The sequence below is a fragment of the Nocardia wallacei genome (assembly GCF_014466955.1).
Classification (GTDB): Bacteria; Actinomycetota; Actinomycetes; order Mycobacteriales; family Mycobacteriaceae; genus Nocardia; species Nocardia wallacei.
The window spans coordinates 7,047,761-7,501,411 of the sequence record NZ_AP023396.1; the positions used below are offsets into that span (position 1 = coordinate 7,047,761).

At 69.0% G+C, this 453,651-nt stretch carries 427 protein-coding genes, 5 tRNA genes, 3 rRNA genes, 3 pseudogenes and 2 riboswitches (2 of these 440 only partly in view); of the genes and pseudogenes, 177 read left to right on the plus strand and 261 right to left on the minus strand.

What is annotated here, in order from left to right:
• From NWFMUON74_RS31540 to NWFMUON74_RS31590, 11 genes are all read right to left on the minus strand, one after another.
• Window positions 1-7,834: the 5' portion of a non-ribosomal peptide synthase/polyketide synthase gene (locus NWFMUON74_RS31540; RefSeq protein ID WP_187685352.1), read on the minus strand. Its footprint begins 44,132 nt before the window's first position; only the first 7,834 of its 51,966 coding nucleotides appear in the window; it begins with the start codon at window positions 7,832-7,834; the stop codon falls past the left edge of the window.
• Between the two features lie 360 nt (window positions 7,835-8,194).
• The gene (gene cobM, locus NWFMUON74_RS31545; RefSeq protein ID WP_187685353.1) at window positions 8,195-8,980 is read right to left on the minus strand and encodes a precorrin-4 C(11)-methyltransferase; all 786 of its coding nucleotides are present in this window, start codon (window positions 8,978-8,980) and stop codon (window positions 8,195-8,197) included.
• A gap of 71 nt (window positions 8,981-9,051) precedes the next feature.
• Window positions 9,052-9,477: a PPOX class F420-dependent oxidoreductase gene (locus NWFMUON74_RS31550; protein ID WP_187685354.1), complete on the minus strand. Its 426-nt coding sequence runs from the start codon at window positions 9,475-9,477 to the stop codon at window positions 9,052-9,054.
• 48 nt (window positions 9,478-9,525) lie between these two features.
• The gene (locus tag NWFMUON74_RS31555; RefSeq protein ID WP_187685355.1) at window positions 9,526-10,143 is read right to left on the minus strand and encodes a response regulator; all 618 of its coding nucleotides are present in this window, start codon (window positions 10,141-10,143) and stop codon (window positions 9,526-9,528) included.
• Entirely contained in the window at window positions 10,140-11,291 is a 1,152-nt protein-coding gene (locus tag NWFMUON74_RS31560; RefSeq protein ID WP_187685356.1) for a sensor histidine kinase, read from the minus strand. Before NWFMUON74_RS31560 ends, NWFMUON74_RS31555 begins: the two co-directional genes overlap by 4 nt.
• A gap of 10 nt (window positions 11,292-11,301) precedes the next feature.
• Entirely contained in the window at window positions 11,302-13,251 is a 1,950-nt protein-coding gene (locus tag NWFMUON74_RS31565) for an acetoacetate--CoA ligase (RefSeq protein WP_187685357.1), read from the minus strand.
• Between the two features lie 12 nt (window positions 13,252-13,263).
• The gene (locus tag NWFMUON74_RS31570; protein ID WP_187685358.1) at window positions 13,264-14,076 is read right to left on the minus strand and encodes an HpcH/HpaI aldolase/citrate lyase family protein; all 813 of its coding nucleotides are present in this window, start codon (window positions 14,074-14,076) and stop codon (window positions 13,264-13,266) included.
• 18 nt (window positions 14,077-14,094) lie between these two features.
• On the minus strand, window positions 14,095-14,577 hold the full coding sequence (locus NWFMUON74_RS31575; RefSeq protein ID WP_187685359.1) for a MaoC family dehydratase: 483 nt from the start codon (window positions 14,575-14,577) through the stop codon (window positions 14,095-14,097).
• Window positions 14,574-15,734, minus strand: a complete 1,161-nt coding sequence (locus NWFMUON74_RS31580) for an acyl-CoA dehydrogenase family protein (RefSeq protein ID WP_187685360.1) — start codon at window positions 15,732-15,734, stop codon at window positions 14,574-14,576. The genes NWFMUON74_RS31575 and NWFMUON74_RS31580 overlap by 4 nt, the downstream gene beginning before the upstream one ends.
• Entirely contained in the window at window positions 15,731-17,761 is a 2,031-nt protein-coding gene (locus NWFMUON74_RS31585) for an acetyl/propionyl/methylcrotonyl-CoA carboxylase subunit alpha (RefSeq protein WP_187685361.1), read from the minus strand. The genes NWFMUON74_RS31580 and NWFMUON74_RS31585 overlap by 4 nt, the downstream gene beginning before the upstream one ends.
• A gap of 5 nt (window positions 17,762-17,766) precedes the next feature.
• A complete protein-coding gene (locus NWFMUON74_RS31590) occupies window positions 17,767-19,356 on the minus strand; it encodes a carboxyl transferase domain-containing protein (RefSeq protein WP_187685362.1) in 1,590 nt (529 codons plus the stop codon).
• A 94-nt stretch (window positions 19,357-19,450) separates the two neighbouring features.
• Here NWFMUON74_RS31590 and NWFMUON74_RS31595 point away from each other — a divergent pair, with 94 nt between their 5' ends.
• Window positions 19,451-20,044, plus strand: coding sequence for an SACE_7040 family transcriptional regulator (locus NWFMUON74_RS31595; protein ID WP_187685363.1), 594 nt, complete (start codon window positions 19,451-19,453; stop codon window positions 20,042-20,044).
• A gap of 19 nt (window positions 20,045-20,063) precedes the next feature.
• Here the strand turns inward: NWFMUON74_RS31595 and NWFMUON74_RS31600 are convergent, their stop codons facing one another.
• Window positions 20,064-20,504, minus strand: a complete 441-nt coding sequence (locus NWFMUON74_RS31600) for an SRPBCC family protein (RefSeq protein WP_187685364.1) — start codon at window positions 20,502-20,504, stop codon at window positions 20,064-20,066.
• 257 nt (window positions 20,505-20,761) lie between these two features.
• The gene (locus tag NWFMUON74_RS31605; RefSeq protein WP_187685365.1) at window positions 20,762-21,655 is read right to left on the minus strand and encodes an oxygenase MpaB family protein; all 894 of its coding nucleotides are present in this window, start codon (window positions 21,653-21,655) and stop codon (window positions 20,762-20,764) included.
• Window positions 21,656-21,937: 282 nt separating this feature from the next.
• On the opposite strand from NWFMUON74_RS31605, the gene NWFMUON74_RS31610 reads away from it, so the two are divergent.
• The 12 genes from NWFMUON74_RS31610 to NWFMUON74_RS31665 all read left to right on the plus strand — a co-directional run bounded on the left by NWFMUON74_RS31610 (window position 21,938) and on the right by NWFMUON74_RS31665 (window position 33,656).
• Window positions 21,938-22,162, plus strand: a complete 225-nt coding sequence (locus tag NWFMUON74_RS31610) for a hypothetical protein (RefSeq protein WP_187685366.1) — start codon at window positions 21,938-21,940, stop codon at window positions 22,160-22,162.
• Window positions 22,162-22,350, plus strand: coding sequence for a hypothetical protein (locus tag NWFMUON74_RS31615; RefSeq protein ID WP_187685367.1), 189 nt, complete (start codon window positions 22,162-22,164; stop codon window positions 22,348-22,350). Before NWFMUON74_RS31610 ends, NWFMUON74_RS31615 begins: the two co-directional genes overlap by 1 nt.
• A gap of 69 nt (window positions 22,351-22,419) precedes the next feature.
• Window positions 22,420-23,271 carry an MlaE family ABC transporter permease gene (locus tag NWFMUON74_RS31620; protein ID WP_187689539.1) on the plus strand — a complete coding sequence of 284 codons (852 nt, stop codon included), beginning with the start codon at window positions 22,420-22,422 and terminating at the stop codon, window positions 23,269-23,271.
• 4 nt (window positions 23,272-23,275) lie between these two features.
• Window positions 23,276-24,139 carry an ABC transporter permease gene (locus NWFMUON74_RS31625; RefSeq protein ID WP_187689540.1) on the plus strand — a complete coding sequence of 288 codons (864 nt, stop codon included), beginning with the start codon at window positions 23,276-23,278 and terminating at the stop codon, window positions 24,137-24,139.
• 9 nt (window positions 24,140-24,148) lie between these two features.
• Entirely contained in the window at window positions 24,149-25,744 is a 1,596-nt protein-coding gene (locus tag NWFMUON74_RS31630) for an MlaD family protein (RefSeq protein WP_187685368.1), read from the plus strand.
• The gene (locus tag NWFMUON74_RS31635) at window positions 25,741-26,763 is read left to right on the plus strand and encodes an MlaD family protein (protein ID WP_187685369.1); all 1,023 of its coding nucleotides are present in this window, start codon (window positions 25,741-25,743) and stop codon (window positions 26,761-26,763) included. Before NWFMUON74_RS31630 ends, NWFMUON74_RS31635 begins: the two co-directional genes overlap by 4 nt.
• Window positions 26,763-27,782 carry an MlaD family protein gene (locus NWFMUON74_RS31640; protein ID WP_187685370.1) on the plus strand — a complete coding sequence of 340 codons (1,020 nt, stop codon included), beginning with the start codon at window positions 26,763-26,765 and terminating at the stop codon, window positions 27,780-27,782. Before NWFMUON74_RS31635 ends, NWFMUON74_RS31640 begins: the two co-directional genes overlap by 1 nt.
• Window positions 27,779-28,885 carry an MCE family protein gene (locus NWFMUON74_RS31645; protein WP_187685371.1) on the plus strand — a complete coding sequence of 369 codons (1,107 nt, stop codon included), beginning with the start codon at window positions 27,779-27,781 and terminating at the stop codon, window positions 28,883-28,885. Before NWFMUON74_RS31640 ends, NWFMUON74_RS31645 begins: the two co-directional genes overlap by 4 nt.
• Complete coding sequence (locus tag NWFMUON74_RS31650; protein WP_342452776.1) at window positions 28,882-30,246, plus strand: MCE family protein; 1,365 nt, start codon at window positions 28,882-28,884, stop codon at window positions 30,244-30,246. Before NWFMUON74_RS31645 ends, NWFMUON74_RS31650 begins: the two co-directional genes overlap by 4 nt.
• Window positions 30,243-31,433, plus strand: coding sequence for an MCE family protein (locus NWFMUON74_RS31655; RefSeq protein ID WP_187685372.1), 1,191 nt, complete (start codon window positions 30,243-30,245; stop codon window positions 31,431-31,433). The genes NWFMUON74_RS31650 and NWFMUON74_RS31655 overlap by 4 nt, the downstream gene beginning before the upstream one ends.
• Window positions 31,434-31,442: 9 nt before the next feature.
• Window positions 31,443-32,321: a hypothetical protein gene (locus tag NWFMUON74_RS31660; RefSeq protein WP_187685373.1), complete on the plus strand. Its 879-nt coding sequence runs from the start codon at window positions 31,443-31,445 to the stop codon at window positions 32,319-32,321.
• A 33-nt stretch (window positions 32,322-32,354) separates the two neighbouring features.
• The gene (locus NWFMUON74_RS31665; RefSeq protein ID WP_187685374.1) at window positions 32,355-33,656 is read left to right on the plus strand and encodes a TetR/AcrR family transcriptional regulator; all 1,302 of its coding nucleotides are present in this window, start codon (window positions 32,355-32,357) and stop codon (window positions 33,654-33,656) included.
• A 6-nt stretch (window positions 33,657-33,662) separates the two neighbouring features.
• On the opposite strand, the gene NWFMUON74_RS31670 is transcribed toward NWFMUON74_RS31665, so the two are convergent.
• From NWFMUON74_RS31670 to mftF, 3 genes are all read right to left on the minus strand, one after another.
• Window positions 33,663-34,370 carry an NUDIX hydrolase gene (locus NWFMUON74_RS31670; protein ID WP_187685375.1) on the minus strand — a complete coding sequence of 236 codons (708 nt, stop codon included), beginning with the start codon at window positions 34,368-34,370 and terminating at the stop codon, window positions 33,663-33,665.
• A 218-nt stretch (window positions 34,371-34,588) separates the two neighbouring features.
• Window positions 34,589-35,956: a GAF domain-containing protein gene (locus NWFMUON74_RS31675; RefSeq protein WP_232110700.1), complete on the minus strand. Its 1,368-nt coding sequence runs from the start codon at window positions 35,954-35,956 to the stop codon at window positions 34,589-34,591.
• Between the two features lie 66 nt (window positions 35,957-36,022).
• The gene (gene mftF / locus NWFMUON74_RS31680; protein WP_187685376.1) at window positions 36,023-37,420 is read right to left on the minus strand and encodes a mycofactocin biosynthesis glycosyltransferase MftF; all 1,398 of its coding nucleotides are present in this window, start codon (window positions 37,418-37,420) and stop codon (window positions 36,023-36,025) included.
• A gap of 398 nt (window positions 37,421-37,818) precedes the next feature.
• On the opposite strand from mftF, the gene mftR2 reads away from it, so the two are divergent.
• Both mftR2 and NWFMUON74_RS31690 read left to right on the plus strand, forming a co-directional pair.
• Window positions 37,819-38,457, plus strand: a complete 639-nt coding sequence (gene mftR2, locus NWFMUON74_RS31685; protein ID WP_187685377.1) for a mycofactocin system transcriptional regulator MftR2 — start codon at window positions 37,819-37,821, stop codon at window positions 38,455-38,457.
• Between the two features lie 55 nt (window positions 38,458-38,512).
• Entirely contained in the window at window positions 38,513-39,568 is a 1,056-nt protein-coding gene (locus tag NWFMUON74_RS31690; RefSeq protein ID WP_187685378.1) for a ferredoxin--NADP reductase, read from the plus strand.
• A gap of 12 nt (window positions 39,569-39,580) precedes the next feature.
• On the opposite strand, the gene NWFMUON74_RS31695 is transcribed toward NWFMUON74_RS31690, so the two are convergent.
• The 3 genes from NWFMUON74_RS31695 to NWFMUON74_RS31705 form a co-directional block, all read right to left on the minus strand.
• On the minus strand, window positions 39,581-40,324 hold the full coding sequence (locus NWFMUON74_RS31695; protein WP_187685379.1) for a DNA alkylation repair protein: 744 nt from the start codon (window positions 40,322-40,324) through the stop codon (window positions 39,581-39,583).
• Window positions 40,321-41,103, minus strand: a complete 783-nt coding sequence (locus NWFMUON74_RS31700) for a glutamate racemase (RefSeq protein ID WP_187685380.1) — start codon at window positions 41,101-41,103, stop codon at window positions 40,321-40,323. The genes NWFMUON74_RS31695 and NWFMUON74_RS31700 overlap by 4 nt, the downstream gene beginning before the upstream one ends.
• Before the next feature lie 670 nt (window positions 41,104-41,773).
• Window positions 41,774-42,955 (minus strand): NAD(P)/FAD-dependent oxidoreductase, encoded by a 1,182-nt coding sequence (locus tag NWFMUON74_RS31705; RefSeq protein WP_187685381.1) that lies wholly within the window; start codon window positions 42,953-42,955, stop codon window positions 41,774-41,776.
• A 207-nt stretch (window positions 42,956-43,162) separates the two neighbouring features.
• Here NWFMUON74_RS31705 and NWFMUON74_RS31710 point away from each other — a divergent pair, with 207 nt between their 5' ends.
• The 3 genes from NWFMUON74_RS31710 (at window position 43,163) to NWFMUON74_RS31720 (ending at window position 44,711) form a co-directional block, all read left to right on the plus strand.
• The gene (locus NWFMUON74_RS31710) at window positions 43,163-43,510 is read left to right on the plus strand and encodes an SPW repeat domain-containing protein (RefSeq protein WP_187685382.1); all 348 of its coding nucleotides are present in this window, start codon (window positions 43,163-43,165) and stop codon (window positions 43,508-43,510) included.
• A gap of 5 nt (window positions 43,511-43,515) precedes the next feature.
• The gene (locus NWFMUON74_RS31715) at window positions 43,516-44,139 is read left to right on the plus strand and encodes a TetR/AcrR family transcriptional regulator (protein ID WP_425300637.1); all 624 of its coding nucleotides are present in this window, start codon (window positions 43,516-43,518) and stop codon (window positions 44,137-44,139) included.
• A gap of 197 nt (window positions 44,140-44,336) precedes the next feature.
• The gene (locus NWFMUON74_RS31720; protein ID WP_187685384.1) at window positions 44,337-44,711 is read left to right on the plus strand and encodes a BlaI/MecI/CopY family transcriptional regulator; all 375 of its coding nucleotides are present in this window, start codon (window positions 44,337-44,339) and stop codon (window positions 44,709-44,711) included.
• A 2-nt stretch (window positions 44,712-44,713) separates the two neighbouring features.
• On the opposite strand, the gene NWFMUON74_RS31725 is transcribed toward NWFMUON74_RS31720, so the two are convergent.
• Window positions 44,714-45,712: a M56 family metallopeptidase gene (locus tag NWFMUON74_RS31725; protein ID WP_232110701.1), complete on the minus strand. Its 999-nt coding sequence runs from the start codon at window positions 45,710-45,712 to the stop codon at window positions 44,714-44,716.
• A 530-nt stretch (window positions 45,713-46,242) separates the two neighbouring features.
• On the opposite strand from NWFMUON74_RS31725, the gene NWFMUON74_RS31730 reads away from it, so the two are divergent.
• The 4 genes from NWFMUON74_RS31730 to NWFMUON74_RS31745 all read left to right on the plus strand — a co-directional run bounded on the left by NWFMUON74_RS31730 (window position 46,243) and on the right by NWFMUON74_RS31745 (window position 51,706).
• Window positions 46,243-48,471 (plus strand): SulP family inorganic anion transporter, encoded by a 2,229-nt coding sequence (locus NWFMUON74_RS31730; RefSeq protein ID WP_187685386.1) that lies wholly within the window; start codon window positions 46,243-46,245, stop codon window positions 48,469-48,471.
• 124 nt (window positions 48,472-48,595) lie between these two features.
• Window positions 48,596-49,837 (plus strand): lipase family protein, encoded by a 1,242-nt coding sequence (locus NWFMUON74_RS31735; RefSeq protein WP_187685387.1) that lies wholly within the window; start codon window positions 48,596-48,598, stop codon window positions 49,835-49,837.
• 58 nt (window positions 49,838-49,895) lie between these two features.
• Window positions 49,896-51,542: a hypothetical protein gene (locus NWFMUON74_RS31740; RefSeq protein ID WP_187685388.1), complete on the plus strand. Its 1,647-nt coding sequence runs from the start codon at window positions 49,896-49,898 to the stop codon at window positions 51,540-51,542.
• A complete protein-coding gene (locus NWFMUON74_RS31745; protein WP_187685389.1) occupies window positions 51,539-51,706 on the plus strand; it encodes a hypothetical protein in 168 nt (55 codons plus the stop codon). The genes NWFMUON74_RS31740 and NWFMUON74_RS31745 overlap by 4 nt, the downstream gene beginning before the upstream one ends.
• Window positions 51,707-51,866: 160 nt before the next feature.
• Here NWFMUON74_RS31745 and NWFMUON74_RS31750 read toward each other — a convergent pair whose 3' ends face one another.
• From NWFMUON74_RS31750 to hppD, 8 genes are all read right to left on the minus strand, one after another.
• Window positions 51,867-51,998, minus strand: a complete 132-nt coding sequence (locus NWFMUON74_RS31750) for a DUF433 domain-containing protein (protein WP_187685390.1) — start codon at window positions 51,996-51,998, stop codon at window positions 51,867-51,869.
• Between the two features lie 114 nt (window positions 51,999-52,112).
• Window positions 52,113-53,303 (minus strand): elongation factor Tu, encoded by a 1,191-nt coding sequence (gene tuf / locus NWFMUON74_RS31755; protein ID WP_187685391.1) that lies wholly within the window; start codon window positions 53,301-53,303, stop codon window positions 52,113-52,115.
• Between the two features lie 96 nt (window positions 53,304-53,399).
• Entirely contained in the window at window positions 53,400-55,502 is a 2,103-nt protein-coding gene (gene fusA, locus NWFMUON74_RS31760; RefSeq protein ID WP_187685392.1) for an elongation factor G, read from the minus strand.
• Window positions 55,503-55,720: 218 nt separating this feature from the next.
• Complete coding sequence (gene rpsG, locus NWFMUON74_RS31765) at window positions 55,721-56,191, minus strand: 30S ribosomal protein S7 (protein ID WP_187685393.1); 471 nt, start codon at window positions 56,189-56,191, stop codon at window positions 55,721-55,723.
• A gap of 1 nt (window position 56,192) precedes the next feature.
• Window positions 56,193-56,567, minus strand: coding sequence for a 30S ribosomal protein S12 (rpsL, locus tag NWFMUON74_RS31770; RefSeq protein ID WP_014353064.1), 375 nt, complete (start codon window positions 56,565-56,567; stop codon window positions 56,193-56,195).
• A gap of 319 nt (window positions 56,568-56,886) precedes the next feature.
• Complete coding sequence (locus NWFMUON74_RS31775; protein WP_187685394.1) at window positions 56,887-57,438, minus strand: DUF3558 domain-containing protein; 552 nt, start codon at window positions 57,436-57,438, stop codon at window positions 56,887-56,889.
• 8 nt (window positions 57,439-57,446) lie between these two features.
• Window positions 57,447-57,974: a DUF3558 domain-containing protein gene (locus NWFMUON74_RS31780; protein WP_187685395.1), complete on the minus strand. Its 528-nt coding sequence runs from the start codon at window positions 57,972-57,974 to the stop codon at window positions 57,447-57,449.
• Between the two features lie 30 nt (window positions 57,975-58,004).
• The gene (gene hppD / locus NWFMUON74_RS31785) at window positions 58,005-59,231 is read right to left on the minus strand and encodes a 4-hydroxyphenylpyruvate dioxygenase (protein WP_187685396.1); all 1,227 of its coding nucleotides are present in this window, start codon (window positions 59,229-59,231) and stop codon (window positions 58,005-58,007) included.
• Between the two features lie 134 nt (window positions 59,232-59,365).
• Here hppD and NWFMUON74_RS31790 point away from each other — a divergent pair, with 134 nt between their 5' ends.
• Window positions 59,366-59,881 (plus strand): Lrp/AsnC family transcriptional regulator, encoded by a 516-nt coding sequence (locus NWFMUON74_RS31790; RefSeq protein WP_187689543.1) that lies wholly within the window; start codon window positions 59,366-59,368, stop codon window positions 59,879-59,881.
• Between the two features lie 15 nt (window positions 59,882-59,896).
• On the opposite strand, the gene NWFMUON74_RS31795 is transcribed toward NWFMUON74_RS31790, so the two are convergent.
• The 3 genes from NWFMUON74_RS31795 to NWFMUON74_RS31805 form a co-directional block, all read right to left on the minus strand.
• Window positions 59,897-61,018 carry a winged helix DNA-binding domain-containing protein gene (locus tag NWFMUON74_RS31795; RefSeq protein ID WP_187685397.1) on the minus strand — a complete coding sequence of 374 codons (1,122 nt, stop codon included), beginning with the start codon at window positions 61,016-61,018 and terminating at the stop codon, window positions 59,897-59,899.
• 9 nt (window positions 61,019-61,027) lie between these two features.
• Window positions 61,028-62,023, minus strand: a complete 996-nt coding sequence (locus NWFMUON74_RS31800; RefSeq protein ID WP_187685398.1) for a phosphotransferase — start codon at window positions 62,021-62,023, stop codon at window positions 61,028-61,030.
• A 313-nt stretch (window positions 62,024-62,336) separates the two neighbouring features.
• Entirely contained in the window at window positions 62,337-63,311 is a 975-nt protein-coding gene (locus tag NWFMUON74_RS31805) for an NADPH:quinone oxidoreductase family protein (protein ID WP_187685399.1), read from the minus strand.
• A 120-nt stretch (window positions 63,312-63,431) separates the two neighbouring features.
• Between NWFMUON74_RS31805 and NWFMUON74_RS31810 the strand changes: the two genes are divergently transcribed.
• The 3 genes from NWFMUON74_RS31810 (at window position 63,432) to NWFMUON74_RS31820 (ending at window position 65,873) form a co-directional block, all read left to right on the plus strand.
• On the plus strand, window positions 63,432-63,752 hold the full coding sequence (locus tag NWFMUON74_RS31810) for a WXG100 family type VII secretion target (RefSeq protein ID WP_187685400.1): 321 nt from the start codon (window positions 63,432-63,434) through the stop codon (window positions 63,750-63,752).
• Window positions 63,749-64,948 carry a lytic transglycosylase domain-containing protein gene (locus NWFMUON74_RS31815; protein ID WP_187685401.1) on the plus strand — a complete coding sequence of 400 codons (1,200 nt, stop codon included), beginning with the start codon at window positions 63,749-63,751 and terminating at the stop codon, window positions 64,946-64,948. The genes NWFMUON74_RS31810 and NWFMUON74_RS31815 overlap by 4 nt, the downstream gene beginning before the upstream one ends.
• 151 nt (window positions 64,949-65,099) lie before the next feature.
• Complete coding sequence (locus NWFMUON74_RS31820) at window positions 65,100-65,873, plus strand: acyl-[acyl-carrier-protein] thioesterase (protein WP_187685402.1); 774 nt, start codon at window positions 65,100-65,102, stop codon at window positions 65,871-65,873.
• Window positions 65,874-65,981: 108 nt separating this feature from the next.
• Here the strand turns inward: NWFMUON74_RS31820 and NWFMUON74_RS31825 are convergent, their stop codons facing one another.
• Window positions 65,982-67,649 carry an FAD-dependent oxidoreductase gene (locus NWFMUON74_RS31825; RefSeq protein ID WP_187685403.1) on the minus strand — a complete coding sequence of 556 codons (1,668 nt, stop codon included), beginning with the start codon at window positions 67,647-67,649 and terminating at the stop codon, window positions 65,982-65,984.
• Window positions 67,650-67,840: 191 nt separating this feature from the next.
• Between NWFMUON74_RS31825 and NWFMUON74_RS31830 the strand changes: the two genes are divergently transcribed.
• Window positions 67,841-68,332, plus strand: a complete 492-nt coding sequence (locus NWFMUON74_RS31830) for a SixA phosphatase family protein (protein ID WP_187685404.1) — start codon at window positions 67,841-67,843, stop codon at window positions 68,330-68,332.
• Window positions 68,333-68,343: 11 nt separating this feature from the next.
• On the opposite strand, the gene NWFMUON74_RS31835 is transcribed toward NWFMUON74_RS31830, so the two are convergent.
• Window positions 68,344-68,544, minus strand: a complete 201-nt coding sequence (locus NWFMUON74_RS31835) for a hypothetical protein (protein ID WP_187685405.1) — start codon at window positions 68,542-68,544, stop codon at window positions 68,344-68,346.
• Between the two features lie 59 nt (window positions 68,545-68,603).
• Here NWFMUON74_RS31835 and NWFMUON74_RS31840 point away from each other — a divergent pair, with 59 nt between their 5' ends.
• Window positions 68,604-68,972 carry a VOC family protein gene (locus NWFMUON74_RS31840; protein ID WP_187685406.1) on the plus strand — a complete coding sequence of 123 codons (369 nt, stop codon included), beginning with the start codon at window positions 68,604-68,606 and terminating at the stop codon, window positions 68,970-68,972.
• A 61-nt stretch (window positions 68,973-69,033) separates the two neighbouring features.
• On the plus strand, window positions 69,034-69,459 hold the full coding sequence (locus NWFMUON74_RS31845) for a MerR family transcriptional regulator (RefSeq protein WP_187685407.1): 426 nt from the start codon (window positions 69,034-69,036) through the stop codon (window positions 69,457-69,459).
• 14 nt (window positions 69,460-69,473) lie between these two features.
• On the opposite strand, the gene NWFMUON74_RS31850 is transcribed toward NWFMUON74_RS31845, so the two are convergent.
• Window positions 69,474-70,091, minus strand: coding sequence for a GTP cyclohydrolase II (locus NWFMUON74_RS31850; protein WP_187685408.1), 618 nt, complete (start codon window positions 70,089-70,091; stop codon window positions 69,474-69,476).
• Window positions 70,092-70,226: 135 nt separating this feature from the next.
• Here NWFMUON74_RS31850 and NWFMUON74_RS31855 point away from each other — a divergent pair, with 135 nt between their 5' ends.
• Both NWFMUON74_RS31855 and NWFMUON74_RS31860 read left to right on the plus strand, forming a co-directional pair.
• On the plus strand, window positions 70,227-70,538 hold the full coding sequence (locus NWFMUON74_RS31855) for a GNAT family N-acetyltransferase (RefSeq protein WP_187685409.1): 312 nt from the start codon (window positions 70,227-70,229) through the stop codon (window positions 70,536-70,538).
• Window positions 70,535-71,554, plus strand: coding sequence for a pirin family protein (locus tag NWFMUON74_RS31860; RefSeq protein WP_187685410.1), 1,020 nt, complete (start codon window positions 70,535-70,537; stop codon window positions 71,552-71,554). The genes NWFMUON74_RS31855 and NWFMUON74_RS31860 overlap by 4 nt, the downstream gene beginning before the upstream one ends.
• 7 nt (window positions 71,555-71,561) lie before the next feature.
• Here NWFMUON74_RS31860 and NWFMUON74_RS31865 read toward each other — a convergent pair whose 3' ends face one another.
• Window positions 71,562-72,455 carry a helix-turn-helix transcriptional regulator gene (locus NWFMUON74_RS31865; RefSeq protein WP_187685411.1) on the minus strand — a complete coding sequence of 298 codons (894 nt, stop codon included), beginning with the start codon at window positions 72,453-72,455 and terminating at the stop codon, window positions 71,562-71,564.
• A 100-nt stretch (window positions 72,456-72,555) separates the two neighbouring features.
• Between NWFMUON74_RS31865 and NWFMUON74_RS31870 the strand changes: the two genes are divergently transcribed.
• Both NWFMUON74_RS31870 and NWFMUON74_RS31875 read left to right on the plus strand, forming a co-directional pair.
• The gene (locus NWFMUON74_RS31870; protein ID WP_187685412.1) at window positions 72,556-73,560 is read left to right on the plus strand and encodes an aldo/keto reductase; all 1,005 of its coding nucleotides are present in this window, start codon (window positions 72,556-72,558) and stop codon (window positions 73,558-73,560) included.
• 107 nt (window positions 73,561-73,667) lie between these two features.
• Window positions 73,668-74,312: a DUF8020 domain-containing protein gene (locus NWFMUON74_RS31875; protein WP_187685413.1), complete on the plus strand. Its 645-nt coding sequence runs from the start codon at window positions 73,668-73,670 to the stop codon at window positions 74,310-74,312.
• Here the strand turns inward: NWFMUON74_RS31875 and NWFMUON74_RS31880 are convergent.
• Both NWFMUON74_RS31880 and NWFMUON74_RS31885 read right to left on the minus strand, forming a co-directional pair.
• A complete protein-coding gene (locus NWFMUON74_RS31880) occupies window positions 74,284-74,736 on the minus strand; it encodes a PaaI family thioesterase (protein ID WP_232110702.1) in 453 nt (150 codons plus the stop codon). The genes NWFMUON74_RS31875 and NWFMUON74_RS31880 overlap by 29 nt on opposite strands.
• A gap of 91 nt (window positions 74,737-74,827) precedes the next feature.
• The gene (locus NWFMUON74_RS31885; RefSeq protein WP_197986936.1) at window positions 74,828-75,535 is read right to left on the minus strand and encodes a TetR/AcrR family transcriptional regulator; all 708 of its coding nucleotides are present in this window, start codon (window positions 75,533-75,535) and stop codon (window positions 74,828-74,830) included.
• Window positions 75,536-75,602: 67 nt separating this feature from the next.
• Here NWFMUON74_RS31885 and NWFMUON74_RS31890 point away from each other — a divergent pair, with 67 nt between their 5' ends.
• A complete protein-coding gene (locus tag NWFMUON74_RS31890) occupies window positions 75,603-77,129 on the plus strand; it encodes an FAD-dependent monooxygenase (RefSeq protein WP_187685415.1) in 1,527 nt (508 codons plus the stop codon).
• A gap of 15 nt (window positions 77,130-77,144) precedes the next feature.
• Here the strand turns inward: NWFMUON74_RS31890 and NWFMUON74_RS31895 are convergent, their stop codons facing one another.
• The 27 genes from NWFMUON74_RS31895 to NWFMUON74_RS32025 form a co-directional block, all read right to left on the minus strand.
• Window positions 77,145-78,239 carry a glycerophosphodiester phosphodiesterase family protein gene (locus tag NWFMUON74_RS31895; protein ID WP_342213306.1) on the minus strand — a complete coding sequence of 365 codons (1,095 nt, stop codon included), beginning with the start codon at window positions 78,237-78,239 and terminating at the stop codon, window positions 77,145-77,147.
• 61 nt (window positions 78,240-78,300) lie between these two features.
• Complete coding sequence (locus NWFMUON74_RS31900; RefSeq protein ID WP_187685416.1) at window positions 78,301-78,903, minus strand: Uma2 family endonuclease; 603 nt, start codon at window positions 78,901-78,903, stop codon at window positions 78,301-78,303.
• Window positions 78,904-79,059: 156 nt separating this feature from the next.
• Window positions 79,060-83,028 (minus strand): DNA-directed RNA polymerase subunit beta', encoded by a 3,969-nt coding sequence (locus tag NWFMUON74_RS31905; protein ID WP_187685417.1) that lies wholly within the window; start codon window positions 83,026-83,028, stop codon window positions 79,060-79,062.
• Window positions 83,029-83,139: 111 nt separating this feature from the next.
• Entirely contained in the window at window positions 83,140-86,625 is a 3,486-nt protein-coding gene (rpoB, locus tag NWFMUON74_RS31910) for a DNA-directed RNA polymerase subunit beta (RefSeq protein ID WP_187685418.1), read from the minus strand.
• A 468-nt stretch (window positions 86,626-87,093) separates the two neighbouring features.
• Entirely contained in the window at window positions 87,094-87,834 is a 741-nt protein-coding gene (locus tag NWFMUON74_RS31915; RefSeq protein WP_187685419.1) for a hypothetical protein, read from the minus strand.
• A 12-nt stretch (window positions 87,835-87,846) separates the two neighbouring features.
• The gene (locus NWFMUON74_RS31920; protein WP_187685420.1) at window positions 87,847-88,575 is read right to left on the minus strand and encodes a hypothetical protein; all 729 of its coding nucleotides are present in this window, start codon (window positions 88,573-88,575) and stop codon (window positions 87,847-87,849) included.
• A 27-nt stretch (window positions 88,576-88,602) separates the two neighbouring features.
• Window positions 88,603-89,844: an MCE family protein gene (locus NWFMUON74_RS31925; protein WP_187685421.1), complete on the minus strand. Its 1,242-nt coding sequence runs from the start codon at window positions 89,842-89,844 to the stop codon at window positions 88,603-88,605.
• Window positions 89,841-91,064, minus strand: coding sequence for an MCE family protein (locus NWFMUON74_RS31930; RefSeq protein WP_187685422.1), 1,224 nt, complete (start codon window positions 91,062-91,064; stop codon window positions 89,841-89,843). Before NWFMUON74_RS31930 ends, NWFMUON74_RS31925 begins: the two co-directional genes overlap by 4 nt.
• Window positions 91,061-92,272: an MCE family protein gene (locus NWFMUON74_RS31935; protein WP_425343094.1), complete on the minus strand. Its 1,212-nt coding sequence runs from the start codon at window positions 92,270-92,272 to the stop codon at window positions 91,061-91,063. The genes NWFMUON74_RS31930 and NWFMUON74_RS31935 overlap by 4 nt, the downstream gene beginning before the upstream one ends.
• A gap of 74 nt (window positions 92,273-92,346) precedes the next feature.
• The gene (locus tag NWFMUON74_RS31940; RefSeq protein ID WP_187685424.1) at window positions 92,347-93,357 is read right to left on the minus strand and encodes an MCE family protein; all 1,011 of its coding nucleotides are present in this window, start codon (window positions 93,355-93,357) and stop codon (window positions 92,347-92,349) included.
• Window positions 93,357-94,445, minus strand: a complete 1,089-nt coding sequence (locus tag NWFMUON74_RS31945; RefSeq protein ID WP_187685425.1) for an MCE family protein — start codon at window positions 94,443-94,445, stop codon at window positions 93,357-93,359. Before NWFMUON74_RS31945 ends, NWFMUON74_RS31940 begins: the two co-directional genes overlap by 1 nt.
• The gene (locus NWFMUON74_RS31950) at window positions 94,442-95,791 is read right to left on the minus strand and encodes an MCE family protein (RefSeq protein WP_187685426.1); all 1,350 of its coding nucleotides are present in this window, start codon (window positions 95,789-95,791) and stop codon (window positions 94,442-94,444) included. Before NWFMUON74_RS31950 ends, NWFMUON74_RS31945 begins: the two co-directional genes overlap by 4 nt.
• A complete protein-coding gene (locus NWFMUON74_RS31955) occupies window positions 95,788-96,597 on the minus strand; it encodes an MlaE family ABC transporter permease (RefSeq protein ID WP_425300381.1) in 810 nt (269 codons plus the stop codon). The genes NWFMUON74_RS31950 and NWFMUON74_RS31955 overlap by 4 nt, the downstream gene beginning before the upstream one ends.
• A gap of 60 nt (window positions 96,598-96,657) precedes the next feature.
• Window positions 96,658-97,452, minus strand: coding sequence for an MlaE family ABC transporter permease (locus NWFMUON74_RS31960; RefSeq protein ID WP_187685428.1), 795 nt, complete (start codon window positions 97,450-97,452; stop codon window positions 96,658-96,660).
• Window positions 97,453-97,463: 11 nt separating this feature from the next.
• Window positions 97,464-98,540 carry an ABC transporter ATP-binding protein gene (locus NWFMUON74_RS31965; RefSeq protein WP_187685429.1) on the minus strand — a complete coding sequence of 359 codons (1,077 nt, stop codon included), beginning with the start codon at window positions 98,538-98,540 and terminating at the stop codon, window positions 97,464-97,466.
• Window positions 98,541-98,788: 248 nt separating this feature from the next.
• Window positions 98,789-99,175 carry a 50S ribosomal protein L7/L12 gene (gene rplL / locus NWFMUON74_RS31970; protein WP_187685430.1) on the minus strand — a complete coding sequence of 129 codons (387 nt, stop codon included), beginning with the start codon at window positions 99,173-99,175 and terminating at the stop codon, window positions 98,789-98,791.
• Between the two features lie 41 nt (window positions 99,176-99,216).
• Window positions 99,217-99,768, minus strand: coding sequence for a 50S ribosomal protein L10 (rplJ, locus tag NWFMUON74_RS31975; RefSeq protein ID WP_187685431.1), 552 nt, complete (start codon window positions 99,766-99,768; stop codon window positions 99,217-99,219).
• Between the two features lie 371 nt (window positions 99,769-100,139).
• On the minus strand, window positions 100,140-100,853 hold the full coding sequence (gene rplA / locus NWFMUON74_RS31980; protein ID WP_187685432.1) for a 50S ribosomal protein L1: 714 nt from the start codon (window positions 100,851-100,853) through the stop codon (window positions 100,140-100,142).
• A gap of 66 nt (window positions 100,854-100,919) precedes the next feature.
• Window positions 100,920-101,354, minus strand: coding sequence for a 50S ribosomal protein L11 (gene rplK / locus NWFMUON74_RS31985; protein ID WP_187685433.1), 435 nt, complete (start codon window positions 101,352-101,354; stop codon window positions 100,920-100,922).
• Between the two features lie 70 nt (window positions 101,355-101,424).
• Window positions 101,425-102,213, minus strand: coding sequence for a transcription termination/antitermination protein NusG (gene nusG / locus NWFMUON74_RS31990; RefSeq protein ID WP_187685434.1), 789 nt, complete (start codon window positions 102,211-102,213; stop codon window positions 101,425-101,427).
• A gap of 127 nt (window positions 102,214-102,340) precedes the next feature.
• Window positions 102,341-102,736, minus strand: a complete 396-nt coding sequence (secE, locus tag NWFMUON74_RS31995) for a preprotein translocase subunit SecE (RefSeq protein ID WP_187685435.1) — start codon at window positions 102,734-102,736, stop codon at window positions 102,341-102,343.
• Between the two features lie 34 nt (window positions 102,737-102,770).
• A tRNA-Trp gene (locus tag NWFMUON74_RS32000) sits at window positions 102,771-102,843 on the minus strand.
• A gap of 214 nt (window positions 102,844-103,057) precedes the next feature.
• Complete coding sequence (locus tag NWFMUON74_RS32005) at window positions 103,058-104,143, minus strand: fused (3R)-hydroxyacyl-ACP dehydratase subunits HadA/HadB (RefSeq protein WP_269475369.1); 1,086 nt, start codon at window positions 104,141-104,143, stop codon at window positions 103,058-103,060.
• A gap of 141 nt (window positions 104,144-104,284) precedes the next feature.
• Window positions 104,285-104,455, minus strand: coding sequence for a 50S ribosomal protein L33 (rpmG, locus tag NWFMUON74_RS32010; protein WP_019049401.1), 171 nt, complete (start codon window positions 104,453-104,455; stop codon window positions 104,285-104,287).
• A gap of 45 nt (window positions 104,456-104,500) precedes the next feature.
• Window positions 104,501-104,573, minus strand: a tRNA-Met gene (locus tag NWFMUON74_RS32015).
• 84 nt (window positions 104,574-104,657) lie between these two features.
• Window positions 104,658-104,730, minus strand: a tRNA-Thr gene (locus tag NWFMUON74_RS32020).
• 164 nt (window positions 104,731-104,894) lie between these two features.
• Window positions 104,895-104,975 (minus strand) — tRNA-Tyr (locus NWFMUON74_RS32025).
• A gap of 163 nt (window positions 104,976-105,138) precedes the next feature.
• Between NWFMUON74_RS32025 and NWFMUON74_RS32030 the strand changes: the two genes are divergently transcribed.
• The gene (locus NWFMUON74_RS32030; RefSeq protein WP_187685436.1) at window positions 105,139-105,630 is read left to right on the plus strand and encodes a YajQ family cyclic di-GMP-binding protein; all 492 of its coding nucleotides are present in this window, start codon (window positions 105,139-105,141) and stop codon (window positions 105,628-105,630) included.
• A 193-nt stretch (window positions 105,631-105,823) separates the two neighbouring features.
• Here the strand turns inward: NWFMUON74_RS32030 and htpX are convergent, their stop codons facing one another.
• Window positions 105,824-106,711, minus strand: coding sequence for a zinc metalloprotease HtpX (htpX, locus tag NWFMUON74_RS32035; RefSeq protein ID WP_187685437.1), 888 nt, complete (start codon window positions 106,709-106,711; stop codon window positions 105,824-105,826).
• Between the two features lie 87 nt (window positions 106,712-106,798).
• Window positions 106,799-107,821 (minus strand): polyprenyl synthetase family protein, encoded by a 1,023-nt coding sequence (locus NWFMUON74_RS32040; RefSeq protein ID WP_187685438.1) that lies wholly within the window; start codon window positions 107,819-107,821, stop codon window positions 106,799-106,801.
• Between the two features lie 162 nt (window positions 107,822-107,983).
• Here NWFMUON74_RS32040 and NWFMUON74_RS32045 point away from each other — a divergent pair, with 162 nt between their 5' ends.
• The 3 genes from NWFMUON74_RS32045 to NWFMUON74_RS32055 all read left to right on the plus strand — a co-directional run bounded on the left by NWFMUON74_RS32045 (window position 107,984) and on the right by NWFMUON74_RS32055 (window position 110,396).
• Window positions 107,984-109,249, plus strand: a complete 1,266-nt coding sequence (locus NWFMUON74_RS32045) for a geranylgeranyl reductase family protein (protein ID WP_187685439.1) — start codon at window positions 107,984-107,986, stop codon at window positions 109,247-109,249.
• Between the two features lie 62 nt (window positions 109,250-109,311).
• Window positions 109,312-109,740 (plus strand): helix-turn-helix transcriptional regulator, encoded by a 429-nt coding sequence (locus tag NWFMUON74_RS32050; protein WP_187685440.1) that lies wholly within the window; start codon window positions 109,312-109,314, stop codon window positions 109,738-109,740.
• A gap of 200 nt (window positions 109,741-109,940) precedes the next feature.
• Window positions 109,941-110,396 carry a VOC family protein gene (locus NWFMUON74_RS32055; RefSeq protein WP_187685441.1) on the plus strand — a complete coding sequence of 152 codons (456 nt, stop codon included), beginning with the start codon at window positions 109,941-109,943 and terminating at the stop codon, window positions 110,394-110,396.
• Window positions 110,397-110,416: 20 nt separating this feature from the next.
• Here the strand turns inward: NWFMUON74_RS32055 and NWFMUON74_RS32060 are convergent, their stop codons facing one another.
• Window positions 110,417-110,923 carry a DUF2505 domain-containing protein gene (locus NWFMUON74_RS32060; RefSeq protein WP_187685442.1) on the minus strand — a complete coding sequence of 169 codons (507 nt, stop codon included), beginning with the start codon at window positions 110,921-110,923 and terminating at the stop codon, window positions 110,417-110,419.
• A gap of 82 nt (window positions 110,924-111,005) precedes the next feature.
• Between NWFMUON74_RS32060 and NWFMUON74_RS32065 the strand changes: the two genes are divergently transcribed.
• From NWFMUON74_RS32065 to NWFMUON74_RS32085, 5 genes are all read left to right on the plus strand, one after another.
• Window positions 111,006-111,443 (plus strand): DUF3592 domain-containing protein, encoded by a 438-nt coding sequence (locus NWFMUON74_RS32065; protein WP_425300761.1) that lies wholly within the window; start codon window positions 111,006-111,008, stop codon window positions 111,441-111,443.
• A gap of 92 nt (window positions 111,444-111,535) precedes the next feature.
• Window positions 111,536-112,678 (plus strand): glycosyltransferase family 4 protein, encoded by a 1,143-nt coding sequence (locus tag NWFMUON74_RS32070; protein ID WP_197986937.1) that lies wholly within the window; start codon window positions 111,536-111,538, stop codon window positions 112,676-112,678.
• Between the two features lie 711 nt (window positions 112,679-113,389).
• Window positions 113,390-114,172: a 23S ribosomal RNA methyltransferase Erm gene (erm, locus tag NWFMUON74_RS32075; RefSeq protein ID WP_187685443.1), complete on the plus strand. Its 783-nt coding sequence runs from the start codon at window positions 113,390-113,392 to the stop codon at window positions 114,170-114,172.
• 20 nt (window positions 114,173-114,192) lie between these two features.
• Window positions 114,193-114,897: a demethylmenaquinone methyltransferase gene (locus NWFMUON74_RS32080; RefSeq protein ID WP_187685444.1), complete on the plus strand. Its 705-nt coding sequence runs from the start codon at window positions 114,193-114,195 to the stop codon at window positions 114,895-114,897.
• Window positions 114,898-115,076: 179 nt separating this feature from the next.
• Complete coding sequence (locus NWFMUON74_RS32085; RefSeq protein WP_187685445.1) at window positions 115,077-119,189, plus strand: bifunctional nitrate reductase/sulfite reductase flavoprotein subunit alpha; 4,113 nt, start codon at window positions 115,077-115,079, stop codon at window positions 119,187-119,189.
• Window positions 119,190-119,449: 260 nt separating this feature from the next.
• Here NWFMUON74_RS32085 and NWFMUON74_RS32090 read toward each other — a convergent pair whose 3' ends face one another.
• Window positions 119,450-120,484, minus strand: a complete 1,035-nt coding sequence (locus tag NWFMUON74_RS32090) for an aldo/keto reductase (RefSeq protein ID WP_187685446.1) — start codon at window positions 120,482-120,484, stop codon at window positions 119,450-119,452.
• Window positions 120,485-120,567: 83 nt separating this feature from the next.
• Between NWFMUON74_RS32090 and NWFMUON74_RS32095 the strand changes: the two genes are divergently transcribed.
• On the plus strand, window positions 120,568-121,185 hold the full coding sequence (locus NWFMUON74_RS32095; protein WP_187685447.1) for a TetR/AcrR family transcriptional regulator: 618 nt from the start codon (window positions 120,568-120,570) through the stop codon (window positions 121,183-121,185).
• 6 nt (window positions 121,186-121,191) lie between these two features.
• On the opposite strand, the gene NWFMUON74_RS32100 is transcribed toward NWFMUON74_RS32095, so the two are convergent.
• Window positions 121,192-121,596, minus strand: a complete 405-nt coding sequence (locus NWFMUON74_RS32100) for a nitroreductase/quinone reductase family protein (protein ID WP_187685448.1) — start codon at window positions 121,594-121,596, stop codon at window positions 121,192-121,194.
• 80 nt (window positions 121,597-121,676) lie between these two features.
• Here NWFMUON74_RS32100 and NWFMUON74_RS32105 point away from each other — a divergent pair, with 80 nt between their 5' ends.
• Entirely contained in the window at window positions 121,677-122,255 is a 579-nt protein-coding gene (locus tag NWFMUON74_RS32105) for a TetR/AcrR family transcriptional regulator (RefSeq protein ID WP_187685449.1), read from the plus strand.
• Window positions 122,256-122,268: 13 nt separating this feature from the next.
• On the opposite strand, the gene NWFMUON74_RS32110 is transcribed toward NWFMUON74_RS32105, so the two are convergent.
• Entirely contained in the window at window positions 122,269-122,853 is a 585-nt protein-coding gene (locus NWFMUON74_RS32110) for a TIGR03086 family metal-binding protein (RefSeq protein WP_187685450.1), read from the minus strand.
• 190 nt (window positions 122,854-123,043) lie between these two features.
• Here NWFMUON74_RS32110 and NWFMUON74_RS32115 point away from each other — a divergent pair, with 190 nt between their 5' ends.
• Window positions 123,044-123,268, plus strand: coding sequence for a hypothetical protein (locus NWFMUON74_RS32115; RefSeq protein WP_187685451.1), 225 nt, complete (start codon window positions 123,044-123,046; stop codon window positions 123,266-123,268).
• Window positions 123,269-123,271: 3 nt separating this feature from the next.
• On the opposite strand, the gene menD is transcribed toward NWFMUON74_RS32115, so the two are convergent.
• Entirely contained in the window at window positions 123,272-124,894 is a 1,623-nt protein-coding gene (gene menD / locus NWFMUON74_RS32120; RefSeq protein WP_187685452.1) for a 2-succinyl-5-enolpyruvyl-6-hydroxy-3-cyclohexene-1-carboxylic-acid synthase, read from the minus strand.
• 89 nt (window positions 124,895-124,983) lie between these two features.
• Between menD and NWFMUON74_RS32125 the strand changes: the two genes are divergently transcribed.
• Window positions 124,984-125,811 carry a siderophore-interacting protein gene (locus NWFMUON74_RS32125; protein ID WP_187685453.1) on the plus strand — a complete coding sequence of 276 codons (828 nt, stop codon included), beginning with the start codon at window positions 124,984-124,986 and terminating at the stop codon, window positions 125,809-125,811.
• Between the two features lie 605 nt (window positions 125,812-126,416).
• On the opposite strand, the gene NWFMUON74_RS32130 is transcribed toward NWFMUON74_RS32125, so the two are convergent.
• On the minus strand, window positions 126,417-126,863 hold the full coding sequence (locus NWFMUON74_RS32130) for a DUF6918 family protein (protein ID WP_187685454.1): 447 nt from the start codon (window positions 126,861-126,863) through the stop codon (window positions 126,417-126,419).
• Window positions 126,864-126,949: 86 nt separating this feature from the next.
• Window positions 126,950-127,606 carry a PaaI family thioesterase gene (locus NWFMUON74_RS32135; RefSeq protein ID WP_187685455.1) on the minus strand — a complete coding sequence of 219 codons (657 nt, stop codon included), beginning with the start codon at window positions 127,604-127,606 and terminating at the stop codon, window positions 126,950-126,952.
• Between the two features lie 110 nt (window positions 127,607-127,716).
• Between NWFMUON74_RS32135 and NWFMUON74_RS32140 the strand changes: the two genes are divergently transcribed.
• The 8 genes from NWFMUON74_RS32140 (at window position 127,717) to NWFMUON74_RS32175 (ending at window position 134,384) form a co-directional block, all read left to right on the plus strand.
• Entirely contained in the window at window positions 127,717-128,610 is an 894-nt protein-coding gene (locus tag NWFMUON74_RS32140) for a 1,4-dihydroxy-2-naphthoyl-CoA synthase (RefSeq protein WP_187685456.1), read from the plus strand.
• Between the two features lie 47 nt (window positions 128,611-128,657).
• Window positions 128,658-129,053 (plus strand): VOC family protein, encoded by a 396-nt coding sequence (locus NWFMUON74_RS32145; RefSeq protein WP_187685457.1) that lies wholly within the window; start codon window positions 128,658-128,660, stop codon window positions 129,051-129,053.
• 99 nt (window positions 129,054-129,152) lie between these two features.
• Window positions 129,153-130,388: an inorganic phosphate transporter gene (locus NWFMUON74_RS32150; RefSeq protein WP_187685458.1), complete on the plus strand. Its 1,236-nt coding sequence runs from the start codon at window positions 129,153-129,155 to the stop codon at window positions 130,386-130,388.
• Window positions 130,388-130,666 (plus strand): hypothetical protein, encoded by a 279-nt coding sequence (locus NWFMUON74_RS32155; RefSeq protein WP_187685459.1) that lies wholly within the window; start codon window positions 130,388-130,390, stop codon window positions 130,664-130,666. The genes NWFMUON74_RS32150 and NWFMUON74_RS32155 overlap by 1 nt, the downstream gene beginning before the upstream one ends.
• A gap of 81 nt (window positions 130,667-130,747) precedes the next feature.
• Complete coding sequence (locus NWFMUON74_RS32160; RefSeq protein ID WP_425300432.1) at window positions 130,748-131,041, plus strand: DUF3349 domain-containing protein; 294 nt, start codon at window positions 130,748-130,750, stop codon at window positions 131,039-131,041.
• A gap of 75 nt (window positions 131,042-131,116) precedes the next feature.
• Window positions 131,117-132,274, plus strand: coding sequence for an o-succinylbenzoate--CoA ligase (menE, locus tag NWFMUON74_RS32165; protein WP_187685461.1), 1,158 nt, complete (start codon window positions 131,117-131,119; stop codon window positions 132,272-132,274).
• A 207-nt stretch (window positions 132,275-132,481) separates the two neighbouring features.
• Complete coding sequence (locus NWFMUON74_RS32170) at window positions 132,482-133,495, plus strand: ATP-binding cassette domain-containing protein (protein WP_187685462.1); 1,014 nt, start codon at window positions 132,482-132,484, stop codon at window positions 133,493-133,495.
• 46 nt (window positions 133,496-133,541) lie between these two features.
• Complete coding sequence (locus NWFMUON74_RS32175; RefSeq protein WP_187685463.1) at window positions 133,542-134,384, plus strand: ABC transporter permease; 843 nt, start codon at window positions 133,542-133,544, stop codon at window positions 134,382-134,384.
• A 53-nt stretch (window positions 134,385-134,437) separates the two neighbouring features.
• Here NWFMUON74_RS32175 and NWFMUON74_RS32180 read toward each other — a convergent pair whose 3' ends face one another.
• A complete protein-coding gene (locus NWFMUON74_RS32180) occupies window positions 134,438-137,923 on the minus strand; it encodes an AfsR/SARP family transcriptional regulator (protein WP_187685464.1) in 3,486 nt (1,161 codons plus the stop codon).
• Window positions 137,924-138,099: 176 nt separating this feature from the next.
• Between NWFMUON74_RS32180 and NWFMUON74_RS32185 the strand changes: the two genes are divergently transcribed.
• Window positions 138,100-138,969, plus strand: coding sequence for a 1,4-dihydroxy-2-naphthoate polyprenyltransferase (locus NWFMUON74_RS32185; protein WP_187685465.1), 870 nt, complete (start codon window positions 138,100-138,102; stop codon window positions 138,967-138,969).
• A gap of 14 nt (window positions 138,970-138,983) precedes the next feature.
• Here the strand turns inward: NWFMUON74_RS32185 and NWFMUON74_RS32190 are convergent, their stop codons facing one another.
• From NWFMUON74_RS32190 to NWFMUON74_RS32205, 4 genes are all read right to left on the minus strand, one after another.
• Window positions 138,984-139,367 (minus strand): phage holin family protein, encoded by a 384-nt coding sequence (locus NWFMUON74_RS32190; RefSeq protein WP_187685466.1) that lies wholly within the window; start codon window positions 139,365-139,367, stop codon window positions 138,984-138,986.
• A gap of 68 nt (window positions 139,368-139,435) precedes the next feature.
• Window positions 139,436-140,047 (minus strand): Clp protease N-terminal domain-containing protein, encoded by a 612-nt coding sequence (locus tag NWFMUON74_RS32195; protein ID WP_187685467.1) that lies wholly within the window; start codon window positions 140,045-140,047, stop codon window positions 139,436-139,438.
• Complete coding sequence (locus tag NWFMUON74_RS32200; RefSeq protein WP_187685468.1) at window positions 140,047-140,268, minus strand: helix-turn-helix domain-containing protein; 222 nt, start codon at window positions 140,266-140,268, stop codon at window positions 140,047-140,049. Before NWFMUON74_RS32200 ends, NWFMUON74_RS32195 begins: the two co-directional genes overlap by 1 nt.
• A 105-nt stretch (window positions 140,269-140,373) precedes the next feature.
• Window positions 140,374-140,709 carry a DUF4229 domain-containing protein gene (locus NWFMUON74_RS32205; protein WP_187685469.1) on the minus strand — a complete coding sequence of 112 codons (336 nt, stop codon included), beginning with the start codon at window positions 140,707-140,709 and terminating at the stop codon, window positions 140,374-140,376.
• Window positions 140,710-140,943: 234 nt separating this feature from the next.
• Between NWFMUON74_RS32205 and NWFMUON74_RS32210 the strand changes: the two genes are divergently transcribed.
• Window positions 140,944-141,177 carry a BldC family transcriptional regulator gene (locus NWFMUON74_RS32210; RefSeq protein ID WP_187685470.1) on the plus strand — a complete coding sequence of 78 codons (234 nt, stop codon included), beginning with the start codon at window positions 140,944-140,946 and terminating at the stop codon, window positions 141,175-141,177.
• Window positions 141,178-141,247: 70 nt separating this feature from the next.
• Window positions 141,248-141,445, plus strand: coding sequence for a hypothetical protein (locus tag NWFMUON74_RS32215; RefSeq protein ID WP_187685471.1), 198 nt, complete (start codon window positions 141,248-141,250; stop codon window positions 141,443-141,445).
• Window positions 141,446-141,466: 21 nt separating this feature from the next.
• Here the strand turns inward: NWFMUON74_RS32215 and dapA are convergent, their stop codons facing one another.
• Complete coding sequence (dapA, locus tag NWFMUON74_RS32220) at window positions 141,467-142,357, minus strand: 4-hydroxy-tetrahydrodipicolinate synthase (RefSeq protein ID WP_187685472.1); 891 nt, start codon at window positions 142,355-142,357, stop codon at window positions 141,467-141,469.
• 70 nt (window positions 142,358-142,427) lie between these two features.
• On the opposite strand from dapA, the gene NWFMUON74_RS32225 reads away from it, so the two are divergent.
• Entirely contained in the window at window positions 142,428-143,318 is an 891-nt protein-coding gene (locus NWFMUON74_RS32225) for a LysR family transcriptional regulator (protein WP_187685473.1), read from the plus strand.
• A gap of 4 nt (window positions 143,319-143,322) precedes the next feature.
• Here NWFMUON74_RS32225 and NWFMUON74_RS32230 read toward each other — a convergent pair whose 3' ends face one another.
• On the minus strand, window positions 143,323-144,204 hold the full coding sequence (locus tag NWFMUON74_RS32230) for a class I SAM-dependent methyltransferase (protein WP_187685474.1): 882 nt from the start codon (window positions 144,202-144,204) through the stop codon (window positions 143,323-143,325).
• A 152-nt stretch (window positions 144,205-144,356) separates the two neighbouring features.
• Between NWFMUON74_RS32230 and NWFMUON74_RS32235 the strand changes: the two genes are divergently transcribed.
• Window positions 144,357-145,283: an NADP-dependent oxidoreductase gene (locus NWFMUON74_RS32235; protein ID WP_187685475.1), complete on the plus strand. Its 927-nt coding sequence runs from the start codon at window positions 144,357-144,359 to the stop codon at window positions 145,281-145,283.
• Here the strand turns inward: NWFMUON74_RS32235 and NWFMUON74_RS32240 are convergent.
• The gene (locus tag NWFMUON74_RS32240) at window positions 145,277-145,921 is read right to left on the minus strand and encodes a histone deacetylase (RefSeq protein WP_187685476.1); all 645 of its coding nucleotides are present in this window, start codon (window positions 145,919-145,921) and stop codon (window positions 145,277-145,279) included. The two genes, NWFMUON74_RS32235 and NWFMUON74_RS32240, sit on opposite strands and share 7 nt — an antisense overlap.
• Window positions 145,922-145,995: 74 nt before the next feature.
• On the opposite strand from NWFMUON74_RS32240, the gene NWFMUON74_RS32245 reads away from it, so the two are divergent.
• Complete coding sequence (locus NWFMUON74_RS32245; RefSeq protein ID WP_232110703.1) at window positions 145,996-146,610, plus strand: PadR family transcriptional regulator; 615 nt, start codon at window positions 145,996-145,998, stop codon at window positions 146,608-146,610.
• Window positions 146,607-147,065: a nitroreductase/quinone reductase family protein gene (locus NWFMUON74_RS32250; RefSeq protein WP_187685477.1), complete on the plus strand. Its 459-nt coding sequence runs from the start codon at window positions 146,607-146,609 to the stop codon at window positions 147,063-147,065. Before NWFMUON74_RS32245 ends, NWFMUON74_RS32250 begins: the two co-directional genes overlap by 4 nt.
• A 4-nt stretch (window positions 147,066-147,069) precedes the next feature.
• Here the strand turns inward: NWFMUON74_RS32250 and NWFMUON74_RS32255 are convergent, their stop codons facing one another.
• From NWFMUON74_RS32255 to hemL, 9 genes are all read right to left on the minus strand, one after another.
• A complete protein-coding gene (locus NWFMUON74_RS32255; protein ID WP_187685478.1) occupies window positions 147,070-147,492 on the minus strand; it encodes an HIT family protein in 423 nt (140 codons plus the stop codon).
• A gap of 138 nt (window positions 147,493-147,630) precedes the next feature.
• Window positions 147,631-147,909, minus strand: a complete 279-nt coding sequence (locus NWFMUON74_RS32260; protein WP_197986939.1) for a PIN domain-containing protein — start codon at window positions 147,907-147,909, stop codon at window positions 147,631-147,633.
• Window positions 147,851-148,030, minus strand: coding sequence for a hypothetical protein (locus NWFMUON74_RS35785; protein WP_197986940.1), 180 nt, complete (start codon window positions 148,028-148,030; stop codon window positions 147,851-147,853). The genes NWFMUON74_RS32260 and NWFMUON74_RS35785 overlap by 59 nt, the downstream gene beginning before the upstream one ends.
• Window positions 148,031-148,064: 34 nt before the next feature.
• Window positions 148,065-149,036: a c-type cytochrome biogenesis protein CcsB gene (gene ccsB, locus NWFMUON74_RS32265; RefSeq protein WP_187685480.1), complete on the minus strand. Its 972-nt coding sequence runs from the start codon at window positions 149,034-149,036 to the stop codon at window positions 148,065-148,067.
• 2 nt (window positions 149,037-149,038) lie between these two features.
• Complete coding sequence (gene resB, locus NWFMUON74_RS32270; protein WP_187685481.1) at window positions 149,039-150,733, minus strand: cytochrome c biogenesis protein ResB; 1,695 nt, start codon at window positions 150,731-150,733, stop codon at window positions 149,039-149,041.
• A gap of 1 nt (window position 150,734) precedes the next feature.
• Window positions 150,735-151,556, minus strand: a complete 822-nt coding sequence (locus tag NWFMUON74_RS32275; protein WP_187685482.1) for a cytochrome c biogenesis CcdA family protein — start codon at window positions 151,554-151,556, stop codon at window positions 150,735-150,737.
• Between the two features lie 34 nt (window positions 151,557-151,590).
• The gene (locus NWFMUON74_RS32280) at window positions 151,591-152,202 is read right to left on the minus strand and encodes a TlpA disulfide reductase family protein (protein WP_187685483.1); all 612 of its coding nucleotides are present in this window, start codon (window positions 152,200-152,202) and stop codon (window positions 151,591-151,593) included.
• Window positions 152,199-152,804, minus strand: coding sequence for a histidine phosphatase family protein (locus NWFMUON74_RS32285; protein ID WP_187689550.1), 606 nt, complete (start codon window positions 152,802-152,804; stop codon window positions 152,199-152,201). The genes NWFMUON74_RS32280 and NWFMUON74_RS32285 overlap by 4 nt, the downstream gene beginning before the upstream one ends.
• A gap of 176 nt (window positions 152,805-152,980) precedes the next feature.
• Complete coding sequence (gene hemL, locus NWFMUON74_RS32290) at window positions 152,981-154,318, minus strand: glutamate-1-semialdehyde 2,1-aminomutase (protein ID WP_187685484.1); 1,338 nt, start codon at window positions 154,316-154,318, stop codon at window positions 152,981-152,983.
• Between the two features lie 250 nt (window positions 154,319-154,568).
• On the opposite strand from hemL, the gene NWFMUON74_RS32295 reads away from it, so the two are divergent.
• The gene (locus tag NWFMUON74_RS32295; RefSeq protein ID WP_187685485.1) at window positions 154,569-154,955 is read left to right on the plus strand and encodes a hypothetical protein; all 387 of its coding nucleotides are present in this window, start codon (window positions 154,569-154,571) and stop codon (window positions 154,953-154,955) included.
• 5 nt (window positions 154,956-154,960) lie between these two features.
• Here NWFMUON74_RS32295 and NWFMUON74_RS32300 read toward each other — a convergent pair whose 3' ends face one another.
• The 5 genes from NWFMUON74_RS32300 to hemB all read right to left on the minus strand — a co-directional run bounded on the left by NWFMUON74_RS32300 (window position 154,961) and on the right by hemB (window position 157,847).
• The gene (locus NWFMUON74_RS32300; protein WP_187685486.1) at window positions 154,961-155,179 is read right to left on the minus strand and encodes a hypothetical protein; all 219 of its coding nucleotides are present in this window, start codon (window positions 155,177-155,179) and stop codon (window positions 154,961-154,963) included.
• 55 nt (window positions 155,180-155,234) lie between these two features.
• On the minus strand, window positions 155,235-155,471 hold the full coding sequence (locus NWFMUON74_RS32305; RefSeq protein WP_187685487.1) for a hypothetical protein: 237 nt from the start codon (window positions 155,469-155,471) through the stop codon (window positions 155,235-155,237).
• A 55-nt stretch (window positions 155,472-155,526) separates the two neighbouring features.
• Window positions 155,527-156,084 (minus strand): hypothetical protein, encoded by a 558-nt coding sequence (locus NWFMUON74_RS32310; protein WP_187685488.1) that lies wholly within the window; start codon window positions 156,082-156,084, stop codon window positions 155,527-155,529.
• Window positions 156,085-156,354: 270 nt separating this feature from the next.
• A complete protein-coding gene (locus NWFMUON74_RS32315) occupies window positions 156,355-156,873 on the minus strand; it encodes a hypothetical protein (RefSeq protein WP_232110705.1) in 519 nt (172 codons plus the stop codon).
• Window positions 156,870-157,847 carry a porphobilinogen synthase gene (hemB, locus tag NWFMUON74_RS32320; RefSeq protein ID WP_187685489.1) on the minus strand — a complete coding sequence of 326 codons (978 nt, stop codon included), beginning with the start codon at window positions 157,845-157,847 and terminating at the stop codon, window positions 156,870-156,872. Before hemB ends, NWFMUON74_RS32315 begins: the two co-directional genes overlap by 4 nt.
• Before the next feature lie 191 nt (window positions 157,848-158,038).
• Here hemB and NWFMUON74_RS32325 point away from each other — a divergent pair, with 191 nt between their 5' ends.
• The gene (locus tag NWFMUON74_RS32325) at window positions 158,039-158,311 is read left to right on the plus strand and encodes a hypothetical protein (protein WP_187685490.1); all 273 of its coding nucleotides are present in this window, start codon (window positions 158,039-158,041) and stop codon (window positions 158,309-158,311) included.
• Window positions 158,312-158,635: 324 nt separating this feature from the next.
• Here the strand turns inward: NWFMUON74_RS32325 and NWFMUON74_RS32330 are convergent, their stop codons facing one another.
• The 5 genes from NWFMUON74_RS32330 to NWFMUON74_RS32350 form a co-directional block, all read right to left on the minus strand.
• Window positions 158,636-160,198 (minus strand): bifunctional uroporphyrinogen-III C-methyltransferase/uroporphyrinogen-III synthase, encoded by a 1,563-nt coding sequence (locus NWFMUON74_RS32330; protein ID WP_187685491.1) that lies wholly within the window; start codon window positions 160,196-160,198, stop codon window positions 158,636-158,638.
• Between the two features lie 73 nt (window positions 160,199-160,271).
• Entirely contained in the window at window positions 160,272-161,342 is a 1,071-nt protein-coding gene (hemC, locus tag NWFMUON74_RS32335) for a hydroxymethylbilane synthase (protein WP_187689552.1), read from the minus strand.
• 59 nt (window positions 161,343-161,401) lie between these two features.
• Window positions 161,402-162,787 (minus strand): glutamyl-tRNA reductase, encoded by a 1,386-nt coding sequence (locus NWFMUON74_RS32340; RefSeq protein ID WP_187685492.1) that lies wholly within the window; start codon window positions 162,785-162,787, stop codon window positions 161,402-161,404.
• Window positions 162,784-163,611, minus strand: coding sequence for a redox-sensing transcriptional repressor Rex (locus NWFMUON74_RS32345; RefSeq protein ID WP_187685493.1), 828 nt, complete (start codon window positions 163,609-163,611; stop codon window positions 162,784-162,786). The genes NWFMUON74_RS32340 and NWFMUON74_RS32345 overlap by 4 nt, the downstream gene beginning before the upstream one ends.
• A gap of 257 nt (window positions 163,612-163,868) precedes the next feature.
• Window positions 163,869-164,129 (minus strand): glutaredoxin family protein, encoded by a 261-nt coding sequence (locus NWFMUON74_RS32350; protein WP_187685494.1) that lies wholly within the window; start codon window positions 164,127-164,129, stop codon window positions 163,869-163,871.
• A 117-nt stretch (window positions 164,130-164,246) separates the two neighbouring features.
• Between NWFMUON74_RS32350 and NWFMUON74_RS32355 the strand changes: the two genes are divergently transcribed.
• Window positions 164,247-165,263, plus strand: coding sequence for an HAD family hydrolase (locus NWFMUON74_RS32355; protein ID WP_425300787.1), 1,017 nt, complete (start codon window positions 164,247-164,249; stop codon window positions 165,261-165,263).
• A gap of 96 nt (window positions 165,264-165,359) precedes the next feature.
• Here NWFMUON74_RS32355 and NWFMUON74_RS32360 read toward each other — a convergent pair whose 3' ends face one another.
• The 9 genes and pseudogenes from NWFMUON74_RS32360 to NWFMUON74_RS32400 form a co-directional block, all read right to left on the minus strand.
• On the minus strand, window positions 165,360-166,376 hold the full coding sequence (locus NWFMUON74_RS32360; RefSeq protein WP_187685495.1) for a lysophospholipid acyltransferase family protein: 1,017 nt from the start codon (window positions 166,374-166,376) through the stop codon (window positions 165,360-165,362).
• Entirely contained in the window at window positions 166,373-167,473 is a 1,101-nt protein-coding gene (locus NWFMUON74_RS32365) for an NAD-dependent epimerase/dehydratase family protein (RefSeq protein ID WP_187685496.1), read from the minus strand. Before NWFMUON74_RS32365 ends, NWFMUON74_RS32360 begins: the two co-directional genes overlap by 4 nt.
• A 169-nt stretch (window positions 167,474-167,642) precedes the next feature.
• Complete coding sequence (locus tag NWFMUON74_RS32370; protein ID WP_003402602.1) at window positions 167,643-167,744, minus strand: 30S ribosomal protein bS22; 102 nt, start codon at window positions 167,742-167,744, stop codon at window positions 167,643-167,645.
• A 230-nt stretch (window positions 167,745-167,974) separates the two neighbouring features.
• The gene (locus NWFMUON74_RS32375; protein ID WP_024801963.1) at window positions 167,975-168,199 is read right to left on the minus strand and encodes a helix-turn-helix domain-containing protein; all 225 of its coding nucleotides are present in this window, start codon (window positions 168,197-168,199) and stop codon (window positions 167,975-167,977) included.
• Between the two features lie 137 nt (window positions 168,200-168,336).
• Window positions 168,337-169,155, minus strand: a complete 819-nt coding sequence (proC, locus tag NWFMUON74_RS32380; protein ID WP_187685497.1) for a pyrroline-5-carboxylate reductase — start codon at window positions 169,153-169,155, stop codon at window positions 168,337-168,339.
• Between the two features lie 22 nt (window positions 169,156-169,177).
• Complete coding sequence (locus NWFMUON74_RS32385) at window positions 169,178-170,077, minus strand: thioesterase family protein (RefSeq protein WP_425343078.1); 900 nt, start codon at window positions 170,075-170,077, stop codon at window positions 169,178-169,180.
• 428 nt (window positions 170,078-170,505) lie between these two features.
• Complete coding sequence (locus NWFMUON74_RS32390) at window positions 170,506-171,408, minus strand: sugar phosphate isomerase/epimerase family protein (RefSeq protein WP_232110708.1); 903 nt, start codon at window positions 171,406-171,408, stop codon at window positions 170,506-170,508.
• A 13-nt stretch (window positions 171,409-171,421) separates the two neighbouring features.
• Window positions 171,422-171,670, minus strand: a pseudogene (locus NWFMUON74_RS37000) (hypothetical protein); the annotation flags it as partial.
• Between the two features lie 1,970 nt (window positions 171,671-173,640).
• Window positions 173,641-174,636: a Ppx/GppA family phosphatase gene (locus tag NWFMUON74_RS32400; protein ID WP_187685500.1), complete on the minus strand. Its 996-nt coding sequence runs from the start codon at window positions 174,634-174,636 to the stop codon at window positions 173,641-173,643.
• Between the two features lie 96 nt (window positions 174,637-174,732).
• Between NWFMUON74_RS32400 and NWFMUON74_RS32405 the strand changes: the two genes are divergently transcribed.
• From NWFMUON74_RS32405 to NWFMUON74_RS32415, 3 genes are all read left to right on the plus strand, one after another.
• Window positions 174,733-175,590: a DUF3109 family protein gene (locus tag NWFMUON74_RS32405; RefSeq protein ID WP_232110709.1), complete on the plus strand. Its 858-nt coding sequence runs from the start codon at window positions 174,733-174,735 to the stop codon at window positions 175,588-175,590.
• Between the two features lie 116 nt (window positions 175,591-175,706).
• On the plus strand, window positions 175,707-176,258 hold the full coding sequence (locus NWFMUON74_RS32410; protein WP_187685501.1) for an NADPH-dependent FMN reductase: 552 nt from the start codon (window positions 175,707-175,709) through the stop codon (window positions 176,256-176,258).
• A gap of 48 nt (window positions 176,259-176,306) precedes the next feature.
• Window positions 176,307-176,630, plus strand: a complete 324-nt coding sequence (locus tag NWFMUON74_RS32415) for a hypothetical protein (RefSeq protein ID WP_232110710.1) — start codon at window positions 176,307-176,309, stop codon at window positions 176,628-176,630.
• A gap of 51 nt (window positions 176,631-176,681) precedes the next feature.
• Here the strand turns inward: NWFMUON74_RS32415 and NWFMUON74_RS32420 are convergent, their stop codons facing one another.
• Window positions 176,682-177,371, minus strand: coding sequence for a response regulator transcription factor (locus NWFMUON74_RS32420; RefSeq protein WP_187685502.1), 690 nt, complete (start codon window positions 177,369-177,371; stop codon window positions 176,682-176,684).
• Window positions 177,368-178,624 carry a sensor histidine kinase gene (locus tag NWFMUON74_RS32425; protein WP_187685503.1) on the minus strand — a complete coding sequence of 419 codons (1,257 nt, stop codon included), beginning with the start codon at window positions 178,622-178,624 and terminating at the stop codon, window positions 177,368-177,370. The genes NWFMUON74_RS32420 and NWFMUON74_RS32425 overlap by 4 nt, the downstream gene beginning before the upstream one ends.
• A gap of 362 nt (window positions 178,625-178,986) precedes the next feature.
• Between NWFMUON74_RS32425 and NWFMUON74_RS32430 the strand changes: the two genes are divergently transcribed.
• Window positions 178,987-179,802: a class I SAM-dependent methyltransferase gene (locus NWFMUON74_RS32430; protein ID WP_187685504.1), complete on the plus strand. Its 816-nt coding sequence runs from the start codon at window positions 178,987-178,989 to the stop codon at window positions 179,800-179,802.
• 9 nt (window positions 179,803-179,811) lie between these two features.
• Here the strand turns inward: NWFMUON74_RS32430 and NWFMUON74_RS32435 are convergent, their stop codons facing one another.
• The 5 genes from NWFMUON74_RS32435 to NWFMUON74_RS32455 all read right to left on the minus strand — a co-directional run bounded on the left by NWFMUON74_RS32435 (window position 179,812) and on the right by NWFMUON74_RS32455 (window position 186,341).
• Window positions 179,812-181,857 (minus strand): CocE/NonD family hydrolase, encoded by a 2,046-nt coding sequence (locus tag NWFMUON74_RS32435; RefSeq protein WP_187685505.1) that lies wholly within the window; start codon window positions 181,855-181,857, stop codon window positions 179,812-179,814.
• A 197-nt stretch (window positions 181,858-182,054) separates the two neighbouring features.
• A complete protein-coding gene (locus tag NWFMUON74_RS32440; protein WP_187685506.1) occupies window positions 182,055-182,510 on the minus strand; it encodes a hypothetical protein in 456 nt (151 codons plus the stop codon).
• Window positions 182,511-182,960: 450 nt separating this feature from the next.
• Window positions 182,961-185,012, minus strand: coding sequence for a CocE/NonD family hydrolase (locus tag NWFMUON74_RS32445; RefSeq protein ID WP_187685507.1), 2,052 nt, complete (start codon window positions 185,010-185,012; stop codon window positions 182,961-182,963).
• Between the two features lie 348 nt (window positions 185,013-185,360).
• Complete coding sequence (locus tag NWFMUON74_RS32450; protein ID WP_187685508.1) at window positions 185,361-186,098, minus strand: phosphoglyceromutase; 738 nt, start codon at window positions 186,096-186,098, stop codon at window positions 185,361-185,363.
• A 51-nt stretch (window positions 186,099-186,149) separates the two neighbouring features.
• Window positions 186,150-186,341: a KOW domain-containing RNA-binding protein gene (locus tag NWFMUON74_RS32455; RefSeq protein ID WP_187685509.1), complete on the minus strand. Its 192-nt coding sequence runs from the start codon at window positions 186,339-186,341 to the stop codon at window positions 186,150-186,152.
• Window positions 186,342-186,460: 119 nt separating this feature from the next.
• Here NWFMUON74_RS32455 and NWFMUON74_RS32460 point away from each other — a divergent pair, with 119 nt between their 5' ends.
• The gene (locus NWFMUON74_RS32460) at window positions 186,461-186,673 is read left to right on the plus strand and encodes a DUF4287 domain-containing protein (protein WP_187685510.1); all 213 of its coding nucleotides are present in this window, start codon (window positions 186,461-186,463) and stop codon (window positions 186,671-186,673) included.
• Between the two features lie 70 nt (window positions 186,674-186,743).
• On the opposite strand, the gene NWFMUON74_RS32465 is transcribed toward NWFMUON74_RS32460, so the two are convergent.
• The 4 genes from NWFMUON74_RS32465 to NWFMUON74_RS32480 form a co-directional block, all read right to left on the minus strand.
• On the minus strand, window positions 186,744-187,643 hold the full coding sequence (locus NWFMUON74_RS32465; protein WP_187685511.1) for an ROK family protein: 900 nt from the start codon (window positions 187,641-187,643) through the stop codon (window positions 186,744-186,746).
• Window positions 187,644-187,686: 43 nt separating this feature from the next.
• The gene (locus tag NWFMUON74_RS32470; RefSeq protein WP_187689557.1) at window positions 187,687-188,178 is read right to left on the minus strand and encodes a type III secretion system chaperone family protein; all 492 of its coding nucleotides are present in this window, start codon (window positions 188,176-188,178) and stop codon (window positions 187,687-187,689) included.
• Between the two features lie 14 nt (window positions 188,179-188,192).
• Entirely contained in the window at window positions 188,193-189,545 is a 1,353-nt protein-coding gene (gene mshA, locus NWFMUON74_RS32475; RefSeq protein WP_187685512.1) for a D-inositol-3-phosphate glycosyltransferase, read from the minus strand.
• 336 nt (window positions 189,546-189,881) lie between these two features.
• Window positions 189,882-190,715, minus strand: a complete 834-nt coding sequence (locus NWFMUON74_RS32480; RefSeq protein ID WP_187685513.1) for an alpha/beta fold hydrolase — start codon at window positions 190,713-190,715, stop codon at window positions 189,882-189,884.
• Window positions 190,716-190,798: 83 nt separating this feature from the next.
• On the opposite strand from NWFMUON74_RS32480, the gene NWFMUON74_RS32485 reads away from it, so the two are divergent.
• Window positions 190,799-191,530 carry an SDR family NAD(P)-dependent oxidoreductase gene (locus tag NWFMUON74_RS32485; protein WP_187685514.1) on the plus strand — a complete coding sequence of 244 codons (732 nt, stop codon included), beginning with the start codon at window positions 190,799-190,801 and terminating at the stop codon, window positions 191,528-191,530.
• A gap of 306 nt (window positions 191,531-191,836) precedes the next feature.
• Here the strand turns inward: NWFMUON74_RS32485 and NWFMUON74_RS32490 are convergent, their stop codons facing one another.
• On the minus strand, window positions 191,837-193,036 hold the full coding sequence (locus NWFMUON74_RS32490) for a L,D-transpeptidase (protein WP_187689558.1): 1,200 nt from the start codon (window positions 193,034-193,036) through the stop codon (window positions 191,837-191,839).
• A 100-nt stretch (window positions 193,037-193,136) separates the two neighbouring features.
• Complete coding sequence (locus tag NWFMUON74_RS32495) at window positions 193,137-194,201, minus strand: UDP-N-acetylmuramate dehydrogenase (RefSeq protein ID WP_425300416.1); 1,065 nt, start codon at window positions 194,199-194,201, stop codon at window positions 193,137-193,139.
• 68 nt (window positions 194,202-194,269) lie between these two features.
• Between NWFMUON74_RS32495 and NWFMUON74_RS32500 the strand changes: the two genes are divergently transcribed.
• The 3 genes from NWFMUON74_RS32500 (at window position 194,270) to NWFMUON74_RS32510 (ending at window position 196,153) form a co-directional block, all read left to right on the plus strand.
• On the plus strand, window positions 194,270-194,761 hold the full coding sequence (locus NWFMUON74_RS32500; protein WP_187685515.1) for a DUF2505 domain-containing protein: 492 nt from the start codon (window positions 194,270-194,272) through the stop codon (window positions 194,759-194,761).
• Between the two features lie 25 nt (window positions 194,762-194,786).
• Window positions 194,787-195,305, plus strand: a complete 519-nt coding sequence (locus NWFMUON74_RS32505; protein ID WP_187685516.1) for a DUF2505 domain-containing protein — start codon at window positions 194,787-194,789, stop codon at window positions 195,303-195,305.
• Window positions 195,306-195,418: 113 nt separating this feature from the next.
• Entirely contained in the window at window positions 195,419-196,153 is a 735-nt protein-coding gene (locus NWFMUON74_RS32510; RefSeq protein ID WP_232111257.1) for a class I SAM-dependent methyltransferase, read from the plus strand.
• Between the two features lie 73 nt (window positions 196,154-196,226).
• Here NWFMUON74_RS32510 and NWFMUON74_RS32515 read toward each other — a convergent pair whose 3' ends face one another.
• Window positions 196,227-196,805 (minus strand): hypothetical protein, encoded by a 579-nt coding sequence (locus NWFMUON74_RS32515; RefSeq protein WP_187685517.1) that lies wholly within the window; start codon window positions 196,803-196,805, stop codon window positions 196,227-196,229.
• Between the two features lie 114 nt (window positions 196,806-196,919).
• Here NWFMUON74_RS32515 and NWFMUON74_RS32520 point away from each other — a divergent pair, with 114 nt between their 5' ends.
• Window positions 196,920-197,690 (plus strand): LmeA family phospholipid-binding protein, encoded by a 771-nt coding sequence (locus tag NWFMUON74_RS32520; RefSeq protein WP_187685518.1) that lies wholly within the window; start codon window positions 196,920-196,922, stop codon window positions 197,688-197,690.
• A 1-nt stretch (window position 197,691) separates the two neighbouring features.
• On the opposite strand, the gene deoC is transcribed toward NWFMUON74_RS32520, so the two are convergent.
• Complete coding sequence (deoC, locus tag NWFMUON74_RS32525; RefSeq protein ID WP_187685519.1) at window positions 197,692-198,378, minus strand: deoxyribose-phosphate aldolase; 687 nt, start codon at window positions 198,376-198,378, stop codon at window positions 197,692-197,694.
• A 96-nt stretch (window positions 198,379-198,474) separates the two neighbouring features.
• Here deoC and NWFMUON74_RS32530 point away from each other — a divergent pair, with 96 nt between their 5' ends.
• Both NWFMUON74_RS32530 and purU read left to right on the plus strand, forming a co-directional pair.
• Window positions 198,475-199,020, plus strand: a complete 546-nt coding sequence (locus NWFMUON74_RS32530; RefSeq protein ID WP_187685520.1) for a GNAT family N-acetyltransferase — start codon at window positions 198,475-198,477, stop codon at window positions 199,018-199,020.
• A gap of 57 nt (window positions 199,021-199,077) precedes the next feature.
• On the plus strand, window positions 199,078-199,959 hold the full coding sequence (purU, locus tag NWFMUON74_RS32535) for a formyltetrahydrofolate deformylase (RefSeq protein WP_187685521.1): 882 nt from the start codon (window positions 199,078-199,080) through the stop codon (window positions 199,957-199,959).
• 11 nt (window positions 199,960-199,970) lie between these two features.
• On the opposite strand, the gene NWFMUON74_RS32540 is transcribed toward purU, so the two are convergent.
• The 6 genes from NWFMUON74_RS32540 to NWFMUON74_RS32565 form a co-directional block, all read right to left on the minus strand.
• Window positions 199,971-200,987, minus strand: coding sequence for an alpha/beta fold hydrolase (locus tag NWFMUON74_RS32540; RefSeq protein WP_187685522.1), 1,017 nt, complete (start codon window positions 200,985-200,987; stop codon window positions 199,971-199,973).
• A gap of 278 nt (window positions 200,988-201,265) precedes the next feature.
• Window positions 201,266-202,285, minus strand: coding sequence for an alpha/beta fold hydrolase (locus NWFMUON74_RS32545; RefSeq protein ID WP_187685523.1), 1,020 nt, complete (start codon window positions 202,283-202,285; stop codon window positions 201,266-201,268).
• Between the two features lie 84 nt (window positions 202,286-202,369).
• Window positions 202,370-202,666 carry a DUF2516 family protein gene (locus tag NWFMUON74_RS32550; protein ID WP_187685524.1) on the minus strand — a complete coding sequence of 99 codons (297 nt, stop codon included), beginning with the start codon at window positions 202,664-202,666 and terminating at the stop codon, window positions 202,370-202,372.
• 307 nt (window positions 202,667-202,973) lie between these two features.
• Window positions 202,974-203,639, minus strand: coding sequence for a heparin-binding hemagglutinin (locus NWFMUON74_RS32555; RefSeq protein WP_187685525.1), 666 nt, complete (start codon window positions 203,637-203,639; stop codon window positions 202,974-202,976).
• On the minus strand, window positions 203,636-204,145 hold the full coding sequence (locus NWFMUON74_RS32560; RefSeq protein ID WP_187685526.1) for a helix-turn-helix domain-containing protein: 510 nt from the start codon (window positions 204,143-204,145) through the stop codon (window positions 203,636-203,638). The genes NWFMUON74_RS32555 and NWFMUON74_RS32560 overlap by 4 nt, the downstream gene beginning before the upstream one ends.
• 84 nt (window positions 204,146-204,229) lie before the next feature.
• Window positions 204,230-205,492 (minus strand): DUF445 domain-containing protein, encoded by a 1,263-nt coding sequence (locus tag NWFMUON74_RS32565; RefSeq protein ID WP_232111258.1) that lies wholly within the window; start codon window positions 205,490-205,492, stop codon window positions 204,230-204,232.
• A gap of 384 nt (window positions 205,493-205,876) precedes the next feature.
• On the opposite strand from NWFMUON74_RS32565, the gene NWFMUON74_RS32570 reads away from it, so the two are divergent.
• The 9 genes from NWFMUON74_RS32570 to NWFMUON74_RS32610 all read left to right on the plus strand — a co-directional run bounded on the left by NWFMUON74_RS32570 (window position 205,877) and on the right by NWFMUON74_RS32610 (window position 213,616).
• On the plus strand, window positions 205,877-206,545 hold the full coding sequence (locus NWFMUON74_RS32570; RefSeq protein ID WP_187689561.1) for a TetR/AcrR family transcriptional regulator: 669 nt from the start codon (window positions 205,877-205,879) through the stop codon (window positions 206,543-206,545).
• Window positions 206,546-206,673: 128 nt separating this feature from the next.
• Entirely contained in the window at window positions 206,674-208,113 is a 1,440-nt protein-coding gene (locus NWFMUON74_RS32575; protein WP_187685528.1) for an ABC1 kinase family protein, read from the plus strand.
• Window positions 208,114-208,129: 16 nt separating this feature from the next.
• Window positions 208,130-209,374 (plus strand): saccharopine dehydrogenase family protein, encoded by a 1,245-nt coding sequence (locus NWFMUON74_RS32580; protein WP_187685529.1) that lies wholly within the window; start codon window positions 208,130-208,132, stop codon window positions 209,372-209,374.
• A gap of 154 nt (window positions 209,375-209,528) precedes the next feature.
• On the plus strand, window positions 209,529-209,966 hold the full coding sequence (locus tag NWFMUON74_RS32585) for a hypothetical protein (protein WP_232110711.1): 438 nt from the start codon (window positions 209,529-209,531) through the stop codon (window positions 209,964-209,966).
• A complete protein-coding gene (locus NWFMUON74_RS32590; RefSeq protein WP_187685530.1) occupies window positions 209,963-210,541 on the plus strand; it encodes a hypothetical protein in 579 nt (192 codons plus the stop codon). The genes NWFMUON74_RS32585 and NWFMUON74_RS32590 overlap by 4 nt, the downstream gene beginning before the upstream one ends.
• On the plus strand, window positions 210,538-211,254 hold the full coding sequence (locus NWFMUON74_RS32595; protein ID WP_187685531.1) for an ESX secretion-associated protein EspG: 717 nt from the start codon (window positions 210,538-210,540) through the stop codon (window positions 211,252-211,254). The genes NWFMUON74_RS32590 and NWFMUON74_RS32595 overlap by 4 nt, the downstream gene beginning before the upstream one ends.
• Window positions 211,255-211,271: 17 nt before the next feature.
• Window positions 211,272-212,120, plus strand: coding sequence for a polyphosphate kinase 2 family protein (locus tag NWFMUON74_RS32600; RefSeq protein ID WP_187685532.1), 849 nt, complete (start codon window positions 211,272-211,274; stop codon window positions 212,118-212,120).
• A 132-nt stretch (window positions 212,121-212,252) separates the two neighbouring features.
• On the plus strand, window positions 212,253-213,026 hold the full coding sequence (locus NWFMUON74_RS32605) for a DsbA family protein (RefSeq protein ID WP_187685533.1): 774 nt from the start codon (window positions 212,253-212,255) through the stop codon (window positions 213,024-213,026).
• A gap of 32 nt (window positions 213,027-213,058) precedes the next feature.
• Entirely contained in the window at window positions 213,059-213,616 is a 558-nt protein-coding gene (locus tag NWFMUON74_RS32610; RefSeq protein WP_187685534.1) for a vitamin K epoxide reductase family protein, read from the plus strand.
• Between the two features lie 2 nt (window positions 213,617-213,618).
• On the opposite strand, the gene NWFMUON74_RS32615 is transcribed toward NWFMUON74_RS32610, so the two are convergent.
• Together NWFMUON74_RS32615 and NWFMUON74_RS32620 are read right to left on the minus strand one after the other, a co-directional pair.
• Window positions 213,619-214,770: a S1C family serine protease gene (locus tag NWFMUON74_RS32615; RefSeq protein ID WP_232110712.1), complete on the minus strand. Its 1,152-nt coding sequence runs from the start codon at window positions 214,768-214,770 to the stop codon at window positions 213,619-213,621.
• A gap of 97 nt (window positions 214,771-214,867) precedes the next feature.
• Window positions 214,868-215,632, minus strand: coding sequence for a ZIP family metal transporter (locus NWFMUON74_RS32620; protein WP_232110713.1), 765 nt, complete (start codon window positions 215,630-215,632; stop codon window positions 214,868-214,870).
• Window positions 215,633-215,713: 81 nt separating this feature from the next.
• Between NWFMUON74_RS32620 and NWFMUON74_RS32625 the strand changes: the two genes are divergently transcribed.
• Window positions 215,714-216,769 carry an NAD(P)-dependent alcohol dehydrogenase gene (locus NWFMUON74_RS32625; RefSeq protein ID WP_187685536.1) on the plus strand — a complete coding sequence of 352 codons (1,056 nt, stop codon included), beginning with the start codon at window positions 215,714-215,716 and terminating at the stop codon, window positions 216,767-216,769.
• Here the strand turns inward: NWFMUON74_RS32625 and NWFMUON74_RS32630 are convergent.
• On the minus strand, window positions 216,736-218,040 hold the full coding sequence (locus NWFMUON74_RS32630; RefSeq protein WP_187685537.1) for a phthiocerol/phthiodiolone dimycocerosyl transferase family protein: 1,305 nt from the start codon (window positions 218,038-218,040) through the stop codon (window positions 216,736-216,738). The genes NWFMUON74_RS32625 and NWFMUON74_RS32630 overlap by 34 nt on opposite strands.
• 115 nt (window positions 218,041-218,155) lie before the next feature.
• On the opposite strand from NWFMUON74_RS32630, the gene NWFMUON74_RS32635 reads away from it, so the two are divergent.
• Together NWFMUON74_RS32635 and NWFMUON74_RS32640 are read left to right on the plus strand one after the other, a co-directional pair.
• Entirely contained in the window at window positions 218,156-218,722 is a 567-nt protein-coding gene (locus NWFMUON74_RS32635; RefSeq protein WP_187685538.1) for a TetR/AcrR family transcriptional regulator, read from the plus strand.
• A 315-nt stretch (window positions 218,723-219,037) separates the two neighbouring features.
• The gene (locus NWFMUON74_RS32640; RefSeq protein ID WP_483243767.1) at window positions 219,038-219,631 is read left to right on the plus strand and encodes a DUF8020 domain-containing protein; all 594 of its coding nucleotides are present in this window, start codon (window positions 219,038-219,040) and stop codon (window positions 219,629-219,631) included.
• Window positions 219,632-219,694: 63 nt separating this feature from the next.
• Here the strand turns inward: NWFMUON74_RS32640 and NWFMUON74_RS32645 are convergent, their stop codons facing one another.
• From NWFMUON74_RS32645 to aceA, 5 genes are all read right to left on the minus strand, one after another.
• The gene (locus NWFMUON74_RS32645) at window positions 219,695-220,609 is read right to left on the minus strand and encodes an esterase/lipase family protein (RefSeq protein ID WP_187685540.1); all 915 of its coding nucleotides are present in this window, start codon (window positions 220,607-220,609) and stop codon (window positions 219,695-219,697) included.
• A gap of 156 nt (window positions 220,610-220,765) precedes the next feature.
• A complete protein-coding gene (locus NWFMUON74_RS32650) occupies window positions 220,766-220,951 on the minus strand; it encodes an antitoxin (RefSeq protein ID WP_187685541.1) in 186 nt (61 codons plus the stop codon).
• A gap of 37 nt (window positions 220,952-220,988) precedes the next feature.
• The gene (gene metE / locus NWFMUON74_RS32655) at window positions 220,989-223,286 is read right to left on the minus strand and encodes a 5-methyltetrahydropteroyltriglutamate--homocysteine S-methyltransferase (protein ID WP_187685542.1); all 2,298 of its coding nucleotides are present in this window, start codon (window positions 223,284-223,286) and stop codon (window positions 220,989-220,991) included.
• Window positions 223,287-223,420: 134 nt separating this feature from the next.
• Window positions 223,421-224,296: a 3-hydroxybutyryl-CoA dehydrogenase gene (locus tag NWFMUON74_RS32660; protein ID WP_187685543.1), complete on the minus strand. Its 876-nt coding sequence runs from the start codon at window positions 224,294-224,296 to the stop codon at window positions 223,421-223,423.
• A 365-nt stretch (window positions 224,297-224,661) separates the two neighbouring features.
• Complete coding sequence (aceA, locus tag NWFMUON74_RS32665) at window positions 224,662-225,948, minus strand: isocitrate lyase (protein ID WP_187685544.1); 1,287 nt, start codon at window positions 225,946-225,948, stop codon at window positions 224,662-224,664.
• A gap of 489 nt (window positions 225,949-226,437) precedes the next feature.
• On the opposite strand from aceA, the gene NWFMUON74_RS32670 reads away from it, so the two are divergent.
• Window positions 226,438-227,574, plus strand: coding sequence for an alpha/beta hydrolase (locus NWFMUON74_RS32670; protein ID WP_187685545.1), 1,137 nt, complete (start codon window positions 226,438-226,440; stop codon window positions 227,572-227,574).
• Here NWFMUON74_RS32670 and NWFMUON74_RS32675 read toward each other — a convergent pair.
• The 4 genes from NWFMUON74_RS32675 to uraD all read right to left on the minus strand — a co-directional run bounded on the left by NWFMUON74_RS32675 (window position 227,530) and on the right by uraD (window position 232,136).
• Window positions 227,530-230,298 (minus strand): molybdopterin-dependent oxidoreductase, encoded by a 2,769-nt coding sequence (locus NWFMUON74_RS32675; RefSeq protein ID WP_187685546.1) that lies wholly within the window; start codon window positions 230,296-230,298, stop codon window positions 227,530-227,532. The two genes, NWFMUON74_RS32670 and NWFMUON74_RS32675, sit on opposite strands and share 45 nt — an antisense overlap.
• A complete protein-coding gene (locus tag NWFMUON74_RS32680; RefSeq protein WP_187685547.1) occupies window positions 230,295-231,116 on the minus strand; it encodes an FAD binding domain-containing protein in 822 nt (273 codons plus the stop codon). The genes NWFMUON74_RS32675 and NWFMUON74_RS32680 overlap by 4 nt, the downstream gene beginning before the upstream one ends.
• A gap of 190 nt (window positions 231,117-231,306) precedes the next feature.
• Window positions 231,307-231,627: a hydroxyisourate hydrolase gene (gene uraH, locus NWFMUON74_RS32685; protein ID WP_187685548.1), complete on the minus strand. Its 321-nt coding sequence runs from the start codon at window positions 231,625-231,627 to the stop codon at window positions 231,307-231,309.
• Window positions 231,624-232,136, minus strand: a complete 513-nt coding sequence (gene uraD, locus NWFMUON74_RS32690; RefSeq protein WP_187685549.1) for a 2-oxo-4-hydroxy-4-carboxy-5-ureidoimidazoline decarboxylase — start codon at window positions 232,134-232,136, stop codon at window positions 231,624-231,626. The genes uraH and uraD overlap by 4 nt, the downstream gene beginning before the upstream one ends.
• A 122-nt stretch (window positions 232,137-232,258) precedes the next feature.
• On the opposite strand from uraD, the gene NWFMUON74_RS32695 reads away from it, so the two are divergent.
• Both NWFMUON74_RS32695 and NWFMUON74_RS32700 read left to right on the plus strand, forming a co-directional pair.
• A complete protein-coding gene (locus NWFMUON74_RS32695; protein WP_187685550.1) occupies window positions 232,259-232,873 on the plus strand; it encodes a nucleotidyltransferase family protein in 615 nt (204 codons plus the stop codon).
• Between the two features lie 13 nt (window positions 232,874-232,886).
• The gene (locus NWFMUON74_RS32700) at window positions 232,887-233,891 is read left to right on the plus strand and encodes an XdhC family protein (protein ID WP_187685551.1); all 1,005 of its coding nucleotides are present in this window, start codon (window positions 232,887-232,889) and stop codon (window positions 233,889-233,891) included.
• Between the two features lies 1 nt (window position 233,892).
• Here the strand turns inward: NWFMUON74_RS32700 and NWFMUON74_RS32705 are convergent.
• The 12 genes and pseudogenes from NWFMUON74_RS32705 to NWFMUON74_RS32760 all read right to left on the minus strand — a co-directional run bounded on the left by NWFMUON74_RS32705 (window position 233,893) and on the right by NWFMUON74_RS32760 (window position 243,966).
• A pseudogene (locus NWFMUON74_RS32705) lies at window positions 233,893-234,979 on the minus strand (ABC transporter substrate-binding protein).
• Window positions 234,980-235,777 (minus strand): ABC transporter permease, encoded by a 798-nt coding sequence (locus NWFMUON74_RS32710; protein WP_187685552.1) that lies wholly within the window; start codon window positions 235,775-235,777, stop codon window positions 234,980-234,982. It lies immediately after the preceding pseudogene.
• A complete protein-coding gene (locus NWFMUON74_RS32715) occupies window positions 235,774-236,517 on the minus strand; it encodes an ABC transporter permease (protein ID WP_187685553.1) in 744 nt (247 codons plus the stop codon). The genes NWFMUON74_RS32710 and NWFMUON74_RS32715 overlap by 4 nt, the downstream gene beginning before the upstream one ends.
• On the minus strand, window positions 236,514-237,344 hold the full coding sequence (locus NWFMUON74_RS32720) for an ABC transporter ATP-binding protein (RefSeq protein ID WP_187685554.1): 831 nt from the start codon (window positions 237,342-237,344) through the stop codon (window positions 236,514-236,516). Before NWFMUON74_RS32720 ends, NWFMUON74_RS32715 begins: the two co-directional genes overlap by 4 nt.
• Window positions 237,345-237,430: 86 nt before the next feature.
• Window positions 237,431-237,826 (minus strand): hypothetical protein, encoded by a 396-nt coding sequence (locus NWFMUON74_RS36675; protein WP_187685555.1) that lies wholly within the window; start codon window positions 237,824-237,826, stop codon window positions 237,431-237,433.
• Between the two features lie 199 nt (window positions 237,827-238,025).
• A complete protein-coding gene (locus NWFMUON74_RS32730; protein WP_187685556.1) occupies window positions 238,026-238,601 on the minus strand; it encodes a dihydrofolate reductase family protein in 576 nt (191 codons plus the stop codon).
• A 128-nt stretch (window positions 238,602-238,729) separates the two neighbouring features.
• Window positions 238,730-239,554: a class II fructose-bisphosphate aldolase gene (locus tag NWFMUON74_RS32735; protein ID WP_187685557.1), complete on the minus strand. Its 825-nt coding sequence runs from the start codon at window positions 239,552-239,554 to the stop codon at window positions 238,730-238,732.
• Window positions 239,551-240,510 (minus strand): hexose kinase, encoded by a 960-nt coding sequence (locus NWFMUON74_RS32740; RefSeq protein ID WP_232110715.1) that lies wholly within the window; start codon window positions 240,508-240,510, stop codon window positions 239,551-239,553. The genes NWFMUON74_RS32735 and NWFMUON74_RS32740 overlap by 4 nt, the downstream gene beginning before the upstream one ends.
• Window positions 240,498-241,640 carry an N-acetylglucosamine-6-phosphate deacetylase gene (locus NWFMUON74_RS32745; protein WP_187685558.1) on the minus strand — a complete coding sequence of 381 codons (1,143 nt, stop codon included), beginning with the start codon at window positions 241,638-241,640 and terminating at the stop codon, window positions 240,498-240,500. Before NWFMUON74_RS32745 ends, NWFMUON74_RS32740 begins: the two co-directional genes overlap by 13 nt.
• Before the next feature lie 18 nt (window positions 241,641-241,658).
• Entirely contained in the window at window positions 241,659-242,003 is a 345-nt protein-coding gene (locus tag NWFMUON74_RS32750) for a hypothetical protein (protein WP_187685559.1), read from the minus strand.
• Window positions 242,004-242,122: 119 nt separating this feature from the next.
• Window positions 242,123-243,049 carry an ROK family protein gene (locus tag NWFMUON74_RS32755; protein ID WP_187685560.1) on the minus strand — a complete coding sequence of 309 codons (927 nt, stop codon included), beginning with the start codon at window positions 243,047-243,049 and terminating at the stop codon, window positions 242,123-242,125.
• Between the two features lie 5 nt (window positions 243,050-243,054).
• Window positions 243,055-243,966: an SIS domain-containing protein gene (locus NWFMUON74_RS32760; protein ID WP_232110716.1), complete on the minus strand. Its 912-nt coding sequence runs from the start codon at window positions 243,964-243,966 to the stop codon at window positions 243,055-243,057.
• A gap of 119 nt (window positions 243,967-244,085) precedes the next feature.
• On the opposite strand from NWFMUON74_RS32760, the gene NWFMUON74_RS32765 reads away from it, so the two are divergent.
• From NWFMUON74_RS32765 to NWFMUON74_RS32780, 4 genes are read left to right on the plus strand one after another with little or no spacing between them, the layout of a single operon-like run.
• Entirely contained in the window at window positions 244,086-245,330 is a 1,245-nt protein-coding gene (locus NWFMUON74_RS32765) for an extracellular solute-binding protein (protein ID WP_187685562.1), read from the plus strand.
• On the plus strand, window positions 245,327-246,238 hold the full coding sequence (locus NWFMUON74_RS32770) for a carbohydrate ABC transporter permease (protein WP_232110717.1): 912 nt from the start codon (window positions 245,327-245,329) through the stop codon (window positions 246,236-246,238). The genes NWFMUON74_RS32765 and NWFMUON74_RS32770 overlap by 4 nt, the downstream gene beginning before the upstream one ends.
• Window positions 246,235-247,125 carry a carbohydrate ABC transporter permease gene (locus NWFMUON74_RS32775; RefSeq protein WP_232110718.1) on the plus strand — a complete coding sequence of 297 codons (891 nt, stop codon included), beginning with the start codon at window positions 246,235-246,237 and terminating at the stop codon, window positions 247,123-247,125. Before NWFMUON74_RS32770 ends, NWFMUON74_RS32775 begins: the two co-directional genes overlap by 4 nt.
• Window positions 247,122-247,910, plus strand: a complete 789-nt coding sequence (locus NWFMUON74_RS32780) for a DeoR/GlpR family DNA-binding transcription regulator (RefSeq protein WP_187685564.1) — start codon at window positions 247,122-247,124, stop codon at window positions 247,908-247,910. The genes NWFMUON74_RS32775 and NWFMUON74_RS32780 overlap by 4 nt, the downstream gene beginning before the upstream one ends.
• A gap of 16 nt (window positions 247,911-247,926) precedes the next feature.
• Here NWFMUON74_RS32780 and NWFMUON74_RS32785 read toward each other — a convergent pair whose 3' ends face one another.
• Together NWFMUON74_RS32785 and NWFMUON74_RS32790 are read right to left on the minus strand one after the other, a co-directional pair.
• The gene (locus tag NWFMUON74_RS32785) at window positions 247,927-248,133 is read right to left on the minus strand and encodes a DUF397 domain-containing protein (protein WP_187685565.1); all 207 of its coding nucleotides are present in this window, start codon (window positions 248,131-248,133) and stop codon (window positions 247,927-247,929) included.
• A complete protein-coding gene (locus NWFMUON74_RS32790; RefSeq protein ID WP_269475305.1) occupies window positions 248,130-249,020 on the minus strand; it encodes a helix-turn-helix domain-containing protein in 891 nt (296 codons plus the stop codon). Before NWFMUON74_RS32790 ends, NWFMUON74_RS32785 begins: the two co-directional genes overlap by 4 nt.
• A gap of 262 nt (window positions 249,021-249,282) precedes the next feature.
• On the opposite strand from NWFMUON74_RS32790, the gene NWFMUON74_RS32795 reads away from it, so the two are divergent.
• The 3 genes from NWFMUON74_RS32795 (at window position 249,283) to NWFMUON74_RS32805 (ending at window position 250,467) form a co-directional block, all read left to right on the plus strand.
• The gene (locus NWFMUON74_RS32795) at window positions 249,283-249,477 is read left to right on the plus strand and encodes a hypothetical protein (protein ID WP_187685567.1); all 195 of its coding nucleotides are present in this window, start codon (window positions 249,283-249,285) and stop codon (window positions 249,475-249,477) included.
• A gap of 1 nt (window position 249,478) precedes the next feature.
• Window positions 249,479-249,943 (plus strand): DUF4254 domain-containing protein, encoded by a 465-nt coding sequence (locus NWFMUON74_RS32800; RefSeq protein WP_187685568.1) that lies wholly within the window; start codon window positions 249,479-249,481, stop codon window positions 249,941-249,943.
• An 80-nt stretch (window positions 249,944-250,023) separates the two neighbouring features.
• Window positions 250,024-250,467, plus strand: coding sequence for a DUF4254 domain-containing protein (locus NWFMUON74_RS32805; RefSeq protein WP_187685569.1), 444 nt, complete (start codon window positions 250,024-250,026; stop codon window positions 250,465-250,467).
• Window positions 250,468-250,627: 160 nt separating this feature from the next.
• Here NWFMUON74_RS32805 and NWFMUON74_RS32810 read toward each other — a convergent pair whose 3' ends face one another.
• Together NWFMUON74_RS32810 and NWFMUON74_RS32815 are read right to left on the minus strand one after the other, a co-directional pair.
• Window positions 250,628-251,887: a lipase family protein gene (locus NWFMUON74_RS32810; RefSeq protein WP_232110720.1), complete on the minus strand. Its 1,260-nt coding sequence runs from the start codon at window positions 251,885-251,887 to the stop codon at window positions 250,628-250,630.
• Between the two features lie 99 nt (window positions 251,888-251,986).
• Window positions 251,987-252,178, minus strand: coding sequence for a hypothetical protein (locus NWFMUON74_RS32815; protein WP_187685570.1), 192 nt, complete (start codon window positions 252,176-252,178; stop codon window positions 251,987-251,989).
• Between NWFMUON74_RS32815 and NWFMUON74_RS32820 the strand changes: the two genes are divergently transcribed.
• The gene (locus NWFMUON74_RS32820) at window positions 252,177-252,359 is read left to right on the plus strand and encodes a hypothetical protein (protein ID WP_187685571.1); all 183 of its coding nucleotides are present in this window, start codon (window positions 252,177-252,179) and stop codon (window positions 252,357-252,359) included. The two genes, NWFMUON74_RS32815 and NWFMUON74_RS32820, sit on opposite strands and share 2 nt — an antisense overlap.
• Here NWFMUON74_RS32820 and NWFMUON74_RS32825 read toward each other — a convergent pair.
• On the minus strand, window positions 252,310-253,905 hold the full coding sequence (locus NWFMUON74_RS32825) for an ATP-dependent DNA ligase (protein WP_187685572.1): 1,596 nt from the start codon (window positions 253,903-253,905) through the stop codon (window positions 252,310-252,312). The two genes, NWFMUON74_RS32820 and NWFMUON74_RS32825, sit on opposite strands and share 50 nt — an antisense overlap.
• A gap of 94 nt (window positions 253,906-253,999) precedes the next feature.
• On the opposite strand from NWFMUON74_RS32825, the gene ramB reads away from it, so the two are divergent.
• The 3 genes from ramB (at window position 254,000) to NWFMUON74_RS32840 (ending at window position 257,242) form a co-directional block, all read left to right on the plus strand.
• Complete coding sequence (gene ramB, locus NWFMUON74_RS32830; RefSeq protein WP_187685573.1) at window positions 254,000-255,409, plus strand: acetate metabolism transcriptional regulator RamB; 1,410 nt, start codon at window positions 254,000-254,002, stop codon at window positions 255,407-255,409.
• Between the two features lie 292 nt (window positions 255,410-255,701).
• Entirely contained in the window at window positions 255,702-256,241 is a 540-nt protein-coding gene (locus NWFMUON74_RS32835; protein ID WP_187685574.1) for a carboxymuconolactone decarboxylase family protein, read from the plus strand.
• Window positions 256,242-256,351: 110 nt separating this feature from the next.
• Window positions 256,352-257,242, plus strand: coding sequence for an LLM class flavin-dependent oxidoreductase (locus NWFMUON74_RS32840; protein WP_187685575.1), 891 nt, complete (start codon window positions 256,352-256,354; stop codon window positions 257,240-257,242).
• 46 nt (window positions 257,243-257,288) lie between these two features.
• Here the strand turns inward: NWFMUON74_RS32840 and NWFMUON74_RS32845 are convergent, their stop codons facing one another.
• Window positions 257,289-258,065: a TetR/AcrR family transcriptional regulator gene (locus NWFMUON74_RS32845; RefSeq protein WP_187685576.1), complete on the minus strand. Its 777-nt coding sequence runs from the start codon at window positions 258,063-258,065 to the stop codon at window positions 257,289-257,291.
• A gap of 155 nt (window positions 258,066-258,220) precedes the next feature.
• On the opposite strand from NWFMUON74_RS32845, the gene NWFMUON74_RS32850 reads away from it, so the two are divergent.
• The gene (locus NWFMUON74_RS32850; RefSeq protein WP_187685577.1) at window positions 258,221-258,619 is read left to right on the plus strand and encodes a VOC family protein; all 399 of its coding nucleotides are present in this window, start codon (window positions 258,221-258,223) and stop codon (window positions 258,617-258,619) included.
• 25 nt (window positions 258,620-258,644) lie between these two features.
• Here NWFMUON74_RS32850 and NWFMUON74_RS32855 read toward each other — a convergent pair whose 3' ends face one another.
• Window positions 258,645-259,499 (minus strand): SDR family oxidoreductase, encoded by an 855-nt coding sequence (locus NWFMUON74_RS32855; protein WP_187685578.1) that lies wholly within the window; start codon window positions 259,497-259,499, stop codon window positions 258,645-258,647.
• A gap of 93 nt (window positions 259,500-259,592) precedes the next feature.
• On the opposite strand from NWFMUON74_RS32855, the gene NWFMUON74_RS32860 reads away from it, so the two are divergent.
• Window positions 259,593-259,991, plus strand: coding sequence for a winged helix-turn-helix transcriptional regulator (locus NWFMUON74_RS32860; protein ID WP_187685579.1), 399 nt, complete (start codon window positions 259,593-259,595; stop codon window positions 259,989-259,991).
• 3 nt (window positions 259,992-259,994) lie between these two features.
• On the opposite strand, the gene NWFMUON74_RS32865 is transcribed toward NWFMUON74_RS32860, so the two are convergent.
• From NWFMUON74_RS32865 to NWFMUON74_RS32875, 3 genes are all read right to left on the minus strand, one after another.
• On the minus strand, window positions 259,995-260,645 hold the full coding sequence (locus tag NWFMUON74_RS32865; RefSeq protein WP_232110721.1) for a Uma2 family endonuclease: 651 nt from the start codon (window positions 260,643-260,645) through the stop codon (window positions 259,995-259,997).
• Between the two features lie 195 nt (window positions 260,646-260,840).
• Entirely contained in the window at window positions 260,841-262,244 is a 1,404-nt protein-coding gene (gene lpdA, locus NWFMUON74_RS32870) for a dihydrolipoyl dehydrogenase (RefSeq protein WP_187685581.1), read from the minus strand.
• 93 nt (window positions 262,245-262,337) lie between these two features.
• Window positions 262,338-263,318 (minus strand): dipeptidase, encoded by a 981-nt coding sequence (locus NWFMUON74_RS32875; RefSeq protein ID WP_187685582.1) that lies wholly within the window; start codon window positions 263,316-263,318, stop codon window positions 262,338-262,340.
• A gap of 117 nt (window positions 263,319-263,435) precedes the next feature.
• Here NWFMUON74_RS32875 and NWFMUON74_RS32880 point away from each other — a divergent pair, with 117 nt between their 5' ends.
• Window positions 263,436-265,496: a prolyl oligopeptidase family serine peptidase gene (locus tag NWFMUON74_RS32880; protein ID WP_187685583.1), complete on the plus strand. Its 2,061-nt coding sequence runs from the start codon at window positions 263,436-263,438 to the stop codon at window positions 265,494-265,496.
• 15 nt (window positions 265,497-265,511) lie between these two features.
• Here NWFMUON74_RS32880 and NWFMUON74_RS32885 read toward each other — a convergent pair whose 3' ends face one another.
• The 3 genes from NWFMUON74_RS32885 to NWFMUON74_RS32895 form a co-directional block, all read right to left on the minus strand.
• Window positions 265,512-266,372, minus strand: coding sequence for an alpha/beta hydrolase family protein (locus NWFMUON74_RS32885; protein WP_187685584.1), 861 nt, complete (start codon window positions 266,370-266,372; stop codon window positions 265,512-265,514).
• 69 nt (window positions 266,373-266,441) lie between these two features.
• On the minus strand, window positions 266,442-268,409 hold the full coding sequence (locus NWFMUON74_RS32890; protein WP_187685585.1) for an NAD-binding protein: 1,968 nt from the start codon (window positions 268,407-268,409) through the stop codon (window positions 266,442-266,444).
• A 66-nt stretch (window positions 268,410-268,475) separates the two neighbouring features.
• Window positions 268,476-269,108, minus strand: coding sequence for a TetR/AcrR family transcriptional regulator (locus tag NWFMUON74_RS32895; RefSeq protein ID WP_232110722.1), 633 nt, complete (start codon window positions 269,106-269,108; stop codon window positions 268,476-268,478).
• Between the two features lie 433 nt (window positions 269,109-269,541).
• Between NWFMUON74_RS32895 and NWFMUON74_RS32900 the strand changes: the two genes are divergently transcribed.
• Genes NWFMUON74_RS32900 through NWFMUON74_RS32910 form a run of 3 tightly spaced genes read left to right on the plus strand, consistent with a single transcriptional unit; the run spans window position 269,542 to window position 270,806 of the window.
• Window positions 269,542-269,880: an ArsR/SmtB family transcription factor gene (locus tag NWFMUON74_RS32900; RefSeq protein WP_187685586.1), complete on the plus strand. Its 339-nt coding sequence runs from the start codon at window positions 269,542-269,544 to the stop codon at window positions 269,878-269,880.
• 3 nt (window positions 269,881-269,883) lie between these two features.
• Window positions 269,884-270,333 carry an SRPBCC family protein gene (locus tag NWFMUON74_RS32905; RefSeq protein WP_187685587.1) on the plus strand — a complete coding sequence of 150 codons (450 nt, stop codon included), beginning with the start codon at window positions 269,884-269,886 and terminating at the stop codon, window positions 270,331-270,333.
• Window positions 270,330-270,806: an SLOG cluster 4 domain-containing protein gene (locus NWFMUON74_RS32910; protein WP_187685588.1), complete on the plus strand. Its 477-nt coding sequence runs from the start codon at window positions 270,330-270,332 to the stop codon at window positions 270,804-270,806. Before NWFMUON74_RS32905 ends, NWFMUON74_RS32910 begins: the two co-directional genes overlap by 4 nt.
• A gap of 219 nt (window positions 270,807-271,025) precedes the next feature.
• On the opposite strand, the gene NWFMUON74_RS32915 is transcribed toward NWFMUON74_RS32910, so the two are convergent.
• From NWFMUON74_RS32915 to NWFMUON74_RS32940, 6 genes are all read right to left on the minus strand, one after another.
• The gene (locus tag NWFMUON74_RS32915) at window positions 271,026-272,000 is read right to left on the minus strand and encodes an NAD(P)H-dependent flavin oxidoreductase (RefSeq protein WP_187685589.1); all 975 of its coding nucleotides are present in this window, start codon (window positions 271,998-272,000) and stop codon (window positions 271,026-271,028) included.
• A gap of 72 nt (window positions 272,001-272,072) precedes the next feature.
• Window positions 272,073-272,189: ribosomal RNA gene (rrf, locus tag NWFMUON74_RS32920) — 5S ribosomal RNA — on the minus strand.
• A 67-nt stretch (window positions 272,190-272,256) separates the two neighbouring features.
• Window positions 272,257-275,365, minus strand: a 23S ribosomal RNA gene (locus NWFMUON74_RS32925).
• 302 nt (window positions 275,366-275,667) lie between these two features.
• Window positions 275,668-277,186, minus strand: a 16S ribosomal RNA gene (locus NWFMUON74_RS32930).
• The 16S, 23S and 5S rRNA genes sit together here, the layout of an rRNA operon.
• A gap of 614 nt (window positions 277,187-277,800) precedes the next feature.
• Complete coding sequence (gene groL, locus NWFMUON74_RS32935; protein WP_187685590.1) at window positions 277,801-279,426, minus strand: chaperonin GroEL; 1,626 nt, start codon at window positions 279,424-279,426, stop codon at window positions 277,801-277,803.
• A 191-nt stretch (window positions 279,427-279,617) separates the two neighbouring features.
• Complete coding sequence (locus tag NWFMUON74_RS32940; RefSeq protein WP_040751275.1) at window positions 279,618-279,911, minus strand: hypothetical protein; 294 nt, start codon at window positions 279,909-279,911, stop codon at window positions 279,618-279,620.
• A 95-nt stretch (window positions 279,912-280,006) separates the two neighbouring features.
• On the opposite strand from NWFMUON74_RS32940, the gene NWFMUON74_RS32945 reads away from it, so the two are divergent.
• A complete protein-coding gene (locus NWFMUON74_RS32945; protein WP_187685591.1) occupies window positions 280,007-280,771 on the plus strand; it encodes a trans-aconitate 2-methyltransferase in 765 nt (254 codons plus the stop codon).
• Window positions 280,772-280,781: 10 nt separating this feature from the next.
• Here NWFMUON74_RS32945 and NWFMUON74_RS32950 read toward each other — a convergent pair whose 3' ends face one another.
• The 8 genes from NWFMUON74_RS32950 to NWFMUON74_RS32985 all read right to left on the minus strand — a co-directional run bounded on the left by NWFMUON74_RS32950 (window position 280,782) and on the right by NWFMUON74_RS32985 (window position 288,272).
• Entirely contained in the window at window positions 280,782-281,519 is a 738-nt protein-coding gene (locus NWFMUON74_RS32950; protein WP_187685592.1) for a Clp protease N-terminal domain-containing protein, read from the minus strand.
• 100 nt (window positions 281,520-281,619) lie between these two features.
• Window positions 281,620-282,705: an NAD(P)/FAD-dependent oxidoreductase gene (locus NWFMUON74_RS32955; protein ID WP_187685593.1), complete on the minus strand. Its 1,086-nt coding sequence runs from the start codon at window positions 282,703-282,705 to the stop codon at window positions 281,620-281,622.
• An 82-nt stretch (window positions 282,706-282,787) separates the two neighbouring features.
• A complete protein-coding gene (locus NWFMUON74_RS32960; protein WP_187685594.1) occupies window positions 282,788-283,672 on the minus strand; it encodes an RNA polymerase sigma-70 factor in 885 nt (294 codons plus the stop codon).
• A 226-nt stretch (window positions 283,673-283,898) separates the two neighbouring features.
• Window positions 283,899-284,132, minus strand: coding sequence for a hypothetical protein (locus tag NWFMUON74_RS32965; protein ID WP_187685595.1), 234 nt, complete (start codon window positions 284,130-284,132; stop codon window positions 283,899-283,901).
• A gap of 99 nt (window positions 284,133-284,231) precedes the next feature.
• The gene (locus tag NWFMUON74_RS32970) at window positions 284,232-284,663 is read right to left on the minus strand and encodes a hypothetical protein (RefSeq protein ID WP_197986943.1); all 432 of its coding nucleotides are present in this window, start codon (window positions 284,661-284,663) and stop codon (window positions 284,232-284,234) included.
• A gap of 97 nt (window positions 284,664-284,760) precedes the next feature.
• The gene (locus NWFMUON74_RS32975; RefSeq protein ID WP_187685596.1) at window positions 284,761-285,114 is read right to left on the minus strand and encodes a UBP-type zinc finger domain-containing protein; all 354 of its coding nucleotides are present in this window, start codon (window positions 285,112-285,114) and stop codon (window positions 284,761-284,763) included.
• The gene (locus NWFMUON74_RS32980; protein WP_187685597.1) at window positions 285,114-286,586 is read right to left on the minus strand and encodes an ATP-binding protein; all 1,473 of its coding nucleotides are present in this window, start codon (window positions 286,584-286,586) and stop codon (window positions 285,114-285,116) included. Before NWFMUON74_RS32980 ends, NWFMUON74_RS32975 begins: the two co-directional genes overlap by 1 nt.
• A 12-nt stretch (window positions 286,587-286,598) precedes the next feature.
• A complete protein-coding gene (locus tag NWFMUON74_RS32985) occupies window positions 286,599-288,272 on the minus strand; it encodes an NAD(P)/FAD-dependent oxidoreductase (protein ID WP_187685598.1) in 1,674 nt (557 codons plus the stop codon).
• Between the two features lie 507 nt (window positions 288,273-288,779).
• Here NWFMUON74_RS32985 and NWFMUON74_RS32990 point away from each other — a divergent pair.
• Window positions 288,780-289,229 (plus strand): SRPBCC family protein, encoded by a 450-nt coding sequence (locus NWFMUON74_RS32990; RefSeq protein WP_187685599.1) that lies wholly within the window; start codon window positions 288,780-288,782, stop codon window positions 289,227-289,229.
• Window positions 289,230-289,235: 6 nt separating this feature from the next.
• Here the strand turns inward: NWFMUON74_RS32990 and NWFMUON74_RS32995 are convergent, their stop codons facing one another.
• Entirely contained in the window at window positions 289,236-290,279 is a 1,044-nt protein-coding gene (locus tag NWFMUON74_RS32995) for a beta-ketoacyl-ACP synthase III (protein ID WP_187685600.1), read from the minus strand.
• 251 nt (window positions 290,280-290,530) lie between these two features.
• On the opposite strand from NWFMUON74_RS32995, the gene NWFMUON74_RS33000 reads away from it, so the two are divergent.
• The 11 genes from NWFMUON74_RS33000 to mnhG all read left to right on the plus strand — a co-directional run bounded on the left by NWFMUON74_RS33000 (window position 290,531) and on the right by mnhG (window position 302,356).
• Window positions 290,531-290,803 (plus strand): GlsB/YeaQ/YmgE family stress response membrane protein, encoded by a 273-nt coding sequence (locus tag NWFMUON74_RS33000; protein WP_187685601.1) that lies wholly within the window; start codon window positions 290,531-290,533, stop codon window positions 290,801-290,803.
• Between the two features lie 124 nt (window positions 290,804-290,927).
• Window positions 290,928-291,644 carry a phosphatidylserine decarboxylase gene (locus tag NWFMUON74_RS33005; protein ID WP_187685602.1) on the plus strand — a complete coding sequence of 239 codons (717 nt, stop codon included), beginning with the start codon at window positions 290,928-290,930 and terminating at the stop codon, window positions 291,642-291,644.
• Window positions 291,641-292,519, plus strand: coding sequence for a CDP-alcohol phosphatidyltransferase family protein (locus NWFMUON74_RS33010; RefSeq protein WP_187685603.1), 879 nt, complete (start codon window positions 291,641-291,643; stop codon window positions 292,517-292,519). The genes NWFMUON74_RS33005 and NWFMUON74_RS33010 overlap by 4 nt, the downstream gene beginning before the upstream one ends.
• Window positions 292,520-292,543: 24 nt before the next feature.
• A complete protein-coding gene (locus tag NWFMUON74_RS33015) occupies window positions 292,544-294,760 on the plus strand; it encodes an AAA family ATPase (protein ID WP_232110723.1) in 2,217 nt (738 codons plus the stop codon).
• 128 nt (window positions 294,761-294,888) lie between these two features.
• The gene (locus NWFMUON74_RS33020) at window positions 294,889-296,232 is read left to right on the plus strand and encodes a hypothetical protein (protein ID WP_187685605.1); all 1,344 of its coding nucleotides are present in this window, start codon (window positions 294,889-294,891) and stop codon (window positions 296,230-296,232) included.
• A 123-nt stretch (window positions 296,233-296,355) separates the two neighbouring features.
• A complete protein-coding gene (locus NWFMUON74_RS33025) occupies window positions 296,356-299,214 on the plus strand; it encodes a Na+/H+ antiporter subunit A (protein WP_187685606.1) in 2,859 nt (952 codons plus the stop codon).
• The gene (locus NWFMUON74_RS33030) at window positions 299,211-299,594 is read left to right on the plus strand and encodes a Na(+)/H(+) antiporter subunit C (RefSeq protein WP_187685607.1); all 384 of its coding nucleotides are present in this window, start codon (window positions 299,211-299,213) and stop codon (window positions 299,592-299,594) included. Before NWFMUON74_RS33025 ends, NWFMUON74_RS33030 begins: the two co-directional genes overlap by 4 nt.
• On the plus strand, window positions 299,591-301,207 hold the full coding sequence (locus tag NWFMUON74_RS33035; RefSeq protein ID WP_187685608.1) for a Na+/H+ antiporter subunit D: 1,617 nt from the start codon (window positions 299,591-299,593) through the stop codon (window positions 301,205-301,207). Before NWFMUON74_RS33030 ends, NWFMUON74_RS33035 begins: the two co-directional genes overlap by 4 nt.
• A complete protein-coding gene (locus tag NWFMUON74_RS33040; protein WP_187685609.1) occupies window positions 301,204-301,752 on the plus strand; it encodes a Na+/H+ antiporter subunit E in 549 nt (182 codons plus the stop codon). The genes NWFMUON74_RS33035 and NWFMUON74_RS33040 overlap by 4 nt, the downstream gene beginning before the upstream one ends.
• Window positions 301,752-302,012 carry a monovalent cation/H+ antiporter complex subunit F gene (locus tag NWFMUON74_RS33045; protein ID WP_187685610.1) on the plus strand — a complete coding sequence of 87 codons (261 nt, stop codon included), beginning with the start codon at window positions 301,752-301,754 and terminating at the stop codon, window positions 302,010-302,012. The genes NWFMUON74_RS33040 and NWFMUON74_RS33045 overlap by 1 nt, the downstream gene beginning before the upstream one ends.
• Window positions 302,009-302,356 carry a monovalent cation/H(+) antiporter subunit G gene (gene mnhG / locus NWFMUON74_RS33050; RefSeq protein ID WP_187685611.1) on the plus strand — a complete coding sequence of 116 codons (348 nt, stop codon included), beginning with the start codon at window positions 302,009-302,011 and terminating at the stop codon, window positions 302,354-302,356. Before NWFMUON74_RS33045 ends, mnhG begins: the two co-directional genes overlap by 4 nt.
• Here mnhG and NWFMUON74_RS33055 read toward each other — a convergent pair.
• The 5 genes from NWFMUON74_RS33055 to napA form a co-directional block, all read right to left on the minus strand.
• Window positions 302,353-303,654 carry a phosphatase PAP2 family protein gene (locus NWFMUON74_RS33055; RefSeq protein ID WP_187689569.1) on the minus strand — a complete coding sequence of 434 codons (1,302 nt, stop codon included), beginning with the start codon at window positions 303,652-303,654 and terminating at the stop codon, window positions 302,353-302,355. The two genes, mnhG and NWFMUON74_RS33055, sit on opposite strands and share 4 nt — an antisense overlap.
• A gap of 128 nt (window positions 303,655-303,782) precedes the next feature.
• Window positions 303,783-304,928 (minus strand): glutamate--cysteine ligase, encoded by a 1,146-nt coding sequence (locus NWFMUON74_RS33060; protein WP_187685612.1) that lies wholly within the window; start codon window positions 304,926-304,928, stop codon window positions 303,783-303,785.
• An 11-nt stretch (window positions 304,929-304,939) separates the two neighbouring features.
• The gene (sodC, locus tag NWFMUON74_RS33065; protein WP_187685613.1) at window positions 304,940-305,656 is read right to left on the minus strand and encodes a superoxide dismutase[Cu-Zn]; all 717 of its coding nucleotides are present in this window, start codon (window positions 305,654-305,656) and stop codon (window positions 304,940-304,942) included.
• A gap of 126 nt (window positions 305,657-305,782) precedes the next feature.
• Window positions 305,783-306,349, minus strand: a complete 567-nt coding sequence (locus NWFMUON74_RS33070; protein WP_232110724.1) for a LytR C-terminal domain-containing protein — start codon at window positions 306,347-306,349, stop codon at window positions 305,783-305,785.
• 39 nt (window positions 306,350-306,388) lie between these two features.
• On the minus strand, window positions 306,389-306,709 hold the full coding sequence (gene napA / locus NWFMUON74_RS33075; RefSeq protein WP_187685614.1) for a nucleoid-associated protein NapA: 321 nt from the start codon (window positions 306,707-306,709) through the stop codon (window positions 306,389-306,391).
• A gap of 147 nt (window positions 306,710-306,856) precedes the next feature.
• On the opposite strand from napA, the gene NWFMUON74_RS33080 reads away from it, so the two are divergent.
• The 3 genes from NWFMUON74_RS33080 to NWFMUON74_RS33090 are packed head-to-tail and all read left to right on the plus strand — an operon-like array spanning window position 306,857 to window position 309,250.
• Window positions 306,857-307,447: a peptide deformylase gene (locus NWFMUON74_RS33080; RefSeq protein WP_187685615.1), complete on the plus strand. Its 591-nt coding sequence runs from the start codon at window positions 306,857-306,859 to the stop codon at window positions 307,445-307,447.
• On the plus strand, window positions 307,437-308,399 hold the full coding sequence (locus tag NWFMUON74_RS33085; protein WP_187685616.1) for an N-acetylglutamate synthase, CG3035 family: 963 nt from the start codon (window positions 307,437-307,439) through the stop codon (window positions 308,397-308,399). The genes NWFMUON74_RS33080 and NWFMUON74_RS33085 overlap by 11 nt, the downstream gene beginning before the upstream one ends.
• Before the next feature lie 32 nt (window positions 308,400-308,431).
• Window positions 308,432-309,250 (plus strand): exodeoxyribonuclease III, encoded by an 819-nt coding sequence (locus NWFMUON74_RS33090; protein ID WP_187685617.1) that lies wholly within the window; start codon window positions 308,432-308,434, stop codon window positions 309,248-309,250.
• 6 nt (window positions 309,251-309,256) lie between these two features.
• On the opposite strand, the gene NWFMUON74_RS33095 is transcribed toward NWFMUON74_RS33090, so the two are convergent.
• Both NWFMUON74_RS33095 and NWFMUON74_RS33100 read right to left on the minus strand, forming a co-directional pair.
• Complete coding sequence (locus tag NWFMUON74_RS33095) at window positions 309,257-309,895, minus strand: hypothetical protein (protein ID WP_187685618.1); 639 nt, start codon at window positions 309,893-309,895, stop codon at window positions 309,257-309,259.
• Window positions 309,896-309,965: 70 nt separating this feature from the next.
• On the minus strand, window positions 309,966-311,792 hold the full coding sequence (locus NWFMUON74_RS33100) for an acyl-CoA dehydrogenase (protein ID WP_187685619.1): 1,827 nt from the start codon (window positions 311,790-311,792) through the stop codon (window positions 309,966-309,968).
• A gap of 218 nt (window positions 311,793-312,010) precedes the next feature.
• On the opposite strand from NWFMUON74_RS33100, the gene NWFMUON74_RS33105 reads away from it, so the two are divergent.
• Window positions 312,011-312,631 (plus strand): TetR/AcrR family transcriptional regulator, encoded by a 621-nt coding sequence (locus tag NWFMUON74_RS33105; RefSeq protein ID WP_187685620.1) that lies wholly within the window; start codon window positions 312,011-312,013, stop codon window positions 312,629-312,631.
• Between the two features lie 67 nt (window positions 312,632-312,698).
• Window positions 312,699-312,826: riboswitch (TPP riboswitch) on the plus strand.
• The gene (thiC, locus tag NWFMUON74_RS33110) at window positions 312,820-314,472 is read left to right on the plus strand and encodes a phosphomethylpyrimidine synthase ThiC (RefSeq protein ID WP_187685621.1); all 1,653 of its coding nucleotides are present in this window, start codon (window positions 312,820-312,822) and stop codon (window positions 314,470-314,472) included. It overlaps the preceding riboswitch by 7 nt.
• A gap of 129 nt (window positions 314,473-314,601) precedes the next feature.
• Here thiC and NWFMUON74_RS33115 read toward each other — a convergent pair whose 3' ends face one another.
• Complete coding sequence (locus NWFMUON74_RS33115; RefSeq protein ID WP_187685622.1) at window positions 314,602-315,000, minus strand: VOC family protein; 399 nt, start codon at window positions 314,998-315,000, stop codon at window positions 314,602-314,604.
• A gap of 80 nt (window positions 315,001-315,080) precedes the next feature.
• On the minus strand, window positions 315,081-315,722 hold the full coding sequence (locus tag NWFMUON74_RS33120; protein ID WP_187685623.1) for a TetR/AcrR family transcriptional regulator: 642 nt from the start codon (window positions 315,720-315,722) through the stop codon (window positions 315,081-315,083).
• A gap of 83 nt (window positions 315,723-315,805) precedes the next feature.
• Here NWFMUON74_RS33120 and thiD point away from each other — a divergent pair, with 83 nt between their 5' ends.
• The 3 genes from thiD (at window position 315,806) to NWFMUON74_RS33135 (ending at window position 318,583) form a co-directional block, all read left to right on the plus strand.
• Window positions 315,806-316,651: a bifunctional hydroxymethylpyrimidine kinase/phosphomethylpyrimidine kinase gene (gene thiD / locus NWFMUON74_RS33125; RefSeq protein ID WP_187685624.1), complete on the plus strand. Its 846-nt coding sequence runs from the start codon at window positions 315,806-315,808 to the stop codon at window positions 316,649-316,651.
• Between the two features lie 65 nt (window positions 316,652-316,716).
• On the plus strand, window positions 316,717-317,214 hold the full coding sequence (locus NWFMUON74_RS33130) for a nitroreductase/quinone reductase family protein (protein ID WP_187685625.1): 498 nt from the start codon (window positions 316,717-316,719) through the stop codon (window positions 317,212-317,214).
• 85 nt (window positions 317,215-317,299) lie between these two features.
• Window positions 317,300-318,583: a bifunctional glycosyltransferase family 2/GtrA family protein gene (locus tag NWFMUON74_RS33135; RefSeq protein ID WP_187685626.1), complete on the plus strand. Its 1,284-nt coding sequence runs from the start codon at window positions 317,300-317,302 to the stop codon at window positions 318,581-318,583.
• Between the two features lie 40 nt (window positions 318,584-318,623).
• Here the strand turns inward: NWFMUON74_RS33135 and NWFMUON74_RS33140 are convergent, their stop codons facing one another.
• The 9 genes from NWFMUON74_RS33140 to NWFMUON74_RS33180 form a co-directional block, all read right to left on the minus strand.
• On the minus strand, window positions 318,624-318,761 hold the full coding sequence (locus NWFMUON74_RS33140) for a hypothetical protein (RefSeq protein WP_187685627.1): 138 nt from the start codon (window positions 318,759-318,761) through the stop codon (window positions 318,624-318,626).
• 126 nt (window positions 318,762-318,887) lie between these two features.
• Window positions 318,888-318,960 (minus strand) — tRNA-Glu (locus NWFMUON74_RS33145).
• Window positions 318,961-319,064: 104 nt separating this feature from the next.
• Window positions 319,065-319,694 carry a TetR/AcrR family transcriptional regulator gene (locus NWFMUON74_RS33150; RefSeq protein ID WP_187685628.1) on the minus strand — a complete coding sequence of 210 codons (630 nt, stop codon included), beginning with the start codon at window positions 319,692-319,694 and terminating at the stop codon, window positions 319,065-319,067.
• A 7-nt stretch (window positions 319,695-319,701) separates the two neighbouring features.
• A complete protein-coding gene (locus tag NWFMUON74_RS33155) occupies window positions 319,702-320,484 on the minus strand; it encodes an enoyl-CoA hydratase family protein (protein ID WP_187685629.1) in 783 nt (260 codons plus the stop codon).
• A gap of 43 nt (window positions 320,485-320,527) precedes the next feature.
• Window positions 320,528-321,688 (minus strand): acyl-CoA dehydrogenase family protein, encoded by a 1,161-nt coding sequence (locus tag NWFMUON74_RS33160; RefSeq protein WP_187685630.1) that lies wholly within the window; start codon window positions 321,686-321,688, stop codon window positions 320,528-320,530.
• 3 nt (window positions 321,689-321,691) lie between these two features.
• The gene (locus tag NWFMUON74_RS33165) at window positions 321,692-323,704 is read right to left on the minus strand and encodes an ATP-binding protein (RefSeq protein WP_187685631.1); all 2,013 of its coding nucleotides are present in this window, start codon (window positions 323,702-323,704) and stop codon (window positions 321,692-321,694) included.
• A gap of 8 nt (window positions 323,705-323,712) precedes the next feature.
• The gene (locus NWFMUON74_RS33170) at window positions 323,713-325,311 is read right to left on the minus strand and encodes an acyl-CoA carboxylase subunit beta (protein WP_187685632.1); all 1,599 of its coding nucleotides are present in this window, start codon (window positions 325,309-325,311) and stop codon (window positions 323,713-323,715) included.
• On the minus strand, window positions 325,308-326,456 hold the full coding sequence (locus tag NWFMUON74_RS33175) for an acyl-CoA dehydrogenase family protein (protein WP_187685633.1): 1,149 nt from the start codon (window positions 326,454-326,456) through the stop codon (window positions 325,308-325,310). Before NWFMUON74_RS33175 ends, NWFMUON74_RS33170 begins: the two co-directional genes overlap by 4 nt.
• Window positions 326,453-328,156: an acyclic terpene utilization AtuA family protein gene (locus tag NWFMUON74_RS33180; protein WP_187685634.1), complete on the minus strand. Its 1,704-nt coding sequence runs from the start codon at window positions 328,154-328,156 to the stop codon at window positions 326,453-326,455. The genes NWFMUON74_RS33175 and NWFMUON74_RS33180 overlap by 4 nt, the downstream gene beginning before the upstream one ends.
• Window positions 328,157-328,395: 239 nt before the next feature.
• On the opposite strand from NWFMUON74_RS33180, the gene NWFMUON74_RS33185 reads away from it, so the two are divergent.
• Entirely contained in the window at window positions 328,396-328,602 is a 207-nt protein-coding gene (locus tag NWFMUON74_RS33185) for a hypothetical protein (RefSeq protein ID WP_187689622.1), read from the plus strand.
• A gap of 135 nt (window positions 328,603-328,737) precedes the next feature.
• Here the strand turns inward: NWFMUON74_RS33185 and NWFMUON74_RS33190 are convergent, their stop codons facing one another.
• The 6 genes from NWFMUON74_RS33190 to thiO all read right to left on the minus strand — a co-directional run bounded on the left by NWFMUON74_RS33190 (window position 328,738) and on the right by thiO (window position 333,867).
• Window positions 328,738-329,625, minus strand: coding sequence for an adenylate/guanylate cyclase domain-containing protein (locus NWFMUON74_RS33190; RefSeq protein ID WP_425300768.1), 888 nt, complete (start codon window positions 329,623-329,625; stop codon window positions 328,738-328,740).
• 308 nt (window positions 329,626-329,933) lie between these two features.
• A complete protein-coding gene (locus NWFMUON74_RS33195; protein ID WP_187685635.1) occupies window positions 329,934-330,692 on the minus strand; it encodes an ABC transporter permease in 759 nt (252 codons plus the stop codon).
• Window positions 330,692-331,627: an ABC transporter ATP-binding protein gene (locus NWFMUON74_RS33200; protein WP_187685636.1), complete on the minus strand. Its 936-nt coding sequence runs from the start codon at window positions 331,625-331,627 to the stop codon at window positions 330,692-330,694. Before NWFMUON74_RS33200 ends, NWFMUON74_RS33195 begins: the two co-directional genes overlap by 1 nt.
• A gap of 190 nt (window positions 331,628-331,817) precedes the next feature.
• The gene (thiG, locus tag NWFMUON74_RS33205; RefSeq protein ID WP_187685637.1) at window positions 331,818-332,591 is read right to left on the minus strand and encodes a thiazole synthase; all 774 of its coding nucleotides are present in this window, start codon (window positions 332,589-332,591) and stop codon (window positions 331,818-331,820) included.
• Complete coding sequence (gene thiS / locus NWFMUON74_RS33210; protein ID WP_187685638.1) at window positions 332,584-332,799, minus strand: sulfur carrier protein ThiS; 216 nt, start codon at window positions 332,797-332,799, stop codon at window positions 332,584-332,586. The genes thiG and thiS overlap by 8 nt, the downstream gene beginning before the upstream one ends.
• Window positions 332,800-332,802: 3 nt before the next feature.
• On the minus strand, window positions 332,803-333,867 hold the full coding sequence (gene thiO, locus NWFMUON74_RS33215; RefSeq protein WP_187685639.1) for a glycine oxidase ThiO: 1,065 nt from the start codon (window positions 333,865-333,867) through the stop codon (window positions 332,803-332,805).
• 147 nt (window positions 333,868-334,014) lie between these two features.
• Between thiO and thiE the strand changes: the two genes are divergently transcribed.
• Window positions 334,015-334,719, plus strand: coding sequence for a thiamine phosphate synthase (gene thiE, locus NWFMUON74_RS33220; protein WP_187685640.1), 705 nt, complete (start codon window positions 334,015-334,017; stop codon window positions 334,717-334,719).
• Between the two features lie 180 nt (window positions 334,720-334,899).
• Here thiE and NWFMUON74_RS33225 read toward each other — a convergent pair whose 3' ends face one another.
• Window positions 334,900-335,553 carry an NUDIX hydrolase gene (locus NWFMUON74_RS33225; RefSeq protein WP_187685641.1) on the minus strand — a complete coding sequence of 218 codons (654 nt, stop codon included), beginning with the start codon at window positions 335,551-335,553 and terminating at the stop codon, window positions 334,900-334,902.
• A gap of 134 nt (window positions 335,554-335,687) precedes the next feature.
• Here NWFMUON74_RS33225 and NWFMUON74_RS33230 point away from each other — a divergent pair, with 134 nt between their 5' ends.
• The 3 genes from NWFMUON74_RS33230 to NWFMUON74_RS33240 all read left to right on the plus strand — a co-directional run bounded on the left by NWFMUON74_RS33230 (window position 335,688) and on the right by NWFMUON74_RS33240 (window position 340,795).
• Window positions 335,688-337,034, plus strand: coding sequence for a hypothetical protein (locus NWFMUON74_RS33230; RefSeq protein WP_187685642.1), 1,347 nt, complete (start codon window positions 335,688-335,690; stop codon window positions 337,032-337,034).
• Window positions 337,031-337,999: a glutamate ABC transporter substrate-binding protein gene (locus tag NWFMUON74_RS33235; RefSeq protein WP_187685643.1), complete on the plus strand. Its 969-nt coding sequence runs from the start codon at window positions 337,031-337,033 to the stop codon at window positions 337,997-337,999. The genes NWFMUON74_RS33230 and NWFMUON74_RS33235 overlap by 4 nt, the downstream gene beginning before the upstream one ends.
• A 333-nt stretch (window positions 338,000-338,332) precedes the next feature.
• Window positions 338,333-340,795 (plus strand): serine/threonine-protein kinase, encoded by a 2,463-nt coding sequence (locus tag NWFMUON74_RS33240; RefSeq protein ID WP_425300582.1) that lies wholly within the window; start codon window positions 338,333-338,335, stop codon window positions 340,793-340,795.
• Window positions 340,796-340,813: 18 nt separating this feature from the next.
• Here the strand turns inward: NWFMUON74_RS33240 and NWFMUON74_RS33245 are convergent, their stop codons facing one another.
• Both NWFMUON74_RS33245 and pta read right to left on the minus strand, forming a co-directional pair.
• Entirely contained in the window at window positions 340,814-342,010 is a 1,197-nt protein-coding gene (locus tag NWFMUON74_RS33245) for an acetate kinase (protein WP_187685645.1), read from the minus strand.
• Window positions 342,011-342,111: 101 nt separating this feature from the next.
• Window positions 342,112-344,196: a phosphate acetyltransferase gene (gene pta, locus NWFMUON74_RS33250; protein WP_187685646.1), complete on the minus strand. Its 2,085-nt coding sequence runs from the start codon at window positions 344,194-344,196 to the stop codon at window positions 342,112-342,114.
• A 137-nt stretch (window positions 344,197-344,333) separates the two neighbouring features.
• Here pta and NWFMUON74_RS33255 point away from each other — a divergent pair, with 137 nt between their 5' ends.
• The 4 genes from NWFMUON74_RS33255 (at window position 344,334) to NWFMUON74_RS33270 (ending at window position 346,801) form a co-directional block, all read left to right on the plus strand.
• Complete coding sequence (locus NWFMUON74_RS33255; protein WP_187685647.1) at window positions 344,334-345,137, plus strand: LLM class flavin-dependent oxidoreductase; 804 nt, start codon at window positions 344,334-344,336, stop codon at window positions 345,135-345,137.
• A 67-nt stretch (window positions 345,138-345,204) separates the two neighbouring features.
• On the plus strand, window positions 345,205-345,714 hold the full coding sequence (locus tag NWFMUON74_RS33260) for a nitroreductase/quinone reductase family protein (protein ID WP_187685648.1): 510 nt from the start codon (window positions 345,205-345,207) through the stop codon (window positions 345,712-345,714).
• An 83-nt stretch (window positions 345,715-345,797) separates the two neighbouring features.
• A complete protein-coding gene (locus NWFMUON74_RS33265; protein WP_187685649.1) occupies window positions 345,798-346,196 on the plus strand; it encodes a hypothetical protein in 399 nt (132 codons plus the stop codon).
• Window positions 346,193-346,801 (plus strand): DUF3558 domain-containing protein, encoded by a 609-nt coding sequence (locus NWFMUON74_RS33270; RefSeq protein WP_187685650.1) that lies wholly within the window; start codon window positions 346,193-346,195, stop codon window positions 346,799-346,801. The genes NWFMUON74_RS33265 and NWFMUON74_RS33270 overlap by 4 nt, the downstream gene beginning before the upstream one ends.
• A 53-nt stretch (window positions 346,802-346,854) precedes the next feature.
• On the opposite strand, the gene NWFMUON74_RS33275 is transcribed toward NWFMUON74_RS33270, so the two are convergent.
• From NWFMUON74_RS33275 to NWFMUON74_RS33285, 3 genes are all read right to left on the minus strand, one after another.
• Entirely contained in the window at window positions 346,855-347,439 is a 585-nt protein-coding gene (locus NWFMUON74_RS33275) for a hypothetical protein (RefSeq protein ID WP_187685651.1), read from the minus strand.
• 161 nt (window positions 347,440-347,600) lie between these two features.
• Window positions 347,601-350,123, minus strand: coding sequence for a TPR repeat domain-containing protein (locus tag NWFMUON74_RS33280; protein WP_187685652.1), 2,523 nt, complete (start codon window positions 350,121-350,123; stop codon window positions 347,601-347,603).
• On the minus strand, window positions 350,123-350,431 hold the full coding sequence (locus NWFMUON74_RS33285) for a hypothetical protein (protein ID WP_187685653.1): 309 nt from the start codon (window positions 350,429-350,431) through the stop codon (window positions 350,123-350,125). The genes NWFMUON74_RS33280 and NWFMUON74_RS33285 overlap by 1 nt, the downstream gene beginning before the upstream one ends.
• A gap of 194 nt (window positions 350,432-350,625) precedes the next feature.
• Here NWFMUON74_RS33285 and NWFMUON74_RS33290 point away from each other — a divergent pair, with 194 nt between their 5' ends.
• Window positions 350,626-352,257: a hypothetical protein gene (locus NWFMUON74_RS33290; protein ID WP_187685654.1), complete on the plus strand. Its 1,632-nt coding sequence runs from the start codon at window positions 350,626-350,628 to the stop codon at window positions 352,255-352,257.
• Entirely contained in the window at window positions 352,254-353,021 is a 768-nt protein-coding gene (locus NWFMUON74_RS33295; RefSeq protein WP_187685655.1) for an ESX secretion-associated protein EspG, read from the plus strand. Before NWFMUON74_RS33290 ends, NWFMUON74_RS33295 begins: the two co-directional genes overlap by 4 nt.
• Window positions 353,022-353,052: 31 nt before the next feature.
• On the opposite strand, the gene fgd is transcribed toward NWFMUON74_RS33295, so the two are convergent.
• Entirely contained in the window at window positions 353,053-354,060 is a 1,008-nt protein-coding gene (fgd, locus tag NWFMUON74_RS33300) for a glucose-6-phosphate dehydrogenase (coenzyme-F420) (RefSeq protein ID WP_187685656.1), read from the minus strand.
• A gap of 272 nt (window positions 354,061-354,332) precedes the next feature.
• Between fgd and NWFMUON74_RS33305 the strand changes: the two genes are divergently transcribed.
• Window positions 354,333-355,100 (plus strand): HAD-IIA family hydrolase, encoded by a 768-nt coding sequence (locus tag NWFMUON74_RS33305; RefSeq protein WP_425300583.1) that lies wholly within the window; start codon window positions 354,333-354,335, stop codon window positions 355,098-355,100.
• Window positions 355,101-355,120: 20 nt separating this feature from the next.
• Here the strand turns inward: NWFMUON74_RS33305 and NWFMUON74_RS33310 are convergent, their stop codons facing one another.
• Both NWFMUON74_RS33310 and NWFMUON74_RS33315 read right to left on the minus strand, forming a co-directional pair.
• Complete coding sequence (locus NWFMUON74_RS33310; RefSeq protein WP_187685658.1) at window positions 355,121-355,579, minus strand: MarR family winged helix-turn-helix transcriptional regulator; 459 nt, start codon at window positions 355,577-355,579, stop codon at window positions 355,121-355,123.
• A gap of 3 nt (window positions 355,580-355,582) precedes the next feature.
• Window positions 355,583-356,230 carry a DJ-1/PfpI family protein gene (locus tag NWFMUON74_RS33315; RefSeq protein ID WP_187685659.1) on the minus strand — a complete coding sequence of 216 codons (648 nt, stop codon included), beginning with the start codon at window positions 356,228-356,230 and terminating at the stop codon, window positions 355,583-355,585.
• Between the two features lie 215 nt (window positions 356,231-356,445).
• Here NWFMUON74_RS33315 and nrdF point away from each other — a divergent pair, with 215 nt between their 5' ends.
• Window positions 356,446-357,411, plus strand: coding sequence for a class 1b ribonucleoside-diphosphate reductase subunit beta (gene nrdF / locus NWFMUON74_RS33320; protein WP_187685660.1), 966 nt, complete (start codon window positions 356,446-356,448; stop codon window positions 357,409-357,411).
• Here the strand turns inward: nrdF and NWFMUON74_RS33325 are convergent, their stop codons facing one another.
• The 3 genes from NWFMUON74_RS33325 to NWFMUON74_RS33335 form a co-directional block, all read right to left on the minus strand.
• Entirely contained in the window at window positions 357,412-358,632 is a 1,221-nt protein-coding gene (locus NWFMUON74_RS33325) for an O-succinylhomoserine sulfhydrylase (protein ID WP_187689572.1), read from the minus strand.
• The gene (locus NWFMUON74_RS33330) at window positions 358,629-359,051 is read right to left on the minus strand and encodes a rhodanese-like domain-containing protein (protein ID WP_187685661.1); all 423 of its coding nucleotides are present in this window, start codon (window positions 359,049-359,051) and stop codon (window positions 358,629-358,631) included. Before NWFMUON74_RS33330 ends, NWFMUON74_RS33325 begins: the two co-directional genes overlap by 4 nt.
• A 17-nt stretch (window positions 359,052-359,068) precedes the next feature.
• A riboswitch (SAM riboswitch) is annotated at window positions 359,069-359,188 on the minus strand.
• A 46-nt stretch (window positions 359,189-359,234) separates the two neighbouring features.
• Entirely contained in the window at window positions 359,235-359,672 is a 438-nt protein-coding gene (locus NWFMUON74_RS33335) for an Rv0361 family membrane protein (protein ID WP_187685662.1), read from the minus strand.
• 287 nt (window positions 359,673-359,959) lie between these two features.
• Between NWFMUON74_RS33335 and NWFMUON74_RS33340 the strand changes: the two genes are divergently transcribed.
• The 6 genes from NWFMUON74_RS33340 (at window position 359,960) to NWFMUON74_RS33365 (ending at window position 367,610) form a co-directional block, all read left to right on the plus strand.
• Window positions 359,960-361,348: an FAD-dependent oxidoreductase gene (locus NWFMUON74_RS33340; protein ID WP_187685663.1), complete on the plus strand. Its 1,389-nt coding sequence runs from the start codon at window positions 359,960-359,962 to the stop codon at window positions 361,346-361,348.
• Window positions 361,349-361,411: 63 nt separating this feature from the next.
• Window positions 361,412-362,284, plus strand: coding sequence for an amidohydrolase family protein (locus NWFMUON74_RS33345; RefSeq protein WP_187685664.1), 873 nt, complete (start codon window positions 361,412-361,414; stop codon window positions 362,282-362,284).
• 127 nt (window positions 362,285-362,411) lie between these two features.
• Window positions 362,412-363,509, plus strand: coding sequence for a CaiB/BaiF CoA transferase family protein (locus NWFMUON74_RS33350; RefSeq protein WP_187685665.1), 1,098 nt, complete (start codon window positions 362,412-362,414; stop codon window positions 363,507-363,509).
• A 268-nt stretch (window positions 363,510-363,777) separates the two neighbouring features.
• The gene (locus NWFMUON74_RS36450; protein ID WP_187685666.1) at window positions 363,778-364,317 is read left to right on the plus strand and encodes a hypothetical protein; all 540 of its coding nucleotides are present in this window, start codon (window positions 363,778-363,780) and stop codon (window positions 364,315-364,317) included.
• Between the two features lie 124 nt (window positions 364,318-364,441).
• On the plus strand, window positions 364,442-367,057 hold the full coding sequence (locus tag NWFMUON74_RS33360; protein ID WP_187685667.1) for a helix-turn-helix transcriptional regulator: 2,616 nt from the start codon (window positions 364,442-364,444) through the stop codon (window positions 367,055-367,057).
• A gap of 142 nt (window positions 367,058-367,199) precedes the next feature.
• Window positions 367,200-367,610 carry a hypothetical protein gene (locus NWFMUON74_RS33365; RefSeq protein WP_187685668.1) on the plus strand — a complete coding sequence of 137 codons (411 nt, stop codon included), beginning with the start codon at window positions 367,200-367,202 and terminating at the stop codon, window positions 367,608-367,610.
• A 128-nt stretch (window positions 367,611-367,738) separates the two neighbouring features.
• On the opposite strand, the gene NWFMUON74_RS33370 is transcribed toward NWFMUON74_RS33365, so the two are convergent.
• Genes NWFMUON74_RS33370 through NWFMUON74_RS33380 form a run of 3 tightly spaced genes read right to left on the minus strand, consistent with a single transcriptional unit; the run spans window position 367,739 to window position 368,835 of the window.
• Window positions 367,739-368,290: a methylated-DNA--[protein]-cysteine S-methyltransferase gene (locus NWFMUON74_RS33370; protein ID WP_187685669.1), complete on the minus strand. Its 552-nt coding sequence runs from the start codon at window positions 368,288-368,290 to the stop codon at window positions 367,739-367,741.
• 43 nt (window positions 368,291-368,333) lie between these two features.
• Window positions 368,334-368,528, minus strand: coding sequence for a hypothetical protein (locus NWFMUON74_RS33375; protein ID WP_187685670.1), 195 nt, complete (start codon window positions 368,526-368,528; stop codon window positions 368,334-368,336).
• Window positions 368,529-368,559: 31 nt separating this feature from the next.
• Window positions 368,560-368,835: a hypothetical protein gene (locus NWFMUON74_RS33380; RefSeq protein WP_187685671.1), complete on the minus strand. Its 276-nt coding sequence runs from the start codon at window positions 368,833-368,835 to the stop codon at window positions 368,560-368,562.
• Between the two features lie 62 nt (window positions 368,836-368,897).
• Here NWFMUON74_RS33380 and yczR point away from each other — a divergent pair, with 62 nt between their 5' ends.
• Window positions 368,898-370,397 (plus strand): MocR-like transcription factor YczR, encoded by a 1,500-nt coding sequence (gene yczR / locus NWFMUON74_RS33385; protein WP_187685672.1) that lies wholly within the window; start codon window positions 368,898-368,900, stop codon window positions 370,395-370,397.
• On the opposite strand, the gene NWFMUON74_RS33390 is transcribed toward yczR, so the two are convergent.
• Window positions 370,391-370,723: a rhodanese-like domain-containing protein gene (locus NWFMUON74_RS33390; protein ID WP_187685673.1), complete on the minus strand. Its 333-nt coding sequence runs from the start codon at window positions 370,721-370,723 to the stop codon at window positions 370,391-370,393. The genes yczR and NWFMUON74_RS33390 overlap by 7 nt on opposite strands.
• 86 nt (window positions 370,724-370,809) lie before the next feature.
• Window positions 370,810-372,099, minus strand: a complete 1,290-nt coding sequence (locus NWFMUON74_RS33395) for an adenylosuccinate synthase (protein WP_187685674.1) — start codon at window positions 372,097-372,099, stop codon at window positions 370,810-370,812.
• A 533-nt stretch (window positions 372,100-372,632) separates the two neighbouring features.
• Between NWFMUON74_RS33395 and NWFMUON74_RS33400 the strand changes: the two genes are divergently transcribed.
• The gene (locus tag NWFMUON74_RS33400; protein ID WP_232110725.1) at window positions 372,633-373,292 is read left to right on the plus strand and encodes a hypothetical protein; all 660 of its coding nucleotides are present in this window, start codon (window positions 372,633-372,635) and stop codon (window positions 373,290-373,292) included.
• Entirely contained in the window at window positions 373,289-374,074 is a 786-nt protein-coding gene (locus tag NWFMUON74_RS33405) for a site-2 protease family protein (RefSeq protein ID WP_187685675.1), read from the plus strand. Before NWFMUON74_RS33400 ends, NWFMUON74_RS33405 begins: the two co-directional genes overlap by 4 nt.
• A 368-nt stretch (window positions 374,075-374,442) precedes the next feature.
• Here the strand turns inward: NWFMUON74_RS33405 and NWFMUON74_RS33410 are convergent, their stop codons facing one another.
• Complete coding sequence (locus NWFMUON74_RS33410; RefSeq protein ID WP_187685676.1) at window positions 374,443-375,576, minus strand: FUSC family protein; 1,134 nt, start codon at window positions 375,574-375,576, stop codon at window positions 374,443-374,445.
• Between the two features lie 40 nt (window positions 375,577-375,616).
• Window positions 375,617-376,078 (minus strand): DUF3151 domain-containing protein, encoded by a 462-nt coding sequence (locus NWFMUON74_RS33415; protein ID WP_187685677.1) that lies wholly within the window; start codon window positions 376,076-376,078, stop codon window positions 375,617-375,619.
• A 2,422-nt stretch (window positions 376,079-378,500) separates the two neighbouring features.
• On the opposite strand from NWFMUON74_RS33415, the gene NWFMUON74_RS33420 reads away from it, so the two are divergent.
• Entirely contained in the window at window positions 378,501-379,316 is an 816-nt protein-coding gene (locus tag NWFMUON74_RS33420) for an Rv0361 family membrane protein (RefSeq protein WP_187685678.1), read from the plus strand.
• A 199-nt stretch (window positions 379,317-379,515) separates the two neighbouring features.
• The gene (locus NWFMUON74_RS33425; protein ID WP_187685679.1) at window positions 379,516-380,556 is read left to right on the plus strand and encodes a fused (3R)-hydroxyacyl-ACP dehydratase subunits HadA/HadB; all 1,041 of its coding nucleotides are present in this window, start codon (window positions 379,516-379,518) and stop codon (window positions 380,554-380,556) included.
• 2 nt (window positions 380,557-380,558) lie between these two features.
• On the opposite strand, the gene NWFMUON74_RS33430 is transcribed toward NWFMUON74_RS33425, so the two are convergent.
• The 3 genes from NWFMUON74_RS33430 to fbaA all read right to left on the minus strand — a co-directional run bounded on the left by NWFMUON74_RS33430 (window position 380,559) and on the right by fbaA (window position 384,489).
• A complete protein-coding gene (locus NWFMUON74_RS33430; RefSeq protein ID WP_187685680.1) occupies window positions 380,559-382,049 on the minus strand; it encodes a glycoside hydrolase family 183 protein in 1,491 nt (496 codons plus the stop codon).
• Between the two features lie 139 nt (window positions 382,050-382,188).
• The gene (locus NWFMUON74_RS33435; protein WP_187685681.1) at window positions 382,189-383,310 is read right to left on the minus strand and encodes a BTAD domain-containing putative transcriptional regulator; all 1,122 of its coding nucleotides are present in this window, start codon (window positions 383,308-383,310) and stop codon (window positions 382,189-382,191) included.
• A 141-nt stretch (window positions 383,311-383,451) separates the two neighbouring features.
• A complete protein-coding gene (gene fbaA, locus NWFMUON74_RS33440) occupies window positions 383,452-384,489 on the minus strand; it encodes a class II fructose-bisphosphate aldolase (protein WP_187685682.1) in 1,038 nt (345 codons plus the stop codon).
• Between the two features lie 223 nt (window positions 384,490-384,712).
• Between fbaA and NWFMUON74_RS33445 the strand changes: the two genes are divergently transcribed.
• Complete coding sequence (locus tag NWFMUON74_RS33445) at window positions 384,713-385,426, plus strand: DedA family protein (RefSeq protein ID WP_425343095.1); 714 nt, start codon at window positions 384,713-384,715, stop codon at window positions 385,424-385,426.
• Between the two features lie 3 nt (window positions 385,427-385,429).
• A complete protein-coding gene (locus NWFMUON74_RS33450) occupies window positions 385,430-386,200 on the plus strand; it encodes a DedA family protein (RefSeq protein ID WP_187685683.1) in 771 nt (256 codons plus the stop codon).
• On the opposite strand, the gene NWFMUON74_RS33455 is transcribed toward NWFMUON74_RS33450, so the two are convergent.
• Entirely contained in the window at window positions 386,197-387,345 is a 1,149-nt protein-coding gene (locus tag NWFMUON74_RS33455) for a glycoside hydrolase family 76 protein (RefSeq protein ID WP_232111263.1), read from the minus strand. The two genes, NWFMUON74_RS33450 and NWFMUON74_RS33455, sit on opposite strands and share 4 nt — an antisense overlap.
• A 150-nt stretch (window positions 387,346-387,495) precedes the next feature.
• On the minus strand, window positions 387,496-388,461 hold the full coding sequence (locus NWFMUON74_RS33460) for a helix-turn-helix transcriptional regulator (RefSeq protein WP_187685685.1): 966 nt from the start codon (window positions 388,459-388,461) through the stop codon (window positions 387,496-387,498).
• Between the two features lie 58 nt (window positions 388,462-388,519).
• Between NWFMUON74_RS33460 and NWFMUON74_RS33465 the strand changes: the two genes are divergently transcribed.
• A complete protein-coding gene (locus NWFMUON74_RS33465; protein WP_187685686.1) occupies window positions 388,520-390,757 on the plus strand; it encodes an ATP-binding cassette domain-containing protein in 2,238 nt (745 codons plus the stop codon).
• Here the strand turns inward: NWFMUON74_RS33465 and NWFMUON74_RS33470 are convergent.
• Complete coding sequence (locus tag NWFMUON74_RS33470; protein ID WP_187685687.1) at window positions 390,754-391,212, minus strand: LIC_13387 family protein; 459 nt, start codon at window positions 391,210-391,212, stop codon at window positions 390,754-390,756. The two genes, NWFMUON74_RS33465 and NWFMUON74_RS33470, sit on opposite strands and share 4 nt — an antisense overlap.
• A 73-nt stretch (window positions 391,213-391,285) precedes the next feature.
• On the opposite strand from NWFMUON74_RS33470, the gene NWFMUON74_RS33475 reads away from it, so the two are divergent.
• Entirely contained in the window at window positions 391,286-391,813 is a 528-nt protein-coding gene (locus tag NWFMUON74_RS33475) for a TetR/AcrR family transcriptional regulator (RefSeq protein ID WP_187685688.1), read from the plus strand.
• Window positions 391,814-391,885: 72 nt separating this feature from the next.
• Here NWFMUON74_RS33475 and NWFMUON74_RS33480 read toward each other — a convergent pair whose 3' ends face one another.
• Together NWFMUON74_RS33480 and NWFMUON74_RS33485 are read right to left on the minus strand one after the other, a co-directional pair.
• Window positions 391,886-392,605, minus strand: a complete 720-nt coding sequence (locus tag NWFMUON74_RS33480) for a TrmH family RNA methyltransferase (RefSeq protein ID WP_187685689.1) — start codon at window positions 392,603-392,605, stop codon at window positions 391,886-391,888.
• Between the two features lie 18 nt (window positions 392,606-392,623).
• On the minus strand, window positions 392,624-392,947 hold the full coding sequence (locus NWFMUON74_RS33485; protein ID WP_232110726.1) for a DUF4190 domain-containing protein: 324 nt from the start codon (window positions 392,945-392,947) through the stop codon (window positions 392,624-392,626).
• A 128-nt stretch (window positions 392,948-393,075) separates the two neighbouring features.
• Between NWFMUON74_RS33485 and NWFMUON74_RS33490 the strand changes: the two genes are divergently transcribed.
• Both NWFMUON74_RS33490 and NWFMUON74_RS33495 read left to right on the plus strand, forming a co-directional pair.
• Window positions 393,076-394,449 carry a sensor histidine kinase gene (locus NWFMUON74_RS33490; RefSeq protein WP_187685690.1) on the plus strand — a complete coding sequence of 458 codons (1,374 nt, stop codon included), beginning with the start codon at window positions 393,076-393,078 and terminating at the stop codon, window positions 394,447-394,449.
• On the plus strand, window positions 394,446-395,108 hold the full coding sequence (locus tag NWFMUON74_RS33495; RefSeq protein ID WP_187685691.1) for a LuxR C-terminal-related transcriptional regulator: 663 nt from the start codon (window positions 394,446-394,448) through the stop codon (window positions 395,106-395,108). Before NWFMUON74_RS33490 ends, NWFMUON74_RS33495 begins: the two co-directional genes overlap by 4 nt.
• A gap of 51 nt (window positions 395,109-395,159) precedes the next feature.
• Here the strand turns inward: NWFMUON74_RS33495 and NWFMUON74_RS33500 are convergent, their stop codons facing one another.
• The 7 genes from NWFMUON74_RS33500 to clpB all read right to left on the minus strand — a co-directional run bounded on the left by NWFMUON74_RS33500 (window position 395,160) and on the right by clpB (window position 403,021).
• Window positions 395,160-395,876, minus strand: coding sequence for a lysoplasmalogenase (locus NWFMUON74_RS33500; RefSeq protein WP_187689576.1), 717 nt, complete (start codon window positions 395,874-395,876; stop codon window positions 395,160-395,162).
• An 11-nt stretch (window positions 395,877-395,887) separates the two neighbouring features.
• On the minus strand, window positions 395,888-396,904 hold the full coding sequence (locus NWFMUON74_RS33505; RefSeq protein ID WP_187689577.1) for a beta-ketoacyl-ACP synthase 3: 1,017 nt from the start codon (window positions 396,902-396,904) through the stop codon (window positions 395,888-395,890).
• 35 nt (window positions 396,905-396,939) lie between these two features.
• Window positions 396,940-397,485 carry an orotate phosphoribosyltransferase gene (gene pyrE, locus NWFMUON74_RS33510; protein WP_187685692.1) on the minus strand — a complete coding sequence of 182 codons (546 nt, stop codon included), beginning with the start codon at window positions 397,483-397,485 and terminating at the stop codon, window positions 396,940-396,942.
• Between the two features lie 5 nt (window positions 397,486-397,490).
• Complete coding sequence (locus tag NWFMUON74_RS33515) at window positions 397,491-398,303, minus strand: SDR family NAD(P)-dependent oxidoreductase (protein WP_187685693.1); 813 nt, start codon at window positions 398,301-398,303, stop codon at window positions 397,491-397,493.
• Between the two features lie 22 nt (window positions 398,304-398,325).
• Entirely contained in the window at window positions 398,326-399,486 is a 1,161-nt protein-coding gene (locus tag NWFMUON74_RS33520) for a type III secretion system chaperone family protein (RefSeq protein ID WP_232110727.1), read from the minus strand.
• Between the two features lie 81 nt (window positions 399,487-399,567).
• Entirely contained in the window at window positions 399,568-400,440 is an 873-nt protein-coding gene (locus tag NWFMUON74_RS33525) for a DUF5666 domain-containing protein (protein ID WP_187685694.1), read from the minus strand.
• Window positions 400,441-400,465: 25 nt separating this feature from the next.
• Window positions 400,466-403,021: an ATP-dependent chaperone ClpB gene (gene clpB / locus NWFMUON74_RS33530; RefSeq protein WP_187685695.1), complete on the minus strand. Its 2,556-nt coding sequence runs from the start codon at window positions 403,019-403,021 to the stop codon at window positions 400,466-400,468.
• Between the two features lie 271 nt (window positions 403,022-403,292).
• Here clpB and NWFMUON74_RS33535 point away from each other — a divergent pair, with 271 nt between their 5' ends.
• The 3 genes from NWFMUON74_RS33535 (at window position 403,293) to NWFMUON74_RS33545 (ending at window position 406,447) form a co-directional block, all read left to right on the plus strand.
• The gene (locus NWFMUON74_RS33535; RefSeq protein ID WP_187685696.1) at window positions 403,293-404,225 is read left to right on the plus strand and encodes an NADP-dependent oxidoreductase; all 933 of its coding nucleotides are present in this window, start codon (window positions 403,293-403,295) and stop codon (window positions 404,223-404,225) included.
• Between the two features lie 224 nt (window positions 404,226-404,449).
• On the plus strand, window positions 404,450-405,607 hold the full coding sequence (locus NWFMUON74_RS33540; protein ID WP_187685697.1) for a globin domain-containing protein: 1,158 nt from the start codon (window positions 404,450-404,452) through the stop codon (window positions 405,605-405,607).
• 57 nt (window positions 405,608-405,664) lie between these two features.
• Window positions 405,665-406,447 (plus strand): FAD-binding oxidoreductase, encoded by a 783-nt coding sequence (locus NWFMUON74_RS33545; protein WP_232110728.1) that lies wholly within the window; start codon window positions 405,665-405,667, stop codon window positions 406,445-406,447.
• A gap of 56 nt (window positions 406,448-406,503) precedes the next feature.
• Here NWFMUON74_RS33545 and NWFMUON74_RS33550 read toward each other — a convergent pair whose 3' ends face one another.
• From NWFMUON74_RS33550 to NWFMUON74_RS33590, 9 genes are all read right to left on the minus strand, one after another.
• The gene (locus tag NWFMUON74_RS33550; RefSeq protein ID WP_232110729.1) at window positions 406,504-406,902 is read right to left on the minus strand and encodes a heat shock protein transcriptional repressor HspR; all 399 of its coding nucleotides are present in this window, start codon (window positions 406,900-406,902) and stop codon (window positions 406,504-406,506) included.
• Window positions 406,902-408,083, minus strand: coding sequence for a molecular chaperone DnaJ (dnaJ, locus tag NWFMUON74_RS33555; protein WP_187685700.1), 1,182 nt, complete (start codon window positions 408,081-408,083; stop codon window positions 406,902-406,904). Before dnaJ ends, NWFMUON74_RS33550 begins: the two co-directional genes overlap by 1 nt.
• 24 nt (window positions 408,084-408,107) lie before the next feature.
• Window positions 408,108-408,776 (minus strand): nucleotide exchange factor GrpE, encoded by a 669-nt coding sequence (gene grpE, locus NWFMUON74_RS33560; protein ID WP_187685701.1) that lies wholly within the window; start codon window positions 408,774-408,776, stop codon window positions 408,108-408,110.
• Window positions 408,773-410,620, minus strand: a complete 1,848-nt coding sequence (gene dnaK / locus NWFMUON74_RS33565) for a molecular chaperone DnaK (RefSeq protein WP_187685702.1) — start codon at window positions 410,618-410,620, stop codon at window positions 408,773-408,775. Before dnaK ends, grpE begins: the two co-directional genes overlap by 4 nt.
• A gap of 237 nt (window positions 410,621-410,857) precedes the next feature.
• The gene (locus NWFMUON74_RS33570) at window positions 410,858-411,634 is read right to left on the minus strand and encodes a DUF1707 SHOCT-like domain-containing protein (protein ID WP_187685703.1); all 777 of its coding nucleotides are present in this window, start codon (window positions 411,632-411,634) and stop codon (window positions 410,858-410,860) included.
• A gap of 62 nt (window positions 411,635-411,696) precedes the next feature.
• The gene (locus NWFMUON74_RS33575; RefSeq protein WP_187685704.1) at window positions 411,697-412,782 is read right to left on the minus strand and encodes a DUF1707 SHOCT-like domain-containing protein; all 1,086 of its coding nucleotides are present in this window, start codon (window positions 412,780-412,782) and stop codon (window positions 411,697-411,699) included.
• Window positions 412,783-412,843: 61 nt separating this feature from the next.
• Entirely contained in the window at window positions 412,844-413,494 is a 651-nt protein-coding gene (locus NWFMUON74_RS33580; RefSeq protein WP_187685705.1) for an HhH-GDP family DNA glycosylase, read from the minus strand.
• 42 nt (window positions 413,495-413,536) lie between these two features.
• Window positions 413,537-414,589, minus strand: a complete 1,053-nt coding sequence (locus tag NWFMUON74_RS33585; RefSeq protein WP_232110730.1) for an RNA polymerase sigma factor — start codon at window positions 414,587-414,589, stop codon at window positions 413,537-413,539.
• Window positions 414,590-414,672: 83 nt separating this feature from the next.
• The gene (locus tag NWFMUON74_RS33590) at window positions 414,673-415,545 is read right to left on the minus strand and encodes a haloalkane dehalogenase (RefSeq protein ID WP_187685706.1); all 873 of its coding nucleotides are present in this window, start codon (window positions 415,543-415,545) and stop codon (window positions 414,673-414,675) included.
• A gap of 209 nt (window positions 415,546-415,754) precedes the next feature.
• On the opposite strand from NWFMUON74_RS33590, the gene NWFMUON74_RS33595 reads away from it, so the two are divergent.
• A complete protein-coding gene (locus NWFMUON74_RS33595; protein WP_187685707.1) occupies window positions 415,755-416,915 on the plus strand; it encodes a zinc-binding dehydrogenase in 1,161 nt (386 codons plus the stop codon).
• Between the two features lie 105 nt (window positions 416,916-417,020).
• On the opposite strand, the gene NWFMUON74_RS33600 is transcribed toward NWFMUON74_RS33595, so the two are convergent.
• From NWFMUON74_RS33600 to NWFMUON74_RS33610, 3 genes are read right to left on the minus strand one after another with little or no spacing between them, the layout of a single operon-like run.
• On the minus strand, window positions 417,021-418,622 hold the full coding sequence (locus NWFMUON74_RS33600) for a dynamin family protein (RefSeq protein WP_425300450.1): 1,602 nt from the start codon (window positions 418,620-418,622) through the stop codon (window positions 417,021-417,023).
• Between the two features lie 30 nt (window positions 418,623-418,652).
• Window positions 418,653-420,479 carry a dynamin family protein gene (locus NWFMUON74_RS33605; RefSeq protein WP_187685708.1) on the minus strand — a complete coding sequence of 609 codons (1,827 nt, stop codon included), beginning with the start codon at window positions 420,477-420,479 and terminating at the stop codon, window positions 418,653-418,655.
• A gap of 26 nt (window positions 420,480-420,505) precedes the next feature.
• Complete coding sequence (locus NWFMUON74_RS33610) at window positions 420,506-422,851, minus strand: IniB N-terminal domain-containing protein (RefSeq protein WP_187685709.1); 2,346 nt, start codon at window positions 422,849-422,851, stop codon at window positions 420,506-420,508.
• Window positions 422,852-423,134: 283 nt separating this feature from the next.
• Here NWFMUON74_RS33610 and NWFMUON74_RS33615 point away from each other — a divergent pair, with 283 nt between their 5' ends.
• The 6 genes from NWFMUON74_RS33615 to NWFMUON74_RS33640 all read left to right on the plus strand — a co-directional run bounded on the left by NWFMUON74_RS33615 (window position 423,135) and on the right by NWFMUON74_RS33640 (window position 433,080).
• On the plus strand, window positions 423,135-424,829 hold the full coding sequence (locus NWFMUON74_RS33615; RefSeq protein WP_187685710.1) for an Hsp70 family protein: 1,695 nt from the start codon (window positions 423,135-423,137) through the stop codon (window positions 424,827-424,829).
• Between the two features lie 5 nt (window positions 424,830-424,834).
• Window positions 424,835-427,822, plus strand: coding sequence for a LuxR C-terminal-related transcriptional regulator (locus NWFMUON74_RS33620; protein ID WP_425303446.1), 2,988 nt, complete (start codon window positions 424,835-424,837; stop codon window positions 427,820-427,822).
• A gap of 44 nt (window positions 427,823-427,866) precedes the next feature.
• Window positions 427,867-429,060 (plus strand): hypothetical protein, encoded by a 1,194-nt coding sequence (locus tag NWFMUON74_RS33625; protein ID WP_187685711.1) that lies wholly within the window; start codon window positions 427,867-427,869, stop codon window positions 429,058-429,060.
• Window positions 429,061-429,231: 171 nt separating this feature from the next.
• Window positions 429,232-430,599, plus strand: coding sequence for a S1 family peptidase (locus NWFMUON74_RS33630; RefSeq protein ID WP_187685712.1), 1,368 nt, complete (start codon window positions 429,232-429,234; stop codon window positions 430,597-430,599).
• 122 nt (window positions 430,600-430,721) lie between these two features.
• On the plus strand, window positions 430,722-432,068 hold the full coding sequence (locus NWFMUON74_RS33635) for a S1 family peptidase (protein WP_187685713.1): 1,347 nt from the start codon (window positions 430,722-430,724) through the stop codon (window positions 432,066-432,068).
• Window positions 432,069-432,225: 157 nt separating this feature from the next.
• Complete coding sequence (locus tag NWFMUON74_RS33640; protein WP_187685714.1) at window positions 432,226-433,080, plus strand: NRDE family protein; 855 nt, start codon at window positions 432,226-432,228, stop codon at window positions 433,078-433,080.
• A 60-nt stretch (window positions 433,081-433,140) separates the two neighbouring features.
• Here NWFMUON74_RS33640 and NWFMUON74_RS33645 read toward each other — a convergent pair whose 3' ends face one another.
• Window positions 433,141-433,842 (minus strand): NAD(P)-dependent oxidoreductase, encoded by a 702-nt coding sequence (locus NWFMUON74_RS33645; protein WP_187685715.1) that lies wholly within the window; start codon window positions 433,840-433,842, stop codon window positions 433,141-433,143.
• Window positions 433,843-433,949: 107 nt separating this feature from the next.
• Here NWFMUON74_RS33645 and NWFMUON74_RS33650 point away from each other — a divergent pair, with 107 nt between their 5' ends.
• Window positions 433,950-434,666, plus strand: a complete 717-nt coding sequence (locus NWFMUON74_RS33650) for a TetR/AcrR family transcriptional regulator (RefSeq protein WP_187685716.1) — start codon at window positions 433,950-433,952, stop codon at window positions 434,664-434,666.
• A gap of 59 nt (window positions 434,667-434,725) precedes the next feature.
• Here NWFMUON74_RS33650 and NWFMUON74_RS33655 read toward each other — a convergent pair whose 3' ends face one another.
• Window positions 434,726-435,562 (minus strand): DUF8020 domain-containing protein, encoded by an 837-nt coding sequence (locus tag NWFMUON74_RS33655; RefSeq protein ID WP_187685717.1) that lies wholly within the window; start codon window positions 435,560-435,562, stop codon window positions 434,726-434,728.
• A gap of 195 nt (window positions 435,563-435,757) precedes the next feature.
• Window positions 435,758-436,546, minus strand: a complete 789-nt coding sequence (locus tag NWFMUON74_RS33660) for a DUF8020 domain-containing protein (protein ID WP_187685718.1) — start codon at window positions 436,544-436,546, stop codon at window positions 435,758-435,760.
• A 473-nt stretch (window positions 436,547-437,019) separates the two neighbouring features.
• Here NWFMUON74_RS33660 and NWFMUON74_RS33665 point away from each other — a divergent pair, with 473 nt between their 5' ends.
• The gene (locus NWFMUON74_RS33665; protein WP_187685719.1) at window positions 437,020-440,292 is read left to right on the plus strand and encodes a heterodisulfide reductase-related iron-sulfur binding cluster; all 3,273 of its coding nucleotides are present in this window, start codon (window positions 437,020-437,022) and stop codon (window positions 440,290-440,292) included.
• A gap of 109 nt (window positions 440,293-440,401) precedes the next feature.
• Here NWFMUON74_RS33665 and NWFMUON74_RS33670 read toward each other — a convergent pair whose 3' ends face one another.
• Window positions 440,402-440,605: a hypothetical protein gene (locus NWFMUON74_RS33670; RefSeq protein WP_187689623.1), complete on the minus strand. Its 204-nt coding sequence runs from the start codon at window positions 440,603-440,605 to the stop codon at window positions 440,402-440,404.
• A gap of 529 nt (window positions 440,606-441,134) precedes the next feature.
• Window positions 441,135-441,584, minus strand: coding sequence for a hypothetical protein (locus tag NWFMUON74_RS33675; protein WP_187685720.1), 450 nt, complete (start codon window positions 441,582-441,584; stop codon window positions 441,135-441,137).
• Between the two features lie 201 nt (window positions 441,585-441,785).
• On the opposite strand from NWFMUON74_RS33675, the gene NWFMUON74_RS33680 reads away from it, so the two are divergent.
• From NWFMUON74_RS33680 to NWFMUON74_RS33690, 3 genes and pseudogenes are all read left to right on the plus strand, one after another.
• Window positions 441,786-443,177: a helix-turn-helix domain-containing protein gene (locus tag NWFMUON74_RS33680; RefSeq protein ID WP_483243763.1), complete on the plus strand. Its 1,392-nt coding sequence runs from the start codon at window positions 441,786-441,788 to the stop codon at window positions 443,175-443,177.
• Between the two features lie 13 nt (window positions 443,178-443,190).
• On the plus strand, window positions 443,191-444,447 hold the full coding sequence (locus NWFMUON74_RS33685) for a pyridoxal phosphate-dependent aminotransferase (protein WP_187685722.1): 1,257 nt from the start codon (window positions 443,191-443,193) through the stop codon (window positions 444,445-444,447).
• A gap of 348 nt (window positions 444,448-444,795) precedes the next feature.
• A pseudogene (locus NWFMUON74_RS33690) lies at window positions 444,796-446,064 on the plus strand (YibE/F family protein); the annotation flags it as partial.
• Between the two features lie 929 nt (window positions 446,065-446,993).
• On the opposite strand, the gene NWFMUON74_RS33695 reads toward NWFMUON74_RS33690, so the two are convergent.
• Together NWFMUON74_RS33695 and NWFMUON74_RS33700 are read right to left on the minus strand one after the other, a co-directional pair.
• Window positions 446,994-448,373 (minus strand): DUF7159 family protein, encoded by a 1,380-nt coding sequence (locus NWFMUON74_RS33695; protein WP_187685723.1) that lies wholly within the window; start codon window positions 448,371-448,373, stop codon window positions 446,994-446,996.
• Window positions 448,374-448,563: 190 nt separating this feature from the next.
• Window positions 448,564-449,886 (minus strand): UDP-glucose dehydrogenase family protein, encoded by a 1,323-nt coding sequence (locus NWFMUON74_RS33700; protein WP_187685724.1) that lies wholly within the window; start codon window positions 449,884-449,886, stop codon window positions 448,564-448,566.
• Window positions 449,887-450,013: 127 nt separating this feature from the next.
• Here NWFMUON74_RS33700 and NWFMUON74_RS33705 point away from each other — a divergent pair, with 127 nt between their 5' ends.
• Both NWFMUON74_RS33705 and NWFMUON74_RS33710 read left to right on the plus strand, forming a co-directional pair.
• Window positions 450,014-450,538, plus strand: coding sequence for a YdcF family protein (locus NWFMUON74_RS33705; protein WP_187685725.1), 525 nt, complete (start codon window positions 450,014-450,016; stop codon window positions 450,536-450,538).
• 129 nt (window positions 450,539-450,667) lie between these two features.
• Window positions 450,668-452,311, plus strand: coding sequence for a purine-cytosine permease family protein (locus NWFMUON74_RS33710; protein WP_187685726.1), 1,644 nt, complete (start codon window positions 450,668-450,670; stop codon window positions 452,309-452,311).
• A 21-nt stretch (window positions 452,312-452,332) separates the two neighbouring features.
• Here NWFMUON74_RS33710 and dcd read toward each other — a convergent pair whose 3' ends face one another.
• Window positions 452,333-452,911 carry a dCTP deaminase gene (gene dcd / locus NWFMUON74_RS33715; protein ID WP_187685727.1) on the minus strand — a complete coding sequence of 193 codons (579 nt, stop codon included), beginning with the start codon at window positions 452,909-452,911 and terminating at the stop codon, window positions 452,333-452,335.
• Window positions 452,912-452,954: 43 nt separating this feature from the next.
• Window positions 452,955-453,651: the 3' portion of a glycoside hydrolase family 183 protein gene (locus NWFMUON74_RS33720; protein WP_187685728.1), read on the minus strand. Its footprint extends 386 nt past the window's final position; 697 of the gene's 1,083 nt are visible here — the last part of the coding sequence; its start codon lies off the right edge, out of view; the stop codon is at window positions 452,955-452,957.

Genomic DNA, 453,651 nt, shown 5'->3' on the forward strand with positions numbered 1-453,651 from the left:
TCTCCAGTTCGCCGACCGGCAGTTCCGGCCGCTCGGTGATCTCGTCCAGCAGCCGCATGAACCGGCCCGCGAACTCCTGCACCGTGTCGTCGTCGAAAAGGTCACGGGCGAAGGAGATCTCGCCCAGCATGCCGCCGTCGGAACCCTGCCCGGCCTCCCGAAGGGTCACGGCCAGATCGAATTTCGCGGTGTCGACCTCGAAATCGACTGTCGAGACTCGCAATCCGGGGAGTTCGAAGGTGTTCTCCGGCAGGTTCTCGAACGACAGCGCCACCTGGAACAGCGGGTGCCGCGCCTGCGACCGCGCCGGGTTGAGTACCTCGACCAGCCGCTCGAACGGTACGTCGGCGTGCGCGAACGCCTGCAGGTCGGTGTTGCGGGCCTGCGCCAGCAGCTGCGCGAAGGTCTTGGCGCCGTCCACGTCGGTGCGCAGCACCAGCGTGTTGACGAACATGCCGATCAGGTCGTCGAGCGCGGCCTCACCGCGACCGGCGACCGGGGTGCCGATGGCGATGTCGGAGCTGCCCGACAGCCGGGCCAGCAGCACCGCCAGCGCGCTGTGCATGACCATGAACAGCGATGCGTTGTGCCGGCGGCCGAGTTCCAGCAGCCGGACCTGCGTCTCCGGCGCGATCACGAACGAGTGCACGCCACCGCGGTAGGACGCCACCGCGGGCCGCGGGCGGTCCGCGGGCAGCACCAATTCGTCGGGCAGATCGGCGAGTTCGCGCTGCCAGTACCGGATCTGGTCGGAGATCAGCGAACTGGGGTCGTCCTCCGAGCCCAGCATCTCGCGCTGCCACAGCGCGTAGTCGGCGTACTGCACCGGCAGTTGCACCCACGCGGGCTGCTCCCACATGGTGCGCGCGGCGTAGGCGATCATCACATCGCGGGCCAGCGGGCCCATCGACCAGCCGTCGGCGGAGATGTGGTGCACGACCATGCCGAGCACGTACTCAGACTCGCTGATCTCGAACAGCCGGGCGTGCAGCGGCACCTCGTTGGTGACGTCGAACGCCATCGAGGCCAGCTCGATCAGGTGCGCGATCAGGTTGCCCTCGTTGACCGGGACCGGCGTCAGGTCCGGAACGATCTGCGCGGCGTCGAGCACCACCTGCACCGGCGCGCTGTCGGTTTCGGGGAACACGGTGCGCAGCGACTCGTGGCGGTCGATCACGTCGATGACCGCGACCTGCAACGCCGCCACGTCCAGCTCGCCGGACAGCCGGATCGCGACCGGGATGTTGTTGACCGCCGAGGAGGTGTCGTAGCGGTTGAGGAACCACATGCGCTGCTGCGCCAGCGACAGCGGCACCTGCTCGGGACGCTCCCGGGCCACCAGCGCCTTGCGCGCGCCGTCCCCGGCGTGCGACTCCACCCGGGCCGCGAGCGCGGCGACGGTGCTGGCCTCGAACAGCATTCGGACCGGCACCCGCGTGTCCAGCGCGATGCCGAGGCGCGAGGCCACCTGGGTCGCGATCAGCGAGTTGCCGCCGAGATCGAAGAAGTCGTCGTCCACGCCGACACGCGCGACGCCCAGCACCTCGCCGAAGATCTGCGCGACGATCTCCTCGATAGGCGTTGTCGGAGCGCGGAATTCGGAGACCGCGAACAGCGGGGCGGGCAGTGCCCGGCGATCCAGCTTGCCGGAGGCGTTGAGCGGGAATTCCTCCAGCGCCACGATCGCCGACGGCACCATGTAGATCGGCAGCCGTTGCACCAGCGCCGCACGCACCGCTTCGGTGTCGACCTCGGCGCCGGGCGTGGGCACCACATAGCCCACCAGCTGATCACCGGTGACGGTATCGATGATGAGCACCACGGCCTGGTTCACGTCCGGGTGATCCAGCAGCGCGGCCTCGATCTCACCGAGCTCGATCCGCTGCCCGCGGAACTTCACCTGGAAGTCGGTGCGCCCGATGTAGTCCAGGACGCCCTGCGAGGTCCACCGCACCAGGTCGCCGGTGCGGTACAACCGGCTGCCGGGCGCGCCGAAGGGATTCGCCACGAAGCGTTCCGCGGTCAGGTCCGGGCGGTCCTGGTAGCCGCGGGCGATTTGAGCGCCCGCCAGGTACAGCTCGCCGGGCACGCCGACCGGCACCGGTCGCAGGCTCTCGTCGAGCACGTAGGCCTGCGCGTTCCACACCGGGCGGCCGATCGGCACCGCGGTGAGGCCGTTCTCGGCGGGCAGCGTCCACGAGGTGGCGTTGACCGTGAATTCGGTGGGGCCGTACAGGTTGTGGATGGTGGCCGTGCTGAATCGCCGGAACGCGCTGACGGTCGACGGCGGCAACGCCTCGCCACCGACGAAGACCACGCGCAGCGACAGGCATTCCTCGGTGGAGGCGCTGGAGGCGAACACCGGCAGCAGCGACGGCACGAACGAGGTGTGCGTGACCCGGTGCCGCCCGATGACCTCCGAGAGGTACATCGGATCGCGGTGGCCGTCGGGCACCGCGACGATCACCTTGGCGCCGACGGCCAGGGTGGCGAACAGCTCCCACAGCGAGGCGTCGAAGGTGAACGGCGTCTTGTGCAGCGCGACGTTGGTCTCGTCGAGGCCGAATTCGGCGATCTTCCAAGCGATCTGGTTCGCCATCGCGGCATGTGACACCGCCACGCCCTTCGGGCGGCCGGTCGATCCGGAGGTGTACAGCACATAGGCGATGTGGTCCGGGCGCAGCGGCCGCAACCGCTCCGCGGCCGTGATCGGCGCGGCGTCGAACTCGTCCGGATCCAGCGTGTCGACGTGGATGATCCGGCAGTCCTCGGCGGTGACGGCGTCGCGGGTGGTGGTGAGCAGCACCACCGGCTTCGAGCTGCCGAGCACGTACTCGGTGCGCTCGGCGGGATGGTCCGGGTCGATCGGCACGTATCCGCCACCGGCGGCCAGGGTGGCGTAGACGGCCACGAACATGTCGACCGAACGCCGCATCCCGACCGCGACCAGCGAATCGGGGCCCACACCCGCGTCGATCAGCTTGCGCGCCAAGCGATTGACGCGCTCGGCGAACTCCGCGTAGGTCAGTTCGCGGACCGGGCCGAACTCGTCGTCGCGGTCGCTGGGATCGAAGATCAGGGCGGTGGCGTGCGGTCGCACCGCCACCTGCCGCGCGAACAGGTCCAGCACGGTGACCGGCGATTCGCCCGCGACAGCGGGCAATTCGTGGGCGGTGCGGTTCCATTCGGTGAGCACGGTGCGCCGCTCGGCGGCGTCGAGGATCTCGATGTCGCGCACCCGCGTCTCGGGCGCGGCGACGGCCGCGGTGAGCACGCGCAGATAGCGGTGCACGAACTCGGCGACGGTGGACTCGTCGAACAGATCGGTGGCGTAGGACACCACCGCCGACACCCCGGCGGGCGTGCCGTCGCCGGCGCGCTGTTCGGTCAGCGTCCAGACCAGGTCGAACTTGGCGATGTCGACGTCGAGTTCCTCGGCCGACACCGTCAGCCCCGCCATCTCCATGGTGGCGTGCGAGAGCTCCTGGAACGACAGCATCACCTGGAACAGCGGATGCCGCGCCTGGGAGCGGGTCGGGTTGAGCACCTCGACCAGGCGCTCGAACGGCACGTTCGCGTTGGCGAAGGCCGCCAGGTCGGTGTCGCGGGTGCGGCCGAGCAGTTCGGTGAAGCGTTCGGCGCCGTCCACCTCGGTGCGCAGCACCAGCGTGTTGACGAACATGCCGATCAGGTCGTCGAGGGCCTGCTCGCCGCGACCGGCGACCGGGCTGCCGATCGCGATGTCGCCGGTGCCCGACAACCGCGCCAGCAGCACGGCCAGCGCCGAGTGCAGCACCATGAACAGCGAAACGCCCTGTGCGCGAGCAAGACTCGTCAGCCGCGCGTGCAGTTCGGGATCGATGTCGAAGGTGACCCGGCTGCCGCGGAAGCTCTGCAGCGGCGGGCGCGGGCGATCGGTGGGCAGATCCAGCTGGTCCGGCAGCCCGGCCAGCGTCCGATGCCAATGCGAGATCTCCCGGGACGCGATCGAATCCGGGTCGGTCTCGGCGCCGAGCAGTTCGCGCTGCCACAGGCTGAAGTCGGCGTACTGCACCGGCAGCGGCGCCCAGGCGGGCTCCTGCCCGTCGGCGCGCGCCAGGTAGGCGGCGGCGACGTCGCGGGCCAGCGGACCGAACGAGAAGCCGTCGGCGGCGATGTGATGCACGACGATGGCGACCGCGTAGTCGTCGCCGTGCTCGGCCCCGAGCACCCGGTGCACCCGGACCCGGATCGGAAGCTCGCGGGAGACATCGAAGCCGGTGGAGGCGAATTCGGCGAGCACACCGGGCAGTTCGGCCGCGGCCGTCTCGCGCACCTCGATACCGAGGTCGACCCGCTCGATCGGCACCACCTGCTGGTAGCCGCCGTCCTCGGACTCGGGGAAGATCGTGCGCAGCGACTCCTGGCGGGCGATCACGTCCAGCAGCGCCGCCTGCAGCGCGTCCAGGTCGACCTCACCGCGCAGCCGGACCACGAACGGCAGGTTGTAGGTCGGCACGGTCGGGTCGAACTGGTTGATGAACCACATCCGTTGCTGCGCCAGCGACAGCGGCACTCGCTCCGGGCGCGGCTGCGCCACCAGCGGCGGGCGGAAAACGCTTGCGGGCGTGGCGGATTCGACGCGCACCGCGAGCGCGGCCACGGTCGGCGTCTCGAACAGCGCGCGCACGCCCAGCTGAATGCCGAACGCCGCGGAGATCCGCGCCACCACCTGCGTGGCGACCAGCGAGTTGCCGCCCAGGTCGAAGAAGTTGTCGTCGATGCCGACGCGGTCGTGCCCCAGCACGTCGCCGAACACGCCCGCGACGATCTCCTCGACCTGATTGCGGGGCGCGCGGTACCCGGCGGCGTCGGCGCTGAACACCGGTTCCGGCAGGGCCTTGCGGTCGAGCTTGCCGGAGGTGTTGAGCGGCAGCGCGTCCAGCACCATGATCGCCGCGGGCACCATGTAGGCGGGCAGCTTCTCCGCCACGAACCGGGTCAGCTCGGCCGGGTCGACCGAAACACCCGGCGCGGCAACGACATACGCGACCAACTGCTGCCCGGTAGCGGTATCGGTGACCAGCACCACGGCCTGGCTGACACCGGGATGAGCCAGCAGATCGGTCTCGATCTCCCCCAGCTCGATGCGCTGCCCCCGGAACTTCACCTGGAAGTCGGTACGCCCGATGTACTCCAGGACGCCCTGCGCGGCCTGCCCGGCCCAGCTCCCGTCTTCCTCCGCCTGAGCGGAGCGAAGGCTCCACCGCACCAGGTCACCCGTGCGGTACATCCGCTCGCCGTCCCCGAAGGGGTTGGCGACGAACCGGTCCGAGGTCAGATCGGGCCGCCCGAGATAACCGCGCGCCAGCTGCCGCCCCGCCAGATACAGCTCACCCGGTGCACCGATCGCGGCGGGCCGCAGCCGCGAATCCAGCACGTACGCTTCGACATTCCACTCGGGAATGCCGATCGGCACCGTCGTGGTGTCGGATTCGGTCGCCTCCCAATAGGTCACCGACACGGCGGCCTCGGTGGGGCCGTACAGGTTGTGCAGCCCGGCCGAGCTGATCGCGCGCAGGCCCGCGGCGGTCTCCGGCGGCAGCGCCTCACCGATGACGAAAATCGCACGCAGCGAGGCGATCTGGTCAGGCGTGGCGTGCGAGACGAACACCGTCAGCATGGACGGCACGAAGTCGGTCACGGTCACGCCGTGGCGGGCGATGGTCTCGGCGACGTAGACCGGGTCGCGGTGCCCGTCCGGGGTCGCGATCACCAGCTTCGCGCCGACCAGCAGCGGCAGGAAGTAGCCCCACAGCGACACGTCGAAGGTGGTCGCGGTCTTCTGCAGGTAGACGTCGTCGCCGGTGAGCCGGTACTGGTCGAGCATCCACAGCTGCTGGTTGACGATCGCGCCGTGGGTGACCGCCACGCCCTTGGGCCGTCCGGTGGAGCCGGAGGTGTAGATGACGTAGGCGGTGTTGCCCGGCAGCAGCGGGGCGACACGGTCGGCGTCGGTGATCGGGGCGTCGGAGCGGCCCGCGGTGTCCAGGGTGTCGATCTGGACCCGCCGCACCGACTCCGGCAGCTCCACCTCGTCACCGGAAACGGTGAGAACGCAGACGGGGCTTGCGGATTCGAGAATGTAGGCGGTGCGCTCGGCCGGATGGTCCGGGTCGATCGGCACGTACGCGCCACCGGCCTGCAGCACCGCGTGCATGCCGATCACCAGCTCCAGCGAGCGCCGCATACCCAGCGCCACCAGCGATTCCGGCCCCACACCCGCGGCGATCAGCGCCCGCGCCAGCCGGTTGACCCGCGCCGCGAATTCGGCGTAGGTGAGCGTGGCGCCCTCGTAGTCGAGGGCCACGGCGTCCGGGCGCAGCGCGACGCCCTCGGTCAGCAGGGCCGGCAGGGTGGTGTCGGGCACCTCGTGGTCGGAGTCGTTCCACGCCGCGAGGGTGCGGTCCAGTTCGGACTCGGTGGTGATCGGTAGTTCCCACAGCACCTGGTCGGCGTCGGCGGCCAGGAACCGGTCGAAGAACTCCAGGAAACGCGAATGATGCCGGTGCGCTTCGGCTTCGGTGTAGAGGTTCGGGTTGGTCTCGAAGTCGATGTGCGAGACCGTCCCGCCCATCGACTGATAGAAATTGACGCCGAGGTCTTCGATGGAACCGGTCGACAGCACGTGCATGTGCCCGACCACGGGGCCCAGCGACACCTCGTCCTGGAACAACATGATGTTGACCCAGGGACCGAAGAACTCCTTGGTGACCGCCTCGCCGCCCGCGCTGTCGCGGCGGATGTCCTCGTGCCGGTAGCGCTGGTGCCGCAGGGCGCCGGACACCTCGACCGTCACCGACTTCAGCAGATCGGCGACGGTCGTGCGGTAACCGACCGGCAGTCGCAGCGGGACGATGTTGGAGGACACGCCGCCCGAGCGCCGCATGATCGCGGTGGTGCGCGCGGTCACCGGCAGGCTCAGTATCACCTCTTCGCTGCTCGTCCACTGCGCCAGGTAGGCCGCGAAGCCCGCGATCAGCAGGGCCGCCGGGGAGGAGTCGTGCCGTCGCACGGCCGCGTCGAGCAGCTCGGTCTGCTCCGGCGACAGCGTCGCGCTGGCCACCCCGTTGACGGGGGCGGGCGCCGCGGACCGGCCGACCAGGCTGGAACCCTCCTCGAGGCCCTCGACCCGCTTGGCCCAGTGCTCGCGGTCGGCCTGGAAGCGGGTGCTCTCGCGGTACTCGAATTCCGACTCGACCAGCTTGCGCAGCTTCGTCGGGCGGTACGGCTTGGGCTCGACGCCCTCGAGGTACGCCGTGTACAGCTCGCACGCGCGGTTGAGGTAGTTCATGGCGCTGAAGCCATCGAGCACGATGTGGTGCGCGCGCAGATACCAGAACCAATGGTCGTCGCCCAGTTGCAGGACGGCGAGCCGGATCAGGCGGTCGGTGAGCAGGTTCAGCGGACGGCTGTACTCGGCGCGCATCCACTCGTGCGCGACCGCCTCGGGGTCGTCCTCGCCGCGCAGGTCGACATAGACGATCTCGTCCCGGTCCGGGATGGTCGGGTCGATGTACTGCATCGGCTCGCCGTCGCGCTCGGCCAGGCACATGAAGCCCGAATCGAGCTCGTTCGAGGAGTCGATGCAGGCCCGCCGCAGGATCTCACGGTCCAGATCGCCCCGCAGATCGACGTACTGGGCGATGTTGATCGGCACCTGCGGATCCAGATGCTGGGCATACCAGATACCGAGCTGCGCCGGCGAGAGCGGGAAGAGTTCGTCCCCCGAAACCGGCGTGGGCGCCACCTCGCTGCCAGCTTCGCCGTTGCCGCCGAAATCCAGCCGGTCCAACCCTAAACCTCACTTCCGGAACACCGTGCAGCGCTCCTCGATGGCACACCGACGCCGACGTTCACCTGTTCCAGCGTGACGTCCGGCGCTCGGGGCTCGATTCGAATCTCAATCAGACAAAAATGTTCATTGGACGTATCCGTCGGCCGGCCCGATCTTGTTACATGGGCCTGACCACACCCACCGGACCCGTATCGTCCGCGCGCTGAACCTCACTGCTGACCACCGAACCAATCTACCGCCCACTCCGGCTGCCTGACCAAAAAGGGTCATAGCCGTTGGACATCATGGGAGTTGGGTAAGGGAAGCAATCTACCGCACCCGTCCCGCCCGCGCCGAATGCCCGGTTGAGGCGGGTTCTCAGGGCTGGGAGACCGGTCCGGCGGCGGTCTCCGGCAGGTGCCGGCGGTCCCGCGCCGGGTCGTAGAGATGGGATTGGGCGCAGCGCTGCGGTTCGGCCAGCGCGCGGCCCACCAGGATGATCGCGGCCTGCCGCAGCCCGGCAGCCTCCACCTGGTCGGCGATATCGGCGAGGGTGCCGCGCAGCACCAGCTGATCGGGTCGGCTGGCGCGATAGACCACCGCGACCGGACAGTCCGTGCCGTAGTCGGCGGTCAACTCGGCGGCGAGCGGACGGATCCGCGTCACGGCCAGATGCAGGGCCAAGGTGGCCCCGGTGCGGGCGAAATTCTCCAGCGCCTCCGCGGCGGGCATGGCCGTCGACCGAGCCCGCGTACGGGTCAGCACCACCGACTGCACCAACTCCGGCACGGTCAACTCGGTCCCGAGCAACGCCGCCGCCGCGGCGTAAGCGGGCACACCCGGCGTGACATCCCACGGAATCCCCAGCGCATCCAGCCGCCGGGTCTGCTCGGCCAGCGCCGAATAGAGCGACGGATCACCCGAACACAACCGCGCCACGTCCTTGTTCTCCGCGTGCGCTCGCACACAATGCCCCACGATCTGGTCGAGATCGAGCCCCTGTGTGTCGATCAACTCAGCCCCCGCCGCACAATGCCCCAACACCTCGGCATCCAGATAAGTCCCCGCATACAGGCACACCGCAGCCTCCCCCAACAACCGCACCGCCCGCACAGTCAGCAAATCCGCCGCCCCCGGCCCCGCCCCGATGAAGTGCACGGTCATGCGCCGAGTCTAGATCGGGCGCCGCACCCGCCCACCTCTACCCTTCCAGCCAGGATTTCCGACGAGACCACCTAGCCGGTCATGTCGAAGCCGCCCAGGATCTTGTTGGGGCGCAGGCGGACGACCAGTTCACCGGGCACGCCGTTGCGCTTGCCGAACTCCTCGGCCCGGTCGGCGCCCATGTACCGGGCGGCGATGGCGGTGGCGGTGCGGACCAGGTCGTCGGGATCTTCGGAGACCTCGGCGACTCCTTGCACCTGCAGGTAGCCGAACGGCGGCTCCTCCAGGTCGACGCACAGCGCCAGGCGCGGGTCACGCCGGATCGCCCGGCCCTTGGCGGTGTCCTTGCCGGTGTTGAACACGAGTTCGTCGCCTTCGAGGATGAACCAGACCGGGTTGATGACCGGCCGGCCGTCGGTGGCCACGAACGCGAGCTTGCCGGTGCGCGTGCCGTGCGACAGGAATTCACGCACTCGAGGATCGGTGAGAGAGGCCATGCCGCCAGCGTACGACCGGCGCGCGGCGGATTCGCGCAACCGGCGCCCTCAGATCGCCCCGCGTTCCCGCGCCCGCGCCACGGCCGAGGTCCGCGACTTCACACCGAGCTTCGAATAGATGTGCACCAGATGGGATTTCACCGTCGTCTCGCTGAGGAACAGCCGCTTGCCGATCTCGCGATTGGAGTGGCCGTCGGCGACCAGCCGCAGTACCTCGATCTCCCGCGGACTCAGCGTGGTGTCCGGCGTGCGGACCCGGGTCATGAGGCGGGAGGCCACCGACGGGGACAGCACGCTCTCCCCCGCGGCGGCCCCGCGCACGGCGGCCAGCAGTTCGGCGGGCGGGGTGTCCTTGAGGATGTAGCCGCAGGCACCGGCCTCGATGGCGCCGAGGATGTCGGCGTCGGTGTCGTAGTTGGTGACCACCAGAACGTTCGGCGGCGCGGGCGCGGCACGCAGCGCGCGGGTGGCGTCCACGCCCGAATTGCCGCGGCCGAAGCGCAGATCCATCAGCACGAGGTCGACTTCGGTTGTGGCACAGAAGGCCACGGCCTCCGCCGCGGTAGCGGCCTCGCCCACCACCGTGATGTCTTCGCCCGAGTCCAGCAGGGCGCGCAACCCGGCGCGGACGATCGCGTGATCGTCGGCGAGCAGCAGGCGGATCACGGGGAATCCGCCAGCGGGAACGAGACTGTGACGGCCGTGTGGCCGGGTTCGGACTCCACGTTCATACTCCCGCCCTGCTGTCGGACCCGGCTGCGCATGGCATCCATGCCGAAGGTGCCGCGCGCGAAAACCGCTGGATCGATACCTTTTCCGTCATCGACCACGTCGAGATGCACGGCATCGTCGGCGTAGGTCAGCGTGATCCGCATCCGGCTCGCCGCCGCGTGCCGGATCACATTGGATACCGCGCCCTGCGCCACCCGTACCAGCGCCGCCTCGATCGGCATCGGCAACCGCTCGGGCACACCCTCCACCAGCAGCTGGGCGGCCAGGCCCGACGTGCCCGCGCGTTGCGCCATGCGCTCGAGCGCTTCGGTCAGCGACTGACCCTCCAGCGCGGCGGGAGTGAGTTCGGCGATGAGCTGCCTGGTCTCGGCGAGACTGTCCGCCGCGGTCTCGCGGGCCATCCGAATCTCTTGCAGGCCGGGATGTTCCGGGGCGGAACGCTCGGCGGCGTGCAGTAGCAGTTGAATACTGGACAGGCCCTGCGCCACGGTGTCGTGGATCTCCTGCGCCAGCCGCTGCCGTTCGGCGAGTTTGCCGGCGGTGCGTTCCTGTTCGGCCAGCGTGGCTCGGGCGGCGAGCAATTCGTCGATGAGCCGCTGCCGGTCGGCCGCCTCCCGGAACAGCGCCCGATAACCCAGCCCGATCGCGACGGCGACCAGCGCGCCGAGCAGGGGCCCCACCACGCCGCCGATCGTCCAGCCCTTGTGCAGCGCGAAGCCGACCACGGCCGCCGCGGTGGCCGCCGCGACCGCCACCGCACCCCAAAACCGCGGCAGCAGATGCAGATACAGGAAGAACATCCCGAACACGAGATACACCGCGTCCGGCGCGATGGCCACCAGCCCCAGCCACAGCACGGTGAGCAACCCCAGCCACGCCCGCGCCGCCACGGGCCTGCCCCGCAATGCCGCGCCGGCGAAATACACCACCAGGAACAGCACCGTCATGGCCACGACGGCCCACCGATGCCCCGCACCCGGCACCAGCGCCCGCCCGACCACCACCGCCGACAACGCCACCATCAGCGCGTGCAGCCCGAGTTGCAGCGCGGCGAAGACGGGAGTCAGCGGCGAGCGGTGCACACCGGCCAGCTTATGCGCGGTTACCGTGCGAGGGCCGCACCGCGGCGTACCAGTCCAGCAGCTCCGGATTGTCGACGGCGGTCCGTTCCACCACCCGCGCGGGATCCGCGCCCTGGAAGAGCCGCTTGACGGGCACCTCGAGCTTCTTGCCGGTGCGGGTGTGCGGGATGCCCGGCGCGACGATGATCTCGTCCGGCACGTGGCGGCGCGAGACCTCGGTGCGGATCACCTCGCCGATGCGCCGTTGCAGCTCGTCGGTCAGTTCGGCGCCGGCGGCGAGCACCACGAACAGCGGCATCCAGTAGCCGCCGTCCGGCTGTTCCGCACCGATCACCAGGGCCTCGGCGATCTCCGGCAGCCGCTCCACGGCCTGGTAGATGTCGGCCGAACCCATCCGGATGCCGTGCCGGTTCAACGTCGAATCCGAGCGCCCGTGCACGACGATGCTGCCGCGTTCGGTGACGGTGATCCAGTCGCCGTGCCGCCACACGCCCGGGAACATCTCGAAATACGCACCGCGGTAACGAGATCCGTCCGGGTCCTGCCAGAATTTCACCGGCATGGAGGGCATCGGCTCGGTGATGACCAGTTCACCGACCTCGCTGCGGATCGGGTGCCCGGCCGCGTCCCAGGCGTCCACGGCGGCCCCGAGGAACGGCGCCGACAGTTCTCCCGGCCACACCGGAACCGTCCGGACGCCGCCGATGAACGCCGACACCACGTCCGTCCCGCCGCTGATAGAGGCGATCTGCACCCGCTCACCGACGTTGTCGCGCAACCACAGTGACGACGACGGCGGCAGCGCGGCTCCCGTGATGCCCACGGTGCGCAGCGCCGACAGGTCGTGGTCCGCCTGCGGCGCCACATCGGCCTTGATGCAGGACAACACGTACCCCGGACTGCTGCCGAGCACGGTGGTGCGGGTGCGAGCGGCGATGTCCCACAGCGCATCCGGAGCAGGATGGCCGGGGCTGCCGTCGTAACACACGATGGTGGCGCCCACGAGCAGCCCGGCGATCTGGAAGTTCCACATCATCCAGCTGGGGCTGGTATACCAGAAGAAGGTGTCGTCTCGGCCGATATCGGATTGCAGCGCAACGGCTTTGAGGTGTTCGAGCAGCACGCCGCCGTGCCCGTGCACGATGCCCTTGGGCAGCCCGGTGGTGCCCGAGGAGTAGAGAATCCACAGCGGATGGTCGAAATCGACCTGACCCGTGTCGATCTCGGTCGCCACCGGCTCGGTGACGAGCGCCCAATCCGACGAGTTCGGCACCTCGCGGCCCAGCCGCGACACCACCACGGTCTCCCGCACGGTCGGCAGTCCGGCGCGCAGCTCGGCGATCTCGTCGGTCTTGTCGAAGACCTTACCGCCGTAGTGGTATCCGTCGGCGGTCACCAGGACAACGGGCTCGAGCTGGCCGAGCCGGTCGAGCGCCGCCTTCGCGGAATAGTCCTGCCCGCAGGCGCTCCAGACGGCGCCGAGCCCGGCAGTGCCCAGGAACGCGATCACGGCCTCGGGAATGTTCGGCAGGTAGCCGACGACCCGATCGCCGGGCTGCACGCCCCGCGCCCGCAGCACACCGGCGAAAGCCGCTGTGCGGCCGAGTAATTCGGCCCAGGAGACCTCGGTCAGCGAGCCGTCCTCACCGGCGTACACGATCGCGGGCCGATCCGCGCGCGCCTGCCGCACCACCTGGTCGACGTAGTTCAGCCGGGCGCCTGGGAACCACCGCGCCCCCGGCATCTCCGCATCGGCGAGCACCTGGTCCGGTGGCTCGCCCAGATCGAAGTACGCCCACAGCGCCGACCAGAATCCGGGCAGATCGTCCACCGACCACTGCCACAACGCGCGGTAGTCGGGGAACTCCCGGCCCGCTCGCGCTCCGGCGAACCGAGCGAAATCGGTCACCCGCGCGTTCGCGACGTCCTGCTCGGTCGGCACCCACTGCGGTTGCACCACGATCCGATCCTCCTACGTGCGTCCGGCGCGAGCTACGATGCGCTCGGCGTGCACGACGACCGGACCGTCCACCATACGTCCCTCGAACGCGAAAACGCCGCGGTTGTTCGGCACCTCGGCGAGCAGCCGCCGGGCCCAGGCCAATTCGTCCGGCGACGGCGCGTACGCGGCGCGGATCACCGGGACCTGACCGGGGTGGATGGCCACCTTGGCGTCGAAACCCACGGCCACCGCATCGTCGGCTTCCGCCCGCAGCCCGTCCGAGTCGCGAATGTCGAGATACACCGCGTCCAGGGCGAACTTGCCGTGCGCCTTCGCGGCGAGCAGCGTGCTGGAGCGCACGTGCCGCGCCACGTCCCGGTAGCTGTTGTCGGCGTGCCGGCTGGCGTTGCCGCCCAGCCCCGCCAGCAGGTCCTCGGCGCCCCACATCACGCCGATCACATTGTCGACGTGCATGACGTCACCGACCCGCAGCGCGCCCATCGGCGACTCCACGAGCGCGATCACCTCGCATTCGGTCAGGCTCGCGACCTGTTCCACCGCTTCGCATTTGGGCAGCATGAGACGGCGGTAGCGGGTACCGGCCAGGGCCTGCAGATCGCGGGAGTGCTCGGCGGTGCCGTACGCGTTCACCCGCACCACCGTGCGCTCGGGATCCAGCGGGTTGTCGACGAGGGCCTGCCGGGCCGCCGCCTTGTCGGCCGGAGCCACCGCGTCTTCCAGGTCCACGATGACCACATCGGCTGCCGCCGCGGCCTTTTCGTAGCGTTCCGGACGATCGGCCGGGCAGAACAGCCACGCCGGTCCGGGCATCTCCCACGTCATCTTGCTGCCTCCGCTCGCTCAGTCCGGTTTCTTGCGGACCAGGGTCTTCCGGATCGCCGTCGCCACCACGTCACCGTGCTGATTGCGGCCGGTGTGCGCGAAGGTCACGATGCCCTCCCCCGGCCGGCTCTTCGATTCCCGTTTCTCGATGACCACGGTCTCCGCGTACAGGGTGTCGCCGTGGAACAGCGGCTTGGGGAAGGCGATGTCGGAGAAACCGAGATTCGCGACGATGGTGCCCTGGGTCAGTTGCGTGATCGACAAACCGACCAGGGTGGACAGCGTGAACATGGAATTCACCAGCCGCTGATGGAAGGGCGGCTGCGCGTCGGCGAAAGCCGCGTCGAGATGCAGCGCCTGGGTATTCATGGTCACCGCCGTGAACAGCACGTTGTCGGCCTCGGTGATGGTGCGGCCGGGCCGGTGTTCGTACAGCACGTCGGTGTCGAATTCCTCGAACCACAGCCCGCGCTGTACCACCCGGCGCAATTGCTCGCTCACAATCCCAGCTCCCGTCCGATCAGCATGAGCTGCACCTCGGTGGTGCCCTCGCCGATTTCCAGAATCTTGCTGTCGCGGTAGTGCCGGGCCACAGCATATTCGTTCATGAAGCCGTAGCCGCCGAATACCTGCGTGGCGTCGCGGGCGTTGTCCATCGCGGCTTCGCTGGCGACGAGTTTCGCGATCGCGGCCTGCTTCTTGAACGGTTTGCCCGCCAGCATCAGCGCGGCCGCGTCGTAGTAGGCGGCGCGGGCGGCGTGGGCCCGCGCCTCCATGCGCGCGATCTTGAAGGCGATGGCCTGGTTGCGCCCGATCGCCTGCCCGAACGCGTCCCGCTCGTGCGCGTAGCGGACGCTCTCGTCCACGCAGCCCTGTGCCGCGCCGACCGCGAGCGCCGCGATGGCGATGCGGCCCTCGTCGAGGATGCGCAGGAAGTTGGCATAGCCGCGGCCGCGCTCGCCGAGCAGATTCTCCTGCGGCACACGGACATCGGTGAAGCTGAGCGGATGGGTGTCCGAGGCGTTCCAGCCGACCTTGTTGTAGGCGGGTTCGGCGAGGAAGCCCGGCGTGCCGGTCGGCACCAGGATGGTGGAGATCTCCTTGCGCCCGCCCGCCTCCCCGGTCACGGCGGTCACGGTCACCAGGCGGGTGATGTCGGTGCCGGAGTTGGTGATGAACTGCTTGCTGCCGTTGATGATCCAGTCGCCACCGTCGAGCACGGCGGTGGTCCGAGTGCCGCCGGCGTCGCTGCCCGCGCCCGGCTCGGTGAGCCCGAAGGCGGCCAGCGCACGGCCGGAGGTCAACTGCGGCAACCATTCCCGCTTCTGCTTGTCGTCGCCGAAGCGGTAGATCGGCATGGCGCCCAGCGAGACACCGGCCTCCAGGGTGATCGCCACGCTCTGGTCGACCTTGCCGAGTTCCTCCAGCGCCAGGCACAGCGCGAAGTAGTCGCCACCCATGCCGCCGTACTCCTCCGGGAACGGCAGGCCGAACAGGCCCATCTCGGCCATCCCGGACACGACCTCGTACGGAAAGCTGTGCTCCGCATCGTGTTTCGCGGCGACCGGGGCGACCACGCGCTGCGCGAACTCCCGGACGGTCAGGGCGAGGTCCCGGTATTCGTCGGGGAGGGTGCCGGTGGACAGGAAGTCGGTCATGCGCGGTGTTCCTCTGGTTCTGCGGTCTGCGATTCGGTGCGCTCGGGGACGATGCGGGCCAGCACCTGGTCCACCTGGACCTGGCGGCCCGAGTCCACCAGCAGCTCAACGGTTCCCGCGATCGGCGCGGTGAGGGTGTGCTCCATCTTCATGGCCTCGACGACCACGACCGGCGCGCCCACCGCCACCACCGCCCCCGCCGCGGCCGGGATCGCGATCACCGTGCCGGGCATCGGGCTGCGGATCTCGGCGTCGCCCACCTGCGCGGTGTCGGCTCGCGGATCGGCCTCGGCCACCTCGCGCAGCATCGCCGTGCCGCCGGAGTCGGCCACCCACAGCTGGCCGTCGTGTTCGGCCACCCGGACGCGGCGGCGCACGCCGTCGAGGGTCAGGGTGAGCACATCGCCGTCGAGAATGGCGGCGAGCGAACGGGTTTCGCCGTCCTCCACCCGAACCTCGGCCGCGTCCGGTGCACCGGTCAGATACACGTGCGCCGTACGGTCGCCGCCGGTCAGCCGGACGGCGGTCGGTGCGGCCGCGCCGATCCGCCAGCCGGTCGGCAGTTCCCACGGGTCGCCGGGCGTGGTAGGCCAGTTCCGCAGCCAGTGCAGTGCGGCCGCGGCGATGAACTGCTCGTCGGAGACCGGCGCGGGCCGGAACTCGGCCGCCCGCCGGTCCAGCAGGCCGGTGTCCAGGCGGCCCGCGCGCACGTCCGCGTCGGCGAGCAGGAAGCGCAGGAAGTCGGTGTTGGTCCGGACGCCCAGCACGAGCGTGTCGGCCAGCGCGCGGTCGAGCCCGGCCAGCGCCTCGGCGCGGTTGGGGGCGTAGGCGATCACCTTCGACAGCATCGGGTCGTAATCGCTGCCGACCGAGGTCCCTACCCGCAGGCCCGAATCCACCCGTACCCCGGCGCCTTCCGGCTCCGCGAGGGCCAGCACCGTACCGCCCGTGGGCAGGAAGTCGCGGCCCGGGTCCTCGGCATAGACGCGGGCTTCTATCGCGTGGCCCGACATCCGGACGTCCTCCTGCGCGACCGCCAGTTTCTGCCCCGCCGCCACCCGCACCTGGCACTCGACCAGATCGACCCCGGTGATCATCTCGGTGACCGGGTGCTCGACCTGGAGCCGGGTGTTCATCTCCATGAAGAAGAATTCGTCGGGCCGATCGGCGGACACGATGAACTCCACCGTGCCCGCGCCCACGTAGTCGACGCTGCGCGCGGTATTGCACGCGGCCGCGCCGATGCGGGCCCTGGTCTCGGCGTCGAGCAGCGGCGAGGGCGCCTCCTCGATCACCTTCTGGTGACGACGCTGCAGGCTGCACTCCCGTTCGCCGAGGTGCAGCACCTGGCCGTACCGGTCGGCGAGAATCTGGACCTCGATGTGGCGGGGCCGGGTGACGAACCGCTCCAGGAACAGGGTGTCGTCGCCGAAGGACGCGGCGGCCTCGCGCCGGGCGCTGCGCAGCGCTTCGGGCAGGTGCCCGGCCTCGTGCACCAGCCGCATACCTTTCCCGCCACCACCGGCCGAGGGCTTCACCAATACCGGGTAGCCGATATCGGTTGCGGCATCGATCAATTCGGCGTCGGTCAGGCCCGGCCGGGCGATGCCGGGCACCACCGGCACGCCGAAGTCGGCGACCGCGTTCTTGGCCGCGATCTTGTCACCCATGATCTCGATCGCGCGGGCGGGTGGGCCCAGGAACACGAGACCCGCCCGTGCCAGCGCCGCCGCGAACGCCGAATTCTCCGACAGGAACCCGTATCCGGGATGCACCGCCTGCGCGCCCGTGCGCACGGCGGCGTCGACCACCCGGTCGATATTCAGGTAGCTCTCGCGCGCGGGCGCGGGGCCCAGCCGCACCGCGGTGTCGGCCTCGTGCACGTGGCGGGCGGCGGCGTCCGCGTCGCTGTAGACCGCGACCGACCGGATTCCCATGGCGCGCAGGGTCCGGATCACCCGCACGGCGATCTCGCCGCGATTGGCGACCAGCACGGTGTCGAAGGGAACCGGCGAATTGTTCAGCATCGTCATCACATCCGGAACACGCCGTAGGAAACGGGCTCGAGCGGCGCCTGTGCGCACACCGAGAGGGCAAGGCCCAGTACGGTTCTGGTGTCCGCCGGGTCTATCACGCCGTCGTCCCACAACCGCGCGGTGGAGTAGTACGTATTGCCCTGCAGCTCGTACTGCTCGCGAATGGGCGCCTTGAACGCCTCCTGGTCCGCGGCGCTCCAGGTCTCGCCGAGCTGGTCGCCGCGGACGGTGGCCAGCACCGAGGCGGCTTGCTCGCCGCCCATCACCGAGATCCGCGCGTTCGGCCACATCCACAGGAAGCGCGGCGAATACGCCCGCCCGCACATCGAGTAGTTGCCCGCGCCGTAGGAGCCGCCGATCACCACCGTCAGCTTCGGCACCCGGGCGCAGGCGACCGCGGTCACCATCTTCGCGCCGTGTTTGGCGATGCCGCCCGCCTCGTAGTCGCGCCCGACCATGAAGCCCGTGATGTTCTGCAGGAACACCAGCGGGATGGACCGCTTGTCGCACAGCTCGATGAAATGCGCCCCCTTGACCGCGGATTCACCGAACAGCACGCCGTTGTTGGCGACGATGCCCACCGGATGACCGTGGATGCGGGCGAACCCGGTGACCAACGTGCGCCCGTACTCGGCCTTGAACTCGCCGAACTCGCCGCCGTCGACCACCCGCAGAATCACCTCGCGCACGTCGTAGGGCGTGCGCAGGTCTACCGGCACCACATCGTAGAGATCGGTTTGGGGCGCAACGGGTTCCACCGGCGGCGCCACCTCCCACGGCCGGGGCGCCCTGGGCCCCAGGGTGCTCACGATCCGGCGCACGATGCGCAGCGCGTCCTGATCGTTGTCGGCGAGGTGGTCGGTGACGCCCGATACGCGTGAATGCAGTTCGCCGCCGCCCAGCTCCTCCGCGGTGACGACCTCGCCGGTCGCGGCCTTCACCAGCGGCGGGCCACCGAGGAAGATCGTGCCCTGGTCGCGCACGATCACCGCCTCGTCGCTCATCGCCGGGACGTAGGCCCCGCCCGCGGTGCAGGAGCCGAGCACGGCCGCGATCTGCGGGATGCCCGCGGCGCTCATGGTCGCCTGGTTGTAGAAGATGCGGCCGAAATGCTCGCGATCCGGGAACACCTCGTCCTGGCGGGGCAGGAACGCGCCGCCGGAATCGACCAGATAGAGGCACGGCAGCCGGTTCTGCAGCGCCACCTCCTGGGCGCGCAGGTGCTTCTTCACCGTCATCGGGTAGTAGGTGCCGCCCTTGACGGTCGCGTCGTTGGCGACGATCACACACTCGCGGCCGGACACCCGGCCGATGCCCGTGATGATGCCCGCGCCCGGGCAGTCGTCGTCGTACATACCCGTAGCGGCCAGCGGCGACAGCTCGAGGAACGGACTGCCCTGATCGAGCAGCCGGTCCACCCGCTCGCGCGGCAGCAGCTTGCCGCGGGCCACGTGCCGCTCGCGAGCCTTGGCCGGGCCGCCGAGCGCGCTCGCCGCCAGGCGCGCGCGCAGATCGCCCACCAGCGCCAGATGCGCGGCGCGGTTACCGGCCTCGGCCGTACGCACCCCGTCCTGCGTAACCGTCATCACGCCATCCTGCCCGATTGGTTAATCGCCAATAACTGGAATTTAAGATAACCTTCATTAACCGAGATGTCCATACGCGGCGGCAGGAGGCACGATGACCAGCAGTGATGCCAGCACGCCTACCCGCCGTGAACAACTGAAGGCGCAGCGGCGGCAACAGTTGCTGGACGCGGGTGCGCGACTGATCGCGGACCGCGGCTTCCCCGGCGTCCGGCTCGACGACCTGGGCGCGGCGGCCGGCATCAGCGGCCCGGCGGTGTACCGTCACTTCCCCAGCAAGGAGGCTCTGCTGGTGGAGTTGCTGGTGGGGGTCAGCCAGCGATTGCTGGAGGGCGGCAGAGCCGTTGTCGCGCAGTTCGATTCACCCGCGGAGGCGTTGTCCCGGCTGATCGACTTCCATCTCGATTTCGCCCTGGGCGAGCCGGAGCTGATCCGCATCCAGGACCGCGATCTGGAGAATCTGCCCGAGGCGGCCCGCCGCCAGGTGCGCCGCACCCAGCGTCAGTACGTCGAACTGTGGGTTTCCGTGCTGTGCCGATTGCATCCGGAGCTGCCCGAGCCCACCGCCCGCGTCCAGGCGCACGCCACGTTCGGGCTGATCAACTCGACGCCGCACAGCGCCTCCGCGGCGCTGGCCACGCGGGCGCGGCCCATCCTGCGCCGGATGGCCACGGCCGCGCTGTCGTGAATCCGGGTCGGGGACGCGCTCAGCGCCGCAGTTCGCGTTCGGCGGTGGACAGCACCGAGCGAATGCCGAGTACCACCAGCGGCGCCAGCCCGACGGTGTACATGTCGCCGAAAAACGGTGCGGCGATTTCGAATTGGGCATCCCACCGCACCCGGGTCCCGCCCTCGACGGGCTCGAACCGCAGCACGCCATCCTGAGATCGCAACGGCGGGAACGAATTCAGTATCCGATACCGCAGCAGCCGGGGCGGATCGTATTCGACGATCTCCTCCGACAGCCGCAGCAGCGGCGTCACCACCAGCCGGACCGCACCGACGCCGTGTTCGGCGACATTTCCGGGTCGCACCAGGGTGACCCGTCGCACCAGGGGGGAGCGCTGGAAGTTGGTCGCATCGGTGAGCCAGTCGAACACGTCGGCAACCGGCGCCTGGATGGTGCGTTCCAGGTGCACCTCGCGCATCCGTACTCCGTTCGGGCCGTGGGGGTGTGGGACTCGCAGAGCCTACGGCTCGGATCCCGGGCAGAACCAGATTCTCGGTCCGAACCGATGCGATTTCGATACTCCCTGTGACCACTACGGGTACCGAATGGTGACCAACGCCCGATCAATACGGACATTATGGACACGCTCGCTCCGGATGCCAACTCCCACAGCATTTCTCGCGTGACGCGACCGTAACTGACCCAGACGGCGATCGCGTCACTGCCGGGACTCGGTCAGATCAGCGCCCGCTGCCTGCGCAGCCGCCGCCGCACGTCTCGCATCATCGTCTTGGTGCCGAAGAAGCGAATGAACTTGGGAATGAAGCGATTGACGAAGCCGACGAACAGGAACAGATGCTCGAACCGGCGCTGATCGGCCGCCGACCACTCGATGCCCATCTGCTCGCGGAAATACGGCGGCAGGTAGCCGGCGGTGAGGAACCGCAGCAGCCCGCCGAAGAGGATGCGCAGGTACCAGTGGATCATCCGCAGATGCAGCAGGTCATCGATGTAGGCGTGGACCTTGTCGTCGATGACGATCTGCGCGCAGGCCGCGTTCCAGTAGTCGTCGAACGCCGCTCGGGTGGGTGGCCACATGTCCTCGCGCACCTGCAGGGTGGTGCCGAGGGTGGCGGAGGTCCGGTAGAAATCCTCGGCCTGCGCCGGGCTCATCTTCCCGTGCAGCAGCTGGTAGGAGTCCTCGAAGCCGACGTAGAGGCACGCCGCCACCCACAGCTGCAGGTCGCGATCGAAGGCGTTGTACTTCACCGCCGCGCCCGGCTCGGAGTGCACCTGGCGGTGCGCGACGTCGACCGCCTCGCGGAACGCCTTCTTCTCCGCGTCGCTGCCCAGGATCGCCACCGCCAGATACGACGCCGTGGTCCGCAGCCGCTTCCACGGATGCACCATCAGCGCACCGGATTCCACCCTGGAATCGGCGACCCCGTGCCCCACTCCCGGCCGCGCCATCTGCATGGCCACGTTCGCCGCGGCGCCGGAGAACTGCCAGAAGTCGAGCGCGTCCTGTAGCCGCGGTGGCCGCTTGGTCTCCGGCCGGTGGACAGCCGGGATGGGGATGCGGGTCCGCTCGGTGGTCAGCGGGACCGAGAGCTGCGCTGCCGCGGTCATACAAGTCCTTCCCTCCCGCCGGGCCATCCGGCACACTCGGTATGTTACTGACGATTCTCGTCCACGTGAACCGTTTGAATAAGAACAGCGGATTACTTCACGCAATACGGGCGCACGCGGAAGGTGCCGCCTGCACCGGCTGCGTACCTGACCAGAAGATGTTTCACGGTTTCCGTGAAAACGTATCAATTTTCCAGAATCATCAGTAACATACTCAGCCGCGGCCACTGCTGTCCCGGCACGGGGGCGGTGGCGCCGGTACGCGAAAGGACCCAAGCCACCATGCTCGAACGCCTGGATCGGCTGCTCAGCTACGAGATGAAGGTCTCGGAGTTTCTCGGCACGCTGATCATCCTCGCCATCCCGTACGGGACCGTCGGAGTCGTCTGGACCCTCACGCACACCTCGCATCTGAAGGAACTGCACGGCATCGATGTCGTGATCTCGTTCCTGGGATCAATCGTGTGCTGGCCGGTACTCACCTTCTCGAATGTGTGCATGACCTGATGATGGCGCTGGTATGGATCATCGACATCCTGGTGCTCGGCATCAAGGTTCTCGGTGGCCGGACGGACGTGAATCCCGTTCTGCGCGTGGGCCTCTGGGTCGCCGTGCTGTCCGTGTTCGCGGCCGGTACCGCGGTCCTGGGCGGACTGCTGGTGCTGCTGCAGCACTGGCTCACCACGTCGGCTTGAGCGGGCGGCGATGCGAAGAAAGGATCGGTGCCGGTGACGACGACTCGGCCCCCCGAACAACGGCGACCGGTGGAACCCTGGCAGGAACACGACGCGGGCGAACTGCGGCGGATCACCGGGATCGCGACCGGCCTGTGGCAACGACATCCGCAACGGTCCCTGGAGACCCTCGGACGGCAGGTCGTGCTCGGGCGCGACGCCTTCGCGCAACTGCTGATCGCGCTGGTGCGGCGCAGGTTTCCGTATCAGGAGTTCATCCGGCAGTGCGCCTTCATGGCGAATGTATCCGCCGCGCCGACGGTGTTCGTCGCGATTCCCATCGCGGTCGTGGTGTCGATTCAGGTCGGCGCCCTCGTCGATCAGGTGGGCGCGACGACGTTCATCGGCGCGGTGGCCGGGCTGGGCATCATCCGCCAGGGCGCACCGCTGGTGTCGGCCTTGATGATCGCGGGCGCGGTCGGCTCGGCGATCACCGCCGACCTCGGGTCGCGCACCATCCGCGAGGAGATCGACGCGATGATGGTGATGGGCGTCGACCCGGTGCGGCGGCTGGTGGCGCCCCGCCTGGCCGCGGCCGTGCTGGTGAGCATGCTGCTGTGCGGATTCGTGGTGTTCGTCGGCTTCGCGACCGCCTACATGTTCAACGTGTACGCGCAGTCGGGGACGCCGGGCTCGTTCATCGGCTCGTTCGCCTCCTTCGCCGTCGCCACCGATCTGCTGATAGCGCTGGCCAAGGCCGCGATCTTCGGCGTGCTGACCGCGGTCATCGCCTGCGACGTGGGCCTGCACACCCGGGGCGGGCCCGCCGGAGTGGCCGATTCGGTCAACTCCGCGGTGGTCACCTCGGCCCTGATGTTGTTCGCCACCAACATCATTCTCACTCAGCTGGCCAATACGTTCTTCCCGGCGAAGGTGGTGTGAGGTGGTGGCCAGTTCCTACACCCCGCCCGCGGCGCGGCCGCTGCGCGCCGTAGGCCAGGCGGCGAAGATTCCGGTGCGGGCCAACCAGCGGCTCGGTCACCAGGCGCTCACGTTCTTCCAGGCGCTCGGCGCGATTCCGTTCGTGCTGAAGCATTATCGCAAAGAGGTGGCTCGGCTGATCGCCGACGTCAGCTGGGGGAACGGGTCGCTGATCGTCGGCGGCGGCACTGTCGGCGTGGTGCTGGTGCTGTGCAGCTTCGGCGGGATCATCGTCGGGATGGAGTCGTTCACGGCGCTGAACCTGCTCACCATGAGCCCGCTCACCGGCGCGATCTCCGGCTTCGCCACCACCCGCGAGCTGGGCCCGATCCTCGCCACGCTGGCGTTCGCCATTCAGGCGGGGTGCCGGTTCACCGCGCAGCTGGGCTCGATGCGCATTTCCGAGGAGATCGACGCGCTGGAATCGTGCGCGATCCGGCCGCTGCCCTACCTGGTCAGCACCCGGATGTTCGCCGCCACGGTGACGATCGTGCCGCTGTACACCGTCGGCCTGGCCGCGGCCTACCTGATGACCAAGGTGACCGTGCTGTTCCTCGGCGGCACCACCGCCGGCACCTACGACCACTACTTCTTCCAGTTCCTGCTGGGGCCGGACGTGTTCTATTCGGTGCTCAAGGTCGTGGTGTTCACGCTGCTGGCCACCTTCATCCAGTGCTACTACGGCTACGTCGCGACCGGCGGCCCGGAGGGCGTGGGTACGGCCGCCGGGCGCGCCATCAAGATGGTGATCGTCGTGATGGTGTTCGCCAATCTCTTCATGACACTGGCTATTTGGGGCATCGACCCCGGTTTCCGGATCTCGGGTTAGGGGGCGTTCGTGATACTCGATCCCAGTGGCCGCGGCGCCACCGCGCGCCAGCTCACCGTGGCGGGGCTGGCCGTGCTGCTCGTCTTCGCGGCGCTGCTGTATCTGCTGGCGCTGCGCTATACCGGCGAGTTCACCGACAAGGTGCCGGTCGGCGCCGTGCTGACCAGCACCGGCGACGGCCTGCCCGCACGGGCCGACGTCAAGTTCCGCGGCATGGTGGTGGGCACCGTCGACGCCGTCGAGATGGTCGCGAAGGGGGAACGGCAGCGTGCCGACATCGCGCTGAAACCCGGTATCGCGGAGACCATTCCGGCCAACGTCACGGCACGGGTGATCCCGAACAACCTGTTCGGCGTCACCGCGATCGAACTGGTCGACAACGGCGCGGCGAGTGCGACGCTGCGCTCGGGTGCGGTCATCCCCGAGGACACCGGCGAGGCGACCGTCCAGCTCCAGACCACGCTCAACGTACTGCGCAACGTGCTGAACAACATTCAGCCCGAGAAGCTCGGCCGCGTGCTCGCCACGCTGTCGGCGGCGCTGGAACCCGGCGCCCGGGTGCCCGGCTCGACCATCGAGCGGCTGGACACCTGGGTCACCCAGGTGCACGAGATTCCGCAGATCGGTGCGCTGCTGGGTGATCTGGGCCGGGCCGCGACGGCGCTGAGCCAGTCCGCCCCCGAACTGGTGGGCGTGCTGTCGGATTCGGTGACCACCGCCCGCACGCTCGCCGAGCGACGCTCCCAGCTCGTCGCGCTGCTGACCAACGCGGGTACCACCGTGGACTCGGTGAACACGCTGTTCGCCCGCAACCCGGATGCCGGCAAATTCCTCGTCGGCGGGCTCGACGACCTGTTCGGCGGGCTGGCCCGCGATCCGGAGGCCATCCCGTTCGCGGCCGCCAACCTGAACACCGCACTGCAGCGGCTGAAGACGGTGTTCCGCTGGGGTCCGAAGCGGCAGATGGTGTGGGCCATGGACGCCACGTTCACCCCGTTCCAGCAGTACACGGCGGAGGACTGCCCGCACTACGGCGACCTGTACGGCCCTCGCTGCGGCGGTCCGAGCGTGCCCGCGGTCGCTCCCCCACCACAATTACCCCCGCTGATGCAGCCCCGGTGGCTCGATGCGGCGGGACCGCAGCCGACACCCGCGACACCACCGCTGCCCGGCATCCCGGGGCTGCCGACCATTCCAGGACTGCCGCCGATGCCCGGCTTGCCATCCCTCCCGGGACTCACCGCCCCGGCGGCGAATCCGGTTGCGCCGCCGAGCATTCGGCCCGACATCCCGGCAGCCGGCAGTCGGCCCGCCACTCCGGTCACGAGCCGGCTCCGCCCGCCGGGCAGTCGGCATGACGCTTCGGCGCCGGATGGCCGGTCATACACTTCGCCCTCGAATCTCCCTTCAGCACAAGATATTCAACCCGATGCGGCGACATCCGCCGGCCGACCGGGCGCGCCGAGGGCGCTGCGGGGGCCCGCCGCTGTGGCGGCCGTGGTCGGGGCGCGGCCCGACATGGCTCAGTTGTTGTTGCTCGGGCCGGTGCTCGCGGGTGGCTCTGTGACCGTCACGACCGTTTCGGAAGGCGGTGCGGCACAGTGAGTTCCAGAAGGGCACTGGCCGGTTTCAGTCTCTTCGCGGTGATCGCGATCGGGCTGACCTACACCATCTACTCCACGCTGCAGCGGTCGGTGGCCGGGGACACGCACCGCTATTCGGCGGTGTTCTCCGACGTACTCGGGCTGCGGGTGGGCGACGACGTGCGGGCCGCGGGCGTGCGGGTAGGCCGGGTCGACAAGATCGACTTCGCCGACGGCTACCGGGCCCGGGTGGATTTCCGCATCGAGGCCCGCCAGCATCTGACCACCACCACTAAGGCGATGGTCCGCTACCAGAACCTGATCGGGCAGCGCTACATCGCGCTCGGTCCGGGCAAGGACCAGGGCGAGCCGCTGCGGCCGGACGGGGAGATCCCGATCGAGCACACCGAACCGTCGTTCGACGTCTCGGCGCTGCTGTCCGGTTTCGAGCCGCTGTTCGACGTGCTCCAGCCCGACCAGGTGAACTCGCTGTCGGAAACGCTGGTCCAGGCGTTGCAGGGCAATCAGGTATCGCTGGCGCAGCTGATCACCCAGGCCGCCCAGCTGGCCACCACCTTCGGCCAGCGCGACCGGATCCTCGGTGACGTGGTGGGCAATCTCAGCAGCGTGATCTCCGGCCTGGCCAATCGCAGCGGCGAGCTGGAAACCCTGATCACCCAGACGCATTCGCTGATGGACGGCCTGTACGCGCAGGGCGAGGCGCTGAAGTCGTCGGTCGATCAGGTCGCGACCTCCACCGACTCGCTGGTCCGGCTGGTCGCGCAGGTGCAGCCCGGGGTCGCGCTGGCACAGGACAGGGCCACCACCGGCATTGCGCTGCTGCTGCTCAACGGGGCGTCGCTGGACAAGTCGGCGGTCGAGCTGCCCGATCTGCTCAACCGGGTCGCGCAGTTCTCCGGTTACGGCACCTACGGCAACGCCTACTTCTGCAACCTGGACGTTTCGCTGTGGGGAATCCTGCTGCCCCCGGGCCTGTTCTCGCAGGTCGGCGGCAATTCGCATACGGAGGTGTGCCGCTGATGGCGCTATCGTCTCGCCGGCTCCCGGGTTTTCTCCGCAACCGCTACCTGCGGCTGGGCCTGCTCGCGTCGGCAACGGTGCTGGTACTGCTCGTCGGCTCCAGCCTGCTCACCCAGGCCCGGCCGGGCGACACCACCATCCGGGCCGAATTCGCCCAGGCCGCCGGGCTGCGGGCCGGGGCGACCGTGGACGTGTCCGGTATCGAGGTCGGCGCGGTCCGCGCGGTCCGGCTCGACGGCGCGAAGGTCGTCGCGGACCTGAAGGTCCGCCGGGATCTGCGGCTGGGCCCGGACGCGCGCGCGGCGATCAAGATCTCCACCATCCTCGGCCGGGTACACGTCGATCTGGTGCCGGGCAACGGAAAAGGTCTGCCGGACAACCGGATTCGGCTCGACCACACCGACGTCCCGTACAACCTGGGCAAGGTCGTCCAGGACCGGGAGTACAAACAGTCGTTCGAGCGCGTGGCGCGCATCGATCCACAGCAACTGCGCCGGGCGCTGGACACGATGAACGCGCAGATGGGCGACTCCCCGCAGCTGGCGGTGCAGGCACTCGACAGCATCGGCGCCCTGGCGAAGGTCGTCAACGAGCGACGCGACGAGGTGGACACGCTCCTGAAGGGCATGGACCAGGTCTCGCAGCTGGTGTCGGACAACCAGAACAGCGTGCTGATGCTGCTGACCCGCGGCGAGGCCATCGGCACGGCGGTGCAGAAGCGCCAGGAGCTGCTGCGGCAACTGCTCGACAATGTGGCCGCGCTGTCGAAGCTGTTGCAGGACATGGGTTTGCAGAACAACGGTCAGCTCGGTCCGATGATCGCCGACCTGAACACCATGTCGGAGGGGCTGACGAAGAACAAGGAAAACCTCGATCGGCTCTACGAGATCATGCCGGTGACGCTGCGGCAGTTCAACAACGTCCTGGGCAACGGTCCCTACGGCGAGGTCTACGTCCCGTGGGGGCTGTTCCCGGACAACTGGATCTGCTTCGCGCAGGTCGTACAGGGGTGCAAATGAGAAAGTTTCGCACGATCGCGCAACTCGCCGCGGTCTGCCTGGTCGCGACGGTCGGGTCCGGGTGTTCGCTGCTACCGGGGTCGCTGGGCTCGATGTCGAATCAGTATCTCGGTGAACATCTGCGCATCAGCGCCGATTTCGAGAACGTCGCCGGGCTCTACACCGGTAACGAGGTGGACGTGCTGGGCGTGCCCGTCGGACAGGTCGAGTCGATCGAAGCCAAGGGCAGCTACGTGCAGGTGACGATGCTGCTCGACAAGGGTGTGCGGGTGCCCGCCGATGCCGTGGCGGCGCTGGTGAATCCGCAGCTGATCACCAACCGGCACATCGAACTGGCGCCCGCCTACGACGGCACCGGGCCCGTCATGACCGACAACACCCATATCCCGTTGCCGCGCACCAGAACCCCGGTGGAACTCGACCGGATCCTGGAGACCTTCGATCAGATCGGCGCGACGCTGAAGGGCGACAGCCAGACCGGCCCGATGGCCAGCCGGGTACTCTTCCCGCTGCTCGACGGCAACGGCGACAAGCTGCGGGAGACCCTCGACGCGCTGTCGGCGGCGTTCGAGACCACCTTCGCCAACAAGGACCAGATTTCCAACACTATCGTCAAACTCAACGACATCACCCAGGTCATCGCGGGCAACGACCAGACCGTCCGCGACTTCAGCGGACGGCTCACCGAACTGGTGACCCTGATGGGTGAGCAGGCGCCCGGCCTGCAGGCGGTATTGACGCAGCTCAACGACTTCGTCACCAACACCGCCACGGTGGTCGGCCAGAACAAGGACCAGCTGGCCGGTGCGCTGACACGGTTCGTGGAGATCAGCAATCAGATGCGCGCCAACGCCCGCAATCTCACCGAGATCGTCGACGTCGGACCGCTGATGTTCCAGAACCTGGCCAACGCCACCAGCTACGAGCACCAGGCGCTGCGCCTGCACGGCCTGCTCGACAAGTCGGTGCTGGACGGCGAGGCCCTGTCGACGTTCTGTGAACGCGTCATGATGCGCCTCGACGGCTGCCGCACCGGGCGGATCGCCGACCTGGGGCCGGATTTCGGTCTCACCGCCGCACTGCTCGGGGTGAGCGGGAAATGATGAACGCCTCTCGCAGAACGGCTTTCACGGCGCTGTGCGCGGTCGTGACGCTCGGGACCGCCGGTTGCGCGGTGACGGTGGAGAACCTGCCGATGCCCAAACCTGGCATCGGCGCACCGGGGTACACCGTGCACGCCGCCTTCCGCGACGCGCTCAACCTGCCCGACCACGCGCACGTCCGCATCGGCGGCACCGACGTCGGCACCGTCACCAAGATCGAGACGACGAATTTCATCGCCGACGTGGAAATACTGATCCGCGCGGATATCTCGCTGCCGCAGGGGACCACCGCCGAGCTGCGCCAGGGCACGCCGCTCGGCGACATGTTCGTGGCGATGACGCTGCCCACCGCGCAGCAGGCCGGCGCGCCGCTGCGCGACGGCGACACCATCGGCACCGACCACACCGGCACCGCCGCCTCGGTGGAACAGCTGATGATGTCGGTCTCGATGCTCATCAACGGCGGTGGCATCAACCAGGCCGCGCAGATCACCTCGCAAATGGATTCCATGTTCGCCGGGCGCGGGCCGCAGCTGTCGCATCTGCTGACCGAGATGACCTCGGTGATCGACGCGCTCAATCAGCGGACCGGTGACATCGACGCGACCCTGCAGGGATTGAATACACTGGCCGGCGAATTGTCCAGGCGCAAGGCGGAATTGGGTGCCGCGGCCGACACTTTCCCGCAGCTGCTCGGGCTGGTGAACGAGAACAATCAGCGCATCGTGGACCTGACCACCAAGGTGTCGACGACCATGGCGGCGCTCGGCGATTTCACCGACACCACCGGTCCGCAGTTCCTCAGCCTGTTCGACAGCATTCAGAAACTGATGTCGGGCTTCACCGATATGGGCGACAACCTGACGCAGGCGCTGAGCAATCTGCACGACATGTATCCCGGGGTGATGGCCAGCCTGCGCGGTCCCGGCCTGGCGATCATGGCCACCGTGTCGTACCTGAGCGTCGGCGCCCTCACCGATCCGAAGGGCAGCCGGTTCCCGGAGGTCGGCGACGTGGGCGCCTTCGTCGGCAGCCTGGCCCAGATATTCGAGAAGGTGTTCGGACGAGTCATCAGTCCGCCACGCCCGGTACCCCCTGACCCAGCGCAACCCGGCGGACCGGAGGCAAGCGGTGAAACACCGGACGGCGCACGACCGGGCGGACCGGAGGCAAGCCTTGGAACACCGGACAGGGCACAACCGGGCGGACCGGAGGCAAGCGGTGGAACACCGGACAGGGCACAACCGGGCGAGCCGCAGGCAAGCGGTGGAACACCGGACAGGGCACAACCGGGCGAGCCGCAGGCAAGCGGTGGAACACCGGACAGCGGAGCGCAAGGCGAGCCGGGTGGTGTGCGGTGAATATTCCCCTGTGGAACTGGATCGTCGGGCGGCGTGTCGCCCTGGCGAATCTCGGGCTGGTGGTCGTGCTGATCGTGGGGTGCGGTTATCTGGCGCGGTATGTGCTGCGCTTCGATCCGGTGCCGCACACCTTCCGGGTGACCGTGGAGCTGCCGACCTCCGGCGGCCTGCTGGTGGGCAACGACGTGACCTTCCGTGGCACCCGGGTCGGCTCGGTGACGGACCTGCGCGTCTCCGGTGACGGCATCGCGGCCGTCGCCGAGATCGAGGACAGCGCACGGATTCCCGTCGGTGGCGTGGTGCACGTCGGGCGGCTGTCCGCCGCGGGCGAGCAGTACCTGGATTTCCGCCCCGACTCCGACACCGGGCCCTTCCTGTCCGAGGGCGCGATCGTGGACCGGTCCCGCACCAGCGTGCCGATCCCGGTGCAGAACGTGCTCGCCGACCTCAGCGGATTCATCGGCGGCATGAACCCCGACCGCCTCACCGTCATCGTCGACGAACTCGACAAGGCGCTGGCGGGCGGACCGGATCGGTTGCGCAACATGATCTCCGGCATCAGCCGGGCCATGGCGGGACTCACCGACCTGCTGCCGCAGACCCGGCAGCTGATCGAGAACCTCGAGGTGATCGCCGAGACCACCTCGCACGCCCAGCCCGACCTGAGCACCGTCACCGCCGCGGGAAGTACGCTGTTCCAGCAGGCCACCGCGGCCGACGCGGAGGTGCGCCGGTTCCTCGACCAGGGTCCGGGCCAGCTGACCACGCTCGGCGAGGTGGTGGCGGCGAACCAGGATCCGATGACCGATCTGGTCACCAACTTCGTCGCCATCACCAAGGCCGCGAAGTTGCGCCAGCCCGCGATCGAGGCGCTGTTCCCCTCACTGCGGCAAGGCATTCAGGCCCTCGGGGTGCCCGCCCACGACGGCGCGTACCACACCCTGGCCGACTTCTACCCGCGCCCGACCTGCGAGTACGACACCATCCCGGTGGCGGCCTCCGAGGCGGTCACCGACACCCGGGTCCGGCTGTACAACTACTGCGTCACCAAGGACCCGGCCCTGCAGGTCCGCGGCTCGGCCAATGCGCCCCGACCCGCCGTGCCCGACAACGGATCCGGGCCGCCGCCGGGTGTCACCGGCAACGAACTGTCCCGCCCGGTACCCGGCATGCCCTCTGGCAATTAGGAGGAACCCATGAGCGACAAGAACCCCGATACCCCGTCCGCCGCGAACACCGCCGACCACGACGGCGACACGGACTCCACCACAACGACTTCCGCCACCACAACGGCTTCCGCCACCTCCGGCTCGAGCACCGACACCGACTCCACCACCGCGAGCCCCCATGCCGACGCGGACTCGACCGCCGTGGACCCGAACACCGACGCCGTGGTCTCCGACACCGACACCGTGGTCTCCGACGCCGACACCACTGCCACCGCCGTGGGATCGGGGGCCGACTCCTCTTCCACTACAACGGAATCCGAGGCAAGGGCGACCGACGCCGTCGACTCACCCGCACCCGCGGGCATGTCTTCCCGTCTCCGCAGGTTGCGGCCGCCTCCCTTGGGCCGTGCCGGGCGGATCGCCCTTCGTGCCGCTGGCGCCGTGGTACTCGGCGCGGCCGTGGCCGGGAGCGGCTACTTTTATGTGCAGAACGAGGACAAGCAGGATCTGCTCACCGCGCAGGAGCAGGCGCGGCAGGCCGCGTGCGGCTACGGGCCGGTGCTGTCGACCTACGACGCGAAGAATCTGGACCACTACGTGCAGGGGGTGCTCGCCGGCGCCACCGGAGATTGGCGCAAGCAGTTCGAGACCACCAGCCGCGACCTCGGCGACGTCCTGGTGAAGGGCGAGGTGGTGGCCAAGACCGACGACGTCCAGTGCGCCATCCGCAGCGCGGACGAGACCTCCGCCGAGGCGCTGGTCGTGATGGGGCAGACGATCACCAGCCTCGGAACCAAGGGACAGCCGGAGAAGGGACAGTTGTCGGTCGTCATGCGCCTGGAGAAGGACGGTGACCGCTGGCTGGTCAACAAGATCGACACTCCGTTGGCGCCGCCGCGGCCGTGAATGATAAATCGCCTGGTAGCTACCATGGCGTCCATGAACGTCGGCCCGACGCGCCGCACCAGAGAGACAGGCCAGAACGTGAGCCGAGGACAGCGCGGCACCGCGCACCACGCAGAACAGGCGACAACAAAACCGGAGGAGCGCGTGATCCGGCGGCGGCCGAAGAACCGCCGGGCGCAGATCGCGGCGACCTCCGCGGCCGCCTTCGGTTCGCTGGGCTACCACGGCGTCAGCATGGAGGACATCGCCACCAAGCTCGGCATCTCCTCCGCCGCGCTGTATCGGCACTATCCGAGTAAGTACGCGCTGTTCCGGGAGGAACTGCTGCGGCTGGGCGCGGCCACCGTCGCGGCGGTCACGCTGCCCGAGGAGAGTGCGGGCCGGCCCGCCGAGCAGCGGCTCGATCAGGTGGTCGACGCGATCATCGCCGACACCATCGCCAATCGGCCGACGGTCGCGCTGGTCCGCTGGGAGCGGCGCTACCTCGAGGACGACGATCGCCGGACCCTCGACGACCAGTTCGCCACCGCCCTCACCACCCTGCGCGACCTGATCGGCGAACTGCGGCCCGAACTGTCCCGGCGCGACCGGCTGGTCCGCGCGGTGGCGGTGTTCAGCGTGATCAGCAGCATCGGCGACCATCACGCCACGCTGCCGGTGAAACCCATGACGGCCGTGCTGAATTCGGCGGCGTGGGCGCTCATCCGCGCCGATCTGCCGACCGCGGAGGCGCCGCCGCGGCCGCCGCGCGCGGTGGAGATTCCGCAGTCGTTCAAGCACGAACTGCTGTTGAAGAAGGCCGTCGAGCTGTTCCACGAGCGCGGTTATCCGAACGTCAGCGTCGAGGACATCGCGATGGCGGCCGATCTGTCGGCGGCCTCGGCGGTCTATCGCTACTACCGCAGCAAGAGCGATCTGCTGGCCGCGGCGTTCCGCCGCGCCGCCGACCGGATGTCGGGCGCGATCGGACCGGCGGTGGCGGCCTCGCCGACGCCCGCCGAGGCGCTGTCCAAGCTGATCGACCTGTACGTCGCCGGCTCGTTCGCCGAGCGCGAGCTGACCTTCGTGTACTACGCGGAGTTCGGTCACGTGGCGGCCGAGGAGCGGACGATGCTGCGCAACATCCAGCGGCTCATCGTCGCCGAATGGGTGAAGCTGCTGGTCGAGGTGCGTCCGGAACTGTCCGAAGCGCAGGCGCGCATCCTGGTGCAGGCGGCCTTCGGGCTCGTGGTCGATCTGGGCCGGGTGTTCGGCAACGACGCGCACATCTGCCCGCCCGATCGGGTCGCCGCCCTCATGGAAGTGATCGTGTTCGGGCGGCCGCAGTCGCAGTAGCCGAGATCAGCTGGGCCGCAACATCGGCGGATGCAGCACCCGGGCGGGCCCGGCCCGGAACAGCTGAGCCGGGCGGCCGCCGCCCACCGTGGTGCGGCCGGTCGGTTCCACGAAACCCGGTGTGCTGGTGACCTTCCGGTGGAAATTGCGGGGATCGATGCTGGTCCCCCACACCACCTCGTAGACTCGGCGCAGCTCGGCGACGGTGAATTCGGGCGCGCAGAACGCGGTGGCCAGTGGCGTGTACTCGAGTTTGGCGCGCGCCCGCTCCACGCCATCGGTCAGGATCCGGCGGTGGTCGAACGCCACCCGGCCCCGCTCGACCAGCAACTCCTCCACCGACCAGATGGCCGCCGCCGACGCGTCCGGACCGGCCTGCGGCGCGGGCAGATTCGGCACCAGCGCGAGGTAGGCCGTGCTGATCACGCGCCCGCGCGGATCCCGCCCGGGTTCGCCGTAGGTGGCCAGCTGCTCCAGATGCAGGCGATCGGCCCGAATTCCCGTCTCCTCGCGCAATACCCGCACCGCCGCCGCCGACAGGCTCTCGTCCTGCTGCACGAATCCGCCGGGCAGTGCCCACCTTCCGCGGTAGGGGGCGTACAGCCGCTGGATCAACAGCGCGCACAGCGTGTCGTTGGTCGACCGCCGGGCGCCGAGGGTCAGCACGACCAGATCCACCCCCACCGCGGCATTGAGGCGAAAAGCATTGCCCATGGCCGCGATTGTATTCGTCAGAATGACGATAAGCAGAGCGATGGCATTCCGGCGACAACCGCGCGAGGGAATGGAGGACCCGGGAACGGTGGCCCGTCGGTGCCGGACCTTCCCCGGGACCGGCACCGACGAAGCCTCGGAGGGCCTTACTTGAAAGTCGAACTGGGCCACTCCGGTGTTCAGGGTACCTGCCCGGGGCGACAAATCCGGCGCAGCGGCTAGCGGCCCGCGTCGCGCGTCAGCATCGGGTCGGTGGCCCGCTGCCGTTCCAGCAGCCGGATTTTGGCCTCCACCTGCGTGTACAGCTCGCAATCACGCTCCACCACAGCGCGATAGGCGCACCACGCCGCGACATCGTCGCGCCCGTCGGCGCGGGCGGTCCAGTGGCCGAGCACGGCCGGATCGCCGGAATCGAGCACCGCGGCGTGCAGCCGCCGCCGCACCTCGTCGCGGAGGTCGACGATGCCCGGTGCGGTGGAGCGCGGCAGCACCGGCCCGGCGTAGAGCCGTACGGCGGCCGGTATGTCGGCGGCATCCAACGCGGTCTGCAGGGCCGCCACATCCGTTGCGACGCAGCCTCGCAGGCGGTAGGGGCGCGAATCGAGGATGTCCGGTCCGGCCACCGTGCGCAAGCGCGACATCGCCGCCCGGACGGTGGTGTTGTCGAGGTCGGTCTCGTCCAGCAGCAGAGCCAGGTGGTCGGCCGACAATCCGTCCGGCCGTTCGGCCAGCAGCAGGAGGATCTCGGCGTGCCGCTGCGACACCACGATTCGCTCACCGGACACGGTCAGCAGCGGCTGCCCGCGACCGAGTACCTCGAGCCGCAACCGGGCCGCCGTCGAATCGGCGTTCGTATCACCCGAATCCGGTTCGGGCCACCGCCGCCGATACGCGGCCAGTTCCAGTTCCAGTTCCACGGCGGTCGCCGCGGCCCGCACCAGTGCCGACAGGTCCGGCCGCACCACCCGGGGGTCACCGGCGAGCATCAGCACGCCGGTGAGCCGCCCGCCGGGAGCGCGCACGGGCGCGGCCGCTCCGGTCACCGCACGCATCCGCCGCAGGTAGTGCTCGGGGCCGTGCACCCACGCCGGGCGACCGGTGCGCACCGCGAGCGCCACGGCATTGGCGCCCGCGCGGCGTTCGCTCAGGTCGTCGCCCTCGCGCAGGCCCGTATCGGCCAGCGCCGCAATCCGATTCGGGGCGCCCAGCGTCCACAGCACCCGGCCGTGCCGATCCGCGATCACGACCACCAGCCCGGCTCCGGCGCCCTCACATAGCAGCAGCTCGTCGATCAGCGGCAGCACCGCGGCGAGGGGATGACCGTCGCGGCAGCGGGACAACTCGGCCCCGCGCAGGCCACGCCGGTCCGGACCGCCGGCCGGGTCGAGTCCGGCGCGCAGCGAGCGCAGCCAGGAGTCCAGCAGCGGCGGCCGCAGCAGTCCGGGCAGCCGATACCACTCGGCGGGCCCCGCCGCCAGGTGGTGGTGCGCCTGAGCCGCATGGCTTTCCAGCTCGTCCAGTCGCGGCCCCGCCTCGTGCGTCACCACACCGCCGCCTCCGAGATCGCCGACCATTCGGCTCATCATTCCGGTATCGGAGCGTATCGGCAGCCCGGACGGATTTCGGGCGAGCACGGCCGGGCGCCGCGATCGTCAGTGCGGCGGGACTGCCGGGCGCAGCGCGGTAAGGTTCCGCACCCGGGCCGCGCCCCACCACAATCCGGTGCCGTAGGCGAGGTCGTCGAGCCGCTTGCAGACCAGGTAGCGCACCGGATCCAGGCCGCCGGCATCTCGATGGGTGAACCAGTCGGCCAGCCCGTCGGCCACCGCCATCGTCACCGCGATGCGCCGGATCCGCCGCGAGACCACCATCGCCAGCACGGTGACGGGCCAGTAGTGCCGGCACAGCGCGGACACGATCCGCCACACGCCGCCGGAGAAGCCGCGCGCCAACTGGATCGCCGCCACCCGGGTCGGGTTGTCCAACTCGGCGAAGACCCGCCGCAGCCGCACCAGCGCCGCCACCAGCGTGGCCAGTCCGCCCAGCACACCCCAGCGCGAGGCGGTCGCCAGCAGGGCCGTCGCCACCACCGACCAGAACGGCACCGACAGCGGCGCCACCACCCCGGCGTGCCGGCGCGCCAGCGGCGCCGCGCTCGCCCCGTGGGATACCTTGCCGCCGAACCACTTTCCGAACGAGGCCGGATGATCGCAGGCCACGTGCGCCGCCGGCTCGTACCGCAGCCGCCAGCCCGCCCGCTCCAGCCGCCAGCACAGGTCGATATCGGCCGCCGAGCGCATCTGCTCGTCGAAGCCGCCCTCGTGCAGCAGCGCGCGCCGGCGCACCAGCAACGCCGCGCCCGGCACGTAGGACACCGCGCCGCGCGAGGTGACCGCGGCCTCGCGCCGGCCGTGGTCCAACGTGGAGCGGGTCTGCTCGTAGCGGCCGAGCACGGTGGTGTCGGGCTCGCGCGCCACGATACGGGGCGCCACCAGCGCGACCTCCGGGTCGCTGAAGTGGCCCAGCATCACCTCGAGCCATCCGGCCTTGGGGACCACGTCGGAGTCCAGGAAGGCCACGAATTCGGTTGTGGCGGCGCGCAGCCCGGCATTGCGCGCCGCGGCGGGGCCGTGCCTGCGGTCGTGGCGCAGCACCGTCACCCGGCAGCGGACGCGCCTCGGCGGTATGCGTACCGGACGGTCGGAGCCATCGTCGACGACCACCACGCTGTGCCCGCGCAACGCGCCCAGCAGCCGTTCCAGCCCGGCGGCGTCGTTGCAGTGCGGGATCACGACGGTGACATCCTCCGGCGAGGGCAGCAGCCGCGGGCGCGGGTTGGCCACACCGGAATCGAGCAGCCGTCTGGCAACCACTGCGGACTTCGGATCGGTCACCTCCAGATACCCGTCACCGATCAGGGCGGCCGCCTCCGGCGCAAGTCGCAGCAACCTCGTCGGCGAGCCACCGACCAGGAACCGCCCACCGGAGTAGGTGCGCACCCGAGGATCGATTCGCACCCCGAACCCGTCGGGCAGTCGATCATGGCGCATTCCAGGAATGCTATGCGCTGAGGGCCATCCGGGCGGCACGTGTCGAAAAAAACGGATCGAATTCGATAGGAATACCACCGCACCGCGCGCCACGTCGGCGCGATACCCGGGTGGCTATTCGATTTGGTTGCTGGCAATCAGCTGGCAATCGCTCCGGCGGCAGTGCGGCAGAACACGTTCGGCCAGTATGTAGTTCACCTTCGGCTAACGCAGTGGTGCGTCCGCAGCGGTGCGCCACACCCGCGGGCCGCGCACACGCGGACCCGGCCGCGCACACGCGCTCTACACTGCGGAGGGAAACAGCAGGTGGAACGAATGGCAGCTGGGAGTCGGACGGATGCAGACGAGCCGGGGCGGCACGGTGATGCGCCGCGAGTGTCAGGCCCGGAGGCGGCGGCTTGCGTAATCAGGGAGGGGCCGGAGGCGGCGCGAACCAGACCCTGTCGGAATCGGAGATCGTCGAGGCGGCGCTGCGGGTGGTGCGCGCGGACGGCGTGGAGAAGTTGTCCATGCGCCGACTCTCGCGCGAACTCGGCGTCTCGCCGATGGCGCCTTATTACTACGTCGCCGACAAACGCGAACTGCTCGACCTCGTCGCCACCGCCGCGCTGACCGGCGTCCGCAAACCACCGCCCGAGGCCGGGCCGTGGCAGCGCCGGCTGCGGGACCTCATCGATCAGATCGATGAGAAATTGCGCAAGCATCCGGGCCTCGGCGATGTACTCATCGAGCAGATGCTCGGCAAACAGCTCGATCTCATCGCCTCGATCATGGAGATCCTGTTCGATGCCGGGTTCGACGATCGCAATGTGCTGGCCGCCTATGCCACCATTCACACCTATCTGTTCGGGCGCGCCCGGGTGAATCCGCGCGACCGCTCCGCCCTGACCGACAACCAGCTGCCCGACGCCGTCTCGCGTGTCCTGCGATACATGGGTGACCTGCGCGGCAAGTACACCTACGACTTCGGCATGGAGGTGTTGATCGCGGGTCTGGAGGCCCAGCTTGTCCGGCAGCGGGATGGGCACGTACGATGAAATTAGAACACGTTCTAGTTTCGGCGGCTCGGACTGCCCGGCTCGAGAGGACATCATGACCACTGTCGACGTACCGCACAGCTCGCGTTCGGCCGTGCTGCGGGTCTCCGCGGTGATCACCGAGACGGGCGACGCCTGTTCGCTGGTGTTCGACGTGCCCGAGGAGCTGCGCGAACGGTTCGCGTACAAGCCCGGCCAGTTCCTCACTCTGCGCATCCCGAGCGAGCGCACCGGCTCGGTGGCGCGCTGCTACTCGCTGGCCAGCTCGCCCTATACCGACGATCGGCCGAAGGTCACGGTGAAGCGCACCGTCGACGGCTACGCCTCGAACTGGGTGTGCGACAACGTGCGCGCGGGTGACGAACTGGAAGTACTGCCGCCCTCGGGCATCTTCACGCCCAAGGACCTCGACGAGGATCTGCTGCTGTTCGCGGCGGGCAGCGGCATCACACCGGTGATGTCCATCCTGAAGTCGGCGCTGGCGCGCGGCAGCGGCCGGATCGTGCTCGTGTACGCCAACCGCGATGCCGAATCGGTGATCTTCGCGGGCGAATTGCGGGAGCTGGCGGACAAGAATCCGCAGCGGCTGGTCGTCGTGCACTGGCTGGAAACGCTGCAGGGTCTGCCGAGTGTGGACGCGCTGGCCGCCGTGGCCGCGCCCTACACCGACCGCCGCGCCTTCATGTGCGGGCCGAAGGCGTTCATGGACCGGGTGCACGACGCGCTGGCTCAGCTGGAGGTGCCGCGCGACCGCACGCACGCCGAGATCTTCAACTCGCTGGCGGGTGATCCGTTCGCGGATACCGCACCGGTCGAGTTGAGCGACGAGGAACAGGCCGACGCCGCTACCGTCGAGGTGGAGCTGGACGGGGAGGTGCACAACCTGTCGTGGCCGCGGAGGCAGACGCTGGTGGACATCATGCTGTCCAAGGGCATCGACGTTCCGTACTCGTGTCAGGAGGGTGAGTGCGGGTCGTGCGCCTGCACCGTGCTCGAGGGGAAGGTCGAGATGGACAACTCCGAGATTCTCGATCCGGAGGATATCGAGGCCGGGTACATTCTCGGCTGCCAGGCGCATCCGGTGACCGACCATTTGAAGATCCAGTTCTGAGTTGTCGATGCCTCAGCGCATCGACCGGTATGCCTGTCGCGCTGCGGGATCGAGATGTTCGGTGGCGTAACTCAGTGCGGTGCGGCCCATTTCGGCGGCGTGGCGATCCAGGAAAGCGGTCAGCAGGGTGCGGTCGATGCGCTTGCCCACCTCGCGCAGCATCCAGCCGACGGCTTTCTGGATCAGGTCGCGGCGATCGCCGAGCAGGATTTCGCAGAGTTCGACAGTGGTTGTGGCGTCCCCGGCCTTGATGAATGCGAAGGTCGTCAAGAGGGCGACTCGTGGCTCCCACAGCGAATTCCGCTGTGCCAGTTCGAAGAGCAGGTCACGGGGGCGGTTCAGCAGCCAGGGGCCGAGGATGTTCTCGGCCGAGACGTCCACCAGGTCCCAGTTGTTCACGCGGCCGCGGCGTACGGCCGACAGGTAGCGGTCGACGATCTCCTGTTGTGCGGCACGATCTTCGGTGCGCGGTTTCATCGCCTTGGCCATGGCGTTGTTGAGCAGGACCAGTCCGGCCAGGCGGTGCTCGTGCACCGGGCTGTCGAGCAGCTCGTCTATCTCCGAGAGCGGTAGCAGTGCGAAGCGTTTGGCTACCGCGCGGGTCTGGGGGACGCGTACCCCGAGAAATACGTCGCCCTCGCCGTACTCACCGGGACCGGTCTTGAAGAAGCGTTGCAGATGGATCGCGTCCGCGGGATCGGCGATGTCCGCCAACGCCTTGCGCACCGCGGCGGCGGTCGGGGCGGGCTCGGTCACGGGACTGCCCGCTGCACCGGCTCGCGGGCGCCGAGAATCCGGCCCGACTCATAGGCCGCCGCGGCCCCGGGCAGCGCGCCCGGGCGGCCGCTGTTCAGCACCGTGACCGCGCCGGTGCCCGCGGTCGGGCGGCCGAGGGCATCCATGCGCCGCAGGGTCTGGGCGGCAACGGCTTCCGCGCTGTCGAACAGCCGCACCCCGGCGGGCAGGGCGGCCACGATCGAATCCAGCACCAGGGGGTAGTGGGTGCAGCCGAGCACCACGCCCTCGGTTTCGGGCGGGGTGCGGTCGGCGGCCTGCGCGATGGCCAGTTCGATCGCCGCCAGGTCGCCGCGGTCGATGGCGTCGGCGAGGCCGTGGCAGGCGACGCCCGTCACCTCGGCGTCGCCACCGAAGCGCGCGATCAGGTCCGCCTGGTACCGGCTGGCGGTGGTCGCGGCCGTCGCCCACACGGCCACCCGGCGGCAGGCCGCGGCGGCGGGCTTGATCGCGGGCACGGTCCCGACCACCGGGACCTGCGGCCCGACCGCCGCCCGCACGTGCTCGAGCGCCGTCACGCTGGCCGTATTGCACGGCAGCACGATCACCTCGGCGCCCAGCTCCAGCGCCCGCCGCGCGGCCCGCAGCACCCGCTCCACCACCCACGGTTCCGGCTTCGGCCCCCACGGAGCGCCATCGGGGTCGGTCTGCAACAACAGATCCAGATCGGGCCGCAACTTCCGCAGCCACGCCCCCGTGGGCAACATCCCCAGTCCGGAATCGATGAGCGCGACGATCACACCCGCAACCTTATTAGCGCCCACCCACCCCACCACACCCACCCATCCGCGCACACCACCGACACCGCACGGCGCACACCACGAACCAGCTCACCGCCCGCGCCACACCACCGACGAAACAGACGCGCACGCTCCACCACCGCCCGCTGCAATGCACAGACACCGCGCCGACCGATAGACGAAACGCACCAGCACTGCGGACGACAGAAGGGAGCGCGACAGCGCCGACGACACCGCACACACCACCGACGCGACAGGCGCGCACGCTCTACGACCGCCCGCGGCAATGCACAGACATCTCGCCGTCCGGTAGACACGAACCGAACCAGCACCGCAGACGACAGGACGGGAGCGCGACAGCGCTGGCGACATCGCACACACCGCCGACGCGACAGGCGCGCACGGTCTACGACCGCCCGCGCCACACCGAGTACACCACCGATGCAACAGGCATGAATTCGCCACTACCACCTGCGGCAGGGCATAGAAACCGCGCCGACCGTCGACATGAACCGCACCAGCACTGCGGACGACAGGACGGGAGCGCCGGCGATATCGCATGCACCGGCGACGCGGACCGGCGCACCTCACCGCAGCGCGTAGTACGGGCACAGACACCGTGCCGACCGGTGGGACAGCGGGTGTCGGGACCGTGGGAGTGCGGTGAGGCTCAGGGGACGGGGGTGGCCGCGGCGGCCAGCTGGGCGCGCATTTTCATTACCGCGCCGGTTTTGCCGGCGCCGATGACCGCGGTGAGGGTGCCGTCGGCGAAGTAGTGGGCGAGGAATTTGCGGCCGTCGTCCTCGATGAGCCGGACCTCGTCGGCGGCCGCGGGGGTGCCCAGGACCTGGATTTTCAGGTCGTACTGGTCGCTCCAGACGTAGGGGACGCGGGCAGCGGCGGGCGGGTCCGTGCCCAGGAGCGCGGCGGTGAGCAGTTGGGCCTGTTCGCCGGCGTTGGTCCAGTGTTCGACGCGCTTGTGCCGGCCGGTCGGGTGCCGCCACGCGGCCACGTCGCCGATCGCCCACACGCCGTCCACCGCCGTGCGGCCCACCTCGTCGGCGAGCACGCCACCACCGGCAGCGGGCTCGGCGAGAGGGATACCGGAACCGGCCAGCCAGTCGGTCACCGGCACCGAGCCGACGCCGATCACCACCAGTTCGGCGGCCACCTCGGTACCATCCGACAGCCGCACCCCGGCGACCGAATCACCCTCGACCACAAGCGAATCCATCCCGGTGCCGCAGCGCAGATCGACGCCCTCGGCCCGGTGCAACCGGGCGACCAGCCCGCCGACCTCCGCCCCCAGCGACGCGGCCAGCGGTTGCGGCTGCGGCTCCACCAGCACCACGTCCACCCCGCGCGTGCGCAGGCTGGCCGTCACCTCGCAGCCGATGAAACCCGCGCCCACCACCACGGCCCGGGACGCGCGGGCCAGCTCGTCGCGCAGCGCGACGGCGTCGTCGTGGCGGCGCAGCACGTGCACGCCGGACACCGCGGGCAGGCCGGGAATCCGCTTGGGCCGCAAGCCGGTCGCGATGATCAGCTGGTCGTAATCGAGCACGTCGCCGTCGGCGAGGCGAACCTGCCGCGCGGCGGTGTCGACCCCCGTCGCGGCGGCGTCCAGGCGCAACTCGATGTCCTTCTCCGCGAAGAACTCGGCGGGACGCAGCGTGGTGTCGTCGGTCTCCCCGCGCACGAACTGCTTGGACAGCGGCGGCCGGTCGTAGGGCAGCCGCGCCTCGTCACCGACCAGGACCAGCCCGCCGGAATAGCCGCCGCGGCGCAGCTCCTCCGCCGCGCGCAGGCCCGCCAGACCCGCTCCGACAACAACAATGGGCCGCTCGCTCATCGCATCTCCCCCGGGTCGGAAGTCATGGTCACTGAAATGGAGAACACGATAACCGACCATATTCTAGAACCTGTTCTATTTTCCATCCGGGTGACGACCGCCACACCGGAAACCGCTGCACAATCTTGCTCCGCCAGGTATTGATCGGGCGGTCAATCAGGTCTATACCGGGAGGTGGACATATCCCCAGTCCTCGAGGAGGCAACAATGTTCACCGAGAGTCGCGCGCAGGATTTCGTAGCCATCGTGCTCGGCGCCTTCACCGCGCTGTCACCCCTCTGGGTCGACACCAGTTCCCGGGCGACGTGGACGCTGATCGTCCTCGGCGTGCTGATCGCCCTGACCGGTCTGGCACAGCTGGCACGCCCGGCGATGTCGGAGTTGGACTACGCGATGGGCGCGCTCGGCGTGCTGCTGTTCATCTCCCCGTGGGTGATGAACTACGACGCATTCAGTGGCGCCTCCTGGACCGCGTGGATCGTCGGAGTGCTGACCGTCGTCGTCGCGGTGGCGGCGCTTCCCCAAGTGACGGCGCGCCTGCATACTGCTCACTGATGCATATGCCCAAACCCCATCGAGCGGGGCGTCGCCGGCGCAGCAAGGTCGACGGCGACGCCCGTCAGCTCATCCTGGACGCCGCCGAGAACCTTTTCGCGGCACAGGGTTTCGACGCCACCGCAACGGCGGCCATCGCCACGTCCGCGGGCGTCCCGAAGGGCTTGGTCTTCTACTACTTCCCCACCAAGGATTCGATCCTGTCGGCGCTGATGGCCGAGCGGGTGCCCGCGCAGCCGCTCACCGACATCGAAACCGTCGTCACCCCGGGCGATCCCGCCACCAGCCTGGTGAACCTGGACGCCGCGCTGAACCTGCGCGACCATCACTCCTCCGTGCTGCGCGTGATCATGTGGCGCGAGGCCGACACCCACCCCGACGTCCGAAAGCAGTTGCGGCGCATTCGCGATCAGCTGCTCGACGTCACCGCCCGCGTGCTGCAGGCCAGCGCGCCCGCCCCGGTACAGCCGGGCACGCTGCGCGCGTGCGCCACGGCCTGGGTCTCGGGAGTACTGGCCATCACCACCACCGACCGCCTGCACGCGCTCGACGGCCTCACCCTGCCGACCACCGACGAGATTCTCAATCTCTCCCAGGTCATCGCGGCGGGCATGACCCAACTCGGCTGAGCCCGGCGGCCGATAGCCACCGGCAACGGATTCGGGTATTGCCCGTGCCGTCGATGAATTACGCTCACCCCTACGTAGACCGTGCCGCGGCGAAGCCGCCGGCACGCTACGGATGCGGACCGTCGTGCCGGCGACACCGCATCCGGCATCGGTGCGCGACAGCTGCGCCCGAGCCGTGACGATGAGGGAGAACGGCCGTGGACGCACGGGGTTTCGGAGACCTGGAGGCCGTGGTGATGGATCGAGTCTGGCGACGCACGTCGCCGACGACGGTGCGCGAGGTGTTCGAGGAACTGTCCGGAGAACGCAGCATCGCCTACACCACGGTCCTGTCCACCATGGACAATCTGCACCGCAAGGGCTGGCTGGAACGCGAGCGCGCGGGGCGGGCCTACCGCTACCGGGCGGTGCTGACGCGCGAGCAGTACAGCGCCCGGCTGATGCGCGAGGCGCTCGGGCGCGGCGGCCGGGCCGACCTGGTGCTGGCGCATTTCGTCGACGGCATCAGCGCCGAGGAGTCCGACAGTCTGCACGCGGCGCTGTGCAGGCGGGGGCACCGCGCCTGCGAGTGACCTCAGCGCAGGAGCGTCGGCACCGCCGGAAGATGCGCCGCCCGGGCCGACATCGGACGCGGCGCGTGCGCCGGCGAGACCTGCTCGGGCGCGCACACCGCGATACTCGCCGCGGCGAGCACGGTCGCGATGGCCGAACCGATCGTCGCGACCGAGAGCGCCGGGTGCCGCAGCGGATCGCGGGCGAAGGGGACCGGGCAGGCCGCGAGCACCAGGCGATCCACCCGGTCCGGTAGCCAGGCCCCGGTCGCCTCGATCGGACCCGCCGCGTCGGCCGCCACACCGGACAGGGCGAGCAGCGCCCGAATCACGGTGCGCGGTCCGTGAATCCGGGCCGCCGCGTCGTCGGCGCACATCTCCGCCAGCCGCGCGACCTCGACCGCGCCGCGGGTGAACAGCCGGATCCGCGGGAACACCGTGGCCAGCCCGCGGGTCGTGCCCAGCAGCAGATGATGCCGCCCGGCGAGATGCGCCCGCTCGTGCGCGAGCACGGCCGCGAGGTGATCCTCGTCGAGGGCCGCGATGGTCCCGCGGGTGACGACGACGGTGCCCTCCTTGCCTGCCACGCAATAGGCGGCGGGCTCGGCGACGTCGAGAACCACCGCGTCGAGGAAAGCGTTGTACCGACCGGCGATTCGAACCATGCGTGCGTGTTCGTGCGTAATGCGACGCGCCCGCACCAGCATTCGGATCAGGCGGCCCGCCGTGACCAGCGCCGTGACCGTCGTGACGACACCGACGAGCAGCAGCCCGCCCTCGACCGCGGCGCCGTAGCCGCCCACGACGGTGTCGTGCAGCCGGGTGACGCAGGTGTCGCCGAGGCTCGGGCAGCCCGGCCGGGTCAGATCGCGCAGCGCGTCGACGATCACCAGGACGAGCGCGGCCGCCCACGCCGCCGTGACCGCGCCGATGACCCCCATCCACGCGATCAGCCCGAGGCGCGGACTGCGTTCGGCACCGACGGCGCGCGCGAGCAGCGCCGGAGCGAGAAGTGCTGTCACGGAACCGCAGAGCACCAAGCACACCGCGAGACTCATGGGGTGGACTTCCTGTCGAGGGTGGCGGAGCCGGAGCGCAATCTCGTGTCAACCCGATCGCAATGCGCCATGTACGTACCTGTATGGTAAGTGCATCCACCGTTGGGGACCCTTGCCTCGGGCGAGCCGTATGCGCTTGATCTGTCACGGATCGGCCGCGGCGCAGCCGCCGTCGTTCGACCTGCCGTTCCGCAGACACCCTTCCCACCCCTGGAAATTGTTGTGGGTCAAAGTGATTGCATGAACCCGGACAAGCATGCTACTACTGTCTACGTACGTAGGCAGTAGGTTTCGCGCCGTGCCGGCACACGGCGTGGAAACGCCGCCGTTCGCGGCGGCGTTGTGGTCGGTCGGGTGGGTCTGTCCCCTCATCGGACTCACCCGAGCGATCCGATTGCCGGAGCCCACACGCCATCCGCGCGAGCGCGCGCTGGCAGTGGTCGCGCCACGTGCTCGAGATCGCGCGGTCGTGGCCGCCCCGGTGAAGGAGAAACATGTCCACCGACACCGACACGTCCCCCAGATCGGAGATCTCGCCGGAGAGATCGTGGTCTGATCGTTTGTCTTCTGTTTCTCGCCATGATCTGCCTGCGTCGATTGTGGTGTTCTTGGTGGCCCTGCCGTTGTCGCTGGGTATCGCTATCGCGTCGGATGCGCCGATCGCGGCGGGGTTGATCGCGGCCGCGGTGGGCGGGATCGTGGTGGGGGTGCTGGGCGGGGCGCCGTTGCAGGTGTCCGGTCCGGCTGCGGGGTTGACGGTGGTGGTCGCGGAGACCATTCACCAGTTCGGGTGGAAGACAACGTGTTTCATCACGGTGGCGGCGGGGTTGCTGCAGGTGGTGTTCGGGTTGTCGCGGATCGCGCGGGCGGCGTTGGCGATCGCGCCGGTGGTGGTGCACGCGATGCTGGCCGGTATCGGGGTGACGATCGCGTTGCAGCAGGTGCATGTGCTGCTGGGTGGGTCCTCGCGTAGTTCGGCGTGGGAGAACGTGACGGAGTTGCCGTGGCAGTTGCTGCATCTGCACGGCGCGGATGTGGTGGCCGGGGTGATCGTGATCGCGATCATCGTGGCGTGGCGGTGGGTGCCGGCGCGGGTGAAGATCGTTCCCGGGCCGTTGGTCGCGGTGCTGGCCGGGACGGTGTTGTCGCTGGTGTTGCCGGGTGAGCCGGTGCGGATCGTGATCGAGGGGTCGTTGTTCGACGCGATCGGGTTGCCGGGGATGCCCGAGGGGGACTGGGGTGCGGTGGTGCTGGCGGTGCTGACCATCGCGTTGATCGCCAGTGTGGAGTCGTTGCTGTCGGCGGTGGCGGTGGACAAGCTGCACACCGGTAAGCGCACCAATTTCGATCGGGAGTTGATGGCGCAGGGGGCGGCGAACATGACCTCGGGGTTGCTGGGCGGGTTGCCGGTGACCGGGGTGATCGTGCGGAGTTCGACCAATGTCGCCGCGGGTGCGCGGTCCAAGGCGTCGGCGTTTCTGCACGGGGTGTGGATCCTGGTGTTCTCCGTCGCGCTGGTCGGGGTGGTGCAGCAGATCCCGAAGTCGGCGCTGGCGGGATTGCTGATCGTGGTCGGTGTCCAGTTGGTGAAACTGGCTCATATCCGGCTCGCGCGCCGCACCGGGGACCTGGCGGTGTATGCGGTCACCATCGCCGCGGTGGTGTTGCTGAACCTGCTCGAGGGCGTGCTGATCGGGTTGGCGCTGGCGTTCGTGCTGCTGCTGTGGCGGGTGGTGAAAGTATCGGTACACGCCGCCCCGGTCACCGGCACCGAGCGGTGGATCGTCAGTATCGACGGCACCTGCACCTTCCTCGCACTGCCGAAACTGACCAAGGAACTCGCCAAGGTCCCCACCGGCACCGACGTCCTGGTCGAACTCACCGTCGACTTCCTCGACCACGCCGCCTACGAAGCCATCCACGACTGGGCCCGCCAACACGAAAACACCGGCGGCAACGTCGAATTCGCCGAGATAGGTACCGCGCGGATGGCACACGTGTTCAACGGCCCGCCGCGGCGCGGACGCGCTCGCGGGCTGCTCGACGGTGCCCTCGGGCCCTGGCGTGAACGCACCGGCAATGTCATCAACACCGGCATCGTCGCCTATCACCGGGGGCATGCCCACGTGGTGCGGCCGCACCTGGACGAGTTACGGGATCGGCAGGACCCGCACTCGCTGTTCCTCACCTGCGCCGACTCCCGGATCGTGCCCAACGTGATCACCAACAGCGGCCCCGGCGACCTGTTCACCGTCCGCAACGTCGGCAACCTCATCCCCGCCGACGGTTCGGACGCCTCGATCGAGGCCGCGCTCGCCTTCGCCGTCGAGAATCTGCACGTCCGCAACATCGTCGTGTGCGGGCACTCCTCGTGCGGCGCCATGCGCGCCGTCCTGGACGGCACTCCCGCCGCCCCCGGGCTCGAGGAATGGCTGGCGCACGCCCGGCCGAGCCTGGCCCGGTTCCGCGCCGCGCCGCCGGTGGCCCTCGCCGCCGCGGCCGCGGGCTACGACGAGGTCGCGCAGCTGAGCATGGTGAACGTCGCGGTGCAGCTGCAAACCCTGCAGGCCCATCCGATCGTCAGCCGGGCCATCGCCGAGCACGGCCTCACGGTGTCGGGGTTGTTCTTCGACATCGGCACCGCGCGGGTCATCGAGATCACCACCGATACCATCGGTGAGATCGTGGATACCGATCACCGATCGGATCAATCGACCAGCTGAAACGCTGTCGCCGCTGCCGGAAATCCCCGGCCCGGCCGTCGGCGTGTCCGCGCCTCCTCCCGGTCGATTCGCACTTGAATACCATCTGCCCGGTCTTCCTGAGCTGCGAATATCCGTGGAGGTCATGGATTTGACTCGTCCGACGATCGTGTCCCTTGCCACACGCCCCGGACCCCGCCGACTACTGACCGCACTACTGGGCGCGGCCCTGGGCGTCGCGCTCGCCGCGCCCGCCGTCGCCCAGCCGATCTACCCGCGACCCGATCCGGACCCGTTCTACGCGGCGCCCGCGGATCTGGCGGACCATCAGCCCGGCGAGGTGCTGGCGGTGCGGGCGATGCCGCCGCTGCTGACCTTCCCGGGCACGTCGGTCACGCTGGTGAAGTTCCGCTCGACCGATTCGCAGGGCCGCCCGATCGCGGCCACCACCACCGTGCTGACCCCGGCCAACCATCGTCCCGGCGACCCGCTGCTGTCGTACCAGCACATCATCAACGGGCTCGGTTCGGAGTGCGCGGTGTCGCGGGTGCTCTACACCGCCGACCCGAACCTACAGGTGCGCGAGGCCGCGGCGTTGAACGTGCTGCTCGCCCGCGGGTGGAGCGTCGCGCTGCCGGACCATCTCGGCCCGCGATTCGCCTACGGTGCGGCGCGGCTGGGCGGGCAGATCACGCTGGACGGGATCCGCGCGGTCAGGCAGGTACCCGAACTGGGCGTCGGCGGCAGCCGGATCGCGATGGCCGGGTACTCCGGCGGCGGCATGGCGACGGCCTGGGCGGCGGCACTGCAGCCGCGCTACGCGCCCGAACTCGATATCGCCGGTGCGGCGGCGGGTGGTGTGCCGATGAATCTGCTGACCATGGTCGAGGCCCTGGGCACCAACTCGCATCCGGCCTTCGGGCTGGCGATGGCCGCCGCGATCGGGCTGGAGCGGGAGTATCCGGACCGGCTGCCCATCAGCGACTACATGAATGCCCGTGGGCTCGCCGCCCGCGACGCGATGGCCGACGGCTGCACCAACGAGATTCTCGCGGCCGGGGCCGGGCGCAATGCCCTCGAATTCGCCCAGAGCACCGAGTTGATCAACAGTCCCGAGGCGCGGGCCGTGGTGGCGGAGAACAGCCTGGAATTGTTCGACGGAATTCCGGAAATGCCTGTGTTCGAATGGCATTCACCGACCGATCCGCTGATTCCGGTGGACGCGATCGTCAATACCAATCGACGGTACTGTGCGGCGGGCGTGCGTTTGCAGGCCGAGGTGAACCCGTCGCCGGAACACCTGTCGGCGGCCGTATTGGGGGTGCCGTCGATGGTCAATTGGCTCGACGGGCGCTTGCGCGGTGAACCGGCGCCGTCGAACTGCTGAACCGGGCCCTCGCGGCCGCGCCCTGAACTCGTCATGACACGGGGATAGCATGGCGGCTATGACGGATGCCGATTTCGCCAGCTTCGGGGAGCCCAATCGCAAACGGCCGGAGGGGTCTCGCCTCACCCACCCGGCCAACGATTCGGTCCCGGCGCCGGTGAACGGCCTCACCGGTATCGACACCGCCGGGCGCAGTCCGTTCGGGCCGGAACTGCAGTGGAATCCGCCGGATTTCGCGACGCAATGGGCCAATGCCGCAACCCGGTCCAGCGCTCCGGCGGCCGAGGCGGGGCCGCCGGAGTCGCTCATGTCGGCACCCGACGCGGTCACCATCCGGCCGGAATCGGCCAGCACGCCCACCGATCCGGGCCTGCGGCGTCCGGAGGCCGACTCCCCGGGCCCGCGCGCCGCCGCCGACCACCGCACCGGCTCGATCACGCCCCGGACGGAGTCGAGCATCCCCCGCACCGAATCCGCGCTGTCCCACCAGAACTCCTTCACCCCCACGAACGGATCCGCCGCACCACACCAGAACTCGTACACCCTCCCCACCGACCCCCAGGCACCCCGGCAGAATTCCTACCCCCTCTCCGGCGAACCGGCTCCCACCCAGCAGAACTCGTACGCGCTCTCCGGCGAACCCCCGGCCCCCCAGCAAAACTCATACGCCCCCTCCGCCGAAAACTCGGCCCCCAAGCAGAACTCGTATACCCGCTCCGCCGAAAACTCGGCAGCCCAGCAGAACTCGTTCATGCTTTCCCAGGAAACCGCTGCATCCCAGTCGAAGTCCTACACGCTTTCCGGTGAGCCTGCCCCGACACAGCAGAACTCGTACGCGCTCTCCGGCGAACCGCCAGTCCCCCAGCAAAACTCGTACGCCCGCTCCGCCGAAAACTCGGCGGCCCAGCAGAACTCACACATGTCTTCCGGTGAACCCTCGGGGTCGCAGCAGAACTCGTACCCACGGTCCGGCGAGCTGTCGGCTCAGCAGAACTCATACACACGTGCTGGTGGAGCTGAAGCGCGGCAGAACTCGTACGGGCTTTCCGGCGAGCCCGCGGCGCCACAGCAGAACTCGTATTCGTCCGCGGGCGAATCGGCGGGCGCGCGGCGGGCGGATGCCCTGTCGCCGCGTAATGAATCCGGCGCTTCCCGCTCGGATTCTCTTTCGTCGCAGACCGAGTCCGCCGGGGCTCGACGGGAAACGCTCTCGGCGCGAACGGATTCCGCGGCGTCCCGGCCGAACGCGCTACCTTCCCGTGCCGAATCCGCCGCCGCCCGGCAGGACACCCTCGCCCCGAAAACAGGCCCCATCCCCACGCGGAATTCCGACGCGAGCGGGCGTCGAACTCCCACGCGCACCGAAGCCGCCCATCGCGACGACTCCGAACCGGCCCGCCGCGCTCCGGAGCCGCCCCTCGCCCGGCGCAGCGCCCACCGCCACACCTCACCCGCGGAGGACTCCCCCACCGCCATCGACATCCACCTCGTCATGCGCCTCCTGCTCACCAGCAGCAACCTGGAAACGATCGCGAAGAAGGCCGAATCCGGTGACTTCTCCCTCACCGAATTCATCCAGGCCGCCCACCGCACCCGCACCGTGGCCGTAGACCTCGTCTCCGCCTGGTTCGGCGGCACCGACCAAATGCGCCAGTTCGCCGAAGCCCTATTAGCCGCAACCGAACCCGTCACCGAATCTCGATGATCGACTCCCCGGCACCCAACAGCTCGACCACCGTCGGCAGAATCGGCAAGAAAGCTTCCAGCAGTACCTTTTTCGAGCAGTTCCCGCTCCTGAGCCGCCTCATCCCACACTTCGAGATCGAAGGCAGTCGTCATCCCGATATCGCACACATGGCCGCGTCGTGACCTTCTGCGACGAGCACACGGGCCAACGCCGGTGGAAGTTGTGCGTCTATGAGGAAGTTCAAGAGGCGGTCCGGAGAATCGGATGATCCGCCTCGGCTGCGGCGAATGCCAGGCAGGCGAATGCCAGGCACGCGCGGATGTCTTCCCGCTCCAGATACGGCTAGTCCTCGAGGATCGAGTCCTCTGTCTCACCGGCGGCCAGAAGTTCGAGAATGTCCTTCACGCGGATTCGCATACCGCGGATGCAGGGACGTCCACCGAGCTGGTTCGGATCGAACGTAATTCTGGACACAGCGCAATCATACTCACTGGCAGCTGCCAACTTCGACGAACAGGATCCGAAACACCACCGCACGCGAAAAGGGCCGTCCCCCTTGGGGAACGGCCCTTTCAGTAAGAACTGGTCTTACTTGACGATCTTGGTGACGCGGCCGGCGCCGACGGTGCGGCCGCCCTCACGGATCGCGAAACGCAGGCCCTCTTCCATGGCGACGGGCTGGATCAGCTTGACGCTCATCTCGGTGTTGTCGCCCGGCATGACCATTTCGGTGCCCTCGGGGAGGGTCACGACGCCGGTCACGTCGGTGGTGCGGAAGTAGAACTGCGGGCGGTAGTTGTTGAAGAACGGGGTGTGGCGGCCGCCCTCGTCCTTCGACAGGATGTACGCCTGGCCCTCGAACTCGGTGTGCGGAGTCGTGGTGCCCGGCTTGATGACGACCTGGCCGCGCTCCACGTCCTCACGCTTGAGGCCGCGCAGCAGCAGACCGACGTTGTCGCCGGCCTGGCCCTGGTCGAGCAGCTTGCGGAACATCTCGACGCCGGTGACCGTGGTCTTCTGCGTCTTCTCGCGGATGCCGGTGATCTCGACTTCCTCGTTGACGTTGATGATGCCGCGCTCGACACGACCGGTGACGACGGTGCCACGACCGGTGATCGTGAAGACGTCCTCGATCGGCATCAGGAACGGCTTGTCGGTCTCACGAACCGGGTCCGGGATCGACTCGTCGACGGCGTTCATCAGCTCGACGATCGACTCGGCCCACTTCGCGTCGCCCTCCAGCGCCTTCAGGCCGGAAACGCGGACGACCGGAGCGTCCTCGTCGAACTCCTGCGAGGCCAGCAGCTCGCGGACCTCCATCTCGACGAGCTCGAGGATCTCCTCGTCGTCGACCATGTCCGACTTGTTCAGCGCGACCAGGATGTAGGGCACGCCGACCTGACGGGCGAGCAGCACGTGCTCACGGGTCTGCGGCATCGGGCCGTCGGTGGCGGCGACCACGAGGATGGCGCCGTCCATCTGGGCCGCACCGGTGATCATGTTCTTGATGTAGTCGGCGTGGCCCGGCGCGTCGACGTGGGCGTAGTGCCGCTTCTCCGTCTGGTACTCGACGTGAGAGATGTTGATCGTGATACCGCGAGCCTTCTCCTCCGGAGCCTTGTCGATCTGGTCGAACGCAAAGCTCTGGTTCAGGTCCGGGTACTTGTCGTGCAGAACCTTGGTGATAGCCGCCGTCAGCGTGGTCTTGCCGTGGTCGACGTGACCGATGGTGCCGATGTTGACGTGGGGCTTCGTCCGCTCGAACTTCGCCTTCGCCACTTGATGTCCTCCTGGACTTGTTGGTGCTTGCTATGCAGCAGTGCGGTTTTTAAGGGTCACCCCCGCTTACACGGGGATTGGGTCGTACGTGACCGACTATTCGCCGGTCGCCTTGGCGATGATCTCCTTCGACACGTTGGCCGGAACCTCCGCGTACGAATCGAACACCATGGAGAAGTTCGCCCGGCCCTGGGTCTTCGACCGCAGATCACCGATGTAGCCGAACATCTCCGAGAGCGGAACCAGCGCCTTGACGACACGGGCACCACTGCGTTCCTCCATGGCCTGGATCTGGCCACGCCGGGAGTTCAGGTCGCCGATCACGTCGCCCATGTATTCCTCGGGCGTGGTGACCTCGACGGCCATCAACGGCTCGAGGATCACCGGACCGGCCTTGCGGGCCGCTTCCTTCAGCGCCTGCGCACCCGCGATCTTGAACGCCATTTCCGAGGAGTCGACCTCGTGGTAGGCGCCGTCGAGCAGCTTCGCCTTCAGGTTGACCAGCGGGTAACCAGCGAGGACACCGTACTGCATGGCGTCCTGGATGCCCGCATCCACCGAGGGGATGTACTCGCGGGGCACGCGACCACCGGTGACCTTGTTCTCGAACTCGTAGGTCGCGCCGTCCTCGCCCTTGAACGGCTCGAGGGCGATGATCACGCGCGCGAACTGGCCGGAGCCACCCGTCTGCTTCTTGTGGGTGTACTCGTGCTTGTCCACCACCTTGGTGATGGTCTCGCGGTAGGCCACCTGCGGCTTGCCGATGTTGGCCTCGACCTTGAACTCGCGCTTCATCCGGTCGACGTAGATGTCGAGCTGCAGCTCGCCCATGCCGCCGATGACGGTCTGGCCGGTCTCCTGATCCAGCTTCACGTTGAAGGTGGGGTCCTCCTCGGCGAACTTCTGGATGGCGGTGCCCAGCTTCTCCTGGTCGGCCTTCGTCTTCGGCTCGATGGCCACCTCGATGACCGGGTCCGGGAAGGTCATCGACTCCAGCACGATCTGGTTCTGCGGATCGCACAGGGTGTCACCGGTGGTGGTGTCCTTCAGGCCGATGACCGCGTAGATGTGCCCGGCCTGGGCCTCGTCGACCGGCTGCTCCTTGTTGGAGTGCATCTGGAACAGCTTGCCCAGCCGCTCCTTCTTGCCCTTGGTCGAGTTGACGACCTGAGCGCCGGAGGCGACCTTGCCGGAGTACACGCGCACGTAGGTCAGCTTGCCGAAGAACGGGTGGCTCGCGACCTTGAACGCCAGCGCCGCGAACGGCTCGGTGGTGTCGGCGTCGCGGTGCAGGATCTCGTCCTCGTTGCCCGGGACGTGGCCGTCGGTGCCGCCGTCGTCCAGCGGGTTGGGCAGGTAGTCGATCACGGCGTCGAGCATGGGCTGCACGCCCTTGTTCTTGAACGCCGAGCCACACAGCACGGGGTAGAGCTCCGAGTTCACGGTCAGCTTGCGGATGGCGCCCTTGATCTCCTCGACCGTGAGCTCCTCGCCGCCGAGGAACTTCTCGAGCAGCTCCTCGTCCGACTCGGCGACGGCCTCGAGCAGCTCCTGGCGGTACTGCTCGGCGCGCTCGGCCAGGTCGGCCGGGATCTCGGTGGTCTCGTAGGACTCGCCGAGCTTGGTCTCGCCCTTCCAGACCTTGGCGTTCATCTCGACCAGGTCGACGATGCCCTCGAAGTCGTTCTCCGCGCCGATCGGCAGCTGGATGACCAGCGGCTTGGCACCGAGGCGGTCCTTGATGGTCTGAACCGTGAAGTAGAAGTCGGCGCCCAGCTTGTCCATCTTGTTGACGAAGCAGATGCGCGGGACGTCGTACTTGTCGGCCTGCCGCCAGACCTGCTCGGACTGCGGCTCAACGCCCTCTTTGCCGTCGAAGACCGCAACCGCGCCATCGAGAACGCGCAGCGATCGCTCCACCTCGACGGTGAAGTCGACGTGGCCCGGCGTGTCGATGATGTTGATCTGGTTGTCTTTCCAGAAGCAGGTCGTCGCGGCCGACGTGATCGTGATGCCGCGCTCCTGCTCCTGAGCCATCCAGTCCATCGTGGCCGCGCCGTCGTGGACCTCACCGATCTTGTAGGTGATGCCGGTGTAGAAGAGAATGCGTTCGGTTGTCGTGGTCTTGCCGGCATCGATGTGGGCCATGATGCCGATGTTGCGGACCTTGTTGAGGTCGGTGAGCACGTCCTGTGCCACGGAAATCTTCCCCGCTCTGTCTTGTGAGACTCTCAGCTCAGTTGGGATTTTCGGGAACGACCCTGGCTCCGTTTCGGAGGCCCAGAGGCCATCACTTTTTCAACGTCGGGCGTGGCCTCGAAGTGCCGCGGCGCCACGCCCGACTGTGACTCGCCTCCCGGCGCCGTTCCTTGACAGTGCCCAATGCGGAGCACCGCTCCGGAGACCCGGGAGCCGACTCACCAGCGGTAGTGCGCGAAGGCCCGGTTCGACTCGGCCATCTTGTGGGTGTCCTCGCGACGCTTCACCGAGGCGCCGAGACCGTTGCTGGCATCGAGCAGCTCGTTGGCCAGGCGCTCGACCATGGTCTTCTCGCGACGCTGCCGGGAGAAGTTGACCAGCCAGCGCAGCGCCAGGGTGTTGGCGCGGCCCGGACGCACCTCGACCGGCACCTGGTAGGTCGCGCCACCGACGCGGCGGGGCTTCACCTCGAGCGAGGGCTTCACGTTGTCGAGCGCGCGCTTGAGGGTGACGACCGGGTCGGTGCCGGTCTTCTCGCGTGCCTGCTCCAGCGCGGCGTACACGATCCGCTCGGCGGTCGACTTCTTGCCGTCCAGCAGGATCTTGTTGACCAGCTGGCTCACCAGCGGCGACCCGTAGACCGGATCGTTGATCAGCGGACGCTTGGGTGCGGGGCCCTTGCGCGGCATATCAGCTCTTCTCCTTCTTGGCGCCGTAGCGGCTGCGGGCCTGCTTGCGGTTCTTCACACCCTGGGTGTCGAGCGAACCGCGGATGATCTTGTAGCGCACACCCGGGAGGTCCTTCACACGACCACCGCGCACGAGCACCATCGAGTGCTCCTGCAGGTTGTGGCCCTCACCGGGGATGTAGGCCGTGACCTCGACCGCGCTGGTCAGGCGAACACGCGCGACCTTGCGCAGCGCGGAGTTCGGCTTCTTCGGGGTCGTGGTGTACACGCGGGTGCACACGCCACGACGCTGCGGGCTCCCCTTCAGGGCCGCGGTCTTCGTCTTCGCGACCTTGTCGCGGCGACCCTTGCGGACCAGCTGGTTGATGGTTGGCATATACCGGCTTTCTTTATTCAGTAACCAGGTGTCTGGAGTTCTTCACGTGTGCGTCATCGAGCTTTCACCCGCCCGCCCGGATCCGCGTTCCTCGCGTCCCGAGGTCGGGCGTGTCGCGCGCATCGCATGCCTACATTTCCGGGCACGCTGAAACGGTCGGCCGCTCTCGCTGGCTTACGTCCTGCACACGAACCTGCCCGCTAGCTTCCGGGCACAGCGATCCACGATACCCGTCGGCGCGGCGGGGGGCAAAAGCGGGTACCCCGTGGTAGGCGAGGCACGGCGCCGGGTCGCGATATCGGGTTGTCGAGCTTGTGATTCAGCGGGCCAGGTTCAACGTCAACTCTGCCAGTTTCCTGGCTCCTTCGCACGGATCCGGATGACCCGATCCCGTCCGATAGTTCACCCACCACCCGATGACACCGGTGTCGGCCGCCGGGGCCATCACACCGCAGGAGTCCGCGTCACCCGGCCGATGCACCTGCAGGGCGCGGCGTCCCTGCACGGTGATGTCGGTGGTGGTGTAACCGAGCCGGTCGTTGTTCTGTTTCTCGTTCGGCAGCGAGCCGATCTCGTACCAGTTCAGCGTGGCCATGCCGTCGCCGCCGGGCGTGCCGAGCAGATCCCACATGCACACCGCGCCGTTGAACGAGCTCAACGCGTCCTGCGCGCCGGTCGACTTCGCGATGTCCTCGGGTTTGACGACATCGCATTCGCGCAGCAGTTTGTCGAAGTTCATGTTGACCGAGCTGCCGCTGCCCGCGGGCTCGGCGGCGCCCGGCACGGTGCGGCCGCATCCGCCCAGCGTCAGCGCCGCGGCCGCCGCCACCGCGCAGACCGCCGCCGCCCGCGCTCCCGTTCGCACGCTCATGCCGCCCCTCACTTCAATCGCTGCACGGTCAGCTCGGCCATCTTCCGGTTCTTCACGCACGGGTCGACGCCGATCTGACCGAACAGGCCCGCGGAGGTCGACCATTCGAAGAAGTCGTCGCCGAGCTGCACCGCCAGATCGCAGATGCTGCCGTCGGGCGTGGCGTCCTGGAAGCCCTTGTGCCCGGCGACCTCGATGCTCTCCGGATTGCGATTCTGCGCGGTCACCCACGCGCGCTCCCGCTCGATCGGGCTGCCCCGATAGGAGGCGAAGGTGACACTCGCCGAGCTCGCGCCGGCCGACTGCCAGTTGCAGCCGACGGAATTCTTGAACGACCGCGATATCTGCGGCAGTTGACCCAGAGTGCGCACCTCGTCGTCGGTGAGGTTGCCGCACTCCCCCGTGAACGGGCCCAGCGTCGCCACTCGGGTCGGCGGCCGCACGGCCGGAGTCTCGTCGTCCGAACCGTCCGACCCGCACGCCGTGAGCAACGCTGCGATGGCCATCCCCGTGACGATCGCCGACGTGATCCGCATGAAGGCGACTGTACTGGGCGGAGCGGCACTTCACAGATTGCCCCGGGCCTCCTGCTCGCGTTCGATCGCTTGGAACAGGGCCTTGAAGTTGCCCTTGCCGAAGCCGAGCGAGCCGTGGCGCTCGATGAGTTCGAAGAAGACCGTGGGGCGGTCGGTGAGGGGTTTGCAGAAGATCTGCAGCAGGTAGCCGTCCTCGTCGCGGTCGACCAGGATGCCGCGAGACCGCAACTGCTCCACCGGGACTCGCACGTGTCCGATCCGGGCACGCAGTTCGGGGTCCTCGTAGTAGGTGGCGGGGGTGTCCAGGAATTCGACGCCCTCGCGACGCAGCGCGTCGACGGCGGCCAGGATGTCGCCGGTGGCAAGGGCGACGTGCTGCACGCCCGGACCGCGGTAGAACTCCAGGTACTCGTCGATCTGGGACTTGCGGCGGCTCACCGCCGGTTCGTTGAGCGGGAACTTCACCCGGTGGTTGCCGTTGGCGACCACCTTGCTCATCAGCGCCGAGTAGTCGGTGGCGATGTCGTCGCCGACGAACTCGGCCATGTTCTCGAAACCCATGACGCGGCGGTAGTACTCGACCCATCGATCCATCTGGCCGAGTTCGACATTGCCGACGACGTGATCTATCGCCTGGAACAGCCGCCGCGGGGCGCCGTCGCGGGGTTCGAAGCCCGACCGCCTGGCGACGTAGCCGGGCAGATAGGGCCCGTCGTAGCGGGAACGGTCGACGAGGGTGTGGCGGGTCTCGCCGTAGGTCGCCAGGGCGGCGGACCGGACGGTGCCGAATTCGTCGGTGTCGTCGTGCGGTTCGGTGAGCACGGTCGCGCCGCGGGCGCGCGCCCAGGCCACGCACCGGTCGACGTCGGGCACCTCCAGCGCGATGTCCACCACGCCGTCGCCGTGCCGATCATGGTGCGCGACAAGGGGACTCGCCGGATCGACGGCCCCCTGCAGCACGAATCTGGCGCTGCCGCTGCGCAGCACGAACGACTTGTGATCACGAGTACCGGTCTCGGGCCCGGCGTACGCCTCCAGCCGCATCCCGAACGCCGACTCCAGATAGTGCGCGCATTGGGTGGCATTGCCGACCACCCACACCAGCGCGTCCCACCCGAGGACAGGGAAAGGGTCGCTGCGGGTGTCGTGGTCGACCAGGCCGATCAACCGGCGGAGGTCCGCCTCGGCGGGCTGGGCCGCCCCGTTCCGTTCCACTCCTCCGCGCCGGGTCGCGACATCGGTGTGCTCGGCTGTCATTCATCCAGGAAATCCGTCCGGAGCCGTGCTGAGCAATATCGCCGAAATTCGGTAGACATCGTGGCGAATCGCGTCACCGGAACGGGGTCCATGCTGGACAATTTGAATAGATGACGACACGGACGGAGACGACGATGGCACGCACCGCCGCGCGGCTGGACGAGCTGGATCTGGCGATCCTGGCCGCCATGCACGAGTACCAGAAGGCGGGCATCCTCGAGCTGTCGCGGCGCACCCGCGTCGCCCGCGCGACGGTTCAGTCGCGCATCGCCCGGATGGAGGAGTCCGGCGTGATCGCGTCCTACGATCCCCAGATCGACGTCACCGCAGCCGGTTTCGACGTGCAGGCGTTCGTCACCCTGGAGATCGCGCAGGGCGCGCTGGACGCGGTGGCCGCCGATCTGGAGGCCATCCCCGGCGTGCTGGAGGCCTACGCCACCACGGGCTCGGGGGATGTGCTGTGCCGCATCGGCGCGGATTCGCACACCGGATTGCAGTCGGTGCTGCTGAGTATCGACCGCAGCGCCGCGGTGGTCCGGTCGCACAGCGTGATCGTGCTGTCGACGGTGGTGCCGCACCGCACCCTGCCGCTGCTGCGCACGCTCACGCCCGCCGGGACCAGCAAGGCCCCGGCCTACCGCCATCCGTGAACGCCGCCGGTCACCTCAGGGTTTGAGATTCGCCCCGGGTGCGAGGATCTCCACGCTCGCGGCCCGTTCCGGCTCCAGGAAGTCCAGCAGTGCGGCGCCCTCGGCCTCGACGGCCGACCGCTCGGCGGGCGACCAGGCGCGTTCCGGCGCGATGCGCAGCCGGGCCCGCTCGCGATCGGTGCAGACCTTGTAGATACCGGCCAGGTAGCCGTCGACCAGTATCGGCGCGACCTGGGTCGCCGAGCGTTGCAGCGGGGGCGCGGCGCCGTCGGTCACCACGCGGCTGCGGTCCTGGTGGGAGAGGTAGAGGTTGTCGTACCAGCCGAGGAAGCGGACCGGCGCGGGCAGATCCGGGTCGGCGAGTTCGGCGTCGGCGGCGTCGTAGAGGGTGCGGCCGCGCTCGTCGCGATAGGTGCGCACGCGCTCGCCGAGCCGGTCGACGGCCTCCTTGATGCCCAGCAGCCGCGACCAGGTCTGCACGTCCATGGTGGACGCCGGGCCGAAGGCCCGCAGGTAGCGCAGGACCAGCTCTTCCAGCGGGTAGCCGGGATCCAGTTCGGTGCCCAGCCAGGGCTGGATGCGCGACCAGACCGGACGGCTGTTGTTCTTCCACAGGCCCCGCGGCGGCGTCTGCAGCACCGGCAGCTGATACAGCCAGGTCTGCACCACGGCGCCGGGGTCGCGGTCGGGAAACAGCTCGGCCGCACGCGCTCTCAGCTCGGCCGCCGACATCGGCTCGTCCCCGAGCACCCGCTCGCCGCTGGCGCGCACCGTCTCGGGGTCCAGGCCGACCATCGCGCCGTAGTTGAAACCCTTTCGGAACGGCACCTTTTCGAGTTCGGGCTGGATGTGCGGGGCGATGCGGACCGCATCGGCGGCGGTCACCAGATGAATCGTGCCGCGCATCAAGGTGATTCGCACCAATGACCGATCCAGCAGCCCCGCGGACACCGCGTCGGGAACGAAATCGCGTACCCGGCTCCACAACCCGATGAACGGCGGCGGCACGTCCTGGGCCTGCAGGCCGACCAGGTGTTCGCACAGCCGCGGCACCGTCAGCGTCGTGCGTTCCAGCAGGTGCTGCCGGGCCAGCAGGGTCCGGTTCAGTACCCGGTTCGAGACGACATCAGTGGTCACGGCGGCCTCTCACGATGTGGTGGCGCGCGCGGGTGCGGCGCCGGTCAGGCGAGAGATGTTCTCGCACAGACCTTTCCAGGATTCGGCGGCGTCCGCCGAGTCGGTGTGCGGGTGACGGAAGCGGTGGACGTATTCGGCCGCGTCGGTGAGGTCCCAGCGCAGGCGGTACAGGTCGAGCAGATCGGGGCGCGGAGTCACTCCGGTGGCGGCGGCATAGTCCCGCAGCAGCGAGCCGTCACCGGGATCGAGGTCCCAGAGGTCGCGTTCGGGCGGGGCGAGAAGCGCTGTGTCCCAATCGATCAGGCGCCAGCCTTCCGGAGTGAGCATCGTGTTGCCCGCATGCGGCTCGCCGTGTGTCAGTACCGGATCGGCTGTCCGTGCCGTGACGGCGAGGTCGTCGTAGCGCCGCCATGCCGCCCGGATCTCGTCGGCGGCGGACGCGATCAGTTCCGCCATCGGCTCGGCGTACGGGCCGCGGTCCACGCGCTCCCCCGCCAGCGCCCAATCGAACTCGTCGCGATGCGCGACGGTGAAGTCGTCGGCCCGCGCCACGGCCGCGACGGGTGCGGAATGCACCGCGACGATCATGTCGAACGCGGCACGGCGATGCGCGTCGTCACGGAACTCACCCCACGCGAACTGCCGCCCCGCCAGCAGCGGGTAGCAGGCGACAGCGTAATGCTCACCGATCCGCGCGACCACCTCGTCGTCGCGATCCGGAATCGGCGCGACCACGAAATCCAGGCCGCCGGCGGACAATTGCCGCGCGGTCGCCAACGCCGCACGCAACCGCTCGAATGCCGCTGCCGAGGGCTCCCCGAGCGTTCGCGGCCGCAGCTCGTCCACCGTCACGAACCAGCGCCGACCGCCCACCCCGCTCACCCGCCAGTGATGGCTGCCGAACCCGAGGGGCGCGTACTCCAGCGACGCCACCTCGAACCCCCACCGCCCGCCCAGCACGGCGACGAGCATCTCGTCCGGCAGCCCGATCAGCGGTGTCAGCATGCCCGGCAGCATAAATCTCCCCTCCGACACACCACGACCCATTTCCGCCCCGACCGGACACCTTCCGCTCGACGGAGGGCGACCACGACGCCCACGGGACGCCTCCCACTCGACCCGAAGCGACCAACGACCCCCACCGGACGCCTCCCACTCGACGCAAAGTGACCACGACGCCCACCGGACACCTTCCACTCGACCCAGGGTGACCACAACGCCCACCGGACGCCTCCCGCTCGACCCAGGGTGACCACGACGCCCACCGGACACCTTCCGCTCGACACAGAGTGACCAGGACGCCGACCGGATGTTCCGCTCAGCGCAGGGTGACCACGACTTTGCCGGTCGCGCTGCGGTTGTCGAGGGCGGCCACGGCTTCGGCGGCGCGGTCGAGGGGGTAGAGGGTGGGTTGGGGCGGGGGGATCTTGCCCTGGGCCAGGAGGGGTTCCACCTCGGCCCACTGTTGCTGGAGGTAGCCGGGGTGGGTGCGGACCCATTCGCCCCAGCCCGCGCCGATCACCTCGGCGTTCTTCAGCAGCAGGCGGTTCACCTTGACCGTCGGGATGTCGCCTCCGGTGAAGCCGACGACCAGCACGCGACCGGCGGGGGCCAGGGAGCGGATGCTGTCGGTGAAGCGGTCGCCGCCCACGGGGTCGAGGACGATGTCGATGCCCCGGCCGCCGGTCAGTTCCTTGACCGCGGCGAGCCAGCCCTCGGCGAGCACCACATCGGTGGCGCCGTTGGCCCGCGCCACGTCCGCCTTCGCCTCGGTGCTCACCACCGCGATCACCCGGCCCGCGCCCAGCGCCGCGGCCAGCCGCAGCGTCGAGGTGCCGATGCCGCCGGCCGCGCCGTGCACCAGCACCGTCTCGCCCGCGGCCAGCCGCCCGCGGGTGCGCAGGCAGAAGTGCACGGTCAGATCGTTGAACAGGATGCCCGCCCCCGCCTCCAGCGAGATGTTGTCGGGGAGCTTGAACACCATCTCCGCAGGCGACACCGCCACCTCGGCCATCGCGTTGCCGAGCATCGTCAGCGCGAGCACGCGATCGCCCGCCCGCACGTGCGCGCCCTCGGGCGCGGATCGCACCACCCCGGCGATCTCGCCGCCGACCACGAACGGCAGTTCGGGTTTCATCTGGTACAGGCCGCGAGTCATCAGCACGTCCGGAAACGCCACCCCGGCAGCGTGCACGTCGATCACGACCCCGCCCGGATACGCCGCCGGTTCCGGAATGTCGACGATCTCGATGGATTGCGGCCCGTCGAGTCTGCTCACCTGCGCTGCACGCATGTATCGACCTCTCTGTCGCGGCTGCTCGCCACTAAGTTAACCGGTCTTCGCATGTGGCTGTCCACGGGACCGGCTTTTGTTAAGCTCGAGGCCGCTGAGCTGAGCTGATGAGGGGGACTCATGGCAGGGCCGAACGATCCGCCGGTCGCCGCGGTGCGCGTGGATGTCGGTGCGCTGCAAACGTTCGCGAGCGACCTGCGCGGGGAGGCCGAGACCATCGGCAATCTGCAATCCGGCCTGGCCGACGCCGCCGGCGCGCTCCCGGGCACGCTGTGGAGCACGGCGTGCGGGCAGGCCGGGGACACGGTCGACAAGGCGCTGCACCGGATCGCTGATCGCCTCGTCAAGGTCGCCGACGGCGTGCAGAACGCGGGCAAGGCGCTGGAACTCACCGACCAGGAGTTCCGCGACAAGCTCAGCACGATCGGACTGCACCCATGACGCTGTCGATCCCGGATGTCGAGAACTGGCAGCCCGACCAGCTGACCACCGCGTCCACCGCGGTCGGCAAGCTGAGCACCGACCTGGACCAGGCGCTGCTCGGCGGCATCACCAAGACCCAGCGGCTGGGCACCGACAAGAAGTGGGACGGCGCGGCCGCCCAGGCCGCCGACACGCGGATGGACACCGAGAAGCTGCGCGCGTCCGCGGTCAGTCAGGCGCTGCTGGGCCTGCAGACGGCCCTGAGCCAGCAGGTCGAGAACCTCAACAATGCCAAGAAGGCCGTCCTGGACGCCCGCGACCGCGCCCTGCACCCGACCGACGAGACCCCGCCGCCGGACGGTTTCGAGGTAGCGGACAACGGCGTGGTCACCGCGAACGCGCGAAAGACCTACTGGGACAACCAAACCGGTCTGAAACCCGACGAGGTCCAGCGCAATAAACTGGAGGAGGACCACAAGGCCGCGACCTATCAGACCGAGATCACCAACGCGCTGAAGCAGGCCGAGCTGGTGGCGGAGGCCGCGGTCACGGCGCTCAACGGCGCGAAGGCGGCGGTCGACCAGGCCCACAACGGACTGGGCGATCCCGTAACGGGCGCCGGTGGCGTGACCCCGGCCCCCGCCCCGACCGCCCCCGCCCCGACCGCCCCGGCCGCAACCGCGCCGGTCGCCGCCGCCCCGGTCTCGCACTCGGGCAACCCGTCCTCGCAGTTGCTGGGCAACAACTCGCACGGCGGCGGCGCCGCCTACCACGGCGGCGGCTCGCACAGCGGCACGTCGTACACCGGTGGGCTCGCCTCCGGGTCGTCGGGTGGCCCGGTCGGCCCGATGCCCACCGGCACGCAGGCGGAGTGGATCAGGGAAGCCATCCGCGTGCTGCGCGAGCAGGGCTACGACATCAAGGATTCCGACGCGGCGATCATCGCCGCCATCATCGAGCACGAGTCCGGTGGCAACCCGCACGCGATCAACAACTGGGACAGCAACGCCGCCGCGGGTCACCCGTCGAAGGGCCTGATGCAGACCATCGACAGCACCTTCAACAGTTACAAGGTGGCTGGCCACGAGGACATCTGGAATCCGGTCGACAACATCATCGCCGCGTCCAGATACTCGATAGATCGCTACGGCTCCTTGGACAACGTGCCCGGTATCGCGGCCATGCGCGGGGGCGGCGGCTATGTCGGCTACTGATCAGCATCCACAGCGGACGCCCGCCGGAGCGGTCGTTCGCTACGTGTGAGTAGAACCATCTCGACGTAACGGTGTGACGTGCGACCCGTAAAGTCATGCACAGACAGCACCGCACGAAAACGCCGCACACCGTGCGGCGCGAGGAGCACCAGTGTCATTCGATCAGCCACTCGCCCCGCTTCCCCAGGAGGGCTTGGGCTTCGCCTCGGCGTGGCCCGTCCGGGCTGGCGATGTAGATCCGTACAGCCGGCTGCGGCTGGATGCCGTGGCCCGCTATCTGCAGGACATCGCCTGGGAGGACTTGCAGTCCAGCTTCTTCCATCGCACCGATCCGAGCTGGATCGTGCGCCGCACCGTCATCGATGTGGTGCGCCCGATTCTGTGGCCGGACCGGGTGCGGTTGCTGCGCTGGTGCTCGGCGCTGTCGACTCGCTGGACGAATATGCGGGTGCGGATCACCAGCGACGCCGGCGGCCTGATCGAGACCGAGGGCTTCTGGATCAATATCAACGAGTCGACCAACATGCCCACCCGAATCAGCGACGAGGGCCTGGCCCATCTGGGCCGCACCACCGACGAGCACCGGCTGCGCTGGCGCCCGTGGCTGACCGACGCCACCCCGCCGGAGTCGGATACGGATCTGCCGTTCCCGGTGCGCACCACCGATATCGACCAGTTCAACCACGTCAACAACGCGGTGTATTGGCAAGCGGTGGAACACTTCCTGGTCGACTTCCCGAAGCTGGTGGCCGGGCCGCACCGCGCGGTGATCGAGTACATGGCACCGGTGCTCTCGCGCGAGCACATCAACGTGCGCAGCCGCTACGAGCCCGGCGACCGTACCGGCAACCCGGTGCTGCGGTTGTGGTTCGTGGTCGGCGGCACCACGACGACAGCCGTGCGCATCGGCCCGCTCGCCGGCTGACGCGACCGACAACGATCCGGCGACGGCGGGCAGCGGGGCGCATTCGCCCGATACCACCGCACGGCCTCGGCCGGCCCGGGTTGCGGGCGGCCGAGGGCCGTTCACGTGCTAGCCGCGCGCGGCCTTCAGCAGATCCTCGCGGGTGGTGAACTTGACCCGCGGGCGCCCGCCGGACTTGCCCGCGGACTTCTCGGCGGTGTCGATGGCCTTCCAGCCCTCGCGGTCCACCAGATCGGGCTGCCGCTGGGCCAGCAGCGCCTTCAGCGCGCCCCGGTCGGCCTGCGGGGCGGTCAGCTTGCCCGAGGTGAAGTCGTCGAGCAACTGCTCGACGGTCTCCTGGGCGTCGACCCGGTTGGAGCCGATGACACCTCGCGGGCCGCGCTTGATCCAGCCCGAGACGTACACGCCGGGCAGGTGCGCGCTGTCGACGACGACGCGGCCGTGTTCGTTCGGGACGATCCCGGTGGCCTCGTCGAACGGCAGATCCGCCACCGGTTCGCCGCGATAGCCGATGGACCGCAGCACCAGCGACGCCGGTAGCGACTCGGTGCGATCGGTGGCACGGGCGGTGACCCGGCCGTCCGCGGAGACCAGTTCGTTGTGCACGAACTCCACACCCTCGACCCGGTCGGTACCGGTGACGGCGGACGGTGAGGTCAGGTAGCGGAACACGATGCGCTTATGTGCCGGGTTGGGCGTCTTGGCCGCGTACTCCTGGGCCAGTGCGTATTTCAGCTGCAACGACGGCTCGACGTCCGGATCGTCCAGCAGCGCCCGGCTGCCCGGGTCCAGCTCCAGCTCGGCCGGATCGATGATCACATCGATCCCCTTCAGGTAGCCCAGCGCCAGGAACTCCGGCGAGGTGTAGGCCGCCTGCAGCGGCCCGCGCCGGCCCAGTACCACGACCTCGCGAATGTTGCTGTTACGCAACGCGTCCAGGGCGTGGTCGGCGATGTCGGTCTTGGCCAGCTCGTCCGGGTCCAGGGTCAGCACCCGCGCCACGTCCAGGGCGACGTTGCCGTTGCCGACGATGACCGCGCGCTCCCCCGACAGGTCGAAGGTGCGGTCCGCGTAGTCGGGATGCCCGTTGTACCAGGACACGAACTCGGTGGCGGAGTGACTGCCGGGCAGATCCTCGCCGGGCACACCCAGCCGCCGATCGGTGGACGCGCCGACGGCGTAGATCACCGCGTGGTGGTGTGCCAGCAGCTCCTCGTGCGAAATGTGGGTTCCCACCTCGACATTCAGGTGGTATTGCAGGGTGTCGCGGCGGAAGGCGCTCTCGAACATGCCCGACACCGTCTTGGTGCCCGGATGGTCCGGCGCCACACCGGCGCGCACCAGCCCCCAGGGGGTGGGCAGCCGGTCGAACATCTCGACCTCGACATCGGCGCGCCGCAGCAGTTCCTCGGCCGCGTAGCAGGCCGCCGGGCCCGCGCCGACGATCGCGACGCGCAGCGTGCCCAGTTCCTTCGGCGGCCGCGCCGGTGTCACCAGCGGATCGAAATTCGACTCCAGCGGATGCCGCTGGAAGTAGGTCGCGTTGATATCGCGGAAACGCGCCAGGGAAGCCGAGAGATCGTCCTCGGAGAAGATGGCCTCCACCGGGCAGGCATCCACGCACGCGCCGCAATCGATGCAGGTGTCGGGGTCGATGTAGAGCTGCTCGGTCGTCGCGAACTCGGGTTGCTCCGGAGTGGGACGAATGCAATCGACCGGGCACTCGGGTACGCAGCTGGCGTCGTTGCAACAACGCTGCGTGATCACATAGGCCATATCTCGCAGATCCTCGAAACATCCATGGTCAGTACTCCGCCCGGGGGTTGGACGGGGCATGCGTCACACCCATTGGCCACGAGCCAACGGTGTGACACCACCATCAGTGTGCCTCGAGCGTGAGCTGTATCTCCGCTCAGGAGGGTGTCGTGCAACACACCGGTATACGGGTTGCGGCTTACGGTAGGCCTATGGCGTGGACTCTGATCCTCATGCGGCACGGCAAATCGAGCTATCCGCCGGGCGTCGCCGACCACGAACGGCCGCTGGCGCCGCGGGGGCGCCGCGAGGCGGGACTGGCCGGTGACTGGCTGCGCGACACCCAGCCCGCGATCGACGCGGTGCGCTGCTCGGATTCGGTGCGCACCCGCGAAACCCTGGCGGCCACCGGCCTCACCGCCCCGGTGCACTACGAGCCGTCGATCTACGAGGCCTCGGCGCGCGCACTGATCGAGCTGATCCAGCTCTGCGACGACAAGGTGCGGACGCTGCTGCTGATCGGACACTCCCCCGGAATCCCGTGGACCGCTTGGGAATTGGCCGCCAACCGCGACTCCGCCGCGGCCACCGACCTCAGCCGCAAGTTCCCCACCTCGGCCCTGGCCGTGCTGGAGTTCGAACGGCCGTGGGCGCAAGCCGATCCGGGCACCGGCGAGCTGACGCGCTTCCACGTGCCCCGCTGAACGGCGACGGGTCAGCCCAGCAGCTTGCCGCGGACCACCACGACGGCACCGAGCAGCACGAGCACCACGAGCGCGACGAACCAGTTGGTGAGTGCCCAGACGACACCCAGAACGATGAGCACCGGCACCGCCGCGATAGCGGCGATCACCGGATTCTCCTTGACCGTCTCGAGGGCCGAACGCGCCCTGATCCGATCGATCTCTTTGGCCATGCGTCCAGAGTAGGCCGGTTCGCCGGTTTCTGTCGGTGCTCGGTGAGACCCTCTGAACCATGGATTGGAAAATCGAACTCGTCGCCATTCCCGTCACGGACGTCGATCGGGCCAAGGAGTTCTACACCAGCATCGGTTTCAATGCCGACCACGACCACAGCCCCTCCGACGACATCCGTTTCGTGCAGCTCACGCCGCCGGGTTCCGGATGTTCGATCTGTATCGGCCGCGGCATCACCCAGGCCGCACCGGGCAGTGTCGAGGGCATGCAGATGGTCGTCGCCAGCGCCCAGCAGGCCTACGAGCAGCTGATCGCGGCCGGGGTGCAGGCCACGCCGGTGAAGGACGAGGGCTGGGGCCTGTTCACCTACTTCACCGACCCCGACGGCAACAAGTGGGCGGTACAGGAGCTGCCCAACTACAACTAGCCCTTGCTTGGAGTGCACTCCAGGTCGGTACCGTCTCAGTAGGACAACAGGAGGCGAACCGATGGGTGCTCCCGTACAGCAGGACATCGACCAGACCGAGTTCGAGCGGCCGCGCTATTCGATCGGCGAGGCCGCCGCACGCTCGGGGCTGAGCCGGGACACGCTGCGCTGGTACGAGCGGATCGGCCTGATGGATTACGTCGGCCGCGATTCCGGCGGTAAGCGCCGGTTCAGCGATCGCGATCTGCACTGGCTGCATCTGATCAGCTGCCTGCGGCTGACCGGCATGTCGGTGGCCGACATGCTGCACTATGCCGAGCTGGTCCGGGCGGGCGACGTGACGACGCCGCAGCGGCTGCAGATGTTCCGCGACACCCGCGACGGCGTGCTGGCGCGCATCGACGAACTGAATCAGACCCTGGCCGTGCTGGACCGCAAGATCACCATGTACGAGGGCCGGGTGGCCGCGATGAGCCCCGCGGTCTAGTCCGCGCCCGAGTCTCAGCCGATCAGCCGGATGGTGTGGCCGGTGTGGTCCGCCTTCGCGCGCAGGTAGCGGACGTTGTCGGGGGTGGCGTGCACGCCGGTCGGTACCGTCTCGCGGACCCGGATGCCCAGGGCCCGAAGCTGTCTCGGCTTCTCGGGGTTGTTGGTGAGCAGATCGATCTCGCCGATGCCGAGGGCGGTCAGCATCTGCGCGGCGGCGGTGTAGTCGCGACCGTCCTCGGGCAGGCCCAGCGCGGTGTTGGCCTGGTAGGTGTCGAGCCCCGCGTCCTGCAGCGCGTAGGCGTCGAGCTTGTTGTAGAGACCGATGTCGCGCCCCTCCTGACGCAGGTACAGCAGCACGCCGCCGACCGCGTCGATGCGTTCCACCGACTCGCGCAGTTGCGGTCCGCAATCGCAACGCGCCGAACCGAACACGTCCCCGGTCAGGCATTCGGAGTGCAGCCGGACCAGCGGCACCTGTGCCGGTGCGCCGAGCACGAGGGCGAGGTGCTCGCGCCCGTCGTCGAGTCCGTCGAAGGTGATCGCCTCGGCCCGGGTGGCGTATCCGTCACCGAATCTCAGCGGTATGCGGACGCGGGTGCGGACACTGCCGCCGATGTCTGTGCCGTGCATGGCTGCTCCGAGATCCGGGGAACGTTTCGTTCGAATTCGAACCGACTGGGCGCGAGGGTTATTCCGCCGCGAACCACGGCCGTGCGGGGCCCGGTTACGATGCCAGCGATATGCAGCGGAAGGAGAGATGAGGCAATGACCGAGCAGGCTGTGACCACGACCGTCGTCCGCAACGAGGCACAGCATCGCTACGAGGTGTGGTACGGGGACAAGCTGGCCGGGTTCACCGAATACCGCGAGCGCGACGAGGACACCATCTTCATCCACACCGAGATCGACAGCGAGTTCGGCGGCAAGGGACTGGGCAGCACGCTGGCCCGCAAGGCGATCGAGGACGTGGTCGCCCGCGGCGGCGCCATCGTGCCGCGCTGCCCGTTCATCAAGAGCTGGCTGGACAAGCACCCGGAGTTCGACGAGCACGTCGTCGGCAAGGGCATCCAGCGGTGAGCGACCTGGAGGCCCGCCCCGACGAGGCGCTGTGCGAGGCTGCCCCGGCGCCCGGACCGCGTGCCGATTTCCATCCGGCGCGGGTGGTGCCGCTGGGCGGGGTGCGGGGCGTCACCGTGGAACGCGTGCTGCCCCAGCGCGATCTGCCGACCGTCGGGGCCTGGTGCTTCCTGGACCATTTCGGTTCGCCCGCCGCGAGCGCGGAGCTGCCGCCGGACATCGATCCGCATCCGCACATCGGGTTGCAGACGGTCACCTGGCCGTTCGAGGGCCGCATCCGCCATCGCGACAGCGTGGGCTCCGACGTGCGGATCGAACCCGGCCAGCTGAATCTGATGACCTCGGGCCGCGGGATCGCGCACTCCGAGTACACGGTGCCGGGCGCGCCCGCCGGACACGGGCTGCAGTTCTGGATCGCGTTGCCCGGCAACCGAACCGGGATCGACCCGCATTTCGAGCAGCACCGCGACCTGCCGGTGCTGGAGCTGCCGGGCCTGCGCGCCACGGTGCTGATCGGTTCACTGGGCGCGACGGCCGGATCCGGCCCGGCCCGGCGGGTGAGCTCGCCCGCCGTCGCCTACACCCCGATCGTCGGCGCGGACCTGCGCGTCGAGCCGGGCGCCGCGGTCGACCTCACGCTGGAACCGGAGTTCGAGCACGCCCTGCTCGTCATCGACGGCGAACTCGCCGCGGGCGATATCCCCGCCACGCCGGGCCCGCTGCTGTATCTGGGCAGCGACCGCGCCACGTTGCGGCTCACCAGTGCGCGCGGGGCGCACGCCGTGCTGATCGGCGGGGAGCCGTTCGGTGAGGACATCGTGATGTGGTGGAACTTCGTGGGCCGCAGCCACGAGGAGATCGAGGCGGCCCGAAATGATTGGGAGAACCGCGATCTCGGCCGGTTCCCCGGTATCGCAGGCCACCCGCCGGAGCAGCGCATCCCCGCTCCGCCGCTGCCGAACCTGCGGTTGAAGCCGCGCACGCGTCGGTTCACCCGAAACCCCACCGACACCTGACCGATCGTCAGTGCCGGTCGAAACCCCCACTCCCCGAATCGATGTCCGCGCCCGACGGCTCGCCTTCCGCCTCCATCGACTGGGTGCCGATGACCCGTAGCAGCGCCAGCTTCTCCTGCGCGTCGGTGCCCGGGCACGGATAGAAGACGTGCAGCGACAGCGACGCGTTCACCGTGAGAAGGGTTTCGCATACCAGATCCAGCATCCCCACCCGGGGATGATCGATGCGCTTGTCGTCGCCGACCCGCACGGCGACCTCGTGCCGGGTCCACAATCGCTCGAACTCGGGGCTGGCGGCGCGCAATCGCGTCACCAGTTCGACCACATCGGCGTCGCCGGAGCGGCGGGCAGCGGTGGCCCGCAGGTCCGCGACGTGATTGCGGACCAGGCGATCCCAGTCCTCGGCGGGGAATTTGGCGCGCTCCGCGGGATGGGCGAACCACCGCCACAACAGGTAGCGGTCCATTCCGGTGAATCTCGTGCAATCCCCCGCCAGGATGACGTGCATCCGGTTCTGTACCAGGACTTCACCGAGGTCGGTGACCACGCAGGCCGGGGTGTCCTCGAGCTTGTCCAGCACATAGAGCAGCCCCGGACGGACGTGCCCGTCGCCGCCACGCGTCGGCGACGGATGGTCGCACAGGTGGAACAGATGGTCGCGCTCGTCGTCGGTCAGGCGCAGGGCGCGGGCGAGCGCGCTCAGCACCTGCGCCGACGGACGCGGGCCGCGGGATTGCTCGAGCCGGGTGTAATAGTCGGTCGACATGCCCGCCAGCAGAGCCACCTCGTCGCGCCGCAGGCCGGGCGTGCGCCGGCGCAGACCGGGCAGCAGTCCCACGTCCGCCGGCTGCAGCCGCTCGCGGCGGCGGCGCAGGAAATCGGCGAGATCATCGCGGTCCATGTCTCCACTGTCCTCCACCGCCGCGTCCGCAACCAGGGATCGCCGATCCCCCGATAGGTGGTCTCTGCCGACGATCGGCGCCGGGCCGCAGGATGGCGGTATGACCACCATCGATACAGTGCGACTCGGAGCCACCGGCCCCGTCACCGGCCGCATCGGCCTCGGCGCGATGGGCATGTCCGGCGCGTACGGCGCCTCGGACGAGGCCGACTCGATCGCGACCATCCACGCCGCCCTGGACTCCGGCGCCGGCCTGATCGACACCGGCGACTTCTACGGCGCGGGCCACAACGAGGCGCTGATCCGGCGCGCGCTCGCCGACCGCCCGCGCGAGGACTACCTGCTCAGTGTGAAGTTCGGCGCCATGCGCGGACCGGACGGCGCTTTCGTCGGGGTCGACACCCGGCCCGCGGCGATCCGCAACTTCCTCACCTACTCCCTGCAGCGGCTCGGCGTCGAATACATCGATATCTACCGGCCCGCCCGGCTGGACCCGAACGTTCCGATCGAGGACACCGTCGGTGCGATCGCTGAGCTGATCGACGAGGGCTACGTGCGGCACATCGGGCTGTCCGAGGTCGGCGCCGACACGCTGCGCCGCGCCGCCGCCGTGCATCCGATCTCGGACCTGCAGATCGAATACGCGTTGATCTCCCGCGGTATCGAACGGGAGATCCTGCCCACCGCCCGCGAACTCGGCATCGGCATCACCGCGTACGGCGTGCTGTCGCGCGGCCTGCTCAGCGATTCGATGCGCGGGGCGAAGACCTTCGCGCCGGACGACTTCCGCGCCCACAGCCCGCGCTTCCAGGGCGAGAACCTCACGGCCAATCTGGAGTTGGTGGAGGCGCTGGCGAAGATCGCCGAACAGCGCGGCGTCAAGGTGGCACAGCTGGCCATCGCCTGGGTGCTGTCCCGCGGCGACGACATCGTCCCGGTCATCGGGGCGCGGCGTGCCGACCGGTGGACGGAAGCCGTTGCGGCACTGGACATCCGGCTCTCGGCGGCGGAACTTGCCGAGATCGAGGCGGCCGCGCCCGCGGACCGGGTGGCCGGGGACCGGTACGCGCCCGCGCAGATGGCGATGCTGGACAGCGAACGCTGAGCCGGATAACCCAATTGCGCCGCCCGGCAACTCTTCAGATCGCGCGCGCGGACCGGTAGTTTCATCCGGGACCCGGGCTACCGGCCCGCTGCGCGAGAAAGTTGCCGATGAGGATCACGAAATTCGTTGCGACAGCCCTGCTCTGCCTGACCACGGTGGCGGCGACTGCGGGATACGCCGCCGCCGAACCGGAACAGGCACCGTTCGAGGCCCTCGGCACCGACCACGGCGTCGGCTACCGGGTCGGGCTGACCGAGGACAAGCGCGCGGCCGTGAGCACCCTGCGGGCCGGGCGCTTCCTGGCCACCTGGGACGCGGAATCCATTGCGATCACCGATGATTCGGGCCGATTCGTGACCAGTGTGCCGCTGCGCTACGACATCGCCGGGCACCCGCTGGAACTCGCGCCGATGATCGACGAGGGCGGGCGGCGGCTCACCCTGACCCCGTCGGGCCAGGCCCCGAACCCGGTGCGCGACATCGACGCGCAGCAGCGGCTGTTCGACGTCGTGCAGGCGCATCTGCCGGCCGTGGCCTCCGGCGCCGCGATCGGCGCGGTCATCGGTTTCTTCGTCGGCTTCCCCGCCGGGCTGTTCATCTTCGACATCGTCACCGTGCCGATCTTCACCGTGCTGGGTGCACTGGTCGGCGGCGCGGTGGGGTTGCACGCGGCCGGTGGTGAACCGGCGATCGCCGAGGCCCGCCAGGCCGTCGATCACATGCTCACCGGCGTGGCCGGATCACCGCGGTAAAGGTCGCCGCGGCAACGGATTTGCCGGTGTTGTCGGTGATGTCGACCGGCACCGCGAGTTCGATCGGTGTGCTCGCCTCGATGTCGGCGCGCGTGCGGGCGACGGTCTCGGCCGGCAGTTGCGACGTCGCGCGGATGGGTCCGGCCGTCCCCTTCGCGCGGGCCAGGTATTCGATCCGCCCGTCACGGGCGACGATGAACGCCGCGCTCATCAGGTCCACGATCCCGGAGATGGCGGCGCCCATCGCCGCCGTCTCGGCCAGGCCGAACAGGATCGCCGCATGCACGTCACCGTTGTGGTTCAGGTGCTCGGGCTGCGGCGCCATCTCCACGACGTTGCGGCCGACCTGGTAATCGACGCCGTCGATGCCGGCGAATTGCAGGAACCCCAGCTTCTTGAACCCGGCCATCACCAGTTCGCCCATTGCCGCGCTGTCCATCGCCACTCCATCCGAGTTGAAACACGTTCTAGTTTCATACCCGGGCGACCCCCGCGCTGTCCATCCGGCGATGCGCCTACCGGTCGTCGAGTGTCGTGGCGAGGCCGGTGAGCAGACCGTTGAGACCGAACTCGAAACGGGCCTCGGCGTCGGCCTCCTCGGCCTCGAGGACGCGGCGGTTGAAATGCGGGTAGCGGCCCGAATCGACCACCTGCCGGACGTACGCGCCCATCGCGTGCTGCCACTGCGCCACGGTCATGCCGGTGCTGCGCTGCGCCTCGAGTTCGGCCAGCTCGGTGCCGACCGCGCCGAGCACGTAGGTGTTGACGGCATGCACCACCAGGTTCACCAGGGTGGCGTCGGGCGTCGCGGCGGCCACCACCCCGAGCACGTGATCGGCATGGCGAATCACATTGGGGCCCAGCGCCGGACGGCGGGACGCCTGCTGCGCCAGCCACGGGTGCCGCAGCAGCAGGGCGCGGAAGCCGCGGGCGTGGGCGGCCATCGCGGCGCGCCAGTCCGCGGCGGGCTCCGGTAGTGGCAGTTCGGCGTAGACGGCATCGACCATCAGCTGGATCAGCTCGTCCTTGTTGGCCACATGGCGATAGAGCGAGGTCGTCCCCGACCCCATCGCCGCCGCGATGCGCCGCATCGACAGCGCGTCGAGCCCCTCGGCGTCGGCCAGGCCGATGGCCGCGGCGACGATCTTCTCCTCGGTGATGACCGGGCGGCCGCCGCGCGGGCGATCACGCATCCACACCAGGGTCGGGGGCTCTGCGGACATGGGCACAGTGTATTCGTCGGGTACAGTGTTCCCATATCGGGAACACTGTTACCACAAGGGAGTTGTCATGTCTCACATTCCGGTCGTCATCGCCGGTGGCGGCACGGTCGGCCTGGCCACCGCCGTCTTTCTCAGGCACCACGGGGTGCCGTCGCTGGTGCTCGAGCGCCGCGACGCGCCGTCGATCCATCCGCGGGCGCTCGGGGTGAGCCCGCGGACGCTGGAGTACTTTCGCGAAGTAGGGCTGCGGGAGGAGCTCGACCGGGTAGCGGTGCGGACGGCGCAACCCTGGCGCGCGGAGGCACGCACCGTCGCGGAGATCGTTCGCGACCCGGGGGCGGTCACCAGACCCGCTGCGTGGCAACAGTTCTCGCCGGAATCGCCATCCGGCCACTATCCACAAGACCGGATCGACGCGGCGCTGCTGCCCGCCGCGCGGCAGCGGGGCGCGACCGTCGAATTCGGCGTCGGGGTGACCGGCGTGACGCAGGACCGCGACTCGGTCGCCGTCACGCTGTCCGACGGGCGGGTCATTCACGCCGAGTATCTGATCGGCGCGGACGGCGTGAAGACCACGGTGCGCCGGGAGCTGGGGATCAGCACCACCGGGCCGGGCGAGATCGGCAGGCGGAACATGAATATTCTGCTCGAGGCAGACCTGGTCGGCCGGTTCGGCCCGATGCCGGTCATGACTCAGCTCAGCCATCCCGACGCCATGGGTGTGCTGCTCGCCGTGGGGGAACGCCGTTGGGCGCTGCACGTCGGACTCCCGGCGGCGGGCGCCATGTCGGAGCAGGAGTGTATCGCGGTGGCGCACACGGCGATCGGCGCCGACGTGCCCGTCCGGATTCTCAGCGCCATCCCGTGGCAGGCGACGGCCCGGATGGCCGACGAGTTCCGCCGCGGGCGCGCGTTCCTGGTCGGTGACGCGGCGCGGGCCGTGACCGCCCTCGGCGCCTTCGGTCTGAACACCGGCATCGCCGATGCGCACAATCTGGCATGGAAGCTGGCCGCGGTACTCGGCGGCACGGCGGGCGAGGGCCTGCTGGACACCTATCACACCGAGCGCCACGCGATCTCCGAGATGGTGACCCATCAGGCGCTGTTGCGCTGGGAAAACCCACGCCTGCACTGGGATCCGGCGGCGGTGGCCGAGCGCGCGGCGGCGGGAGCGTGGAACGCGCCCCTGGTCACCATGGCCTACCGCTACGATTCGGCGGCGATCATCGATGCGGTCGCGGAGATGCCGTCGACCGAGGATGTCGGCGCCGCCCTCGACGGGGCGCCGGGGTCACGGGTTCCGCATCGCTGGGTCGCGCCGGGGGTGTCGATGATCGATCTCAACGAATCCCGGTTCGCGGTATTGGCCGGGCCCGACGGTGACGCCTGGCGGTCCGCGGCCCGGAAGGTCTCCGCCGCAGGCGATCTCGACCTTCGCGCGGTGGTGCTGGACGAGGATGCGACGGGAGCGATCGGCATCGGCCGGTGCGGGGCCGTCCTCGTGCGGCCCGACGGTTTCATCGCCTGGCGCACTACCGGCGACGCCGATCCGGCAGTGCTGGAGAAGGTCGTCTCGACGGTACTGAGCCGCTGAGGGTTTGCGCGCCCTTCACGGCCTCGGATAGGCGGGCGGCAGAGGGTATCCGCGTTCGGACAGCACCGTGCGCAGCAGATCCGGGCGGTTGGTGATGATGCCGTCCACGCCGAGATCGAGCAGGGCGCCCATGGTCGCCGGATCGTCGACGGTCCACGGGACCACGCGCATGCTGTGCCGGTGCGCCGCCCGCACCAGCGCGGCGTTGGTGAACGGCTGATAGCCGGGATCGGCGACGGTGCCGTTCTGCGGATCACCGTGCACGGGCGACACCGCGGACGCGCCGAAGGACGCTGCCGCGGCGACGACCTGCTCCTGCGGGCTGCCGGGATAGTCGTCGATATCGATCCCGCCCAGCCACGGTGACGCGCCCGGCTCGCCCGCCCGCAGTTCCTTGCCACTGGTGAGCGCGACGAGCGGCAGTTCGGGCGCCACCTCGCGCATCCGCATCAGCGTGCCCCAGTCGAAACTCTGTATGATGACCTGCTTTTCGATCCCCGCGCGCCGGATCTCCGCGGCAACCACCTGCACGAACTGCTCGCGCGGCGCGGTCTGCTCCGGCGCGGCGGCCTCCACCTTGGTCTCGATGTTCAGCATCACCCCATCCGCCCGATACCGGCGCACCAGCTCGAAAACCTCGGAGAGCAACGGCATTCGAGCGCCCGGAACGGTGCGCTGCTCGGGATGATCCGGCAACTGCCTCGACCCGCAGTCGATCGTGCGCACCTGAGCCAACGTCAGATCCCGGATATACCTGACGCCCGGCACATACGGATACGCCGGATCCCCCCAGAACGCGGGCCCGGTATCCACACACTTCGCCGGATCCGGATCCCGATCGTGCGACACCACCGCAACCCCATCAGCGGTGATCTGCACATCCAACTCCAACGTACGCACCCCGAGCTCCAGCGCATTCCCGAACGCCGCCACCGTATTCTCCGAAACCAACCCCAACCCACCCCGATGAGCCTGCACATCGAACCCCACCACTCCTTCGGCCCCAGCGAGCCCCCCGGCCCCCACGATCCCGGCCGACACCACCGCCAGCACCCTCACACCCCAGTTTCGTCGCATGCCCCCATCGTGCTCGACGTTGGTCGAAGTCACGGTGAAACGCTGCTGAACACCCTGCGAACTACGGCCCGCTCGGATCAGTGCCGATCACCGATCACCAAGTGACTTCAGGTAGTTCGATGTCGATCGGGAATGGTCGATCGAGCCGCACACGCTTACGGAGGACTCCACTGGGCACGTAACAGCCACCTTCCGGAAGAAGTTCGAAGGTGTAGACGACCATCTCGTCATCCTCGTTCTCGACACGCCAGAGGTGCTTGATCCCCGCCTCGGCATACTGCATCGGCCGCAATTTGCGGTCCTTGGTTCTGGTGCGAGGCGAAACGACCTCGACGACCAGATGGATATCTCGAGCGTCGAAAAGCAGGCTGTCAGCCTGCACAGCGTCGCGAGACACCGCGAGGACGTCGGGTTCCGGCACACTGCTGCCCAGATTGACACCCTTCTCCGACGCGATGACGAAGGCACGGGGGGCCACCGCGCGCAGCGCGAATTTGAGTATGTCGATGACCTCATCGTGCCAATGCGTGGCCGGAGCCATCATCACGACTTCACCGTCCAACAGCTCGAAGGAACCATCGACGACTTCTATCAGCCGAGGTAGGTCCTCGGCCGTGAAACCGTCGGGCGGCGGAGTCGGTAGTGCCACCATCCGCACGTGGATCGGCTCCTCGACACGGTGATGAGCAGCAGTCATAACAGCAGAATACTCGGAGAACGCACACACCAACGTGCATTGACCGGCCGTCACGGCCCCGGACAACTGCGTGCGGCGGCCGATCCGGCGGTGCCACTACGCGATTCGCCCCGCCTCCTGGGTGGAGGCGAGGCGAATCGGTTTGGGGTCAGGCGGTCAGCGGTAGTCGCTGAAGCCGTAGTCGTCCAGCGGGACTGCTGCGCCCGTGGACTGGCCGAAGCCGTCCGGGGTGTAGTAGGTGTCGTCGTAGGACGGGACGGCGTAGGCGGCCGCGCGGGCCTCCTCGGTCGGCTGAACCTGGATGTTGCGGTAGCGGTTGATGCCGGTACCGGCCGGGATCAGCTTGCCGATGATCACGTTCTCCTTCAGGCCGATCAGCTTGTCGGAGCGGCAGTTGATCGCCGCGTCCGTCAAGACACGCGTCGTCTCCTGGAAGGAGGCCGCCGACAGCCACGAATCGGTGGCCAGCGACGCCTTGGTGATACCCATCAGCACCGGGCGACCGGAGGCGGGCTCGCCGCCCTCGGCCACCACGCGACGGTTCGACGCCTCGAAGTCGGCGCGCTCGACCAGCGAGCCGGGCAGGAACTCCGTCGCGCCCGAGTCGATGATCGTGACGCGGCGCAGCATCTGCCGCACGATGACCTCGATGTGCTTGTCGTGGATGGACACACCCTGCGACCGGTACACCTCCTGGACCTCCTGGACCAGGTGGATCTGCACCTGCCGCGGACCCATCACGCGCAGCACCTCGTGCGGATCGGCCGAACCCTCCAGCAGCTGCTGACCGACCTCGACGTGGTCGTTGTCGGCGAGCAGGCGCTCGGAGCCGTCGTCGTGCTTGAACACCCGCAGCCGCTGGCGCTTCGACAGCTTGTCGTAGAGCACCTCGTCCGAACCGTCGTCCGGAATGATGGTGATCTTGTAGAAGCGGTCGTCGTCCTCGAGCCGCACGCGACCCGACACCTCGGCGATGGGCGCCTTGCCCTTCGGCACCCGAGCCTCGAAAAGCTCCTGCACGCGAGGCAGACCGCCCGTGATGTCGTCACCCGCGACGCCACCCTGGTGGAAGGTACGCATGGTCAGCTGGGTACCGGGCTCACCGATGGACTGGGCGGCAACGATACCCACCGCTTCACCGACGTCCACGAGTTTGCCGGTCGCCATCGAACGGCCGTAGCACATCGCGCAGACACCGGTGCCCGAGGTGCAGGTCAGCACGGACCGCACCTTGACCTCGGTGACGCCCGCCTCGAGCAGCGCGTCGATCGCCGGATCGCCGATGTCGTGGCCCTTCTCGACCACCACGTTGCCCTTGGCGTCGACGATGTCGACGGCCGCGGTACGGGCGTAGGTGCTGGTCTCCACGTGCGGGTCACGGATCAGCGTGGCTGGGGCGCCACCCACCCCGCCCATCTTCTCCGCGATACGCACGGTGATACCCCGCTCGGTGCCGCAGTCCTCCTCGCGGACGATGACGTCCTGCGACACGTCCACCAGACGACGGGTCAGGTAACCCGAGTCGGCGGTGCGAAGCGCGGTGTCGGCCAGGCCCTTTCGCGCACCGTGGGTGTTGATGAAGTACTCCAGCACCGTCAGGCCCTCACGGAAGGAGGACTTGATCGGCCGCGGGATGAACTCACCCTTCGGGTTGGTCACCAGACCCTTCATGCCCGCGAGGGTACGAGTCTGGGTGAAGTTACCCGTGGCGCCCGAATCGACGATCGTGATGATCGGGTTGTCGGCCGGGTAGTGCGCGCGCAGCGCCTTACCGACCTCTTCGGTGGCCTCCTGCCAGATCTTCACCAGCGCGTTGTTGCGCTCCTGGTGGTCGAGGGCACCGCGCTGATACTTCTTCTCGATCTGGTCGGACTGCTGCTCGTAGCGCTCCATGATGTCGGCCTTCTCCGGCGGAACGAGCACGTCCGACATGGAGACGGTGACACCCGAACGGGTGGCCCAGTAGAACCCGGCGTCCTTGAGCTTGTCGACGGTCTGCGCGACCACGATCATCGGGTAGCGCTCGGCGAGGTCGTTGATGATCGCCGCCTGCCGCTTCTTCGGCATGATCTCGTCGATGAACGCGTAGTCCGCCGGCAGCAGATCGTTGAACAGCACCCGGCCCAGCGTGGTCTTGGTGGTCCACGCGTCGCCGCGCTGCCAGCCCTCCGGGAACAGCTCCGCCTCGACGTCCTTGGGCGGACGCTGGTCGGTCAGCCGCACCTTGATCAGCGACTGCACGGTCAGCTCGCCGCGGTCCACCGCCATCTGCGCCTCGGCCGGCGAGGAGTACACGCCGAACTCCGGCTCGTCCTTGGTGGCGGCGCGGTACTCGCCCACGGCACCCTCGACCTGACGGGTCAGGTAGTACAGGCCGGTCACCATGTCCAGACGCGGCATGGCCAGGGGGCGGCCGGACGCCGGGGACAGGATGTTGTTCGACGACAGCATCAGGATGCGCGCCTCGGCCTGCGCCTCCGCCGACAGCGGGAGGTGCACGGCCATCTGGTCACCGTCGAAGTCGGCGTTGAACGCCTCACACACCAGCGGGTGCAGCTGGATTGCCTTGCCTTCCACCAGAAGTGGCTCGAAGGCCTGGATACCCAGCCGGTGCAGGGTGGGCGCGCGGTTCAGCAGCACGGGGTGCTCGGCGATGACCTCTTCGAGGACGTCCCACACCTGGGCGCGCTGCCGCTCGACCATCCGCTTGGCGGACTTGATGTTCTGCGCGTGGTTCAGGTCGACCAGGCGCTTCATCACGAACGGCTTGAACAGCTCGAGGGCCATCAGCTTCGGCAGACCGCACTGGTGCAGCTTCAGCTGGGGGCCGACCACGATGACCGAACGGCCGGAGTAGTCGACGCGCTTACCGAGCAGGTTCTGGCGGAACCGGCCCTGCTTGCCCTTGAGCAGATCCGACAGCGACTTCAGCGGACGGTTGCCCGGTCCCGTAACAGGTCTGCCCCGACGTCCATTGTCGAACAGGGCGTCGACCGATTCCTGCAGCATCCGCTTCTCGTTGTTGACGATGATCTCGGGCGCGCCCAGATCGATCAGTCGCTTGAGGCGGTTGTTGCGGTTGATGACGCGGCGGTACAGGTCGTTCAGGTCGGAGGTCGCGAAGCGGCCACCGTCGAGCTGCACCATCGGCCGCAGCTCCGGCGGGATCACCGGAACCGCGTCGAGCACCATGCCCATCGGCGAGTTGCCGTTGGTCTGGAACGCGGCGACGACCTTCAGGCGCTTGAGGGCGCGAAGCTTCTTCTGCCCCTTGCCCGTCCGGATGGTCTCGCGCAGGTTCTCGGCCTCGGCCTCGATGTCGAAGTTCTCCATCAGCTTCTGGATGGCCTCGGCACCCATCGCGCCGGTGAAGTACTCGCCGTAGCGGTCCTGCAGCTCGCGGTAGAGCACCTCGTCCACGATCAGCTGCTTGGGAGCCAGCTTGGTGAAGGTGCTCCAGATCTCGTCGAGCCGGTCCAGCTCGCGCTGGGCCCGGTCGCGAAGCTGACGCATCTCGCGCTCGCCGCCGTCCTTGACCTTGCGGCGGACGTCGGACTTGGCGCCCTCGGCCTCCAGCTCGGCGATGTCGGCCTCGAGCTTCTGGGCGCGGGCCTCCAGGTCGGCGTCGCGCTGGTCGGCGACGGCCTTCTTCTCGACCTCCATCTCCGCCTCGAGCGTGGACAGCTCGTTGTGGCGCAGATCCTCGTCGACGGTGGTGATCACGTAGGCGGCGAAGTAGATGATCTTCTCGAGATCCTTCGGCGCCAGGTCCAGCAGGTAGCCCAGACGCGAGGGCACACCCTTGAAGTACCAGATGTGGGTGACGGGAGCGGCCAGCTCGATGTGGCCCATCCGCTCGCGGCGCACCTTGGCGCGAGTCACCTCGACGCCGCAGCGCTCACAGATGATGCCCTTGAAGCGCACGCGCTTGTACTTGCCGCAGTAGCACTCCCAGTCCCGGGTGGGACCGAAGATCTTCTCGCAGAACAAGCCGTCCTTCTCCGGCTTGAGCGTGCGATAGTTGATGGTCTCCGGCTTCTTCACCTCGCCATAGGACCACTGGCGGATGTCTTCGGCGGTGGCCAAGCCGATCCGGAGTTCATCGAAGAAGTTGACGTCTAGCACGTAACTTCCTTTCCCCTGTTCGGGTTGAGTATCGAGCAAAATTCGCTAGGTTTTCCGCGTTCCGGGGAACACTGCCCCCGGCCACAATTCGTGGCCGGGGACCGAATCGGCTCACTGCGCCAGGTCGTCGACCGTTGCAGCCTCGTTGCGGGACAGGTTGATTCCCAGGTTCGCCGCGGCGCGCTCCAGGTCCTCGTCCTCGCCTTCACGCAGTTCGATCGCCGCGCCGTCGGAGGACAGCACCTCGACATTGAGGCACAGCGACTGCAGTTCCTTGAGAAGCACCTTGAAGGATTCGGGGATGCCCGGCTCCGGGATGTTCTCGCCCTTGACGATCGCCTCGTAGACCTTGACGCGGCCCACCACGTCGTCGGACTTGATGGTGAGCAGTTCTTGCAGGGTGTAGGCGGCGCCGTAGGCCTGCATGGCCCAGCACTCCATCTCACCGAAGCGCTGACCACCGAACTGCGCCTTACCACCCAACGGCTGCTGGGTGATCATCGAGTACGGACCCGTCGACCGCGCGTGAATCTTGTCGTCCACCAAGTGATGCAGCTTCAAGATGTACATGTAGCCCACCGCCACCGGATACGGGAACGGCTCACCCGAACGACCGTCGAACAGCGTGGCCTTGCCGTCGGCGTTCACCATCGCCTCACCGTCGCGGTTGGGCAGGGTGGACCCGAGCAGACCGGTCAGCTCGTCCTCCTGGGCGCCGTCGAACACCGGGGTGGCGATGTTGGTATCGGGCTCCTGGCCCCACATCTCCTCCGGCAGGTTCTTCGCCCAGTCGGGGTCGCCCTCGACCTTCCAGCCCGCCTTGGCGACCCAGCCGAGGTGGGTCTCCAGGATCTGGCCGATGTTCATACGACGCGGGACACCGTGGGTGTTCAGGATGATGTCGACCGGGGTGCCGTCGGGCATGAACGGCATATCCTCCTTGGGGAGGATCTTGCCGATGACGCCCTTGTTGCCGTGGCGTCCGGCGAGCTTGTCACCGTCCTGGATCTTGCGCTTCTGCGCCACGTACACGCGGACCAGCTCGTTGACACCCGGGGGCAGGTCGTCGTCGTCCTCGCGGGAGAACACCCGGATACCGATCACCTTGCCGGACTCGCCGTGCGGCACCTTCAGCGAGGTGTCACGCACTTCGCGCGCCTTCTCACCGAAGATCGCCCGCAGCAGGCGCTCCTCGGGGGTCAGCTCCGTCTCGCCCTTCGGCGTGACCTTGCCGACGAGGATGTCACCGTCGCGGACCTCCGCGCCGATACGCACGATGCCCCGCTCGTCGAGGTCGGCGAGGACCTCATCGGAGACGTTCGGGATGTCGCGGGTGATCTCCTCGGCACCCAGCTTGGTGTCACGGGCGTCGATCTCGTGCTCCTCGATGTGAATCGAGGTGAGGACGTCCTCTTCCACCAGACGCTGCGACAGGATGATCGCGTCCTCGTAGTTGTGACCCTCCCACGGCATGATCGCCACGAGCAGGTTCTTGCCGAGCGCCATCTCACCGTTCTCGGTGGACGGACCATCGGCCAGCACCTGGCCCTGCTCGACCCGCTGGCCCTCGTCCACGATCGGACGCTGGTTGGCGCACGTGCCCTGATTCGACCGCGAGAACTTCCGCATGCGGTAGCTACGGCGCGTGCCGTCGTCGTGCATGACGGTGATGTAATCGGCCGAAACCTCTTCGACCACACCGGCTTTCTCGTTCACGACCATGTCGCCCGCGTCGACCGCGGCGCGCAATTCCATACCGGTGCCGACCAGCGGCGACTCGGCGCGAATCAGCGGCACGGCCTGCTTCTGCATGTTCGCGCCCATCAGGGCACGGTTGGCATCGTCGTGCTCGAGGAACGGAATCATGGCCGTCGCGGCCGACACCATCTGGCGCGGCGAGACGTCCATGTAGTCGACCTCGTTCGGGACGACGTACTCCATCTCCTCGTTGCCGCGGCGCGCGAGGACGCGCTCGTCGAGGAAGTTGCCGTCGGCGTCGACGGCGGAGTTCGCCTGGGCGCGGACGTGGCGGTCTTCCTCGTCGGCGGTCAGGTAGACGACCTCGTCGGTCACCTTGCCGTCGACCACCTTGCGGTACGGCGTCTCGATGAAGCCGAACGGGTTGACCCGCGCGTACACCGACAGGGTGCCGATCAGGCCGATGTTCGGGCCTTCCGGCGTCTCGATCGGGCACATGCGGCCGTAGTGCGACGGGTGCACGTCGCGCACCTCGAGGCCGGCGCGCTCACGGGACAGACCGCCCGGACCCAGCGCCGACAGGCGGCGCTTGTGGGTCAGGCCCGACAGCGGGTTGTTCTGATCCAGGAACTGCGACAGCTGCGAGGTGCCGAAGAACTCCTTGATCGCGGCCACGACGGGACGGATGTTGATCAGGGTCTGCGGTGTGATGGCCTCGACGTCCTGCGTGGTCATGCGCTCGCGCACGACGCGCTCCATGCGCGACAGGCCGACCCGGATCTGGTTCTGGATCAACTCGCCGACGGTGCGCAGGCGACGGTTGCCGAAGTGGTCGATGTCGTCCACCTCGACCGCGACCTCGACGCCGCCCGGGGCGGTCATCTCGCGGTCGCCCTGGTGCAGGCGCACCAGGTACTCGATGGTCGCGACGATGTCCTCGCGGGTGAGCACCGAGCCGGTGATCGGCTCGCCGGCGTTGAGGCCCAGCTTCTTGTTGACCTTGTAACGGCCGACGCGAGCCAGGTCGTAGCGCTTCTCCTTGAAGAACAGGTTCTCCAGCAGGGTCTGCGCGGACTCCTTGGTCGGCGGCTCGCCCGGACGCAGCTTGCGGTAGATGTCGAGCAGCGCCTCGTCCTGGCCGGCGGTGTTGTCCTTCTCCAGGGTGGACATCATGATCTCCGAGAAGCCGAAGCGCTCGGCGATCTCCTCGGTCGTCATGCCCAGCGCCTTCAGCAGGACGGTGACCGGCTGGCGCCGCTTGCGGTCGATGCGCACGCCGACGGTGTCGCGCTTGTCGACGTCGAACTCCAGCCACGCGCCCCGGCTCGGGATCACGCGGACGCTGTGCAGCAGCTTCTCCGTGGCCTTGTCGATGGACTCGTCGAAGTACACACCGGGCGAGCGAACCAGCTGCGAGACCACGACACGCTCGGTGCCGTTGATGATGAACGTGCCCTTGTCGGTCATCATCGGGAAGTCGCCCATGAAGACCGTCTGCGACTTGATCTCACCGGTGTTGTTGTTGATGAACTCCGCGGTGACGAACAACGGCGCCGCGTAGGTCATGTCCTTGTCCTTGCACTCTTCGATGGAGGCCTTGACCTCTTCGAAGCGTGGATCGGAGAAGGACAGGGACATCGAGCCCGAGAAGTCCTCGATCGGCGAGAGTTCCTCGAGCACCTCCTCGAGCCCGCCGAACGGGTTGACGTCGCCACGGGCGATCGCCTTCTCCCGCCAATCCGGCGAACCGATCAGCCAGGCGAACGAATCGGTCTGTAGATCGAGAAGACCCGGAACCTCGAGAGGCTCGCGGATCTTCGCGAAAGACACCCGCTTCGGGGCTCCGGGGATACCGGCCTTGGTCTGGGTGGAGACTGCCAAGATGCGTCCTTCCAGCACCTCACGCGCGTCCGGGTGGTGTCAGTACGTACGTGACACCACTCGACCGTCGCTTGTCTGCTACGAATTCCGCTGGTTACGACCCGAACGAAACCCGAACAGCAAAGAACGGAAGTAACACCTCGACGGTGGAACTTTCGTGATGCGATCAAGGTAAGGACAGGAGGCAGCCAGCGCAAACTCCAAACCTACACCCATACAGAGAGGGTGTCAAAGTACCATCCGAACCGTGTTTCGGACGGCTGGCGCGCCGAGGACCCCATCACGCTGGCTGCGTTCGAGCCTTCGGCGGCGAATCCACCCGGGCCCGGAGGCCCTGTGGCAGCTGCCGCTGTTGTGAATAGCGTGACTGGTCGGACGAAACTCGTCAAGTGTAGGAGGGGGCAAATCCCCTGTTGATTCCGTTGTGCATGCAACCGTAATTGCAGCGAATCGCAGGTTGAGCAGGGAAGATTGCTGATCGATTGCTCAGCGGTCGGCGATTTCACTCGCCAGCCAGTGGCCGTCGAGCTTCTCCATGCGCAGCACGATCGGACCCGACGCGCTCTCCTGCGGAACGTTGTTCTTCGTAGCGCTCACCGTCAGGTTGACCAGCAACTCCGCGCGGTCGTCGGTGAGCAAAGTCACACCAATGGGGTCGGCTGTGGCTTGCGCGGTCGACTGCGCCTGCTGGATGGCCGAGACCGTGGTGTCGGCGAACTTGTCGAAATCGGCGAGCATCTTGCCGGTGACGACGCCGTGCACGGCATCCTTGTAGCCGCCGATGGTCTTCACGTCGTAGGAGTAGAGCGTCTTCAGCGCGTGGTCGGCCGCGGCGGTGACCTCCTGCGTCGCGCGCGTGTCGACGTAGGCGTCGTTGCCGTCGGCCACGCCGGGACGGAAGGCCGCTACCGCGGCGAAGCCGCTGAGCAGCACGGCCGCGACCAGCAGCGCGGCCGCGAGGCTCCAGGAGGAGCGCAGCGCGCGGGCATCGGGCCACCGGAACGACGGACGGCGGTCACCGGCCGAGGAACCGGCACCCGACGAACGGTCGGCCGTCGACCGGCGGGTGCCGGAGACGGACCGGTCCGCTGCGGACTTACGATCCGAGCGACCCTCCCGCGGAGAACGATCGACGGGCCGGCGGACCGTCCGTTGCGTGGTCACCGAGGTCCGATCGGATGGGCGCAGGCGGTTCGAGACCTTGTTGACGGGTCGGCGCGAAGTCATGACGGCTACCTCCTACGATCCCGGCTGACCCGGTTGGGCGGGCGGCGCGGGCGCCTCGCTCGGCGCGGGAGCGGGCGCCGGGGCGCCGCCGGGCTGCCCGGGGGCGCCGGTCAGGTCGGGGGCGTTCAGCGGGACCATCTGCCCCAGCGAGTTCGCCTGTTCGGTCTTCCACACGTCGCCGGCCTTGGCCATGTCCAGCGTCCAGGTCGCGCGGAACGACTGCACCGGCACGTTGGGCGCGGTCTGGGTCAGCTGCAGCACCACGATGGCGGAGGCCTTGTCGCGCTCGCTGTCCAGGGAGTTCAGCGACGCGCCCAGCACCTTGGCGTCGATCTTGGTCTTGGAGTTCTGCGCGGCCTGCTTGATGCGGTCGCGGTTCTGATCGAGCTGGGCGAGCATGTCACCGGTCATCGAAGACTTCATCAGATCGATCGAACCGTCGATGTTGTCGGGGTTCATCGAGGACAGGTTGATGGCCGCCTGCCGCGCCGCGTCCAGCGCGCTGTCGCGGGCATCGGCGCGGGGACCGTCGGTGAACCAGGCGGCGCGCGCCCAGCCGACGCCGAACCAGGCCGCGGCGACCACCGCCACGACCAGCCACACCGCAGCTATCGCGGTGATCACCGTGCGCAGCGTCGTGGCGGACGCGGCATCGGCCGTGCGCTCCGTGGACGGAGGCGCGACCGGCGCGGCAGCTTCCGCCGCGGTCGGCGACGGCTGGTCGGTCGAATCAGAACTCACAGCGACACCCTAGCGTCGTATTCGCGATCACCGCTTCGGGGTCACCCCGATGAGGGGGGCCAGCTGGGCGGCGACCGGATTCAGGTTCAGCTTGTCCGGGTCGGTCTTCGGCGTGGCATCCCACGGCTGCGGGATGCTCGGATCGGCCAGATCCGCCCGCTCACCGCCGCGCACCGCGGTCGGATTGCCGAATGGCACAGTGCATTTCGCGTCGGTGTTGAACGGGAAATCGTCGCGGGTGTCGTCGAAGTTCGGGTTCTGCGCCTTCATCTGTTCGAGAATCCGCTTCGTGCCCTCGTAGCCGACGGTACAAGCCGGTGGGTTGTTGGTCTCGAGTACCAGCCCGAAGTGGCTGGTGTTGTCGCCGGGCGCGGTCGCCGAGCCGCCGATCGACAGCAGCGGCAGCATCTGCACCAGCGGTTTCAGCGCGTAGTACTTCGGCGAGATGGCCAGCAGCAGCGCACGCAGATTGGTCAGATCGGTGGTCAGCGCCGCGCCGCTCTCGTCCAGCAGGCCGCCGACGGCGTTGCCCGCGTCGGCGCCGGTGCCGATCAGGCGGCGAATGTCGGGATCGTTGGCGCGCAGCTGCACGGCCAGCTTGTCCAGGCCGTCGCTGAAGCGGCGGATCGCCGGCGACTGCTCGGCCTGGGTGCCGAGCACGGTCTGCGCGTCCCGGATCAGATCGACCGTCTGCGGCAGCGCCTCGACGCCGGTCTGGCTGAACTTGTTCAGCGAGTCGACCAGCACACGCAGGTTGTCGCCCTGCCCGTCGAACGCCTTGCCCAGCTCGGTGATGGTGGTGGACACCGCCTGCAGATCCGTCGTGCTCGCGAAACCGTTGACGCTGGCGAGCAATTCCTCGACCCGGATCGGCACCTCGGCGCCGTCGATCACCGAGCCGTCCTTCAGATACGGGCCGCCCGAGGAGCTCGGCACCAGATCCACGTACTGCTCACCGATCGCCGAGCGGTTGGCCACCACGGCCTTCGCCGTCTGCGGCACCTTCGGCTTGCCCGAATCCAGCTCCAGGTAGATGACGACTCCGTCGGGCGTGATGTCGAGGGAGTCGACCCGGCCGACCGGGACGCCGCGGTAGGTGACCTCGGCCCCCTTGGACAGGTTGCCGGTCTCCTTCGCGGTCACCTTCACCTGGTATTGGCCGAAGCCCAGCATGTGATCGAACTTGATGTACTTGCCGCCGACGAACACGACGCCGAGCACCGCGATCACGACGAAGGCGATCAGCTGGTAGCGCACCAACTTGCTCATCGCGGCTTCACTCCCAACTGCTCCAGGATCGAGCCGATCGGATCACCCGGCCCGGTGGCCGGTGCGACGACGGTCGGCGGCAGCGGCAGCAGCGACACCGTCGGCCAGCCCGGACGCGGGCCGTTGCCGTTGTAGTACGGATTGGTCGGGTTCACCGGCACCGGCGGCCCGTACCGCGGCGGGACGTACACCGGATCCGGTTTGCCCACACCGAGATTCGACAGCGTGGTGCCGATCTGCAGATCCACCGACAGCCAGGTGTTGACCGAGCCGCCGATCGCGGACTTGATCGCCTCGTCCGGGAAGGGGTAGGTCGGGATGAGCGGGAACGCGGTCACCAGGTCCGGCGCCGAACGGCCCAGCTCCTGCAGCGTCGGGCGCAGCGCCTGCAGGTCGCGGATCAAATTCTCCTTGGACCGGTCGAGCACGTCGAAACCGGCTTGGCCCACGCGATCGAGTTGCTGCAGCAGCCCGATCAACTGCGGGCGCTGCTCGTCGAGCACCTTGATGCCGGCGGGCAGCTCGTCGAGGATCTTGCCGATCTGCTCGGTCTGCTGGCCGACCCGCGACGACAGCGTGCCGAGGCCGTCCAACGCGTGCTGGATCTCGCCGACCTGGTCGTTCAGGCCGTCGATCAGGAGGTTGGCCTGGTCCAGCAGCGAGCGCACCTTGTCCTCGCGACCGGCGAAGGTCTTGTTCAGCTCCGACACGATCGGCTGCAGCTGTGCCACCCCGCCGCCGTTGAGCAGCAGTGACAGCGCGCCCAGCACCTGCTCCACCTCGGTGGCGTGCCGGGTGCGCTCGGTCGGGATGACGGCGCCGTCGGCCAGCGTGCCGGTGGCCGGTTCCTGTTTCGGCACAGACAGTTCCACGAACTTCTCGCCCAGCAGGTTCGACTGCTTCACCTCGGCGTGCGCGTTGGCGGGCAGCTTCACCGACGAGTTGACCAGCGTGCGGACGTTGGCGGTCCAGCCGTCGGGCGCCACGTCGATCTTCTCGACCCGGCCCACGGCCACACCGTCCACCTTCACCGCCGACTGCGGCACCAGATCGAGCACGTCGTCGAATCGGACGTCGATGTGCATCGGGTGCTCACCGACGTCGGCGCCGCCGGGTAGCGGCACGCTGTAGATGCCGTCGGAGGCGCAGGAGGTGACCAGCGCCGCCGAGATTCCGAGCACGGTGGCGGCCGCGCACCCGCGGACGAATCGGATCGTCATCGCGTCCCACCTTCCTGCTGAGACGGCGGCAGCTGATCCGACGGCGTGCCCGGCACCGTGCCGGGGACGGGGGCCCGCTGCTGGTTCTCCCCGCTGAGGATGCCGAACGGCAGGATCAGCGACGGGGTGGACACCCCGGCCTTGACCTGGTCGGTGATCGTCTTGCACTGATCCAGGATCGGGCGCAGCTGCCGGCTGATCGCGTCGAATTTCGGGTCCCCGGGCCGCAATTGGCCGAGATCGAGCATCTTGCAGACCGCGCCGAACGGGTTCTCCAGATCGGTGAAGTTGGCGCGCATGTCCAGCGTGCCGGACTCGCCGTTGTGCACGTTGATCAGGTTGCTCAGCGCCAGCGGCAGCACCGGCAGCAGGGCGGCGACATCCTGGCGCTGGTCGGACAGGGTCTGGGTCAGCTTCGTCAACGCCTCGGCGTTCTCCGCGATCAGGCCCCGGTTGTCGTCGATGAACCGGGCCACGTCGCCGAGCCCGATCGACAGCAGGTGCAGGGCCTGGCCGAGGTTCTGGCGCTCGTCGGCGAGGAAACCGGCCAGATCCGCCAGCTGCGTATTGAATTGACGCACCTGCTGGTCGCTCTCGGCGAGTGTGCGCACGAAGATCTGCAAATTCTTGACGGTGTCGAAGATGTCGCCGCGCGCGTCGGACAGATATCGCGCCGCGTACGAGAGCTGGGTCAGGCTGTTGCCCAGCGCCGCACCGTTACCGGCGAGGTTCGCCGCCGAGGTGCGCGCCAGCTCGTTCAGCGCGCCGTCCTTGTTGGCGCCGTCGGGGCCCAGCGCTTCGGACAGCTGCGCGATCGACTTGTAGAGCCGGTCGACCTCCACCGGAGTCGCGGTGCGCTCCTTCGGAATCGTCGCGGTGCGCGGCATCTTCGGTCCGCCCTTGTAGACGGGCGTGAGCTGGATGTAGCGGTCCGACACCACCGACGGCGTGATCTGGGCGGCCTTGGCGTCGGCCGGGATGTCGTAGTTCCGGTCGACCCGCATGGTGACCTTCACCTGCTCACCCGCGGGCTCGACCGAATCCACCTTGCCCACCGGCACGCCGAGGATGCGGACGTCCGAGCCCTCGTAGATGCCGATCGACTTGTCGAAGTACGCGGTGATCTTGGTGGTGTTGTAGTTGTCGAACAGCCACCACAGCACACCGGCGAGCACGACCACCACGACCAGAGCCCCGGCGACCAGCATCTTGGTGCCGCGGCCGGCCTGCCGGAACGCGGTCAGCGGATCCCGGCGGGTGCCCACCGAACGAGACGCCGTCATCAGTAGCCTCCCAGATTCCGGATCGGCGGACGATCGCCCGGGATCTCCGGCAGCGCCGGCGGGGTCAGGTTGACGATCACGGCGTCGAACCAGCGACCGGTGCCGAGCACGTTGGCGTACAAGCCGTAGAACGGCGCGGCCAGCGTCAGCGTCTTGGAGATGTTCTGCTGGTTGTCGTTGAGCATGTCGATGGCCGACTTCAGGTTGGTCAGCGCCGGGCCGATCTGCTCCTCGTTGTCGTGCACCAGGGCCGTCAGCTCCGCGGCCACCGTCCTGGCGCCGGTCAGCAGCTGCGAGATGGCCTGCTGGCGCACATTCAACTCGGCCAGCAGTTCACCGCCGTTGGCGAGCAGACGCTCGAATTCGGCGTTGCGGTCGGCGAGCACCTTGGTGGTCTTGTTGGTCGCCGCGAACAACTGCTTCAGCTGCTCGTCGCGCTTGGCCAAGGTCTCCGACAACCGGCCGATGCCGTCGATGGCGCCGCGGATCTCCGGCGGGGTGCCCGAGAACGCGTCCGACAGCACCCGCATGCTGGCGGCCAGCCGGCCGGTGTCGGTCTGCTCGAGATCCTTCGCGACCTCCTGGAACGCCTCGGTGACGTCGTAGGGAGACACGGTGCGCGACAACGGAATCGGCTTGCCCGGATCGGCGACGTGCGACCCCTTCGGGTCCAGCGCCAGGTACTTCTGGCCGAGCACCGTCTTGATCTGGATCGAGGCCGTGGTGTCGTCGCCGACCCAGGCGTCCTTGGTGCGGAAGTCCACCAGCACCTTGTCGCCGTCCAGGCGCACGTCGGCGACCGAGCCGACCTTCACACCGGCGATGCGGACCTCGTTGCCCTTCTTGAGCCCGGCCGCCTCGGAGAACTCCGCGGTGTACTTGGTGCCCGCGCCGATGAGCGGCAGCCGGTCCAGGAAGAACACCGACACCGTGATCAGCAGTACGAGGAACAGGCCCAGCCCGCCCATGAAGGCGGGGCTGCGCTTACCGGTCAGTTGCCGGTCGTCCATCAGCGGCCACCCTTCCCATGACAACGCGGGGCCGGGTTGGTGTAGAGCGGCTGGTTCACCGTCGGCAGATCGGTGATCGCGGCCGGCATGTTCAGCTGCGGCGCGTCCCTGGTTCCCGGCCCGGCGACGATATCGATGCCGCACAGATAGAACTGGAACCAGGAGCCGTAACTCGCGGCGCGGCCCAGCTTCTCCATCTTGATCGGCAGGTTCCCCAAGCCCTCGTTCACCTCGTCCGACCGATCGTTCAGGGTGCCGGTGAGCTGGTTCAGCCCGGCGATCGAACCCTGCAGGGTCGGGCGGGTGGGCACCAGCAGATCGGCCGTGGCCGAGGCCAGGTTGCCCAGCGACTGCACGGCCGAGCCGATCGTGCCCCGCTCGGCGTTCAGTCCGCTGACCAGCGCCTCGGTATTGACGATGAGATCGTCGAGTTGGCCGTCGCGCGAATTGATCGAGTCCAGCACGGCATTGAGGTTCTTCACGATCTCGCCGATCACCGCGTCCTTGTCGGCGATCTTGTTGGTCAGGCTCGCCGTATTCGACACCAATTCGGTGATGGTGCCGGACTCACCCTGGAAGACCTGGATGATCTCGTAGGACAGCTTGTTCACGTCGTCGGCCGACAGCGTTTGGAACAGCGGGCGGAAACCGTTGAACAGCGTGGTCAGATTCAGCGCCGGGCGGGTGCGGTCCAGCGGGATCGTGCCGCCCTCGTTGAGTTTGCGGCCCTGCTGCCCGGTGCCCTGCTCGAGCGCGATGTAGCGCTGGCCGACCAGGTTCCGGTAACGGATGGTGGCCGTGGTCGAGGCGGGCAGCCAATCCCGGTCGGTCAGTTGGAATTTCACTTCGGCCTGGTTGTGGCCGACCACCGACACCTTGGTCACCTTGCCGACCCGCACACCCGCGATGCGCACCTCGTCGCCCTTGTTGAGCGAGGTGACATCGGTGAACCGCGCCTTGAATTCCGGACCGCCGCCCGAATAGTTGGCGATGGTGACACCGAGCAGCGCGGTCGCGAACAGCGTCACCACGATGAAGATGGCGAGTTTGGTCAGCGGTCCGCCGAGCCCACGTAGATTGCCGCTCACTTCACACTCACCTCGCTTCCGCGCAGGGCCGGCGCGCCGATCCGGGTCACCCAGCTCGGCACCTGATCCGGCGAAACCCCGTTGGCCGCACCATAGATCGCGCCCAGGGTGTGCTGTTCGGCCGGGGAGCCCGCCAGGGTGGGGGCGGCCTGCCCGCCGTACACCGAGAACTGGGCCGGGGGGACCTGGCCGATGTCCGGGTCACCCGGGTTGCGGCTGGGTGGCTGATAGGAGCCGTCGTTGGCCGAGCCGGTCGGGTACTGGCCGGAGTCCACGCCACCGGGGAACTCCGGGAAGCACACCGGCGGGCGCTCGTCGAGCCAGCGCGGCTCGTCCTGGTTGGGCAGGTAGCGGCCGCGGGTGTTGGTCAGCATGATCGACACCCGCGAGCCCGGCAGGTCCGTGCCCTTGCCGAAGATGTTGTCGATACGCGGCTTCAGCTGCGCGAAGTTCTTGAACGTGCACGCGAAGGTAGGCGAATAGGTGCCCAGCAGTTCCAGCGCGGTGCGCGAGTCGGCCGCGATATCGATGATGTTGTCGTGGTTGGCCAGCAGGAAATCGGCCGTCTGCGCCGAGGTCGGCGTCAGTACCGCGTACAGCGTGTCGAGCTGGGTGCGCTTCTGCACGATGGTCGCGTTGAGCGCACGCAGGTTGTCGAAGGCGTCGACCAGTTGCGGCAGCGCGTCGGAGTAGGTGTCGGCCACGGTGGCGAACTGGCGGATGTCGTCCTGCAGGGCCGGCATCACGCCGTTCAGGTCGCGGAAGATGGTGTCCAGCCGGTCGATCGTGTGGCCCAGCTCCTCGCCCTGCCCGCCGAGCGCCTGCGACAGCGCGCCCAGCGTGGAGGCCAGATATTGCGGCGGAATGGATTGCAGCAGCGGTAGCACCGAGTCGAGCAGCTGGCTGACCTCGACGGCGTTGCCGCTGGCATCCTGCTGCAGGGTCATGCCCGCTCGCAGCGGCTCGCCACTGGGCTGCTCGGGCCAGACCAGTTCCACGTAGCGCTCGCCGAACAGCGTCTTGGGCAGCAGGCGCGCGGTCACGTTGGACGGGATCTTCTTCGCCTTGTCCGGGCTCAGCGACAGGTGCAAGGTGACCTTGCCGCCCGCGGACTCGCTGGAGCGGACCTCGCCCACATTGACGCCGCGCACCTTCACATCGGCGTTGCGCGTCAACGCGTTTCCCACGGTGTCGGTGACCAGGTCGACCTTCACCGTCTTGACCCACACCTTGTTGTAGGCCGCGATCGTGGTCGCCAGGAACAGCGCCATCACCACGAAGAACAGCAGACCGAGAGTGCGCACCCGGATCTTCTCCGTGGAGCGCCAGAACTGCACCCCGTTCATCCGGCCACCCGCACGGTAGTAGTCGTTCCCCAAATAGCAAGACTGAGGAAGAAATCCAGAATGTTGATCAGCACGATCGAGGCCCGCACCGCACGTCCGACCGCCACGCCGACACCGGCCGGACCGCCGGTCGCGGTGAAGCCGTAGTAGCAGTGGATCAGGATGATGACGAACGCGAAGACCAGCACCTTGAGGAACGAATACAACACGTCCTCGGGTGGCAGGAACAGACTGAAGTAGTGGTCATATGACCCGGTCGATTGCCCGTTGAACCACACACTGATCTGCCGCGAGGCCAGGAACGTGCCCAGCAGGCCGACGATGTACAGCGGGATCACGGCGGTGAAACCGGCGATCACGCGGGTGGTCACCAGGAACGGCACCCCCGGCACCGCCATCACCTCGAGCGCGTCGATCTCCTCGGAGATCCGCATGGCCCCGAGTTGCGCGGTGAAACCACAGCCGACCGTCGCCGACAGCGCCAGCGCCGCGACGAGCGGGGCCAGCTCGCGGGTGTTGATGTAGCCGGTGAGGAATCCGGTCAGCACGCCGCTGCCCAGCGCGTCGAGCGCCTTGAAACCCTGCAGGCCCACGACCACGCCGACCGATGCCGACATCATCACGACCACGCCGATGGTGCCGCCGATCACCGCCAGGGCGCCGGAGCCGAAGGTCACCTCGGCCAGCAGCCGCATGACCTCCTTGCGGTAGTGCACCACCGTGCGCGGAATCCACGCGATGGCCTTGGAGTAGAACGACATCTGATCGCCGGCGCGATCGATCACGTCGACCGGTCCGCGCAGCATCCTGCCGACCCGGCGCAGCTGCTTGGCGAACACCGGGGAACGCTGTGACACCACCATGGGTCAGGAGCCCTTGGCCGGGACGACCTGCAGGTACACCAACGTCAGAATCAGATTGACGAAGAAGAGCACCAGGAAGGTGATCACCACGGATTGGTTCACCGCGTCACCCACTCCTTTCGGTCCCCCCTTCGGATGCAAACCCTTGTAAGCGGCGATAACTCCCGCGATCAGTCCGAAGATGATTGCCTTGATCTCGCCGATCCACAGGTCGGGCAGTTGGGCCAGCGCGGAGAACGAGGCCAGGTAGGCGCCCGGCGTGCCGCCCTGCAGCAGTACGTTGAAGCCGTAGCCGCCGCAGATGCCGACGACCGACACCAGACCGTTGAGCAGCACGGCGACCAGCATCATGCCGAGCACGCGCGGCACCACCAGCCGCTGCACCGGGTCGATGCCCAGCACCTCCATCGCGTCGATCTCCTCGCGGATGGTCCGCGAACCCAGATCGGCCGCGACGGCCGAGCCGGCGGCGCCGGCGATGATCAGCGCGGTGACGACGGGAGCGGCCTGCTGGACGGTTGCCAGCACACTGGTGGCGCCGGTGAACGCCTCGGCGCCGAGTTGCTTGATCAGTGAACCGGTCTGCAAAGCCACAACGGCGCCGAACGGGATTGCCACCAAGGCGGCAGGGAGAATCGAGACGCTCGCGATGAACCACGACTGCTCGACGAACTCACGCCATTGGAAGGGCCGGACAAACGTTTTGCGCGCGACATTGATGAGCAGCGCGAAGATGTTGCCAGCCTGGGCAAAACCCGACTCGACCGGAGTGCGCAGCCGCGTCAGGGTTTGATTCACGGCTGCGTATGTTACCCGTTGGTTGGGTTGTGACGCACGGTGGTGTCGTACGCGCCGCCCTGATATTCCGGAGTATTGCCGGTGTAGGCCGGTAGGACTTGTGTATCGCCGTTCTCGTTCATCGATTCCTGGATGGCGACCTGCGCCGCGTGCGGCAGGGTGTGCATGATCTCCAGGACCCGGTGGCGACGGCGCTCCACGGCCTGCCGGAACGGCATTCCGGGCGTGGCCTTCATCTGCGGGATGATGCCCTCGACCTCGTCGGTGCCGTTGTCGTAGTGGCCGGCGTCGGCGAGCGCCTGCTCGCGCGCCATCTGCGCCTCGTCCTTCTCCTCCGACATGCCGATCGGACCGACCATGCGGCCGTTGAGGAACTGCTTGACCACCGGCTCGTCCGAGGTGAGCAGCACCTCGCGCGGGCCGAACATGACCAGCTGCCGACGGAACAGCATGCCGATGTTGTCGGGCACGGTGCGGGCCAGGTTGATGTTGTGCGTCACGATCAGGATCGTCGCGTCGATCTGCGCGTTGATGTCGATCAGCAACTGCGAAAGATAGGTCGTGCGAACGGGATCCAGGCCCGAGTCCGGCTCGTCGACGAGGATGATCTGCGGGTCCAGCACCAGCGCGCGAGCCAGGCCGGCGCGCTTGCGCATACCACCGGAGATCTCACCGGGCAGCTTGCCCTCGGCACCGAGCAGACCGGTCAGCTCGAGCTTCTCCATGACGATCTTCTTGATCTCGGATTCGCTCTTCTTGGTGTGCTCGCGCAGCGGGAAGGCCACGTTGTCGAACAGATTCATCGAGCCGAACAGCGCGCCGTCCTGGAACAGGACGCCGAACAGTTTGCGGATCTCGTAGAGTTCCTTGTTGGAGCAGGTGGTGATGTCGGTGCCGTCGATGAAGATCGAACCGCGCTCCGGGCGCAACAGCCCGATCAGCGACTTCAGGAACACCGACTTACCGGTACCGGAGGGGCCGAGCAGCGCACTGACTTCCCCCGGAGGCAGCGTCAGCGTGACATCCTGCCAAATCCGCTGCGAACCGAAAGACTTGGTAACAGCTTCGGTCCTGACCTCGACGCCCACGCCAACCTCCACGAATTCTTCAGACGAGCGCCCGAGCGGCTACGTCACGGCACGGCATTACCAGCGGTATGTGACGCGGCACACTGGGGTGCGGTCACTGTATCGCATGCCGCCAGTCTGGGACAGACTACCTGACTCGTCGGTAGAAACTTTGTCACCGACCACTGCGGCGAGCACGGCCGGGAAAAGACCGAAAGCGGGCGGTTCCACCGGGAACCGCCCGCTTTCGAAAAACGGTGCGACCGTTATTACTTGACGGACACCTTGGCGCCGGCCTCTTCCAGCTTGGTCTTGGCGGCGTCGGCGGCCTCCTTGGCGACCTTCTCCAGGATCGGCTTCGGAGCGCCCTCGACCAGGTCCTTGGCCTCCTTCAGGCCCAGGCCGGACACGATCTCGCGGACGACCTTGATGACCTGGATCTTCTTGTCGCCGGCACCCTCGAGGATGACGTCGAACTCGTCCTGCTCCTCGGCGGCCTCGGCCGGGGCGCCGGCGGCGGCGCCACCGACAGCGGCGACGGCGACCGGAGCCGCCGCGGTGACCTCGAACTTCTCCTCGAACTTCTTGACGAAGTCCGACAGCTCGAGCAGGGTCATGCCGCCGATGGTCTCCAGCAGCTCGTCAACGTTGGCCATGATGGCTTCCTTTCAGTGATGTCTCGGGTTGGGGGAACGACTTATTCGGCATCGGCGGCCGGGGCGGACGCGTCGCCCTCGGCGCGCTTCTTGTCCTCGAGCGCGGCGAACAGGCGAGCCACCTGGCCAGCGGGCGCGGCGAACAGGCCGGCCGCCTTGGTCAGGTTGCCCTTCATGGCGCCGGCCAGCTTGGACAGCAGCACCTCGCGCGACTCCAGGTCGGCGATCCGCTCGACCTCGGACACGGACAGCGGCGCGCCGTCCATGTAGCCGCCCTTGATGACCAGCGCCTTGTTCTCCTTGGCGAAGGTCTTCAGCGCCTTGGCTGCCTCGACCGGCTCACCGCTGATGAAGGTGATGGCGGTCGGACCGACGAACAAGTCATCCAGGCCTTCCACGCCCGCCTCGGCGGCGGCACGCTTGACCAGGGTGTTCTTGGCGACGGAGTACGTGGCGTTCGCGCCCAGGGCCCGGCGCAGCTCGGTGAGCTTGCCGACCGACAGACCACGGTATTCCGTGATCACGGTGGCGGTGGAGCCCTTGAACTGCTCGGTGATCTCCTCGACCGCGTCGACCTTCCAGGTCTTTGCCATACTTCGCCTCCTCTCTGGATGGTCGGTTCGTTGCGAACTACCGACTCCGCTGGAGGAGAAGCGCCCCGGCGACAAAGCTGACGCCCCGGACGCAGAGGTTCCGGGGCGTACAAGAAAAGGGCGCGAGTGAACTCGCACTATTTCCCTACCTCGGTTCTCCCTGCGTGGGCCGCCGGCAATATCGCCGGACCTTCGACTGCCCGAGGGCAGCGACCAACGGTCTTCGGTAGAACTATGGGGGTTGATCGCCGAACCAGCCGACGACCGTTGTCCAGAATAACCGAACCTCCGCCCATCTGCCAAAACGGGTCCGGGAAAGCCGAAGGGCCGGCACCGCTGGCGGTACCGGCCCTTCGAAACCTGTTGCGCTGCTACGCGTCCTCTTCGGTGAGGTTTCGGGTGCGGTTCGGGTCCACCGGGATGCCCGGGCCGGTGTTGGTCGAAATCGTCACCTTCTTGACGTAGCGGCCCTTCGCGGTGGAGGGCTTGAGGCGCAGGATCTCCTCGAGGGCGGCGCCGTAGTTCTCCACCAGGTTCTTCTCTTCGAAGGAGGCCTTGCCGATCACGAAGTGCAGGTTGGCCTGCTTGTCGACGCGGAAGTTGATCTTGCCGCCCTTGATGTCGTTGACGGCCTTGGTCACATCGGTGGTGACGGTGCCCGTCTTCGGGTTCGGCATCAGACCGCGGGGGCCCAGCACGCGCGCGATGCGGCCGACCTTGGCCATCTGGTCGGGGGTGGCGATCGCGGCGTCGAAGTCCAGCCAACCGCCCTGGATACGCTCGATCAGATCCTCGGCGCCCACGGCGTCGGCGCCGGCGGCCTCGGCCTCGGCGGCCTTCTCACCGGCGGCGAACACGATGACGCGCGCGGTCTTACCGGTGCCGTGCGGCAGGTTGACGGTGCCGCGCACCATCTGGTCGGCCTTGCGGGGGTCGACACCGAGACGGACGGCGACCTCGACGGTGGCGTCGGTCTTCTTGGTGGCGGTCTCCTTCGCCAGCCGGGTAGCGGCCAGCGGCGAGTAGAGCTGAGCGCGGTCGACCTTGGCGGCCGCCTCGAGATAAGCCTTGCTTCGTTTTGCCATGATTCTCTGTCCTGTTCGTGGTTCAGACGTGGTTGTCGGGACTGGCCGTCCCTCCCACCTGGAGCCTCACTCGGAGATGGTGATGCCCATCGAGCGAGCGGTGCCCGCGATGATCTTCGCCGCCTGATCGATGTCGTTGGCGTTCAGGTCTTCCTGCTTGGTCTTGGCGATCTCGCGGATCTGGTCCATGGTGACCGTGGCGACCTTGTTGCGGTGCGGCTCGGGCGAACCCTTCTGCACACCGGCGGCCTTCAGCAGCAGCTTGGCGGCGGGCGGAGTCTTCAGCTTGAAGTCGAACGAGCGGTCTTCGTAGACCGTGATCTCGACCGGGATGACGTTGCCACGCTGCGACTCGGTCGCGGCGTTGTACGCCTTGCAGAACTCCATGATGTTGACGCCGTGCTGACCGAGCGCGGGACCCACCGGCGGAGCGGGGTTCGCCTGACCGGCCTGGATCTGGAGCTTGATGAGCCCAGAGACCTTCTTCTTCTTGGGGGGCATCTTTCTTTCCTTGGTATAGGTTCCTTACGGATTTCCGCAAGCCTGCTCCGGGGACGCGCCCCGGAAGTCCTTAGATCTTCGCGACCTGGGTGAACGCGAGTTCGACCGGGGTCTCGCGACCGAAGATCGACACCAGCACCTTGAGCTTCTGCTGCTCGGCGTTGACCTCGGAGATGCTGGCCGGCAGCGTCGCGAACGGGCCGTCCATGACGGTCACCGACTCGCCGACCTCGAAATCGACCTCGATGGCGGGCTTCGGCGCGGCCTCGGTGGCGGACTCGGCGCCGGTGGCGGCGCTCGCCGCGGCGGCCGGCTTCTTCTGCTGCTGGTCGGCCGGGATCAGGAACTTCACCACGTCGTCGATGGACAGCGGCGAGGGACGCGAGGTGGCGCCGACGAACCCGGTGACGCCGGGGGTGTTGCGCACCGCGCCCCAGGACTCGTCGTTGAGGTCCATCCGCACCAGGATGTAGCCGGGCAGCACCTTGCGCTGCACGTTCTTGCGCTGGCCGTTCTTGATCTCGGTGACCTGCTCGGTCGGCACCTCGACCTGGAAGATGTAGTCCTCGAGGCCCAGGTTCTGCACGCGGGTCTCGAGGTTGGCCTTCACCTTGTTCTCGTAGCCGGCGTAGGAGTGAACGACGTACCAGTCGCCGGGGGCGCGCCGCAGCGCGGCCTTCATCTCCGCGACCGGGTCGGCGGGCTCTTCGGGCTCTGCCGGGCTCTCGCCGTCGGTGCTAGCGTCCCCGCCGTCGGCCGGCGCGGAGTCCGCAGAGTCCGTGACGGCCTCGGCGGTGGTCTCGTCCACCACGTCCTCGACCGGGAACTCTTCGGTTGTGCCGTTCTCCGGGGTGCTCACTGGGGCACTCGCTTCCTGTGTCGTCACTAACTTCCTCTGCGTGCCGGAGGTGAATCCGGCGGATGGTGCCGTCCCGGCCCGACCGAAATCGGGCTCGACCGGAACGGGTACCGGCGCCGCGGGTCAGCTAGCCGAACAGCCAGTCGACACCCTTGATGAACGCCACGTCCAACCCGTAGATGAACGCGACCATGAAGACCACGAACACCAAGACCACGCTCGTATAGGTGACCATCTGCTTGCGGTTGGGCCAGATCACCTTTCGGAGTTCCGCGACCACCTCACGCAGGAACTTCACCAGACGCTTGAGCGGATTCGACGAACCCCGCGCCTTGTTGTCCGCCGACTTGGACGTCTTGCGGGCCGAATCGGCACGCTCGATCGTGGCGACCGCGCCCGTATCCGTCCGCGAGGACGAGGTGCGAGCCCGACGAGCCGACCGCTTACCGCTCGGTCGACTCACCGCGGTGTCATCGTCATCGGACGCATGCGCGCCGTGGCGAATGTCCCGCTCGTCGCTCACGCCCACTCCTCGCTGTCGTCGCTGGCATCCAGTGCAGGGGCGACAGGACTTGAACCTGCAACCTGCGGTTTTGGAGACCGCTGCTCTGCCAATTGAGCTACGCCCCTTCGGCTGGACGTTCTCGCTATCCAGCACCGTTTCTCTTCAGTTGTGCCCGGGTATCACACAACACGCGCGCCACTCCGGCGATGCCGGCCCCGACGGTTTCCCGTCCGGAACCAGCCCCTTCAGAGCAGCGCGCAGCGGCTGGTGACCCCAGAAACCCGAGTGTACGTTACCGATCCTCGGGACCGCCAATCGGGTCCGGCCGGGGCCGCCGGATCACACCAGCTGCACCGTCGCGGTCGCACGCCCGAAGATCTTACGCCCCTCCGATTTCGCGACGATCGCCACGACGGCCGTGCGCGATTCGGGGTCCACCGACTTCACCTTGCCGGTGTACTCGATCTCGGCCGGGCGGTCGGCGGGCACGTAGACCGGGCTGGTGAACCGGACGTTGTACTCCTTGACCGCACCCGGGTCGCCCAGCCAGGACGTGACGAAGCCGCCACCCAGGCCCATGGTCAGCATGCCGTGCGCCACCACGCCGTCCAGCCCGACGAGCCGCACGACGTCGTCGCTCCAGTGGATGGGGTTGGCGTCGCCGGAGACACCGGCGTAGTTGACCAGATCGCCGCGGGTGAGCCGGACGATGCGCGGCGGCAGCTCGGTGCCGACGGCCACGTCCTCGAACTTCAGTCCGCGCTTACCCGGCGCGGGGGCGGAGTCCGGAACGCGAGGCTCCGGCGGCGGGGTGGACGCCGCGCCGGTGCGCGGCCGGTGCGCGGGCGCCTCGCCGATGCCGTGCATGAGCACGTTGCGGACGGCTTCGCCCATGCTCGGGTCGATCTCGGCGCCGCTGCGGCCGACGAGCGTGGTGTAGGTGGTCAGCACCAGCTCGTCGTTCTGCGCGGTCACGATGTTCTTGGTGACGATCATGTCGGCACCGCCGGGGGCCTGCCGGAACGAGTGCAGGTACACATCGCAGACGAGCTGGTCGCCGACCCGGATCGGGCGGTGGAACTCCAGGATCTGGTCGGTCTGCATGATCTGGCTCAGGTCGTAGCCGGTGACGACCTGCTCGAACAGCTTGCGCTGGGCCAGAATTCCGACCAGGGAGATGAAGGTCAGCGGCGCGACCAGACCGTCGTGGCCGTACTCCTGGGCGATGTCCTCGTCCCAGTGCACCGGGTGGTAGTCCTGCACGGCGCGGGCGTACTCGCGCACCTTCTCGCGGCCGACCTCGTAGTAGTCGTCGACGCGGTAATGGTGGCCGACCATGGCCGCGGCGTGGGCCGCGGGGTCCAGCGGCTCGCCGTTCGCCGCGGCGGTGGACTGAACCGTTTCGACATCGGTACCGGTGTTGATTGTCACGGAAGGCTGTCCCTATCTGACCCCACTACCGGGAGTCGGCTGAGCGCTCACCACCGCACTTACACCAAGTGCCGGAGCGGCGAAACCTGCTCCGGCACTTTAGACCAACGCGGCAGCGTGCACGCGTGGAGATATTTAGCGAGACTCGCGGTGGGCCCGGTGGGTGCCGCAGTTCGGGCAGAACTTCTTCAGCTCGAGGCGGTCCGGGTCGTTACGCCGGTTCTTCTTGGTGATGTAGTTGCGATGCTTGCACTCTTCGCAGGCCAAGGTGATCTTTGGCCGGACATCGGTGGACTTCGCGGCCACGATATGCCTTCTTTCCGGTCAACCTAGAGGGTCAATCAGTATGGGTAGCGATGGCCGGACTCGAACCGGCGACACAACGATTATGAGTCGTTTGCTCTACCGCCTGAGCTACACCGCCATATGCGCGGTACTGCGGAGGTGCGGCCCGGCTCTCGATTCTGGTGCTCAGAGTGCCGAGTCGGTCACCACCGGCAATCCGGCGAGCCCCCTAACGGAATCGAACCGTTGACCTTTTCCTTACCATGGAAACGCTCTGCCGACTGAGCTAAGGGGGCGCGGCTGCTCGCGCTCCGTGTGACGATCTCTCGCACCCGGGGCGCTGAAGCCTTGAACGAGGTTACACACCCGACCGCGTGGTTACCAAATTGGCTGGTCAACCCCTACGAACCGCCCGGAAACGACGCAGGCCCGCCCCGGATGCGGGGCGGGCCTGGAAGGGTGGCGGATGAAGGATTCGAACCTCCGAAGCTTTCGCGGCTGATTTACAGTCAGCTCCCTTTGGCCACTCGGGCAATCCGCCTGGTCGCGCTCGAATCAGCGCGCTGAGCAGAATACAACGACCCGGGCCCCCGGACGCAAACCGGCTGGCCAAGCCGATGCCCGCGCGACTAACTTCGGGGGTTCGGGGTAGAAGTTCTCTGCTACCGGAACGTCCGGAGCGCAATCTCAGACAGGAGCGCAGGGTGGCCGATTCGTCATTCGATGTGGTGAGCAAGGTCGATCGGCAGGAGGTCGACAACGCGCTCAATCAGGCGGCGAAAGAGCTGAATACCCGCTACGACTTCCGCGGTACCGGCGCGAGCATCGAGTGGTCCGGCGAGGAGAAGATCGTGGTGTCGGCCGAGTCCGAGGACCGGGTGAAGGCCGCGCTGGAGGTCTTCAAGGAGAAGCTGATTCGCCGCGACATCTCACTGAAGGCCTTCGACGCCGGAGAGCCGCAGGCCTCCGGAAAGGTGTACAAGATCACGGGCACGCTCGTGCAGGGCATCTCCACGGAGAACGCGAAGAAGATCGCGAAGAAGATTCGCGACGAGGGCCCCAAGGGTGTCAAGGCCCAGATCCAGGGCGAGGAACTCCGCGTGAGCAGCAAGAAGCGCGACGACTTGCAAGCCGTCATCTCCCTGCTCAAGGGCGCCGACTTCGATGTGGCCCTGCAGTTCGTGAACTATCGGTAAGCCCCCGGCGAAAAGCACGCCGGGGATGAAGTAGGACGGCGCCGGGGATGAAGTAGGAGGGCACGCCGGGGACGAAAGTAGGACGGCACGCCGGGGACGAAAGTAGGACGGCACGCCGGGGATGAAGTAGGACGGCACGCCGGGAGGGCGTAGGCGGCATGCCGGGGAGGAGAGGTGGGAAGGCGCACTGCCGCTAGCGGGCGCGCGGCCCTCCCGCCATCTGTTCCAGGCGGGCGATGCGTTCGCCCATGGGCGGGTGGGTGGAGAACCAGCGGGCCATGCGGTCGCCGGCGCGGAACGGGTTGGCGATCATCAGATGCGACTGGGAGGTCAGCTGGGGTTCCGGCGGCAGCGGGGCCGCCTGCGTCCCGCGTTCCAGCTTGCGCAACGCCGACGCCAGGGCCAGCGGGTCGCCGGTCAGGGCGGCGCCGTCCTGGTCGGCCTGGTATTCGCGAGAGCGGGAGACAGCCAGCTTGACCAGGGTGGCGGCGATCGGGCCCAGCAGCGAGACCAGCAGCACGCCGAGCAGGTTCGGCCCCTCGCCCTCGCGGTTGCCACCGCCGAACATACTCGCGAAGAAGGCCAGGTTGGCCAGGCCGGAAATGACGGCCGCCATCGCGCCGGCCACCGAGGAGATCAGGATGTCGCGGTTGTAGACATGCGACAGTTCGTGCCCGAGCACCGCCCGCAGCTCGCGTTCATCGAGGATCTGCAGGATGCCGCTGGTACAGCAGACCGCGGCGTGCCGCGGATTGCGGCCGGTGGCGAAGGCGTTGGGCGCGTTGGTCGGGCTGATGTACAGCCGCGGCATCGGCTGCCGCGCCGCCGTCGCCAGCTCGCGCACGATCTTGTAGATGACCGGGGCCTCCAGTTCGGAGACGGGCTGCGCGTGCATCGCCTTCAGCGCCAGCTTGTCGCTGTTGAAGTACGCGTACGCGTTCATCCCGACGGCCAGCAGGATCGCGATCACCAGGATGGTCGGATTGCGGAACATCGCCCCGGCGAACACGATCAGCGCCGACAGCCCGACCATCAACCCGAACGTCTTCAGTCCGTTACCGAACCCACCGTGCCCGTGCATCGCACTCCTTCACGCCCCCGTTCTCGATTGCGTTACAGCTGGTCAACGACGGAGGGCGGGACGAAGGTTCCGGGCCCCGGCTGTGAACTACCCGACCCGCTCGATGGTGTAGCGGACCAGGCGTTCCAGCGCCTCGTTGGCGGGGCCGCCCGGCAGCGCGGACAACTCCGCGTGCGCGATGTCGGCATAGCCCTGCAGTTTCTCCTTGGCCAGCACCATGCCGCGGGAGCGTGACAGCAGCTCCAGCGCCTCGGTGACCTCCGCGTCGGTTTCCAGCGGGCGGGCCAGCAGCTTGCGCAGCCGGTCGCCCTCGGCGCCCTCGTCACGCAGCGCGTACAGCACCGGCAGCGTGTGCACGCCCTCGCGCAGATCGGTGCCGGGGGTCTTGCCGGACTGCTCGGACACCGAGGCGATGTCGATGATGTCGTCGGAGATCTGGAAGGCCGTGCCGACCGCGTCGCCGAGGCGGGCGAGCCGCTCGACGTGTTCGGGCCCCGCGCCGGAGAAGGTGCCGCCGAACCGGCCCGCGGCGGCGATCAGCGAGCCGGTCTTCTCCCACACCACCCGCAGGTAGTGTTCCACCGGGTCCTGAGATTGCTTGGCCCCCATGGTTTCTCGCATCTGCCCGGTGACAAGTTCGGCGAACGTCTCGGCGATGACGCGGACGGCGTCGGGGCCCAGCGTGGACACCAGCCGCGAGGCGTGGGCGAACAGGTAGTCACCGGCGAGGATCGCAATGCTGTTGCCCCAGCGCGAATTCACGCTCGGGGCGCCGCGGCGCATCGACGCCTCGTCCATCACGTCGTCGTGGTACAGGGTGGCCAGGTGCACCAGTTCGACAACGGTGCCGGCGGTGATCAGATCCGGGTCGGTGGGGCGCGGACCCAGCTGTCCGGTGAGGATGGTGAACAGCGGGCGGAAACGCTTGCCACCGGCCTTGGCCAGGTGCAGCGCGGCCTCCTGTAGGAACTCCTCCCCGTCCGACAGCTCACTGATCAGTAGCTTCTCGACCTCCTCCAGACCGTTGCGCACGGTCGAAGCGAGTTCGGCATCGCCGAGATCGACCCCGGCGACCACGGTGGTCTCATCGGTCACAGACGATGCACTCATGCCATCTCCCACTGCCGGTTCCGTCCCCACACCCAAGAACCTAGCGTGTCGGGGATGACGTGCCCATGAACGGAGTCACTCTGGGACGAATCAGACAGCCGGCGCGGCCCGGAACGTGCGGCGCCTTCGACACCCCGGAGCCGTACTGCAAGTATTGAGCCCATGGGTGCAGGGGATGCCAGTACCGCGAGCGGCGACGTCACGCCCGCCCACGCCGATGTGGTGGTGGTCGGCGCGGGCCCGGCGGGCTCGGCCGCGGCCGCCTGGGCCGCCCGCGACGGACGCGATGTGTTGCTGACCGATGCCGCGGTGTTTCCGCGCGACAAGACCTGCGGCGACGGACTGACTCCGCGCGCGACGGCCGAACTCGAGCATCTCGGGCTGGGCGAGTGGCTGCGCGAGCACACCGTCAACCGCGGCCTGCGCATGACCGGATTCGGGCGCGAGGCGCTGCTGACCTGGCCGGGTGGTTCCTTCCCCGGCTACGGAAGTGCCGTCGCCCGTACCGAACTCGACGACAAGCTGCGTGCGACGGCGGTGGCGTGGGGCGCCCGCATGGCCGAGGGCGTACGGGTTGTGGACGTCCTCCGCACGGGCGATCGGGTCACCGGGGTCACCGTGCGCACCGAATCCGGCACGCGGGACATCACCTGCCGCACCCTGATCGTCGCGGACGGGGTGCGCTCGCCGGTCGGGAAGCTGCTCGGGCGGACCTGGCATCGTCGCTTCGCCTACGGGGTGGCCGCGCGCGCCTACATCAAGTCGGCCCGCAGCGACGACCCGTGGATCACCTCGCATCTGGAGTTGCGCGACGCCGACGACACCCTGGTGCCCGGTTACGGCTGGGTGTTCCCGCTGGGCAACGGCGAGGTGAACATCGGCGTCGGTTCGCTGGCGACCGAGCGGCGGCCGTCCCACATCGCATTGAAACCCCTACTGCAGCACTATGTTTCGCTGCGACGTCCGGAGTGGGAGTTCGAGGGCGAGACGCGCGCGGTCGCCTCGGCGCTGCTGCCGATGGGCGGCGCGGTGTCCGGGGTGGCCGGGCGGAACTGGGCGCTGGTCGGCGACGCCGCCGGCTGCGTGAATCCGCTCAACGGCGAGGGTATCGACTACGGCTTGGAGGGCGGCCATCTGCTGGCCGGTCTGCTCGACGAGCCGGACCTGACCACCCTCTGGCCGGACCTGCTGCGCGCCCGCTACGGCCGCACCTTCTCGGTGGCCCGCCGGATCGCCGCGCTGGCCACCCATCCGCGCATGGTGCCCACGGGCGGGCCGCCGGTGATGCGGTCGAAGTATCTGCAGCGCACCGCCGTTCGGGTGATGGGCAACCTGGTCACCGAGGAGGACGCCGACCTGACCGCCCGGGCGTGGCGCCTGGCGGGCCGCGGCTCGATGCGATTCGACGATCTACCCCCCTTCACCTGAGTTCTCCCGCTGTCCTTGTCAGTCCTTCGAGTCTTGTCAGTCCCTCGAGCGAAGATCAGAGGGTGAGCGACCGCCGCCCCGACCCGCCGCTGGAACTGCTACCGCATCTCCGTCGGGCACGCGACCATGCCGACCGCCACTACGCCGCGCCTCTGGATCTGGACGGCCTGGCCGCCGCCGCGGGCGTGTCCAAGTACTACTTCCTGCGCTGCTTCGCCGCCACGTACGGCAAGACACCCGCCGTCTACCTGGCCGAACGCCGCATCGAACGTGCCCAGGACCTCCTGCGGGCCACGAACATCACCGTCACCGAGGCGTGCCTGCTGGTCGGATACACCAGCCTCGGCTCGTTCAGCCGCAAATTCACCGACCTGGTAGGCATGACCCCCTCCGCCTACCAGGCCAAATTCGCCGCCCAGGGCGCCCCCATGATCCCCGGCTGCTACGTCTTCATGCACGGCCTCTCCGACCGCAGACAACAGGACCACTAACCAACCACACGAACACCCCCCGCTAGGTTTTCGGCGCGGCTCGGTTTTCGGGTGCCGCTGCGCAAGCGACGAAGGAGCCAGCAGCGGCACCCGAAAACCGAGCCACAAGGGCGCCGAAAACCCGCCGAAGCGAAGCGGAGGCCGAAAACACAGCAATTTCGGAGAAGTCTGGGCCGAGGCTCGGTCCATAGGCTTGCCGCATGGCAACCATCACGAACGTCTCGCTGGTAACCGTGTACGTCACCGACCAGACCGAAGCCAAGCAGTGGTACATCGACAAGCTGGGGTTCGTCGAATCCGCGGATGTGACCATGGGCGACAACGGCTTCCGCTGGGTCACCGTGGCCCAGCCCGACCACCCCGAGCTGGAGGTGACCCTCATGGTCCCCGGTCCCCCGCTCGACGACACCCTCGCCGAGGCGATCCGCCGCTCCCTGGCCAACGGAACCCACGGCGCGCTGGGCCTGAACACCGACAACTGCCAGAAGACCTACGAGGAACTCACCGCCAAAGGCGTCGAATTCGTCCAGCCGCCCGCGCAGCGTCCCTACGGCGTGGAAGCCGTCATGCGGGACAACTCCGGTAACTGGCTGGTGCTGGTCGAGAAGCGCGAATTCGACCCGGCCACCGCGGAGTGGGGCGAGGGCTCGAACTGAGCACACGCCCCACCGGCGAGTCAGGCGTCGGCCGTGGTCGCCAGCCAGTTCTCGATGAACTTGCGCTCGCTGTCGACCACCCGCTGCTGCAGGTTCTCCGCGAGCGGCTCGATGGCGCCGCCCACCAGCGGCACCTTCACCGAGACGGTCCCGGCGACCTCGATCTGCGACCCCTCCGCGGTGGGCCGCAGCAGGTAGGTCCCCGACATCTCGGTGGTGATCCCCGTGGAGGCGCCGACGAAGGTCCCCTTCGCGGTATCGCCGTCGAGCGCCGCCCAGGTGTCGGTGCGCTCGAGCAGCAGCTCACTCTTGAGCACCTTGCGCACGATGGCCGGGATCTTCTCCTCCCGCGCGCGTTCGGTCATGTGCACGCGGATGGTGCCCGGCCCGTCGGGGTGGGACAGGTCGAGCGTGGCGGTCCGGGCGCCTTCGAATCTGGCCTGCCACATCTCGTCGCTGGTGATCGCCCGGTGAAGCTCCTCGACCGGGACGGTGTATGACACGGTGAAGCTGAATTTTCGGGACATGGGCGCACACGGTATCCGAGCGATGCAATAGCCTGGTGCGGTGTCGGAAACCACCCAGTCTGATCAGCTGCGGGGACGCCGGATCGGGCTGCCCGACGAGCCTCCGGCGCGGCATCGGCGGGCCCGGATCGGTGTGGTGGTGGCGGCGACGGCCGTGAGCGTGCTGGCGGCGCTGCTGGTGCTGGCGGCCTGGCGCGACGACATGTTGATCAACTCGAACAAGGGCGTGACGAGCGCCGAGGTGTTGTCGGCCGGGCGGCTGCGCTCGGCGGTCACCTATGTCACACCCGACGGCGTGACGCGCAATCCCAAAGTGGGCGTGCTGTATCCGACGAAGCTGACCGCCGGTGAGCGGATCAATGTCGAATACAGCAAGCAGGACCCGGAACTGGTGCGGGTGGCCGGGCGCGACGCGCGGGTGGCCATCATTCCGGCGTTGTCGGTGATCGTGGTGGCGTGGCTGCTGGCGCTGCCGGTGCTGTGGCTGCTGCGCAGGTCGGAGCGGCGCGCCCCGGCCTGAGCGCCGCGGCGTCGTGCAGTGTTCGCCCGAACTTCGTGCGCGTGTCACATCGGCGTGGCGGGTTCGCGTCGTGCGGGATTCACACTCGGACCGTGCGTGTAGCGATTGTCGCGGAGTCGTTTCTGCCGAACATGAACGGCGTGGTCAATTCCGTGCTGCAGGTGCTCGATCATCTGGACCGCAATGGTCATCAGGCGCTGGTGATCGCCCCGGACACGCCGCGGGGGCTGCCGTCCGCGCCGCGGGCGCACGGCCGCTTCCCGGTGCTGCGGGTGCCCGCGGTGATGGTGCCGAAGATCAGCTCGCTCCCGGTGGGGTTGCCGCAGCCGGGAATCACGGCGGCGATCGACGAATTCGGCGCGGACGTCGTGCATCTGGCGTCGCCGTTCCTGCTGGGCGCGGGTGGCGTGGCCGCCGCCGTGCGGTTGGATCTGCCCGCCGTCGCGGTGTATCAGACCGATGTGGCCGGATTCGCCGCCAGCTACGGGCTGGGTCCGGCGCGGCGGGCGGCCTGGGCCTGGACGCGGCGCATCCACGAGCGGGCGGCCCGCACCCTGGCGCCGTCCACGGCGGCCGCCGAAGACCTTGCGCGGCACGGTATTCCGCGGGTGCACCGCTGGGCCCGCGGCGTCGACATCGCTCGCTTCACGCCGTCCGCGCGAGCGGCCGAGTTGCGGGAGCGGTGGTCGCCGGACGGGCGGTTGATCGTGGGGTTCGTCGGGCGGCTGGCGCCGGAGAAGCACGTGGAGCGGCTGGCGGCGCTCGCCGACGACCCGGATGTCCGGCTGGTGATCGTCGGTGACGGTCCGGAACGGGCGCGGCTGGCGCGGCTGCTGCCCACGGCGGTGTTCACGGGGGAACTGGGCGGAGCCGAACTCGCCCGCGCCTACGCGAGTCTGGACGTGATGGTGCACCCCGGCGAGCACGAGACGTTCTGCCAGGGCGTGCAGGAGGCGCTGGCCTCGGGCCTGCCGGTGGTCGGCCCGGACGCCGGCGGTCCCCGCGATCTGATCTCGCACTGCCGCAACGGATATCTGCTCCCGGTGGACCGCTTCGCCGAGCTGCTGCCCAGCGCCGTCGCGGCCCTGCGCGACCCTGACCTGCGCGCCCGCTTCGCCGCCTCCGCCCGCAAATCCGTCGTCCACCGCACCTGGCCCGCCATCTGCGCCGAGCTGATGGGGCATTATGCGGACGTGCTGGGCATCGATCGAGAGGGCTTGTCCCGCACGGCATAACCGCCTGCGGACGGGGCAGAGCGGAAACCGGGCGACTGGGCCGGTCCGGGATAGCAGGCCGGGTACCGAGCCGAGATAGCAGCGCGGGTACCGAGCCGAGATAGCAGGCCAGGCACCGAGCCGAGATAGCAGGCCAGGCACCGAGCCGAGATAGCAGCGCGGGTGCCGAGCCGAGATAGCAGCGCGGGTGCCGAGCCGAGATAGCAGCGCGGGTGCCGAGCCGAGATAGCAGCGCGGGTGCCGAGCCGAGATAGCAGCGCGGGAACGGGTCCGGGTGCCGGACCGAGATGGCGAGCCGAGATAGCAGCGCGGGAACGGGTCCGGGTGCCGGACCGAGATGGCGAGCCGAGATAGCAGCGCGGGAACGGGTGCGGGTGCCGGGCCGGGATGGTGGGCGGGGATGCCGGGCCGGGATGGTGGGCGGGGACGCCGGGCCGGGATGGTGGGCGGGGCGGAAAATCGGTGGCGGGCGGGTGGGGCGGCCGTTTAGTGTGGCGCGCATGGGAGGTCCAGGTGTGAACGGGGCGTGCGCGGTCGGCGCGTACTTCGTGCGGCTGCGCGCAGCGGCCTGGACCCTGCCCGCGCGGCGCACCGTGCTCCACTGATCCGGAGTTCTTCCTGACGGCCGATCGGCCGCGTGCTCGCGTGTCCCGGCATGGGTCCGGGCGAATCACACCCTTCTGATTCGACCGCTCCGTTCGGAGGACACCCATGTCCCGTTCACTGTCGCGCGCGCGTCGGGCGCGCGCCACGCTGTCCCAGAATTTTCTCGTCGACGCCCGGGCGGCGGCGATGATCGTGCGCACCGCCGACATCGCGCCGGGCGGCCTGGTCATCGAGGCCGGGCCCGGCGACGGCATGCTGACCAGGCATATTCTCGCCACCGGCAGCCGGGTGCTGGCCTACGAGAAGGACCCGCACTACGTGGGCCGCCTGCGCCGCCGCTACGGCGGCAACGACCGAATCCGCGTGTACCACGCCGATTTCCGCGATGTCCGGCCGCCGCGCGTACCGTTCGCGGTGGTCTCGAACGTGCCGTTCGGCATCACGACCGACATCGTTCGCTGGTGCCTCGCGGCCCGCCACCTGACCACCGCCACGCTGCTGACCCAGCGCGAGTTCGCCCGCAAGCATTCCGGCGACTACGGGCGCTGGTCGAAGCTCACCGTCACCCATTGGCCGTGGGTCTCGATGACCCTGGGTGAGGTGGTCACGCGCAGCAGTTTTCATCCGGTCCCGCGGGTCGATGCCGCGGTGCTGCGGTTGTGCCGCCGCGCGCGTCCGTTGCTGCCCGATGCCGCGGAAGCGGACTACCTCCGCCTGGTCGAACTCGGTTTCTCGGGGCTGGGCGGGTCGGTCGCCGCCTCGCTGCGCCGCGAGTTCGCCGCCGGTGCGGTCCGGCGCGCCTGCGCCGCAGCGGGAATCGCCGACGGCGTACCGGTCGGCCACGTACCGCCCGATGCGTGGACGAGCCTGTATCGCATGCTGCTGTGACGGCACGTTAGTGTCTGATCGTGGCGAAGACAGAGTCGTTCCGGGCCTCGCTGGACAAGCAGCCGCACGAGGTCGCGTCGATGTTCGACGGGGTCGCGAAGCGGTACGACCTCACCAACACGGTGATCTCCGGTGGCCAGGACCGGTATTGGCGATGGGCGACGCGCCGGGCGCTGCACCTGCGGCCCGGCGAGCGGGTGCTGGACCTGGCCGCCGGAACCGGCGTGTCCACGCTGGAGTTCTCGAAGTCCGGAGCCTGGTGCGTCGCCACCGACTTCTCGCAGGGCATGCTCGCGGCGGGCCGTTTCCGGAAGGTGCCCATGGTCGCCGGGGACGCGACCGCGCTGCCGTTCGCCGACGCGGTGTTCGACGCGGTCACGATCTCCTACGGGCTGCGCAATGTCTCCGATCCGGACGCGGCCCTGCGGGAGATGCTGCGCGTCACCAAACCGGGCGGGCGGCTGGTGGTCGCGGAGTTCTCCACGCCGGTCTTCGCGCCCTTCCGCACGCTGTACATGGAGTACGTGATGAAGGCGCTGCCGCGAGTGGCGCGTGCGGTCAGCAGCAACCCGGACGCCTACGTCTACCTCGCCGAGTCCATCCGGGCGTGGCCGAATCAGCCGCAACTGGCGCTGCGCATCGCCGATGCCGGGTGGTCGGCGGTGAAGTGGCGCAACCTCACCGGCGGGATCGTCGCGCTGCATCGGGCGTACAACCTCGGGTAGGGCCTCGGTCGTGATACTGCTCACGTCACTTCGGGCACGGCTCGGATCATCCCGGAAACCACGCTCGACCAGGGGCTGAGCCGATCTCACAGCGACTGCCGGGACGAGTGAGAACTTTCGCAACGTCCCGATAACGTCCGGTAAATCCGGCGCAATCCCGGCTGCGCATCATCGGACTCATGTCGGATGCAGCCGCGGGCAACCCGAGCACGACGAGAACGGCGTGCTCGTATTGCGGCGTGGGCTGCGGCATCGTCGTCGAGACCCGCGCCGACGAGCACGGTGTACCGGTCATCGCGAAGGTGCAGGGCGACAAACTGCATCCGGTCAACGCCGGGCGCCTGTGCACGAAGGGCGCCACCCACGCCGAGCTGATGCGGGCGCCGGGCCGCATGACCACCGCCCATCGCCGGCCCGAGCGCGGGCAGTCGCCGACGCCGGTCCCGGTCGACGACGCCGTCCGCGAAGCCGCCGCCCGCCTGCGGGCGATCCTGGACGAGCACGGGCCGGACGCCATCGCGCTCTACGTCTCGGGGCAGATGTCGATGGAGGCGCAGTACCTGGCGAACAAGCTGGCCAAGGGCCATCTCCGTACCCTGCACATCGAGGCCAACTCGCGGCTGTGCATGGCCGGTGCGGGTACCGGCTACAAACAGTCGCTCGGCGCGGACGGGCCGCCCGGGTCCTACGACGACATCGACCACGCCGACCTGTTCTTCGTGATCGGCGCCAATATGGCCGACTGCCATCCGATCCTGTACCTGCGCATGGCCGATCGCCGCAAGGCGGGCGCGAAGCTGATCGTGGTCGATCCCCGGCGCACCGAAACCGCCGCGCACGCCGACCTTTTCCTGCAGATCGCGCCCGGCACCGACCTGGCGCTGCTGAACGGGCTGCTGCACCTGCTGGTCGACAACGGCGACATCGACACGGATTTCATCGCCGAGCACACCGAGGGCTGGGAGTCGATGCCGGAGTTCCTGGCCGACTATCCCCCGGCCCGGGTCGCGGAGATCACGGGCCTGGCCGAGGACGACATCCGCACGGCCGCACGGTGGATCGGCGCGGCGGGCGAATGGATGTCGCTGTGGACGATGGGCCTCAACCAGTCCACGCACGGCACCTGGAACACCAACGCGCTGTGCAACCTGCACCTGGCCACCGGCGCCATCTGCCGCCCGGGCAGCGGCCCGTTCTCGCTGACCGGCCAGCCGAATGCCATGGGCGGCAGGGAAATGGGGTACATGGGCCCGGGGCTGCCCGGCCAGCGCAGCGTGCTGTCGGCGGCCGACCGGAGCTTCGTCGAGACGGCGTGGGGGCTCGCGCCGGGCACGCTGCGCGCCGAGTCCGGGCCGGGAACCATCGAGATGTTCCGCGGTCTCGCCGAGGGGCGGATCAAGGCGTGCTGGATCGTGTGCAGCAATCCCGTCGCGTCGGTGGCGAATCGCAAGACCGTCATCGCCGGGCTGGAAGCGGCGGAACTGGTGATCGCGCAGGACGTCTACACCGAGACCGCCACCAACGCCTACGCCGACATCCTGCTGCCCGCGACGCTGTGGGCGGAATCCGAAGCGACGATGGTGAATTCGGAGCGCACCGTCACGCTGCTGCGGCGCTCGATCGACCCGCCCGGCGACGCCCGCCCGGACTGGCTGCTGATCGCCCAGGTGGCGACGGCGATGGGTTTCCCGGGCTTCGAGTACGGCTCGAGCGCCGAGGTCTTCGACGAGATTCGCCGATTCGCCAATCCCGCAACGGGTTACGACCTGTCCGGGATCGACTACGACCTGTTGCGCGACGGACCGGCGCAGTGGCCGTGCCCCGACCCGGCCCGCCGCCGCAACCCGATCCGCTACCTCAACGACGGTGTCACCCAGGACTTGTACACCGACGAGTCGGGGCATCGGCCGCGGCTGGCCTTCGCCACACCGAGCCGCCGGGCGGTGTTCTGGGCGCGCCCGCACCTGCCGCCGGACGAGCTGCCCGACGACGACTTCCCGTTCGTGCTCAACACCGGCCGTCTGCCGCATCAGTGGCACACCATGACCAAGACGGGCCGGGTCGAGAAGTTGAACCGGCTCAACGGCGAACCGTTCGTCGAGATGCATCCCGGCGACGCCGAGCGGCTCGGCATCGTGGCCGGTGACCAGGTCGAGATCGCCTCGCGGCGGGGGCGGGCCGTGCTGCCGGCACGGATCAGCGACCGGGTGCGGCCGGGCGACTGCTTCGCGCCGTTCCACTGGAACGACGAGCAGGGCGAATACCTGACCATCAACGCGGTCACCAACGACGCGGTCGACGCCGAGTCGCTCCAGCCGGAGTTCAAGGCCTGCGCGGTCGCGCTGCGCAAGGTGGCCGCCATGCCGGAGCCCGCCACGGGGCAGCCCGCGCTGCCCGCCGCCAACGGCACCCATCCGCTGGCCGCGATGCTCGGCCTGGACACCGCGACGCCGCCCACGCTCACCGAGACCGAGCGCATCTATCTCGGCGGCTATCTGGCCGCGCTGCAATCGCTTCCGGTGCAGGGGCAGCCGGTGCTGCCGGAGGCGGCGCCGCTGTCGCCGCGCAGCCGCCTGTGGATCGACGGGCTGCTCGCCGGAATGTACTCGCGCGCCTCGGAGGTTCCCGACCGGGCGCCCGCGGGCCGCGCGGTGACGGTGCTCTGGGCCTCGCAGACCGGGACGGCCGAGGAACTGGCCGCGGCCGCCGCCGCCCGGCTGGCCGACTCGGGGTACCTCCCCCGACTGCTCGACATGGATTCCTGCGAGCTGACCGACCTGACCGGCGACGCGCTCGTGATCACCAGCACCTTCGGCGACGGCGGGCCACCGGACAACGGCGCGGACTTCTGGGAACGGTTGCGCGACAGCGCGATCCGGTGCCCGGGGCTGCGCTTCGCGGTCTTCGCCCTCGGCGACTCCTCCTACGACGACTTCTGCGGGCACGGCCGCAGGCTGGACCGGATACTGGGTGAGCGCGGCGGCACGCGGCTACTGCCGCGAGTGGACAGCGAACCCGATCACGAGGAGTTGTCGGCGCGCTGGCTCGACGACGTGCTGGCAGCGCTCGACGGCTCCGGACCCGGTGCGCCGGAAGCGGATTCGCAGCCCGGCCCGGCACCGCGGCGCGGGTCGACCATGGTGCTGTCGCGCCCGGCGGCCCCGCCCGCCACCCGCCGGTCCGCGCCGCTGTTCACCCGCAACGCCCCGCTGCACGCGCCACTGGTGCGCAACACCCTGCTGTCGCGACCGGGCGCCGGAAAAGAGGTGCGGCAGTTCGGTTTCGACCTGCGCGGGTTCGAGGCGACCTACGAGGTCGGCGATTCGCTCGGGGTGTGGCCCACCAACGGCGAGGAGCTGGTGGCCGAATGGCTCGCGGCGACCGGACTGGACGGACAGCGCGGCGTCGAACTCGACGCCCGGGACGTGCCGCTGGCACAGGCGCTGCGCACGCACTACGACATCACGAAGGTCAGCCGCGATCTGCTGACCTTCCTCGCCGAGCACAACCCGGATCCGCGGCTGGCCAAGCTGCTGCGCCGCGACAACCGCAACGAGCTGGAGCGTTACCTGTGGGATCGGCAGGCGGTCGACGTGCTGCGCGATTTTCCGGTCCGAGCCGATCTGATCGAATGGCTCGGGGCGCTGAAAAAGCTGCAACCGCGCCAGTATTCGATCTCCTCCAGCCCGCTGGTGAACCCGCACGAGGTGCAGCTGACCGTCGGCGTGGTGCGTTACGGCGAGCGCGGCGGGGTGTGCTCGACCTTCCTCGCCGACCGCTGCGAGGATGCCACCGTACCGGTGTTCCTGCAGCGCGCACCGCATTTCCGGCCGCCGCTGGACCCGAACGCGCCGATGATCATGGTCGGGCCCGGGACCGGGATCGCGCCGTTCCGGGGGTTCCTGCACGAACGCCGCGCGCTCGGCTGCCGGGGCCGCAACTGGCTGTTCTTCGGCGATCAGCACGCCGCGGACAACTTCTACTATCGCGACGAACTGGAGGACATGTTCCGCACCGGTTTCCTCACCCGCCTGGACCTGGCCTTCTCCCGCGATCAGCGGGAGCGGATCTACGTGCAGCACAGGATGATCGAGCACGGTGCGGAACTGTGGGCCTGGCTGCTGGACAACGGGCATCTCTACGTGTGCGGCGACGCCGGGCGGATGGCCCGCGACGTCGACGACGCACTGCTGACCATCGCGCAGGTGCACGGCAAGCTCGACGCCGACGGGGCGCTGGCCTTCAAGAAGCAGCTCGTCGCCGAGAAGCGCTACGTGCGCGACGTGTATTGAGCGCCGCGCCGGGACACCGGCCGGGGTATCGGGCCGGCCGGTGTGACCCGCGATACCGTGGCGGGGGAGGAATCGCCTGCCGGGGCGGGTGAGCACGCCGTCGCACGGCAGGAGGGTCGAGGCGGCAGGCGAGCACGCCCGTCACACGACAGCGGGTCAAGGCGACGAGTGAGCACGCCCGTCACACGACAACGGATCCAGACGGCGGGCGAGCACCCCCATCACACGACAGCGGATTCAGGTGATGGGTGAGCACGCCGTCATAGGGCGGGCGGGTTGAGGCGGGCGAAATCGGGCAGGCGGTAGTACGGGTAGTAGGGGTAGGGCGGGGTTACGGCGCTCGCCTTGTCCAAGCGGGCGATCTGGTCCGCGGTCAGCTGCCAGCCGACCGCGCCGAGGTTCTGACGCAGTTGCTCCTCGTTGCGGGCGCCGACGATGACCGTGGCGACGGTGGGGCGCGTCAGCAGCCAGTTCAGGGCGATCTGCGGGATGGTGCGGCCGGTCTCCGCGGCGATCTCGTCGAGGGCGTCGACCACGTCGTAGAGCAGATCGTCGGGCACGGGCGGGCCCGCCTCGGCGGTCTTGTGCAGCCGGCTGCCCTCCGGAAGCGGTTGCCCGCGACGGATTTTCCCGGTGAGCCGCCCCCAGCCCAGCGGACTCCACACCACCGCGCCCACGCCCTGGTCGCGGCCCAGCGGCAGCAGCTCCCACTCGTAGTCGCGGCCCACCAGCGAGTAGTACACCTGGTGGGCGACATAGCGCGGCAGACCGTAGCGGTCCGCCGCCGCCAGGGATTTCATCAACTGCCAGCCCGCGAAGTTCGACGCCCCGACATAGCGGATCTTGCCCGCCCGGACCAGGTCGTCCAGCGCGGCGAGCACCTCCTCGACCGGCGTACCGGCATCGAAGGCATGCAGCTGGAACAGATCGATGTAGTCGGTGCCCAGCCGTCGCAGCGCGGCCTCGACCGCGCCGATCAGCCGGGAGCGGCCCGAACCGGCCTCGGCCGGGCCGGGACCGGTGGGCAGGGATGCCTTGGTGGACAACAGGACTCGGTCGCGGCGGCCCGCGATCGCCGCGCCGAGCACCTCCTCCGACGCCCCGTCGGAGTAGACGTCCGCCGTGTCGAACATGGTCACACCGGCCTCGACGGCGATGTCGACGAGCCTGCGGGCCTGTCGCGCGTCGGTGTCACCCCAGGCCGCGAACAGTTCGCCGCGCCCGCCGAACGTGCCCGCGCCGAAGCTCAGCGCGGGTACCAGCAGACCCGAATTTCCCAGCCGCCGATACTCCATGACCACTCCTTAAAGGAACTTCAGTTTCATTAACGTCGTCGACAGTACACTGCTTTCAGACCTAATGGAACTGGAGAACCGTTATGACTCAGGACACCGCGAATCCGGGGTACGTCCGCCCGGGCGGTCGTACCGCCCGCGTCCGCGCGGCCGTCCTGCGCGCGGCCGGCGACCTGCTGACCGAGCGCGGCTTCGCGGGGCTGGACCTCACCGAGGTGGCCGCCCGCGCCGACGTCGGCAAGACCACCGTCTACCGGCGCTGGCGCACCCCCGTCGGCGTGGTCGCCGACCTGCTGTCGGAGATGGCGGAAACCTCACTCCCCCATGCCGATACCGGGTCGCTGCGCGGCGATCTCCTCGCCAACGCCCGCCTGGTGGCGCGGACCCTCACCGACCCGCGCCAGGGGCCGCTGTTCAAAGCCCTTGCCGCCGCGGCGACTTGCGATGTCGCCACCGCCGCCGCCCTGCACGCGTTCTACGACGCCCGCCTCACCGAATGGTCCCCGTGCGTCGAGGCAGCCGTGGCCCGCGGCGAACTGCCCGCCGGAACCGACTCTCGCGCAGTCCTTTCCGCCGTCTCCGCCCCGCTCTACTACCGCCTGCTGGCCAGCGGCGACCCCATCGACGACCATGTCGTCACGACCGCCGCCGACGCCGCGGCCCTCGCCGCCCGCGCCGGATTGTTCACCGGCACAGCCTGATCGCGCTCATCGGTCCAGGTCGATGCGTACCGTGAGGAGGTCGGTGCCGAGCATGCGGACGTTCCAGCTGTTGAATCTCGGGAGCCGACGCAGCCGCGCTCGGGCGTCGTCCGCGGGGAGCAGGTACGCCGTGCCGTGGTGCCAGCGGGACCGGTGCCGCAGGCGCACACGGGGATTCGCCTCGATATTGCGAACGTAGTCTGAGGCCAGGCCATGATTGCTGACCAGCCAGAACGAGCCGTCGACCAATCGGCCGCCGACGGGCGTGCGACGTGGCACACCGCTGCGGCGGCCGGTAGTCTCCAGCAGCGCCTGGCCGGGCAGGTGGCCGACCAGGCGGCGCATCAGCGGATTGGCGATGTGGCGGTGGTACCAGCCGACCCGGCGCCGCTTCGTCACTGTCGAATTCATGGTCACACCTCTTATGGGTACCAGCAGTCTCGACAATTCTTATGGGTACCGCTGGTTCCGTCAAGCGCTAGTCTGGGCCGATGCCGAGTTCTCCAGTCCGCGCGCACACCGGACGCCGCCGCAACAGCGCCGCGCGGCAGGCCATCCTGACCGCGGCGACCGACCTGCTGGCCCGCCCCGGCGGCACGGCGGTGACGACCGCCGAGATCGCGGCCGCGGCCGGAGTCAGCAAGCAGACGATCTATCGGTGGTGGCCGTCCAAGGGCGCGGTGCTGCTGGAGGCGATGACGGAGTGGGCGCGCAGCAGCGCTCCGGACCGCGACACGGGCACGCTGCGCACGGATCTGACGGCCTTCCTGACCGCCACCTTCACCGCGGCGGCCGTCCAGCCCGCCGCGGCCTTGCTGCGAGCCGTGCTCGCCGAGGCCCAAACCGATCCGGCGACAACGACTCTGCTCGCGGAGTTCGCGCGCGACCGCCGCGCTGTCCTGCACCGCATCCTCGACCGCGCCCGAGTTCGCGGCGAACTCGATGCCGAAGCCGACCTGGAACTACTCGTCGATCAGGCCTACGGCGTGCTGTGGTACCGCTTGGCCGTGGCGCGGACGCCACTCACCGCGGAAGTCGCCGCGCGGCTGGCGGATTCGCTCGCCGGGTAGCCGACACGTGGGCTCAGGCGGCCGACCACGCCGGGTCGCGGCCGGTGCGGCCCAGCACGCGATCCCACAGGGGCGCTTCGTCGGGGACCGGGACCGTCGGGCCGAACAGGCCGGGGACGCCCTCGGGCGGGGTGTGCTCCAGCATTTCCATCAGGACTGTCAGGTCCTTCTCGGCGGGCTGGTACGGCTGACCGGTGGCGCAGGCGAGATCCCAGCCGTGGATGACCAGTTCGTCGAGCGCGACCACGGCCATCTCGGCGGCGGGCGCGACGACCCCGCCCGCCTCGGTCTCGCCGTCCCAGGCCGCCGGTTCGCGCCAGGCCGCCACCAGCGCGTGCAGCTGGTCCGGGATGCGCGTGCGCCAATCGTCCGCCAGTGGCGCGCCGGGGCCGCCCGCCGGCGGGACCGAACGGCCGACCGCCTCCTTGGTCGCCGCCTGCCGGAACGCCTCGGTGAGACCCACCACATGCACCAGCAGTTCGCGCACGCTGGTATCGGTGCACGGCGTGTGCAGGTGCAGGTGATCGTCGGTGATACCGGCGACCACCGCCGCCAACCTCGTCGCCGCCGATTCCATATCGAACGCCGGTTCGGTCATGGTCGCTCCTTCCAGGGCATGACGCGCCGCATCTCGGGCATACGTGGATTGAGACGGGACGGGCCTTGCGAACTCATCGCGGGCGAAACGGAGTGGCGGAGAGGTTGCCAGCCGGACTCGGGCGGCGCATTCTCGATGGTGCCCGGTCACCCGGCCGGCGAATCGGCCCACTCGCGGAAAGGAGCAACCGATGACCGATCGAACCCTCGATACCGGCGCCATCGACGCAGTTCCGGAAGCCGATTTCATGGAGCAGACCGTCCCGGCGTACCCGGAGGACGACGACACCGACACCGAGGTCCCCGTCGGCGCCACCGAGCGTGAGGCCACCGAGGCCGACCTGCTCGAACAGTCCATCCCGGTACCCCTCGACGACGATTACGAGGACGAGGGCGACGCCGAGAGCGAGTACTGAGCCCTATCCGATGCCGGCGCGCACGGTGGCGTGCAGCTCGCGCAGGCTGGAACGCTCCGTCGCGACCTCCAGCACCCGGATGCCGTGCGCGTTCCCGGCGAGTTCGACAGCCAGTTCGCCCGGATCGACCTGCCGATGCGGGACGCGGTAGGCCGCACACAGCGCGGCCAGATCCATGCCGTGCGGGGTGCCGAAGACGCGTTCGAACACGCCCGCGTACTGCGGGTCGCCCTGTTCCAGGGTTTCGAAGATGCCGCCGCCGTCGTCGTTGGCGACCACGATGGTCAGGTCGGCCGGGCGCGGCTCGCCGGGACCGAGCAGCAGGCCGGACGCGTCGTGCAGGAAGGTGAGGTCGCCGATCAGCGCGACCGTCCGGCCCGGATGACTCAGCGCGGCGCCGACGGCGGTCGAGACCGTGCCGTCGATACCGGCCACGCCGCGATTGGACAGCACCTTGATGCCCGGCCGCGGATACGACACCAGCGCGGCGTCGCGCACGGGGTTGGAGGCGCCGAGCAGCAGCTGGTCGCCCTCGTGCAGCGCGTCCATCACCACGGCCGCCACGTGTAGCCCGGTCGGCTTGGGATGCCGGGCGAGTTCGTCCCGAACCACCCGGCAGGCCTTCGCGTTCAGCTCGGCGCAGTGTTCGAGCCACTCGCGCCGCGGCGCGCCGGCGGTGATCGCGCGGGTGCCGGTGCCGACCACGTTGCCGGACACATCGGGCCAGCGCGGCCCGGTGGTGAGCGCGTAGACGGTGACGTCGGGGTCGGCGAGCACCTTCGACACCTGGCGGTGCAGGGTGGGGCGGCCGGTGATGATCGCCTGCCGCGGGCGCAGCAGCGACAGCGCCAGCGGATGCAGCGCCGGGCCGTGCATCGGAGCGGTCGGTTCGGCCACCGTGGGCAGTTCGGCCAGCTCCGGGCGGTGTCCCGCGCCGTGGCCCGAGATGACCACCGTGTCGGGGGTCAAATCGATGTCCAGGGGCACGTCCAGGGTCGCGTACTGCGTTGCGGTCCAAGGCTTTCCGCCCGCCCGACCGGGCGGGAACGATTCACCCCGCAACGCGTCGGGGACCAGCGGCTCCCGCAGCGGGATGTCGAACTGCACCGGCCCGGCATTGCCGGAGCGGGTGCCCCGCGCCGCCGCCAGCACCCGGCACACCGCCGCGCGCCACACGCTGTTCTGCCGCCGGTAGCCCTCCTCGGCCTCGGCCAGTCCGAGGCTCATGGCCGCGCGCACCTGGCTGCCGAACAGCCCGAACTGTTCGACAGTCTGATTGGCCCCGCTGCCCAGCATCTCGTAGGGCCGGTTGGCGCTCAGCACGATCAGGGGCTGGCGCGCGTAATTGGCTTCCAGCACGGCCGGGCCCAGGTTGGCCACGGCGGTTCCGGAGGTCATCACGACCGGAACGGGGCGGCCACTGGACACGGCCAGGCCGATCGCGAGGAATCCGGCGGTGCGCTCGTCGATGCGCATGTGCAGCCGTAGTCGCCCCTCGGCGTCGGCGGCCTGCAAGGCGAAGGCCAGCGGCGCATTTCGCGAGCCGGGACACAACACGACATCCTGCACGCCCCCGCGTGCCAGCTCGTCGACGACGACCTGGGCCTGTGCTGTCGAAGGGTTCACAGGCCCAGCCTCCCAGACAGTGGCGGCCGGTGGGGAGTCGGCCCGCTCACACCTGTCGCTAGAAGTTAGGGTTTGCTAACCTAACCGACATGGCGAAGCGCACCAAGTACCTCAAGCCCGAGGAGCGGCGGATCCTCACCACCGAGGTTCTCGCGAGCAAGCGGATCAGCCCGAGTTTCGTGCGGGTCACGCTGGGCGGCGGCGGGCTGGACGAGTTCGTCCCGATGGGCTTCGACCAGTGGTTCCGGTTGTTCCTGCCGGGCCGCAACGGATTGCGGCTACCGACCGCGGCCAGCAACCTCTGGTACGCGCAGTACTTGATGATGAGCAAGGACCAGCGTCCGGTGGTGCGCAATTACACGGTGCGCGAATATTTTCCGACCGGGCAGGGCCGCTTCGGCGACACCGCCGAACTGGACATCGATTTCGCCATGCACGGCGAGCACACCCCCGCGTGCGCCTGGGCGAGCGGCGCGGCCGTCGGCAGCGAGGTGGGCCTGCTGGACGAGGGCATCATGTACCAAGCGCCACAGCACACTTCGTGGGCGCTGCTGGTCGGCGACGAGAGCGCCCTGCCCGCCGTCGCGGGCGTGCTCCGGTCCGCTCCCCGCGACCTGCGCGGCGCGGCCTTCCTCGAGATCCCCCACCCCGACGACGCCCAGGATCTCGGCGAACCCGAAGGCGTCCAGGTGCATTGGCTCCCCCGCCCCGACCCCACCACCCAGATCGGCGGCCCCGCCCTGGCGGCGGTACGCGCCGCGGAACTCCCCGACCAGGGCGTCTACGCCTTCATAGCAGGCGAGCAGAAACTAGCCTCCGGCCTACGCCGACACCTGGCCTCCGAACGCGGAATCCCCAAGCCCGACATCACCTTCACCGGATACTGGCGGATAGGCAAGTCAGCCGGGGAAATGTAGAACAGGCCGCACACCCCCGCTTTACGGCCACCCGCCACGGTTTTCTGGCCGCCCCGCGCGATTTCCGGCCCCCACAAGGCTTGTGGCGGCCCGCACGTTTTGCGGCCACCCCGCATGTTTGCGGCCTCCTGGCACGGATTGCGGCCGCCCGCACGGGTTTACGGCCACTCGGCACGGTTTGCGGCCGCCCCCACACAGATTGCGGCCACCCGGCACGGTTAGCGGCCGCCGCACACAGTTTGCGGCCACCCGGCACGGTTAGCGGCCGCCGCACACAGTTTGCGGCCACCCGGCACGGATTGCGGCCGCCCCACACGGTTACGTCCACCCGGCACGGTTTGTGGCCGCCCCGCACAGTTTGCGGCCGCCCCACACAGTTTGCGGCCGCCCCGCACGGTTTGCGGCCGCCCCGCACGGTTTGTGGCCGCCCCGCACGGTTTGCGGCCGCCCCGCACGGTTTGTGGCCGCCCCGCCGTTCGGTGCCCGGTGCGCATGCGACGAAGTTGCGAGCACCGGGTGCCGAACGGCGGGGTCACGAGGCCACGAACCCGCCACGCCGAAGGCGGGGCCGATCACACAGCCCCGCCACGCCGAAGGCGGGCCGATTACCCAGCGTGGCGCTGGATCAGGTCGCCCACTCGCGGGAGGGCCTCGGTCACATGCTTTTTCGCCGAGGAGCGCACCGCGGAGTACGCCTTCTTCAGGGCCGGGCGCGAGGAGCTCTCGGCCCGCGCGTCGGTCACCGCGAGCAGCGCCTCGGCAACCTCGTCCTGCTTGGCCACCAGCAGGTCGGCGAACGAGCCGTTACCCGAGGCCTGGTACTCCGCCCAGTACGGCTCGAGCCGCTCCACGAACTTCGGCACGAACGACTCCAGCCCGTCCGTGACGATGGTCGGACTGACCTTCTTCGCCGCCGCGTACGCACCCTTCACAGCCAGGCCGGACGCGCCCCCCTTGTCCGACACCTCCGCTTCCAGCACCTGCTGGGCATCGGCGATGAAGGCCGGTCGCTTGGCGTCGTCGAGCAGGGATTCAGACAGTGCTGCAACCACTTTCAGGTTCCTCCGGATAGTTTTTCGATGAGCGAGCGCACGCAACTATACGCACCGGACGAACGTGACACACGCGGTCGGACCCGTCACGGCTGCCAGGGCAGCAACTGCACCATGAGCCCTTCACAATCGGCCAGCAATGTTTCAGATTCGTCGGTCAGCCGCGCGGTGACGAAGGTCTTACGGCCTTCGATGCGATCGACGGTGCCTTCCACCAGCAACGGCGTCTCCAGAGGAGTGACTTTCCGGTAGTTCACATGCAGGTAGGCGGTGCGGCTGATCGGCCGCCCCGCGTAGTGCACGAGCGAGCCGAACAGGTCGTCGAAAAGCAGCGGCAACACGCCGCCGTGTACCGCGCTGTTGCCGCCGAGGTGGTATCGCCGGAACCGCCCGCGCATCCGCACACCGCCGGGCCCCGCCTCGACCACCTGCCACGGCGGCATGAGCAGACTGCCGCGCCCCGGCAGCGCGGTGACCCGCCCCGCCGGACTCTGCAATTCGGGCGCGCGGTACGGCTCGAGCAGATCGATCAGCTGCCGTGCCTGCGCCAGCGCCTGCCCGTACACCTCCTCGGTGCAGTCCGCCGAGACGGCCAGATCCTGCAACGTGCGCATGGCCTCGACGAACTCCCCGAAGTTGGGCCCCGGGTCGGCCTCGACCACCTTGGGAAATCCGCCGTGATGCTCGTAGCGATCGGCCTCGATCGCGCTCCGGTCGATGACCGGCTCCACTCGCTCGCTCATCACTGCACCGTAACCGGCATTCTTACGCCGTCCAACCCAACCCGTGGGTAATTTCGCCCCACGCAACGACAACGGTTTTCGGCGGAGCGAAGCGGAGGCAAGATGACACCGTGACTTTCAACCCGAAGCTGTGGGAACCCGTATCCGGGTTCGAGGACCTGACCGACATCACCTATCACCGGCACATCGAGCAGGGGACGGTGCGGGTGGCATTCGATCGGCCGGAGGTGCGCAACGCCTTTCGCCCGCACACCGTGGACGAGCTGTACCGCGCGCTCGATCACGCCCGAATGACCTCCGATGTCGGCGCGGTCCTGCTGACCGGCAACGGCCCGAGCCCCAAGGACGGCGGGTGGGCGTTCTGCTCCGGCGGCGATCAGCGCATCCGCGGCCGCAGCGGCTACCAGTACGCCTCCGGGGAAACGGCCGACACGGTGGACAAGGCCCGGGCGGGACGGCTGCACATTCTCGAGGTGCAACGGCTGATCCGGTTCATGCCGAAGGTGGTCATCGCCCTGGTGAACGGCTGGGCCGCCGGTGGCGGACACAGCCTGCACGTGGTGTGCGACCTCACCCTGGCCAGCCGCGAGCACGCCCGCTTCAAGCAGACCGACGCCGACGTGGGCAGTTTCGACGCCGGTTACGGCAGCGCGTATCTGGCGAAGATGGTGGGCCAGAAGTTCGCCCGCGAGATCTTCTTCCTGGGCCGTCCCTACACCGCCGAGCAGATGCACCACATGGGCGCGGTGAACGCCGTGGTCGACCACGATCGCCTCGAGGACGAGGCCCTGGAATGGACCGCCGACATCCTCGGCAAGTCCCCCCAGGCCCAGCGCATGCTCAAGTACGCGTTCAACCTCACCGACGACGGCCTCGTCGGCCAGCAACTCTTCGCGGGCGAGGCGACCCGCCTGGGCTACATGACCGACGAAGCCGTCGAGGGCCGCGACGCCTTCCTCGAGAAGCGCAAGCCGGACTGGTCGCCCTATCCCTGGTACTTCTGAGGCGAAGTGCCCGGTTCGGGAAGATCACAAGACCTACGCTCGGTGCTGTGGACATTCTCGGCAGCCGGGTGATTCTGCGACCGGCGGACTACGAGCGAACACTGGCGTTCTATCGGGACGAGCTGGGACTGGCGATCGCGCGGGAGTATCCGGGCGGCACCGTGTTCTACGCGGGGCAGTCGCTGATCGAGGTGGCCGCGCACGGCCGCCGCGATGACGCTCCCAGCGGCTTCGCGGGCGCCCTGTGGTTGCAGGTGCGCGATGCGGCCGCGGCGGCGGCGACGCTCGCCGAGCACGGAGTCGCCATCGATCGCGATCCCGTGCGGGAGCCGTGGGGACTGATCGAGATGTGGATCCGCGATCCGGACGACGTGCCGATCGTGGTGGTGGAGGTGCCGCCGGAACATCCGCTGCGCCGCGACTCCCGGCCGCCGCGGCAATGACCGCCGCCGACCGGCGCGTACCCGCCGTAGCATCCGGCGCGGTCCGGTTTGCCGCGACCTGGCCATCGCGTTAACGGATCGATAACGCACACTGGAGCGGTGACCGCCGAACTATTGGTTCTGCTCATCGTCGTCGTCACTGCACTGGTCTTCGACTTCACCAACGGATTTCACGACACCGCCAACGCGATGGCCACCTCCATCGCCACCGGTGCGCTGGGCCCGCGGACCGCGGTTCTGCTGTCGGGCGCGCTGAATCTGATCGGTGCGTTCCTCAGTGTGGAGGTGGCGGCCACGGTCGCCGAGGGCATCGTCCGGCTCAACGAGGTCGGTGGTCCCGATCTGCTGGAGATCGTGTTCGCGGGCCTGGTCGGCGGGATCCTGTGGAACCTGCTGACCTGGCTGTTCGGTTTGCCGTCGAGTTCCTCGCACGCGCTGTTCGGCGGCCTGATCGGCGCGACCATCGCGGCGCTCGGCTGGAACGGCGTCATCTGGACGGCGGGAGAACAGGGCGTGCTCGGCAAGATCGTGCTGCCCGCGGTGCTGGCGCCGGTGGTGGCGGCGCTGGTCGCCGCGATCGGCACCGTGCTGGTCTACCGGATCACCCGCGGCAGCGACGAGCGGTCGGTGACGCGCGGATTCCGCTGGGGCCAGATCGGTTCGGCCTCACTGGTCTCGCTCGCGCACGGCACCAACGACGCGCAGAAGACGATGGGCATCATCTTCCTGGCGCTGATCGCCTACGGTTCGCGCTCGCCGTCGGACTCGCTGCCGCTGTGGGTCATCGTGGCCTGCGCGGTCGCGATCGCCGCGGGGACCTCGCTGGGCGGCTGGCGCATCATCCGCACCCTGGGCAAGGGCCTGGTCGACATCACCTCGCCGCAGGGCCTGGCCGCCGAATCCACCAGCGCGGCGATCATTCTCACCTCGGCGCACTTCGGCCTGCCGCTGTCGACGACACAGACCGTCACCGGCGCGATTCTCGGTACCGGTCTGGGGCGGCCGGGCGCGGAGGTGCGCTGGCCGGTGCTCGGCCGCATGGTCGTGGCCTGGGTACTGACGCTGCCGCTGGCCGGGGTGGCGGGCGCGATCTGCTGGGCGCTGGCGCACGGTGTCGGCGGACTCGCCGGGGTGCTGGTGGTGTTCGCGGTGCTGATCACGCTGGCAGCGTTCATGTGGCTGCGGGCGCGCCGCGCGCCGGTACACGCGGCCAATGTCAACGACGAGTGGCAGGCCCCGCCCGCGCAACCCGCCGGGCCGTCCGCTCCGGACGGTCGTGACCCGGAATCGAACGACGACTCACCGGCACACCACCGATCGGCGGGACGGGCCTGATGGACACGGTCGTACTGATCTCGAAGGAACTCTGGCGGGTCACGCTAGCGGCCCTCGTCTTCGGCGCCGGGCTGCCCGCGTTCTTCGCCCTGGGCGTCCGATTCCAGTCGCGCGCCGACGGCACGGTGACGCTCTCCCCTGCCCGCCGCCGGGCCGCGCTGGCGGCGGCCGCGGTGTGCTTCGCGGTGGTGCTGGCGGCGGTGGTGACGGGAGTCCTCTACGTCGCCAAGGCTTTTCTCGCCGCACGTCTCGGCATCCACCTGTTCGGGCAGGGATGACCGCGGAAAGGACCCGTCGTGACCAGTGATCCACAATCCACCCCGCCGCGCGGCCCCGAGGACTCGGAGGCCGAGAAGTCGCTGCTGCGCAAGGTGCTCGGCTGGCTGAAAGCCGGGTATCCGCAAGGTATTCCACAGTCGGACTACGTGGCGCTGCTCGCGGTGCTGCACCGCCGCCTCACCGACTACGAGGTGCACATGATCGTCGAGCAGTTGGTCGGCGAGCGCGCCGGCGACGACGAGATCGCCCGGCACGAAATCGAGGCGGCGATCGCCCGAGTTGCCAAGGAGCAGCCGGGCGAGGACGATATCGCTAGAGTGGCCTCCCGGCTGGCAGCCGGTGGATGGCCACTGGCGACACCGACGTCGGACTGATCTCCTCCCTACCCGAGTGAAGGAAGCGCGGACCCGTTGCCGGGTCGTCGGCCCTGACATGACACGATCGCGAACGTGAGCACCCTGCGGACCCTCCCCATGCCCACCGGAGCCGCGGTGGGTGACGTTCTGCCGCATCTGCGGGAAGCCCTGGCGGGTAACGGTGCGGCTTGGTTGCCGGTGCCGACCGGGGACCGGCGGGAATCGCACCGGCTGTCGAACGCGCTGCGCCCCGGCGAGCCGATCGACGACGATGTGGCGCTGGTGGTGACCACCTCCGGGACCACGGGCGTGCCGAAGGGCGCGATGCTCACCGCCGCGGCCCTGCGCGCCAGCGGCGACGCCACCCACGAACGGCTCGGCGGCCCCGGCCAATGGCTGCTGGCCTTGCCGACCCATCACATCGCGGGCCTGCAGGTGTTGCTGCGCAGTATCCAGGCCGGTACCGAGCCGGTGGCCCTGGACGTCTCGGACGGTTTCCTGCCGGGCGGGCTGGCCAGCGCGGTCGCGGGCATGACGGGCCCGCGCAAATACACCTCGCTGGTGCCGACGCAGTTGATCAAGGCCCTCGACGATCCGGCCGGGCTGGAGGCGCTCGTCTCGCTGGACGCGGTGCTGATCGGCGGTGCGCCCACCCCGCGGCCGGTGCTGGAGCGGGCCCGCGCGGCGGGCGTCAACGTGGTCCGCACCTACGGCATGAGTGAGACCTGCGGCGGCTGTGTGTACGAGGGCGTCCCGCTGACGGGCACGAAGGTTCGCATCGAGGACGGCCGGGTGCTGCTCGGCGGCGCCATGCTCGCCAAGGGCTACCGCGGCCTGCCCGATCATCCGGCCTTCGCCGAACCCGGCTGGTTCCGCACCGAGGACGCCGGGGTCTACGACAACGGCGTGCTGACTATTCAGGGCCGCCTGGACGAGGCCATCATGACCGGCGGGCTGCTGGTCATCCCGCAGGTCGTGGAGGCCGTGCTGGCCACCCATCCCGCGGTGAGCGAGGCCGTGGTGCTGGGCCTGCCCGACGAACGGCTGGGCCAGCGCGTCGCGGCCGCGGTGGTGCCGGTCGCCGGATCCGTCCCCACCCTCGACGAACTGCGCGAGCACGTCCTCGCGGAACTGGACACGATCGCCGCGCCCCGCGAACTGGCGCTGCTGGAAGACATTCCGATGCGCGGCCCCGGCAAACCGGACCGCAACAAGCTCCGCGAATACCTGCTCGCCGACTCCCCACACTGAGCAGGCGGGGCGCACGACGGCACACACCGCGGGTGGTGGCGTCGATCCGCCGCACCACGGACGAGTACGCGCCCACGCCGAGACCTCTCGCCGATACGGCGGATACAGCCGTCGTGAGCTGCGAAAACAGCTGTTCGAACGAGTCTTGCGCGGGCACGCAACAGCGGTGCAAGGGGCATGCAAGTCCCGGGCCCCAGAGTGTGTGTCATGACTTCATACGCACCTGCTGATGCTCTCGCTATCGAGGCGGAGGGGCTGGTCAAGGTCTTCGGGGAGCAGCGAGCCGTCGACGGCGTGAGCCTGGCGGTACCGCAGGGCGCCGTGTACGGCGTGCTGGGCCCCAACGGAGCCGGCAAGACCACCACCATCCGCATGCTCGCCACGCTGCTGCGCCCGGACGGGGGCAGTGCGCGGATCTTCGGCCACGACGTGGTGGCCGAGCCGACCGCAGTCCGCTCGCTGATCGGCGTCACCGGGCAGTACGCCTCGGTGGACGAAAAGCTCAGCGCCACCGAGAATCTGATGATCTTCTCCCGCCTGCTCGGCCTGAGCCGCGCGCAGGCCCGGCGCAAGTCGGCCGAACTACTCGAGGAATTCGGGCTTACCGAGGCCGCGAACAAGGCCCTGGAGAACTTCTCCGGCGGCATGCGGCGCCGGCTCGATCTGGCCGCCAGCCTGATCTCGACTCCGCCGCTGCTGTTCCTGGACGAGCCGACCACCGGCCTGGATCCGCGCACCCGCGCGCAGATGTGGGAGACCATCCGGCGGCTGGTCCGCGAGGGCGCGACCGTGCTGCTGACCACGCAGTATCTCGACGAGGCCGATCAGCTGGCCGACCGCATCGCGGTGATCGACCGCGGCAAGGTCATCGCCGACGGCACCTCCGACGAGCTGAAGGCGTCGGTGGGCACGTCCGCCCTGCAGATCACCCTGGCCGAGCCGGAGCTGATCGAACCGGCCCGCACGCTCATCGGCGAATTTCTCTCGCACGCGGCCGGACGGCTGGTCGAGGCCAGCGTCACCCCAGAGGCGCGGCGCATCACCGCCCCGCTGACCGACCCCGGCATCACCGCCGACCTGCTGATCCGCTTGCGCGACAACGGAATCCGGGTCGACGAGATCACCGTCAGCAAGCCGAGCCTGGACGAGGTGTTCTTCGCGATCACCGGGCACGGCGCCGACGACACCGACACCGACAACACCGAAAGGAGCGCGGCATGACCACATTCACCACGCAGGGCCCCGATCATGCCGTGAAGGAGACAGCATGACCACCACATTGACCGCACCCACCACGGGCGGGCGCCACGCGGCTCGTGCCGCGATTCCCGAAGTAAGCAACCACATTCCGTTCCGGCAGGCCCTGTCGCACTCGCTCACCATGGCCTACCGCGGCATCCTGAAGATCAAGCACAATCCCGAGCAGCTGTTCGATGTCACGATCCAGCCGATCCTGTTCACGGCACTGTTCGCCTACATCTTCGGCGGCGCGATCGGCGGCAGCGTGAGTGCCTATCTGCCCGTGCTGATTCCGGGCATTCTGGTGCAGACCGTCGTGCTGACCTCGGTCGTCACCGGTACGCAGCTGCGCGAGGATATGGACAAGGGCGTGTTCGACCGGTTCAAATCCCTTCCCATCGCCCGGGTTTCGGCACTGGCGGGCGCGCTGATCGCCGATATGGTGCGCTACGGCATCGCCACGGTGCTCACCATCGTGGTGGGCCTGATCCTGGGCTACCGGCCCGCGGGTGGCGTCGCCGGTGTGGTGGTCGCGGGCCTGATCGTCGTGGTCTGCTCGTTCGCCGTCAGCTGGATCTGGGCGCTGGTCGGCGTCACCGGTAAGAGCGCGGCGTCGGTGCAGGGCATCTCGATGATGATCATGTTCCCGCTGACGTTCATGTCCGGCGCTTTCGCCCTGGTCAGCACCATGCCGGGCTGGATGCAGGGACTGAACAAGGCGAACCCGATCTACTACATGGTCAACGCCTGCCGGGAACTGATGAACGGCAACGTCTACTCGAGCAACATCGTCTGGTGCCTGGTCGGTTCGGCGATCGTGATCGCGATCTTCGCCCCGCTCGCCATCCGCGCCTACATGCGCCGGGCGTGAGCCGACTACCCCACCCACCGTCCGCCGGTCGCGAAAGCGACCGGCGGGCATACTTATCCGCCCAGCTTGCCCGAAACCTCGTGCAGCAGTTCCATGATCCGGTCCGCGGCCTTGCGGCGGTTCAAACTCGCCACCGCTTGCCGCGCCGAATCCAGCGCGCCCGCACCGACATTCGGTTCGTGCAGGCCGTAGTGCCGGTTCCAGCGCATGGACGGCAGATCCTGCCGCCCGCCGACCTTGGGCCCCAGCGCCAGCAGCCGCAGGCCGTTCTCCCGATCGGTGTCCGTGGCGAGCAGATACGAACCGATCGCGCAGGCCACCGCGCCGAGCTGCGGCAGGTCGTAGAACTGCGCCAGCCGGACCGCGGTGGTCTGGAAAATCTGCCGGGGCAGCACGGGAACCTCGGCCAACCGGTCGTGCAGTACGTGCGCGTCGAGCACCGCCGCGGCCACCATGATGTCGCCCGGCCCCGGCGACGCCTCCATGATCGGCCAGGAGAACAGCTCCAGCGACCGCCGGAACATGCGCAACCCGCGGTCGGTATCGCCTTCTGCCAGTTCGAGTTCCGCGAGGCCCGCGACCACCGTCCCCCGGCGGTGATTGGGATGCTCCACCGGCGCCTCGGGATCCAGCCCGTCCCCGACGACACCCAGCGCGAACATCAGCTCCGACCGGGCCTGTGCCGACTGCCCGGCGCCGATCAGCGAGACCGCCAGATAGCTGCGGATCTCCACGGCCTCCTCGTAGCAGCGCAGCAGCTGGAGCAGTTCCGCGGCGCGCCGGTAGTAGTCCGCCGCGCGCCGGTAGTGCGCCGCCTGGGCCGCCATCTGCCCCAGGTGCTGGCAGGCCATCGCGGTTCCCCAGACGTCCTGGGACTCGGTGAGTTCCAGGACCCGCCGGGCGTCCTGGATCGAGCCGTGCATGTCGCTGCCGTTCTCCCGCAGGTTCGCGCGCAGCATCAGGGCCAGCGTCCGCACGCCCGGGTCGGCATCGCGGCCGCCCTCGGCCAGCTTGCGGGCCAGCACGCGCGCGTCGGGCGCCAGGCAGATCAGTTCGCCGAAGTACCGCAGCATGGGGCTCGGTCCGTTACCGGAGCGCAGCAGCCGCCGGACCCGCACCCGCACGGTGGCCAATTCGCGCAGGCTCGCCTCGGCGAACAGCAGATGAGTCCCGGCCAAGGCGTAGGTCATCATTTCGAGGTCGATCTCGGCCGGGCTGCGCGGTCCGGCGGGTGGTGGCACCGGCAGGGTGCGCGGCGCCCAGGTCATCAGTTCGAGGTGCGCGCCGCGCATCACCCACAGCGTGCCCGCCAGCGGGAAGACGGTGTAGGCGGTGGCCGCGTCCCGCCGATCCACCGCGAATCGCAGAATGGCGACCAGATTGTCCAGCTCCGCGGCGACCGACAGCACCACGCGGACCTGCTCGCCGGTCGGGTAGCGGCGGGCGGCGTCGAGCGCGAATTCTCTTGCCCACCCGCACATCCGATCCATCACGAGGTCGGCCTCGCCGGTTTCGGCCAGTTGCTCCTCGCCGAACTCCCGGACCGTCTCCAGCATGCGGTAGCGGGTCGGGATCTCGTCGTCGTCGGCCAGCACGGTGAGCAGCGATTGGCTCACCAGACCCTCGACCGCGCCCACGGGATCGGCGACACGGCCCGCCCGGTTCGGGGCCGGGCAGCCGTCCGGGGTGACATCGGGCCCGGCGACGACGGATTCGGCGGCCGTGAGGGTGAATCCGGCCGGGAACCGGCACAGCCGCCGCAACGCCACCTGCTGTTCGGGTTCGAGCAGATTCCAGCTCCACTCGATCACGGCGTGCAGGGTGCGGTGCCGCTCCGGCGAGGTGCGATCGCCGCTGCGCAGCAAGGCGAACCGATGCTCGAGCTTGGCCTCGATCTCCTCGACGCTCATGGTGCGCACCCGCGCCGCCGCCAATTCGATGGCCAGCGGCAGACCGTCGAGGGTGCGGCACAGCCGCGCGACCGTCTCGGGATCCAGCCGCACCGACGGCCGCACCGCGCGGGCGCGGGCGATGAACAGGTCGGTGGCGGGTGAGCCGTGAGCGTCGATAGCCAAGGGCGGCAGGGGATATACCGTCTCGGCGGTGATCTCCAGCGGTGCGCGGCTGGTGGTCAGCACGGTCAGCTGGTCGCACGCGCCGACCAGGTCCGCGACGACCGCCGCGACCGCGTCGATCAGGTGCTCGCAGTTGTCGAGGATGAGCAGAGTCGGCCGCAGCGACAGCGCCTCCCGGAGCCTGCGATGGCCGTCGATCGTCGGATTCGGGCGCAACACCTTTGTCTCGCGGGAGTATTCGCTCATGCCGAGGGTCGCGCCGATGGCGGCCTCGATCTCGGCGCACGTCGCGGCCGACCCATCGGGGTCCGCGCGCAGCGAGGCCAGCTCGACCAGCGCGACCGCCTGCTCCTCGGCCACCCGGCCGCCCAATTCGTTTGCGACCCGGGTCTTTCCGGTGCCGCCCGGGCCGAGCACGGTGACCACCCGGGACTCGGCCAGCAGTCCCTCCAGGGCGTCCAGATCGGCGGCGCGGCCGAGCAGCGGATTCGGGGCGGCCCGCAGGCCGATCGCCGACCGCGCCGACCGGGACGCGGCGTCCTCGCCGGGCAGCGGGATCAGCGCGTGCTGTGCGGAGGAAACCCGTTGCACGCCGGTGAGTTCCGCGCCGGGCCGGGCCGCCCGCGGCGCCGGAGCGCCCGGTAACGGCTCGCCGCGCAGGATCGCCATGTTCAGCGCGATCAGGGCGGGCCCGGGGTCGGCGCCGAGTTCCTCACCGAGCCGCTTGCGCAGTGCGGCAAAGACTTCCAGCGCCTCGTTGGCTCGCCCGTCGGTGGCGAGCAACCGCATGAGGGTGGCGTGCGCGGGCTCGTCGAGCGGGTCCGTGGCGGCGTTGTGACGCGCGAGGGCGAGGGCGCCGGGCACATCGCCGAGTTCCTCCCGCGCGCTGAGCTCCAGCGAGTCCAGCGCGGCCCAGCGCGCCGCCGCGACCTCGCGCACCTCGTCGGCCACCAACCCCGGCGGCAGATCCGAGCCCGGTTCACCGCGCCACAGCGCGCGGGCCTGCGCCACGGCCGACAGGCAACCGGGTGCGTCGCCGGCGTCGAGCAGGTCCCGTGCGTGGTGTTCCAACCGTCCGGCGCGGCCGAGGTCCACCTCGTCCGCCGCCAGGCTCAGCCGGTATCCGGCCGGGCCGATCTCCAGTGACCCGTCCGGCAGCGCCGAACGCAGCCGGGAGACCTGGGTGTGCAGCGCGTTCATCGGCGCGCGCGGTGGCTGTTCGCCCCAGACGTCGTCGATCAGGGCCTGCGCGCTGCGGCTGCGGCCGGGGTGCACGGCCAGCGCCGCGATGAGCAGCCGCGCTCGCGCTCCGGGCACCGCGGTGAGTTCGGCGGTCCGGCGCACGGCCGTCTCACCGAGCAGCGCCACCCGGACCGGCGGCGCGGGCACACCGGAGGCCCGATCCGGACCGGACCGGGTGTGCGTCGTCCCGGCGCCCGCGGAGCCGTTGTGATCAGGAAGCATGCCGTCGCAATCGTATGTGAGCGGTCGAACGAATTTCGGGTACGCGGCGCTGCGGTCGATGCTCACCATTGTCCGTCACGCCCCGATCCAGTATCCGATATATCGGCATAATGCTACCGATATACGCGGCGAGTATCCACCGTCCGCCGGTCCGTACCGCGCATTAGGCTTCGCTCATGGCAAGTGCTGCACAATGGCTCGAAGGCGCCCGTCCGCGCACCCTCCCCAACGCCATCGCCCCGGTCCTGGTCGGCACCGGCGCGGCCGCCTCGCTGGACGGCGCGGTGTGGTGGAAGGCGCTGCTGAGCCTGCTGGTGTCGCTGGCCCTGATCGTCGGCGTGAATTACGCCAACGACTACTCCGACGGCATCCGCGGTACCGACGACGACCGGGTCGGGCCGCTGCGCCTGGTCGGTTCGGGCGTGGCGAGCCCCGCCGCGGTGCGCGGCGCGGCGATCGCGAGCCTGTCGGTCGCCGCCGTCGTCGGCCTGGTGCTGGTGGCCACCACGGCCTGGTGGCTGCTGCTGGTGGGCGCCGCCTGCCTGGCCGGGGCGTGGTTCTACACCGGCGGCGCGAAACCCTACGGCTACAGCGGTTTCGGCGAGATCGCGGTGTTCGTGTTCTTCGGCCTCATCGCGGTGCTGGGCACCGAGTTCGTACAGGCCGAGCGGGTCGACTGGGCGGGACTGGTCGGCGCGGCGGCGGTCGGCGCCTTCTCCAGCGCGGTGCTGGTCACCAACAACCTGCGCGATATCCCGACCGATTCGGTCACCGGCAAGACCACGCTGGCCGTGCGCCTCGGCGACCCCCGGACGCGCACCCTGCACCTGGTGCTGCTGGTGCTGCCGTTCGTGGCGACGCTGCTGCTGGTGGCCCGCACCCCGTGGGCACTGGCCGGGCTGCTCGCGGCGCCGCTCGCCGTGCGCTCCAACACACCGGTGCGCGGCGGCGCGAACGGCCCGGGACTGATCCCGTCGCTGCGCGACACCGGGCTGGCGATGCTGGCCTGGTCGGTCCTCACCGCGCTCGCGCTCGGGATCGGCTGAACCCGGCCGGGCCGCTAGTCCTTGTCCGGCACCAGGATTCCGAGAATCCAGTTGACCAGGGTGATGATGATCGCGCCGAGCACCGCCGCCCAGAAGCCGTGCACGCGCAGGCCGTAGTCGGTGGTCTCGGTGATCTTCGCGGTCAGCCACAACATCAGGGCGTTGATCACCAGCAGGAACAGGCCCAGGGAGACGATCACCAGCGGTAGCGACAGCAACTTCACGATCGGCTTGACCAGGGCGTTCACCAGACCGAAGACGATCGCGACGGCGAGCACCACCACGATCTTCGCACCGGTGCCCTGGTCGGCCGGGCTGACCAGGTCGATATTGCCGACCCAGGCGGCGGCGAGCCAGATCGCGACCGCGTTGATGATCAGGCGTAGCAAGAGGGCCATGGCGCCATGCTAATGGTCGCCACGCCCGGACACCGGGCGTAGCGACCACGCCGCGGCCGCGCATGTCGTCAGGCCGCCCGCTCCAGCAATTCGTGGACCGCCTGCCGCAGCGCCCGGATGCCGTCCTCGCCGCCGAGCAGCGCGCGGGTCCGGTCGTTGGGTGTGCGCAGCAGGCCGAGCAGCACGTGGCCCGCCTCGATGCGGTCGGCGCCGCCCGAGATCGTCTCGCGCAGCGAGAGTTCCAGCACCTTCTTGGCATTCGACGTGAACGGGATGTGGCCGAAGGTCATGCTGCCGCCCAGCGGGAACCACCGGCGCCGGGGCTGCTCCTCGGCGGGTATCGCCCGCTCCAGGGCATCCTCGCCGAAGGTGGCCTCCAGGCTCTCCCGGACGGCCCCGAGATCGATGCCGATGGAGCGCAGCGCGGCGGCGTCCTCCTCGCCCAGCGGCTCACCCGCGGAGTCGGACCCGCCCTCCCCGTGGTCGCCCCGCAGCTCGTCGCGCAAGCCGTCAGCGGTGATGCCGTTGTCGGACAGCACCTTTCGCAGCCCCGAATCGGGCGCTGCGGCGAGGCCCAGTAGCAGGTGCTCCACATCGATACTCGGAGAGCGCAATTCGCGCGCCTCCTCCTGTGCCACGACGACCGCGTGCCGCGCCGGCTTGGCGAACTTCTCGAACATCAGCGGATACCGCCTCTCCGGTTGTACTTCTGGTGGACCGCCTGGCGGCTGACCTCGAGCGCGTCGGCGATCGCCTGCCAGGACCAGCCCTGTTCCCGGGCATTGGCCACCTGGATCGCCTCCAGCCGTTCGAGCAGCCGACGCAGCGCGAGCACCGCGCGCAGCCCGACCTTGGGGTCCGGACTGCCGGCGGCGGCCGCCAGCGTTGTTGCTTCACTCATGAACGTCAATTTACGTTGACACTCGGGCCACGTCAACGCAAGTTGACATCTTGGGGAAGTCGTTCGCCGACAGCGGAACCGGAGTGCCGCGGCGCGGGTTCGGGTCTAGTGCTCCTCGCCGCGCATGCGCGCGCGCAGCTGGGCCTTGTCGGTGCGCCGCTTCTCGTCGACGGCCGCGATGTCCTCGTTCACCCGAGCCCGCAGCCGCTTGAACAGCACCAGCGACAGCGGCATGGCGACGATCAGCGCGAACAGCAGGGCCACGATCAGCGGGATGTCCACGCTCAGGAGCCGGGCCAGCACCACGATGACGGCGGCGATGGCCGCGACCAGCACCAGCCGGGCCAGGGTGTAGAGCGCCAGGTTGCGCGCCAGCCGCCGGCCCGCGGGGGCCGGAGCGGGATCGGCCGGGGCGCCGTCCGGTCGAGATGCGTCACTCACGGTGACCAGCCTAGGCGACGAGTGCGCGCGGCCGAGCCGGCCGGTGTCCGGTTCACCCGTAGTCGCCGCGAATTCGCTGGACCGCACCGAACGAGCCGCTACCAAGCCGTACGTATATCCGATTTGTCTATTACTTCCCCTTTACCAAAGTTAGATCATTCGAGTACGTGGGGGGTTTGGTGCAACGATGTCGCTATCTGATGAGGGATCTGTCGATTACGGAAAGGTTTGCGAATGACTGCGATCACCGCGGCGAGCCGCACGTTGGGTTCCGTCAACGGCCAGGAGACCCTCCTGACCCCTGGCCAGGTAGCGGCACTGTTCCACGTCGACCCGAAGACCGTCACCCGGTGGGCGCACGCCGGGCGGCTCGGCTCGCTGCGCACTCCCGGCGGACACCGTCGTTTCCGCGAGACCGAGGTGATGCAGCTGCTCCGGTCGCTCACCACGGAGGCGACCCGGGCCTGACCCACTTTCCGGTGTCTGCGGTGCCGCAGGTACGGACACGGATTACCCTCGATGGCAGGAGGTGAGTGACGTGACGTACCTGTTGGCACTCATCGCGGTCGTAGCTGTCGCGGTGCTGTGCTGGAAGGCGTTCGGGCCGGAGCGTTCGCGGCGACTCGGTGCCGGTCCGGCGCAACGGAATCGAATCATCGGACCCGACGACGACCCCGATTTTCTCTGGCGTATCTCTCGCCCACATCACGACGGCGATCCCGGAAACGATCGCTGATTCTCATTCGCCGCGCGTAATTCACACCCTCGGCGCGTAGCAGTGCTCCAGCGCGCCGAGGGCCGCGGCGACGGCCGCGTCGGTCGCGGGCAGCAGCGGCAGCCGGACGGCCGGGCTCGGAATGCGGCCCTGCGCGGCCAGCACACCCTTCATCACCACCGGATTCGGTTCCGCGAAAAGGGCTTCCGCGAGCGGCGCCAGCAGGTTGCCGAGGTGCCGGGCGCGCTCGATCGGGCCGTCGCGCCACGCGGTGGTCATATCCACATACGCCCGCGGCGCGACGTTGGCGCTGGCGAGGATGGCCCCGCCGGCGCCCAGCGCGAGCATCGGGGCGGCGTAGAGATCGTCGCCGATCAGCACGGCCACGTCGGCGGGGCAACGGCTCAGGAACGCGATGGTGGTGGCGTCGATCGCGCCGACCGCGTGCTTGAAGCCGGCGACACCGGGCAGTTCGGCCAGGCGGCACAGGGTTTCGACGCCGAGCTGACAGCCGGTGCGGTAGGGAATGTTGTAGATCAGCACCGGCACCGGGCTCGCGGCCGCCAGGCGCCGGAAATGGTGCACCACACCGGCTTCCGAGGGCCGGGTGTAATACGGGACGACGGCCAGCACGGCGGAGACGCCCGGTGCCAGGTCGGCCAGCGCGTGTGCCGAGTCTGCGGTCGAATTCGATCCGGTGCCCACGACCAGCGGCGCCTGGCGTTGCGCGCACACGGCGGCGCAGATATCGATGACGCGTCGGCGCTCGTCGGCGGTCAGGGTCGCGGGCTCACCCGTGGTGCCCAGCGCGACGATTCCGGACGCGCCCGCGTCCAGCGCGTCGTGGGCCAGGCCCTCCAGCGCCTCGGCCGCCAGTTCGCCGGTGGCGGTGAACGGCGTGATCAACGGGACGAACAGGCCGGTGAATGTCATGCCCCCAGCCTCGTCGTCACCACGCTTCACGTCTATTACACGTTTCTGCAAGCAAGGTTAAGCTGAAGTTATGCTCGATGTCCGACGCCTGCGACTGCTGCGTGAGCTGGCGCAACGCGGCACGATCGCCGCCGTCGCGCAGGCGCTGGCCTACACGCCGTCGGCGGTGTCGCAACAGTTGGCGGCGCTCGAGAAGGAGGCCGGGGTGCCGCTGCTCGAGCGGACCGGGCGCAGCGTGCGGCTCACCCCCGCCGCGGTCCGGCTGGCCGATCACGCCGAGACCATCCTCGCGGTGCTGGAGCAGGCGTCGGCCGAACTGGCCACCGGCCGTACCGAACTCACGGGCACGCTGCGTATCGGGGCGTTCGCGACCGCGGTGCGGACCATCCTGTCCCCGGCGCTGGTCGCGCTGAGCCGCGACCATCCGGGCCTGGAACTGCTCGTCTCCGAACTGGATCCGGTGAACGCACCCGCGGCGCTGCGGGCGGAGTCGCTCGACATCGCGCTGGTCCAGGAGTACGACTACGTGCCCGCCGCGCCCGAAACCGGTTTGGACACCGAGCCTTTCCTGGAGGAGACGATCTACCTGGCCGCCCCGACCCCCGAGCCCCTGGCCGAACACCGCGATTCGCTGTGGATCGCCGGAATGCCCGGCACGCTGTGCCACCTGATGACCGTACGCGCCTGCGAGGCGGTGGGTTTCACGCCGCGCATCCGCCACCACGCCGACGATTTCGGCACCGTCCTCGCCCTGGTCGCCGCGGGACAGGGGGTCGCGCTGGTCCCGGAGCTGGGCGCCCTGAACATCCCCGGCGGCGTCGCACTGGTCCCCCTGTCCACCCGCCGCCGCACCCGCCTCGCCTACCGCCGCGGCACGGGCTCCCACCCCGTCGTCGCGGCCGCCCGCGCCGCCCTGCACGCCTCCTGCGCGACCCTGCCGTCCAGGCAGGCGGCCGAATGACGGGTCAGGGCCGGTTCCTGCGAAGCTGCCAGATGAGCACTGCGGGGACTCCGGCCGCGGCGGCGCGTGCCGCTTCGGGGACCAGGGCGGCGAGGGACCAGGGCCAGACTTCCCAGGGACCGGGGTCGGTGCTGGGGTCGGGAGTGGTTGGGGGCGGGGGCATTACGGGCTCGTCGCAGCGTTGGACCGTGAACCCCGCGGACAGGGCGGCGCGCAGTTGATCGCCGACGCGGTGCGGGTAGGAGCGCAGGCGCGCCGCGGTGCCGTCGGAGCGGCGCACCGTCGGCAGGTGGGTGCGGGCCACCTGTTCGGGGTGCACGTCGGTGATCAGCGCATACCCGCCCGGCCGCAGCACCCGGGCGAATTCGCGCAGGACCGGGTGCGGGTCCGGCACGTGCGAGAGCGCGAGGGAGCAGGTCAGCACGTCGACGGAGGCGTCGGTAACCGGTAGTCGGGCCAGGTCTCCGAGCCGGAAGTCCGCCTCGGGCAGTCGCTTTCGGGCATGGTCGAGCATCTCCGGTGAGCTGTCCACGCCGAGCACCCGATGCCCGCATTCGGCCAGCACGGCCGCGACCCGGCCGGTGCCGCACGCCGCGTCGAGGGCGATGCCCGGCGGGAGGCTTCCGGCGAGGTCGCGGACCATCGGCTCGTCGAACCCGAACGCGGGGTTCGGGCCGTCGTAGGTCTCAGCCCAAATGCCGTAGCCTTCAACGGTATTCACGTACTCGACCGCGATACCGTCACCCAGCCCGTCCGCCGCGAGCAACCGGCGGACCTCCGCGATCCTGGCCTCGGTGAATTCCCGGCCGTACTCTCCCGCGAACGCGCGCAGCAGCGCGAGCCCTTCCAATCCCAGCGCGTAGGCCAGCGGATTCTCATACGCCATGCCGGAACGCTAACGAGCGCCCCACCGCGCCATCCAGCGAATTTCAGGCACCCCTCGATCCACCGCCCGTCACAGCACCGTTATCCGAGCCGGCTGCCGGATCGAACCGTCGCCCGCGGAGTCCGGGCCACCTCGCGGCGTAGGCTCCGGATATGGAAGCGATCTTTGCGAACAGCTACGGTGATCCCGATGTTCTGACGCTCGGCGAACTTCCAGCTCCCAAGGTGGGGCCGGATCAGGTGTTGATCCGGGTGCGGGCCGCGGGGGTCAACCCGGTCGACTGGAAGGTCCTCGCCGGATATCTCGATCCGATGATGTACGCCCATTTTCCGCTGATCCCCGGCTGGGACGTCGCCGGTGTGGTCGAACAGCTCGGCGCGGACGTGCCGGAGTATCAGGTCGGCGACGAGGTGATGGGGTACGTCCGCCGCGACGAGGTGCAGCACGGCACCTATGCCGAGCTGGTGGCCGCGCCGGTCCGGACGCTGGCGCGCAAACCGGCCGCACTGACCTGGCAGCAGGCCGCCGGGCTGCCGCTCGCGGGGCTCACGGCGTATCGGTCGCTGGAACGCGTGGGGCTCTCGCCGGGCGAGACCGTCCTGGTGCACGCGGCATCCGGTGGTGTCGGGTCGCTGGCCGTGCAGATCGCCGTCGCGCGCGGGGCCCGGGTGATCGGCACCGCCAGCGAGCGCAACCACGATTTCCTGCGGTCCCTCGGCGCGGAACCGGTCACCTACGGCGACGGCCTGGCCGAACGGGTGCGCGCGCTGTCCGCCGACGGCATCGACGCCGCGGTCGACTTCGCCGGGAGCGGTGTGATCGACGTGTCCCAGGACCTGTTGCACGACCGTTCCCGCATCGCCTCGATCGCCGACGGCACCGTGGGCGAGAAGGGCGGGCACGTGGTGTGGGTGCGCCCCTCCGCCACCGAGCTGACCACCCTGGCCGATCTCGCCGACGCCGGAAAACTCACCGTTCCCGTCGACACCGTCCTGCCGCTGTCCGAGGCGGCCCGAGCCCTCGAGCACAGCAAGAAGGGCCGCGCCCGCGGCAAGATCGTGCTCGAGGTCAGTCAGTAGTTGCGGATGGCTGTGCACAGGTCCTCGCGCGGCCAGAAGCCGTGGACACCGGGCAGTTCGGCGAGGTAGGCGAGGATCTCGGCCGTGCACCAGGCGTGCGATTCCCGCAGGCCCGCGGCCAGCATGGCGAGGTAACGCGGGGACGGTTTGCTCAACCGGACCGTCTCCGGCTGCCAGGGCGAGGTGATGGTCAGCACCGGATATCCCGCCGCATCCGCTACGCGCAGCAGGGTTTCGTAGCGGCCGTCGCCGAGCCGGGTGCTGCCGTGGCGGGTCAGCTCGGCGAGGTCCAGGCGCGGCCCGGTGCCCGGCACTCGGTACATCTCTTGTGCCAGTAGGTCTTCGAACTGCTGGACGGTCAGCAGGTAGCCGCGCGCGGCCGTGCCCGCGGGCCACTCCGCTTCGGGGCGGTCGGCGTAGAAGGCGACGCCGCCGGTCCAGACCGGGCTCTCCCAGGCGAAATAGATCGTGCCGGGCAGCGTGAGCGGACGGCTGGCCCGCGGTGGCGTCGGATCGCGGAATCCGGGGTAGGTGCGTGGGGTCCCGGGCGGATTTCCGCCGCGGCGGTAGTAGTCCAGCCGCCGCGCGAACAGGTTCGACCCGTACGCGGCGTACCACACGTATCCCGCCGACGCCATGGCTCCGGATTCTACGGAAAGGCTGGGGTGTATAGTCGAACTCGACTAAACGAACTCGACTATCGGAGGACGTCTTGGAGCGACCGCTGCGCGCCGTGAGTTCCCCGCTGACCGTGGCGGTGCTGACGCTGCTCGCGGAGCGGCCCCGCCACCCGTACGACATGAAGGTGACGCTGCGGGAGCGGCACATCGCGGCGACGGTGAAGATGCGCGGCGGATCGCTCTACGACACCATCGCCCGGCTGGAGCGCGCCGGGCTGCTCACGGCGACGGAGACGTCGCGGGCCGGGGCACGGCCGGAGCGGACGGTCTACGCCATCACCGAAGCCGGGCGGAAAACGCTGCGGGAGTTGATCTCCGAGTTCATCGGCGAGCCGATCAACGAGTATCCGCGTTTTGTGGCGGGACTGGCGCATCTGGCGGTGCTCACCCCGGCCGAGGCGGCGACATTGCTGCGCCGCCGGGCCGATCACCTGGCCGCCGAGGCGGAACGCGTCACCCAGGAAATCGCTGTTGCCGTAGAGGTTCTGCCTCGAGTCGTGCTGCTGGAAATCGAATACGCCCAGCGCATGCGCGAATGCGAAATCGACTGGCTGCGGCATACCGCCACCGACATCGAAAACGGCCACATCGCCTGGCCGGAGCCCGAGACCCCTTCCAGCCCAGTGCAAAAGGAGAACAACCCATGAGCAACACCGATATCGACCGGATGCGCCGCCGCCTCAAGCCGTTCAACAAGGTGATCGTCGCACTGCAGCGGGCGGGATTGGCGCTGGGCACCATGCGCGTGCTCTCGGTTCCGGGCCGCAAATCCGGCGAACTGCGCACCACCCCGGTCTCACCCTTGACCGTGGACGGAATCACCTACGTCGTCGGTGGTTTCGAGCAGGCGGACTGGGTGAAGAACGCCCGTGCCGCAGGCTGGGGCGAACTGGCCAGAGGCCGCCGCCGCCACCGAGTAATCCTTACCGAACTCCCCGTCGAAGAACGCGCCCCCATCCTGCGAGCCTTCCCCCGCGAGGTCCCCCACGGCGTCCAATTCTTCGTCAAAACCGGCGTGATAACCTCCCCCGACCCCGATTCCTTCGCCGCAGCCGCCCCCCGCTGCCCTGTCTTCCGAATCGACCGGGCCCCCGAGGAATAACGCGCTAGAAGCCGAGAACTCGACGAAGCGCTTCCGCGTCGGCGCGCAGCGCTTCTTCGGGAATCTTCGAAAACCCGCCCGCTTGCGGCACCAACGGAAACGGCAACCCCGGCCTGGGGTCATTGTCTCGATACCGCGGCAGCAGATGGGTATGAAGATGCGGGACGGTATTACCCAACGTCTCGTAGTTCATCTTCAACGGCCGATAGTGCCCCGCCAGCGCACGAGCGACAACCATGACCCCTCGCCAGTACTCGTCCGATTCCGTCTCGGACAACTCGTACGGCTCGTTCACATGCCGCCCACGCCAGATGACCACGGTATACCCGCGCTGAACGTCGGCCCGCTGCAAGGCCGCATCGACATTCCGACTGCGATAAACAGTGATGCCGTACTCATCGGATTCCCCCCGCTCCGAATCGCACATCCCACACCCGATCCCCCGAGCCAGCCCATCCCAATCAGCGGGCCACACGCCACTCATCCGTTCCCCCGGGTAGACGCCTCTAGTTCAACCCAGCGTAGCTGTGCAAGCCGCTGACCACGATGTCGATGATGTTATCGGCTACGGCACCAACAGCAGCTGACCGGCCTTGGATCGCACAATCGAGAAGTGCTTGCGGTCCAGCGTCGCCACGGCGGTCACCGGGAACCGTTCAGCCACGGCAACCACGGACGCATCCACCGTGCCGAGCGGCAGATCGGAGTACTTGCCGACCAACTCCCGAATGCGCTCGAGGTCTTCGGTGGTCGTGTCGACCACGGTGTACGCGCCCTCCGCCACATCATGCAGAAAAGCCAGCTCGGCTGCCGGGCTCCGGTTCGGCCGACACGACGCCCTCACTACGGAACGTGCGCCGCCCCGACTTTCGCACCAGCTGACGCAACAGCGCGGCCGCGGCCGGCACCTGATCATCAGGCACGGCCTCCGCCAGCCGAACCAGCTCCTCATGAGTAGTACTCATGACCCAAGTCTATGCCGCCGGGCCGGACGCCTCGTCAGTTCAACCCAGCGTAGCTGTGCAAGCCGCTGACCACGATATTGATGATGAAGAGGTTGAAGAGCATGGCTGTGAAGCCGGCGACGTTGATCCAGGCGGCCTTGGTGTCTCGCCAGCCGGAGGTGGCTCGGGCGTGTAGGTAGGCGGCGTAGACGACCCAGGCTATGAAGGAGACCGTTTCCTTGGGGTCCCAGCCCCAGAAGCGGCCCCAGGCGGATTCGGCCCAGATGGCGCCGAGGATTACGCCGGCGCCGAACAGGGGGAAGCCGACGATGGTGGTTTTGTAGGCGAGGCGGTCGAGGGCGCGGGCGTCGGGGAGGCGGCGGGCCAGGGCGCCGACGATGTTGTTCGATTCCTGGCCCTCGGGCTGGCGCAGGCGCAGCAGGAACAGCAGGCTCGCCACGCCCGACAGCATGAAGATGCCGCTGCCGATGCTGACGATCGTCACGTGGATGGGCAGCCAGAACGACTTCAACGCCGGAACCACCGGCGCCGCTTCGGCATACAGCACCTGCCCGGCCAGGAACATCAGGATCAACACCGGCACCAGCAGGAAGACCCACATCGAGCGGTAGCGCCGCTCGTGCATGAACACCACGCCCGTCACCGCGGCCGCGGCGGTGGCCATCGTGATGAACTCGTACATGTTCCCCAGTGGGAACCGGTGAGTCGCGAAGCCGCGCAACACGATCGAGGCCAGGTGCAGGCCGATCGCCACGAAGAGCACCGCGAACGCCATATTGCCGAGCCGCTCCGGCAGGGGTCGCGCGGGCGATGCCTCGACCCGGCCGGGCACCGGGCCGTCCCCGGTACCCGCGCCACCCACGCTCACGAGCTCCCGATCGGTCGTCACCCGACTGCGGGCCGAGGCGTACTGCACGATCAGCATCGCCAGCACCAGGACGTAGATGACCCACGCCGTCTTGAAGGCGAGATTGCTGTATCCGGCGAGAGTTTCGTCGATCGTCATGGTCACTCTCTCGTGCTCTCGGTCCGCGCGGTGGGGGTGCTGTCCAGCAGCCGTGCTCGCAGACGGTCGAATTCGCCGCCCCAACCCGCCTGGTCGGTGCGGGCCAGACCGCCCATCTCTACTACGGTACGTCGTTCACCATCGGGCCGGTCGTCGGGGTAGGCGCGCAACCAGATCCGGCGGCGCTTCACCAGTAGCGACACCAGCAGTCCGGCCATCATGGTCAGCGCGCAGGCCAGCACCCAACCCTGGGCGGGGTCGTGCGACACCTGGAGATTCGCGTACTGCTTCGCCCCGTCGAAGGTCACCTTGGTGCCGTCGGAGAGGGTGGCCGATTCGCCGGGCCGCAGATTGACCCGCTGCTCCTTGGTCAGGCGGCCCTGCTTGATCATCTCCGAATCCAGCGCGAACAGCGACTGGGCACGGCCGGTGTCCAACCCGGTCTCGCCGCGGTAGATGTCGATGGCGACCGCCGGATCGGTCAGCGCGGGATACGAAGAGGTCAGCAGGTTGCCGTGGAGCAGGGCGGTCGGCGCGAACAGGCCCTCGATCGCGATCTGGTGCTTGCGGCGCTCCTGCTCGGTGCCGAACATGCCGCCGGGCGGGTCGAAGCGCATGACGCCGCTGGAGAGGAAGGTCGTGCCGTCGTCGGGGCGCCACTGCGTGGTCTCGGTGCGCGTCTGCCCGTCGGGGTAGGTGACGGTGAAGGTGGGAGCGTAGCCGTGACCCTGCAGGTAGACGCGGTCGCCGGAGACCCGCAGCGGGTGGTTCACCTGGATCGTGGTGTCCCGCCAGGTGTCGCTCGCGAGATCGGCACCGGCCTGGTAGGAGATGTCGGCGGTGAACATCTCGGCCTGGCCGTTGGGGAGGTAGTCGGCCCGGAAGTCCTTGACCCGCACGCACATCGGCGCGAGCCCGGTGCCGTCGTTGACCCGCCCGGCGCGGAAGGAGTCGAACGCCGCGGTCGAGGTGGTGCAGAAACCCGGGCCGTTGTCGGCGACGACGATCACGCTGCCCTCGTACCCGAACAACCGCCCGGCCGCGATCGCCACCAGCAACCCGACCAGAGCCAGATGGAAGACGATATTGCCCAGTTCGCGGAAGTAGCCCTTCTCCGCGGACAGGGTGACCTCCTCGGCGGAAGGCCGGGCAAGGTGAGGCGAGCGGGTCACTCCCTCGGCATGCTCCGCCCCCCGCCGCACCCGACGCTCGACGACCCGCCAGCCGCGAAGTTCCGCGCGGGCCTTGGCGATCACGTCCTGCGCCGAGTCCGTCGTGGTGGTCGAATAGTGGTGCGGCAGGCGGATGAGGTTGCGCGGGGCGCGTACCGGCGGGGTGCGCCAGGCCTTGTAGTGGTCGAAGACCCGGGGCACGATGCAGCCGACGAGCGAGACGAACAGCAGCACGTAGACCGCGGTGAACCAGAAGCTGGAGAACACGTCGAACAGCTGCAACCGGTCCATCCACGGTCCGAGGGTGGACCGGTCGGCGATGTACTTGTCGACCTTCTGCGTGTTCAGGTTGCGTTGCGGCAGCAGGGCGCCGGGGATGGCCGCCAGCGCCAGCAGGAACAGCAGCATCAGCGCGGTGCGCATACTGGTGAGCCCGCGCCAGGTATTGCGCAGCAGCGCGACGGCGCGGCGCGGGAGCGATTGGCGGGGCGGACGGGCGGGGGCGGGGGAAATCGTTGCGGTCATGTCAGATCGGCAGAGTCACCTGGGAGACGAATACATTGCGAACCCACCCGACGAACTGATCCCACAGCCCGGTCACCAGCGCGATACCGACGGCGACGAGCAGCAGCCCCCCGATCACCTGAATCGTCCGCGAATTGCGGCGCAACCACCCGACCCCGCGCAGCGCGCTGGCCGACCCGAACGCCAGGATCACGAACGGCAGCCCGAGACCCAGGCAGTAGGCGACGATCAGCGCCACCCCCCGGGCGGCGGTGGCGCCCTCGGTGCCCGCGGACACGGCCATCACACCGGACAGCGTCGGGCCCAGGCACGGCGTCCAGCCGAGCGCGAACACCGCACCGAGCAGCGGCGCACCGACGACACCGGTCAGCCGTCGCGGATGCATCCGGGTGTCGCGCTGCAACGCCGGGATCAACCCCAGGAACACCAGGCCCATCACGATCGTCACGACGCCGCCGAGCCGTTGCAGCAGTTCACGATTCACGTTGAGGGTCTGGATGAGCCCGAACACGGTCGCCGACGCCAGCACGAACACGACCGTGAACCCGGCCACGAAAAGCCCCGCCGCCCCCGCGACCCGCATCCGCCCGGACCGCGTGACCAGCCCGGCCCGGTCACCGTTCGCCTCGGCCACCGTCACCGGCGGCGCTTCGGCGCCCACCAGCCCGGCGAGATACGACAGGTATCCGGGCACCAGCGGCACCACGCACGGCGACGCGAACGACACCAGCCCGGCCAGCACGCAGGCCCCGAGCGCCAGCAGCAGCGGCCCGGACGCCGCGGTCTGCTGGAACGAATCCCCCACCGCCGCATACACCCTCACCACGCCCACCCCCGCGGGCACAACCGATCGGATCTCACTGCGCGCCCTCCGCGGCGATGCCGTCGACCACCGGTTGCAGGTCCTCGGCCAGTAGCGAGCGCAGGAAGACCGCGGCTACCCGGTGCTGCCGGTCGAGCACCAGCGTGGTGGGGATGACGCTGGTGGGGAACTTGCCGCCGAGCGCGAGCAGGGTGCGCATCTCGGGGTCGTAGATCGAGGGATAGCCGACGTGGAAATCGGTGACGAAGTCCTGCGCCTTGTCGCGCTGCGGATCCCGGACGTTGATGCCGACGAACGCGACGCCCTTCGCCTTCGACTGCTCGTAGACCTGCTCCAACGCGGGCGCCTCGGCACGGCACGGACCGCACCACTGACCCCAGAGGTTCAGCACCACAACCTGATTCGGGAAGTCGGCCACCGAAAGGGTCTTACCGGGGTGCAGCAGATCCGGTCCGGACAGCTTGCCGATGGTGCCGCGGGACTCGGGCGGGTTGTACAGGATGTCGGTCTTGCCCCCGGGCGAGACGAAGTCGAAGGTGCCGCCACTGGCGACCGCGTCGGTGCCGGTCGAGCAGCCGGACAGCGCCGCCGCCAGCGCCACACACGCGACCAGCACGGCTCCCGCCGACCGCCACCGACCGCTCACGCCCCGGTCACCCGCGGATCCGACTCCCCGGCGGGCTCGGAGTAGACGATGTCGATGAGCGTATCGCCCTGGTACACAAGCGAAGTCACCGAGGCCAGCGAGCACTGTCGCTGCCGCGGATCGTGCCACAGCCGCTTGCCCTCGAGGAACCGCCGCAGCGTCCACACCGGCAGCTGATGCGACACCAGCACGGCCTCGTGGCCCGCCGCCTCGACCCGCGCCTTGTTCACCGCGGCCAGCATGCGGTGTGCGATCTGCAGATACGGCTCGCCCCAGGACGGGGTGAACGGGTCGCGCAGCTTCCACCAGTGCCGCGGCTTGCGCAGCGCGCCGTCACCGACCGAGACCCGCAGGCCCTCGAAGGTGTTGCCCGCCTCGATCAGATTGTCGTCGGTACGCACGACGACGCCGTGCTGCACCGCGATGGGCTCGGCGGTCTCCTGCGCGCGTTGCAGCGGCGAGGCCACCACCAGCGAGATGTCGTGGTCGGCCAGCGACCGGGCCACGGCCGTGGCCTGCGAACGGCCCGCCACCGACAGGCTGAATCCGGGCAGCCGCCCGTAGAGGATGCCCTTCGGGTTGTGCACCTCGCCGTGCCGCATGACGTGCACGATGGTCTCGGTGTCGGACGCCAGGTGGGCCGGTAGCACCGGTGTCGCACCGGTATCGGCGGCGGCTTTCGAGTCCTCGTCGCCGGTGGTCACGGCCGTGCCGTTGGTGGCGGTCGGCTCGTCGGAGGAGGTGGGGGCCGAGCCGGTTTCGAGCTGTTCGGATTCGCTCACGCGTTGGATCCTTCGGGTGTGGCGGCTGCCGCGGCCGCCGCGGCGGCGGGCAGGGCGGCGGCGATACGGGCGAATGCGTCCTCGTCGAGCGCGGCGGAGACGAACCACGTCTCGAACGCGCTGGGTGGCGCGTACACGCCGCGATCGAGCAGGGCGTGGAAGAAGGCCGGGAAGCGCCAGGTCGCGGTGGACTTGGCGGCGGCGTAGTCGGTCACCGGTTCGTCGGCGAAGAACACGCTCACCATATTGCCCGCGAATTGCACCACGTGGGGGACGCCCGCGGCGGTCAGGGCCTCGGTGAGCAGCCCGCCGAGCCGCTGCGCGTTGCGGTCCAGCGCGGCGTACATCGCGTCGTCGGCGGCGCGCAGCGTGGCCAGCCCGGCCGCCACCGCGACCGGATTCCCCGACAGGGTGCCCGCCTGATACACCGGCCCGGTCGGGGCCAGCCGGTCCATGATTTCGGCGCTGCCGCCGAACGCCGCGGCCGGCAGCCCACCGCTCATCACCTTGCCGAAGGTGTAGAGATCACCCGCGACGCCCTCCACGCCGTACCAACCGGCCGGGCTCACCCGGAACCCGGTCATCACCTCGTCCATGATCAGCAGCGCGCCGTGCTCGGAGGTGAGCCGGCGCAGGCCCGCGTTGAAACCGGGCAGCGGCGCGACCGTACCCATGTTCCCGGCCGCGGCCTCGGTGATGACACCCGCGATCCGGTCCGGGAATTCGGCGAAGGCGGCGGCCACCGCGTCGAGGTCGTTGTACGGCAGCACGATGGTGTCGGCGGCCTGCGCACCGGTGACGCCCGGCGAGGTCGGCAGGCCCAGCGTCGCCACTCCGGAACCGGCGTCGGCCAGCAGCGCGTCCACGTGGCCGTGGTAGCAGCCGGAGAATTTGATGATCTTGCTGCGGCCGGTGTAACCGCGCGCCAGCCGGACCGCGCTCATGGTGGCCTCGGTGCCGGAGTTGACCAGCCGCACCCGCTGCACCGGATCGACCCGGGCGGCGATGGCCTCGGCCAGTTCGATCTCCGCCTCGGTCGGCGCGCCGAACGACAGGCCGTCGGTCGCCACCCGCCGCACCGCGTCGACCACGGCCGGGTGCGCGTGACCGAGAATCATCGGGCCCCAGGAACACACCAGGTCGACGTAGTCGTTGCCGTCGGCGTCGGTGAGGGTGCTGCCGCGCGCGGAGGCGATGAATCGCGGTGTGCCGCCGACGGATTTGAAGGCCCGCACGGGCGAGTTCACGCCGCCGGGAATGATCGCGGCGGCGCGTTCGAAGAGGCTGGCGGAGACCGGCACGGGCGTCTGGGTCGCGCGCGGAGATGAACTCACGGCCTCCAGTGTCGCAGCCCCGCTCCGGACCGTCGACGACAGGGTGTAGTGGGGTGAGTCACGGCACACCACGGGCCGCCCGATACGACGACCGAGCACCCTCCTCGGGGTTTGCCCGAGACCTGATTTTCGTCGTTATGCACCAACAAATACGCAACACGCCGGAAGAACTTTCAGGCCATATTGATCGCTGAGCGATTGCTGGTCCGTACGCTCGGGGCACGACTCAGCCACGGCCGGGAGGGATTTCATGCGTACCGTCCTGTTCAGCACAGCCCTGTTGGTCGCCGGTCTCGCCGCCGCGCTCGGCGGTGCGGGCCAGGCCGCGGCGGGCGTTCCGGTGGCCCAGCCGGACCAGGGCCGGGTCGGGTGGACCCTGTCCCACGAGGAGACCGCCGCGCTCGCCGACGGCCCGGTCCCGGCGCTGGTCACCAAGGTCGTACCGCAGAGCCGGATGGGTGCGGGGCTGCATCCGGAGACCGGGCTCTACCGCGACGACAACGGCAACATCCACGCCTCACTGCGGCAGGTGATCATGGAGGCCGCCGCGCATCCCGACGGCACCGTGACCTTCTTCGTCAACGCGCCCGGTACCCGTGGATTCCGCGTGCTGGACATCTATCAGCGCTGGAACTGACGGCACTACGACAGCGGCACGCCGAGGCAGAAGACGGCGAAGCCGGTGGTCAGCAGGCAGTTCAGCGGATCCGGCAGGACGTCGAGCAGGGACGCCGGGGCCGGTGGCGCGACCGCGGCGGATTCGAGGGGCGCGGCCGTGGCGGGGACGACGGTGGCAGCGCCGACGGCTCCCGTGGCCGCCACTGTGAGGGCAATGCGTTTCACGAGATCTGTGCGCTTCATGCCGACCATTGTCCGCCCGCGACGGAGTTCCGCGCGGCAACTCGGCCCCGCTGATTCACCGCGAGCGCGCGCACCGGGCGACGAGGTCGATGACCGCCAACCCCGCGATCGCCACCAGCAGCGCGGAAAGCCCCAGCCAGGGACCCGAATAGCGAGTGGCCTCGAAGGCGGGCTGCTCCCCTGCCGCCGCGAACACGGTCCGGTCGATCCCGTTGCGCCAGCTCGGCACCGCGGCCCCGGCACACACCACGAGCAACACCAAATCGACGACGATCCACACCCGCCGCATCACAGTGCCCTCCTCGCATTCGCTGTCGAACTCGATTACGGCCGTAACACCGGGAGTTTCACCCGGGCTGCTCGGTGTCCCCGGATTCTGCGCCCTGGTCCGGTTCCGGAGTGGCATGGGCTTTCGCCACCGCGGCGGTGAGTTCCGCGCGCAGGCGGCGATGGTCGCGGGCCCATGCCTGCACCAGGCCGCCGTCGTCCAGTTTCAGGCCGATGCCTTTGCGGCGGCGCGGCACGCCGGTCAGTTCGCCGAGCGCGCGGGCCGACTGCCAGTCCCCGTCGTCCCCGGACTCGTCACCCCAGTCCTTGTCGTCCCAGGACTCGTCGTCGGGTTCGGGCAGCACCTCGGCGATGCGGCGCAGCGGGAGGGTTTCGGTGCCCTCGCGCAGGGCGGCGTCGGTGAGTTCGACGCTGACGTGCCGACGGCCCGCCACCACCTGCAACCACGCGAACCCGGCCAGCAGCGCGGCGCAGAAGGCCAGCCCGAACCAGTGCGCGCGCGACCCCAGCCCGATCTCCAGCAACAGGATGATCAGGCACAGTATCGGTCCGTAGGCGATCGTGCGCCAGCGAGCGCCGGGCTCCGCGAACAGCACCGTGGGCGCGGTCTCGTTCATGCGGGGAGAATCAGCCGACTGCTCCCGGGAGCAGCAGCACGGCGAGGGTGAGCAGACCGAACAGGATCAACAGGCTCAGCACCAGTACATCTCGCCGAAGGCTCTGCGGCTGCTGAATCACCACTCGCATCAATGCCTCCGCTCCACCGGAGCGCATCGCGTAACGCGATCCCGAGAACAACGCCCGAGCAACGACATCCGGTTCCCAAATCCTCTGTGACAGCCCTCACGATACATCCTGGCCCGTCGGTGACAAATTCCGCGTATCTTCTATCGGCCGCCGAGCCGGAAGATGGCATCGGATTCGCTTCTGCGGCAAAGGAACAGCGCACCGCCCGCGAGCACCGCCTGCAGAATGGCCGCGGCCCCCGCGAGCAGCGGGACCACCCCGCCGACCGCGCCGAGCCCGATCATCGCCCCGACCGCGCCGAACACCAGCACCACGGTCGCGATATCCAGCAGCGTGCGCGCCCACAGCTTCCCGCGGCCCAGCTGGTGCACGATCGCCAGCGCGCCGATCGCGAACGCCAGGCCGAACACCACGATCAGCACCTGCATCACCGACACGATCAACTCGACCTGCGCCAACGTGGCCTGCGGCTGCTGTTCGCGCACCTGGTCGAACAGCTCCCGGGCCAGGTCGTCTCGGCCGGTGAACCGGTCCAGCGCGCTCGCGACCAATCGCGCGACACCGAGCGCGATCACGGCCCACCACAGCTGACAGGCGGTACGGACATCCGTCGGCGCCGGTACGGGCCCCGGGTGTCCCGGCGGACTCCACTGATTCACGACAGCCAGTGTGCGGCCTCGGTCGCCCAATAGGTGAGCACGAAATCCGCGCCCGCCCGGCGGATACCCAGCAACGACTCCAGCACGGCGGCGCGGCGGTCGATCCAGCCGCGCTCGGCGGCGGCGGTGATCATCGCGTACTCGCCGGAGATCTGGTAGGCGGCCACCGGCACGGTCGAGCGATCGGCGACCTCGCGCAGGATGTCCAGGTAGGACATGGCGGGCTTGACCATCACGATGTCGGCGCCCTCGGCCAGGTCCAGCTCCAGCTCGCGGATCGATTCGCGGCGGTTGGCCGGGTCCTGCTGGTAGGTGCGGCGATCGCCCTGCAGCGAGGAAGCCACGGCCTCGCGGAACGGGCCGTAGAACGCCGAGGAGTACTTGGCGGCGTAGGCCAGGATGCCGGTGTCGGTGCGGCCCGCGGCGTCGAGCCCGGCGCGGATGGCGCCCACCTGGCCGTCCATCATGCCGCTGGTGCCGAGCAGGTCGGCGCCCGCCTCGGCCTGCGCGAGCGCCATGTCGACATAGCGGGTGAGGGTGGCATCGTTGTCGACGGCGCCGTCGGCGGACAGCACGCCGCAGTGGCCGTGGTCGGTGAACTCGTCCAGGCAGGTGTCGGCCATGACGACCGTCGCGTCGCCGACCTCCTCGGCCAGAGCGCGCAGGCCGCGGTTGAGGATGCCCTCGGGCGCGCTCGCCTGGCTGCCGGACGGGTCCTTGTCCTCCGGGCGGGGCACGCCGAACAGCATCAGCCCGCCGACACCCGCCGCGACGGCCTCGACGGCCGCCTTCCGCAGGGAATCCATCGAATGCTGGTACACGCCGGGCATCGAGCCGATCTCGCGCGGCTCCGAGAGGCCGTCGGCGACGAACATCGGCAGCACCAGATGCCTTGGCGCCAAGGTGGTTTCGGCTACGAGACGGCGCAGGGCAGGGGTCCGCCGCAACCGCCGCGGGCGGTCCATTCCGGTCATGAATCGCACGATACGCCCCGCTCCGGCGCCGGTCGCGAGCGCCTCCGGCACCGGCGTGCGGGCGATTTCGCCGTCGAGAGGCGGGCGTGAAAACCCTTGCGGTGCGCCGTTTTTGTCGGTGGGTCGGGGTAGAATCGAAGATGTGTTCGAAGAGACTCGATCAGGGTCTCCGATGGCGAGGGGAGGATCTCGTGCCCGCTACCGCACCGACGATCATCGACAGGCCCTATGTCCCGCTGGTGAAGCGGCGTCTGCCGCCGGGCCGCCCGCGGTCCTGGTATGTCACCCACAATCGCCGGCTGAAGGCACTGCGCCTGTCCATCGCCCTGCTCGACTCCGGCATCTACCGCGCCAGCCTGGCCGACAACGAAACCATCCGCCGCACAGCCCAACTCATCGGCCTCCACCCACCCTCGGACAAAACCTGCCGCCTCGTCCGAGACCTCATGCGCGCCCGCCGCTGACCCGGCGAAAAGCACGCCGGGATGGAAGGGTGCGCCACACGCTGGTGTACCCGGATGAGGCGGCGGTGCGCCACATCCCGGTACGTATCCGCGTGACGGTGACGCACCACGGGGGCGTGGTGGTCCCGTGGTCAGCGCACGTCTTTCCGGCATGCGTTGGCCGGTATCGCGCGAGGTCCCGGTCAAAGCGCGCCGGGCGGGGTTGGTACACGGCCACCCGTGGTGCGTCGCTCGATGTGGTTTGCCGTAGGCCATTGGTGTACGTAGGCCGTTGGTGTACGTAGGCCGTTGGTGTGCCGGTGCCGGGGTGGCACCGGCGCGCGGTCAGCGGCTGCGGCGGCTCTTTTTGCGGGGTGGGGGGAGGAGGCCCTCGGCGCGGAGGTGGGCGGCGTGTTCGGCGAGGGCGTCCACCAGGGGGCCGACTTGGGCTACCTCTGGCTGGACGTCTACGCGGAGGCCGAATTCGATGGCTGTTTCGGCGGTCTTGGGGCCGATGCAGGCGACGATGGTACGGGCGTGGGGCTTGCCGGCGATGCCGACCAGGTTCCGCACCGTCGAGGAGGAGGTGAACAGCACGGCGTCGAAACCACCGGTCTTGATCATCTCGCGGGTCTCGGCCGGAGGCGGCGAGGCACGCACCGTCCGGTACGCGGTCACGTCGTCGATCTCCCAGCCGCGGTCGCGCAGACCCTCGGCCAGAGTTTCGGTGGCGATGTCCGCACGCGGCAACAACACTCGGTTGACCGGATCGAAAACGTCGTCGTAGGGCGGGAAGTCGGCGAGCAGGCCCTCGGAGGACTGCTCACCGCTGGGCACCAGCTCCGGGTTGATGCCGAAGGAGCGCACCTTGTCCGCGGTGGCCTCGCCGACGCAGGCGATCTTCACACCCGAGAAGGCGCGGGCGTCCAGGCCGAATTCGCCGAACTTCTCCCACACCGCGCGCACCGCGTTGGTGGAGGTGAAGACCACCCACTGGTAGCGGCCGTCGACCAGACCCTTGACCGCGCGCTCCATCTGCGCCGGGCTGCGCGGCGGCTCGACGGCGATGGTCGGCACCTCCATGGGGATGGCGCCGTGCATGACGAGCTTCTCGCTCATCTCACCGGCCTGTTCCTTGGTGCGCGGCACGAGCACCGTCCAGCCGTACAGCGCCCGCGACTCCCACCACGACATCTTGGCGCGCTTCTCGACCTCCTTGCCGACCGTGACCACCAGCGGCCCGACCAGCTCGGAGGCCGCGGAGTTCAGCGTGGCCAGCGTCGCCTCGATGGTGCGCTGCTGGCGCGTGGTGCCGCGCACGGTGACCGCGACCGGAGTCTGCGGGGCCATGCCGTGCTCGACGAGCGCGCTCGCCGTCTCGGCCAGGTGGCCGGAGGTGGCGTGCAGCACCAGCGGCCCGGGCGCGCCCGCGACGGCCGCCCAGTCCACCTCGCCGCGCACGTCCACCTCGGTGTGGGTGGAGCCCAGCGCGATACCGGCGTAGGAGGGAACGGTGGTGCCCGACGGCAGTCCGGGCAGCACCTCGAACATCACATGCGAGCGGGTAACGGCATTGACCTCGGCGATCACCGAATCGGTGGTCAGCGGATCGCCGGAGACCAGCCGCACCACGTCGTGGCCGTTGCGCGCCTCGGCGATCAGCGTCTTGGCGACCTCGGCCGGCTCGCCGAGCGCCGGGCGCACGTCGACCGCGGGCTCGCCGTCGGGGCCGGGCTCCACCACGGTCCCGACCAGGGCCGACACGCCCTTGTCGACGTCGGGGTCGGTGAAGGCCAGCGTCGCGCGCCCGAGCACCTCGCGGGCCCGCACGGTGAGCAGCGCCGGGTCGCCGGGGCCCGAACCCACGAACAGGATCCGGCCCGGGTGCTTCTTCGTGGCTCGACTCATGCCCGCACCTCGCTGGCGCTCGGTGCCGGCATGCCCGAAGGCGTCGCGCTGATCATTCGCTCGCTGCGCTCGCTCATTGGTTGTTCTCCATTGGGCTGGGATTACTGAGGTCTGAAGAGGCGCTGTCGGCGCTCTGTTCGATGCGGCGTCCGCCGGGCCCTGCGTGGTTACGCAGGCTGCCTCCTTCGGGCCCGTCGCTACCGCCGAGCAAGTCGCGTGCCCCCAGCTCCAAGAGTTCACGCGCCAACGAACGGCCCAGCTGCTCGGCCTGTGCGAGCGAGCCGACCGCGGAGGCCCGGATGACGTCCGAGCCATCAATGGCCGCCGCGCATCCGCGCAGCGACAGTTCCTCGAACACCCGGCCGTCGTCGTCGATCGACTCCACCACCTCGGCCAGCGCGCCGACCGGCGCGGTACAGCCGGCCTCGAGCTCGGCGAGCAGCGACCGCTCGGCGAGCACCGCGGCCCGGGCGGCGGCATCGTCCAGATCCGACAGGATGGTCACGAGTTCGGAGTCTTCGACGCGGCATTCCACCGCCAGCGCGCCCTGGGCGGGAGCGGGCAGCATCTGCACCGGCTCCAGCGCCTCGGTCACCTCGTCGAGGCGGCCGACGCGGGCGAGTCCGGCGCGGGCCAGGATCACGGCGTCGAGTTCGCCGTCGGCGACCTTGCGCATTCTGGTGTCGATATTGCCGCGCAGCGGCAGCACCTCCAGCCCGAGGCCGAGCGCGCGCAACTGCGCGACCCGGCGCGGTGCGGAGGTGCCGACCTTCGCGCCCGGCGGCAGCGCGCCGAGCACCAGGCCGTCGCGGGCGACCACCGCGTCACGCGGGTCCTCCCGGGCCGGGATCGCGGCGATGACGAACCGGGGGTCGGGCGCGGTGGGCAGATCCTTGTACGAGTGCACCGCGATGTCGACGCTGCCGGCGGCCAGTTCGTCGCGCAGCGCGGTGGTGAACACCCCGACGCCGATCTTCTCCACCGGATCGGACGATTTGTCGCCGGCCGTCTTCACGACGACGAGTTCGGCGTACTGCCCGGCGGCGATCAGCGCATCGCGGACGGTACCGGCCTGGGTGAGAGCCAGGTGGCTGCCGCGAGTCCCGATGCGCCACGGCGCCACGGCCGTGCCTCGTGTGGTCATATCGTGCTCCTGCAGCGCTGCGTCGGTCACGATTTCCCCGGTCATGGTCGTAGTTTCGGTCACGCCGCCGGCCCCTGTCCGTCACCGGCCTGGCCGGTGGTGAAGTCGTCGGCCAACTCGCCCAGCGCCGCGATCTCCATCGGCGCCGCGACGGCCTGCGCCGCACCGGGCTTGAGTTCGAACAGTTCGCGCAGGGCCTCGGCGTAGGAGTCGCCGCCCGGTGTGGAGGCCAGCTGTTTGACCCGCACCGTCGGCGCGTGCAGCAGCTTGTCGACCACCCGGCGCACGGTGCGGGCCACTTCTTCGCGGTCCGGGTCGGCCAGGCCGGGCAGCTTCGACTCGAGCCGTAGCAGTTCGGCCTCGACCACGTCGGCGGCCCGTTGCCGCAGCGCCGCCACGGTGGGCGTCACCTCGGCCATCCGCTGACCGGACAGATACTTGGAAAGTTCCTCGGCGACGATGGCGCGCGCGGCGCTGGTGTCGTCGGCGGCCGCGCCCGCGGCCGGGTCGCGCTGCAGGGTCTCCATGTCGATCACGGTCACGTCGGGCAGGCCCGCGACGGCCGGGTCCACGTCGCGCGGCAGGCCCAGGTCGCAGATCACCATCTGGTGGTCGACCCGGGCGGAGTTCAGCGCCCGGTGCGCGTCGGCCAGCGTCACCACCGATCCGACCGCGCCCGTGCTCGTGATCACGATGTCGGCATCGGCCAGCGCGGGCACGAGCCCGGCCAGATCCGACGCCGACGCGGAGGCGTCGTGCATGGTCGCGGCGGTATGCGCCAGCCGCTGCGCGCGTTCCAGCGTCCGATTGACCACGGTGATGTGCCCGACCCCGGCGCGCGCCAGATGCGCCACCGCGAGTCCGCCCATCGCGCCCGCGCCGATCACCACGGCGGCACGACCGTCGAGCGGGCCGAGGACCGCGCGGGCCCGGTCGAGCGCGACCGACACCACCGAGGCGCCCGCCCGGTCGATGCCGGTCTCGGAGTGCACCCGCTTGCCGACCCGCAGTGCGTGCTGGGCCAGTTCGTGCAGGGTGCGACCGGCCGCCTGCTGCGCGTCGGCGGCGGCGTAGGCGGCGCGGATCTGGCTGAGCACCTGCTGCTCGCCGACCACCATCGAGTCCAGGCCGCTGGCGACCGCGAACAAGTGCTCGGCGGCGGCCTCGCTGTAGCGCACGTAGGCGTGCCTGGTCAGCTCTGGCAGCGGTAGACCGGAATGCTTGGCCAGCAGTTCGCCGACCTCGGCCAGACCGCCGTGGAAGGCGTCGACCACGGCGTAGACCTCGACGCGGTTGCAGGTGGAGACGATCATCGCCTCGGACACGTGCTGCGAGGCGAGCATGCGATCGGTCAGCTTGGGCCGGTCGTCCTCGGTGACAGCAACCTTCTCCAGCACCGCGACGGGCGCGCTGCGATGCGAAATACCGACCAGAAGCACGCTCATGGTGCCACCACCGATCCCTTGCTGTTTGGCTCCGTTGCCGAATGCTTGATGCCCACGTGCGACCGGTCCGCCACCCGGCGGCCGATCGGAGTGGACACCGCGGTCACGGTTTCGCCCGCGGCCACGCTGTGCGCCTCGTCCTGTGCGTCCGCCGCCGCGCTGCGTGCCCGATCGAACGACAGCATCTGCATCTCGACGGCGAGATCGACCCGGCGGACCTCCACCGACGCCGGTGCCTCCAGTGCCGTCGGCGAGAAGCTGAGGATGCACTGCACGCCCGCGGCGACCAGGTCGTCGCAGACCGCCTGGGCGGCCGCGTCGGGCACCGTGATGACCGCGATGGTCGGCGCGAGTTCGGCGACGGCACCGTGCAGTTCCGCGACATCGCGCACGGTCAGCCCGCTGACCTCCTCACCGACGATCGCCGGATCGGAATCGAAGATGCCGACCATGCTGAACCCGCGCCGCCGGAACCCGCCGTAGCCGACCAGCGCCCGGCCCAGATTTCCGGCGCCGACCAGGATCACGCGGTGCCCTTCGGACAGCCCGAGCACGTCCTCGACGCGGGCGCGCAGCTTGGCCACGTCGTAGCCGACGCCGCGCACGCCGTTGGGGCCGAGGAACGACAGATCCTTGCGCAACTTCGCGGAACCGACACCCGCCGCGACAGCCAGTTCTTCACTCGATACGATGAGCACACCCTCGTCGGCGAGCAGGGCGAGCACCCTGAGATAGGTTGCCAGCCGAGCTACGGTCGCCTGCGGGATGTCCTTCTGCAGAGCCCTGCCGGAGACGCCGCCTGGCGTCTCATGCTGCTCTGTCACGTCGTTCGGCTCCTCGTCCGGCCGGGGATAGGTGTCCGGTTCGCTGTGCACCGCCGACGCCGGAGGGGTGCCGGTATCGGTATGTCGGGGTTCGGGTGCTGCCGCTGCCTGCCGCAGTCGGTTCGCGTGTCACCACCGTAACTGCTTGTGAAGCCCTGCACAAAGTCGGTGAATTCGGTCACTCGAGGTTGGGCCGTGCCGTCCCATTCAACCCGCAGTCGGCGGTGAGTTTCCACACAACGCGCCGGGCGGGCCGCTCAGCGGCGCAGATCCGCTCGCAGCCGCGTCTCGTCGACGTCGAAATAACTGTGTTCGCGCCCGTCGAGCAACACCACCGGCAGCCGGTCGCCGTATTCGGCCCGCAGTCCCGGATCGCTCGCCGCGGCCTCGTCCACATCGACCGTTCCCGGCTCGATCCCGAAATCGGCGCAGATCGTGCGCAACTGTTCCAGCGCGACGGTGCACATCCCACACCCCGCCCGCGTCAACAAAGTCACCGAATGCGTGGAGTCGCTCATGGCTTCATTCAATACGTCCCGGGCGGATTCGCCGGACACGGGCCGGAACTGTCCAACCGACAAGGTCATACCGCTCGGTTAGTGTTGTGGTGTTCGCATTGACGGGCGGAGGTACTGGTGCCGGAACGATCTAAGGATGCGAGGACGGGCTTCATCGCGGGTAGATTCGGCGAGTTCCCGGCGCGCTGGAGCCAGGGCCTGTCCGATCAGCTGACTCGCATCGCGCGCAGCCCGTTCGGGCCCAGCGAGGAGGAGGTGCGCGCCAACCTGGCCGGTGAGGCCAGCGCCGACGCGGCCCTCGCACTGCACGACGCCGAGCTGGAAGCCGGTGTCGCCGAGCCGGATTCGGAGGTACCGCGCGACCTGACCGCGGCGGCGTTCTTCGACGTCGACAACACCATGGTGCAGGGCGCGTCGATCGTGCACTTCGCCCGCGGCCTGGCCGCCCGCAAGTACTTCAAGAGCTCGGACCTGGTCGACATCGCCTGGAAGCAGGTGAAGTTCCGGGTCACCGGCAAGGAGAACGCCGGCGACATGGTGAGCGGCAAGGAGAAGGCGCTGTCGTTCATCGCCGGCCGCTCGACCGCCGAACTGGCCGCGCTCGGCGAGGAGATCTACGACGAGATCATCGCCGACAAGATCTGGCCGGGCACCCGCGCGCTGGCCCAGATGCATCTGGATGCCGGGCAGCAGGTGTGGCTGGTGACGGCCACCCCCGTGGAGCTGGCCCAGGTGATCGCGAAGCGGCTCGGCCTCACCGGCGCGCTGGGCACCGTCGCCGAGAGCGTGGACGGCGTATTCACCGGCCGCCTGGTCGGCGACATCCTGCACGGTCTGGGCAAGGCCCACGCGGTGCGCACCCTGGCCATCCGCGAGGGCCTGAACCTCAAACGCTGCACCGCCTACTCCGACAGCCACAACGACGTCCCCATGCTCTCCCTGGTCGGCACCTCGGTAGCCATCAACCCCGATTCGGACCTCCGCGAGGTGGCCAAGAACCGCGGCTGGGAGATCCGCGACTTCCGCACCGGCCGCAAGGCCGCCAAGATCGGCGTTCCCACCGCCCTCGCCCTGGGCGCGGCAGGCGGCGCGGCCGCGGCGGTCCTCACCCGCAAGCGCGAGGCGGCAGGCTGAAGCAGCCACGACGCTTCCCACCCGCAAGCGCGACGCGGCAAACTGAACCCAGAGGCCGTCACCTGCGGGTCGTGGCCGTGGCGAAGGCCGAAAACCCTAGCCGGTGAAGGAATTTCGGCGCTTCATCAGCAGCTTGTAGAGGGTCTGCTGAATGGTTTCGCGGACTTGGTCCGTCACCTCGAACATGGTCATCGGGTCGTCGGCGGCCTCGGGTTCGTAGGCGGTGGTGCTGATCGGGGCGCCGAACTCGATGTACCACTTCGACGGCAGCGGCAGGGCGCCGAGCACGCCGAGGTGCGGGAACAGCGGGGTCACCGGGAAGTACGGCAGGCCGAGCAGCCGGGCCAGCGGCTTCAGATCGGCGATCTTCGGGTAGATCTCCTCCGAGCCGACGATCGAGCACGGAATGATCGGCACGCCCGTCTTCACCGCCGCCGACACGAATCCCCCGCGCCCGAACCGCTGCAGCTTGTAGCGCTCGGAGTACGGCTTGCCGATACCCTTGAAACCCTCGGGGAACACACCGGCCAGCTCGCCCGCGCGCAGCAGCCGTTCCGCGTCGGCGGGGCAGGCCAGGGTGTGCCCGGCCTTGCGGGCCAGCCCGCCCAGCACCGGCAGTTCGAAGATCAGGTCGGCGGCCAGCAGCCGCAGCGCGCGCTGTTTCGGGTGCCGGTCGTGCACCGCCAGCTGCAGCATCAGGCCGTCGATCGGCACCACGCCCGCGTGATTGGACACGATGAGCGCACCACCGGACTCGGGCAGGTTTTCGATGCCGGAGACCTGCACCCGGAACCACAGCTCCGACAGCGGCCGCAGCGCGGGCAGCACCACCGACTCCAGCAGGTGCTCGTCGAGCCCGAACTCGTCCACCTGGTAGTCGCCGGTGAGGCGGCGGCGGGCGAAATCGGCCGTGCCGCGAATGCCGTCGGTGACGACGCCGCGCACCAGGTCGCCCAGGGTGCGCGGGGGCCGCGGGCCCGTCTCGGCCAGCCGTTCGGTCAGCGAGGTGACCGGACTCGGCGCCGATTCGTCCGGCCAGCGGCGCGCGGGCGTGCGATTACGCGCCTCGAAGTCCACATCGTGCAGCTGAATTACCTTCGCCACGTCGTTCATCGGTGTGCTCCCGCTCCGGCCCCGACCAGGCCGAGAAGTTTCGTTTCTGCAGCGTCGATCCAGCGTGGATCCATGACGGGCCGCAACGCTGCGCCCCCGACGAAATCGTCGAATGCCTGCACTGTCGTCCAGCGCGGCTGATATCCGAGTTCGGCTCGCATCCGGGTGGTGTCCAGCCCGCAGCCGAAATGGAAGTAGTCGATCTGTTCAGTCGTGAATTCCCGCATCACCGGGCCCATGAACGAGCGGCCCACGCTGCGGAACAACGCGAACGGCACCGGCAGGGCGATGCGACCGGCCCGGCGCACGGCCTGCGACAGCACCAGCGCGCCGTCGCCGGCCACGTTGAAGGTGCCGCCCGGCGCGGCGAGCGCCGCATGGGTCAGCGCGGCTATGGCGTCCTCCTCGTGCAGTAGTTGGATGCGCGGGTCCCGGCCGAGGATCGTCGGCGTGACCGGGGAACGGAAATACTGCACGCCCCGATGCGCCAGCCGCGGACCGACGATCGGCGGAAAACGCAGAATGGCCGCGGCGATATCCGGGCGGCGGCGCGCCAGGCCGCGCACAAAACCTTCCACTTCGATCATGTCGCGGGCGAACCAGCCGCGCGGCGGCGTGCGGGCGCTCATTTCCTCGGTGAATTTCGCCGGGTCTTTCGGGCCGCAGCCGTACACCGCCGACGACGAGCGCACCACCACCCGCCGCACGCTCGGCGACTTCTGGCAGACCGCGAACAGCTGCATGGTGCCGAGCACGTTGAAATCCTTCATGACCGCGCGCCCGCCCCCGGACGGCGGCCGCGAGAGCACCGCCGGATGCACCACGGTGTCGACCTCGTTGCGATCGAACACCTTGCGTATCAAGGGATTTCGAATATCGGCCCGCACGAATTCGGCCCGGCCCATCCGGCGCAGCAACTCCCGGCCGGGCGTGCGGGCGTCGACGGCGATGATGCGCTCGACCGTGGGGTCGGCAGCCAGGCGCGCGACGACGTTGCCGCCGAAGAACCGGCTCGCGCCGGTCACCAGCACCACCTTGGGCGTATGCCCGTCTCGCACGTTCGTAGCCACGCCGGATCCCGCCTGTGCAGCCCCCATACCGCCGATTCCGCGTTCCAGGATAACCGCTGTCGCGACAGCTCAGCGGTGTTTAACTTCCTTCTTACGATGAGTTCTGTCACCGGAAACCATAAGGTTTTAAATCCGGGATTTTCAAAATACGAAGAGCCCGCCACCGGACGGTGACGGGCTTTCGGCTACCGCAGCGTTACTTGCCGAGTTTGCGACGCTGCACTCGTGTGCGGCGGAGCAGCTTGCGGTGCTTCTTCTTCGACATGCGCTTGCGGCGCTTCTTGATCACAGAACCCATAGGGCTGTTCCTCGCGTTCTTTCTCTCCTCGGCGCGCACGCCGGTTCACGTACGCCCGTGTCCGCCCGGCCGGGACCAGCACTGCGGCCAGCGAACACGACGATGGTCCATGTTACCGGGCCAACCCTCGGCGAACGAAACGGGGATCGCCGCGCGGCCGGCCCGCCTGCAGGGTCGCCGAGCCCACCGATCCGGCTGCCGCCGGAACGGTCGGGGCCCGAGCGGCCGACCTACCCCGCGTCGAAGTAGGACGTCTGCAGATAATCGTGCACGGCTTTGGCGTGCACCCGGAACGATCGACCCACCCGCACCGCGGGCAGCTCACCGGAATGCACCAACCGGTACACCGTCATCTTGGAGACCCGCATCAGATTCGCCACTTCGGCGACGGTGAGGAACTGAGTCCCTCCACCGATAGCGGGACCGGTACTCGCAGAGCTGTTTCCAGACATCATTGCGCCACTGACACCTCCGGCACGTCCGCGCCGCCGGCTTCCCCACCGGCGGAACAGACACGCACGTGCTCCTTGAAGCTTAGCGGGACCAGTGGGATTACTGCGACGGGTGGGAGATAAACGGTGTCGATTGCGCGCTACTCCGCGGTCGTTCCCTGTTCGACGGAGCGTCGCTTGGCGGCATGCAGCGCCTCCCAGAACGCCGAGCGCACGCCGCCGCGCTCGAGTTCGCGGATCGCGGCCGCGGTGGTTCCGGCCGGGGAGGTGACCGCCGCGCGCAACTCCGCGGCGTCCTGTCCGGACTCGTCCAGCAGCGCGGCGGAGCCCAGCATGGTCTGGCCGACGAGCTGGGTCGCCACGTCACGGCTCAGGCCGAGGCCGACGCCCGCCTCCACCATGGCCTCGACGACGAGGAAGAAGTACGCCGGGCCCGAGCCGGACACCGCGGTGACCGCGTCCATCTGCGACTCCGGCACGGTCACCACCTTGCCGACCGCCTCCAGCACCTCGCTGACCTGCTGCAACTGCTCGGCCTTGGCGTAGCGGCCCGGGGCGAGCACGCTCATCCCCTGGCCGACCAGCATCGGCGTGTTGGACATGACCCGCACGACCGGGAACCCGGCGGGCATCTTGGACTCGAGCCGGACGGTCGGCACTCCGGCGGCCAGCGACACCAGGACCTGATCGCGGTCGTTGTCGAGTTCGGCCTTGCCCAGCTCCGTCAGCACCGCGTCGACGTCGTGCGGTTTCACCGCGATCACCAGCAGGTCCGCGGCCGTCGCGGCGTCGGGGATGCTCCCGGTGACCCGGATGCCGAACCGTTCGACGAGAAATTCCGCCCGCGCCGGGGCCGTTTCGACGACGACCAGATCCTTGCTCGCCCGCCCCGACTCGAGCAGACCGGCGATCAACGCCTCACCGATCCGCCCGCCACCGATCACCGCAATTCTCGTCATGACGGTCAAGGCTAGTTGCGCGCTAGCGCGGCTGTGGGATCAGGGCGAGCTGCCGGGTCTGGGCGACCACCGCGCCGGTGGCGTCGAGCACCAGCTGATCCTCGTCGAACATGCCCGCACCGATCTCCTGCGCGGTGGCGATGACCCGCAGCCACCCCGGCGCGGGGCGACGACGCAGGTACGTGGTCAGCTGCACCGTCGGCGCCCAGCCGAAGCGGCCCAGGTTCGCGGGCACCGGCGGGCTCATATCTCCGGCCATCATGGCGAAGTAGGCGGCCACGTCCGGGTCCTGCTCGTCACCCGGGCGGGGGCGGATCCACAGCCGCAGGCGGGGCTCGCCCCGCTCACCCTTCAGGAAGACGGCCCATTCGGGATCGATGGCGACCGACGCGGCCTGCGCGACATTGACGATGCGGCCCATCGGCGAGCCGGGCTCGTAGCCGACGGCGTCGGCCGGGGGCTCCGCGGGCATGTCGAGGTCGATGTCGCGGGTGTAGGCCGGGGCGGCGTCGTCGAGGTGCGCGAAGGTGAAGGCCGTGCGCACCAGAGTGCGGCCGTCCTGCACGAGATCGGTGTCCACCAAGCTGATTCGTTTACCGGTCTTGCGGACGCGGACGTGATACTCGACCTCGCCGGGATCCGGGGCCCCGAGGAAATCGCTCGAACCGGCGATCGGGAACATCTCGGCCAGGGCGGGCGCGACGGTCCGCAACCGGCGGGTCGCCGCCGCGGCACTCCCCGCGACCATGGTGCCGCCGTGCAGCTTCTTGCCGATGGTCCAGGTCGGGTGGATCGCACCGCCGTAGCGGCCGACATCGGCCAGCTCCGACGGCAGTTCGGTCACCGCGCACACCCGGCTGAACGGGGCATCACCGAGCCCCGCCCCCGGCCGTGCCGCATCGATGGTCAGCTCAGTCACCACCACTCCTTCCGCCGAGCACATCCCACCCACTCTGCTCGTACAGCGTATAAGGCCCGCGCCCCCACCGCGATTCCCCTCCACTGTGACAAGCGCGGCACACCCCCACCTCTACCGGTGCCCCTGGTCGCCCTTCGCCCAGCAATGCCAAGACGACCACCATCAGACGCGTGCACCTCACCGAGCAATACGTGGACGACTACCGCCAGACACGCGCGCACGTCACCCAGCAACGCGCGGACGACCACCGCCAGACACCCGCGCACCTCGCCGAGCAATGCCCAGACGACCACCGCCAGACACGCGCGTGCGCTCGCCCAGCAACGCGCGGACGACCACCACCAGACACGCGCGCACCTCGCCGAGCAATGCCCAGACGACCACCGCCAAACACGCGTGCGCTTCGCCCAGCGATGCCCGGACGATTGCCCTCAGACGCGCCGGGCGCCCGTGGGCTCCGGGGTGGGGGCGGTCTGGAGGTCGTTGAGGTGGGCGCGGGCGAAGGTGAGGGCGCGGTGGAGGGCGGCGGCGCGGGCGGCCTTGGTGCGGGCGTTCTGGGTGTTGACCTCGATCACCGCGTGGCCGTGGAAACCGTTGTGCACCAACGCTTCACATACTTCCGCGCAGGGCTGGTTGCCCTCGCCGGGAACCAGGTGCTCGTCGTGGGCGGCGCCGGTGCCGTCGGCGAGGTGCAGGTGGGCGAGGTTGTCGCCCATCCGGGCGGCGAGCGCGAGCGGGTCCACGCCGGCGGTCGCGGTGTGGGAAAGGTCGAGGGTGTAGTTGTCGAAGCCGGTGTCGGTCGGGTCGTAGGAGGGGCTGAACGCGGTCAGCGAAAGGCCCGGGCCGCCACGGCGTTCCAGCCGCCGCGCCGACCCCGTCCGCCGTCCGAACAGGGTGTCGGCCCGCATCGGGAACATGTTCTCCACGGCCACCGCCACCGCACTGTGCTCCTCGAGCCGGCGGACCTGCGCGGCGAACCCGTCGGCGTAGCGCCGCTGCCAGCGGAACGGCGGATGGACCACGACCGTGCTCGCCCCGAGTACCTCCGCCGTGCGCACACTGCGTTCCAGTTTCGCGATCGGATCGGCGCCCCAGACCCGCTGTGAGATGAGCAGACACGGCGCGTGCACCGCCAGCACCGGCATCGAATACCGGCGCGCGTAGTCCTCCACGGTGGTGATGCTCTGGCTGGCCGGTTCGGCCCAGACCATCAATTCCACGCCGTCGTAACCGAGTTCGGCCGCGTAGCGAAATGCCGCCTCGGTGTTCTCCGGATAGACCGAAGCCGTGGACAATCCCACCCGGATGTCGTTGCCCGCCTGCTGGTTCCCCACTACCGCTCCCTGCTCAGTTGGTGCTGAGTAGAAAGGCTAGCGGGCCGAGCGTCACGAAGATGCCCACGATCACGGCGATGACGGTGCTCATGATGTCGTCGGTGCGGCGCAGCACGCGGACCAGGGCGACCAGGCCGAGGATCACGACCATGGCGAGCGTCAGGGCGACGAAGGGCAGTACGTCCCACATCTTCTCGAAGCCCTTGAACAGCAGCATGCCCGCGACCGCGGCCCCGGCGACCTGACCGCCCAGCACCATCCACTGTTGCCGCGCCACCTCGTCCGGGCTCTTGCGCGCGGCCCGGGCGCCGCCCGATCGGGTGCCGGTGGTGCGGGCGGCGACCAGCGCGCGCGAGCGTGCGGCGAGGCGGTTGGCGCGTTCGGCCCACGGACGGGCGGGCTTGTCGAGATCTTCGTCTTCGTCGATGTCGGGGTCGTAATCCGAATCGAACTCGTCGTCCGGGTCGAACTCGTCGGGTTCGACCGGCATGTAGACGTCGGTGCGATCGTCGGGTACCTCGAGCAGACCGGCGGCGCCCGCTCGCCCGGCACGCCGGTTGCCGCGAGCCGGGCGTTCGCCGCGCTCGGCGCGATCGCGCAGCAGATCTCCGGCGACGGTGGATCCCGAGACCAGCTGTTGATCGGGGTCGGCCGCGGACCAGACCGCCGTCGGGTCGCCATCCGGGGGCGGGGGTGCGCCGTTGCGGGCGGGTTGGTCCGGGGGCGCGTCGGCCGGTGTTCGTCTTCGCGCGGACCACGCGGGCAGGGCGGCGGGGGCGTTGCCGTCCCGGTTGCGCCGCGGCAGCTGCGGGCGTGGCGGCGCTTCGGCGCGGTCGGCCGGGTCGGGAGCGCGGAACGGCGGTGCGAACGGCTCCGGTTCGGGGGTTCGCTGCGGGGCCCATGCCGTGGGAGCGGCGTTTTCGACGGGCCGGAACGGGCCGCCGCCGAACGGGCGGACCTCGGTCGCCTCGATATCCGGTTCGCGACGGCGGCGGCGGCCGCCTTCCGCCGCGGGCAGGCCGTGGTCGGGCAGTTCCGGCGCGGCCTGCTGTTCCGAGAGCGCCTCGAGCGCCTCCATCCGCTCGCGGCGCGCGCGCCGTCCGCCCCGGGTGCTGGGCGGGAACGGGTCGGCTTCGGGTGTGGCAGTCGAAGCGTCCGAACCGGAGCCGGGCCAGCCGAAGCCGGTCGGGTCGCGCAGCGCGGCGTCCGACATGGCGGGCGACCGGTAGGAGTGCGCTTCGAAAGCGGGCGGCTCGTATGCCGCGGGCTCGAATCCGGGCGGGGTGACCGCGCTCGGCCCGGCGCCGTTCGCACCGAAACCGTTGCGGTCATAGCCACTGCTCCCGGCGCCGCCGTAGCCGTTCGGTTCGCCGAAACCGTTGGCGCCGAGGCCATTCACACCGTAGCCGCTGCCACCCGCGCCAGTGGGACCGGAACCGCTCGGACCGTAACCGTTGCTCCCCGCGCCGTCGGCTCCGGAACCGTTCAGGCCGTAACCGTTGCTCCCCGCGCCACCCGAACCGTTCAGGTCGTAGCCGGTCCCAGTGGGTCCCGAACCGTTCAGGCCGTAAGCGTTGTTGCCGGTGCCGTATCCGTTGGCGCCGTTCGCGCTCGGGTCGTATCCGTTGCTGCCGTTCGGCTGGTAGCCGTTGCCGTTCGCGCCGTGCTCGTATCCGCTGCCGTTGGCGCCGAAGCCCCCGGGCGCGTAACCGCCTCCGGAACCGTTCGCACCGTACCCGTAGTCGTTGCCTCCGGAACCGTTCGCACCGTACCCGGGCGGCGCGTAACCGTTGCTCCCGGAACCAGTGGCCCCATAACCGTTGCTCCCGGAACCGGTTGCCCCGTACCCATTGCTCCCGGAACCGTTCGGCTCGTACCCGCTGCTCCCGGAACCGCTCGTGCCGAGACCGTTCAGGTCGTAGCCGCTCCCGGCGCCGTAACCGTTCGACTCCGAGCCGAGCGGGTCGTAGTACGAAATCGGCCCGGACAGCGGCGAATCGGACGGCCCGGTGTCGGGTAAGGCGGCGGAGTAGCCGGGCGCCGGCTCGGGGGTCTCCGGCTCGGGGGCGGCGTGCGCGGACGTGCCCTCGCGGACGGCGGGCATGTCGCCGGTCAGGTCGGTGACCGAGATGCCGCGGCCACTGCGGCGACGCCGGCCGCCGCCCGACGCGGGAACGCCCTGGCCGTTGCGGGCCAGCAGCTCGGCGACCGACAGCTGGGTGGATTCGTCACTCATCTCGACACCGTTTCGGTCGGTCCCGGTATTCCGCTCGGACGGCCGTTGCCGGCACCGGGTTCGCTGTCCAGGTCGGTATCCAGTTTGCGCAGGATCAGTCCCTCCCGCAGCGCCCAAGGGCAAATCTCGAGAGTATCCAGCGATAACGCTCGCATACTCGCCTCCGCGACCAATGCTCCAGCCACCAGTTGCTGTGACCGATCGGAACTCACGCCCTCCAATTCTGCCCGGTCCGCCGCGGTCATCCGGGAAATGAACGCGATCAGCTGGCGCAGACCGGAACTGGAGAGGATACGCCGTTCCCGGGGGCCCGCGCCGGATGGGGCGGCGCCGGTGAGCCGGGCCAGCGTGCGGAACGTCTTGGAGGTGCCGACGGCCAGATCCGGGCGGCCGGAGTCCAGCAGCTGTTTGGCCGGGATGACCATCTCGGCGTCGAGCCAGTCGCGCAGGACCGCCACCCGGTGCTTGCCCGGCGGGTCTTCGCGCAGCCAGTCGCGGGTCAGCCGTCCCGCGCCCAGCGGCAATGACAGCGCCACGTCGGGCGCCTCGTCGCAGCCGCTGCTCAGCTCGAGCGAGCCGCCGCCGATGTCGAGATTGAGGATGCGCCCCGCGCTCCAGCCGTACCAGCGCCGGACCGCCAGGAACGTCAGCCGGGCCTCGTCGACCCCGGCCAGCACCCGCAGGTCCACGCCGGTCTCGTGCCGGACCCGGGCCAGCACCTCGTCGGAGTTGGTGGCCTCGCGCACCGCCGAGGTGGCGAACGACATCAACTGCACACAGCCGGAAGACTTTGCGATACTGGCGAATTCGGCGACCGTCTTGGTGAGCCGGGCGGCGCCCTCGGGGATGATGCGGCCCTCGTCGTCGATGTTCTCCGACAGCCGCAGCGTCGCCTTCCGGGAGCTCATCGGCATCGGGTGGCCACCACGATGCGCGTCCACCACGAGTAGGTGGACGGTATTGCTTCCCACATCGAGGACACCGAGCCGCACAAGAACACGGTACTGGGTTGTGGTGCCGCGCAGGGGCAACGTCCCGTAAAGCCCGGAAATGCACGGTTCGGGCCGAAGCTGTTAGCGTCTGGCGATGTGACGGCAGGAGCTTCCGCGAGCGCCCCGACCGGGTTGCGACCAGCGGCGAAGATCGAACCCAGCCCCGAGGTCGATCTCGACTTCCCGCGGGAATGGATCGAATTCGTCGATCCAGCAAACGATGAGCACACGATTGCGGCCGACCTGACCTGGTTGCTGTCGAGATGGACGTGCGTCTTCGGCACCCCCGCGTGCCAGGGCATCATCGAGGGCCGCCCCGACGACGGCTGCTGCTCGCACGGCGCTTTCCTCTGCGACGACGACGATCGCAAGAAGCTGCACCGGGCTGTGAAGATGCTCACACCCGAGGACTGGCAGCTGATGGACCAGGCGCTCGACACGAACGGCAAGGTCCGCAAGAAGCTGTATCTGGAAGAGGACGACCTCGACGACGAGCCCGCCCTGCGCACCCGCCGCCACGACGGCGCGTGCATCTTCCTCAATCGCCCCGGTTTCGCGGGCGGCATCGGGTGCGCACTGCACAGCATGGCGCTGCGCAAGGGTTTGGAGCCGCTCACGGTGAAGCCCGAGGTGTGCTGGCAGCTGCCGATCCGCCGCACCCAGGACTGGGTGGACCGCCCCGACGGCGTGCAGATCCTGCGCACCACACTCACCGAGTACGACCGCCGCGGCTGGGGCCCCGGCGGCCTCGACCTGCACTGGTACTGCTCGGGTTCCCCCGACGCCCACGTCGGCGCCCGCCCGGTGTGGCAGTCCTACGCCCCGGAGCTGATCGAACTCATCGGGCAGCCCGCCTACGACGAACTGGCCCGGCACTGCAAGCGCCGCGAGGGGCTGGGGATCGTGGCGGTGCACCCGGCGACCGTCGAGGCGGAGCGCAGCGTCGCGCCGTAGGGACGCAGACCGGACGTGGGCGGGAATATCGAACGGCGGCGCGGGTGCGGCACCGGATCCCCTCGTCGCGGAACAAAGCGGAATAAGACGGCGCCGCGCGGCTCTTGACCGTGGTCGTGAGCGCACGAATCCTGCTGGTCTCCGGCAGCACCCGGCCCGGTTCCACCAACACCGCCGCGCTGCGGACCTTCGAAGTCGTTGCGCCACAGGATATCTCGACAGAGTTGTATACCGGACTCGCCGACCTCCCGGCCTTCGTACCCGGCGACGGCCCCTCCCCCGCCGCGGTCGCCGAGTTGCGCGAGCGCCTCGCGGCGGCGGACGCCGTGCTGTTCTGCACACCGGAGTACGCGGGCTTGCTACCCGGCAGCCTGAAGAACCTCCTGGAATGGACCGTCGGCACCGCCGACCTCCACGAGAAGCCGGTGGCCTGGATCAACGTCGCCGCCGAGGGCCGCGGCGACGGCGCGGTCGCCTCACTGCGCACCGTCCTCGGCTACGTGGGCGCGCAGATCATCGAGCCTGCCTGTCGGCGGGTGACGGTGCTCGGCGCGATGGTCGAGCCGGACGGCACGGTCGCCGACACAAGGGTGCGGGCAACGCTCGGCGAGGTCGCGGCAGCCCTCGAAACCCACCTCGGGCAGGTACTGGACACCGGTTCGACATGACTGATTCACCCGATCCTGGTAGGCATCAATTCCATGATGAGGAAAATCATGGCAACCGCATTCCTGACCGTCGGCGCCGCGCTCGCGCTGGCCCCGGTCGCGCACGGCGAGGACGCCCCCTTCGACCCGTACGACTACAACGTGCAGACCGACAAGTTCGTGACCTTCACCGACCCGGCCGCCCTGACCGCCCAGCAGAACGGCAAGCAGGTCGTCGTCACCCCGTACGGCACCTCGCGCACCATCGCCTGCCGCGGCAACGGCGCCGACATCCCGCTCTACGACTGCCTCCAGCACGACGACTTCGGCTGGCAGCCCCTGTCGAGGATGGACCTCCCCCAGATCGGCACCGCCTGGGTGCACATCGTCTAGTTCCCGCGGCGCGGCTGCGGCCGGGGTCTCCCTACCCCGGCCGAACCGCTCTCAGGCCTCGAGTTTGTAGCCCAGGCCGCGCACGGTGACGAGGTGTTCGGGTTTGGCCGGGTCCGCCTCGATCTTCGAGCGCAGGCGTTTGACGTGCACGTCGAGGGTCTTGGTGTCGCCGACGTAGTCCGCGCCCCAGACCCGGTCGATGAGCTGGCCGCGGGTCAGCACCCGGCCGGAGTTGCGGAGCAGGTACTCCAGCAGGTCGAACTCCTTGAGCGGCAACGTCACCGGCTTGCCGTTGACCTGCACGGTGTGGCGGTCGACGTCCATCCGCACCGGCCCCGCCTCCAGGACGCCGGTCTCGCTGCCGCCGTCCATCTCCTCGCCCGCGCCGCGGCGCAGCACCGCGCGGATGCGGGCGATCAGCTCGCGCGAGGAATAGGGCTTGGTCACATAGTCGTCGGCGCCCAGTTCCAGCCCGACCACCTTGTCGATCTCGCTGTCGCGCGCCGTCACCATGATCACGGGCACGCTGCTGCGGGTGCGCAGCTGCTTGCAGACGTCGGTGCCACTCATGCCGGGCAGCATGAGATCGAGCAGCACGATGTCCGCGCCGGAGCGGTCGAACTCGGCCAGGGCGGACGGACCGTCGCCGACCAGGGTGACCTCGAACCCCTCCTTGCGCAGCAGGAACGCGAGCGGATCGGCCAGCGACTCCTCGTCCTCGACGATCAGCACACTCGTCATCGGGTTGCCTCCACACCGTTTGGTCTGGCCCGCCCGTTGGGGCGCGGACCGATTTCCTTCTTACCCACCGTGATTCCGGTGGGAGTCCTTCGCTCGCCGGTGCCGCCCTCGCTCCCGTCGTCGGCGCCGGTGGCGGGAATGCGCAGCGTGAATGTCGAGCCGGTGCCCAGCTTGCTCCACAACGTGATCTCGCCGTTGTGATTGGCGGCCACGTGTTTGACGATAGCCAGCCCGAGCCCGGTCCCGCCGGTGGCGCGCGAGCGGGCCTTGTCGGCGCGGAAGAAGCGCTCGAACACCCGCTCCTGGTCCTCCTTGGCGATGCCGATGCCGCGATCGGTGACGGCGATGTTCACGTAACCGCCGCGCAGCGAGCGGCTCACCGACACGTGCGAGCCCTTCGGGGAGTAGTTGATGGCGTTCTCGACCAGGTTCGACAGCGCGGTGACCAGCAGCGTCTCGTCGCCGAGCACCTCGAGCCCGCTGTTGGCGTCGGTGCTGACGGTGATACCGGCGGCCTCGGCGGCGGTGCGGGAGCGCTCGATGGCGGCGTTGACGACGGTGTCCACATCGACGGCCTCGAGCTGCGGCAGCTTCTCCGCGCCCTGCAGCCGCGAGAGCGCGATCAGCTCGGTCACCATCTTGCCCATGCGGCCGGATTCGGCGTGCAGCCGCTCGCCGAAGTGCCGCACCGAATCCGGATCGTCGGCCGATTCCAGCAACGCCTCCGCCAGCAGGCTCATCGCGCCGACCGGAGTCTTGAGTTCGTGACTGACATTGGCGACGAAGTCCCGGCGGGTCGCCTCCATCCGGGCCTGCTCGGAATCGTCGTCGGCGAACAGCACGACGAAGTTGGAGTTGTCCCGCGACAGCGGCCGCGCCACCCCGCGCACCGCGATGCTGGCGCGACCGGGCGTCGGATTCTTCAGGGTGAGATCGAAATCCACACTCTCCGCACTGGCAAGCACTTTCTCCACGGCGGCCCAGGCACGCTCGTCGAGCAGGCGGTTGCGGACCAGGCCCAGCTCCTCCGCGCGCGGATTCACCAGCACCACGTCACGGTATTCGTCGACGACCGCGATGCCGCTCTCGGAGGCGAGCACGATCAGGTCGAGCACCTGCGACATGGTCAGGCCCGACTCGGCCTCGCGGCGCTGCGCCTGGCGGGCGTTCACATAGGGAATGAGCAGCCCACCGACAGCCAGGCCGACTACGGCCGCCAGAACTGCCAGCAGCACGGCCTGGGGAACGCTCACACTTGAATCGTACGGTCGCGGACACGCCGACAAAGCCCGGGTCGGCGAAGTTTCGCGCAGGTCACAGGCGATTCCGCCGGTGTTAGCCCGGTGTTTACGCGGAGTTCCACCGGCGCGTCGCCGACTCGCCTCCGCAACTCTGCGGCATCCGCAACGATGGCGGGTGCACATTGCGTTGGGGCACCGCGTATCTGGAGATCGCGCGACACCGACGTGAACTGTCCACCATTGTGCCCGTCGCGGCGCGGCGCGCCCACCCACGGATCGGTTGTGATGTTCGGCTCAGCGGAACCGGCATCATCGGTCCGTTGACCGAGCGGGACAACAAGGTTAGCGTTACCTAACTTCACTGGGAGGTTCGGATGGGTAAGGAAGCCGTTCGACTGGGTGCCGTGCAGGAAACATTGCTCATCCCGCTGTACGGGCGCGCGCTCGATGCCCGCGCACGACGGCCCGTACTGGGTGATCACAAGGCGGTCGAACTCTGCGACCGCATCGAGTACGACTTCGCCGAATTCCGTGGCCCCGCGCTCTCCGGATCGGTGCTGCGCACATCGATCTTCGACGCGTGGGTCCGGCGATTCCTCGCCGAGCACCCGGACGGCACGGTGGTCGAGCTGGGCGCCGGATTGAACACCCGATCGAACCGGCTGGACAACGGCCGGGCCCGCTGGTTCGACCTGGACCTGCCGGACACCATGGCGCTACGGCGGGCCTTCTTCGACGACACCGACCGGGTCACCATGATCGCCGGGTCGATCCTCGACACCGACTGGTTCGATCGGGTCGCGGCGACCGGCGGGCCGTGGTTGTTCGTCAGCGAGGCGGTGCTGCTGTATTTCGACGAGGAGCAGGTACGTGCGGTCGTCCGGCAGCTCGCCGAACGGTTCTCCGGCAGCTTGCTCGCGATCGATACCGGCGGGCGCGCGATGATGGACAACCAGGAACGCAATCCCGTGTTCCGGGTCGTCTCGGCGCGGATGCGGTGGACCTGTGAGGATCCGGCCGCATTGGCGAGTTGGGGTTTGCGGCTACTGGAGAGCCGCACCTTCGCGACCCCGCAGCCCGAGTTGGCCCGCACGTGGCCCTGGCGCTACCGGTTCGGCATGCCGCTGCTGGCGCGGCTGCTGCCTCCGGTGGTCAACTCGTACAAGGTCAACCTGTTCTCGCTGCGTTGACCCGCGCGCTCACCAGCCGGGGTTGCCGTCGACCGGAAGGTTCACGTAGCTCGGGTCGGCGGGGTCCAGCACGAGATGCTGTGGGCGCAGGCCGGATTCGAGGAGCAAGGGGGTCGGCGGCAGGCCCTTCGGGAAGTTGCCCGCGTAGACGTTGACGCGCAGCCGGTGGCCCGGTTGCAGGACGGCATCGATCGCCGGGACCGGGATATCGAGTGCGGTGGGCTGACCGGGGACGGTGGGCTGGCGGGTGTCGAGGGACAGGTCGGGTACCGGCTGGGTGTAATCGCCGTCGGCGTCTCGCCTGCTGCGTGATTCGTCGATGGCGCGCAGCGACGCCATCAGCTGCCCGGTCGACAGGACGGTCGACATGCCGTCGGGGGCGACGTCGTTCACCTCCACCACCCAGAATCCGTCGGTCGCGTCCTGAATCGTGTTGAGGTGCACCGAAATCGGGCCCGACACGGTGGTCGGCTCGGCGACCGGCGCGCTGGTGAAGGTCAGGCCGTTCAGCTCGTGGACGCGGTTGTCCTTACCGCAGGCGATGACGATGGCCGTGACACCGATCGTCTGCTGCGCGGCATCGCGGGAACACAGGCCGGTCAAACCCGGTGCGACGGTGAGGGTGTCGGCATTCGGGCTCGGTCCGGTGAACAGCGACCCGTCGTGCACGCTGCCCGCGGCGGTTCCGCTGGGCGCGGCGGCGAGATACATCCGCCGATGGTCCGCCTCCGATTCGGGCTTGTGCAATGCCGCGAGCGTCTTCCAGGCGCCGCCCTGCTCGCGCACGGTGACCGGGCCGTACCCGTCGATGCCGTTGTCGATTCCCTTGAGCCACTTGTCGAACCACGCCCGCTGCAGGACGTCCATGCGGGGCGGCAGGCCCGGCTTACCGGATTCGGCTCCGTTGGTGATGTGGTAGGTGTCGCCCATCAGCAGTTGTTTCCGGCCGGGCGGCAACGGGATTCGGTCGTAGAAGTCGGCTTGCGAGGTGACGAACAGGTCGTGCCACCCGCCGGAAATGAAGACGGGGGTGGTGATTGCGCCGGGGTCGGTCTCCCAGGCCTGTCGGGTCGGGCTGTCGGCCTGTAGTAGCTCCTGGACCTTGGGGCTCAGCTGGTCGATGTTCGGCGTGACGAAGGCGTCGATCAGCGCGTCCACGAAGGTGAACGGGTCGGCGAGGCGGTCGGCCAGCCACTTGCCGTCGAATCGGCCCTGCGCCAGGGAGAGCAGGTCGGGCATCAGCTTGGCCATATTGACGCCGAGCAGCCAGGCGGGCATGAACGTCGTGCCGATCGCGCCGCCGGGCGCGACCACATCGCGAAACGGGTTGCCGCTGGGCACAACCGGGAACAGCGCCTTCAACGCGGGCGGGTTCTTCGCCGCCACCTGCAGCTGATTGATCCCGGAGTAGGAGACTCCGCTCATGCCGATGTCGCCGGTCGACCACGGCTGCCGGGAGGCCCAGTCGACCACCTCGACGGTGTCCTGCTGTTCCCGCGCCCGCAGCAGATCCCAATCCCCTTGCGAGAAACCGGTTCCCCGCACGTCGACGATCACCTGGGTATAGCCGCTCTTGACCAGTTGCCGGTCCACCGAGAAGTTGCGGACCAGGCCACCGCCCAGCGATTTGGTCAGGTCGGTGATTCCGGCGAAAGGCGTTCCGGACAGGTCGAACTCGTGCGTCAGGCGCATCAGTTCATCCGAGAACCCGGGAATCGACCTGGCGGAATCGATGACCATCGACCCCAATTTGGTATAGGGCGTGAGATTGAGAACGGTCGGCGTGGGCTCCGCGATCGGCCGCCCCGACGCATCCGCCGGGTGGTACACATTGCTCTTCAACACCGTGCCGTCACTCATGGTGATCGGCACATCCCACTCGATGAAGACATTCGGATACCGCTGCGGCCCATCCTCGGTCGCCGCCCACGCCACCCCCGCGGCCCCACCATCCGGCCCACTCGCCTCCGGCGCCGCCCCCGCCGGCAGCGCCACGAACGGCACCAGCGCCACAGCCGCAACCACCACCAGCCCAGCCCGCACCAGACACCTCATCGACCACCGCCCACTCCGTCGGAAACAGTTCGCCCTCAAGGTAGGACGGTTCCACCCCCACGAGAGCCGAATTCACCCACTTTCGGTCGATTGCACAAACCACCCCAGCCCACCCCGACCGACTGCCACACCCCAACTCCACACCACCGGCCAGGACCTGTCATTCCGATCCGGGGGCACCCACGCCCGAGCCGGTCTCAGCGGCCCTCGGAACCGCGTAGTTCCTCCAGCAGAGGCCCCGAATCGGGGATGCGGCGCCACCACCACGGAGCAGCGGTCAAATCCACCTCCACATATCGCCGAAGGACCTGCTTCTCATCGTCGATGGTGATGGAGCGCAGCCGCGTATCGTATCGTTCCGCCAGACCGATCACCTTGTCCTTCAACGGATTTCCCAGCTGTTCGATACATCCGGCCAAGAAGTCGCGCACCGAAAACGCGGCAACCAGATCGTATCCGCCCCAAACCCCGCGGTCAGCAGGGGATTTGAACCGATCGGAATCGATCTTCTCAACATGCAGTGCCCAGCTGACGAGCAGGTCCAGAACACCGAAGGACCGCCATTCGTTCACTTGATGCCGACAGGACTCCAGCTCCGCCACTTCGCCGTCATCGAACTCCGCCCTGATTTCATCGGCCGATTCCTCAGTCACGTATCACCGACTCGGGTAGTAGGTTGTCGATCGCCACGGCAGGTCACGGTTGACAATCACTCTTACGCCTTTGTAGTCGTATCTCACAGAATTACCCGCGCCGGGGGATGTCTTACCGTTCTTCAACGTTTCCTCGATTTCTTGCAAGGACGGCCTACCCATCGCCGGGTTGTCATCGCCCGCATGCCCCCGAGCGAACTTCCCCGCTCGAGACGACTGCCGACCGGATCACGCATCCCCCACCTCTCTCTTCGGGCCCGAAAAGGCGGCTATCGCCTTGTCCGCGAACCACTCCCGCCGTACCTGTGGACGCTGCGCGATGCCGACGACGGCGAGCGCATCCACAGCGCACGAACTCTCGACGAGATAGAACAGTGGCTGGACACGTGAAAAGCCCCGGGGCGCACGCCGTTGTGCGCACCCGGGACAACCGGGGATGGCCGGGCAGATTTACCAGCCGGGGTTACCGCGGACCGGAATGTTCACGAAGCTGGGGGAATTCGGGTCGAGTTGGATGTGCTGCGGCTTCAGGCCGGTGTCGATCAGCATGGGCAGGATGGGCAGGCCCTTGGGGAAGTTGCCCGCGAAGACGTCCACGCGCAGGCGGTGACCGGGTTGCAGCACCGCGTCGGTGGCGGTGAGCGCGAGGTCGAGCGTCGTCATCTCACCCGGCACCGTGGGCTCGCGCTTGTCCAGCGAGGTGTATGCCCGCGGGTCGGTGTAGTCGCCGTTGGCGGAGCGCGTGCTGCGGGCTTCGTCGACCTGCCGCAGCGAGGCCATCAGCTGGCCGGACGACAGCACCGTCGATTGCCCGTCGGGCGCCACATCGTTGACGGTCGCCACCCAGTAGCCGTCGGCCGCGTCCTGAACGGTGTTGAGCCGCACCGCGATCGGGCCGGAGATGGTGGTCGCCTCCGCCACCGGGTCGCTGGTGAAGGTCAGGGCGTTGAGTTCGGCGACTCGCGAATCCTTGGCGCAGCCGTCGATGATCGAGAGGACACCGGCGGTCGCCTGCGCGGCGTCGTTCGAGCAGAGCGTGGTCATGCCGGGCGACACCGTCAACCGCGCGGTATCGCCGTTGGCGAATCCGGTCAGCGAGCCGTCGTAGACGCTGTTCGCCGTACCACTCCGGTTGGCGGACAAGTACATCCGGCGATACTCCGACGCCTCTTCCGCCGGTGCGGACGGGCCGAAACCGTTCTGGGTGATCCAGCCACCACCCTGCTGACGCAGCGTGACCGGGCCATAGGTGTCGATGCCGTTGTCGATGCCCTTGAGCCACTTGTCGAACCACGCTCGCTGCAGCACGTCCAGGCGCGGCGGCAGGCCCGGCCTACCGGACTCGTTGCCGGAGTTGAGGTGGTAGGTGTTGCCCATGAACAGCTGCTTCTGGCCGGGCGGCAGCGCGATCTGGTTGTAGATCTTGGATTCGGAGTAGGTGAACAGGTCGTGCCAGCCGCCGGTGACGAAGGTCGGGATGTCGATCGCGCTCGGATCACCCAACCACGCTTGGCGTTCGGAGGTGTAGTCGGAGAGCATCTGTTTCACCCGCGGGTCCAGATCTTCCATCCGGGTGCTGGTGTAGGCGGAGAGCAGGACGTCCATGTAGGTGTACGGGTCGGCGACGCGATCGTTGAGCCACGTGGTGTCGAACTTGCCGTTGACGATCGACTGCACGTCCGGCACCCACTTCAGGGTGTTGATCGCGGTGAGCCACAACGGAATGAAGTTGAAACCGAAGCCGCCGCCGGGCGCCAGCACGTCGTCGACCAGGTCGCTGCCGGGGACGACTGGGAAGATCGCCTTCAGCGCCGCCGGGTGCTTCTCGGCGGCCTGCACCTGGTTGATGCCGGAGTAGGAGATGCCGTTCATGCCCACCTTGCCGGTGGACCAGGGTTGCCTTGCGGCCCAGTCGATCACCTCGACGGTGTCCTGCTGTTCGCGCTGGCGCAGCATGTCCCATTCACCCTGGGAGAAGCCGGTGCCGCGGACGTCGACCACGACCTGGCTGTAGCCGCTGCGGATCAGCTGCCGGTCGACGGTGAAGTTGCGCAGTTCGCCGCCGCCGAAAGCCTTTGTCAGATCGGTGATTCCGGACAGCGGGGTGCCCGACATGTCGATCTGGCGGAACAGGTTCAGAACCGCGTCGGACAGGCCCGGAATCGACTGCGCGTGGTCGGCGAGGTTGGAGACCAGCTTGGTGTACGGAGTGAGGTTGACGATGGTGGGCGTCTGCACGTCGGCGGGGCGTCCGGCGGCGTCGGCGGGCCGGTACACATTGCCCTTCAGAACCGTGCCGTCGCTCATCGTGATGGGGACGTCCCAGTCGATGTGGATGTTCGGGTACTGCTGCGGGCCATCCTGCGTGGCCGTCCAGGCGGCGCCCGCCGCACCGCCGTCCGGACCGGTCGCGGTGGGTCCGGCGGAGGCCGTGGCGGTGAAGAATGGGAACACCACTGTCGCGGCGACCGCCGCTACCGTGGCACGCAGCGCGTACTTCATCGGATGTGATCCACCTCTCGAATGGTCGAACGACCAGAAGTGTATCTACCGAAGAGTAAGTTACAAACCATCGAGTTCGTATGTCGCGACGCGACCTCTCGCGGACCCACCCGCGCGGGCGAGGCGACGACCAGCGCGGACAGCCACATCCGCCGCCTACCGATCGACACCCGCACCCGGCACGACCGGCCCCGATCCGACTACCGCCGGGCACTGCGCCGGACGGCGATCGGTCGATGCCGCGTGATACCTACACTGCCGACGCGGAGACGGAGTTCACAGACCGAGCCGTCCGGAACCCGGTCCGCGAACCACTGTTCCCGGCAGACACGCGGGTGGAATCGCCGGTTACTTCCCGCCCTGGTTGGCAACCGCGGCGGCCCCCGCGGCGGCCGCCTCCGGGTCGAGGTATTCGCTGGGCCCGACCGGGCGGAGGTTCTCGTCGAGTTCGTAGCGCAGCGGGATGCCGGTGGGGATGTTCAGGCCCGCGATATCGTCGTCGGAGATGCCGTCCAGGTGCTTGACCAGGGCGCGCAGTGAATTGCCGTGTGCGGCAACGAGAACGGTCCTGCCCGCGACCAGTTCCTTGGAGATGGTGGACTCCCAGTACGGGACCATGCGGGCGACGACGTCCTGCAGGCACTCCGTCTCCGGGACGGCGGTTCCGGCGTAGCGGGGGTCGCCGTCCTGGCTGTACTCGCTGCCCGGCTCGATCGGCGGCGGCGGGGTGTCGTAGCTGCGACGCCACAGCATGAACTGTTCGTCGCCGTACTGGTCGCGGATCTGCGCCTTGTTCTTGCCCTGCAGCGCGCCGTAGTGGCGCTCGTTGAGGCGCCAGTCGCGGACCACCGGGATCCAGTGGCGGTCGGCGGCGTCGAGGGCGAGGTTGGCGGTGCTGATCGCGCGGCGGAGCAGGGAGGTGAAGACGATGTCGGGCAGGATCCCGTGCTCGGCCAGCAGTTCGCCGGCGCGCTTGCCCTCGGCCATGCCCTTGTCGGTGAGGCGAACGTCCACCCAGCCGGTGAACAGGTTCAGGGCGTTCCATTCGCTTTCGCCGTGGCGCAGCAGCACGAGGGTGTACGTCATGCGGGCTATGCTAACCCGCGCCGCGGGGCGTCCGGCGGGGTGCGGGCCTGGTCACGGGTCCGGTGCTAGATCCAATTCGACCTCGTCGAAACGGACCAGGGCATTGTGCCGGCCGCCGCGCACGGGAATGTCGAGGTGCAACTCCTCGCGTCCGTGGTCGACTTCCCGGACCACACCGCAGATGCCCTGGAACGGGCCGCTGGGCACGAAAACCACATCGCCAGGCGTGAATTCGGCTGCCACTCGTCGACGATAGCGCTTCTACCAGGCGAAATCGGGTAGGCGCGCGGTGGCGGCACGGAACCGGCAGGTGTGCGCGGGACCACAGATGAGTTTTTCGCGGCGCGATCGTCCTATCTGGCATGAGCGCAACACCGCAGTCCGCCGTCAAGGGTCCGGCCTCGTACTTCCCGTCCATCGAGAAGAAGTACGGGCGTCCCGTCGAGGAGTGGCTGGAGCTGATTCTCGGGTCGGAGCTGACCGGGCACATGGAGTTGGTGGCCTGGCTGAAGAGCGCGTACGGGCTCGGGCACGGACATGCGAACGCGCTGGTGGCGCATGTTCGTTCGGCCTGAGCCCGCGCAGTCCGCGCAACGGAGGGGATCGCGCGGGGTGTGGAACGGCCTCGGCGCCAGGGCGCAATGCTCAGTCGTATTCGTCGGCGTGGCCCGCGGCCAATACGCCCGCTCCGGCCAGGGTGGCTCCGTTCGTGATGCGCGAGGGCACGACTCGTAGGTCGCGGGTGAAATCCAGGCGGGCGTGGGTGGTGATCGCGGCGCGCATCGGTTCCCAGAGGGGCTCGCCCGCCGCGGCGAAACCGCCGCCGATGACGGCGCGGTCGATGTCGAGCAGGGCGGCGGCCGATGAGATCGCTTGTCCCAGAGCCGTTCCCGCGCGTTCGAGGGCGGCCAGCGCGATCGGGTGCCCGGCGTGAGCGTCGCGTGCCAGTTCGGCTCCGGTGGCGCCGTTCCAGCCCTGCTCGCGAGCCCACCGCGCCGACGACATGCCGCTCGCCACCGCCTCCACGCATCCGACCCCACCGCACCCGCACGGCGCGGTCGACCCCGGTACCACGATGTGACCGACGTGCCCGGCATTGCCGGTGCGCCCTACCGCGACTCGGCCGTCCATCACGATCCCGCCGCCGATTCCGGAGGACACCGTCATCGCCAAGCCGTTGCGCACACCGCGCAGACCGCCGAGGTGGTGTTCGGCCAAGGCCAGGCAGGCACCGTCGATGGCGAGCCGGATGACGGCCGCGGGGAACAACTCCCGCACCTCGGCGACCAGCGGGAAGCCAGTTCGCCATTCCGGAATGTTCAGCGGCGCGACGATTCCCGCTCGAACGTTCACCGGGCCCGCCGAGCCGATGCCGATCGCGGTCACCCGCGTACCCCCGCCGACCTGCCGCAACAGCTCTCGGCACGCCTCCCACACGGATTCCGGCGGCACCTCGATGCGGCGCACGTCGCTCACCTGCCGCCCGGCGTGCACCACCCCGGCCGCGAATTTCGTCGCCCCGATGTCCAGAGCCAGCACTGTCACGCCGAGCCACCTCCTGCCGCACCACCCGGGCGGCGAACCGGGATCAGGAGTCTTCGGTATCCACGAGGTGTTCGAAGGCGCGGAGGTTCTTGAGCGATTCGCCGCGCGAGACTCGCCACTTCCATTCGCGCCGAATGGATTCCGCGAAACCGAGCTCCAGCAGGACGTTGAAGTCGGCGTCGACCGCCTCGAGGATCTGGCCGAAGATGCGGTCCAGTTCGTCGGCCGTGACGGTGTGGGTGGCGAAGCGCCCGACCAGGTAGATGTCACCGACGCGGTCGAGGGTGTAGGCGACGCCGTAGAGGCGGCGGTTGCGGCGCAGCAGGAATTTGTAGACGCCCTCGAAGTTCTCGTCCGGCTTGCGGCAGACGAAGCACTCCACCCGCACGCCGTGCTTGCCGACGGTCAGCATCACGGTGGTCTTCAGCTTGCGCTCGCCGGGCAGCACGACGATGAACACGTCCTCGCCCTCGCGGGTGTAGTCGACCTCGCGTTCGCGCAGGGTGTCGTCGATGAGCTGGGCGGTGTCTCGAATCGAGTCGTGCTCGGTCACCGGCGAACCACTCCCATCCGGCGCCGCCACAGCGCCCGCGACCTGGCCTGACTGCTCTCTGCCTGCAACGTACCCGCCAATCGCGAACGCATTCCCCGATATCCGGTGAGGGTTTGCGTGTAGCTGTCGAGCAGGCCCTCGGCCGTGTGCTCCCAGGAGAAATTGGCGGAGTGCCCGACTGCGGCGGCGCCCATCCGGCGCAGGCCGGCGGGGTCGTCGAGCAGCGAGCGCAACGCGGCCGCCCAGTCGTCGGTGCGGTGGCTCGGGACGAGCAGGCCCGAAACACCGTCGCGCACCGCGGTACCCAGGCCGCCCACGTGCGCGGCCACCACCGGGGTGCCACTGGCCTGGGCCTCGATGGCGACCAGGCCGAACGACTCGTTGTAGCTGGGCACGGCCACCAGATCCGCGGCGCGGTACACCTGCACCAGGCGGTCCGGCGGCTGCGGGGGCAGGAAGGTGACGCGATCGGCGATGCCGAGCGCGGCGGCCAGTTCGATCAGCGCGTCGGGGCGGTCCAGGCCGGTGCCGGACGGGCCGCCGACGATCAGGACCCGCAGGGCGCGGCCCGGCTGGCTGCGCAGGACCTGCGCGGCGGCGTGCACGAGGACGTCGGGGGCCTTCAACGGCTGGATGCGGCCGACGAAGGCCACGATCTGCTCGCGGGGATCCAGGCCGAGTTCGGCGCGTGCGGCTGCTCGGTCGCCGGGGTGATAGCGGGTCAGGTCGGCGCCCGGCAGCACCACATCGATCCGCTCCGGCTCGGCGCCGTACAGCTCGACCAGCTGGCGGGCCTCCTCGCCGGTGTTGGCGACCAGTCGGTCGGCCTCGGCGACGATCTGCTTCTCGCCGATCTCGCGCGCGGCCGGTTCGGGGGTGTCACCGGCGGCGAGGTGGGCGTTCTTGACGGCGGCCAGCGTGTGCGCGGTGTGGACCTGCGGCACGCGCCAGCGGTCCCGGGCCAGCCAGCCGACCTGGCCCGACAACCAGTAGTGCGAGTGGATCAGGTCGTAGTGGCCGGGCAGGTGGCGGGCCTCCTGCCGCAGCACCTCGGCGGCGAAGGGGCACAGCTGGGTGGGCAGGTCGTGCTTGTCCAAGCCTTCGAAGGGGCCCGCCACCACATTGCGGACGAGCACACCGGGGGCGGCCTCGACGACCGGTTCGTCGTTGGAGGAGGTGGCGCGCGTGAAGATCTCCACCTCGACGCCGCGGCGGGCCAGCTGGATCGCGGTTTGCAGCACGTAGACGTTCATGCCGCCCGCGTCCCCGGTGCCCGGCTGCGCCAGCGGCGAGGTGTGCACCGACAGCACGGCGATGCGATGCGGCCGTAGGTCCGTGCGTTGACTCACGACTCCAGTGTGCACGCCGAGTACCGGCCGCCGTCGCGACCTCCGCCACCAAGTGATTGCCGTCACAAGGCAATTCGCCGCCCGGGCGAGGCGTTGCCCGGCCACTGCCCGGCGATTTCCGGGCAAAGCGGACACGGCCCGCCCGCGTATGCGTTCGCTCACACCGACGGCACGTGCTGGTACGCGTGGCGGTTCGATGCCGCCGGTTCCGGCCCGGCCTGCCGAGCGGAACAACAGGCGACGCACGCGATGGGCAGGGCAGGTCGGGCCACCCGACATGTCACGAATTACGTTGTGCCCGAAGTACTTCGGATATGGACCGACAGCGGGAATGGTTCAGGACGCTCGGCTCAGGCCGTCGATGAACTCGGTGACCTCGGCGGTGAAGCGGTCGGGGTCCTCGATGAACAGGCCGTGCTGGGCGTCTTCCCAATACGAAGCGCGGGAGTCGGGGGCGGTGGTGGCGATGTAGCGGCCGTTGTCGATGGGGACCACGGGGTCGGCGGTGCCGTGCAGGACCAGGACGGGGATGTCGAGGGTGCGGAGGGTTTCGGTGTTGTCGGTGGTGCGGTAGAACAGCGCCTTGCGGACGCGGGGCGGGGTGGCCAGGCTGCCGCCGTAGAGGAGTTGGGCCTGTTCACCCTTGTCGCGGCTCGGCCCGGTGTTGGCGTTGCCGAATGCCGCGAAACCGCGCATGGATTTGCCGGGGCTCTCCTCGAACACGTCGGGGATGGCCTGCTGCATCGCCGGGCCGGGGGCGGCGCCGGGCACGTCTCGTCCGATTCCGGCCTGCGAGCCGCTGTAGATCGCACCCGCGACCGCGCTCGTGCCGTGGGCGGCCAGGTAGTCGGTGAGCACGATGCCGCCGTAGGACCAGCCGAGCAGCACCGCGCCGGACTCGACCGACTCCGCCGCCAGCACGGCGGCGATATCGGCCGCCCAGTTCTTCGGGTTGTCGTAGCCCGCCGCCGGGGCGTCGGAGTAGCCGTGGCCGCGCAGGTCGACGGCGATCACGCGGAACCGCTCGGCCAGCAACTCGGCGGCACGCCCCCAGCACCGCAGGTTCCCGGCCCAGCCGTGCAACAACACCAGTGGCCTGCCGTCGGCCGGACCGGTCACCCGATACACGATGCTGGTGCCGTCCGCGCTGACTACGTCCCGAATCGCCATGCCGCCAGGCTAGCGTCGCCGCGATATGGACCGGCGTCCACCACGAATCGTCGAGTGAATCGGCAGCACATATGCTCTGCACCATGAGCACCCGCACCGCTGTCGTCACCGGAGCCAGTTCCGGAATCGGGGAGGCCACCGCGCGTGAGCTGGCCGGACAGGGCTACCACGTGTATGTCGGGGCCCGCCGGGTGGAGCGGCTGCGGCGGCTGGCCGAGGAGATCGGTGGCACCGCGCTGCCGCTGGACGTCACCGACGAGGCGTCGGTGCGGGCGTTCACCGACGCGGTCGAGCGGGTGGACGTGCTGGTCAACAATGCCGGTGGCGCCAAGGGCCTGGCACCCGTGGCCGAGGCCGACCTGGACGACTGGCGCTGGATGTGGGAGACCAACGTGCTCGGCACGCTGCGGATCACCAAGGCGCTGCTGCCCAAGCTGATCGACTCCGGCGACGGGCTGATCGTCACCGTCACCTCGGTGGCCGCGTTCACCGCCTACGACAACGGTTCCGGCTACACCTCCGCCAAGCACGCGCAGGCCGTGCTGCACCGGACACTGCGCGGCGAGTTGCTGGGCAAGCCGGTGCGGTTGACCGAAATCGCCCCGGGCGCAGTCGAAACCGAGTTCTCACTGGTCCGATTCGGCGGCGACAGCGAGCGGGCCGCCAAGGTCTACGAGGGCATCGACCCGCTGGTCGCCCAGGACATCGCCGAGATCATCGGCTTCGTCGCCAACCGCCCGCCACACGTCAACCTGGACACCATCGTCGTCAAGCCCCGCGACCAGGCCGACGCGGGGCGGTTCGCCCGGGGCTGAAAAGCGCCCCGGGCAGGAGATGCTCTCGCCGGAGCGAGCCCCCGAACAGGAGATGCTCCCGCGGGAGCGAGCCCCCGGACAGGAGATGCTCTCGCCGGAGCGAGCCCCGGGCAGCAGACACACTCGCCGGAGCAGGCCCCGGGCAGCAAACGCACCCGCCAGCGCAAGTCCCTCGGCAGCAGACGCACCCGCCAGAGCGAGCCCCAGGCAGCAGACACACTCGCCGGAGCAAGCCCCTCGGCAGCAGAGACACTCGCGGCAGCGAGCCCCTCGGCAGGAGACGCACTCGCCGGAGCAAGGGAGGTGCTAGTTGCCGCTTCGGACCGGGCCCGGTGGGACCGGGGTTGCGGAGACCACTGCGGACGGCTCGCCGTGCAACGCGGACATGGTTTTCCAGGTGTCCCAGTCGATGGTCCAGTCGTAGAGGTCGCCGTCGGCGGCCGACAGCGCGATGGAGGTGCCGGTGACCTCGACGGGGTCGCCGTACATCGCGGTCGGGAAGTATGCCTGGGCGTCGGCGGTGCTCAGGTTGATGCAGCCGTTGGTGACGTTCGTATTGCCCTGCGCCCCGGCCGATTCCGGGTTGGCGTGGATGAATTCGCCGTTGTTGGAGATGCGTACGGCCCAGCGCTCGCGAACGTTGGTGTAGTACGGCGGGTTCGACATCATGAAGTCCTCGTACTTCTCGGTCACCACGTGGATACCCGAGCGGGTCACGTTGCGCGCCTCGTTGCCCTCGCCGTAACTGCACGGGAAGTCGAAGACCGTCTGCCCGTCGCGGATCACCTGCACGCGGTGGCTGGGCGCGTAGCCCTTCACGATCTGACTGCGGCCGATCTTGAAATCCGAGCTGAGATCGCCGTAACCGTAAGCGCCCTCACCCAATTCGAGTCCGTAGAGCTTGCCGGTGAACTTCACGTCGGTACCGGGCGTCCAGTACTCGCGCGGCCGCCAGTGCGCGCGGGAGCCGCCGTTGTCGTCCGGCAGCCAGGCCCAGCCGCCCTCGGTCTCCGGGGTGGTGGTGACGGTGAGCGCCTTCTCCACCGCGGCCTTGTTCGAGACGTGGCTCTTGAACTGGAGGATGATCGGCGCCGCGATGCCGACCTCCTGGCCGTCGCCGATGTTGATGGTGGCGGGCACGGTCTGGTTGGGGGCGAGGGTGGTGAATTTCCCCTCGATCGGGACGGGCTTGCCGTCGGTGCCGACGGCGGTGCCGGACCAGGTGTAGGTCGCGTCGTAGCCGAGCGGCTCGGTGACCTTGAAGCTGCTGCCGTCGGGGGCCAGGGTGCCCGCGACCTGTTTGCCCGCGGCGTTGCTCAGCGCGATCCGATCGATGCGGCCCGACGACACCGAGACCGAGACCGGCGCCACCGGATTGACGTCGGTGCTGTCGGCGCCGGGCTCCAAGGTGACCTTGGCGACCGGGGCCTTCTCCTTCGGCGCCGCGTTGTCGCCGCCGCCGTTCGAACACCCGGCGACCAGCGCGGCGCCCGCCAGCTGAGCCATTCCGATCAGCACGGCGCGACGGCTGGATACTCCTCGACTGCTCACTTCCTCGAATCTACCGCGAAGACCGGACAGTGCCGCGCGTGTCGCCCGGCAACCCCTAGAGGGTGATCCCCACGGTCACCGGTTCTGGCTCGAGCCGGATGCCGAACCGGTCCTCGACGCCGTCGCGGACCGTGCGGGCCAACGCGATCAGGTCGGCGGCCGTCGCGGCACCTCGGTTCGTCAGTGCCAGTGTGTGTTTGGTGGACAGCCGCGCCGGTGCGCCGGGGCCCGGGAAGCCCTTCGCGAAACCGGCCCGCTCGATCAGCCAGCCCGCGGAGAACTTGACGCCGTCGACGGCCGGATAGGTGGGGATTGTCACATCACCCAGAAGCCTTGTGATCGCTGCCCGTACCCGTTCCACCCGATCGTGCGGCACCACCGGATTGGTGAAGAACGAACCCGCACTCCAGGTGTCGTGATCGGCGGCGTCGAGCACCATGCCCTTGCCGCCGCGCAGCCGCAGCACCGCCGCGCGCACCTGCGCCGCCGGGCGGGTCTCGCCCTCGTCGGCACCCAGGGCCTGCGCCAGCTCCCGATAGCGCAGCGGCGCGCTGGCTCCGGTGGGATCGAGCGCGTACTCCACCTCGAGCACCACGGCCCGGTCGCTGTGCTTGAGATTCGAGGTGCGGTAGCCGAAGCCCAGTTCGTCCGGCGTGACCCAGCGGATCGCGCCGGTCGCGCGATCCAGCAGCCGCACCCGGCGCAGTAGCTGCTCGACCTCGACGCCGTAGGCGCCCACGTTCTGCACCGGCGTCGCGCCCGCCGCCCCGGGAATACCCGACAGGCACTCCAGACCGCCGAACCCGGCCGCGACCGTCGCCGCCACCACGGCATCCCAGTTCGCACCCGCCGCGGCGAGGACGCGGTCCGCGCCGATCTCGACGCTGTCGGTCGCGACCCGCACGACGATGCCGGGGAAGCCTTCGTCGGAGATCAGCAGATTGGAGCCGCCGGCGAGCAGCAGCAGCGGAACTCCGGCGTCGTCGAGGGTACGAACGGTCGCGACGAGCGCCTCGGTATCGGAGCAGTCGGCCACCGTCGCCGCGCCGCCGACACGCAGGGTGGTCAGCTCCGCCAGCGAAACCGATTCGCGCACCCGCGCACCGGTCGCGGACAGCAGATCCCGCGCTTTGTGGATCGGCACCACTCTCGATGTACGCACAGCGAAAGACGGTAGCGTGTTCGACCATGGCGACACCCCTGGCGTATACGGCTCAGTACGCACACCCGGCCGACGCGATCCGTGCCGCGTTCGCAGACGAACAGTATTGGAAGGACCGGATCGAGGAGGTCGGCGGGCCCAACGCGCGGCTGGATTCGTTCCAGGCCTCGGTCGATCAGGAACAGCTGCACGTCGAGATGGTGCAGTCCATTCCGGCGTCGGAGTTGCCCAGCGCCATCACCTCGGTCCGCCCCGGTGACCTGATCATTCCGCGCACCGAGAGCTATTCCGGTTACGCCGGTACCTTCACCGCGCAGGTACAGGACGCGCCCGCGCAGGTGCGCGGCACCGTGACCCTCAGTGCGGTCGGCGAGGTGTCGCAGGCGGTCATCCAGGGGTCGGTCGAGGTCGGTATCCCGTTGTTCGGCAAGAAGATCGAGGCCGTGGTCGCCGAGAAGTTGCTGGAGCTGCTCGCCGCGGAGACCGACTTCACCAATACCTGGATCGCGAATCGCTGAATCGCGCACAGTACCCTGGCATCCCATGGCCCGCCGACTGGACTATTCCGCCCGCTACCCGCTGCACACCACCAAAGAGGTGTACGCGGCGCTGTCCGACCGCGCCTACTGGGACGCCCGGATGGAGGAGATGCGCAAGTACTCCCCCAACGACGTGACCGAACTGTCCGCCGGGGACAGCGGCATCGAGGTCGAGATTCAGCACATCCTGCCGCGCGACATGCTGCCCGAGATCGCGCAGACGGTGATGCGCAAGGACATGACGATCACCCGCCGCGAGACCTACGGGCCGTTCGGGCCCGAGGTCACCGGTGAATACGTGGCCTCGATTCCGGCCGGGCCGGGCAGCCTGAACGGCACCATGCACCTGTTCCCCACCGAGACCGGATGCACGCTGCGCACCTCCTCCACGGCCAAGGTGTTCATCCCGATGCTCGGCCCCAAGCTCGAGCAGATGATGCTGATCAACCTCGTGGACCTGTTGCGCGCCGAGGCCGAGTTCACGGCGCAGTGGCTGGACGAGCAGCACCCCACCGCGGGGTGAGTTCCGGCCCGGCGGCCCGCGCGCATTCGGAGAACTCGCGGACGCCGCCGGATCGGCACGGTGCGAAAGCAGCCCGGCAACCGATCGGCGCGATCACCCGCGGCACGACCGGGATCAACCGATTGCGGCGCAGCGATCGCTGGCTGATGCACGACGAGTTGGTTGCGGGCCGATTGCGGGATGCCGAAGACCCGCTGGTCGTGGATCTGGGGTACGGAGCGAGCCCGGTGACCACGATCGAGCTGGCGGCGCGGCTGCGACGAGTGCGCGCCGATGTGCGGGTGGTCGGGCTGGAGATCGATCCGGCGCGGGTGGTGCCCGGCCGGGACGGTGTGGTGTTCGCGCGGGGCGGCTTCGAGCTGGCGGGCCTGCGGCCGGTGCTGGTGCGCGCGTTCAACGTGCTGCGGCAGTACCCGGAGGAGGCGGTCGCCGAGGCGTGGCGGACGGTGCTGAGCGGTCTCGCGCCGGAGGGGCTGCTGATGGACGGCACCTGTGACGAGCTGGGGCGACGCTGCGCCTGGGTGCTGCTGGATCGCACCGGTCCGATCTCGCTGACTCTGGCCTGGGACCCGTTCACCGTCGAGCGTCCCTCCGATGTGGCCGAACGACTGCCGAAGGCGTTGATACATCGCAACATTCCCGGCGAACGAGTACACACCCTGCTCACCGCCGCCGACCACGCCTGGGCCCGCGCCGCGCCGCTCGCCCCCTACGGCCCGCGCCTACGCTGGCGCGAGGCTGCGAAAACCCTACGCGCGGAAGGCTTCCCTATCCGCCGCTACCGCCGCCGCATGCGCGACTGCGTACTCTCGGTCCCCTGGGAGACCGTGGCGCCCGAGGACAGTTGATCGGCGCGCCGAAGCAGCGATACCCCGGAAGCGTGCCGGACCGACGAGAGGGCTGCCGCCGCAACCTGTTCGGTCAAGCCCGTGACAACGCGTGCTGGATGCGGATGGCGGTGTGGGATGGTAATCGCTCTGCGGCGGAAGAGATTTCGGCGCTCGCGCAGCGGTGGATGGCGACCGCGTCGGCTACCACCTCATCCAGCGCGGCTTGGCCGATGCCCGTTTCGGCGAGGTCCAGGACCGTACGAACCGGAGTGGTGACCAGAAAGGTGCCCGCCGACTCGACGTCGCGGCCACACAGGGCCCGGCGCAGCACCACCAGGCGCGGTGCGCTCGGGGCTCGCCCGGCGCCGGCCGACAGGTGCAGGAAGCGCGGGCGTAATCGGCCGAGGCCGTGTAGTTCGGCCGCGCTGTGGTGGGAGACCGCGGCCGTGCCCTCGAACCACGCCGACCACATCGCGTACTCGTCGAGCGGGCCGTCGGGCCACTCCGCCAGTCGCAGCAGGCCGACACCGGCCCGGACCACCGAGCCGTCGCCGAGACCCGAACGCACCCGCTCCTGGCACCGCGTACGCGCGACGAGACGGGTGGTGAAGTAACCGGCGTGCCGGGCGGCCGACTCCCGCAACACCTGCCACTCAGCTGAACCGGACATGTGACCCAGATTACGCGCGGATGCTGTGCGTCATGTCACAATCGCGGACGGCCCTTGTGCAAAGCCTTCAACCGCCCACAGAGCAGGCTCAGAAAGCTCGGGAAGAATCATGGCATGAGTTCGAACCCTCCAGAGACCGCGACCGTCCCCGGTGCGCCGTCCGGCGGCCGGACCGGCGCCCGGAACCTGCGGCGGATCATCCTGATCGTCGGACTCGTCGTCGTGCTCGCCGTGGTCGGGACCGCGGCCGCGGCCGAGACGTACTACCGCCACCGGACCGAGAAGTGCATCGCCACCCAGGTCGAGCGCGATCTCGGCTCCAAGGTGGCGGTGAGCTTCGGCCCGAAACCGTTGCTGCTCACCGCCTTCGACCATCGCATCCAGTACGTCGACATCAACAGCGACGACGCGAAGTTCGGCCCGGCCTCGGATATGAAGGTGCACGCCCGGCTCAACGACATCACGCTGATCGACAAGGGCCGCGGCGGCGCCGACATCGGCAGCAGCAGCGCCGAGGCCACTTGGAGCAACGCGGGTATCGCGCAGACGCTGCAGGGCCTGGTCTCGGGTGTGCAGTCGGATCCGGCGAGCGGGACGCTGGACGTGAAGGTGCTCGGCGGGATCGCCGACATGCGGTTGAAGCCGCAGATCGTCGGTGACCGCATCGAGGTGACCACGGAGTCCGCCCAGCTGTTCGGGTTCGGGCTGCCCACCGATCTGGTCGACGGCATCGTCGATCTGATGACCGAGAGCCTGCAGGCCTATCCGCTGGACATGCAGCCGACCGCCGTGCGGGTCACCGACGACGGCATCTCGGTCTCGCTGACCGGCGGCACCACCAAGCTGCAGCCCGCGCCGGACAGCGACCGGAACGTCAGCTGCTGACCTACTCCGGGAAGCCCGCGAGCACCTCGCGCGAGCGCGACAAACCCAGCCGGGTGGCGCCGGCCTCGATCAACTCGGCGGCCGCCGTCGCGGTGCGGATGCCGCCGCTGGCCTTGATGCCCAACCGGCCGCCGACGGTGTCGGCCATCAGCCGGACGGCGTGCACGCTCGCGCCGCCCTGCGGGTGGAAGCCGGTGGAGGTCTTCACGAAATCGGCCCCCGCGCGCTCGGCCACCCGGCACACCTCGACGATCGCCTCGTCGGGCAGCGCGGCCGACTCGATGATCACCTTGAGCACCGCCCGGTCGCCCAGTCCTTCACGCACGGTGACGATGTCGGCCAGCACCGCGTTGTAGTCGCCGGACACCGCGGCGCCGACATCGATGACCATGTCGACCTCGGCCGCGCCCTGGTCCGCCGCCAGCCGCGCCTCGGTGCCCTTGATGAGCGAATGGTGCTTGCCGGACGGAAATCCCGCGACGGTCGCGACCACCAGGCCGGGCGCGCGGACCGGCAGCGTGGCCGGGGACAGGCACACCGCGTACACCCCCAGCTCGCGGGCCTCGGCCACCGTGGCGGCGACATCGGCCGCGGTGGCCTCCGGCGCCAGCAGGGTGTGGTCGATCATCGCGGCCACCTCGGCGCGAGTGAGCTTGCGGGTACCTGATTCCGGAGCGGTATCGGCCATGGGGACTGAGTCTGGCACACGCCCGTGGCACACTCGTAAGGGTCGGGCCGTCGAGCCCGGAACCATCTCGCAGGTGCTCGGGAGGGAGAAGCCACCGTGCTGATCCGTCGTGAACGGGCCGGCGACATCCTCGCGATCGACGCGGTGCACCGCCGCGCCTTCGCCCGCGACTACCCCGACGACCTCCCCGGCGAGACGCCGCGCGCGGCCGCCGACCCGGCCGAGGTGGCGCTCGTGCACCGGCTGCGCAGCGACTCCGGCTGGATTCCGACGCTGTCGATGGTGGCGGAGGTTCGCGACCGAGTGGTCGGGCACGTCTGCCTCACCCGCGCCGGGGTGGGTCCGTATCCCGTCCTGGCGCTCGGGCCGATCGGCGTGCTGCCCGACCACCAGGGCGAGGGCGTCGGCGCCGCGCTCATGCACGCCGCGCTCGGCGCCGCCGACGCCCTCGACGAGCCGCTGATCGGCCTGCTCGGCAGCCTCGACTACTACCCCCGCTTCGGTTTCCTCCCCGGCGCCCGCGTCGGTATCGTCCCCGACGAGCCCACCTGGACCGCCCACTTCCAGATCCGCCCCCTGACCGCCTACGAATCGGCCATGACCGGCGAATTCCGCTACGCCGAGCCGTTCTACAGGCTGTAGCGCGCTCGTTCGGCGGTCGGTTGCGGGTCGCGGCGGGTTGGCTGGGAGTATCGGGGTATGAGTTCCGCTGCCGACGACCGCCGTTACGTGCTGATGCTGGGCTGTCCGGACCGGCCGGGCATCATCGCCCGGATCACCTCGTTCATCGCCGAGTTCGGGGGGTCGATCATGGAGGCCGGTTATCACTCGGATACCGCGTCGGGGTGGTTCTTCACGCGGCAGGCCGTCAAGGCGGCGACGGTGCCGTTCGAGCTGGCGGAGTTGCGCGACCGTTTCGCGGCGGTGGCGGCGGAGCTGGGTCCAGAAACCGATTGGCAGCTATTGGATTCCGGGGCGCGGCGGCGCGCGGTGCTGCTGGTCAGCCGGGACGGGCACTGCCTGCACGACCTGCTGGGCCGCGCCACCGGCGGCGAACTGCCCGCCACCATCGAGGCGGTGATCGGCAACCACCCGGACCTGGCTGAGATGACCCGGGCGCACGGCGTGCCGTTCCATCACGTGCCCTTCCCGAAGGACCCGGCCGAGCGTGGCCCGGCCTTCGAACAGGTTCGCGAACTGGTGGACGCGCACGATCCGGATGCCGTGGTGCTGGCGCGGTTCATGCAGGTGCTCCCGGCGGAGCTGTGCGAGCACTGGGCGGGCCGGGCAATCAACATCCACCACAGTTTCCTGCCCTCGTTCGTCGGCGCCCGCCCCTACCACCAGGCCTACGCGCGCGGCGTGAAACTCATCGGCGCGACCTGCCACTACGTGACCGCCGAACTGGACGCGGGGCCGATCATCGAGCAGGACGTGATCCGCATCGACCACGCCGACACCGCCCACGACATGGTCCGCCAGGGCCGCGATATCGAACGGGTGGTTCTCGCCCGGGGCCTGCGCTGGCACCTGGAGGGCCGAGTCCTCGTGCACGGCCGTCGCACCGTCGTGTTCGACTGACGCGCGGCCGATCAGCTGGCGACCGCGCCCCGCCCGCGTTGCCCGAGCCGCACCACCCGGTGCAGTTCGGCGTTGAACTCCTGCGGCGCTTCGATATTCGGCAGGTGTCCCGTCGGCAGCACGGTGTAGCGGTCCAGGTGGCCGGTCTCGGCGAGCACGTCGGCGATCCGCTGGGACATGCGCTTGGGCAGCAGCCGGTCGTACTCACCGGCGATCACGCTGGTGGGCACGGTGATGTTGGCGGCGGCCTCGGGCAGATCGAGATCCGCCAGCGCGAGCGCGAATCGGCCGCGGACCTGTGGTCGGCAGGAGCGCACGATCGAGAGCCCGAACTCGGCCTGCTCGGCCGTCGCGGCACGATTCAGGATGCGCGCCTTGAAGATCGACCGCACGGCGAAACCGCTCGGCAACGGCACGGGGGTGCCGAACAGTGCCCGGCCCAGCCAGATCGGCGCGGGGACAAGATCATTGAAGAACGGCAGCACCTGGGTCTCCGAGGCGATGGAGCCGAAGGTGGTGGTGGCCAGCAGCACCGCGGACGCGCGCTCGATGACCTGCTCCGGATAGTGCTGCGCCCACGCCTGAATCGTGATGCCGCCCATGCTGTGACCGACCAGCACCGCTCGCTGACCCGGCCGCAGTACCGCGTCGAGGACGTCGGACAGGTCGTCGGCCAGCTGTTCGGCGCCGAATTCGCGCTTGCCGACCTCGCTGGCGCCGTGGCCGCGCAGGTCGAACGCCACCACGCGATACCGGTCGGCGAAAGCGTTGATCTGTGGGTTCCAGTATTCGATGCAGCACGACCAGCCGTGGATCAGCACGATCACATCGCCGTCGGCGGGGCCGTAGGCCTGCACCCGCAGACTGATGCCGTCGCGGGTGGTGACGGGGATGACCTCGGGTGAGGGGGCGGCGTTGAGAGCCGCGGTGGCGTAGGTGCGGCCACGCAACCGGGCGCGGTAGGCGGCGGTCAGCGCGTCGGTCCCGCTCAGCAGGCCGGTCACCGTTTCGGGCAGCTTCACCAGCATGAGCACTCCTTTGTGTCCTCGCGCACACTACCGCGCTAGCAGCAGTGCTTGCTAGTGCAAGCAGTCAGGTCGTAGCCGTTCCGCATGCATCCCGTCCTCATCGAATACCCATCGACCGCAACGCCATTCGTGAAACGGCCGCGTGGATGAAGCGTTGTTACCTACAACACATATCGGCCCGGGTACATGCCCCGATAGCACAGCACCGCGTAACGAATTGCGCACGATCGGCTCACCGCGGACGGCAGTCGCCTGTGCGCGGCAACGGAACCGGTGGGTCAGGCGCTGGCCTCTCGCGCGGCGTAGGTCGAGGTGAGCACCCGCTCGAGCTCCTCGTTGAACTCGCGATAGGCCTCGACATTGCCCAGATGCCCTGTCGGCAGCACGGCCAGACGCTCGAAGCTGCCTGCGCCACGGAGCATTTCGACGATGCGCTGGGAGTGCACCAGCGGTGTCATATCGTCGAACTTGCCCGCCACGACGGTGGTCGGCACGGTGAGATTCGCCGCGCAGGCGCCGAGCGCCAGGTCGGCCAGCAGCCGCCCGAACCGCGCCCGCACGCTCGCCGGGCACGACCGCACGATGGACAACCCGAACTCGGCGATGTCGCCGGTGGACCCCAGGCTCATGATCTGCCGCCGGAAGATCCACTTCACCGGCGCGATGGGCGGGAACACGATCGGACTGCCCAGCCCGTGGCGGCCGAGGGCGACGGGCAGGGCCATCAACCCGCGGTTGTAGAGCGGCACCACGGTGGTCTCGGCGATCAGGTCGCCGGAGGCGGTGTTGGTCAGCACCACCGCCGCCGCGTGCCGCGCGACCTGCTCCGGATAGCGTCCGGCCCAGGCCTGGATGGTCATGCCGCCGAGACTGTGGCCGACCAGTACCGCGCGGCGGCCGGGCCGCAGCGTCGCGGCGAGCACGGTGGCCAGGTCCTCGGCCAGCAGATCGGTGGTCAGCGGGCTGTCGCCCAGTTCGCTCTCGCCGTGCCCGCGCTGGTCGTAGGCGATCACGCGGTAGTCGCCGGCGAAGGCGTTGATCTGCGGGTTCCAGTATTCGATGCAGCACGTCCAGCCGTGCACCAGCACGATGACGTCGCCGTCGGCGGGACCGTAGGCGTGCACCCGCAGCCGGGTGCCGTCCGCGGTGGTCACCGGCACGACCTCGACCGGCGCGGCCGGCGGGTTCAGCGCGGCGGTCCCGTAGACCCGGGTGCGCAGGTTGGCGCGATGCGCCCGCAGCAGAGCCCGGACCCGGTCCGCGATCTCCGCCATCGGCGTAGGCAGCGTTGCCCGCATTGGAACACTCCTTTGTGTGTTACTGATAGCCACAGTAACCCGAAGGAGTGGGTGCTTGCTAGTGCAAGCGGGGAAAGGCGGCCGCTACCAGCGCGGACCGCGCTGCACCTCGTCGACCTTCGGCCGCACGTCGGCCAGGTAGACGCCGGTGGCGACCACGGCGATGATGCCGAGCAGGCCGACCGGGGTCCGAGCCAACAGCAGGAACGCCAGCGCGGCGACCAGGATGCCGACCCAGATCGGCTTGGTCAGCTTGTCGACGGCGGTGAACGCGTCCGGGCGCTGCCGGACCGCGTGGACCAGCGCAAAGATGGTCGCGCCCAGCGCAGCGAGCCACAACACCAACAGGATTGCACCAGTCACGGAGTACACAGCTCCCATGATAGGGCCAACGCCCCCACAGACCAGGGGTCTGCGGGGGCGTCTCAGCGACCAGGGTCCGCGGGAGCGTCTCGAGCGACCGGAGGGCCCGCCGGACGTCTCGGGCGACCAGAAGCCCGCGGGACGTCTCGGGCGACCAGAAGCCCGCGGGACGTCTCGAGCGACCAGAAGCCCGCGGGACGTCTCGAGCGACCAGAGGCCGCAGGACGTCCAGAAGCCCGCGGGACGTCTCGAGCGACCGGAGGCCGCGGGACGTCTCGAGCGACCAGAAGCCCGCGGGACGTCTCGAGCGTCCGGAGGCCGCGCCCTACTTCTTGGCGGTGGTGGTCTTCTTGGCGGGCGCCTTCTTGGCCGGAGCCTTCTTGGCGGGCGCCTTCTTCGCCGCCTCGGTGGTCGGCGTGGGCTCGGTGGTCACCTGCACGACCTCGGCGTCGACCACGGGCTCGGCGGCCACGGGCTCGGCGGCGACCTTCTGCCCCAGCAGGCCGCGGGCCTGCTCGCTCACCTTGCCGAAGACGTCCTCGGCGCGGGTGGCGAGGTCGGTGTAGAGGCCCTCGACGCGGCCGAACTGCTCGTCGAAGCCGGTGTTCTCCGAACGCAGGCGGCCGACCGTCTCCTCACCGCGCTCGGCGAGATCGGCGTACAGGTCCAGCAGCTGGTGGTAGTACTGGTCGGCCAGGCGGCGCAGCTCCTCGGGAGTGAAGCGCTCGCGCAGCTCGGCGATGTCGTCGGGCAGCTCCGAGGGCAGTGCGGCGACCCGCTGGCGCAGCGCGTCGAGCTGCTCCTGGGCATCGGCCGGCAGGTTCGACAGGCGCTCGCGCGCCTCCTCGACCCGGCCGCTGACATCGGCGGTGGCGGCGCGCTCACGGACCTTCTCGACCAGGTCGTTCACGGCGGCGTACAACGCGTCGCCGGCACCGACCGTCGCGTAGAGCGGTCGCACGGTGGCTGTGGTGGCGTGGGATTCGGTCATGATGTCTCGTTCTCCTGGCGTGGCGGAACTTCGATAGTGCTGCCATCGGTGGCGTGATGCGGAACCTCGTTGTCCCCTCCGACGTCGTTCCCCGCGTTTTCCCGGCGGAACGATTCGTAGATGTCCAGCAGCACCTGCTTCTGCCGTTCGGTGATCACCGTGTCGGCCAGCAGGGCGTCCCGGACCGGGCTCGACGGCCTCTGTTCGAGGTAGCCGGCCCGCACGTACAAGACCTCCGAGGAGACCCGCAGACCCTTCGCGATCTGCGCGAGCACCTCGGCGGACGGGTTGCGCAATCCGCGCTCGATCTGACTGAGATACGGATTGCTCACCCCCGCCAGTTGTGCGAGCTGACGCAGCGAGACCTGCGCGGCCTCTCGCTGCGACCGGATGAAGCCTCCGATGTCGTGTGCCGCGTTGACGACGCGGCCCACCCGTTCTCCGGCCGCAGACGTCTCTGCGGATTCCCCGGTGTTCTGGTCGGAAACCTCGGGCTCCTGTGCCATCACTCACCTTCCGGCGGTTGTACGGTCGATTCTAAAACAGGGTGCTAACTCTTGCAAGCACTCTTGCTAGCACCGGCACGCCGGCTATGCCGACCAGCCCGGGAACAACGCGTGGGAAATGGCGTAGATCGCCAGGCCCGCCAGCGATCCGACGACCGTTCCGTTGATCCGGATGAATTGCAGATCGCGCCCGGCCTGCAATTCGATCTTGCGACTCGCCTCGTCGGCGTCCCACCGGGCAACCGTATCGCTGATCAGCGTCGCGATCTCGGCGCCGTAGTTGGAAACCAGGTATCGCACACCACGTTCCACCCAGGAGTCCACCCTTTCCCGCAGCGGCGGCTCGTCCACCAGCCGCTGCCCCAATTGCTGCACGTTCTCGGTGATCTTGCGGCGCAGCGTGCTGTGCGGGTCGTCGGCGGATTCCAAGATCATCCGTTTGGCCGCCCGCCAGGTGGCGCGGGCCATTCCGGTGATCTCCTCGCGGCCCATGATCTCCGCCTTCACCCGCTCGGCCTTGGCGATCATGGCCTCGTCGTACTGCAGATCGTTCGCGAACTCCTCGAGGAACCGATTCGCCGCCGATCGCACCTCGTGCTCCGGGTCCGAGCGAATCTTCCAGGTGAATTCCACCAATTCGCGATAAATTCTCTCCGACAACAGCACATTGACGAATTTCGGCGCCCACGACGGCGCGTCGCGCATCACGATCCGGTCCAGGGTCTCCTGGCTGCCCAACGCCCACTGGTGCGCGCGCTCGGCGAGCAGATCCAGTAGCGGCGCCTGCCGGTTGTCGGCCAGCAATTCCGAGAGCACGCGCCCGATCGGTGGACCCCACTGCGGTTCGGCGATGCGTTTGACGATGGTGTTGTCGATGATCTGCTCGACGTCCTCGTCCCGCAGCGCGCCGATGATCGCGCGCAGAATCGTCGACGACTCCTCCGACACGCGGGCGGCGTGATCGGCGTCGGCCATCCAGCGTCCCAGTCGCAGCGAGAACTGAGCCGAATTCACCTTCTCCGCCACCGTGTCCGGCGACAGGAAATTGGTCCGCACGAAATCGCCCAGGCTGGTGCCGAGCTGATCCTTCTTCTTGCGGATGATCGCGGTGTGCGGAATCGGCAGGCCGAGCGGATGCCGGAACAGCGCCGTCACCGCGAACCAGTCGGCCAGCGCGCCGACCATGCCCGCCTCCGACGCCGCGCGCACATAGCCGACCCACGACCCGCCACCGCCGCGCGAGCCGAGCCAGCAACAGAACAGATAGACCAGCGTGGCGGCGACCAGGAAGCCGGTCGCCACGATCTTCATCCGGCGCAGATCGCGCTTCTTGCCGGACTCGTCCATCAGATCCGCGAACGACGACGGCCCGCGGGCACCGGCTGTGTTGTTTCCCACGTTGTTCCCCACTCCGGCAGCGGGTTCGACGGCCGTGTCCGACTCCGCGCCGACGATGGACGCACTGCTGGCAGATCGCTCCATATTTCCCATTCTGGTCGCAGCGCCGCACCTGCCCGGTGAGACCCGCCCACCCCTACCCGCCGCGCCACCGCGACCGGGGGTCCGCACCGAAGACCGGACGTGTGCGTTGGCGAGGATTTAAGCTGGAGTCGCCCAGTACCGCCCACCAAGGAGTACATCCTGTCCACCGAAGAACTCGTCGAGGTCGGCAAGCGCGCCACCGGAACGACCGCGGCACGTAAAGGGGCGGCTCCCGCACGCGCGGGCCGGGTGGACGGGCGCAAGAAGCGCTGGCATCAACACAAGATCGACCGTCGCGAGGAACTGGTCGACGGCACGCTGGCCGCGATCCGCAAACGCGGCGGCGAGGTCGGCATGGACGAGATCGCCGCCGAGATCGGCGTCTCGAAAACCGTCCTCTACCGGTACTTCTCGGATAAGAGCGACCTGACCCGCGCGACCATGGAGCGATTCATCGAGACCACCCTGATGCCGCGTATCTACGAGGCCATCAGCGACGATCTCGACGAGTACGAGCTGGTGCGCAACACCCTCGCCGCCTACGTGCACACCGTCGACGCCGATACCGACGTGTACCGGTTCATCATGGGCAACGGCTCCACCACCGACAAGTCCACGCTCGCCGACTTCGAGAAGCTGTTCGCCGACGTGGTGGCCGCGGTGCTGCTGGACAAGGCGTTCGACCGCGGCATCGAGACCGAGGGCGTCCAGCTCTACGCGTACGTGCTGGTCGGCGGCGTCCAGCTGGCGACCGACTGGTGGATCACCAACCGCACCATGAGCGCCGACATGATGCTCGACCACATGACGATGATGGCCTGGAGCGCCATCGAGGGCATGGTGCGCGCGAGCGGTTCCCCGGCGAAGTTCAACGCCGCCCCGCACCACCTCCCGGAGCCCGGCGAAGCCGCGGAATAGCCGGGCCGCCCACGTCCCCGGCCCCGGTCGCCGACGGCTGGGCCGGACCGTGCCGCGTTGGCTAGTCTGATGATCGGCAGGGGACGGGACGGTCGCGTCCGCCGTGCGTCGGCACCAACGGAGGTTCAATGGCGAAAGAGCTGCCGACGTCCAGATTCGCCCGGGGGACGAAACTGGGCGTGGCCGTGGCCGGCAACGTCATTCGCGCGCAGCGCACCCGCCGATCCATGCGCGGCCGCTCGGAGGCGGTGCGGGCGCGGATGGCCGAGGAGTCGATGCTGCGCGCGACCGAGCAGATGGTGATGGTGCTGGGCACCATGAAGGGCGTCGCCATGAAGCTCGGTCAGATGCTGTCCGTGCTGGATCTGGACCTGGTGCCGCCCGAGCATCGCGAACGCTTCCAGAAGCGGCTGGCCGTGCTGCGCGACAGCGCGCCCAACGTGTCCTTCGACACCATGCGCGCGGTGATCGAGGAGGACTACGGCCGCCCGCTGGCGGAGACCTTCGCCGAGTTCGAGCCGGAGCCGATCGCGGCCGCCTCGATCGGCCAGGTGTACCGGGCCCGGCTGCACGACGGCCGCCGGGTCGCGGTGAAGGTGCAGTACCCCGGCATCGACGTGGCGGTGCGCGCGGATCTGAAGAATCTGGCGATGTTCCGGCGCGTGCTGCAGTCGGCGATGCCGTGGGTGACGCCCGCGGTGCTCGACGAGCTGCGGCTGAATCTGGAGAGCGAACTCGACTACGTCGCCGAGGCGAATACCCAACGCCAGATCGCCGACCTGTACGCCGACCATCCGTTCATCGTGGTCCCGGCCACCATGCCGGAGCTGTCGAGCACCCGCGTGCTGGTGAGCGAGTACTTCCCCGGGCGCGGCTTCGAGGAGATCCGCGGGCTGCCCGCGGCCGAGCGAAACCGGGTGGGCGAGATCATCTATCGGTTCTACGTGGGCTCACTGTTCACCTTCAACGAGTTCTGCGGCGACCCGCACCCGGGCAATCTGCTGCTGGGCGAGGACGGCCGGGTGGCGTTCCTGGACTTCGGCCTGTTCAACCGGATGGACCCCAAGCACGTGCAGGCCGAGATCGCCGGGATCCGCGCCGCGGCCGAGGACCGCGCGGAAGACCTGTGGCAGATCATGATCGACCGCGGCGTCATCGACGCGCCCGAGGAGGTCACGCCGGAGGAATGCCTGGAATACGTGCTCGCCGCGTGCGAGTGGGCGGTGCTGGACGAGGAGCTGACCATCACCCCCGAACTGGCCAGCGGCGCGTTCGTGCTGGCCGTGGACCCGCGAGCGGGTGAGTACGCCGGGATGAAGCAGCAGAACCTGCCGCCGGAGCACCTGTTCTCCCGCCGCGCGGACTTCCTCACCTTCGGCGTGCTGGGCCAGTTGGAGGCGACCGCCAACTGGCACCGCATCGCCCGCGAATGGCTCTACGGCGATCCGCCGGTCACCGAACTGGGCAAGCTGCACCACGCCTGGCTCGCGCAGCGACCCGATCTCGTCACCCGGACCACCGCACCAGAGCGCAAGCAGACCACCGGGAAACGACGCAAAAAAGCGTGAACAGATGGGAAACTCCATGGCAGACAGGGAATTCGATCTCGTGCTGTTCGGCGCGACCGGTTTCGTCGGCAGGCTCACCGCCGAATACCTGGCGGGCGCCGCACCGGCCGGGGCCCGGATCGCCCTGGCGGGCCGCTCACCGGAGAAGCTGACCAAGATCCGCGACGGGCTGGGCCCGGCGGCGGCGGAATGGCCGCTGCTGGTGGCGGATTCGACCGATCAGTGCGCACTGGAGGGACTCGTCGCGCGCACCCGGGTCGTGGTCACCACCGTCGGCCCGTACCTGCGCTACGGCCTGCCGCTGGCGCAGGCGTGCGCGCAGGCCGGTACCCACTACGCCGACCTCACCGGCGAGCCGCTGTTCATCCGCGAATGCATCGACCGGTTCCACGAGCAGGCGGTGGCGAGCGGTGCGAAGATCGTGAATTCCTGTGGCTACGATTCGATTCCGTCGGATCTGAGCGTGTACCGGCTGTACCGGCGCTCGGTCGAGGACAACACCGGCGAACTCACCGAGACCACCCTGGTCGCCTGGCTGAAGGGCGGCGCCAGCGGCGGCACCATCGACTCCGGGCGCGCCATGATGGAGGCGATCGCCGCCGACCCGGCCAAGGGGTCGGTGCTGGCGCATCCGTATTCGCTGAGCCCGGACAAGTCGATGGAGCCCGACGTCGGGCGGCAGTCCGATCAGGCACTGACCCGCGCGGCCAACATCGACCCGAGTCTCGACGGCTGGGTCACCACATTCGTGATGGCCGCGCACAACACCAAGATCGTGCGGCGCAGCAACGGCCTGCTGGGCTGGGTGTACGGCAAGAATTTCCACTATCGCGAGGTGATGAGCGCCGGCAAGTCGGCCGCCGCGCCGCTGGTCGCGGCCGGTATCGCCGGTGGCATCGCGGCGGGCATGGCGACCGGGGCGCTGTTGTCGAAGGTGTCGGCGGGCCGCCGGCTGCTCGACCGGGTGCTGCCGAAGCCGGGCACCGGTCCCAGCGAGGAGGCCCGCCGCAACGGCTGGTTCACCATGAAGACCTTCGCGCACACCACCTCCGGCGCGAAGTACGTCTGTACCTTTGCCGGACAGGGCGATCCGGGTTACCAGGCCACCGCGGTCCTGCTCGGCGAGTCCGGCCTCTGCCTGGCCTACGACGAATTGCCCGAGCTGGCAGGCGTTCTCACCCCGGCGGCGGCGATGGCCGATCCACTCACCGACCGCTTGCGTAAGGCCGGAATGACCATCGAGGTCGAGCGGGCCGCATAACCGCCGGGGCTGACGGCGTCCCAGGTGCGCCACGCCCGAGCCGGAGCGCCGACCCGGAAGCCCGTACCGGGCAACGTCTTTCACAGGACAACGAGGTGGCGTGGTGTGCCGTGTCACAACCGCGATCGGCGTCGGCGCAGGTTACGCTCCGGTAATGTCCCGATGGGGACAGGTGGGTGGTGAGCGGAAGGGGGAACGAGGGATGGGCGTACCGGATACCGGACAGCAGGCCGCTCGCGAACTCTACGCCGCGGCAACGGGTTCCGGTGCCACGGCCTTCGAGATCGCCGAGGATGTCGCGCGCAATCTGGCCGCGGCGTGCGATCGGCTGGTCGAGGACCTGCAGAAGGCCCGGGCCAACGAACATCAGCTGACCGCCGTCACCGGCTTCGCCGATCTGCCCTCCGGCCACCAGCTCACCCGCGGCTTCGCGGGCAAGGGCCGCGAATACCTCGACACCGTGCTCTCCTTCCAGGAGACGGCGCTGCTGTTCAAGGCCGCGTACCTCGCCGCGGGCAAGCACTTCGCCGAGGCCGAGGCCGCCAACCGGGCCGCCGTGGAGCTCGCCGCCACCCGCCTGGAGGACCGGTGACACCGGACGAGGCCGACCCGCCCTACGTCCCGGACCGCGAACTGTTCGGCGCGCACACGCATCAGGAGCTGTGGGACCACGTGCACGAGGCGCTGGACCCGGGCGCGCTGGGGCAGGCGGCCGACGCCTGGCACCGCAATGCCGAACTGGTCGGCGAGGCGTTCCGCGCGTTCTCCGACAGCACCGACGCCGAGTTCGCCCGCTGGAGCGGGCAGGCGCGGGACGCGGCGCTGCGGGCCACCCGGGCGCTGGTCGCGCGCGGCACCGCGATGTCGGAGGTCTGTGCCGCGGTGCATCGGCTCCTGGAATCGGATGCCGAAGCGGCCCAAGCCATTCGGGACGCCATCCCGCCGCCGCCACCGCCGTATCAGCCGCTGGAGGATCCGGTCGCCGAGGCCGTGCACGGCGGCCGTCGCCGGATGGAATACGACCTGCGCGCGGCGTCGGCCCTCGCCGACGCCCGCGATGTGATGGCCTACGTCTACAACCCGACCATGCCCGCGTCCGGGGACCGCGTCCCCCGGTTCGCGCCGGCGCCACCCGGGCCCGGCTCGAGCGGGGGTCACCAGCAGTGAAATGGGTTCTCACCCCGGACGAGTTCACGCACGTCTGGGCCACCGAGACCGGCCTGGACCGCCGTCCTTACCCCGTAAATTTGCTACCCGCGGCCACAGCCCGCACCGAATCCGAGTACGCCGCACTGGGTTTGCGGCACCGCTACGCCCGCAACACCGATCCGGACCTGACCGCGGCGCTGATGCTGTGCGCCCGGACCGACGCCACCACCATCACGATCACCGGCCAGCGCGCGGGCGCCGACCCTGCCACACCGGAACGCATCCTCGCCTTCGCCGCCGTCGTGCACCATCACGCCGGACTCCTCGTCGCGGGCGCCGACACCGTGACCGTCACGGTCTGCCACGCCCGCGCGCTGGGCGCCAAGCTGGTGGAGGTGGTCGGCTCGGCGCCGCCCGGCCGCCAGGCGGCAATGCGTGAACCGCAGGACGAGGTGCTGAAACCGGACCCGCCGCCCCCGCTCGCCACCAATGGCCGCGGCGGCGCCGCCCGCTTCCGCCGCAAACTGCGCGAACCGGTCGACGCCCGCGGTTTCATCACGGTGAGCGTGGCCCCCGACAATCCGATGTCGCCGCCCACCCGGCACCGCACCTGGCTGGACTTCAGCGGCGACGGCCGCTACCTGCTGACCACGGCCGCCGACCTGGTACTGACCCCGGTCTCCGACACCGACTTCGCGAGCCAGCTGATGAAGCTCGCGGGCATCCACTGAGCGCATACTGCACAGTTATGGCGACATCCCCGTGGTCCGAACCGGTCACCCAGGCCCTGCGCGCCGACGGCATCGAGCTGGCCGCGCTGCACCCGTCCGCCACCCCGGGCTTCTCGGGCGGCAAGACGGAGGGCACGCGGCTGTTGGCCGAGCGCAGCCGGGTGTTGTCGAACCTGCAGGAGAAGCTGTTCGCCAACGGCCGCTCGGGCGATGCCCGCAGCGTGCTGCTGGTGCTGCAGGGCATGGACACCGCGGGTAAGGGCGGGATCGTCCGGCACGTCATCGGCTCGGTGGATCCGCAGGGCGTCGACCATGCCGCCTTCGGCGTGCCCACCGCCGAGGAGCAGCGTCACCACTATCTGTGGCGGATCCGCAAGCGGCTGCCGCGCGGCGGGCAGATCGGGGTGTTCGATCGCTCGCACTACGAGGACGTGCTGGTGGTCCGGGTGCACAACCTGGTGCCGCCGGAAGTGTGGAGCGCCCGCTACGACGAGATCAACGAGTTCGAGCGCGAATTGGTCGACGCCGGCACCACACTGGTGAAGGTGGCCATGTTCGTGTCACTGGACGAGCAGAAGCGACGGCTGGCCGAGCGGCTGAACCGGCGCGACAAGTATTGGAAGTTCAACCCGGCCGATATCGACGAACGCGCCTTCTGGCCCGCGTACCGGGACGCCTACCAGGCGATGCTGGACCGCACCTCGACCGATTACGCCCCGTGGTACGTGCTGCCCGCCGACCGGAAATGGTTCTCCCGGCTGGCGGTCACCGAATTGCTGATCGATGCGCTGAGCGGTCTGGACCTGGACTGGCCGCCCGCCCGATTCGACGTCGAGGAACAGAAACGCCGACTCGCGGCCTCCTGACGCGGCGGCCGTTCCGCCCGAATCTCGAGGCTTTCTCAGGATCACCGGTGCGCTCGCGTCGGGCTCGACCCGTACCATCGCAGACGGCACCGGACGGCTGTCCGCACGAAGACACAGGAAGGCGACTCGAAGGTGAGCAAGAATCCGCGTGGTAAGAACCCGCTGGCCTCGGTGCAGGGTGCCGATCGCACTCGCACCATCCTGATCCAGGTGGGTGTCGGGGCCGTGCTGGTCGCGCTCATCGCCGCCATCGGCATCAGCGTCGCGGTGAAGCAGTCGAAGAAGAACGATCCCGGGCCCACGCCGTCGGTCGCCGCCCAGCCGGCCGCTCCGGACGCCGTTTCCGGTTCGATCACCGACAACGGCGCCATCCGCATCGGCAAGCCCGGCGCCAAGGTCACCGTGCGCGTCGTCGCCGACCTGCAGTGCCCGGCGTGCCAGGCGTTCGAGCAGGCCAACGGCAAGGTGCTCGAGGACGCGGTGCAGGCCGGTACGGCCGCGGTCGAGTACAACGTGATCGCCTTCCTGGACAAGATGTCCTCGGGCACCCGCTACTCCTCGCGCGGCGCGAATGCCGCCTACTGCGTGGCCGAGGCCGACCCCACCAAGTTCCTGCCGTGGCTGAGCACCATGTACCAGCAGCAGCCGCCGGAGAACGGCACCGGCCTGACCGACGAGCAGATCGTGCAGATCGCGCAGGCCGCCGGCTACACCGATCCGGCCACCGCCGAGTGCATCACCGGCGACAAGTACGACAAGTACGTACAGAGGACCACCAAGGACGTGCTGGACGAGGGCATCCAGTCCACACCGTCGGTGTTCGTGAACGGCACCGCGGTCAAGAGTTCGCAGGAACTCATGCAGCCCGACGGCCTGCGCCAGACCATCGAGGCCGCCGCGAAGTGACGCCCTCGGGGCAGCGGAAGGAGTAGAGCGGGATGACGACACGTTCCGCGTGGATCCTGCTGGTCGGCGGGCTCGCGGGCTGGATCGCCTCGGTCACGTTGACCGTGGAGCGGTTCAAGCTGTTCATGGATCCCGGCTACAAACCCTCGTGCAGCATCAATCCGATCCTGTCGTGCGGGTCGGTGATGGATACCGATCAGGCCGCGGTGTTCGGATTCCCGAACCCGCTGATCGGCGTGGTCGGCTTCTCGGTACTGGTCACCCTCGCCGTGCTGGCCATCGCCGGGGTCGGGTTCCCGCGCTGGATCTGGGGCGGGTTGTGGCTCGGACTGCTGCTCGGGATCGGCTTCATCGGCTGGCTGATCTTCCAGAGCCTGTACCGCATCAACGCGTTGTGCCCGTACTGCATGGTGGTGTGGGCCGCCACGCCGATCCTGCTGGCGGTGGTCACCGACCAGCTCTGGCGCGACGCGCGCGGGCCGCTGCGCGTCGTCGCGGAGTGGCGCTGGACCGTCGTGGTGGTGTTCTACGCCGTGGTGCTGGTGCTGGTGTTCCTGCGGTTCCAGGACTACTGGATGTCGCTGGTCTGAGGCTAGTTCGGCGGGCCCGCGACGAGCACCACGACGGCCGTGCGCTGGGACCCGTCGGCCGCGGTGAGATCGAGGTGCACCGCGTCGTTCGGTTTGCGTTGGTTCAGAACGGCTTTCAGCGTCTGCACGGTGGCGACCGGGCGGCCGTCGATGGCCGTGATCACCTCCCCGGCGGAGAGCCCGGCGGCGTAGGCGGGCAGCCCGTAGACCGCCGATTCGATGCGCGCCCCGGCGGGTTCGGCGTTCGAGGTGATCACCCCCAGCGTGGCGGTCGGGCCCACGTGCACGGTGTCGGTCGGCATACCCGAACGGATCTGGCGGACCACGCGCATGGCCGTATCGATCGGCACGGCGTAACCGTTCGCCCGGCCCGTCGCCTTGGCCAGATCACCGGTCGCGGCGGTGACCACGCCGACCACCGCGCCGTAGCGGTCGGCGAGCGCGCCGCCGGACTGCCCGGACACCACCGGCGCGGCCACCTCGATCATTCCGGTCAACACCTTGCTGGTCAGGTCCGCGGAATCGCGCGCGGTGATGGAGGACCCGAGTGCCGTCACCGTGCCGGGTGTCGCGGTCGGGCTGCCGGTGCCGCCCGCATTGCCGATGGCCAGCACCTCGTCACCGATGCGCAGCGCGGCCGAGCTACCGATACGGGCCACCGGCAGGTTCGCGGCGTTCGTCAGCGACAGCAGCGCGATGTCGGCCTCGGAGTCGTAGCCGAGCACCGTCGCGGCGTACCGGCCGCCGGTTCCGATATCCCCGACGCTGATGGATTGCGCGCCCTTGACGACGTGGTGGCTGGTCAGCACCTGCCCGTCTGCGGTGAGCACGATGCCCGAGCCGGCCGCGCTCGTCCCGGCCGGCTTGATGGAGACGTTGATATTGGCCAGCTCGGGCTCCACCGCCGCGGCGACGGCGGCCGGGTCCATCGGCGGCAGCGGCGGACCGAGCAGCGTGGCGGTGGGGCGCCCGACGTCGTAGGCCCAGCGCGGCAGGTCGCCCTCGTAGCCGAGAAAGGCGACCACGGCCAGCACCATCACGCACAGCGCGGCGACGGCGCGGCCCGCCCGTACCGGTCGTCCGGCCCTACCCGCGACCCGGTCGTCGGTCCGCCGATCGTCGTACATGGCCACTCCCGCCTCGTGCACACCCATCGGGCCCCGGCGATTGTGTTTCTATATGTAGCAGCACCGCGAGCCGGGCGCGCCCGTTACCGTGATACCTGTTTACCGCCCGTCTGTTTCGGCTCTGTCAATGATTCAGGGCGGCCACCACGAACATGAATGCCGCTCCCGCGATCGTGCACAGCAGCACCAGCCGCGACGGCCGCCCGGCATGTGCCTCGGGCAGGATGTCGCCGGTCGCCAGGTAGAGCAGGAAGCCCGCGAAGTAGCCGAGGTACAGCCCGGCCAGGTCGGCCGGGATGTGCACGAGGGTGCCGATCACCGCGCCCACCACCGGAGCCAGCGCATCGAGCCACAACAGCAGCAGCGCCCGGCGATGGGCATTGCCGTACAGGGTCGGGATCGTGAAGGCGTTGAAACCGTCGGCGAAATCGTGGCAGATCACCGCGATCGCCACGGAGACGCCGAGCGCCGTCCCGGCCTGGAAACCGACGCCGATGCTGAGGCCGTCGAGCATGCTGTGGAAGATCAGGCCGCAGGCCGCGACGATGCCGACCGACCGGAAATCGTGGGTGTGCCTGCCGAATTCACTCTCGTGCCCGACATGGATGGCCGTCGCCTGTTCGAGGATGTGCACGGTGAAGAAGCCCACGACCGCCGCGACGACGGCACCGGGCACCCCCGCCACGGTGTAGGACGACTCGGCCAGCGCGTCCGGGATCAGGTCGAAGGCGACCACGCCGAGCATGACACCCGCCGCCAAGCCGAGCACGACGCGCTTGCGCTCGCCGATGCGGACCGCGATCAGTCCGCCCGCCAGCGTCGAGATCAGGGAGATCAGCGAGAGCAGTATCGCCACGACGATCAGCATGTGCCACGGGCGAGCGCACATCGGGCAAATCCGGCCCGCGAGTTTCCACCGCCCGGCCGGGCTGTTTGCCAAAGTAAACAATGCGGGAGTAGGCATGAAAGCATGACCACGACCGCCGCCGCCTACGCCGTCTCGAGCCCCGAGGGGCCCTTCGCCAAGACCACGATCGAGCGTCGCGACCTCGGGCCACACGACGTGCTGATCGACATCAAGTACGCGGGCATCTGCCACTCCGACATCCACACCGCCCGCGACGAGTGGCACGGCACCACCTATCCGTGCGTCCCCGGGCACGAGATCGCGGGCATCGTCGCCGCCGTCGGCTCGGCGGTGACCAAGCACCGGGTCGGCGATCGCGTCGGCGTCGGCTGCATGGTCGACTCATGCGGCGAATGCGGGCCCTGTGTCGCCGGTGAGGAGCAGTACTGCACCCGCGACGCGGTGATGACCTACAACACCGCGGTGCCCGAGGAGGTCCAGCCGGGCGGCCACACCTTCGGCGGCTACTCGACGCAGGTGGTCGTGACCGAGCACTTCGTCGTGTCGATCCCGGAAGGTATCGGACTCGACGTGGCCGCGCCGCTGCTGTGCGCCGGGGTCACGCTGTTCTCGCCGCTGCGGCATTGGAACGCCGGACCCGGCAAGAAGGTGGCGATCATCGGCATGGGCGGCCTCGGCCACGTCGGTGTCAAGATCGCCGCGGCGATGGGCGCGGAGGTGACGGTGCTCAGCCACTCGCTGAGCAAGCAGGACGACGGCCGCCGCTTCGGCGCCCACCACTACTACGCGACCAGCGACAAGGAGACCTTCCGGACGCTGCGCGGCGAATTCGACCTGATCCTCAATACCGTCTCCGCCGATCTGCCCATGGACCGGTACATGAAGCTGCTGAACCTGGACGGCACCCTGGTCATCCTGGGCCTGCCCGACAACCCGCTGCAGGTGAAGCCGTTCACCCTGGCCGGGTTCCGCCGCTCGCTCGCCGGATCGATGATCGGCGGCATCCCGCAGACCCAGGAGATGCTGAACTTCTGCGCCGAGCACGGGATCGGCGCGGAGATCGAAGTGATCTCCGCAGACCGCATCGACGAGGCCTACGACCGGGTGGTCGCCAGCGATGTCCGCTACCGCTTCGTCATCGACGCCGCCACCATGTGAGGCCGGGCGGCGGCGCCGTGCAGCAGGTCGGTCAGAGCACGGCGCAACTCGCCCATCTGTTCCCGGCCGTGTTCGGCGGTGTCGTACTCGACCTGGACGGTGAGCCGGTCGGCGAGGGTGAAGGCGGTGAGCTTGGGCGGCATGCCCGGGTTCATCGCGAAGACGTTGTCCCGCAACACCGTAACGCCGTCCGGCACCTCGTGCGCGGGTATCCGGCCGATGTTGGACAGCGCGATGCTGGGCTGTCCGGCCAGCACGGCGGCGGTCTGCTCGTCCCGAATGTGGCGACCCGCCACTATCATTCGCGCCGGATCCCGGCGGTCCAGCGCGGCCCGCACGTCGGCGTCGACGAGGCGGCCGAGCGCCACCGGATCGGCGTCCGCCGCCACCGACAGTGCCGTGCCCCAGCCCGAGGCGCAGTTGAGCACGGTGCTGTCGGGCAGGCGCGGGTCCAGCGCGGAGCGTAGGTCCGCGGCGTAGCCGCACACCATCGGCAGGTCGCCGGGGCCGTCCAGCAGGCCGCGCACGGCGTGCACCGCGCACCCGCTCAGCAGGCTGTTGACCGAGATCCCGGCGGCCCGCGCCGCCGCCACGAAGGCCGCGGTCTCCCGCTCCCCCAACTCGATTCGCTCGGCCACGAGGAAGCCTCGGGCCGCGCCGGAGCCCGTTGTCTTCGGCAGCATGGCGGGCGGTGCGGTGAGCATCGACCGCATCCGGTCGAGCAGGTCCTCGATGTCCGCGACGGAGATCGTCTCGACCAGACGGTCGTCCACGGCCCGCGGCATTTCCGCGGGTGCGGACACCGGGACCGGAGTGCCGCGCAGCCGTGCGGTGTAGCGCTGCCACATCTCGTCCAGAACAGCGAAAGCCGAACGGCCGTCGGCGATTCCGTGGTGTATCACCAAGACGATCCGGCTCTGCTCGCCATCGCGCAGCAGCACGGCGCGGAACAATCCCGCGCCCCAGTCCTGCGGCTCGTTGACGAGGCGGACGTACTCGATCTCGTCCCCGGCGGCGACCGTCAGCGGCGGCTGTGGCTCGGCCGATCGCCGCAGCACGGGCACACCGCCGTCCTCGGCCTGCACGCTGCCGAGCAGCGGGTGCTGCGCCGCCAGCTCCGCCAGCACCGCGCGCAGCACCTCCGCATCGATCTCACCCACGACGGTCGAACCGATGAACAGCGGCATGCCGCCGACGGGCACGGAACCGAAGCGGGCGTCGGCGCGGAAGTAGCCGGATTCGAACAGGGACAGCGGACGCTGCGTGGTCATGGGACACCTCTCGGGTCGGTTCGGGAGCACCACTCGAACCATACAATCGTTTCAAACAGTTGTCACAAACGAGCGTATGAAACACCTGTCACTGCGACCTTGCTACCCTGCCGACGTGGGAACACGCGACGATCTCCTGGCCGCGGCCAAGCAGTGCCTGGCCGACCGCGGCTACGCCCGGACCACCGTGCGCGACATCGTGTCCGCTTCGGGCAGCAATCTCGCCGCCATCAACTACCACTTCGGCACCCGCGACGCATTGCTGAATCAGGCGATGATCGAATCGACGACCGAGGCCGTCCAGCAGATTCTCGACGCGATCACCGCCAGCGACGCCGCCCGGCCGGACGCGCGCCTGGCGGCCTTCCTCCGGAAGCTGACCACCACCTTCACCGCGGACCGCGCCCTGTGGGCCGCCAATATCGAAAGTCTCGCCCAGGCGCTGCATTCCGGCGATGTGCGAAACGAATTGTCGGCCAAACAACAGGACGCCCGCCGTTCACTCGCGGGCATGCTGCTGCCCGACGAATCCGATCCCGACGACGACATCGGCGTGGTCCTGCTCACACTGCTGGACGGCATGCTGATCCAATGGTTGTTGGCACCCTCGGTCGCTCCGACACCGGACCGCGTCATCACCGGTCTGCGCGCCATAGTGCACGCCTTGGATTCCGGCCGATAGTCCCCGGCGCGCCTCGCCGAATTCCGTGGCGACGCGCCGGTATCGGCAAACAATTTCGCGCAACCGCCTTGTGCCGCAGCAAAGTCGAGGCAGGACTGACGTTTCACGTATCGCACATGTTCAACTGTGGCGAATCCACACTGCCGCGGAAGTTCAGATAATACTCAGCAATCGCCGATAGTCCCCCTCCTGGGAACTTCCTGCGCGACAAAGCAAACCGAGTGCCCTATGGTCTTACCCGGTCGCCCATCCGGGGCAGACAAGCGGGAGGAATTCACCAGAATGAAGTTCGGAAAGATCACTGCTACCGTTTTCATGGCGATTGCCGCGACGGGGATCACGGCGGCAACCGCGCATGGCGAGTCGGCCACGGTAAACGAGCAGCCGGCGGCAGTGACGGCGGGGGATGCGACTTCCGGCGTCGATCACGGAGTCAACTACCACACCACCGTTTCGCCGGTGGATCGCGCGGTCACCACCACTGTCGAGAACGGCCGGTTCGAGGTCGCGCAGAACGGCGCCGTCGTGCTCCGGGCCGCGGACGGCTCCACACTCGCCGAATTGCCGCAGACCTACGAGCTCGGCGGCCGTTCGATTCCCATCGCGCAGCTGGTCGCCGCTGATGGTCACGAGGTCACCCTGACCCCGCAGCCGTCCGCCGAGGACATCGCCGAGCTGAAGAACATCGGCGCCATCGACAATCTCCGCGATCAGGTCATCAAGAACGGCGTCGGCGTGGTCATCGGCGTCATCGTCGGCGGTTTCATCGGTGCCCTGCTGGGCTTCGGAATTCTGTCGCTGATCACCGCGCCCATCGGCTGGGTCGTGGGCGGTATCGCCGGCGGATACATCCAGGGCGGGCAGGAATTCCTGGACGCCGTGCAGGCGGTCGCCACCGGCCAGCCGTGATCGCACGCAGCTGAGCACAATGGCTCCCCGGGCGGGTTCGATCCGCCCGGGGAGCTTTCTGGTTCAGGCGGTGCAGCGGGAGCCGGTGAACGACGGATCCAGCGCCCGCTGCACGATCTGGATAACCGCCGGTGAACGCAGCAATCGCCCGTGGTCGAAAGTATCACCGGCACATACGCTCTGGACCCACACATTCTCTACGAACGCGCCCGGCCCGGCCGTCAGGAAAGTGGCCTCCGGCGGTGTGGACATCTCGTCGAAACGACTGGCGACGACCGTATAGCGCACACCGGGTTCGGTATCGCCGTCGGCATTGAGCGCGCGCAGGAATTCACTGCCGACCACCTGCTGCGCGGCGGCCCGGCCGAGTACCGCGGCCACGATCTCCTTACCCGGATCCGAAGCGCTTCCGGACGGAAGGAGATATCCGAGATTACTGGCGGTCGTGCCGTGATTGGTGGCGCCCACCGTGATCAATTGGTCCACCGAATTACGCTGCGGATCGGCACGATTCACGCCGCCGCCGAAGCGCATGTACTGACGCGCCACCAGCCCGCCCTGCGAATGCGCGACGATGTCCACGTGCGCGGCCCCGGTCGCGGCGCGCACCCGGTCGACGAACTGCGCCAACTCCCCCGCCGAATCCCGAATATCGGCGGTCCCGTAAATACCCGGCTGCGCACCGTAGGCGCTCGAGGTGTCGCGACCGTAGTTGAGGGTGAAGACGCAATAGCCCGCGGCGGACAGCTTGGGCGCCAGCACATCCCAGCTGTTCTGATTCCCCCAGGTGCCGTGGACCAGGACCACCGGGGCGGGATGCGCCGGCGGCGGCTTGCATTGCCAGTCATTCGCTCCGGCTGGCGCAGAACTCCCGTCTCGAACCTGCTCGACGTTCGGTGGTGGCTCCGCGAATGCCGCGCTCACCCCCAACACCGTGCACAAACCCATCGTGGAAAGCAGCACGGCCAGCGAACGCATCACCCATCCCTTCCACTGCGAAGAGGAGTAGCAGATCGTTAGCCGATGCTAAGCCCGGGTGCTCGGAAATCCGCGCAGGCGGGGCCGGAAGGGCGGTCGGAACACGACGAACGGCGGCCCGGATATGTCATCCGGACCGCCGTGTCGGGTCTGCTGTTACTTGTGGCCCTGGTCGCGCAGCGTCTTCTTGGCCGTCTCCTGCGCCTTGTCGACATGCTGGGCGTATTTGCCGCCGGTCTGCTTGTCGATGGCGTCACCGACCTTGTCGATCACCGGATCGAGTTTGTCGGCGTGCTTGCCGGCCAGGTCGGCCGCCTTCTTCAGCTGGTCGAACATTCCCATGACCACATCTCCCGTCGCGAAACTGGTGTCCTCCAGGCTAACCCGCCGCACGTCTGCGCACCCGTCGCGCGGCCGCGACCAGGTTGCGCAGCGACGGCTCGAGCTGCCAGTAATGCCGAGTTTTCAAGCCACCGTCCGGATTCGCCCATAGTCGCTCCGGGGTAACCGCCTCGGCCGCGGCGGTCAGCAGTTCGTCGATCTCGTCGATGTCCGGGATGCGCGCCGAACGGCTCTCGTACACACCGGGTCCTACGCCGTGGGACAGGCCGTGGCCCTCCTCGGCATCCTCCCGCAGCGCCTTCACCACCCATTCGATGGAGCGGGTGGCGACGATCGCGGTGACGTCGGCATCCAGCTCCTCGATCGCGCGGACGATCTCGGCCCGGCCGGAATAGGCGATGTGGGTGTGGATCTGGGTCTCCGGCCGCACGCCCGAGGTGGCCAGGCGGAACGCGTTCACCGCCCAGCGCAGGTATTCGACCCGGCCGTCGGGGCGCAGCGGCAGCAGTTCACGCACGGCCGGTTCATCGACCTGGATGATCGACACCCCGGCCTTCTCGAGGTCCGCCAGCTCGTCCCGGATCGCCAGCGCCACCTGGTCCGCGGTCTCGTACAGCGGCTGGTCCTGCCGCACGAAAGAGCGCGCCACCATCGTGACCGGGCCGGTCACAATGCCCTTCACCGGTTTGTCGGTGAGCGACTGGGCGTAGGTGATCCAGTCCACCGACATCGGCTTCGGCCGCGCGACATCGCCGTAGAGGATCGGCGGCCGCACACAGCGCGACCCGTAGACCTGCACCCAGCCGAAGTGCGTCGTGGCGAAGCCGTCAAGCAGTTCGGCGAAGTACTGGATCATGTCGTTGCGCTCGTGCTCGCCGTGCACCAGCACGTCCAGGCCGATGTCCTCCTGCAACCGGATGGTGGACTCGATCTCGGCCTCGATGCGCTTGCGGTACTCGTCGTAGGACAGCCGCCCCTCGCCGAGTTCGTAGCGGGCCTGGCGGACGGCGGCGGTCTGCGGGAAGGAGCCCAGCGTCGTCGCGGGCACCAGGGGCAGATTCAGCTTGTCGCGCTGGGCTTCTCGGCGCACGGCGTAGGGCTCACGCTCGCGCATTTCCGGTGTCACGGCATAAACACGTTGGCGCACAGCGTGTTTCTGCTTGAAATGCACCTCGCTCGGGCGGCGGCGCCATTTCTCCGACGGCCCTTCCGTTAGCGCCTTCGCCAGCGAAACCACCTCGAGCACTTTCTGTTTCGCGAAGGCGAGGCGGTCGGCGACATTGCCGTCGATGTCGTATTCGACGAGAACGTCGTAGGGCACGTGCAGCAGCGTGGTACCGGTGGAGACCACCAGATCGGGGCACACCTGCGCCAGCTCGTTGAGGTACTGCAGGGTGACGTAGCGGTCCGCGCGCCACACGTTGGTACCGCTGATCACGCCCGCGTACAGGCGCTTGCGGCGGATGCCGGGGATCTTCGCCAGCTCCTCGGGCCGCATCCGGAAGCTGGCGAGGTCGAGGCCGATCGCCTCCACGGCAGTGCCCGCCAGGATCCGCACGGCCTCGCCGAGATCGCCGTACTGTCCGGTGACGAGGATGCGCGGGCGCAGCGGCGCGGTCGAAAGTCGTTGGTACGCCTGCTCGAACGCGGCCAGCTCCGCGGGGGTGCGGTCGCTGGTGAAGCACGGCTCGTCCAGCTGCACGCAGGTCGCCCCGCGCTTGGCGAGGATCTCGAACAGTTCCTCGTACACCGGGAGCAGCCGGTCCAGCAGGGTCAGCTGATCGAATTCGGCTTCGCCCGGGACGTGCCCGGCCTTCGACAGCAGCAGCAGCGACAGCGGGCCGAGCACGACCGGGCGCTGCTCGATACCGGCCGCCTTGGCCCGATCCCACTCGTCGAGCAGAGCCTCGGGGTGCAGCGAGAACTCGGTGTCGGCGTCCAGCTCCGGCTGGCGGTAGTGGTAGTTGGTGCCGAACAGGCGCACCAGTTCCAGCGGCGGCAGGTCCGGGCGGCCGCGGGCCATCAGGAAGTAGAAGTCCAGCGGGTGCAGGTCCTCGCGGTAGGGCTGGAACCGCTTGGGCACCGCGCCGAACAGCAGCGCGTTGTCGAGGATGTGGTCGTAGAAGGAGAAGGTGTTGCCGGGCACCTGGGTCAGCCCCGCCGCATGCAACTCCGCGAACTGCGTGTCCTGGATCTCGCGCCCGACCGCGAGCAGTTCCTCCCGCTCGAGCGACCCCCGCCAGTACGCCTCCAGCGCACGCTTGAGTTCCCGGTGCGGTCCGATCCTCGGATAGCCGAGAATGCTCGATCCGAAGCCGTCGGTGACGTTGACCATGAGCGGGACACTCCTTCCGAGCCACGGGTACAGCCCGACCCTCTCCGCAGCTTATGCCCGGTGCCGCAAGCAACCATCGCCCACGGCGCGCAGTTTTCCTTTGTCCCCTGTCGTTTCGGCCCCCGTACGGGGCGTCAGCGCTTGGGGTCGTACTGGTAGAAGCCCGCGCCTACCTTCTTGCCCAGGAGGCCCGCCTCGACCATACGCATGAGAAGCGGAGGCGCCGAGTAGAGCGGCTCCTTGAATTCGGCGTACATGGAGTCGGCGATGGACTTCACCGTGTCGAGGCCGACCAGGTCGGTCAGGGCGAGCGGGCCCATGGGGTGGGCGCAGCCGAGCACCATCGCCTTGTCGACGTCTTCCTTGGTGGCGAAACCGGATTCGACCATTCGGATCGCCGAGAGCAGGTAGGGCACGAGCAGCGCGTTCACCACGAAGCCGGAGCGGTCGGCCGAGCGCACGACCTGCTTGCCGAGGACCTCGCCCGCGAAGTTCTCCGCGCGCTTGGACACCGCCTCGCTGGTCTTGAGCGTGGTCACCAGCTCGACCAGGGGCAGCACCGGCACCGGGTTGAAGAAGTGCATGCCGACCACACGATCGGGATTGGTGGTGGCCATCGCGATCTTCATGATCGGGATCGAGGAGGTGTTGGAGGCGAGCACCGCGTTCGGATCGGTGACCACCTTGTCGAGCTCGGCGAAGATCGAGGTCTTCACCTCCTCGTTCTCCACGACCGCCTCGACCACCAACTGGCGGTCGGCGAAGTCGCCGAGATCGGAGGTGAACCGCAGCCGCCAGGCGGCCTGCTCCCGCTCCCGCTCGGTGATCTTGCCACTGGAGACGCCCCGATCCAGCGAGCGCAGGATGCGGGCGCGGCCGGCGGCGGCCAGTTCCCGGGTCTGTTCGAACACGAGCACGTCGACGTGCGCCCGGGCGCACACCTCCGCGATTCCGGCACCCATCTGTCCGGCGCCGATGATCCCGACGCGCTGAATCTTCTCGCTGCTCACGTCCCGCTCCTGCTGGTTGTGGTGGCTTGGGGAAACGTTATAAGGATGCCCTCCCCGCTGGGGCTGTTCAGCGGGAAGGGCGAACAAGCGCCCTTTGAACAGAGCACCTGTGGCGGAGGCCGGGACCCGGGTGATGCGAACCGGATCCCGGCTTCCCCGCCGCGCCCGGGCGACGCCGGGACTGCGGGCGGATGGGGACAAGCCTGCCGGTGGCAACGAACGCCGCAGCTTTCGCAACCACCACGGTTTGCGGCCGCCCCGCCGTTCGGCGCCCGGCGCGCATGCGACGAAGTCGCGAGCGCCGGGTGCCGAACGGCGGGGTCACGAGGCCACAAACCCGCGACGCCGTAGGCGGCGCCGACATCTCAGTGGAACTGGCCCTCTTCGGTCGAACCCTTCAGCGCGGTGGTCGAGCTGTCGGGGTCGACGGTGGTGGCGATCGCATCGAAGTAGCCGGCGCCGACCTCACGCTGGTGCTTGGTGGCGGTGTAACCGCGCTCCTCGGCCGCGAACTCGCGCTCCTGCAGGTCGACGTAGGCGGTCATGCCCTCGCGGGCGTAGCCGTAGGCCAGGTCGAACATCGAGTAGTTGAGCGCGTGGAAGCCCGCCAGGGTGATGAACTGGAACTTGAAGCCCATCGCGCCCAGCTCCTTCTGGAACTTGGCGATGGTGGCGTCGTCCAGGTGCTTCTTCCAGTTGAACGACGGCGAGCAGTTGTAGGCCAGCAGCTGGTCGGGGAACTCGCTCTTGACCGACTCGGCGAACTTGCGGGCCAGCTCCAGGTCGGGGGTGCCGGTCTCCATCCAGATCAGGTCGGAGTACGGCGCGTAGGCCTTGGCGCGGGCGATGCAGGGCTCGATGCCGTTCTTGACGTGGTAGAAGCCCTCGGCGGTGCGCTCACCGGTGATGAACGGCTGGTCGCGCTCGTCCACATCGGAGGTGATGAGGGTGGCGGCCTCGGCGTCGGTGCGGGCGATGACCACGGTCGGGGTGCCGGCCACGTCGGCGGCCAGGCGGGCGGAGGTCAGGGTGCGGATGTGCTGCGAGGTCGGGATGAGGACCTTGCCGCCCAGGTGACCACACTTCTTCTCCGAAGCCAGCTGGTCTTCCCAGTGGGTGCCGGCGGCGCCCGCGGCGATCATGGCCTTCTGCAGCTCGTAGACGTTCAGCGCGCCACCGAAGCCGGCCTCACCGTCGGCGACGATCGGCACCAGCCAGTTGTCGACGGAGGTGTCACCCTCGGCGCGGGAGATCTCGTCGGCGCGCAGCAGCGCGTTGTTGATGCGGCGCACCACGGCCGGGACCGAGTTGGCCGGGTAAAGGCTCTGGTCGGGGTAGGTGTGGCCGGAAAGGTTCGCGTCACCGGCGACCTGCCAGCCCGACAGGTAGATGGCCTTCAGGCCCGCGCGGACCTGCTGCACGGCCATGTTGCCGGTCAGCGCGCCCAGGGCGTTGATGTACTCACCGCTGTTGACCTGCTCCCACAGGATCTCGGCACCGCGGCGGGCGAGGGTGTGCTCCTCGACGACGGTGCCCTGCAGCTTGGCGACCTGCTCAGCGGTGTAGTTACGGGTGATGCCCTTCCAGCGCGGGTTGGTGTCCCAATCCTGCTGGATTTCCGCAGCGGTCTTCGGGGTGCCGGCAGTCGACATCTCTGACTCCACTTCTTCGTTCGTTGCGTGCTCCCGGGTCCGGAAATCCGTCGCGATGTCCGAACTCTGCTGGAGCAGCGATTTGCAGGCTTGCTATGCCCATCGGGTGTACCTCCACACGATGGCACACGGAAAAATCGCCGTCTACCTGTTGCTACTGTGAATCTCTGCTAGCCGGACCAGGGGTTTTGCTAATTTTGCAAAATTTGCCCAGCAATTGCATGCCTTGAGTCTACTCCCGAGTAGGTCTGACATGGGCTTTTACCGTAACGCCCGTACTGTTTCGGTGACGTCGGCCACGGCACGAGATCGCAAGCCGACATTCCCAGCTGTGAGGACCTTCACAGCGGCAGGATGTGCGCCCGGCCACTCCCCGCGGGCCCGTCCCGCGCACCGGCGCGCCGAGCTGATGGTCGATTGACCGACTGTAAGACTGTTCCTCGCACCGCCAGGGGAGGGACCGGTGCCAGATCCGGCGAAAGGAACACCATGCGAAAACTGTGCGCAGCCGCGGTCACGGCCCTCCTGTCCGCGGCGGGTCTCTCGGTGGCCGTCGCGGGTGCGGACCCGGTGGACCCGGGCACCGTCGAATCCGTGCAGCCGCTGCCGGCTCCGGCCACGCTGCCGGGCTCGGTGAACTCCGAGCGGATGCTCTATACGACGACCACCGTCGGGGACGCCCCGACCGTGGCCAGTGCCGCGGTGTACTTCCCGCCCGGCGAACCACCGGCGGGCGGCTGGCCGGTGGTGGCGTGGGCGCACGGCACGGTCGGTCTGGGCGACTCCTGCGCGTACAGCGTCAGCGGTCCCGGCGACGTCGAACGCGACTGGGCCTATCTGGGGACCTGGCTGCGGGAGGGCTATGCGATCGTCGCCGCCGACTACGCGGGGCTGGGCACGCCGGGCGAGCACCCGTACCTCAACGGCGTGGTCGAGGCGCACAACGTGGTCGACGCGGTGCGGGCGGCGACCCGGCACTACTCGTCGATGTCGGGCAAGTGGGTCGTGGTCGGCCAGTCCCAGGGCGGCGGTGCGGCGGTGAACACCGCGCGCTACGCCACCGAGTTCGGCGGACCGGAGCTGGATTACCGCGGCGCGGTCGGCACCGGCGTCCCGGCCTACATCGAAGACATCTTCACCCCGATCGGACCGGGCGTGCCGCCGGTGCAGCTGAGCCCGCACAGCACGGGCTATGCGCTGTACGTCCTCAACGGCCTGCGCACAACCTACCCCGAACTGAACATCGAGTCGTTCCTCACCGACGCGGGCCGGACGTGGCTGGAACGCGCCCGCACCGAATGTCTGCTGCCGCTGGGCGACGCGCTGGCGGCGGACAGGGTGGTACTCGGCAACCTGTTCACCCGTCCGCTGTCCGACATCCCCGACGTGCACGGCCTGCTCGCCCGCTACCTGGGCCTGCCCGAATCCGGTTACGACAAGCCACTTTTCCTCGGCCAGGGCCTACGCGACACCGACGTCGTCACGCCCGAGACACTGCGCTTCGCCGCGGTACTGACGGCGAACGGCCAGCCGGTGACGCTGAAGACCTACCCCACCGACCACAGCGGCACGGTGAATGCCTCACTCGCCGATTCGGTCCCCTTCGTCCGCAACCTGTTCGGCTGAATCGCTGATCAGTTTCCAGATGCGGTCGGCGGTCATCGGGAGGTTGTGGGGGCGCAGGCCGATGGCGTCGCGGATGGCGTTGGCGAGGGCCGGGGCGACCGGGTTGTAAGGGGATTCGCTCATCGACTTGGCGCCGAGGGGGCCGAGGTCGTCGGTGGTGTCGGCGAAGTGGACCTCGGTGTGGGGGACGTCGACGAGTTGCGGGATGTGGTAGTGGCGAAGGGTTTTGGTGGTGACGATGCCCTGGTCCACGCGCATGTCCTCGTAGAGGGCGGTGCCGATGGCCTGCGCCACACCGCCTTCCACCTGCCCGCGGCACTGGACGGGGTTCAGTACGGTGCCCGCGTCGGCGGTGTGGATCGAGCGGAGGATGCGGACACGGCCGGTCTCGGTGTCGACGGCCACCCGGAAGGCCTGCACGTTGAAGGCGACCGAGCGAGGGGTGCCGTCGTGGGTGGCAATGGCACGTAACGGTCCGTCAGCCAAGAGTTCTCGCGGGGTGAGCGGGCGCTCGCCGACAGCATCCGGAGCTGCTCGCAGCCCGGCCTCCCGGGCCTGTAGTGCATCCCGTAGCCGCAGGCAGGCCGCGTGTACGGCCTTGCCTGCCACCACGATTCCGGTCGACCCGAACGCGCCCGTGTCATAGGCGGTGACATCGGTGTCCGCCTGCCTGATACGAACGAACTCCGGTTCCGTGCCCAGCGCCGCGGCCGCGAGCTGGGCGTGCACGGTAGTGGTGCCGTTGCCGAATTCCGCTGTGCCCACGCATATCTCGTAGCTGCCGTCCGCCAGCAATTCGGCGGATGCGGTGGCGTGATGGCCGCGCGGCGGAATGGTGGCGATCATCGCGACGGCAATTCCCTCCCCGATCCGCCAGGAAGAACCGTTCGTGGAGTCCGCCGCGGCCGTGTCGCGGAGGGCGTGTTCGGCGCGGTCGAGACACTGGTCCAGGCCGTAACTCGCGATGGTCAGGTCGTCGTCCTCGGCGCAACGGCCACCGATCAGCGCGTCGCCGGGGGCGACCACGTTGCGGCGGCGGAATTCGAAGGGATTCAGGCCGAGTCGGCGGGCCAACTCGTCGAGCGCCGATTCGATGGCGAAGCTCACCTGGCCGAGACCGTAGCCGCGGAACGCTCCGGACGGCACGTTGTCGGTGTAGACGGCCCGGCCGTCGATGCTCTTGTTCGGGCAGCGGTACAGGGCGACGGACTCGCTCACGCTGTGGAAAAGCACTCCTCCGCTGTGATTTCCGTAGGCGCCGGTGTCCGCCACCACGTCGACGGCCAGCGCGGTGAGCCGCCCGTCGGCGCCCGCGCCCGCGGTGACCTCGACCCGCATGGGATGCCTGCAGGTGGCGGAGGTGAACTCGTCGGACCGGGTGAACTCGTAGCTCACGGGCCGACCGGTGCGCAGTACCGCCAGCGCCACCAGATCCTCCGACAACATCTCCTGCTTGGCGCCGAAACCGCCGCCCACCCGCTTCGCGAACACCCGCACCCGCTCCGGGGGCAGCGCGAAGATCCGGCACAGCTCGTCGCGCACCAGGAACGGCACCTGGGTGCTGGTGCGGACCACCAGGCGGCCGTATTCGTCGAGCCAGCCGATACTGCCGTGCGTCTCCAGGTGCGCGTGCTGCACGCGGTGGGTGTGCCACACGCCGTGCACCACCTCGTGCGCCGCCGCCAGCCCCGCCTCGACATCGCCGCTGCGGCCGTGCACCTGCGCCGCGATATTGCGCTGCCGGTCCGCGATCCGGGCCGAATCCGGTTTGTCCCCATGCAGTTTCGGCGCTTCGGGCCGCATCGCGCGCAGCGGGTCGAAGACCGCGGGCATCGGCTCGTAGGTCACCCGCAGCGCCCGGCAACCGGCGCGCGCCGCCGCGAGCGTCTCGGCGACGACCGCGGCCACCCGCTGTCCGGCGAACCGCACGACGCGATCCAGCACGACGGTGTCGTCCGGGTCGTCCTCGCGGATCTCGTGCCGGGCGCTGGAGAAGGGCGTCGCAGGCGCGTCGGCGTAGGTCAGCACCGCACGCACGCCCGCGACCTCCGCCGCCGCCGTGGCGTCGATCGACACGATCCGGGCGTGCGGATGCGGACTCGTCAGCACAGCCAGGTGCAGTGGCGGTGACGGGGGCGCGTCCACGAAAGCCGTCGTCGCCGTGCGGCTTCGGGACTCGACGGGCCGCAGGTCCGGCGGGTCGACATCCATCGTGAACGGTTCGGTGCCGGTGACGACGCGCGGGCCCGCAGGGGCACGCGGTGAACGCACGAGAGCGGGGCTCGCCTCCGTACCGAGCACCGCTTCGGCGATCGCACGGTATCCGGTACAGCGACAGAGGTTTCCCTTCAGTAGTTCCGGAAGGTCGTCGGGCGCTGGGTTATCGGGGGCGGATTCCAGGTCGCAGGTGGTGACGACCATTCCAGCGGTGCAGAACCCGCACTGGAAGGCGGCGGCGTCGAGGAAGCGGCGCTGTACCGGGTGGGGCGCGTCCGTGGTGCCGAGGCCCGCGGCTGTGGTGATGACGCGGTCGGCGGCGCGGTGGGCGGGGTAGACGCAGGAGTGCACCGCGACACCGTCGACCAACACCGTGCAGGCGCCGCAGTCCCCGGCGTCGCAACCCTTCTTCACCGCGAGTCGGCCCGCGTCCCGCAGCAGCGTGCGCAGGCATTGGCCGGGCCGATACGGCAGTTCGACGGCGACCCCGTCCACCTCGAACTTCATGGTCGCCCCTCGGTCAACTCCGCCACGACCTCGCGGGCGAGCACCACCGCCATCTGCCGACGCCAAGCCGGGTCCCCGTGCGGATCGTCGTACCAGAGATCGCGGTCCATGCCGAGAATGGTTGCGGTGAGTTCGCGGACAACCGGAAAACCCGCGAATTCGAGCACGATCGGACGCACGGTCGCGGCACTGAGCGTGATCGCGCAGCGGCCGTCGAGATCCGCCCGGCCCATCACGACGGCGCCCGAGCGACCCAGCGGCGCCAGCGCGATCTTCCGAAAAGCGATGCGCGAGCGCAGCTTCGAGGATTCGAGGAACACCGACCGCAATACCTCCCCCGGCCGCAACGCGGTCGCACCGGGGCCGAACACGAACCGGGACATCGGAATACGCCGCTCGGCGCCGTCCGCGCACCACACCGACGCGAGGCCGTCCAGCGCGACGAGGGCGGCCAGCACCGCCCCCGCCGGGAGTGCGAGACACGCGTTGCCGCCCACCGTGGCCATCCGCCTGATCTTGTACGAGGCCACCAGGGCCCGGCAGGCCTGCGGAAACAGCGCGGCCGCCGACCACCGCGCGGGCCACGCCGCGTGCTCCAGCTCCGCCAGGGTGCAGGTGGCGGCGATCTCCACCCCGGCCGGTGTCACCGTCAGCGCGGGCCAGCCCAGCGCGGTGATGTCCACCAGCCGTTCCAGGTGGTCCTGCGGTTCCGAGAACAACCAGGTCCCACCGGCCAGGACCGCCGAATCACCCGTCAGCGCGGCCAGATCCGCGCGATCCCGCGCGACCACCAGCGCACGGATCGTGTCCACATCCACGACGACCACCTCTTCCGAGACCGCTCCCGGGCACCCCGGCACTCCCACCCTAGAAGCCGCTGGTTGCGGAGAGGTTGCGTCCCTACCACCCAGATTGCGCCCTCGTAACTCCTCCGCACCGGAGCGTTCATCGCCGCCCGCGAACTCTACGAGCGCATCGACATCCGAGAGAAGGCGCAGTGACCGCCGTTCAGCTGCCCCGATAGGTCGAGTAGGAGTACGGCGACAGCAGCAACGGCACGTGGTAGTGGCGTTCATCGCCGACGACGAAGGCGATCGTGACCTCCGGGTAGAACGCCGGTACGCCGAGCGAGGCGAAATAGTCACCGGTGCCGAACCGCAAGCGGTACGTGCCGGGCGCCAGTTCGCCGCCGAGCCCGGCGATACGGCCGTCGCCGTCGGTACTCGCGGCGGCCAATTCCGTTCCGTCGCCATCGAACAGAGCCACCGGCACGGCGGCGGCCGGTGCGCCGCGGACGGCGTCGAGGACATGTGTGCTCAGTGTGCTCACGGCCGCGCCCCGTCCTCGCCCACCAGGCGACGCAGGCGGATGCGATTGATCTTCCCCAGCTCCTTGCGCACGATTCCCCTCTCGGTGGATACGTCGTTGTGCAACCTGGACCGCAGGATGGCGAGCAGCTCGTCCGCCGAGCGCCCGGTCGCGCACACCAGGTAGATGTGCCCGAACCGGTCCTCGTACGCGCGGTTGCCCGCCGCCAGCTCGGCCCGCACCGCGTCACCTGCCGTGATCACCGCCGCCTGTTCGCGGCCGGAGTCGGCGTTGTCCGGGCGATCACCGATGCGCGGATGGCCGGACAGGGCCCGATCCAACTCCGATTCGGGCAGTGCGGAGAGGGCGTCGTCCGCCGCGGCCAGCAGCGCGGCCACGGTCCCGAACGGCCGCCGGGCAGCGATTGATCGAGCCCACTGCGGCGACGCACAGCAGGTCAGCAACAACCGCTCGGCCTCGGATTCGGCCAGCGTATCGAGGGTGTGCAGATCGATTCCGGCAGCATTCATCGACTCCAGCATCGGCCATGGCAACCGTGAGTGCCACTCGGGGCGGGCGAAGACCACAGCCCGCGGTTACGCTCGGCCAGAGCGGTCCGAGTCGGGGCGGGACCGCCCGGAAAGGACACGGCATGGACGACGCGGTGTGCGCCGGAATCGTGCTGGCGGCCGGGGCGGGCACCCGGTACGGGCGGCCGAAGGCGCTGGCCGAGGGCGGCGCCTGGCTGCGCGGCGCGGTGACGGCCCTGCGCGCGGGCGGCTGTGCGCCGGTGTTCGTGGTACTCGGCGCCACCGGCCCGGCGCGCCGTTCGCCCCGCGGGCACTGGCTGGTGTGCGAGGCCCCCGAGATCGCAGTACCCGATGGGGCACAGCCGATCTGGGCCGCGGACTGGGCCGTCGGGTTGGCGGCATCGCTGCGCACCGGCCTGGCGGCGGCCGCGGCCACCCCGGCCGAGTTCGCCGCCGTCATGCCGGTCGACACCCCGGATGTCGGCGCCGACGTGGTCCGGCGGGTGCTCACGGCGGCCCGCGCGGCGCCCAGCGGACTGGCCCGCGCGGTGTTCCACACCCGGCCCGGGCACCCCGTTGTGCTCGGTCACAAGCACTGGCGGGCGGTCGCCCACACCGCGCAAGGAAATTCCGGAGCTCGCGCATTTCTGGACGCTAGACCGGATATTGTGGCCGTCACGTGCGACGATCTGGCTACGGGGCGTGACCACGACTATCCGGCCACTCGCGCACCCTGATCGGGAGTTTGTGATGCGCGACATCGTCGATGACCTCATGCGGGTGTGGCACAGCGGCCGGACGGGTGGGCTGGCGACGTTGGTCCGGACGTTCGGGCACTCGGCGCTGCCGGTGGGGTCGACGATGCTGCTGGACCCCGACGGCGGCGTGTACGGATCGGTGTCCGACGGGTGCTACGAGTCGGTGGTGTACGAGGCCGCCGCGCACGCCGCCCGGACCGGCCGCCGGGAACTGCAGCGGTTCGACGGCAAGACCGGAGTGGAGGTCAGTGCCGACTGCGGCACCATCGATGTGTTCGTAGAACCGTTCTCGCGCATACATTTTCCCGAGTTCGCGGCGGTGGCCAAGGAGATCGCCGCCAACCGGCCGGTCACGGTGTTCACCGTGGTGTGGCATTCGGATCCGGAGGTGATCGGGCAGCATCTGGTCACCGATCGGCGGCACAACACCGAACTGGTGTCGCTACCGGAGTCGGATGTGTTCGTGTCGTCGTACGCGGCGCTGCCGCGGCTGATCATCTTCGGCGCCAACCCTTTCGCCGCCGCGCTGACCGTGCAGGGCAAGCTGCTCGGCTACCGCGTCACCGTCTGCGATGCCCGCGAGACCTTCGCCTCGCCCAATTCCTTTCCCGGCGCCGACGTGGTCGCGGACTGGCCGCACCGCTACCTCAACGCCCAGGCCGCGGCGGGCGAAATCGACTCCACCACAGCGATTGTCGCGGCCTCGCAGGATCCGAAATTCGAGATCCCGCTGCTGACCGTGGCATTGCGCCTGCCCGAGCTGGGCTATCTGGGCGCGCTGGGTTCCCCGGCTGTGCACCGCCGCCGGGTGGAGGATCTGGAGGCGGGCGGCTTCGACGCCGAGACCCTGTCCCGGCTGCACGCCCCCGCCGGTTTCGACATCGGTGCCCGGACCCCGATGGAGACCGCCGTCGCCATCGCCGCCGAACTGGTCGCCGCCCGCTCCGCCGCCACGCTGCGCACCCAGGACTTCCACTCCGCGGTCTCGGTCTCCTGAGCTACTTCAGCTCGGGATGCTCGGCGTAGAGCTCCCGCAGCACCGACAGGTCGAACAACCGGTCGGCCGCGATGTCGATCTTCGCCTTGCTCAGCGCCTCGATATTGCGGTCGATCAGCTCGTCGGTCATGGTGAGCAGGCCCGTGGGAGCGGGTGTCGGCGGAGACGACCAGGTCGTTCTGCGCCGTCGCCTCCTTGGTCTGCTCGGCGAGATCCAGGCGCTGATCCTTGCCGTAGACCTCGACCGCGAGGCGCGCGCCCTCGGCCGGATCGGCGACGGCGTCCTTCCAGCCCTTGATCTCCGCGGCCAGGAATGCCTTGAGCTTGTCGCGTTCGGAGTCGACGGTCTGCTGCCGCACCGTCAGCGTCTCCGCGGTCAGCGGCAGGCCGAAGTCGGCGAACAGGAAGTGCGCGGTCGGGAAACCCTTGGCGGCCAAGGTGATCGGCTCGTTGGTCACGTAGCTCACCCAGCCGTCGACCTCGCCGTTGGCCAGCGGGGTCGGGTCGTACTGGGCGGGCACGAGCCGCACGTCACCGGGCGTCATGCCGTTGGCGGTCAGCAATGCGGCGAAGATGAGCTGATTGGTGTCCTGCACACCGATCTTGCGGCCCCGCATCTCCTGCGGCGACCTGATCGGCTCGGCCGCCGAGCTCACGATGCAGAACGGGTTCTTCTGATAGGTGGTGCCGACGATCTTGGCGGGCAGCCCCTCCAGGATCGCGGGCGCGGTGGTCTGCGGCGCCGACAGGCCGAGCCAGATCTTGCCGGTGTCGAGCCCGGCCTCCACCGAGGTGCTGGCGGCCCCGCCCGCCACCAGGTCGACGCCGCCGAACCCGGCGTCGCGGAAGTAGCCGCGGCTGTCGGCGAAGTACTCGCCCGCGAATTCGATGTTCTTCAGCCACGACAGCTGGACGGCTACCCGCCCGAAGGTCGAGCCGTCGGCGGTGGTGCCGTTGCTGTTGCCCGCCCCGGCGTCCTCACCGCAGGCCGCGAGCATGCCGGCGCTGCCGAGCGCGAGCCCGGACAGTGCCGAGGCACGCAGGAAGGACCGGCGGTCGATCCGGTTGCGATACGCGAAGTTGCCCATTCAGCTCTTCCCTGCCTCCGGCCCGAACCGGGCCAGCACGATGTTCTCGATCACTCCGACGATCGCGTAGAGCAGCACCGAGACCAGTGTCACCAGCACGATCGAGGCCCACAGTTTGCTGTACTGAAAGGTGGGGATCGCGCGGATCAGCGCGGCTCCCAAACCCGTTCCGCTGCCCAGCCATTCGCCCAGTAGCGCGCCGATCAGCGCGCCCGGCACCGACACTCGCGCGGCCGCGAACACCGACGGCAGCGCGGCCGGCACGGCCACCAGGCGCAGCTTCGTCCAGCGGGAACCGCCATATGCGGCAACGAGTTCCATGGCTTGCCGGGACGCCGAGCGCAACCCGGCCATGATCATCACCAGGGCCGGGAAGAACACCACGATCGCGGCCAGCACCGTCACACCCAGCACGCCGCGCCCGAACACCAGCACGATGATCGGCGCCAACGCGACCAGCGGCACCGACCGCAGCAGCATCGCCACCGGCATGAAGGACTGTTCCACGACGGGCAGCGTGACGAACAGCGCGGCCACCACCAGCGCACCGGCCATGCCGACGCCGAAGCCGACGGCGGCGTCGCGCACGGTGATCTCCAGATCGGCCAGGATCGCGTGGCGGGCGGTGGCGGCGGAGTCGCCGGTCACCAGGTAGGTCCACACGTCCGCCGGTGTCTTTCCCACGCGCGGCCCGACCTGTGGGAACGCGGCGAGGAAGGCGTACCAGATCACGAGCATGAGGAGCAGCGAGATCAGCAGGGGGAAAAGGAATTTCCCGATTCTGCGCAGTGCGATCACGAACTCACCTCCGTCGCCGCCCCGGTCCACGGCGTCACCAGTGCCACCACCGCGTACCCGAGCCCGGCGAGCGCGGCGGCGGCCAGCGCCATCCCCCAGGTCCGAGGCACGTTGTAGGAGGTCTGCGCGGCCGTGAGCGCGACGCCGATGCCGCTGTCGACGCCGCCGAGGTACTCGCCGATGATGGCGCCGAGCACCGCCGAGGGCGCGGCGATCTTCAACGCCGCCAGCGTATTCGGCAGCGCGGCGATCACCCGCACCCGCCGCAACTGTTGCCAGCGGCCGCCGCCGTAGGCGCGGATCAGGTCGAGGCTGGTGCGATCGGCGGACCGCAGACCCGCCACGGTGCCGACCATGGTGGTGAAGAAGCAGTACATGGCGGCCAGGAACACCGTCGGGGTGCGCCCGCCGAACACCACCAGGATGATCGGGCCGAGCGCCAGCAGCGGTGTGCAGTAACTGAGGATGGCCAGCTGGGTGGCCAGCGACTCGATCGGCGGCACCAGCAGGACCAGCACCGCCAGCGCGACGGCCAGGCCGTTACCCCACAGAAAGCCTTGCAGCGCACCGGTTGCGGTGACCCGGAAGTTCGGCCCGTACAACGCCCACCCGTCGGTGTACATGGTGTGCACGACGGTCCACGGGCTCGGGACCGTGCCGCCCGCTACGCCCGCGGCTGCCAGCACCCACCACAGCGCGACGAGCGCCACGACGCCCAGCGCGCCGCCCGCGCGGTTCACTCGCCACCGCCCGGGACCACCAGCGCCGCTTCGGCTTCCGCCTCGATACCGCCACGTCCGAACAGCAGCTCCGACAGGTGGTCGTGCAGGCGGTGGAACTCCGGTGAGCGCATCATCTCGGGCGTGCGGGGCCGGGGCAGGTCGATCGGCACCATCTCCACCACCCGCCCCGGCCGCGGGCTCAGCACCGCGACCACGTCGGAGAGGAACACCGCCTCCGCGATGCCGTGCGTGACCATCAGTGTGGTGGCGGGCTTCTCGGTCCAGATGCGCAGCAGTTCGAGATTGAGCCGCTGCCGGGTCATGTCGTCGAGCGCGCCGAACGGCTCGTCCAGCAGCAGCACCGACGGCTGCACCACCAGCGCCCGCGCGATCGAAACCCGTTGCCGCATACCGCCGGACAGCTGCGCGGGCTTCGCCTTCTCGAAGCCCTCCAGGCCGACCAGCGCGATCAGGTCGGCGATCGACTCGCGGTCCACCGGCAGCCCGGCGACCTGCAACGGCAGTTTGATATTGGATTCCACACTGCGCCAAGGCAACAGCGCCGAGTCCTGGAAGGCGATGCCGAACCCGTGGCGGCGGCGCAGCTCGGCGGGGGTCGCGCCGTCGATCCGGGCGGTGCCGGTGGAGGGCGTCTCCAAACCGGCCAGGATGCGCAGCACCGTGGATTTCCCGCAACCGGACGGGCCCAGCAGCGACAGGAACGTGCCCTGATCGGTGTGCAGATCCACCGCATCCAGCGCCTGCACCGACCGGCGTCCGACCCGGAACGTCTTGCCGAGGCCGCTGACGTGGATGCCCGTGCCCACGGCCGGTGTACTACTCATGTCGTCACACTAGGAGCAACCGGTTGCGCGGATATTGCGAATCGGCTCTTCAGGTTAGGGATTGGTAACAGCGGCGTTCCGGTCGATCACCAGCCCCGGGGTTCGAACCAGTCGCGCGCCGCGCGGCGGAACAGCAGGACGATCACCACCACCGAACTGGCCGGGCCGAGCCAGCCCGGCGGGTGACCGCCGGTGATCGACGGAACCGTCCACAGCATGTTCAGTCCGGCCAGCAGGATCGCGCCGATCCGGAGCCCGCCGCCCACCGCCGCGCCGAAGGCCAGCGCCGTCAGGCCGAGCAACCAGGTCGGTACGAACGACAGCGACGTGATCAACGCCGAGCGCCCGCCGAACAGCCAGCCCGCCGCCCCCGTGCACACCAGCCCGACCGCGGCCATACCCAACGCCACCACCTGCGCCACCCGCACCGACACCGGCATCCGATAGACCTCGCTCGCCGCATCACCCCCGGCCTCCGCCATCGGTCCTCCCTGTCCTCCAACGACACCACCCCACCCCGAGTTCGCCAGCCGATCGCTCTAGCGCCGGTCGAACGGCAGAACTGTACCGCGCTACCCCACCCCGCCTGGCGCAACTCGCTGAGCGACTACCCCAGCGCCCTCACATGGCAACCGTTCCGCAACAACAACCGGCCGCGCCTCGACCGTGAAAAGCCCTTGGTCAGGCTGGTTGTCGCCGATAGCGGTGCAGCACTACTCCCGATTTCGCGAACGGAACTGTCTGGATCAACCGCAGGTGGCGGCGCCGATCATCCTCGGCGAACAGCGGCTGCCCGCCTCCCAGGAGCACGGGGAATACGAGAAGCCGAAACTCGTCGACGAGGTCGAGCCGCATGAACTCGCGCGCGGTGGTGGCGCCCGCGAACAGGATCAGCGGTCGGCCTGGTTGCTTCTTGAGCGCGTCGACCTCCTCGGCGAGGTTGTCGCCGATACGGGTGGCCGGCGTCCACGCGAGGTCGCCTTCTCGTCGAGAGACAACGATCTTCGGCAATCCGTTGACCTTGGGGGCCAGCATCTTGTCGCCCGGGGTGGCGGGATCGCGCTCCGCGTCCGGCCAATACTGCGCCAGCAGCTCGTAACTCGTCCTGCCGAAGATCTGGGCGTCGACATTGTCCAGCAGTTCGGCGAGGTAGTTGTCGAGGTCGGGGTCGACGACGTCGACCCAGTCCAAGTTCCGGCCGGGGCCTTCGGCCATACCGTCCACCGACACCATCATCTGCAAGATGACCTCACGCATCCGGCAGTCCTTTCACCATCGATAAGCCAGTCGATACTTGCTTCATCGGGTAGGACGACGTCATCCGGTGCAAATCATCGGTGGCAGCCGCCATCGCGATAGGGCCGACCGACCGCTCGGCATACGCCCTACGCGAGTACGCGGAGCAGCCGTTCCACTTCCTGCCGCATCGCGTCTCGGCCCGCGCCCAGATACCGGCGCGGGTCCGACAGGGTGGGGTCGGCGGCCAGTGCGTCACGGACGGCTCGGGTCAGGAGGATGTTCACGCGGGTGGCGATGTTGATCTTGGCCATGCCGTGGCGGACGGCCGAGCGCAGGCCCGCGTCCGGGACTCCGGAGGAGCCGTGCAGGACCAGGGGGACGGGTACCTTCGCCGCCAGCCGCGCGATCAACTCGTCGTCGAGGCGGGCATCGCGAGTGTGCATGGCGTGCGAGGAGCCCACGGCGACGGCGAGGGCGTCCACGCCGGTGGCGGCGACGAAGGCCACCGCCTCGTCGGGATCGGTGCGTACTCCCGGCGGGTGCGCGCCGTCCTTGCCGCCGATCGCGCCGAGTTCGGCTTCGAGGAAGACGCCGTGGTCGCGGCACCAGCGCGCGATGGCCGCGGTGCTGTCCACATTGTCGGCGTAAGGCATGGCCGAGCCGTCGTACATGACCGACCGGATGCCGAGATCGGCCGCCTGCCTGATCAATTCGTGTGAGGTCGCGTGGTCGAGATGGACGGTCAGCGCGGCGGGGCTGTCGGCGGCCACCGCCAGACAGGCGCGCGCCAACGGTCCCAGTCCGCCGTGGTAGCGCACCGTGTTCTCCGAGATCTGCAGGACCGCGGGACGTTTCGCGGCGACGGCCGCGGCGGCGATGGCCTCGGCGTGCTCCAGGGCGACGACGTTGAAGGCCGCCAGCGCACCGGGCCGGGCGGCGGCGAGCAGATCGGGCACGGGCAGCACGGTCACGGCGTGGATTCCGGTGCGCCACTGGGTAAGCCGGTGACCACGACCTCCGGGGCCAGCCGGTCGCGCTGCGTGCGATCGATCTCACCCGCCACCGGAATGACCACGGCCGCAGCCGAAGTCGCCACCGCGTCGGCGAGCAGCGCGGGCCAGTCGGGTTCGGGGGTGGCGGCGAGGGCGGCGATCACCGCGGCGGTCGCGGCGTCGCCCGCGCCCGTCGGGTTTCCGGCGACCGGCTCGGGCAGCGCCGCGGTCCACGCGCCCGCGGCCGTGACCGCGACCATGCCGTCGGCGCCGCGAGTCGCGATGACCGCGCGCACACCCCGATCCACCAGCGGGCGCACCGCCGCGACCACTTCCGCGGCGGTGTCGGCACGGATCCCGGTGAGCCGATGCAGTTCGTCGCGGTTGGGCATCAGCACCACGCCGGGCACCTCGGCCGCCATCTGCAGCGCCCGCCCGTCGACGTCACAGATGGTGGGAACGCCGACCTCGAGCGCGGCGCGGGCGAGGCGGGCCGGAACGGAGTCGCCGACCCCGCCCGGCTGCGAACCGGCGATCACCATGCCGCCGGTGTTGGGCAGCAGGCCGGTGACGCGGACCAGCAGCTGCTCCACCGCGTACGGATCCCCCACGCGCGCACCGGGTTCCCAGAGCGCGGTCGCGGTGCCGTCGCCGGACTCGCTGATCACCACCGTGCGCCGCACCCACGGCAGCGCGTGCACGAAATCCACCGGCAGCTCCAGTTCGGCGGCGGCGGCGAAGACGTGGTCGGAGAAGCCCGTCGCGCGGGAGTACTTCCCGAGCTGATTGAGCACGCGGGTCACATTGATGCCCTTGCCCCCGATGCGCTGCTCGACCGACAGCACCCGATGCGCCCGGCCACGCTCGAACCGCTCCACGCGGTAGGTCATGTCGTAGGCGGGGTTCATCGTCACGGTGAGGATCACGTCAACCACTGTCCATGGCGTAGGACGCGGCGCAACCCCTGATCCTCGTCGAGCACGACCGCGTCGGCGGCCAGACCCGGCCGTAGATCGCCGACGTCGGCCAGCCCGGCCGCCGCGGCGGGTGTCGACGTGGCGGCGCGGACCGCGTCGAGCAGCGGCACACCGCATTCGCGCACCGCCCAGCGCAGGCATTGCAGCAGCGTGGCGGTACCCCCGGCGATAGCGCCGGAGGCCACGCGGGCGACACCGCCGGTCACCCGGACCGGTTGCGGGCCGAGCCGGTACTCGCCGTCCGGCAGTCCGGCGGCCTGCATGGCGTCGGTGACCAAGGCCACACGGCCGGGAGCGGCGGCGAAAGTCAGTGCGGCGAAGCCGGATTCGATGTGGACGCCGTCGCCGATGAGTTCCACGATCGCGTACCGCTCGGCGGCGGCGACCAGTGCGGCGGCGGCCGGTCCCGGCGCGCGGTGATGCAACGGCGGCATCCCGTTGGCGAGGTGGGTGACCAGCGTGCCGGGGCCGCCGGGCGCCAGCGCGCCGCGGAACTCGGCATAGTTCGCGTCGCTGTGACCGAGCGCCACCACTACACCGTGGGCGGCGAGCAGGCGGGCCGCGCCGTCGAAGCCGCGGCGCTCCGGCGCGAGCGTCATGACGCGCAGTTGCCCTCCGGCGGCGGCCAGCAGCCGCTCGATCAACGCCGGATCGGGATCGGTCAGGAACCGCGGATCCTGTGCGCCGCAACGCGCTTCGGACAAGAACGGCCCCTCGACATGGATGCCCGCGAGCACGCCGTCGTCGGCCAGCGCACGCAGGGTGGCCGTCTGCGCCACCATGTCGTCGGGCGCGCCGGTGACCACACTCGCCACCACGCTCGTGGACCCCTGCCGCTGATGGAACTCCGCCGCGGCCCTGGCCTCCCCCGCGTCCACGGTGTCGAACCGATGCCCGAACCCCCCATGATTGTGAATGTCCACCAGCCCCGGCACGATCGTCCCCGCAAACTCCAGCGGAGCGCAATCCGGTTCCGCGCCCGCCCATTCCGAATACGGCCGCACAGCCTCGATCCGCCCACCCCGCACCGACACCACCCCGTCATCCAACACCCCCGCCCCCGACACCACCCGCCCCCGCACATGCATCCCCGCCACCGCCAACCATCACGCCCCCTCCCCCACCTCTGCCCCCACCCCGGCAACCACCACCCTGCCAACACCCGCCTCACCCACATCACCCCGACAGCAGCCGCCCTCACCCACATCACCCGACCACCCCGCCGCGCACATCCTCCCGGCCACCACCACCCGATCCCACGCCATCCCGACCACCCGGCCCCGCGCCATCCCGGCCACCACCACCCGATCCCACGCCATCCCGACCACCCGGCCCCGCGCCATCCCGGCCACCACCACCCGATCCCACGCCATCCCGACCACCCGGCCCCGCGCCATCCCGGCCACCACCACCCGATCCCACGCCATCCCGACCACCAGGTCCCACGTCATCCCGGCCACCGTCACCCGGTCCCACGTCGTCCCGGCGCGCTTTTGGCCGGGAGCTTTGCCTGTGGACTGTGAGTTCCCGCCGGGAGCGGGCCGGGATGGCGTGGGGGAGATACGCTGCGTCATTCCAGGACCCCCGTGCGGGCGTAGTGGGCCGCGCCGACCAATCCCGCGCGGGCGCCGAACTTGCCGAGCACCACGGGAGGAGCGGGGGCGACGCGCAGTAGGCGGGTGAGGCGGTCGTGTAGTGCGGTGGTCAGGAGGGTGCCCGCACCGGCGAGGCCGCCGCCCAGCACGATCAGCTCCGGGCAGGTGGCGTGGATAACGCCGAACAGGCCCTCGGCTAGGGCGGCCACGGCGTCGTCCACCACGGCGCGGGCGTCCGGGTCACGATCCAGAACGTCGAAAACCGCCGCCGCACCGGACATTTCGCGTCCGGTGCGATCGCGATACGCCCGCGCGATGGCGGTGCCGGAGGCCACGGTTTCCACACAGCCGATACTGCCGCACGGGCAGCGCAGACCGTCGCGGTGACGCACCGGAATATGGCCGTATTCGCCCGCCTGCCCGGCCGCACCGCGGACCAGGCGACCGCCGACCGAGAGCGTGCCGCTGATCCCGGTCCCGAGAATCAGCACGCACACATCGGCACGGCCGCGGCCCGCCCCATAACGCCACTCGGCCCAGCCCGCGACCGCGACGTCGTGCTCGATCAGCACCGGCATGCCCCAGCGCGCGCTGAAACGGTCCCCGACCCGTACATCCCGCCAGCCGATATTGCTGCTGAACACCGCCAGCGAGCGGGCCGGGTCGACGATGCCCGGCAGCACCACCGCCGCCCGTGCCACCGACTCACGCTGCGCCGCGGGCAATTCCGCGAGCACACCGGCGCCGAGTTCGCCCATCGCGTCGAATGCGGCCGCTCCGCGCGGCGTCGGCACGACCCCCGCGCTCAGCACCACCCCGGCGGCATCGGTGATCTCCGCCTTGGTCGTGGTCCCGCCGACATCCACGGCGAGCACCAGATCCGACGGCTCGACGCTGGTCACGACGGTCAGTCGAGCACGACCGAGCGGTTCAACCCGCGCGGGTGATCGGGATCCAGGTCCAGATCGGCGGCGCGGAGCGAGCACAACCGATGCACGCGCACCAGGTCGGCCATCGCGTCGATATCGCGGTGCTCGAAATGCGCTCCGGCGGCCCGGATTTCGTCCGCCAGACCGGGAATCACCGGTCCCAGCGCCCACACCGCCCGCCCGGGCGCGGCGATGCTGATCGGCCCGTGCCGGTATTCGGTAGCCAGGTAACCCTCGGCCCATGCCTGGCAGGATTCCCGCAGCTTCAGCGCCGCCTCCTCCGCCAGCGCACCCGCGAAACCCATTCCGACGAAGGTGATCTGCTCGGCACCGCGAACCGCGGCGGGCAGACTCGCCGGGTCCTCGGCCAGCACCGCGCGCGCTTGCGCGATCGCCGGGTCCAGGTCCTCGCCCAGGTGTCGGCGCAGGATCGCCAGTGCCGTGGTCGCGAATCGCGTCTGCACCACGGAGCGCTCGTCCACCTCCGGAATCAGGATCGGGTCGCCCAACTCGAGCACCGGCGTCCCCGGACTGGAACAGATGACGGTCCGCGGCACACCGGCGGGGATGGCACGCATCGCCTCGACCACCTCGGTGGTCGTACCGGAACGGCAGATCACCAGGTAACGGTCGTAGTCGCGGCCGGTACGCACCTGTGACGCGGGCCAGGCGTCGGTCAACCCCTGCCCCGCCTCCTCGCGCAGCGCCGCGAACGCCCGGGACATGAACAGCGAAGTACCGCAACCGATGACGGCCACCCGCTCGCCCGGCACCGGCAGCAGCGCCGCGTACTCGGCGGCGATGGCCGCGGCGCGCGCCCAGTCGTCCGGCTGGGTGGCCACCTCGGCGGCGAGATGGGTCGTGGCGATTCGATCGGCGGAATTCGGCACCCCACCAGAATCAACCCGATGATCGTTCATGTCAAATTTACACCGAAAGCGGTCATATTCGATCAGTGTTATCGCTAACCTCGGTCCATTCGAATCGTTCGCCTCGAAAGGTTCTACTCGTGAAACGTCCACTCCGCGGCGTGTTCTCGTCGATAGCGCTGGTCACCGGCCTCACCGTGGCGACCTCCGCCTGCGGTTTCGGTGGCGGCGACGCCGACGACTCGGACCCGAACACCCTGTCCTTTCTGGCACCGAGCTACAGCGACGGTACCAAGTCGGAGTGGGACCGGATCATCGACGATTTCCAGCAGCACAATCCCGGTATCCGGGTGAAGCTGCAGATCGAGTCGTGGGATTCGATCAACGACGTGGTGCGAACCAAGTTGCAGTCCCAGTCGACCACCCCCGACCTGCTCAATATCGACGCCTACTCCACCTTCGCCACCGACGGCCGGCTCTATCCGGCCGCCGAGGTGGCCTCGCCCGCCGTCCTCGGTGATATCCAGCCCGATTTCGCCCGCAACGCCTCGATCAACGGAACACAGTGGGCGCTACCGCTTTTCGCGTCCACCCGCGCGCTGTTCTACAACACCGACCTGTTCGCGCGGGCCGGTATCGCCGCGCCGCCGAAGACCTGGGCCGAGTTGACCGACGCGGCCCGGCGCATCCAAGCGCTCGGCGGCGGCGTTTCCGGCTACGGGCTGCCCCTGGGCAGCGAGGAGGCCCAGGGCGAAACCTCGATCTGGACCTTCGGCGCGGGCGGGAGCTGGTCGGACGGCGACGCGATCACCGTCGACACGCCCGCCAACGCCACGGGCGTACGGGCGATGCAGTCGCTCGCCGACGCCGGTGTGACACAACCGAATCCGGGCGCCACCGACCGCAAGGACGTCGTCAACGCCTTCATCCAGGGCAAGATCGGCATGATCGAGGGCCTGCCCCCGGTGATCGAGATGATCGCGCAGAAGAATCCCGGGCTGAAATACGCCACCGCGCCCAGCCCGACCGAGTCCGGCGCCCCGGTGACGCTCGGCGTCGCCGACCACCTGATGGCCTTCGATAAGAACGGAACCAAGACCGAGGCGATCCGGAAGTTCCTCGACTACTTCTATTCCGCCGGTGTGTACTCGACGTTCGTGCGGAGCGAGCATTTCATCCCGATCACCACCAGCGGCACGCGGGCGATGTCCGAAGACCCTGTCGTGCGGGCGTTCTCGACCACCCTGCCCGTGGCGAAGTTCTACCCCAGCAACAACCCGAAATGGGGTGCCGCGCAAGGCGCTATCCGGCAGCAGATGGGCACCGTCGCGCAGGGCGCCGACCCGGGCGCGGTGCTGCGCAAGATCCAGCAGGCGGCGAGTTGAGCGGCGGCGCGGGGCAACCCGGCCGTCGATCCACCGCGACCCTGCGCGCACTGCCCTGGATCGGCCCGGTGCTGGTGCTCGTCGCGGCCGTGGTGGCCTTTCCCGCCGGCTACATGCTGTGGACATCCACGCGCCGCCTGAACGCCTACGGCCAGGACCGCGGACCGGCCGGGTTGGACAACTTCCGCGCGCTGTTCGCCATCGACGAGTTGGGCAGCGTGCTGCTGCACACCGTGGCGTGGGTGATCGCGGTCGTCGTGCTCACGCTGATGCTGTCGGCGGGGCTGGCGCAGTTCCTGAACAAGGACTTCCCGGGCCGCACCGCCGTGCGCATGGCGATCCTGGTGCCGTGGGCGGCGTCGGTCGTGATGACGACGACGGTCTTCGCCTACCTGCTGGATCCGGACGTGGGCATAGTCAACCGTTTCCTGGTCGACATCGGCGTGCTGGACCGGGGTTTCGGTTTCACCAAGGCGGCGGGACCGGCGTTCCTGGCGGCGATCGGGGTGGCGGTATTCGTCTCCGTCCCGTTCACCACCTACGCGATACTCGCCGGGCTGCAAGCGATTCCGGCCGAACTCGAGGAGGCCGGGCGGGTGGACGGGGCCGGGGCGTGGCAGCGCTACCGCTACCTCACACTGCCGCAGCTGCGCCCGGCCATCGCGGTCGCCACGATCGTCAACATCATCAACGTGTTCAACTCGCTGCCCATCCTGCAGGTCCTCACCGGCAGCATCGCGGGCTTCTCTGCCGACACCACGACGACCTTGACATTCAAGCTGATCCGGCAGAACCAGCAGGTCGCCACGGCCGCGGCGCTGAGCGTGCTGAACTTCGCGCTGATCGCGGTGATCATCGCCGTGTACGTGAAACTGATTCGTCCGGCCGGGGAGGAGAGCGCGCGGTGACGACCGTGAAGGCTTCGGCTGTAGCCATTGTCCCCCAGTCGGACTCGGCGCTTTCGGCACCGAAGCGGCGCCGACGCTGGGACCTGACCGTGGTCGGCATCGGGATCGCGGCGATCGTTCTCATCCCGTACGTGGTGATGGTGCTGGGCTCGCTGAAACCCCGCGCGGAGATCCTGCGCATCCCGCCCACCTACCTGCCGCATCAGTGGCGCCCCGGCAACTACGCCACCATGTGGGACACCCCGGAGGCGCCCCTGCCGTTCAATCTGGTGAGCACCGTGGTGATCGCGGTGTGCGCCACCCTGCTGGTGCTGGCCGTGGCCGTACCGGCCGCGTATTACACTGCGCGGCGGCGCTTTCCGGGTAAGGCGGCGTTCCTGGGGCTGGTGCTCGTGACCCAGATGTTGCAGCCGACCGTGCTGGTGACCGGCCTGCTGCGCGAGTTCCTCACCCTCGGCATCGACGACACCTGGCTGGCGATGATCCTGGTGAACGCGGCGTTCAACCTGTCGTTCGCGGTGTGGATCCTGCACAGCTTCTTCGCCTCGGTGCCGGTGGAGATCGAGGAGGCCGCCCAGCTGGACGGGCTGAGCCGGTGGCAGACCCTGCTCCGGGTGAGCCTGCCGCTGGTGTGGCCGGGCCTGGTCACCGCGACCATCTTCGCGTTCGTGTCGTGCTGGAACGAGTTCGCGGCCAGTCTGGTGATCTTGACCACGCCGGAGAACCAGCCGCTGTCGGTGGCGTTGACGAAGTTCATCGGGCAGTACGACACGGCTTGGCAATATGTCTTCGCGATCTCTACGGTCGGCATCGTGCCCGTTGTCATCCTGTTCGCGCTCATCGAGAAGCGCCTGGTGGCCGGCCTGACCGCCGGGAGCGTGAAATGACCGCCGCGACCGATCGCTCCCAGCGCTGGAACCGGTTGCTGGAGCTGCTGGCCGACACCGGACGGCTGTCGGTGGAGGAGGCCGCCGAGCGGCTCGGGGTCTCTCCCGCCACCGTCCGCCGCGACTTCACCGCCCTCGCCGACCAGCAGCTGGCCACCCGCACGCACGGCGGCATCGTCGCCACTCAGGTCGCCTACGAACTGCCGGCCCGGTATCGCAGCGGCGACGCGGCCAAGCAGCGGGTCGCGGAATACGCTGCGGGACTGCTGGATCCGGCCGAGGTGGTCGGCCTCAACGGCGGCACCACGACCACGGCGGTGGCCCGCGCGCTGGCCCGGCGCCCGGATCTGCCGAATACCGCCGACCATCAGATGACCATCGTCACCAACGCCCTCAACATCGCCGGCGAGATGGTGTTGCGCCCCCAGCTGCGCACCATCTGTCTCGGCGGCATGGCCCGCCGCGAATCCTACGAACTGCACGGCCCGCTGGCCGAACGCGCCCTGGCCGAACTGCGGTTGGACACGGTGGTTCTCGGCGTCGACGCGCTCTCCGCCGAGGGCGGCGCCCAGTGCCGCCACCTCGACGAGGCGGGCATCAATGCCGAAATGGCAAGGCGCGCCCGCCGAGTCGTCGTCGTAGCCACCGCCGAGAAACTGCAGCGCACCGCCCTGGCCCGCATCTGCCCCATCGAGGACATCGAGATCCTCGTCCTCGACACCGCCGCCGACCCGGCCCAGGTCGCGCGCATCCGAGAGACGGGCGTCCGCGTGGAACTAGTGTGACCGCAACAACTTCCGCCTACCCCCGGTCGAACTCCCCAGCCTGCACGCCAGCCGTGAAGGCATCCCACTCGGCGGGGTGAAAGACGAGCGCCGGACCACCCCGATCCTTGGAGTCCCGCATCCCGACCATCCCCCCATCCAGGTGCGCCACCTCCACGCAATCCTTCTGCGAGCCGCTGCGACTGGACTTGAACCACTTGGCCCGGGAGAGATCGATGCTCACTCGCCATACTCCTTCGCTACAGCCAGGATGAAAGCCCTGGATTTCTCTTGTTCCAACGCTACCCGGTCGATCTCCCGCAACGCACGCCTATATCGATTCACATCCTCGTCCTGTTCGAGGTAGAGATCGCCCGCGTACTCCTCAACGTAGACCACCGGAGGCTCTACTGTCTTGGACTGCTGCAGCGGAGGGAACTCCAACAAGCTGAACGATCCAACGTATGAGCCCAGTATGCTCCGCGCCGCGAAGGGAACCACCCGTACCGAAACATTGGGCAGCTCAGAAAGTTCCACGAGCCGAACCAACTGCTCGCTCATCACCGCTGGGCCGCCCGCGTGGTCTCGCAACACCGCCTCCGAGAGAAGGGCATGGACCTCGAAACAGGGGTCATCGAGACATGCTTGTCTGCGTGTGGACCACTCGATGCGCTTCTCGATTTCTTCAGTAGGCACATCCGGCGATTCAGCCCAAGCGATTGCACGACGGTAGTTCGGGGTCTGTAGCAGGCCGGGGAGGATCGATACCCGCCATATCGTGAGGCGACTGGCCGCTTCCTCCAAGGCCAGATAGTGATCGAAGTCCCCGATGAACTGATCCGCGTAGCCACGCCACCACCCACCACCGTGCTTGTGGGCCGTCCGCACCTCGTGGGCCAGGGCCAGCACCGTTCGTCGTTCCTTGTCCGAAGCACCGTAGGAGTCGCAGAGGATGTTCAGGAAGATGTCGTTGGGCCGGGTGTTCTGGCCGTCCTCCAACCGGCCGATGCTCTGCGCGGAGACGCCGATGATTCTCGCGGCCTCTGCCTGCTTGACCGCCGCACGCTCGCGAAGCATATGCATCTGACGCCCCAATGCCCGGCGTGCGAGGGTAGATCCAGATGTTGCCATTTTCGTTAGCCTCACTACTGGTCGTGTACGGGTTTACGGAAGGCCCCTTTTCGGAGCGTGCTGTTACGGATCCCCCCGAAAAAGAAGTGTGGTAGCTACGGTGCGTCCGAGCCGGGTTGCACCTTCCGCGTTTCGAGCGGTTGGCGTACAACTGATTTCACCCCCGGCAGCCGGGATGATTCGGCCACCGCTATCCAAATCCCCTGTGGCCCAGCCATTCCCTACGACAGGTATACCACGCCACCGCGACCATGGAGAAGAAATGCGCGACATTCCGATAACCGACCACAGCGAATTCCCGGTGATGACGGTCGATTACGCGCACGTCATTATGCAGAACCACATCGACTGTCCCATTATGGCCTGCCCGGTCAAGCGCCAGGCCAAGTCGTGCCTCGTGCAGGCGGGTCGCCTCACCCCGGACTCGCGCCGCAGTAGCTCGGCAATGGGCTATTGATATGCCCCGCTGTCGGATTGCCGACGCCGGGACCGGTGAGTCGAAATTGCCCGGCAAGGATCTGCTGTTGGCCGCGATGCGCGGCATGCCGCACCGCTCGCATCCGGTATTGGAGGCCGCGGCCGAGCTCGCGATTCTGCACCGGTGCCGCGCGCATTCTCCTGGCAGTCCCGGAGACGACGAAATCGACCGGCAGCGTGCCGAATTGGTGCTGGCGATCGACAGATTCGTGTTGTTCGTAACTCCGGTACCTCCGGGTGGCGCTCCTTTGCATACCGAGACGATCGGCACCATTGTGGATCGGCTGGCTTGGCACTGCACCGACGCGCATATCACCCACGCCGACGACGAGCACGCGCACGGCATGGCGGTGCTGCTGTTGCACAAACTCGCCGATGCCTATGACGAACTCAGCGAAGAGGTGGCCCGTGGCCGCCGTCGCCTCCCCTCCACCTTCCGGCCCTGACCACGGTTCCCGGGCGAGATCACGGTATGGCATCGAATCCCGTTGCCGATCGGAAACATTCGGCGTGCAGGATGACCGCCGTGGAATCGCTCCCACTCAAACACAGCCTCCTGGAGGCATGCCGCGGGACGGCGCAGGACGATAATTTCGTGCTGCGCTGTGCCTGCCGGCTGGCCGAGCTGCACGAGCAGCGGCTCGGCGGGACAACGAGTGCCGTGCGCGGCATCGATCGCGATCGTGCCCGGCTGGTGCACGACATAGACCAGTGGGTCGCAACGCAATTGCCGCGTGCGCACGGCGGTGCGCGATTACATACCGAGACGGTGGGGACGGTGGTGGATCGGCTGGCGCAGTTCTCCGCACTGGCCTACCTGACGCTGACCGACGCCCCCGAATCGACGGTCCGCGAGGCGTGGCGGCGGTTGTCGGAACTGGCGACCGCCTACGACGATCTCGCCGCCGACGTCAGCGCCGGACTGTGTCGGCTACCCGACCTCAGCGGCGACCACTCCTACGAACACTGAAAGCTACGCACCGTCCGAACGGCGGCGCCGTCGAGGGGAGCGGCGCCGCCGTCTGCGGGGAAGGCCGGATCAGGGCAGCTGATCCGTGCCGGTCGGACCGGCGAATTCATCGTGTCGCCACAGCCTCGAGGTCCGCCGCGATCCGGCTGTGAATCCGCTGTCAACCGGCCACCGAGCAGCCCGGCGGCACCGCGCGACCGGCGAACATGTCCGCCACCCACGCGCCGGTCGCGGGGATGGCGAGCGCACCCACGACGAAATGTTCGCCCGGCAGCGGGGCCAGCCGGACCTGGGCGCCACGAGCGCACCAGTCGCCGTACAGGTTCCGTGCCTGCTCGAACGGCAGCCAGTACTCGTGGACGCCGTGGTAGATCAGCGCGGGCGAGCGTGGGGCGAGTGCGCCGAGCCGGTTGTCCGCCAGTATCTTTCGCACCATCGGGAGCGCCGTCGGGTCGGGCACGTCGGTGAAGTCTTCGACCTTCAGCGGGACGAGCGACCCGAGCACGGTCTCGCCGCCGACGCAGATGTCCTTGAGCAGGTGCGCCAGCCGCCAGCCGTTGTCGTTGAGCAACGTCAGCAGTTCGGGGTATTCGCGGGCCAGTCCGAGCGCCGCGGCGAGGAAGATCCCGGCGGCGCCGATGCTCCCGTTCATGGTGCGCCGCAACTGGTCGTAATCGGCTGGGACGCCGCCGATCAGGGAACCGACCACCGGCAGTTCCGGCGCGTACTCCCCGGCCAGTTGCGCCGCCCACCCCGTCGCGATGGCCCCGCCGGAGTAGCCGCTCATCACGATCGGCGAATCCGGCCGCACCTCGGCCACGCCGAGATGCCCGGCCGCCCGCAGTGCGTCCAGCACGGCATGGCCGCCCATCCGCCCGGCCGCGTAGGCCTGGCGCGGGCCTTGATGGTCGGGCACGATCACGGCGTACTCGCGGGCCAGCAGCAGTCCGATCGACAGCTGATCGGCCTGCACTCCCTCCTGCAACTGCCGCGACGGGGCACAGGTGTTGCCGAGCGAGGAGATCGGGATGTTGTAGGACACCAGCGGCCGCGAACCCGTTCCGCGCCAAGGTTTCTGCGGCGTCAGCAGGGTGGCGACCACCGGCACCGGCTCGTCCTTGGCGTTCGTGGACCGGATCAGCAGCTCGATCGACCGCACCGGAATCGGGAACCAGTTACGCACGGCACGGGACGCGAGAACGTCTCCCGGAGCACGCGTTTCGAATCCGGGCGGCGGGGTGTAGAACGGGTCGCCCAGCGGGGTCGGCAGCACCGATTCGAGTACGCGCGGTGGATTCACGAACTCACCGAGGGGGTTCGCGCGAACCACCGACCGCTCCGCGCCGACCACGGTCGCGGCCACCGCGACCGCCACGGCCACAGTCCACATCCGGGCCACCCACCGCCGTGCACTCGCCACGTCCACTCCCGCTGTGCTCGCCCGCCACAGGCGGGCCTCCGCCGATTCCGCACAAGTCACCAAGCAGCCGCCGCCGAGGACGACGGGGGAATCTCGACCCTACCTACCCCCATGATCAGTTTCATGTACGCCGATCGGCGCGCCGCACCCGTTCGGGGCGAGGATGAGTTGGAAATATCCGCGGAACACCAGCTCCTCGGGTATGGCCTCGTAGAGCAGTACGAGCGTGGTGAGACCGGGCAGTGCGCCGACGACCTCGGTCGCCGTGCCGGTACGGTCAACTGCGTCCATGACCGCCCAATTCTTCGGTGGAGCCTGGACCCAGATGGAGTTGCACGATCCGGACGCGGCCGTTGCCGCAGTGGCTTTCGTCGCCGTGCCGTTCGCGTCGACCGCGGTGCCGCTGTGGTGGCGGCGCCGCGTCACCCTGCGGCGGGCGGAGCGCCCGAAAGTAGTGCGCGTACCGCGGTGATGGTGTCGGCGTCTGCGGGGTCCTTGTCGGGGCGGTAGCGCAGGACTCGGGCGAAGCGTAGGGCCACGCCGCCCGGGTAGCGGGGACTGACCTGTACGCCGTCGAGGGCGATCTCGACCACCAGGTCGGGGTGCAGGTACACCGTGTGGTCGTCGCGGGTGCGTTCGTGGCGCGGGAATTCCTCGGTCTGCCAGCGCAGTAGCGCGTCGGTAAGTCCCTTGAACGTCTTGCCGACCATGATCGGGGCGCCGCCGTCCGGGTCGCGCGCGCCCAGGTGGAGGTTCGACAGGTAGCCGGTGCGGCGGCCGTAGCCCCATTCCGCGCCCAGCACGATCAGGTCGAGGGTGTGCGAGGGCTTGATCTTCTGCCAGGCACGGCCGCGGCGACCGGCGGCGTAGGGCGAGACCAGTGATTTGACCACGACGCCCTCGTGCCCCGCCGCGAGCGCGCCCTCGGCGAACTCCGCCGCCGCGGCGGCGTCGGGTGCGACGAGCGCCGGAATGCTGTGCGCACCGGCCACCGCCGTGAGCGCCGAACGCCGCTCGGACAGCGGAGCATCGAGTAGGTCGGCGCCGTCGAGGTGCAGGCAGTCGAAGAAGTACGGATGCAGCAGCAGCTCGCGCGTCGAGGTCGCCGCGGGGACCGACTGGCCCAGTGCCGCGGCCGCGCTGTCGGCCGCTTCGGCCTCGGCCGGTGTCAGCGCGAAGCGGCTCATCGTCTCCTGGAACGGGCGGGGCCGCCCGGCATCGGTGAGTGCGAGCGTCTCGCCGTCCAGTACCACGCTCGTACAGTCCAGCCCCAGGACCAGATCCACCAGTTCGGGCACGTTGCCGGTGATCTCCCGCAGCGTGCGGGTGAAGATCCACACCTGAGTTCCCTTGCGGTGCACCTGAATTCGCGCGCCGTCGAGTTTGTGCTCCACGCTCACCCGCCCGTCGAATTCGGCGAAGGCCTCCGCGAGCGAGCCGCCGGGCGAGGCGAGCATCGGCTGGATCGGACGGCCGACCTCCAGGCGGAATTCCGCCAGGGCACCCGCGCCGCCGGTCATCGCCGCCGCCGCCGTGACGGGCAGGCGCCCCGACAGCATGTGCGCGCGGCGGACCAGGTCGACGGGCACCTCGGCGGCGACGGCGACCGCCTCGGCGACGATCGCGGTCAGCGCGCCCTGCCGCAGCTCACCGGTGAGCAGCCGCACGAGGAAATCCCGCTCGGCCGCCGTCGCCGCCGACAACAGGGCCACCAGCGACTCCCGGCGGCGCTCCGCCGAGCCGGAACCGGCGATTCCGGCCAGTTCGTCGAAGGTCGCGTGCACGGCCGACACGGTCAGGCTCGGTTCCGCCGCGGGCGCCACGGACAAGCCGGTGAGCGTGCGCCAGCCGGTGCCGATGCGGCCCTGCGGCAGTTCCCCCGACACCCACGCCACCACGGGCGCGAGTTCGGCGGGCTCGGCCTGTTTCAGCAGTCCGGCCAGTGTGGCAATCTTGCTCTTGCGCGACGATGTCGCGCGCACGGCGCCCGACGCCTCGACTACTTGCGACAACAGCACGATTCCGACCGTAGTCCGCGGGTCCGACACGACCGCGGACGGGCTTGTTAATCGAATGTTTGCAGAGCTGCGAAACCACCCATAAACTGGACGAATGGCCAAGACTTTCGTCGGTGCGCGGCTGCGACAACTGCGCACCGAGCGCGGGCTGAGCCAGATCTCGCTCGCCAAGAAGCTGGAGATCTCGGCGAGCTACCTCAATCAGATCGAACACGACGTGCGCCCGCTCACCGTGCCGGTGCTGCTGCGCATCAGCGAGGTGTTCGGCGTCGACGCCGGCTTCTTCTCCTCCCAGGACGACACCCGCCTCATCGCCGAACTGCAGGAAGTCGTGATGGACCAGGAGCTGGCCATCGAGGCCGACGCCCAGGAGATCGCGGAGATGGTCTCGGCGCATCCGAGTCTGGCCCGGGCGATGGTGAACATGCACCGCCGCTACCGCAACACCACCGCCCAGCTCGCCGCCGCCACAGAGGACCGCTTCTCCGACGGCAGCGGCTCGGGCGCCATCTCCCGCCCGCACGAGGAGGTGCGCGACTTCTTCTATCAGCGGCAGAACTACATTCACGAATTGGACACCGCCGCGGAGGAACTCGCCACCCGGATGCGTTTCCACGGCGGTGATCTCAAGCGTGAGATCGCGCGGCGGCTCACCACCGCCCACGGCGTGCAGATCGTCGAGCGCATCGATCTCGGCGAGGGCGTGCTGCACCGCTTCGATCCCGTGGCACGGCGGCTGGAGATCGCGCCGCATCTGTCCGGCGGGCAGCGGGTGTTCAAACTCGCCGCCGAGCTGGCCTATCTCGAATGCGGCGAACTGGTCGAAAAACTCGTGGAGGAGGGCAATTTCGCCTCCGAGGACTCCCGCACGCTCGCGCAATTGGGGCTGGCGAACTACTTCGCGGCGGCCCTGGTGCTGCCCTACTCGTATTTCCACGAGGTCGCGGAGGATTTCCGGTACGACATCGAGCGATTATCGGCATTCTTCACCCAGAGCTACGAGACCATCTGTCACCGGCTCTCGACGCTGCAACGACCGAAGCTGCGTGGCGTGCCGTTCTCGTTCGTGCGCGTGGACCGGGCCGGGAACATGTCGAAACGCCAGTCCGCCACCGGTTTTCACTTCTCCTCGTCGGGCGGCACCTGCCCGCTGTGGAACGTCTACGAGACCTTCGCCTATCCGGGCCGGATCATGACGCAGATCGCCCAGATGCCCGACGGCCGCAAATACCTGTGGATCGCGCGCACCGTGGAGCGGCGCGCCACCCGTTACGGCGAACCGAGCAAGACCTTCGCCATCGGCCTCGGCTGCGAACTGCGGCACGCGGGCCGCGTCGTCTACGCCGACGGACTGGACCTCAACGACCCCAAGGCCACCCCCATCGGCGCGGGCTGCCGGGTGTGCGAGCGCACCAACTGCCCCCAGCGCGCCTTTCCCCCGCTGGGCAAATCCCTCGACATCAGCGAGCACCGGAGCTCGATTTCCCCGTACGTGCTGCGCTGAAGATCATCGATCCGCAGATTTCACGTCGCCGAAACATCCGCAACAAGGGCGTCATCGACAAATATTCGGGCGCAACACTTCCCGCATACTCTTCGCAACGGATACGCACGCTGTATACAACGGCGAATTCCATGGGTATCCACGCGGGCCGAGGGACTCGAATATCAGGCCATCGATGAGGGGCGGTGCGGTTCCGTTCGATACCCGGTCACGGAACCGCACCGGTCGATCTCATGAACACTGCCGTACACCATGTGTGGCACCCCGCCGAATCCGGCTGTTAGCGTGAGGCATGGTGTCGACGAAGCCACGCATCGAACCGGGCCGTCTCCGCGAGCTGGGACCCGTCAACTGGACTGTCTGGCAGGTGATCTCGCGCGCCGCCGGGACGGCCGACGCACACCTGTTCAGCACCCTCGGCCGCACCGGCGGGCTGTTCCGCGGCTGGCTGCACTACTCCGGCCGCCTGATGCCCGGCGGCCGCCTCCCCCGCTACGAGACCGAACTGGCGATCCTGCGCGTCGCCCACCTGCGCGACTGCGACTACGAAACCGATCACCACATCCGGCTGGGCAGGCGCGCCGGCATCACCCCGGAAATCCTGGACCGCCTCCGCACCGGCCCGCAGGCCCCCGGCTGGTCGCCGAGGGAGCGCGCCCTCCTCACCGCCGTCGACCAACTCGTCCGAACCCGGGATCTCGACGACACCACCTGGTCGGCCCTGGCCGCCCATTACGACGAGCGCCGCCTCATCGAAATCGTCCTCCTCGTCAACCAGTACGAGGGCCTGGCCAGCACGATCACCACCCTGCGCATCCAGACCGACCACTAGGACTCGGGTCGCGGTTCGATGCCGCGGATCCGCCGGCCACGGCGGCGGTGGCGGGTTCGCGCTCCCCGATCCCGAGCGGTGTTGTCGGTGGGGACTGCCACCATCGGGGGATGACAACTCTGGGCGCTGTCTTCCTGCCGCAGAACCCGCCGGAGCGTGTGCGCGAGGTGGCGCGGATCGCGGAGGAGGTGGGGCTCGAGGAGCTGTGGTTCTGGGAGGACTGCTTTTTCGAGGGTGGGGTGTCGGCGGCCGCGGTCGCGCTCGCGGCGACCGAGCGGCTGCGGGTGGGTGTGGGCGTGCTGCCGGTGCCGCTGCGCAATGTGGCGATCATGGCCATGGAGATCGCCACGCTGGAGCGGATCTTTCCCGGGCGTGGCGTCTGGTGCGTCGGCCACGGCGTGCAGGAGTGGATGGGACAGGTCGGTGCGCGGGTCGAATCTCCGGTCACGCTCCTGCGCGAATATGTGGAGGCGCTGCGTCGGCTGCTCGCGGGTGAGCGGCTGACGGTCGAGGGCCGCTACGTCCGGCTAGAGAACGTCGCGCTCGACTGGGCGCCGGCGCGGCCGCCGGTCGTCGTCGCCGCGGCGACGGGCCCGCGCACACTGCGCCTGGTCGGTGAGGTCGCCGACGCCGCCATCCTCACGGCGAGCACCTCCACGGCCGCACTGCGCCGAGCGGTCGCACTCCTGCGGGAGGGCCGCGCGGTCTCCGGCCGCGCCGACGCCCCGCGCGTCCTGGCCAACCTGCTGACCGTCCCCGGTCCCGACGCCGCGTCCCGGTTGCGCACGGAACTGCTCCGAATGGGCGAGCACCCATCGAACGACAACGCCTCCGCCGAGGACCGCATCGGCGTGGCGGGCGATGCGCAAGCTGTCGCCACCGCCGTCGTCGACCTGGCCGCGGCCGGTGCCGACACGGTCATCCTGCAGCCCAGCGCCGATCAGGACCCGGTGGAATTCGTCCGCTTCGTCGCCGGACAGATCCGCCCACTGGTCCCGTGATACGGCGATGTCGGCGGGCCGTCCGCTGCCTCCCGAGACGACATCCTCAGCGGGGAGGCTGTTCGATGAGGGCGGCCAAGCCGTCCAGCACGCGGGCCAGGCCGAATTCCCAAGCGTGAGTGGCCGAATAGGCGCTGTCGTGGGCCGCGCCGGTGGCGGCGCCGATGCGGGCGGCGAGGGGATAGCGCTGCGCGTCGAAGACGCGGGCGAGGATGGGGGCCGTGCGGTCCCACCACTCCCGGTCGGACATGCCGGTGTCGGCGGCGGCCCGCCGGGTGTCGATGTCGATGCGAGCCACCGCGGTGACGACGCCGAGTAGGTGGGTGAGCGCGGCGTCCATCGTCACGTCGTCCAGGCCGAGACCGTCGAAGGCCCGCAATTCGTGGTCGTACTTCGCGGCCACGCCCGGACCCAGCGGCGGACGAGTGGTGGGCACGTAGGCCACCCACGGATGTCGCGCGAGCATGTCGCGGTTCTCCGCCGCGATGACCGAAACCCTTTCCCGCCAAGGCAATCCGGTGAGATCGGTGCGCGGCATCTGCCCGTAGACCGAGTCGAGCATCAGATCGAGCAGCTCCGCCTTGCCCGGCACGTAGGTGTAGGTGGCCATCGGCGTGAGCCCCAGCCGCGCCGCCACCGCGCGCATGGTCAATGCCTCCAGTCCGTCCGCATCCGCGATCTCGACGGCCGCGGCCACCACCGCGTCGACGCTGCTGCGCTGCTTCGGACCACGGCCCGACGTCCGCGCCGGTTCCCGCCACAGCAGTTCCAGCGTGCGCGCCGGATCACCGGCGCCGCTGCGTGCCCCGCCCTTTTCTCGCACCTCTTCGCCACCTCCGACACGATCGTAGCCAGTGTGTTCCACATCACAGTGCACTCGGTCGGAAATTTCTCTACAAAGTATAGCGTACTAAGTACGGTAATCATCGGTTCGACCGTCCCGACCGGAACCACGCACCCGGCCGGCGAGGAGGCACTGTGAATATCACCGCGTCCGCCATCTCCCTGAACGTGCCCGACCCGGAGGCGTCGGCGAAGTTCCTGGTCGAGCACTTCGGTTTCGAGATACAGATGTCCGCTGACGGATTCGTGTCACTGGGGCGCGCCGACGCCGGATTCAACCTCATCTACCTGCGCACGGGGTTGCCGACCTTCAAACCCGCCCGCATCGCCGGCGCCGCCGGGCAGGGCCTGCTGGTGGCGTTCGTCGTCGACGACATCGACGCCGAGTACGAACGGGTCCGGCGCGCGGGCGTCCCGATCGTGACCCCGATCGAGACAGAGCCCTGGGGCGAGCGCTATTTCCAGAGCATCGACCCGAACGGGATCGTCATCCAGCTGGTGCAGTGGGTGGGCGAACCCGGCGCCGAACGGTAAGGAACGGGGCGACGCACCGACCCGCCTACTCGGCGAGCGCCGCCCGAAACACCTCGGCCACCGGAGTCGACGGGCGACCGATCAGCTTCTGCAGCTCACCGCTGGTGACATCGAGCAGGCCCGCCCGGATTCCGGTGTCCGCGTCGGCCAGCACCCGCGCGTATCCGGCGGGCAGGCCCGAGTTCTCCAGTGCGGCGGCGTATTCGGCTTCCGGCAGATCCTGGTAGCGCACCGGCTTGCCGGACACCTCGGAGATCACCCGCGCGAGGTCGGCATAGGTGAGGTGCTCGTCGCCGCCGAGTTCGTAGACGCGTCCGGCGTGCTCGCCGTCGCTCAGTACCGCCGCGGCGGCCTCGGCATAGTCGGCGCGCGCGGCGGCGGCCACCCGGCCCTCGCCCGCGGCGCCGTACAGCACGCCGCTCGCCACCGCACTCCCCAGTGCGCCGAGATAGTTCTCCCAGTACCAGCCGTTGCGCAGAATCGTATGTGGCACAGACGATTCGGCGAGCACGGCCTCGGTGGCGCGATGTTCCTGCGCCAAGGTCATCGAGTTCTCGGTGGCGCGCGGAATGCTGGTGTAGGCCAGCAGGCCCACTCCGGCCCGCTGCGCGGCACGCACGACAGTGGTGTGCTGGTCCACGCGCGCGCCGAACTCGTTGCCCGACACCAGCAGCACGCGGCCGACACCGGCGAGAGCGCGATCGAGGGCCGCGGCATCGTCATACGACGCCTCCCGCACCTCGACCCCGCGCTCGGCCAGGTCAGCCACCTTGGCCCGATCCCGCGCGATCGCGACAATCGGCCCCGTGCCCCGGCGCAGCAGCGCCTCCACGACGAGACGACCCAGTTGCCCACTGGCCCCGGTAACGGCGACGGTCATGACTACCTCCTGTTGTATACGGAATATCCAGCACTAACTAATAGTTAGTACAATATATTCCGTCACTATAGAACGAATGAGTAGCATCGAGCCATGACCACCCGGCAGACCACCGCGGCGGACGCGTCCGACCCGACGCTGGAGGCCGACGTCTTCGCCCGCAACTGCGCCTCCCGCCCGGTGCTGCAGAATGTGGCGAGCCGCTGGGGTGTGCTCGCGCTGGTGGCGCTGCGTGAGGGCCCCTACCGGTTCAGCGCGCTGCGCCGCCGCGTCGAAGGTGTCAGCGAGCGCATGCTTTCGCAGACCCTGCAGACCCTCGAGCGCGACGGCATGATCCATCGCGAGGTCCAGCAGTCCATCCCCCCGCGCGTCGAATACACCCTCACCGATCTCGGCGCTCAGGTCGCCAAGCACCTCGAGGCGCTGATCGTCACGCTGGAAACGAATATCGGCACGATCCAGGAAGCCCAGGCCACCTACCGCCGAGACTGACGGTTATCCCCAGGGATCCCACTCGTCGGTCGGGATCGAGACGCCGAACGGCTCGGGCAGCACGATGGCCTCGCCGAACTTCCACGACACCGACTGCCGGTAGCTGCCCGTCTCGCGATCCGGTGCGCTGAACAGCGTCGCGACGGCCGCCTGCGGATCTCGGTCGACCAGCAGATAGCTGCCGATGCCGACCCGCGCGTAGCCGTTCCATTTGCTCGGACGGGCCCGCCGGGCCCCGGGTTTCCGGTCCTCCGCGGCGTTGGACGGCGAGGTGACTTCCACGGTCAACGCCAACTGGGCGGGCAGTACCTTTTTCAGTGCCGCGGCACGCGCCTGCCGCAGTATCTCCTGGTCCATCACGCACATGTCGGGGATATAGCCGTCATGGATGTCGCTGAGGTTCAGGTCCTGCGTCTGAATACACCGCCAGGGGAATGCCGAGTCGGCACCCTTGGCCAGCGCGAACGCATCTTGGATATCACTCACGATCGCGTTGTGCCCGATGTCCGGTCCTGGTGCCACAACGATCTCCCCCCCGATGATTTCGACCCGAGTCCCGTCGTGGGGAAGGTCCAGCACATCGGCCAGCTCGTCGCGCACCCACAGCTCGTACGGATCCCCCGGCAACTCACGATGACGATGTTCGACAGCCATGACATTCATGTCTATGTCCCTCCCTCGCGTCGGCACGATCATCGTAAGCGGCGAGAATCGCGAAACACCAGCTAGACGCTGTTCCCGCACCCTTTACCCGTTCCCGCACCCCCTACCCGGTTCCCGCACCCCGTGCGGGACGAAACAGCAAGGCGCCCCCCGGTTTCCGAACCGGAGGGCGCCCTGAACCGCGACTCAGAAGTTGATCATGTGCCCGGCCAGGCCGTGGATGGCCTCCTGCAGCGCCTCACTCAACGTGGGATGGGTGTGCACGTTGCGGGCGAGTTCGTTGACGGTCAGGTCCCACTTCTGCGCGAGGGTCAGCTCGGGCAGCAGCTCGGACACGTCGGGGCCGATCAAGTGGCCGCCGATCAGTTCGCCGTACTTGTTGTCGGAGATCAGCTTCACGAAACCGGTCGCGTCGCCCAGGCCGTGCGCCTTGCCGTTGGCGGTGAACGGGAAGGTGGCGACCTTCACGTCGTAACCCTCGGCGCGGGCCTGCTCCTCGGTCAGCCCGAAGCTCGCGACCTGCGGCTGGCAGAAGGTGGCGCGCGGCATCATCCGGTAGTCGCCCAGTGTCATGGTCTCGGCGCCCGCGATGGTCTCGGCGGCCACCACGCCCTGCGCCTCCGCGACATGCGCGAGCTGCAGCTTGGCGGTGACGTCACCGATGGCGTAGATGTGCGGCACATTGGTGCGCATGTAGTCATCGATGGCGATGGCGCCACGCTCGGTCAGCTGCACGCCGGTGGCCTCCAGGCCGTAGCCCTCCACTCGCGGCGCGAAACCGACGGCCTGCAGCACCTTGTCCACGGTGACGGTCTCGACCGAACCGGACTTGTTGTCCTTGATGGAGACGGTGACCTTGGCGCCGTTGTCCTCGATCGACTGCACCGACGCACCGGTGGTGATGGTGATGCCGAGCTTCTTGTACGCCTTGGTGATCTCCTTGGAGACATCGGCGTCCTCGTTCGGCAGGGCGCGGTCCAGGAACTCGACGATGCGCACGTCCACGCCGTAGTTCTTCAGGACGTAGGCGAACTCCATGCCGATCGCGCCCGCGCCCACGACCAGGATCGAGCCCGGCAGCTCCCGGGTCAGGATCTGCTCCTCGTAGGTGACGACGTTCTGCGACAGCGACGTGCCCGGCAGCAGCTTGGTGACGGTCCCGGTGGCGATGATGACGTTGTCGAAGGTGATCGACTCCTCGCCGCCCTTGCTGAGCGCGACCGACAGCGAGTTCGGACCGGTGAACGTCCCCTTGCCGTCGAACTCGTCGATCTTGTTCTTCTTCATCAGGAAGTGGACGCCCTTGACGCGGCCGTCGGCGACCTTGCGGCTGCGATCGAACGCCGCGCCGAAATCGAAGCTCGCCTCGCCGGAGATACCGAACGTCTTCGCTTCCTTGGTGAACAGGTGGGCCAGCTCCGCATTGCGCAGCAGCGCCTTGGACGGGATACAGCCCACGTTCAGGCACACACCGCCCCAATATTTCTGCTCGACGATCGCTGTTCGCAGGCCGAGTTGAGCGGCGCGGATCGCGGCGACGTAACCGCCGGGACCAGCGCCGAGAACGACGACATCGTAGTGGGAAGTCACATCCCCGAGCCTAACGTAGTGTTTTCGGCGCCGCCTTCGGCGTCGCGGGTTCGCGGCCCCGATGGCTCGCGTTTCGGTTCGGTGTGATGTTTTCTACTGTTCCCACACTTGGTGGGCGATCCTTCGGAAGTTTCCGGCGAATATCGCCGCGCGGTCCGATTCGGTGAAGCCGCGGCGGGTCAGTACTTCGTTCAGCCCTGGGACTTCGCTCGTGCCCGTCAGGTCTTCGGGAGGCGTCCATCGCAGTGGGCCCCAGCGGGTGTAGTCCTCGGAGAAGTTCTCGGGTGCCGCGGCTATCTCGGCGTTGAATTGGTCGCCGTCGAAGGAGAAGTCCGAACCCAGGCCGATGTGCTCGATGCCGACCAGGTCCGCGCCGTAGGCCAGGTGGTCCGCCATGGCCTCGATTCGGGCGGCGCGGTCCTGGGGAGCGTTGTGCCCGAGGAAGATCCCTACCCCGTTGATGCCGATGACGCCGCCGGTCGCGGCGCAGGCGCGGGCCTGGTCGTCGGTGATGTTGCGCGGGTGCGCCCAGAGCGCGGCGAAGTTGGAGTGGCTGTAGATCATCGGCTCGGTGGTGGTGTCGGCGATGTCCAGGCCGGTGCGGCGCGAGCAGTGCGAGCCATCGGCGAACATGCCGACCTCGGCGAGGGTGCGGATCAGGTCGCGGCCGTAGCGGGTGAGGCCGGTGTCGACGGCGTCGAGGCAGCCGCAGCCCGCGGCGTTGGCGTGGTTGTAGGTGGGCAGCAGCGAGCGGACGCCCAGGTCGTAGAAGACGCGCACGTTGTCGAGGTCACCGCCGAGCGGGCCGGAATCCTCCAGGTCGAACGCCAGGGCGATGGTGCGGTCGTCACCGTAGGTGTCCGCAACCGTGCGCACCAGCCGAAACCGGCCGTCGGCCAGGGCATCCCGGCGGAACTGCCGCACCAGCGCCAGGGCCTGCGCGGTCGACTGCGGCGCGTAGCCGACGTTCACCGACAGGTACGAGCCGAGCGGGTAGCGGGCCAGCTCGGTGATGTCGGCCGACGGCAGCAGCGGCAGGCAGCAGTGCTGTTCCCACAGGGCGGGGGGCGCCAACGGGACCTCCTCGGCATCGGCAATCGTGTCGCAATCGTAGGCGTGCGGCGTTCGCTCGCGACGAACGCGACCGGTTCGGCGCAGCGCCGCACCTCGGCGTCGGCGACAATGGCGAGCATGAGCGGCGTCGAAGAACAGCGGACCGACCCCTACCTGTGGCTGGAGGAGGTGACCTCCGACCGCGCGCTGGACTGGGCGCGGGCCCGCAACGAGGTGGTCGTCGACCGTTTCGCCACCGCGGACCGGTTCTCCGAGCTGGAGCACCGCATCCTCGACATGCTCGACACCGACACCCGCATCGCCTACCCGACCCGGCGCGGCGCCTGGCTGTACAACTTCTGGCGCGACGCCGAGCACCCGAAGGGCCTGTGGCGGCGTACCACGTTCGCCGAGTACCGCACCGAGAGCCCGCAGTGGGAGGTGCTGATCGATCTCGACGCCCTCGCCGCCGCCGAGCAGGAGAACTGGGTATGGGGCGGCGCGGGCGTGCTGCGCCCCGAACAGTCGCTGGCGCTGATCAGTCTCTCGCGCGGTGGCGCCGACGCCAAGGTGGTGCGCGAATTCGACTTGCGGACAAAGCGTTTCCGGGCGCCCGAGGACGGCGGTTTTTACGTGCCCGAGGCGAAGTCGCAGGTGCGCTGGATCGATGCCGACACCGTCTATGTCGGAACGGATTTCGGTCCGGGCTCGCTCACCGAGTCCGGCTATCCGCGCGTCGCCAAGCGCTGGCGGCGCGGAACGCCGCTGGCGGAAGCGGAAACCGTCTTCGAGGGCGAGCCGAGCGACGTGCTCGTCTCGGCCGGATACGACCGCACACCGGGTTACGAACGGCACTACGTCGCCCGCGCCACCGACTTCTTCAACGAATCGGTCTACCTGCTCGAGGACGACGGCACCCTGCGCCATTTCGACGTGCCCACCGACGCCTCGGAATCCTGGTACAAGGACTGGCTGCTGGTGCGCTTGAAGTCCCGGTGGGAGGTGGGCGGCAACTCCTACCCGGCCGGTGCGCTGCTGGCCATCGACCTGAACGAATTCCTCGACGGCGCACGCGATTTCGACGTCGTCTTCACACCCGACGCGCACACCTCACTGCACGGCTACGGCTGGACCGAGCACCACCTGCTGCTGATCACACTGGAAGACGTGCAGACCAAGCTCTACGTGCTCACCCCCGGCCCGGACGGCTGGACCCGGGAGCCGCTGGCCGACACCCCGCCGATGGCGACCACCAACGTCATGAACCTCGACCCGCTCGAGGGCGGCGACGAATTCATGCTCACCACAAGCGGTTTCACCACGCCCGCGACCCTGCTGGCGGGCGCCGTGGGCCGCACGACCGAACCCCTGAAGCAGGAACCGGCGTTCTTCGACGCCGACGGCCTCGAGACGGAGCAGTTCTTCGCCCGCTCCGCCGACGGAACCATGGTGCCCTACTTCGTGATTCGACATCGCGACCGCGTCGGCGAGCCGGGTCCGACGGTGATGTCGGGTTACGGCGGCTTCGAGGTCTCCCGCACCCCGGCCTACAGCGGCGCGTCCGGTATGGGCTGGCTCGAGCGCGGCGGCACCTGGGTGATGACGAATATCCGCGGCGGCGGCGAATACGGTCCCGAGTGGCACACCCAGGTGCAGAAGGAGAACCGGCACAAGGTCTACGAGGACTTCGCCGCCATCGCCGAAGATGTGGTGGCCCGGGGCATTTCGACCCCGCAGCAGTTGGGCGCGGTCGGCGGCAGCAACGGCGGCCTGCTGATGGGTGTGATGCTCACGCGCTACCCGGAGTTGTTCGGCGCCATCGTCTGCCAGGTCCCACTGCTGGATATGAAGCGCTACCACCTGCTGCTCGCCGGCGCCTCGTGGGTCGCCGAATACGGGGATCCGGACAAGCCCGAGGAATGGGAGTACATCAGCAGGTACTCCCCTTATCAGAACGCGCGCGCCGACCGGACCTACCCGCCCATCCTGCTGACCACCTCCACCCGCGACGACCGCGTACACCCCGGCCATGCCCGCAAGATGGCCGCCCGCCTGGAGGAACAGGGCCACACGGTCTGGTACCACGAGAACATCGAAGGCGGCCACGGCGGCGCAGCCGACAACAAGCAGCTGGCGTTCCAGGCGGCGCTGATCTACGAGTTCTTCACCCAGATGCTGATCGAGAATCGGAAGAGCTGACCCGTCCGGCGGCGATCAGCGGTCCCGGACCCACTTCTCGATGCGGTCGACGGTCGCGCGGGGCTCGGTGATCCAGCCGTTGTGCCCGCGCGGCTCCGGCTGATGCCAGGTGGTGACGCGCGCGTTGGGCAACTTCTCCAGCAGGTGGTCGGCCGAGCCGCGCGGGGTGAGATCGTCGCCCGCCAGCGTGATCGACAGCACCGGTAGCTTCAGGCGGGCGATGCGCTCCTCGTAATCGATGTCGGCGTCGGCGGGCAGGAAACGGCCGGTGCGCGCCAGCCGGGCCCAGTCCGAGATCAGCACCCTGGACTGGCGGCCGAAACCGCCCGCGGTGATGCGGTCGCCGGGCCAGAAACCGGCCAGATTGGCGGTCAGCGACACGGCCGCCGGACCCAGCAGCATGGCCGACCGAGCGATGCCGCCGTACCCGCGATAGAAGGGCGTGCCGGACGCGATCAGGATCAGCCCGCCCAGACGGCCCCGAACCCGGGCGGCGTACATCGTGCCCAGCTGCCCACCCATGCTGTGCCCCAACAGGATCGGCGTGCTGTCGGGGAACCGTTCGCGCACCACCTCGAACATCGCCGGAAAGTCGACCGACACCAGCTCCTGATAGCCGTACGCGCTGGCCGCGCTCGGCTTCGGGCGACTGTCGCCGTTGCCGCGCAACTCCCCGATCGCCACGTCGAATCCGCGCCCGGCCAGCTCGTACGCGAAATCCCCGTAGTAGGCGCCGGGCACACCGAGCCCCGGAATCACGACGATCACCGCCCGCGGCGCGTCCGCCGTGATCGGCTGCCGATGCGCCCCCCGAGCCGGCACCAGCCGCACCGGAACGACGCTGCCGTCGGGTACCTGGATCGGAATCGTCTCCATGCGCGCACGCTACCGCGCGGGGTTCTCACCGCGCCCGATCGCCATACGTCGCCCTCCGCAGACGCCGCTTCAGGCGACGACAGGATCGGGCTCGGTGGGATCGCCGTCCGGCTCGGTAGGATCACCGCCCGGCTCTGTAGGATCACCGTCCGGCTCCGCGCCGACTCCCGGGTCGGCTGCCCGCGCACCCGCTCCGGCGGCGCGGCGCGCCGTCCCCGGAAGCCCACGGTCGACGGTCCTCACGGTGTCTACCGGCCCGGCCGCGTCATGACCCCGCTCGACCACGGCCCGAATCGCTTCGCCCGTACCGGGGTTCGGTTCGGCGGAGCTGTCGGCCGGCAGCGCGTCATCCGCGGGCGGGGTCGATTCGGCGGGGTCGGGCTCGGCCGTCGACGCACTCTGTGCCAGGAGATGATCCAGGCCGGTGCGGTTGGATACCACGACCAGCTGGTTGCCCGGGGCGAGCACGGTTTCCTGGTCGGGCTGCCATTCCAGCTCCGCGCCGACGGCCGACTGCAGGGCCAGGACCCGGGTGTGCACCGGCAGGCCCGCGGCGCGGACCGGCTTGCCGACGAGCGCGGAACCGGCCTCCACCGGAACCTCGGCGACCATGAGGGTGCCGCCGTTGATCGAGAGCGTCGCGATCACGCGGCGCTCGGCCATCGCCGCCGCGAAACCCTCGGCGGCCAACTGAAAGACGCTGCGCACCACCACGGTGTCGCCCAGGCTGCGCTGCACCCGCTCGGCCAGATCGTCGTCCGAAAGCCGCAGCACCACTTGCAGATTGCGATGGGACTGCTCGTGATAGGACTGGCCGAGCAGCGCGGCCTCCAGATTCACGGCGTCACTGCTGGTGAGCAGCACCAGCGCCCGCGCCCGCGACACTCCGGCCGCCTCCAGCGTGTCCTCCCAGGTGGCCTGACCGATCACCACCGGCACCCCCAGCGTGCGCGCCAGCGCGATACCGCGGGCGTTCTCGTCGTAGTCCAGCCCGACCACCTGCACCCCGAGATCGAACAGCTGCTCGAGCACGCGCATGCCGACGTTGCCCAGCCCGGCCACCACCACGTGCCCGCTCAAACCCGAAGGCTCCGGCCCGATCTGCTCGGACAACTGGGCGCGCAGCACGCCACCCACCACCATGGCCGTCACGACCGGCGTCAGGGCCAGGCCGATGAACACCACCGCGACCTGCAGTGCCTTGAAGATCGGTTCGCGCTGATGCTCCGGCTGCGCGGCGCCGGCGGCATCGAGCAGCGTCTCGTACACCGCGTCGCCCCAGGCATTCCCGACGGCGACCATCAGCACACAACCCAGAATGATCAACGCCAGCAGCGCGAGCATCAGGCGAACCAGGTTGTGCCGCACCAGGTAACGGAACCGCAGCAGCCACCGCCGGCGCCGGTTCAACACGTGCGGCGCTCGCGCGGCCAGCGCCAGCGCCCGCGAATCGCTGCGCGTCGAGGCCAGCATGCGCACGTCCCCCGCGGCCGACTCCGCGAGCCCGCACACCACCGTGCTGTCCGGAATGCCGGAGGGCCCGGTGACATACAGTGTCCGTTCACCCAGCCGCAGATAATCCAGGGTCTTCTCACCCAGCGCCGCCGCGATGAACGAGGGCGCCGCCATCTCCGAGATCGACAGCACCACGCAGTCCGCGAACATGGTCCGGACGCGAAAGCCCAAGCCCGTATTGAACATCCGGATCACCAGCCGGATATCCGGATTGAGTTCGTGTGCGCGCAGCGCGGCATGGAAATTCTCCACGTCCGCCTGGTCGACCAGGGCCAGCGACCGCGCCTCGGCGACGCCCGCGGCGCGCAGCGTCTCCTCGTCCAGCCGTTCCGAGTACAGGATCCGCACCCCGGCCAGTCGCTCCAGCAGCGGCACATAGCCGCCCCGCCGGTTGGGCAGTACCACGGTGACGACCGCGTCCGCGAACCGCCGCACCAGCTGCGCCGCCAGCTGGTATACGAGCGGATTGTCCCCGCAGACAACGAAACTCGGGGATCGTTCCCCCACCTGATCCACACTCACAATTCGATGCTAGAGCGAATCAGCAGCATACGACCAGGGGCTCGCCGTCGCGGCGAAGGCCGGACCTCACGCGCTCACGGCTCCGATGATCACCCGCCGCAGCACGCGGATCACGTCGTCGAGCGATCGGCGCGGCTCCGAGCCGCTCCACGCGTCCACCACATAGTTCACCGCGCCGATGATCGCCACGACGCGCATCTCGTAATCACCCGGCGGGATTTCTCCCTGCAGCGCGGCATCCTCTGCCGCACCGGCCAATAACGCGCCCCAGGCGCGGCGAAATTCCAGCCGGAATTTTTCCACGTTGGGTCCGGCACCGACCACTTCCACCAAAGCGACACGGGCCTTGCGCGGGTCCCGGCCGATCGATTCGACGTAGGCGCGAACGGCCGCATCGATGATCTCCACGGCGCTGCGGTCGGTTTGCGCGGCCAGTGCGTCGGCGACCGCTTCGCGTGATTGCCGGTCGATCTGTTCATACAGTTCCAGCAGGAGCGATTCCCGTCCGGTGAACTCCTCGTAGAACTGCCGCGACGACAGTCCGGCGTCTTTACAGATGGCACCGACCGAACTGTTCGCATAACCGTCACGCGCGAACACGGTTAGCCCGGACTCCAGAAAACGGGCACGTCGCTGCCGCTGCCGGTCTTCTACGGGCTGCCCGGCGTACATCCTGCCCGCGGTCGCTTCCTGTGACATCGGGCCAGACAATACCCAAGAGTTCGATCCCTCCGGCGGGGATCGAGCTGTTCGTTGACCGCAAGAATTCTCCGCGCGTTAGCTGAAAGTTGCCTACTCGGCTTCGACTCATTCCGCCGCACGCCCGGGGGCAGATATCCAATTATCCTTCGGGTAAAGAACCGGTCGATGAGGGCGCGAATCCCGCATTCCGATCGAGCCCTCGGCGACTCCGCCGCCGCAGCACGGCCCAGCCGAGAGTTACCAGCGGTTTGCCTGTCTCCCAGCACGATACACATTGGTCCGGGATTTCGGAGGTATTTTGAAGGAAGGTCGTAGAAATATTTCTGACGGTTTTTCCCCGTTGGCACCAAAGTTCGTGATCACCTCCGTAGCCATGCGATCAGTAAAGTATCTACTTGACTATCGACGTCGTCGGCCTACACTCAAGTAGGTGCTTAACAAAACGGACCGACTCGACCGGATCTTCCGCGCACTCGCCGACCCCACGCGCCGGTGGCTGCTGGAGCGCCTGACCGGTGGGCCGGCCGCGGTCAGCACACTGGCCGAGCCGCTGGACATGTCGCTCGCGGCCGTCGTGCAGCACCTGCAGGTCCTGCAGGACGCGGGACTGGTCCGATCCGAGAAGGTCGGCCGGGTCCGCACCTGCCAACTGGCACCCGACGCGCTGCGCCCGGCGGAACAATGGCTGCACGCTCGGCGCACCCGTTGGGAGCGCCGACTCGACACTCTCGGCACGACGCTCGCCGATACCACCGATAACGAGGAGTAGATCATGACGGAGAATCCCGTAGTCCACGCCACTTTCACCATCGAACGCGAGTATCCGGCCGCGCCGGACCGGGTATTCGCGGCATGGTCGGATCCGGCGACCAAGGCGCGCTGGTTCGCCGGACCCGATTCTCGGCACGAACTCGACTTCCGAGTCGGCGGACGCGAACTCGCCGGCGGCACGCACGACGGCACCGAACTCACCTTCGAGACCACCTACCAGGAGATCGTGCCCGGTGAGCGCATCGTGTACACCTCGGCGCTGCGCGCCGACGACACCGTCACCACGATCTCGCTCACCTCGGTGGAATTCGTTGCGGCAGAGGAGGGCACGCGTCTCGTCCTGACCGAGCACGGCGCCTACCTGGACGGCCACGAGCAGCCGGATTGGCGCGAACAGGGCACCCGCGACCAACTCGACGCTCTCGGAAAGGAATTGGCGGCCGCGCCGTGAGCGCATATCAGGTCGCGGTCTGCGGGCCGCGGGACTGCACCGACCTCGATGCGGCGCACGCCCGCGAGGTCGGACGACTGCTCGCCCGGGCAGGTGCGACCGTGCTCTGTGGTGGCGGCACCGGGGTAATGGCGGCCGTCGCCGAAGGAGCCTCGCGCGCAGGCGGACTCGTGATCGGCGTTCGGCCCGACACCGATCGCAGCACTGCCTGCACCGGGCTGTCGGCGGTCCTGTATACCGGCATGGGCGAGGCACGCAACGCGATCCTGGTGTCCTCCGCCGACGCCGTCATCGTCATCGGCGGCTCCTGGGGAACACTCTCGGAACTCGCCCTGGCGCAGCGCCGCGGCGGAATTCCCGTTGTCTCCCTGGGTGGTTGGCGCATCCTCGATGTCGAGGGCCGACCGATCGACGCGGCCGTCGCCGTCACCGACCCGGCCGCGGCGGTCGAGGTAGCGCTACGGGACGTTTGACGGGGTGGCACGCCACGGCAGACGCGGTCGAGGTAGCGCTACGGGACGTTTGACGGGGTGGCACGCCTCGGCAGACGCGGTCGAGGTACCGATACGGGGCGTCTGACGGGGTGGCACGCCTCGGCAGACGCGGGCGATCCCGCCCGGCGCGGCGTCTGACAGGACTGCGCGCTCGCCGGTCGGCGCATCGTTCCGCCAGGCTGTGTAGCTCTATCCGCGCTAGCTCGGGGTAGGCGAGTGGAGGAGGTTTCGCAGGGTGTGTTCGGCTTCGGCGGCGATTGCGCGGACGAGGTCTGCAGCGGGTTCGACGGTTGTGAGCAGGCCGACGCCCTGGCCTGCCCAGACCGGTGTGGCGGACAGGTCGTCGCGGTCGGCTCGTTCGCGGTACTCGCGGCGAGCCTCGGGGTTGTCGCGCAATTCGTCGTCGCGGCCGCGCCATTCGTCGAGGAAGTCGTTGCGCAACGTGCGCGCGGGGTAGCGGTCCGGCCACGAGGACCCGCGCGCGATGTCGAGGGTGCGATTGGCTTCGGTGTCCTGGCCGCGGGCGTCGAGCAGGGCCTTGCTCTCCTCGGCCGACAACAACGCTTCCAGCGTCCCCTCGAATCTGGTCCCGATCAGTGCGCCTGCCGCGCCCAAGGCCAGGGCGGCGGCCAGACCCCGGCCGTCCGCGATGCCACCCGCCGCGAGAACCGGTGTGGCATCGGCCAGGTCGACCACCACCGGAACGAACGACATGGTGCCGATGGCATCCGCCCCGGCGTGCCCGCCCGCGTCGCCGCCCTGCGCCACGATGAGGTCCGCGCCGACGTCCAGCGCGCGGCGTGCCTCGTCGAGGTCGGTCACCTGCACGATGAGCTTCACCCCCGCGGCGTGGACCCGCTGGGCGAAGGGTGCCGGATCGCCGAATGACAGCATGACCGCGGCAGGCTCGTAGTCCAGTGCCCAGGCGACCGTGTCGGTGTCCACACCCCAGGTCAGGAATCCGATGCCCCAAGGCTTTTCGGTCCGCTCCCGGACCAGGGCAAGCTCCGGCGCCAGCTGGTCACGGTCGCCGCTGCCGCCGCCGATCATGCCGAGACCGCCGCCCTCGGAAACCGCCGCCGCCAAGGCGCCGCCGGCCACACCACCCATCGGGGCGAGCGCGATCGGATACGGAATCGACATGTATTCGGTGAAAGCCGTAGTCAATGCCATGGCTCCAGCTTGGCATGTGCCGGAGAAACGACGAAGGCCCCCAACATTGTTGGGGGCCTTCGTGAAGGTATGTTCCGGCGGTGTCCTACTCTCCCACACCCTGTCGAGTGCAGTACCATCGGCGCAGGTGAGCTTAGCTTCCGGGTTCGGAATGGGACCGGGCGTTTCCCCACCGCTATAACCGCCGTAACTCTATGAAACTATCCACACATCGTGTGTTGTTTCAGATACCGCACAGTGGACGCGTAACACCTTCGTTGGTAAGCCCTCGGCCTATTAGTACCGGTCACCTCCACACATTACTGCGCTTCCAGTTCCGGCCTATCAACCCAATAATCTGTTGGGGGCCTTACCCACTCGAAGTGGTGAGAAACCTCATCTAGGAACAGGCTTCCCGCTTAGATGCTTTCAGCGGTTATCCCTTCCGAACGTAGCCAACCAGCCATGCCCCTGGCGGAACAACTGGCACACCAGAGGTTCGTCCGTCCCGGTCCTCTCGTACTAGGGACAGCCTTCCTCAAGTTTCTAACGCGCGCGGCGGATAGAGACCGAACTGTCTCACGACGTTCTAAACCCAGCTCGCGTGCCGCTTTAATGGGCGAACAGCCCAACCCTTGGGACCTACTCCAGCCCCAGGATGCGACGAGCCGACATCGAGGTGCCAAACCATCCCGTCGATATGGACTCTTGGGGAAGATCAGCCTGTTATCCCCGGGGTACCTTTTATCCGTTGAGCGACACCGCTTCCACACGCCGGTGCCGGATCACTAGTCCCGACTTTCGTCCCTGCTCGACATGTCTGTCTCACAGTCAAGCTCCCTTGTGCACTTACACTCAACACCTGATTACCAACCAGGCTGAGGGAACCTTTGGGCGCCTCCGTTACCATTTAGGAGGCAACCGCCCCAGTTAAACTACCCACCAGGCACTGTCCCTGAACCGGATCACGGTCCGAGGTTAGAAGTCCAATACGACCAGAGTGGTATTTCAACGACGACTCCCACGACACTAGCGTGCCGCTTTCACAGTCTCCCACCTATCCTACACAAACCGTACCGAACACCAATACCAAGCTATAGTGAAGGTCCCGGGGTCTTTTCGTCCTGCCGCGCGTAACGAGCATCTTTACTCGTACTGCAATTTCGCCGAGTCTGTGGTGGAGACAGCAGAGAAGTCGTTACGCCATTCGTGCAGGTCGGAACTTACCCGACAAGGAATTTCGCTACCTTAGGATGGTTATAGTTACCACCGCCGTTTACCGGGGCTTAAATTCTCAGCTTCGCCCCCGAAAGGGCTAACCGGTCCTCTTAACCTTCCGGCACCGGGCAGGCGTCAGTCCGTATACCTCGTCTTACGACTTCGCACGGACCTGTGTTTTTAGTAAACAGTCGCTTCTCTCTGGTCTCTGCGACCCAACCCAGCTCGAGGAGTAAATCCTGTCACCAGACCGGGCCCTCCTTCTCCCGAAGTTACGGAGGTATTTTGCCGAGTTCCTTCACCACAGTTCTCTCGATCGCCTCGGTATTCTCTACCTGACCACCTGTGTCGGTTTGGGGTACGGGCCGTGTACCAACTCACTAGAGGCTTTTCTCGGCAGCATAGGATCACTGAATTCACCTCAAACGGCTACGCATCACCTCTCAGGCTGTATGAGACACGGATTTGCCTATGCCTCGCCCTACAGGCTTACACCCGGTAATCCACCACCGGGCCCAGCTACCTTCCTGCGTCACCCCATCGCTTGACTACTACAGCCAGGGTCACGCGCATCCCCATCTCCTCACCCGAAGGTGATAGATCCGGTTCAGGGCGCTTAGCACAACTGATTCGCCATTGGGCGCGGATACACGGGTACGGGAATATCAACCCGTTGTCCATCGACTACGCCTGTCGGCCTCGCCTTAGGTCCCGACTCACCCTGGGCGGATTAACCTGGCCCAGGAACCCTTGGTCATCCGGCGGACGAGTTTCTCACTCGTCTTTCGCTACTCATGCCTGCATTCTCACTCCCACAGCCTCCACACCTGGATCACTCCGGCGCTTCCCTGGCTGCAGGACGCTCCCCTACCCACCCCAACCACTGCCCCGAAGGGAATGTACATGCTGGAGTGCCGCGGCTTCGGCGGTGTACTTGAGCCCCGCTACATTGTCGGCGCAAGACCACTTGACCAGTGAGCTATTACGCACTCTTTCAAGGGTGGCTGCTTCTAAGCCAACCTCCTGGTTGTCTCAGCGATCTCACATCCTTTTCCACTTAGTACACGCTTAGGGGCCTTAGCCGGCGATCTGGGCTGTTTCCCTCTCGACTACGAAGCTTATCCCCCGCAGTCTCACTGCCACGCTCTCACACACCGGCATTCGGAGTTTGGCTGACTTCGGTAAGCTTGTAGGCCCCCTAGGCCATCCAGTAGCTCTACCTCCAGTGTGAAACACGTGACGCTGCACCTAAATGCATTTCGGGGAGAACCAGCTATCACGGAGTTTGATTGGCCTTTCACCCCTACCCACAGCTCATCCCCTCAGTTTTCAACCTAAGTGGGTTCGGGCCTCCACGTCGTCTTACCGACGCTTCACCCTGGCCATGGGTAGATCACTCCGCTTCGGGTCCATGACATGCGACTCAGACGCCCTATTCGGACTCGCTTTCGCTACGGCTCCCCCACACGGGTTAACCTCGCCACACACCGATGACTCGCAGGCTCATTCTTCAAAAGGCACGCCATCACCCCACAAAGAAGGCTCTGACGGATTGTAAGCGTCCGGTTTCAGGTACTATTTCACTCCCCTCCCGGGGTACTTTTCACCTTTCCCTCACGGTACTAGTCCGCTATCGGTCACCAGGTAGTATTCAGGCTTACCGGGTGGTCCCGGCAGATTCACAGCAGATTTCACGGGCCCGCTGCTACTCGGGTATTTGTGACAACAGCCGTCATGTTTTCGCTTACCGGACTCTCACCGTCTACGGTTGGCCGTCCCAGACCAATTCAGCTAACACAACGGTTTCTGACTGTTGCTCCCCACGGCAGTAGGAAGAACACAAACCCCACAACCCCACACACGCAACCCCTGCCGGGTATCACACGTGCATGGTTTAGCCTCATCCGCTTTCGCTCGCCACTACTCACGGAATCACAATTGTTTTCTCTTCCTGTGGGTACTGAGATGTTTCACTTCCCCACGTTCCCTCCACACACCCTATATATTCAGATGCGGGTAACACGACATCACTCGTGCTGGGTTTCCCCATTCGGAAATCCTCGGATCTCAGCTCGGTTGACAGCTCCCCGAGGCATATCGCAGCCTCCCACGTCCTTCATCGGCTCCTGGTGCCAAGGCATCCACCGAACGCCCTTAAACACTTACAAACAAAGATGCTCGCGTCCACTGTGCAGTTCTCAAACAACACACCCGCATCGAACAAACCCACCACCACGACCACTCCGAAGAGCGCGGTCTGCGTGGCATCCGAACGGATCGTCATCTTGCCTGGAAAGAAACACTCGCGTGTTCTTTCAGGACCCAACAGTGTGTCGACTACATCCAGGCATCACCCGGCACATGTCAGCGTTCCACCCATGAGCGTCCACCGGACTACATTCGAGTCCGAAATGGTCTCTGCCACAAGCACTCTCGACTGTTCGAGATGCTGTGGAGAAGTGCTCCTTAGAAAGGAGGTGATCCAGCCGCACCTTCCGGTACGGCTACCTTGTTACGACTTCGTCCCAATCGCCAATCCCACCTTCGACAGCTCCCTCCCACAAGGGGTTAGGCCACCGGCTTCGGGTGTTACCGACTTTCATGACGTGACGGGCGGTGTGTACAAGGCCCGGGAACGTATTCACCGCAGCGTTGCTGATCTGCGATTACTAGCGACTCCAACTTCACGGGGTCGAGTTGCAGACCCCGATCCGAACTGAGACCGGCTTTAAGGGATTCGCTCCACCTCACGATATCGCAGCCCTCTGTACCGGCCATTGTAGCATGTGTGAAGCCCTGGACATAAGGGGCATGATGACTTGACGTCGTCCCCACCTTCCTCCGAGTTGACCCCGGCAGTCTCCTGCGAGTCCCCGGCATAATCCGCTGGCAACACAGGACAAGGGTTGCGCTCGTTGCGGGACTTAACCCAACATCTCACGACACGAGCTGACGACAGCCATGCACCACCTGTACACCAGCCACAAGGGAACCGACATCTCTGCCGGCGTCTGGTGTATGTCAAACCCAGGTAAGGTTCTTCGCGTTGCATCGAATTAATCCACATGCTCCGCCGCTTGTGCGGGCCCCCGTCAATTCCTTTGAGTTTTAGCCTTGCGGCCGTACTCCCCAGGCGGGGTACTTAATGCGTTAGCTACGGCACGGATCCCGTGGAAGGAAACCCACACCTAGTACCCACCGTTTACGGCGTGGACTACCAGGGTATCTAATCCTGTTCGCTACCCACGCTTTCGCTTCTCAGCGTCAGTTACTGCCCAGAGACCCGCCTTCGCCACCGGTGTTCCTCCTGATATCTGCGCATTTCACCGCTACACCAGGAATTCCAGTCTCCCCTGCAGTACTCTAGTCTGCCCGTATCGCCCGCAAGCTTGGGGTTGAGCCCCAAGTTTTCACGAACGACGCGACAAACCGCCTACAAGCTCTTTACGCCCAGTAATTCCGGACAACGCTCGCACCCTACGTATTACCGCGGCTGCTGGCACGTAGTTGGCCGGTGCTTCTTCTACAGGTACCGTCACTCACGCTTCGTCCCTGTCGAAAGCGGTTTACAACCCGAAGGCCGTCATCCCGCACGCGGCGTCGCTGCATCAGGCTTCCGCCCATTGTGCAATATTCCCCACTGCTGCCTCCCGTAGGAGTCTGGGCCGTGTCTCAGTCCCAGTGTGGCCGGTCGCCCTCTCAGGCCGGCTACCCGTCGTCGCCTTGGTAGGCCATTACCCCACCAACAAGCTGATAGGCCGCGGGCCCATCTCGCACCGATAAATCTTTCCACCACAAACCATGCGACTCGTGGTCATATCCGGTATTAGACCCAGTTTCCCAGGCTTATCCCAGAGTACGAGGCAGATCACCCACGTGTTACTCACCCGTTCGCCGCTCGTGTACCCCGAAGGGCCTTACCGCTCGACTTGCATGTGTTAAGCACGCCGCCAGCGTTCGTCCTGAGCCAGGATCAAACTCTCCGTTGAAGACTCACAACCACGCTCGAAAGCGCAATCGGAAGTAATCTCGAACCAGAGTCCGAAAACCTAACTTAAAAACGCCAGCCGGAAATTAGCTGACAAAAATATCCTGCCCTCACACGGGGGTATGAGAAACAGGAACCAAAATAATTGGCACTGACATTCATCGACACACTATTGAGTTCTCAAAGAACACACGCACACACCATCTCCCGGACTTCCGTCCGATCGATCGGTGAGGCAACTTTTCCAGCTTAGCTCAGCCAGCCACCCCGATCCAAATCGGGGTCTCGGTCGAGCCGTGTGATCTGTCAGGCGCTCATCGTCCAACCTCGTGTCCCTGACCTTTCGGCCCGGGTCGGTGTCCGTGTCGCTCTGACCTGGAATAAATTACGTGCCGACCGCTTTCGATGTCAAATCGCCTGGTCATAGGGCCGAACAGGCGTCACCGCGTGCGGTGACGGCGACGGTTTCAACCGCCTCGCAAACGACCCTATTCCCCGAACCGACCTATTGGTACCGAAATGCCGGAAGCCGGCCCACCGAAAAGGTGGACCGGCTTCCGAGCAAGGACAGCTCGGACTGAGAAGTCCATGCCGCCTATGCCGCTCGGCTCGGACTCAGAAGTCCATGCCGCCCATGCCGCCGGTCGGGTCGCCCGCCGGGGCGGCCTGTTTCTCCGGCTTGTCGGCGACGACCGCCTCGGTGGTGAGGAACAGCGCCGCGATCGAGCCCGCGTTCTGCAGGGCCGAACGGGTCACCTTCACCGGGTCGGCAACGCCGGCCGCCAGCAGGTCCTCGTACTCGCCCGAGTCGGCGTTGAGGCCCTGGCCGGCGGGCAGGCCCGCGACCTTCTCGGCCACCACGCCGGGCTCCAGGCCCGCGTTGAAGGCGATCTGCTTCAGCGGAGCGGCCAGCGCGACCTTGACGATGTTCGCGCCGGTGGCCTCGTCGCCGGTCAGCTTCAGCTCTTCCAGAGCCGGGCCGGACTGCAGCAGGGCCACGCCACCACCGGGGACGATGCCCTCCTCGACGGCGGCCTTGGCGTTGCGCACCGCGTCCTCGATGCGGTGCTTGCGCTCCTTGAGCTCCACCTCGGTGGCAGCGCCGGCCTTGATCACCGCAACACCGCCGGCCAGCTTGGCCAGGCGCTCCTGCAGCTTCTCGCGGTCGTAGTCGGAGTCGCTGTTCTCGATCTCGGTGCGGATCTGCGCCACGCGGCCCTTGATGGCCTCGGCGTCGCCCGCGCCGTCGACGATGGTGGTCTCGTCCTTGGTGACGACCACCTTGCGCGCCTGGCCCAGCAGGTCGATGGTGGCGTTCTCCAGGTTGAGGCCGACCTCTTCGCTGATGACCTCGCCACCGGTCAGGATGGCGATGTCGGCCAGCTGCGCCTTGCGGCGGTCACCGAAGCCCGGGGCCTTGACGGCGACGGACTTGAAGGTGCCGCGGATCTTGTTGACCACCAGGGTCGACAGCGCCTCGCCCTCGACGTCCTCGGCGATGATCAGCAGCGGCTTGCCGGCCTGGATGACCTTCTCCAGCAGCGGCAGCAGGTCCTTGACGGTCGACACCTTCGAACCGACCAGCAGGATGTACGGGTCCTCGAGGACCGCTTCCTGACGCTCGGGGTCGGTCACGAAGTAACCGGAGATGTAGCCCTTGTCGAAGCGCATGCCCTCGGTCAGCTCCAGCTGGAGGCCGAAGGTGTTGCTCTCCTCGACGGTGATGACGCCTTCCTTGCCGACCTTGTCCATGGCCTCGGCGATCAGCTCGCCGATGGACTGGTCGCCCGCCGAGATGGCGGCGGTGGCGGCGATCTGCTCCTTGGTCTCGACCTCCTTGGCCGACTCGAGCAGACGCTTGGTGACGGCCTCGACGGCCTTCTCGATGCCGCGCTTCAGGCCCAGCGGGTTGGCGCCGGCCGCGACGTTGCGCAGGCCCTCGCGCACCAGCGCCTGGGCGAGCACGGTGGCGGTGGTGGTGCCGTCACCCGCGACGTCGTCGGTCTTCTTGGCGACCTCCTTGACCAGCTCGGCGCCGATCTTCTCGTAGGGGTCCTCCAGCTCGATCTCCTTGGCGATGGACACACCATCGTTGGTGATCGTGGGGGCGCCCCACTTCTTCTCCAGGACGACGTTGCGGCCCTTGGGGCCCAGCGTCACCTTGACAGCGTCGGCGAGGCTGTTCAGACCCCGCTCGAGGCCGCGGCGGGCCTCTTCGTCGTACGCAATCGTCTTGGCCATTGCGAAGTGATCCTCCAGGATTGGGGGTGACACGATGCTGGCCAGGCTCGGTGCCCGCGACGGACGAACGGGGGTGTCGTGGCTCCCGATTCTCACCGTCCCGACCTGGCACTCACAGGTCGAGAGTGCCAGATCCCTTTCTAGCACTCAGTGATGGTGAGTGCAAGGTCATCGGCGGTGGCAGACGAGAACTACATGGTGTCGGTGACGCGCAGCGCGAGCGCGAGGAAGGCGTCGGTGCGTCGCTCCTCCGGCGAACGGGGCTCACCGCGCTCGACGGTGACCTGCTCGGCGTCGTGCAGCAGCAACTCCGCCTCGATCCGCATGATGGCACGAATGAACGGCGGGGCCACCTCCGGCGGGAGATCCCCATTGACGATGTAGCTACCGTCCGGTCCGTCCTCGGTTTGCACATAGGAAAGCGCGCGCAGCAGGTCAGCGCGCAGTTCCCCCGCGATCAGGTCGGAATCCACGTCATCCGCCATAGCGACATCGTATCTTGACAACCCTTGTGCAACCCGCAGCCGGGTCATACAGTACGTACGTACGGTTTGGGTAGGCGCGAGATCGGGAGCGGCCGATGTGGGATCCCCAGCAGTATCTGGCCTTCGACAACCACCGCTCGCGGCCATTTTTCGAGCTGCTCGGGCGCATCGGCGCGCAGCGTCCGCGCCGGGTCGTGGATCTGGGCTGCGGGCCCGGACATCTGACCACCACGCTGGCCGAGCGGTGGCCCGGCGCGGTGGTCGAGGCGTCGGACTCCTCGCCGCAGATGGTCGCCGCCGCCCGCGCCCGGGGCGTCCACGCCACCCTGCTGGATGTGCGCGAGTGGGAGCCCGAGCCGGATACCGACGTGGTGGTGTGCAACGCGGTGCTGCAGTGGGTCCCCGGGCATCCCGCGCTACTCACCGAGTGGGCGGCGAAACTGCCCTCGGGCGCCTGGCTGGCAATCCAGGTGCCGGGCAATTTCGACGCGCCCTCGCATCGGTCGATCCGGGAACTGGCGGCGCGGGACGACTGGCGGGAGCGGCTCGAGCCGACCGGGGTCCACTCGGCTCGCAACGTGCTCGATCCCACCGGGTACGCCACGGTGCTGACCGAGGCGGGCTGTGCCGTCGACGCCTGGGAGACCACCTACCTGCAGCGCCTGACCGGTGACGATCCGGTGCTGAAGTGGGTGTCGGGGACGGCCCTGCGGCCGGTTCGCGATGCCCTGGACGACGCGAGCTGGGACCGGTTCGTCGCCGAGCTGACACCGCTGCTGCGGGCCGCCTACCCGCAGCAGGCCGACGGGACCACGTGGCTCCCGTTCCGGCGGGTGTTCGCCGTCGCCCAGAAGCCCTGAGTCCAGCGGGTCAGTTCGGGGGTTGCGGGTTCGGGGAGCCGGTGACGAATTGGGCGAGCTGGGCGACGATGTCGCTTTCCAGCTCGTCCTTGCGCAGGCCCAGACCCGAGAGGACGCCGTTGCCGTCCTCGTGTTCGAGCAGGGCGAGCAGGATGTGCTCGGTGCCGATGTAGTTGTGGCCCAAGCGGAGTGCTTCGCGGAAGGTCAGCTCCAGGGTCTTGCGGGCGGCGGCGTTGTAGGGAATGAGGGCGGGGACGTCGTCGGCGGCCGGGGGCAGCGCGGCGGTGGCGACCCGGCGCACGGCGTCGAGGGTGACACCCTTGGAGGTGATCGCATGGGCCGCAAGGCTTTTGGGCTCACTGAGCAGGGCAAGCACGAGATGTTCGGGCTGGATCTCGGCATTGCCCGCGCTGCGGGCCTCCTCCTGCGAGACCGCCACGACCGAGCGCGCGCGTTCGGTGAAACGCGCGAAGCCGGCGTTCGGGTCCATGGCCGGGTCGGTGGTCGCCTTGGGGACGAACCGCTTCTGCGCGGCCTGCTTGCTGACGCCCATGCTGCCGCCGATGTCGGTCCAGGAGGCGCCGGCGCGGCGGGCCTGGTCGACGAAGTGGCCGATCAGGTGATCGGCCACCTCGCCCAGGTGGCCGCCGACGACGACCGCGTCGGACAGTTGCTCCAGGACGTTGCCGGGGCGCGCCTTCTTGATGCCGTCGATCAGGTCGTCGAGGCGTATGTTGATGTCTGCCATGCGTCAACTATAGGTTGACTACTCACATATCGTCAACGAAATGTTGACGAAAAGGTCGACTCGGTGGCGAGACCCGAAACCCTTTGCGTGGCAAGGATGCTCAGTGGGCGGCGGAGTGGGCGGCGCCGCGCACGATGAGTTCCTTGACCCAGGCCGCGGGGCGGCCGGTGAGCACACGGTCCGTCACGGTGTCGTCGGGACGGACGAACTGGATCACGCCGTCGCGGCGGCCCAGGCTGATGCACTGGATGTAGTACCGGAACCGCAGCGGGGTGGGTTCCGCTCCGCGCAGGAGGGCGAGCACGGAGGCGGCCGCGTGCGCGCCGGTGGGCAGCGCGGTCGCGCACGCCATGCGGAGTTCGCGGCCGCCGGGGCCCGCGATCGCCGCGGCGTCACCGGCGGCGTAGACGGCCGGATCGGAGGTGCGCAGGGTCTCGTCGACGAGTAGGCGGCCGCGGCCGTCGACCGCCAGTCCGGCCTCGGCGGCGAGGGCCGGGACTTCGAAACCCGTTGTCCAGAGCACGGTTTCGGCGTCGAATCGGGTGCCGTCGGCGAGGCGCAGGCCGTCGGGCAGCACCTCGACCACCTTGGCACCGGAGCGCACCTCGACGCCGAGCCGGTCCAGTGTGGCGCGGATGTGGCGGCGGGCGCGGTCCGACAGCCAGGCGCCCGGTTCCTCCGAACTCACCAGTGCCACCGCGAGATCCGGTCGTGATTCGGCGAGTTCCGTAGCCGTCTCGATGCCCGTCGATCCGGCTCCGACGACCGCCACCCGACCCGGCGCCGGGTCCCACCGCGCGACATCCTCGGGGGTGGCGACGGTGTGGGCGTGGTGCCGCACGCCCGCGACGCTGTCCACGTCGGCGGCGCTGCCGAGGGCATAGACGAGCACGTCGTAGTCGATGACGGCGCCGTCGGCCAGGGTGATGCGCTTCGGCCCGGGATCGAGTGCGACGGCCCGGCCCCGAACGAAGCGAACCTTCCTGCGCTCCAGCAGCTCTCGCAGGTCGCGGCGTGGAATCGACTGCCCGGCGGCCAGCTGATGCAGCCGCACCCGCTCGACGAACTGCGGGCGCGCGTCCACCACGGTGATCTGCGCGCCGCGCGCCCGGCGGGCCAGCCTGCCCGCCGCCGACAAGCCCGCGTATCCGGCGCCCAGCACGACGATCCGATGCTCTCCGGTCATGAGTGACTCCTTTTCGAGAAGGCCGACACTGTCCAGACCACGCAGGGCCATCGAGCCTGACAGGGTCGGCGAGTGGGGTGAGTCACAGTCGAGCGGTGCGGGCGTAGTAGGCCAGTTTGGCGGGGTTCACGACGAGGCGGACCGCGGAGATGCCGTCGGGGTTCAGGTCGGCGGAGCCGATGACGAGCACGGTGTCGGCGACGCGGGCCACCGCGGCGGGCGCGCCGTTGATTTCCTCGACGGTGAGTTCCAGGCCGGGGACGGTGCGGGTGAACAGGCCGGACAGGTAGCGGGCGACCCGCGCGGAACCGGTGATCGGGTGACGGGCCGCGGTCACCTCGCCGCCGCCGTCGGCCAGCGCCACGATGTCGGCGGTGAACATCTGCTCGAGTGCCGTGAGGTCGCCCGCGCGGGCGGCCGCGACGAAACGTTCGAAGAGCGCGCGGGCCTGGTCGGGAGTCGCGCTGAAGCGGGTGTTCTCGGTGCGGACGCGGCGGCGTGCCCGGCTGTAGAGCTGCTGGGAGTTGGCCTCGGACAGCTGCAGCATCTCGGCGATCTCACCGTGGGCGTAGCCGAATGCCTCGCGGAGTACGAACACCGCACGCTCCACCGGGGACAGTCGCTCCAGCAGGGTCAGCATCGCCATCGATACCAGTTCGCGCTGCTCGGCCGATTCCAGTGGACCGAGCTCGCCGCGACCGGTCGGCACCGGCTCCGGCAGCCACGGTCCGACGTAGGTCTCCCGGCGCGCACGGGCCGAATCCAGCCAGCTGCGGCACAGATTCACCACCACCGTGGTCAACCAGGCTTCGGCGGAACGAATTTCGGCCCGGTCGGTGGCATCCCAGCGCAGGTAGGTCTCCTGCACGGCGTCCTCGGCCTCGCTCGCCGCGCCGAGCATGCGGTACGCCAGGGCGAACAAGCGCGGCCGCTGCCGCTCGAATTCGGCCAGTCCCGTCTCGTCCACCGCGCACCCGCCTTCGTCGGCAATCGTCGGGCGACGATACCCGCCCGGGCGCGCCTGCCGTGGCGGCGACCGAGTGCGGCGGCCACCCGTCCGAATCGGATGACCGCACGGATCACGGAAGGTCTCGCGCGGGAACTCCGGGACGGTCCGTCGTCGGCGCCGCAGGTACGTTCAGCCTCGCGCCGGACGGAACCGCGGCCGGTAGCAGAGGACATCGCCGTGGCGGTCAGTTCGGCGTGCCGGTGGGCGGCTCGGCCGAAGTGGGATCGCGCTCCGGGCGGGGGAAGCGGATGTCGGGGAGGCGAAGTTTCGGACGCTCGCTGGTGGTCGGTGCGACGGTGGTGGTGCCCGGGGTGTTTCGGCGCAGTTCACTGGTGCCCGAGCCGCTGTCCGGGTCACAGGCGGTGAGTGTGACCGCGACGGCACCGGCGGCCAGCACCGCAATCGCCAACTTCTGCACGGGATTTCCCCTTGATCGGGCGCCACACCTGCCGCGGCGCATGCGGAAACGGTGCGCCCCGGCGCTTATCGGCCGCCTAACGATCGGTTAACGCGGGCACTACTTCTCGACGACGCCGATGGCCACGGCGACCGGGGTGTCGGCCTGACTGGCGGCCAGGCACACCAGCTTGGCGGTGCCCAGGGCGACGTTGGGGCTGCCGTCGAACTTGGAGCCCGGGTTCTCGGCGAGTATCTGCTCCAGCAGGGCCTTTTCGGCGTCGGTGTCCAGATTCTTGAATTCGCCGCAGGTCGTCTGCGAGGCGGGGCCGAGGGCGGCGTTGCCCGAACCGGTCGCGGTGGGCGGCGGTTGCGGGGACTCGGACGGGGCGGGGGACGCCGGCGGTGCGGGGCTCGCGGGAGCGGCGGAGGTGGACGGCGCGTTTCTGCGCAGCCCGGCGGCGTCGGTGCCGGAGTCGTCGTTGCCGCCGCAGGCGGTCAGGCCCAGTGCCAGCGCGCTCAGCACGACGGCAGTCGCCGAAAGTCGTTTCATAAACGTCCGAAATTCCGTTTGTCGCATGCGCCGGGGGCAGTCCGGCGCGCGTCGCACAGTACCGGGCGCGGCCGCGATTGAAAACCCGGTGCGCGGCTCAGTGGATCAGCTGCTGCCAGTCGCGGGGCACCCGGTCGCGCGGGCCGGGTGCGGTCTGGTCCTCCGGATGGTGCTGCGGCGGCGCGAGTTCGGGGCCCTCGCCGTACATCTCCTCGGTGCGGAAGTTCCAGAACCACTCCTCCCCGGGTTCGTAGCTCTGCACGAAGGGGTGCCCGGTGGCGGCGAAATGCTTGCTGGCGTGCTGTTGCGGCGAGGAGTCGCAGCAACCGACGTGCCCGCACTGCGCGCAGCGCCGCAGGTGTACCCACCAGCCTTGGGCCGCTTCGCATTCCACGCAGCCCGGCCCGCTGGGCGCCACCGCCGGGTCGATGCCCTCGATCGTTTCGGCCATCACTCACCTCCGGTATCGGTTCGTACGACTGAACTTTCGTCGGCGGCGGCCGGTCGCAGCGGCAGCCGCACGATGAAGCGGGTGTCGCCGGGGACCGACTCGACGCGGATGTCGCCGCCGTGTTTCTTCACCACGATCCGGAACGAGATGTCCAGCCCCAGACCGGTTCCCTCCCCGACCGGCTTGGTGGTGAAGAACGGTTCGAAGATCCGGTTGCGGATATCGTCCGGCACGCCGGGGCCGGTGTCGCCGATCTCCACCGCGGCGCACTCGTTCTCGCGGTAGGTGCGCACGGTGAGGGTGCCCGCACCGGCCATCGCGCCGACCGCGTTGTCGATCAGATTGGTCCACACCTGGTTCAATTCCGCTGCGTAACACGGGACTTCGGGCAAGGTGCGGTCGTAGTCCTTGACGATCGCGATGCCGTCTCCGATCTTGCGGGCCAGCATCACCAGCGTGCTGTCGAGCAGTTCGTGGATGTCGACCACCTGGAACGGCGCCCGGTCCATCTGCGAGTACTGCTTGGCGGCGTTGACCAGCGACGAGATCCGCACGGTGGAGTCGGTGATCTCGTTCATCAGCAGCTCGGTCTCGACCGTGTAGTTGAGCCAGCGGATCGCGCCCTCGAAGACCCCGCTGTCGGCGCCCTCCAGCGTGCCGGCGACCTTCTCCAGCCAGTCGGTGTCGAAGCCCGCCTGCACGAAGGTCGGTGCGATGTCCCAGCCGTTGGCGATGCCGTGGTCGGTGAGCCAGTCGCCGAGTTCGTCCTCGCGGTCGGCGGCCTCGAGCGTGGTCAGCGTCGGGGCCTTTGCGACCTGGGTGGCCGCCTCCTCCTGCAACTGCACCAGCGCTTCCAGCGCGGACGAGTCGAACTTGCCGTGCGCCATCATCTTCAGCTTGTGCCGCATCCCGGCGACCCGGTCGCGCAGCGAGGAGGTGGCGCGCACCGCGGCGGCCGCGGGGTTGTTCAGCTCGTGGGTCAGGCCCGCCGAGAGCGAACCGAGGGCCAGCAGTCGCTCGCGCTGGCCGATGATCTCGTTGGCGTTGCGGTTGCCGAAGAACACCCCTTCGAGCAGGTGCAGCGCCATCGGGAACCACTCCTGCATCATGCGGGCGAAGGTGCCGGCGTCGAGCACGAAGAATTTCGACGGCCTGGTCACCGTGAGCGTGCCGGTGTAGTTCTGCTCGGCCTTGTCACCCATGTAGGCGGTCCAGGCTCCCGCGTAGGAGCCGCGGTGGTCGGTGCGCACCAGCTCGATCTCCTCGCCGGCGGACAGCTTGGTCAGCACGACTTCGCCGTCCATCAGCACGTAGAAGCAGGTCGCCGCGTCGCCCTCGCGGAACACCAGCCCGGGTTCGAACAGCTCCACGCGCCCGTCGCGGCACAGCCATGCCAGCTGGTCGTCGTCGAGCTTCTCGAACAGGAACAGCGTCCGGAGCTCGTCCGGGTCGCAGATCACCTGGGTGCCCATCCGGCACACCTCCTACTGTTTCGCGATGTATCGGTGGACGAGCATGACCGCCATCGCGCCCTCGCCCACGGCGGACGCGACTCGCTTCGCCGACTCCGAACGCACATCGCCGGCCACGAAAACCCCGGGGACGCTGGTCTCGAGGTGGTGCGGCGGCCGCGGCAGTTCCCATCCGGCCGGACGATCGCCGTCGACCAGCAGGTCCGGTCCGGCCAGCACATAGCCCGCCTCGTCCCGCTCGACCAGGCCGTCGAGCCAGTCGGTCTCGGGTGCGGCGCCGATGAACAGGAACAACCGCTCGGCCTCCACCTTTTCTTCCGTGCCGGTGGCGTTGTTGCGCAGCACGATCCGCTCCAGGTGATCGTCACCGTCGGCGGCGACCACCTCCGTGCAGGTGTGCACCTTGATGTTGGGTATCTGCTGGATCTGCTGAATCAGGTAGTGCGACATCGAGTTGTCGAGCGAGTCACCCCGCACCAGGATGTGCACGGTCCGCGCGTTGCGCGACAGGAACACCGCGGCCTGGCCCGCGGAATTCGCGCCGCCGACGATGTAGATTTCGCGGTCGGCGCAATCGGCGGCCTCCGTCATCGCCGAGCCGTAGTACACGCCGCGCCCGGTGAAGTCGTCCACGCCCGGGGCCGGATGATGGCGATAGTTGACGCCCGTGGCGATCAGCACCGAGTGCGCCGCGACCGACTCGCCGTCGTCGAACCGGACCACCCGGGCCGAACCGCACACCTCGAGGCCGACCACCCGGCGCGCGGTGATCAGCTCGGCCCCGAACTTGACCGCCTGCCTTCGAGCCCGGTCGGCCAGCTGTGCGCCGGACAACCCGTCGGGGAAGCCCAGGTAGTTCTCGATGCGGGAACTCTGACCGGCCTGCCCGCCGGTGGCGGTGCGCTCTACCAGCACCGTCCGCAGCCCCTCGGACGCTCCGTATACCGCGGCGCCGAGACCGGCCGGGCCGCCACCGACCACGATGAGGTCGTAGAAGTCGCCGGTGGGGTCGGTATTGAGGCCCACGCTGCCGGCCAGTTCGCTGTCGCTGGGGGCGATCAGCGCCTGCCCGGCGGCGTCGATCACGACGGGGCACTGGTCCTGGGTGGCGCCCGCGGCCTCGAGCAGCCGCGCGCCCTCCGGCTCGTCGGCCAGATACCAGCGGTAGGGCAGCTGGTTGCGGGCGAGGAATTCGCGCACTTCCGAACAGCGGGCGGACCAGCGGTGACCGACCACCTTGGTCTCGTGCACCGGGCGATGGTCGTCGCCGCGCCAGGCCTCGAGCAGCGCGTCGATCACCGGGTACAGCTTCTCCTCCGGCGGATCCCACGGCTTGAGCAGATAGTGGTCGAGATCGATGACATTGATCGCCTCGATCGCGGCATTGGTGTCGGCGTACGCGGTCAGCAGCACCCGGCGCGCGTACGGGTGCAGATCCATCGCCTGTTCCAGGAATTCGATACCGTCCATCCCCGGCATCCGGTAATCGGCGATCAACACCGCGACGGGCTGACCCCGGAGTTTCATCTCGCGCAGTGCCTCGAGCGCCGCCGCACCCGATTCGGCGCGCAGAATCCGATAATCCGCCCCGTAGCGGCGTCGCAAGTCGCGGACCACGGCCCGGGAGACGCCCGGATCGTCGTCGACGCTCAGGATCGCCGGTTTGGCGACAGCTGGTGAAGTCACATCGAAAGTATGGGCGTCGATGCGAGCCCGCGCGCCCCCCGGTGGGAGATCCGGCCCCCTAGTTCGCTCACAGCCGATGTTGCTGGACCAGGTCCAGCTCCGTCGGAGTCAGCAATCGCTCCAGTCTTTCCTCGCGCTCGGCGGCGCGACGCCTGGAACTCTTACCACCAGTCCCCGCCCTCGCGGTGATCTCTTCCGAATCGGAAAGCGGCAGTAGCGGAACGGAATCCGCCTGACCACGGTGGAGGGGAAAGCGCAGTTTCACGGCCGATCACCTCACGTTGGACGAAAACTCGGGCTCAGTCGGTTGCTTCATTGCCTTCCGCTTCATCTATCCGCCATTGTGCGTCGGTTATTACAGAAGGGGGTACCCATCACATCGAAATGTGATCCGGTTGATTTTCGATCGAATGTGGTCCGGATCACTGGAGTGCCGCGCGGTGGGTACACGAACCCGCTGGCCCAGTAGGATTCCCGGTACCGATCGTCACACTCCCGGAGGCAGCGTTGCCGAACACTCTCGAAGCCACCGTCGACATCTCCGCCCCGCCGGAGCGGGTCTGGGCGGTCGTCTCGGATCTGAAGCGGATGCCCGAATTCAGCCCGAACACGGTCCGGATGGTCGCGCTGGGCGCACCGCGCACCGGGGCCTGGACGGTCAATCTGAATCGCGACGGCCGCAAGTACTACCCGACCACCTCGCGCATCGTCCGGTTCGAACCCAACCGGGCCTTCGCGTTCCGGATGAACGAGAACGGCACGGTGTGGAGCTACACACTGGAGCCGACCGAATCGGGCACTCGGCTGATCGAACGCCGCGACGTGCCCAACGGGGTCCGCAAGCCGGTGCGCGTGCTGATCGACGCGTTCCTCGGCGGCGAGGAACAGTTCGAGTCGAACCTGTTGCGCGGCATGAACGAAACGCTCGGCAAGATCAAGGCCGCGGCCGAGCGGTAACTCCGCTCAGGCGTGGCCCTCGGTGTGCCAGTTGGGCAGTTTGACGACCTGCGCGGCGTAGGACAGGCCCGCGCCGAAGGCCACCAGCAGGGCGTCGGCACCGGGCTTGGTCTCGCCGCTGCGTAGTAAAGCCTCCATGGCCAGCGGGATCGAGGCGGCGGAGGTATTGCCCGCCTCCTCGATGTCGTTGGCCAGGGCGCAGTCCTCGGGCAGTTTCAGCTCGCGGGCCATGATCTCGATGATGCGGCCGTTGGCCTGGTGCGGGACCATCGCGTCCAGGTCCGCGGGGGTGAGCCCGGCACGATCGATCGCGTCGAGGCAGACCTTCTTCAACGAGTGCGCGGCCCAGCGGAACACCGCGGTGCCCTCCATCGCGAGGTACGGGCGCACGGCGTCGAGGCCCTTCTCCTCGATCTCGCCGAAGAACTCCATCCAGTCCTTGTCCTGGCGGATGGCGTGGTGCTGAGTGCCGTCGGAACCCCAGACGGTGGGGCCGATGCCCGGCTCGTCGGACGGGCCGATGACGACCGCGCCCGCGCCGTCGGCGAACAGGAACGCGGTGCCGCGATCGGCCGGGTCGATCGCGTCGGTGAGCCGTTCGACGCCGATGACCAGCGCGTGGTCGGCGCTGCCGCCCTTGACCAGGTCCGACGCCAGGCCCACGGCGTGGCAGAACCCGGCACAGCCGGCCGAGATGTCGAATGCCGCGGGGTTGCTCAAACCCAGTTCGGTGGCGATCTGCGGCGCCGCGGCCGGAGTGAGCAGCAGCCACGTGGACGTGGCGACGATGACGCAGCCGATCTGCTCGGGGCGCACCCCGGCCGCCGCCATGGCGTCACGCGCCGCCGCGGCGCTCATGCCGATGATGGTTTCCGAATCCGATGCGAACCGGCGGGTCTTGATGCCCGAGCGGGTGCGGATCCATTCGTCACTGGACGCGATAGGCCCGGCGACCTCGTCGTTGGTGACCACCCGGACCGGGCGGTACACGCCGAGCCCGAGCATCGCGGTGTGCTCCGCCCCCGTGACCTGGGCGAGTCGAGCAGCCATCGTGCTTCTCCTAGGTACCTGCCGGCAGGGGTGGCACGGGCCTGTGGCCCCACCCGCGCATCGAACGTTCCTTCATCGGGCCCTCATCGGGCGGACTCGCTGGCGAGACCGCAGACATGAGGCCCCCTCATATTAGCCGGAAGATTATCGGGCGTCGTGGGTATTGTCACAATCGATCGGGTATTGCCAGTCCACGAGCCGGTTATACGACCGGCAGTGACCTGTTCCGACGAGTGATTCGAGGACACAACATGCTCGGTCTGGGAATTATCGGCTGGATCATCATCGGCGGCTTGGCCGGTTGGATCGCCAGCAAGTTCATGGGGACGGACGCCCAACAGGGCATCTTCCTGAACATCGTGGTGGGCGTCGTGGGCGGCCTGATCGGCGGCTTCCTGCTCAAGCTGCTGGGTGTCGACGTCGAGGGCGGCGGCATCATCTTCAGCTTCCTCACCTGCCTGGGTGGCGCGGCCATCCTGCTGTTCCTGGTGGGACTGGTCACCGGGCGCCGAAAAGTGGGCTGACCCCGCGAACCCACACTGCCGCAGCGGCCCCGGTCGCTGCGGCAGTGTGCTGTCGCAGCACACCCCCGGACGCGACATGTCCCGTATGGTGTGTGCGACTTGTCCGCGCACGAAAGAGGAGCCAGTGGCCCGCCGCCCCACCCCGCCCGGCACGCCCGACCGTACCGGTCTCGGTCACGTCGCCGACCTGGTCCGCGATGCGATCCCCCCGCTGCATCCCGCCGGCCTGCCGTTCGTGGCGACGCCGCTGGCCGTCGCACTGCTGGCCCGGCGCCGGAAGTGGTTGCGGCGCGGCGGTTTCGCGGCCGCGGCGGCGACGGCGGCGTTCTTCCGGCACCCGCACCGGGTGCCGCCGAACCGGGCGAATGTCGTGATCGCACCCGCCGACGGGCAGATCGCGCTGGTGGACACCGCGGTGCCGCCGGCCGAACTGAACCTCGGCGACGCCGAACTGCCCCGGGTGAGCATCTTCCTGTCGGTGCTGGACGTGCACGTCCAGCGCACGCCGGTATCGGGCACCGTGCGGCAGATCGCCTACCAGCGCGGCCAGTTCCGCTCCGCCGATCTGCCCGAGGCCAGCTCCGTCAACGAGCGCAACAGCATGGTGCTGGAGACCGACTCCGGGCAGCTGGTGACGGTGGTGCAGATCGCGGGCCTGCTGGCCCGCCGGATCGTGTGTGACGCCGAGGTCGGCGACAAGCTGGCCATCGGCGACACCTACGGGCTGATCCGGTTCGGCTCCCGCGTCGACACCTACTTTCCGGCCGGGACCCAGCTGCTCGTGAACCCCGGGCAGCGCACCATCGGCGGGGAGACGGTGCTCGCCGAACTGCTGTCATGATCGAAGAGACCGTGACCGAGCACGGACGACGACGCCGGACGGTCCGGCTGCTGCCCAGCATCGTGACGATCATGGCGCTGTGCGCGGGGTTGTCGGCGGTGAAATTCGCGCTCGAGGGCTCGCTGAGTACAGCGGTGGCCATGATCGGCGCGGCGGCGGTGCTCGACATGCTCGACGGTCGGCTGGCCCGGATGCTGTCGGCGACGACCAAGATCGGCGCCGAACTCGATTCGCTCGCGGACGCGATCTCTTTCGGCGTCTCGCCCGCGCTGGTGCTGTACGTGACCTTCCTGAACCAGGACAGCCTGGGCTGGATCATCGCGCTGATCTACGCGGTCAGCATCGTGCTCCGGCTGGCCCGGTTCAACACGCTGATGGACGACGACACCCGGCCGGACTGGCAGCGCGAGTACTTCGTGGGCGTGCCCGCACCGGCCGCCGCGCTCATCGGAATGCTGCCGCTCGTGGCACACCAGCAGTTCGGCGACGGCTGGTGGAACGAATTCCCCCTGGTGGCGGCGTGGACGATCGTCGCGGCCCTGCTGGCGGTCAGCTCCATCCCCACCCTGGCGATGAAGTCGGTCTCGGTGGCGCCCCAGGCCGCGGCCCTGCTGCTGGTCCTGGTCGCCCTGGCCGCCGCCGCGCTGGTCACTTATCCGCGCATCCTGCTGATGGTGCTGGTGGTGCTGTACCTGGCCCACATTCCGTTCGCCTGGCGCTCCCAGCGCTGGGTCGCGGCCCGGCCCGAGATCTGGCACCACAAACCCGCGGAACGCCGCGCCCAGCGCCGCGCCGCCCGCCGCCGCCCCGCCCTGCGGGTGCCGGTATCGACGTCGCGGTTACGGCTGCGACGTCCCGGCGCCCGTGAGCGCTGACCGGACACCCCCATAATGGGTCGGGTGCCCGAACTGTCGCTCACCGCCCGCCTGAACCGCTCGGCCGCCGATGCCCGCCGGGGGGTGGTGCGGCTGCATCCGGAAGCGCTGGCCGCATTGGGTTTGCGGGAGTGGGACGGGATCGCGCTGATCGGGTCGCGGCGCACGGCCGCGGTGGCGGGGGTCGCGCCCGCGGGGACACCGGCCGGAGTGATCCTGCTGGACGACGTGACGCTGTCCAACGCCGGGGTGCGCGAGGACGCGACGGTGGTGGTGGCACCGGCCACGGTGTTCGGGGCGCGGCAGATCTCGGTGACCGGATCGACCCAGGCCACCCACAGCATCCCCGAGGCCACACTGCGCCAGGCGCTGCTCGGTAAGGTCGTCACGGTCGGTGACGCGGTGTCGCTGCTGCCGCGCGATCTCGGCCCGGGAACCAGCACCGCCGCAGCGACACAGGCGCTTTCGCGCACTTTCGGGATCGCGTGGACCTCGGAACTGCTCACCGTCACCGCGACCGATCCGGTGCGCGGGCCGGTGAGTGTGCAGCCCAACAGCGCGGTGGTGTGGGGCGCCGGTGTGCCCGCGGCCGACGCCTCGCACGATCCGGGCGCGGGATCCGACAGCCAGTCCGGTGCGCCCGGTACCCGAATGCGGGTGCGGGAGCGGCCTTCCGCGGTGGACGTGGCGGATCTGGCCGGGGTGCGACCACAGGCCGCGAAGCTCTCGGAGTGGCTCAGCCTCGCCCTCGACGAACCCGAACTGCTCAAAACTCTCGGCGCCCCACCACATCTCGGTGTGCTGATCACCGGCCCGGCGGGAGCGGGGAAGGCGACGCTGGCGCGGGCGGTGGCCACGCCGCGGCGCATCGTGGAATTGGACGGTCCGACGGTCGGGGCCACCGAGAGCGGCACCCGATTGCGAGAGGTCGGGCTGGCGGTTTCCGAGATCTGTTCCGGCGCGGGCGGAGTGCTGCTGATCACCGATATCGACGCGCTGCTACCGGCCGATCCGGAACCCGTCGCGACGCTGATCCTCGACCAGCTGCGCGCAGCGGTCGCCACCCCCGGTGTGGCTTTCCTGGCCACCACCTCGCATCCGGCCGGGGCCGACAGCCGTTTGCGCGCACCGGATCTGTGCGATCGCGAGATCGCGCTGACCCTGCCGACCGCGGCCGTGCGCAAGGATCTACTGGAACAGCTGCTGCGCAAGGTGCCCACCGAGGACCTGAAACTCGATGAGATCGCCTCGCGCACACCGGGTTTCGTGGTCTCCGACCTGGCGGCGCTGTGCCGGGAGGCGGCGCTGCGGGCGGCGTCACGGGCCAGCCGCGACCACACCGAGCCGGTGCTGACCCAGCCCGATCTGGTCGGCGCGCTGCAGGTGATCCGCCCGCTGTCGCGTTCAGGCACCGAGGAATTGGCGATCGGCAGCCTCAGCCTCGACGATGTCGGCGACATGGTCGAGACGAAGCAGGCGCTGACCGAAGCGGTGCTGTGGCCACTGCGCCACCCGGATTCGTTCGCCCGGCTCGGTATCGACCCGCCGCGCGGCGTGCTGCTCTACGGGCCGCCGGGCTGCGGCAAGACCTTTCTGGTGCGGGCCCTGGCGGGTACCGGCCAGCTGAGCGTGCACGCCGTCAAGGGCGCGGAGCTGATGGACAAGTGGGTCGGCTCGTCCGAGCGCGCGGTGCGCGAATTGTTCCAGCGCGCACGCGATTCCGCGCCGTCGCTGATCTTCCTGGACGAGGTCGACGCGCTGGCGCCGCGCCGCGGCCAGAGCAGTGACTCCGGCGTCGGCGACCGCGTGGTGGCGGCCCTGCTCACCGAGTTGGACGGCGTGGAGCCGTTGCGCGATGTGGTCGTGGTCGGCGCGACCAACCGGCCCGAGCTGATCGATCCGGCCCTGACCCGTCCGGGCCGGCTGGAACGTCTGGTGTTCGTGCCCCCGCCGGACGCCGCCGCGCGCGCCGAGATCCTGCGCACCGCGAGCCGCTCGGTCCCGCTGGCCGCTGACGTGGACCTCACCGCCCTGGCCGCCGACCTGAACGACTACTCGGCCGCCGACTGCGCCGCCCTGCTGCGCGAGGCCGCCCTCGCCGCGATGCGCCGCGACGTCGACACCGCCGACATCACCGCCGCCGACATCACCGCCGCCCGCACCGCGGTCCGCCCATCCCTGGACCCCACCCAGGTCGACGCACTCCGCCGCTACGCCGACCACCGCAACGGAACCTCCTAACACCAGGCAGCCATACACTCCGTGACCCTTCACCGAACCGCCTGACACCCGGCAGGTGGCGTGATGGAACGTCATGATGTCCGGCAGGTCTGCGGCTATGTGACCTTGATCGTGGGTATTTTCAGCTGGTGCGAACCAGGGCCGCGGTGTTCGAGACGGTGACGGCGGGTCTCGCAACCCTGGTTGCGGGGATGTCGCTGATGCTCCCGATCGACTTCACGTGGACGTCGGGCGCCTCGCCGCTGCAACTGGATCTGCTCGCGCACAGCCTGCCGCACGCCATCGCCGCCGGCGCCGTCATCGGGCTGATCGTCGCCGTGTTCGCCACGACCGTCAATCACGGCCTGGCGGCGTGGGGTTCGGCGCTGTGCGGTGCCGTGCTGCTGCTGGTGACGCATCTGGTCGGGGCGCACAGCGGTCCGGACGCCTCGCTGGCCACGGTGAACTTCGTCGACGCGATCGCGGGCGGGATCCTGCTCGGCGGGATCGCGACGGCCGTCCTGCACGGGCGGCTGCAGGTTTTCGGCTGGACGCTGGGCGCGCTGGGCAGCATCGTGGTGGGCGCGGCGCTGCCGGTGCAGCACGGCGACGGTTTCGGCGATCCGAACCGCTACGGGCGCTGGCCCGCGGTCGATTGGCCGCCGCCGTGGCTGATCGCGGTGACGGTGCTGCTGGTCGGGGTGGGCACGCTGGTCAATCGGCACAAGACCGAGGTGGAGCGGCGTTCCGTGGAGTTGCCGATGGCCCCGATCGTGGCCGGCCTGGTGTACGTGGTGGCGACGCTGGCGGGCACCGAATGGCTGACCAGCCACCCGGGCAGCATCTTCGACATCTCGCTGAGCGTCGGCGCCACCGTCGTCGCGGGGTTCGTCGCCGCGATCCTGCTGCCCCGCCGCGACGGCACCCTGGTGCTGCTGGCGATCGCGCTGGCGGCGGTGGGCAGCGCGATCATGCCGTCCTGGTTGCCGGGCTGGTCGGCCGCGCCGCTGATGGTGCTGCTGGCGCTGGGAATCGTGCTGGGTTTCCGGCGGCCGGGGCCGGTGCTCGCACTGCTGCTGACGACCGCGCTGGCGTCGAGCTGCATGGTCACCCTCGGCCACGACCACAACCGGGTCCGCAACGCGATCATCGCGGTGGCACTGACCCTCGTCACCGGCTACAGCTTCGGCAGCGCCGCGCCCCGCTACAACCCCACGCGGGTGCTGGGCGTGTCGATCGTGTTCGTGCCGTCGGTGGTGCTGGCGCTGCGGTACCACGCCGACCGGGGCGACCTCGACACCGCCACGGCCGACGCGGGTCGCTGGTACGTCTGCCAGGTGCCCGCCACCGATTCGCCGGTCCCGCACTGGACGGCCCTCGCGATCACGGTGGGTTGTCTGGTCGGGCTGATCGCGCTGCGGCGACTCCGCGCACCCACGGTCACCCGGGTGGCCGACGCCGCCGAGCGCCCGGACGACCGCGACCCACTGTGATTGCAGATATATAGCCGGGGGCCTCGAACATGTTCGACGCCATAACCTCGGCAGCCGTGAATCCCATAAGGGCCGAAGTAGTATCGACTGCGCACACCCCGCCGCCGACCGACGGAGTGAAGTTTGCTCGCAGTCCTGCTCGCCCATGCCGCCGCGGCCCTGTTCGCGCCGCCGTGTGTGCGGGTGCTGGGCCGACGGGCCTTCTATCTGCTGGCGCTGGTGCCGCTGGCGAGCCTGGGCTGGGTCGTCGCGAACTGGAACAGCGGGCGCGAACTGCGGATCGGCTGGGCGCCGGGCATCCACATGGACCTGGAGCTGCGCTTCGATTCGCTCGCCGCCATCATGTCGGCGCTGGTGCTGGGCATCGGTGCGCTGATCCTCGCCTACTGCGCGAGCTATTTCGACGATGACGACCGGCAGCGGCTGGGCATCTTCGCGGGCTATCTGATCGCCTTCGCGGGGACCATGTTCGGGCTGGTGATCAGCGACAACATGTTGGTGCTGTTCACCTTCTGGGAAGCGACGACGGTACTGTCGTTCCTGCTCGTCGGCCATCACGCCGAGCAGATCGCCGGGCGGCGCGCGGCGCTGCAGGCCCTGCTGGTGACGGCCGCGGGCGGGCTGACGATGCTGGTCGGCATCATCGCGATCGGGCAGCGCTACGACACCTATCTGCTCTCGGAGATGCTGGCCCGCGCGGATCCGCGGGACTGGACGACCTGCGTCGCCGTGGTGCTGATCCTGGTCGGCGCGCTGAGCAAGTCGGCGATCGTCCCGCTGCACTTCTGGCTGCCCGGCGCGATGATCGCGCCCACCCCCGTCAGCGCCTACCTGCACGCGGCGGCGATGGTGAAGGCCGGTATCTACCTGGTGGCCCGGCTGGCGCCGGTGTTCGCGGCCAGTGCGCCCTGGCATCCGATAATCCTCACGCTGGGCCTGGTGTCGATGCTGCTCGCCGGGTTGCGTTCGCTGCAGGTGACCGATCTGAAGCTGGTACTGGCCTTCGGCACGGTCAGTCAGCTGGGGTTCCTGGTCACGCTGGTCGGGATCGGCACGCCGGACGCGGCGCTGGCCGGGGTGACGATGCTCGTCGCGCACGCACTGTTCAAGGCGTGCCTGTTCATGGTGGTCGGCATCATCGACCACAGCGCCGGAACCCGGGACCTGCGACGGCTTTCCGGGCTGGGTCGCCGCGCGCCGGTGCTGTGCGGTACCGCGATCCTGGCCGGGGCGAGCATGGCCGGAATCCCGCCGCTGCTGGGCTTCGTGGGCAAGGAGAGCGCCCTGGGCGCGATTCTCACCGCCGACAACCTGAGCGCCCCGGCCAAGCTGGCGGTGGGCACCGGCGTGGTGGTCGGCTCCATGCTGACGGTCGGATACAGCCTGCGATTCCTCTGGGGCGCTTTCGGTTCCAAGTCGGTGGCGGTGGGAGCGCCGGAGCCGCAACCGGATTGGCATCCGCCCGGGGCGGTGTTCGTGGCCCCCGCGGCCCTGCTGGCGGTGGCGAGCCTGGCCGCGGGCCCGGCCGCGCCGTGGCTGGACCGGCTGCTGCGGCCCTACGCCGAGACGCTGCCCGGCGGCGAGCCCACCCATCTGGCGCTGTGGCACGGCTTCGGGCACCCGCTGACCCTCACCATGATCGTGATCGCCTGCGGCCTGGTGCTTTTCGAGATCCGCGACCGCATCGGCGAAACGGCCCGTCCTCGCCTGGGCAACGCCGACCGCGTCTACGACAGGACGCTGCGCGCGATGGACCAGCTGTCGCTGCGCATGACCGGTGCGACGCAACGCGGTTCGCTGCCACTGAACCAGGCGCTCATCCTGATCACGCTGACCGTGCTGCCCACCGCCATGCTGGCGTTCGGTGCCCGCACCCGGGTTGGCCTGCGGCTGTGGGATTCTCCGCTGCAGCTGATCATCGGGCTCATCATGGTGGCGATGGCGATCGGCGCCACCGTGATGCGCAACCGCCTCGCGAGCGTGCTGCTGGTCGGCGTCACCGGTTACGGCTGCGGCGTGATCTTCGCACTGCACGGCGCGCCCGATCTGGCGCTCACCCAGTTCCTGGTGGAAACCCTGACCCTGGTGATCTTCGTGCTGGTGCTGCGCAAGTTCCCGGCCGAGATCGAACCCGACCGCGCCACCGCCTTCAAGGCGCGCCGCGCGCTGCTGGCCGCGCTGGTGGGCGCCGCGGTCGCGGTGCTCGCGGCCTTCGCCACCGCCTCGCGCGGCACCGAACCGATCTGGCACCGAATCCCGCAGGCGGCCTACGGTTTCGGCGGCGGCAAGAACGCGGTCAACGTGCTGCTGGTCGACATCCGCGCGTGGGACACCCTCGGGGAGATCTCGGTGCTGGTGGTCGCCGCGACCGGGGTCGCGTCGCTGATGTTCCGCAGCCGCCGTTTCGGCACGCTGCCCCGGGTGGCCGACGCGCCCGGCTACACCCCCGACCCGGACCGCGCCTACTGGCTGCCCGCGTCCCCGCTCCTCGCGCCGCGGCACCGCTCGATGGTGCTGGCGATGACGACGCGGCTGGTGTTCCCGACACTCATGGTGCTGTCCGCGTACTTCTTCTTCGCCGGGCACAACGCACCCGGCGGCGGGTTCGCCGGGGGGCTCACCGCCGGATTGGCGCTGGTCCTGCGCTATCTGGCTGGCGGCCGCTACGAGCTGGCCGAGGCCCTGCCCGTCGACGCGGGCCACGTGCTCGGCGCGGGGCTGGCGCTGTCGGCGGGCACCGCGACCGGTTCGCTGCTGCTCGGCGCGCCGCCGCTGTCGTCGGCGATCGTGGAGGTGACGCTGCCACTGCTCGGGCACGTCAAGTTCGTCACCGCCCTGCTGTTCGACCTGGGCGTGTATCTGATCGTGGTGGGCCTGGTGCTCGACGCGTTGCGCAGCCTCGGCGCGCGGCTGGACACGGAGGGGCCCGCGATCGCGACGATCTCCACGCGGACCGGGGAATCGACGAGGGAGACCCGATGACCGCGAACCTCACCCTGCTCGTCCTGGTCGGCGTCCTCACCGCGTGCGGCGTCTATCTGCTGCTGGAGCGCGCGGTGTCGAAGATGCTGCTGGGGATGATCCTGTTCAGCAACGCGGTGAACCTGCTCATCCTCACCCTCGGCGGACCGGACGGCCGCCCGCCCATCCTCGGCCAGACCGATCGGATCCAACGGGATTCGGCCGACCCGCTGGCGCAGGCGATGGTGCTGACCTCCATCGTGATCACGATGGGCCTCGCGGCCTTCGTGCTCGCGCTGGCCTACCGCGCCTACGCCCTGACCACCAGCGAGCGCGTGGAGAACGACCCGGAGGACGTGAAGGTGGCCGCGCGCCGCGAGGGCGAGGACCCCGAGCAATGACCCTCGCCCCCGGCCTGATGCCCGCCCTCACCGCCCTGCCGGTGCTGATTCCGCTGCTGACCGCCGCGGCCACGCTGATCGTCGGGCGCAAACCGCGTGTGCAGCAGATCATTTCTATCGCCGCGCTGGCGGCGGTGGTCGTCATCGCCGGGTTGCTGCTCTACCTGGCCGACCGGGACGGGATGGCGGCGCTGCAGGTCGGCCACTGGAGCGCCCCGATCGGTATCACGCTGGTGGTGGACCGTTTGTCGGCGGCCATGCTGCTGGTGTCGTCGATCGTGCTGCTGGCGGTGCTGGTGTTCGCCGTCGGGCAGGGCATCAGCGACGGCACCGAGCGCCAGCCCACCTCGATCTTCCAGCCGACGTATCTCATTCTGAGCGCGGGAGTTTCGATCGCCTTCCTGGCCGGTGACCTGTTCAACATGTTCGTCGGTTTCGAGGTGCTGCTGGCCGCGTCGTTCGTGCTGCTCACCCTCGGCGCGAGCGCGGACCGGGTGCGGGCCGGGGTGTCGTACGTGATGGTGTCGATGGTGTCGTCGCTGATCTTCCTCACCGGCATCGCGCTGGCGTACGCGGCCACCGGCACCCTGAACCTGGCGCACATGTCGGTGCGAATGGGCGAGGTGCCCACCGGGATTCGCAGTGCGGTGTACGCCGTGCTCCTGGTGGCGTTCGGCATCAAGGCGGCGGTGTTCCCGCTGTCGAACTGGCTGCCCGACTCCTACCCCACCGCGCCGGCCCCGGTCACCGCGGTCTTCGCGGGCTTGCTGACGAAAGTCGGCGTGTACGCGATCATCCGGATGCACACGCTGCTGTTCCCCTCCGACAGCTTCGACAACGTGCTGCTGGTGTGCGGGCTGTTCACCATGCTGATCGGCATCCTCGGCGCCATCGCGCAGAGCGACATCAAACGACTGCTGTCGTTCACCCTCGTCAGCCACATCGGCTATCTGATGTTCGGGGTCGGGCTGAACACCGCGGCCGGGCTCACCGGCACGGTGTTCTACGTGGCCCACCACATCCTGGTGCAGACGACGCTGTTCCTGGTGGTCGGCCTGATCGAGCGGCAGGCCGGGTCGGCGTCGCTGAGCCGGCTCGGCGGCCTGCTCGCCGCCAGCCCCGCGCTGGCGTTGCTGTTCGGGATTCCGGCGCTCAATCTCGGTGGCATTCCGCCACTGTCGGGCTTCATCGGCAAGACGGCGCTGCTGCAGGCGGGCGTGGCCGACGGCAGCGTGCTGGCCTGGGTGCTGGTGGCCGGATCGATCGTGACCAGCCTGCTGACGCTGTACGCGATGGCGCGGGTGTGGAGCAAGGCGTTCTGGCGGCCGCGGGTGCAAGCGCCCGAGGGCAACCTGGCCGACGCGGCGCCCTCGGGGCTGATCGAGGAATCGACCGACGTGCTGTTCGACGACCGTGTCGATCCCGGCCGCATGCCGCGCCTGATGCTGGCGCCCACCGTCGCGCTGCTCGCCGTGGGTCTGTCGCTCACCGCGTTCGCGGGCCCGGTGCTCGGCATCGCCGCGCGCTCCGCCGACGAGCTGAGCGACCGGGGCCGGTACCTGGAAACCGTATTGGGAACGCCGGATTCGTGGCGGGCGGGAGGCGACCGGTGAGCCGCGAAACCGTCGTCCGGATCGGGGTGCTGCTGTGGCTGGCGCTCGTCTACACGGCGCTGTGGGGCGATCTGAGCGTGGCCAACACGCTGGCCGGGCTGGCGATCGGTGCGGTGATCATGCTGGCGATGCCGCTGCCCCGGGTGCCGGTCTCGGGGCGGCTGCATCCGCTGTCGCTGCTCGAATTGATCGTCGTCGCTTCGTATTACGCGCTCGAATCCAGCCTGCAGATCGCCTGGTTCGCGGTCCGGCCGGCCGGTGCGCCGGTGTCGGGTGTGCTGCGGGTGCGGATGTCCATCCGCTCGGACCTGGTCTTCGTGCTGTGCACCGACGTGCTCAACATGATTCCCGGCACCATGGTGCTGGAGCTGGACCGGTCCACGCACACCGTCTGGGTGCACGTGCTGGACGTGGGCAGCGAGGCGGCGGTGGAGAAGTTCTATCGCGTCACCCGCCGGGTGGAGCGGCTGCTGATCCAGTCCTTCGAACGGCCGGGCGAATGGCACGAGTCGTCGAGCGCCGCAATCGCTTCCGAGGAGGATTGATGACGGTCGTCGCACTGATCGCCGGAGTACTGCTGGTCGCCGCGGCCCTGCTGACCGGCTACCGGGTCCTGGCCGGGCCGGGCACCCTGGACCGCGTGGTGGCCATCGACTCGATCATCGGCATCGCCGCCGCGGGCCTGGCGGTGTGGGCGGCCTACAGCGACGACACCGCCGTGCTCCCCGGCATCGTCGCCTTGGCGCTGGTCGGATTCCTCGGCTCGGCCGCGGTCTCCCGGTTCCGGGTGCGGGACGACCGATGACGGGCTGGCTCGATACCGCGCTGCGCTGGCTGTCGTTCGGTCTGATGGTGCTCGGCGCCGCCTTCGCGCTGACCGCCGCGATCGCGCTGGTGCGTTTCCCCGACACCCTCTCGCGCATGCACGCCGCCACCAAACCCCAGGTGGTCGGCCTGGTGCTGGTTCTGATCGGCGCCACCATCCAGCTGCGCGGCCACGGCAACGTGTGGATGCTGCTGCTGGTCGGGCTGTTCACCCTGCTGACCATTCCGGCCGTGGCCCATCTGCTGGGCCGCACCGCCTATCGCGAGCAGCGCGACCGTGACGGTCTGCTGCTGATCAACGAACTCGGTGACGACGTGGACTAAGCCTGTCGCGCCGCGGGTTCGGGCACGTCGGCACGTTCCGGGATGCGCGCGAACCACGTCGCGTAGAACAACCAGCAGAAGGCGGCGACGGCACCGAGCACCACGACACCGGCCGGAACCGGATACTCGGCCATCCACCCGGCCAGGTAGCGGTAGCACAGCAGCAGCGCCGCCAGCAGCGCGAGACCACCGCCGACCATCCGGACGCGAGCGCGATCCCAGCCGCGTTCGGGCGCGCGCAGGGCGGATTCGACGGTCAGGCACAGCACCGCGCCCGCGAGCAGGTCCGCGCCGTAGTGGTAGCCGAAGCCGAGGGTCGCGGTCAGGGTCGCCGCCAGCCAGAACGCACCGCCCCAGCGCAGCCAGCGCGGCGCGGGGGAACCGTCGGCGGCGCGGCGCGAATGCAGGAAGACCGACGTGGCCCAGGCGGTGTGCATGGAGGGCATGCAGTTGCGGGGCGTCACGGTGTCGAAGGCCAGCGGCACAGGGTGGTGATCGACGGGCGGCACGATCCGGGGCCAGTAGTCGCCCACCTGCAGGCCGTGTCCGTCGGGGCCGAACGCGAACATCGGCCCGACCACGGGAAACAGCACGTACACCACCGGCCCGACCAACCCGAGCACCAGGAAGGTGCGCACCAGATAGTGATTCGGCCAGACACCGGCCGAGGCCACCCGCCGCAACTGCCACGCCGCCACCACCATCGCCGCGACCGGCAGTTCGATGTAGACCCAGTGCAGCACCGCGTACACCACCGGGCCGAGCGCGCCGACGACCTGACCGAGCACCCAGGAGGGCTGGCCGAAGGCGTGATCGGCCAGCAGCACATACCGGTCCAGCACGTCCGGCCCGGCCAGCACGGTGACGTGCAGCCACACGTCGCCCACCTTGGTGGCGAGGATCAGCAGCGCGCCGAGCGCAGCGGCGTGCAGCGCGTTGCGCCGGACCGTGCCCTCCCAGCGCAACCAGGCGACCAGCGCCACGCCGGTCAGCGTGATCACCGCGCCGTTGCCGACGGTCAGCGATCCGCCCAGCAGCACCCGCACGAGCGCGAAGACCACATCGATCGCCACCGCGATCCCGACCGTCCACAACCGCCGCCGCCACGACAATCCGACCAGCGCCAGCGCCAGACCCGCCCACGGCACCGACACCGACTTCGGCGTCCCCGCGTAATCCGACCACAGGCTGTGCAGCGGGCCCTCGAAACCGTTGCGGGAGGCCACTATCTGCAACGCGATCAGGAGCACGGGCACGGCCGCGACGGCGAAAGCGATCCGGGCCCGGGTCGACGGCATCCGGATCCGGCCGCGGCGAGCGTCACCACCGAAGTCGGAACGCGGGTCGTCGAGTAACACCCGACCATAGTAAACGGGCGATGAACGCCACCCCGCCGAGTAGCTGAACGACCGACCACCGGCCGGTGCTAGTTGTCGAGCTCCTTGACCAGGGCGTCGACCACGGCCACCAGATCACCCTGAGCCGCGGCGGCCACCCGCCGCTGCCGCTGGTAGGAGGCGCCGCGCTGCGGAATCTCCGCGACCAGGGCCAGCTCCTTCTCGCAGCCGAGCTGTTTGGCGACCGGCTCGAGCCGGTTCAACAGCTCCGACAGGTCGTCGGTGACGAGGCGTTCGTTGCTCTCGGCATCGGTGATGATGATCGCATCCAGGCCGTAACGTGCTGCGCGCCACTTGTTCTCCTGCACATGCCAGGGCGGGATGGTCGGCAGCGTCTCCCCCGCCTCGACCCGGCGGTCCAGGTCCACCACCAGGCAGTGGATGAGCGCGACGATCGCGGAAAGCTCCAGGCGCGTGGGGATTCCGTCGCACACCCGGACCTCGATGGTCCCCCACTTCGGCGCGGGACGGATGTCCCAGTGCATGCCGCCGAGTTGCTCGATCACCCCGGTCTTCATCTGGTCGTGCACGAAACCCTCGAACTGCGACCAGTTCTCGAACTGGAACGGCAGACCGGCGGTGGGTAACTGCTGGAACATCAGCGCCCGGTTGCTGGCGTATCCGGTATCGATGCCGGCCCACATGGGCGAGGACGCGGACAGCGCCAGCAGATGCGGATACGACAGCAGCAGCGAGTTCAGGATCGGAAAGACCTTCTCCGGGTGCGAGACTCCGACGTGCACGTGCACGCCCCAGATCAGCATCTGCCGCCCCCACCACTGGGTGCGTTCGATGAGTTCGTCGTAATGCGCTGTGCGCGTGAGCTGTTGGGTCGACCACTGGGCGAACGGGTGGGTGCCCGCGCAGAACAGGTCCACCCCGACCGCGTCGGCGGCGCTGCGCACGGCGTCCATCGTGCCGCTGAGGTCGTCGACCACCTCGCCGACGGTGTCGTGCACGCCGCTGACCAGTTCGACGGTGTTCCGCAGCAGCTCCTTGGTGACCTGCGGGGTGCCGTCGTGGGCGCGCAGGTCACCGACGGTGTCGAAGACCGCAGCGGCGGTGTTGGAGAGGTTGCGGGTGTTCTTGTCTACGAGCGCGATCTCCCACTCGACCCCCAGCGTGGGGCGGGGCGAGCTGTTCCAGTGGACTTTTCCTACGCCTGCCCCGCCCATGGCAACCGCGCCTACCCGATGACGCCGCAGGCCACCCGGCCGCCCGCGTCACCGGTCGCCAGTGTTTCGGCGTCCGGGCCGGCGGTGCCGTTGGCCTGGGTGTATCGGCTGGGGACGTTGCCGAAGTTGTCCGCTCCGGCGTGGATCATCAGGGCCTTGCCCTTCAACTCGTCCAGTGTCACGGCGTCGGTGGTGGTGACGAGTTTGGCGGTGCCGTCCTGGCGCACCTCGAGCGAGGTCAGATCGCCGCTGGCCGGGTGCGCGTTCTGGTCGCCCACCTGCAGGTGCCCGCCCGCGGACAGGAAGTCGCCGGACGGGCCGCCGGACGGCGCGGTGGAGTTCGCCTCGCACTTGCCGACCGAGTGCACGTGCAGGCCGTGGAAGCCGGGCTTGAGGCCGTGCGCCTCGACGGTGATCTCGAGGTGGCTGCCCGACTTGACCACCGACGCGGTGCCGACCTGGGCCCCGGCGGGATCCTTGAGCTGCGCCGAGACCGACTCGCCCGGGGTGGCGCTGTGCTCGGTGCGCCCGTGCCCGCTGCCGCCGTGCTCGCCGGTGCCGGTGGCCTCGCCGCCCGGCGCCGCCGAACCCGTCCACACCGGCGGTGTGGTCCCCTTGACGTCACTCGATTCCTGGCTGTTGGTGCAGGCCGCGAGGCCGAACACCGCGACCGCCAGCACCGGGGTCACAGTCCGCCAGGACGGGCGACGAGTTGTGGAGGGGGCCATCGGGGAACTCCTTTACGAGTACCGAGTTTACGAGTAGTGCCGCGGGTACGAATTCGTTACCGGTCAAGATGATGCCAGAGCCGTTACGCCGTGGAGCCGTGGGGCCGGGTTGGTAGAGACGACCGTTCAGTTCCCTGTGACGATGACGATCACACCGGGCGGATTGCTCGCGATCCCGGCGAATCGCGGCTCCGCCGAGACGCCGAGTTCGTCGGCGATCTGCTCGGCCGCGTCCCGCTCGCCCGGCGAATTACCATAGTAGACAGTCGTTTTCGGGATGACGCCGCCGGGATAGTTGCCGGTCTCCGCGATACTCCAGCCCTCGGCGGAAAGCTGACCCGCGGTGCGCGCGGCCAGGCCCGCGACCGTGCTGTTGTTCAGTACGTGCACGGGCACCGACTTCGCCGCGGCCGGTGTCGTGGTGGGAGCGGTGGTCGTCGTCGTGGTGGACGACGTGGTGCCGGTGGTCGTTTCGGCGGCGGTCGAGGTGGTGGTGACGGCAGGCTTGGACGTCGTGGTGCTGGTGGCCTGCCCCTGGGTCGCCTGTCCCTGAGTCTCGGTGTCCGAGGCGGAGGAGTCGGAACTCGACAGCGACATCGCGCCGAGGCCGGCGAACACGATGGCCAATGCGATCAAGACCATCGCGAGCGCTCGCAGCGGCGGTCCACCGGAGGGCGGATTGGGGTTGCTCACCTGGTCGACCCTAGTCCTAGGCGGGCGCGCACGCCCGCATCACACCTGGAAGCCCAGCCGCCGGGCGGCGCGGGCCTTCTGCCGGCTGGCCCGCAGCCGTCGCAGCCGCTTCACCAGCATCGGATCGGCGGCCAGCGCCTCGGGCTTGTCGACGACGGCGTTGAGGACCTGGTAGTAGCGGGTGGCCGACATATCGAACAGCTCGCGGATGGCTTCCTCCTTGGCACCCGCGTACTTCCACCACTTGCGCTCGAAATCGAGAATGTCGAGTTCGCGGCGGGAGAGTTCGCCGGCGACCGCCGCACCCGTGGAAGAGCTGTCCTCGCTTGCGGAAAGATTTCGTGCCGCTGCGCTGTCCATATCGCTCCCTCGCCGAGTTACAACTGACGACTCGACGCTCATTCAACCATGAACGACGGCGATGCCCGCTGCGTCGCACGGCGTGTCGGCACTGCCGACGTGTCCGTCACCGCGTCCGATTCGAGGCCCCGCGTAAAGTGACCGACCATGGCGATTCTTCCGATCCGCATCGTCGGCGATCCGGTTCTGCACCATCCGACCCAGCAGGTCACCAGGTCACCGGAGGAACTCGCCGAACTCATCGCGAACATGTACGAGACCTTGGACGCGGCGCACGGCGTGGGGCTGGCGGCCAATCAGGTCGGCGAGCCGCTGCGGCTGTTCGTCTACGACTGCCCCGACATCGGCGCGGACGGCAGCATGAACCGGCGGCGCGGCGCGGTGATCAATCCGGTGCTGGAGACCTCGGAGATCCCCGAGACCATGCCCGATCCCGACGACGACGAGGAGGGCTGCCTGTCCGTGCCGGGCGAGCAGTACCCCACCGGCCGCGCCGAGTGGGCGCGCGTCACCGGGACCGACGAGCACGGCGATCCGGTCGACATCGAGGGCAAGGGATTCTTCGCCCGCATGCTGCAGCACGAGGTGGGCCATCTCGACGGCTTCCTCTACGTGGACGTGCTGGTCGGGCGCAACGCGCGGGCGGCGAAGAAGGCGATCAAGCGAAACGGCTGGGGCGTACCGGGTTTGAGCTGGATCCCGGGCACCGTGCCGGATCCGTTCGGGCATGACGACTGACCCGCCCGGCATTCCGCCCGGCCGGCGAGTGGTGGTGCGGTACCGGCTGCCGGAGGGTTATCCCGAGCGGTTCACCGATCTGATCGGCGAACTGGTGGCGCTGGATCCGCCGACCGTGCGCACCGCCGACGGCCAGACGGTGGCCATCGCCGCCGATCGCGTGGTGGCGCTGAAACCATTGGGGCCCAGGCCGATTCGCACCCGCGAGATTCGCGCCCTGGAGGCGGCGGCCTGCGACGGCTGGCCCGGTATCGACCGCGCCCTGATCGACGGCTGGGTGCTCGCCGCCGGGCACGGGTACACCAATCGCGCCAATTCCGCGGTGCCGGTGGGTAGTTCGGAGTCCCCGGCGCAGCTCCATCCGGAGACGCTGCGCCGCATCGGCGAGTGGTACACCGGCCAGGGGCTGCCGCTGCAGTTGCGGCTGCCCGACCGGCTGGCTCCCGTGCCGCCCGGCTGGCGGACCTGGGGCGAGACGCGCGTACTGGCCATCGATATCGACAATTTCGTCCTGCCGCAGGGCCCGTCGATGGTGCGGGTCGACGCGAGGCCGCACGCGGGCTGGCTGGAGCTGTACCGGTTCCAGGGCGAGGACACCGTCCCGGTGGCGCCGCCGCGGCCGGACGAGGCGGTGCTGACCGCGGTGCGCGACGGCGAGATCGGTTTCGCCGCACTGGGTCTGCCCACGGCGCTGGCGGTGGGGCGCGGCGCGGTCACCACCGCTCCGGACGGCCGCCGCTGGGTCGGGCTGACCTGCGTCGCGGTGGCCGCCCCGCACCGCCGCCACGGCTTGGGCACGCTGATCTGCGCCGAACTCGTCCGCTGGGGTCACCGGCACGGGGCAACCCACGCTTACGTGCAAGTGGCGGTGGACAATACGGGGGCACAGGCGATGTACCGGGAGATGGGCTTCGTCGACCACCACGACTATCGCTACGCGGCCCCGGCCTGAACCGGGTCGCGCACAGGCAAGGAGAACATCCGGTGCGGTTGGCTACCTGGAACGTGAATTCGATTCGTTCCCGGCTCGATCGGGTGGTCGGCTGGCTCGATCAGGCCGATATCGACGTGCTGGCCCTCCAGGAGACCAAGTGCCGCGACGACCAGTTCCCGGCGGAACGGTTCGAGGCGGCCGGCTACGAGGTCGCGCACGTCGGATTCAGCCAGTGGAACGGGGTGGCGATCGCCTCCCGAATCGGCCTCGACGAGGTCGAGATCGCCTTCCCCGGACAGCCCGGTTTCGACAAGGACGCCGAGACGTCGCTGCTCGCCGCTCCGGTGGTGGAGGCCCGCGCCATCGGCGCCACCTGCGGCGGCGTGCGGGTGTGGAGCCTGTACGTGCCGAACGGCCGCACGCTGACCGACCCGCACTACGCCTACAAGCTGGAATGGCTTGCCGCACTGCGCGATACCGGCGCCCGCTGGCTGGCCGAGGACCCCGCCGCGCAGATCGCGCTGGTCGGCGACTGGAACATCGCGCCCACCGACGCCGACGTCTGGTCGCCGGAGTTCTTCCGCGGCAGAACCCATGTCTCCCAACCGGAACGGGACGCCTTCAACGCCATCGCCGCGGCCGGTTTCACCGATGTGATGCGGCCCTTCGCGCCCGGCCCCGGCGTGTACACCTACTGGGACTACACGCAGTTGCGCTTTCCCCGCAAGGAGGGCATGCGCATCGACTTCATCCTCGCCTCCCCCGCGCTGGCGGCACGCACCACGGACGCCACGGTCGACCGCGAACAGCGCAAAGGCAAGGCGCCCAGCGACCATGCCCCGGTGGTCGCCGAATTCGCCGACCGATAACCGGGGTCAGGCCGGGCGGGTCTTGATGGCGTCCTGCGAGATGAACACGTCGTAGGTGCCCGCGGCGGCCACCACCGCGTTGCCGTACACCGAGCGCACGAACGGCTTGGTGTACCAGGTGTTCTGCTGCATCTGCCGGTAGAAATCCCGGTCGTTGCCGTTGAGGAAGATGTGGTTCTGCTTGGTCGCCTCGCCGTCGAAGCGCTCGCCGAACAGGCGGCTCACCTGATAGCCGGAGTGGAAACCGAGTGTGTTCACCCAGTGCTCGAGTTCGACGATATTGGCCTGCAACACCCACAGGTCGCCCTCGACCCGGTGCTTCTCGTGCCGGTCGTCGTGATTGCCGTCGCCGTACAGCGTCAGTTCGATATCGAGGGTGTGCGGTTGGCCGTCGACCGGCGTCGCGACCACGTGCGCGGCCTTCACCTCACCGGTCAGCCCGAGGTAGGTCTGCAGCAGGGTGGTCACCCAGAGGATGACCACCGCCACCAGCACCAGCACCAGCGCCCCGGCGCCGCGCCCGGCCAGCGCCCGCCAGCCGACCCTGCGTGCCCTCACCACCGCGCTGATCAGGAGCACCACGGCGACGACGAAGAGCACCACCAGCAGGGCCTGGATCCAGCCGAAGCTCACCGGAAAGACCATGCGGTAGTTGTACCCGCAACCCCGGGCGCGCCGTAACCGTCGAACGTGTCACGAATCGGGAACGGTGGCTTCAGAACGCGGCTTCGTCCAACCGCATGATGTCGTTGTCGAGGTTCTCCACCACCGCGCGCACGCCGCTCAGCAGCGGCAGCTTGTTCTTGGCGAACCACGAAGCGACGCCGATCTTTCCGGCGTAGAAGTGGCGGTCGCGCTCCGAGGGCCCGGCGTCCAGCGCGGCCTGCGCCACCGCCGCCTGCTCGAGCAGCCGCCAGGCGATCACCAGATCGCCAGTGGCGTACAGGAATCGCACCGAGCCGAGGCCGACCTTGTAGATCTCCGCCGGATCCTGTTGCGACGCCATCAGATACCCGGTGAGCGCGGCGGCCATCGCCTGCACGTCCGCCAGCGCCGCACCGAGCAGCTCGCGCTCGCGCTCGAGCCGGGCGTCGCCGGAGTCGGCGAACTTCTGGATGAGCCCGGCCACGTGCGCGAGCGCCGTACCCTTGTCGCGAATGATCTTGCGGAAGAAGAAGTCCTGCGCCTGGATCGCCGTGGTGCCCTCGTACAGCGAGTCGATCTTGACGTCGCGGATGTACTGCTCGATCGGGTAGTCCTGCAGATACCCGGACCCGCCGAGGGTCTGCAGCGATTCGGTGAGCGTCTCGTAGGCGCGCTCGGATCCACAGCCCTTGACGATCGGCAGCAGCAGATCGTTGACCCGTGCCGCCAGTTCCGGGTCCGCGCCGAAGTTCGCCTGTGCCACATCATCGTTCTGGTAGGCGGCGGTGTAGAGGTAGAGCGCGCGCAGGCCCTCGGCGTAGGCCTTCTGCGTCGCCAGGCTGCGGCGCACGTCGGGGTGGTGGGTGATGGTGACGCGCGGCGCGGTCTTGTCGGTCATCTCGGTGAGGTCCGCGCCCTGCACACGGGTCTTGGCGTACTCCAGCGCGTTCAGGTATCCGGTTGACAGCGTTCCCGCCGAGAGCACACCCACCATCATCCGCGCGTTCTCGATCACCTTGAACATCTGGGCGATGCCGTTGTGCACCTCGCCGACCAGGTAGCCGACGGCCGGTTTCGCGCCGCCGTAGGTCAGCTCGCAGGTGGGCGAGGACTTGATGCCCATCTTGTGCTCGAGGTTGGTGACGTACACGCCGTTGCGCTCGCCGAGCGCCATCGTCTCCCGGTCGAACAGGAACTTCGGCACCGCGAACAGCGACAGGCCCTTGGTGCCGGGGCCCGCGCCTTCCGGGCGCGCCAGGGTGAGATGGATGATGTTGTCGGCGGTGTCGCCGAGGTCGCCGCCGGAGATGAAGCGCTTCACGCCCTCGATGTGCCAGGTGCCGTCGGGCTGCCGGGTCGCCTTGGTGCGGCCCATGCCGACATCGGACCCGGCGTCGGGCTCGGTGAGCACCATCGTTCCGCCCCAGCGGTTCTCCCATGCGTGCCGGGCCCAGCGCTGCTGCTCCGCGGTGCCCTCGTGGAACAGCACGGTGTGCATGAGCGGACCCATGTTGAAGAAGCTCGCCGAATTGTGCGCGGCGACAAGCATTTCCTGCGTCGCCCAGACCAGGGCCGAGGGCGCGGTGACCCCGCCCATCTCCTCGGGCATGCCCAGGGCCGACCAGCCGGCCTCGTTCACCGCGGCGACGGTCTTGCGCAGCGAGTCCGGGACGATCACCGCGTGCTCGGCGGCGTCGAACTGCAGCGGGTTGCGGTCGGCATCGACGAAGGACTCGGCGACCGGGCCCTCCGCCAGCCGCAGCACCTCGGTGAGCATCCCCCGCGCGGTCTCCGTGTCCAGATCGCCGTAGGCGCCGGCGTCCAGCAGGGCCCCGATTCCCAGCACCTCGAACAAGTTGAACTCGATATCCCGAAGGTTCGCCTTGTAGTGCGACACGGACCGGCCTCCTCGACTGGGTCGATTAGCAGCGTGTGCCGGCTCCGCGCACACGCCGTTGATGTTGTCCCTGGAGGTTGCCGTACGGCTGTCCGGTTACGCAACCGTAGGCTGCTGCCGACGTCGCCACAGCCAACTGCCTATTTGCCAGAGATGTGCCGGATTGCGCTCGCAGCGATGCGGCAGTCGGCGGCATTCCCGCTGATATCTTGGTCCGCATGGGTTCCGATTCGGCGGTGCGGCCGCGTGCGCAACATCTCGGGCCCGAACGGCGGCGGCCGCAGGTGCTCGACGCCGCCCTGCGGATCGCCGTCGAGGACGGCATCGCGGCCATCACCATCGCCGCCGTCGCCGAGCGCATGAGCGTCACCCGCCCGGTGGTCTACGCCTGCTACGCCGACCGGGTCGAACTCATCGACGCGCTGCTCCAGCGCGAGGAGTCGTATCTGATCAGCGGCATCATCGCGGCGCTGCCGCGGCGGCGGGTGGAGGCCGACGAAGAGGTGTTCGTGGAGGGCTTCCGGGCCCTGCTGGAGACGGTGGCCGCGCGGCCCGAGACCTGGAAGTTGTTGTACGGCAACCCCGATCCGGCCGTCGCGAGCTCGTTCGGGCGCGGCCGCCGCCTGGCCGTGGAGCGCTGCACCCGCCGCCTGCGCCCCACCCTGCACGCCTGGGGCACCGCCGAGGCCGAACGCAAACTCCCCGCCCTGGTCGAACTGTGGGTCTCGGCGGGCGAGGGGGCGGTTCGCACCCTGCTGACCGGCGACGGCGCCTGGACGCCGCAGGATCTGGGCGCGTTCGTCGGCGCCGCGGTGTACCGGGCCCTGCGCGACGCCTGAGGGCGAACGATCCGCACGGTCCGGCCGCGCGAATCGGCGGTGGCATGTACCCTCGGCCGAGACAACTGCACATGCCTACGGGGGCTCGCACCAGCGGGCTGAGAGGACGGCTAGCCCGATGCGGGCGAATCAGGGCCGTCGACCGTTCGAACCTGACCGGGTAATGCCGGCGTAGGGAGGATTCTTCAATGCCATCGAAGCATGCCGTGACGACCGTCGACACCGTCACGACCGGCCCGATCCAGGGCAGCGTCAAGCACTACCAGGAGGTCGACGCGGACGGCACCGCGCTGCGCATTCCGGTCCGCCGGATCAACCTGACCAACGGCGAGCACTTCGACGTCTACGACACCTCGGGCCCGTACACCGACGACACCGCCACCATCGATGTCGAGGCGGGGCTGCCGAAGCTGCGCGACGGCTGGACCAAGCCGGACGTGGCCGGGCCGCGCACCCAGCTGGCCTGGGCACAGCAGGGCATCGTCACCACCGAGATGCGGTATATCGCTGCCCGCGAGGGTGTTTCGCCGGAACTGGTGCGCGAGGAGGTGGCCGCGGGCCGCGCGGTGATCCCGGCCAACCACAACCATCCCGAGTCCGAGCCGATGATCATCGGCAAGAAGTTCGCGGTGAAGATCAACGCCAACATCGGCAACTCGGCGGTCTCCTCGTCCATCGCCGAGGAGGTGGAGAAGATGGTGTGGGCCACCCGCTGGGGCGCCGACACCATCATGGACCTGTCCACCGGCAAGAACATCCACGAGACCCGCGAGTGGATCCTGCGCAATTCGCCGGTGCCGGTCGGCACCGTGCCGATCTACCAGGCGCTGGAAAAGGTGAACGGCGATCCGACCCAGCTGACCTGGGAGATCTACCGCGACACCGTGATCGAGCAGGCCGAGCAGGGCGTGGACTACATGACCGTGCACGCCGGGGTGCTGCTGCGCTACGTGCCGCTGACCGCCAAGCGCGTCACCGGCATCGTCTCCCGCGGCGGGTCGATCATGGCCGCGTGGTGCCTGGCGCATCACCGGGAGTCGTTCCTGTACACGAATTTCGCGGAGCTGTGCGAGATCCTGGCCCGCTACGACATCACCTTCTCCCTCGGCGACGGCCTGCGACCGGGCTCGATCGCCGACGCCAACGACGAGGCGCAGTTCGCGGAGCTGCGCACCCTCGGGGAGCTGACCAAGATCGCGAAATCCCATGGCGTGCAGGTGATGATCGAGGGGCCCGGCCACGTGCCGATGCACAAGATCGTGGAGAACGTGCGGCTGGAGGAGGAGCTGTGCGAGGAGGCGCCGTTCTACACCCTCGGACCGCTCGCCACCGACATCGCCCCCGCCTACGACCACATCACCTCGGCGATCGGCGCGGCCATCATCGCGCAGGCCGGCACGGCCATGCTGTGCTACGTCACGCCGAAGGAGCATCTGGGCCTGCCCGACCGTGACGACGTGAAGACGGGCGTGATCACCTACAAGATCGCCGCGCATTCCGCCGATCTCGCCAAGGGCCACCCGCGCGCCCAGGAGCGCGACGACGCACTGTCCAAGGCGCGCTTCGAGTTTCGCTGGCACGACCAGTTCAACCTGTCGCTGGACCCCGACACCGCCCGCGAGTACCACGACGAGACGCTGCCCGCCGAACCGGCGAAGACGGCGCACTTCTGCTCGATGTGCGGGCCGAAGTTCTGCTCGATGCGCATCTCGGCGGATGTGCGCGAATACGCGGAGCGGCACGGGCTGACCGATGTCGAGGCGATCGAGGCGGGCATGTCGGAGAAGTCCGAGGAGTTCGCGCAGGCGGGCAAGTCGGTCTATCTGCCGATCGTGTCGTAGCACCTCCCCCGCAAGCTTCCGTCGGCCCTGTGGAGGCCGGGGTCCCGCCTGGCCCCGACTTCCCCCGGGCCGATGGAAAGCCATGCTCGGCAGGAGAATTCGAGCGCGGGCCATGCGCGGCAGGAGAATTCAAGCGCGGGCGGAGATGTGCTGGATGCCCCAGCTGTTGCCGTCCGGGTCGTCGAAGAACAGGAAGCCGACGTTGTCGAGGGATCCGTCGGGGCTCGGCGCTACCCTCTGGATGTCGCCGGGATCGAATCCGCGCTCGAGGAGTTCCTCCCGCGCCCTCGGCAGGTCGGGGACCACCAGTTGCAGGCCCTTCACCGAGCCGGGTTCCATCTTCGCGAAGCCGCGTTCCCCGATGACGATCGAGCAGCCCGAGCCCGGCGGGGTGAGCTGGACGATGCGCGACCCGTCACCGATCGCGGTGTCGTGATCGACGGCGAAGCCGAGTTTGTCGCGGTAGAACTCCTTGGCGCGGTCGATGTCCGCGACCGGGACGATGACTACCTCGAGTGTCCAGTTCACTGGTGTTCCCTTTCGTCTGCGTACTCCTGGCATCACTGTCGACGGTGTATCGGGGCCGAATTCATCGCCGCGACACCGGGTCAACCGCGCGGTCGCCAGCGGTCGGCGAATTCGCCGGGTTCCGGTGGGGGGCCGGGCAATTCGCCCGTAGCGGCCAGGCCGTCGATCAGCAGCGCCAGCACGCGGCGGCGCAGTTGCGCGGTGCGTTCGGAGTCGGGCAGGGCGATCGCCGCGCACGACTCCAGGATCAGGCCGAAATCCGAGGTGGTCACACTCGCGCGCAGGCGGCCGGACGCGCGGGCGCGGCGCAGGATCTCGTCGTTCAGGGTTCCGGCGCGCCGCACCTCGGGCAGGATCGACTCGTCCGGGGTGAAGGTGCCGGCCAGCCGGACGGTCAGCGAGTGCACGTCCGCGTCCACCACCCGGCGCAGGAAATCGACCAGCACCGCCCAGTCGTCGCTCAGCTCCAGGGCCGCGGCCGCTTCCTCGTTGTAGCGGCGCAGCCCGTCGTAGCAGAGCGTGCGCAGGAGTACCTCCTTGCTCGGATAGCGGCGGTAGAGCGCGCTGATCCCCACACCCGCGCGCTCGGCGACCGCGGCGATCGGGGCGCTCGCATCGGCCAGGAACACCGCGCGAGCGGCGTCGAGAATGATCCCGTCGTTGCGGGCGGCCTGCGCCTTGCGTCCGGGCAGAGCTTTGCGGGAGTCGGCTGTCTTCGCCATGGGCACAGCGTAGCACCGAAACGGAATGATCCGTTCTGAAAGTTGGCGAACCGCCCGAAACGGCCGGATCGTAGGGTGATGTCGTGAGATTGCTGCCATTGACTCCCGAGGGCCGGACGCCCGTCCGCGCGCTCACCATCGCCGGAACCGATTCCGGCGGCGGCGCCGGTATCCAGGCCGACTCCCGCACCATGGCCCTGCTGGGCGTGCACGCGTGCGTCGCGGTGGCGGCGGTGACCGTGCAGAACTCGTTGGGTGTCAGCGCTTTTCACGAGATCCCGCCGCAGACCGTCGCCGATCAGGTGCGCGTCGTGGTCGGCGATATCGGCGTCGGCGCGGCCAAGACCGGGATGCTGGCCTCCACGGCGATCATCGAGGCGGTCGCCGGGGTCTGCCGCGAGGTGGGCATCGGCCGCGACGGATCGATCCCGCTGGTGGTCGATCCGGTGGCGGCGTCCATGCACGGTGACCCGCTGCTGCACGCCTCGGCCCTGGACGCCCTGCGGCACACCCTGATTCCGCTCGCCACGGTGGTCACCCCCAACCTGGACGAGGTGCGGCTGCTCACCGGCATCGAGGTCACCGGCGACCGCACCGCGCGCAATGCCGCCGAGGCGCTGCACGACCTCGGACCGAAGTGGGCGGTGGTGAAGGGCGGGCATCTGCGTTCCTCCGACTTCAGCACCGACCTGCTGTTCGACGGCGACCAGTTCCACGAACTGTCCGCCCCGCGCATCGAGACCGGCGACGACCACGGCGGCGGCGACACCCTCGCGGCGGCCACCGCGTGCGCGCTGGCCCACGGCTACGAGGTGCCCGAAGCGATCGCCTTCGCCAAGGAGTGGACCACCCGCTGCCTGAAGGCGGCCTATCCGCTCGGCGCTGGCCACGGCCCGGTGTCTCCACTGTGGCGACTGTCCGGAATGTGACCCTTCCCGAAGTTCCGGATGGAGAAGTGACAGTAGTTGTCCTAATCCCCGTCGATACTTCTCTTATGAGCAACAACGAACAGCCGGCCCAGCAGGAAATCACCTCCTACGACGACCCGGACGCGCCGTGGAACCAACTGCACACCGATGCGGACATCGCGAACTGGAACGCCCCCGTCATCGACGAGTTCCGCGCCAACGACGGCAAGGTCGGCGGCGCGTACGAAGGCGCGACCCTGCTGCTGCTCACTACCACCGGCGCGAAAAGCGGTAAGCCGCATACGGTTCCGCTGGGCGTGATGTATCGCGGCGACACCATGTACGTGAGCTCGTTCGTCGAGGACCGTTATCCGGCGTGGTGGCACAACATCAAGGCCGAGCCCCGGGTCACCATCGAGCTGGGTGGCAAGACCTACAGCGGCCGCGGGCGGGTACTGGAAGGCCCCGCCTACGACGAGTTCGCGGCCTGGGTACTGGCCGAGAACCCGTTGCTCGCCGACTTCCAGTCCAAGACCGATCGGCCGATGCCGCTGGTCGTTCTGGAACTCGGCGATGTGATCTGAGGGCGCGCGGCGCGCCCCGGCGCTCCCAGGAACCTCCCAGGGCGGGCGCAGCCGTGCCGCAGGCTGGTGGCCGATCTTCGATGTCATGACCGACACAGCGACGGCCGCTCCGGCGGCGGAACCGGCCGGTGCTCTGGTGACACCGGTACTGGACGTGGTGATTCCCGTCTACAACGAAGAACGCGACCTCGGGGTGTGCGTGCGGCGGCTGCACGCCTTCCTGGGGGCCGGATTCCCGTTCTCGGCGCGAATCACCATCGCCGACAACGCATCCACCGACAGCACGCTGCAGGTCGCGCACCTGCTGGCGGACGAACTCGAGGAGGTGCGGGTGGTCCATCTGGACCGCAGGGGCCGGGGCCGCGCGCTGCGCGCGGTGTGGGAGGCCTCCGACGCGCAGGTCGTCGCCTACATGGATGTGGACCTGTCGACGGATCTCAACGCCCTGCTCCCGCTGGTGGCGCCCCTGGTGTCCGGGCATTCGGATCTGGCCATCGGCACCCGGCTGGCGAAGTCGTCGCGGGTGGTGCGCGGGCCCAAGCGCGAGTTCATCTCCCGCTGCTACAACCTGATCCTGCGGGCGTCGCTGCAGGCTCGATTCTCCGACGCCCAGTGCGGATTCAAGGCCATGCGCACCGATGTCGCGCGCCGGGTGCTGCCGCTGGTGCAGGACGGCGAATGGTTCTTCGACACCGAGCTGCTGGTGATCGCCGAGCGGGCCGGGCTGCGCATCCACGAGGTGCCGGTCGACTGGATCGACGACCCGGACAGCCGCGTCGACATCGTCGACACCGCCCGCAAGGATCTGCTGGGCGTGTGGCGGGTGGGCCGGGGCCTGGCCACCGGCGCCCTGCCGATCAACGAGCTGCGGGCGGCGATCGGCCGCGAGCCGCTGGTGGACGGCGTCCCGCTGGGGATGGTGGGCCAGCTGGTGCGATTCGCCATCATCGGGGTGGCCTCCACGCTGGCCTACATGCTGCTGTATGTGATCCTGCAGCCGTTCGCGGGCCCGCAGGCGGCGAATTTCCTGGCGCTGCTGCTCACGGCGATCGCCAACACCGCCGCGAACCGAGCCTTCACCTTCGGCGTGCGCGGTTCGAATTCGGTTGTGTCACATCACATTCAGGGCCTGCTGATCTTCGCCTTCGCCTGGCTGCTGACCGGCGGCTCCCTGTTCGCGCTGCACCGCTGGGCGCCCGACGCGCCGGTGCATCTGGAACTGGTCGTCCTCGTGGTGGCCAATGCCGTGGCCACGCTGTCGCGTTTCGTCGCACTGCGCTGGGTCTTCCGCAACGCGGTGACCGGAAGCGGCACCACACCTACAGCGGAACTACTTGCGCCGCAGGTGAATTCGAACACGAACCGATGACGGCTGTGCCCGCCGCGACGGCGGGCACGGTCACCGGCGGCTACCTCCGCTTGCCGTTCTCGGTCGCGGCGTCGATACCCGACCGATCGGCCGCCTTGATCTTCTTCTCCGCTCGTTTCTCCTTGAGGGACTTCCCGGACTTCTTGGACATGGTCTGGCGCGGAGATTTGTCGGACATGAGGGTCCTTTGTTCGGCAAGACCTGAGCGATCCTGTTACCTCGACCGTACGGCACGCGGACGAGTTCCAAGGGCACACCGAATTTTTCGACAATGGACCGTGCGATACACGCACGGCCCATGATGTAGCCCCGACGGGATTCGAACCCGCGCTACCGCCTTGAGAGGGCGGCGTCCTAGGCCGCTAGACGACGGGGCCAGGACTCGATCGCCACGGTGGGCGATCGGTGCCTCCACTCGGGGAGGCCCGGCAAGCTTAACGGCCGCGCGCCCACCGACCAAATCGCCGGCCGGCCCGAGCGCTCACCGGGGCGTGGTGAGCGCCGTGTGCAGGGTGGCCGACCACTGCTGGACGATCTCCTTGCGCCGGGCCGAGTCGTCGGTGAGCACATCGGCCAGACCGAGCCCGCGCGCCAGATCCAGTGTGGCCTGCACCAGGTGATGGGCCACGGGGTCGGAGTCGTCGACGCCCAGCGCCTCGACCGCCATGCGATGGGAAACCCGGCCGAACCGCGCCTCCAGCGGCACGATCCGCTCGCGCAGCGCGGGATCGGCGGCGGCATGCGTCCAGACCTGCAGGGCGGCCTTGAACAGCGGACTGGTGTAGGACTCCACCAGACCGCTCACCACCGCCTCCGTGCGCCCGGCGCCCTCGGCGATCTCGGCCACGGCCAGGGCCTCGGCCTTGGCCTGCGCCATGCGGGTGTCGAACATGTACTCGAGGGCGGCGGTGATCAGCTCCTCCCGGGTCGGGAAGTGGTGCTGCGCCGCGCCGCGCGACACCCCCGCCCGCTCGGCCACCACGGCCACGGTGGCCGCCGCCCAGCCCGTCTCGGCCAGGCAGTCGATGGTCGCCTCGAGCAGCCGCTGCCGGGTGGCGCGGCTGCGGTCCTGCTTGGGTTCGTGCGGCTTCGATTCGTGGTGCGCAGTCATGATCCGCTCATTCTGCCCAGGTGGGCGGGCGGCGCTGGAAGAAGGCCGTCATGCCCTCCACCACCTCGGGCGTACCGAAGCAGCTCGCGGACCGTTTCGCCAGTTCCTCGGCGCTGCGGTCGAATTCGGCCAGCAGCGCGGCGTTGACCAGTCGCTTGCTCTCGGCCAGGCCCTGTGGCGAGCCCTGGCGGAGTTCGCTTCGCAGGCGAGCCACCGCGGCGGCCGGATCGTCGGCGGCGAGGGTGATCAACCCGGTCCGTTCCGCCTCGGCCGCGTCGAACCTCTCCCCGGTCTGGAAGTAGCGCGCGGCCGCGCGCGGGCTCATCCGCGGCAGCAGGGTGAGCGAGATCATGAAGGGCGCCAGGCCGATGCGCGCCTCGGTGAGCGCGAAGCTGCTGTCCGGCCCGGCCACCGCGATATCACAGGCCGCCAGCAGGCCCATGCCGCCCGCGCGCACATTGCCGTTCACCTGTGCCAGTACGGGTTTGGGCAATACCAGGATCGTGCGCAGCACATCGATCATCCACCGGGTGCGGATGTCCGCGGCGGCCGCGGGATCGGCGTCGAGGGCCTCCTTCAGATCCGCACCGGCGCAGAAGGTGTTGCCGGTGTGGGTGAGCACGACACCGCGCACCTGCTCGTCGTCCCCGGCCCGCCGCAGCGCGGCCAGCAGTTCCCGCACCAGCCGCGAGGACAGCGCGTTGCGATTGTGCGGCGAATCGAGGGTGACGACGGCGAACCCGCCGGCCACCTCGTAGCGCACGAACGGCGTCTCGGCGGTGTCGCTCATCGTCTTCCCCTTCCACGATCGTCCGGTTGCGCGCTGCCGTACATCAGTAGGACTTCGGCAGTCCGAGGGAATGCTGGGCGACGAAGTTCAGCACCATTTCCCGGCTCACCGGCGCCACCCGGCCGATCCGGGCGGCGGCCAGCATGCCCGCCAGGCCGACCTCGCGGGTCAGGCCCGAACCGCCGTGCGTCTGGATCGACTGGTCGAGGGCCTTGATGCTGGCCTCGGCCGCAGAGTACTTCGCCATGTTCGCGGCCTCCGCGGCGCCGAAGTCGTCGCCCGAGTCGTAGAGCACGGCCGCCTTCTGCATCATCAGCTTCGCCAGCTCGAGTTCGATCTTCACCTGGGCCAGCGGATGCGAAATGCCTTGGTGCGCACCGATCGGCGTCTTCCACACCTGCCGTTCGCGGGCGTATTCCACGGCGCGGTCGATGGCGTAGCGGCCCATGCCGACAGCCATCGCGGCGCCCATGATGCGCTCCGGGTTCAGACCCGCGAACAGCTGCGCCAGCGCCGCGTCCTCCTGGCCGACCAGCGCCTCGGCCGGCAGTCGCACATCGTCGAGGAACAGCGTGAACTGGCTGTCGGGTTCGATGATGTCCATCGCCTGCCGGGTCTTCTCGAAACCCGGGGCGTCGGTGGGCACGATGAACAGCGCCGGCTTCAGCTTGCCGGTCTTGGCGTCCTCGGTGCGCGACACGATCAGCACCGCCTCGGCCTGGTCCACGCCGGAGATGAAGATCTTGCGGCCGTTGAGGATCCAGTCGCCGCCGTCGCGGCGGGCGGTGGTGGTGATGTGGTGGGAGTTGGAGCCCGCGTCGGGTTCGGTGATGCCGAACACCATCTTCGCCGACCCGTCGGCCAGCCGCGGCAGCCAGTGCCGCTTCTGTTCGTCGGTGCCGTACTTGGTAACGATGGTGCCGCAGATGGCCGGGGAGACCACCATCAGCAGCAGCCCGGCGCCCTGTGCGGCGAGTTCCTCCATCACCAGCGCCAGTTCGTAGATGCCGGCGCCACCACCGCCGTACTCCTCCGGAAGGTTCACCCCGAGGAAGCCGAGACGCCCTGCCTCGTCCCACAATTCGCTCAGCGGCTGGTTGGCGCGGGCCTTGTCCGAGACGTAGTCGCGGAAGTTGTATTTGGCGGCGAGCTGCGCCACCGCGGCCCGCAGCTGCTTCTGCTCGTCGGTTTCGATGAAACTCATGCCCTACTCCTGGGATTCGGTGGTCTCTTCGGGTTGCACGACGGCCAGCACCGTGCCGACGTCGACCTGTCGGCCCGCGGTCACATTCAGTTCGGCCAGCACGCCGGTGGCGGGGGCGGTGATGGTGTGCTCCATCTTCATCGCCTCCAGCCACAGGATCGGCTGACCCGCCTCCACCCGGCTGCCGACCTCGGCGGCGACCCGGATCACCGCGCCCGGCATCGGGGCCAGCAACGAGCCCTCGGCGACGTGCTCGGAGGGATCCTCGAAGCGCGGCAGCCGCCGCACGGTCACCGGCCCCAGCGGCGAATCCACCGCGACCAGAACGGGTCCCGCGCCGGTCGACGGGTACCGGGCCACGTCGAAGCGGCGGCGTACCGGGCCGCGCGGGCCGGGCACCGCCAGTGTCACGACATCCGCTGTCGCGTCGAGCAATTCGATGCCGTCGTGGCCCTCGACCGTCACACCGGTGCGGGCGAACCGATAGCGCACTTCGTGTGTGCCGGTGGTGCGGCTCTCGTAGGACTTGGACTGCGGCTGCGCGGGCAGGTTGCGCCAGCCGCTGGGCAGGCCGCCGCCCACGCGGGCGCTCGATCGGTTGGCCGCCGCGTCGGCGAGCGCGGCCGCGACGATGGACAACTCCTCGTCCGCCGCCGAAACCAGCGGCGCGGCGAGGTTTTCCAGGCCGTGGGTGGCGAAGAAGGCGGTGTCGGTGTCACCGGCGCGGAACGCCGGATGCTCGAGCACCCGCACCAGCAGATCGCGGTTGGTGACCAGGCCGTGGATCCGCGCCCGCCGCAGCGCCGCCGCCAGCAGGTGCGCCGCCTCGTCGCGGGTCTCGGCGTAGGAGATCACCTTGGCCAGCATCGGGTCGTAATGCACACCGACCACGGACCCGTCCACCACGCCGGAGTCCAGCCGCACCCCGGGTTCACTCAGGACGGTGAACTCGGCCACGCTACCGAGGTCGAGCCGGTGCACGGTGCCGCTCTGCGGCTGCCATTCCTGCGCCGGGTCCTCGGCGTACAGGCGCACCTCGATGGAGTGGCCGTGCATCGGCGGCGGATTCGCGGGCAGCCGATACCCCTGCGCGACCTGCAGTTGCAGCCGGACCAGATCCAGGCCCGTCGTGTTCTCGGTGACCGGATGTTCCACCTGCAGACGGGTGTTCATCTCCAGGAAGAAGAACTCACCCTGCTCGTCGGCCAGGAACTCGACGGTGCCCGCGCCCTCGTAACCGATGGCCGCGGCGGCCAGCCGCGCGGCGTGAAACAGCCTGTCGCGCATGCCGTCCACCCGCTCGACCAGCGGCGACGGCGCCTCTTCCACCACCTTCTGATGCCGGCGCTGAATGGAGCACTCGCGCTCGCCGACGGCCCACACGGTGCCGTGGGCGTCGGCCATCACCTGCACCTCGATGTGCCGGCCGGTCTCGAGGTAGCGCTCGCAGAACACGGTGGGGTCGCCGAAGGCCGATTCCGCCTCGCGCCGTGCGGCTTCCAGCTGGCCGGGCAGCTCCGCCAGCGTCCGCACCACCCGCATGCCGCGACCGCCGCCCCCGGCGGACGCCTTGATCAGCACCGGCAGCAGCGCGTCGGTGACCTCGGCGGGGTCCAGCTCGGCCAGGACCGGCACACCCGCGGCGTCCATCATCTTCTTGGACTCCACCTTCGAGCCCATCTGCTCGATCGCGGCGACCGGCGGACCGATCCAGGTGAGCCCGGCCGCGATCACGGCGCGCGCGAAATCGGCGTTCTCGGACAGGAATCCGTAGCCCGGGTGGATCGCGTCGGCGCCCGCAGCCAGCGCCGCCTCGACGATCAGGTCGCCGCGCAGATATGTCTCGCCGGGAGTGCTGCCGGGCAGGCGAACCGCCGCGTCGGCCGCCCCGACGTGCGGCGCGTGCGCGTCGGCGTCCGAATACACCGCGACGGTGCCGAGACCCATCCGGCGGCAGGTGGCGAACACCCGCCGCGCGATCTCACCGCGGTTGGCGACCAGGACTGTGCTGAGCATGCCGGCCCTCACATTCGGAAGACGCCGAAGCCCTCGGCGCCCTTGATCGGGGCATTGTGGATGGCGGACAACGCCATTCCCAATACCGTGCGGGTGTCGCGGGGATCGATGACGCCGTCGTCGTAGAGGCGGCCGGACATGAACATCGGCAGCGATTCCGCCTCGATCTGCGCCTCGATCATCGCGCGCATCCCGGCGTCGGCCTGCTCGTCGAACGGCTGCCCCTTGGCCTCGGCGGAGGCGCGGCTGACGATGGAGATCACGCCCGCGAGCTGCGCGCCACCCATCACCGCGGATTTCGCACTGGGCCAGGCGAATACGAAGCGAGGGTCGTAGGCGCGCCCGCACATGCCGTAGTGCCCCGCGCCGTAGGAGGCGCCCATCAGCACGGAGATGTGCGGCACCTTGGAGTTGGAGACGGCGTTGATCATCATCGCGCCGTGCTTGATGATGCCCTTCTGCTCGTACTCCTTGCCGACCATGTACCCGGTCGTGTTGTGCAGGAACAACAGTGGAGTGTTCGACTGGTTGGCCAGCTGGATGAACTGCGTGGCCTTCTGCGACTCCTCCGAGAACAGCACGCCGCGCGCGTTGGCGAGAATGCCGACCGGATAGCCGTGCAGCTCCGCCCATCCCGTGACCAGGCTGGAACCGTAGAGCGGTTTGAACTCGTCGAAATCCGAGCCGTCGACCACCCGGGCGATCACCTCGCGGGGGTCGAAGGGGACCTTGAGATCGGCGGGCACGATGCCGAGCAGTTCCTCCTGGTCGTACAGCGGCTCGATGACCTCCGCCCGCGGCGCCGGACCCTGCTTGCGCCAGTTCAGCCGCCGCACGATGGACCGGCCGAGCCGGATGGCGTCCTGCTCGTCCACGGCCAGATAGTCGGCCAGACCGGAGACCCGCGCGTGCATCTCGGCGCCGCCCAGTGACTCGTCGTCGGACTCCTCGCCGGTCGCCATCTTGACCAGCGGCGGGCCGCCGAGGAAGACCTTGGATCGTTCCTTGATCATCACCGTGTAGTCCGACATGCCCGGGATGTAGGCGCCACCGGCGGTCGAATTGCCGAAAACCAATGCGATGGTGGGTATTCCGGCCGCGGAGGCCTGGGTCAGATCGCGGAACATGCGCCCGCCGGGGACGAAGACCTCCTTCTGCGTGGGCAGGTCCGCGCCGCCGGACTCGACCAGGCCGATCACCGGCAGCCGGTTCTGCATGACGATGTCGTTCATGCGCAGGTTCTTGCGCAGCGTCCACGGGTTCGAGGTGCCGCCGCGCACCGTGGGATCCGGCGCGACGATCATGCACTCGACCCCCTCCACGATGCCGATGCCCGCGATCACGCTCGCGCCGACGTGGAAGTCGCTGCCCCACGCGGCAAGTGGGCACAGCTCGAGGAACGGCGAGTCCTCGTCCACGAGTAGTTCGATGCGCTCGCGGGCGGTCAGCTTGCCGCGCTTGCGGTGCCGCGCCAGCTTGTCCGGCCCGCCGCCCGCGATGGCCTTCGCGAACTCGCCCTCGATCTCGGTGAGCTTGTCCCGCATCGCCTCGGCCGCGGCCTGATAGTCCGCCGACCCGGCATCGACGGTGGAACGCAGAATCGTCATGACTGGAACCCCAATCGTTTCGCCGCCAGCGCGGTCAGGATCTCGGTGGTGCCGCCGCCGATGCCGAGGATGCGGATGTCCCGGTACTGCCGCTCCACCTCGGACTCGCGCATGTAGCCGAGGCCGCCGAACAGCTGCACCGACTGGTTGGCCACCCATTCCGCGGCCTCCACGGCGGTGTTCTTGGCGAAGCACACCTCGGCGATCAGATCGGTCTCGCCCTCCGCCGCGCGCTCGGCCACCCGGCGGGTGTACACCCGCGCGACGTCGATGCGCCGCGCCATCTCGGCCAGCGTGTTCTGCACGGCCTGGCGGGCGATCAGCGGGCGGCCGAAGGTCTCGCGGTCGCGGCACCACCGCAGCGTCAGATCGAGGCAGCGTTGCGCCTGCGCGTACGCCTGCACGGCCAGCCCCACCCGCTCGCTCACGAAAGCCGCTGCGATCTGGGCGAATCCGCTGTTCTCCGGGCCGACCAGATTCTCCACCGGCACCCGCGCGTCGACATACGACAGCTCCGCGGTGTCCGAGGCCAGCCAGCCCATCTTCGCCAGCTTGCGGCTCACCGTGAAGCCCGGCGTGCCCTTCTCGACCACCAGCAGCGACACCCCCGCCGCGCCGGGACCGCCGGTGCGGACCGCGGTCACCACGAAGTCGGCGCGGGTGCCGGAGGTGATGTAGGTCTTGGCGCCGTTGACGACGAAGTGGTCGCCGTCGCGCACGGCGCTGGTCGTCAGATGCCCCACATCCGATCCGCCGCCCGGCTCCGTGATGGCCAGCGAGCCGATCTTCTCGCCCGCCAGCGTCGGCCGCGCCCAGCGCTCGATGTGCTCGGCATTGCCCGAGGCGATGATGTGCGGCACCGAGATACCGCAGGTGAACAGCGAGGCGAACAAGCCGCCGGACGCGCCCGCCTGGTGCATCTCCTCGCACACGATGGCCGCGTCGATGCCGTCGCCGCCCGCGCCGCCGACCGCCTCGGGGAACTGGATACCCAGCAGGCCCAGCGCACCGGCCCGCTTGTGCAGCTCGCGCGGGATCTCGCCGGCCCGCTCCCACTCGTCGAGCTGCGGCAGGACCTCGCGTTCCACGAAACCTCGGACGGTGGAACGCAATTCGCGGCGTTCCGGGGTCTCCCACACGTTCATGACAGCAGCTCCACGGGGATATCGATGTGCCGGGACCGCAGCCATTCGCCGAGTCCCTTGGCCTGTGGGTCGAAGCGGGCCTGGTAGGCCACGCCCGCGCCGAGGATGCCCTCGACGACGAAGTTCAGCGCCCGCAGATTGGGCAGCACGTGCCGGGTGACCGGCAGATCCGCGGTCTCCGGCAGCAGCGTCCGCAGCGCGTCCACGGTCAGTGTGTGGGCCAGCCAGCGCCACTGCGCGTCGGTGCGTACCCACACGCCGATATTGGCGTTGCCGCCCTTGTCGCCGCTGCGGGCCAGCGCCACCGCGCCCAGCGGGACGCGCCGGGTCGCCCCGCCCGGCAACGGCTCCGGCAGCGCGGGTTCGGGCACCTCGGCCAATTCGAGAGTCGTCGCGGGCGGGGCTATCTCGATCCGCTCGCCGTCCGGCAGCACCGCGATGTGCGGCACCTCGGCCGCGTCGACGTAGCCCGGCGTGAAAACCCCGTAGGGGCCACCGTTGCCGGGCGGCGAGGTCATCGTGCACCCCGGGTAGCTGGCCAACGCCAATTCCACTGCCACGCTGGAGAACTTGCGGCCGACCACGTCCGGGTTCGGGTCGCGGACCACGCAGCGCAGCAGTGCGCTGGCCTGCTCCTCGGTATCGGCGTCGGGGCGATCCGTGCGCGACAGCGTCCACTCCAGCTCGGCCGGGCGCACCGGCAGCCACTTCTCCAGCTGTCGTTGCGCCAGTGCGGCTTTCGCCTCGATGTCCAGGCCGGTGAGCACGAAGGTCATCTCGTTGCGAAAGCCGCCCAGGGTGTTCAGCGACACCTTCAGGCGCGGCGGCGGCGCCTCCCCTCGCACACCTTCGATCAGCACCCGGTCCGGGCCGGCCGGGCTGAGCGCGAGGGTGTCCAGCCGCGTCGTCACGTCCGGGCCCGCGTAGCGCGCACCCTGGATCTCGTACATCAACTGCGCCTCGACGGTGTCGACAGTGACCGCGCCGCCGGTGTTCTCATGTTTGGTGATGACGCTGCTGCCGTCGCGGCGCACCTCCGCGATCGGGAAACCGGGGCGGTCCAGATCGGCGATCTCGGTGAAGAACGCGAAATTGCCGCCCGTCGCCTGGGTGCCGCACTCGATCACATGCCCCGCCACCACCGCACCCGCCAGCGCGTCGAAATCGTCCCGGGCCCAACCGAAGTGGGCCGCCGCCGGGCCGACCACCAGGGCCGCGTCGGTGACCCGGCCGGTCACCACCACATCCGCCCCGGCCCGCAGGCACTCCGCGATCCCCCAGGCACCCAGATAGGCGTTGGCGGCCAGCGGCGCGCCCAGGCCCAGCTCCGCCGCCCGCGCCAGCAGATCGTCGCCCTCGACATGCGCCACCCGCGCCGCCACACCCAGCTTCTCCGCCACCTCGCCCAGCCGCTGCGCCAGGCCCGCCGGGTTCAGGCCACCGGCATTGGCGACGAGGCGCACGCCGCGCTCCAGCGCCAGGGCGAGGCAGTCCTCCGCTTGGCGCACAAAGGTTTTGGCGTAGCCGAGGTTCGCATCCTGCATCCGGTCGCGACCCAGGATCAGCATGGTCAGCTCGGCGAGATAGTCCCCGGTGAGGACGTCGAGGTGCCCGCCCTCGAGCATTTCCCGCATCGCGCTCAGCCGGTCGCCGTAGAACCCGGAACAGTTCCCGATCCGGATGACGTCCGGACTGCTCATCGCGCCTCCGTAATTTTGGCGGCGCCTTCGGCGCCGCGGGTTTGTGGCCCCTGTGTGGCTCGCGTTTCGAGGTCCGCCGCTCGCGACTTCGTCGCATGCGCGGCAGACCTCGAAACGCGAGCCGGGCCACAAACCGGGGGTGGTTGCGTTATTGAGAGGGTTGCATCGCGGTGGGAAAAAATCAAGCTTGCGTGCTTGTTAATTTGGGCGTTGGTACGTCGGCGCAGGTGGGGGTTGTCGTGAGGGTGGCGGTGGGTGATGGCTTCGCGCACGGCAAGATGGCTTGGGTGTCCAACTCCGTGATCGTGGTTCTGCTGTTCGCCCTCGCGGGCTTTCTGCTGGGCGGGGCCTACAGCAGTTGGAAGAACACCCGGTGGCTGGCGATCGCGCTCGGCGTGTGCGGGGTGCTGGCGGCGGCGGGGGCCGTCGCCTGGATGATGAGCTGAGCTCCGGCGGCTCGGTGCCGGATGCGCACGGATCCGCATGCCTGCAGACCGAGGTTCGTGCCGTGCGACGGTGGTTCAGCGCGCGCTTTTCGACCGATAGCTCTCGGCGGGATCGGGGCGCGGCGCGACGGTGGATCAGTCCTCGTAGAGGCGGTAGATGCGCAGGTCTTCGGGGACGCCGCTGAGGGGCGCGGCGAAGAAGCTGCGGCGGTAGGGCTTGGGGGCGTAGCCGAGGGCGGGCAGGGTTTCGGGCTCGAGCGCCTGGAGGGTGGCCGCCGACAGCATGGTGTTTCCGTTACCGCCCGCCTCCATGACGCGGGCCGCTATCGTCACGTCCACACCGAGCCAGTCGCCGCCGATCTCGCGCGGGCTGCCGGTGTGCAGGCCGATGCGCATCTGGGGGCGGTAGCCCGACACCTCCACGCGGGCCAGGTTCTCCTTCGCGGCGACCGCCGCCTGCACGGCCCGGTCCGGCGAGCCGAACACCGCCATCACACCGTCACCCATCCGCTTGACCACCCGGCCGCCCCGATCCACGATCGGCGGCTCGATGGCCTTGGCCACGCGGCGCAGCAGCTCCAATGTGGCCTCGTCGCCGGCCGACAGCGACCAGCGGGAGAACGCCACCAGGTCGGTGAACATCACCGTCACCTGCTCGCTGCCCTTGCCGCGGCCGACCCGCTCCAGCATCGCCTGCCAGACCTGCAGGGCGCCCAGGCCGATCTCCTTGGCGGCGCTGGGGCTGTCGCCGACAAGTTTGTCCGCGACGCGGGCCACCGCACGCGGACCGCCCGGACCCGAAACCGACAGGGGGTCACCGAAAGCCGGGTCGCCGGGCAGGTTCTCGCGGGCACGCCGAATCGCTCCGATGACATCCCGCCGCTGATTGGCCGCGGCCACCAGCGAGGAGAACTGGCCGGTGCGCAACCGGCCGCTCGGGCGCGAGCGGGAGTCGCGAGAACTCCTGGAAGCCTCGGCGTCGTCGGCATCCGTTGGCGTGAGCGGGATCACGACATCCGGCAGCGGTTCGGCACGCCTGCCGCCCGCCCTCTCGCCGCCGCGCGACCCGCCCCTGTCCGATCGACGTCGCGAACCGTCGGCACCGGCCGCGCGAGACCCGTTCTCGCCGCTGCCGGAGGGTGTTTCGGTCACGTCCCGAGCCTAGCTCAGACACCGAAAGACACCGGCCCGATGCGAGTGTTCGCATCGGGCCGGTGTGGTGTCACGCGGGCCGGGCAGTGGCCCGGCGTGACTCGGGCGTAGCGGTCCCCCGACAGGACCGCCCTCCCGTCCCCGGGTGGCGAGGGATTGCTCCCGGGGGCTGGGCAGGTCTAGGCGTCGCGGCGATCCACCACGTACAGCGCGGCGGCGAGCACGACGGCGACGAAGACGGTGAAGTAGATCAGGCCGCCCCACGGGCCCCAGTGCCAGTTGCCGGTCCCCGTCGAGCCGAGAAAGCGCTGCATATTGGCGAAGGGCAGGAACGGCTGCACATTGCGGCCGAAGCTCCCGAACGCCCCGGCCAGGGGCTCCACCAGCATCGGCCACAGCACGATCAGCGCGATCGCGGCGGCGGACTGGCGCACCAGCACCCCGATCGCCACGGCCAGGATCGCACCCAGGAAGGCGTAGACCGGTACGCCGATCAGACCGCGCCAATCCTCCGCCGACGACAGCGTCAGGTGCGCACCGGCGTCCGAACCACTGATGACCTTGGCGATCCCGAACGCCAGCAGCGCCAGCACCGCGGTGAGCACCGCACCGAACACGGCGACCAGACCGGCCTTGGTGGCGATCACCCGCATGCGGTTCGGGGTGGCCTGGAAGGTGGTCCGGATGATGCCGAACCGGTATTCACTGGTCACGGTCAGGGCCGACATGATCATCAGGATCATCACGCCCAGCCCGGTGAGGCCCGAAACCGCCTCCGACACAGTGAGTTCGAGGCTGCCCTCCTTGTTGTAGGAGGCCTTGGCCACCAGGCCGAACACGGCGGCCAGACCCAGCCCGATCACCACGACCGAGGCCGAGCACCACCACGGCGACCGGGTGGAGGTCAGTTTGATGCGTTCCGCTGCCAACACGCCCATCAGAGCGCACCTCCCATCACCTGTTCGATGCCTTCACCGTGGTACTGCACCGCGCCGCCGGTCAGCCGCATGAACGCGTCCTCGAGCGAGGCCCGCTGCGGTGCCAGCTCGTAGAGCGTGATGCCGTTCGCGCCGGCCAGCTTGCCGACCGCGTCGCTGGTCTCCCCGACCACCAGCAGCGCCGCGGACTCGTCGTCCTCGCGCACCGTCAGGCCGTTGGAGGTGAGCAGGCTGCGCAGCTGGTCCAACTGCGGACTACGCACGCGCACAGTGGCTTCCGAGGCGTGCTCGATGAAATCCTTGGTGCTGGTGTCGGCGATCAGCTTGCCGCGGCCGATCACGACGAGATGGTCGGCCGTCTGCGCCATCTCCGAGAGCAGGTGGCTCGAGACCAATACCGTGCGGCCCTCGGCGGCCAGCCGCTGCATGAACCGGCGGATCCACAGGATGCCCTCCGGGTCCAGGCCGTTGACCGGCTCGTCGAACAGCAGCACCGGCGGATCGCCGAGCAGTGCGCCCGCCAGCCCCAGCCGCTGCGACATGCCCAGGGAGAAGCCGCCGGCGTTCTTGTTGGCCACCTCGGTGAGGCCGACCAACCGCAGCACCTCCTCGACCCGGGACTCGGGAATGCCGCTCGAGGCCGCCATCCAGCGCAGATGCGACCGCGCCGAGCGATTGGGGTGCACCCACTTGGCGTCCAGCAGGGCGCCGACGGTGCGCAGCGGATCGTCGAGTTCACGGTACGGCTTGCCCTGCACCAGCGCGGTGCCCGCGGTGGGCCGGTCCAGGCCCAGGATCATTCGCATCGTCGTCGACTTGCCGGCGCCGTTGGGTCCGAGAAACCCGGTGACCTGCCCGGGTTTCACCGAGAACGACAGATCGTCGACAGCGACGGTGTTGCCGAACCGTTTGGTCAGGCCGGTCACTTCGATCATGTCCACAGTCTTGCCGAGAATCCGCCCGCTAACCATCGCTCACAGGTCGCGAGTCGGGTAGTCCTTCCGGATGACCGCGTCCCCTACCTTCGCCCGAGGAATCCCCGACCCGCGTCAGCGATTCCCGGCTCCCTGCCACCGAGTCCGGTCTCCCGCCGTGCGATTCGGCCGCGGTTCCGGGACGAGCCTTTCACAGGTCGGGAGACGATGCCTGGGCCCAGAAGCGTTTGGGGATGCGGCCTGCCTGCCGGGCCAGGTACCCGGCGCGCACGGCGTCGGCCATCGCGCTCGCCATCAGGGCCGGGCGGCGGGCCCGGGTCACCGCGGTCGCCAGGAGCACCGCGGAGCAGCCCAGTTCCATGGCCAGGGCGGCGTCGCTGGCGGTGCCGATCCCGGCGTCGAGGATGACCGGTACGTCGGCCTCGGCGACGATCATCTCGATATTGTGCGGGTTGCCGATGCCCAGGCCGGTGCCGATCGGGGCGCCCAGCGGCATGACGGCGGCGCAACCGGCGTCGGCGAGGCGGCGCGCGAGGATCGGATCGTCGTTGGTGTAGGGCAGGACGGTGAAGCCGTCGTCGACCAATTGCTCTGCGGCGTCGACCAATTCGATGGCGTCGGGCAGCAGGGTGCGTTCGTCGGCGACGACCTCGAGCTTCACCCAGTCGGTGTCCAGGGCTTCGCGGGCCAGCCGCGCGGTCAGCACCGCCTCGGCGGCGGTGCGGCAGCCCGCGGTGTTCGGCAGCGGCGCGATGTCCAGGCGCTTCAACAGGTCCAGCACGCCCGTACCGCCGGCCGCGTCGACGCGACGCATGGCCACCGTGGTCAGTTCGGTACCCGACGCCAGCAGCGCCTCCTCCAGCACGGACAGGTTCTCCGCGCCGCCGGTGCCCATGATCAGACGGGAGCCGAAGATCCGGTCCGCGATGCGCAGCGGGGGTAGCTCGTGCGGGTCGTCAGCCACCCTGCACCGCCGTGAGAACCTCGATCTCCCAGCCGCGGCCCACCGGTTCGTCCCAGCGGGACTTGGGGAACACCGCGCCGTCGACCGCGAGCGCGATGCCCTGGCAGGGCAGCTCGAGCCGCTCCAGCAGCTCGCGGACGGTGAGCTGCTCGGCGAACTCGTGATCGTGCCCGTTCACGGTCACGCCGATCGGAATGGTCGTGGTCATCGATTACCTCCTCGAAACGGAAAAGCGGTGCGGATCGGCGGCTTTCGCCTCCGGCAGCACCTCGCCGTCGAGCAGCGCCGCGACCGCGTCGGCGGTCAGGGGCGCGCCCAGGATGCCGTTGCGGCCGTGTCCGGCGGCGACGATCACACGGTCGGAGAGGCGGCCGATCAGCGGCAGGTTGTCGGGGGTCCCCGGGCGCGAACCGGCGGTGGTCTCCCGCAGTTCGTATTCGCCGAGCGCGGGTAGTACCGCCTCGGCGTCGGCGATCAGGTCGCGCACGCCCGCGACGGTCACCGCCGTGTCGAAGCCCGCCTCGTATTGTGTTGCGCCGACGACGATTCCGTCCGCCCGCGGCACCAGATACAGCGGACGGCCGTGCACCCGGGCGCGGATCACCCGCTGCGGCGGCGGTGGTGCGCCCGGGCGGTGCCGCAGCCGCAGGATTTCCCCCTTCACCGGATGCACCGGCAGGCCGGGCCACAGCCGTGCGGTAGCGGCTCCGGCGGCGAGCACGACCTGGTCCTGTGCGCAGTCGTCCAGGTCGGCGACGGACTCGGCGCGGATGTGCACACCGGCCTGTTCACAACAGCGGCGCAGGGCGTCCAGCAGCAGCCGGTTGTCCACAGCCGGTTCGGTGGGTGCGAGCAGGCCCGCGCGGACGGTCCGGGCCAGATCCGGTTCCGCGGCCCGCACGGCCCGCCGGTCGAGCAGCCGCATCTCGTGCCCGCGCGCGGTCACGAAATCGGCGATGGTGCGCAGGTCCGCGGCGTCGGCGGCATCCAGGGCCACGGTCAGGGTCGCGTCGGCGACGAAGACGGGGGTACCGGCCGACGCCTCGAGCCGGGCGGCGAAACCAGGCCAGCGGGCCAGTGTGGCCGCGCCGAATTCCAGCGGCTCGTCCTCCCCCGGCCAGCCCTCCGACAGCGGGGCCAGCATGCCGCCCGCCACCCAGGAGGCGCCCGTTCCGGCGGCCGGATCGAAGACCGTGACCGACCACCCCGACTCGGCGGCGCGCCACGCCACCGACAGCCCGATCACACCCCCACCCACGACGGCCAGAGTTCGCATACCTTCCACCTCACTAGGTCCCGGGATGACCGGGATCCGCCGGCTGCGGAGCGCCCCGCGCGGAACGGCCTCCCCGCGCGGCCGCCTTCGCTGCGGGGATGTCCAGATGTTTCGACTACCCAAGGTACCGCGACTACGGTCGGTGACGTGCAACCGTCCCACCCGAACCGACCCGCCTCCCCGCGCGAACGCCTGGCCTCGGCACGGCTCTACCTGTGCACCGACGCCCGCCGCGACAAGGGCGACCTGGCCGCGTTCGCCGAGGCCGCCCTCGCCGGTGGCGTCGACATCATCCAGCTACGCGACAAGGGCTCGGCCGGAGAGGCCGCGTTCGGCCCGCTGGAGGCGCGCGCGGAACTGGGCGCGCTGGCCGAACTGCGAGCCGCCACCCGCCGTCACGGCGCGCTGCTCGCGGTGAACGACCGCGCCGACATCGCGCACGCCGCGGGCGCCGACGTACTGCACCTGGGCCAGGACGACCTGCCGCCTTGGTACGCCCGCAAGATCGTCGGCCCGGATGTGGTCATCGGCCGTTCCACACACGATCGCGAACAGGCGGGCCTGGCCGCCATCGAAGAGCACATCGACTACTTCTGCACCGGCCCGGTCTGGACCACCCCCACCAAACCCGGCCGCCCCGCCGCGGGCCTGGACCTGGTCCGCTCGACCGCCGCAGCCCGCCCCACCCGCCCCTGGTTCGCCATCGGCGGCATCGACAACGCCCGCCTCCCCGAGGTACTCGCCGCCGGAGCCACCCGCATAGTCGTGGTCCGAGCCATCACCGCCGCCGCCGACCCCGAATCCGCCGCCCGCACCCTCAAACACCGCCTGCTGGACAACGCCGAGGCATAACCTCGCCACCACCGAGTCGAATCCCCGACCTCGCCCACTCGATCCGACCACCGGACACCTCCACCGACGCCCCCTGACGCCTCCAGCGAGGAAGTGCCGGGGTCGGGAGGCGGGGTTGTTCGGTTTGCGGCGTGGTTGGGGATTCGGGCGGCGTGGGAACGGGAGGCGTGCTGTCATATCTCAGGACAGCACCTGATCCAACGTGAGGAACAACACATTTCCCGCCACATTCGCGGCGGATCCGATCCGGGCCGCTCGTCCGCCCCCGCCGTTCGAGTGCAGCCAGACGAATCCGTGCTCGGCCAGATCGACGGTGCGCGGCAACACCGCCGCCACCGCCGCGGGATCGGCCACATCGTCCAGGCTGACGCGGGCGGGCTGGGCGCGCAGCGAGGGCCACGCCGCCGCGAAGCCGGGATGCAGCGGCCGCGCGTCCACCTCTTCCTCTGGGACCCAAGCCAATTCGGCGCTCTCCCGATTCGCGGTGGTGGCCAGTGGCTCGGGCACATCGGCGACGACGGTGGTGTAGGTCCAGCCGCTCGGCGCGGTCGCGGTCACCCGCTCGCCGCGCACCCGCACCGCCGCCGGCACGATCCCGGCCTCCTCGTGCGCTTCCCGCACCGCGGCGTGCACATTGCTCTCGTGACTGTCGCGGGCACCGCCGGGCAGCGCCCAGGTGCCACCCTGATGACTCCACGGCGCCCGATGCTGCAACAGCACCATCGCGCCCCCGCCTGCCTGCGGCGCCCGCAGCAACAATCCCGCAGCCCCGAACAGGCCCCACTGCCGCGTCCCGTCGGGGGAATGCACAAAGCCGTCTCCGTCACCACGCATATTCGCCTCGTCCCACTCTCGCCGGCACGGCCGTTCGGCTGCCACGGCGGGGCGACACACCCCCGACGGCGCCGGTACGACCACAATAAGCTCAGTCCAACGCCGCATGGGCCGGACCGCGATCGGAGGTGGGTATGACGCGCAGCACGCAACCGCGGCTGGACGAGCTGTCCCCCCGCGCCGCGGCCGCCGCCGTCCGCCGCCGCCTCGACGCCTCCGATCTGCGGGCTTTCCTGCACTCCTCGCCGGCGAAATTGATCGCCGTCGGGTTACTGCTGTTGATCATGTGCCTGCTCGCCGGAGTGGTGACGGCGGCCGCGGTCAGCAGCCGGCAGCACGCCCTGGACCATCTGCTGGACGAATCCGAACCGGACGCGTATTCCGCTCAGCGCCTGTACGCCTCGCTGTCGGTGGCCGACGCGGCCGCGGGCACCGCGTTCATCTCCGGCGGCCTGGAACCCGAGCCGGTCCGCGACCGCTACAGCCAGGCCGTGGGCCAGGCCTCGGCGGAACTGGTGGCCCAATCCGACGCCGGCACCGGCGTTTCCGGCGACAGCGACCCCGACAGCCGCCTGCGCACCGGCATCGCCACCGAACTACCGGTCTATACCGGACTGATCGAAACCGCGCGCGCGAACAATCGCGAGGGGCATCCGGTGGGCGCGGCCTACCTCAGCGAGGCATCGAACCTGATGCAGACCACCATGCTGCCGATGGCACGCGAGCTCCAGGAACACCGGTCCGACGCCATCACCGAGACCCAGCACCGCCACGTGCAACCGCCCTGGGCCGCGATCGTGCTGCCGATCCTGAGCCTGGCCGCACTGATCGCCGCGCAGGTGTACCTCGCTCGCCGCTGGCAACGGCTGTTGAATCCGGGTCTGCTGCTGACCTCGGGCACTCTGCTGATCCTGTTGGCATGGACCGTGATCGCCGGATCGGTGTCGGCCGTGGCCACCCTGCACGGCCGCGACGACGGCGCGGTGCCGACCTCGGAGCTGACCGAGAGCCGCATCCTCACCCAGCAGGCCCGCGCCGCCGAGACCCTGAAGCTGGTACGCCGCGACGCCAGCGGCGACTACGACCACATCTACGACGACGCCATCACCAAACTGACCGCGCTGCTCACCCGTTATCCGCAGGACGCACCGGGTTCCGGTGATGTCGGTACCGCGCGCGGGGCGCTGGACCGCTGGCGCGAGGCGCACCAGCGCATGAACGACGCGCTGGGCCGCGGCGATTTCCCCGGCGCGAGCGTCGTCGCGATCGGGCCCGGGGCCGACGGCGCCGCCGCCGATGTGGAGGCGTTGGACAACGCGCTCGGCGAGGGCATCTCGGATGCCCGCAACAGGTTGCGCGGTGAGGTTTCCGACGCCGCCCGTGCGCTGGATCTGCTTTCGCCGGGTGCGCTGCTGTTGTCGGTGCTCGCCGCGTGCTTCGTGGTGGCGGGGCTGTGGCCGCGGCTGCGGGAGTACCGATGAGGGCGCGCGCGCTCGCTCTGCTGCTGGCCGTGGTGGCGCTGGCCGCGGGCGGTTGCGACGGTGACCCGGCCGCGCCGCCGCCCGATCACACCGTCAGCTATACCGAGCCGCCGCTGCCCGCGAAAGCCGCTCCGGCGCAGACACACTCGCCATTGCCGCCGGAGACCGACCAGAATTGCGACGCGACGGCCAGTCTGCGGCCCGACGGGGCGGCAGGCGGCCCCACGGTGGATGCCATCCGGGCGCGGGGGCGATTGCTGGTCGGACTCGATCCGGGCACCAACCTGTTCAGCTTCCGTGATCCGATCACGGGCACGCTGGCCGGTTTCGACGTCGACATCGCCAAGGAGATCGCCCGCGACCTGTTCGGCGACCCGGAGCGGGTCGAGTACCGCATCCTCGGCTCCGCCGATCGCGAACGGGCCCTGCAGGAACACACCGTCGACGTGGTGGTCAAGACGATGACGATCACCTGTGCGCGGCGGGAGCGGGTGGCCTTCTCCAGCACGTATCTGATGTCGCATCAGCGGGTGCTGGCGGTGAAGAACTCCGGCATCAACGGCCTCGCCGACCTGGCCGGGAAGCGTGTGTGCGTGGTGAGCGGCACGACGTCGCTGGACCTGATCCGCCGCAGACAACCCGCCGCCTCGATCATGACCGTGCCCGCCTGGGCCGACTGCCTGGTGGTGCTGCAGCAGCGCCAGGTCGACGCGATCAGTACCGACGACGCGGTGCTGGCCGGTCTGGTGGCGCAGGACCGCTCCTACACGGAGGTAGTCGGCGAGAATCTCAGCGACGAGCCGTACGGCGTCGGCGTGCCGAAGGGCAACGACGACATGGTGCGCTTCGTCAACCGCACCCTGGACCGCCTGCGCACCGACGGCACCTGGAACCGCTTCTACCAGAAGTGGTTGACGGTACTGGGCCCCTCCCCGGGCCCCCCGCAACCGAAATACCAGGACTGACCCATGCCCGACCCCAGCGAAACCCCACCCGCCCATCCCCCCTCCGAACATCCGGACCCCGAGCACGCCAACCACCCCCCAACCCGATCAACCCCCACCGAAACCACCGCCTCCGACGACACGGCAGCAGACCGCCCGGACACCCAGCCCTCCGACCAACGCCGAGCAACCCCGAGCCCCACCAAAACCTCCCACACCCCCGCTGCTCCCGACAACACAGCCGAACAGCCAGGCACCCAGCGCACCGACCCACCACAGACGACAGCTGCCTCCACCGAGGCCACCCGCGCCACACCCCATAACGACACGACGGCCGAGCAGGCAGGTACACGACTGGCCGACGCGCCGCCGAGCCGGGCGGTTGGCGCCGAAACCTCCCGCGCCCCGGCTGCTTCCGACAACACAGCCGTACAACCAGGCACCGACCCGCCACAGGCGACAGCTGCCTCCGCCGAGGCCACCCGCGCCACACCCCATAACGACACGACGGCCGAGCAAGCGGGTACGCGGCGGGCCGACGCGCCGCACACTCGGGCGGTTGGTGCCGAAACCGGTCGGGCGGCGCGGGTTTCCGGCGGGTCGGGGGAGGAGTCGGGGACTGCGGCGATGGCGGCGACCGGGGCGATGGACGAGACCTCGCGGGGTGGGGTGGGTCGGACGTCGGGGCGCAGTGGGCGGACGGCTCGCACTCGGCCGTCGGTGCGGCGGCTCGGGGCAGGGCTGGTGCAGATCTCGCCGGTGCCGCCGGTGGATCCACGGGACGTGGTGTTGACCGATCCGGTGGTGTCGGAGGGGCGGCGGTTCTGCTGGCGTTGCGGGAAACCGGTCGGGCGGGCCAGTGCGACGCGACCTTCGACCACGGTCGGCACGTGTGAAACATGCGGTGCGCCTTACGATTTCCGGCCGTATCTGCGGCCGGGAGAGATGGTCGCCGGTCAGTACGAGATCCAGGGCTGCCTCGCGCACGGCGGGCTGGGCTGGATCTTCCTCGCCGTGGACCGCAATGTCAGCGACCGCTGGGTGGTGCTGAAGGGCCTGCTGCACGGCGGCGACGCGGAGGCGCAGGCGGTGGCCGTCGCCGAACGCCGATACCTGGCCGAACTGGCCCATCCCAGCATCGTCAAGATCTACAACTTCGTCGAGCACCCCAGCCCCGAGGGCGTCCCCGTCGGCTACATCGTGATGGAGTACGTCGGCGGCCGTTCGCTGCGGGATCTGCTGGACGGTTATCGGCGCCCGCGGCGCATGCCGGTCACCGAGGCCATCGCCTACGTGCTCGAGATCCTGCCGGCGCTGGAGTACCTGCACTCGCTGGAACTGGCCTACAACGATCTCAAGCCCGACAACATCATGGTCACCGACGACCAGGTCAAACTGATCGACCTGGGCGCGGTCTCGGTCTTCGAGGGGTACGGAAACCTCTACGGCACCAGGGGTTTCCAGGCGCCGGAGATCGCGAGGACGGGCCCGACCCCCGCCTCGGACATCTACACGGTGGGCCGCACCTTGGCCGCGCTCACCTTGAACCTGCCGACCGAGCAGGGCCGCTACCTCGACGGCCTCCCGGATCCGGCCGACGAACCGCTGCTGACGCGACACGAGTTCTATCACCGGCTGCTGCTGCGGGCCACCGACCCCACGCCGACCCACCGCTTCCCTTCGGCCCGGGTGATGACCACGCAGCTGGCGGGCGTGCTGCGGGAAATCCTGGCCGCGGAGACCGGCGTCGAACACCCGCAACTGTCGACGACGTTCAGTCCCCCGCGCACGAGTTTCGGCACCTCCGAGCTGGTCGCCCAGACCGATTCCTACGCCGACGGCATCGAACGCAGCAAGAAGCTGGCCGCCCGCGACGTCGCCGCCGCGCTGCCGGTCCCGCTGATCGATCCGGCCGATCCCGCGGCCGCCCTGCTGGCCGGGACCGTGCACCCGCAACCGCGGCACGCGCTCGACGCGGTGCGCACCGCCCGCGAGCGCGCGGCCGCCGAACCGGGCGGAGCGCCGGAGAACTTCGAGATCGAGGCCACCTTCACCGAGGCCCGCATCCAACTGGACCTGGGCCGTCCGGCGGCCGCGCGGAAATTGCTGCGGCGCACCGACGCCGACGATTGGCGCACCGACTGGTACCTGGGCCTGGCCGGACTGCTCGACCTCGACTACGAGAACGCGTTCGGCCACTTCGACACGGTGCTGTGCGCCCTGCCCGGCGAGATCGCCCCCAAACTGGCACTGGCCGCCACGGCGGAACTTGTTCTGCAGCACTGGGATTCGCCCGATCCGGCGCAGTGGCGCAACTATGCCGAGAAGTTCTACGCCACCGTCTGGCGCACCGACCGCGGCGTGGTGAGCGCCGCCTTCGGACTGGCCCGGCAGCTGGCGGCGAGCGGCCGCGTCACTGAGGCGGTCCGGGCGCTGGACGAGGTACCGGCGGCCTCGCGGCACTACACGGAGGCCCGGATGACCGCGGTGCTGATGCTGCTTACCGAGGTGCCGGTGGACGAACTCGACGAAGCGACCGTGCACCTCGCCGCCGCGCGGGTGCAGGCGCTGCCGCCGGGCGAACACCGCGCCGGTCAGATGCGGTTGCTGGTGCTCGGCTCGGCGCTGGCGTGGCTGCACGCCGGGCATACCGCCGAACCCGGCACGACGCTGTTCGGCGAGCCGTTCACCGAGCGCGGGCTGCGGCACGGGGCCGAGACGGGACTGCGCGGGCTGGCCCGGACCGCGCCCGGCCGCACCCACCGCTACGCGCTGGTCGACCTGGCCAACGCCATTCGTGCCAAGACCTGGTTCTGAGACGGCGGCGGGTGGCCGCTATGTCACCAGCCGGGCCGCGGCACGGGCAATCGCCAGTTCCTCGTTGGTAGGGACCACCAGCACCGCGACCTCTGCGCCGTCCGGTGAGATGTACCGCGCCGCACGGTCTTTCGCGGCATTACGGTTCGGATCGACGGAGATGCCGAATCGTTCCAGCCCGGCCAGCGCGTCAGCCCGCACCCGGACATTGTTCTCCCCGACCCCGGCGGTGAACGTGATCGCGTCCACCCGGCCCAATTCCACCAGATAAGCGCCCAGGTAGCGGCGCAGCCGGTGCACGTAGACCTGGTAGGCGAGCCGCGCCGCCCGGTCCCCGGAGTCGATGAGCCGGAACAACTCCCGGAAGTCGTTCACCCCGGACAGGCCCTTGATCCCCGAGTCGCGATTGAGCAGGTCATCGATGCCGTCGATGTCGAGTCCGGCCGTCCGCGCGAGGTGCGGGATGATCCCCGGATCGATATCGCCGGAGCGGGTGCCCATCACCAGCCCCTCCAGCGGCGTGAGCCCCATGCTGGTGTCCACCGCCCGGCCGCCCCGGATCGCCGACGCCGAGGCGCCGTTGCCGAGATGGAACACGATCTGGTTCAGATCCTCCGGGTCGCGGCCCAGCAGCCGTGCCGCCTGCTCCGAGACGTACTCGTGGGAGGTTCCGTGAAACCCGTATCGGCGAATTCCGTGCGCGGCAGCAACTTTCGCGTCTATCGCATAGGTCTTGGCGGCGTCCGGCAGGCCGTGGAAGAACGCCGTATCGAACACGGCGACCTGCGGGACATCGGGCAACAGCGCACGCGCCGACTCGATCCCGGTCACATTCGCCGGATTGTGCAGCGGCGCCAGCGAAGACAGCTCATCGATCGAACGCACCACCGCGTCGTCGATCAGCGTGGGCCGGTAGAAGACCTCACCGCCGTGCACGACGCGATGCCCGACCGCCGTCAGTCCCGCGGCGGCCAGATCCTGGCCGGAGCGGGCGAACAGGTCGAACACGATCCGCAGCCCGGCCGCGTGGTCGGGCACGGCGCCGTGGTGCTCGAGGGTGCGCCCGGCACTGTGATGTTCGACCGTGGGCGCGTCCGAGGCGACCTGCTCGCCGATCCGGGACACCAGCCCCGACGCCGCCACCGCTGCCGAATCCGGGTCCAGCAGTTGATATTTGATCGACGAGGAACCCGAGTTGAGCACCAGGACCTGCATCGCACGCCTCCTGTCCGCCACGGAACTCCGTTCCGGGCAACGCCGGGAATCTGCCGCTCATTCCTGCCGGGTCGTTCCGGGCAACGCCGCTAATCCGCCGCTCATTCCTGCCGGGTCCGGGCTTGCGCCTGGATGGCGGTGATCGCCACGGTATTGACGATGTCGGCGACCAGGGCGCCGCGCGACAGGTCGTTGACCGGCTTGCGCAGGCCCTGCAGCACCGGCCCGATCGCCACCGCGCCCGCGCTGCGCTGCACCGCCTTGTAGGTGTTGTTGCCGGTATTGAGATCGGGGAAGATGAAAACCGTTGCCCGCCCAGCCACTTCGGAGTTCGGCAGCTTGGCGTCGGCCACCGTGGGCTCGATCGCGGCGTCGTACTGGATCGGCCCCTCCACCAGCAGCTGCGGCGCTCGCTCGTGCACCAGCTTGGTGGCGGTGCGCACCTTGTCGACATCGGCCCCGGTGCCGGACTCGCCCGTCGAATAGGACAGCATCGCGATCCGCGGTTCGATGCCGAACTGGGCCGCGGTGCGCGCGGAGGAGATCGCGATGTCGGCCAGTTGCTCGGCCGTCGGGTCCGGCACCACGGCACAGTCGCCGTAGGCCAGCACCCGGTCGGCCAGGCACATCAGGAACACGCTGGACACGGTGGACACACCCGGCTCGGTCTTGATGATTTCGAACGACGGCCGGATGGTGTGGGCGGTGGTGTGCGCGGCGCCGGACACCATGCCGTCGGCGATGCCCTTGTACACCATCATGGTGCCGAAATACGAGATGTCGGTGATCAATTCGCGGGCGCGCTCCACAGTCATGCCCTTGTGCGCGCGCAGCGCGGCGTACTCCTCGGCGAACTCGCCGCACAGGTCGCTGGTGCGCGGGTCGAGGACCTGCGCGGCGTCGATGTCGACATTGAGTTCGGCCGCGCGCCCGCGCACCACGGCCTCGTCACCGAGGATGGTCAGGTCGGCGATCTTGCGCTGCAGCACCCGGCCGGCGGCGCGCAGGATGCGGTCGTCGTCGCCCTCGGGCAGCACGATCCGGCGGCGGTCCGCGCGGGCCCGCTCCACCAGCTGGTACTCGAACATCTGCGGGGTCACCACGACCGACGCCCGCGGCACCGCGACCAATTCCAGCAGCCGGGGACCGTCCACCCGCTGCTCCATCAGCGCCAGCGCCGTGTCGACCTTGCGGATGCTCGACAGCGACACCCGGCCGCGGGTGCGGGCGGCGGCGTTGGCGGTGTCGAAGGTGCCCAGTGTGGTGGTGAGGATCGGCAACTTCGGCTTCAAGCCCTGGATCAGCCGCGCGATCGCCGGGTCGGGCAGCATGTCGCCGTTCATGATGATGCCCGACAGCGACGGAAAGCCTTCCGCCTCATGGGCGTTCACCAAAGCCAGCAGCGCGTCCGAGCGGTCGCCGGGCACGATGACGGCCACGCCGTCGGTCAGCCGCTCCAGGATGTGCTCGGCCGTCATGCCGCCGACCATGACCGACAGCGCCTCGCGCTGCATCAGTTCCGGGTCGCCGGAGTACAGCTTGCCGTCGATGGCCGTGCGCAGCTCGGTCATGGTGGGCGCGGTCAGCAGCGGCACCTCCGGCAGCGTCCACACCGGCGGGCCGACGGCCGCCACCGCGGCGGCGATCTCGTCGAGCCGGTCCGGGTCGCAGCGGTTGACCACGATGGCCGTCAACTGGGCGTGCTCCTGCGCCAGTTCGTCCTCGCACAGCTCGGCGACCTGAACGATCTGCTCGGGAGTGCGGCCGGAGCCGCGCAGCACCAGCAGCACCGGCGCGCCCAGGTTGACCGCGATCCGCCCGTTGTAGCGCAGCTCGCTGGGGCTGGCCACGTCGGTGTAGTCGCTGCCGACCACCACCACCGCGTCGCAGACCCTGGCGACCTCGTGGAACCGCATCACGATCTCGCTGATCGCCGCGTCCGGATCGGCGTGCACCTGCTCGTAGGTGACGCCGCAGGCCTGCTCGTAATCGATGTCGGCGGTGCAGTGCTCGAGCAGCAGCTCCAGGATGTAGTCGGGTTCCGTCGCCGAGCGCATGATCGGCCGGAACACCCCCACCCGCGGTGTGGTCGCGGACAGCAGCTGCAGCGCCCCCAGCGCCACCGTCGACTTGCCGGTGTCGCCCTCGAGCGAGGCGATGTACACGGTGGACGGAGTATCGGCCATGATCGAGAGCCTAGTAACCGAGCCGCCGCCTGGGTGACCGTGAAGTAGCAAATTTCCGGAAATCACAATCCGGCGGCCGGTGCGTCGTGTCGTCGCGGCGCCGGAATCGAATGCGGCGCCGCATGGTTGCACGCCGCATGACACTCGAGATCGGCACCATCCTCCCCACGTCGACCCCCGACCCGGGCCGTCCGATCCTCGGCGACGTGCGGGCCGCGGCCAGGTTCGCCGAGGAGGTGGGGCTGGATTCGGTGTGGTCCACCGACCACCTGATCGCGAGCGCGCCGATGCTGGAGAGCACCGCGGTGGTGGCCACCGCGGCCGCGGTCACCGAACGGATACAGGTCGGATTCGGGGTGCTGCTGCTGGCGCTGCGCCCACCGGCCTGGGTGGCCAAGCAGGTGGCCACGCTGCAGTACCTGTCCGGCGACCGGATCGTACTCGGCGTCGGCACCGGCAACCCCGCGCACGGCGACATCGGCTGGCGGGCGGCGGGCCAATCCTTCGCCGGCCGCGGCCGCCGCACCGACGAGGCACTCGCGATACTGCCGGACCTGATCGCCGGACGGACCGCCACCCTGCCCGACGGCACCGAGGCAGCGCTGTCGCCCGGCGCCACCGTGCCGCCGATCCTGGTGGCGGGCAACGGCACCGCCGCGCTGCGCCGCGCCGCGACCTACGCCGACGGCTGGATCGGGCTCAACCCCGATATCGACGAATTGGCCGGTCTCACAGCCGAATTGGCCGAGCTGGCGGCCGAGCGGAGCCGCCCCGTGCCGGCGGTCACCATCGTCGCGGCTCCGCCGGACGACCTGGCGCAGGCCGTCGACAAGCTGTCCGCGTACGCCGCGGCAGGCGTCACGCGCGTGATCGTGCCGCCGCGCGACGCCGACTGGAAGGCCGGATACGAATTCGCGGCGAAGGTGAAGTCGGCCTTGTGAATCGGGTTGGGGACCCGTCCCGGCATCCGAACCCGACACTCGGGCGCTTCGCCGTAGGATGCCACGCATGGCGGCACAGTTCCCGGACAGGCAGTGGGGGTCGCGAACGAGCCCACTCGGCCGCATGGCCGGTCCCTTCGCGGCGTCGAAACTCGGTTCCCTGATCGTCCGCAAACTCACGCCCCTAGACCGCAAGGTGCTCGAACGCACCCGGGGCCGGTACACCGTACTCGGCCCCATCGGCGCCCCGGTCATCCTGCTGACCACCACCGGCCGCAAAACCGGCCGCCCCCGCACCTCCCCGCTCCTCTACGTACACGACGGCGACACCCTGTACGTCATCGGCAGCAATTTCGGCCGACCCCACCACCCGGCATGGACGGCCAACCTACTCGCCACCCCCACCGCCACCGTCACCATCGCAGGCGAACGAATCCCCGTCCACGCCGCCCCGATCGAAGACCCCGCCCAAAAAGAAGAAATCTTCACCCGCTTCGTACAAACCACCCGCGCCTACGCCACCTACCGCACCCGAACCACCCGCAACCTCCGAATCTTCGCCCTCACCCACGCTTGACCGGTGACCCAACCCCTGACAGGTCTCGCTCGCTAAATCTTCGGCTGGTAATCTGAGTCAGCAGGGACTCCGTGGAGGGGACGATGAATAATCCCGGCATAGACTTCGGCCAAGCCGAGATAGAAGCGTTCAACAACGCCGCAGCTACAGGCAGCGTTCACTACGATGAAAATGCCGTTCGGCAGGCAGCACAGTTGTACCAGAATGCAATCGACACCTTGGTGGAAACCCGAACCAAGCTGTCCTCCATTCAAGACAACAGCGGATTCGGCGGATTTCGAACCGGTCAGGAACTACAGCAGGGTTTCTCAAACAAAGCCCGTAACGGTGTAGCGGTTATCAATCAGCTTATCGACGGCGCCATGCGCTTACAGGAAGCGTACCTGCGAGCAGGTGGGCTGATCGATGAGGCAGACAGGGTAAATTCGGACAGGTTGAAGATTGCATCGAAGTCTGCAGGAATGGGGAGTGGGCTCGCGTGAAGAAACTGAAAGCAGTAGCCCTTTCGATTCCCGTCATCGTCATTTTGTGTGGTTGTCACCATGACACGCACGACGCGGAGTCGCCGAGTTCTCCCAGCAGTCAGCAGCCGAGCATCAGCGTTTCGGTCGAATCCGCACCCGAACAGGATCCCGCCGGCAGACCACCGGTAGGCTTCGACCCGTGCTTCAGGATCGGTGACGCGCCAGTCAGCAGAGCCGGGTTCGACCCCAGCACACGAGAGCGCAGCGACCAGCTGCATACTGGCTACGCCTTCATCGGGTGCACTTTCGAACGCAAAGAGCAAGTTCGTGGCACAATGCACAGAGTAGGCTCCTTAACGATATCCTCGACTGACATAACTTTAGACCAATTCCGAGAACGCGAGCGTCGCGAAGGAACCGTAGCCACCGAAATAAATGTAAACGGTCGCGAGGCGATCTTATACAAACGGCCGGAAGGAGAGGCCTGCTTCGTGGTGATGAAAGGCCCAGATGCTGCTATCGACCTGCAGATCGATAGCAGCGCTGCCCTCACCCAATGGAGTGCGTGCGATCATGCGCAAGAAATCGCAGCGATTATCGAACCTGAGCTCCTCGGCCATTAATACTCTGCACGACGGTACACCAGTATCGTTGCAATGGCGCCGAAAGCCTGAGCTCAGTCTGTCCAGCCCGGTGTGAACGGCTCAATTCTCGGCGGCTCGGTTTCAGGGCGTTCGAGCGTAGCCGATGGCTGATCACCGCCCCAGCGTGATCTCGCCCAAGGCATGCAGGAGTCGCGATAGTTGTTCAAATCATACTGATAGTTGACATAAATCGAGCGGTTGAATACGTCGCGCTTCGGCCGGGAGCTTCTGCCAGTTGGTCCAGGAAGTTGCGGGCCACTCGGCACCTTGACCACTCGCGGTGCGTCAGCCTTCTCCAACGGAGTATCGGACAACTGGATCGCTATCGCCTCCAGCGTTTCTTTACGGTTCTGAGGATTGGGCACCGGATACTTTCCATCAACCTTCGTAGCGGTCATGCTCATATCCTTGCAAACGATCATCCCGTCCTCTATCGGCGTTCGGTACGGCACAATATGTAGATACGCCGTGCCGACACCTTCCGACTCGGGATGCGGTCTCAACACGTCGGGCTCTACCGCAGTTCCAGGATTATCGAACCACCCCGGATATCCATACTCGAAATTCAGAAACTCCGCGATAGTGTTGCTCTCGACGGCCGCCCGCACCATCTGCACTGTGCTGGACTCCAGATCGATATCTCCTTCAGCTGACCATCGGAAAGATATCGACCATGGAGTTGATCCGGGATCCTCGACACCAAAACCACATGAGGGCATGACAAAGACTGAGCATGTCGCTAGGACGAGGCGGAAAATAGTGTTGCGTCGATACAATTTCAATGCCCCCTCAGTACCGCACTCTTGTATTCGTCCAAAGAACTTGTATAATCCCCAATATTATGGCGATTTTCCAGAGTTGACTCCCGGAATGCAGACAGATTGATATCAAGTCCATCCATCCACGCGTCCGCGGTCGATTGAAAGGCCTTCGTGGCGTGAAAGTTCTGTTCAGTGCCGGCCGTACCGACAATATCGGTATAACTTTTCAATCGTCCGTTCTCGAGCCAGTCCGAAGGAAATGCTCCCGCGCGAGCGGGTATTTTCTCGAAGAAATTTGGATCTTGTGTCGACAATGCTTGGAGCATTGAATAGTGACGTTGAGCCAGGAGGTCGGTCTGCGACAGCTTCTGCTGAGCTTCCGGAATTCCCGCATACTCCGGCTTGACTTGTTCCGAAATTATCTTCCCTGCCGAATCCACAGCTATATCGGCTATCGGGTTGAACTTATCTCCTGCTGCTGTCGACAGGGCACCGGCAGCGAGATCAATATACAGTTTCTTGCGACCCGCCGCGTCCTCTGCCACCTCCTTGGCATCCAATCCGCGGTCGAATGCTTCGGCCCGTAGTCCTTGTTCTTGGTAGGCCATCAATCGTCCAGCAGCTTCCGCGTACTGGTTACGATCGTTCGAAGGTTGACCGGATAGTAACGCGTATTGTGCCGCGTATTCGTTCGTCTTGGCGATCATGGCGGTATTCCAGGCGCCAGACGAAACCTGGTCAGTATTGAAGAGGGTCGACAGACGAACGGCTTGCAGATCGCGGGCTTCGATATTGCCATCGCGCAGATGAAAATCAGGAGTATGGTTCGCGGGGGCACCGGCAATGTTGTCGAGATACGGAACCATGGCACCAGTCAACTGCTGGGTGAGGCCGGGATTGACCTGCCCGAGAGACTGGTTGTCGTGGCCCGGCATGTTCATCAAGGCCGCAAAAGACCCGAGCTGCCCCTGTTTCCCCCCTGCATCCGAAGTCAGGATAGCCGCGAGCCCCGAGGCCGCATGTCCGGCGAGCCGCGATTGCTCCTGCGTGACCGCCGGGTGTCCGTCGGTGGCCGGATGGGGCACGGCGTCTTCGCCGATCCAGTCGAACAGTTGTGGGGGCTGCTTGCCGTTCGAGTCTTCCCAGTCGAACTGGAGCAAAGGCTGGATGACCTTTTTCGGATCGTAGCCGTCCTCGACGGGCGGGCATCCTGGGACATCCTCGCCGGTGAGCAGCTGGGTCATGGCTGCATGGTTTCGACCGGATACCTCCAAGTAGTCCCGCATGATGCTCTCGGTGTCGGACTTGTCGGGCATACCCGGAACACCCGGACCACCCAGTCCGCTCGCCCAGCCGAGGTGGGCGGCTTGCCGGGTGAGCTCACGGGAAAATTCGGTACCGGGCTCATAGCCGGGGTCGGCCTCACCGAGCAAGTCGCTCAGACGGCGGCTGTCATCGAAGAACCGATGCTGCGCTGCCAGCTCATTTTCCGGAGGCGACGACGGATAGAACTGTGAATTGCCGTCGGGTCCACCGACGCGGGTCGATATGACTTTGCGGAGGTCTTCGGGAAGCTGCTGATAGCTGCCCGGAGACTGCAGGGTGCCGTCCGGATTACGCCCGGTGCCGACGCGTTCGTTGGATACGAGCATGAGTCCGTTGGCGAGAGCGTCTCTGCGCCCAGCCGCCAACGGGTTCCCGGCTTGCTCCTGGCCCTCGAGATGCTCACTGAGCGTGAGAAGCCCTTCCTTCCCGGCGCCTTGATAGAACGCTCGGTAGTACTGCTGAGTGGAAGCCGGCACAGTCGAGACTTCTTTGCCGTCCGCGAGATCCCGGAGATCCTGCTCACTGAGCATTCCCTGCGGCAGGTGGCCGGCAATCTCGTCCAGCTTGGCTGTGTCGATAGTTCCGTCCGGGTGCACCGCATCACGAACGGCTTTGCCGTCCTCATAGCCGAGCTTGCCGGTGTCGGCAGGCACGACAGCAGCGTCGATACCGTTGCCGATCAGATCACCGCGCGTCCGGACCTGTTCCGCCGCCGCGGTGACAGCTGTCGACACATCGCTGATGGCACCGGCGAAACTGTAGTAGGCGGCGTTGATCAGTCCTTGGTGATGATCGACTCGATCCTTGACTTTCTGCAAGTCCGCGCGGGTGATGTTGCCGCGCAGGACCGCCTGCCTCGTCTGAACTTCCCACCGGTCGGTTACCTGAAGGGGAAGGGGCGATTCCGTGTCGTTCTCGGCATCGGTGACCTTGCCGAGCACGATCCGCCGCTCGTCGGCGAGGCGGGACGCCGCTCCGCGTAGCGCCGCGGCAACGGCACGGACCTCCTCCGACAACTTGCGGCCCTCGGTGTACTCCGCGCTGAGCCGGTTGTAGGCGGCGTCACGAGCTGTGCCCGACCACGGCGTTCCCTGGAATTGGCCGACCATGCGTCCGAGCTGGGTCTCATACGCGCCGATGGCAACCTCGATCTCGGTGGCCCAGGCGGAAAGCCTTCCGGTATCCCACTTTTCGGCTTCACCACGTGTCGGCATCAGTGCTGGCCTCGTCCGTGGAAGTTCATCGAATCGAGGATCTGCCCGAACTGTTCATCAGTGGTCGAGAAGACGTGGGTCGACATGTTCACCAGGCCGGACAGCGTGCGGATGCGCTCGGCGACCCGGAGCCATGCACCTTCGGTGAACTCGCCGACCTGGGCGCACACCGCGCCCAGCGCGCAGCCGGGCAGAGCGGCACCCAACTGGTCGCCAGTCGCCCGGACGTTGATGTTGTCGATCTGAGCGGCTATGTCGTCGAGTGTGGTGACTAGCTTGTTCAGTTGGTCGACGTCTGCCCTGAGCATGGTGTGTCGTCCCCCTTCTGGTAGCGCAGGCTGCCCGACCGGGCGAGCCGCGCTCGTACCGATCGCCGAACTCGGCAAGATTCTGCCAGCTCGGGTGGCGGCATCGACATCGAATCCGTATGTGGCACTGTGTTAATCTCGTCTGGACGCTGTGATCAGCGAGTAGCGCACGGGATCGCTCAGGGGGGCGGCGAATGGGTTCGACGGGCGGTCCACAACCTTCGCCGGATGCAGCAGCCCCGGCACCGGCCCCCTCGAAGGATTTCCTCACCGAAATCCACGATGCGGCAATCCAAGCCAGGATCCAGCCTTTCGCGCAGAAACTGGGTGCCTCCGAGCAGCGTGTCGGCCAGATCGACAGCAAGCTGGGCGATCTGGGCGCAGGCACCGATCCCGCCTACACCAGTAGCGACGACCACTTCCAGGGTATGTCGCACGAAGCTCTGTACGAGGCGGTGAACGGTTTCGGCGGACTGGACCCGAAGGGTCTGCAAACAATGCGGCAGGCCTGGTTCGACTGCTCGAACGAACTGGAGAACCTGTCGACGTTCACGCTCATGCTCGGTATGAACAACATCTTCGGGCACGGCCTGTGGAAGGGCACCGCGGCCGACACCGCCCAGGTAGCCTCGGAGCGATATGCGCGCGTAGCCAACCAGATCGGCCAGGTCTTCGAGTCGGTCGCGATGCGCTTGGACGGTCTGGCCTGGGCCGCGGAAGCGGTGCGCACAGCGGTGCAGCCACCGCCCGACGCGGTACCGCTCACCCCCACGTCGGACAACCCCGGCCAAGCGGTACTCCCATTGTTGCCCAATCCGCAGGCCATCGATCAGGCCGAAACACAGCGGGAGAAGGCTCGCCAAGACGCCATCCGCGCACTCGAGAGCATCTATACCCCGACGTTTCCGCCGGCAGGCACGAATGTCCCTGCCTACCTTGATGTTCCGAAAGCCACCGGCGGTGACGACGGCACCTCGACGAACGCGGGCTGGAACAACGGTGGCACAGGCCCCGGCGAGGGTCGGTCGAACCCGACCTCGGCGAGTCCTGAATCACCCGAAGCGCAAGACTCGCAGCCGCCTTCGCCGTCGGCGACGAATCCCACTGGTCTGGGACTGCCCGGGGGATTGCTGCCCAATGGAGCCGGACCCGACCCCGCACCGACAACCGCGGCGGGTGTGCACGCCGCCGCAGGCGCCCCGGGCAACATCGCTCCAGCCGGTGATTTCGGCGGCCGGACGGCCGGCCCGTCGGTGTCCCAGCTCGGCAGCCCTGGAGACCAGCGGCCGGGTATGCCCGGAGTCGGAGTTCCCGGGGTACCCGGCGGCGATACCGGCGCAGGCTTGGCGCGCAGCACGGCTGGGGCCAGACCCGGCACCGTTCCTGGCTCCGTGCCGCACGGGGCGCAGGGCCGCAGAAACGACAGGGACGAGGAGGATCAGGAGCACCGCACTCCCGACTACCTCAAGCGCGTTCAACCGGACTGGACAGCAGGGCTTCCGGCACCGGCCGGGGTTATCGGCGCAGATGCCGTATCCGAAGGCGTCCCGGCCGACGACTCGTTCGCCACGCAGCCGGATCATGCAGCCGTACAGTTCTCGGATCGCGATGTTGCCCGGGCATCGGCTCCGGAACCTCCGGTTCCGCCCGTCGAAGGCGTGGAGGCCACGTCATACTCGCCGGAACCCGTTGCGCGCGACGGCGGTTCCCCAGCCGCCGAGGATGCCGACGAGCCCGTCGCCACTGACGAGACACCGCGATATATCACCATCTCGGGTACGGGCCCGATGATGGAGGATGTTTCCAGCGAGAGACCCGTCAAATGAAGACCCAGACCGCCTGGATCTTCACCCCGGACGAATTCGCGTATGTATGGTCGACGGAAACCGGCCTGGACGGTGATTATCCACATCCCATCAGCATCATCGAAACTCCTACCACTGCAACAGAATACGAGCAACTGCGCGCCGAGATCAGTACGCGCTACCCGCGCCGCGGCGATCCCGACCTCGCGGGACCGCTGCGATTGTTGACCAATCCCGACCTGCGCATCATCTGTAACGGGTGGTTTCACAACGATGACCGCCGCGTGCGCTCACAAGCCGCTGCGGTCGGTGATCTCGGGGTGATCCTCTACCAGAAGCCGGGCCGCACAGCTGATTTCGGTGGTGACATCAAACTTGTTGTCACCAGCCGACACCTGCTCGGCAGGCATATCGCTGCCACAATGCCCGCGGTACCCGCCGGCGCGCTCGGAGGGCTGGCCGGTTACACCCCACGCGTGCGCGGCGAGGAACCACCGAGTTCGTGGCTGCGCAACGATGCCGACCAGCGCCCTGTCGAGGAACGCATACGTCTCTTGCTCCGGGTGCCGCGTACGGCCCAAGGCTACCTACGCATCGACCGGTGTCTACACGACCGGCGACCGCACCCCTCCACCTACGTCAGCTGGATCGACGTCAGCGAGAACACCAGAGCAGGCGGCCGATACCTCATCGAAGTCACGGACAACGACACCATCGTGACCGCCGCGTCTGCCGAGGACATAGCCCGCGAGATACAACGCCGAACAGAGCCTGACCCGATGTGACGAATGCCCTCTGGTCGCCGGGGACGGTGGTTTACAGTGCCCGCAGGCGGGGGGCCAGGTCGCGTTGGAAGAGGTCGAGGAAGCGGCGTTGGTCGTGGCCGGGGGCGTGGAAGACCAGGTGGTTGAGGCCGGCGTCCACGTAGGGCTTGATGAGGGAGACGGCCTCGTCGGGGTCGCTGGCGACGATCCAGCGCTTGGCGATCTGTTCGATGGGGAGGGCGTCGGCGGCGGCCTCCATTTCGATCGGGTCGGTGATGGAGTGCTTCTGTTCGGCGGTCAGGGAGAGGGGGGCCCAGAAGCGGGTGTTCTCCAGTGCGAGTTCGGGATCGGTGTCGTAGGAGATCTTGATTTCGATCATGCGGTCGATGTCGTCGACCGTGCGGCCCGCCTTGGCCGCTCCTTCGGTGACCGCGGGCATCAGCTTCTCGGTGTAGAGGTCCATGCCCTTGCCCGAGGTACAGATGAAACCGTCTCCGGCGCGGCCCGCGTACTTGGCCACGAGGGGGCCGCCCGCGGCGACGTAGATCGGGATACCGCCCTTGGGCACGTCGTAGATGGAGGCGCCGACGGTGTTGTAGTACTGGCCTTCGAAGCTCACTCGGTCGCCGGTCCACAGGGCGCGCATCAGGTCGACGGACTCGCGCAGCCGCCCGAACCGCTCCTTGAACTCCGGCCACTCGCCCTTGTATCCGGTGGCGATCTCGTTGAGCGCCTCGCCGGTCCCGACGCCCAGCATGATGCGGTCGGGATACAGACAGCCCATGGTCGCGAAGGCCTGCGCGATCACGGCCGGGTTGTAGCGGAAGGTGGGAGTCAGCACCGAGGTGCCGAGCTGGATCCGCGTGGTGCGCTCGCCGACCGCGGTCATCCACGCCAGCGAGAACGGCGCGTGCCCGCCCTCGTGCCGCCACGGCTGGAAATGGTCGCTCACCGTGGCGCTGTCGAGCCCGTGCTCCTCGACCAGCACCCCGAGCTCCACCAGCTCCCGGGGGCCGAACTGTTCCGCCGACGCCTTGTACCCGAGCTTGAGTCCACTCACTGCGCCACTCCTGTTCGTCGCTTGCCTGCTGTGGGGCGGGGCCCCGTCGACCGAGTGCAGCGCGGGGCTGCCACCGACCATTCCCCGGCGCGTCTCGCGCGGCCTTCCTCGACACTAGTCAGCGGTTCCGGCACATGTGCGGACGACCGAGACGACGAGGGTTGCGAACGAGTTGCCCCACCGAGAGCCCGCAGGAAGCGCGGGTGGCGGGCCGCTGTCAGAATTGAGTGGTGACTGCCGACGATGAGCCTATTCTGTCCTACCTGACCGATATGGACGGCGTGCTGGTGCACGAGGACCATCTGGTGCCGGGCGCCGACAAGTTCCTGACGGAGCTGCAGGCGGCCGAGGTCCCGTTTCTCGTGCTGACCAACAACTCCATCCGCACCCCCCGCGATCTGCAGGCACGGCTGCGGCACACCGGCCTGGACATTCCCGCCGAGGCGATCTGGACCTCGGCCCTGGCCACCGCGACCTTCCTGGACGAGCAGCGCCCCGGCGGCACCGCCTACGTGGTCGGGGAGTCGGGCCTCACCACGGCGCTGCACGAGATCGGCTACGTCCTGACCGACAGCGACCCCGACTACGTGGTTCTCGGCGAGACCCGCACCTACTCCTTCGAGGCGATCACCACCGCCATCCGGCTGGTCGAGCGTGGCGCTCGCTTCATCGCGACGAATCCGGACGCGACCGGCCCGTCCCGCGAGGGCGTGCTGCCCGCCACGGGTTCGGTCGCCGCCCTGATCACCCGTGCCACCGGCCGCGACCCGTACTACATCGGCAAGCCCAACCCGCTGATGATGCGTTCCGCCCTGCGCCGCATCGGCGCTCACTCCCAGTCCTCGGTCATGATCGGCGACCGGATGGACACCGATGTCATCGCGGGTTTGGAGGCCGGTATGCGCACCATCCTCGTCACCTCCGGCATCTCCACCCGGGCATCTGTCGAGCACTATCCCTACCGCCCGACCGCGGTCGTGGACTCCGTCGCCGACCTGGTGGGCCGCACCTCCGACCCGTTTTCCGTAGCGGACGCCTGAACCACTCCTGTCCGCGTGCCTCACCCCGCCTCGAGGCGGTCCAGGGCCGCGGACAGGTCCGTCAGGGCGTCGGCGATCTCGGCCAGGCGAGCCGGGCCCAGTTCGGCGGCAAGGCGTTTCGCCATGTCGGCGTGCTGGGGGTTGATGCGGCGGACGGCGTTGTGGCCGGTCTCGGTGACGGCGACGAGTTTGGCGCGGCGGTGGGCGGGGTTGGGGCGGTATTCGGCGAAACCCTTGGCTACCAACAGGTCCGCGATGCGCTGCACGCTCTGGCGGGCCAGACCCATCTCGCGAGCGATTCCGGCGACCGGCAGGGGCTCGCGCAGGATGGCGCCCAGCACCTGCCACCACGCCACGGTGATACCCGCCGGGCGAGCCAATTCCTCCGCGACGGCGAGGAATTGGCCGTTCAGTTTGAACGTGGTGACCGCCGCGGTAGCGAACAGGTCCTGTTCGGTGCGGATCGTCTGCTCGGCCATCGCTCAGTGCGCCGCGGGCTCGGGCGCCGAGCGCCGCTGCTCGTACTCGGCCAGCGCGTAGAAGCCCTGCGGATCGTTGTTGCCGTAGAGGGCGTACCAGGCATCGAGCACGTGCGGCTCGTAGACACCCAGCCGCGCCAGCACGGCCCGCGCGAACTCGACGGGCCGGGTGCCGGTGGCCGTGATGAGATCGCCGGCCGTCACCGCCGGTTCGGCGACGTAGTGCGCTCCGCCCGAATATTCGCTCATGGCAAGGAAACTCGCGTCGTTGCTGGTGTGCGGGCGGTCGTCGAGCAGTCCCGCCAGCGCCAGGCCGAAGGTGGCCCCGCAGATGCCCGCCACGGGCACGCCCGCCGCCAGGAACTCCCCCGCCTTGCAGCCGAAGGCGGCCAGCTCGCCGGTGACCCACGTGTCGGCGCCCGGCAGGAGCAGCATCGCGCTGTCGGCCGGTGACAGCGCCGCCAGCGTGATGTCCGGAACCACTCGCATCCCGCCCGCCGACACGACCGGATCCGCCGTCGCGCCGACCGTCCGGACCTGCCACGTGCCAGGTTCGCGCTGCCACAGCGGCCGGTTGAGGTGGGCGGTGGCGTGTCCCACCTCCCAATCGGCGAACGTGTCGTAAACGGCCATGTGCACTGTTTTCATCATGACAGCATGCTGTCATATTTGACAGCATGCTGTCAACAGATCGCCTGGCGAACACGACACGCCCCGCCGCGCGTGTGCATGGACCGCGGATCGCGCGCAGGCTGGAAGCAAAGGGATGCGACACGGCCATTCACCGCTATTAGCCTAACCGAAATTAAATGTTAGCCTTCCCGAACTATGGTAAGCCCGCCCCACCCCGCCGATCGGAGAGCCGCATGACCACACTCGTCGACCGCGTGCACGCGATCAACTGGAACCGCCTGCCCGACCCGCAGGACGCCGCGGTCTGGGACCGGCTGACCGGGAACTTCTGGCTGCCGGAGCGGGTACCGCTGTCCAACGACCTGCACACCTGGGAACAGCTCACCGCGACCGAACAACAGCTCACCACCAGGGTTTTCACCGGCCTCACACTGCTGGACACGGCGCAGGCCACCGTGGGCGCGGTCGCCATGCTGGCCGACGCGATCACCCCGCACGAGGAGGCCGTGCTGACCAACATCGCGTTCATGGAGTCGGTGCACGCCAAGAGCTACAGCTCGATCTTCTCCACGCTGTGCTCCACCCGCCAGATCGACGCCGCCTTCGACTGGTCCGAGGCCAATCCGCACCTGCAGCGCAAGGCGCAGATCATCGTCGACTACTACCGCGGCGACGATGCGCACAAGCGCAAGGCCGCCTCGGTGATGCTGGAATCGTTCCTGTTCTACTCCGGCTTCTTCCTGCCGATGCGCTGGTCGGCACGCGGAAAGCTCACCAACACAGCCGATCTCGTCCGGCTCATCATCAGAGACGAAGCGGTGCACGGCTTCTACATCGGCTACAAGTGCCGCCGCGGCCTGGCCGAGTTGTCCGAGGCCGAACGCCGGGACCACCGCGACTACACCTACGAACTGCTACACACGCTGTACGCCAACGAGATCGAGTACGCGCACGACCTCTACGACGAGGTCGGCTGGACCGCGGACGTCCTGCCGTTCATGCGGTTCAACGCCAATCGCGCACTGGGCAATCTCGGCTACGAGCCCGCCTTCGCCCCCGAGGACTGCCGGGTCGACCCGTCGATCCTCGCCGCGCTCGATCCGGGCGCGGGCGAGAACCACGACTTCTTCTCCGGCTCCGGCAGTTCCTACGTCATCGGCAAACAGCAGCAGACCGAGGACGCCGACTGGGACTTCTGATCAGCTCAGCGCCTGTTCCAGATCGCCGAGCAGATCCTCGACGTCCTCCAGGCCGATCGAGATCCGCACCACGCCGTCGGTAATGCCCACGGCCGCACGCCCTTCCGGTCCCATCGCCCGGTGGGTGGTGGTGGCCGGATGCGTGATCAGGGTCTTGGCGTCGCCGAGGTTGTTGGAGATGTCGACGATGCGCAACCGGTTGAGCACCTCGAACGCGCGTTTCTTCGCCGCACCGTCGCCGCTGCCGGACGCGAGCTCGAAGGTGACGACGGTACCGCCCGCCGACATCTGCTCCCGCGCCAGCGCGTACTGCGGATGTGATGGCAGGAAGGGGTATTTCGTCCAGGAGACGGCGGGGTGGCGCTCCAGGAATTCCGCCACCCGCAGCGCCGACTCCGCGGACTGGCGCACCCGCAGCGGCATGGTCTCCAATCCTTTGAGCAGGGTCCAGGCGTTGAACGCGCTCAGCGCCGGGCCGGTGTGGCGCATGAGGTGCTTCACCGGACCGTCGATGTAGTCGTTCGGGCCCAGGATGGCGCCGCCGAGCACCCGGCCCTGACCGTCGATGTGCTTGGTGCCCGAATACACCACGATGTCGGCGCCCAGATCCAGGCTGCGCTGCAGCAGCGGAGTGGCGAAGACGTTGTCCAGCACCACTTTCGCGCCCGCGGCATGCGCCAGCTCGGACACCCGGCGGACATCGACGAGGGTCTGCATCGGGTTCGAGGGCGTCTCGAAGAACACCGCCTGGGTGGGCTGTGACAGCGCCGCCGCCCACTGATCGAGATCCTCCCCGTCGACGAAGACGGTCTCCACGCCCCAGCGCGGCAGGATCTCGTTGCAGACCACGAAACACGATCCGAACAGGCTGCGCGCGGCCACCAGCCGATCACCCTCGCCCAGCAGCGCCGCGAGCGCGGTGAATACGGCCGACATGCCACTGGCGGTGGCGAAGCACGCCTCGGCGCCCTCGATCAGGCGCATCCGCTCCTCGAACATGGCGACCGTCGGGTTGCCGTAGCGCGAGTACACGAAATGTTCGACGTCGCCGGTGAACGCGGCCTCGGCCGCCTCGGCGCTCTCGTACACGAAACCGGAGGACAGATACAGCGCCTCGGCGGTCTCCTCGAACCCGGATCGCCGCAGCCCGCCGCGCACGCCCAGGGTCGCCGGACCCACGCCCTCGGGCAGCGGCTTGTCGAACGCGCCGCCGGTGATCACGACTGCCGCCACGGGAGTCCGTGGGCGCGCCAGCCGGCGCCGCCGCGATGCCCCTGCGGATCCAGCGGGCCCTCGAAGCCCTCGAGCACGTTGTAGGACGGCGCGAAACCGGCCGCCGTCGCCGCGGTCGCGGCACCGATGGAGCGCTGCCCGGACCGGCAGAGGAAGATCACCGGGGCGTCGCCGTCCGGATTCCGCTCGGCCAGTACCTGCTTCAGCTGATCGACGAACTGCGCGTTGGGCGCGCCCGTCCCGTCGACCCATTCGATCAGTGCCGTCGGCCGATCGATCGAGCTGGTGTCCGGCACCCCGACGAACCGCCACTCGGCCTCGGTCCGCACGTCGACCAGAACCGCATCGGGATTGTCGCGCAACAGGTCCCACGCCTGCTTCGGGGTGATGTCGCCCGCATAACTCACTTCTCGCACCTCCTGAGAATCCGCACTTGCCGCACCGCGAGGACACCGATGCGTGGCCAGGTCGTCACCCGGAGCACCCCACCGCGGAGGAGGGTTGCCGACCAGCGAGCCGGGGCTTGGCGCTGGCGCTCATGACCTGGAATTGAGAGTGCCCGGTCACGAGGTCGCCTGTCAAACCTCCGCTCATGGGCGGTCGCAGACCAGCCAGGCGCCGTCGGCACGGGTCAAAGTCCAGGTCGAGGTCGTTTCGCGGCCGTCGATGCGGCTGGTCACCGCGGCCCGCGCGTGGTCGCCGTCGACGACGGTGTCGGTGACCTTCACGATCTCGACGTCCTTGCCGACCGCCTCCGGCCCCAGCGGCGAGCGAGCGGCGTCGAAGTCGCGGCAGGCGGTGGTGGCGCGGCGGTCGGCGTTCGAATCCGCCTGCGCGGTGGCGAAATTCCGCGCGGCGATCGCGACCCGGTCCGCGTCTGTGAGATTCTTCTCAGCCGGCCGGGCCAGCGCGAGCGCGACGATGCCCGCCAGCACCAGCACCGCCACCACCGCGGCCGCGATGAACGGAACCGGTGACTTGATGCTGTCGCGCTGGTCGATGGGGGTCGGCTCGTCGGCGTCGGTCATGCGTCGATCATCCATGGTGAGCCGGAGTGCCAGGGATCACATCGGCATTTCCCGGCGGATCCCGGGAATAACGATCACGGCGAGCACCGATAGACTCAACAGAATGCCCGGCCCAGGCCGGGTCCGAACCACATCTCGGACAGCAACGAAGCAGCATCGAGCGGATGTCGGATCGGCGGGGTGCAGCCCGGCCCGCACGTCAACTTAGCCTAAGCTAAGAAAAGACGGCTGAACAACACGGCTGAGTACATGACGACAGAGTTCTCTACCAGAGGGTGCGCGTAAGAATGACGGAATACAGTGCGACCAACCCACTGCGCATTGCGATCGTGGGCGCCGGACCGGCCGGAATCTACGCCGCCGACGCCCTGATGAAGTCCGATGCCGAGGTGAGCATCGACCTCTACGAGCGGATGCCCGCACCGTTCGGGCTCATTCGCTACGGAGTCGCTCCCGACCATCCCCGCATCAAGGGCATCGTCACCGCACTGCACAAGGTCCTCGACAAGCCGCAGGTGCGTCTGCTCGGCAACATCGACTACGGCACCGACATCACGCTGTCGGACATGCGGCGGTTCTACGACGCGGTGATCTTCTCCACCGGCGCCAACGCCGACCGCGCGCTGCCCGTGCCCGGCATCGACCTGGACGGCTCCTACGGCGCCGCCGACTTCGTCTCCTGGTACGACGGCCACCCCGACGTGCCGCGTTCCTGGCCGCTGGACGCCGAGAAGGTGGCCGTGCTCGGCGTCGGCAACGTCGCGCTCGACGTGGCCCGCGTGCTCGCCAAGACCGGCGACGAACTGCTGCCGACCGAGATCCCGCCGAACGTCTACGAGGGCCTCAAGCACAACAAGGCGATCGAGGTGCACGTGTTCGGCCGCCGCGGTCCCGCGCAGGCCAAGTTCACCCCGCTGGAACTGCGCGAGCTGGACCACTCGCCGACCATCGAGGTCATCGTCGACCCCGAGGACATCGACTACGACGAGGGCTCCGAGGCCGCGCGCCGTCACTCCAAGCAGGTCGACATGGTCTGCAACACCTTGGAGCAGTGGGCGATCCGCGATGTGGGCAACCGTCCGCACAAGCTGTTCCTGCACTTCTTCGAGTCTCCGCACGAGATCCTCGGCGAGGACGGCAAGGTCGTCGGGTTGCGCACCGAGCGCACCCAGCTCGACGGCACCGGCAACGTCAAGGGCACCGGCGACTACAACGAGTGGGACGTGCAAGCGGTGTATCGGGCCGTCGGCTACCTGTCGCAGAACATCCCGCAGCTCCCCTTCGACGAGCAGGCCGGCACCGTCCCGAACGAGGCGGGCCGCGTGCTCGCCGACGACAGCGCCGACGACCCGGCGCGGCGATTCGTGCCCGCCACCTACGTCACCGGCTGGATCAAGCGCGGCCCGGTCGGCCTGATCGGCCACACCAAGGGCGACGCGAACGAGACCATCGCCTGCCTGCTCGACGACGCCGCGAAGTTCACCCCCGCCGCCGAGCGCGACCCGGAAGCGGTGACGACGTGGCTGGAAGACAAGGGCATCCCGTTCACCACCTGGGCGGGCTGGTACCGGCTGGATGCGCACGAACGGTCCCTCGGCGAGCCGCAGGGCCGCGAGCGCGTCAAGGTGGTCGAGCGGCACGAGATGCTCGCCGCCAGCGAACCGCACAAAGCCTGAGGCAAACGCACGGCCGTTACCACGGCTTACGCATTCGTCACCGTTGTGAGGCATGCTGATCACGTGTTCGATGCCCATGTCCACCTCATCGATCCGCGGTTCCCGCTGAGCGAGAACGAGGGCTACCTGCCGCGGCCCTACACCATCGGTGACTATCGAAAGCGCATGTCGCGCTTCGACATCGACGGTGGCGCCGTGGTCAGCGCGTCGTTCCAGGGCACCGACACCGGCTTCATGCGGGCCGCGCTGGCCGAACTCGGGCCGAACTGGGTGGGGGTGCTGAACCCGGATCCCGACGCCTCCGACGCGGAGATCGCCGAACTGGACCGGGCGGGCGTGCGCGCGCTGCGGTTCAACCTCAAGCGGGCGGCCGGTGACATCGTGACGCTGACGATGGCGGCGTTGCGGGCGCACGACATCGCCGGGTGGCACGTCGAGCTGTACATCGACGGGTCGATGCTGGGATCGCTGGAGCCGGTGATCTCCAAGCTGCCGGCGCTGTCGATCGACCACATGGGCATGTCCGACGACTGCCTGCCCTACCTGCTCAACCTGGTGGATCGCGGCGCTCGGGTGAAGGCGTCCGGATTCGGCCGGGTGTCGATGAACGTGGTGTCGGCGATGCGGCGGATCCACACGGTCAATCCCGATGCGCTGATGTTCGGCTCGGATCTGCCCGGCACCCGCGCGGGGCGGCCGTTCCGGGATTCGGATATCGAGCTGATCGCCGATGCCGTCGGCACCGACATGTACAAGGTGCTCGAGGACAACGCCCGCGCGTTCTACCGCCTGCCGGTGAAGGTGCGCGCCGCGCACGAAGACCCCGTGCCCACCTTGCCGATTCGGAGCGGGGAGCCGCCGACGCTGCGGCTGGACCGGCGTGACCTGCCGAAACCCGCGCCCGCCGATACGGTGCCGCTGCCGGTGATCGAGTAGCTGGTCTCCGGGCCGCGCGGAAATCCGTCAGGGGAGCCCTGCCGCCGCGGTCGTCGCCGTTATTGTCATACTGACAATACCGGGCTGTGCTCCGGTAGAACGGGATCGACGAGGAACCGAGGTAGGCGTGACCACTCCATCCGCAGCCACGAAGCAGGGCCCGCTGGCGGGCATCCGAGTTGTCGAACTGGCCGGTATCGGCCCCGGTCCGCACGCGGCGCTGCTGCTCGCGGACCTGGGCGCCGATGTGGTGCGGGTGCAGCGGCCGGGCATGCTGCCGGGGTTCATGGAGCGCCCGCAGTGGCGTGGTCGCACCATCGTCGAGGCCAATCTGAAAGACGCCGCGGACATCGAGAAGGTGCTCGGCCTGATCGACAAGGCCGACGTGCTCATCGAGGGCTTCCGGCCCGGCGTCACCGAGCGCATGGGCCTGGGTCCAGACGCTGCCCTGGAACGCAATCCGCGCCTGGTCTACGGCCGCATGACCGGCTGGGGCCAGCACGGCCCGCTCGCCGACCGCGCCGGCCACGACATCAACTACATCTCGCTGACCGGCGTGCTCAACGCCATCGGCCGCAAGGGTGAGCGGCCGGTGCCACCGCTGAACATGGTCGGCGACTTCGGCGGCGGGTCGATGTTCCTGGTGTTCGGCATCCTCGCGGCACTGGTGGAGCGGCAGAGCTCGGGCAAGGGGCAGGTCATCGATGCCGCGATGGTCGACGGCGCGCTCGCGCTGTCGCACATGATCTGGGGCATGCGCGGAGTGGGCCTGTGGTCCGACGAGCGCGGCACCAACCTGCTCGACACCGGCATGGCCTTCTACGACACCTATGAGACCTCCGATGGCAAGTACATGGCGGTGGGCTGCATCGAGCCGCAGTTCTACGCCGAGTTCCTGAAGGGCCTCGAGATCGACCCCGAGGGGCTGCCCGCGCAGATCGACCCGAACGGCCAGGATCAGCTGCGCAAGCTGTTCACCGAGAAGTTCAAGACGAAGACCCGCGACGAATGGGCGGCGGTCTTCCACGGCACCGACGCCTGCGTCACCCCGGTCCTCACGCTCACCGAGGCGACGGCGAACGAGCACATCGCCGCCCGCGAATCGCTGGTGGAGATCGACGGCGTCGTGCAGCACTCCCCCGCCCCGCGCTTCTCCCGCACGCCGGGCGGCATTCCCACGCCGCCGCCGTCGGAGGCCACGCCGATCGAGCGCGTCTGGACATAGCCGACCGATCTTCCAGTTCCTCTGCGGCCGAGGGACTTCGGGCCGCTCGCCTGCGGGAACGTTCCCGGCCCCGCTACGCTGGGAGAGTCGCCGATCCAGAGGGGAGCCGCGAATGGTCGATCCGTATCCGGCCGGACGGCCGGGACCGCCCTCACATCCCTTCCACCCGGTGCCGCCGCAGATGCCTTGGGCGCCGCCCCCGCCGACTCGTCCGGCAGCCCCCCGGACGAGTCGGCGATCCGTTGCCGCCGGGCTGGCACTTGTCGCGTTGGCCCTGACAGTCGTCGCGGACATCGCAGAGCCGTTCGTGGTGTCGGATCGTCACTGGCCCTACGATTCCGCGCTTTACCTGATAGCCCCCTGCGCACTGGCTGTCGCGGCCCTGATGGCCGTGACGGGTACGGTCATGCTGCTGGCGAACAACCGGCCGTCACTGACAGCGCGAATACTCGCGGGGCTCGGCACCGGCGGATTGCTCCTGCATGCCGTCATCCTGTTGGTCAGCGGATCGCGTGGGTGGTCACCCGACGGGGGGCTCGAGGAAATTATCGAGGGCGGCCGATGGCTCATCGCCCTGGCGTTCCTGACGACTGTGGCTGCCGTTGTCGCACTACTGCTACCAGTCACCTCGGCGTCGCTGCGGCCGACGAACCCACCGCCCGGTGCGCCGCCGTGGCCGCAGGGCGGACCGGGAACACAACCCTTCCCCGGAACCGCGCAATTCCCGCCGCCGAACACCCTGCCGCCCGACGCCGCAGGCTCACCACCGATCCCGTCGAGCTGGTCAGCAGACGGCATGGTCGACTGACCAATTGCGAATCTGTCGTCGACCGGCCCGTTGATAGCAGGTGAACATTCGCCCTGGATCTGGCGTGGTCTGTTCGGTCTCGGTTCGCTCCGCCGATGATCACTGAGGCACTAAAGTAATTCGCATGGCTCGGAATTGGCCGATGATCGAACGCGGGAACGAACTCGAGTCGATCCGCGCGGCACTCACCGGCAGCGAATTCGTCGGTGCCGTGCTGACCGGTGACGCCGGCGTCGGGAAGACGACGCTGGCGCGCCAGGCGACGGCCGCGGTGGGCGGGAACATCAGATGGGTGGCGGGGACCGAGTCCGCCCGCAGCATTCCGCTCGGCGTGTTCGCCCACATGGTCGGCGTCTACACCGCGCACGACCCGGTGACATTCATGGCGGCGGCGCGCGAGGCGCTGCTGGCCGACGGGCACACCATCATCGGCGTGGACGACGCCCACCTGCTGGACCAGTTGTCGGCGACGCTGCTGCTGCAGCTGGCCATCGACAAGGCGGCCCGCATCGTGTGCACCGTGCGCAGCGGAGTCCAGGTGCCCGACGCGGTGACCTCGCTGTGGAAAGACGGTCATCTGCTGCGAATCGACCTGTCCCCCTTCACCGAACGGCAGAGCGTCGAACTGGTCGAGTCGATGCTGGGCGGGCAGCTGGAGGGCTTCACCGCCAACCTGATGTGGGAGTCGTCGGGCGGAAATGCCCTGTTCCTCAGGCATTTGGTGGAAGGCGCGCTCGAGGTCGGCACGCTGAAGCAGGTCAACGGCGTGTGGCAGCTGCGCGGGCGGGCGGCGGTCACCTCGGAATTGGCCGCGCTGCTGGAGGATCGGGTCGAGCAGCTGCCCGAGGACGTGCTGCGGGTGCTGGAGCTGCTCACCTTCTGCGAGCCGATCGACTTGGACGTGCTCGCCGAGCTGGCCGGTGAGGAAGCCGTCGAGGCGGCCGAAACCCGTGGGCTGGTAAGGATTGTCGAGAACTCGCATCAGCTGCTGGTGCGGTACAACCATCCGCTGTTCGGTGAGGTGATCCGGCGGCGGCTGGGCATCGCGTCGGCGCGGCGGCTGCGCGGCCGGTTGTACTCGTCGCTGCGCGAGCGGCCGATCAAGTCCGCCTCCGACCGTATCCGGCTCGCCGAATTGGCTTTGGACAGCGACAAATCCGCGGATCTGGAGCTGTTCGAGGCGGCGGCCGCGGACGCCATCGGACTGGCCAACATCCCCCTCGGCGAGCGGTTCGCCCGCGCGGCCGTGGAGCGGCGCGGCGGGGTCGAGTCCGCCGACCTGCTCGCCCGCGCGCTGCTCTACCAGGGGCACCGCATCGAGGCCGAACGCACCCTGGCCAGCTTCGACCCGGACCAGCTGAACGAACTGCAACTGGTGCGGTGGGGCAGCACCCGGGTGTCCAACCTGCTGTGGTCGATGGGCGACGCCGACCGCGCCGACGAGGTGCTGGCGCTGGTGCGCGGCAAGGTCGCCCACCCGAAGCTGGCGCTGACGTTGCGCGGGCTGTCGTCGGCGTGCGCGGTCAACGAGAACCGTTTGGAGGACGCGTTCGTCGACGCCGACACGGTGATGTCGGATGCCGAGTCGCCACCGTGGGCGGTGTGGTGGGCGTCGTTCGGCGGGGGCCTGGCGCTGGCACTGATGGGTCGCGGCGAGGCCGCCCGCAAGTACGCGGCCCGCGGGCACGAGGTCGAATCGCATATCGACGGCCTCAACCGGTTCATGTCCACGCACGCCGAGGTGCTGGCGCTGACCTTCACCGGCGATCTGGATGCCGCCCAGCGGTGCGCCTCGTCGCACATCGGGTACTCGGCGCCCGGTCAGTACCTGGCCTGGGGATTGTCGAAGATCTTGCAGGGCACCGTCGATGTCGCCCGGGGACGGTTCCCCGACGGGGTCGAGAATCTGGAGCAGGCGCTGGCGGCGCTGACCGCCGAGGGCGCCGCGGCGTGGATGTTCCCCGCGAGAGTTCGTCTGGCGGAAGCGTATTCGGCGCTCGGGCGGGCCGCCGAGGCCAAGGAGGTCATCACCGAGGCCGATCGCCGCGGCGGGCGGCACTCGGCGGTGTACGGGCCGCAACTCGACATCGCCCGCGCCTGGCAGGCCGCCGCCGAGGGCACGGTAACCCCTGCCGTCCGGCTGGCCATCGCGGCCGCCGACGCCGCCGCCCGCTCCAACCAGCACGCCATCGAGGCCATGGCGCTGCACACCGCGGCCCGGTTCGGCGACCACAGTGTGGCCGGGCGGCTGGCCGATATCGCGGCTCGCATCGACGGGCGGCTGGTCCAGGCGCAGTCGCGGCACGCGGTCGCGGTGGCATCCAACGACGGCCCCGGATTGGACGCCGCCGCAGCGGAATTCGAGGCGATCGGGTCGCTGCTGTCCGCGGCGGACGCGGCGGCGCAGGCGGCCTCGGCGCACGAACGATCCGGCGACCGCCGTCGCCTGCTGGAGTCGGCGGCGACCGCGAACCGGTTGGCGGCGGCGTGCGGTGGGGCCGGCACCCCGGCGCTGCGCCAGTCCGCCCAGCCGTTGCCGCTCACCGCCCGCGAACGCGAGATCGCCAACCTGGTCGCGGCCGGTCTGTCCAACCGCCAGATCGCCGACCGCCTCACCGTCTCCGTCCGCACCGTCGAGGGCCACCTCTACCGCGCCTGCATCAAACTCGACGTCACCGACCGCGAGGCTCTGGCCGACCTCATGCGCGGCGAACCGCCCACCGGCAGACAACGCGGCTGAGACCGCGCATGCCCGCGACCGCTCGACACTCGAGGTTTGGCACGGCGGATCGGTGGGCATGAGCCGTTGCGCCCGCTACGATCTGGGCGGGCGGCAGAGGTCGCCGCTCGCAGCAGCGGATCGGTAAGGGTGGTGCATCGACGTGGTACGTCGTAACCGCAAGGTGAAGGCGGCAATTCGGGTCGGACTGGCGGCGGTGCCGGTGGCCGTCGCGCTGGCCTGCGCGGGCGTGCCCACCGCCGTGGCGGGACCGGTGCAGCCGGGCGTGACGACGCCGAAGGAGCCCGCCGAGCAGAGCACCGACGAGCCGGCCGACTTCCGTTCGGCCGCACCGCAGAACACCGCCCCCGCACCCCGAACCAAGCCACGCCCGGAGAAGAAGCCGGACCAGTCCCCGGCCCCCGAGCCTCCCGCCCCCCGCAGCGTCCGAATCGGCGAATTCAGCGCCCCGGTCCCCGACGCCGTCCCCAGCGAACTCGTCGACGGCGTCAACCGCACCACCGAGGGCATCCAAAACGCCCTCATCCCAGGCACTCCCCAACCCGCGAAGTAGTCCGCAGCGCGCGGCGCGAAGTAGTCCGCAGCGCGCGGCACATCTCCCAAGCACTCAACCCGCGAAGTAGTCGGCAGGGCGCGGCACACCCAGCTACTCGCGCTGTCCATCTCCCCGGGGCGGGCGGGTCAGAAGAGCATGGGTTCGCCGAAGCCGGGGGTGCGTTCTATTTCGAGTAGGCGTTGTTTGGTGGTGAGGCCGCCGGGGGCGGAGAAACCGTGCAGGGCGTGGTCGGCGGCCAGGACTCGGTGGCAGGGGACGATGAGGGGGATGGGGTTGCGGCCCAGGGCTTGTCCGACGGCCTGGGCGGCGCCGGGGGCGCCGATTCGTTCGGCGACCTGGCCGTAGCTCAGGGTGCGGCCGGGGTCGATGGCGCGGGTGATGTCGTAGACCGAGCGATGGAATTCCGGGCTTCCGGTCTGGTCCAACGGGATCCAGCGCAGATCGTCGAGCGTGCCGCGCAGGTGGGCGCGGACACCGGCGACCGCCTCGGCCATCGGGCCCGTGGGCTCCTCCTCTCGCACGCCGGAACCGCGGCCCAGCAGCCGGGATCGTGTCGCGGCGGCGGTGGCCTCGGGGAGCAGGAACCGCACCACACCGATATCGGTCCAAGCGATCGCGCAGGTGCCGATCACGGTATCGAAGAGCGCCCCGGCAACGGCCCGGTCCGAACGCAGCATGTGCCCAGTGTGCACCGCGGCACCGACAGCCCGAACCAGTGGCTCAGAACTGGACCTCTCGGCGCTCGGCGAACTGTCGCCGTTCGTCGCCGTACTCCATGGACCAGTCGGCCATCGGCGCGTGCGGCCGATACCGCTCGAACAGTTCGGCAACGCGCTCGGCGCGCCTGGGCGCGTACCGATACACCGCCACCGCGAAGATCACGACGATAGCCAGTGAAGCGAGGAAGGACAGCATACGACCCAGCGTGCGCCGGACTGGTCCGGGATCAAATATCCACTCGCTGGATACTGGCTCCATTTCCGCGGCGATCAGAGAGCCGCCGGGAGACCGGCACCGGACGGCACCGCCCACGCAGTCCAGTGCGATCCACTGGACCTCCAGCACAGGGCTCGGCGTGCGCCGCGCCCCAATCGGTGAGCGAATGCCGAGCCCGCAGCGCCGCCTGCCGGAAGCCTTCGCGCTCACCCGGCCGCGGCGCGTAATCGCGCAACGCCGCGACCAGCACCACGACAACGATTCCGATCAGCAGAAGTGCGGTCATGGCCTCCACCGTGCACCGTGCTGGACTTGAAATACATAGCCAATATCGCAATACTGGCCTGCATGGCACTCCGTGTGATCAGCGCGGCCACCCTGACCCGCGATCTGGGCCGTTGGCGGCACGAGAATTCCGAGCCCGGTTCCACCGCCCGGCGCACCTCTCGCCCCGCGTATCTCGCACTGGCGGAGAGCATTCGGCTGCTGATCCACGACGGCCGCGCACCCTTGGGCGTCGCCCTGCCCAGCGAGCGCGACCTGGCCACCGCCCTCGGCGTCAGCCGCACCACCGTCACCTCGGCGTACGCGCTGCTGCGGGAGAACGGCTACCTGATCAGCCGCCAGGGTTCGCGGAGCACGGTCGCGCTGCCCGCCGGTGTCACCCACGACGGCACCAAGCCGGCACGCAGCATTCTCGCGATGATGTCCCCGGACGAGCTGCCCGCCATCGACCTGACCTATGCGGCGATGTCCGCGCCGCCGGAGATGAGCGAGGCGTATTCCGCGGCGCTGCAAGGGCTTCCGATCTACCTCGGCACGCACGGCATGGATCCGGTCGGCGTGCTGCCGCTGCGCGAGGCGATCGCGCGCCGCTACACCGAGCGCGGCCTGCCCACCGACCCGGACCAGATCCTGGTCACCCTCGGTGCGCAGCACGGCCTGCGGCTGCTGCTGAACGTGCTCACCGCGCCGGCCGAGCGGGTGCTCATCGACCATCCCACCTATCCCAATGCGATCGAGGCGATCCGGGACGTCGGCGCCCGGCCGGTGCCGGTGCCACTGCGCCCGGAGCGTCCGGGCGCGGCCTGGGATCTCGACGGAATCCGCAGTGCCGCACGGCAAACCGCGGCCAGCACCGCCTATCTGGTGCCCGATTTCAACAACCCGACCGGGCTGCTGATGAACGCCGAGAGCCGGGCCGAACTGGCTGCCATCGCCCGCGAGACCCGCATGACGGTGATCGTCGACGAGTCCATGGTGGACCAGCAGCTGGAGGGTGAGAACCCGCCGCCCGCAGCGGCTTTCGCGCGCGGGCCGGAGATGGTCACGATCGGTTCGGCGTCGAAGTCGTTCTGGGGCGGCCTGCGCGTGGGCTGGGTGCGCGCCAATCAGACGCTGATCACGAAGCTGCTCGGCACCCGTTCGACGGTCGACCTCGGTACGCCGGTGATGGACCAGCTGGCCACCGTGTACCTGCTCGAGCACGCCGAGACCATCCTGGCCCGCCGCCGCGACCAGCTGCGCAGCCGCCGCGAGACGCTGCTGTCCACACTGGGCGAGGAGTTGCCCGAGTGGCGTGCGGTGCCCGGTGTCGGTGGCATGTCGCTGTGGGTCCAGTTGCCCGCCCCAGTCTCGACGGCACTCGCCGCCACCGCGCCCAATCACGGCGTATTGCTCGCGGCCGGACCACGTTTCGGCGTCCAGGGCGCCTTCGAGCGCTTCCTGCGCCTGCCCTTCACCCGAGAGGAGTCGGATCTACGCCTGGGCGTGAAGGCCGTCGCCGCCGCCTACGCCGCCCTCACCCCGCACGCCGCCGACCCGCTGGCCCCGCTGACCTGCTACTGACTCGTCAGCTCGCCTCCGGCGGCGCGCCAGTCGACCAGCCCGCCGGACATGTTCTTGGCCTCGAAGCCGTACTCGATGAGCAGGTTCGCCGCGCCGTAGGACCGCAGGCCGCCGGTACAGAACGTGATCAGCAGCCGATCCTCCGGCAGGTCCGCGCATCCCGCGGCCAGCTGTTCCAGGGGTAGGTGGAGCGCGCCGGGAATGTGGGTGCGGTTCCATTCGAATTGCCTGCGCACGTCCACGATCAACGCTCCACCTCGGACGGCATCGATCGCCTCCGCGGCCGAGACGGACGGTGCGCGATACAGGTAGTGCCGGATGCCCACGGATCTGTCCTCACTTCGTCGGTCGACCTTCAGCCTAGCTGAAGGCTGACTGCGAAGGCGTTGTGAGCCTTGTCCCTTCCGCTGAATCAGCCCAGAACGTCGTGCCGGACGATGGTCTCGTCGCGGCCGGGGCCGACGCCGATGCAGGAGATGCGGCTGCCGGACAGCTCCTCCAGGCGCAGCACGTAGGCCTGGGCGTTGGCCGGCAGGTCGGCGAAGGTGCGAGCGCCGGAGATGTCCTCCCACCAGCCGGGCATCTCCTCGTAGATCGGCCGGGCGTGGTGGAACTCGGTCTGTGTGGTGGGCATCTGCTCGACCCGCTCGCCGTCGATCTCGTAGGCGACGCAGATCGGCACCCGCTCCAGGCTGGACAGTACGTCCAGTTTGGTGAGGAAGTAGTCGGTGATGCCGTTGACGCGGGTGGCGTAGCGGGCGATCACCGCGTCGAACCAGCCGGTGCGCCGCGCGCGGCCCGTGGTCACGCCGACCTCGCCGCCGGTCTTGGCCAGGTATTCGCCGGACTGGTCGAACAGCTCGGTCGGGAACGGGCCGGAGCCGACGCGGGTGGTGTAGGCCTTGAGAATGCCGAGCACCGTCCCGATCCGGTTGGGGCCGATACCGGAACCCACCGCCGCACCGCCGGCCGTCGGGTTGGAGGAGGTGACATATGGATAAGTGCCGTGGTCGACATCGAGCAGGGTGCCCTGCGAGCCCTCGAGCAGCACGGTCTCGCCACCCTCGAGCGCCTGGTTGAGCAGCAGCCGGGTATCGCTGATGCGGTGCTTGAACCCCTCCGCCTGGGTGAGCACCTCGTCGACCACCTGCTGCGGGTCGAGCGCGCGGCGGTTGTAGATCTTGACCAGCACCTGGTTCTTGAACTCCAGCGCCGCCTCGACCTTCTGCGTGAGGATCTTCTCGTCCAGCAGATCGGCGACGCGCACGCCCACCCGCGCCACCTTGTCCTGGTAGCAGGGTCCGATGCCGCGCCCCGTGGTGCCGATCTTCTTGTTGCCGAGGAAGCGCTCGGTCACCTTATCGATGGCCACGTGATACGGCATGATCAGATGCGCGTCGGCCGACAACAGCAGCCGCGAGGTGTCGACACCGCGGTCCTCCAGCCCCGCGAGTTCCTCCAGCAGCACGCCCGGATCGACGACCACCCCGTTGCCGATCACATTGGTCACCCCCGGGCTGAGAATCCCCGACGGGATGAGATGCAGCGCGAAGTTGTCCCCGTTGGGCAGCACCACGGTATGACCGGCATTGTTGCCACCCTGATAGCGCACCACCCATTGGACTCGACCGCCGAGCAAGTCGGTAGCTTTGCCCTTACCCTCGTCGCCCCATTGGGCGCCGATCAGGACGATTGCCGGCATGTGGAGTCTCCTACGGTTAGACGCGCAGCGTCCACGACGCTGCAGCTACCTGCCGTTTCCGAGGCGGTGGCCGGGAGCACAGTCTAATGGATGCCGTCTCCCGCCCTCCCGAGCCGACGCGCCCACTGTGGCCCGCACCACACACCGCCACCGGATATGAACCGCCCCAACATTTTTCACCCGCCCCAACCCGCTCCCATGACCCGGATCACACCAAGGACCAGCGCCGATACGAAATTCTCGACCCATCCCGACAAACGAGAAGACCCGAAGAGAACCGCCCCAACAAGGCCCACCCCTACGCAACCCCGTCCGGTTTGCGGCGCGGCTCGGTTTTCGAGCACCGCTGCGCAAGCGACGAAGGAGCAAGCAGCGGTGCTCGAAAACCGAGCCTGAGGGCGCCGCAAACCCGCCGCGGCGAAGCCGCGGCCGATGAACACAGCTATGGTGGCTCGGGAGGTGAGCCGGAAGGGGGCTCGCCCGAGTGCAGCGAGGACGATGCAGTTGCCAGGTCCGAGGAGGGTGTACCGCAGTTGAGTACCCATGTTCTCCGCTGCAACGGCGCCCCGATGCCGATCGCGCTCGCGTCGCTGCCGACCACGCAGACGGCGGCCATTCCGGAGGGTTCGGAGCTGGACGAGCTGCTGCCGGTGCTGGCGGCCGACAGCCTGCCGCGGCTGATCGTGCTGGGTGAGGACGCCGGGCTGGCGGCGGTGCTCACCCATCTGCTGCGGACGGAGCGGCTGGGCGTGGAGATCGGTTATGTACCGGTGGACCGCACCTACGGTTCGCGCGCCTATCAGACCGGCACCGGCTCCGCGGCCGCCAAGCGCGCCCTGGAGGGTAAGCCGGTCGAGACCCCGCTGATCCGCGACGACACCGGCAAGGTGCTGGTGGGCCGGGCCACGATCTGCGGCCCGAACGGGGGAAAGCTGGAGGGCGAAGCGTACGTCGACGACGTCCGCCTGTTCACCGGAAAGGTTGGGGCGCTGCACATCTCGCCGACACTGGAGCGGCCGGGGGTGCGTGCCACGGTGGTGCGCGGCCTGCGCAAGCGCCGCTGGGTGGCGGGCCGCGCGGTGCAGCTGGGTGCGCCGGGCGCGCTGGTGACGCGCGACGGGATCAGCAGCGATCGGACGGTGCCGCGGTCGAGTTTCTACCGGCACAGCGAGCCCTGGCTGCTGGTCCGATGAGCCGTCCGTTCGGCGCCCGCCGCATGTCGGGGGCGGTGCGCCCGAGTCCGGTGTTCCTGTTGATCATCGTGGTCGCGGTGCTGGGTGGCGCGCTGGCCTGGGACGCCGACGTGTCCTCGACGCGGGCGAAGCTCGGTGTGTTCGTGATGGTGGTGTTCGGCTGGATCGTCAGCCTGTGCCTGCACGAGTTCGGACATGCGTTCACGGCGTGGCGGGCGGGCGACCGCGAGGTCGAGTTGCGCGGTTATCTGACGTTGAATCCGCTGAAGTACAGCCATCCGGTGCTGTCGATCGTGCTGCCGATCATCTTCATCGCGCTGGGCGGGATCGCCCTGCCCGGCGGGGCGGTCTACCTGCGATCGGGCGGTTTCTCGACGCGCACGCAGCGGATGATCAGCGGCGCGGGCCCGGCGGTGAATGCCGCGTGCGCGGTGGTGCTGCTGGTCGTGGTGCGGCTGTTCGGCTCGGCCACGTCGCATCCGGCGTTCTGGTTCGGCCTGAGTTTCCTCGCCTATCTGCAGATCATCGCCACCGTGCTGAATCTGATCCCGGTACCGGGTACCGACGGGTACGGGATCGTGGAGCCGTCGCTGAGTTATCAGACGCGGCGGTCGCTGGAGCAGGTGAAGCCGTGGGGCTTTCTGCTGCTGTTCGCGCTGCTGTGGGGCGTGCCGCCGCTGCGGGACGCCTTCTATCAGCTCGTCGACACGCTCTTCGACCTGTCCGGAGTTCCGTGGCGATGGTGGCGGTACGGCAGCAGCCTGACCTGGTTCTGGATGTGAGCCAGGGCGGCCATCGCACCGCACACCATCGCCCGGATCTCCCCCTACTTTCCCCTCCCGGTAGGGCCGCCCGATCCGACCTCGGAGGATCGAGCGGCCCGCTTCGCTCGAGGATGGGCCGGGCCACCACACCAATGGCCGCTGTGCCCACCGCTGTCGCGAAGTTCCGACCGCGCCGACCCCTCGCCGACGCGGTCGAGAACGACGTTACGAGCGAGCCGGGGCGAGTACACGAGTAGTCCACTACCCGAAGATCAAAGTCGGTGTCGCACAAGCCGAATCGGACGCTCGCAGGTCGGCCCGGATGCACGTGCACGCCTGCGTAGTCGAGATCGCCTGTGGGCGCGGGCGATTCGACGGCTAACCGCTCAGTCCTCCGGGGTGACGTAGGGGTTGTCGACCGTCGGCGGCAGCAGCGCGATCGCCGACAGCCGCTTCACCCCGCAGACCTGCATCAGATCCACCACGATGGAGCGCAGCTGCGCGAACACCACGTGCGCCGACAGCCCGGCGCCGCCGACCAGATCCTTGGTGGCGGCCTTGGCGACGCGGCGCAGCACCCGCGTGGCCTCGGCGGCGTCGGGCTGCTCGCCCGGGTCGGCGAGCATATAGCGGCGCACCACGTCGATCGCCTTGCCGAGGTCTTCCACCTCGTCGATCAGGCGCGGGTCGAGGATCTCGTCGTCGCGCACCAGTGTCAGCGCGCGGCGCAGCAGCACGCGGGTGTTGCGGACGGCGTTGTCGAGCGGGTCGGCGGCGGTGCGGATGGTTTCCAGGCGCCGTCGCGAATTCCAGTACAGGGGTGAGATGCGGCTGACCTCGCGGCCGCCTTCCAGCGCGTTGCGCAACCCGTCGATCTGCGGCTGGGTGCCGCGGACGGAGTCCAGGGCCAGACGCACCTTGTCGGCGTTCTGTTCGTGCAGGCCGTCGGCGCATTCGGTGAGCGACTTGCCGACGACGGCGAGGATGTCGGCGGCCTGCTGGCGGGCGCGCCGCACCGGGTGCAGCGGGATGACGGCCACCACCAGGACGCCCACCAGCCCGCCGACGAGGGCGTCGATCATCCGGTTGGCGCCGCCACCGGTGTGCGGCGGCATCAGCGTCGCCACCAGCACCGCGGAGCTGGCGGCCTGCATCGGGATGATCGCGCCGCCGTCGAGGAACACGGCCGTCGCCATCGCGAACGCCACCACGAGGGCGATCTGCCACGGCCCGGTGCCGACCCGGGCGATGAAGAAGTCGCCGATGCCGATACCGACCGCGACCCCCGCCACCAGTTCCACCGAGCGCCGCAGCCGCGCCCCGAAGGAGACGCCGATCGAGATGACGGCGGCCATCGGAGCGAAGAACGGCTGCGGGTGGCCGATCACACGGTGCGCGAGGAACCAGGCCAGCGCGGCGGCGACGGCGCACTGCACGATGGGCAGCGCGGATTTGCGCAACCGCTGGGAGCCGTTGCGCAGACGCTGCTTACCGCTGTCGCGGACGGCCCCGATCCGCATCGATGACGACAGGTTGGTCAATGCGATGGACGGGTCTCGCTCAGTCCAGGCCGAGTTCGCTCGCGGCCCGCGGATCGCAGTCCTCGAGCAGGTCCAGGCAGCGGGCGTACTCGTCGGTCTCGCCGATGGCGCGGGCGGCCCGCGCCAGCGCGCCGACGCTGCGCAGGAAGCCGCGGTTGGGCTCGTGGCTCCACGGCACCGGACCGAAGCCCTTCCAGCCGTTGCGGCGCAGCAGGTCCAGGCCGCGGTGGTAGCCCGTGCGAGCGAAGGCGTAGGCGGCGATGACGTCGGGCTGGACCGGGCTCGCGCCGTCGATGTCGGCCCCCGCGGCCTCGGCGCGGGTCAGCGCGTCCTCGGCGAGGCAGGCCCAGGCGATCGACGCCGTCGGGTGCGCGGCGGCCACCTGCACCGGGTCCTGACCGTCGAGTATTGCCTCCTCCGCGTCGGAGAGTTCGGGGAGCAATACCGGTTGCGGTCCGAGCAGATCGCCGAAGGAGGTCATGGGGACATTATTCACACGCCGCGCGCCCGGGCGCCGACTGTCGTGCCGCAATGTGCACCGGCGCTCCAAATGCTGGTTAGGCTGACCGTCGAGTTCACTGTTGACGTTGAGCGAGGGGTAGCGCGTGTCCGACCCGAACGACCAGAAGCCCGAACGGCAGGCACACCCGGGTGCTCCGGGCGCCGAACGTTCTTCGCCTGCCGTGCCGCCCCCCGGCCCGGCCGGGTCCGCCGGACAGACCCAGCGCATCCCCCGCGACCGAGTAGCGGGCCGCTCCCCCTCCGACACGCCCGACCCCTCCGCCGCGGAAACCGAAGCCATCCGAAAGGACCCCGGCGCCCCGTCCCCCGGCCGCCCAGGCGTATCCCCCTCCCCCACGCCACCGCGCCCGGGTGGACAGTCGAGCCGAGTCGGGCACGACGACCGCGGACCGGCGGGACGGGAGCAGCCGCCCGCTTCGGACGGGAGCGCAGCACCGACCCGGCCCGTACCCGCCCAGCAGCGGCCGGGCGGCAGAGCCATAACAGGCTTGCCACAGCGGATCGCAGCCGCCCGTGCCGGACAAGGCGTTTCGCGCGCCCCCTCCTCCAGCCCCGGCACCGGGCAGGCCCACCCACCCGCCACCAACCGCGATACCGATGCGGCCCAGCCCGTCCCGCCGAGCTCCGGTACCCCACAGGCCGCTACACCGGGCCCGGCACCGAGCGCTGCCGGACAGAGCGGTCCGACCACCTCCGGAAGGCTCGCCGACACCACGCAAGGCAGCACGCCGGGCCCCCGATCGAATAGCGCTGGCGGCCAAGGCGATTCGCCCGGCGCAGGATCCCGTTCCGGCGCCGGACAGGGCGGTACATCCGGCCCGGGATCGAGTACTGGTGCACCGGGTGGTCTGCCCGGCCCGGAAGAGAACCCCGATGCCGAGCGTGGCGGTGCGTCCGGTTCAGAGTCGAGCAGCACGGCAGGACAGGGTGGTTTGCCCGGTACGGGCGAGAGTCCCGACCCCAGGCGTGGCGGTGCGGCCAGCTCGGGGGAGAGTGCCGATGCCGGGCCGGGCGGTACGCCGGGCCGAGGAGCGAGTAGCCGAGCCGGACAGAGTGGTTTGCCTGGTTCGAGGTCGAGTGGTAGTGCAGGGCAAGGTGTTTCACGGGCGGTGTCGAACCTCGGTGGTGGGCAAGGAGGGTCGCTAGGAGCGAAGTCCGGTGCGCCTTCGCCGAGGCTCGGTGGGGCGGCTGAACGGCCCGCGCCGAGTGCTGCTGGGGCAGGGCGGGGCGAGTCGGTGCCCGCGCAGGAGAAGGCGGCGCAGCCGAACCAGGGGGCGGGCCGACCCGGTGCCGCTGCCGCGCAGGGTGGTTCGCCGTCCGGCACCTCCGATGCCGGTGCGCTCGGCTCGGTAGGGGCGAAGTCCGGTGTGCCTTCGTTCGGATCGGGCGGGTTGGCTGACCGGCCCGCATCGGGTGCGGCGGGGCGGGGGGAGTCGGTGCCCGCGCAGGAGAAGGCGGCGCTGCCGAACCAGGGGGCGGGCGGTCGCGGTACTACCGCCGCGCAAGGTGGTTCGCCGTCCGGCACCTCCGATTCCGATGCGTCGAGTTCGGGTGATTCGGGCCCCGGTGCCCGCGCATCCGTACCGGCGGCCCCGGGATCCAGCACGTCCAGGTCCGGCGCATCGGGTTCGAGCAGCTCTGGTCCGAGCGGGTCAGGCGCGAGGGAATCCGGCATCTCGGACCGCCGTGCAACGGAATCCGGCACATCCGGGCGGGGCGTGGCGGGGCCCGACACATCCGGGCGGGGCACGGGCGGAACCGGCACATCCGGGCGGGGGACGGCAGGGGACGGAACCGGCAGCGCTGGCGATCCGCGCGGGTCGGCTCGTGGGGTTGGGTTCAGCGCGTCCGGGTCGGGTTCGGGCGGGGCGGGGGACGAGGGCAGTGCATCCGGTTCGGGTGGGCGTGGAAGCTCTTCTCCCACAGCGGAATCGATCAAGCGGTCGGCGGCTGCGGCCGGGGTGGGGGCGGAGGCCGAGACCGAGGCTATTGCCAAGAGTGGGGGCAAGGCGGAGGCTTCGGGCGAGGAGCCGAGCGGGGACGAGGCGGAGACTACTGCCATTCCGGCGATTTCGAATCCTTCGGATGCCAAGACGATGGTGTTGCCGGTGCAGCAGCCGGGTGACCAGGCGACCGAGAAGATTCGTACCGAGCGTGCCGGGCAGTCGGGGGATCGGGTGGTGTCGTCCGGGGCCGGCCCGGCTCCGGTTACCCGGCCACCCGCTACTCCCCGGCCGGGGGCGGGGCCGAAGAACCCGGTGCCCCAAGGGCCTTCGGGGCCGGGGCAGCCGCCTGCCGCCGAGCCTGGCCGCCCTGGTGGCGCTCGCCCCCCGAAGCCGAGGCAGGCCAGTGCTCCGTCGCCCGCCGACATCCAGCCGACCATGCCCGCCCAGCCGCTGCCACCGCGCACACCACAGCAGGGCCAGCAGCAACGCCCAGCCGTCCCACTGCAGGGCCAGCAGCACACGGCCAACTCGCCACAGCAAGGCCAGCAGCACACGGCCGCCTCGCCACAGCAGGGCCAGCAACACGCGCCCGCCCCGCCGCAGCAAGGCCAGCAACACGCAGCCAACTCGCCACAGCAGGGCCAGCAACACGCGCCCGCCTCGCCACAGCAAGGCCAGCAACACGCAGCCAACTCGCCACAGCAAGTCCGGCAACGCGGGGCCGCCTCGCCACAGCAAGGTCAGCAACCGCGCGCGATCGCGCCGCCGCAGCATGTGCCGCCCGCTGCTGCCCCCGGCGCCCCGGGTGGCAATCGCAAGCGCTGGCTGGTCTTCGCCGGTGCGGCGGCGGTCGTTCTCGTGGTCGCGCTGGTCGCCGCCATCGTGGGACTGTCCGGCGGCGGCGCCGACAACTCACCGGAGGGCCGGGTGAAGGCCGCCGTGTCGGACTACGCCGACGCGCTCGACAGCGGCGATCTGACCGAGTTGCGCGCGGCCACCTGCGGCCCGCTGCACGACTTCTATCAGAACATCGCCCCGGACCAGTTCGCCGGCGTGCACAAGCTGTCGGTGGACCAGAAGAAGGTCCCCCGGGTGGACAGCGTCGACTCCGTGGAGATCACCGGCGACAAGGCGGTCGCGCAGGCCAGCGTCTACACCGACGCCGACCCGAACAGCCGCACCGCCCGCACCTTCGATCTCCAGCAGACCCCCGACGGCTGGAAGGTGTGCGATCCTCCGAACGCCGGCTGACCCGTGCACCGACGAGCTGCTGTGACGTTCACCGCCGCCTGTGACATTTCGGCACGGCCGCGCGATGAACGTCACAGAGACCTGGTCGCCGGTCCGAAACCCGGTAGCATGGCCCGGTTGCCCGGCCGCCCCGCACAGCCCAATTCCGGGGTTTCGGCCGGTCCGAGTATTTACGCAGTAAGAGCAGGGAGCAAGGGATATGCCGCAGCTGGCACCCGACGCGCCGGCACCCACGGCCTTGGCCGGTCGGCATTTCCGGATTCGGGACCACTACGACGTCGGGCGGGAGAAGATCCGCGAATTCGCCCGCGCGGTGCAGAACGCCCATCCGGCGCACTGGTACGACGCCGACGCCGGGAAGCTCGGCTGGGACGGCATCGTCGCGCCACCGACCTTCGGTTCGGTGATCGGCATGACCATCACCCAGGCTCTGCTCGACACGGTGCTGTCCGACTACGACCTGTCCCAGGTGCTGCAGACCGATCAGGTCTTCGAGGCGCACCGCCCCATCGTGGCGGGCGACCGGCTGCGCAGCGAGGCGATCATCGAGTCGGTCCGCCGGGTGCGCGGCAACGACTTCATCGTCGTCAAGGCCATCCTCACCGACGCGTCCGGCGCCGTCGTGCTGGTGGCGACCACCAGCATCGTGGCGCGGCTGGGCGAGGGCGACCCCGACATCGTGCGACTGGTCGAGGGTCTGGTCATGCGGCGTCGCGAGGAGGACCGCATCGACCCGGACGTGCTCGCGCCGATCACGGCCGAGGAGGCCACCCCGGTGCCGACGCTCGCCGAATCATGGCGCGGCGCACCGGTTCACAGCGAGCCGAGCTTCGACGACCTGAGCGTCGGATACCAGCTGCCCGCCCGCACCATGCAGCTCAGCCGCGGCGACCTGGTGAACTACGCCGGGGTCTCCGGCGACCCCAACCCGATCCATTTCAGCGACCGCGCCGCCGAGCTGGCGGGCCTGCCGACCGTCGTCGCCCACGGTCTGCTGACGATGGGCCTGGGCGGGGAGTTCCTGAGTTCCTGGCTGGGCGATCCGACCGCGATCGAGAGCTACAGCGTGCGCCTTTCGGGTTTCGTCCCGGTGGAACCGCTGTCGCCCGCCCGGATCGAATTCACCGGCAAGGTCAAATCCTTGGACCCGGAACGCCGCACCGCCACGATCCTGCTGAGCGGCACCTCCGCGGGCAAGAAGCTGTTCGGCCGGGCCATCGCCCAGGTTCGATTGAGCTAGGCTCATCCGCCGAGTTCGGCGCGCATCAGGTAGACGTTGTAGTCGCTCCAGGTGCTGATGGTGAAATACAGGTCCGAGCCGGTGGACCAGGGATGGATGAATCCGCCGTAGAGCTCGGGGTAGGCGCTCACCGAGACCGTCGGTGTGCTCTCCGACCACCCACCCTGGGGTGAATTCGCTTCGCGCACAACGATGGCGGTCTTCGCGGTGTCCAGGTAGCTCATCTGCCACACACCGCGGCCGGGGTCGTAGCGGACCGACAGCTCACCGGCGGGACCGTCGACGATCGACGTCGCCGAGGCGGCGCCGCCGGCCGGGGTCCAGTGTCCGTCCCGCCAGTACTGGTAGGCGGTCGTGTTGAGCACCTGGTCGACCGGTACCCGGGCGAGCCCCACCGAGCCGAGCCGGGTATTGGGGGTGCCGAACATGTACACGTAACCGTCGTGCGGAACCATCGCGGACACTTGGAAATTCGACAGTCCGAAGATGTTGTCCCACCGCGCGTGCGGATCCTTGGTCCAGGTCTGACCGTGGTCGTCGGAGTAGGCGATGCCGCCGTAGTTGGTGTAGAAGGTGCCGGGTACCCCGTTCCAGGTGCGAATCGACATGTAGCTCAGGTACTGCCGATATCCGGTCGGCGAATCCGGTTGCGGCAGCGCGAATCCGGAGGTCGGGATGGTGGTGATCTCGATATTGTCCTTCTTGCGGCTCGGCAGCACCTCCGCCGCGTGACAGCGGCCGTCGGTGACCATGCGGTCCAGCACCACGCCCTGGCTCAGATCCCGGTTGCTGCTGAAACCGAGCAGATTGCTGCGCCAGTCCCCGCCCATCCCGCCGGGCGGATGGAAGCCGACGCCGACCGTGTCGCCGAAGGCCATCGCGATCTCGTCCGGTCCGCTCTCCCACATGATGCCGAGATCGGTGCCGTACACCTGCCACCGCTTGTCGGTGCGGTTCACCGACCGCGCGCCGGTCAGCTTGGCGACCTCACGTACGCCCCGCACTCCCGGCGCGGGCGGCGGCGCGGTCCGCGGCGCCGGCTCCACCGGCGGATCGGCGCGCGGCGGGGGCGGCGGTACCGGGTCCGGCGAGGGGCCGGGCGGGAGCGCGAAATAGAACGGCTGCGGATTCACCAGCAACTCGGGGATGCCGAGACGGCCGAGCGGCCCCGGCGGCGGCTCCGGCGCGTCGGTGAGATCGGGGCACGGGTTGACGCACGGATCCGGCGGCAGCTCCTGCCGCGTCCGGGTGGGCGGCACCGCGGGCCCCGGCCCGGGATCCACCGTGACCACCGGGTACGGCACCGGCACCTCGAGGGTCTTCGGCACCAGCCCGGCATGGGTGGGCGCGGGATCGCTCGCGCACGGCCCGGCGCCGGGAACCGGTGCGGCCGAACCACTCTCGGCATCGGCCAGCGCCGGGGGCGGCGTACCCAGCAGCGCCCCGGCACCCACGACGATCGTTCCAACGGCAGCCAGCAGCCGCACGGCCATGGTCCAACCCCTCGACACCGTGTCTTGCGCGAATTCGGACGCCGCGAACGCGAGCCGCGCCGCGGCCTTCTCACCGGGCCAGACCCTACCGGGCCGACCGCCCCGATTCGTGGCATTTCACAGCCGCGCCGCCGGCCGGCTACTCGGCGTCGGCGCGGAAGACCAGCACCGTGGCGCCGATCCGCACCACGTCGCCGTCGGTGAGCATGGCGCCGCTGTCGACCGCCTGCTCGTTGATGAAAATGCCGTTGGCCGAATGCAGATCCTTGATCAACAGTCCGGCCCGGCTCGGCTGGATGTGTGCGTGGTACCGGCTCACCTTGGGGTCGTCGAGCACCAGATCGTTGTCGGTCATCCGGCCGATCTTCAAGCCCGACTTGCCGATCGGGACCGTGCGCCCGTCGGGCAGCCGCAGCTTTCCGCCGCGGGCGCTGCGCGGCACCTCGGTCACGGTCTCGGTCATGGCCTTGGCCATTCGCTCGGCCTGGGCGATGGCGAGGGTGTTGAGCGGCTCCTGGCGCAGCACCCGCTGCTCCAGTTCCACCAGCGCCGGGCCGGGGTCGATGCCGAGTTCGTCGGCGAGCACGGTGCGCACGCGGCGGCAGGCGTCCAGCGCGTCGGCCTGGCGGCCGGACAGGTACAGCGCGGTGATCAGCTGCGCCCACAGCGGTTCCCGCAGCGGGTGCGCGTTCGTCATCGACACCAGCTCGCCGACCACCGAAGACGCTCGGCCGCAGGCGATCTCGGCGTCGATACGCGCCGAGGCGACCAGCAGGCGCTCCTCGTCCATGGCGGTGGCGAAGCTCTCGGCGAACGACAACCCGGACAGGTCGTCGAGCGCCTTGCCGCTCCACTCGGCCAGCGCCGTCGCGAACCGCCGCGCCGCGGCCTCGTGGTTGCCCGCGTCGGCCATCTCGGCGCCCGCCCGCCGGGCCAGTTCGAAACGGCCCAGATCGCAACCGCTGTCGGGAACCTCGAGGCGGTAGCCCGAGGATTCGGTGCGCAGCACCGACGCGGGCTCCACTCCCGAATTGCGCAGCGCCTTGCGGATATTCGAAACGAACACCTGCAGGCTGGCCTGATACGAATCCGGCGGCTGCTCGTTCCACACCATGTCGGCCAGCGCCTGCGACGACACCGCCCGGCGGCGATTCACCGTGAGCGCCGCCAGCAAGGCGCGCGGCTTCGGCCCGCCCACGGGCACCGGCACACCGTCGACCAGCAACTGCACCGGCCCCAGGACGCGCACATCCAAGCTCATGGACCCCTACCTAACACGCAGCGTGCCCACCCGTCGACCCTGGGTATGGCACAGACCCGAAACCCTTGCCGCCCCGGCGCACCGGAACCTTCCATCCTCTCAGCACCGGGGCAACGGGAACGAGCGGGGCCCGGAGTCCGCCTACTCGGCGCTGACGGACTTGCCCGCGGACTTCAGGTCGTTGCAGGCCTCCACGACGCGCTCGGCCATCGAGGTCTCGGCCTTCTTCAGGTAGCTGCGCGGGTCGTAGGTCTTCTTGTTGCCGACCTCGCCGTCGATCTTGAGCACACCGTCGTAGTTGGCGAACATGTGCCCGGCGATCGGGCGGGTGAAGGCGTACTGGGTGTCGGTGTCGACGTTCATCTTCACCACGCCGTATTCGAGGGCGTCGGCGATCTCGGACTTCAGCGAGCCCGAGCCGCCGTGGAAGACGAAGTCGAACGGCTTGGCGCCCTCGCCCAGACCCAGCTTGGCCGCGGCGACCTTCTGGCCTTCGGCCAGCACCTCCGGGCGCAGCTTCACGTTGCCCGGCTTGTACACGCCGTGCACGTTGCCGAAGGTCGCGGCCAGCAGGTACTTGCCGTTCTCGCCCGCGCCCAGCGCCGCGATGGTCTTCTCGAAATCCTCGGGCGAGGTGTAGAGCTTCTCGTTGATGGCGTTCTCGACGCCGTCCTCTTCACCGCCGACGACGCCGATCTCCACCTCGAGGATGATGTTCGCGGCCGCGGTCTGCTTCAGCAGTTCCTTGGCGATCTCGAGGTTCTCGTCGATCGGGATGGCCGAGCCGTCCCACATGTGCGACTGGAACAGCGGGTGCTGCCCGGCCTTGACCCGCTCCTGCGAGATGGCGAGCAGCGGGCGCACGAAGGTGTCGAGCTTGTCCTTCGGGCAGTGGTCGGTGTGCAGCGCGATGGTCACGTCGTAGCGCGCGGCCACCACGTGCGCGAACTCGGCGAGTGCGGTGGCACCCACCACCATGTCCTTCACACCCTGGCCGGAGCCGAATTCGGCGCCGCCGGTGGAGAACTGGATGATGCCGTCACTGCCGGCCTCGGCGAAGCCGCGGATCGCCGCGTTGATCGTCTCCGACGATGTGCAGTTGATCGCGGGGAATGCGAAGGAGTTCTCTTTGGCCCGACCGAGCATCTCGGCGTAGACCTCCGGAGTCGCGATGGGCACTGCAGGACCTCCGTGTGTGGTGCGAACGACAACTCTGTTCCCACTACCCTAAGTTCCGCCGCCGCCCGGGTGTAAGCCGGGCTGCGATCCGGCGGCCCCGGCCGAAATCCGCCGATGCCGCCGCGGCCGCGAGGCGACGACCAGCAACCTTCTGTGAGGTTCCCGTGAGGTTCGGTGCGATAGCGATAGTGCCGGTACTGTGGGGGCCGTGACCTTGCTGGCCATATCTGACGCTGTCGCGAGCAACTTCTCCATCAAAGAGTTGCTGGACCCGATGTACCTGCTCACGGAGTCGGCGCTGCGGCATGCTGTGCTACCGGCCATCCTGGTCATCGTCTTCATCGAGACCGGCCTGCTGTTCCCCATCCTCCCGGGCGACTCGCTGCTGTTCACCGGCGGACTGCTCGCCGCGCAGCCGCATCCCCCGGTGAACATCTGGGTGCTGGTCCCGGCCACCGCCCTGGTCGCGATCGCCGGAGATCAGAGCGCGTACTGGATCGGCCGCGCCATCGGCCCGGCGCTGTTCCAGAAGCAGGACGGGCGCTTCTTCAAGCAGCGCTACGTCACCGAGACCCACGAGTTCTTCGAGAAGCACGGCCCGAAGACCATCATCCTGGGCCGGTTCGTGCCGATCGTGCGCACCTTCATGCCGGTGCTGGCGGGCGTGTCGAAGATGACCTACAGCAAGTTCCTGACCTTCGACATCATCGGCGGCATCGCCTGGGGTGGCGGGGTCACCGTGCTGGGCTACTTCCTCGGCAACGTCGCCTTCATCCGCGACCATGTCGAGGCCATTTTCCTGCTGATCGTCCTGGTATCGATCCTGCCGGCCATCATCTCCATCGGCCGCAAGCTGCTCAACCGCGAACCCGTCCTCGCCGAGTGCGTCGACAGCACCACCGAGATCCCTGTTCCGACGAACGAACCCACGCGCTGACCCTTGCCGACCACGCCGCTACCCCTCGCACTGGGCGGATTCGATCCGCTGCAGTCCGCCGGACCGGCACTCGTCTGGACCGTTGTCCTCGTCTTCGTGTTCCTCGAGTGCGCACTCATCATCGGCCTGTTCCTGCCGGGCGACTCGATGCTGCTCACCGCCGGGATCGTGCTGGCCTCTCATGCCGGTGGGCACGCCCAGGTCTGGGGCCTGGCGGTGGGCACCATGGTCGCCGCGATCGCCGGTAATCAGGTCGGTTACGTCATCGGTAATCGCACGGGGCATCATCTGGTCGCGCGCAAGAACGGGCGCTATATCAATGCCCGGAATCTGGCCCGGGTGACCGATCTGCTGCACAAGCACGGTTTCACCGCGGTACTGGTGGCCCGCTGGATTCCGTGGGTGCGCACGCTGTGCCCGCTGGTCGCCGGGGCCGCGGGCATGGACCATCGCCGCTACACGCTGGCCAGTTCGATCGGCGCGGTGATCTGGGCGCCGATATTGCTGTTGGTCGGCTTCTACGCCGGTGGTTTCCTCGACCACGTGTCGTGGCTGATGCCGACGGTGATCGGGACGCTGGTCGCCGGACTGATCGTGGGCACGGCCCTCGGCATCCGGCAGTACCGGATCGAAATGGCGCGCCCCGCCGAGGATTTCGATCTCGACGCGGTGGCGGAGTGCGACTCCGCCGTCGTCAGGCACGGCTCGCGTGACCCCGAGACCACGCTGCTGTGGTCGGGGCGGTACGCGAACGGCGAGGACGACCGGGCCTAGAACCCCGCGGCCGTCACCAGGTGGGCGGATTCCATCAACAGCCAGCCCGACAGTTGCACGGACAGGTCGCGCTCCGGCGTCGCGGACGAGGTGACCGAACCGCCCACGGTGAAGTAGGAGGCGCCCGAGGTGCCGGTGGGCAGGGTGGCGGGCACGGTCCAGTCGTGACCGAACAGCGGATCGCCCTCGACGTCGAGCCGATGCTCCCAGGCCGCACGGGCCGAAGCGGTGACGATCGCGGCGGCCTGACGCCGCGCCGACCGCGGCGCGGTGTCCTCGCCCGGCAGCATCAGCGCGACGTGCGTCAGATAGCGAATCAGTATGCCGTTGAACAGGCCACCGTCGCCCCCGCCGCCGCCGGTGACGACGCCGCCGCTGGTCAGGTGTTCCTCGACCGCGTTCAGCAGCCGCCGCACGCGGTCGAGGTGCACGGCTTCGTCGGAATGCACGGCGAGTTCGGTTTCCAGGCCCAGCACCACGCCCTGGCAGTAGCTGTACACCACGCGTTCGAGGTCGTCGGACGGTAGATGGACGCCGTCGAAGACGAGCCCGGTGTCGGGGTCGCGCAGCCGCTCATCGATGAAGTCGGCGATGCGGATGGCCAGGTCGTAATCGCCGAGGCGGGCCAGGGCGATGCCGGCCGGGCCGTTGGCGGGCGCGTTGTAGAAGTCGGAATCCTTGCGCCACGGCACGGCGCCGATCTCCCGCCGGAAGCCGTCCCGCAGTTGTTTGTGCAGCGCGGCCAGCCCGCCGCGTACCTCGGTGATGCCCTGGGTGCGCTCGGCCCGCTCCAATGCGATTGCCAGCCAAGCCATGTCGTCGTAGTAGTTGTTGGTCCAGCCGGTGAGGTTGCGGATCCGGTGGGCGCGGGCGATGGCGGCGATGCGGTCGGTGCGGGCCGGTGTCTGCTCGCGATTGGCGGCGTCGACCGCGACGTCGATGAGGTGCGCCTGCCACCAGTAGTGCCAGGTGAGGAAGGCCCGCTCCGCGGCGGTGGCCGGCCAGCCGACAACGCCCAGTTCCGTGCCCGGCACCACCCACAGCATGCGCAGATGCCGGGCCAGAATGGCGGACTCGGCCTTGTCGGCGCGCTCGGACCACACCGCGGCATCGGGTTCGGCGCCGGGTGGCCGGGGTCGCGGCATGGGCGCGTCGTCACTGCGCGGAGTCATGGCTCAATGGTGCCAGTCCACCACCGAATTTCGCGCCCGATTTGTTACGTAATCGACTCTCGAGCGCGATGTGCCGGTCCATTGCTGTGCCGCGGTCACGACGGGTGCTGGGGAAATGCCGGGCTACGGTCGGCTCGCGCGGGACAGGCGCTCGGCGAGAGCGCTGCAGCGGTCGCGGAATTCGGTGGGACGCTCGATGACGAAGTCGGCGTCGAGGAACGCGAGGTTCAGAATCAGCCACTCGAACGAGTCGACCCAGGTGGTGACGCGACAGCGGTCAGCGGTCAGCGTCTCGATGTCGCAGTCCTGGAAGCGCAGGATGTCGGCCAGGCGGGCCGCCGGGGCGGCGACGGTGACCACGGCGCGGTGGCGTCCGGCGGTGAGGGTGCCACGCAGGTAGTCGGCGGCGGATTCGGAAGGCAGCGGACGCGGAGTGAAACGTTTTCCGCCCGAGGTGATCTCGTCGATGCGATCGATCCGGAAGGTGCGCCAGTCGGCGCGGTCGAGATCCCAGGCCAGCAGGTACCAGCGCAGGAGCCGATGCACCTGGCGATACGGCTCGACACGGCGGCGGGCGGTCGTTCCGGCGCGAGTGGTGTAGGTGAAGGTGATCTGTTCATGGCGGGCGGCCGCGGTGGCGAGGGTGGCCAGCGCCTCAGCGTCGATCGCCGGAGCGAACTGGGTGGCGGCCTCGACCGTGCCGCGCAGCGCGGTAGCCGGTGCCCGCAGGCGCTTCGGGAGGAGCTGGTCGATCTTGCCGAAGGCGCGGTCGGCGGCCGCGGCCATGCCGGTGGCGCCGTCCTCGTCGGCCGTGGTCGCGGCGAGCAGGCCCAGGCCGACGACGGTCGCCACCGCCTCCTCGTCGTCGAAGACCATGGGCGGCAGCGCGTTTCCGGCGGACAGGCGGTAGAAGCCGCCCGGGCCGGGCTGGGTGACGACCGGGTAGCCGTAGGAGCGCAGCCGTTCCATGTCGCGGCGGACGGTGCGTAGGCTGGTCTCGAGGCGGTCGGCGAGTTCGGTACCGCTGAAGCGGCGGCCGGTCTGTAGGTAGGCCAGCAGGTCGAGGAGTCGGCGGGTGTTGTCAGCCATGATGTATGGTCGCAATTGCGGTCGGGAACTGTCCACATCTGCGCATACGGTCGGCGTCATGGCCGATATTCGTATTCGCGGGGCACGAACCAACAATCTGCGGCGGGTCGATCTCGACGTGCCGCGCGGGCGCCTGGTGGTATTCGCGGGCGTATCCGGGTCGGGGAAGTCGTCGCTGGTCTTCGACACCATCGCGGCGGAGGCCGGGTATCAGGTGAACGAGACCTACCCGCCGTTCGTCCGCAATCGGCTGCCGCGCTGGAGTCGACCGGAGGTGGATCTGATCGAGGGGCTGTCGCCGGTGGTGGTGATCGATCAGAAGCGGTTGGGCGGCAACGCGCGCTCCACCGTGGGGACCATCACCGACGCGTACACCTATCTGCGGCTGTTGTTCTCGCGGGTGAGCGAGCCGTATGTCGGTGAGTCCAATCACTTCTCGTTCAACGACCCCGCCGGGATGTGCCCGACGTGCGCCGGGCTGGGCGAGACGCTGACGACCGCGGTGGATCGGCTGCTGGATACGGACAAGTCGCTGGCCGACGGCGCGATTCTGCTGCCGGGTTTCGGCAATGGGCAGTACTGGTACCGGCAGTACGCCGACATCGGGTCGTTCGATCCGGCCACGCCGCTGCGCGATTGGTCCGAACAGGAGCGGCAGGCGCTGCTGTTCGGGGGCGCGGCCGCGGCGGCGCTCGGCACCCGGCCGCCGCAGGACTACGAGGGTGTGGTCGAGCGGTTCGAGCGCATCTATCTGCACACGTCCGACACGCTGTCGGAGCAGAAAAAGGCCGTGGTGGAACGGTTTACGCACTCGGCGCCGTGCCCGGACTGCCACGGCGAGCGCCTGAACGCCGCCGCGCGGGCGGCTCGGGTGCTGGGCCACACGATCGTGGAGATGAGCCGGATGGAGATCGAGGAACTGGCCGACCTCGTCACGAAGGTGTCCGAACCCGCGGTCGCGCCGGTGGTTTCGGCGCTGCACGAGAAGCTCGGGGCGCTGACCTCGATCGGCCTCGGCTACCTGGCGCTGGCCCGGCCCACCGCCACGCTGTCGGGCGGGGAGTCGCAGCGCATCAAGACGGTCCGGCATCTGGGCAACAGCCTGATCGAGATGCTGTACGTCTTCGACGAACCGACCGTCGGGCTGCACCCGCACGACGTGCGATCCATGACCGGGCTGCTGAAAAGGCTTCGGGACAAAGGGAATTCGGTGCTGGTGGTGGAGCACGATCCGGACGTGCTGCGGGTGGCGGACCACATCGTCGAGATCGGGCCGGGCGCGGGCGACGGCGGCGGGCGGGTCGTGTTCGAGGGCGATTTCCAGGCGCTGCGAGCCGCCGACACCCCGACCGGTCACGGCCTGCGGACCCGGCTCGCCGGGCGGACGCCGCGCGTCCCCACGGGCAAGCTCCGCATCGACGACGCCACCCGTAACAATCTGCGCGATGTGTCGGTGGACCTGCCGACCGGCGTGCTGACCGTGCTCACCGGCGTGGCCGGGTCGGGGAAGTCGAGTCTGGTCACCGAGTTGGTGGCGCGGCATCCGGCCACCGTGGTGGACCAGCGGCCGGTCACCACGAACCGGCGTTCGACTCCGCTCACCTACGCCGGTCTCGCGCCCGCCGTGCGCAAACTGTTCGCGCAGCGCAACGGGGTGTCCGCGGCGCTGTTCAGCGCGAATTCGGCGGGCGCCTGCCCGGCGTGCCAGGGCGCGGGCGTGATCTACACCGACCTGGCGTTCCTGGACGGGCAGGAGGTGGTCTGCGAGACCTGCGGCGGCCGCCGCTTCACCGACGAGGTCCTCCGCTACACCGTCGACGGCCTGACCATCGCCGACGTCGACGACCTCACCGTCACCGAGACGCTCGACCGCCTCCCCGCCCCCGCCATCGCCCGCGCGCTCCACCACCTCCACGAGGTCGGCCTCGGCTACCTGCGCCTGGGCCAATCCCTCACCACCCTCTCCGGCGGCGAATGCCAACGCCTGAAAATCGCCAAGGAACTGTCCCGCCCCGCCGCCCACACCCTCTACATCCTCGACGAACCCACCACCGGCCTGCACCTCACCGATATCGAGACCTTGTTGTCGGTCCTGAATCGCTTGGTAGACAAGGGCAACACCCTCGTCGTCATCGAACACAACCTCGACATCATCCGCTCAGCGGATTGGATCATCGACCTCGGCCCGGGTGCGGGCAAGTACGGGGGCCGAGTGTTGTGCGAGGGGACACCGAAGCAGATCATGCACTGTCCGAACTCGAAAACCGCCGCGGCGCTGCGGGACGCCTCGAGCTAGCTCGTTCGAGTCCCGCCGATCAGCACGGCCGCGAAGCACGCCGTACCCACGGCCGAGAACGCGATCACCGGTTCGGGGAAGTAGAGCACCGCGATCCAGCACACCAGCGCCGCCGTCGCGGTGCAGGCCCAATTGAACGGTGACCAGCGGGTTATCAGGTGCGGGGCCGCGCGCACGGCGAGCAGGACGAGAATCGCGAACATGGCGCCCATCGCGCCCATTCCGACGCTGTAGCCGGTGTTGAGATCGAATACCGTGGTCTGCCTTCCGCTTTCGAACATGGGTGCCGGAGTCCGCGCCGCCAATTCGTCGACGAGTTTCTCGCCCGCACCGTCTTCGCCGAGGACGTGGATGAACAGCAGATGAGACAGGCCGATCGCGCCGATCAGCGCGGCGCCGGTGGCGTGCGCGACCGTGGGCCAGCGCGAAGTGGTGAGCGATGTCGCGGTGGTCATCGCGGCCTCCGGGATGTGAGAGGAGTTTCGAGGCTCCACAACAGAACAAAATTTATGTTATAGGCTGGCCGGCGTGACGGGCAAGACCTCTTGGCTGGATTCGGGCCTGGTGATCCTCGGGACAGCCGGGCCGACGGCGCTGACCATCGACCGCCTGGTGGCGGCCACCGGACTGAGCACCGGCTCCTTCTATCACCATTTCCGGGGTATGCAGGCATACAGGGTGGCACTGCTCGAGCACTTCGAGGCGGTGCACACCACGCACTACATCCGGCAGGTAGCCGACGCCGCCGGGCTCGATGCCCGCGCCCGGCTCGAACTGTTGCTGGATCTGGTGCTCGGCAGCGACGAACCCGCCAATATCGAACTCGCGATCAGCGCCTGGGCCTTGAACGAACCGCTCGCCGCGGCCGCCAAGGAGCGAGTGGACAAGGCACGCTTGGATTTCCTGCGCACATTGCTGCTGGAGGACGGCCACCGCGAACACGACGCGCAGGCGATGGCGCGGATGCTGTACCTGTTCGTGCTCGGCGCGGCGAGCATGCGACCCACCGTACCGCCGGAGGAGCTACGGGACCTGTGCCGCCGGGTACTGAGCTGACCCACTCGGATCGGCGATGTCGACCGGATTGCCGTGTCTGCGAGGCGTTCTCGTGTATCGCCGGGTGTGTTTCTACCAGGCCCGGGTGAGGTCGGCGTGCTGGCTGATCCAGGAGTGCATGGCTATGCCTGCGGCTACGCCGGCGTTGATGCTGCGAGTGGAGCCGAATTGGGCTATGGAGACTGTCATTACGGCGGCTTGTCTGGCCTGGTCGGTGACGCCGGGGCCCTCCTGGCCGAACAGGAGCAGGCAGTTGCGGGGGAGGCGGGCGGTTTCCAAGGGGGTCGAGCCGGGGACGTTGTCCACGGCTACGACGGTGAGTTCCTCGCGGTCGGCGAAATCGAGCAGGGCCGCTACGTCGGCGTGATGGACGATGCGCTGGTAGCGGTCGGTGACCATGGCACCGCGGCGGTTCCAGCGGCGGCGGCCGACGATGTGCACGGCGGCCGCGGCGAAGGCGTTGGCGGTGCGCACCACGGTGCCGATGTTGGCGTCGTGCCCGAAGTTCTCGATGGCGACGTGGAAGGGGTGGCGGCGGCGGTCGATGTCGGCGACGATCGCCTCGCGGGTCCAATAGCGGTAGGCGTCCACGACATTGCGGCGGTCGCCGTGCGCGAGCAGTTCGGGGTCCAGGCGCGAATCGTCGGGTGGCTCGGTGCCGAACTCTTCCCACCAGGAGCCGACGCCGTGCGGATGCTCGCCCCATTCGGTGGGGCCCGCCGCGGCCTCGCTCCCGGGCTGCGCCGTCTCGTTCTCCGCCCGCTGCACATCGTCATCGTGCCGTATCACCATGTCGTCACCGCAGGCCGATCACGCCGCCGAGGCGCCGATCGCGATCGCGATGATCACGAAGTAGGCCAGCAGCATGAGCAGGCTGAAGCCGACCAGCACGGTCGACACGATGCCCAGCACGTAGCCGACCTGCGCATTGGTGCGTCCGCCGTACATACCGCCGGAACCGTCGATCTCGTTGAGCACCCGCCGCCCCATCACCCACGCGAACGGTCCCACCACACCGCAGAGCAGGCTGACGATTCCCAGGATCAGTATCGTGGTGGCCTGCGGATGCTCGGGAGGCTGATACGGCAGGTAGCCGTAACCGCCGTACTGCGGCGGCGGAGGAGGATAACTCACCGCGTCATCGTAGTCGCGGCGGCGCTCCGCGACGACCGGACCGCAGGGCCTACGGTGGGGCTACCCACACCGGACATTCGGTGGGTCGCTCCCTCGATTCCCGCCACGCCCGCGACCAGCATGGAGACATGACCGAGACCTTCGCCGAACCGACCCTCGTGCTCGAGCGCCCCGAGCGGCTGCCGATGACCGCCGGCCGGGTGTTCCGCACGCTGCTTCGCGCCCCGTTCGAGGCCCGGACCTGGAAGGACCTGGTCTACCTGGTGGTGGCCTGCGTGCTCGGCGGCGTCGCCGCGGTCTGGCTGTTCGCCGGATTCGGCGCCGGGCTGTACACCTCGATCTTCCTGCTCGGGATCCCGCTGCTGGCCCTGGTACTGCTGGCCGGGCGACTCTGGGGCCGGGTGTACCGCGCCGTCGGCGCCACGCTGCTGGACACGCCGATGCCCGCGCCGCCCGACTTCGCGCCGCGGCCCGGCCCGCTCGGGTGGCTGCGCAGCGCCTTCACCGACCGCACGTCGTGGCGGGCGCTGGTGTTCCTGATCGCCGAGGTGGCCCTCGGTTTGTTCGCCGGATACGTCGTGCTCGTGGTCGTCGCGATGACGGTGTTCACCGCCATCTCCCCCATCCCGTGGGCCGTCTTCCACCCGGTGAACGTGGACGAGCAAGGGCGCGAACATCATTCGCTGGCCCAGTTCGGCGACTTCTACGTCGACACCTGGCCGCGCGTACTGGCCATGGCCGCCGTCGGCGTGATCGGCTGCTTCCTGCTGCCGTGGCTGGTGCGCGGCGTGGCGTGGCTGCACAAGCAGCTGTCGCTGGCCCTGCTCACCCCGACCGCCCGCGACCGCCGGATGGTCGAATTGCAGGAGAGCCGCCGGGTCGCGGTGGCGGATTCGGCCGCGACGCTGCGGCGGCTGGAACGCGATCTGCACGACGGCACCCAGGCGCGGCTGGTCACCATCGCCATGGCGCTCGGCCGCGCCGAGGAGCGCCTCGCCGCCGGTGGCGACCCAGCCGACCTGATCGCCGACGCCCACGCCGGCTCCAAGGAGGCCCTCGCCGAACTGCGGGAACTGGTGCGCGGTATCCATCCGCCCGCGCTGGAGCTGGGCTTGGAACCGGCTTTGGAGACGCTGACGGCCCGCTGCGCCGTGCCGGTCGAGTTGCGAATGCAGTTGCCCCAGCGGCCCAACCCGGCGATCGAGGCGATCGCCTACTTCTCCGTCGCCGAATTGCTCACCAACGTGGTGAAACACTCGGGTGCCACCCGCGCCTGGGTGTCGGTCCGGCCGAGCGGAGACAGCATCGCCGTCGAGGTCCGCGACGACGGGCACGGCGGCGCACGGCAACCGGTCGTGCCGACCGGCGAAACCGTGGTGAGCGGCGGACTTTCGGGCCTGGCCGCGCGGGCGCGCGCCGTCGACGGCACCCTCACGGTGGACAGCCCGGCCGGCGGGCCCACCGTCGTGACGGTGACGCTGCCGACCGAGGGACCGCGATGACCGAGACCGGCCGGGCGTTGCGCATCGTGATCGCCGAGGACAGCGCGATCCTGCGCGACGGCCTGGCCGGACTGCTCACCGACCGCGGCCACGAGGTGGTCGAAATGGTCGGCGACGCGGAACGATTGAGCGAAGCGGTCGACGCGCACCGGCCCGACGTCGCGGTGGTGGATGTGCGGATGCCGCCGTCGTTCACCGACGAGGGCCTGCTGGCCGCGATCGAACTGCGGCGCAAGTATCCCGATGTCGGGGTGCTGGTGTTCTCCCAGTGGGTCGAAACCCGCTATGCCACCGAACTTCTCGCGGGCGGCGCGAGCGGGGTGGGCTACCTGCTCAAGGACCGGGTGGCCGACGTGCGCGAGTTCGTCGACGCCCTGCAGCGGGTCGCGACCGGCGGCACCGCGCTGGATCCGGAGGTGGTGAGCCAGTTGATGGGTGCGGCGCGCCAGCAGGATTCGCTGACCCGGCTGACTCCGCGCGAACGCGAGGTGCTGGAACTCATGGCGCAGGGACTCACCAACGCGGGCATAGCGCAGACCCTGACCGTCACCGAACGCGCGGTGGAGAAGCACATCGGCAATATCTTCCTGAAACTGGAGCTGCCGCCCTCGGATACGCACCATCGGCGGGTGCTGGCCGTGCTGCGCCTGCGCGGCTGAGTTCTCCGCGCTCGATGGCCTACGCGGTCACACATCGCCGCGAGATCGCGTTCATCGCTGCTGAGCACCGCGTGACCGGGCAGGCCGCTGAGCATGAGCCCGCGGGTCGGTCAGAAGGTACTGGGCCGCGGCGTAGGTGGCGAGAATGACGCCCTCGGTGGTGCGGCGGGAACGGGTGGTGCGGGCGAACAGGCGGCGCAGCACGATCAGGCCGTCGGACACCGTGAACAGCAGTGCGCCGACGCCCAGCCTGCTGCGGGGATCGCGGCCCGGAAGATTCGTTCCCGCAATATTTTTCGCCGTCGGCGCCAACGCCGGATCCGACGCCAGCACGGCCGCGGTCCCCAGCGTGGCACCGTAGGCCGACAGCGGCACGGCGAGACGCGGGGTCCGCGCCCGCAACAGCGCACCCGCGCCCAGCCACGCCACCACCCGCGGCAGCGCCACGGCGGCCCGCGGCCGCGCACCCGAACGCCACCACAGCACCGAGTAACCGGCCTGCATCACCGCGAAAGCCGAAGCGCCCGCGACCAATCGGCGATCGTCGTCCGGGTCGATGAGCAGCACATCCCCAACCGTCGCGGCCCCCAGCGCACCGAGCAGCACCCGGCGCTCGGCGGGCGCCACGCCTCCGCTGCGCACCACATCGGCGGCCAGCAGCGGCATCAGCAGCGGCTTCGCCGCCCACTGCCAGCGGTCCCGGCCGGTGAGCGCACCGAACACGGTGGCGGCGGCAGCGGCGGCATAGGCCACGCGGAAAGGTCGCACGACAGTCACGCTCAGAAGCTCGGCTCGAGCGGCTTGGGCGGCAAGGTCACGACTTGCCCGGCGTAGCTGAGGCCCGCGCCGAAACCGAGCACCAGCGCCAGCTGACCGCCCTTCGCCTTGCCGGTCACCAGCATCTCCTCGATCGCCAGCGGGATCGAGGCGGCGGAGGTATTGCCCGTGTTCTCGATGTCGTTCGCCATCGGAATGTCCTCGCCCAGGCCGAGATTCTTCTTCATCAGCTCGTTGATGCGCGCGTTGGCCTGGTGCGGGACGAACACCTCGATGTCCTCCTTGGCCACGCCGGACCGTTCGAGCGCCGAGGACAGCGCCCGTGGCAGGGTGACCGCGGCCCACCGGAATACCCGCGGTCCCTCCATCCGCAGCGACATCCGCCCCACCGGCTCGATCGCCGGATCGGTGCCCTGCAGCGCCTGCGCCTTGTTCATGAACTCCAGGAAGTCGACATCCTGCGCGATCGCCCCGGCGTTCTCCCCGTCGCTGCCCCACACCGTCGGCGAGATGCCGTTCTCCTCGCTGGGGCCGATGACGACCGCGCCCGCGCCGTCGCCGAAGATCATCGCGGTGCCGCGGTCGGTCGGGTCGAGACCGACGGTCATCGTCTCCGCGCCGATCACCAGCACGTATTCGGCCGACCCGGCCCGGATCAGGTCGGCCGCCACCCCGACCCCGTAGCCGAAGCCACCACAACCGGAGGTCAGATCGAAGGCCGGAATACCGTTCATCCCCAGGTCGTAGGCCACGGCAGGAGCGCCGTGCGGGGTCAGCCGCAGCCAGCTGGAGGTGGCGAGCACCAGCGTGTCGATCCGCGAGCGGTCGACGCCGCTGTTGACGATCGCCCGCTCGCCCGCGGCCGCGGCCATCGATCGCAGCGTCTCGTCGCCGGAGATCCAGCGGCGATTGCGGATGCCGGTGCGTTCGAAGATCCATTCGGGGGTGGAGTCGAGAACCTCGCACACCTCGGCATTGCTGACGATCCGCCGCGGCCGGTAGGCGCCGATGCCGAGCATCGCGACGTTCTCGCGACCCCTGTTGACTGCGATATTCACCCGAGCGCCAGATCCTTCAACCCGAGAATCGAGCGGTACTCCAGTCCCTCGGCGGCGATCACCTGATCGGCGCCGGTCTCCCGGTCGACCACGGTCGCCACGCCCACCACCGTCGCACCCGCCTCGCGGAGCGCGCGCACCGCGGTGAGCGGGGAATTGCCGGTGGTCGTGGTGTCCTCCACGACCAGCACCCGCTTGCCCGTCACCTCCGGGCCCTCGATCTGGCGCTGCATGCCGTGCGTCTTGGCGGCCTTGCGCACCACGAACGCGTCCAGCGGACGGCCGGGGGCGTGCAGCATCGCCAGGGCCACCGGGTCGGCGCCCATGGTGAGACCGCCGACGGCGTCGAACTCCCAGTCCGACACCAGTTCCCGCAGCAGCTTGCCGATCAGCGGCGCCGCCTGGTGCTGCAGCGTCGCCCGGCGCAGGTCGACGTAGTAGTCGGCCTCCTTCCCCGACGACAGGATGACTTTGCCGTGCACGACGGCGAGCTCGCGCACGAGCTCGGCCAATCTGTCTCGGTCCGTGGTGGACTCGATCATCGTCGTTATGTCCTTCCGCGTGCGTTGAACATGCCTCGGTTGAGGCGGACCTGCACGGACCGCGGGATCAGTCCGGCGACCGCCGTCAGCGCTTTGTACTGCACACCGGGCACGCTGATCACCCGGTCCTTCGCCAGATCGCGCAGCGAAACGGCCACGACCTGATCGACACTGAGCCACATCGGTTTCGGCAGCGACGACATCTCGATGCCGGCCCGCCGATGGAATTCGGTGCGCACGAATCCCGGACACAGGGCCTGCACCCGGACCCCGGTTCCGGTCAGTCCGCCGGCCAATCCCTCGCTGAAGGATATGACGTAGGACTTGGAAGCCGAATACGTCGAGCCGCGGCCGGGCACCAGACCGGCGATGCTGGCGACATTCACCACCGAGCCCTTGGCAGCGGCGATCATCGGCGGCAGCGCGGCGCGGGTCAACTGCACCACCGCGGTGACGTTGACGTCCAGCTGCGCCTGCAACCGCTCCGGGTCGACGGTCCAGAATTCGCCGGTGAGGCCGAATCCCGCGTTGTTGACCAAGAATTCGACGCCCTTGCCGACGCGCTCGGCCACGCGGTCGCGGTCGGCGGCCACGGCCAGGTCGGCGCGCAGGATCTCCGACCGCGTGTCGAAGCGGCGGTGCAACTCGTCGGCCAGGGCGGTGAGCCGCTGCTCGTCGCGGGCCACCAGCACCAGGTCGTAGCCCAGCGCGGCCAAGCGCTCGGCATAGCCGTGGCCGATTCCGGAGGTGGGACCGGTGACCACGGCGACGGGACGGATGGCGCCGGGCAGGCGCGCGGCGGCAGAGGTGTCGGTCATGCAGCCATCATCCCGCACCCCGTCATCGGGGTGCGGGCCCCTGATACGGGCGGAATCCGGGATGGAACGGGCCGCCCGGCTGCTCGGGCTGCTCGACGAAATCGTCGTCGAAATCGGCTGCGGCGGAATCGCTCTCGTCGTCGTCGGGAAGTTCCTCGGCGGGCGGCCAGTCGCGGCGGACGCGGTTGCGCGGATCGGGCACCACGGCCAGTTGCGGGCGGCGCGGCGGCTCCGGTTCCGTCTCGCCGGCGATGTCGCCGAGCAGCGGGGCGAAGTCGGCGTCACCGGCCGCGTACTCGTAGCGCCGGTCCTCGGCGAAGCGCGCATCGTCGTCGGCGTCGCGGTCGGCGGGGGCACGGTCGGGGTCGGTGTCGTCGCGGTAGCGCCGGTCCGCCACGAACTCGCGATCGTCGAAGTCCCGCTCCTCGTCGTAGGCGCGGCGGTCGGCGAACTGCGGCCCCTCGTCGAAGCGCGAATCCTGCTCGCGCGGCGGCTGTTCCGCACGGGGGTGACCCGGATCGTGCGGCTCCGGTTCGCGGGGTTCGGGGTCCCGGCGGCCGTCGCCGCCGCCCGCCACCGGCGGCAGCACGTGCAGCAGGCCCGACAACCGCAGTACGGCGTCGATGGCGGCCTCCCACTCCCGCGACGACGTGCCCACCGAGAGCATGCCGAGGGTCCAGTTGCCCTCGCTCCACAGCTGCTGCACCGAATCCGGGAGGGATTCGATGAACGCCACCATGCGCTGGTCGACGGCGTGGCGGGCGATGTCCGGGTTGGTCGCGAACACCACCCGGTCGCCGATCGCGCCGAGCAGCTCCAGATCGTGGTCCTTGGGCGGCGCGGCCGTCTTCAACCGCAGGTCGATATCGATATCGGAGCCGATCTGGCGGCGCACGGCGACGAGCGTGGCCGCGTCCTCCAGATCGAACAGTACGAATTTCTCGCCCTTGCGGTTACCGGAGACCACGTCCACCGCGGACAGATAGCCGAGTTTGGCCATCGCACCGCGGCGCCAGTTGGCCGCCAGCGACGGTTCGACCGAGACATAGGTGTATCCCTGGGATTTTGCCCAGACCTGCCGCACATGACCGGTCCGCTGGCGCTGGAGGCGGTCGAAATACAGCAGCACGATCGCACCCACCAGTGCGATCGCCGCGAGTCCGAACCAGATTGCTGCCGTCATCGCCACCGAGTCTAGTTCCCGCGCGCCCGGCACGGTGGGTGCCCGCTGCTGTGTCTGCGCGCCGCGCCGAACCGCGGGGTGTCAGCGGGGCGGAGTCAGCGAGGTACTGATGATGATCTTGGCCTGAATCGCGCCGTCCGCGGCCTTGTCGCCCTGCACCACCACCATGTCGCCGGGGCGCAGATCGGCGACCTTGCCCGAACCGGCCGTGATCACCTGGGTCTTGGCGTCGGTGTGCACGGTGACCAGCGAACCGAGCAGCGATTCGATGGTCAGGGTGGCGCCGTCGTTGGTGCTGATCGCGCCCATGGTGGCGCCGATGTTGTCGATATCGCCGAGGCCGGGCAGCGACGGCAGGCTCTGCTGCGGGCCGCCGGAGCCGCCGGGCGGGATCACCGGCTGCCGGGTAGGGACCGGCCGGGTGGTCGTGGCCGCGGCACTGCTGGTGGACGACGAGTCGTTGCCCGCCAGGTACGCGCCCGCGGCGATTCCGCCCAGCACGACCAGCACGAAGATCGCGGCCGTCAGCCCGATCCACAGTCCGGTGCGTTTGCGGCGCGGCGGTTCCACCGGCAGACCGGTCGGGCCGAGCTGTTCGGTGGGGGCGTTCGGCGGTCCCCCGGCCCACTGCTGCCCGTATCCCGGCTGCTGCCCGTATCCCGGCCCGGGTTCGTAAGCGCCCCAAGCACTGTCGTAGGGCGGGATCTCCCGGGTCGCGTTGGGACCGGGCGGCTGGTCGAAGTAGGAATACGGTTCGGCCGTCTCGTACGGAGCGGTCTGCTGATACGGCCCGCCGGGATACGGCACCGTCGGATCCGCACCCTGGCCGTACGCCTCCGAGTATTCCGACGTGTGCAGCGTCGGATCTTCGGACCGGCCCGGCGCGCCGAGTTTCTCGGTCGGCGCGTCGGGCGAATCCGGCCGCTGCGCCCACGGGTCGCTCGGATTCGTCATGCCACCCAGCGTAGGGGCAGCGGTGCTACTTGCCCACGATCAGGCCGTCGCCGTCGGGAGAGACGCCGACCTTCACCAGGTCGCCGTCGATGACCTCGCCGGCCAGTAGCTCCTTGGCGAGTGAGTCGCCGATGGACTGCTGGATCAGCCGGCGCAGCGGGCGGGCGCCGTAGGCGGGGTCGTACCCGCGTACCGCGAGCCAGAACCGCGCCGAATCGCTGACGTCCAGCTTCAGCCGCCGCTGTGCCAGCCGCTTCTGCAGCTGCTCGAGCTGGATGTCGACGATGTGCTCCAACTGCTCCTCGTCGAGCGACTGGAACATCACCACGTCGTCGAGGCGGTTGAGGAACTCCGGCTTGAACGCCGAGCGCACGGCGTTCATCACGAAATCCTTCTCGCCGCCCGCCCCCAGGTTGGAGGTGAGGATGAGGATGGTGTTGCGGAAGTCGACCGTGCGGCCCTGGCCGTCGGTCAACCGGCCCTCGTCGAGCACCTGCAGCAGGATGTCGAACACGTCCGGGTGCGCCTTCTCGATCTCGTCGAACAGCACCACCGTGTACGGCCGCCGCCGCACCGCCTCGGTCAGCTGACCACCCTGGTCGTAGCCGACATAGCCGGGCGGGGCGCCGACCAGCCGAGCCACCGAGTGCTTCTCGGAGTACTCGCTCATGTCGATGCGGATCATGGCGCGCTCGTCGTCGAACAGGAAGTCCGCCAACGCCTTCGCCAGCTCCGTCTTACCGACACCGGTCGGGCCGACGAACATGAACGAGCCGGTCGGGCGGTTCGGGTCGGCTACTCCGGCCCGCGCGCGGCGCACCGCGTCGGACACGGCCACCACCGCGTCGCGCTGACCGACGACCCGCTTGCCGAGTTCGTCCTCCATTCGCAGCAGCTTCTGCGTCTCGCCCTCGAGCATGCGGCCCACGGGAATTCCGGTCCACGACGACACCACCTCGGCGATATCGTTGGGCCCGACCTCTTCCTGGAGCATGACCTCACCGTCGGCGGCCGTCCCGGCCTTCCGCTCGGCCTCGTCCAGCTGCTTCTCCAGCTGCGGGATGCGGCCGTAGCGCAGCTCGGCGGCCTTGCCCAGATCGCCGTCGCGCTCGGCGCGCTCGGACTCGCCCTTGAGCGTCTCCAGCTCCTCCTTGATGACCCGCACCGAGTCGATGGCCTGCTTCTCGTTCTGCCAGCGGGCCATCAGCTGGTTGAGCTTCTCGCGGTCGTCGGCCAGCTCCTGGCGCAGCTTCTCCAGCCGCAGCTTGGAGGCCTCGTCGGTTTCCTTGGCCAGTGCCATCTCCTCGATCTCGAGGCGCCGCACGGCCCGCTCGACCTCATCGATCTCGACGGGGCGCGAGTCGATCTCCATGCGCAGCCGCGAGGCCGACTCGTCGACCAGGTCGATCGCCTTGTCGGGCAGGAACCGGGAGGTGATGTAGCGGTCGGACAGCGTCGCCGCGGCGACCAGCGCGGAGTCGGTGATGCGCACGCCGTGGTGCACCTCGTAGCGCTCCTTGAGCCCGCGCAGGATGCCGATGGTGTCGGCGACCGACGGCTCGCCGACCAGCACCTGCTGGAAGCGCCGCTCCAGGGCGGGGTCCTTCTCGATGTGCTGGCGGTACTCGTCCAGCGTGGTCGCGCCGACCAGCCGCAGCTCGCCGCGGGCCAGCATCGGCTTGATCATGTTGCCCGCGTCCATGGCGGACTCGCCGGTGGCGCCCGCGCCGACGATGGTGTGCAGCTCGTCGATGAAGGTGATGATCTGGCCGGCGCTCTGCTTGATCTCCTCGAGCACGGCCTTGAGCCGCTCCTCGAATTCACCGCGATACTTCGCCCCGGCGACCATCGCGCCCAGGTCGAGGGCGACCAGACGCTTGCCGCGCAACGACTCCGGCACGTCACCGGCGATGATGCGCTGGGCCAGGCCCTCCACGATCGCCGTCTTGCCGACGCCCGGCTCACCGATCAGCACCGGGTTGTTCTTGGTGCGACGGCTGAGGACCTGCACGACACGGCGAATCTCGGTGTCGCGCCCGATGACCGGATCGAGCTTGCCCTCGCGGGCGGCGGCGGTCAGATCGGTGGAGTACTTCTCCAGCGCCTGATAGCTACCCTCCGGATCTGGTGAGGTGACGCGGGCGTTGCCGCGCACGGCGGTGAACGCCTCGCGCAGCGCGTCGGCGGTGGCGCCGTACTTCAGCAGCAGCTGCGACACATCGGAGTCGCCGGCGGCCAGGCCCACCATCAGGTGCTCGGTGGAGACGTACTCGTCGCCGAGTTCGGTGGCCAGCTTCTGCGCGGCGGTGATCGCGGCCAGCGCCTCGCGGCCGAGTTGGGGGGAGGTGGTGGCACCGGTCGCCCGGGGCAGGCGGTCGACGATGTCCTGTGCCTCGCGCCGGACCGTCGCCGAATCGACCGCGACAGCCTTGAGCAGTGGGGCGGCGATGCCGTCGGTCTGATCCAGCAACGCCACCAGCAAGTGCGCCGGACGGATCTCCGGATTGCCCGCGGCCGAGGCCGCCTGCAGGGCAGCGGTCAGCGCCGCCTGGGTCTTGGTGGTGGGATTGAACGAGTCCACATTCACCTTCCTACTTGTCGTTTCGCACAGCGCTCGGCGTGGTGCGCGCTGTTCCAGTAGGTCCAACGCGGCGGGGGTTGAGTCTGTTCCGCTCAAGTTTGCGTAATTTCCCGGCCGTGCGCAAGGACTACCCCGCTGGGCCCCCGCGTCCCGCCACGAAGCAAACCGACTGCTCCGAATTACGGCGACTTCCGCTCCGGTCTGCATACGATGGCCCCGTTCGACGCATCAACCCGCCGCCCGACAACCGTTCCCGGACGAAGGAGCAGCGATGCGCGCGATGGTGGTCCCCGACTTCGGCGGCACCCCGCAACCGGCCGAGATGCCCACACCCACCCCGGGCCCCGGCGACATCCAGATCCGCATCGAGGCGGCGGGGGTCAATCCCTACGACCGCAAGCTCGTCGACGGAATTCTGAAAGACCGCCTGCCCTACGACTTTCCGATGATCCCCGGCGTCGACGGCGCCGGGACGGTATCGGCGGTCGGCCCCGGGACGACCGCGTTCGCCGTGGGCGATCGAGTGGTCGGCAAGTTCCTGATCCCGCCCGTCGGGCACGGCACCTTCGCCGAATACCTCACCGCGCCCGAAACCAAGGCCACGCCCATCCCCGGCCAGCTCACCGCGATCCAGGCCGCCGCGCTGCCGACGGCGGGCCTCACCGCCCAGGACCTGGTCGACGCCACCGAACTCGGTCCCGGGCAGCGGGTGCTGATCAACGGCGCCGCGGGCGGGGTCGGATCCTTCCTGGTGCAGCTTGCCAACGCCGCGGGTGCGGAGGTGATCGCCACCGCCCGGCCCGCCGACGCCGACCGGATGATTCGGCTGGGCGCGACGGAGGTGGTCGACTACACCCGCGCGCCCGTCGCCGACTCGGTGCTGTTCACCCACTCCGACGGCATCGATGTGCTGTTCGACCTGGTCTCCGACGGCCCGGCTCTGACCGAGGTGGCGCGCGTCGTGCGCCCGGGCGGCATCGTGTACAGCACCGTCATGTCCGCCGACGAGGCCGCGCTGCACGCCCGCGGGCTGCACGGCGGCAACTTCGAATCCACCGGCGGCGCCCCGGAATTGGGCCGCCTGCTGCGGCTGGTGGCCGCGGGTGACGTGGTGGTGCCGATCGAGGCGATCCGCCCGCTGACCGACGCCCCGGCCGTGCTCGGTGCGCGCGGCGCGCGCGGTAAAACCGTGCTAGTACTTTGACCTGGTAACAACCACGCCGCTCGCCCACCCGGCCCGCGAACATCCCGCGCCGGGCGCGTGGAGTGCCGGAAACATGATGTTACGGGTTTGGCCGTTTGTGATTGTGGGTAAAGCAATCCGCTCATAATCGTGCGACCACGATGTTTTCGGGGATACTTGACGCGAAGGATCGCCGTACCAGGCGGTTCCCCCGATATCTACCCCCAGAAAGGAAGCTCGACGTCGTGGATGCGCGTACGGCTGCGCTGGTCCGCGCCAACTTCCGGTCGGTGGTCGAGGCGCCGAGCGGGCCCGATCGGCTGATCAGCGCGTTCTACGGGCACCTGTTCGCCGAGAACCCCCGGTTGCGCGAACTCTTCCCGCCGACGATGGACATGCAGGCCAAACGGCTCATGACCGCGATCGGATTCGTCCTCGACCATCTCGAGGATTGGGACCGCGCACAACGCTTTCTCGAGCAACTCGCGCGCGACCATCGCAAGTACGGCGTCGAGGCGGCCCACTACGACCTGGCCGGGCGGGCCCTGGTCGCCGCGTTCCGCACCTACAACGGGCCGGTCTGGACCCGGCAGCTGGAAGAGGGCTGGCGCGACATCAGCATCCTCATCTCCGCGTCGATGGCGATCGGCGCCAATTCCGACAAGTCCCAACCGTATTGGGAGGCGACGGTCGTCGGGCACCGCCGCGTCCTCGACGACCTGGCCATCGTGCGGCTGCAGTCGGAGAGCCCGATCCCGTACCAGGCCGGGCAGTACGTGCCGGTATCGATTCCGCAGCGGCCCAAGATGTGGCGCTACCTCTCACCGGCCATCCCCACGAACCCCTACGGCGAGATCGAGTTCCACGTCCGCAAGGTGCGCACCGGCTGGGTCAGCCCCGGCATCGTCAACGAGACGCAGGTCGGCGACAAATGGCTGATCGCCGGGCCACTCGGCGGGCTGCACGTGGAACGCAACAGCGGACGCGATGTGCTGATGATCGGTTCGGGCACCGGAATCGCCCCGCTGCGCGCGCAACTGATCGAGATGGGGCGGCGCGGCACCAATCCGCGGGTGCACTTCTTCATCGGCGGCCGCTATCCGTGCGACCTCTACGACGTGGAGAACATGTGGCAGCTGTCGCTGAGCAATCCGTGGCTGACCGTGGTGCCGGTGTGCGAGAACGAATCCAACCCGTGGTGGCACCCGTATCCGCCGGCCGACCCGCCGTTCGGGATGCACCGGCGGCTGATCGGTAATCTGGGCGCGGTGGTCGCCAGCATGGGCGCGTGGGCGGACCGGCAGATCCAGATCGCGGGGTCGGCACGGATGATCGCCGATACCAAGCGCGCCCTGATGGCGGTCGGCACACCGGAGTGGGCGATCATGTCGGATCCGGTGTGATCACCGTCATCCCGGCCCGGCATGACGCGAACCGTTCGACCGAAGAGGGGAAGCCCAGTGACCATCGGGCCCGACGAGACCGGTGAGATCCATCTCGACACGCAGGAATGGAACTCCACGGTGGTGGGCCACCACCGGCTGCGCCACGACCTCGCGGTGATCCGGCTGATCGGCGAGTACGTGCCGTTCACCGCCGGCCAATCGGTGGAAGTGCAAGTGCCGCAACATCCGGGCCTGCGGCGGCGACTGTCGCCCGCGCTGCCGCCCTCGCTGGACGGCAAGCTGGAGTTCCACGTCCGCACCGTGCCCGGCGGCTGGTGCAGCGGCTCCATCGTCGCCGACACCCGTCCCGGCGACCAGTGGCGCATCGGCGCTCCGGCGGGCTGGCTGACCGTCGACGACTGGACCACCGACGTCGTGATGATCGCGGGCGGAACGGGTTTGGCGCCGCTGCGCTCGCTGCTGCTGGAGCTGGCTCGCCGCCCCGAACCGCCGCGCACCCACCTGTTCGTCGGCGGCCGCTTCCCCCGCGACCTGTACGCCTCGGACATGCTGTTCCTGCTGACCCGCGAAACCCCATGGCTCACCGTGGTTCCCGTGGTGGAGAGCGCCTACGACCCGGACTGGCCGGACCAGTGGTACGAGGACTGCCGGGTGGACGCCGGCTTCGATGTGGACGAGATGCTGGAGGGCACGCTCGCCGAGGTGGTCGGCGACATGGGTCCGCTGCTCAACCATCAGGTGCTGGTGTGCGGTTCGCCGGGCATGGTCCGGGCCACCGTCGACCGGTTGATCCAGACGGGCACTCCGGCGGAAGCCATCCGCTACGAAGGGGTGTAGCGCAAGAACAGCGCCCCCTTCCGGGAGCGCTGTTCGACAGGGCATTTCGCGGGTGCCTACCGCCGCTTGTTGCGCGGCTGCCACACCACCAGCGCCGTACTGCGCTGCGGCGGAGTGAGTTCCGCACGGTAACCGGCACGCAGCCGCTCCACCTCCGCCGTCAGCTCGCGGACCCGCTCCTGCAGGCCCTCGACCTCGTTGGTGAGTTCGATGATCCGCTTGATGCCCGCCAGGTTGACGCCCTCGTCCTGGGACAACCGCTGCACCTCGCGCAGCAGCTCCACGTCCCGCGCCGAGTAGCGCCGCCCGCCGCCCGAAGTACGTTGCGGCGTCACCAGGCCCAGCCGGTCGTACGTGCGTAGTGTCTGCGCGTGCATACCGGCCAGCTGGGCGGCCACCGAGATCATGAAGAACTCGGTGGTATGGGTGTGAGCCTTCTTCGCATCTCCGTTCATCACGCACCTGCCCATCCAGCACGCGGGTCGAACCCGCTGGTCTTCTCCGCTTCCGCGTAGCGCCGCAGCGCCTCGGTAGCATTGTCGTCCAGCTTCTGCGGTACCGCGACCTTCACCGTGACGAGCAGGTCGCCCGCGCCGCCGCCCCGCTTGGGGACGCCGCGCCCGCGCACCCGCAAGGTACGCCCGTCGGCGGTGCCCGGCGGTACCTTCACACCGACCCGGCCCTCCAGGGTCGGCACGGAAACCGTTGTCCCCAGCACCAATTCGGTATAGCTGACCGGCAGTACCAGGGTCAGGTCGTCGCCGTTGCGGCCGAAGACCTTGTCCTGACTGACGTGCACCGTGACGAACAGGTCGCCCGCCGGCGCACCCCGCAGACCCGCCTCGCCCTGACCGGCCAGCCGGATGCGCTGACCGTCCCGCACGCCCGGCGGGATCCGCACGGTGATGGTGCGGGTCCGGTTCTGGATACCGGTGCCGCGGCAATCGGAGCACGGGTCGTCGATGATCGACCCGGTGCCGCGGCAGTCGTCGCAGGGCTCGCTGAAACCGAACGCACCCTGGTTGCGGCTGACCACGCCGGTTCCGTTGCAGTGCGGGCAGACTCGCGGGCTGGTGCCCGGCTTGGCGCCGCTGCCGTGGCAGGTGGTGCACGGCGACGGGCTGGTCATCCGCAGTGGGACCGTCACGCCCTGGGCGGCCTCGCGGAAGCCCAGGGTCGTCTCGGTCTCCACGTCGCTGCCGCGGCGCGGACGCGACGAGGCACGCGCCCCGCCGCCCCGATTGAACAGGCCGCCGAGCAGATCGCCCAGACCGCCGTCGCCACCCGCGGCGGCCGCACCGCCGAAGATGTCGCCGAGGTTGAACTCACCGGTGGCGAACCCGCCGGGCCCGTACGCTCCGCTGCCGCCCGGGGAGAAGCCGCCGCGGCCGAAACCGCCACTGGCGAACAGCCGCCGGGCCTCGTCGTACTCCTTGCGCTTGGCCGGGTCCGACAGCACGGCGTGCGCCTCGCTGACGGCCTTGAACCGTTCCTCGGCCTTGGTGTCCCCCGGGTTCTTGTCCGGGTGGTTGTCACGAGCCAGCTTGCGGTAGGCCTTCTTGATGTCGTCCTGGCTCGCGCTGGAGGAAATACCCAGCTCTTTGTAGAAGTCCTTTTCCAGCCACTCCCGATTCACCGGGCATCTCCTCCTTCCCGATTCTTACGCGATGCCGTCGGCATTGTCGCCAACGTTCGGAACGTCCGGTGTCTCCACCAGATCCGCTACCCCGTCGGTGACTCCTACCAGCGCGTGCCGGAGAACTCGATCACCGAAGCGGTAACCCTTGCGCATCACTACGCCGATCACCGGGTTGTGGCCCTCGCCCTCGTGCTGCACGGCCTCGTGCAGCGTGGGGTCGAACGGCTCACCCTCCGCGCCGAACTCCTCCAGGCCCTGCTTGCTCAGCGCGTCGACCAGCTTGTCGGCCACCGACTTCAGCGGGCCGGAGTCCAGATCGCCGTGCGCGCGGGCGCGGTCGAGATCGTCGAGCACACCAAGCAGTTCGGTGACGACCGCCGCCTTCGCCGTGTCGATGGTGGCCTTGCGGTCACGTTCGACCCGACGCCGGTAGTTGGCGTACTCGGCGGTCAGCCGCTGCAGATCGGAGGTGCGCTCGGCCAGTTCGGCGCTGATCGTGTCGGCGAGGGCCGCGCCGTCGCCGGACTCGGCTCCCGCGGATTCCGGGGCGGGGGCCGCGGCCTCGGCCGCGGTGTCCCCGCCCGCACTCTGCGGAGCAGAGCTCGCGGAACGACCCTCGAACTCCGACGGATCGATCTTTCGCTTGTCCACGATGGTGATCGGCTCCTGTTCGGGGTTCTCGGCGGTCACTTCTTCTCCGGCTCTTCCACGACCTCGGCGTCGACGACGGTGTCATCGGCGGCGGAACCGGAGGATCCGCCGGCTCCGTTCTCGGAGGCGGCCTGCTCGGCGGCCGACGCCTCGTAGATCGCCTGGCCCAGGGCCTGCGACTCGGTGGCCAGCTTCTCCACCGCCGCCTTGACTGCCGCGGTGTCGGTGCCCTTCAGCGCCTCCTTGGCCTCGCCGATGGCGGCCTCGACCTTGCTCTTCACCTCGGCGGGGACCTTGTCCTCGTTCTCGGCGATGAACTTCTCGGTCTGGTGCACCAGCGACTCCGCCTGGTTGCGGGTCTCCGCCTCCTCGCGACGCGCCTTGTCCTCGGCCGCGTGCGCCTCGGCGTCCTTCACCATGCGCTCGATCTCCTCCTTGGACAGGCCGGAGCCGTCCTGGATCTTGATCGTGTTCTCCTTGCCGGTGCCCTTGTCCTTGGCGGTGACGTGCACGATGCCGTTGGCGTCGATGTCGAAGGTGACCTCGATCTGCGGCACGCCGCGCGGGGCCGGCGGGATGCCGGTCAGCTCGAAGGAGCCGAGCAGCTTGTTGTGCGAGGCGATCTCGCGCTCACCCTGGAAGACCTGGATCTGCACCGACGGCTGGTTGTCGTCGGCGGTGGTGAAGGTCTCCGAGCGCTTGGTCGGAATGGTGGTGTTGCGCTCGATGAGCTTGGTCATCACGCCGCCCTTGGTCTCGATGCCCAGCGACAGCGGGGTCACATCGAGCAGCAGGACGTCCTTGACCTCGCCCTTGAGCACACCGGCCTGCAGGGCGGCGCCGACGGCGACGACCTCGTCCGGGTTCACGCCCTTGTTGGGCTCCTTGCCGCCGGTCAGCTCGCGGACCAGGTCGGTCACCGCGGGCATGCGGGTCGAACCACCCACCAGCACAACGTGATCGATGTCCTTGACCGAGATACCGGCGTCCTTGATCACCGACTGGAACGGCTGCCGGGTGCGGTCGAGCAGATCCGAGGTGATCTTCTGGAACTCGGCGCGGGAGAGCTGCTCGTCGAGGAACAGCGGGTTCTTCTCGGCGTCGACGGTGATGTAGGGCAGGTTGATCGAGGTGCTCTGCGAGGAGCTCAGCTCGATCTTGGCCTTCTCGGCGGCCTCACGCAGCCGCTGCATGGCCATCTTGTCCTTGGTCAGGTCGATGCCCGAGCTGGACTTGAACTTGTCGACCAGCCAGGTGACGACCCGGTTGTCCCAGTCGTCGCCACCGAGGTGGTTGTCACCGGAGGTGGCGCGGACCTCGACGACGCCCTCGCCGATCTCCAGCAGCGACACGTCGAAGGTGCCGCCACCGAGGTCGAAGACCAGGATGGTCTGTTCCTTCTCGCCCTTGTCCAGGCCGTACGCCAGCGCCGCCGCGGTGGGCTCGTTGACGATGCGCAGGACGTTCAGGCCCGCGATCTGGCCGGCCTCCTTGGTGGCCTGGCGCTGCGCGTCCTCGAAGTAGGCGGGGACGGTGATGACCGCGTCGGTGATCTCCTCACCGAGGTAGGCCTCCGCGTCGCGCTTCAGCTTCATCAGCGTGCGCGCCGAGATCTCCTGCGCGGTGTACTTCTTGTCGTCGATCTCCACGGTCCAGTCCTCGCCCATGTGGCGCTTGACGGACCGGATGGTGCGGTCGACGTTCGTGACGGCCTGGTTCTTCGCCGGCTGGCCGACCAGCACCTCACCGTTCTTGGCGAAGGCGACGATCGACGGGGTGGTGCGCGATCCCTCCGAGTTGGCGACGACGACCGGCTCACCGCCTTCGAGAACGGCGATGACCGAGTTCGTGGTCCCGAGGTCGATACCGACCGCACGAGCCATGGTTGTTCCTCCTAATTGACGTCCTGGTGTGTGATGCGGGCGAGGACCTCGCCCACACAACGCACGGAGCACGGTCCCAGCAACGCTGAGCGTGGTCGGCTCAATCCTGCCTGCCGACTCCTTACGAGTCAACCGAGGACTTGAGTCCGTCGCACTCAACCTTGCATCGATCAGCTCAACGAGCGGCAGGCGGGATCAATTCCCGGACGGGGAAGAAATTTTTCGACGGCCCCGCGCTCAGCGATTCGCCGGAAACACCTCGAGCACTTCGCCCGCCGGACCGACCGCCATGTGGCCCGTGCCGAGGGTGCCCTCGGTGTAGATGGTGATGGCCGGGCCGTCGTCGAGCAGATCCGTGTCGCGCTGGATCGAGAGGTGACCGACCACCCCTTCCGGAGTGGCCAGGGTCTGCGGGGCACCGGCGAGACAGCGCGCCAGCAGCGGCAGATCGATGGCACCGAGGTCGAACGGCTGCACGCTCGGATCGCGTTTGCTGACCGACGAACCGTCGAATTTCCCACGGTAGGTGAAGCTCTCCGTGCCACCCGGCACGCCGCGTTCGAAGGAAGCATGCGTCGGATGCAGCGTCAGCTCGTCCACCATCAGGTCGCCGAAGTGCGCACGGTAATCGGCGAGGAAGAATTCGATACCGCGCACGGTGGTCAGGTCGGGCAGCTCCGAGCCGGAACCCGGCCGATCGGTGGCCGCTACCCCGACGAGCGCCCCGACCGCCGCGGCGGCGGCTACGGCGGCGACCGCGGGAATCCATCGCCGCGATCGTCGTCGCCGCTGGGGATTCACCACCGCGCTCCGGACCAGATTGCGGGGTATCTGCAGATCGCGGACCAGTGCGTCGAGGTCGCCGAAAGTCTTGGCGCGCAACGCCGCCGACGTCCGATCGGCATGTTCGTCCGCCGTGAGCTGGCCGTCGTCGCGGGCGGTGTCCAGCAGGGCGCAGGCGTCCACCCGATCCGCGTCACGCACCCGCAGCCCGCTGTGCCGGGTCGGGCTCACGGCGTCACACTCGGTGCGCGCCGACCCGTTGACTCACTCGCGAGCGTGTCCACAATCCATCCCTATCTCTTGAACGGGTAGACCCGCACTCCGTCACCGGCGGGAGTGGCCTGCAGGTACCCGTTCTCGCTGAACTTGTTACCCACATAGACGGAGATCCGCGGAAGGCCGGAGATGGTGTCCGGCCCGAGACCGATGTGCGTCACCGCTCCGCCGTCGACCCGAGTCTGTTCGAGGGCCTGCGACACCAGTCGGCCGAGCACACCCGGGTCCACCGCGGCCAGATCGAAGGTCGGCGTGTCCACCGGCCGTGTCGTCGGTTCGCCACTGGGCAGGAAACCACCCCGGTAGGTCCATCGGATCACCCGGTTCGGTTGTCCCGGCGGTGCCGCCTCGAGCGAGGCGTGCCCGGGGTACAGGGACAGATCGTCCACGACGGTCGTGCCGAACTTCGCCCGGTACTGCTCCCGGATCAACGCGAAGCCCTCGGCGGTGGGCGGGGCGGGCATCGGGACCACCAGCGGCTGCACCGCCTCCGGGACCACGCCGGGCGTCGCGACCGGCTCGGCCGTCGAGCGATGGGTCAGGGCGAAGCCCGCGACCGCGGCGCACACCGCCGCCACCGCCACAGTTGCCGCGAACACGCCGCGGTACGAGCGCGGCCGCCGCGGCTGGGCCGGTGCGTCGGCCGGGCGCTGCAGGTCCGCGGTCAGCTCGCCGAGATCACCCAGAGTCTTTGCCGCTCCGGCCAATTCGGTCAGAGCGCGATGATCGTCCGCGGACAGCTGGCCGTCGCCGAGCGCGGCATCCAGGATCAGGCACGCGGCCGCGCGATCGGCCTCGCGGGCGCGGACGGTCGGCGGATACGTCCCGGGCCGCTGCCGGACCCGCAGCGACGCCGGATCGGGTAACGAGAGATCCGCGCTCTCCGGCGACGCCTGCAGGTCGGCGACCAAGGGGTGCAACTGCGCCAATGTCTCGGCGGCCGCGGCACGTTCGGAGCGCTCGTGGTACTCGTCGGCGCCGAGCTGGCCCTCCTCGTAGGCGATGTCCAGCCGGGCGCGCGTATTCACCCGATCGACGTCGCGGGCTCGAAGCCGTCCCGTCTCGGCCGAGTATCCCGGCGATCCGGACGATTTCGACACCACATCCGGATAGTAATGCCAGTTCCCCGGCCGATCGCCACTAACGGCGGATCGGACGGATCGATCAATGGGCGGCGGCCAGTACCTCCTCGGCCAGCTTGCCGTCGAGGCTCACTCGGACCAGGGCCGCGGCCAGTTCGGCGTCGTGGCCGCGCTTGCCCAGCCGGTCGAGGACCTCGGGGTCGGTGGGCAGGTGGAGCTGTTCGGCTCCCTTGCGGGCGCGTCGGTCGAAATGCGGACGCACCCAGGTCCAGACGTCCTGGATTTCGCGCAGGAAGATGTCCGCGCCGACCGGGCCGATCCCGTTGAACTGCTGCAGCAGTTCGGCGAGGCGCTTCGGGTCGCGACCGGCCTCGTCGGCCAACCGGCGCAGGTCGCCGTGATACTTCTCGAGTATCAGCCTGGCGTTCTCGCCCAGCCGGGTGGCGGTGGATTCGTCGTAGCGCTTGTAATGGCCGCGGCCCAGCGCGTCGACCAGTTCCTGCCACTCGGCATCGGCGACCCGCCGCGGCGTGTTGTACCCGGACCGGTTCAGCTCACGGGCCGCGGCGAGCGCGATCTCCGCCGAGATGCGGGCACTCAGCAACTCGGCCAGCACGAGCAGCTGGAACACCGGCGCGGGCTTGTCCGCCAGCTCGATACCGGCCTCGGTGGCGTAGCTCGTCCCGGCACGCTCCAGCAACACCCGCACGACTGTGTCGTCGTCTCGACTCATATCCACACCTCCTCGGCGTCGGCGTACCCCGGGCACGGGCGCCTACACGAGGCGGTCCGTGTCCTCGAGCATAGGGAAACGGCCGGAACGCAGGAGTTCGGCGATGGCTTCGGCACGGGCTCGAGGGAGGGCGTAGTCGGGGTGGGCGCGGAAGATGGCGGCCGCGTCGTGGAGTCGGACCATCTGTGCCTCGGCTCGGGCGGCGGTACGGCCGCCGGGGGTCACGGGGTGGGAGGCGAACGCCGGATGCGCCGGGTCGAGGCGGCCGAGGGCCACCGCCCGGTCCACGCGCCGGGCACAGCGACAGGCGGCGGCCGGGTTCGCCAGGCCGCAGGACGAGGTCAAGAAGGCGCCGAGGCGCTTCTTGGCTCGCTCCAAGCGCTTTCGGTAGGCGGCCGCGGTGGTGTCGAGAATCCAGGCGGCCTCGGCTGAACTCAGCTCGAACACGTCGCCGAGCACGAACGCGACCCGTTCCTCCCGGGACAGGCACTGCAGCATGCCCTGGCTGCAGCTGAGCCGGACCTCGCTGGTGAGCACGGCGGCCTCCGGCCCGCGGTACTCCTGCTCGGCCAGTCCGTCACGCAACCCGGCGCCGAAGTCGTCCAGCGACAGCTGCGCCGCCTCCTGCGGGCTACGCCGACGCAGATTGAGCAGGTGGTTCACGCCGATGCGGTAGGCCCAGGTGGTCAACTTCGCCTCGGCCCGGTAGGTATCGAGCGCGCCGAGCACCCGCAGCAGGATCTCCTGCACCGCGTCCTCGGCATCCGCGGGCCGCCCGACCATCCGCAACGCCAGCCGATACAGCGGATCCCGCAGCAACCGGACAACTTCGGTCACCGCGTCCCGCTCCCCCGCCACAGCCCGCACCACCAGCGCGGCCTCCGCATCGAACCCACTGCCGGTCTCCGCATCGAACCCACTGCCGGTCTCCGCATCGAACCCACTGCCGGTCTTCGCATCGAACCCACTGCCGGTCTTCGCGCCGAGCCCACTGTCGGCCTCCGCATCGAACCCACTGCCGGTCGTCGTGCCGAGCCCACTGTCGGAGGCAACGCCCATCACGGCGGCGGGGGGCGTAACCGGATCCGCTGTCATCACCACATGGTTCGCTGCGGGGGCGCGCCGCGCAACCTGCCGCTGGTGAGGCGGGCTCGGGCGGGAGGCGACCGCGCTCGGGATCACCCGGCGGGATCGATGTGCAGCAGCGCGTGCTTGTCCAGCCAGTGCGCCACCGCCGAACCGATGGCATGCGGCTGGTCCTCCGGGGCGTGATGCCCGGCCTGGCCTATCGCGGCGACTTCGGCGGACGCGAAAGTCGCCGCGGCCCAGTCGATGGCCTCCCCGGAACCGAGGCCTACGCCGTTGTCCACAGCCATCAACAGCTTGGGGATTCCGGGCGAGTCCGCCATCCAGCGGCCGTAGTTCTCGATGATCGCGACGACATCGGCGGGCTCGCCGTCGAGCGGCAGCTCCCGCGGCCACACCAGCATCGCCAGCCGCGACCGCGGCGTCGGGTAGTAGCCCCGGTAGACGTCGTGCGCCGCGGGATCGAGGTTCCTGGTGGAGTGCGGCAGGTTGAATTCGATGAACATGTTGTCCTGCAACACCATTCGCTCGCCCTCGGGCGAACGGAAGCGGCGGAACAGGTCGGCGCCCAGCGGCGGCATCTCGGCCCAGCGCATCGGCCGCAGGAACGTCTCCACCACCGCGATCCCCCGTACTCGGTCCGGATGCCGTGCCGCCCAGTGCATCCCGAGCGCTCCGCCCCAGTCGTGGCCGACGATCACCACCCGATCCAGATCGAGGGCATCGAACCACGCATCGAGGTAGCGCGCGTGGTCGACGAAACGGTACCCGCTGTCGGGTTTTCCGGAGTCGCCCATGCCGATCAGGTCCGGCGCCAGCGCCCGGGTCCGATCGCTCACGTGCGGAATCACCGACCGCCACAGATACGAGGAGGTCGGGTTGCCGTGCAGGAACACGACCGGGACCGCGCCGTCGCCGGTGTCGCGGTAGTGGATGAACGAGTCGATAACGTCGATGGTGGGCATCGCCGGTGTCCTTCCGTGAGTTGCTTACATCCGGTTGGACACGGCTGCGCGGGCGCTGTGACAGCTCGATGCCGTGAGCTGGGTCACCGACGGGTCGGCCGCGCATCGTGGCGGGGCGGCCGCGATATCGCCGACTATCTGGTGGACGTCGTGATCCCGGAGTCGCGGACCCGGCAGTGGACCGAGGGTGACCGGGGTACCGTGCGGGTATGAAGGCGGTCGTCTGTTCCGAAGGCAAGCTGGAGGTCGCGGATCTGGAGGGGCCGCGGCCCGGGCGGGGGCAGTTGCTGATCAATGTGCTCCGGTGCGGGATCTGCGGCTCCGACCTGCACGCTCGGGTGCACTGCGACGATCTTGCCGACCTAGCCGCGACCACGGGTTACGACCACTTCATGCGATCGGACCAGCGGGTGGTGCTCGGACACGAATTCTGCGGGGAGGTCGTCGAATACGGCCCGGGCTGCCGCACACGGTGGCGGCCCGGCACCCGGGTGGTGGCGCTGCCCATCCTGCGAAACGGGCGCGAACCCCAGCTGACCGGCCTGTCGGTGCACGCGCCCGGCGGGTACGCCGAACAGGTCGTCGTGCAGGAGGCGATGACCTTCGCGGTGCCGAACGGGCTCTCACCCGATCATGCCGCGCTCACCGAACCCATGGCGGTGGCCTGGCACGCGGTGCGCAAGGGCCGGGTCGGCAAGGGGCAGACGGCGTTCGTGATCGGGTGCGGCCCGATCGGTCTCGCGGTCATCACCATGCTGCGGGCGGCGGGGGTGAAAACCATTGTCGGCAGCGACTTCTCACCGCGCCGCCGGGAGCTGGCGGTACGTTGCGGCGCGGATGTGGTGGTCGATCCCGGCACCGAATCGCCGTGGACCGCGGTACCGAAGAAGGGCCGCGTCACCGGCGTCACCGACGTGCTGAATCTCGGTTTCGACGCGATGGAGCGGCTGCGGCGCATCCCGAACCTGCCGTGGTGGTACGCATTCCGGCTGGCCCACACCCTGAACGCGGGTCCGGCCGGGCCGGTGGTGTTCGAATGCGTCGGCGTGCCGGGCATCATCGACCAGATCCTCACCGCCGCACCGCCGCTGACGCGGGTGGTGGTGGTAGGCGTCTGCATGGAGTCCGACCGGTTCCAACCGGCGATGGCCATCAACAAGGAGATCGAGCTCCGCTTCGCGTTCGGCTACGACCCCGGCGAATTCCGCGACACCCTGCACATGATCGCCGACGGCAAGGTCGACCCGGCCCCGCTGATCACCGGCACGGTCGGCCTGGACGGCGTGGACGACGCCTTCACCGCCCTCGGCAATCCCGAGCAGCACGCCAAGATCCTCATCGACCCGGCGAGCACCGCCACCGCCCCTTGACCCCGGCCCCGGCCACGCGCTGAGCCAGCCGCCGCGCACTCGTCCAGCGGCTCGGCCGCGCCGGACAGTCACGACGGCAAGGGCTTCGGTCGAACTCGGCAGGGCTCAGCGCCCGGCATCGCGCTGCGTACGGATGCGCGGCAGTGGGTTCGTTTCGGGTGCGCCGAGCTGTTCGACCAGGCCCTCCGCGCTGCGCGCGCCGGTCTCGCAGGCGTTGGCGGTGGCGCGGTCGACGAGTGGATGGCGAGCTCTGGTGCGCCACTTGCGCACGGCGGCAAGGGCCGCGGCGCGCAGTTCGGACGGCGAGGCGGTGCCGGGCAGGCCCAGGCGGGTCGCGGCGGCGATGCCGGAACCGCCGATCAAACGGTGCAGTTCGGCGAGATCGTCAGCGGGCAGGGGGAATTCGTCGGTGCGCAGCCGTCCGAGCAACCGTAGTTCGGCGAATCCGTGGACATCGGCGAGCAGGGTGCGCACCCGCGGCAGCAGCCGGTCGGCGGCCGTTCCCGGGTAGCCGGTCAGGACACGGGCCAGTGCCGTCAGCGCCGAATGGGCCTGCAGTTGGTCGGCGCGCTCGGCGAACTGCACCGCCAGCACCGAACGCAGCTCGTCCAGCCCGCTGTGCCGGGTCAATTCCGCTGCGAGCGTGCCGGAGTCGCGCACGCCGAGCCGGATCAGCGTGACCGCCATGCGAATTCCGAACAGGCCGAAGCGCGCGGACAGATGGGCCCGCAGGTCCGGCTCGATCGGCAGCGGCAGGTCCGGGCGGGCGAAGCGATCCGCCGACAACAGTGCGGCATTCAACTCCGCCACCGGCGCCGCGGCCAGCGCCTCGAACGCGTCGTACTCACGCTGCCGCAGAGTGGCCGCGGCGAAGGCGAGCAGGCCCGCCACCGGAATCACGGCCTGGCACAATCCCGTTCGCTCCAGTTCTCCCGCGAACCGGTCGGCCACCTCGCGCGCGGAATGCAGTGCGTCGATGCCGCCCGCGCCGATCTCGTCGGCGCGCGAGACCACCCCGATCACGCCCAGCGGCCCGGTAACTCCCTGGCCGTCGACTCCTCGGCCGACAACTCCCCCCAATCTCTCGAGCAGGTCGAGATCCGCGGAATCCAGGCGGCGCATCAGGTAGACGACGGCGTCGGCGGCGGGCAGCGGATCATCGGCCGGGTCGCCCGGCGTCAGCAGCCGCGTCGTCCGCAGCGAGATGTCGCGCGACAACGAGGACGTGCCGGGGGTGTCGATGATGGTGGTGCGTGCCAGCGCGCCGGAGGGCCAGTCCACCTCGAGGTGGTCCACCTCGTGCGGTCCGCCCGCATTCCAGCGCAGTGCCGACAGATCGAAGGTCAGGCCGTGTGCTCCCGGCAGTCCGCCCACGCCGGGCACCCGGCGGACCACCACGTCGGCGCGGGCGCCACCGGCGGCCACCGCCGTCACCCGCGGCGTGGCGCCGTGCCGGTACCAGGTCACGGTGCGGGTGCACTCGGTGGCGTCGGTCGGTGCGATATCCTGCCCGGCCAGCGCGTTGAGCAGCGTCGACTTCCCGGCCTTGAGCTGACCCACCAGCGCCACGCGCAACGGCTGATCCAGCCGCCGCGCGCACTCGTCCAGCAGTTCGGCCGGGCGCGACCGCGGGGCGAACGCCTGCGCCGCGGCCCCGATCAGCCGCCGCGTCTCCGGCACGATCCCCCCGGTGACCTCGAAACTCACGCGGCAACCGTACCGGAGCGGGCGTCCGGCCTAGCCGGCACCGGCGCCCGCGGGCGGCAGCATCGCGTCGGCATACCGGCGTAGTTGCGCGACGACGCGCAGTTGCCGTTCCAGCTCCGCACAGCGCTCGGCGCGACGGGCCGTCTCGACCCCGGCGGCATCCTGTGCGGCCTGCAGCGAATCGGAGAGCGAACGCAGGCTGCGGTCCGCGATGCCGGTGAAGTGGTCGCGCAGCAGCCGGTGGATGCGGTGCAGCCGGTCGCGGGACTGCTTGCTCGCCTCGAAGGCGACATCGTCGAGGTAGCGGCGCACCGCGGCCTTCGCCTCGGCCCGGCGCCGGGCCTGGCGCTCCCGCTTGTCGTCGCGGAAGGCTTTGCCGCCCAACAGCATTCCCGCGCCCAGCGACAGAGGATTGACCAGCGCCAGACCGGCGACGGTACCAGCCAGGCCCACCATCACCAGCCCGCCGTAGGAGCCGCGCAGGCCGACGAGCAGTTTGTGCCCGAGGCCCAGTTCCGGTTCCAGATCCGACAGCGCCACCCCCGCGCCGGGGTCGCCGGAGCCGGGATCGGGGCGGACGTGCGGCAGGTCGACGCCGCCGAACTCGGCGAAATGCTCGGCGACCCGTTCGGCCAGCCGGACGCCGCACCGGTGCGTCCACAGCAGGTTGTCGCCGATCGCCGTGTCGACGGTCGCATTCAGCCACGCCGCCATGCGGTCCCAGTGCCGACCGGGATCGTTCTCGTCGATCCACTCCTCGGCGGTGCGGGCGATGCCGCGCAATCGGCCGCGCAGGTCGTGGTCGATGTCGGCGGCCAGGTCGGTGACGCCGTCGCCGAGGGTCTGCTGCCAGGTGGCGGTGCGGCGCCGCAGTTCTTCGGCCTGTGCCTTGGCGGCGCGCAATTCGCCGATGGCGGCCTCGCCCCGCTCCGGATCGCGCAGGGCCACCAGTTCGCTGCCCAGCGCCAGGGCGAGATGTTCTGCGGCCGAAGCGATGTCGCGCGCCACGGTCTGGCCGGTGGCGGCGCGGCTGCGTGCGACCACCGCACGCAGAAAGTCGTACAGTGCGCCGAAGCCCGACTCGCGGCCGAGCTGTTCGTCGTGCAGTCGCAGGGCGTGGGTGCGCAGCAGCGCCGACACCGGCAGTACGGGCAGGTCCAGTCCGTGCCTGCGCAGGTGGGCCTGGTCGGCGTGGAAGACCTGCCGCCAATGCGGATACAGGTCGAGCTTGGTCAGCACCAGCGCCACCGCCGGGCACAGCCGCTGCGCCTGCCGCAGGAACTCCACCTCCGGTTCGGTCAGTTCGGTCGACGCGTCGGACAGCAGCAGCACGGCGTCGGCCGTCGACGCCAGGCCGAGGGCACCGGCGGCTCCGGTCGCGCGGCCGCCGATGGCCGGGGTGTCGATCACCACGACGCCGTCGGCGAGCAGCGGGCTGGGCGCGCGGATCTCCAGCCGGGCGACCCGGCCGTGCGGGGAATGCGATGTGAGGGCGCGAGAGTCGTCGAGCTGCCACGGAATTCGCCGCTCGCCGTCCGCGTCGGCGACGACGAGTTCCGCGCCCGGTTGCGGGCCGTGCGCGAGGAGAACGGGCACCGTGGTGGTCGTGTCGTCGCCCACCGGGCAGAGTTCGGCGTTCAGCAGCGCGTTGACGAAGCGGCTCTTGCCCTGGTTGCCGAGCCCGGCCACCACGATGCGCTGGCGCGGATCGCGCACCCGGTCGGCCAGCGCCCGCAGCCGGGTGACCAGATCACCGCGACCGGCCACCCGCGCGGCCGCGACGGTTTCGGCCAGCGCCGTGGACAGCGACAGTCCCGGCGTGGCGGGGGTGGGATCGGTTGCCACCACGGTCCTCATTTCCCTTGTCGCTCCGGTCGTTCCGATCAGTGCAGCAGCTCGCCGCCGATATCGCCGCCGAGGTGCGAATCGGCCGCCGCGGTGGACTCGGTCGCCCCGAACAGGCCCGCGGAACCGTGCCCGTCCGCCGTCCCGGCACCGATCCCACTCACCCCGGTATCACCGAACGAGGTACCCACCCCGTTACCGAACGCCTGCGAGACATCTACCGCCGACCACGTTCCAGCCACCGAAGACCCACCGCCATCGGCATCGGTTCCCAACTCGCTAAGGCCATCAACCCCGGTGGCACCGCCGAGCGCACCACCCAACTCGGCACCGGACGCCGCCGCCCCCTCGAGCCCACCATTCAGCTCCGTCCCGGACGACGCCTCGAGCCCCGACGACAATCCACCCGTACCTGCCGCAATACCTTCGAGTCCGCCGGTCGACCCGGCCCCGGCACCATCGAACCCGGCACCCGCGGCGAACGACTCATCGAGACCGCCGGCGACTGTGCCCCCCGTACCCAATCCGAGCTCCAAACCGCTCGCGCCCGCTGCCCCGGCACCGAGCGCACCCGTGACCCCCGCGTCGACCGCACTCTCCAGCCCGGCACCGACTCCGGCTCCCGCAGCAGCGCCCCCGTCCAGCGACGTCCCGATTCCGCCGACCGCGTCGCCCACGCCCTGCCCGCCGACAGTCACCACGCTCGACGCAGCAGTCCCCAGACTTCCGGCAAGGCCCGCGGCCGCCTGCGACCCGCCATCGAGCGCATCCGACATCCCTGCGGTAGTCGCACCGAGCGAGCCGGTGAGCCCGGCAGAAGCCGAATCCCCCAGGCCCAGGCCGAGTTCGGCGGCCGACAGAGCACCGTCCACACTCCCCCCCAACCCGGTCTCCAATCCAGCGGCAACACCGCCACCCAGCCCTGCCCCCACCTCCGCAGCACCCGAAAGCCCCGCCCCCACCGCAGCACCCAAGTCCGTGCCAAGCCCCGTCACACCCGAAAGTCCCGCCCCCACTGCACCACTCAGTTCTGTACCGACCTCCCCCACAGCACCCAGACCGCTGGCGACTTCCGCCGCGCCGGAAATGCCCGCCCCCACCGCAGCACCCAGATCGGTGACGAGTTCCGCCGCACCCGAAAGAGCCGCTCCCCCAGCGGCACCCAAGTCTGCTCCGACCTCCGCCGCGCCCGAAAGGCCCGCCTCCACTGCAGCGCCCAGATCTGTACCGACCCCCGCCGCACCCGAAAGAGCCGCTCCCCCAGCGGCACCCAAGTCTGTGCCGACCCCCGCCGCACCCGAAAGGCCCGCCTCCACCGCAGCGCCCAGATCTGTACCGACCCCCGCCGCACCCGACAAACCAGCGTCCGCCACAGCACCCAGATCGGTGACGAGTTCCGCCGCGCCCGAAAGAGCCGCTCCCGCAGCGGTACCCAAGTCTGTGCCGATCTCGGCCGCGCCCGACACACCCGCGGTCGCGCTCGACAAGCCTGCGGCCGCCAGGGTGCCCAGGTCCGTGGCGACTTCTGCCGCGCCCGACAATGCCGTGGTCAGGCCCGCTGTCAGGGCGGTGCTCGCCTGCGTGGCGGCGTCCACCACGGCATGCAGGTCCAGGTTCGCGATGGTCTCGGCACCGCTGGTCACCGTCGCGCCGAGATTTGTGGCGGCGTCGGTTACGGCGGACAGGCCCAGATCGAGGCCGGAGCCGACGGTCACGCCTGTCTCCGTGCCGAGCGCCGCGGCGGCACCCAGGACCGCCTCGGCGGCGGTCGCGGCGTTGACTGCCGCGCCCAGTCCCCCGTCCACCGCGCCACCGAGCCCCGCACCCACCGCAGTACCGAGGCCGACACCCGCGTCCACCACGCCACCGAGGGCCGCATCCACCGCACCGCCCAGGCCCGCGCCCACGGCACCACCCGCGCCGACAGCACCGCCGAGCCCCAGGTCCACAGCACCACCGGCACCGGCCGCACCACCCAGGCCCACGTCCACAGCACCGCCCGCACCGGCCGCACCACCGAGTCCCGCATCCACGGCACCACCCACACCGGCACCCACGGAACCGCCCAGGCCCGCATCCACCGCAGCGCCCGCACCGGCGCCGACCGCACCGCCGAGGCCCACGCCCGCGGCACCACCGGCACCGGCCGCACCGCCCAGTCCGCCCGCGCCGCAGCCGGCGGCGACGATTGCGGAGAGTTGAGAACCGCCCGCGACCAGGGCCGACTCGGCCACCATGGGTGCGACGGCGGCGATGTCCTCGGGGGTCACCGCCTGCAGGCCGGCTGCGGCCAAAGCTTGGGCGGGGTTGGCACAGTAGCCGACCGCGGCCTCGTGGTCGCGCAGCAGGCTGAGGATGAATTCGAGAATCGCGTTCGGGCTCATGGCGGGTCGTCTCCAGGATCAGCGGACCGGTAGCGGTCCGTGGCAGTCGAATTGCTTTTCACGCTAGGAACCCCCGCCGTTTCCCCGTAACGGGGTGAAACCCCCTTGTCCACAGCGGGTTCGCGATGGGGGCCGTCGCCGCATTAGGGGAAATTTCCCCGTACCTGCTCCGGGTGAAGTAACAACGAACCCCCAGCAACCGACAGAGGGGGCAGGTCGCGACGACCACGCAACTTTTCGAACACACGTTTCACCTTGCGTTTCGAACGACAGGGGTTATCGAATGACTCAGGGCCTGACGCTCGGCATCACCGTCGGCTCGTCGAACACGGTCGCCGTGACGACGATTGGTGGTCACGGCGCCAACGGCGACTTCGCTGTCCGCATTTCGCCCACCGCGCCGCCGGGGGTTTCCGAGGGCTTCCTGGCCCGGGTGGGCGACCCGGTGAACATGCTGACCGGTGACGGCTCCCCGATCGCCGCGGCGGATCTGGTCGCCGGCGTGATCGGTGCGGCAATCGACGACAGCACCCCCGAGCACACCGTGGCAGCCGTGCCCACCTGGTGGAAACCGCACGTCGTGGCGGCACAGCGGGCCGCTCTGGACGCCGCCGGGCGAGATGAGGTGACGCTCGTTCCCGAGGCGGTGGCGGCGTCGCGGCGACTGGCCGACGAGCCCGGCCGTCCCGCCGCGAGCCCGGTCGTCGTCTACGACCTGGGCACTACCGGCCTCACCGTCTCGGTAGTCGGCGCCGCGGGGCTGCTGGGCGAGCCGGCGCGGTCCGAGGAGGTGTCGGGCAGCGAATTCGATCTCCTGGTGTTGCGTTATGTCCTGGCAAACGCGCTGGGCGATAACGATCTCGACCCGTTCGATCCGGTGGTCGAAACGGAATTGTCGGCCCTGCGCCACCGCTGCCGGAATGCGAAAGAAGAACTGTCAAAAATTACCGCGACGGCGGTCCCGGTTCAGTTCCCCGGGTTGCCCGGCCGTGATATCCGACTGGTCCGCGCCGATGTCGAAGAGTTGTTCCGCGAACCGCTGCGTGACTCCCTGGCCCTGGTGCACGAGGCGCTGGCGCGCGCGGGCGGCACGGCGGGCCGAATCCTCCTGACCGGCGGCGGCGCGGCGATTCCGCTGCTCACCGAGTTGCTCTCCACCGAGTTCGGTCTTCCGGTCGGCACCGTCGCCGAACCCGCGCACACCGCCGCGCACGGGGCCGCTTTGCTGGCCGCGGACCTGCTCGCGGAGTCGGTGCAAACAGATGTCGCACCGGTGATCGCGGCCGCGCCCACCGAACCCGTTGCGGCGCAGGAGGAGTACCTACCTCCCGCGCCCCGATTCGTACGAACCACCGCCGTCTCACCACTACCGGAACTGCCGGTCGAGCCCGTCCGCGGCGGACGCTTCAGCACTTGGCAGCGCGTGGCCCTGATCGGTGGCGCGGCGGCAGCCGTCGCCGTACTGGCCACGGGCACGCTGACACTGGGCACCGCGGCGTTCGACTCCCCCTCTGCCACCACATCCACCCCGGCCTCGGGCACGAAGTCGCCGACGGCAGCGAACGACTCCGGCGTCGCTCCGGCCGCCGAAACCGGTACAGCCCGATCGGACGGGTCCGCCGCCGTCGTACCGGTGGCCGCATCCCCCGGCTCCCCGGCCACCCCGGGCTCCCCCGCCACACCCGGCTCTCCGGCCACACCCGGCTCCCCAGCCGCGCCCGGCTCGGCGGCCGCCCCCGCAGCACCCGCCGCGAACCCGGACCCGGCTCCGGCCGGAAGTCCCGCGGCACCCGCGCCCGCCCCGGCTTACCCTGCGCCACAACCTGTTCCGGGCACGCCGACGCCGGTGCCAGCTCCCACGCTGCCGCAGCCGGGCGGGGTCGGCAGCACGCTGGGCGATGCCCTCGATCAGACCGGAGACGCCGTCGGCACGGTGCTGGACGCACCGGGCCGGATAATCGAACGCACAGGTGGTTAGCTTCGGTGACAAGCACTACAGCCATCGCGCACGAGTCACTCCCCGGCGTGCGAGAGATGTTCCGCGAGTTGGACTCCGCCGGTTCGGAGCCGCTGGTCTTCCTGGTCCGCGGACGCTCCGGCACGGGCAAGTCGACGCTGCTGGCCGCGCTCCGCAACCGCCTGCGCGGCCGCGGCATCGTCGCCTGCGACACCGTCTCCGAGGCCACCGGCGGCACCGGCCCCCGCCCGGCGCTGGTGGTCGACGACGCCCATACCCTCGAACCCAGCGAACTGGTGAAACTGTGCGCGGCCGTCGAATCGGGCTGCTGCACAATGGTTATCGCCACCCGGCCGCGTCCGCACGATCCGGCGCTGCGCGCCTTCACCGACGCGGTGTCGCGCCGGGGCCGCGTGGTCGATCTGCGCCCGCTCGGCGTTTCCGACATCGCGCCGTTCGCAAGGGAATTGGGCATGATGGTGCCCCGGCCGGTGGCCCAGCACATCCACGGCCGGACCGCCGGTATCCACGGGGGCGTGGTGGCGGCGTTGTCGGCGGCCTGCGCCACGCGGCTCGACAGCGGCATGGGCGCGGTGGACGCGGCCGTAACAGCCTGGGCTCGAACACTTCTCGACGACACCGAGCCGCAGCTGCTGGACGCGTTCGTCATCGCCGCGACCGGTACCGGCCTGGATCCGGCCGAACTCACCGAGGTGCTGGACATCACCGACACCGCCGCCCTGGACCTCATCGATCGAGCCCGCGCCAGCGCGCTGGTGACCGACGCGGACCTGCTGCTCGCCCTCGCCGTCGCCCCGCTGCGCACACTGGTGGGCGATCGCCGCTTCCTGACGGTGCAGCGCCGGCTACTGCAGGCACGGCTGGACGCCGGGTTGCTGCGCGACCACACCGCGCTGCTGCTCGCGGAGTCCGGCGTGCGCGACGCCAGATTGGCCGAATTCCTCTGCACCGCCGCGGAAACCGCCGGAACGGAGACGGTCCGCTATTACTCGGCGGCAGCGGCCAGCGGCACCGGGACCGGTTGGCGGCCCGCGCCGGCGATGAAGTTGCGCTGGGCCGAAGCCGCCGCCCGCCTCGGCAGTACCGATATCGCCCTGCGGCTGGCCGAGCCGATGCTGGACCGTTCCGACGGCCCGCCCGCCGAACTCGCCGCGGCTGTCCGCGTCTGCGCGAGCGTGTGGACCCGGCGCGGCCTGACCGACCGCGCCGCCGACCTTTACTCGTGGCTCGGCCCCGAACGAATCGGCACCGACTGGGCGGTCGGGGCAACCGTGATGTACCTGGCAGGCGACATCGACACGGCCGCGGCCATGTCCGCCTCCGCGACCCGGTGGCCCCCCACCCGCACCACCGCCCGCGCCGCCCTGATCGCCACCGCCCTGTCCCGCTCCCTCGGCCTGACGGACGCCACCGCAATCGACACCACGAGCGCGAAAGACCTTTCGCCGGAACGGGTATCAGCACCAGCCACCGACACCACAACCCCAACCGGCCGACCGAGGGAAGGGCTGTCGGCACTCGCCACCAACAGCGCGTCGGTTCCCGGCACCGGTGGACGGCCGGAAGGGGCGCCCGCACCCACCGCCGACAGCGCGACCACAACCGGCGCCGCGCGAGCGCGGGAAGGAAAGTTCGCGGACGCCTTCGGCAGCGGCCGGGCGCCGGCGGGTGTATCGCCCGCCAACGAGGCGAACGCACCCCGCCAACGGCGCGATGGAGCATCGGCAACCTCGACCGGCAGTGCGCCCGCCCGCGGACGACCGCTCGAAGGGACACCGGCACTCGCCGTCGGCGGCACGCCCGCCCCCGGCCGCACCGCGTCCCTCGCGGCGGCCTCCGCTCTGATTCAGGCGGCGCGTACGGAACTGTCGGCCGCCGATCCCGAGTTGCTGCCGTGCACGGCGGTGTCGATCGCCACACTGCTGTGCCTGAGTATGGGTGAGCCGCGGCGGGCCGCGGACGCTCTGCACGGGGCCACGACCGCGCCGCTGCCGGTGGGCGACACCGATCCGGGGGCCGAGGTGGCGGCCCAGGATCAGCATCTGATCGTGCTGTCCGCGTGGACGTCGATGCTGGGCGGCGACGAGCAGTCGGCCGCGCGACTCGCGGGGGCGTTGGACGTCGACCGGCTGTGCGAACGCGATCGGCTGCTCGCGCACGGTGTGCTGGTCGGCCTGGCCCGGCGCGGCGGCGACCACACCGCCTTGACACTGGCCTGGCAGGCGGCGCATCCGCTGTTCGACGAGATCGGCGTCGACCTGCTGGCACTGCTGCCGATCGGCGAGCTGTGGCTGGCCGGGATCCGGTTGCAGGACGAGAGCCGGGTGGCGGCGCTGGTGGACGGGGCGGTAAAGCTGTTGCACCGCTTGGGCAATCCGCCCGCCTGGGCGAACGCCTTCCACTGGTACGCGATCCAGGCCGCCATCGCCCGCGAGCGTCCCGACGAATTGCTGCCGCACGCACAGCAATTGAAGGCCACGGCCCTGGCCGGCGATCCGCACGCGGCGGCGCTGGCCGACGCGGGCCGCACCTGGGTGCTGACCCTGCGTGGATCGGTGGCGCCCGACGAGGTCGCGGGCGCGGTGCGCCGACTGGCCGCCATCGGCATGGTGTGGGACGCCGCCCGGCTGGCCAGCGAGGCCGCGCTGGCGGCCGACGACTCGGCCGTCGCGACCGCCCTGCTGAAGCTGGCCCGCACCGTGCGCACCGAATCTCGCCCGCCACAGTTGCCGGTCCGCCCGCCCGAACCCGCCGCCGAGCCGCGCCCCGAACCCGCGCCGCGCAGTGACGCCATTCTCAGCGAGCGCGAACGCGAGGTCGCCGAACTGGTGCTACTGGGGTTGACGTACCGGGAAATCGGCGCTCGCCTGTACATCTCGGCGAAGACGGTGGAGCATCACGTCGCGCGGATCCGGCGTCGGATCGGAGCCGGGTCCCGATCGGAGTTATTGTCGATGCTCCGCGCCATGGGCCACGGTTCGCTGCTCGTGTGACATCGGTGCGGCACCGAACGGGACACCGAAGCGAGGTAACGAGAATGGCCACAGGGGTGGGCCTGCGCATCGCCGAGGACGAATGCGTCGCCGCTGTCGTCGCCGGCGTCGGCGAGGCGGGCGACGATTCGGCCGAACCCCACTACATCGTCCGCGACTCGGTGCTGCACATGTCCGACGACGGCGACGCCGCGCTCGGCGGTGAGCCGCCGTCGGGCCATTCCCATTCCATCACCGGATTTTTCGCGGCCGTGGGCGATCCGGCGGGCATCTCGGTCGACGACGGCGAGGCGTACCGCGCCGACGATCTGGTCGCGACGGCCCTGTTCTGCCTGATCAACCTGGCCGCCGATCATCTGAACGGCCCGGCCGAGTTCTACGCCACCCATCCCGCCGACTGGCCCGCCCAGCAGGTGTCCGCGCTGCGCGACGCCCTCGACTATCTCGGCCTGCGGTCGGTGGTCCTGGTGAGCGAGGGCGACCTTCCCGATCCCGGGAAATCCGCGGACGGCACGGTCGACGGCCGCGGCTACGCCCGCGACGCCGCCCGCGCGGCGCTGGCCGCCGTGCTGGCCACCCCGGCGGGCAGCACGCCCCCGGACCCGACCCACTCCGAGAACTCGCTGATCGTCACCGACGTGCTGCCCGCGCTGCCGTCGGACGACCCGACCATGCAGGCCTACTCGGCCGCCATGCCCGCGGCGTACTCCGCGGCCACACCGGCGGTGTACCCCGAGGCCGACCCGCCCGCCGAGACGGTGGCCGCGGCCGAGACGGCGAAACCCGAGACACCACAACCGGAGTCGCGGCGCAGTCGCCGCACCCTGGTCCTGATCGCCGCCGCGGCGGTATTCGGCCTGGTCCTGGGCGGCGTCGCGGCCGCGCTGCTCCTACGCGGCGACACCGAGACACCCGTCGCGCCCCTGCCGAACGCGCGCTCGGAACCCGCCCCGACGACCGTCGCCCCGCCACCCCCGCCGGTCTTCGTGGCCCCGCCGCCGAGCCTCGTCGAGGAGCCCGCGCCGGAACCCGAGACCTCCGAGGCGCCGCCCCCGCCGCCGCCGACCTCCGAGACGCCGCCGCCCCCGCCGCCCTCGACCACGACCTCACCGTCCCGTCCGACGCGCACCACACCGACCACGCCGCGCCGGACGCCGACCACCGTCATTCCGTTCATCCCGTACCCGACTTGGCTGCCGCCCCCGCAACCGCAGCGGCCGTACGCCGGGATTCCGTGATCGTTTCGTAGCGAACTCGGCGCATTTGTGCCCTAAAGTGAAGCGCTGACCCGAGTGCCCGGTTCACGGACCGGGCGCTCGGTCTGCTGCAGGATGAGGGCTGTTGCCGCACAACGGCTTACCGGCCCCGCGGATTCACCTGGCACACCCGGTGCCTGACGAAGGGACTTCATGCGCAAGTTGCCGGCGCGACGCGCCACGGTCAAAGCTGCCGCCGCCGCGTTCGTCTCGACCGTCCTCGTCGGACCGTGGCTTGGTACGTCACCCGCGTTAGCCGATCCGACGCCGGAGGTCGCGCAGCTGACGGCCGACCAGCTTCCTGCCGAGATGGCCCAGGCCATCAGCCGCGACCTGAAGATGACGCCCGCGGAATACCTGGACCGTGCCGCCCGCGCCCAGCAATTGCGTCAGTACGCCCGCGACTTCCGTTCCGAACGCCCCGACGAGTTCGCCGGCGCCTGGCTGGCCGCGGACGGCAAACCCGTCGTGGCGGTCACCTCGCTCGATGCCGCGCACACCGCCGAAACGGCCGGCTACCAGACCCGGCTCGCGCCGATCTCCGCCGACAACTTGGAGAGCTCGCTGGACCAGCTGGTCGGCTGGATCGGCGGCCTGCCCCGCGATATCGCCGCGGCCATCAATTCCGTCGCCGTCGACTTCCTCAACAGCCAGCTGGTCCTGAGCGTCGCCAACACCCCGGCCGGCCACCTGCTGAATCTCCCGACGCTGATCGCCAACATCAAGGTCGTGCTGTCCCCCAACGGCGGCGGCCCGGTCGAGCGGCGGCCGATGGGCGGCGACACCTACATCAGCGCCCCCACCTCGCTCGACGACGCGGCGCTGAAGACGGTGGACGTGTGCTCGTTCGGCTTCAACAGCATCGATGCCGCCGGTAACGCGCTGAATATCAGTGCCGGACACTGCGATCCGAATCTCGACAAGGGCGACGGCCAGGCCGACGTGTACCTGCCCGATGTCCGCAACCTCAAGGCCAGCCCCAAGCTCGGCACCTTCGTGCGGGCGCACGTCGGTGGCAGCAGCGGCCTGGACTATTCGGTGATCCAGCTCAGTGAGCGCGCGGTGCGCGCGGGCATGGACCAGCCGTCGGTGCGCGGCGCGAACGGCACCACCATCAGTGTCACCGGCACCGCCGACCCGGTGATCGGCGCGCCGATCTGCAAGTCCGGCCAATCCTCCACATTCACCTGTGGTTTCGTGGTCGCCGATCGGGTCGAGACGCAATTGTTCACCGCGGAGGGGCAATCCAAGACCGTGCGCGGTTTCGCCAGTTCGGCCTGCACCCTCGGCGGTGACAGCGGCGGCGCGATCGTCACCGGCACGCTGGCGCTGGGCATCACCAGCGGATCGAACGCGGCCAACGCCCCCGATTGCAACGAGGCCAATATCGGCCTCGCGCAATACGGTGGCACGGCGTCGCTGGGCATTCCGATCCGCGCGATCCTCGCCGATATCGACGCCGAATCCGGTGGCGGGGTCGGCTCGGGAATCGCGGTGCGTACCCGCCAGAACGCCGGGTGACTGCCGAACCCGGCATGAATTCTTCGCCAATCACCGGAGTGCCGTACGGCACACCGGCCCGTCAGCCGAATCGAACGCCGAGACAAGTAGGCATAACCGTGTTGAACCCATATAGTCGGCACATGCTCCTGCCACGCATCCGTCTTTCGTCGTCCGCCGTGGGGCGTAACCCGCGCGCCCGTCTCCGCACAGCCGCCGTCGTCGCGTCGGCGGCAGCCCTGGCCCTCGGGCCGGTCGCGGCGACGGTGTCCGCCGAGCCCACCCCGGCGTCGAATCTGCCCGCCGCCCTGGCCGCGGCCGTCTCCCGCGACCTGAAGATCTCCCCCGAGGAGTACTTGCACCGCGCCGAGGTCGCGCAGCAGGTGGGCGCGTTCGCCACCACCGCGCAGCGGCAGTTCCCGCAGGCCTTCGCCGGATCGTGGCTCGACGACAGTGGCCGCCCGGTGGTCGCGCTGGCGCCGGGGCAGGGCGTGGACGAGGCCCGCAAGGCCGCGCAGGACGCCGGCTTCCAGGTCCGCGACGTCGCCAAGAGCGAGTCCGTGCTGCGCAGCGAGAAGAACGCCTTCCAGCAGTGGCTGTCCACCCAGCCCGAGGCGGTGGCGCAGGCGGTGCGCGGCGTGGTCGTCGACACCGTCAACAACAGCATCGCGGTGCGGGTGGACAAGCCCGGCCTGCCGATGCCCGGCTTCGTCGATCCGGCGCGGGTGATCGTGATGGCCGCGCCGCCGGTCGGACCGGAGCAGTCCGAGGTGGCGCAGGCTACGCCGATCGCGGGCGAGCAGGGTCCCGGCGCGTACGCGGCCGGTGACGGCTACGCGTCGGTGGCGGGCAAGATGAAGCTGGTCTGCTCGGCCGGGTTCAACGGCCTGGACCGCAACGACAACGTCGTGAACATCACCGCGGGCCACTGCGACCCGAACATCCCGGCCGCCGGCACCGCCAACGCTCCGGGCATGTTCGAACTGCTGCCCGGCAACAAGACCGGCGCGCAGCTGGGCAGCTTCCAGAAGTCGGTGCTGGGCGAGCAGGACTACTCGATCGTGTCGATCAACAACGACGCGCGAGACCGGTTCTCCAACAACCAGGTTCGCGTCCCGGGTCAGGCCCCGATCGCGGTCACCGGGGTGGCGACCCCGGTGGTGGGCGCCCCGGTCTGCAAGTCGGGCTCGCGCACCGGCTTCTCCTGCGGCGTGGTGAACGCCGTCGACCAGACGGTGGATGTGGGCGAGCGCCAGCTCACCCAGGCCTTCTCGGCCAACATCTGCGCCCTGCCGGGTGACAGCGGCGGCCCGATCGTGACGGGCACCCAGGCCCTGGGCATCTCCAGCGCCTCGTCGGTGGCCGACTACCCGATCTGCGAGATCCCGAATCTGATCGGCGCCCTGACCGGCAACGCCCCGCAGCTGTTCGCGCAGCCGGTGAGCGTGGTCCTGTCGGACAACCCGGGCCTGCGAGTCCGCACCAGCTAGTTACAGCGCGGCGGGGCGGAAGTCCCACGCCGCCTTGATGCCCCGGAGGGGCCGGTGACTGCCCGTCACCGGCCCCTTCGCCGTATCTGGCGTCGGGCAGCTCACCGGCAGCGCGGGGCCGTATACCGGGCAGTGGGCCGTCGGGCATGCTGGACGCATGTGTCTGGTTCTGTTGGGCTGGCGGGCGCACCCCGATTACCGGCTGATCGTGGCGGCCAATCGGGACGAGTTCTATACCCGCCCAACCGAATCCATGCGGTGGTGGCCGAAGGTGCCGGGCCTGCTGGCGGGGCGGGACCTGGGCGCGAGCGGTCCGGTCCCCGGCACCTGGCTGGGACTGCTCCCCACCAGCCACCGCTTCGCCACGGTGACGAACGTGCGCGGCCCGCGCGAGGTGCGCCCGGATGCCCGCTCCCGAGGCGCGCTGCTGCTGGACTACCTGCGCGGCGAGCCCGGTCCGGAGAAATTCGTCCGAGGCGTCGCCGCGGCTCCCGACGAGTACAACGGCTTCAATCTGATCGTCTCGGACCTGGACACGCTGTGGTGGCACAGCAATCGCAGCGGGCACGCGCCCCTGGAGCTGGCCGCGGGCGTGCACGGCCTGTCCAACGGCGCGCTGCTCGGCACCGCGGAGAACGACCCCGGCGAGCGAGGCGCCGTCGCGATCCGCACCGACAGCGGCGCCGCGGCCTGGCCCAAGGTGCGCGACGGACTGCTCGCCCTGCGCTCGGTCATCGAGGCGGCTCCGGCCGATGTAGCCGCCTATTTCGACGTGCTGGCCGACCGGACCATCGCCCCCGACGACGAACTGCCGCACACCGGCCTTCCCCAGGTCCGCGAACGCGCCGTCTCCGCCCGCTTCGTCGCCGACACCTTGCACGGCACCCGCTGCAGTACGGTCCTGTTGATCCGCGAAGACGGCACCTTCACCGTCGCTGAGAAATCCTTCGGTGCCCTCGGCAGCCCCGAGGACGAGGTGTCCTTCGCGGGCCGCCTGAATCTCCCGTCCTGACCACCCCCGGCATCCGGTGACCCGCACGTCCGGAAGCACTGCCGTCGGCCCGGGCGACGATCAATAGCCGACCGTGAAGCGGCGCTGGACGAATCGCGGTAGTTCCGCTTCGTCGAGCAGGGCCACCGCGGCGTCCTCGATCGAGATGCGGCTGTGGCCGTCGGCGTCGACTACGCGATGGTCCTCACCGATGCGGAAACGGCCGGTGCGCTCGCCCGGTCCGATCTGCTCGGCGGGACTGAAGTAGGTCCAGCGGCGGTTCGAGGTACGCAGCACGTTGAGGGCGTCCCGGTGCCCGCGCACGGCGACCGCGTAATCGGCCGGCAGCCCCAGCTGCTCGAGATCATGCCGGAGCTGGGCATCGTCGTCCGCGCCGACCCGGCCGGGTTCGAGTTCGAGACTGCCCGCGCCACCAACCACGATGAGCCTGGTGCGCGGATGGGTTCCGAGGGCTTGCAGCAGGGAGCGCGCGGCCGTCGCGTAGACCGTCGGATCGGCGATGGAGCGGGTGACGGTGTCGTCGAAATCCTGTGCGGCATTGCCGGGTTGGTAACAGCTGACGAGTACGTCGAGACCGGGCAGCTGTGCGGCGACCGCGGCGCTGTCGAAGATGTCGAGACTCGCCCAGACCAGATTCGGATGTGAGGCGGCGCCGCGGGCGGCGCCGCGGGTGAACGCCTTGACGTGGTGCCCGCGGGACAGGGCCTCGGTGACCACGCGCTGCCCGATGTTGCCGCTCGCGCCGATGACTCCGATGAACATGATTTCTCCTGAGATGCCGGAAGCGCGCCGTAGGACGCCGTGCAAACTCTATACACCGTGAAGTTTCTATTCAATGTGCACTTTCCTCACGCTGGTAAGGTGACGTGGTGGCCACTGCGACACCGACCAGGCGGGAACGCCGCCGCGCCGAAACGGCCGAGGAGATCAAGGACGTCGCCCTGCGGCTCATGGCCGAGGGCGGAGCCGGCGCGATCACCCTGCGCGCCATCGCACGAGAGATGGGGATGACGGCCAATGCCGTCTACAGCTACTTCGCCACCCGCGACGATCTGGTAACGGCCTTGATCCGCGATGTCTACGGCGAGCTGGCCGATACGGTGATCGCCGCGCGCGACACCTGTGCGCCGGATGACGCGGCCGGGCGAATCATGGCCTGGGCCTGCGCGTTTCGCGAATGGTCACTGGCGAATCCGGAGGGATTCCGGCTCATCTACGGCGATCCGGTACCCGGCTACCAGCCACCGCGAGGCGGTGCGGCGCCCGCGGCCGAGCACCGGGTGTGCGCCGGACTCACCGAATTGGCCGCAGGCGCTTGGCCTTCGGCCCGACCGCTGTACTCCGACCACGGATTCGAATGGTCGGACTTCGACACCACGCTGGTCGAGGAGGTACGCACGGAATTCCCGGGCCAGCCACCGGCAGTGATCGCCGTCGCCCTGCGCATCTGGGGTCACCTGCACGGCCTGGTCTCGCTCGAGGTCCGCGGCCATCTGGGTGCACAAACGACCAATCCGACAAAGCTCTATCGCAACGAGGTCAACGCCCTCATACGCTCATTCGGCCTGACACCGCCGAAAACCTAGCGGACCCGGCCTGAGCACCCCGTGGCCGAGAATTCACCCGCCTGGGCCACCGGGACGGACTACGGGGCCACTGCGGCGGGTTGCGGTGTCGCGGGGGCGGGCTGCACCGGGTTTCCGGGGGGCTGAGCGAGGTCGGCCCAGGGGGTGGTACCGGGGGGTGCCTGGAGGGTGTTCAGCATTTCGACACCGGCGGTGGAAACAGTGGGCCCGCTGCCGATGGCGGCACCGACGATCCCCAGGCCGATCGCACCCACGACAGGTCCGGCGAGCAGGCCCACGACGCCGCCGACCAGCAGGCCGGCCGGACAACCGACGGTGGTAGCCGCACAGCCGACCACCGCACCGGCCGCCAAGCCGAGCACCGTGCCGATCCCGATGCCCAACACGACACCGATCACCGCGCCGATCGCGGTTCCCACCCCCGCACCGAGACTGAGCTTGGTCGCGAAATCGTTGACGGCACGCTGGTTCTCGACCGGTGACGCGATCGGCTGCACGACCGCCGCCAGGGGATGCGAAGTGTCGATACCCTCCGGCCTCTCCGGCGTCAGTGCCAGCACGGTGTTGTCGTCCTCGACCGCCGCCGTGACCGGAATCGGCACTCCGGCCAGGCGGAAATTCAAGGGCATCTCCAGCGCGACGTGACCGGCGCGGTTCTTCACCTGCAGCACCTGCTGCGACCGACCGGGCGCGGCCCCCGGCTTGTCGACCAACTCGAAGGTGCCGTCCGTCAGTTCGGTGACAACGGTCCGGCCCACCACCCGGCTGTCGTAATTGATGTAATCGACATCGGTCTGTGCGGGTACCGGAGCGGGCTGTGCGTAGGCAGTGCCCCCGGCGATGGTCATCGCACCGATCACCATCGCTCCGGCCGCGGTCGAAGCGCGGAACATCATCAGGTCTTCCAATCCCTCATCAGGTCGCACCGCACACCCACGCCATGGGGCCCGCCCGGCAGGATCGGACCAACGAAGATGTGCAGAATGCACACGACGAGGTGAGCTTAGTCGACCCGCGATCGAAAGGAATACCGAACACAACCGGCCCGCTCCCAAGTCGGGAGCGGGCCGGTTTCGTGCGAGCCGCGGGGTTTATCCCACCGGCGCTTGCTGCTGCACCTGCTGCTGCTTCTGAATGGCGTCGTCGGTCCACTTGGTGGTACCGGCGGGCGCCTGCAGGGTGTTCACCAGGTCGACTCCGGCAGCCACCAGCGTCGGCCCACCGACCACGATGGTGCCGAGAATTCCGCCGATCGCCGCGCCGGTCGGCAGCCCGACGAGGCAGCCGACGACAACGCCGAGCAGACCGAGCGCGCATCCGACCACCGCACCGATGGCGGTGCCGACGAATCCGCCGATCGCGGTCGCGAGACCGAAGTAGGTGGAGAAGTCGGTCAGGGCGCGCTGATTCTCGACCGGCGAAGCGATCGGTTTCACGACCGGCTTCACGTTCAGCGGCTGATCGGTGGGCAATCCGGCCGGGCGCTCGGGCGTCACCGCGAGCACTTTGCCGTCGTCCTTCAGCTCGGCACTGACGGGAATCGGCTGACCGGTGATCTGGTAGGCCAACGGGAAACTCAGGACGGTGTTGCCCTTGCCGTCCTTGACGTTGACCTGAGTCGGAGCGGCCTCGGCCGGCTGACCGGAAATTTCGGTCGCTACCGCGCCCTCCTGGGACGGAGCCTCCGGCTTGACGAGTTCGAAGGTTCCCCCGTTACCCAGCCGAGCCAGGACGGTGTTGTTCTCCTGTTCGACCGAGTAGCCGATGGCCGCCTCGGTCTGCGCGCCCGGCGCTGCGGGTTCGGCATGCGCGGTACCCAATCCCACAGTCAGGGCGCCGATAGCCAAGGCACCCACCGCAGTAGTGCTGCGGAACTTCATTCGGTTATCCAATCCATCATCAGGTGTTGCGCGCGTACCTGTTCCGCGAGAGCCCACGCATCCCTCAAGTCGCCACTCCGTCCGAGCGACCTGCAAGACCCTCCCCGAGCGGTGTGAAGATACGCACAGCAAGCAGGACGAAGCGAGCCTAATTCAATCACTGGCCAGAAGCGAGAACTGTTTCCCGCCAGTGGAACTAAGCGTGTCCTTGGTTATGGACCGGATTTGCCGGGTTTTACCGTGATAACCGAACCGCGCACACGCGAAACCGCAGCACAGGAGATCTGCGGGTGAATCCGGTCACACAGGTTTTCGAGCCGGAACCCCAGCACGCTGGGGTGCGTCCCGCGCAAGATCATAGAGTGGACAGGTAAGTTACCGGCGGGTAACTTACTGGAAGTTAGGATGCGTGCAACCGCCGACGGCAACAGCCCTGCCGCCGGATGCTCGTTGAACCGAAGGAAGGTCGCGACGTGAATGCCCTGACAGTGACGCTGGGCGCGATAGGGGTGGCGTTCAGCCTGGTGGCTTGGGCGTCATTCATCGGCGGCGTCGGCACAATGGTCCGCGCCATCATGATCGGACAGCCCGCCCCCGACCGCTGGCGGCCGTTCTTTCCCCGCCTGAAGACGATGATCGTCGAATTCCTGGCCCACACGCGGATGAACAAGTTCCGCACCGTGGGCTGGGCGCACTGGCTGGTGATGATCGGCTTCCTCGCCGGATTCATCCTGTATTTCGAGGCGTACGGGCAGACCTTCGAGCCCGAGTTCCACTGGCCGATCTTCGGCGACTGGCACATCTATCACCTCGCCGACGAGCTGCTCGGTATCGCCACCGTGATCGGCATCGTGACGCTGATCGTCATCCGCCAGCTCAATCATCCCCGGGTGCCGCAGCGGTTGTCGCGCTTCAGCGGTTCGCGATTCGGCCCGGCCTACACGATCGAGCTGATCGTGCTCATCGAGGGCCTCGGCATGGTGCTGGTGAAGGCCGGCAAGATCGCCACCTACGGCCACGCCACCGCGTGGACCGACTTCTTCACCATGCAGGTCGCCGAGCTGCTGCCGTCGAGCGTCGCCATGGTGTCGGTGTTCGCGTTCGTCAAGATGGTGTCGGGTAGCACGTTCCTGCTGCTGGTCGGCCGCAACATCAACTGGGGTGTCGCCTGGCACCGGTTCGCGGCCTTCTTCAACATCTATTTCAAGCGCGAGAACGACGGCGGCGTCGCGCTGGGTGCGGCCAAGCCGATGACCTCCGGCGGCAAGGCGCTGCTCGATATGGAGGAGATCGACCCCGACAACGACACCCTCGGTGTCGGCCGGGTCGAGGACTTCTCCTGGAAGGGCTGGCTGGACTTCACCACCTGCACCGAATGCGGCCGCTGCCAGAGCCAGTGCCCCGCGTGGAACACCGGTAAGCCGCTGTCGCCGAAGCTGCTGATCATGTCGCTGCGCGACCACGGCGTCGCGAAGGCGCCGTACCTGCTGGCCGGTGGCCGCAAGGACATGGGCGGCGACGAGGTCGGCCTGGTCGACGCCGAGGGCAAGCCCAACGAAGCCGCGCTGGCGAAGATCTCGGACAAGGCGAAGGCCGAGGCCGAGCGCCCGCTGGTCGGCGGCGAGGACGTCGGCGGCATCATCGACCCCGAGGTGCTGTGGAGCTGCACCACCTGCGGCGCGTGCGTGGAGCAGTGCCCGGTAGACATCGAGCACGTCGACCACATCATCGATATGCGCCGCTACCAGGTGCTGATCGAGTCGGAGTTCCCGACCGAGCTGGCGGGCCTGTTCAAGAATCTGGAGAACAAGGGCAACCCCTGGGGCCAGAACGCCAAGGACCGGCTGAACTGGATGTCGGAGCTGGACTTCGACATTCCGGTGTTCGGCCAGGATGCCGAGAGCTTCGACGGCTACGAGTACCTGTTCTGGGTCGGTTGCGCCGGCGCCTACGAGGACCGCGCCAAGCGGACCACCAAGGCCGTCGCCGAACTGCTGGCCACCGCGGGCGTGAAGTTCATGGTGCTGGGCGCGGAGGAGACCTGCACCGGCGACTCGGCGCGCCGCGCGGGCAACGAGTTCCTGTTCCAGCAGCTGGCCATGCAGAACATCGAGACGCTGAACTCGGTGTTTGAGGGTGTCGAGGATTCGAAGAAGAAGATCGTCGTCACCTGCGCGCACTGCTTCAACGCGCTCAACAACGAGTACCCGCAGGTGGGCGGCACCTACGAGGTGGTGCACCACACCCAGCTGCTGAACCGCCTGGTGCGGCAGAAGAAGCTGGTGCAGGTGAAGCCGGTGTCGGAGAAGGTCACCTACCACGACCCCTGCTACCTGGGCCGGCACAACAAGATCTACAACGCGCCGCGTGAGCTGATGAGCGCCTCCGGCGCGAAGGTCACCGAGATGCCGCGGCACGGCGAGCGGTCCATGTGCTGTGGTGCGGGTGGTGCGCGGATGTGGATGGAGGAGCAGCTCGGCAAGCGGGTGAACCTCGATCGCACCGACGAGGCGCTGGCCGCCCTGGGTGGCGGCAACGAGCCGTCGATGATCGCCACCGGCTGCCCGTTCTGCCGCGTGATGCTCACCGACGGCGTGACCGCGCGCAAGGATTCCGGCGAGGTCGGCCAGGGCGTCGAGGTCGTCGACGTGGCGCAGCTGATGCTGCAGTCGATCGACCGGGTCGAGCCGGGCACGCTGTCGGAGAACCTGAAGGTGATCCAGGAGCCCAAACGGGTTGAGCCGGAACCGGTTTCGGAGCCCGAGCCGGTGGCCGAGGCAGCCCCCGCCGAGCCCAAGCCCGCTCCGGCGGGCAAGGGCCTGGGCATGAAGGGCAGCGGCAAGGCGCCCGGCGGTGGCTTGGGCATGAAGGGCGCGGCCAAGGCGCCCGGCGGCAAGGCACCCGCCGAGGCCGAGGAGTCCGGCGAGGCGTCGGCGGCACCGGCCAAGGGCCTGGGTATGAAGGGCGGGGCGAAAGCGCCCGGCGGCAAGGGCCTTTCCATGAAGGGTGCCGCGAAGGCGCCCGGGGCGAAGGCAACCGAGGCCGAGCCCGCGGCGGAGTCGGCCCCCGTGACCCCGACCGCCAAGCCGGGCGGCCTGGGCATGAAGGGCGGCGCCAAGGCGCCGGGCGGCAAGGGTCTGGCGATGAAGGGCGCGGCCAAGGCGCCCGGGGCGAAGTCGACGCCCGCCGAGTCGGCCGCGTCACCGTCGGACGGTGCCGCATCCACCGAGACCGGCACGGAAACGGCGGCGGCGGAGGCTGCTCCGACCGAGACCAAGCCGACGGTGGCGCCGAAGGGGCTGGCGATGAAGTCCGGTTTCAAGAAGCCCGGAGCCAAGGCGCCGGGAGCGCCCAAGCCCGCGGCCACCGAATCGGCAGCGCCCGCCGAGTCGGCCGCGTCGCCTTCGGAGAGCACCGCACCCTCCGAAACCGGCACGACGGAAACGGCTGCGACGGAAACGGGTCCGGTCGAGTCGAAGCCGACGGTGGCGCCGAAGGGGCTGGCGATGAAGTCCGGTTTCAAGAAGCCGGGGGCCAAGGCGCCCGGTGCGCCGAAGCCTGCGGCGGCCGAACCGGCTGCGGCCGAATCGAGTTCGGCCGAACCGGCAGCCGAGACCGCGCCTGCGCAGCCGGACGAATCCGGCGCGTCGGATGCGGGCAATGGTGATGCGCCCAAGCCTCCGACCGCGAAGCCGGGCGGTCTGGGCTTCAAGTCCGGAGCGAAGGCTCCGGGGCGGAAGAACTGATCCGCTCGTCAGCGCACCCGAGGGTGGCGTCGCCGGTTCCGGCGGCGCCACCCTCGCTCGTTTCCGAGGGCTCGGAGCGCGGTGTCCCGCGGCGGATTCGGCGCGGGAATCAGATTCCCATATGCGGCGAATCGGCCGGAATCATCCGGTTCGCCTCCACCAGAACCGCTTTGGCGTGGCGTTTCGCCGCGCACACCGTGATCGGATGCTCGATGTGCACCTGCATCACGAGATGCGCCTGTTCGGGAGTCCACGATTCGCCGGGCGACGGCGCCGAACACACCATCAGCACCGGGTGAGCCTGCGGCAGCATCAGCTCGACCTTTCTGCAGAACCTATCCGTCGGGTTGCGGGACGCCGAATGGTGTCTGAATGTTCACCGACACAAGAGTCCTATCACCCGCGGAAGCCATGTCCTATCGCGAGTTCGGACCTCGCCGGTGGCGGCGGAATGCTGTGAGGTAGCGGGTACGGCACATGTGGAACGACGATGAGTGAGTTCGGCTCGGGCCGGACACGCCGGGCCGACGCGGCAGTCCTGATAGCCATCGGCAATCATCAGGCACACGCCGATTAAGAAGCAATCTATTCAGCAATAACGAACGACCACGTGTTATACAGCCATCGAAACAGATATGGTTTTCATTTTTCCGATACCCGTACCAGACAGTCGATGCAGCGAACTTTTCGCTATCTTGTGATATGGGTCACAATCACATGTCGGTAACGAGATTACGGAGATTGCCGAGCGCTTCCCATTTCGGCCCGGATATCCGGGCCCGCCCCGTCGACTGCCAAAGTGGGGCGGACCCGGCCGCGGGACGGCGAGGACCGGTCTGCGGTCAGTCCTCGCCCCCGCCTCCCACCGCCAGAGCCGTCGCGATGACCACCGAGAGGGGTGGAAGTTCGTCGTCGCGGCTCGGCGGTCGGACCCAGTGGCACCCTTCCCTGGTCCAACGGCCGAGGCCGGTCGGCAACATCACGGCGCTTCCGGCAACGGGAATGCCGATGTCCGAGCGGTTGAGCACGTCCAGCACCGCGGCGCTGGGACGACTGTCGGGCGCCACCAGAAAACTCCAGCGGATCTGCCGGGCCAGCATCGGCCCGGCGGCGCCCTGTGCGGTGAGGGAGTCCCGGACGCGGCCGGCACATGCGACGGGCAAGTGCACGACGCCGACGCGCCCGGTGATCGGCAGCATGACGAACCCACCGCGCTCGTGCACCGGCAGGCCGTACTCGTGCCGGTAGAACGCCACCCAATCCTCGACGGTCCTGAGTTTCTCCACGTTCACGGCGAGCTCCCTCGATCCTTATCCCAGGATCGCGCCTGTCCCGCCGATCCGAAACGCCCGCACACCCTCCTTGCGCTGCCTTTCCGCTGCCTTTGCCGAGTGATCACCGAAACCGCTGATACCAGGTCGGTTTCGGCTGTGGCTGCGATCACTTCGCGCTCGTACTCTGGAGAACGGAGTTCGTGCGGAAGGGATGACATCGTGGTCCGGCAGTGGTCAGGTAGGGAAGCCCGTGCCCTCCGCGATGCCAAGCGGATGAGTATCCGGGAATTCGCTGCGCACCTGGGTGTGCACGAACGACTGGTCTCGAAGTGGGAGGCGGGGGGCGCTCGGGTCCATCCCCGCCCGGTCAACCAGGCCGCGCTGGACACATCCCTTGCCAGGTCCGACGAGGTCGTGCGGGCACGGTTCGCGGCGTTGGTCGATCAGCCCCTGATCGATCGGCCCGCGCCGGACATCGATTCGCGCCCGGCCGATTCGGCGCGCGCCAAGTATTCGAGCGACGCGGAACTTCTGGCTCTGGTTGACACCGGTGCGATGAGAGGTGATGCGTCGGCCGAGATTTCGGAGAGGGATCTGATCATGGCGGCTGCCCATGAAGCCAGCGAACACGCCGGTCGGGCCGAGATCACCAATGTGGGTGCCACCGCCCTGGAGCAACTCGACGCCGACGTCATGCGCATCGCCAACGACTACGTGCACGTGCCGCCGGTGCCGATGATGGTGGAGATGCTGCGGGTGCGCAGGCGCGTCTACCGACTGCTGGAGGGTCATCAGAGACCTTCGGACACAACGCATCTGTACCTGCTGGCCGGCACGTTGTCCGGGCTGCTCGCCAATGCCAGCACCGACCTGGGCTACCACGATGCCGCCGGTGAGCAGGCCCGCGCGGCCTGGGCCTACGCGGAACTGTGCGGGCACAACGGTTTACGCGCCTGGACCCGCGGCATGCAGGCGCTGATCGAGTACGGATCACACCGCCCGCGGCGCGCGGTGACGCTGGCGCAGAGCGGCCAGCAGTACGCCGAGTCGGCGACGGCACGGGTTCGGCTGCACAATATCGAGGCCCGCATCTGGGCCAAGCTGGGCAGCCCCGCCGACACCGAGCGCTGCATCGGGGCCGCCGACGGCGCCCGCGACGGCAACGGCACCGACAACCTGCACGACGAGGTCGGCGGGGTGTTCGGCTTCAACGAGCCGAAGAGCCAGTACTACGCCGGCGCCACCTATATCCATCTGGGCCAGGCCGCACCGGCGCTGCAGGCCACCCAGCGGGCGATCGAGCTGTACGCCAACGGCCCCGAGGAGCGGCGCTCCTACGGCGCGGAATCCCTGGCGCGCGTGGACAATGCGACCGCGCACCTGATCAACGGCAGTCTCGACGGCGCCGCGGCGGCGCTGACCCCGGTGCTGGAGCTGGCCGAGGACAAACGCATCGCGCAGCTCGAGGAACGGCTCAGCGGGGTGCGGCGGCGCATCGCCGGACCCGAATTCCGCGACGCGAGCGAGGCCCGCCGGCTCGACGAACGCATCGAGGAGTTCTGCGTGGCCAACGCCGCCCGGGGGGCGATCCCGGCCGGGGGCGGCTCCTGAACCAACTGGCACCATGGGACGGGTGAGCCCTACCAGCCAGTCACCTCTGCCCCCGCGGACCCTGGAGCAGTCCACCAAGCTCCAGAACGTCGTCTACGAGATCCGCGGGCCGGTACACGCGCACGCGGCGCGGCTGGAGGCCGAGGGGCACCGGATCCTGAAGCTGAACATCGGCAATCCGGCGCCGTTCGGGTTCGAGGCGCCCGACGTGATCATGCGCGACATGATCGCCGCGCTGCCCTACGCGCAGGGCTATTCGGAGTCCAAGGGGATCCTCTCGGCGCGACGGGCCATCGTGACGCGTTACGAGCTCGTGCCCGGTTTCCCGGAATTCGACGTCGACGACGTCTACCTGGGCAACGGCGTCTCCGAGCTGATCACCATCACCATGCAGGCCCTGCTGGACAACGGTGACGAGGTGCTGCTCCCCGCCCCCGACTATCCGCTGTGGACGGCGATGACCAGCCTGGCCGGCGGCACCCCGGTGCATTATCTGTGCGACGAGTCCAACGGCTGGCAGCCCGATATCGCCGATATCGAATCGAAGATCACCGACAGGACCAAGGCGCTGCTGGTGATCAACCCCAACAATCCGACGGGTGCGGTGTACTCGTCGGAGGTGCTGCAGCAACTGGTCGACCTGGCCCGCAAGCATCGGCTGCTGCTGCTGGCCGACGAGATCTACGACAAGATCCTCTACGACGACGCCAAGCACATCTCGCTGGCTTCGCTGGCGCCCGACCTGCTGTGCCTGACCTTCAACGGCCTGTCCAAGGCGTACCGGGTGGCCGGATATCGGTCCGGCTGGCTGGTGATCACCGGCCCGAAAGAACATGCCGCCGGCTTCCTCGAGGGTATAGATCTGCTGGCCTCGTCCCGGTTGTGCCCGAATGTGCCTGCGCAGCATGCGATTCAGGTGGCACTCGGCGGGCATCAGAGCATCGAGGATCTGATCCTGCCGGGCGGCCGGCTGCTCGAACAGCGCGATGTGGCGTGGGAGAAGCTGAACATGATCCCCGGGGTGTCGTGCGTGAAGCCGAAGGGCGCGCTGTACGCGTTCCCCCGGCTGGATCCCGAGGTGTACCAGATCCACGACGACTCCAAGCTGATCCTGGACCTGCTGCTGCAGGAGAAGATCCTGATGGTGCAGGGCACCGGCTTCAACTGGCCGCAGCACGATCATCTGCGGATCGTGACGCTGCCGTGGGCGCGGGATCTGGCGGTCGCGATCGAGCGGTTCGGCAACTTCCTCGCGAGCTATCGGCAGTGATTCCGGGACAGACCTCGCCGGGCGCCGAAACAGACTGTGAGTACGAATAAGTGCGGCTTTTGAAGACTTAGCTAGCGCAAAGAATGGCCGTTTGTGTACAGTGGGACTCGGCACGGAAGTGCCCCCGGCCGAGCCGCCTACCCCCCTGGGCCGCTCGGCCCTGGATTCGACCGCCTACCCCCCTGGGCCGTCGAATCTCTCGGGCGGCGGAGACATCCCCCTGCTCTCCGCCGCCCCTCCCACCTCGTCCCGTTCTGTGAGCAGCGCGCACCCGCCCTCGCGATGTCGACAATCGAAACCAATTAGGCTCGCAGCGGTCAGGCAGACGACGGACAGGTAAGGGACTCGGTGAGCGACCACCACCACCATCACCACGATCACTCCGGACCGATCGCCATCGGCGACACGGCGGCCAAGGTCGTGGTCGGGCTACTGACCGGCATCGGTGTGCTGGTGCTGATCGGCCTGTTCTGGCTGTGGCCGAGTCACCAGCATGTCGACATTCCGCTGCCGATGCAGAACGGCGGCGGGGGAGCGGTGCACACCGAGGCGGGCACCGTGACCATGCAGGAACTCGGTCCCTGCGGCAGTCTGTCCAACGGTCGTGTGTTCGACGACACCCCGAACCCGCCGCGTGCCAACGGGTACAACTGCCAGCGCAGTCTGATCGCCATCGGTTCCGGACCGGACGAGGGCAAACACACGCTGTTCGAAATCGCGCCCGGGCCGGGACAGCCCGATCTGCGGGTGGGCGACGACATCCGGATCGTCCGCCAGGCCGATCCGGGCGGGACGACCATCTACTCCTTCGACGACTACGCGCGCGGACTGCCGCTGACGATCATCGCGCTGGCGTTCGCCGCGGTCATCGTGATCGTGGCGCGCTGGCGCGGGCTGCGGGCCGTGCTCGGGCTGGGTTTCGCGTTCGGGGTGCTGGTGATGTTCCTGCTGCCCGCCCTGCTGGACGGGAAACCGGCCGTGCCGGTGGCGCTGGTGGCCGGGTCGCTGATTCTGTACGCCGTGCTGTATCTGGCGCACGGGGTGAATCTGCGGACCAGCTCGGCGTTGCTCGGGACGCTCAGCGCGATGGTGCTGGCCGCGGTGCTGTCCTGGGTGGCGCTGAAGATCACCCATCTGACCGGACTGTCGGAGGAGCAGAACGCCAACGTCGCGACGTATCTGCAGCATGTGAGCATCACCGGGCTGCTGCTCGCCGGATTCATCATCGGCTCGCTCGGTGTGCTCAACGACGTCACCATCACCCAGGCGTCGGCCGCGTTCGAACTCGCCGCGCTCGACGAGAAGGCTTCGCGCCGAGAGATTTTCACCGCCGCCATGCGCGTGGGCCGCGACCACATCGCCAGCACCGTGTACACGCTGGTGCTGGCCTACGCCGGTGGGGCGCTGCCGCTGCTGCTGCTGTTCTCGGTGGCCGGGCGCTCGTTCCGGGACGTGCTCACCGGCGACGCGGTGGGGATCGAGATCACCCGATCCGCCGTCGGCGGCATCTGCCTGGCCCTGTCGGTGCCGCTAACCACGGCGATCGCGGTGATGCTGGCCCGGCCGCTCGGGTACGCGCCCGCCTCCGCCTCGCCGCGCCGGTCCCGCCGTGTTCGTGGCGCCGAGTCGCGAAGCGGAGCGCCCGCGCGCGGCCCGGAATCGAAAGTCGATGCGGCACAGCGTGGTTCGGCCGCCGAGCGATCACGCGCCGCAGCCGGGGCCGCCGCGGTGACCCGTCGGTCGCGCCGCGAAACCACCGCGCCGCCCGAGGCATTCGATGGTTTCGAGGACGACGCCACACCGCCCGAAGGCTTTTCGGCCTATCCCGCGCCGGAACACCCTCGCGAGGGCCAGGACGGCCGCTCGAGTTATCCCCATCGCTCCACAGGCGGCGCGGTGGACAACCCCCGCCACTACCCGTACACCGAATCCGACTATGCGCCTTCGGATTCCGACCATGCGGAACCCGGCTACGCACCCCCCGAACCCAGCAACGCGGAACCCGGCTACGCACCCCCCGAACCCGGCTATGCGGAACCCGGCTACGCACCGTCCGATCCTGGCTATGCGGAACCTGGCTATGCGGCTTCGAATCCGGGCTACGCGGAGCCCGAGTACACGCCTTCGGATACGGGCTACGCGGAGCCCGGTTACACACCTTCCGCGCCCGGCTTCCCGGAGCCCGGTTACACACCTTCCCAACCGGGTTATGCGCCTTCAGATCCCGCGTATGCCGAGCCTGGTCACACACCTTCCGGGCCGGGCTATGCCGAGCCCGGGTATGCGGAGCGCGGCTACCCGACACCGTCCGAACCTGGTTACGCGGGGCCCGGCTACACGCCTTCCGAGCCCGAGCCGGGCTATGCCGCCGAGCCCGGGTATGCGCCGCGGCATGGTGAGCAGAGGCCGTCCGACCATGACTGGTTCACCCCGCCTGCCGAAGACGACCGTCCGGGCGCGCCCCGGCGGCTCGGGAACGATCCGGACGACTACGGTCGCCGGTGGCCGCGCGACGGCAGCCCGGACGGTTACTGAAGCGTTCCGGCTCAGCGCCGCTGGGGTGGCGCGCCGGGGGGCGGGAACTGCGGGAGCAGGGGCGGGATGGTGGGCACGACGATCGGCGGCAGGCCGGGGACGACGATCGTGTTCGGCCCGGGCGGGGGCGCTTCGGCCTCCGTGGTGGGCGCCGCCCGCTGCGGGGGCGGCGGCGCGGCGACCGAGGCGTTGGTGGTGTCGGTCGGCGCGGGTGTGTTCGAGGGCTCGCGCGCCGCGGAGTCGGGCGCGCTGGTAGGAGCCGAACTCGGCGCCGAGTTGCTGTGCGAATCGCCTTGCAGCACTTGCGGACCCCAGCCGAGGCCCAGCCCCACGGCGGCGACCACCACCAGCGCGCCCACCGCGATACCCGCGACGCTCAGCTCGCGCCGCCGCCCGAACGCCAGGTCCCGCATCGGGCCGTGCGCCGGATCGCGGTCCGCACCGCGCCACCGCCGCCGCGCGGGCGCGTGCTCCGCCAGCCACACCGGGGTCAGCTGCTCGGTCTCGGGGTCGATGATCGCGGACTGGGCGATGGGATGCGACGGCCGCGCCAGCAGCGCCGCACCACGCGCCACCACCGTCTCCGGCTGCGGCGGCACCCGCACCGGCATCCCCAGCCAGCGCTCCAATACCCGTGGCACCAGCGGAATCCGGGCACAGCCGCCGATCGCGACGACCGCCTGCACCGCCTGCTCGGACCGCATGATCACATCGCGGGTCATCCGCGCCGACGACTCGACGGCCAGCATGATCAGCGCCTCGAAGTTCTCCTGCGACAGCAGCACCAGACCGTGCTCGGACGGTAACGCGACGGCCGTCGTCACCGACAGCTGCTCCTTCGCCCGGCGGCACAGCGTGTCCAACTCGGCCAGGCCGTCGGGGTCCGGCGGGTGGGCGATCCGGCCGGAGGCGATCTGCTGTTCGCGAATCAGCGAATCCAGGTACTCGCCGCTGATGTCGCTGGTGCGTTCGCTGTAGTGGACCTGGCGCTCGGCGATGTCGACGACGCTCACCGACAGTCCGGAGCTGCCGAGGTCGTAGAGGGCGATGGTGCGCAGGCCCGACAGCGCGCCGGCGGCCTGCAGAAACTCCACGGCCGCCACCACTTCCGGCACCAGTTCGTAGTTGGTGAGCTGGAGCCGGGCCAGCGCGCCGCGAACGGAGCGCGCGTGCTGTTCGGAACGGTAGGCCACCGCGGTGGCGGACTCCGGCCCGGTGGCGAGCGCGCCGGCGACCGCTTCGGCGGCGACATCCTCCACGCGCCGCTCGCCCACCAGCGCGGTGTGCAGGTCGAACCGGTCCGGGTCGAGATGGTCGGCGGTGTTCCCGGCGTGCGGGCGTGCGACGCGAACGGCGTCGGTCCCCACCGAGACTCCCAGTACCGAACTCATCTGCTGCCCATCTCGTTCCACTCCACGATGTGCGTGAAGCCGCCGCCTCTGATCTTCGAAACACGGATGGCCGGCGCTGATTCGGACTCAGTATATTGCGGCGTTCACGGGCCCCGACGCGTTACGCGAACCGCCTCCTCCGATCCGTCGTGCACGCCGCGGGGTGTCGTCACTTTACCTGTTCGACACACTACGATGTGCCGAGCCCCGCGTACACCCATCCGGCGTCGCGCCAGGTGGCGCGTTCGAGACAGTTGCGGCCGTCGATGATGGACCGGGCCCGCACCACGCCATCCAGATCCTGCGGCCGCAACGCCGTGAACTCCGCCCATTCGGTGAGCACCAGCACCACGTCGGCGCGGTCGCACGCCTCGGTGACGGAGGTGGCGTAGTTCAGCGTGGGGAACACCTTGCGCGAGTTCTCCAGCGCCTTCGGGTCGTACACCGTGACCACGGCGCCGTGCAGCTGGATCATGCCCGCGACATTGAGCGCGGGTGAATCGCGCACATCGTCGGATTCGGGTTTGAAGGCCGCGCCGAGCACCGCCACGTTGGCGCCGAGCAGCGAACCGCCGCACGCCTTGGCGGCCATGTCGACCACCTTGGTGCGGCGGCGCATGTTGATGTTGTCGACCTCGCGCAGGAACGCCAGCGCGTGGTCGGCGCCCAGCTCACCGGCGCGGGCCATGAACGCTCGAATGTCCTTGGGCAGGCAGCCGCCACCGAAGCCGAGGCCCGCGTTGAGGAACCGGCGGCCGATGCGGGCGTCGTAGCCGAGGGCATCGGCCAGCACGGTCACGTCGGCGCCGGTGGCCTCGCACACCTCGGAGACGGCGTTGATGAACGAGATCTTCGTCGCCAGGAAGGCATTCGCGGAGACCTTCACCAGTTCGGCGGTGGCCAGGTCGGTCAGCAGGAACGGGACCTGCGCGGTGATCAGCTCGGCATAGATCTCGCGCACGAGATCGGCCACCCAGGCGGAGTTCTCGCGCTCGCGATCGACACCCAGCACCAGGCGATCCGGCCGCACGGTGTCCTGCACGGCGAAACCCTCGCGCAAGAACTCCGGATTCCACGCCACCTCGACGTCCACGCTCGCCGCGGCCCGCGCCCGCCGGCCGAGTTCGACCGCGGTACCGACCGGCACCGTGGATTTCCCGATGATCACCGCCGGGCGCTGCAGCATCGGCGCCAGCGAATCCACCACGGCGTGCACGTATTTGAGGTCGGCGGCGTATTCGCCCTTCTTCTGCGGCGTGCCCACGCCCAGGAAGTGCGCGTCGGCGTGCGCGGCCGCCTCCTCGTAGGAGGTGGTGAACCGCAGCCGCCCGGCGTCCAGGTTGCGCCGCAGCACATCCTCGAGTCCGGGCTCGTAGAACGGCACCACCCCGTCGGACAGTTTCGCGACCTTGCCGGGGTCGATGTCCACCCCCACCACTTCGTGTCCGAGCTCTGCCATGCACGCGGCATGGGTGGCTCCCAAGTACCCTGTCCCGAAAACCGTGAGACGCATGATCGATTGGTAAGCGTCCGCGATGGCCGCATCGCGTCATCGAGGCGAGTCTGCGCACAACAACTGGTGTACATGCGGAAACCGCCAGGTCACCGGGGTCGCCCCGGTGGGTGGATAGCATCGGCTGGTGCGCAGGTGGTGGGGTGTCGGGGCCACGGCGGCGGCCGCCGCCGTGGTGGCGGCGCTGTGGCCGGTCTATGTGCGCCCGCAGGTGGACCGGCCCGCGCGGGCCGACGCGATCATGGTGCTGGGCGGCGCCCACGACGGTCGCGAGGAGCTCGGACTGCGGCTGGCGCGGGACGGGTACGCACCGGTGGTGGTGTTCTCCGACCCCTACGAGCACAGCCCGCGCATGAACCGGATCTGCCACGGCGGATACAGCTTTCGGGTGGAGTGTTTCGACCCGGAGCCGCGGACCACGCGCGGCGAGGGGCGGGAGCTGGCCGCACGGGCGCGGGCAGGCGGCTGGCAACGGGTGATCGTGGTGACGTTCACGCCGCACGTGTCCCGCGCGCGCTATGTCCTCGGAAAGTGCTGGGGCGGAGAGATTCTCGTGGTCGACGCCCGGCCGCACGTGTCGATCGGGCGGTGGGTGTACAACTATCTCTACCAGTCGGCGGGCTACGTCAAAGCCTTCGCCGAGGATTGCTAGCGAGTCGCGCCGTTCTCATCCCACGATGTGACGTAACGGACCCGTAACTGCGCGGCAAAGCCGACTCTACATTCACCCAGGACCCTCACATTTCGAGCCTGCTCTTTCGGGCTGGATTGAGGAGTATCTGTGGTCGAGGTAGACAACCGCCGGGCGAATTCGGTCGCGGCGACGAAGGAAACGCTGGAGGATTACACGCTGCGGTTCGCGCCGCGCAGCTATCGCAAATGGAGTCCGGCGGTGGTCGGCGTCTCGGCACTCGGCGGCATCGCCTATCTGGCCGACTTCTCCATCGGCGCCAACGTGGGCATCGCCAACGGCACCGGCAACGCGCTGCTGGGTATCGGCATCTTCGCCGTCGTCATCATGCTCACCGGGTTTCCGCTGTCCTATTACGCCGCGCGCTACAACATCGACCTGGATCTGATCACCCGCGGCAGCGGTTTCGGTTACTACGGGTCGGTCGTCACCAATCTGGTGTTCGCGTCGTTCACCTTCATCTTCTTCGCCACCGAGGGCTCGATCATGGCGCAGGGGCTCGAATTGGGGCTGCACATTCCGCTGTGGCTCGGCTATCTGGTCTCCACGCTGATCATTTTCCCGCTGGTCATCTACGGCATGAACACGCTGGCGAAGTTGCAGGTGTGGACGACGCCGCTGTGGTTGCTGCTGATGGTGCTGCCGTTCCTGTTCCTGGTGGTGCGGCACCCCGATTCGGTCGGCACGTTCTTCGCCTACGGCGGCAAGGACGGCAGCGGGGTGAGCCTCACCGGCGCGCTGCTGGCCGCGGGCGTATGCCTGTCGCTGATCGCCCAGATCGCCGAGCAGATCGACTACCTGCGATTCATGCCGCCGAAAACGCCGGAGAACTCCCGTAAATGGTGGAGCTGGATGCTGCTGGCCGGACCCGGCTGGGTGATCTTCGGCGCGATCAAGCAGGTGGTCGGCCTGTTCCTGGCGGTGTACCTGATCGCGAGCCTGCCCGGCGCGCAGGACATCGCGAATCAGCCGGTGCACCAGTTCCTGGAGATCTATCGCGATATGGTGCCGTCCTGGCTGGCGATGACGCTCGCGGTGGTGCTGGTGGTCATCAGTCAGATCAAAATCAATGTCACCAACGCGTATTCGGGCTCGCTGGCGTGGACCAATTCCTTCACCCGGGTCACCAAGACCTATCCGGGACGGCTGGTGTTCCTGGGCCTGAACCTGGTGATCGCACTGGTTCTGATGGAAGCCAACATGTTCGAGTTCCTCAACGACATCCTCGGCTTCTACGCCAACTGCGGCATCGCCTGGATCGTCACCGTGGCAACGGATATCGCGGTCAACAAGTATCTGCTGAAGATCTCGCCGAAGCAGCCGGAATTCCGCCGCGGCATGCTGTACGACTTCAACCCGGTCGGCCTGGTCGGCTTCGGACTGTCGGCGGTGCTGTCGATCGCGACCTTCTTCGGCGTCTTCGGCGCGACGCTGAAGCCGTACTCACCGATCGTCGCGGTGGTGATCGCGTTCGTGGCCACGCCGCTGACCGCCCTCGCCACCAAGGGCAGGTACTACCTGCGCCGCACCGACGACGGCATCGCCCTGCCGATGTTCGACGAGCACGGCAATCCCTCCGGGGAGACCCTGCCCTGCGCGGTCACGGGTCTGGAATTCGAGCGTCCGGACATGATCGCCTCGGCGGTCCCGGGCCCCGAGGGCGAGATCCAGTACATCAGCTCCCTGGCGCTGTCCACGGACAAGTCCGGCAACCACGTGCTGCCGCAGGACTAGCGACTCACCCAGCCGGGCGGATCAGGAACCGTTGGGCTGCACGAAGTTCAGGTAGGCGCGGGAGGGTGTGGGCCCGCGCTGACCCTGATACTTCGATCCCGCGGCCGTACTGCCGTACGGATGCTCGGCCGGGCTGCTCAGGCGGAACAGGCACAGCTGGCCGATCTTCATGCCCGGCCACAGCGTGATCGGCAGGTTCGCCACATTCGACAGCTCCAGGGTGATGTGGCCGCTGAAACCCGGGTCGATGAAACCGGCGGTGGAGTGCGTGAGCAGGCCCAGGCGCCCCAGGCTGGACTTGCCCTCGAGACGCCCGGCCAGGTCGTCGGGCAGCGTGCACACCTCCAGCGTGGAGCCGAGCACGAACTCGCCGGGGTGTAGCACGAACGGTTCCCCGTCGACGGGCTCGACGAGGCTGGTCAGCTCGTCCTGCCGCTGCGCCGGGTCGATGTGGGTGTACCGAGTGTTGTTGAATACCCGGAACATTCGGTCCAGGCGCACATCGATGCTCGACGGCTGGACCAGTTTCGCCTCGAACGGTTCCAGCGCGAGCCGGCCCGCGGTCAGCTCGGCACGAATGTCGCGATCGGAAAGCAGCACGCCGAAGAGCCTAATGACAGCGCTCGCGGACCCCGACACCCGCCTACAGCGGCGTCCGCATCAGCATCACGTTGTACTGCCGATGCTGCGTGACCAGGAAGTACAGGTCGCTGCCGGTCTGGTACGGGTAGATCATCGGGGCGTAGGCACTGGGCAGCTCGCGGGTGTCGATGAGCACGCGCGGCTCGCTCCACGGGCCCTCCGGCGCGGGCGCGGTCCGCATCACCACCGAGTTGGTCGGGTCGGTGGTCATCATGATGTACTGCCCCAGATACTGGTTCCACATCACCGAAAGTTCGCCCACGCCGCCGACGATCGGCTTGGCGGCGTTGACGTCGTTGAGTTTCCAGGCGCCGCCGTCCCAGTATTCGTAAGCGTCGATGTTGGCGATGTCGGCTTCCTTCACCCGGGCGACGAATCCCGGATTGTCGCGCCCGGCGGGCGTGCCGTACCGGTACACGAAGCCGTCGGACTTCAGGAACGCCGCCTGCTGGAAATTGTGGAAGCCGCCCTCGTCGGCGCGGCGGGTGGTGGGCAGCTGCGCCCAGGTCTGGCCGCCGTCACCGGAGACGGCCAGGGTGGAGAAGTTGGTGTCCCAGTGCCCGTTCGGCCCCCAGTCGCGCACCGACATCATGCTCATGTACTGCACCCCGCCCACCGAGATGCCCGCGGTCGGGATGAAGCTGATCTCGATGCCGGGGATCTTCGGGCTGGGCAGCGGATTGTCGACGAAGCTGGTG

Excerpts from the sequence above, each read along its gene's own strand:
- NWFMUON74_RS33670 (WP_187689623.1), bottom strand. The coding sequence starts at position 440,605 with ATGCTGCCGCAGGCTCACCCGGTGCTGATGGTGTGTTCGGCGCCGTCG.
- NWFMUON74_RS32330 (WP_187685491.1), bottom strand. The coding sequence starts at position 160,198 with ATGAGTCGAGCCACGAAGAAGCACCCGGGCCGGATCCTGTTCGTGGGT.
- NWFMUON74_RS32610 (WP_187685534.1), top strand. The coding sequence starts at position 213,059 with ATGACGACACGTTCCGCGTGGATCCTGCTGGTCGGCGGGCTCGCGGGC.
- NWFMUON74_RS31875 (WP_187685413.1), top strand. The coding sequence starts at position 73,668 with ATGAGGATCACGAAATTCGTTGCGACAGCCCTGCTCTGCCTGACCACG.
- NWFMUON74_RS32615 (WP_232110712.1), bottom strand. The coding sequence starts at position 214,770 with ATGGGTGTGCACGAGGCGGGAGTGGCCATGTACGACGATCGGCGGACC.
- rplL (WP_187685430.1), bottom strand. The coding sequence starts at position 99,175 with ATGGCCAACGTTGACGAGCTGCTGGAGACCATCGGCGGCATGACCCTG.
- NWFMUON74_RS31805 (WP_187685399.1), bottom strand. The coding sequence starts at position 63,311 with ATGCGTGCAGCGCAGGTGAGCAGACTCGACGGGCCGCAATCCATCGAG.
- NWFMUON74_RS32980 (WP_187685597.1), bottom strand. The coding sequence starts at position 286,586 with ATGGGCACCCAGGTGATCTGCGACCCGGACGAGCTCCGGACGCTGTTC.
- NWFMUON74_RS31830 (WP_187685404.1), top strand. The coding sequence starts at position 67,841 with ATGGCGTGGACTCTGATCCTCATGCGGCACGGCAAATCGAGCTATCCG.
- NWFMUON74_RS32835 (WP_187685574.1), top strand. The coding sequence starts at position 255,702 with ATGGTGTCGACGAAGCCACGCATCGAACCGGGCCGTCTCCGCGAGCTG.
- NWFMUON74_RS33505 (WP_187689577.1), bottom strand. The coding sequence starts at position 396,904 with ATGCTCGGCATCGGCGCCTACCGGCCGCGGCGGATCGTCAGCAATGCC.
- NWFMUON74_RS33655 (WP_187685717.1), bottom strand. The coding sequence starts at position 435,562 with ATGATGTTCCGCGCTTCGACCGCGGCCGGAGCGATGGTGATCGGTGCG.
- NWFMUON74_RS33045 (WP_187685610.1), top strand. The coding sequence starts at position 301,752 with ATGACGGTCGTCGCACTGATCGCCGGAGTACTGCTGGTCGCCGCGGCC.
- NWFMUON74_RS32300 (WP_187685486.1), bottom strand. The coding sequence starts at position 155,179 with ATGAAGCGCACAGATCTCGTGAAACGCATTGCCCTCACAGTGGCGGCC.
- NWFMUON74_RS33335 (WP_187685662.1), bottom strand. The coding sequence starts at position 359,672 with ATGACCGACGCCGACGAGCCGACCCCCATCGACCAGCGCGACAGCATC.
- NWFMUON74_RS32340 (WP_187685492.1), bottom strand. The coding sequence starts at position 162,787 with ATGAGCGTGCTTCTGGTCGGTATTTCGCATCGCAGCGCGCCCGTCGCG.
- NWFMUON74_RS32970 (WP_197986943.1), bottom strand. The coding sequence starts at position 284,663 with ATGAAACGACTTTCGGCGACTGCCGTCGTGCTGAGCGCGCTGGCACTG.
- NWFMUON74_RS33200 (WP_187685636.1), bottom strand. The coding sequence starts at position 331,627 with ATGATCGAAGTGACCGGCCTGACCAAACGGTTCGGCAACACCGTCGCT.
- NWFMUON74_RS32975 (WP_187685596.1), bottom strand. The coding sequence starts at position 285,114 with ATGGCCGAAACGATCGAGGGCATCGACCCGGCGGTGGCGCCCAGCGGG.
- NWFMUON74_RS31950 (WP_187685426.1), bottom strand. The coding sequence starts at position 95,791 with ATGAACGGGGTGCAGTTCTGGCGCTCCACGGAGAAGATCCGGGTGCGC.
- NWFMUON74_RS33520 (WP_232110727.1), bottom strand. The coding sequence starts at position 399,486 with ATGACGGCAGCAATCTGGTTCGGACTCGCGGCGATCGCACTGGTGGGT.
- NWFMUON74_RS32620 (WP_232110713.1), bottom strand. The coding sequence starts at position 215,632 with ATGTGCGCTCGCCCGTGGCACATGCTGATCGTCGTGGCGATACTGCTC.
- NWFMUON74_RS32105 (WP_187685449.1), top strand. The coding sequence starts at position 121,677 with ATGCCGAGTTCTCCAGTCCGCGCGCACACCGGACGCCGCCGCAACAGC.
- NWFMUON74_RS32800 (WP_187685568.1), top strand. The coding sequence starts at position 249,479 with ATGCCCCGCTGTCGGATTGCCGACGCCGGGACCGGTGAGTCGAAATTG.
- NWFMUON74_RS32240 (WP_187685476.1), bottom strand. The coding sequence starts at position 145,921 with ATGGCGTCGGCGGGATACGTGTGGTACGCCGCGTACGGGTCGAACCTG.
- NWFMUON74_RS32790 (WP_269475305.1), bottom strand. The coding sequence starts at position 249,020 with ATGGCAACATCTGGATCTACCCTCGCACGCCGGGCATTGGGGCGTCAG.
- NWFMUON74_RS33315 (WP_187685659.1), bottom strand. The coding sequence starts at position 356,230 with ATGATGAAAACAGTGCACATGGCCGTTTACGACACGTTCGCCGATTGG.
- NWFMUON74_RS33425 (WP_187685679.1), top strand. The coding sequence starts at position 379,516 with ATGCCGCAGCTGGCACCCGACGCGCCGGCACCCACGGCCTTGGCCGGT.
- NWFMUON74_RS33585 (WP_232110730.1), bottom strand. The coding sequence starts at position 414,589 with ATGACAGCGGATCCGGTTACGCCCCCCGCCGCCGTGATGGGCGTTGCC.
- NWFMUON74_RS32545 (WP_187685523.1), bottom strand. The coding sequence starts at position 202,285 with ATGCGGGCAACGCTGCCTACGCCGATGGCGGAGATCGCGGACCGGGTC.
- NWFMUON74_RS33105 (WP_187685620.1), top strand. The coding sequence starts at position 312,011 with ATGGGTTCCGATTCGGCGGTGCGGCCGCGTGCGCAACATCTCGGGCCC.
- NWFMUON74_RS33135 (WP_187685626.1), top strand. The coding sequence starts at position 317,300 with ATGACCGACACAGCGACGGCCGCTCCGGCGGCGGAACCGGCCGGTGCT.
- NWFMUON74_RS32700 (WP_187685551.1), top strand. The coding sequence starts at position 232,887 with ATGCGCGACATCGTCGATGACCTCATGCGGGTGTGGCACAGCGGCCGG.
- NWFMUON74_RS31740 (WP_187685388.1), top strand. The coding sequence starts at position 49,896 with ATGACGGATGCCGATTTCGCCAGCTTCGGGGAGCCCAATCGCAAACGG.
- NWFMUON74_RS32515 (WP_187685517.1), bottom strand. The coding sequence starts at position 196,805 with ATGTCCGGTTCAGCTGAGTGGCAGGTGTTGCGGGAGTCGGCCGCCCGG.
- resB (WP_187685481.1), bottom strand. The coding sequence starts at position 150,733 with ATGACCGCAACGATTTCCCCCGCCCCCGCCCGTCCGCCCCGCCAATCG.
- NWFMUON74_RS31690 (WP_187685378.1), top strand. The coding sequence starts at position 38,513 with ATGACCACTGTCGACGTACCGCACAGCTCGCGTTCGGCCGTGCTGCGG.
- NWFMUON74_RS32235 (WP_187685475.1), top strand. The coding sequence starts at position 144,357 with ATGGAAGCGATCTTTGCGAACAGCTACGGTGATCCCGATGTTCTGACG.
- NWFMUON74_RS32115 (WP_187685451.1), top strand. The coding sequence starts at position 123,044 with ATGACCGATCGAACCCTCGATACCGGCGCCATCGACGCAGTTCCGGAA.
- NWFMUON74_RS33700 (WP_187685724.1), bottom strand. The coding sequence starts at position 449,886 with ATGCGTCTCACGGTTTTCGGGACAGGGTACTTGGGAGCCACCCATGCC.
- NWFMUON74_RS33580 (WP_187685705.1), bottom strand. The coding sequence starts at position 413,494 with ATGAGTCGAGACGACGACACAGTCGTGCGGGTGTTGCTGGAGCGTGCC.
- NWFMUON74_RS31790 (WP_187689543.1), top strand. The coding sequence starts at position 59,366 with ATGGCACGCACCGCCGCGCGGCTGGACGAGCTGGATCTGGCGATCCTG.
- NWFMUON74_RS32995 (WP_187685600.1), bottom strand. The coding sequence starts at position 290,279 with ATGGCTGCTCGACTCGCCCAGGTCACGGGGGCGGAGCACACCGCGATG.
- mftF (WP_187685376.1), bottom strand. The coding sequence starts at position 37,420 with ATGCGCCATGATCGACTGCCCGACGGGTTCGGGGTGCGAATCGATCCT.
- NWFMUON74_RS33035 (WP_187685608.1), top strand. The coding sequence starts at position 299,591 with ATGACCCTCGCCCCCGGCCTGATGCCCGCCCTCACCGCCCTGCCGGTG.
- NWFMUON74_RS32375 (WP_024801963.1), bottom strand. The coding sequence starts at position 168,199 with ATGATGTCTGGAAACAGCTCTGCGAGTACCGGTCCCGCTATCGGTGGA.
- htpX (WP_187685437.1), bottom strand. The coding sequence starts at position 106,711 with ATGCACGGGCACGGTGGGTTCGGTAACGGACTGAAGACGTTCGGGTTG.
- NWFMUON74_RS31840 (WP_187685406.1), top strand. The coding sequence starts at position 68,604 with ATGGATTGGAAAATCGAACTCGTCGCCATTCCCGTCACGGACGTCGAT.
- NWFMUON74_RS32045 (WP_187685439.1), top strand. The coding sequence starts at position 107,984 with ATGGGTGCAGGGGATGCCAGTACCGCGAGCGGCGACGTCACGCCCGCC.
- NWFMUON74_RS32500 (WP_187685515.1), top strand. The coding sequence starts at position 194,270 with ATGGCGACACCCCTGGCGTATACGGCTCAGTACGCACACCCGGCCGAC.
- NWFMUON74_RS31715 (WP_425300637.1), top strand. The coding sequence starts at position 43,516 with ATGCCCAAACCCCATCGAGCGGGGCGTCGCCGGCGCAGCAAGGTCGAC.
- ramB (WP_187685573.1), top strand. The coding sequence starts at position 254,000 with ATGGCCAAGACTTTCGTCGGTGCGCGGCTGCGACAACTGCGCACCGAG.
- NWFMUON74_RS32055 (WP_187685441.1), top strand. The coding sequence starts at position 109,941 with ATGGCAACCATCACGAACGTCTCGCTGGTAACCGTGTACGTCACCGAC.
- NWFMUON74_RS33010 (WP_187685603.1), top strand. The coding sequence starts at position 291,641 with ATGATCGAAGAGACCGTGACCGAGCACGGACGACGACGCCGGACGGTC.
- NWFMUON74_RS32585 (WP_232110711.1), top strand. The coding sequence starts at position 209,529 with ATGTCCCGATGGGGACAGGTGGGTGGTGAGCGGAAGGGGGAACGAGGG.
- NWFMUON74_RS31885 (WP_197986936.1), bottom strand. The coding sequence starts at position 75,535 with ATGTCCGCAGAGCCCCCGACCCTGGTGTGGATGCGTGATCGCCCGCGC.
- NWFMUON74_RS32720 (WP_187685554.1), bottom strand. The coding sequence starts at position 237,344 with ATGAGTAGTACACCGGCCGTGGGCACGGGCATCCACGTCAGCGGCCTC.
- NWFMUON74_RS32125 (WP_187685453.1), top strand. The coding sequence starts at position 124,984 with ATGGCGAAGCGCACCAAGTACCTCAAGCCCGAGGAGCGGCGGATCCTC.
- NWFMUON74_RS31810 (WP_187685400.1), top strand. The coding sequence starts at position 63,432 with ATGGCAGGGCCGAACGATCCGCCGGTCGCCGCGGTGCGCGTGGATGTC.
- NWFMUON74_RS33265 (WP_187685649.1), top strand. The coding sequence starts at position 345,798 with ATGAATAATCCCGGCATAGACTTCGGCCAAGCCGAGATAGAAGCGTTC.
- NWFMUON74_RS31615 (WP_187685367.1), top strand. The coding sequence starts at position 22,162 with ATGATGGCGCTGGTATGGATCATCGACATCCTGGTGCTCGGCATCAAG.
- NWFMUON74_RS33590 (WP_187685706.1), bottom strand. The coding sequence starts at position 415,545 with ATGCCCACCATCGACGTTATCGACTCGTTCATCCACTACCGCGACACC.
- NWFMUON74_RS32225 (WP_187685473.1), top strand. The coding sequence starts at position 142,428 with ATGCTCGATGTCCGACGCCTGCGACTGCTGCGTGAGCTGGCGCAACGC.
- NWFMUON74_RS32430 (WP_187685504.1), top strand. The coding sequence starts at position 178,987 with ATGGGTAAGGAAGCCGTTCGACTGGGTGCCGTGCAGGAAACATTGCTC.
- rpsG (WP_187685393.1), bottom strand. The coding sequence starts at position 56,191 with ATGCCGCGCAAGGGCCCCGCACCCAAGCGTCCGCTGATCAACGATCCG.
- NWFMUON74_RS31595 (WP_187685363.1), top strand. The coding sequence starts at position 19,451 with ATGACCAGCAGTGATGCCAGCACGCCTACCCGCCGTGAACAACTGAAG.
- NWFMUON74_RS32295 (WP_187685485.1), top strand. The coding sequence starts at position 154,569 with ATGCGTACCGTCCTGTTCAGCACAGCCCTGTTGGTCGCCGGTCTCGCC.
- NWFMUON74_RS32885 (WP_187685584.1), bottom strand. The coding sequence starts at position 266,372 with ATGGAGACGATTCCGATCCAGGTACCCGACGGCAGCGTCGTTCCGGTG.
- NWFMUON74_RS32840 (WP_187685575.1), top strand. The coding sequence starts at position 256,352 with ATGACAACTCTGGGCGCTGTCTTCCTGCCGCAGAACCCGCCGGAGCGT.
- NWFMUON74_RS32285 (WP_187689550.1), bottom strand. The coding sequence starts at position 152,804 with ATGCGGCACGGCGAGGTGCACAACCCGAAGGGCATCCTCTACGGGCGG.
- NWFMUON74_RS32255 (WP_187685478.1), bottom strand. The coding sequence starts at position 147,492 with ATGTGCGATTCGGAGCGGGGGGAATCCGATGAGTACGGCATCACTGTT.
- metE (WP_187685542.1), bottom strand. The coding sequence starts at position 223,286 with ATGGTCAACGTCACCGACGGCTTCGGATCGAGCATTCTCGGCTATCCG.
- NWFMUON74_RS31930 (WP_187685422.1), bottom strand. The coding sequence starts at position 91,064 with ATGACGATCCGATTCGTCCGCGGGTGCGCGGCCGCCACCGTGCTCGGA.
- NWFMUON74_RS35785 (WP_197986940.1), bottom strand. The coding sequence starts at position 148,030 with ATGAGTACTACTCATGAGGAGCTGGTTCGGCTGGCGGAGGCCGTGCCT.
- NWFMUON74_RS31940 (WP_187685424.1), bottom strand. The coding sequence starts at position 93,357 with ATGGACGACCGGCAACTGACCGGTAAGCGCAGCCCCGCCTTCATGGGC.
- deoC (WP_187685519.1), bottom strand. The coding sequence starts at position 198,378 with ATGGCCGATACCGCTCCGGAATCAGGTACCCGCAAGCTCACTCGCGCC.
- NWFMUON74_RS33370 (WP_187685669.1), bottom strand. The coding sequence starts at position 368,290 with ATGCTGCGTTCGGACCGGGCCGTTGCCGGGGCGCTCTTCGATACCGTG.
- hemC (WP_187689552.1), bottom strand. The coding sequence starts at position 161,342 with ATGACCACACGAGGCACGGCCGTGGCGCCGTGGCGCATCGGGACTCGC.
- purU (WP_187685521.1), top strand. The coding sequence starts at position 199,078 with ATGAGTTCCGCTGCCGACGACCGCCGTTACGTGCTGATGCTGGGCTGT.
- NWFMUON74_RS33060 (WP_187685612.1), bottom strand. The coding sequence starts at position 304,928 with ATGGGCGGGGCAGGCGTAGGAAAAGTCCACTGGAACAGCTCGCCCCGC.
- napA (WP_187685614.1), bottom strand. The coding sequence starts at position 306,709 with ATGGACAGCGCAGCGGCACGAAATCTTTCCGCAAGCGAGGACAGCTCT.
- NWFMUON74_RS31605 (WP_187685365.1), bottom strand. The coding sequence starts at position 21,655 with ATGACCGCGGCAGCGCAGCTCTCGGTCCCGCTGACCACCGAGCGGACC.
- NWFMUON74_RS33455 (WP_232111263.1), bottom strand. The coding sequence starts at position 387,345 with ATGCCGCGACCCCGGCCACCCGGCGCCGAACCCGATGCCGCGGTGTGG.
- NWFMUON74_RS33645 (WP_187685715.1), bottom strand. The coding sequence starts at position 433,842 with ATGTTCATCGGAGTCATCGGCGCGAGCGGCAACATCGGGCAGCGCGTG.
- NWFMUON74_RS32950 (WP_187685592.1), bottom strand. The coding sequence starts at position 281,519 with ATGGCAGACATCAACATACGCCTCGACGACCTGATCGACGGCATCAAG.
- NWFMUON74_RS32815 (WP_187685570.1), bottom strand. The coding sequence starts at position 252,178 with ATGGACGCAGTTGACCGTACCGGCACGGCGACCGAGGTCGTCGGCGCA.
- NWFMUON74_RS32650 (WP_187685541.1), bottom strand. The coding sequence starts at position 220,951 with ATGGGAATGTTCGACCAGCTGAAGAAGGCGGCCGACCTGGCCGGCAAG.
- NWFMUON74_RS32420 (WP_187685502.1), bottom strand. The coding sequence starts at position 177,371 with ATGACGAGTGTGCTGATCGTCGAGGACGAGGAGTCGCTGGCCGATCCG.
- NWFMUON74_RS31955 (WP_425300381.1), bottom strand. The coding sequence starts at position 96,597 with ATGCTGCGCGGACCGGTCGACGTGATCGATCGCGCCGGCGATCAGATG.
- NWFMUON74_RS32445 (WP_187685507.1), bottom strand. The coding sequence starts at position 185,012 with ATGAAGTACGCGCTGCGTGCCACGGTAGCGGCGGTCGCCGCGACAGTG.
- NWFMUON74_RS33490 (WP_187685690.1), top strand. The coding sequence starts at position 393,076 with ATGACCGAGACCTTCGCCGAACCGACCCTCGTGCTCGAGCGCCCCGAG.
- cobM (WP_187685353.1), bottom strand. The coding sequence starts at position 8,980 with ATGACCGTGCACTTCATCGGGGCGGGGCCGGGGGCGGCGGATTTGCTG.
- NWFMUON74_RS31900 (WP_187685416.1), bottom strand. The coding sequence starts at position 78,903 with ATGACTGCTGCTCATCACCGTGTCGAGGAGCCGATCCACGTGCGGATG.
- NWFMUON74_RS33375 (WP_187685670.1), bottom strand. The coding sequence starts at position 368,528 with ATGCTGTCCTTCCTCGCTTCACTGGCTATCGTCGTGATCTTCGCGGTG.
- NWFMUON74_RS33255 (WP_187685647.1), top strand. The coding sequence starts at position 344,334 with ATGACACTCGAGATCGGCACCATCCTCCCCACGTCGACCCCCGACCCG.
- NWFMUON74_RS33640 (WP_187685714.1), top strand. The coding sequence starts at position 432,226 with ATGTGTCTGGTTCTGTTGGGCTGGCGGGCGCACCCCGATTACCGGCTG.
- NWFMUON74_RS32945 (WP_187685591.1), top strand. The coding sequence starts at position 280,007 with ATGTGGGATCCCCAGCAGTATCTGGCCTTCGACAACCACCGCTCGCGG.
- NWFMUON74_RS31850 (WP_187685408.1), bottom strand. The coding sequence starts at position 70,091 with ATGCACGGCACAGACATCGGCGGCAGTGTCCGCACCCGCGTCCGCATA.
- NWFMUON74_RS32485 (WP_187685514.1), top strand. The coding sequence starts at position 190,799 with ATGAGCACCCGCACCGCTGTCGTCACCGGAGCCAGTTCCGGAATCGGG.
- NWFMUON74_RS32180 (WP_187685464.1), bottom strand. The coding sequence starts at position 137,923 with ATGCTTCCTGATCACAACGGCTCCGCGGGCGCCGGGACGACGCACACC.
- NWFMUON74_RS33160 (WP_187685630.1), bottom strand. The coding sequence starts at position 321,688 with ATGAGTTTCATCGAAACCGACGAGCAGAAGCAGCTGCGGGCCGCGGTG.
- NWFMUON74_RS33295 (WP_187685655.1), top strand. The coding sequence starts at position 352,254 with ATGAAGACCCAGACCGCCTGGATCTTCACCCCGGACGAATTCGCGTAT.
- dnaK (WP_187685702.1), bottom strand. The coding sequence starts at position 410,620 with ATGGCTCGTGCGGTCGGTATCGACCTCGGGACCACGAACTCGGTCATC.
- NWFMUON74_RS33225 (WP_187685641.1), bottom strand. The coding sequence starts at position 335,553 with ATGCGTGGTGACGGAGACGGCTTTGTGCATTCCCCCGACGGGACGCGG.
- NWFMUON74_RS32250 (WP_187685477.1), top strand. The coding sequence starts at position 146,607 with ATGAGCAACACCGATATCGACCGGATGCGCCGCCGCCTCAAGCCGTTC.
- NWFMUON74_RS32745 (WP_187685558.1), bottom strand. The coding sequence starts at position 241,640 with ATGCATGTGCGGGGGCGGGTGGTGTCGGGGGCGGGGGTGTTGGATGAC.
- NWFMUON74_RS32600 (WP_187685532.1), top strand. The coding sequence starts at position 211,272 with ATGGCGACATCCCCGTGGTCCGAACCGGTCACCCAGGCCCTGCGCGCC.
- NWFMUON74_RS31570 (WP_187685358.1), bottom strand. The coding sequence starts at position 14,076 with ATGACGTGGGAGATGCCCGGACCGGCGTGGCTGTTCTGCCCGGCCGAT.
- NWFMUON74_RS33155 (WP_187685629.1), bottom strand. The coding sequence starts at position 320,484 with ATGAGCGACACCGCCGAGACGCCGTTCGTGCGCTACGAGGTGGCCGGC.
- NWFMUON74_RS32450 (WP_187685508.1), bottom strand. The coding sequence starts at position 186,098 with ATGACGTACACCCTCGTGCTGCTGCGCCACGGCGAAAGCGAATGGAAC.
- NWFMUON74_RS32640 (WP_483243767.1), top strand. The coding sequence starts at position 219,038 with ATGGCGATTGCCGCGACGGGGATCACGGCGGCAACCGCGCATGGCGAG.
- NWFMUON74_RS33495 (WP_187685691.1), top strand. The coding sequence starts at position 394,446 with ATGACCGAGACCGGCCGGGCGTTGCGCATCGTGATCGCCGAGGACAGC.
- NWFMUON74_RS32855 (WP_187685578.1), bottom strand. The coding sequence starts at position 259,499 with ATGACCGTCGCCGTTACCGGGGCCAGTGGGCAACTGGGTCGTCTCGTC.
- NWFMUON74_RS33130 (WP_187685625.1), top strand. The coding sequence starts at position 316,717 with ATGAGCAACAACGAACAGCCGGCCCAGCAGGAAATCACCTCCTACGAC.
- NWFMUON74_RS31730 (WP_187685386.1), top strand. The coding sequence starts at position 46,243 with ATGTCCACCGACACCGACACGTCCCCCAGATCGGAGATCTCGCCGGAG.
- NWFMUON74_RS31600 (WP_187685364.1), bottom strand. The coding sequence starts at position 20,504 with ATGCGCGAGGTGCACCTGGAACGCACCATCCAGGCGCCGGTTGCCGAC.
- NWFMUON74_RS32820 (WP_187685571.1), top strand. The coding sequence starts at position 252,177 with ATGACCGCCCAATTCTTCGGTGGAGCCTGGACCCAGATGGAGTTGCAC.
- NWFMUON74_RS32630 (WP_187685537.1), bottom strand. The coding sequence starts at position 218,040 with ATGACCACGCAGCGTCCGCTGTCCCTGTTCGAATCCGGCTACTTCCGC.
- hppD (WP_187685396.1), bottom strand. The coding sequence starts at position 59,231 with ATGACAGCCGAGCACACCGATGTCGCGACCCGGCGCGGAGGAGTGGAA.
- NWFMUON74_RS32730 (WP_187685556.1), bottom strand. The coding sequence starts at position 238,601 with ATGCGTGAGGTCATCTTGCAGATGATGGTGTCGGTGGACGGTATGGCC.
- NWFMUON74_RS32195 (WP_187685467.1), bottom strand. The coding sequence starts at position 140,047 with ATGTTCGAGAAGTTCGCCAAGCCGGCGCGGCACGCGGTCGTCGTGGCA.
- NWFMUON74_RS31710 (WP_187685382.1), top strand. The coding sequence starts at position 43,163 with ATGTTCACCGAGAGTCGCGCGCAGGATTTCGTAGCCATCGTGCTCGGC.
- NWFMUON74_RS33285 (WP_187685653.1), bottom strand. The coding sequence starts at position 350,431 with ATGCTCAGGGCAGACGTCGACCAACTGAACAAGCTAGTCACCACACTC.
- NWFMUON74_RS33550 (WP_232110729.1), bottom strand. The coding sequence starts at position 406,902 with ATGAACGGAGATGCGAAGAAGGCTCACACCCATACCACCGAGTTCTTC.
- yczR (WP_187685672.1), top strand. The coding sequence starts at position 368,898 with ATGGCACTCCGTGTGATCAGCGCGGCCACCCTGACCCGCGATCTGGGC.
- NWFMUON74_RS32645 (WP_187685540.1), bottom strand. The coding sequence starts at position 220,609 with ATGCGTTCGCTGGCCGTGCTGCTTTCCACGATGGGTTTGTGCACGGTG.
- NWFMUON74_RS32185 (WP_187685465.1), top strand. The coding sequence starts at position 138,100 with ATGGCAAGTGCTGCACAATGGCTCGAAGGCGCCCGTCCGCGCACCCTC.
- NWFMUON74_RS32880 (WP_187685583.1), top strand. The coding sequence starts at position 263,436 with ATGAGCGGCGTCGAAGAACAGCGGACCGACCCCTACCTGTGGCTGGAG.
- NWFMUON74_RS33635 (WP_187685713.1), top strand. The coding sequence starts at position 430,722 with ATGCTCCTGCCACGCATCCGTCTTTCGTCGTCCGCCGTGGGGCGTAAC.
- NWFMUON74_RS33525 (WP_187685694.1), bottom strand. The coding sequence starts at position 400,440 with ATGACGAATCCGAGCGACCCGTGGGCGCAGCGGCCGGATTCGCCCGAC.
- NWFMUON74_RS32210 (WP_187685470.1), top strand. The coding sequence starts at position 140,944 with ATGACTGCGATCACCGCGGCGAGCCGCACGTTGGGTTCCGTCAACGGC.
- NWFMUON74_RS31580 (WP_187685360.1), bottom strand. The coding sequence starts at position 15,734 with ATGACCGACTTCCTGTCCACCGGCACCCTCCCCGACGAATACCGGGAC.
- NWFMUON74_RS33230 (WP_187685642.1), top strand. The coding sequence starts at position 335,688 with ATGACGCGCAGCACGCAACCGCGGCTGGACGAGCTGTCCCCCCGCGCC.
- NWFMUON74_RS31870 (WP_187685412.1), top strand. The coding sequence starts at position 72,556 with ATGACCACCATCGATACAGTGCGACTCGGAGCCACCGGCCCCGTCACC.
- NWFMUON74_RS33380 (WP_187685671.1), bottom strand. The coding sequence starts at position 368,835 with ATGACCGCACTTCTGCTGATCGGAATCGTTGTCGTGGTGCTGGTCGCG.
- thiC (WP_187685621.1), top strand. The coding sequence starts at position 312,820 with ATGCCATCGAAGCATGCCGTGACGACCGTCGACACCGTCACGACCGGC.
- NWFMUON74_RS33625 (WP_187685711.1), top strand. The coding sequence starts at position 427,867 with ATGGCCACAGGGGTGGGCCTGCGCATCGCCGAGGACGAATGCGTCGCC.
- rplK (WP_187685433.1), bottom strand. The coding sequence starts at position 101,354 with ATGCCCCCCAAGAAGAAGAAGGTCTCTGGGCTCATCAAGCTCCAGATC.
- NWFMUON74_RS33420 (WP_187685678.1), top strand. The coding sequence starts at position 378,501 with ATGCCCGCCCAGCCGCTGCCACCGCGCACACCACAGCAGGGCCAGCAG.
- NWFMUON74_RS33195 (WP_187685635.1), bottom strand. The coding sequence starts at position 330,692 with ATGGGCGTGTTGGCAGCGGAACGCATCAAACTGACCTCCACCCGGTCG.
- NWFMUON74_RS33410 (WP_187685676.1), bottom strand. The coding sequence starts at position 375,576 with ATGCGGATCGGGGCCGTCCGCGACAGCGGTAAGCAGCGTCTGCGCAAC.
- NWFMUON74_RS32915 (WP_187685589.1), bottom strand. The coding sequence starts at position 272,000 with ATGGCATTGACTACGGCTTTCACCGAATACATGTCGATTCCGTATCCG.
- NWFMUON74_RS32565 (WP_232111258.1), bottom strand. The coding sequence starts at position 205,492 with ATGGACGAGTCCGGCAAGAAGCGCGATCTGCGCCGGATGAAGATCGTG.
- thiO (WP_187685639.1), bottom strand. The coding sequence starts at position 333,867 with ATGCGAACTCTGGCCGTCGTGGGTGGGGGTGTGATCGGGCTGTCGGTG.
- NWFMUON74_RS33465 (WP_187685686.1), top strand. The coding sequence starts at position 388,520 with ATGGCCGATATTCGTATTCGCGGGGCACGAACCAACAATCTGCGGCGG.
- NWFMUON74_RS32085 (WP_187685445.1), top strand. The coding sequence starts at position 115,077 with ATGTCGGATGCAGCCGCGGGCAACCCGAGCACGACGAGAACGGCGTGC.
- NWFMUON74_RS33685 (WP_187685722.1), top strand. The coding sequence starts at position 443,191 with ATGGGACGGGTGAGCCCTACCAGCCAGTCACCTCTGCCCCCGCGGACC.
- NWFMUON74_RS33170 (WP_187685632.1), bottom strand. The coding sequence starts at position 325,311 with ATGACGATTCTGCGTTCCACCGTCGATGCCGGGTCGGCGGACTATCAG.
- NWFMUON74_RS32750 (WP_187685559.1), bottom strand. The coding sequence starts at position 242,003 with ATGACGTGGGACCTGGTGGTCGGGATGGCGTGGGATCGGGTGGTGGTG.
- NWFMUON74_RS33140 (WP_187685627.1), bottom strand. The coding sequence starts at position 318,761 with ATGTCCGACAAATCTCCGCGCCAGACCATGTCCAAGAAGTCCGGGAAG.
- NWFMUON74_RS31925 (WP_187685421.1), bottom strand. The coding sequence starts at position 89,844 with ATGAGCAAGTTGGTGCGCTACCAGCTGATCGCCTTCGTCGTGATCGCG.
- NWFMUON74_RS33480 (WP_187685689.1), bottom strand. The coding sequence starts at position 392,605 with ATGGTGATACGGCACGATGACGATGTGCAGCGGGCGGAGAACGAGACG.
- NWFMUON74_RS33180 (WP_187685634.1), bottom strand. The coding sequence starts at position 328,156 with ATGAGCAGTCCGGACGTCATCCGGATCGGGAACTGTTCCGGGTTCTAC.
- NWFMUON74_RS33470 (WP_187685687.1), bottom strand. The coding sequence starts at position 391,212 with ATGACCACCGCGACATCGCTCACCACTTCGCGCTGGCCCACGGTCGCG.
- NWFMUON74_RS32350 (WP_187685494.1), bottom strand. The coding sequence starts at position 164,129 with ATGAGCGACTCCACGCATTCGGTGACTTTGTTGACGCGGGCGGGGTGT.
- hemB (WP_187685489.1), bottom strand. The coding sequence starts at position 157,847 with ATGACCGGAATGGACCGCCCGCGGCGGTTGCGGCGGACCCCTGCCCTG.
- NWFMUON74_RS32040 (WP_187685438.1), bottom strand. The coding sequence starts at position 107,821 with ATGAGTGCATCGTCTGTGACCGATGAGACCACCGTGGTCGCCGGGGTC.
- NWFMUON74_RS32110 (WP_187685450.1), bottom strand. The coding sequence starts at position 122,853 with ATGACCGAACCGGCGTTCGATATGGAATCGGCGGCGACGAGGTTGGCG.
- NWFMUON74_RS31675 (WP_232110700.1), bottom strand. The coding sequence starts at position 35,956 with ATGATGAGCCGAATGGTCGGCGATCTCGGAGGCGGCGGTGTGGTGACG.
- NWFMUON74_RS33535 (WP_187685696.1), top strand. The coding sequence starts at position 403,293 with ATGCGCGCGATGGTGGTCCCCGACTTCGGCGGCACCCCGCAACCGGCC.
- NWFMUON74_RS32200 (WP_187685468.1), bottom strand. The coding sequence starts at position 140,268 with ATGAGTGAAGCAACAACGCTGGCGGCCGCCGCCGGCAGTCCGGACCCC.
- NWFMUON74_RS32580 (WP_187685529.1), top strand. The coding sequence starts at position 208,130 with ATGGCAGACAGGGAATTCGATCTCGTGCTGTTCGGCGCGACCGGTTTC.
- NWFMUON74_RS31935 (WP_425343094.1), bottom strand. The coding sequence starts at position 92,272 with ATGCTGGTCGCCGGGGCTCTGGTCGTGGTGGTCGTGCTCGCCGGTGTG.
- NWFMUON74_RS33245 (WP_187685645.1), bottom strand. The coding sequence starts at position 342,010 with ATGCAGGTCCTGGTGCTCAACTCGGGTTCCTCGTCGATCAAATATCAA.
- NWFMUON74_RS31800 (WP_187685398.1), bottom strand. The coding sequence starts at position 62,023 with ATGCTGACACCGCTGATCGGGCTGCCGGACGAGATGCTCGTCGCCGTG.
- NWFMUON74_RS32360 (WP_187685495.1), bottom strand. The coding sequence starts at position 166,376 with ATGAACGACGTGGCGAAGGTAATTCAGCTGCACGATGTGGACTTCGAG.
- NWFMUON74_RS33080 (WP_187685615.1), top strand. The coding sequence starts at position 306,857 with ATGGCGATTCTTCCGATCCGCATCGTCGGCGATCCGGTTCTGCACCAT.
- NWFMUON74_RS32415 (WP_232110710.1), top strand. The coding sequence starts at position 176,307 with ATGGCAACCGCATTCCTGACCGTCGGCGCCGCGCTCGCGCTGGCCCCG.
- rplJ (WP_187685431.1), bottom strand. The coding sequence starts at position 99,768 with ATGGCAAAGACCTGGAAGGTCGACGCGGTCGAGGAGATCACCGAGCAG.
- NWFMUON74_RS33395 (WP_187685674.1), bottom strand. The coding sequence starts at position 372,099 with ATGCCGGCAATCGTCCTGATCGGCGCCCAATGGGGCGACGAGGGTAAG.
- dapA (WP_187685472.1), bottom strand. The coding sequence starts at position 142,357 with ATGACATTCACCGGCCTGTTCGTCCCGTTGATCACGCCGTTCACCGCC.
- NWFMUON74_RS32095 (WP_187685447.1), top strand. The coding sequence starts at position 120,568 with ATGACTCAGGACACCGCGAATCCGGGGTACGTCCGCCCGGGCGGTCGT.
- NWFMUON74_RS32955 (WP_187685593.1), bottom strand. The coding sequence starts at position 282,705 with ATGACCGGAGAGCATCGGATCGTCGTGCTGGGCGCCGGATACGCGGGC.
- NWFMUON74_RS32555 (WP_187685525.1), bottom strand. The coding sequence starts at position 203,639 with ATGACCGAATCCCACGCCACCACAGCCACCGTGCGACCGCTCTACGCG.
- NWFMUON74_RS32780 (WP_187685564.1), top strand. The coding sequence starts at position 247,122 with ATGACCGCCGCGACCGATCGCTCCCAGCGCTGGAACCGGTTGCTGGAG.
- NWFMUON74_RS32575 (WP_187685528.1), top strand. The coding sequence starts at position 206,674 with ATGGCGAAAGAGCTGCCGACGTCCAGATTCGCCCGGGGGACGAAACTG.
- NWFMUON74_RS31890 (WP_187685415.1), top strand. The coding sequence starts at position 75,603 with ATGTCTCACATTCCGGTCGTCATCGCCGGTGGCGGCACGGTCGGCCTG.
- NWFMUON74_RS33605 (WP_187685708.1), bottom strand. The coding sequence starts at position 420,479 with ATGAGGACCGTGGTGGCAACCGATCCCACCCCCGCCACGCCGGGACTG.
- NWFMUON74_RS31660 (WP_187685373.1), top strand. The coding sequence starts at position 31,443 with ATGAGCGACAAGAACCCCGATACCCCGTCCGCCGCGAACACCGCCGAC.
- NWFMUON74_RS33310 (WP_187685658.1), bottom strand. The coding sequence starts at position 355,579 with ATGGCCGAGCAGACGATCCGCACCGAACAGGACCTGTTCGCTACCGCG.
- NWFMUON74_RS31780 (WP_187685395.1), bottom strand. The coding sequence starts at position 57,974 with ATGCGGATCACGTCGGCGATCGTCACGGGGATGGCCATCGCAGCGTTG.
- NWFMUON74_RS33175 (WP_187685633.1), bottom strand. The coding sequence starts at position 326,456 with ATGAACGTGTGGGAGACCCCGGAACGCCGCGAATTGCGTTCCACCGTC.
- NWFMUON74_RS32905 (WP_187685587.1), top strand. The coding sequence starts at position 269,884 with ATGACGGAGAATCCCGTAGTCCACGCCACTTTCACCATCGAACGCGAG.
- pta (WP_187685646.1), bottom strand. The coding sequence starts at position 344,196 with ATGGCCGATACTCCGTCCACCGTGTACATCGCCTCGCTCGAGGGCGAC.
- NWFMUON74_RS33615 (WP_187685710.1), top strand. The coding sequence starts at position 423,135 with ATGACTCAGGGCCTGACGCTCGGCATCACCGTCGGCTCGTCGAACACG.
- NWFMUON74_RS31825 (WP_187685403.1), bottom strand. The coding sequence starts at position 67,649 with ATGGCCTATGTGATCACGCAGCGTTGTTGCAACGACGCCAGCTGCGTA.
- NWFMUON74_RS33360 (WP_187685667.1), top strand. The coding sequence starts at position 364,442 with ATGGCTCGGAATTGGCCGATGATCGAACGCGGGAACGAACTCGAGTCG.
- NWFMUON74_RS33120 (WP_187685623.1), bottom strand. The coding sequence starts at position 315,722 with ATGGCGAAGACAGCCGACTCCCGCAAAGCTCTGCCCGGACGCAAGGCG.
- NWFMUON74_RS32175 (WP_187685463.1), top strand. The coding sequence starts at position 133,542 with ATGACCACCACATTGACCGCACCCACCACGGGCGGGCGCCACGCGGCT.
- NWFMUON74_RS32170 (WP_187685462.1), top strand. The coding sequence starts at position 132,482 with ATGACTTCATACGCACCTGCTGATGCTCTCGCTATCGAGGCGGAGGGG.
- aceA (WP_187685544.1), bottom strand. The coding sequence starts at position 225,948 with ATGTCGACTGCCGGCACCCCGAAGACCGCTGCGGAAATCCAGCAGGAT.
- NWFMUON74_RS32520 (WP_187685518.1), top strand. The coding sequence starts at position 196,920 with ATGAGTTCGAACCCTCCAGAGACCGCGACCGTCCCCGGTGCGCCGTCC.
- NWFMUON74_RS31550 (WP_187685354.1), bottom strand. The coding sequence starts at position 9,477 with ATGGCCTCTCTCACCGATCCTCGAGTGCGTGAATTCCTGTCGCACGGC.
- NWFMUON74_RS33165 (WP_187685631.1), bottom strand. The coding sequence starts at position 323,704 with ATGCTCAGCACAGTCCTGGTCGCCAACCGCGGTGAGATCGCGCGGCGG.
- NWFMUON74_RS31845 (WP_187685407.1), top strand. The coding sequence starts at position 69,034 with ATGGGTGCTCCCGTACAGCAGGACATCGACCAGACCGAGTTCGAGCGG.
- NWFMUON74_RS32675 (WP_187685546.1), bottom strand. The coding sequence starts at position 230,298 with ATGAAGTTCGAGGTGGACGGGGTCGCCGTCGAACTGCCGTATCGGCCC.
- NWFMUON74_RS31670 (WP_187685375.1), bottom strand. The coding sequence starts at position 34,370 with ATGGGCAATGCTTTTCGCCTCAATGCCGCGGTGGGGGTGGATCTGGTC.
- NWFMUON74_RS33290 (WP_187685654.1), top strand. The coding sequence starts at position 350,626 with ATGGGTTCGACGGGCGGTCCACAACCTTCGCCGGATGCAGCAGCCCCG.
- NWFMUON74_RS31735 (WP_187685387.1), top strand. The coding sequence starts at position 48,596 with ATGGATTTGACTCGTCCGACGATCGTGTCCCTTGCCACACGCCCCGGA.
- sodC (WP_187685613.1), bottom strand. The coding sequence starts at position 305,656 with ATGGCCCCCTCCACAACTCGTCGCCCGTCCTGGCGGACTGTGACCCCG.
- NWFMUON74_RS32060 (WP_187685442.1), bottom strand. The coding sequence starts at position 110,923 with ATGTCCCGAAAATTCAGCTTCACCGTGTCATACACCGTCCCGGTCGAG.
- NWFMUON74_RS31640 (WP_187685370.1), top strand. The coding sequence starts at position 26,763 with ATGGCGCTATCGTCTCGCCGGCTCCCGGGTTTTCTCCGCAACCGCTAC.
- NWFMUON74_RS33695 (WP_187685723.1), bottom strand. The coding sequence starts at position 448,373 with ATGAGTTCGGTACTGGGAGTCTCGGTGGGGACCGACGCCGTTCGCGTC.
- NWFMUON74_RS31585 (WP_187685361.1), bottom strand. The coding sequence starts at position 17,761 with ATGCTGAACAATTCGCCGGTTCCCTTCGACACCGTGCTGGTCGCCAAT.
- NWFMUON74_RS32135 (WP_187685455.1), bottom strand. The coding sequence starts at position 127,606 with ATGAGCGAGCGAGTGGAGCCGGTCATCGACCGGAGCGCGATCGAGGCC.
- NWFMUON74_RS31650 (WP_342452776.1), top strand. The coding sequence starts at position 28,882 with ATGATGAACGCCTCTCGCAGAACGGCTTTCACGGCGCTGTGCGCGGTC.
- NWFMUON74_RS32490 (WP_187689558.1), bottom strand. The coding sequence starts at position 193,036 with ATGGCTCAGCTGGCGGGCGCCGCGCTGGTCGCCGGGTGTTCGAACGGC.
- NWFMUON74_RS33405 (WP_187685675.1), top strand. The coding sequence starts at position 373,289 with ATGAGCCGTCCGTTCGGCGCCCGCCGCATGTCGGGGGCGGTGCGCCCG.
- NWFMUON74_RS32865 (WP_232110721.1), bottom strand. The coding sequence starts at position 260,645 with ATGGCTGTCGAACATCGTCATCGTGAGTTGCCGGGGGATCCGTACGAG.
- NWFMUON74_RS32100 (WP_187685448.1), bottom strand. The coding sequence starts at position 121,596 with ATGAATTCGACAGTGACGAAGCGGCGCCGGGTCGGCTGGTACCACCGC.
- NWFMUON74_RS32370 (WP_003402602.1), bottom strand. The coding sequence starts at position 167,744 with ATGGGTTCTGTGATCAAGAAGCGCCGCAAGCGCATGTCGAAGAAGAAG.
- NWFMUON74_RS32550 (WP_187685524.1), bottom strand. The coding sequence starts at position 202,666 with ATGGGAGCTGTGTACTCCGTGACTGGTGCAATCCTGTTGGTGTTGTGG.
- NWFMUON74_RS33515 (WP_187685693.1), bottom strand. The coding sequence starts at position 398,303 with ATGACCGACACCTCTGCCGCCGCGCGCCTGCCCGGCGCCATCCGTCCC.
- NWFMUON74_RS32460 (WP_187685510.1), top strand. The coding sequence starts at position 186,461 with ATGAGCGCAACACCGCAGTCCGCCGTCAAGGGTCCGGCCTCGTACTTC.
- NWFMUON74_RS33435 (WP_187685681.1), bottom strand. The coding sequence starts at position 383,310 with ATGAGCTTGGATGTGCGCGTCCTGGGGCCGGTGCAGTTGCTGGTCGAC.
- NWFMUON74_RS33095 (WP_187685618.1), bottom strand. The coding sequence starts at position 309,895 with ATGGTCTTTCCGGTGAGCTTCGGCTGGATCCAGGCCCTGCTGGTGGTG.
- NWFMUON74_RS33280 (WP_187685652.1), bottom strand. The coding sequence starts at position 350,123 with ATGCCGACACGTGGTGAAGCCGAAAAGTGGGATACCGGAAGGCTTTCC.
- NWFMUON74_RS33305 (WP_425300583.1), top strand. The coding sequence starts at position 354,333 with ATGGACGGCGTGCTGGTGCACGAGGACCATCTGGTGCCGGGCGCCGAC.
- NWFMUON74_RS33055 (WP_187689569.1), bottom strand. The coding sequence starts at position 303,654 with ATGCCGTCGACCCGGGCCCGGATCGCTTTCGCCGTCGCGGCCGTGCCC.
- NWFMUON74_RS32310 (WP_187685488.1), bottom strand. The coding sequence starts at position 156,084 with ATGAACGAGACCGCGCCCACGGTGCTGTTCGCGGAGCCCGGCGCTCGC.
- NWFMUON74_RS32230 (WP_187685474.1), bottom strand. The coding sequence starts at position 144,204 with ATGGCGTATGAGAATCCGCTGGCCTACGCGCTGGGATTGGAAGGGCTC.
- NWFMUON74_RS33430 (WP_187685680.1), bottom strand. The coding sequence starts at position 382,049 with ATGGCCGTGCGGCTGCTGGCTGCCGTTGGAACGATCGTCGTGGGTGCC.
- NWFMUON74_RS33235 (WP_187685643.1), top strand. The coding sequence starts at position 337,031 with ATGAGGGCGCGCGCGCTCGCTCTGCTGCTGGCCGTGGTGGCGCTGGCC.
- uraD (WP_187685549.1), bottom strand. The coding sequence starts at position 232,136 with ATGAATGCTGCCGGAATCGATCTGCACACCCTCGATACGCTGGCCGAA.
- mnhG (WP_187685611.1), top strand. The coding sequence starts at position 302,009 with ATGACGGGCTGGCTCGATACCGCGCTGCGCTGGCTGTCGTTCGGTCTG.
- ccsB (WP_187685480.1), bottom strand. The coding sequence starts at position 149,036 with ATGACGATCGACGAAACTCTCGCCGGATACAGCAATCTCGCCTTCAAG.
- rplA (WP_187685432.1), bottom strand. The coding sequence starts at position 100,853 with ATGGCAAAACGAAGCAAGGCTTATCTCGAGGCGGCCGCCAAGGTCGAC.
- rpsL (WP_014353064.1), bottom strand. The coding sequence starts at position 56,567 with ATGCCAACCATCAACCAGCTGGTCCGCAAGGGTCGCCGCGACAAGGTC.
- nrdF (WP_187685660.1), top strand. The coding sequence starts at position 356,446 with ATGACCACACTCGTCGACCGCGTGCACGCGATCAACTGGAACCGCCTG.
- NWFMUON74_RS31705 (WP_187685381.1), bottom strand. The coding sequence starts at position 42,955 with ATGAGCGAGCGGCCCATTGTTGTTGTCGGAGCGGGTCTGGCGGGCCTG.
- NWFMUON74_RS33150 (WP_187685628.1), bottom strand. The coding sequence starts at position 319,694 with ATGACTGCGCACCACGAATCGAAGCCGCACGAACCCAAGCAGGACCGC.
- NWFMUON74_RS33340 (WP_187685663.1), top strand. The coding sequence starts at position 359,960 with ATGACGGAATACAGTGCGACCAACCCACTGCGCATTGCGATCGTGGGC.
- NWFMUON74_RS33460 (WP_187685685.1), bottom strand. The coding sequence starts at position 388,461 with ATGGCTGACAACACCCGCCGACTCCTCGACCTGCTGGCCTACCTACAG.
- NWFMUON74_RS32435 (WP_187685505.1), bottom strand. The coding sequence starts at position 181,857 with ATGAGGTGTCTGGTGCGGGCTGGGCTGGTGGTGGTTGCGGCTGTGGCG.
- NWFMUON74_RS32695 (WP_187685550.1), top strand. The coding sequence starts at position 232,259 with ATGGACGACGCGGTGTGCGCCGGAATCGTGCTGGCGGCCGGGGCGGGC.
- NWFMUON74_RS31915 (WP_187685419.1), bottom strand. The coding sequence starts at position 87,834 with ATGACTTCGCGCCGACCCGTCAACAAGGTCTCGAACCGCCTGCGCCCA.
- NWFMUON74_RS31775 (WP_187685394.1), bottom strand. The coding sequence starts at position 57,438 with ATGAGCGTGCGAACGGGAGCGCGGGCGGCGGCGGTCTGCGCGGTGGCG.
- NWFMUON74_RS32795 (WP_187685567.1), top strand. The coding sequence starts at position 249,283 with ATGCGCGACATTCCGATAACCGACCACAGCGAATTCCCGGTGATGACG.
- NWFMUON74_RS32365 (WP_187685496.1), bottom strand. The coding sequence starts at position 167,473 with ATGGGGGCTGCACAGGCGGGATCCGGCGTGGCTACGAACGTGCGAGAC.
- NWFMUON74_RS32560 (WP_187685526.1), bottom strand. The coding sequence starts at position 204,145 with ATGGCACAGGAGCCCGAGGTTTCCGACCAGAACACCGGGGAATCCGCA.
- NWFMUON74_RS33030 (WP_187685607.1), top strand. The coding sequence starts at position 299,211 with ATGACCGCGAACCTCACCCTGCTCGTCCTGGTCGGCGTCCTCACCGCG.
- NWFMUON74_RS32190 (WP_187685466.1), bottom strand. The coding sequence starts at position 139,367 with ATGGCCCTCTTGCTACGCCTGATCATCAACGCGGTCGCGATCTGGCTC.
- NWFMUON74_RS31865 (WP_187685411.1), bottom strand. The coding sequence starts at position 72,455 with ATGGACCGCGATGATCTCGCCGATTTCCTGCGCCGCCGCCGCGAGCGG.
- groL (WP_187685590.1), bottom strand. The coding sequence starts at position 279,426 with ATGGCCAAGACGATTGCGTACGACGAAGAGGCCCGCCGCGGCCTCGAG.
- NWFMUON74_RS33415 (WP_187685677.1), bottom strand. The coding sequence starts at position 376,078 with ATGACCTCCTTCGGCGATCTGCTCGGACCGCAACCGGTATTGCTCCCC.
- thiS (WP_187685638.1), bottom strand. The coding sequence starts at position 332,799 with ATGACCACGACCATTCCGATCGGCGTGACCGTGAACGGGCACGATCAC.
- NWFMUON74_RS32155 (WP_187685459.1), top strand. The coding sequence starts at position 130,388 with ATGGACACGGTCGTACTGATCTCGAAGGAACTCTGGCGGGTCACGCTA.
- NWFMUON74_RS33610 (WP_187685709.1), bottom strand. The coding sequence starts at position 422,851 with ATGAGCCCGAACGCGATTCTCGAATTCATCCTCAGCCTGCTGCGCGAC.
- NWFMUON74_RS33660 (WP_187685718.1), bottom strand. The coding sequence starts at position 436,546 with ATGAAGTTCCGCAGCACTACTGCGGTGGGTGCCTTGGCTATCGGCGCC.
- NWFMUON74_RS31665 (WP_187685374.1), top strand. The coding sequence starts at position 32,355 with ATGAACGTCGGCCCGACGCGCCGCACCAGAGAGACAGGCCAGAACGTG.
- NWFMUON74_RS31590 (WP_187685362.1), bottom strand. The coding sequence starts at position 19,356 with ATGACGGTTACGCAGGACGGGGTGCGTACGGCCGAGGCCGGTAACCGC.
- NWFMUON74_RS32895 (WP_232110722.1), bottom strand. The coding sequence starts at position 269,108 with ATGTCACAGGAAGCGACCGCGGGCAGGATGTACGCCGGGCAGCCCGTA.
- NWFMUON74_RS33000 (WP_187685601.1), top strand. The coding sequence starts at position 290,531 with ATGCTCGGTCTGGGAATTATCGGCTGGATCATCATCGGCGGCTTGGCC.
- NWFMUON74_RS31645 (WP_187685371.1), top strand. The coding sequence starts at position 27,779 with ATGAGAAAGTTTCGCACGATCGCGCAACTCGCCGCGGTCTGCCTGGTC.
- NWFMUON74_RS32505 (WP_187685516.1), top strand. The coding sequence starts at position 194,787 with ATGGCCCGCCGACTGGACTATTCCGCCCGCTACCCGCTGCACACCACC.
- proC (WP_187685497.1), bottom strand. The coding sequence starts at position 169,155 with ATGACGAGAATTGCGGTGATCGGTGGCGGGCGGATCGGTGAGGCGTTG.
- NWFMUON74_RS31815 (WP_187685401.1), top strand. The coding sequence starts at position 63,749 with ATGACGCTGTCGATCCCGGATGTCGAGAACTGGCAGCCCGACCAGCTG.
- NWFMUON74_RS33630 (WP_187685712.1), top strand. The coding sequence starts at position 429,232 with ATGCGCAAGTTGCCGGCGCGACGCGCCACGGTCAAAGCTGCCGCCGCC.
- pyrE (WP_187685692.1), bottom strand. The coding sequence starts at position 397,485 with ATGATCGAGTCCACCACGGACCGAGACAGATTGGCCGAGCTCGTGCGC.
- NWFMUON74_RS32480 (WP_187685513.1), bottom strand. The coding sequence starts at position 190,715 with ATGGCGATTCGGGACGTAGTCAGCGCGGACGGCACCAGCATCGTGTAT.
- NWFMUON74_RS32540 (WP_187685522.1), bottom strand. The coding sequence starts at position 200,987 with ATGCTGGTGAAGCTGCCCGAAACGGTGACCGGCCTGCTGAGCGGGACC.
- NWFMUON74_RS33595 (WP_187685707.1), top strand. The coding sequence starts at position 415,755 with ATGAAGGCGGTCGTCTGTTCCGAAGGCAAGCTGGAGGTCGCGGATCTG.
- NWFMUON74_RS32670 (WP_187685545.1), top strand. The coding sequence starts at position 226,438 with ATGCGAAAACTGTGCGCAGCCGCGGTCACGGCCCTCCTGTCCGCGGCG.
- NWFMUON74_RS32625 (WP_187685536.1), top strand. The coding sequence starts at position 215,714 with ATGACCACGACCGCCGCCGCCTACGCCGTCTCGAGCCCCGAGGGGCCC.
- NWFMUON74_RS36675 (WP_187685555.1), bottom strand. The coding sequence starts at position 237,826 with ATGGCGGAGGCCGGGGGTGATGCGGCGAGCGAGGTCTATCGGATGCCG.
- NWFMUON74_RS31855 (WP_187685409.1), top strand. The coding sequence starts at position 70,227 with ATGACCGAGCAGGCTGTGACCACGACCGTCGTCCGCAACGAGGCACAG.
- NWFMUON74_RS33260 (WP_187685648.1), top strand. The coding sequence starts at position 345,205 with ATGGCGGCACAGTTCCCGGACAGGCAGTGGGGGTCGCGAACGAGCCCA.
- NWFMUON74_RS32940 (WP_040751275.1), bottom strand. The coding sequence starts at position 279,911 with ATGGCGGATGACGTGGATTCCGACCTGATCGCGGGGGAACTGCGCGCT.
- NWFMUON74_RS33085 (WP_187685616.1), top strand. The coding sequence starts at position 307,437 with ATGACGACTGACCCGCCCGGCATTCCGCCCGGCCGGCGAGTGGTGGTG.
- NWFMUON74_RS31745 (WP_187685389.1), top strand. The coding sequence starts at position 51,539 with ATGATCGACTCCCCGGCACCCAACAGCTCGACCACCGTCGGCAGAATC.
- erm (WP_187685443.1), top strand. The coding sequence starts at position 113,390 with ATGTCCCGTTCACTGTCGCGCGCGCGTCGGGCGCGCGCCACGCTGTCC.
- NWFMUON74_RS31835 (WP_187685405.1), bottom strand. The coding sequence starts at position 68,544 with ATGGCCAAAGAGATCGATCGGATCAGGGCGCGTTCGGCCCTCGAGACG.
- NWFMUON74_RS32090 (WP_187685446.1), bottom strand. The coding sequence starts at position 120,484 with ATGGAGTATCGGCGGCTGGGAAATTCGGGTCTGCTGGTACCCGCGCTG.
- NWFMUON74_RS32860 (WP_187685579.1), top strand. The coding sequence starts at position 259,593 with ATGACCACCCGGCAGACCACCGCGGCGGACGCGTCCGACCCGACGCTG.
- NWFMUON74_RS31880 (WP_232110702.1), bottom strand. The coding sequence starts at position 74,736 with ATGGGCGAACTGGTGATGGCCGGGTTCAAGAAGCTGGGGTTCCTGCAA.
- NWFMUON74_RS31610 (WP_187685366.1), top strand. The coding sequence starts at position 21,938 with ATGCTCGAACGCCTGGATCGGCTGCTCAGCTACGAGATGAAGGTCTCG.